Source organism: Erwinia sp. AK-PDG3-5 (assembly GCF_056821705.1).
Map to the genome: position 1 here is coordinate 3,384,831 of NZ_CM165967.1, position 456,955 is coordinate 3,841,785.

The following is a 456,955-nucleotide window of genomic DNA, read 5'->3' on the forward strand; positions in this document are numbered from 1 at the left end:
ATAAAGGCATTGCCAATATTGCGGCTTCGTTTGCGGGCGTTGAGTGCTGCATTGACGCAGATAAACAGCACCATCAATACCGTCAGCCAGCTATTGTTGAGGTCGAAAATATATTTGAGAACGTATCCGACAATAATCAGCTGAACGATCGCGCGGGCGATACTCCAGACGATGTCTTTCTCCAGCCCGAGCTTCTCTTTCTTACTGACCAATAGCGCGATGAGCACCAGAATCAAGGCCAGGCCGAGGGACTCATTGGTAATATTATGCTGATTCATCCGTGCCCTTCCTGACCGGTGGCTGGAGCGTCACCACGCTCTGCGCCTGATTGATCTCCGTGGTGTCATGGCTAATCCAAATTACCGCCACGCCCTTTTCTTTCACCAGCCCGGCAATAAGCTGATTTATCGTTTGCTTGTTTTCTTCATCCAGCGCGCTGGTAATTTCATCCAGCAGCAGCACATCCGGCAGGAATTGCAGATTGCGCAGCAACGCAACCCGCTGCTTTTCGCCGCCGGAGAGCTGTTCGGTTTTTTTAGTCAGCATCTCAACCGGCAGATTGACCTTTTTCAGCCAGCCTTTTAGCTGTTCGCTATCGACCTTTTTCTGGCGGATTTGCCACGGCAGTGCCAGATTGTCATACACCGTTTCGCCGAACAGCGTGGGCGTCTGAAAACAATAGGAGACCTGCTGACGATAGCTTTCAGGCTTAAGCTCATTAATGCTGCGGCCCTTAAACTGAATATCACCCGTTGCAGGTTCCAGCAATGACGCAATGATTTTTAACAGCGTGCTTTTGCCGCTCCCGGAAGGACCGGTCAGCAACACAAATTCACCTTGATTCAGCTGTAGCGAGACGGGGGCCAACAACGTGGTGCCATCCTGCACATAGCTAACTTCCTGCACGTCCAGCAGGAGAGACGTTCGCGACATAATGAGTCAACCTGATATGAATATTAATCCCGGGATCATAACGCGATAAGGCGACAATTTGTCGCCTTTTTATCATTAAAAAAGTAACCGTTACGCTATTTCTGCTGAGGCGAATAACTCAGGGTCACGGCCTCGTCAGGTAGCCTGGTGAACGTCTTAATAATCTGGTGGAAGTCAGCGGTGGGATCCATCTGGCTGAACTGAGCCGGGTAAAGATCCTTCGCCAGAATTTCCATGCCGATAATATTATAAGGGTGGTTGTAGAAGTGATGATAAACACCGTAAACCTTGCCCTCTTTCACCGGCGTAATCTGTTGCAAACCGGTGCGGCTGGTGAGTTTATTAAAGGTCGCCGTAATATCCGTGCGCGGGATATTGTAGCCAAATGGCAGCACGTTTTTATTGGGACGTTTTGAACCAGACATAATATAAACATCTGGCTTCATGGCGATGATTTTCTCCAGCGCCACAAACCCGGAGGCACCTGGCAACAGGCTTGAACCGATATTGGTTCCGCCCACGGCTTCAACTAACCCACCCCAACCGTTATGCCCATGCGTGAAACAGCAATTGTCGCTATTGCCGGCGATAGGCTCGATAAAGACCGTGGGTTTCTGCTTCACCTGAGCAATTTTCTGCTGCATCGCATCCCAGTGCTGATGGTAAAAATCGGTGTACTCTTTCGCTCTGGCTTCCTGATTCAGCACGGTGCCTAACAGCGTAATGCTGTTAGCGGTATTCTGTGCAGGGTGCAGTTCATAATCGACAAACACCACTGGAATATTCAGCTTTGCCAGCGTAGCCAGCACGCCGGTCTGTTTCAAGGCGGGTTTGGCGCGCAGCTGAGCGATCATCAGATCAGGCTTTTCAGCAATCACACTTTCCAGGTTCACCTGTCCTTGATCGTTGAAGCCCATATCAATGATCTTTGTCGCTTCCGGCCAGGTTTTCTTCAACAGTTCCCAGGTCTGGGTATCCTGTTTTTTCGGCAAATTATTCCACGCCACTACCCGGTGAAACGGATCTTCGCGGTCAAGCAACGCCAGTGAGAGAATGTCGCGTCCATCCTGTAGGATCACATGCTGAGGTTCTTTCTTCAGGGTGATTTTCTGGTTATCCATATCGGTAATCTGCACTGGATAAGTGGTCGCTGCACAGCTGGCAGCTGCCAGCAGACCGGAAAATAAAAGCCACGAACGAGTCTTCACGTAACGTCTCCATGAGAATAGAAATAAGAGCGATAATCATTTGAAAATATACCGACATCCCAATCTTAATTCATTCTTTTTTTAATCTGAATGTCCTCATGGTGGTTTAACGGGATATTCCAGCGGAATAAAAACACTAAGTCTTAATATAACCTTAACGAGGTGAATAAATGGGTTTATTAAATTTCCTTTGTTTATTTCAGGTATACAAAATCACCTTGACGTTTAAACCGGTCGGCGAACGCTCTGCCGGGCCCAACAGAATTTCCCCCTGCATTCTGTCCAGCAGCGTGCGGACAATCGATAATCCCAATCCTGAACCGGTTTCCTCACTGCCCTCTATTCGGTAAAAAGCATCAAATACCCGCTGGCGTTTTTCGGCAGCAATGCCTGGGCCGCTGTCTTCAATCTCAATCACCACGCGCCCCTGACTGGCAAGAATTTGCAGATCGATGCGGCCATATTCCGGCGTATACCGGATGGCGTTATCGACCAGATTTTTAACCACCGCAAACAGCTCCAGCGGCTGGCAGGCGACGGTGACATCACTGTCTTCTAACATGCCGAGATCGAGCTGCTTTTTCTCCGCCAGCGGCAGCAGATCGGCAATCACCTGGCGCACGACCTGGCTGACCATCGTGGGCTGTTTATCCTGCGCGGGATCGGCAGATCGTAACTGTGCTCTGGCCAGCGATAGCAGCTGCTCCAGCAGATTCTTGGTGCGCTGCATTCCTTCCTGCATCCTGCTAACCCGCTTACGGCTATCCTCGGGCAGCTCGGCTGTGGACAGACTTTCAGCCTGCAGACTCAGCGCGGTCAGCGGCGAGCGCAGTTCATGGGCCGCATCGGCAACAAAGCGGCGTTGCGCCTCAACCGACAGGGAGACGCGTTCAAGCAGACGATTGATCGCATGGATAAACGGCACAATTTCACGGGGTTGGTCTTCGGTTTCCAGCGGGGTGGTGTCCTGCTCGCTGCGGTTATGCACCGCGATCGACAGCTGACGGATCGGCCTGAAGATTTTCTTCACCAGGTCCGCCACCATAAACAGCAGCACCGGGATCAGGATAAAGAAAGGAAGCAATGTGCGCAGTGCACCGGCCATTGCCACTTCATCCTGCACCGACACGCGCTGCGCCACGCCCACTTTGGTGTTGGCGTCCAGCTGGCGGATCAGCACCCGATACGCATGGCCATTGGTATGCAGCGTATGAAACCCTTCCGCCAGCTGCCAGGGAAGCGTGAACCCTTGCAGTGGCCCTTGTGTCGGACGGGCCGGATGAAACATAAAGTGCACGATAATGCGCGACTCGCGCTCATCATGCAGCGGCGGGCTGATCAGGTTGCTGTTTCTTACCGCCACCACGCCATTTTTTGCCAGTTCAGCAATCTGGCTTAACGATGAGTCCTGCAGTTCGTGGGCTTCGTCGAGCGCCGAGAAAAAGGCAATGCCACCGGTGAGTATCGCCACCAGCATAATCGCCGTACAGAGCCCAAAGGAAAGGCGGACCTGCACCGACTCCTTCAGGCGTTTCTTGATACCATCCATCCCACGCCCCGGACATTCTTGATCACGTTAGTACCGAATTTCTTACGCAACGCATGAATAAAAAATTCGACGGCGTTGCTCTCAATCTCTTCGCCCCAGCCATAGATCTTCTCCTCCAGTTCGCTGCGCGACAGCAACGTCCCCGGCCGGATCAACAGCGCCTGCAGCAAAGCAAACTCACGGTTAGAGAGCCGGTGAACCTCGCCCTTTTCCACGTCAAAAGCCTCGTGACTGGCGGGATCAAGGCTGATGATTCCATTGCTAAGTACCGGGCCCGAGTTGCCCCCTTTACGGCGCATCACCGCGCGAATTCTGGCCAACAACTCTTTCATTTCGAACGGTTTGACCACGTAGTCATCCGCGCCCGAGTCCAGCCCGCGCAGCCGGTCTTCCAGCGCATCGCGGGCGGTCATAATCAGCAGCGGTACCTCATTGCCTTTACTCCGCAAGGTACTCAACACGCTGAGACCATCTTTGCCTGGCAGGCCCAGATCCAGCAGCACCAGGTCATAGCTTTGGATCCCCAGCGTGGCGATAGCCTCGGTTCCGCTGCGTACCCAATCCACCGCGTAGCTGGCTTCTTTCAGCGCATCAAAAACCGCTTCACCAATCATGGCATCATCTTCTACAAGCAATACTCGCATGCTGTGTTCCTAATCAGAGTGTGGGTCCGCTGAACGTTCAACCAGCGTCAGATAGCCGACCAGCGCGGCAATTGCCACCAGAAACAGCGTATTGATTTCCATAATCCCGATGCCAAATCCGCCATTTGTGGTGGGCTGTGCTAACAGATCGCCAAACGACGCCCCTAAAGGCCGGGTCAGGATATAAGCGATCCAGAAACAAAGTACGGCATTGGCACCGATGAAAGCCCAGGCCAGCGTCACCAGAATAATTCCGCCACCAAAGACGGCCGCTGACAGCAGATAGCCAAGGTTCATGCCTTCAGAGAGCCAGTCACCTGCCGCCGTGCCCAAGGCAAAGGTAAACAGGATCGCGGCCCAGTAAAACGCCTCACGTCCGGGGGTGTTAATAGCGTGAATCGACAACGTCCCCTCGCTTCGGTGCCAGAGCATAAAGGTCAGGATCAGCGCACCGCTGAACATGATGGTCGAGAGCAGCAGAGGAATGCCTAAGGAATCAGTTAAATTGTCGGTTATCAGGGTGCCAAAAATACTCACCATCACTACCGTCATCCAATACAGCGCGGGAATATATCGGCGGCTGCGCATCTGGCAAAATAGCAGGAGGGCAAACAGACCTCCGGCAACCAGCGAGGTCATGCTGAGGCCGAAACCGAGGTTAACATTCAGGTAGTCCGCTGCCGTTTCACCGACGGTGGTTGACATCATTTTAATCAACCAAAAAAACAGCGTGACCTGAGGCACTTTATTCAAGGCGGAACGGGTTTCGGCTAACATGGACTCTCTCCTCTGACAGGTTGAAGTGATAAGTGTGTCAGGAGAGACTTAGCATCCCATTAAATCGTCACGCTGCTTTACTATCTGGCCAGCATATCAACAGTAACCCGCTAAAAATCAGCGCCACCCCTGCCAGTTTTCCCCACTGAAAGACTTCGTTAAAGGCAGGCAAGATCAGGGCTGTCGCCCACACCAGCACATAACTCAGGCTGAGCAGCGGGTAAGCTTTACTCAGGGCGATGCGCCGCAGTGCCAGCAGCCAGCACAGCATTGAGCAGGCATAGGCCGCCAGCCCGGCGAACAATGCGGAAGCGGCTAATGGCCAGTTCAGCAACGCGTTAAAGAATGCCGATGGCTCACCCACGGATGGCAGTGACATCATCGACCAGCGCATTAACAGCTGTGCCCCGCTGACCAGCAGGACGCTGCACAATGCCCATAAAATGCCCATCAGGTATAGGCTCCCATCACCGCCACGCCACCGACAATCAGCGCGATGCCCAGCCAGTGGCGGAAAGGAACGGGTTCCTTCCACAACCAGCGGGCAGCCAGCACCACAAAGATAAAGTTCAGGCTAAGCATCGGATATGCCACCCCGACCGGCTCGGTTTGCAGCACCACCAGCCAAACCAACATCGCCAGGCCAAGCAGTAACACGCTTAATCCCAGCCAGATCAGCAGGTGGCTTTTCCCCTTCTGCAAACCATGATGCGCAGCCTGTTTCTGGCACAGCTGCCCGCTGCAACTCAGCAGGCTGGCCAGCAGGATCAGCAGCACACTCATGGTGTCTGATTGTAACGGAACAGGGCTAACCGGCCCTGTCGGTAGCTGAAATCGGCTGTGGGCAGCTCTTTGTCCGGATCCTGGTTACGGGACAGCGACAGCACCAGCGTCACATCTCCCTTGCGGCGATGCGCTGCCAGCCAGGCGGCGAAATCAGGGCCACTGACAAACTTATCGCGCGCATCCGGGTAACTCAGACCGTACTGCACTTCACCTTGCTGATCGTAGAGAATGATATCGCTACGTTGCATCTCCCACGCCAGCCCCGAGGCGATGCCAGGGTTATTCGCCAGCAAATAACGGCTGCCGGCAATGTCGCTTTTAATCGCCCGGATAAATTGCTGAGGCTGCTTAGCATCCATCACGCTTGACGGGATCACCTGCCCCACCACTAACGCCAACACCAGCGGGCAAAGCGCGGAAAAACACCAACGTGCCTGCGGCGCTTTCAGCGTTATCCATCCGCACAACGCCCAGAACGCAAAAGCCGCAGCGGCCAGCAGTACTTTGATCGCTTCGTGATGACCGTACACCGGATGTTTCGCCAGCCCCCACGGCGCCAGAAAACCGAGCACGGCGACAGTCAGCACCACACCAAATACCAGGTTTATCCAGCCATTGATTTTTAATGCTTTGCCTTCGCCGGACATCATCATCACTGCCTGACGCGCCATCAGGATCGCCAGCGGCGCAAAGCACGGCAGGATATAGGTTGGCAGCTTGCCTTTGGCGATGCTGAAGAACAGCAGCGGCATCACCACCCAGCTCAGCAAATACAGACTGCCGTTGCTACTCTGCCGATCCTGCCAGCCTGAACGTAATGCCGACGGCAACAGCGCCAGCCACGGGACGCAGCCAATGACCAGTACCGGCAGGTAATACCAGAACGGCGCTTTATGCTGCGCGTTGGCTTCGGCAAAGCGCTGGATATGTTCCACCCAGAAGAAATAGTGCCAGAAATCCGGCTCGCTTTTGGCAATGGCAATTGCCCAGGGGGCACTGATCACCGCCGCACCGACGATGGCCAGCGGACCAAAGCACAGCAACGCTTTAAAGCGACGCTGATGAATCGCCCAAGGCAGGATGGCAATCACCGGCACCGCCAGCGCCAGAAAGCCCTTGGTCATAAAACCCATACCGCAGGCAAAGCCGAGCAGCAGCCAGCTGAGCAATTTTTTTCCGGTGGTGGTTGCTTCCGTTGCCAGCCAGTAACAGCACATGGCGGCGACCAGCCACAGGGTGATCATCGGATCCAGCACCGCATAACTGCCGATGCCGTACACCAGTAAACAGGTCAGGAAAATGACCCCGGACATCAATGCCGTGGCGCGATCGCGCCACAGGCGGAACGCCAGCCAGGTGACCATCAATGCGGTCAGGGTAATGGAGAAAACGGAACCAAAACGCACGGCAAAATTGTTATGACCAAAAATCAGCTGACTGAGATTATTGATCCAGTATCCGGCAATCGGCTTTTCGAAATAGCGCAGATCAAAGAAGTGCGGCACCACCCAGTTACCGTTAACCAGCATTTCACGGCTGATCTCGGCATAACGGGTTTCATCAGGCTGCCATAACGCACGAAATTCCAATGGGATCAGGTAATACACGGCAAATAACGCCAGAAGGAGAAGGCCCTTTCTCGTCGTAGTCATAAAAAATCACTCGGTTAATTGCTGGCATCCCAGCCATCCTTCACGACCGGGGAGGCTACCCCGAACAATTTTTCCTGCCGGCAGGCTGTTAAGATCTTCCGGTAAAAGCTCACTCAGCGGGCAAAACTGAATACCCTCCTGTTCAGCCAGCGTCAGCAGCTCGCTGAACATCGTACTCATCACGATCCCCTCCACTTCCGCATGGATGGTATAGACGGGCGTGCCCTGATCCTGTTTTATCCGGTCGATAATAAACGCATTGAAGTCGTCTTTGCTCACCGTGGAGCCGACCACCTCATCCCAGGTGGGCAGGGTGACAGGGATCTGCACCGTTCCGGTACTGCCATCACTTAACAGCGGACGAAACGGGGTCGTTCCGCGACAGTCGCTGTTGTAGTGAAAATGGAACGGCTCTTTGGCATTCACCACCCGCTGGTCAGCACGCCAGCCGGCGACCGCTGAACAGGTCACCGGTTGTTCGGCGATCGCTGCAAGCGCATCCTTTCCCAGACGGATTTGCTGCGTGAGCTGTTCCGGGGACCAGACGCCAGCCCAGGTTTGCCAGGCAAAATGATCCCAGGCATGCAGCCCAACCTCATGATGATCGCTGGCGGCACTGATCATCTCCGCCAACCCGCGCCCAATCTGACGCCCCGGCCAGGCCGTTCCCGCCAGCAGAATATCCCAGCCATACAGCGAGGCGGCGTTTGATCTCAGCATCTTCCACAAAAATTTTGGTTTAAGCAGGCGCCACAGGTGGCGCCCCATATTGTCGGGTCCAACGCTGAAGAAAAAAGTGGCCTGAGTGCGATGCAAACTGAGGATTTCCAGCAGCTTTGGCACGCCATCTCGCGTGCCCCGCCAGGTATCGACATCTATACGAAGGCCGACTTTCCTCATTTTTTCTCTTCCGGCACGTCCAGTTCTACCGTTCTCAGGAAGAAGTCCAGCGTGGCATCAATGGTTTTATCCATGGTCACTTCCGGCGTCCAGCCCAGCAGGCGACGGGCGTTACGGATTGCCGGCTTGCGGTGCTCAACGTCCTGATAGCCTTTGCCGTAGTAGCTGCTGCTTTCCACATCGCGGAAACCGGCAAACGGCGGGAACTGATTACGCAGCGGATGGCGTTCGAAGCTGGCCAGCAGCTGTTCCGCCAGCTCTTTAATGCTCGCTTCGTTATCCGGGTTACCAATGTTGATGATCTGTCCGTCGCAGTTATTGTCTTTGTTTTCAATAATGCGAAACAGCGCCTCAACGCCATCGCTAATATCGGTAAAGCAGCGCTTCTGCTTACCCCCATCCATCAGTTTGATCGGCGATCCTTCCACCAGATTGAGGATCAGCTGGGTGATCGCCCGTGAGCTGCCAATGCGCGCGGCATTCAGGTTATCAAGGCGTGGGCCCATCCAGTTAAACGGACGGAACAGGGTGAAGCGCAGCCCTTCTTTATCGCCATAGGCCCACAACACGCGATCCAGCAGCTGCTTGGAAACCGAATAGATCCAACGCTGTTTGTTGATCGGCCCGACCACCAGATTCGAGGTGTCTTCATCGAAGTTCGGGTCATCACACATACCGTACACTTCAGAGGTCGACGGAAAGATAATGCGTTTTTTGTACTTAACGCAGTCGCGGATGATCTTCAGGTTCTCTTCAAAATCGAGTTCAAAGACCCGTAGCGGATTACGCGTGTATTCAATCGGGGTGGCGATGGCCACCAGCGGCAGGATCACGTCACATTTTTTGATGTGGTATTCAATCCACTCCGAATGGATGCTGATATCCCCTTCGACGAACTGGAAGCGCGGATGGCCGATAAAGCGGCTGATGGCATCGGCGCCAATATCCAGACCGAAAATATCGAAGTTATCGTCCTGCAACAGGCGCTCGGTCAGGTGGTTACCAATAAAGCCGTTAACGCCCAGGATTAGCACGCGCGTGCGGCGTTTCACCGCCGAGACCGGCTTATTAGTCAACAGCGCCTGATTTACCAGCCCCAGCGTTTGAGCCAGCTGCGAGCCCTGCATGTAAACGCCGTTTTCGCTCTGTCCGGTCATCACTTCCAGCGCACCCTGACCACAGGCCACCACCAGCGGATTCACTGACAGCACGGTTCCGGCTTTGGCGGCAGGCAGATCGTGACGCACTTTGCCTTTCCAGATTATGAATTTGGCTGCGCCAACGTAGCCAAACGCACCCGGCCACGGATCGGTCACTGCACGCACCAGGTTGTTAACCACTTCCGCCGGTTGAGACCAGTCGATACGGCCATCTTCCGGCGTGCGACGTCCCACCACGGTGGCCTGCGCATTGTCCTGCGCACGCTCGCTAATCTGACCGTTTTTCAACGCTGGCAGGCAGTCCGCCAGCAGATGTTCAGCGGCAGCATTCAGCTTACGGTGCAGGGTCAGCGCATTATCGTCGGCAGAAATGCTGACTTTTTCCTGAGCAATAATGGCGCCGGCATCCGCGCGGGCGACCATCCTGTGCAGCGTCACGCCGGTTTCCGTTTCACCGTTGACCAGCGCCCAGTTCAGCGGTGCGCGGCCACGGTATTTTGGCAGCAACGAACCGTGCAGGTTAAACGCGCCTCTGGCCGCGATGCTTAACAATTGATCGCTCAACAGGTTGCGGTAGTAAAATGAGAAAATGACTTCCGGCGCCATGGTTTTAATGCGGTCAACCCACAGCGGATGGTTGACATCCTCGGGCGCATACACCGGGATCCCCTGCTCTGCGGCGGTACGGGCAACGGAGCTAAAAAAGTGGTTTTCGTTAGATGAATCGGCGTGGGTAAAAATCGCTTCAATTTCATAACCGGCATTCACCAGCGCATTGATCCCAATGCAACCCATATCGTGATAGGCAAAAACAACAGCTTTCATTATTGGTCTTCCTCAGAGCGGACAGGCGCGGAGGAGTTAACTACGCGCTGGATAAAATAGCGTGGGCGGGCACGGACATCGTTGTAGATACGTCCGATGTATTCCCCTAACAGCCCCATACCGACAAACTGCGCACCGATAAAAATAAACAGCACGGCAAACAGCATAAACACCCCGTCTCCGGACCACTCCGGACCAAAGAAGAGACGTAAAACAATCAGTAACAGTGACAAGGCAAAGCCGGCCAGCGCGATCAGGCTACCAAACACGCTGAGCATCCGCAGCGGCGTGGTGGTCAGGCAGGTGACGAGGTCATACATCAGATTGATCAGCTTCATCAGGCTGTATTTGGAATCACCGAATTCACGCTCGGCGTGCAACACCGGGATTTCAATGGCCCGACGGGCAAAGGTGTTTGCCAGGATCGGAATGAAGGTACTGCGCTCATGGCAGTTCAGCATCGCGTCAATGATGTGACGGCGGTAGGCCCGCAGCATGCAGCCATAATCGCCCATCGCCTTCCCGGTGGTGCGTTGAATAAGGTTATTAATCAGCCGGGACGCACGTTTACGGAACCAGCTGTCCTGGCGATTTTGCCGCACGGTGCCGACCACGTCATACCCTTCTTCCGCTTTCGCCACCAGACGCGGGATCTCCTCCGGTGGGTTCTGCAGATCGGCGTCCAGGGTGATAATCAGATCGCCGCTGACGTGGTTGAAACCGGCCATGATCGCCGAATGCTGGCCGTAATTCCGGTTAAGCAGCACCGCGACAATATGGCTGCCCGGTTCTTCCGCCGCAGCGGTCAGCATTTCCGGGGAACTGTCGCTACTGCCATCGTCCACCAGCAGGATTTCCCAATCCATCGACAGCTGAGAGCAGGCCTCAGAGGTACGACGGATCAGCTCCGGCAGACTGTCCTGCTCGTTATAAACAGGGATCACAATGGAGACTTTGTTGATGGGTTGTTCAGCGGTCATGGTGTTTCTCAGCAATCTCATGCAGCGCGGCAATAACCCGGCTGACATCGTCATCGGTCATCGTTGGGAACAGCGGAATAGAACAGATGCGATCGGCGTTCCATTCTGTATCGGGCAGAGACAATTCAGGGAAACGTTCCCGGTAATATTTCTGCGTATGCGCCGCGCGGAAATGTAGGCCGGTGCCAATCTGGCGATCCTTCAGTTCCTGCATCAGCTGGTCGCGGCTCAGGCCACAACGGGCAGGATCGACACGCAGAATAAACAGATGCCAGGCGTGCTGATGCCCATAGTCAGGTTGTGCCAGCGGCAGGAAAGGCGTGTCGGCCAGCTCGTTCAGATAACGTTCTGCGATTTCCTGACGGCGGGCATTCAGTTTCGGCAGTTTGGCCAGCTGCACCAGCGCGATGGCGGCGTTGATATCGGCGAGATTGTATTTGTAACCCGGCGCGATAACTTCCGCCTGCGGCGCGCGGCCATGGGTCTGGCGGTCAAAGGCATCCACGCCAAGACCGTGGAATTTCAGGCTGCGAATACGGTTGGCCAGCGCTTCGTTGTCGGTGACCACCAGGCCACCTTCGGCGCAGGTCATATTTTTAATGGCGTGGAAGGAGAAAATCGCCGTGCCGCTATCTCCAACATGCCGTCCTTTGTAAAAGGTGCCTGCCGCGTGAGCCGCGTCATCAATCACCGGGATGCCGTAGCGTTTGCCCAGCGCATGGATGGCATCGATATCTGCTGGCGCACCGGCATAATGAACCGGCACGATGGCTTTGGTACGGGGAGTAATCGCCGCTTCGATCAGCTCAGGAGTAATCATCAGGGTGTCGCGATCGATATCAATCATCACCGGCTCAGCGCCGAGCAGCGCAATCATATTCAGCGTGGACACCCAGGTCAGGGACGGGGTGATCACTTCATCGCCACTGCCAATGCCCAGCGCCATCAGGGTGACGTGCATCCCGGCAGTTGCCGAGCTGACGGCTATCGCGTGTTGATTGCCGGTCAGTTGGCAAAATGCCTGTTCCAGCTGCTGATTCTTAGGTCCAGTCGTAATCCAGCCAGAGTTCATGACTTCGCCAACCGCGGCCAGTTCGGCCTCGCCCATCGCCGGGCGAGAAAAAGGGAGAAATTCAGACATTATTAAACTTCCTTTAACAATAACCCTAAAATACTTTAGCAGAACGTGCGCCAACTGCACACAAACCAAACGCTAATGCCTTGAAATTTAATCGTCGTTTAATCAGGCCACGCCTGTCTGTCTGCGGATAGCATTGGCAAGCCCGTTGTTATCAAACGCTCAGCAACAGTGGAAAATGACTGTATCAGAGTCAGAATGTCCATTAATCAACATTTGCTGAACGATATAGGAGATTCCTTAGCTAAAAATTAAGATTGTTCGAGGCGTGAGAATTTAGGCAGGAAATCAGTTGCGGGGTTTAGGTTGGGTTTACTTTCGCGAGGCAATTGCGGGCAGCGGGGGAAATTCAGGCAGTGGAAAAAAGTGAAAACTTAAGGTTGCCTTCATCTTTATGCCATTTTTATTGCCAAAAAAAGACGCCTGCATTGCGCAGACGTCTTGATTATTGGCCTTCCCTGATGGACGGGGAAGATTGGGCGACCCGGGGTTCGCCCTTATCAAGGATTATTTGGCATCATCCGGCAGCGCATAAGCAACGATATAGTCGCCCAGCTTGGTACCGAAGGATCCATGACCACCCGCGGCGATCAGCACGTACTGCTTGCCGTTCACTTCGTAGGTCATAGGAGTTGCCTGGCCGCCCGCTGGCAGACGCGCTTCCCACAGGGATTTACCGTTAGTCACGTTGAACGCACGCAGATAGTTATCTGCCGTTGCGCCAATAAACATCACGTTACCCGCTGTAGAGATTGGTGCGCCCAGCATTGGCATACCCATTTTGAATGGCAGTGGAATTGGTGAGCTGTCACGAACGGTACCGATGCGTTTTTTCCACACGATATCGTTAGTTTTCAGGTCAACCGCAGACACATAGCCCCAGGCCGGTTGCTTACAAGGGAAGCCCAGTGGTGACAGGAACGGGTTCAGGGTCACGCCGTATGGCACGCCATACTGTGGCTGAACGCCGGTTTCTGTACCGCTGCCGCCTTTGTCGTTGGCATCTGGCCACAGTGGGTTGTTTGGACCACGTGGGATCAGACGGGAAACAAACGGCAGCGCCATTGGGTTGGTCACGGCGATCTGGCGATCGGTATCAACAGAGATACCGCCCCATTCGAACATGCCCAGGTTACCCGGGAATACCAGCGTGCCCTGCTCTGAAGGTGGTGTGAACGGGCCTTCATAACGCAGGCTGTGGAACATCACGCGGCAGATCAGCTGATCGTAAATCGTTGCGCCCCACATGTCCGCACCGGTCAGGTTTTTCTTCGGACGGTAGGTCAGCTCAGAATACGGCTGGGTGGGTGACAGACGGTCACCTTTCGCCGGGCCTTGTGGCACTGGCGTTTCTGGTGCAGGAACCACTTCTTTACCGGTACGACGGTCCAGCACAAAGATGTTACCGGTTTTCGCCGGAACATAAATCACAGGGACTTTGTTGCCGTTTTTGTCGTTGATATCCGCCAGCGTTGGCTGAGCCGGTACGTCCATATCCCACAGATCGTGGTGCACGGTCTGGTAGAACCACGCCAGCTTACCGGTGGTCGCGTTCAGCGCCAGCAGGCCAGAAGCGTAACGCTCCATTTCCGGGGTACGGTTGCCGCCCCAGATATCCGGTGTCGCCACGCCGATTGGCAGGTAAACCAGATCCAGCCTGGCATCATATGACGCCGGCGCCCATGAGTTAGGTGAGTTAGCCACATAGTGCTGATCTTCACCCGGCAGGACATTCGGGTCTTTAGCCCCGGTATCGAAGGCCCACAGCAGCTTACCGCTGTTGACATCGAAACCACGGATCACGCCAGACGGCTCTTTGGTTGAGTAGTTATCGGTTACGGCACCGGCCACCACAATCACCTTATCGGTGATGATTGGCGGAGAGGTTGGCTCGTAAGCACCGGCACGGGCGTTAGGCATGTTCTGCTGAAGGTTCAGCTTGCCGTTTTCGCCGAATTCCGGGCACAGCGCGCCGGTTTCCGCGTCCAGCGCGTACAGGTGACCATCGTTTACTGGCAGGATGATGCGACGTGCACACATGGCAGGCTTGGTGCCTGCTGGCAGCGTAGCCACATCCGGCGTCTGGTAGTAAGACACACCGCGACAGGTCACGTGCTGGAAGGAGGGATCGGTTTTCAGCTGTGGATCAAATTTCCACTTCTCTTTACCGGTCGCTGCGTCCAGTGCGAACAGGATCTGGTGCGGCGTACACAGGTACAGGGAATCACCAATTTTGATCGGCGTGACTTCATCCGTCAGCTCGCCCGGATCGGTTGGGCGCTTCATGTCACCGGTACGGAAGGTCCATGCTTCCTTCAGCTGGCCAACGTTCTTGTCGTTGATCTGCGTCAGCGGCGAGTAACGCGTACCGCCCTGCGTACGGCCATAAGCCGGCCAGTCACCGGCAGCGATGCCGTCGCCAGACTTCTCAATGTTCGCCGCTTGCTCCGGGCTCAGGGAACCGTTGATTTCCTGCGGATCGTTGAACACCGAGTAAGCCAGCGCAATCACCGTCACCACCAGTACCAGGCTCAGTGCGCCACGGGCAAATTTGCCCTGGCTCAGACCACGGTAAACAAACGGCAGCACCAGCCACAGGCCGAGGAAGAAGGTGACGTCCAGACGTGGCGTCAGTGCCCAGAAATCGGACCCCACTTCCCACAACGACCAAATCAGCGTTGCGAGCAGGAATACCGCGTACAGCAACAGCGCTGATGAGCGGCGACGGAACAGCAACCAGGCAACAACCAGTTCAATCACACCAGCGATGATGTAATAGAACGAGCCGCCGAGCTTGGCCAGCCAGATACCGCCAACCAGCAGGTATAACCCGCTGAGGACGGCAAACACAGCCGTAAGGATCACGAGGATTCGTGATAACGGTGCTTTACTTTGCATAGTATGGACCTTACCAAAATTTAACGTCTTCGATTTAGATCGTATGCTAAATCGCAAAAAACACCCGGTTTAACCATCTTATCCATCCGGTGTTTTGTACCCGCCGTCTTGCGTTAGCAACACGGCAGGATGTGCTGGATTCTGTATTACAGGAACGAATAGGAGAGCGACGCGCCCACACCGTAATTTCGTCCCGGCGCCGGCTCGTAGTAACGGCCGTTGCCTTCATTGACGATAACCGAGCCAACATAGGCTTTATCGAACAGGTTATCGACGCGGCTGAACAGGTCGAGGGACCACTTATCCCAGCCAAATTTGTAACCGGTGCTCAGGCCAACCACGGTGTAAGACGGCGCTTTAGCGTCGTTTTCATCGTCTGCCTGGATGCTGCCCATATAGCGCACGTCAGCGCCAGCGTGCCAACCCTGTTCCGGTGCCCAGGCCAGAGAAGCGTAGGCCATATTTTTCGCCACGCCCGGCAGACGGTTGCCGGATGGCGTACAGCTGCCGCTGTCATCACAGGTCGAATTGCGGTAGGTGGCATCGAGATACGTCCACGCCATTTTCATCTGCCAGTTCTCAGTAAACTGCTGGTCGAAGGACATCTCAACGCCCTGACGACGGGTTTTACCGGCGTTCTTATACACTGAACGTCCGTTGCTGCTGTCTGCCACCACCAGTTCGTTATCGGTGTTGGTCTGGAAGATGGCGGCAGTCAACAGGCCATAGCCGATGCGGGTTTTGCTGCCCAGCTCCACGGTATCGCTGGTTGACGGCTTGAGGCCGAGGTTCAGACCGGTCTGGCTGCCATCCACCGAGCGGTAAGAAAGCTCATTGATGGTTGGCGTTTCAAAGCCCCGTCCGGCGGAAAGATAAACATTCCAGGCATCGGTCACCGCGTAATTCAGCGATCCCATCGGCAGGAGTTTGTGGTAGCGCTTGCTGCCACTGTCATCGCCGTTGCCGGTGGTGACGTAATAATCGGTCGAGTCGAAGCTGACGGTGCTGTAGCGCATCCCCGCATCCAGCGTCCATTTCGGGGTCAAATCCCAGCTGGTTTGCAGGTAGGGATCGAGATTCCACATCACGTTCTTCTCGTTCCGGCGCAGATCGCCCTTCTCACCGAATTCCGGAACGCCATTCACCAGATTGTAGTTCTGGAAGCCCTGACGACGTTCGGTCATGGTTTCATAATCCAGTCCGCCGATGAGGCTGAACGGCACCGAACCCAGCTGATCCTGATGTTTCCAGCGGGTATCAACACCGGAATATTTACGTTCCAGCACAATCACACCGCCAGGATAGCCCGCTTTTTGCTGAGGGGCATAAGGGATCGACTGATACTGCGTGGTATGCCGCTCGCCATGCCAGGTTGTCAGCGTCAGCTGGTCGTTGTCGCTCATTTCGCGCTGGTAACGCAGGCCCAGCTGGGTCTGATCCAGACTTTTACGGGTATTGTAGGTATCACCGCGCGGAGACTGACGGGGGTTGTCTTTCCATTCCGCGCGCGTCAAGCCCCCGGGATCGTTGGCATCAACCGAGACGCTGTTCAACATCAACGTTAAGGTGCTGACATCATCAATGCGCACGCCGAGCCTGCCATTGCCGAGATTCTTTTGCGTGCCGCTGTGGTCGCGATAGCCGTTGGTGGTGAAGCGGGAGCCGGAAAGGGTGTAATTCACATCGCCTGCATGGCTGCCGTCACCGGTCGAGCCGCTGGCCTTGACGCTGTTGCGCCAGCTGCCGTAGCTGCCGAAGTAAGTGCCTGCTGTCAGTGTAGTTGGCTGGCTGCCGGTCTGCGTATCGATATTGACCACGCCGCCGGAGGCATTGCCATACAGGGCCGAATAGGGGCCGCGCAGCACCTCGACCTTATCAATCGAGTTGATATCAATATTGGAGGTTTGCCCCTGCCCGTCGGGCATGGTGGCTGGAATGCCGTCGACATAGACGCGCACACCACGAACGCCATACATTGAGCGGCTACCAAAGCCACGGACGGACAGCTGAAGATCCTGTGCATAGTTCTGTCGATTCTGGATCTGCAAGCCGGGCACGCTGCCCAGGCTTTCAGAGAGATTGACCTGCGCCGTGCTGTTGCGTAAATCATCGCCGCTGACCACGCTGACTGCGGCGGGGGTGTCCAGCTCGGACAAACCACTGCGCTGCTTAATGACCATCAGCGAACCTTCGGAGGTGCTCTGCGCAACCGTTGATTCGGCATAAGTCAGCGCTGGCTGAAGTAAAAACAGCGGCGTTAAGAGAAAAGCAGACGTTTTGTTATTCACAGGATCGGTTCGATATTTTTTAAAGTTAGCCGTCAAAGTCTTATCGTCAGACTGGGCGCGAAAAGCCGGACTTTTCGTAGGCACCACTGAGCGACGAGACGCGCGCATCATGCTGCAAAAGTATACAAGACGTTTTGAAACTTGCCCGTCAAAGTCCCCTACGGAATGAGGGTGATAGCGCAATCAGTCGAGTAAAACGGCTGTTCAGATGCGGAAAACAGGGGGAAAGTGTCAAAATCGGGCTGAATTGTAGCACTCAATAATTGCTTTGCGAACTGTTGTTACGCATTTAGCTGAATTGATTCAGTTGAACCCCACAAATTGATAATAGGTGGGTGAGTTTGCGTTAAATCAGCGCTTTAACCCCTGTTCTTTACCGGGTTTCAGACCAGGCGATATTTAACAAACTCCCCGCTATACTCAGAGGAACACCCGAAAAAAAGGACGCATTATGCGCTGGCAGGAGTCAAAAAGACCGTTGTGCGCGGGTCTCAACCCGGCAATTCTCGTTGTGCCGCTGATTGCCACCCTGGCGCTGTTAACCGGATGTTCATCCGGCGAAAAAGGCATGGTCTGCGAAGGCTTGGCGCAAACGCTGGATGGTCGCGTGCTGGGTAATGTGCAGGGTGAAATTATCGATCGCTTTACCTCTTTCAGCGTCACAGTGCCGGACCTCACGTTGAACAGCGGCCCATTGCATTCCGCCGATCGCCAGAAATACGTGCCTGCGGCCGTCACGCCCGAAGGCTGGCTGGCGATGCGGCTGTCCGATACGCGCTTTATGGTGGTCAATGCGCCGCAAGATAAAGTGCTGACCTTTAACTGCCCTTCCCGCTCAATCTGATCTTTATCCCATCCCGCGAGCTTGCTAGTTTGTAGGCTCTGATTCTGACCTTACTGGAAACCTCAATGACCACCAGCCAGATGATTGCCAACCGCCACACCTATTTTGGCCGTGGAAGCCTGAGCGAGCTGCTGCCGCTGCTGCAAAACGATCCGCAACCCACCCTACTGTTCTGTGGCCGTTCATTTCTGCAGAGCGCCGCGTGGGATGCGCTGAAAGCCGAGCTGGAACCCCTGCTGCTGGGCCATGAGATTGTCAGCCATGAGGCCTCTCCCGATGAGATTGATGGCTGGGTAAGTCGCTGGCGCGGCAAGGTGCAACGCGTGGTGGCCATTGGCGGCGGCAGCGTGCTGGATGCCGCGAAAGCCTTTGCGGCGCTGAGCCAGCATCCGCTGAACACCCTGCGCTATCTTGAAAAAGTCGGTGATACGCCGATCACCGGGGCAACCTTGCCGCTGATCGCCATTCCTACCACCGCCGGTACCGGCAGCGAAGTCACCCAAAATGCGGTAGTGACCGATAAAGCCGATATCAAGGTGAAAGCCTCGCTGCGTCACGCCAACTTTGTGCCTGAAATTGCGATCCTCGATCCCGATTTGCTGCGCGGCGCGCCAGAACATGTGCTGGCCTGCTGCGCGATAGACGCCTTCACCCATCTGTTCGAAGCTTACCTTTCCAGCAAAGGCAATCTGTTCAGCCGTCAGACCGCGCTGAGCGGCATGCGCGCCTTTATCAGCGCCTGGCCACATCTGAACCGCAAAGATCAACAGGGCGATCTGGCGCGTGAGCAGATGATGCTGGCCTCCTGGCAGGGCGGCTTAAGCCTGAGCATGGCCGGGCTGGGGGTGATCCACGGCATCGCCGGGGAATTAGGGGCAATAAAGGATTATCATCACGGGGAAGTGTGCGGACGCTTACTGCTGCCTTTCCTGACGCTGCTCAACGACAGCGAAAATGAACAGCAACAGGAGCTGATGGCGGATCTGGCGGCCACGCTGTTCCCTGGCTTTACCCTGCCGCCGGCCAGAATGCTGGTTCACTGGCTGAAAGATAATGCCATCACGCCTTTCTGGCACGATGCCCAGCCGCTGACGGCGGAAGAAGTCAGTTGGATCCTGGCGCGTTCCAACAGCAAGAATTCAATCGTGAGTTACAGCGAAGAACAGCAACGCTTTATGCTGGAGCAGGCGTACTCCGTCGCCTGATCGCCCACGGCAGGCGGGCCTTCCCTGGCCTGCCGTTAAGCGCTCATACCATTCAGTTTTTCCAGCGCCTCCACCGGTAAGTGCAGATCCTTCGCCGCCATATTTTCCTGTAAATGCGCCACCGACGAGGTGCCGGGGATCAGCAAGATATTCGGCGAACGCTGCAACAGCCACGCCAGCGCCACCTGCATCGGTGTAGCGTTGAGGCTTTTCGCCACCTCGGTCAGCCCGGCAGACTGCAACGGGCTGAAGCCACCCAGCGGGAAGAACGGCACATACGCCACGCCCTGCGCGGCCAGGCTATCGACCAGCTGGTCGTCCTGACGGTTAGCCAGGTTATACAGATTTTGTACGCAGACGATGTCGGTCATCTCCTGCGCATCGGCAACCTGTTTCGCCGTGACGTTACTGAGGCCAATATGGCGTATCAGTCCCTGCTCTTTCAACCGAATCAGCGCCTGTAACGGCGCGTCCAGCGAGCCTTCCTGCGGCTGATGGACATTGAACATGCTGCGCAGATTCACCACATCCAGTACATCAACGCCCAGATTTTTCAGGTTGTCGTCGACCGCGCGCGCCAGCTCATCGTCACTGAAAGCGGGCAGCCAGCCGCCCTTCTCATCCCGAAAGCAACCGACTTTGGTGACAATGCACAGGCTTTCAGACCAGGGATGCAGCGCTTCTTTAATTAACTGATTGGTGATATGCGGGCCGTAAAAATCCGAGGTATCAATCATATTGACGCCGGCGTCGACCGTCGCACGCAGCACGTTGATGGCGGCCTGCCGATCGGCCGGTGGGCCAAAGACGCCCGGACCGGCTAACTGCATAGCGCCGTAGCCCATACGGTTAATCTGACGACCCGCGAGGGGAAAGGTAAGCGAAAGATCGGACATAACAAACCTCCAGAGTTGATGACATGATGATTGTAGCCCTGCCGCGTCTGTGCAACTATCCAGCAGAATCACGACAGACTGTACGATAAGGCGGACAATGAAACTCGATATCTCTCTGCTTCATGCGGTGGTGGCGGTAGCCAAAGCCGGCGGTTTTCGCGAAGCGGCACGCGTCACCGGCAGCAATCCTTCACGGCTCAGCGATGCAGTCAGACGGGCGGAACAGCAGCTGGGTATCCGGCTGTTTCACCGTACTACCCGCTCGGTTTCCCTGACTGAGGCCGGTAGAGCGCTGATGGCGCGGCTGATGCCTGCCATGAATGAGATGGAATCGGCGCTGGATGACATCAACCGTTATCGCGATACGCCTTCAGGCACCCTGCGTTTGAACGTACCCATTAGCGCTTCGCGGCTGATCCTGCCGACGATAGTTCCTGCGTTTCTGGCGCGCTACCCGGACATCCAGCTGGAGATAGTCGCCGAAAGCAACGTGCAGGATGTGTTCCGCGAGGGCTGTGATGCCGGCATACGCTACGACGAAAAGCTGGAGCAGGATGTGATTGCCGTTCCGATTGGCCCGCGAAAGCAACGTTTTGCGCTGGCCGCCTCAGCGGATTACCTCAATCAGGCCGGACGGCCAACTCATCCGCACCATCTGATGCAACACCGCTGCCTGCGCGGCCGCTTCGCCAGTGGCGTGGTCCCGGAGTGGGAGTTTGAGCGTGAGGGAGAAAACCTGCGGGTTCAGCCGCCCGCCGCGCTGTTGGTCAGCATTGGCGCCGGTGTCGACCTGGCGGTGGATACCGCCATCGCCGGCGGCGGGATCGTTTACCTGTTCGAGGCGTGGCTTGCGCCTTATTTTGCCCGCGGCGAACTCGAGCCAATTTTGCAGCCGTGGTGGCTGACCTTCCCCGGCCCGTGGCTCTATTATCCCGACCGCCGTCTGATCCCGGCACCGCTGCGGGCATTTATTGATTTTGTTGGGGAATGTGACTGAGAGCCGGTTTTGCAGTTTCGCTTGTCTACACTTATCTCTTTTGCGACCCAAAAGGAGATCGACATGAAGATTGAATTAACCGGCAAAACGGCGATTGTCACCGGCTCAACCAAGGGTATTGGTAAAGGGATTGCGGAAGGTCTGGCGGCCGCGGGCGCAACGGTGATTGTCACCGGCCGCAGTGAAGATCAGGTGGCCTCTCTGGTGAAAAAACTCGGCAACAATGCGCGCGGTCATGTGGTGGATTTGGGGACGGAAGAGGGCTGTCAGGCGTTGATCAACGCCGAGCCCACCTGCGACGTGCTGGTCAACAACGTCGGGATTTTCCCGCAGGGGGATTTCTTTGAAACCACCGACGATACCTGGCAAAAGATCTGGGACGTCAACGTGATGTCCGCCGTGCGTCTGAGCCGCGCCTATATGCCGGCGATGAAGCAAGCCGGCTGGGGACGCGTGGTGTTCCTCTCTTCTGAATCCGCGGTGAATATCCCACCCGATATGATCCATTATGGCGTCAGTAAAACCGCCCTGCTGGCACTCTCACGCGGGTTGGCCAAAGCGGTTGCCGGAACCGGCGTCACGGTAAACGCCGTACTGCCCGGTCCGACACTGTCCGATGGCTTTAAAGAGATGTTTAAGAAAGAGCTGGATCAGGGTGCCGATCTGGAAGAATTGGGGGCGAAATTTGTTAAGGCCAATCGCCCAAGCTCGGTTATCCAGCGTGCCGCCAGCGTTGAAGAGGTCAGCAATATGGTGGTGTATGTCTGTTCACCGCTCTCCTCCGCGACGTCCGGTGCCGCCTTGCGTGTCGACGGCGGCGTGGTCGAAACGCCGTTCTGATCGACAATGCGCCACTGCGGTGGCGCGTGTTCAGCTTATTTACTGGCACTATTCATCCGCTTTCAGCGCCCGATTTCGCCCCTTCTGCCCTTCCTCCGTTAGCGTTGCGCTCAGTAAGTGTAAATTTATCGTTAAGATCATCATTCTTAAGACTATTCAGGTTGTTCTTCCCTTCCCTGCCCCCCAAATTGTCTGCATCAACACGACTTTTGCTCCATACCCACAGGGAAAAAAAGATGAAAAAATCAGGAATTATTGCCCTTTCTGCGCTGCTGTTTGCTTCAACCAGCCTGAGCGCATTTGCCGAAGGCCCACAGCAGGGTCATGACGATCAGCATCAGCAGCAGCCAGTGAAACGTCCACCGCAGGGGGGCAATCAGCATGGCAACCAGCCGCAGGGCAATCAGCACGGTGCACAGCCACAGCACGCGTCTGAACACCGCGAACCGCAGCACAAACAGTCGCACCATAATGACTTCCATCAGGGCCGTCCACTGCCGCAGAAATACCGTGGTGAAGGTTATCAGGTTAACGACTGGCATCAGCGTGGACTGAAGGCACCACCGGCCGGGCACCGCTGGCAGAACGTTGATGGCAACTATGTATTGATCGCCATTAGCACCGGGGTGATTGCCTCAATCATTGCCCATCAGTAAGCGCTATATTCCGCACTAAGCGGGCAATAAAAAGCCCCACCAGTATCGCTCTGGTGGGGCTTTTTTATGGCGTTGATACTGCCTGAGCAAATCAGGCGGCGTCAGACCGTGCTATCAGAACGAGCTCCAGTTATCGGTAGCCAGTTCAGGCTTAATCAGTTTTCCCGCTCTGGCCGGTGATTTCACCACCGCTGGCTGATGAACGACGGCGACTGCGCTGTTGGCCTGCACCTTAAACGCCCCCACCAGATTGCTCAGGGTCAGTGCCTGTTCCTGCAACGACTGGGAAGCCGCTGACGCTTCTTCCACCAGCGCGGCGTTCTGCTGCGTCACCGAGTCCATCTGCCCTACGGCCAGATGCACCTGCTCGATGCCCTGACTCTGCTCAGAAGTGGCGGCCGCCATTTCACCGACGATATCCGCCACCTGACGAATCGAACCCTGCACTTTCGCCATATTATCGCCGACGTTTGCCACCTGTACTGCGCCGCTTTCCACCAGCTGTGCCGAGGTAACAATCAAATCTTTGATCTCTTTTGCTGCCACCGACGAGCGCTGTGCCAGGTTACGCACTTCGCTGGCGACCACGGCAAACCCACGGCCCTGCTCACCTGCACGTGCCGCTTCTACCGCGGCGTTTAACGCCAGGATATTGGTCTGGAAGGCAATGCCTTCGATCAGCCCGGTAATGTCGGAGATTTTGCTGGAGCTGGCCTTGATGTTGTCCATGGTTTTCACCATTGAGGACACCGCATTGCCGCTTTGCTCGGCCATTTCGTTGGCGTTGCTGGCTAACAGGCTGGCCTGTTTAGCGTTTTCGGCGTTCTGCTTCACCGTGTCGTTCAGGGTACTCATGCTGGCAGAGGTCTGCTCCAGTGAGGCAGCCTGTTCTTCCGTACGGGCAGAAAGGTCTTCGTTGCCGGCGGCAATCTGCGTTGAAGCCGAGCTGACGGACTGCGCCGAGGCGGTGACAGCGGTCATGGCCGTGGCTACGCGTGCCATCAGGGCGTTAAACGCAAAGGCGGTTTTGCCAATCTCGTCATGACGACTGTCGTCCGCCAGACGGGTCAGATCCAGCGATTCGCTGGTCTCAACCATCACCTGCTGAATACTGTTCAGGCTGCGACGCACGCCGAAGATGGTTTTGCAGGCCAGCGCGCCCATCAGCAGGATCACTACCGCAGAGAAGCTCAGTAATCCCCAGAACACGCGGCTGTAGATCGCGCTGTTTTCTTTGCGTAGCCCTTCGCCGATTTGAATGTTCAGGTCGATCTGCGATTTCAGATCGCCGGTCAGTTTACGTACTGCGGCACCGATGCCAGCTTCGCCCTGCATCATCGGTAAGGTAACCCCATCGTTATGCGCCAGTGAGGCGGCAATAAAGGCAGGTAACACCCCCTGAATAGCGGCGATATCTGCCAGCGCGCCTTCGGTCATGGCTTTATCTTCCGCGTTGGAGATATCGTTCGCCATATAGTAGTCGGTCTGCGTTTTTAGCTGGTCAATCTGTTCGTTAATCTTTTTCTCAAATTCATTCTGCTTGCTGTTGTTCGCTTCACTCTGATGCTCGTAAAGCGCCAGATTCAGCTTGCTGGCGCTGCTGATAGCCTTATCCAAATCTTTGATGCTGGGAATGGAGTTTATCTGAACGTATTCAAATCTGTTCTGGAACCCGGTGATGGCATACAGAGAGAACCCGGCCAGCAGGCACAGGGCCACGGCGAGCAGGGAAAAAATAAAGAACAGTCTTTTTGTAATAGTCATGCTGAAACCTCAACGTGATTTCACTGGTGCCGTGTAAATAGCTGACAGACATCGCCCTTACCCTCTCAGGTGAAGCAGTAGTCGGATCTAAGCTGGAATTAAGGTCAGAGAACGGCCTTACAGGGGTTATCGGTAGTTGAGTGGCGAAACTTTACCCTGAGGGAAGGATATAAAACGCGGGGTTGTAGCAGGCAGAAAAGTAAGGGGAAAAGCAGAACGGCTGGCACAGTGGCCAGCCGTCAGAAGGACTAGTGGAAGGCGTTATTTAACAGGATCGAGGTAATGACCCCGGTTGCCGCAGCAATCAACACATAGTTGCCGTCAATGTAAGCCCAATTTTCACCACGCGGTGGTTCACGCAGGCCACGTTCGTGCCAGTCATTTACGCGGTAATCATCGTAGCGATAGTGCGGTGGCAACCGGTCGCCACGGCGGAAGTCGTGTCCCTGCCACGCAAAGCGGTCGCGAGACTCGTAATGATGATCCGGGCCGCGATTGTCGTGACCGCGATCGTGATTATCATGACCGCGATCGTCATGTCCGCGATCCGGACCACGACCTGGGCCGCCACCGTGGCCATCAGGGCCGCCGTGTCCATCAAGGCCGCCCTGCTGGTGCCATTGCTGTCCCGGAGGGCCATCAGCCTGAGAAACAGTGGAGAACAGGGTGCTTGCCGTAAAGACGGTCATCAACAGTGCCAGAGTCGTTTTTTTCATTTTTGTATCCTCGATTTTCACCCGGCTTTCGTGCCGCCGTTGAGTCGTACTATCGGCTAAGCGATGCCGGTTGAATATCTCCAAATGTCTTAAAACCCATGGACTTACCGTACTTTACCCCTCCTTATCACTTTCTTAACACTATGAACGAATTAAGGACCTTCCAGACGCGAATGATTTGTGTTAATAGGGCCAGGCGGCATAAAAAAAGAGAGGCCGGAGCCTCTCTCTTAACGTCGAACCCGAAAATCCCTTACTTCTTCAGCGATTCTCTGACTTTCGCTACCTGGTCAGCGGTAACCGCCGACGCTGTGTTGCTCCAGCCCTGGCGGATAAAGGTCGCTAACTGCGCCACTTCATCATCGCTAAGACGGTTAGCAAAACCTGGCATCACCAGCGTGGACGGGGCTTTTGCCGTTGAAGGCTGCTGTGCACCGGCCAGAATGGTATGAATTAACCCACCCGGATCGCCGGCATTAACGATGGTTGCCTGATCCAGCTGCGGGAACACACCCGGTGCGCCTTTGCCGGTGACAAAGTGACAGGCGCCACAGTTGTCCAGATACAGTCGCTCTCCCGCTGACAGGTTTTTCGCTGCCGTCAGTTTCGCTTCCGTTGGGCTGATAGCGGATCCCTGCGCGGCAGGTGCCGCCGGGTTGCCGCCAATAAACTTCAGGTAAGCGGCAATCGCTTTCAGGTCGGCATCGCTCATATACGAGGTGCTGTGCTCAACCACCGAGGTCATCTCGCCGCCTACCGCCGCCTTGTCGTTACGGCCGGTTGCCAGATAGTCGACGGTTTCCTGTTCTGTCCAGTGTGGCAGACCACGCAGGGAAGGCACTTCCCATCCGTTGAGGTTGCCTCCGGCGAGGAACTGGTCGTCACCGCTATCCAGCGCTTTCTCGTTCATCCCCAGACCGCGCGGCGTATGGCAGCTGCCACAGTGACCGAGGCTTTCCACCAGATAGGCACCGCGATTCACTTCCGCCGTGGCCCCACCGATAGGCTGGAATGGCTTGTCGGACACAAACGCCCAGTTCCAGAAGCGCATTCCCCAGCGCTGGCTGAACGGGAAGCTCAGATCCGTTTCCGGTGGCACCTCAGCACTTGGCTTCACGCCCTGCATAAAGTAGGTATAAAGCGCGTGCATATCCTGGTCGTTAATTTTGGCATAGTCCGGGTAAGGCATTGCCGGATACAGGCGCTTGCCGTCTGGCAGCACTCCCTTGCGCACCGCATCAGAGAACTGCTGCTCGGAGTAGTTGCCAATCCCGTGATCTTTATCCGGTGTGATATTGGTCGAATAAATCGTCCCGAGGTTCGACTCAATCGCCAGGCCGCCGGAAAACGCCGGTTTCCCTGGAATGGAGTGACAGGCACTGCAATCGCCCAGACGGGAGATGTATTCCCCCTGTTTTACCAGCGCCGCATCGTCTGCCTGCGCCAACTGACAAAATCCTGCGCCCAGCAGCAGCGTGTTGGCCAGAACCAAACTTTTTAATGTCATCTTCATATCGCTTACGCCTGTACCAGTGGGCCGGGATTTTTCAGATAGTGATCCTTGATCGCCTGAGCCGCCATCAGCGTGATTGCGCCAATGGTATCGGTCGGGTTCGCCTGGAAGTTCTGCGGGAACGCATTACCGCCTGGCACAAAGACGTTATGAACATCCCAGCTCTGCAGGTATTTATTCAGCGCAGAGGTCTTCGGATTATCGCCCATCACCGCGCCGCCGACGTTGTGGGTCGAGACGTATTTGGTCAGGTCAAAGTGCGCATCCATCGGCAGGAAGCTTTCGCTGTAGCTGTCCGGGTTAAGCTCTTTGGTGATATTGCCGACGATCTGCTTCAGGTGCTGCTGCAGCTTAAGCTCGTTGAGTTTCCAGTCGAAGGTCATACGCAGCAGCGGATAGCCGTACTCGTCTTTGTAGTTCGGATCCAGATCGAGATAGATATCGCGGTAGGACTGGCAGGTGGTGGTGATGCTGATCTTCATCGAATGGCCGTACCACTCTTCCATCCCCTCTTTCCAGCCGGTTCCCCATGCCGGAGTGCCTTTCGGCAAGGCGGTGCTGATTGGCGTACCGGTCGCCTGCGAGCTGTGAATTTTCGCGCCGCCGATAAAGCCCAGCGAAGGACCGTCGAAGTTGCCCGGCGACAGATCGTTAAACATCTGGCCGGTTGCGCCTGCGGTAGCGAACGGGTTGAAGTTTTTGTCTTTGAAGAACAGCGTCGAGCCGCCGTTGCTCAGGAAGGCATAGTTACGACCGATCACCCCTTCTTCGGTGATGGGGTTGTAAGGCTGGCCAATGCCGGACAGCAGCATCAGGCGCACGTTGCAGAACTGGAAGCTGCTCAGCACCACGATTTTCGCTGGCTGGAAGCATTCGTTACCCTGTGCATCGATGTAGATCACGCCCTTGGCGGTTTTCTTATCATCATGCAGCACCACTTTCATCACGTTGGCATGCACTTCGTAGGAGAAGTTATCCATACGCTTTAACGCATCCATCACCGCGGTCTGTGGCGAGGCTTTGGAGTAGTTGAGGCACGGATATTTACTGCAGTAACCGCAGTAGTTGCACGGCGCGATCTGGTTGCCGTACGGGTTGGTCCAGGCACGGGAAACGCAAGCAGAGGGGTTCGGGAACGGGTGATACCCCATTTTTTTGGTCACTTCCGCAAACATGCTGCTGTTCAGCGTGTCTTCCAGTGCGGGCAGTGGATACGGCTCTGAACGTGGCCCTTCGAACGGATCGCCGCCTTCCATAATCTGGCCGCGCAGGTTACCGGTTTTACCGGACTGGCCGCAGATATGTTCAAACTTGGTGTAATACGGCTCAATTTCATCCCAGGTGAACGGGAAGTCCATGATGCGCATATCTTCCTGCAGAATGCCGGGCTTGTAGGCCTCGTCTGCATAGGTTTTCAGCTTGAGATCGGTTGGCGTGGGACGGATCAATACCGCCGTCCAGTGCAGGCCCGATCCGCCGACGCCGGTACCGGGTGCGAACGCGCCCCATTTACGGGTGGGCAGCGCGGTTTCGCTCATGTTGTAGCGCACGGTCACCGCGGCTTCCGCCGGCGTGGCCATCACTTTATTACGCACCGCGTAAGCGTACTCATCCGCCGGTTTTGGGTATTTGAACTCTTCGTAGCCGCGATCGCCACCACGTTCCAGCGCACGGACTTTCAGCCCGGCCATCGCCAGCTCAATGCTCATCAGTGAGCCAGCCCAACCCAGGCCGACGACTACGACATCGACTTCTTCTTTATTTACAGTTGCCATCTTAAATCCTGTCACTCATCAGAAAACGGAGTCAGCGCAATTCGCGCAATCAGCGTTATTAGCGCACTCAGGCCTGCATGCCTAACAGGCTGACCGGGCCCAGCGGGTACGGCACGTTGTGCTGCTTCACCCATTCGGTAAAGCTGGCGCGCGCGCCAGGGAAGCCAATGGCAATCCACGCCTTCATCCCCTTGTTTCCGCCATAGATAGGATCGGCCAGGTAACCGTGCTTGGTATCGGCCAGCAGTTCGCTAAAGAACTGCGATCCTTTCAGTGCCTCTTCGCCCAGATCGGCGAAGCTGATGGTGTTCTTCTGAACCTGGGTCAGCACGGCGTCTTTGTCCGCATCAGACAGTTCATGGAAGGATTTTTGATGGGTAGTCTGGCACCAGCCCTCGATCAGCTTGATACCGGTTTTGTAGATCTGCTGAGGACGGAACGGGATTTGATACCCCATCGTGGCAGGCGCGTGGGTGTTGAACGGCCCCTGCATATAGATTTCAGATCCCATATCGCCGTGCATTTGTTGATCGATAAAGATCGGCACGTTGGTTTCCAATGCGCCTGGTGCTTTGCCTTTGCCGCCAGCCGGGATCAGGCGGTCGCAGGCAGCCATGATGAATTGCCATTCATCGGCGCTAAAAAAGATCGGTTTATAATCGACCAGCTCGGGTGCGGCCATTTCCGCAGCCTGGGCCGCAGTAATACCTTTCAGGACCATATCGCCTAGCGGTAATGCCAACAGCGATCCTATTAAAAACTTACGACGGGTAGTTTCTTTTTGAAGGAGCATAACATCACGACTCTCACATGCTAATAAAATGTAATTTGAGTTAATAAGTATGGTTATCGACAGTGCTGAACGTAATGTTATGGATAGGAGGGTTACAAAATGTAAAATTTGAATTCAGTTTATTTATAGTTAAATGTTTATCACGTTGTTAAATTTAAGCATAAAAATGATAAAGGGCTGTTATGGTTAAAAAAACCGCATAACCCCTGTTTTTATGCTGATTAGGGCCAGTTATCCCTTGTGATTGTCCGGGAATAATTCAAAAGCGTGACTATACCCCCATTAAATAAATGGAAAAAATTCGTCTGACGCCTTTTTTATTATTTAACCTGAGGGGATCATGAAATTAACAAATATAAAACAACTTAGCGCTGAATTCCCGCTTATTCAGACATTCAGCGGCAACGGGAATAAGCGGAAATCAGTGACGATCGAGGCGCGAATGCAGGGAATAGACATTATTGTGCGGCTCGTCAGGCGAATCATCGTCTGACGGCGCAAAGCGGGCGTTATAGCGTTGACGAAATGCCAGCATTTCCTGCGCGTCGGGTTCCAGCTCGCGCAGGAATGACATCGCCAGCCTGACGTGTTCATTGCTGAGTTCGGTCGGAAGATAGGCTTTACGCAGCACGCCGCGCCAGAACATCAGGCTTTCGTCGGACTCGTCGACGATAAACACCTGGTAGATCAGCAGCACGCCAGCCCCGTTGGCGATATGGGCTTCATTATCCCGCGCCAGATACTGCACAAACTCTTCGCCCGCCACGCGTCCCATCGTATTAATCAATGACTCCACGTACACCGGCTCCAGATTCAACCGCTTAGTCAGCGCTTTGCTGGCCCGCCGGGTCTGGGAATTCAGCACACGAAAACCAATTATAAAGACCACAACCAGGGTCACGAGCATCAGCCAAATCATTAACTATCCTGTTCCAGTCACGGGCCGCTCAAGGACGGCGATTCTGCGGGGCGTCAGAGTAACAGCAGCCTGTCAGCCTTTGCAACAAAGAGAAAAGGCTGCCCGAAGGCAGCCTCTGAATTAACGCTTCTTCATGCAGCACAGTGGACATAAGCGGCTGCTACCATAACGTTTGTTTGCTGTAAGTAATGCATCTGCTGAGGTATAAAACGTGCCCAAAAACTCTCTTTGTCGTTTCAGAATGCTTAGCTTCAGGCAGCCTGAGCGGTGGACAACTTTGAGAGCATCCTGGCGCGCTTTCTGCTCCAGATAATAGTAATCGCCCATTGTTATCTCTTTGTCATAAATTACCCGACAAACAGACAGTACACCCGGTCGACTGTTAAAAATGTCTTTATATTCGCCTTTCCGGCAAATTCAGAAAGCTCCCCAGGACAAGCCTCAGGCTAGCCCCGCAGCGTGGACGGCGTGCAGCCATACACGCTTTTAAAGCGGTTGCTGAAATGGCTGGAGGAGTTAAAACCGCAGGCCAGCGCGATCTCCGTCAGCGGAAGCGTACTTCCACGCACCAGCTGTTCCGCTTTTGCCATCCGCCGCTGCATCACGTACTGATGCGGTGCCAGCTGGGTGGACTGCTTAAACATCCGCGCGAAATGAAACTCGCTGAGCCCTGCCTGCAACGCCAGTTCGGCCAGCGTCAGGGCGCTGGCAAGATGCTCTTCGATAAACGCCATAATGTTACGTAACACCGCCGGGGCCAGCCCCCCCCTTACCGCGGGCAGCTTCCACAGCACCTCGCTGTAATGCTGCAACAGATGGGTCATCAACAGGGTTGAGGCGCTGCTGAGCATCAGATGGTTGGCATTCTGCTGCCAGTCGCTGCTCAGTAAAAAATGGCGATACAGTTGGGTAATGCGCACATCCTCACTGAACACCTTTTCATCCAGCGAAATGCTTGCCGGGCTTTTATCCCAGATTTGCTCGGCCAGATGGCGCAGATGACGATCGGTGCAGTAAAGATGCACGAAGCAAAATTCGGAACGGATATCCCAGACCGATTCGCTGTTTTCGGGCATCAGGCAAAAACGGTCCGGACCGCCGCCGTTTTGCCAGCCGGCACGGGTTTTATGCCAGGTGTTCACCCCACCTTCAACGTACAGGCTCAGCGTGTGGTGATCGCTACGCTGCCTGACGCAGTCAAAGTCATTACGCCACGCCGCCAGTTGAATACCCGAGCCAAGCTGCACGCTGCCCTGGAGGCGCGCGCGATGCTGACGCAGATTTTCAAAAGCCTGATAGGGCTGGGGCATAACGATACCTTAAGGTGGAAGCAAAGCCGTATTTTAAGGAGCTGCCGGACCAGATTCCAGCGCTTATCCCCTGAAGCCGAAAATAACCGCAAGAATATGCAAGTCTGCGCAGGCAGCTGAAAGCGACAGGGCCAGGTACCTGACACACTGGCGGCAATTTAAGGCGGTTTTTGAGGTGTCACGATGAACGGAATTTTATACGCATTGGTGGTGGTGATTTGGGGGACGACATGGATTGCTATTGTGATGCAGCAAGGCGTGGTGTCGGTGACCGTCTCCATTTTCTGGCGCTTTCTGGTGGCGGCGCTGGCGATGGTCATCGTGCTGGGCCTGGCGGGTCGGCTGCGCAAAATCAGCCTGAAGGATCACCTTTACTGCCTGTTACAGGGCTGCTGCGTGTTCGGCTTCAACTTTGTCTGTTTCTACCATGCGGCGTCGTATATCAGCAGCGGTCTGGAGTCAGTCATTTTCTCGATGGCGGTATTGTATAACGCGGTAAACAGCATGCTGTTCTTCCGCCAGCGCCCGCATCCCAATCTGTTACCGGCCGCCGCGCTGGGCATTATCGGGATTATCGCCCTGTTCTGGCACGATCTTATGGCCACCCAGATGGCGCCTTCGTTGCTGATTGGCATTGGCCTGAGCGCGCTGGGGACCTTCGGCTTCTCGCTGGGGAATATGATCAGCACCCGCCACCAGCGTCGTGGGCTGGAAATCCTCTCTACCAACACCTATGCGATGTTTTATGGTGCGTTGGTGATGGCCGCCATCAGCCTGTTTAACAGCGATCGTTTTATGCCTGACCTGTCGCTGCGCTATCTCGGATCGTTGCTGTATCTGGCGATATTTGGTTCGGTGATCGCCTTCGGCGCTTACTTCACGCTGGTGGGCCGAATTGGTGCCAGTCAGGCCGCCTACAGCACCCTGCTGTTCCCACTGGTGGCGCTGACGCTGTCGACGCTGTACGAAGGCTACGTCTGGCATACGAACGCGGTGATTGGCCTGGTGCTGATCCTGCTGGGGAATCTGGTGATGTTTGCTAAACCCGGTTTCTTCCGCTTTGGCCGCACTACGCCGCTGCCGAAGTCTTCCTGAGAGAAAAAGCTCAAGGTGCCTCCTGAGCACCGGACGTGAAATGCTAGACTGTAAGGCATTCGCTGTCGCGATGCGTCGCGACAGTCTGCCCATAACGCCAGAGGAGGCACCATGAGCAAGCCACTGCAGATAGACTTCGTTTCCGATATTTCCTGTCCCTGGTGCATTATCGGCCTTCAGGGGCTGGAGCAAGCGCTGGCTGAACTTGGCCCCGACGTTCAGGCCAACATCACCTTCCAACCCTTCGAGTTAAACCCGTCAATGGCGGCTGAAGGTCAGGATCTGGTTGAGCATATCGCCGAGAAATACGGTTCGTCGCCGGAAGAGTCTGCTGAGAATCGTCAGCGCATCCGCGAACGTGCTGAGGCGGTGGGCTTTGAGATGAATAACGCCGGGCCGGGACTGCGCATCTATAACACCTTCGATGCGCACCGCTTGCTGCACTGGGCGGAAGGTTTTGGCCTGCAGCAGCAACTGAAGCACGCGCTGTTTACCGCTTACTTTACCGATGGCGAAAACCCGTCGAGTCACGTGGTGCTGGTTAACGTCGCCGAAGACGTTGGGCTGGATCCGGTTGAAGCGGCCGAGGTGCTGGCGACCAACCGCTATGCTGACGAGGTTCGCGCGCTGGAACGTGAATGGGTAGATGCCGGTATCCAGTCCGTGCCGTCCATCGTGTTCGATCGCCAGTATCTGCTATCGGGTGGACAGCCGCCGGAAGCCTTTAAATCGGCCATTGAGAACATTTTGCAACAGCGGGAAACAGCGGCAAGCTAAGGACAGAGCATGACCTTTTTTATCTTTCTTTTTGCCTGCTGTGCAGCAGGCAGTACCGGGATGCTGTTTAAACCTGGCGAATGGTACAAGTCGTTAAAAAAACCGGGCTTCACCCCGCCAAACTGGGCGTTTCCGGTAGCCTGGTCGATTATTTATCTGCTGCTCGCCTGGGCAGGCTACCGTCTGACCATGCTGCCAGGCAGCGAGACGCTGCTGGCATTGTGGGCGGCACAGATTGCGCTGAACACGCTGTGGACGCCGGTGTTCTTCGGCTCGCACCGTATTCTTGCCGGGATGATTATCCTGACCCTGCTGTGGCTGGTGGTTGCGGCGATGGTGGTGATGGCCCTGCAGCTGGAAGCGCTGACGGGCCTGATCCTGTTGCCTTACCTGGCGTGGCTGTCGATCGCCGCCGCCCTCAACTTCTCAATCCTGTGCAATAACCGCAGATAATGCGCGATGGCTCCTCGCGTTAGCGGGGAGCTTCTTCCAGCACCTTGTGGATCACCGCGGACAGCTGGTTGATCTCAAACTTCGCCACATAGCCATTCGCACCGACCTTACGCACATGATCTTCGTTTGCGCTGCCGGACAGCGACGAGTGGATCACCACCGGGATATCCCGCAGATTAATGTCGGTTTTGATATTGCGCGTCAGGGTAAAGCCATCCATTTCCGGCATTTCCAGATCGGTCAGTACCATCGAGATCTTATCGCGGATCGGGATCCCTTCTTCTTTCGCCTGCTGCTGGATACTTCTGATGCGGTTCCATGCTTCCAGACCGGTATTGTGCATCTCTGCCGGAATGCCCATCGCCTTCAGGCCCTGCTCCAGCATCTGACGGGCAACCTTCGAATCTTCTGCCACGATCGCCACCGAACCTGGACGGATATCAAACTCTTTCAGCTTGATGTCGCCTTCCTTCACTTCACGCACCGACGGGATCACGTCGTGCAGGATCTGCTCGACATCCAGCACTAACGCCATGGTGGTGTTGTTGTCTTTGTCGGTATTCAAACAGGCGATGCTGGTGATATTACGGCTGCTGACGCCGGCTTCTGCAGCGTGGACCTGGCTCCAGTCCAGACGCACGATATCCTCAACCGATTCAACGGCAAAGGCCTGGGTGCTGCGGGCATACTCCGTCACCAGGATCAGGTTAAGGCCGGTGGTTGGCGTGCAGCCGACGACCGCCGGCAGGTCGATCACCGGGATAAACTGCCCGCGAATGTTGGCCATCCCCAGCAGCGGTGACTTCATGCCTGCCGCTTTGGTGATGGTGGTCATCGGGACGATTTCACGCAGCTTAAAGACGTTGATGCCGAACAGTTCAGACTTTTCTTCGCTGAGATCCGAGCCTAAACGAAACACCAGCAGTTCAAATTTATTGGATAAGGCGAGGTTGGCGCGCTCATCGATCTCTTTCTGAAAGTTATCCATTTTAATCCTCTAGTTTTCGTCGCTGCTCTCAACGAGGCGCATACGGGAAGTGTTACCCCTGCACGCCGTTGCGCGCTGAAATCACTCTGAGAGGGTTATCGGCAGAAGAAGAAAAAAATACAGGGGACTTCTGTCCCCTGTTGCTGATTTTATTCGCAGGCTGACTATTGTTTCGCCGCCGCAACCAGCGAATCGCGGGTGATCTCAGCGATGGAACTGGCGCCGGTCAGGGTCATCGCCACGCGCATTTCTTTCTCAAACAGGTTGAGCAGATGGGTCACGCCCGCCTCGCCGTCGGTGGCCAGCGCATAGAGGAACGCGCGGCCAATCAATGCGGTATCCGCGCCCAGCGCCAGCATGCGCAGCACATCCAGCCCACTGCGCACGCCGCCATCGGCCAGAATGGTCAGATCGCCTTTGACCGCATCGGCAATCGCCGGTAACGCCCGCGCCGATGAGAGCACGCCATCCAGCTGGCGACCGCCGTGATTGGAAACGACAATGCCGTCGGCGCCAAAACGTACCGCATCGCGCGCATCGTCAGGATCCAGAATGCCTTTGATGATCATCTGCCCCTTCCAGAAGTCACGGATCCACTCCAGATCGCACCACGAGATCGACGGATCGAAGTTATTCGCCAGCCAGCCGATGTAATCCTGCAGATTGGTCGGCTCGCCGCGATAGGCCGAGATATTGCCCAAATCGTGCGGGCGTCCGTGCAGCCCGACATCCCAGGCCCACTGCGGATGGGTCACCGATTGCAGATAGCGGCGCATCGCGGCATTGGGACCGCTCATCCCGGAGTGCGCATCACGGTAACGCGCGCCCGGCACCGGCATATCCACGGTAAACACCAGCGTGCTACAACCCGCGGCCTGAGCGCGCTCAAGCGCATTGCGCATAAATCCCCGGTCGCGCAGCACGTACAGCTGGAACCACATCGGCCTGTTCATCACCGGGGCGACTTCTTCAATCGGACACACCGAGACCGTCGACAGGGTAAACGGGATGCCCTTTTTATCCGCCGCGCGCGCGGCCTGCACTTCCCCGCGTCGGGCGTACATGCCACACAGCCCGACGGGCGCTAACGCCACCGGCATCGACAGGGTCTCGTTAAACAGTTTTGTTTCCAGATTCAGCGAGGACATGTTGCGCAGAATGCGCTGACGCAGCGCGATATCGGCCAGGTCTTCACAGTTACGTTGCAGCGTGTGTTCGTCATAGGCCCCGCCATCCGCATAGTGAAACAGAAACGGCGGGATCCTGGCCTTTGCTGCGGCGCGGTAGTCTTTCGAAGAGGAGATAATCACAGGTGTGCCTCACTTAAGCTGCGGTTTAATGTCGGGAATACGCAGGCTGCGGGCGTGTCGCGCCGCCTGCTCGGTCAGGCCATGCAGAGTCTGGGCAACAAACTCCAGATGGTGAAGGGTGGCGTCGCGGGCAGCATCCGCCTTTCCGGCGACAATTGCCCGGTAGATGGCCTGATGCTGGGCGGAAAGCTGGTCGAGAATAGCAGGCTGGGTAAACATCTTCTGGCGGCTTTGCATCACCGAGGATTGCAGCAGATCGAACAGGCCGCGCATCGCCTGCAGCAGCACCAGGTTGTGCGAGGCTTCGGCAATCGCCAGGTGAAAACGCACGTCAGCGTGTGCGGCAAGATCGGGATCGTCACGATCGGAGATGGTTTGCATCGCCTCGAAGCAGGTTTTCAGCCGCGCTTTATCCTCTTCGGTGGCGCGGCTGGCGGCGTGCCAGGCGGTGCTGGCTTCAATCGCCATTCGCGCTTCCAGCACGTCATAGCGATAACCCGGATCCTCGGCCAGCAGCGAGCTGAGCGGCATCACCAGACGCTCTTCACTCCAGTCCACCGTCTCGGGTTGCAGGAAGGTGCCGCCGCCGCGACGGCTGAATAAGACGCCCTGGCTGGTGAGGGTTTGTATTGCTTCCCGCAGTGAGGATCGCGAGACGCCAAACTGCTGCGCCAGCTGACGTTCGGCAGGCAGACGTGCGCCCGGTTGAAGGTGATTCAGGTGGATAAAGTCCCGCAGACGATCCACCAGCAGTTCGTTGCTCATCGCTGATTGGTCCTACCAAAGAAGGCGTTTGACCGGGCAATTGTTCCTCTTTCGCTAACCTGAATGCAACGATTGTGTAACCTGATGAGTTCAGTGCCTAAGCGGGATCACAGAACAGATGAATTGGTAGGACCAAAAAATGAAAAACGCCGGGGGATTTCTCCGTCCGGCGTCATTGCGGTGTAGCTGGAGTGCTTATTTCAGATCGGCAACCATGCACACGGCACGGGCGGCTTCAGCGCCCTTCTTGATAAAGTGCTCACTGTAAAAACCGGTGAACTCTTCAGCGGGCTGGAAGTTATGCGGCGTCAGGGAGACGGAGAACACCGGCACGTCGGTGGCCAGCTGCACATCCATCAGGCCAGTCACTACCGCCTGAGCAACAAAGTCATGGCGGTAAATGCCGCCATCAACCACCAGCGCGGCGCAGACAATCGCATCAACGTCACCCCGTTTTGCCAGGCGCTGTGCCAGCAACGGCATCTCAAAGGCACCGGGCACGTCCAGCACGGTAATCTGGCAGTCAACATCACGCGCGGCCATCTCTTTCTTGAACCCAACCAGCGTCTGGTTAACGATGTCGGCGTGCCAGTTGGCTTTAATAAATGCAACCTTCAGCGGGGAAACCATACATTACTCCTGTCAAATGGGCGACGATGACCACCCTAAAGTCAGACAGTTTAAGCCTCACCGCGGCAATGGGAAAGCCTGATTCGAAAACATTTCAAAAATGTTATATGCAAGTGACGGAAAAATAGCACTAAGCCGACCCGTTGAGGCGGCTGCGGCAATAAAAAACCCAGCGCGGTGGCTGGGTTTTTCTGGCTTCAACGCGAGGTTACTGCGCGGCGGGCTTACAGTCCGAATAGACGTAGCTTTCGCTTTTATTGCGCAGCACATAGCTGTCTTTCAACTTAACGAAGGTGACATCTTTCACCCTGGCAGCCAGCGCCGTTTCACCGTCATCGGTCTTCAGCGGCTGCAGCTCCGGGCTGGTGATGCGCTTCTGTCCATCGGTGGAGAAGGTGAAGCTGGTGCCTTCATCAGTCACCGCAGAATTTTTGCTGACCACCGAGACTTTAGGCTGCTGTCCCGGCGACTCTACGCTGTGCGTCAGGCTGCAGGTTAACGATTCGGCAGCGGAAGCCGACAGTGAAACTGCCGACAGGGCGATAATCAAAAGTGCATTTCTTGTGCGCATAGGCCTCCCTTATATGTCTCGCCATAGAGTAGCAGAGGTCAGCCCCGGTTTGGCGCTGGATAATTCCGAGAGCTATGCGCCCGGCATCCACGCGCCGCTGGCGATAAACCAGATCAGCAGAGTGACACCTGCGATACCCACCGCAGCCGGGAATAAATAACCAATTTTCATGATTTCCTCATTCATCATTAACGCCCGCGACGGGCAGCAGAAACACGCGCGGCGATGATAGCACAGGCTCCGGGCACCGCTGGTGCAAACTTCGCCGCCTTCCCTTCGCCAGATGCCAGAAACGAAAAAGCCCCCAACGCGGACGTTGGGGGCTTCAGGACAATCAGGCTTACAGCGCCATGTCGTGCTGGCCAGTGACCACAGATTTATGGTCGGCGGGTTTGGTTACCGCATCTTTATCAACGTTATTCATGTTGATCACCGGCGGCGTGGTCAGCTGCAGTGCCGCAGCCGTGTCATTCCACACTTTCTGCGTCAGTGCCACGTTGCCATTCAGCTCCTGCCCGTAGCTCGGCACGATGGTGCGGATTTTGCTCTGCCATTCTGGCGAGTTGAACTGCTCAGGGAACAGCTTTTTCATCACGTTGATCGAGATCGGTGCAGCGGTCGATGCGCCTGGTGAAGCACCCAACAGCGCAGCCAGCGTTTTCTGCTGGTCGGTGACAATTTCGGTGCCCAGCTTCAGTACGCCGCCCTTGTCCGCATCTTTCTTGATGATCTGTACGCGCTGACCGGCCTGGATCAGTTTCCAGTCTTCTTTACGGGCGGAAGGATAGTACTCTTTCAGCGCCGCAAAACGATCGTCATCGCTCAGCATCACCTGACCAATCAGGTATTTCACCAAATCGAAGTTATCCAGACCGACGTCGGTCATTGGAATCACGTTTTTGGTGGTGGTGGTGCTCAGCAGATCGAGGAATGACCCCTGCTTCAGGAACTTGGTGGAGAAGGTGGCGAACGGTCCAAACAGCACCACACGCTTACCGTCAAGGAAACGCGCATCCAGGTGCGGAACGGACATTGGCGGCGCGCCAACGGACGCCTGACCGTAGACCTTCTCACCGTGCAGACGGGTGATGTCCGGGTTTTCAGTCACCAGGAATGACCCGCCCACCGGGAAGCCAGCATAGTTGTCTGCTTCCGGGATACCGGTTTTCTGCAGCAGCTTCAGCGCGCCGCCACCGGCCCCGATAAAGACGTATTTCGCGTCAACGGCGTGGGTGTTACCGGTTTTCACATCGGTCACGGTCACGTGCCAGGAGTTATCGGCATTGCGTTTGAAGTCAGTCGCTTCGGTCGAGGTTTCCAGCTTAAAGTTGTCGTTCTTCTTCAGGCTGCCGACCAGCTGACGGGTAATTTCACCGTAGTTGACGTCGGTGCCGACTGGCGTCCAGGTCGCGGCCACTTTCTGCTGGGGATCGCGGCCTTCGATGATCAGCGGCGCCCACTTCTTAATCTGATTCTGATCGGTAGAGAACTGCATTCCCTGGAACAGCGTGGTTTCCTGCAGCGCCTTGTAGCGTTTGGTCAGGAAGTCGACATTTTTGTCGCCCCAGACAAAGCTCATATGCGGCGTGGAGTTGATAAAGGAGTGCGGATTGTTCAGCACGCCGCGCTGCACCTGAGTGGTCCAGAACTGGCGGGAGATCATAAAGGCTTCGTTGATTTCCAGCGCTTTGCTGTAATCAATGGAGCCGTCCGGGCGCTCTGGCGTGTAGTTCAGCTCCATGTTGGCGGAGTGACCGGTACCGGCGTTGTTCCAGCCGTTAGAGGACTCGAGCGCTACACCATCCAGTTTTTCAACCATCAGCTGCTTCCAGTCAGGCTGGAGGTCGTGCAGCAGGGTGCCTAACGAAGCACTCATAATGCCGCCGCCAATCAGCAGGACATCGGTCTTTTCCGTTTCTTCAGCATGAACGCTGGAGCAGACAAGCAGGGCCAGAAGCGAGACAGCAGGAATAACTTTTTTTGTTTGCGACATATGAGTAACTTAGTTCAACAATTATTAAAAAATTAGGGGAATATTTTAATAATTTTGTTAACAAATCACAGATACTTTTAACTACAAATAAGCTTTCTTTACTTACTTTAATTAAAACTCGTTCAATATCAGGACATTGAACTTATTACGTAAGTTTACACGATTAATTTGTGTTAACGCAGTAATTAGCCTTAATTCGCCAGAGTGAATTATTCAACGATCGCCTTCTCATTATCCGTGAATAGCGTAGGGTTTTAGCCAGATTTGTGGCATTTATCGTCTATTCTTAATACTTCTGGAAAAGAAGGAGTTAAGCATGTCTGATAAAACGCATGAGCATGAAAAAAAGCCAAAAGACAACGAGAAAGGCCAGCATCCTGCCAAAGATAATCCCAATGAACATGGCGAGATCCCACGAACCCGTGATGACAGTGAAGATCACAAGAAAGATCCCTACCAGGATCGGTAAATAACGGCATTAATGGCAATAAATTTGTCTCGTCTGTGACAGAGTTGGCAATTAACGTCACAGACGGGGTGAACAGAGAGAGGCTGGTTATAATTACAGGACTTCTGCAAACACATTGGTGACTTATGCTCTGGCTGGAACAAGGCTTGTATTTAAAGGTGAAGGAAATGGAAAACGGTCCTCGCCCTCTTCCCCTGCAAAGTGGATTCAACAGCGAAACGGCTTACCGGGCGTTGGGCTGCTACAATCCGTCCGAAACCTCTGACGCGTATTACATTCTCTCGAATGACCGCGATGAAATCTGGTTTATCTGTAACCGCCATTTACGCACGGTGTGTCTGTCCGGCGAGTCGGTTGAATTCAGGCGGCCGCTGGTGTCTGAACAGCAACTGCTGGGGAAAATGACCGACGCCAATATCAGGATCCAGCTTAGCTAATCCCGATACGGCGTTTTTTTTAACGGCACTGCCCGGTCACGCTGTCGATGCCGTTCGGGCACACATCTGAGGAAGGAATCAGCGAAGCCATCCCTGCACCACACCCGGACAGCACCAGGCAGGCTAATATCACGATCACTGTCTTCATAAACTCCCCTCCAGGCAACATGCCTGCACCTAAGATAACCCCAGATTCAGCATATCCCTATGCTCTGCGTGAGCTGGATGGTTTCAAAGTTTGTGCAACGCTGTTTTCTGGCGAAAAATCCGGCTCCTTTTGGACGAGTTGGGTCCAAAAGGAGCAAGACGGGTCAGTTTAGTGTCAGCGAGGTATCCGGGCCTTTTGCCAGCGTCTCGCCTTCCTTCACGGTGAGAGTGATGTTCTTCCCTTCCCCGCTGACATACCTTGCCTGCACGCCATACTGCGCATCAATGCGGATGTTATTCAGCGTGACGTCTTCAACAGGTGATTCCGGCAGGCCACTGAAAATCATCGCATAGCTGGCTTTCGTCGCCATCAGATCGGAAATATGTATCCCTTTCATTTTTGGTGTGGAGGCGGTGATCGCGGCCGTTTCAATCGGCTGAGTCAGCGTGTGGCCCTGTGCGCCTGCCTGGCCGCTGTAGCTGTTGGTCACCAGCACCGGCGTCACCACATTGGTCATGGTGAGATGACTGGCGATCAGCGGACCGATATTCTCGCCCCGATCTCTGGCTGATTTAATGCGCACGCCATTTTCGGTATTCAGGAAGGTGACGTGATTAATCGTTACCTTGCCGATGCCGTTGGCGGTTTCACTGCCGACAGAAATACCGTGGCCATCACGCATCACCGAATCCTCGATAGTAATGTCCTTCGAGGCGGCAGCCGTGCCGTTAACCAGCCCGGACTTGATGGCGATATTGTCGTCACCGGTATGAATATCCATATTTGACACGGTGATATTGCGGGAGGACACGATGTCCATCCCGTCGGTATTTGGCGAGCTGACGGGATTGGTAATCCTGACGTTATGCACATTAATATCGGCGCTGTTGCGGATAACAATGTTCCACATCGGCGAGTTGGTCAGGTGCAGTTGCTCGATTTTACTGTGGCTGACGTTGTTGAATTCGATAAACCACGGTCGCGGTACGCCGTTGGCTAACGGGATGCCAGGGAAGCGATCGGTAAAGGCTTCAGGATTGCCCCCTCTCACCTCTGCGCGAATTTTCAACGCCTGCGGCCACCAGCTTTTTTCACCGTCGCCATCCAGCGTGCCGCCGCCGGTAATCGCCACGTTATTGACGTTGCTGGCATAAATAAAGGCTTCATTCACTTTGGCAGGATGACCAATAAAGGCGTTAACAAATTTTCCTTCCTGATTGCTGGTTTGCAGCGTGGCGCCTTGATCGATCTGAAGCGTGATGTTGCTCTGCAATTGCAGCGGGCCGCTTAACCACCGTCCTGGCGACAGCTGAACCGTCCCCCCACCGCGCTGACTGCACTGGTCAATCGCCTGTTGAATGGCAGTGGTATTGAGCTTTTTTCCATCCGCCTTGCCGCCAAAGTCTTCGGGCGTACAGTGTTCCGCATAGGTCACCGTCGTCACCCAGTTCGCATCACGTCCGGCCGGTGCTTCACCGACGCGCTTAAGCGCCCCGCTTTGCGGATCGATGGCATAACTGCCGGTAACCGTACTCTTCTCCCCGCTGGCAATCAGCCAGCGACCGTCGGAGGTAATCGCCATACCACGCGGCTGTTTTTCAACCTGCCAGCTATCAATCAGCGTTAGCGTGCCGTCGGCCTTATTCACCCGATAACCGCTGATCGTGCTGCTGGTCCGCTCGCTGACATACAGAAAACGGCCATCCGGCGTCAGGCGGATATCGGCGGCCCAGATGCGCGGCGTGGGGTCGCTGTAGTTAGCCGGGCGCTCTTTGCCATGTTCCAGATGGTATTTTTCTGCCACCGCATTCGGCGTCTCCGCCACTTTTACCAGCTCGCCACTGGCTTCACGGCGGAACTGGGTGATAATGCCGCCCATCTCGCCGATGTTGTAGAGGTAGCGATTATCCGGCGACAGCACCGAATGGCGCGGGCCATTTTCAGCGGCCGTTTTAACATAGCCGTTGCCGAGGGCCGTCAGCTCGCCGCTGGCGCTTAACGTCAGCTGCAGCACCCTATCGGTGCCGAGATTGCCAACGTAGGCATTTTCCCCACGGGCATCGACAATCACCGAGTGGGCAGCGTGCCCGGTCTTAAAGCTGCCGACCGGTGGCGCAATCACCTTGCCATCACTGGCGAGCCGGTAGACGTGCACCACGTCGCCATCATAGGACGCGCCCAGCAGAAAACGCCCCTGCGGGTCGGTGCTGATATAGGGATAGCTGGCGGCGGCGCTAACGGGACTGGACTGGCTGAGATCGCCGGTTTTGCTGTCGATATGCCAGCTTTCCAGCTGCAGCGGTTTACTGCGGATGGCCGCATAGAGATGGCTATGATCGGCACTCAGCGCCATCGGCATCACTTTGCCGGCGGTTTTGGTACGTCCCAGCAGGTTAAGCGCACCGGTTTGCTCATTCAGCGCGTAGCGCGCGATGGTGCCATCCTCGGCTTCTGAAACGTAGACAAAAGTGTGCGCCATCACTGGCGCGCTGGCGGCGATCGACGCAAACAGCGCCGCCGCACGGTATATTTTCTGCATGCTTGTTCCTTAGCGTACCAGTGACGGTCGTTTGGCGTCATAGCGCCAGTTGTCGATCAAAAACTGCATTCCCAACGCATCGTTGCGATTCTTGTCCGGCAGCGCGTTATACAGCGCATGCGCCTGCTCAACGCGTTCCATATCTAACTCGACGCCCAGACCGGGGCCCGACGGTAATTCCAGGTAGCCATCGCGGATCTGCGGCGGTTGATGCGTCAGCTGCTGGCCATCCTGCCAAATCCAGTGGGTATCAAAGGCGGTCTGACGATCGCCCGGCGCCGCTGCGCCGAGGTGTGCCACCATCGCCAGCGAGATATCAAAGTGATTATTGGAGTGGCAGCCGGTGGTCAGTCCCCATTCGTTGCACAGCTGCGCCACCACGTTAGCATTGCGCATCGTCCAGAAGTGCGGGTCGGCCAGCGGAATGTCGATGGCATTCAGCTGCAGTGCATGATGCAGCTGTCGCCAGTCGTTGGCGATCATATTGGTGGCCACCGGCACGCCGGTGGCGCGACGGAATTCGGCCAGCGTTTCCCGACCGGAATAGCCCTGCTCCGCGCCGCACGGATCTTCCAGATAGGGCACCTTACCGGCCAGCTGTTTCCCAAAGCGAATCGCTTCCTCCAGCGACCAGCTGGCGTTGGGATCGACGGTCACCCGCGCCTCGGGGAAACGCGTCAGCAGTGCTTCAACCGTTTCGACTTCCACTTCGCCCGCCTGCACCCCGCCTTTCAGCTTGAAGTCGCGAAAGCCGTACTGCTCAACCGCCGCTTCGGCCAGCCGCACCACGGCGTCGCTGTCCATCGCCGCTTCATGCCGCAGGCGGAACCAGCCATCCTGCTCATTATCGCCCGAGCGATAGTGCATATTGGTCAGCCTGCGGTCGGCGATATAGAACAGATAGCCCAGCACCGGAATACGATCGCGCTGTTTGCCGCTGGCCAGCAAATCCGCCACCGGCAGGTTAAACAGCTTGCCTTGCAGATCCAGCAACGCCGCTTCGATAGCGGCGGCGGCGTTATAAAACTTCTCCGGATTCATCTGCGGAATATGAATGTCGTTGGTATGCGAGGTTTGCTGCTGACGCGCGTCGCTGCTGAACATCTGGCTGAGCGTCGCGTTCAGCCGCAGCAGCGAACTGCCCTCAATCAGCGGGCGAAACTGCGCCAGCAACTGCAGGGTTGAGGCATGACAGGGCGTTTCGCCAACGCCGGTATGCCCGGCTGAATCGGTGAGGATCACGATAATGCGGGTAAAAACGCAGTTATGGGCACCGCCAATATTCAGCAACATGCTGTCGTAGCCGGCAACCGGCACGATGCGCATCGATTTAATGACTGGACTGTCTGACATGGTTTGTCTCCGTATGACCGAATGCCGGGGGAACAGGTTTGCGACGCAGCAGCAGCCACAGGCCGGTCACGACGGAGACGCTGGTCAGCGCGTAGAGCCCGCCGGTGGTGCTGCCGGTATGCATTTCGAGGTAGCCGAACACCGTTGGCGCAAAGAATCCGCCAAGGTTGCCAATGGAGTTGATCAGCGCAATGCCGGGGGCAGCTATCGATGACGGCAATTCACTTTGCGGCATCGGCCAGAAGAAGGCGGCGCTGACCTTGGAGCCAATACAGGCAACAATCATCGCGACAAAACCAAACCAGGGCGAGCCCAGCGTGGCCATAAAGGTGCCGCAGGCGGCGATCAGCATGGCGATGCCGAGCCCTTTATCGAGCATATGGCGATAGCGGTCGGTGGTTTTGCCCAGCAGAAACAGCGCCACAATGGCGAACAGCCACGGAACGGCGGTCAGCAGCCCGGTTTCAAAACTGTTGAATCCCTGAATACGTTGAATAATTTGCGGTAGCCAGAACACCAGCGTGTAGCCGGTCATGGTCATAGTGAAGAAAATCAGGCAGTACGTTAACAGGCTGCGGTCGGTAATTAATCCCCAGCGGCCCTGGGTTACCGCATGCTCTTCACGAGCGGCATCTTCGACTGCCAGTTGCTGCGCCAGCGCCTGTTTCTCCGCGCTGCTCAGCCATTTCGCCCCTTCTGGTTTCGACACCAGCACCATGGCCGCCAGCAAACCGATAACGATCGACGCGCCGCCTTCCAGAAACATCACCCATTTCCAGCCTGCGATGCCGCCAAAATCGTGCATCATCAGGATGGCACCGGTCAGCGGGCCGGAGAACAGAAAGGCGCTGGCGGTCGCGCTAAGCACCATCGCCGTCGCGCGTCCTCGCCAGGCATTCGGCACCCATTGACGAAAATAGAACAGCACGCCCGGGAAGAAGCCCGCCTCGGCGACGCCGAGCAGGAAGCGCAGCAGATAGAAATGCAGCGGCGTGCTGACGAAGCCGGTCAGCACCACCACCAGCCCCCAGGTGATCATGATGCGCGTGAGCCATACCCGTGCGCCGACTTTTTTCAGCATCATATTGCTTGGCACTTCAAACAGCGCATAGCCGATAAAGAACAGCCCGGCCCCCAGGCCAAACGCGGCGGCGCTGATGCCGGCATCGGTTTGCAGTTCAGCCTTAACAAAACCAATGTTGGCGCGGTCAATCTGGTTAACGATAAGCATCACGGCCAGCATCGGGATGATGCGGCGGAAGAACTTGCCGATAGCGGACGCAATATGCGCGTCGTGATCGGCTGATAATTCAGCGTGTTGTTGGGTCATGCGTCACCTGTAGGGTTAAGAGCACCGCTATAGGTATACCCAGCAGAGTTGACCCGCGCCTATGTGACAATGCCCGATAACAGTTAGGCAAATGCCCTGCACTTGTTAAAAATCATGCTGTTATGTTAATTATTGTCGGAGACTTTCGTCCCGGTTTGTGCGCTGGCTCACTGGGGGGGAATAACGGTAACGTCCAGGCTTAAACTGCAAAACGGCGAGGATTCGTCGGCAATTGCACAGTATAAAAAGGGGGCTAGCCCCCTCAAAGATTAAGCTGTAGTGCGATCATTCCATGCATCAGAATATTTAATATTACCGTCAATTATATGCCAGGTAATTTTCTCATATTGAATACTGACGCTTTCAACATGATTAATTTTATCATTTCCGGATAATTTAGTGTTTGGAACGCTACAATTAACACCAGTGATTTTCACATTCTCCATGAACACCTTGTAATAGCAAACCTCTTGACCAGCATCATTGATATGATAAAAACGAATTTCGCAGCTTTTTAATGTCTGACCAGTAGCTGCAGCTTTATACAAGTAGGGTGTCGAGCTATCCACTTCTTTTTCAATCATCATGGACGAATGCTGACGGGTTCCAGTGATTTTGCCGTTGGCGCTATCTACTGGGAGATTTATGCCGTGACTTAAACCAATGATTTATATACTCCACCCCCGCTTTTTGACGTCTACAGATCCTTTAATGTCAGCTCCACCATCGTCTTTAAGCCACATGTATGGAGGGATTGGCATAATTTCATTTCCTTATGATTTTGATTAAATTGATGGAAAATATAAATATGAACACTGAAATCACTAGCACTGATAAAAAATCAATATAAAAGAATGCGTCATAGATTGAGTCAGCATTAACATCACCATCAACGAGTTTAGCAATCTCCATCGCAATACTATAATCGATATAAGATTCAGGGCTGGCGATGGATTTCGCAACCATTAACATTATTACAATAAAGTAAATAAAAAAAGCAATTTTACGGGCAAGTGTTCGAGCCATTGGCTACAACCTCAACCCAACCTCTAGCCATTAGCGATCGCATACACGGCACCTGTATCAGACTTGTATTCATTAAAGCGTTACGGATGATTCCATAATCAGAATTATGGGCAATAGTAATGCAACCTTCAGATATTGTTCCTGGATGAAGTCGGAACAAACCCCGATAAACGTTATTTATCCACGTGCCATCATCTTTCGACCAATCATCTTTATAAAGAGCAAACCACTCATCTCGTCTGAAAGCTGCGCCATGCCTGACTTTGTTCCACTCATCCTGAACATTGGCCTTGATACCAGAAAAGAAACCACCTGCACCTCTATCTACGATCCAGTACTTGCCTGATGGAAGCGGCCCATCGCCTTCAATTCCCGCACATGCCCCATGATTCCGATAAGCCCCCTTCCCCGAATGAGCCCTAAATACACCTACTCCATACAGGTTGAAAGGGGCGTAATCTGCGCCATTCAATAGCATCTTGCCGTTTAAAGCCATAGCATCAATTTCCTTTTAGATGACGTGTCATTAAACTTTATAAAATCATTTATTAACAACAACTTAAAACTGCTGCATGAAAATTATAAGCCAAAAATTTGCGTTAAGGAAGCGCGTGTTTTTTTGATAGGTAATGGCACTTCCCTTGCCGGGAATGAAAAAGAAAGGCACCCTACAGCTACCAGCCCTTCATCATCAAGCTTCCAGCTTTTTGCCCAATCAGTCGATGACTGGCAAAAAACGCGCTTAAACCAAACTCGGAAAGGCCTTACAACATCTTCAGTAATGGTTAACTCCTGGCCCTTAATCTTAGGGGGTAATGACGGGACCTACTGTCACGGAGTCCTCACCATGTTTACACTTGCTGTGCTCGACAGTGAAGCCTTTTGCTGCAAAGGTATCGCTGATTATTTTGAGGCCAGGGATATCCGCACCTTCTGCTGCCGGGACATGACTGAGCTTGAGTTCACCCTCGATATTCACTCAGTTCAGGTGGCGATCGCCGAACTGGCCACCAGCAGAGTTCAGCCAGCTGGAAATAATGGGCCGCGGAAACACCAACAAACTGATAGCGCCGATTGTTTCGCGCAGCAATAAAACCATCAGCAGCCATAAACAAAACATCATGAAGAAGCTCGGCTGCCGCAACGTAGTTGAACTGCACAGCAAATTATTCAAACTTGTTATGTTGCAGAGAATAAAATAGGCACTGTCGGATGTGCGCGTGGCGTTGGGAAGGGATAAGAGCCATTACGAAGGCATATCCCCCGGTTAAGGGGTGATATGAATAATGTTTCGTGTGGTGATCATCGCTGAATCGAACGGGCCGGTATGTCGAACAATTTTGACCATGACGCTGGCGCCCAGCCAAAGCTGATAGAGGCTTTCTGCCACGGTGCGAGGCGGCTCGTCAATGGCAAGCGATCCCTCGGCGACGCCCGTTTCTAGCGCTTCCGAGAGGCGTGAAATGATGCCAGACGTGCCCGCATCAAGCGCTTTGCGCATGCTGTCCGACAGGTCGGCAACTTCAGCACCCAGCTTCACCGCCAGGCATTTACCCTGACAATCCGAAAATGACTGCGACGCCTGCCACTGCTGGAAGTAATTCATCAGTCGCTGCGCCATCGTCAGACCCGGCTGGCCCAGCGTTCTGTCGATATCCGCCAGATAGTCATCAAAATAGTGGCTCAACATATCCACGCCAAACGCTTCCTTTGAACCAAAGTAATGGTAGAAAGAGCCTTTTGGCACACCGGCATCTTTAAGTATTTCATTCAATCCAACGGCAGAGAATCCTTTACCGGCCATAATGCGCTGGCCGGTGGCAAGGATGTGATCGCGGATTTCATTGTTATGGAGTGAAGTTGTCGTATTCATCGGCATAATTTATCAGGGGCTAGACCAGTCGTCTATAGACAGGTTAGCGCGGTGGCAGCCTCGCAGGCTTACTCGTTGTTTACTGAGATAAACTCTCCGCCGCTTTTTCAATCACTGCCGCAATTTTTTCCGGCTGTGAGGCATAAATGGCGTGATTGCCCTTCAATTCGGTCACGGTGCTGTGAGCACGTTTCGCCATGAAACGCTCTAATTCGGGATTAATCGCCCTGTCCTGGGTGGCAACAACCGCCCAGCTTGGCTTGGTTTTCCAGGCAGGAGCGCCGGCGGCGGCAGTAAATGCGGCGACGGCAGGCATCACCTGGGAACGCGCCAACCGATCCGTCTCTTTAACGGGTAAATCTGCCGCAAAGTCAGCGTGGAAGTTTTTCGGTTTGATATAGAGGAAGTGATCCGCGGTTTCGGTAATTGACTGCGCGGCTGCCGGCATTTGTTTTGCCAGACTCAGCAAAGAGTCGCCTTGTTCAGGCTGAAACGCAGCGATATAGACCAGACCCGCGACAGAAGCCTCATTTCCCGCATCACTGATGATCATCCCGCCGTAGCTATGGCCCACCAGCAACGATTTTCCCTGTTGTAGTGCCAAAACGCGCCGGGTGGCCGCGGCATCATCCGCCAGTGAGGTTTGCGGCTCCTGAACTATCGACACCTTATAGCCCGCTTTGTCCAGAATGCGCGCCACCGGGTTCCAGCCCGATCCATCAACAAAAGCCCCGTGAACCAAAACAATGTTTTTTACCGGCTCAGCCACAGACGACTGCGCATAGACAGACAAAGCCAGACTTAATGCCAGCGTGGTCAAAGATTTTTTAAACATGATGATTTTCCTGCAATGGTGACGTTGAGCCTAACGCCCTGAAAAGCGTCTGATAGCCCGATAAGTTGATGGACAGTGCTGGATAATCCTTTGCCGGAGGGGCGCTTAACCTGCGCCCCTCCGGCATGATTACCCTTTATGCACCCAATTGCTTAATCAGCTGGGCCGCGGTGGCTGCTGAAGATCCCGGGTTTTGCCCGGTGATCAGCAGGCCATCGCTCACCACGTAGGAACCCCAGTCTTCTCCTTTGGAATAGATCCCGCCTTTGGCGATCAGCTCGTCTTCTACCAGGAAAGGCACAATCTGAGTCAGCCCAACCCCTTCTTCTTCGCTGTTGGTAAATCCGGTGACCTTGCGGCCCTCAACCAGGGGGTTTCCCGCTGGCGTTTTGACGTGACGCAGCACGCCCGGTGCATGACATACCAGCGCAACGTGCTTGTTCGCCGCGAGGAATGATTCGATCAGGCTGATGGAGTGTTTATCTTCAGCCAGGTCCCACAGCGGACCGTGTCCACCCGGATAGAAAACGGCGTCGTAATCTGCGGATGACACGCTGTCGAGACGGACCGTTGCAGCCAGTTGGGCCACAGCCGCCGCGTCAGCTTCAAAGCGGTGGGTCTGCTCAGTCTGGAAATTCGGTTCATTACTTTTCGGGTCTAACGGTGGGTTGCCGCCTTTTGGTGAAGCCAGCGTGACTTCGGCGCCGGCATCCTTAAACGCATAGTAAGGCGCGGCCAGCTCTTCCAGCCAGAAGCCGGTTTTACGTCCGGTATCACCCAGTTTGTCGTGTGAGGTTAAGACCATAAGAATTTTCATAACTACTCTCCAGCATGTGAGGTTAACAATTTTGAATTAGACCAGTCGTCTTGCGACAGGGTAAACGTTCGACCGATGTCCGGTGCGATGCAGGTAAGCTAACAACAATTAGACCAGTCGTCTATAGCTTTTTTCAAAAATGTTTCCTGGCGGTTTGCCCCTGTCACTCTGCCAGGGGCATACAGGCTTACAGGTCGTAAAGTAAACGTAATGGGTTTCAGGATGATCCTTGTTGCAGCAATAACCCCCGGGACAAACCGCTGCCTGAATAATTGTAGAGCCGCTTTCTGGCGCAGAAATTTCCAGCGCTAAAATTAGATTCCAATTGGGGGAGATGATGAATATCTCTTCCTGGCTGGAATTCTCAGACCAGCGCTTAAATAGTTTAACAACCTTCGTTTAATAACCCACATCCAATACAGATATATATTAGCAAAAGATGATGCATGTTAATTTCCTTAACATTAACCACCCATTATGGAATCCATAAAAACCTTATAAATCATAAACAAAAGCAAAGTCATGCATTTCTTTGCTACATGTCCATAACAGCCTCGCACTGAACAAGCCTACACAATTCAACAATTATTGGCATAATATTGGTAATTACTCTCTGATAAAAAGTCAGTTTGACGCAAGCTCAGTCAATCCCCGGCGTGTGAACAATGAAAATATTAACAACGCGATTCTGAAACGTTTTTCCCAGCAAATTTCTTATGGAAGAGATGCGAATATGAATAATAAATATGAAGTGAACAGGCTCGCGACAGCATTACTGCTAGCCAGTGGACTGAGTGCGATCAATGGATCCGGCCACGCGGCAGTTGTCGGCAGCCAGACAGGCAGTTCGATCAGTTTGTCAGACGGCACGACGCTCATCGCGGACCAGCTATCCGGCGGCGGGCTTTACGGCATCATTATTCCTAACGCCACAACGGGCACTGTTGACCTCGGCAGTGGCAGCACGGTGAGCGTCACAGATGCCAACAGCCTTGCTCAGGGTATCATTATAAAAGGCGCCAATAGCCGTCTGACTGCGGACCAACTGACGGTGAATGTTTCGGGAAAAACCGCAACCGGGATTGAGCTCACCGGTTCGCACTCCGGCGCGGATTTAGGGTCGGGCACCTCGGTCAGCACCGTAGGGACCGGTGACGGGTTCGCGGATGGCATAACGGTAAGTAATGCCTCTTCTTTGATAGCCGACCAGTTACAAATCTCCACACAGGGAAACAGCGGCGTTGCACTGCACGTGTCCGGCTATGGCAGCCAGGCCGATCTCGGCGACAGTAGCGTTATTCAGACCCATGGCACCACCAGCCATGGCATTCGGGTTGATGCTCTCTCCGGTCTGGCCAGTGACGGGCTTTCCAGCCTGACCGCTAATCACCTGACCATTCACACGCTGGGAAAAAGCTCGCAGGGAATCAATATTCAGGAAAACAGTGCGGTCGATCTGGGCAGCCATTCAACCATCATCACCGCCGGGGACACCTCTGCCGGCATCTGGAGTTTGGGCAATTTAACCGCCGATCATTTAACGATCGGCACCTCCGGCACTACCTCTGCTGGCTTGACCGTCCGGGATAACGGAGAGGCCACGATCGGCGCAGGCAGCGTGATTTCCACAGCAAAGAGCGGCGGTATTGTGGCGATGGGCGACAGCGCAACGGTAAATTTCACCGGCAGTGCTGAAGAGCGTAACAGGGTTCAGTCATCAGGCAGCTTCGCTGTTTCGGCACAGTCCGTAGGGTCGACGGTCAATATCCAGAACACGGATATTGCGTTGAATACCACGGGGAGTCTGGGGTTGGGACTGTGGGCCACTCGCGGCACCATCAACGGCAATGGGCTGACAATTATCGCCGGGGCAGAGAATACCATTGGGATTTATGCGATGGCTGAAGGGGTGGTTAACCTTCAGGATGCGCTGACCATTGATATGGGCTCGCCGGAGGGAATTGCCATAGCGACCCAATACAATGATGGCTATGCGGCCAGCGTCATTAGTGCCGAGGGTCAAATGGATATTACCGGCAGCATTCAATCCCTCGGCGGATTAATCGATCTCAACTTTACCCCCGGCTCGCGGTGGTCCGGCAGTGCGGTCAGTGACAAGGTCAATGGCGGTCACCTCAACGTTAATTTAACCGACAGCGAATGGCGTGTCGCGAGCAGTTCCACAGTCGACGATCTGCAATTAAGCAACTCGCTGGTCGATCTGACCGCCGCTACAGATACCAACGCTTATTCCACGCTGACGGTTGCCAACCTGAGCGGCAGCGGTAACTTTGCCCTGCGGACGGACCTGGTCGGCGAGGGTGAAGGGCTGAATAACGGTGGCGATAAGATCGTGGTCACCGACAGCAGCGCGGGCGTTTATGGCTTAACCATTCAAAACAGCGGCAGTGCCGTCACCACCGGCAATGAAGTGCTGACCGTGGTTGAGACGCCAGACGGGATTGCCACCTTCACAGGCAATTCAGATGTTGAGCTGGGCGGCTATGTCTATACGGTGAATCAGCAGGGCACGAACTGGGTTCTTTCTTCGGCAAAAACCGACGACAGCAACGCGGACGTGACACCCCTGCCAACTGACCCGTCCACTGACACGTCGACTGACCCGGCAACCGCCAGTGATGCTGAGGGTGAACCGGCGTCATCTGCCGATACTGCGATGCCTGAAACGTCCACTGACTCCAACCGTACACCGGTGATCAGCAGTGCTGCCAATGCCGGGGCGCAGTTCCTTAATGCGGGCTATCTGATGAGTTATGCCGAGATGCAGACTTTGATGCAGCGCATGGGGGATGTGCGTCAGGGTAAAACGGATGGCAATGTCTGGTTGCGTGGCGTCGACGGGCGTTTTAGCGGCTTTGCTAATGGCAGGCTCAGTGATTTCAGTTTGAATTACAGCGGCTATCAGTTTGGCGTTGATAAACGGGTATCAGAGCAGTTGCCGCTCTATATTGGCCTGTTTATGGGGATGACCGAAGGTTCTCCTCACTATACCGGGGGCAGTGGCACCACTAAATCTGAGCATTTTGGCCTTTACGGAACCTGGCAAAATGATGAAGGGTACTATCTTGATGGAGTAATGAAGCTCAATCGAATGCGTAACCAGTTCTCGGTCAGGGATACGCAGAATAACGCCGTCTCGGCTTACGGTGTCTCTTCCGGCATGAGCGTGTCACTGGAAGCAGGCAAGAAAATATCCCTTTCTGAAAACGGTGCGGGTTTTTATCTTGAACCCCAGCTGCAAATGACCGCAGGGCATCAGGACGGCAGTTCAGTGCGAGCCTCTAACGGACTGAAGATTGACCTGTCTAATTATAAAACCCTTCAGGGTCGCGCTACCCTGCTCGTCGGTTATGAAATCAATCAACGTGATTACAAACTGAATACCTATATCAAGTCAGGGGTGACGCGAGAGTTCCTTGGGAACGCGGCCTATGCCCTGAACGGCTCCAAAGAGACACTCTCTTTTAAAGGAAACGGCTGGAATAATGGTGTCGGTGTGAGCGCGCAAGTAAGTAACCACACTCTCTTCCTCGAAGCCGATCGTCTTGACGGTCAACGTTTCAACCAGCGTCAGTTCAATGCCGGTTATCGTTTCAGTTTCTGATAAAAATGCAAAAAATAAAGCCAGCTGATTTGCTGGCTTTTTTTATGGCTGGTCGAAAATTATGTGAATATTACTTCTCGCGAAAGGCTTCCTGAACGCGTAACAAAGGACGCAGAAGATACTGCAACAGGCTTTTTTCACCCGTGCGGATATCAACCGTTGCCGTCATGCCAGGGATGACCCGCAGTTCCTGACTGCCACTCTTGGTGAGCGTGTTGCTTTCAGTCAGTACCATGACACGATAATAGGTATCGTCTGCACCCGGACTCCTTGCCGTTTTGCTCTCTTCATCTTTAATGGCGCCCGGACTGATGCTCTGTACGTGCCCTTCAAGCCCGCCATAGATGGAGTAATCATAAGCAGAAATTTTCACCACCGCGACCTGGCCAGGCGCCAGGAATGCCACGTCCGAAGGCTTGATCCGCGTTTCGACCAGCAGCTGGTCGTCCAGCGGCGTCACTTCCATGATCGATGAGCCTGGCTGGATAACGCCGCCGAGGGTATTGATATTGATGCGATTGACGATCCCACGCACCGGTGAACGCACTTCAGTTCGTTCCAGCGTATCCTGTCGCCCCGTCGCGGTCTCTTGTAGACTGGTCATTTCGACTTCGACTTTCGACAGTTCATCATTGGCTTCGTTATGATAGCGGTTTTGCCGCTCGGTAATCTGCAATTCGGCATCGTTAGCCTGGCGCTCCAACTTCAGCACTTCCGTTTTTGACAGCAGTGACTGGGCAGACAGCTCGCGGGCCATCACCAGTTCTTTTTGCAGTAGCGCTTTAGATCTGACATAGCCCGCGATTGACGCGTCGAGTGCACGTTTACGCAGCTTCCAGGCATCCGTTTCCCGTGCCACTAACTCAGGCTGTTTCATCACCTTAGGGGGAAAAATCAATTCTTTGCCTGTTGCCTCCGCTTCCAGGCGTGCTGCCTGAGCCTTCAGGGCCAACAAACGGTTAGCGCTTTCGCGGAAGGAGGCTTCGGCTCTGGTAGGATCGATTTTGGCTAACGTCTGCCCTTTCTCAACCGTATCCCCTTCATGTACCATCAGTTCCTGCAAAATACCGCCCTCAAGGCTTTGCAGCACCTGTTCATGAGAACTTGGCACGATTTTGGCGGATCCCGTGGTCACTTCTTCAATATTGAAGTTTGCCGCCCACAGCACCGCCAGAACCATAAATGCTACGCCGCCCCAGGCAATATACAGCCACCCTTCCCAACGATCCTTGCGAGCGGCCAATACCATGTCACTGGCCGTGCGATCCGTCAGGCGCGGGTCCTGCGGTTTTTTGTTGTTCGTCATATCACTCATACCACTACCTCGTCAGAATGATGCGCATTATCTGTACTTATCTCGACTCCTGAAGGTTTAGCGACTGAACGCAGCACCGAAGCCGCCGGGACTTTTCCGCTGTTTAACAGGCTGATAATGTCGTCCCGGGGTCCATCAGCAACCTTAATGCCGTCATCCATCACAATCACCCGGTCAACGTATTTCAGAACCGCTGGACGGTGGGTAACGATAATGACGGTGCGTCCTTCCATCGCCGGGATCAGCGCTTGCAGGATCATCCGCTCGGAACCCATATCCATCCCCGACGTTGGCTCATCCAGTAACAGCACGTCCGGGTTCGAGATAATGGCGCGCGCTAACGCAATTGCCTGTTTTTGGCCACCGGAAAAGTTCTCACCACGTTCACTGACCGGCATGCCAAACCCCATCGGGTGTGCGGCAACAATATCGCTGACGCCGGTCATCTTTACAGCCGCCAGCAGCTGTTCATCACTGGCATAGGGGGCCCCCATCACCAGGTTGTCGCGTAGCGTGCCGTACATAAAGCGCGGTTCCTGGTTGACCAGGGCAATGCGTGTACGCAGCTCAACCGGCTCAATCTGACGGATATCCACCCCGGCAACGGTGATGGTGCCGGTGCTGAGCGGATAGAGCCCGACCAGTAAACGAAGAAATGACGACTTCCCGCTGCCCATTTTCCCGAGGATCGCCACGCGTTCTCCCTGGCGGAAATGGACATCAAGCTTTTCGACAACGGCAGGAAGATCCTCTTTATAGTGGAAGGACACGCCCTTACAGTCGATTTCTGTCTGGCTGCCCTGCGGCAGTTGTACATACACTTTCTCTTTCTCACGCTCGGTCGGCGCCTGCATGACCTTATTCAGGATCGCCAGAGAGGTTTTCGCCTGCTGGATGCGCAGGCCGAGCGCCGCGAGTGTGGCAATCGGCATAATTGCGCGGCCCATCAGGGTCATGGTGGCGATAATGCCGCCCATGGAAATATCGCCATCACCGACCAGATACGCGCCCCAAACCAGTAAAATGACGGTCCCGAACTGCTGGGTGGTCTGGATGATGCTCGAGCCCATGGTGGCCAGAAAGCGTGACTTCATATTCACTGAAGAGAGTTTGACGCTGGCCACGTCATGTTTCGATGCCACCAGATTTTCTGCACGTAATACTTTGATTGTTTCGAGATTATCGAGCGACTCAATCACCAAACCGTAACGGTTGCTGCCCACCTTCATCGACTCTTGGGCATGGCGTTTTAAGGGGATCTGCATCAGCAATACCATCGCCACAATGATCACCAGAATCAGGATCACACACCAGACAAGCGGCCCGGCCACCAGATGGATAACCAGCAGGAATAACAGAACGAAAGGCAGGTCGGCCACGGTAGTCAGTGCCGCTGAGGTGGTCAGTTCCCGAACGCTATCAAAACTTTGCATCACGTTGCCGAAGGCACCGCTTGATTGCGTCCGGTTCGACATTTTGCCATTGAGGACGTGGCGGAACAGTTGCGCCCCGAGCACCAGATCTATTTTTTTACCGGCCCGGTCGGTGATCCACGCACGGCCCAGCCTCGCAGCCAGTTCAAACAGTAATGCCAGCGAGACACCGATCGCCATGGTCCAGAGCGTGATGTAGGTTTGGTTAGGCAATACGCGGTTATAGACGGTCATCGTGAAAATCGACATGGCCAGCACCAGCAGATTGATCACCACTGACAGGGCCGCGGCTTCATAGATATAGCGCTTAAAGCCCCAAAGCGTATGCCAGAACCAGTGTCCTTCACCGACGCTGACAATGTCATCCGCACGATGGTCGAGATAGGATTTCGGACGAAGCAGCAGTAATTCACCGCCGTAATGTTGCGCCAGCCGCGAGAAATCAACGTCAACGGGCTGGGAGCCTAATGAGGGGTCGATAATGGCGCAGCTTTTTTCGCTGAATTTCGTCAGCACGCAATACCCCGTATCAAGGCGCATCACCGCGGGCAGAACAAAGTTTTTTACGTCGGCCAGATCAATTTCCTGCCAGGCCGCGCTGATGCCGCGGTTCTGTAACGCATTGAGCACCCACTGATTTTGCTCTGCAGGCTGGTCAAATGATGAGAACGTCGGCATTTCAGCACGTAAGTTGTTTAGGGTCAGTCGCACGTCAAACAGGCGTAACGCACTTTGCAAAGCCAGCAACAGCGATTCCTGAGCATTGGCGGCTCCGGCATTCTGCATGCTGTCAGCATGTATTTTGGAGCCAGCTGGCTCGGTGTTTATATCAGTCACGATGTTGTCCTCTGGACAAAGAAATGATGGGGACATGGCGACAAACGGGTTGTTTTAACGGCATGCGCACCCTTCATTTGTTGATAGTTTCTTCAGTGCACTGGCTGAATAGGGTTAGCGGGTAGAGAGTTGACCTTCTGCGCCAGTTGACTGGTTTTGCCCAGAGCGGCGACGATTTGCCATTGCGTTGCCAGGTACTGCATCTCCTGTTCCTGATAGCTGGCCAGGCTGGAGTAATAATCCGTGGCGAAGGAAATCAGATCGGTTAACGGGCGCTGCCCGGCAAAAAACTGCACTTCGCCCGCTTTCCAGGTTTTCAGCGCTGTTCCGGATTGCCGCTGCAGGGCGTTTATTTGTCGCTCACGCAAAGGTAATGAGACCCACAGCTGGTCCAGCTGCTGTTTCAGGCTACGGAATGTGGCATCCTGATCCGCCTCCGCCGCAACCAGACGTTGTGTTTCTGCACTGGCATTGGCGCGACCGGCGCCACCGTCCCATAAATTGATATCGCTACTCACCTGCAACGTGACTGCTTTGAACGGCTCCATCTCGCCGTTGCGTTTTGGACTATCCAGACTGAGCTGTGCGCTCCACTTAGGACGATTCCACTTTGAGGCCAGTTCAACAGCGGCTTTTGCCTCTTCTTTCCGTTGTCGTGAAACCATCCAGCTGGGATTCTCTTTCAGTACCTGCTGCGCCTGTTCCAGAGAGGCAGGTAACAGATTGGCCTTTTTCAGGTCAGGAAGATCGCGGGTGAGGATAACGTCACTATTGAGCAAAGAGCTAAGCTGTTGCTGTGCCTGGATGTAGGTGGTGAAGTTCATTTCCCGACTTGCGATAACCGCATTCAGTCGGGTTTCTACCTGATTGATCTCAGAGCCGCGACCACTGTCGACTCTGGCAATGGCCTGGACGCGATTTAACAGATCCTGCAGTGCCGCGATCTCTTTATCGAGCACCGCGACCACTTTGGCATTGGTTGCCGCAGAGGTGTACAGCGACAGAACCTGTTGATTAAGGTTTTCACGCGTCACGTTCACCTGCGCCTGCTGTAAAGCATAAGCGGCCTCTTTTCCAGCAACGCTGGCAACGGTGCGGCCGTGATCGTAAAGTAATTTACTGATAGAGATATGTGGCGACAGCGGGTTATTTTCATAACCTGGCTGACCAGAATATCCTACGCTACTGACGCCGGTGCTGACCTGAAATCCATCGGCCGCTTTAGCCTGATCGATATCATAATAAGCACCTGCGGTGTTCGATATGCCGGACCGGACAGAGGGATGTTCAGCCGTCATACGTAATAATTCGATAAAGTCAGTGGCACGGGCAGTTAATAAAGGGTTAATGAATAACGCCATCATTATTAAAGCACGCACCGGTAATTTAGATCTTAGTGCTAAGAAAATTGCGTTCATAGTTAACTCAACTGTAATTAGTGAGTGAGATTGGCTATTTACCCTGCCACCAGACAAATTCCTTGATGACCTATCTTGTAACTTCAGGGTATCACCCACAACATTAACTCCAAAAAAAAGCCATATATAGGTTTTTAATCCTTAACAATTATGTTTATTTACTTTTTTATTCTGCATGAGCGCTAAACCACCAACGGTGGAAAGTTGGTGAACGTGTTGAATGCAGATAAAACAGCAGTAGAGAACGAATGGCGGTAGCTTTCGCTACCGCCATTAATATTAGATAACGTTCAAGCCATGCTGAATTAACAGCGTAACAGCATCATTATCATTATTGGTATAAACATCATAGTTTACCCCATTTTCAGTTTGCGACGTTGTGGTTGTCCACTCTGACTTATTAATATTAACAGTGTCACTCGCAGCATTAGCATTCGAATCAGCAACATCGCCGGTAATACGTAATGTATTCGCCTCATCACCATTTTCTTTAGTGATTTCGAGCACATCACTGGCACTAATAAACACTGTCTGCGCCGTATTATTACCCATATGGATAGTTTCAATTCCACTAATTTTGTTTGAGACACTGCCAAGTTCTAAGTCGTTATTAGAATCCCAAACCAGGGTATCATTTCCTTCACCACCCTTAATGCTGGTGAAGTCGGTACTGTTGATGACGATCGTGTCATCACCCTCTTTGGCGTCGACGGAGTTTGCGCCTCGTGCATCCAGCATATCGCTGCCCGCAGTGCCGTTGAGATCGTACTGCGCAGGCTGATAGTCAATATGCGTTGCGCCAGTTTCAACCGTCAGTCCCAGGGTCTCATTCAGGTCGACTAAGCGTCCTTTGATAGCCGAGCCATCACCGTCACCCACGCCCTGATCGGTCCAGGTCACATACAGCTGGCCACCTTCGAGGAAGGTCGCATCAATCTCGACCTGCTCGCCGTAGGTCAGCTGGTGGATCTGCATCTGCTGCCCCACCTTGTTACCCGCCGCATCAAAGTACTGCGCATAAATACCGCTGGTACCCGCCCCCGGTAGGGTGTCGGTGGCTGACTGGAACACCGCCACGAAGCTGCCGTCTGCCTGACTCACCACGCGTGCCAGATGCTGGTCGCCGGCCGTCGCGGTGTTGATGATGAACTCATCGCTCACCGGCGTACCGTCCGCCGCAAAAATGCGGCCCCAGACGCTCAGGCCATTCTGATCCGGCCCGGTGTTGTCTTTGGAATCCCAGGTCACCACGTAGTTACCGTTGTCCAGCGCGCTCACCGCCGGTGAGGCCTGATCGCTGGTCAGGGTCTGGTTCACCACGAAGCTGTTCAACACCTCATGGCTCGACGCATCGTAAATGCTCACGCCCGCGTCATACGCCGTGCCCTTCACCGTGTAGGCGATGACCACCTGGCCATTCTCCAGCACCGCAATGGATGGCAGCGGTTGCCAGTCGGCACCGACGCCCAGCACCCCGTTCACGCTCAGGCTGGTGGTGATCAGCATGGTTTCGTCGGTGACCGGAACACCGCTGGCATCGTACTGTCGGCCGTAGATCACCCAGTTATTACCGACGTTCGCCTGCCACACCACCAGATAACCGCCATCGTTCAGCGCAGCGATCGCCGGCTCCGTTTGTTTGGTGGCCGTGGTGCCGGTGTTGACGCTGTACTCCGCGCCGGCCGCCGCCACGCCGTTGACGTTGCCTTCGCTGTCATAGCTGTAGCTGAAGCCCTGGCCCTTGATGGTGGCGCCCGAGCCGGTGCTCCAGACCACCTGGAAGCTGCCGTCATTCAGCACCGTGACCTGCGGCGTCAGCTGATCGCCCGCCGTGGTGGTGTTCACGGTAAATTCCGCGCCCACCGGCTGGCCCTTCGCATCCAGCAGCTGCCCTTTGATGCCGGTGCCGGAACCGTCGCCGTTTGCCGACTGCCACACCACGATGGCGCCGCCGTCCGGCAGGCTGGCCACTGACGACACCGTCTGGTTGCCGGCCGTGGTGGTATTGATGGTGTACTCGGAGTAGAACGCCGCACCGGCGTCAATCACGATCCCTTCAATCCCGGTACCCGACCCGTCGACGTTGTCCGACTGCCAGGTGACGTAGACGCTGCCGTCTTCGGTCAGTACCGCATCGAAGATGTGGGTGGCATCCACCGAATCCCCGCCGGTGCCCTGGTTGCCGCTGGTGGTGGTGTTCACCAGGAATTCACGGCCGACCCGGTTATCGTTGGCATCGAAGCGCTGCGCGTAGATGGCCGAGCCGTCGCCGTCGCCGCCCTCCGAGCCCCAGATAAGCAGGTAGCCACCGTCCTCAAGCGCCACGCCAACCGGCTTGTACTGCTTGCCGGTGGTGTAGGTATTGACGATAAAGTCGCCGCTGCCGACCAGCGTCAGCGCGCCGGTTTCCGCATCAACCCGGTAGTGCACCGCGCGGATGTCAGAGCCATTGGCTTCGCTGTCGCCGGAGTCCCAGTACACCACTATGCTGCCGTCACTCAGGGTGATAACGTCCGGATAGTTCTGCGCCCCGTCGGTGGTGGTGTTGATCTGCACGCTGCTGCCGAGCGGCGTACCGTCAGCGGCAAAAATCTGCCCGACGATGCCGGTACCGCTGGTATCGCCCGGGCCGCTGCCCGCGTTCCACACCGTGATGTACATGCCGCTGTGCGCCGCGTCGGTGAAGGCCGCCATTTCCGGACCGCCGGAGGCACCCATGCTGCTGCCGGTGGCTACGACAACCTCTCCTGCTGTGGACTCGTTGTTAGCGTCATAGGTGCGCTGGACGATACTGGTGCCCTGGCTTTCCCAGGTAATGATGTAGCCGCCGTCGGCGGTCGCCATCGCACTCGGACGGTTTTGATCGCCGCTGTAGGTGGTGTTCACCTGGAACTCGTCGGTGGATGCCTGGCCATCGGAGCCGTAGCGGCGCGCCATCACGCCATCGCCGTTGTTGTCCAGCCCGTTTTTATTAGACTCGTAAACAATCAGGAAGCCGCCGTCGGTCAGCGCAATAACCTGCGCGCTGTCCTGGTTGTTGGCGGTACGCTGGTTGACCTGCTGCTCGGTACCGATTTTATGCACGCCGTCAGCTTCGAAAAGCTGCATGTAAACTTCGGTTCCGGAGGTGCCTGCGCCCTGCCACACCACCACGATACGGCCATCGGCCAGACGGGTGGTGGTCGGGTTGAGCTGGTCACCCGTCACCGTGGTGTTCACCTGCGCACTTTCGTTAAGCAGATCGTAAGCACTTAACGCAGCGCCGGAAATCAGGACAGGTTGACTTTCATTCCCCGCAGCATCCGTCGCCGTAATGGTGCCATTTTCCCCGACGCCCAGTGGGTTAGGTTCGATCTTCCAGCGCCCATCAGCATCAGCGACGGCTGAATAGATAACGCCGTCGGCATCCGTCACAGTGACGGTCGCACCCGCTTCAGTCTGACCACCCAACATCTCTTTGGTGTTGGTTGATATCCCCACATTTGGCGGCAACACATCCGTATCGTTAGAGACAGGGGTGGTCGCAGGCTGATAATCAATGCTGGTCGGATCGTCATTATTCGGGGTTAACTGCTCAAGCCCCAACGTTTCTACCAGGTCAACTACGCGTCCTTTGATAGCCGAGCCATCACCGTCACCCACGCCCTGATCGGTCCAGGTCACATACAGCTGGCCACCTTCGAGGAAGGTCGCATCAATCTCGACCTGCTCGCCGTAGGTCAGCTGGTGGATCTGCATCTGCTGCCCCACCTTGTTACCCGCCGCATCAAAGTACTGCGCATAAATACCGCTGGTACCCGTCCCCGGCAGGGTGTCGGTGGCAGAGAGGAATACCGCCACGAAGCTGCCATCAGGACGACTCACCACGCGTGCCAGATGCTGGTCGCCGGCCGTCGCGGTGTTGATGATGAACTCATCGCTCACCGGCGTACCGTCCGCCGCAAAAATGCGGCCCCAGACGCTCAGGCCATTCTGATCCGGCCCGGTGTTGTCTTTGGAATCCCAGGTCACCACGTAGTTACCGTTGTCCAGCGCGCTCACCGCCGGTGAGGCCTGATCGCTGGTCAGGGTCTGGTTCACCACGAAGCTGTTCAACAACTCATGGCTCGACGGATCGTAAATGCTCACGCCCGCGTCATACGCCGTGCCCTTCACCGTGTAGGCGATGACCACCTGGCCATTCTCCAGTACCGCAATGGATGGCAGCGGTTGCCAGTCGGCACCGACGCCCAGCACCCCGTTCACGCTCAGGCTGGTGGTGATCAGCACGGTTTCGTCGGTGACCGGAACACCGCTGGCATCGTACTGTCGGCCGTAGATCACCCAGTTATTACCGACGTTCGCCTGCCACACCACCAGATAACCGCCATCGTTCAGCGCAGTAATCGCCGGCTCCGTTTGTTTGGTGGCCGTGGTGCCGGTGTTGACGCTGTACTCCGCGCCGTCCGCCGCCACGCCGTTGACGTTGCCTTCGCTGTCATAGCTGTAGCTGAAGCCCTGGCCCTTGATGGTGGCGCCCGAGCCGGTGCTCCAGACCACCTGGAAGCTGCCGTCATTCAGCACCGTGACCTGCGGCGTCAGCTGATCGCCCGCCGTGGTGGTGTTCACGGTAAATTCCGCGCCCACCGGCTGGCCCTTCGCATCCAGCAGCTGCCCTTTGATGCCGGTGCCGGAACCGTCGCCGTTTGCCGACTGCCACACCACGATGGCGCCGCCGTCCGGCAGGCTGGCCACTGACGACACCGTCTGGTTGCCGGCCGTGGTGGTATTGATGGTGTACTCGGAGTAGAACGCCGCACCGGCGTCAATCACGATCCCTTCAATCCCGGTACCCGACCCGTCGACGTTGTCCGACTGCCAGGTGACGTAGACGCTGCCGTCTTCGGTCAGTACCGCATCGAAGATGTGGGTGGCATCCACCGAATCCCCGCCGGTGCCCTGGTTGCCGCTGGTGGTGGTGTTCACCAGGAATTCACGGCCGACCCGGTTATCGTTGGCATCGAAGCGCTGCGCGTAGATGGCCGAGCCGTCGCCGTCGCCGCCCTCCGAGCCCCAGATAAGCAGGTAGCCGCCGTCCTCAAGCGCCACGCCAACCGGCTTGTACTGCTTGCCGGTGGTGTAGGTATTGACGATAAAGTCGCCGCTGCCGACCAGCGTCAGCGCGCCGGTTTCCGCATCAACCCGGTAGTGCACCGCGCGGATGTCAGAGCCGTTGGCTTCGCTGTCGCCGGAGTCCCAGTACACCACTATGCTGCCGTCACTCAGGGTGATAACGTCCGGATAGTTCTGCGCCCCGTCGGTGGTGGTGTTGATCTGCACGCTGCTGCCGAGCGGCGTACCGTCAGCGGCAAAAATCTGCCCGACGATGCCGGTACCGCTGGTATCGCCCGGGCCGCTGCCCGCGTTCCACACCGTGATGTACATGCCGCTGTGCGCCGCGTCGGTGAAGGCCGCCATTTCCGGACCGCCGGAGGCACCCATGCTGCTGCCGGTGGCTACGACAACCTCTCCTGCTGTGGACTCGTTGTTAGCGTCATAGGTGCGCTGGACGATACTGGTGCCCTGGCTTTCCCAGGTAATGATGTAGCCGCCGTCGGCGGTCGCCATCGCACTCGGACGGTTTTGATCGCCGCTGTAGGTGGTGTTCACCTGGAACTCGTCGGTGGATGCCTGGCCATCGGAGCCGTAGCGGCGCGCCATCACGCCATCGCCGTTGTTGTCCAGCCCGTTTTTATTAGACTCGTAAACAATCAGGAAGCCGCCGTCGGTCAGCGCAATAACCTGCGCGCTGTCCTGGTTGTTGGCGGTACGCTGGTTGACCTGCTGCTCGGTACCGATTTTATGCACGCCATCGGCCTCGAAAAGCTGCATATAAACTTCGGTTCCGGAGGTGCCGGCGCCCTGCCACACCACCACGATACGGCCATCGGCCAGACGGGTGGTGCTCGGGTTGAGCTGATCGCCCGTCACCGTGGTGTTCACCTGCGCACTTTCGTTAAGCAGATCGTAACTGGCCAGCGCCGATCCCTGGAATGCAACCGGTGTTCCCTGATTACCTGCAGGATCAATGGTGTAGATCTCGCCTGACTCACCGGCAGCAACCGGGTTAGGGGCGATAATCCAGTTACCCTGCTGATCGGCCACCGTGCGATATTCAGTGCCATTCTTATCGACGACGACAACCACTACACCAGGTTCAGTCACACCGCTTAGCGACTCTTCAGAGTTACCTGAAATGCCAACATTCGCGGCCGTAATGTCCAGAATGAAATTCCAACTCTGGCTGAGTTCACTGACGTTACCCACCACATCGGTGGCTGTTGCGGTGATGCTGTGCGTGCCTTCCAGCAGATTGGTGGTCGGTGTATAGCTCCAGTTACCCTGTGCATCTGCGGTTAGGGTTGCCAGCAGAATGCCGTTGTCATAGAGCGTCACTAACGATCCCGCTTCCGCCGTACCGCTGAAGGTTGGCGCCGGATCGTCCGTTACGTTGCCCGCGACAGGCGAGGTGAACTGGTTGGTTCCCACATCATCTTCAAGCGACTGGATAATCACCGGCTCAGGTGGCGTGGTGTCGATCGTCAGGCTGAAGGTCGCTTCACTGCTGTTACCCGCCGCATTGGTCACGTGCGCCGTAAAGCTGTGCACGCCATCGGAGAGTTCCGGCAAGGCAAAGACCCAGGTTCCGTTACTGTCCGCAATACTCTCACCCAGAATTTCACCCGCTGAGTTGAGAATAGTCACGACTGCGCCCGGCAGTGCCGTACCCTGCAGTTCAGGCGTGTTGTCATCGGTCAGACCGTTGTTCAGAACGGCACCCACAATGCTGCCTGCGTCATCGTTCGCCTGGTCGATAGTCAGTTCTACGCTGCTGCTGTCCAGCGTGAAGCTGACGGTATCACCGCGCGTTTCGTTGCCTGCAGAATCGGTAACTTTGATCTGATAGTGATGTTCACCATCCGCCAGCGCACCCAACGGCAACGTCCAGTTACCCGCTTCGTCCGCTACGACAGTCGCGACCGGTGTCACGCTGTCATCGAGATAAACCGCAACCGTCGCGCCGGCTTCAGCCGTGCCGTTCAGCACCGGTGAACGGTCATCGGTGACACCGCCATCGAGGATTTCACCCTGCACGTCGCCCTGAGCATCCATCAGCGCAGAGGTGGCCGCGTCAGGTGCCAGGGTGTCCAGCACCACGGAGAAGCTCCCCGTTTCTGCTGAAGAGACGCCCGCTGCGTTCACCGCTGTGGCCGTCAGGTTATAACTGCCATCCGCGCCCAGTTCTGTTGAGGTGATGCTCCAGCGACCTTCATCATCTGCCACGCCTTCGCCTGCTTTCACCTTATTGCCGGCCGCGTCGGTCGCCCAGATAATCACCGTCAGACCCGCGCCAGCGGTGCCGTTCACCGTCAGCGTACTGTCGTTGGTCGCTTGTCCTTTCTGCAGGAAGCCGGTATCCGCATCTTCGCCCTGAGTGTAATCGTCAACCACGTTCTCTATAGCTGGCTGCGCCGGTGCGCTGGTCAGAATGTTGAAGTCCCACGCCTCGTCTGCCGTGCCACTCACCTGCGGGCCTACGTTACCTGCCGCGTCAACGGCGGCTAAGGTCAGGGCATGCGCGCCACTGGCCAGCGCGCTGTCCGCGGTCCAGCTCCAGTTACCGTCGGCATCCACAGGCACGTTACCGATTAGCACGCCATTGTCATAGACATTGACGCTGACAACACCCGCCGCGATACCTTCCGCACTTAAGGTTCCGCTGTAGGTTGGCCGCGCATCATCCGTGGTCGACCCATCGGTAATGATCCCCTGTACCGGACCGACATCATCCGTCAAGGTAATGCTTGCGTCGCTGAATGCATCAGCGCCAGGCGCTACCGTGTCCACGGTAAAGCCCCAGCCGCCGTCTCCGGTGCCGCTGGTCTGCGGGCCTTCATTGCCTGCCGCATCCACGGCCGAGACGGTCAGATCGTGTTCGCCATCCGCCAGATCCTGTTCAGGCGTCCAGCTCCACCTGCCGTTTTCGTCCACCGTTGCGGTGCCGGCCAGCTCGCCGTTGTCGTAAATGTTGACGTGATCGATGTCCGCCGTCGCCTCACCGGCGAAGGTCGGACGCGCGTCGTCGGTGACATCGCCTGCGTTGATCGGGCCGGTGGTCTCGCCGACGTCGTCGGTCAGGGTGATGCTGTCGGCCACCACGCCGGAGGTGATATTGTCCGGTGCGGTGCTGTCGCCCGGACCGTCGATAACGATACTGTTGCTGTTACCCGCCTCATCGGTCACCACAACTTCCACATCCACATCGCCCGGACTGAGCGGGTTCGTGTCGAAGCTCCAGCGTCCGTCTTCGTCCGCCACCGCGCTGCTTTCGCTGCCGCTGGTCGGATCGATGACCACGATGGTCGCGCCCGGCTCGGCGGTACCGCTGAGTTCTTCCTCGGTGTTGACGGTGATTTCAGGTGCCGGAGTGCTGGTGTCGACGGTAAAGCTCCAGCCGCCTTCAGCCTGCGGGCCTTCATTGCCTGCCGCATCGACGGCCGACACGGTCAGATCGTGCTCGCTGCCGTCCGCCAGATCTTCCTCAGGCGTCCAGCTCCACCTGCCGTTTTCATCCACCGTTGCGGTGCCGGCCAGCTCGCCGTTGTCGTAAATGTTGACGTGATCGATGTCCGCCGTCGCCTCACCGGCGAAGGTCGGACGCGCGTCGTCGGTGACATCGCCTGCGTTGATCGGGCCGGTGGTCTCGCCGACGTCGTCGGTCAGGGTGATGCTGTCGGCCACCACGCCGGAGGTGATATTGTCCGGTGCGGTGCTGTCGCCCGGACCGTCGATAACGATACTGTTGCTGTTACCCGCCTCATCGGTCACCACAACTTCCACATCCACATCGCCCGGACTGAGCGGGTTCGTGTCGAAGCTCCAGCGTCCGTCTTCGTCCGCCACCGCGCTGCTTTCGCTGCCGCTGGTCGGATCGACGATCACAATGGTCGCGCCCGGCTCGGCGGTACCACTGAGTTCTTCCTCGGTGTTAACGGTGATTTCAGGTGCCGGAGTGCTGGTGTCGACGGTAAAGCTCCAGCCGCCGTCCGCCTGCGGGCCTTCATTGCCTGCCGCATCGACGGCCGACACGGTCAGATCGTGCTCGCTGCCGTCCGCCAGATCTTCCTCAGGCGTCCAGCTCCACCTGCCGTTTTCATCCACCGTTGCGGTGCCGGCCAGCTCGCCGTTGTCGTAAATGTTGACGTGATCGATATCAGCCGTCGCCTCACCGGAGAAGGTCGGACGCGCGTCGTCGGTGACATCGCCTGCGTTGATCGGGCCGGTGGTCTCGCCGACGTCGTCGGTCAGGGTGATGCTGTCGGCCACCACGCCGGAGGTGATATTGTCCGGTGCGGTGCTGTCGCCCGGACCGTCGATAACGATACTGTTGCTGTTACCCGCCTCATCGGTCACCACAACTTCCACATCCACATCGCCCGGACTGAGCGGGTTCGTGTCGAAGCTCCAGCGTCCGTCTTCGTCCGCCACCGCGCTGCTTTCGCTGCCGCTGGTCGGATCGATGACCACGATGGTCGCGCCCGGCTCGGCGGTACCGCTGAGTTCTTCCTCGGTGTTGACGGTGATTTCAGGTGCCGGAGTGCTGGTGTCGACGGTAAAGCTCCAGCCGCCGTCCGCCTGCGGGCCTTCATTGCCTGCCGCATCGACGGCCGACACGGTCAGATCGTGCTCGCTGCCGTCCGCCAGATCTTCCTCAGGCGTCCAGCTCCACCTGCCGTTTTCATCCACCGTTGCGGTGCCGGCCAGCTCGCCGTTGTCGTAAATGTTGACGTGATCGATGTCCGCCGTCGCCTCACCGGAGAAGGTCGGACGCGCGTCGTCGGTGACATCGCCTGCGTTGATCGGGCCGGTGGTCTCGCCGACGTCGTCGGTCAGGGTGATGCTGTCGGCCACCACGCCGGAGGTGATATTGTCCGGTGCGGTGCTGTCGCCCGGACCGTCGATAACGATGCTGTTGCTGTTACCCGCCTCATCGGTCACCACAACTTCCACATCCGCGTCGCCCGGGTTGAGCGGGTTCGGCTGGATGCTCCAGTGGCCGTCTTCGTCCGCCACCGCGCTGCTTTCGCTGCCGCTGGTCGGATCGATGACCACAATGGTCGCGCCCGGCTCGGCGTTACCGGCCAGCTCTTCTTCGGTGTTAACGGTGATTTCCGGAGCCGGGGTGCTGGTGTCGACGGTAAAGCTCCAGCCGCCCTCTTCGTTACCGCTGGTCTGCGGGCCTTCATTGCCTGCCGCATCGACGGCCGACACGGTCAGATCGTGCTCGCTGCCGTCCGCCAGATCCTGTTCAGGCGTCCAGCTCCACCTGCCGTTTTCGTCCACCTTTGCGGTGCCGGCCAGCTCGCCGTTGTCATAGATGTTGACGTGATCGATATCAGCCGTCGCCTCACCGGAGAAGGTCGGACGCGCGTCGTCGGTGACATCGCCTGCGTTGATCGGGCCGGTGGTCTCGCCGACGTCGTCGGTCAGGGTGATGCTGTCGGCCACCACGCCGGAGGTGATATTGTCCGGTGCGGTGCTGTCGCCCGGACCGTCGATAACGATGCTGTTGCTGTTACCCGCCTCATCGGTCACCACAACTTCCACATCCACATCGCCCGGGTTGAGCGGGTTCGGCTGGATGCTCCAGTGGCCGTCTTCGTCCGCCACCGCGCTGCTTTCGCTGCCGCTGGTCGGATCGATGACCACAATGGTCGCGCCCGGCTCGGCGTTACCGGCCAGCTCTTCTTCGGTGTTAACGGTGATTTCCGGAGCCGGGGTGCTGGTGTCGACGGTAAAGCTCCAGCCGCCCTCTTCGTTACCGCTGGTCTGCGGGCCTTCATTGCCTGCCGCATCGACGGCCGACACGGTCAGATCGTGCTCGCTGCCGTCCGCCAGATCCTGTTCAGGCGTCCAGCTCCACCTGCCGTTTTCGTCCACCTTTGCGGTGCCGGCCAGCTCGCCGTTGTCATAGATGTTGACGTGATCGATATCAGCCGTCGCCTCACCGGAGAAGGTCGGACGCGCGTCGTCGGTGACATCGCCTGCGTTGATCGGGCCGGTGGTCTCGCCGACGTCGTCGGTCAGGGTTATGCTGTCGGCCACCACGCCGGAGGTGATATTGTCCGGTGCGGTCGTGTCCTGACGGGAGGCATCAGTAGGCAATGAGGTATTACCTGAGGGATCGACAACAACAATGTTTACGTCGCTGTCACCTTCATTGACTGGATTTGGCTGGGTACTCCATTCGCCGTTTTCATCAACTTCAACGGTGACTGTTTCGCCCGTTTCGCCGTTTGTAATGATGACCGTTGCACCCGCTTCTGCATTACCTGCCATCTGTTGGTGATCATTAACGTTAATAACAGCAGACTCAGGGCACACGCTGTCAGAGTACTCTTCGACCAGACTTGCGCTGTTACCCTCGCCATCAGTAACCGTAACCGTCACTGTGCCGTTCGGCTGCGAAGTGGGTGCTTCAACTGACCAGTTACCATCACTGTCTGTTTGTGCGATGATTTGCGTGCCATCGGGTAACAGGATAACAACCTGCGAATCAGCAGCGTTTGAAGACCCCGAAAATTCCGGACGACCATTCTGGTCGGCATCGGTAATTGGGTTGAGAGTCAGCGTAACTGTTTTATTTTCAGAAGAGTCACTCCCACCACCTCCGCCGCCACCGGATGCAGCGGCGGCAATACCGCCTGCTGCCGCTGCACCGCCCAGCAACAAGAATGGCAGCCAGCCAAAGCTACTCTCATCAGCCACTAAAGGATCGGCGCTCGCATAGCCCTCTCCACCGAGGACCAGCTCACCACTTTTCCCCTCAGTCAGAGCTGGTGGATATTCAGCGACGTCGCCTGACGTTGGCACGTATTCATAATATTGGCCGTTTTCACCCAGACCGACCAAATGGACATCATCATTGTCATAGTAGTCTTCAAGAATAACGTCCGGATGTTCAAGGTCACCCTGCCCAATAACCAGCAGTAGATTTTTACCTACTCGCTTAGTCATCACCATTTGCGGTGCATGCCCCGTTGAACTATCAATCAGTTCAATATTTAATGCACCATGATGAGGAATCTGGACCGTCGTGGCACGATCGGCGTTCGTGTCGACAGTGAATGAAGAAACTGTGCCCTTTTCACTACGCAAATTTATTTTTAACATAATGACCTCTTATTAAACAAAGATTAAAAAAATTAAATAATTAATTATTTGAAGCCGTATGGACATTTTTCCTCACACCATAAACCTCAACATCAATGGTTCTTCCGGATTCAAGGCAATCTTTGTATCCGCGACCATTCCCAAATGATGATGAGCAATTTTTAACATCCTTCCCTTGAGCGCTATATTGCGGAGACAGTAAGGGAGAATTGATTAGCCAGGTTGTGACACTGTTCGCTCTCATTTGAGAAAGAGGATGGGTCATGGCTGTTTGCGCATTAACGTCACTGGAATTTTTCACAACAACTTTGTCCAGCGTTTTGAACTCGCTCTGGACAGTTTTCTCTAAAGAAGACAGCGCAATTACGCCAGCATGACTTAACGTCGTTGAATTTTTGTTATGCGTGAAAACATCTGTCGCTTTAATGGAATAGATAACTGCGGGGCAGCTATGCTCGTTCACAACCCGGGACAGGGTCCGTTCCTGTAGATTTAAGCTCGCCAGTGCTGCTTCGGCTTCATTTTTCGGAACCAGGCGGACAGTTATTTTCCCCAGTTCATTTAAAGAAACCTGATAATAGTAGTGCTCAGTGGGTTTCAACGTTGGCGAAACCAGATCTACTTTTTTAGCATTGGCAAAACGGTGCCGCTCAAGATGGCTAATGGAAAAAGAAAGCACTTTTTCACCAGGGCAAAGCATCAGCTCTACGGCGCGATTGTGGGCAAGAAAGCTGGTATGGTACTGTTTATTAACAAATACATTAACCACACCCTTCGAAGCCTGTGCGGCGTCATCGTCCATGCGATAGATGATAACGTGTGCTCGCGTCTCTACAGCCTGCCAGTGCCCTTGATCTTCAGATACGTGCTGAGGTTGAAAAGGCATTGCGAAAGCAAACTGAGAGAAAATACAACTTAATACCGTTAGAGAGATACTAAACGAAACGCCAGTAAAAAATTTGAACGGAAGAACAAAGCGTTTTGACTTCCTGTAATATTCATTATCCATAATGACCTCTTCATTTTTCATATAAATTCTAAGACAAGGAGTGACGTACCTGACAAAGCAGGCCAATAACATGGTAAAGAAATGTCATAAATTTCATCATCCTTACTCTAATTCCTGCTAAACCATTCCTTTTCAATAAAACTAGTGATCATTTAATGCCCCCCTTGAGAGTTCAAATAGAGAAACATGGTTGAGAAAGGAAAATAAATGAAAATCACCTTTCAGGTCAAACATTCTCATAATGTTGTATTTATGTGAATAAACCGTTTTTACCGATATGCCCAGATACTTAGCAGTTTGATAAACGGAATCTCCCCTTTTCAGGTGATGCAAAACACGCATCTGTATTAATGAAATCTTTGGTAATTTGCAGCTGGTACAGTCACTGGGTTGATAATGATGGTCATTTAATTTATTTGTTAACCACCATGCTTTGGCAATTTTATATTTAACGCTTCTTACGGATTCCGTTCGCGATATCAATGTCAAGGCCCGATAACAAACAGGCAACTTTTCATAGGGAATAGTACCGGTGTCTTCAGTAAATAAAATTAGCACGCTGCCTTTTTTTCTATGACGATAGGCAGGATGGCACATATAAAGTCGCCTATGAGCAGTATTAATTATAATAAAATCAGCTTGCGATAAGGTTTCGCAATTTATTTTATCAAGAAACAACACATTTTCTTTATAAAACAAAGCTTCTTCAATGATTGCTGACATGCCATTTTTAAAATAAAAATTGATATCAGAACAAATGACTTTAATATCCATTTAGCAATCCATTCCCTTCCTGAAAACAAATCGACATCCGTTAGTTAGGTGAACTTTCCATTGATCAACTCCAGTTCCCCTTTATCTTTCAGATCTTTTAAAACCCGACTGATGGAACTCTTTGAAAGATGGGAACTGTGCTCAATCAAATAGAGAACAGAAAAACGCCTCTTCAGATGCGATGGCAGCTTGTTCCAGCGCTCAATCAGAGAAGTCACTTCATCGTATGAATTGCCTTTTGATAGCTGAATGTAATCCATCAAATCAGAATATTGACACGATAAAATTGACATTGCGTCATCGAATAAACCTTTCTCAAAAATTAGTTGCCAAAATTCATCGTACTCCATGTAACTGATTTTTCCATAATCGATTCGTTCCAGATAAACAGGAGATTCATCATATGGCGGGGTAACACCCACGATTGACGGGGAAGATAATATATTCAATACCTTATTTTTTTCTTTTAATTTCAGTAAGAAATCCCCATCCAGGATGAACATAACCCGGCGAACATTATCTTTGGTCAGATGATATCGACGCTTACCTCGTGAAATCTCATCAGGATTTGCGTTATGCGTATATCCTGCCAGTGCGTCGATGATTCGATCATAATTTACGGTCACTCTGTGCATATCTATCAACTCAATTTAAATGACTGACAAGGCGAGATTTAATAGTCCTTGTAAGTATCAAATTTAACTAAAAAACAGTCTGACGCGTTCTTAAAGCTGCCCAGTGAAGATAAAAAAACCATCTAAAACTTCCATAAAATTCATGGCCCGAAAAATCCCTATCGGAGACTGCTATCTTAAAACCGCTGGAATAAAATTCAATCCCACAAACTGGACCAAAATCAGCAATAAATAACACTTAAACATTATAAAGCAGCATATCGCACCACCTTTTAGATAAAAGTAAACATAAACACCCGAAAAAAAAGACTTAGTGATTACTTAATAACTTTTTTCTGAAAAATTGTTTTTTCCGTTACCATATGAGCCACGTATGTTATGCACACCCCACTTTGAAGGAAACAAAAACAACAAACTCTTAAATTATCGTTCAAGGAAATAAAGAGGATAATCATTCTGGAAGCTATGTTAAAACACATTTCGTGTGATAGCGTCCAGGCTTTATTCTCTACCCTCCCAGTTAACCACATCATGCTCAAAACAGACATTTAAACAACAAAGCGATAAATGTTTAGATTTTTATTCTGCTAGTTTATATTTTTACAGTTTTATATTTTAATTAAGATGCTGAACTATCGATTCAGTGGAGCTGATGTGTATCGGGGAGGATTAAAGACGGAATCAGGAAGTTTATAGATAGCTTTCACTGTAAGTTTGCTGTTAACAGAAACTGTTAACTGGCGTTAAAAAAAAATCGCCTGCCGAAAAAAATCCCGCCAATAAACACAATTCATTGATATATATAAACTTTTATCATTTAAACCATGAGTTTAGTGACTGATTTCATTAGCACGACTTACTCTATAAACATGTAAATAATGTCAAATAACATCTAAAAACTAATAAATTATGGATGGATTACTATTTAACTTAAATCGTTTTGACAATTAAATAGGATCACTCGCTTCAGGTAGCGATGTTCGTAGATGGTTATAAACCAAATGGATATAAAAATTAATTCAGGAGATATTGAATGAGAGAGTTAACAGCATTCGAAACGGAAGCCGTTTCTGGAGCAGGCTTCTTTGGTACCGTAGGCGCTATTACGCTTGGAGGAGTAGCAGGTACTACTGCTTTCGGTTTGAAATGGGCAATGAGCGGCGGAAGTACTGGCGGTATTGTCGGCGCGGGTATTGTCTCCGCAGGAGTAGGCTTAATTGTAGGCGCAGTAGTAGGCCTGGTAGCTGGCGCGCTCTATGGTGGAATTAACGGCTGGGATACCACTTCAGCCTGGTTCAATGAAATCGTAGAAAACACTTTTGATCCAAATGCAGCAATCATTTCAGCATAAGGAAGTACGAGTGCGCGAATTACGTAGTCAAGAAATTAGTGAAGTGAGTGGCGGTTCGTTAACATCATTCATTTTAGGATATTTTAAAAAGTTAGGCGCTTCATCTGAAGAAAAAACGGAATGGGTTCGACCTGATTCAATTCCTGAAGCCACGCCAGTCAATGGCAGTGCTTTCGGGATGGGCATCGTCGGCATCGCTGCAACCGTCATTTTTGGTCTGCTGATCCTCTAATTACTCAGGGAGACTGAGTCTCCCTGGTAATGTTGAAACAAACGATTTGTTTCATCTAACAAAAAGTACCTCAATTTTTATTTATACAAAGGAAAGTATATGAAAAAGATCACCACAATAACTCTGGGTTTACTACTGGCTGCTGTTCAGGTTAATGCTGCAGAAGCGTCTGATGGCACCATCAACTTCACCGGTAATATCAACAGCCAGACATGTACTGTTAGCGTTAATGGCGGAAACAGCTCTGCAACAGTACCATTGCCTACCATCGCGGCAAGCCTGCTGCAGAATGCTGGCGAAACTGCCGGTGCTACCCGTTTTACTGTTGACCTGAGTGAATGTTCAACGAAAACTGGCGACGTTTATGCCTTTTTTGAGCAGGGCAGCAACGTTAATGCCAACGGGCGTCTGACCAATACCGGCACCGCGACTAACGTTGATCTGGAACTGTTGGACAATGCAGGTAACTCGTTGAACGCAGGTAGCAGCGATCAAACAACGTCCCCGGTCACTGCAACTCTGACCGACGGCGCGGCAAGTCTGACTTACGCGGCTCGCTACTATGCGACTGCAGCCTCGACTGCGGGTACCGTGGCCTCTTCAGTGACTTATTCAATCATTTATCTTTAAGTGATGAGGGTGGGAGCATGACTCCCGCCTTTTTTCCCTCCTTAGTTAACTCAAGTAATATCATGATAAAAAAAACCCTCAGCTTTATAACAATATTGCTTCTGGCATGTGCATATTCCGTTTCAGCCAATGTCACGATTATTGGCACACGCGTTATTTATCCGGCCACCGAAAAGGAAGTTACCGTACGATTAGATAATCGTGGTAACCAACCCGCTCTGGTGCAGGCCTGGATTGATGATGGCAAAATGGATCAAGCCGTAGATAAGATCAACGTTCCATTTGTGATACTCCCTCCCGTTTTCCGCATGGAAGCAAACAAAGGGCAAACACTGCGTATCATTTCAACCGAGAATAAACTCCCCACCGATAGAGAATCTGTTTTCTGGCTGAATGTATTAGATATTCCACCAAAGGATAAAAGTCTTGCCAATAAAAACCAGCTACAAATGGCTATCCGTAGCCGGATTAAACTTTTTTATCGGCCAAGTGGGCTTAATGCAGAAGAGGCGAACAAATCTGCCAGTAAGTTAATCTGGCGTAAAGACGTTAAGAATAATCAACTTACGGCCATTAACAATTCTTCATACCACATCAATGTCGCTCAAATTAACGCAGAGACGACTGATGGTCGGAAAGTCGTCAGCGAAAATGGTGGCATGATTCCTCCACGTGGGACGAAAGATTTCACACTCAGCGCCCGGAATGTTGACAAATTAAAAACCAATTTTCACTACCTGTATTTAGATGATTTTGGCGCAGCGCGTGATGTTGAGAGCCATCTCAGTCAGTAACAGGATAAGTTATATCAAAGGAGATAAATATGGCAGGGAAAGTCTATATAAATAAGTCAGTTGGACGAGATGTTCTACACTCTTTATTGGCGGTTTTTCTTACAACTTCAGCCGCCCCTACTTTCGCAGATACCAGCTATGATTTTGATGAATCCTTTGTGAAAAACCTTTCAGGGGTAAAGGTTGATGTTACCCGATACTCCCAAGGGAACCCAATCGATCCAGGCATTTATACGCTTGATGTTTTTCTAAACGGCCGCCAGGTAAGCCGCGAAAATGTACGCGTGATACAGGATGGGAATAGCAGTAAGGTTTGCCTAACCTATGATTTAATAAAAAGCCTTGCTATTAAAGACAGCATTTTTAGTGCGCAACAAATCACTAACTTACGCTCAGAAAAACAGTGTACCGCGCTCGAAGAAGTGATTGAAGATAGTCATGCTGCAATAAATAGCGCCGATATGCAGATAGATATTTCGATTCCGCAAATTTATTTACTGAGAACAGCGCGTGGCTATGTAGCGCCCGAGTTCTGGGATCAAGGTGAGACAGCCCTTTCACTAAATTACAATACTAACTTTTACCGTTCTGTTAACAGCGGTAGAGAATATGAGTCATTTTATGGCCGTGCATTGGCCGGATTTAACTTGGGTGGCTGGATGTTCCGTCACGATGGCGCACTGAGCTGGCGTCGTCAGCAAGATAGCGAATATCATCATTATGATAATATTAATACCTATGTGCAGCGTGATATTCCGCAGCTAAGATCGCGTTTACTGTTGGGTGAAGGTAATACCAGCGGTGAGATTTTTGATACCCTTTCTTTCCGGGGGGCACAAATTTCGACTGTTGATCAGATGTTGCCAGACTCCCAACGTGGATATGCCCCTGAAATTCGCGGCGTAGCGCGCACAAACGCCCAGGTCTCCGTGACGCAAAACGGTAGTAAAATCTATGAAACCACCGTGTCTCCGGGTGCATTTAATATTACAGACTTATATCCCACCGGATATGGCGGCGATCTGGATGTCACCATCAAAGAAGCAGACGGAAGCGAATCACATTTCTCCGTGCCTTACGCGGCTATGGCGCGCCTGAAACGTCCCGGAATGACGTATTACACCCTAACCGGTGGCCAATCACGCCACGCGAATATGGTGTACACGCCCTCAATATATCAGGGCACCCTTCAGCACGGATTTACCAATAGCCTGACAGGCTATGGTGGTCTTCTTGGCTCGGATAATTACACCTCCTTATTACTGGGTGGGGCATTTGGATTGCCTTTTGGCGCCATTTCTTTGGATATTACCGGGGCGCAGACTGAATATGCTGATAGCAAAAAACAGGGTGTCAGTTACCGGGCAACCTATAGCAAGAAAGTCTCTTCAACCAGTACCAATTTTTCACTGGCTGCGTATCGCTTCTCATCTTCTGGCTATTACAGTTTTAATGATGCCTTACAGGTTAACAACTATTATAAGAAAAACGGTAGTGGGACCACTAAAACATCTCTTTCCAGGGCAAAACAGCGTTTTTCGATGACCGCAAGCCAAAAATTAGGAGATTCATTTGGGAATGTATATCTTACTGGTTTTGTTCAAAACTACTGGAATTCACCGGGTACCAACACCCAATTTCAGCTAGGTTATAATAATACCCTGGGTCGCGTGGCCTATACATTTTCTGCTAACCGATTATTATATTCAACAGGCGGCCACGATACTCAATTATCTTTGGACTTCTCTGTTCCTTTAGGCAGCGACAGTAAGCATTACCTTACCGGTAGTGCATCACACTCAAAGGACGGTGTAACGGCGCAAACTGCAGTAAACGGCGTGGCTGGCGATTACGATCAATATAATTATAACGTCAGCGCAGCGCGAGACGTCGATAACAGTAAGTCGGGTTCTGTCAGTGGGCAATATCGTTCCCCGTATAGCACGCTTACGGCTTCGTATACTAAGGGAAGTAACTATTATTCTGCGTCGGGTGGTGCCAGTGGAACAATCGTCGCTTTACCAGACAGCCTGACCTTTAGCGCTTACCAGGCAACAACATACGCTGTTATTACGGCCCCGGATGCACGTGGCGCACATGTCATTGGTTATCCGAACATTGTTTTAGATGGCAACGGTCGCGCAATTGTGCCGAATCTTATGCCCTATCGCATCAATGAATTGGCAATTGACCCGAAAGGCATTCCACTAGATGTAGAACTGGAAGCCACTCAGCAACGCGTCATCCCAATTGAAGGCGCTGTTGTAAGGGTCGATTACAAAACAAATAAAGGCCAGCCACTTTTAATTCGTGCTAATCAGTTGGACGGCAACCCGCTTCCATTTGGCGCTGCAGTGAATGATGAGAATGGAAACCTCGTGACGACGGTTTCCCAGGGCGGGCAAATCTATGCCAGACTGAATAAAGACATCAGTCAACTGCATATTTCATGGGGTAAAACACCCTCAGACAAATGTTTGGTTAACCTTGAATCAGACAAGATTCGCATTAGCGATAATAAAACGCTGGCCAGAATAGAAACTACCTGTAGCGATGATAAATCCCGTGATCTTCGCTATGTGTCAAATGATGCCAGCAATAACAAATTCAAGGGTTAATAAGGTGAACTTTATGCCATATTTTAAATTTTTTAGAAAAATGAATAATGCATTTACCACCATCATATTAGCATTTGTCGTTAGCATGCTGTCAGCCAACGTTCAGGCTGATGATAACGTCACGTTAGTGTGTAAAAAAATCAATACTGACGAAGCTGTCGATTTCAGCTCTCTTGCATTGACAGTTTCATCCGCTGTGCCGGTGGGTACGGTGGTGTACAGCGGCAGTTTCACCGTTAACTTTAAGTGCGCACTCGACAACCCACTGCAGGCAAAGGACCATTTGATCGGTGAAGTGTATTTCAAGCGTAAAGCCATTGCAGAGGGCACGCTGGGCTACGGTCTGACGATTTATACTGGGTATGGTGGCGATATGTCAGGCGAGGCAGCATCTATTGCCACGGGAAATAATATCTCTGAGTATGCTATTACCAGTGGAGGGACCGTGGGGAACTATACAGATGTGACTCTGACAGTACCGTTTGAAATCGTCAGAACCTCAATGTCCACGGCCAGCTCAACATCGCTAAGAAATACCGTAAATGTCTTTGATGTCGGCTCTTATGTAACCGGTACCGACCTGATGTTTCTTTTCACTAATATTAAATCGGGTATCACCGTTAAGGACGAAACCTGTTCCGTGGCCGGTAATATCAATAAATCAGTCCCGCTTGGCAGTTATTCCGTCAGTAAAAGCAGTGGATTGGGTTCGGGTATTGGGCAGACCAGCAACATGATCCCATTTGATATTCAACTTAACTGTGAATCACTCTTGTCGGGTTCATTTGACGTCATGATGCAATTTGATGGCGATGCGGAAAGTGGTCTGTCAGATATCGGCGTGATGACACTGAACTCCTCGTCGACTGCAAGCGGCGTAGGTGTACAGATTTTGAATGAGAACCAACAACCGGTTGCGCTTGCAACCCCCTTTAACGTGGCATCATACCCTCTTTCGGCCGCACTCATTACGGTGCCGTTGTATGCCCGTTATTATCAGACTAAAGATACCGTGGGTTCCGGAAGCGCTAATGCGGTGGCAACCTATACCATAAGTTATCAATAAGACTCGGTAAGGCTCTCCGGAGCCTTGCTTTAACCTGGATATAGCTGAAAAGGATTCATCAGAAAATATGCCACATAAAAGACATAAATTCCGTATAGGTATATCTGATGAAAGTCCATTCATTGTGTATTCCATCCAGAGCATACTTGCGGCTGAACTTATACGACCAATAATTTCCCCCTATCCTGTTGATGGTGAGGAATTGCTGATAAAACTCATCGAAAATCCACCCGATTTTCTGATCACCGACCTTAATATCACCCCTGGAAATTTACACCTAAACGGCATAAGGAAAATTGAGGAGATAAGAAAACAGTTACCTGAGATAAACATTATCATTTTCACCGATCAGACTAACCAGGCTGTTTTGAACAAAGTGATTCGAATTCCTGTTAATGGAATCGTCAGTAAACGTGATAAACGCCATCAGCTAGTCGAAGCTTTTCGTTGGATCTCTAATGCAAATAAAGGCATTTTTTATTCAGAACAGATGAGAAACCTGTCATCCGAGCGGCCTTCTTCTGATAGGAAAGAAATTTTAACGCCATCGGAAATGGAGATAATCAGACTTTTTTCTTTGGGCTATAGCTTAATGAACATTGCAAAGTTTCGTAAGCGGAGTGTCAGCACTGTCGCCACACAAAAATATAACGCAATGCGTAAGCTTCACCTGAATTCCAATACGGATTTAATCAAGTACGTTTTGACTCAGGAACTCACTTAATCCTGATATCATTTATTGCATGAAATAGCGAAAAAAATTATGAAACACCATCAAATCACCGGGTTTTTAATTGCATTTACCGGCATCTCATTCGGTGCACATGCAACTAACTTACAACAGGCTGCGCAGGCAGCATTGACCTATGATTCGGCGTTGCAAGCAAGCCAAAAGACCAGTGATGCCGATAAACAGAAATATTGGCAAGGTATGGCGGGAATGTTGCCCACACTGTCGCTGGAAGGAAGTTGGGACCGCCAGGAACAACCTGATAAAAAATATCAAAGCGGCGTGACCAGCCATAACTATGATGTGCGCGTCCGGCAACCGCTGTTTGATATGAGCAAATATGCCGGCTGGCGTAAAGGCGTGGCGATAGCTAATACTGCTGAAGCACAGGCGCGCCTGGCTGAGGAAAAGCTGCTGGGTTCAATTGCGAATGCCTATTTCACGGTACTTTACCAACAGGAAGTATTGCAGGCGGCTCAGGCAGCCACCCACACTTTCAAGCAGCAAATGGAAAAGCTCCAGGCCGGTTTACGCAACGATCAAAACACGCGTACCGAGGTTGATGAGGCAAATGCTAATTATGCCATCGCAAAGGCCAAAGAGATTGAAGCCAGCAACCAGTTACTCATGGCGGGTGAAGCCGTACGCCGCTTGTCCGGGGTTAACCCTGATACGCTGGAAGCGGTCAACTTTCAGTGCCTTAAGTCGACGCCCTACACTTCATTATCTGATGCGATAAGCGCCAGCCAACTACGCAATACAGATGTCAAAATTGCGCAATTCCAGCATGACCAATCTGACGCTGATGTACTGGCTGCGGATGGTGCACATATGCCGGTGGTGTCGATGTATGCCAGCTATGGCAAAAACTGGAGCAGGAACGATAACGGAGACAACATCCTGTATGACGCCATTTTCGGCACTAACTCCAAGAGTAACAACCTGCAATACGGCGTGAACGTCTCTGTTCCGCTTTTTGCCGGAGGCAGCCAGCTATCACAGTCGTTCGAGGCATCCTACCGGCGTGAAGCGGCCAGGTTTACCACTCTGGAAGCGCAGCGCAAAGCCGTACAGGATACCCGTTCCGCCTGGCTCAGTCTCAGTAACGGCAAGGCTTTGATCGACGCCCAGAAGAACGCGGTCACCTCCGCCAGTAAGAAGGTTGTCTCCGTTCAATATGGACGTGAAATGGGATTCCGCACGGTCAGTGATGAACTGGACGCTCAGCAAAAATATTACAACGTACTTAAAGATCAAGCTGAGGCACGGTTGAATTACTTAAATGCCCTGCTCAATCTTGCACAAAGTACCGGCTCATTATCACTCGACATGCTGAATTTTTTTCAGTGCCGATAAATCAACTCATTACAGTGAACAGTTAAATGGAACAGTCACTTTTTCGCCAGGAAGCGCTTGATGCAGCAAACCGCGGTAATCTTGGAACCGTCGCGCTTTATTGCCCACCCTATCGCTGGTTGGTTATTTCCATCGTCGTCGCTATCACGATAGTAACGCTCGTTTTCTTTATTTTTGGTAGCTATACCAAATATGAATCCTCTACGGGGGAATTAATCCCTAAAAATGGCATGTTGGTTGTACCGCCGCCGGTAAGCGCGACGGTGGTCGATATTCCGGTCAAAGAAGGCCAGCATGTTGAGAAAGGCGACGTTGTGATGGTGTTGTCATCTGAAGTGTCAACACAGCTGGGTCAGACCCGACAAATGATTGCTGAAAACCTGGCTGCCCAGCGTGAAAGGTTGCAGCAGGATTTGAAGACGCTCAGCAAACTGCATGTCGTTGAGATGCAGGGCGTAAGTGAGACTATCACCAGCCTCAAACTCCAGCAGGAACAGTTAAAAATTCAGCTGGCACAGCGCAAAAAGCAAGTGAGTTTGGCACGCTTACAGCTGGATAAAATCAAGGCGATGCATAAAGAGGGTTACGCATCCCGCCGACAAGTTGAAGAGCAGGAGTCAAACCTGCTCGACAGCCAGGCACGGCAACAGGAATATCAGCGGCAGATTTTAGATATCGCGCAAAAGATCCTTCAGGCTCAGCAACAACGCGATGAGAAGCCGCTTGACGACAACAAGAAGCGTAACGATATCGAACGACAATTAGCGGATAACCGGCAGTCGCTGGTGGAAAATGAAGCGCGCCGGTCATTCGAATTACGCGCGCCGAAAAGTGGCTATATTGGCATGATCATGATTAAAAATGGCCAAATGCTCAATGCTGGCCAGTCCGCGATCTCGATATTGCCCAGTGACAGTGAATTGGTGGCCCGCATGATGGTGAATACCCAATCGATTGGCTTTATCCAGGCCGGGCAGCGTGTTGTCCTGCGTTACAAAGCCTTTCCCTATCAGAAATTTGGTCAGCAATACGGCAAAGTGATTGAGGTCTCACGTACAGCGCTTTCCCCGCAGGAAGTCGCCACGTTGACCGGAAAGAATAACGTTGAGGAACAACAGTACCGTGTACTGGTGGCATTAGATAAACAAACTATCAAAGCCTATATGCAAAACGAGTCACTTAAACCAGGAATGGCGCTGGATGCCGATTTCATCGTCGATAAGCGTCGTCTTTATGAGTGGGTACTTGAGCCGATATTCGCGCTGGGTCACAAAATTTCGCTCTGATTAGAAGGTCTGTTCTGTGCAGTTATTAGAGAAACTCAATTTTAAATGGTTTAACCGTTTGCCGTTGATTCGTCAATCGCAAGCGGCCGAATGCGGACTGGCCTGTTTAGGGATGATTGCTAACTATCATGGGCATGAGATCGATATGATCTCCCTGCGCCGGCAGTTTTCAACCTCACTTAAAGGGGCGACACTTTCCGACGTCATTGGTATTGCTCAGCAGCTAAATATGAGCTCGCGCGCGTTACGCGTTGATCTTGAAGAGCTGTCAAAACTTCGCACTCCCTGTATTTTACATTGGGAACTGAATCATTTCGTCGTGCTTAAGAAAGTACACGGTAATAAGATTACGCTCCACGATCCCGCGCGCGGAATTCGTGAGGTCACATTTAAGGAAGCATCCGATACATTTACCGGCGTCGCACTGGAACTGGTTCCCTCTTCCACGTTTGAAGTAAAGGAAGAAAAAGCGCGGATTTCGATGAGAAAACTGGTGGGCAGCGTAACAGGGGTAAAATCCGCGTTCGTCCAGGTGCTGATATTGTCCATTGCGTTGGAACTGTTCGGGGTTTTAACCCCATTCTTTATGCAATGGGTCATGGATATGGTGCTGGTTTCTGCCGATTATTCATTGTTAACGCTACTCGGCGTCGGTTTTATGATGATTGCTCTATTCCAGACTGTCATCTCGGCCTTACGTTCATGGGTGATGAGTTGGTTCTCCAGCCAATTAAGTGTGCAGTGGACCATTAATGTCTGCCACCACATGCTAAAGCTGCCTCTTGACTGGTTTGAATCGCGTCACGTTGGCGATATTCTTTCGCGTTACGGCTCATTAAATACCATACAAAGTACGCTGACCACGCGATTTATCAGCACGGTGCTTGATGGCGTAATGTCCATTGTTACCGTGGTAATGCTGTTTATTTATAACGATAAGCTGGCCTGGCTGGTTATTGGCCTGTTTAGCCTCTATGCGCTGCTGCGCTTTATGGCTTACGATCCGGTTCGCCGCGCCAATGAAGAGCAGATTATCAGTTCGGCACGCACGCAATCCTCGCTACTGGAGACACTGCGCGGTATTCAGGCCGTCAAAACGAATAATAAGCAGGTACCCCGACTGTCCGCCTATATGAATTTGATGGTCGACAGCACCAATAAAGGCATTGTTATTCAGAAACTTAATATTCTGTTTGGCTCTGCCCAGGGCTTACTGACGTCAGTAGGACGTGTGGCGCTGGTATGGTTAGCCGCGCTACAGGTGCTCGACGGTAATTTCTCCGCAGGGATGCTGACGGCATTCATCAGTTTTTCCGACCAGTTTATGAGTCGTGGTGCAGGTTTAATCAATGCAATCATTGACTTCCGTATGCTGCGTATGCATGGAGAAAGGCTTGCAGACATCGTCTTGTCTGAAACAGAAGCGAGTTCTGAAGCCAGCCCGAGCCTGGTTCATCGCCCCGATGAGGAACAGGCTGCACAAGATATCGTACTAACAGACATTAAATTCCGCTACGGTACGACTGAGGCCTGGGTTATAGACAATGCCAGCTTCACCATCCGGGCGGGAGAGAGTATCGCGATTGTCGGTCCATCGGGTCAGGGAAAAACTACCTTAGCGAAAGTCATTCTGGGTTTATTACATCCCGAGAGCGGCAGTATTACCGTTGGGGGTATGGATATTACTCAAACCGGACTCTCTCATCACCGCGAACGTATTGGCTGCGTGATGCAGGATGATATCCTTTTTTCAGGTTCTATTAGCGAAAATATCAGCTTCTTCGATAACGAACCCGACCACGCAAAAATTACTCGCGTCGCCCGGCTGGCACAAATTCATGGCGACATCATGAAAATGCCGATGAACTATCACAGTCTGGTTGGCGATATGGGTTCATTTCTTTCTGGGGGGCAGTTACAACGTATCTTACTTGCCCGGGCACTTTATCGGGACCCACAAATTCTGGTATTGGATGAAGCCACCAGCCACCTGGATATTACCAACGAAGCGAAGATCAACAATTCGATCAAAAGCATGAATATTACCCGCATTATCATTGCTCACCGCCCAGAGACTATTCGTAGTGCGGACAAAATCGTTATGATGCATAACGGTAAACTTAGTGAAGTCACGGCAGAACAATTATTCTCTCGTGCAGATAACAGTCAGGAAATGGAGAACATACATGAATAACACACTTTGTCGCTTCAGTGAAGGAACTGTAGAATTACCTTCTGGCTATAGAGAGAGAACGTTGAATTCGCTTAACGATACGAAATCCATTCGGCCAACGATTACTATCTCACGTGACAGCCTTGGCATTCATAACAGCATTGAGGACTATATTGACAGCCAGTTCACTATATTAAAAGCATCAATGAAAGACTGGATCCAGGATCCTTACAAAATAGTCAAACTCGGCGATAACACCACCTCTGGTGTTTTGATTAATTACAGCTTTCTGGCTCCAACCGGTACGCGCTCTTACCAGCAGCAAGCTATTTTCACTCTGAACATGGAAGACCTGCTCATTTTTTCAATGTCTAAAGCTTCCGTTCTCACACCTGAAGATAATCAATGTTTTATTGAAACACTGAAAAGCTTCAAAACGCATGCCTAAAACCGTGTTGAGTTAATACCCCCCTCTGGATCTATTTCATGCTGTAATATTGGTTGTACTCTTTGCCGCTAACGCCATAGCGGCTTTTTTTTCAGAAAAAATCAATAACGCTGGCAGGTAAATAAATAGGAGAGCGGCGCACCAATAAGATAGGAATTATCATCAACTTTGTCGACACTCAGTTGAAGATAAGACTGATCAAGCGTGAGTTCCGCTAATAGCATATTGAAAAGTGTATCAGGGGTCGTGTCAGTGGATGACTTTATCGTTTTGCTGATGCTGTAACGGTAAGTATCGTTATCAATTTTACTCCCACTGGAGAGGATAATTCTTCTGTCGAGTATCGTCGTATTGTCTCCTGATATCGCCTGCCCATTAAGCAGCAGATATCCTGCTTTCTCATCTTGAAAACGCAGATCCTGGGTGACTGCAAATTCAAAAATCTTCCCCTCGTTGCGACTCAAATCGTAACGGGAAAATGTCGCGCAGCGAAACGGATAGGTATCATTTTTTTTAGAGATGTAATCCACACCGATTATCAGCATCAGTGTTAATGCAATCAGCATCATCGCCGAGATTAAATAAACTTTCCTTTTCAATTCATTCTCCAGTCGAGGTAATAAAAATTATTGCATGAAATAACATGACCTGTACTGTTTACTTCACAAGATGAAAGGATGGTACGGCCATAATTGTGCGTGGTGAATGAAGTGTTATTGTCAAAGTAAAAACGATGACTGGCATCACAGGTCTGATTATTTTCTTTTATTACTTCCTGGATTTGCGTATTTAATGACTGACGCTGGAGTACATCCAGTCCATGTAATAAAACCGCCTCACACCCCCCCTCCAGCTTTATTGTGGTCGTGGATAACCTCTGCTCAGCTGGGCGTATCATCCAGTAATAGCCGCTGGTTCCGACCGCAAGCAGCATTGCCAATACAGAAAGAGTCAATAAACTACGGGTCAACCATGGCGTTACAGATGACAGTTTTTCCTGTTCTGAAGGCAGCACCGAAGCAACTTCAGCTAACACGGTTTGGTGTTGATCGTTTGCCTCCGTCACTTCAGAAGGCGCTTCGTTGAGGATGATTGGTGGCGGAGACTGCCGCTCGATTTTGATGTCGCTATTCAGGCGGATCCCCGTTTTGGGGATGGTGATGATCAGATTATCACATCCAAATCCAGCCAATACGCGCCTTAGAATACTCAGATATTGATTAAGATTGGCGTTTGATCCACGCAAGCCATACTTATCCCATATCTCAGTCAGCAACGTATCTCTTGTCAGGATCTCCCCTTCGGAACGCAATAAACGCTCAAGCAAACGTCCTGCAGAGATGCTAAGACTTACGGATTCTTCAGTGGGTATATGGCCCAGGGTGCAATCATCAGGATTGTAAGTAATATTGCCATCAATTATATAAATCATCAAAAACCACTGAATTATCATCACGTCCTGACATTATAGGTTAAGTTAAATCAAGAAGCACTGATCGCGCCAGATACTGTTTTAGCCCCCCATATGTAACAATACTTGTCTATTTTAAGAAAAATACTCTCATCAATACAATGAGTTAGTCAGCACCACCTGCCCCAACAAGGTTACACTTTCTGGCTCACTCAGATATTTAAATTTTTGCATAGCGCCACGATATTCATCAGTCATTATTTTAATAACCATATGAGCTTTAATGATAGGGTTTTTAACATGTGTGATTATCTGATAAATAGTTTTTCCGCGTCATAAGAGACCACATTGCCGCCGCTGTCCGCATTCTTTAATTTCAGAAAGCCACAACGGGAGGTCATTAAGCCAGTAAATACGTCGGACTTAAGTCGGATGATAACGTGAAGGTGGCTGCCCGGTCACGCGGCGGAACATCGTCGCGAAGGATGAACCCGTGTCATACCCCAATAACAACGCCACTTCTTTCACCGATTTTCCTTCTATCAATAAAGCCAACGCCCTGACCACGCAGGCACGCTGACGCCAAGCCGAAAATGAGATCCCGAGCTGCTGCAGAAAATGGCGGCGAAAGGTGCTGGCGCTCATATAGAGCGCGCTGGCCCAGCGTTCAGCGGGATCGTGGATGGCTGGCGCCAGCAAAAAAGCCTGGCAAAGCGCCAACAGTGCTGGCTGCTGCGGCAGGGGAATATCGAAATCACGTACCGGCATTGCCGCCAGCTCCAGCAACATCAAATTAATCAGCGCCCTGTCTCGTTCGCTGTCATATAGCGCGGGCAAATCTACTGCGTCCAGCAATAACTGCCGCAGCAGTGGCGATACGCCGATCACTTCGCAGCGGCTGTTTTTATTTAACGCGGACGCGCAGGCAGGTTCGATATAGATACTGCGCGTGCTGACGCCGACAAACTTAACCCCATGCAGGGTTTCAGGCGGGATCCACACCGCATGCTGCGGCGGCACCACCCATTCCCCGTCATGCGTTGATACGTGCATCAAACCGGTCGCGCCATACAGCAGCTGCGCCCGGCGATGCTTATGGTACGGCAGGACAAATCCCTGCACATAGTCATTGCCGAGCGACACCACGTCACGATCCAGATGATCGTAATCGTCAATTTTTCCGTTGCGCACATCTGCCCCCTTCTGACCGATTGGCAAGGGTAATCGAGCGCTGCGCAAATGGGAAGTGAGTCGCCAGCACGCTAAGCTGCTGCCTCATTTTCTTATCAGGACATCCCCTTGAACGATATTGTGATTATCGCCCTGGCCGGTTTTACCACCGGCATTACTACCGTGCTGTTTGGCTTTGGCGGCGGCTTTGTGGTGGTACCGTTTGTTTACCAGTTATTGCTGCGGCAGCCTGATGTTGCAGGCAATGCGTTGCATATCGCCGTGGCCACCTCGACGGCGGTGATGATTTTTAACGCAGGCTGGGTCAGCTATCGCAACTGGCGCGCGGGTCTGCTTGCTGTGCAAAACCTGTTTCCGCTGGTAGGGTTTATCGCCATTGGGGCGGTAGCCGGTTCATGGCTGGCAGGAACGATCGGCGAGGCGCTGATTCGTGCGCTGTTTATTGCCTATATGGTGGTGGCGATTGCTGATTGCCTGCTGCGCAAAGGATTCATCAGCGGTAGCGCCCCCCGACGTTTAGCGCCTGCAACCGTGACGGGCGGCGGTGTGCTGATTGGGATGATTGCCGCATTACTGGGCCTGGGCGGCAGCGTGATGACGGTGCCGTTGTTGCGCCGTCACGGCCACACCATGCGCGATTGCATCAGTGCCGCTAACCCGCTTTCACTGCCGGTGGCTCTGTGCGGTGCAACGACCTACGCGATAAGCGGCTGGCATCACATACCGGCAAGCGGATATCTTGGCTATATCAGCCTGAAGATTTTAGCTGTGCTGGTTTTGACCGGCTGGGCGGGTATTGTGTTTAGCCGCCGCACAATCCCCGCCGTACCGGATATCTGGCATGCGCGTGTTTATGTGCTGCTACTGTGCGTCGTCCTGCTGGCGATGCTGATCTAAAGTACGCCTGATTCAACATTCAGATCATCGTCAGCAAACTTAAAACAGAAGGGCATTACTGATGAATGTCACCATCGAGGATATTACCCCGGACTACAGCGGTTTCCTGGCGTTGAAAGCGGAAAGTATCGCCGCTGGATTTAACATGCTGCGCAGGCTGGAAGATAACTGGCTTAACGGGCAAAACCGCTTCGATAAACCCGGTGAAAAACTATCAGGCTTTTATGCAGACGGATTACTGGTTGGCGTATGTGGATTAAACCAGGCATGTGTTTAACCATGCCTGCTTTTGCTAAAAGTGCCGTTCAACGATTCAATCAGGCCAAGGGGATATCTTCAATTCGGGTATAAATTGCCAGCCCATGTTTCCTTGCAATTTCGATATCCATATCGGCGCCTTTTGAAGCGCCTGCAATACGGTACAGGGCATCACACCTGGTGATAAGCCGGTGCGCGACCGGATAGATCATCGCCTCACCTATTTCATCGTCGATAGATTTTGAACCTGCGGCTTTCGCCAACGGTAACGCCAGCCATTCGCCGATGACCGGAATGTGTCCTCGCTGATAAACCTCCAGCGCGGCCTCTTCCAGACGTGCAAGATTAGCGTCAATCAGCGCTTGTTTTCCTTCGGTTCCGCTACGGTAGGGACCCGCGATAATAATCAGCTGCTTATTCATCGGAACCTCGTAAAAAGACTTTTAACGCTACGTGATATAGCAACATGATGGTTTTACCATCAACGATAAGGCCATTTTCGACTGCGGCAAGCGCGTTTTTCAGCGGCATTTCCAGCACTTCAATGTCTTCCCCTTCAGCCTCTATTCCACCGCCCGCGCTGGTCTTGTCGCCTGCGTCGTATTCAGCAATGTAGAAGTAGAGTTTTTCGGTAACCGAACCCGGACTCATATAGGCCTCGAACACCTTCTGCACCGTAGAAATTTTAAAGCCGGTTTCTTCTTCGGCTTCCGCTTTTATGCGTCTTTCAGGGTCCATGTTATCCAGCAGACCGGCCGCTGCTTCAATCAGATAACCCTCGTGACCATTCATAAACACTGGAAAACGAAACTGACGAGTCAGGATGACCGTTTTCCGCTCACGGTTATAGAGCAGTATGGTGGCGCCATTGCCCCGATCGTAGACCTCACGCGTTTGTTGCTGCCAGTCACCACTTCGCCGTTGAATATCAAAGGTGTATTTCTTTAAAGAATACCAATCATCGGAAAGAATTTTTTCGTCGACGATCCGTACTTCTGCACGTTTTGGTTGCATACTCACTCCTCCATACGTAGGATTATCATCATAAGCAGCACTTTCGTGCAAATTCAAGAATTATCGTGCAAACCAGGAATAATGACATGCTCACCAGCCAACGAAAACAACGCATCCTTGAACAGCTTCTGAAGGAAGGACAGGTGCTCTCGAAGGATCTGAGTGTCCGCTTTGATGTCTCAGAAGACACCGTTCGTCGTGATTTACGCGAGCTTGCCGCGGAAGGCCGTTTGCAGCGTGTGCACGGAGGTGCGCTGCCTTCCTCTTCAGCCACCGCCACGTTTTCCGAGCGTAAGTCATTAAAAACAGAGGCCAAAAGGAAGGTTGCGCAAAAAGGGGCAGAACTGATTTCTTCAGGTCAGGTGGTGATTATTGATGGCGGCACTACCACCTCAGAACTGATTGCCTGTCTCCCTGATGACCTGCGCATCACCGTGGTCACGCACAGTCCCAGTATTGCCCTGGGACTCATTGAGCACCCTTCAATTGAGGTGATTTTGATTGGCGGACGGCTGTTCAAACACTCAGTTGTGACCGTTGGTGCGGCAACGATTGAAGGCATTAGTCAGATTCAGGCCGATATTTTCTTTATGGGTGTCACCGGCATCCATACCGAGGCGGGATTAACCACCGGTGATTACGAAGAAGCGTGCATCAAACGTGCATTTTCCGGCAGAGCGGCAGAAACGGTCGTGCTGGTCTCTCCTGAAAAGATCAACGCCGCGTCACCCTTTGTGATTGGTGACCTCGGGTTGATCGACACGATCGTAGTTGATAGCGCAGCCGATAAGAATTGGGTTCGCAGCATTGAAGAAAAAGGCGTCACGGTGATGAAAGCGTAATTTCAACGACTCGGCAGGCTGGTCCGGCAATGAACGGCCCGGATTAGTTTTAGCGCAGAAAAATTCGCGCTAACTAACGCCATCACTCCCCACCAGCCTGGTTGTATGGCGATCGTCATTGCTCTTCAGACAGCATCCGCCCCTGACTGAAACTCCACTCCTCGGCGCTGTTAAACTGAATCATTACCATCACATCATCCGGCTGAATATTCAGGTCACCCTGCAGTCTGTCGCACAATACGCGGCTCAGGTTTTGCTTTTGTGCAAATGAACGCGGCCTGCCAGCAAGGATATGGAACTGAATAAAATTATCGCTACGTCCGCCACTTTTATAATGGCGGTCAAACACGCGGAGTCTGGCAGGCAATTCTTCGAAAACCTGAAAGCGATCGCTCGGCGGCACGGCAAACTCCTGCTCAAGACTCTGTTGCAGGATGTCGGAGATCTGCATTATCTGCGCGTGGCTGTATCCCTGGCGCAATATGATTCGCGTAAAAGGCATCCCTGTTACTCCTCTTCCAGACAGGTCAGGGCAGAAACGGCGGCTGGCCAGCCAGCGTAAAACGCCAGGTGCGTGAAGGCTTCGACGATCTGTTCGCGCGTCAGGCCATTTTGTTGCGCGAAGTCGATATGCCAGGGTAACTGTTGCACGCGGCCCAGCGCGGTCAGCGCACCCAGTGTAAGCAGGCTGCGTTCGCGCGGCGTAAGCGCTTCACGTTTCCAGATATCATTGAAAAGGATCTCCTGACTCAGTTCGGCCAGCTTCGGTGCCAGCTTTGCCAGGGTTTCCCGATTGAGGGATTTCGCCATCATCTTTCTCCTTATTGACAGTGAAGCGAGTCTGACGAAATACTTTCATCCTGAAAATCAAATTAAACGCGATCATGAGTCCCGTTTATCAGGATGATTATGGAAAAGTTAAGTCTGACCCTGGATCTCGATGCCTTGCGCAGTTTTGTGGCCGGCATTGAGTGCGGCAATTTTGCGCTGGCGGCCACCCGGCTTTGTCGTTCCACCTCCGCGGTAAGCGCGCAGCTTAAGAAACTGGAACATCAATGCGGTGCCGGGCTGGTGGTTAAGAACGGACGCCATCTGATGTTGACCCCTAACGGAGAGATCTTAATGGGTTATGCCCGTCGTCTGCTGGCGCTGAATGATGAGGCGCAGCGTGCAGTGAAAGGCGAGCTGTTACAGGGGGAAATCCGCATTGGGTTGCAGGAAGACTTTGGCGAGTCGCTGATGCCCGGCATCCTCGGCGAGTTTACACGCCACCATCCGGGAATGCGGATTATTGCCCGCGTTGACCGCAACCAGGCGCTGCTTAATGCGCTTGATGACAACGCTTTGGATATGGCGCTGTTATGGCAGCCGGAGAACGCACAGCGTGAGGGCAAACTGATTAGCCACTTCCCGCTTGAGTGGATACAGCATGCAGAATTTGACGTCAGCACGCTGTTGGAGCAAGGCGAACCCTTGCCGCTGGTGATGTTTGATAGCCCGTGCCTGATGCGCTCACCTGCCCTCGCCTGTCTGGACCGGGCTGGCATTCCCTGGTGGGTGGTATTTGTCAGCCACAGCCTGAGCGGTATCTGGGCGGCGGTTCAGGCAGGACTGGGGATTACCGTCCGAACGCGCGTGGGGATGCCGGGTAATCTGCGGGTGACGGGAAGCATTTTGCCTTCGCCGGGGAACCTGGGGATTACGCTACAACTGGGAAGACGGAATGAAGCGAATGCTGATGCACGGACGGTGCTGGGGCACCTGATGGAGCAGGCTCTGCTCAGCGTGAAGTCGTGATTACTTTCATCCCTGACCTTCATCACGGCGGATTGTTTGCCATAATTCCATGCGGCTCAGACTTACAGACCGCCATGCCCGAGCTAAACTCGCTTGGTATCAGCCCGATGATGGATTAACGAAACAAGGAATCCGGCACGATGACGGTAAAAACAATTCTGCTTACAGGTGCCAGCGGCCGCATTGGGCGCACCTGGTTTAATAAGATGCGCGAGACTTATGAATTTATCCTGACTGATTTGAACCTCCCGGACTATGAGATCGAATCGCCTCACCGGTTTATCGCCGCAGACCTGTCGAAACCAGGAGCGGCCGCAAAACTGCTGTCTGCAGCGCCACCTGACGCGATCGTGCACCTTGCAGGGATCCCAGACGCCGATGCGGAATTCGAACAGCTCTTGCCGGCCAACATCCTCTCCATCACCTGGCTGCTGGAAGCGGCTGCAGCCACCACATGTCGTCGCTTTGTGTTTGCCAGCAGTGCCCAGACCATTGAAGGATATCCGGTTGACGTGCAAATCTCTCCGGGTATGGCCGTCGCACCAGCCAATCTGTATGGCGTCACCAAATGCTACGGCGAGGCGCTCTGTTCTTTTTATGCCACTCAACATGGGCTGTCATCTGTCGCACTCAGGATCGGCGCCTTTGAAACCCGACATGCGGATGCGCTGAATAATGCCCGCGATTACAGCGCCTGGCTCAGCCCGGAAGATGCCGTGAAGCTCATCACCTGCGCGATAGAAGCCAGAGATATAACCTTCTTTATCGGCTACGGCATTTCAGATAACCGCTTTAAGCGATTCGATTTGTCAGAGACCCGCAAGGTGCTGGGTTACCAGCCGGTCGATGATGCCTTCCGTGAGTTTTATCCCGGTCCGGAGCTTTTCCGCTAACCGGATCACGCCCGTGACCTGAAGAAGGTTTCATTAAAGGTTGTGGGCTGAATGGCCGATATACGCAGTCATAACCTTCTTTACCTGAACGCGTCATAGATAATTCCCGCTCAATTCTGCAGGCAAAATGGCATCGTAGAAAACGCTGTCAGACAGGCTAGAGCGTCAGCAATCACTGGATCCAACCATCATGAACACTGTGATCAAACCTACCCTCTCCGCCGTTTGGTCCATGGACGCCCAAGGCTTATGCATCGCCAGTCAGGAAACCCCCGCAGGCCTGATGCCTGCGCTGAAAGGCGTCACGCTCTGTGCCTGGCTAAGGCTGGCACAGGCGGATGATGATGCGAAGATCGCGCTGCAACTGGCTGCGGCATTGGAATGTGTGACGCCTTTTAGTCTCGAAGTGCCTATCCAATGCCTGGACGGAACGACGCGGCGGGTGATTGTCTCCGGCCTGCCGGATCGCCAACCCGGTGTGCCTCGCCTGCGTTACAGCGGCTTTATTCTTGATATCACCGCACAGCGTAAAGCGCTGGAAGACGCGCTGCGCACCGCAGCGGAATATCGTCTGCTGATTGAAAACAGTACGGATTTGATCGCCCACTGCGACGCCGACGGCAGGTACGTTTCGATTTCGCCCTCTTACAGCAAAATGATCGGCTGGTCAGCCGATGAGATGACCGGCCAGCGGGTGGTGGATTTCCTGCATCCCGACGACCGCGCATCTGCCACGGAGGTGCTGGAACACCTCTTCAACGGCGGCGAATTGCCGGACGTGGTTGAGGTGCGCAAGCTACACCGCGACGGCCATTACATGACGCTGGGCACCAAGGCCTGTAGCGTCAGCGATCCTTCCTCAGGCAAGAACATCGGCGCCGTGCTGATTTCGCGCGACATTACGCGTGATAAGGAAAGGATGCGGAAACTCGAAAAGCTGGCGACTCACGATACGTTGACCGGATTGCCCAATCGGGCCTGGATCAACGAACAGGTTAGCTGCATGCTCTCGCAGGGCGAAGATCGGGCCTGGACAACGGTGCTGTTTATCGATTTGAATGGGTTCAAGGCGGTCAATGACTCAATGGGGCACGCGACGGGAGATGTCCTGCTGCAGCGGGTCAGCGAACGGCTACAACACTGTATGCGACCGGGCGACTCGGTGGCACGCATGGGGGGAGACGAATTTGTGGTGGCCGCCAAGTGCAGCAATCGCGAGGTGGCGTCGACCATTGCCCAACGCCTGATCGACAGTTTGATAGAGCCTTTTTCTATTAATGGCATCAAGGTACAGGTCGGGGCGGCAATAGGCATCAGCCTCGCACAGTTTGGCACCGCATCGGCCAGGGTGTTATTTGATAATGCCGATAAAGCCATGTACCAGGCGAAAGCCCGGGGTGACGGGTCATATCAGTTTTTCGAGCCCGCAACGTCAGCCCCATAAAAAGCCGCCTTCGTGGCGGCTACGATGGCGAAGAACTGCTGGACGCAATGCTGGCAGATCCCGTTCTGATCGATCGCCCGGTGGTCTTGACGCCGCTCAGCACCAAACTCTGTCGTCCATCAGAAGATGGTTCTGGACATTTTGCCAAACCCGCAGCAGGATGCATTTAACTAAGAGGACGGTGAAGTGGTCATTGATCGGCACGGTAATGGTGTCATCCACCGTTCATGACCATCTGAAAGGAAACGCAACATGGTGAGATCTGAAAGTGCGCTGTTAGTGATTGATATGCAGCATGGCCTTTTTTATGGACAACCCGCCCCACAGGCAGCGGGATCCGTTTTGGCTAATATTTGCCAGCTCATTGAAAAAGCGAAACAGGCTGGCGCACCGGTCTTTTATGCCCGTCATATTGGACCGGATAATTCGCCTTTTTGTGAACAGGGCCCGTTAACCCAATTGATCCCTGAGTTGGAAGTGGATGCGGATAAAGATGTGATCTTCACAAAACGTTTTCCCAGCTGTTTCAGGGACACTGAACTGCAGCAACAGCTCAAACAGAAAGGGATCAAGCGGTTAATTATTGCCGGAATGAAAACGGAATTTTGCGTCGACACCACCTGTCGCGCGGCAGCTGAACAGGGGTTTGCCGCGGTGCTGATCTCAGATGCGCACACCACGGTGGACAATGGTTACTTATCTCCGCAGCAGATTATCGACCATCACAATAAAACGCTGTCGGGTCCGTTTGTTACCCTTGCCACCACCACTGACGTGCAATTTTCCGCTGACAAATAATCGCATATTGATGACAGCTCTGGCTTGCTGCCCCGCCGCCGCAACCTGCGGCCCATAAAAAGCCGCCTTCGTGAACTGGACCCCGTTTAATAGTGAGATCCACGTCAGGAAGGCGGCAGATTTAACTGAAACAGCAACGATCAGTGCGGGCGTCGGTCGGGTTTGTTAACACTCTGCTGGACATACAAGGTGCCATCGCTGTGCAAGGTGCCGATACGGCCCGCCTCCAACAGCATTGCTTCTAACACCTCTTCCAGTGCATCTGTACCATGACGCGTCCGCAACAGAACAATTTGCTGACATATGGTTTCTTTACACGTGCCTCCGCGCAAGGCGGATGTGAGCATCAGTGAGGCCCACCTTTTGACTTCCGGGTCTGTGAGCATAAGACCTCCTTCACCCATTATTCGGTAGCTAAAGTATAGCTCAGCTGGGCCTTAAGGATGGACGACGAACAGGGATTTACAGTGCGGACAAAGGAGCGTTTGTTCACGGTTCACTTTGGCGAATGACTGTTGTGATGATTTACCGCAAACCGGGCATTTTGTTTGAGAGGTTCCTTTGGTCATTCTGCCCATAAGCTGATTTAAGAAGGACATTATCGTCGACCTTTTTGGTGAATGGGCCTAATCATACCACTGCTGATTATTTTTTATTCTGTTCGTTCTCGCATTCTGCATGAAAGCCAAAACGAGAAAAGGCCGCCGAATGGCGACCTCTTTAAATACTGCTCCCCATCCGGCGCTTATCTCCGGCACTCGCATTGGCTTAGCTCTTGAAGGGGGCGAGAGAGATTATCCCGCAATCCTTAAGATGATTCTTAGCACTTCTTGCTATAGTTATTATTAGCCTGCTTACTAATTAATTATTGCCCTGCCCGGCCTAAAGCTGACTAAACTTTGATCAAGGCTGTCTATCTGATGAGATCACTGTATGGTAGTCACCTCATCGCCCTATTCATGAACATGCTGGGTACTCCTACTATCCGGCAAGTGAGAAGAAGCCCACCTTCGAGTGGGCTTTTTTTCGTCCTGATAACGGGTAGAACGGCGCAGATAATCACCCCCGCTCGGGGCAATTATCGCCTTAGTGGTGCAGCATTTCGTCAACCACCTGCTCGTCCGTCATCTGGAACGGATAGTAGGTCGGCCAGCTGTCCATTTCGGCCAACAGCGCCTGTTGGGAGGTATTGCCAGTGAAGATATGGAAGTGGGACGACTTACGCGGACCGATAATATGGTCGCTGAACTGCACGAATTTCGGGGCTTTGCTGCTGGCATCAGAGCAGGTGAACAGATAGCGGACGCCCTTCTTACCAGAGACATAGTTCAGGATTTTGTAGCCCGCATAGTCATACTTACAGCTACTGACCTGCTCGCCCACGTGGAACTCCATGGTGCCATTCTCGATGCCGATGCTCTCAATGTTGGTGGCATAGCCTTTGCGGTAATAGGTTTTAATATCCTCGAAGGTTTTACTCTTATCCTTTTCCGCTTTTTTCCTGAATACCGGATCCAGTTCGCCTTTCAATAGCAGCGGATAAACGGATTGCCAGACGCCATCCCAATCTTCCAGCTTGCGGTCCTTGACGTTTTTGTCGTCAAACACCCCGTCAGCCGCCTTCTGCTCGACCTCCGATAACGGCGCACCGTGCGAATGATGACCATGCGACAGCGCCTGTCCGCTGACCAGAAGAGTACTCAGAGCTAACGCAAATTTTCCAAAGTGACCAGCCAAAATTGAATCCTCGAAAAGTAACAGAGGAATAAATGTTATGATATAACATATCAAAACTCAACAAGATGTGTTGAAAACGCCTCTGGCGGTGTGAAGCGGGGTTAATACAGCTGAATTCAGGACGAAAAAAAACCGCGCTGATGGCGTGGCCCCCGAAATCGGGTATGGCGCACGCCATTCTGGCGGTTTGTCAGAGAATTCAGATGTCTTCTCGTGGATCTACAGGCTCATCATCATCTTCAACGGGATTTTCTACATCGTCCGTGCCTAATGGTAATCCGGCTTCATCTTCATCTTCCTCCTCAGGGAACTCTGCATCATCTGGGAGTGGTTCAAGGTCATCGGGACGTTCAGACATATTCACCTCCGTTACCCCATATGGGTGTGTTAACTATAGGAGGTGCTTTTACGCAATAGGTGCCTGACATCACACATCAGGACAAAAGAAAAAATAAGCTGCAGGCCGGTGACGTTGGCCCATCACGGCCCCGTTTGAAGCGGCGTCAGGTGACCCTACTTCGGCTGGGGCAAGATCCCCAGTGAATCACCGCCCGCTGCGGCCAGCGCCTCCTGATCGAGTTCGGCATCAGCCTGTTCGATAAGACGCGTCACTTCCAGCAGGTTACGGAATTCGTTCAGCAAAATATCCGCATCGGATCTCAGCACATCATCTTGCGAATCAAGTACCGAATTGATGGCTTTGTTCACGCTCTCGACCATTCGGGTCATGCCGCCGTTTTTACCCACCGTCAGCGTCAATGCCCCGATCAGTAAGGACTGCGCTTCCACCTGTGCGGTTAACTGCTTGGATTCCGCATCCATTTTTGAAATTTTAGCGAGCATACTAAAGATGACGTTTTTCATTGAAGGTCCCCCCCTGGAAACGAAGGATATCTTACCGCTGTAGAAACTTTACTCAAGATGGGGGAGAAGATTTAATACCGCGAATAAAGCAAACAGCGGGTGAGCGCCCGCTTCAATCGATAACAGGTGCGGTATTGTGAGTCGGTTAGCGACGCAACAGCGCATGGCGGAATGACAAAATATGCACTTCGGCGGCCTCGGCGGCGGCCTGCCCGTCCCGTGCGGCCAGCGCGCTGATAATCGCCCGATGTTCCTCAATCACTTCCTGCATATGCCCCTCTTTCGACAGCGAGCTGGCCCAGAAGCGCTGCGATTGCCCATGCAGCACGCTAAGAATATCCATCAACATCTTATTGCCGGAAATTCTGGCCAACAGCTGGTGAAACTGGTTATCCAGCAGCATCATCTCGTCTCGATCGCGGCGTTCGCTGGCCGCTTCAATCTGCTGATTGATGGCGTCGAGTTCCGACAGCTCCTGAGCAGAAATACGCGAACTGGCCAGCCGCATACACAGCATTTCATTGGCCAGTCGGACGTCAATCAACTCTAACGCGTCATCCACCGACAGCGGTGACACCATCACCCCTTTGCGCGGAATGATCTGTAGCAATCCTTCGTTGGCTAAACGGTGGATGGCCTGATTCACCGGCGTCCTGCCCATCTCCAGGTCGCTCATCACCTGCGCGGTATTCAGATATTCCCCTGGCTTGTAGCTCAGGGTGACCAATGCCTGCCTGAATCGGCTATACGCCTGCTCGTTTAACGATAGTCCTGACTGTTCGCTCACCGGTCGTTCCTCCGTTTCTGTGACATCAGTCTTGATATCCAGCGCGTGCTGAGAAGATTTTTAGACATTCTACACAAAACATGGCACGGAAATCGCTTATTTGATAAATGAAGTTATAGTGAAATTTCACTGTGTTTTCTTTCAGATCAGACAAAGAGGCTTTTCCCGATGCAACTGACCTTCACACTTGAACCCTCTCAAGATATTGATAGTAATACAAAAATAGCCAATGAAAGCCTGAGCGTCGACATCAACATGTTGGTGATTGCCGGATGGGCAGGACGCGATCCTGACGCCATCTCGCACCATATTAGTGAACTTGAAGCGCTTGGCGTGCCCCGTCCGAGTGCAGTTCCCCTCTTCTATCGTGTTGCCGCTAACCAGCTGACGCAAAGTCATTCGGTCGAAGTGATTGGCACCGCCAGCTCTGGCGAAGCGGAAGTGTTTATCTTCTCCCATCAGGGCGAAGTCTTTGTCTCGCTGGCCTCCGATCACACCGATCGTGAACTGGAATCGCACAGCGTCGCGCTCTCCAAACAACTGTGCGTGAAGCCTGTCGCCACGCAGGCCTGGAGAATGATGGAGGTTGCCGGGCACTGGGACCAGCTGATACTGCGCGCATGGATAAAAGAAGACGGCGAATTTCGTCTGTATCAGGAAGGCACGCTCGCCAGCCTGCGCAAACCTGATGACCTGCTAAGCCGCTATCTGCCAGATGGTGAGGTGCCGGCAGAAGGATTGGGCATGACCTGCGGCACCGTCGCGGCAATAGGTGGCATTCGTCCTGCAACAGAGTTCCGTATGGAGCTGGTTGATGAGCAGTTGGGCCGCCGCATTTGCCACGACTATCACAGCCTTGAATTACCGGTTATCGCCTGAGCCTGAACCCGATCTTCACCCTTTGAAACTGGGAGTATCGCCATGAATTCTTACCCCTCTTCAAGCCTGCAACAGGCCATCGAACAACTGGAGCTTGGTACGGTGACCCCCGTCCAGCTGACCGAACAGGCACTGGCGGCGATAACTGCTCGCGAAGGTGAAGGTTCGCGGGCCTTTACCCAGGTGTATGCGCAGTGGGCACGCGAGCAGGCTGAAGCCTCGGCTCAGCGCCGGGCGGCCGGCAACGCGCTTTCGCCGCTGGATGGCGTGCCGGTGTCGATCAAAGACCTGTTTGACCTGCAGGGTGAAGCCACCACCGGCGGCTCCACCGTGCTGGCCGATGCGCCCGTCGCCGAATCCCATGCGGCGATTGTCGACAAGCTTTTGCAAGCCGGGGCGGTGATCGTCGGTAAAACCAATATGACCGAATTTGCCTATTCCGGCCTGGGAATTAATCCGCATTACGGTACGCCGGCAAATCCCTGGGATCGCGCTGCACGCCGTATTCCCGGCGGATCGTCCTCCGGTGCCGCCGTATCGGTCAGCGATGGCATGGCTTTCGGCGCTATCGGCAGCGATACCGGCGGATCGGTGCGTATCCCGGCGGCGTTCTGCGGTCTGACCGGGTACAAACCCACCGCCCGCCGAATTTCACTGGCCGGCGTGTTGCCGCTTTCGGCGTCACTCGACTCTGTCGGCCCCCTGACTCACGACGTCTTAAGCTGCGTCGCACTCGATGCGGTGATAGCCGACCGGCCGTTATCGCTGACGGTAAAAAACCTTGCCGACGCCCATTTTGCAGTGCCCCAGACGGGGGTGCTGGAGGGTCTGGATACCCAGGTTGCCGCCGCGTTTGAGCGGGCCTTGCTGGCGCTGAAACAGGCCGGAGCCAGGGTTTCTGCCATTCCGCTGACGGAAATCGCCGAGCTTTCCGCCATTAATGCCTGCGGGGGATTTACCGCGCTGGAGTCCTGGGAATGGCACCAGCCGCTGATTTCGCAACGTGCTGAAGGTTATGACCCGCGCGTGGTATCGCGCATTCGTCGCGGTGAAGCCCTGGGTGAAGCCGATCGCCAGCGCCTGGTGGAACAACGCGCCGACTGGCAAGCGCGCGTCAGCCACATCGTTCAGCAGTATGACGCGCTGTTAATGCCCACCGTGCCGTTTATTGCCCCGCGTATTGCCGATCTGGAAGCCGATGAGGAGGCCTATTTCCGCGTCAACGGCGCCGCACTGCGCAATCCTTCGGTGATCAACTTCCTTGACGGCTGCGCCGTCTCTTTGCCTTGTTCGGTAAAGGGTCAGGCGCCGGTCGGCTTAATGGTCGCGGCGTTACCCCTGCAGGACGAGGCGCTGATGAGCTGGGCGCTGGCGATCGAGACCGTGCTTAAAGCACTGCAATAACAGACAGATAACCGCAAACACCTCTTCTCACCATGACACTGAAAACGGCAGGACTAATGATGACTTCTCCAAAAAATCAGGGCATGCTTTTTGTCTGCACCGACGTCGCCGCACAGGATGAAGCGGATTTTAACCACTGGTACGATCGCGAACACGTTGAAGAACGCGTAAGAATTGAAGGTTTTCTCTCTGGTACGCGCTATCAGTCGCTGCAAGGCGGACGCAAATATCTTGGCCTGTATAAAACCGACTCGCTGGAAAGCTTCACTTCCCCCGCCTATCACGCGGCCTTCACGCAACAAACGGCCTGGTCGCAGGCCTGTCTGCAAAAAATGCAGTCGCCGATGCGCCGGGTTTGCACCATCAGCGCCCAGGTTGGCCTGGGTTCTGGCAGCCATCTCGCCATTTTAACGCTGGCCGCGGGCACGGCGGAAAGCCAGATTGCCCAACTGGGTGAAACGCTGTTTGCGCAGCCCGGCTTTATTCACTCCAGCCTGTTAACGCCGGACGCGATGCTCAGCACGCCGCTGCCGAAAGAGTCAACAGACAACCGACAGCTTCTGCCGATGATGCTGATTGAATCCAGCAGCGCTGAAGCCGCGCAAAGGCTGGCGTCCCAGGCCTGTGATGTGCTGGCACTTCGCCATAATGCGGTGATGCACTACGCTCTCGGCTGGCAGTTGACCGCGCAGGAGGTGCAATCATGAGTGTTTCATCTACAGATACCCTGCGACCAAAAACCGCCAGCGGTGAACAGGCAACGCCAAAAACCGGTCGTCTGGCGGCGGCCAGTTCAATCGGCACCGCGCTGGAGTGGTATGACTTTACCGTCTACAACATCATGGCCGCGCTGATTTTCAACCACGTCTTTTTCCCGTCGTTTGACCCGCTGGTGGGCACCATTTTGGCCTTCTCAACCTATGCGGTCGGCTACGTCTCGCGCCCGGTCGGCGGCATGATCTTCGGTCATTTGGGCGATGTGCTGGGGCGTAAGTTCGTGCTGGTGACCACGCTGGTGATCATGGGCGTCACCACCGCGCTGATGGGCCTGCTGCCGGGCTACGCCAGTTGGGGGATCTGGAGTCCGCTGCTGCTGGTCAGCCTGCGCTTTATTCAGGGCATCGCGCTGGGCGGAGAATGGGCGGGTGCGGTGTTGCTGTCGATGGAGCATGGCAAACCGGAACAGCGTGGCCGCAACGCGTCATTCGCTCAGGTCGGGCCGTCCTGCGGCACGCTGATTGGCACCGGACTGATTACGCTGGTGACGGTGTTTCTGTCGCCAGAAGACTTCCAGCAATGGGGCTGGCGTATTCCGTTCGTACTCAGCCTGCTGCTGGTGATTTTTGGCTTATGGCTGCGCCGTGGCGTTGGTGAAACGCCCGCTTTTCTGGCGTTAGAAAAAGCGAAAAATACCACCCACACGCCGGTGAAAGAGGTGTTCACCCACCATCTGCGTCCGCTGCTGGTGGCGGGCGGTGCCCGCATTGGTTCCGATGTGCTTTACGCCCTGGTCGTGGTCTTTACGCTGACCTATGTAACGACCGTGCTGCACCTGCCGCGTCCGGTGGCGCTAATGGCGACCATGCTTGGCGCGCTGGGCAACGCCATCACCGTGCCGATGTTTGGCGCGCTGTCCGATCGTTGGGGACGCCGCCCGGTGTACATCATGGGCGCGGTGCTGGCGATCGTCTGGTCCTTCGTGTTCTTTATGCTGCTCGACAGCGCCCATCCGGTGCTGATCTGCCTGGCGGTTATCGGTGGCCTGCAGGTTCACGCCATCATGTATGGCCCGCAGGCGGCGTTTGTTACCGAGCAATTCCCGACCCGCGTGCGCTACGCCGGCTCTTCGTTAGCCTATACGCTGTCGGGAATTGTTGGCGGCGGCTTTGCGCCGCTGATCATTACCACGTTGTTTACCGAGTTCAGCACCACGTTAGCCGTATCTTGCTATGTTTCGGTGGCGCTACTCGTCACCTTACTGGCGGTGTTGGCGGCGAAAGAAACCGCCAGGAAACCGCTGTAACCCCAGGCTTTTCCCCTCATGAAACAAAACCTGCGCCAGCCCTGAACCGGCGCAGGTTCCCCTTCGCCTGTTTTATTTCAAAAAAAATGCGATTTATTTTTCCCTGCGCGAAACTTTCCGCAGCGTAACAGCGAACTGTTTATCAACGCACTTCCTGTAACCCTGTTGGAGCCCGACATGAACCGTACAAAAAAACTTCTCTGTTCCGTTACCGCCGCTGCTGTTATGAGCCTCGCGATGCCTGCCATCAACGCATACGCCGCACTGCCGGTCGGCGCGCAGGCCCCGGACTTTAAACTTCAGGGCGCACTGGCGGGCAAGCCGCTGACCTTCTCGCTGCAGCAGGCGCTGGCAAAAGGCCCGGTGGTGCTTTACTTCTTCCCGGTGGCCTTCAGCAAAGGCTGTACCATTGAAGCCCATGACTTTGCCGAAGCGACCGATGGCTTTAAAAAGCTGGGTGCCAGCGTGGTTGGCGTGACCGCCGGCAATACCGAGCAGATTGGCGAGTTCTCTAAACTGGAATGCCGCGATAAATTCACCGTAGCTGCCGATCCTGGCGCGAAAGTGGCCAGCGAATACCAGACCACCATGCAGATCAAAGGCAAAACCGTCTCTGACCGTACCTCATATGTCATCGCGCCAGACGGCAAGATCCTGCTGAGCTTCACCGACCGCAACCCGGATACTCATATTGAGAAAGCCATGGACGCGGTGAAACAATACTCTGCTTCGCATTCCTGATCCTGAGTTTGCCGGTCACCCTTTAGCCTGCTGAGGCCCGTTATGTTAACTGCTATTTTGTCCGCCTTTTTAGGCGGCATTATCCTCAACTTTATGCCGTGCGTGTTTCCGGTGATCTCCCTGAAGGCGCTGGGTTTACTGCGTCATCAGGGGAGCTCGTCGGCGGCACGCGCCGAGGGACTGGCCTTCCTGGCGGGCGTGGTCGTCACCATGATGGCGCTGGCGGGCATCCTGCTGGCGGCGCGGGCCACCGGTGATGCGGTGGGCTGGGGTTTTCAACTCCAGTCGCCGCTGGTTATTGCCATCCTGGCGCTGATTATTTTGGGAGCGGCGCTGAATCTTCTTGGCGTCTTTGAAGTCGGGCTTTCGTTGCAGCGCGCGGGCGAAATCGAAGTCGGTCGCAGTGCGTTAGTGCGTTCGGCGCTGACCGGTGCGCTGTCGATCGTGGTCGCCACGCCCTGCTCCGCGCCGTTTATGGCCAGTGCGATTGGCTATGCGCTGGTTCAGCCGCCGGCCGTCTCGCTGGCGATATTTTTCTCGCTGGCGTTGGGATTCGCCGCCCCCTTTACGTTGGTGTCGCTGTTCCCGCCGCTGGCAAAACGCCTGCCTCGCCCTGGCGCGTGGATGGATGTGCTTAAACACGGCCTCGCCTTCCCGATGTTTGGTGCTTACGCCTGGCTGGTGTGGGTGCTGGCGCAACAGGCCGGTACCGGCGCACTGGCGACGATCCTCGCCAGCTCGGTGCTGCTCGGTTTTGCCGGCTGGCTTTACGGCATCGCGCAAAAACGACGTTTTCGTGAAAAATCGCACAAGCTGCTGTATGCCGTTACCGCCGCATTGCTGGTGGCAGTGATTGCGCCGGTGACCGGCATTATCCAGCCTGGCGCCCCGCTGCCTGACGGACAAACCGCCGAAGCCGTTACCCAGGTGAAATGGTCGCCACAAACCGTTGCCGAGACGCGCGGGCACGGTAAAGCGATCATGGTGGACTTCACCGCCTCCTGGTGTATTACTTGTCAGGTAAACCAGCGCACCACGCTCTCCACCACGGCGGTGAAAGAGGCGCTGCTGCGCACCGGCACGGTATATATGGTTGCCGACTCGACGAAATTTAACCCCGACATTGATGATGCGATGAACGAATTCGGCCAGGGCGGTCTGCCCCTGTACGTGGTTTATCCGGCAGATGGCAGTGCACCGAAGGTGTTACCGCAGGTATTGACCCCGTCGATCGTGGTGAATGCCCTTAACCAGGCGAGCGGCAAAAAAGCGTGATCAAAGCAGGACGTGACATAAAGGCGGTGGATGGCTAAATCCGGGACGCAACGTGATGAATGGCCAGATTTGATGGCGCAAGCTCAGGCTGGAAAACAGCAGGCCTACACTCGCCTGCTGACCGAGCTGGTGCCGGTGATCCGCACCCTGGTGCATAAGCACGTTGACGATGCGGTACTGGTTGAAGACGTGATTCAGGATGTTCTGCTGGCCATTCACCGCGTCCGCCATACCTACGATCCCGCCTGCCCCTTTTTGCCGTGGCTGATGGCCATTACCCAGGCGCGATCGGTGGATGCGCTTCGCCGACGCGGCCGCCAGCGTCACTGGGAAGTGGAGGAGGAAGACGACACCGCCACCTATTCGTCGACCTCTTTTGTCGAGCCTGAGCGACCGGAAGCCCGGGAAGAGCTGAGCCTGTATCTTAATCAACTCTCATCCCGACAGCGGCAAATCGTTGAGCATGTACATCTGCGGGAGATGACCCTGGCGGAAGCCGCCACGCAGAATAATTTGACGGTTCCGGCCGTAAAGTCACTTTTGCATCGCGCGTTGACTAATCTTCGCCGTTTTGGAGCAAAGCATGACCGATCATAATGCCTTAATTGAAAAACTCAGCCGAAGCGCGGCGCCGGTCAAAAGGATGCCACCCACCGGCTGGCGTGTGGTCGCCGCGATAGTGATGGCCCTGCCCTGCGGCGCGGCAGCCAGTTTGCTGGTGCACCGCAGCCTGACCGACTGGTCTCAGCCTGGGATGGGATGGGCGATTTTTCAGCTGGTGCTGGCATTTATCGCCGGAACCCTGGCGATCCGTAATGCCTTTCTGACCAGCATTGCCGGTCGCCGTCCTTTAAGCTGGCAGTGGTTTGTGCCTCTGGCGGTATTCTGGCTCGGCAGCATCCTGTTCAATATGCGCAGCGTTTCCCCGATTCATGGTCAGGGTGAAGGTACCAATTGCTACCTGTTTATGCTGGTGGTCAGCGTGCCGATGGCGGCGATTATGATTGGCTATCTGCGCCAGACGCGGGCGATTTATCCAGTAAAAAGTCTGGCTGCGGCCGGCGCCGGTACGGCGTGCATGGCTCTGGTGATGCTAACGCTTTGCCACCCGATCCATCTGGTTATGCCAGATTTAATCCTGCATTTATTGGCTGTCGCCACCATTGTGCTGACAACAATTGTTGCGGGTCGCCAGCTGGTTAAACTGTAAGGAAAAGCGTGGACAACAACACCTCGCAATAGTTCATTACATTCTTTTGCATTGCCAATCAAAATGATTATACTTCTCATTCGCTTTTTTGGTGCGTTCAGGAATTTTCTTGCTCTGCATTTCGCGAAGTAAAAATAATAAAATCATTTTGAGGGTAAATAATGTTCTTTGCTCCTTGCTCTTCCCAGGGAAATCGCGCCAGCGGATCCAGATTCACCCCCGTTTCTACGCCGTCATTGTCACTGCTTGCCGTTCTTATTGCCTCTGCGTTGCCGGTTTCTGCCGCAGAAACGGCGCAGAAAGAACAAAACCTGGTGGTCAATGCCACCACGGACGACAGCGCTGCCACCGCTGATACGGATTACAACGTTCCCGTCACCCGCGCGGCCACGAAAATGGCCCTGACAGCGCGTGATACCCCGCAGTCGATCAGCGTGATCAGCAAACAGCGCATGGAAGATCAGAAGCTGGAAACCCTGAACGACGTGCTGAAAAACACCACCGGCATCTCTGAATTTAACTCCGGCGCGAACCGCAGCAACTTCTATTCGCGCGGATTTATGATCGACAACTATCAGGTTGATGGCGTTCCGGTGCTGGTCGATCCGCGTTGGAACATTGGAGATACCCTCTCTGATACCGCGATTTACGATCGGGTTGAAGTGGTTCGCGGCGCAACCGGTCTGATGACCGGTGCCGGCAGCCCGGCGGCCTCGGTCAACATGGTGCACAAGCATGCGGACAGCAAAGAATTTGTCGGCAACGTCTCGGCCAGCTACGGCAGCTGGGACAATCAACGCTATGTCGCCGATTTATCTGCGCCGCTGACCGAGTCGGGTAACGTGCGTGGCCGCATTGTGGCTGGCTACCAGGACGGTGACAGCTGGCTGGATCGCTATCACAGCCAGAAGAAATTCCTCTACGGCATAGTGGATGCGGATCTGACCGACTCCACCACCCTTTCCGTCGGTTATGACTACCAGGAAAACCACATCGCGGGCAATACCTGGGGCGGCTTGCCTACCTTCTATCTGGATGGTAGCAGAACCCATTACGACCGCAGTACCAATACGGCACCAGACTGGGCGTATAACGACAGTGACTCGAAAAAGGTCTTCGCCAGCCTGAAGCAGAGCTTCAATAACGGTTGGGAATTTAACCTGAGTGGCAGCCACACCGAAGCGACGATGGACAGTAAGGCGCTGTATATCGACGGTTACTTTGATAAAAGTACCGGTATCGGCGTCGGACCTTATGCGGGTTACGACCTGTTAGGCGGCACCGGGTATAACAGCGCCAAACGTAAACAAAATGCGCTTGATGCGTATGTCAGCGGGCCTTACGAGCTGTTGGGGCGTCAACATGAATTGATGGCTGGTGTGAGTTATATCCGCCAGAACGATCGGTATTTCAGCGCCTTCACCAACCTGACGTCAGCCGATGTTGGCGACTTCAATAACTGGGGCAATTATCCTGAACCCGACTGGGACGATCAGGCGCTGTCGGAAGACAACACTATTCATCAGAAGTCAGCCTATATGGCGACACGCATTTCGCTGGCGGATCCGCTGCATCTGATCCTCGGCGCGCGCTACACCAAATACTCTGCAGACACGCTGACGGAGAATACCGAGAAGAACAACATCACGCCGTATGCGGGCCTGGTGTATGACATCAACGATACTTATTCTGCTTACGCCAGCTATACCTCGATCTTCAAACCGCAGACCTACCGTAATGCCAGTGGCGCTTACCTTGCACCCGTCACCGGAAAAAGCTACGAGACCGGGATTAAAGGCGACTGGATGAACAGCCGGGTGACCGCATCGCTGGCGGTATTCCGCATCGAGCAGGATCACCTTGGCGCAACGGATTACGCGCTGATCCCGGGCACCAGCGATTACGCGTATTACGAGCAGGATGGCACGGTCAGTAAAGGCGTTGAGTTCGAAATCAACGGTGCGGTGACCGACAATCTGCAGATGACCTTTGGTGCCACCCGTTATGTGGCGAAAGACGGGGACGATCAGGCACTGAATCCGACCCAGCCGCGCACCTCGCTGAAACTGTTCACCAGCTACCGGCTGCCGATGCTGCAGGATCTGACGGTGGGTGGCGGCATCAACTGGCAGACTCACACCTGGGATCATGTTGACGGTCCAGACGGTGCCAGCACGATATATGCTGAGCAAGGCAGCTATGCGCTGGTGGATTTGTTCAGCCGCTATCGCGTGACGAAGCAACTGTCGGTGCAGGCGAACCTGAACAACCTGTTCGATAAGAGCTACAACATCGACGTCGGCAGAAACACCGTTTACGGCGAACCACGTAACGTCTCGGTTACCGCCAACTACAGCTTCTAATCTGCCGTTCAGCCTGCCTCCGCAACGGGGCAGGCTCTCCCCTTTTATGTCCAGCGCGGTATACTGATGCGGAATTTACACCGCATTGCAGGGATCCAAGCCATGACGTACGACATCTTAATTTTGACCGGTACCGGGGGTAACTTAGTCAGCTTCCAGCAATATGAGGGCGGCCCAACCTTCCCGGCAACCCTGACCTTCGACGATGAACCTTATGACTTAACGTTGTTCAGCCTGGGGGAAAAGCGCTACCTGATTGCGCATAACCAGCCGATTGAGCATGACGTTGCCGAAGAGGTGATTGGTCAGTTCTCACCAAGACCGGTTTAACATCGGTACCCGCACCAACAAGCCATCCATCGGGTGGTTTTTTTTTGCCTGAATTTCAGCATAACGCTGCATAAGCTGGCAGGAAAACACCTACTTTTATAATGGAATTTTTCTTCCAAAAAAGCCATAAAATGAACATAAAATGCTTAAGGAATATACTAACCTGGCTTTTCTCAGTTAACCATTTCTGCAAAAAATGGGCAGGCAAAATCAGGGTAATTAAAAAGAAAGATAAAAATCATGAAGTTGTGTGCTGGAATTGAATCACCTAAATCGAACAAAAAAACCAAAAAACGCCAATAACGAAATCAATCAATCGCAGTGTGAGCTAAGTAGAATTTTTATTTCAAACATAATGCTATCTTCTTTGACGATATCGCTCGGTGAGTCCCTCACCGCTGGATAGCCAGAAACGGGTTCCCGGTCAGCCAATGGCACCCTATGTTGTCAGCCTGCGATAACAGAGGAAAAGAGGTCATTTGGTTTTAACCGTGCTGGCTCTAACGGATAATCAAATAGAAAGGGTAAAAAATGTCTTTGGCGATGCACCTTAATCAACATCAGAGAAAACGATTACATCAGATTGCACTGGTTGCCACGTTTGGCGGTTTGCTTTTTGGTTATGACACCGGCGTCATTAACGGCGCGTTCTCTTCACTGAAAGAGAATATGGCCCTGACGCCGACCACCGAAGGCCTGGTAATGAGCGTGCTGCTGATCGGTGCCGCCATCGGTAGCGTCTGTGGGGGAAAGCTCGCTGACTTCTTTGGACGTAGAAAATATTTACTCTGGCTCTCTTTTATCTTCTTTATCGGGGCAATCTGCTCCGCAATGGCTCCCAATGTCACCACACTGTTATTGGCCAGATTCATCCTCGGCTATGCCGTAGGAGGCGCCTCGGTCACGGCACCCACCTTTATCTCCGAAGTTGCACCGACGGAAATGCGCGGCAAGCTGACCGGTCTGAACGAGGTGGCGATCGTGATTGGACAGCTGGCCGCCTTCGCCATTAATGCGGCAATTGGCTTTATGTGGGGACACCTGCCTGAAGTCTGGCGCTATATGTTAATGGTGCAGGCGATACCGTCGGTATTACTGCTGGTGGGGATGTGGCGTTCACCGGAAAGCCCGCGTTGGCTGATCAGTAAAGGACGTCGCGAAGAAGCGCTGGTGATCCTCAAGCAGATCCGCCCTGAAGCGCGTGCGGTTAAGGAGTACGAAGACATCATCACGCTGATGGAGATTGAAAAGGAAAAAAAGCTGCATACCCGTGGTGCCATGGAGATTATCTTTAAGACGCCCTGGATACTGAAATTACTGTTGGTCGGCATTGCCTGGGCCGCGATTCAGCAAACCACCGGCGTAAACGTTATCATGTATTACGGCACCGAAATCCTTAAAACGGCCGGCTTCTCGGAACGGACATCGTTGATCTGTAACGTGCTGAACGGGGTATTCTCTGTCGGCGGTATGCTGTTTGGCGTGCTGTATCTGGTGGATCGCTTCAAACGTAAAACGCTGATTATTTCTGGTTTTGCCCTGATGGCAACGCTGCACCTGCTTATCGCGGCGGCAGACTATTATCTTACCGGCGATATGAAGGCCACCACCATCTGGCTGCTGGGGGCACTGTTTGTTGGCGTGATGCAGGGGACGATGGGCTTCCTGACCTGGGTAGTGCTGGCGGAACTCTTCCCGCTGAAAATCCGCGGCCTGTCGATGGGCATCTCGGTATTCTTTATGTGGGTGATGAATGCCATCGTCAGTTACCTGTTCCCAGTGCTGGAGGCTAAACTTGGCCTTGGGCCGGTGTTCCTGATTTTTGCCGCCATCAACTATCTGGCCATCGCCTTTGTGATCATTGCGTTGCCAGAAACATCCAATAAATCGTTGGAACAACTTGAAGAAGAGCTGTCTGCGGGTAATTAAACCCTTCACGCTTTGGAAAATGAAAGGAGACGGGCAATGATTGATACGATTACCGTAGAGAATCTTCATCTGGGATGTCAGGCAAAAAATAAAGCCGATGTTTTAGCGATGGTGGGGAAAGAGTTTAAGGCCAAGGGCTATGTCAGCCAGGACTGTATCGCTTTCCTCAATGAAAGAGAGCATCAGGTCTCGACCTTCCTTGGCAATGGGATCACCCTGCCCCATTTACCGAAATCGCAAACGGGTATCATCCTGAAAACCGGCGTGGAGATCTTTCAGTTCCCCGACGGCGTGATTTGGGACAGAAGCAACGTGATGTTTATCGCCATTGGGGTGATTGCTAAAGAGAAAGAGCACATAGATGTGCTGAAAGACGTCGCGTCGATTTTTAGTGATGAGATCATTTCTAATGCGCTGTCGCTGATTTCCAGCAAAACGGATTTCCTGCGCATTTTAAATCGGAAATAAGGCAAAGCCCCACGGTGACAGGCCGTGGGGCACTGGTCGCGTTCATTCATTGGCGATTGTTTAACGGATTTGAAAAGCTTCGACTCAATTTCTAGCCTTTCCCCCCTTATTGGCATGAGATATGTCACTCCCTCCCAAAAAAATAATCTACTCATAAATTACTCATACATTCCTCATCTGACTGGGTTCATTTATGAGAAAAACATGATGCGTTTTATGACCTAACCATCTGGGAGTTTATGTCATAATGTCAATGTTTTACGCCAGATTGGAAGACGTGAACTTCTATGATAGTGTGATTCACAACCTTAAATTAAAATAAAAAGCTTGATAATAACAATGAAGATAAAAAAGTATCACCTTGAGGGCAAGGTGGCCTATGACCCGGTCACCCACTCACTAGGTCTGATTGACGATACAGACAATCTGGTGACTCTGGCTATCCCGGCCAGTTTGTGTCTGTTGGCGTTGTTGCAACATAAGGGAGATGTTGTCTCACATAATGAGCTGCTCGCATTTGCCTGGGAATCCAGGGGAATGATGGTGTCGCCCAATACCTTGTATCAGAATATGTCTATTTTGCGAAAGGCACTTGCCTCATCAGGTGTTTCGGATGAGATAATTAAAACCATACCGAAGCGCGGCTTCCTTATCCCTGCGAGTTTTCCAGTTGAATGTGTTTATGAGGAATCGACAGCAGAGCCAGAACCTGCCATTTTCATCGATGAAACCGTTCCTGATGTCGCTACCTCGTCTTCTCTTTCAGAGCCTTCTTCTGTTTCAGAGCCTTCTTCTGTTTCAGCGATGGGTGGTGTGAACCGGCGCCCACTTTTCCGCAAAGTATTATTTGTCGCAGCCTGTTGCGCGGTTTTTGGTGTGACCTGGCTGATATCAAACTCACTGGGAGAAGACACTATCCCGGATTATATCGCGCCAGAATTTGTCAAAATAGATAACGTTCAGGACTGTCAGGTTTTCAGGAATTACTCCCTGAGAGGTAACGGCTTTTTTGACCGTTTTATCGCTGAGAAAGCAGTCACCTGCGGAAAAGAGAAATGGTGGTATCTGACCAATTACCCACCGTCTCTTGAAGTATCCTTATTCCGCTGTTCAAAACCGATAAATGCATTGACCAACGACAAAACGTCACTCTGTGTGTCCGATTTTTATAGTGAGAGCGGCCAATAAGAATGAAAAAAATAAAATTACACCATGTTGTTATGTTAGCCGTTCTGCTGATCTGTGCCGCTCTTGGATACTTTCTTAGTAAAAAAACACTTTACCGGGAAGATACTTTTTTCTGCACATCAAATTTTTCCATCCACGACGGTAATGAAGTTTTAAGTTTATCAATTAATTATAATCTCAATCATGGCGATGGTTTTACCTCGATGAACGGAACGTTCTTCCGCGATGGTTTGAAGCAATCTGACATCAGTCTTGAAAAAGAGTTTCTTTACACCCAAAAAGATGGCGAATTCGCTTTCACGCAAAAACCAAACGGCGTGCTGGAACTCAATGGCAGCGATCCCGCCGTGCTTAAAAAGTACCTGCCGGATTTTTACCTCAGCAACACCGCCGGACCACATCATGTGAGAATAAAAAAAATCCGCCCGGGCGTATGGATTTTCGCGACCACGCCAACGCCTTACCTGGTCTGTAGCGAATATTAGATGAAGATGACACCCTGCTCTGCTAATGGTCAGAAGTTGGTTGAAGATGGGTTTAATAAAGCTTTTTCATGTTTGCTAAAATTAGCGGTCGCTTAAATTTAATATTCATTAAGGAATTATCATGAAACTCCTACTCATTTTATCCACGGCTATGGCATTAACCGCCTGTCATACATCCACGGTGAAGAGCAATGTCCCCCTCAATATGGCAAACCCCGCATCCGTTTATTGTCACCAAAAAGGTGGGGAACTGAGCATCATTGATGCTGATTCTGGAAAAACAGGATACTGTACGTTGCCAGGCGGTGAACATATCGAAGAGTGGGCTTTATATAAACGAGATCATGCACAGAAGTGAAGGTGATTTACGTGTAATCCCTTGCGGGATCCGCCCAGGGTTTCCGGGCGGGATTTTCCTGATACCCCGGGATCCGCCATCATGCAGATGTTAAATCAATGCGTGACAGATTTTGAGAATATATTCACGACCAATACGCCAGCAATGATCAATGCCAGACCAAAGAGTGCTGCATTATCCAGTTTCTGCCCATGAAGCAGATAGCTGACAATTGAGATCAACACAATGCCGACCCCGGACCAGATAGCATAAGCGATCCCCGTAGGTAACACTTTGAGGGTAAGTGATAAGCAAAAGAAAGCAACCGCATATCCAATAACGGTGATGATCACCGGCCACAAGCGGGTAAAACCGTCTGAACTTTTTAAACTACTTGTCGCAATCACCTCAGCGACAATCGCTAAGCCCAGGAAAAAATACGTTTTTAACATACATCCCTCTTGCTGTGAAAACTGAAATTATGTGCGGACTATGACTCATTTTCAGTTGAATAATCAACCTTTTATTTAACGCTATGTTTTTGGCCTGATTTGGAATTCAAGTTTATTTCTAATACGTTTCGGTTAGAAAATGTATTCGCACTGCTTCACGTTCTATTGACATTAATCATGATAATCCCCCCCTCAGTAATGCATCATTCAGTTTACACCTCATCACTCTGCCTTATACTTATTCACATTCTGGAATAAATATGAAAAAGATACTTATCGCTTCACTTTTAATCTGTTCTCTTTCTGCTCTGGCTGAAACAACACCACACTGGAGTTATGAAGGGAAAGCTGGCCCAGCAGAATGGGGGGCGCTTAGCGATACATTCAGCACCTGTAAGACGGGTAAATTCCAGTCTCCTGTCGACATCAGCGGGGTGCTTGACGCAGACATACCGCCTTTAAATCTGGTGGTGCATAATGCCGCTGAGAGCGTAGTGAATAATGGCCATACTATTCAGGTAACCGTCAATGATGGCGACGATTTCCAACTGGATAATGAAACTTTCACGTTACGCCAATATCACTTCCACACGCCAAGTGAAAATGTGATTAATGGCAAACACTATCCGCTTGAGGTGCACTTTGTTCACACCAGTGATACAGGTGAGATTGCCGTGGTAGCCGTCATGTTTGACGTCGGCAATGAAAATGCTGCGCTCAACCCTATTCTCAACAATATGCCCGCAGAGAAAAACGAGGCGGTGCCGGTATCCGCATCTTTTGATCTCACTCCGCTGTTCCCAACAGACCGACATTATTACCGCTTTAGTGGCTCGCTGACCACCCCACCCTGCACTGAAGGATTGCGCTGGATAGTCATGAAAAATAGCGTGCAATTATCGGCCGATCAGTTGGCTAAATTTCAACGTGCACTGGGGCAACACAATAACCGTCCTGTCCAGCCATTGAACGGGCGGATGATCGTTGAATAAATTGCTGTTGCAGAACCGGAGTGAACATTTAAGAAGTGCTATTAACTGAATTAAAGTGAAGGAAGGTTGTAGAGAGATAAGCAGAAGAGAGAATGGTACGCCCTACAGGATTCGAACCTGTGACCTACGGCTTAGAAGGCCGGTGCTCTATCCAACTGAGCTAAGGGCGCATTGTGAACTGCGTCGAATTATACGGTGCGCACCTGCTGAGTCAACGATTTATCGGGCTGAAGTGCTCTGTTGCTGCACTATTGAACAGTCTGCCTTGAAACTGTGCCTGACAGCAGCGCCCGCTTCTGACAAAATAGGCGCCAATCCCCGTATTAACTCAACACAGATGGATCCCCTCTCTGATGGTAGCAAAGATTATTGACGGTAAAACGATTGCGCAGCAGGTGCGACAAGAGGTTGCGGTAAAAGTACAGCAGCGTCTGGCCGCTGGAAAACGCGTCCCGGGCCTGGCTGTCGTTCTGGTCGGTGAGAACCCGGCCTCGCAGATTTATGTCGGCAGCAAACGCCGTGCCTGTGAAGAAGTGGGTTTCCTCTCCCGCTCTTACGATCTGCCCGCCTCCACCAGCGAAGCCGAGCTGCTTGAGCTGATCGACACCCTGAATCACGATGGCGAAATCGACGGGATCCTGGTTCAGCTGCCTTTACCGGCCGGCATCGATAACGTGAAGGTGCTGGAAAGCATTTCTCCGTCGAAAGACGTGGATGGTTTCCATCCGTATAACGTGGGTCGCCTGTGCCAGCGTGCGCCTAAGCTGCGCCCCTGTACGCCTCGCGGCATCGTTACCCTGCTCGAACGCTACAACATCGATACCTTCGGCATGAATGCCGTGGTGGTGGGCGCGTCCAATATCGTCGGACGTCCGATGAGCATGGAGCTGCTGCTGGCCGGTTGCACCACCACCGTCACTCACCGCTTCACCAAAGATCTGCGCCACCATGTGGAACATGCCGATCTGCTGGTGGTTGCGGTGGGCAAACCGGGCTTTATTCCGGGCGACTGGATCAAACCGGGCGCGGTAGTCATTGATGTGGGGATTAACCGCCTCGAGAGCGGCAAAGTGGTGGGAGATGTCGACTTCGACGCCGCCTCAGAGCGCGCTTCTTATATTACCCCAGTACCAGGCGGCGTAGGCCCAATGACCGTGGCAACACTGATTCAGAATACGCTGTACGCCTGCGAAACTTTTGATGATGGAGCAGTAGAATAATGGCCACTTTCTCTTTAGGTAAACACCCGCACGTCGACCTGTGCGATCTGCTGAAGCTGGAAGGTTTAGTAGAAAGCGGCGCACGCGCCAAAGCGCTGATCGCCGAAGGCCATGTCACCGTTGATGGCGTGGTGGAAACCCGTAAACGCTGCAAGATTGTCAGCGGTCAGACCGTGGTGTTTGAAGGTAACAGCATCTCAGTCGTCGAATAACGCCTGCTGCCCCGCCGCGCTGGTGGGGCTCTTAATCCTACAGCACCACCGTTTCCCCTTCCTTTTGCGCCAGCTGATAATGGCGAACATCACAATGCCTGCCAATCTGCTCAGCCAGTCGCGGCGAGTGGCTGGTGACCCAAATCTGGCTGTAACGGCTGGCCTCCGCAATTAATAACGCCAGCGCGGGCAGTAAATCCGGGTGCAGACTGTTCTCCGGTTCATTAATCGCCATAAAGGTTGGCGGCCTGGGGCTGAGCAACGCCACCACCAAACACAAAAAACGTAGCGTACCATCGGACAGCTCTGCCGCATCAAGTGGACGCAGAATGCCTTCACGTCGCATCAGCATCTGAAAACGGCCCCCCTGCTCTTCCACAAAAAATTCACTGCCCGGAAAGGCTTCCGCCAGCACCGAATACAGCAACTCGGTATGCCCACGCTCGCGCAAGGTTTCAAACGCTGCGGCCAGATTATGGCCGTCATGCGCCAGTACCGGTGCGCGGATGCCGACTTGTGGCGCGCGGATCGGCGATCCGGGCCAGACGGCAAATTCATGATAGAAGCGCCATTTGCGCATATTTTCGCGCACCTGCGAGACTTCCGGATAAAGATGAGGATCGGACAGTTGCGAAAAAACCGACTCCTCTTCATGTAAGGAGGCTGGGTAGGCTATCCGCTCGCCCTGAATATTATTCAGGAAGGCCGCCTGATTTTTGCGTTCCAACAACAGCGAGGACGGGCGACGACGCTGGCCGGATAACCAGATGTGTTCGGCTTTGACCAACGGATCGAGATTAAACAGGCTGATTAACGGCTCGGGAAAACCAATTTCCAGCTGATAGGCGTAATCCTCCATTTCCACGCCCAGCACCATACGTTTGCCGTTGCGCTTGTTTTCACCCCGTTTCGGCGCCCCTGCCCACATCGTTTTCTGGATACCTCCCTCTTCCGCCAGCGCGGCCGATAATCGCCCGCTCGCCGCTTCATGCAGCAGCCGCACGGCTTTATACAGGTTCGATTTGCCACAGCCGTTCGGTCCGCTGATCACATTCAGCTGCGAGAGCGGCAGTTCGACATCGCGAATGGAGCGGAATCCCGCCAGAGAGAGTTGCTTAATGGTCATAAACGCCTCCTGCAGATAGCAAAAAGGGGCTTTCGCCCCTTACGGTGTTGACTGCCGCATCATCCGATTACTTGCGACGCCAGCTGGTACCCTGCGGGCCGTCTTCCAGCACGATGCCCATCGCCACCAGCTTGTCGCGCGCCATATCCGCCTGCGCCCAGTTCTTCTCACGACGCGCATCCAGACGCTGTCTGATCAACGCTTCGATTTCAGCCACTTTATCGTCGTTGCTCTGCGCACCGTTTTGCAGGAACAGTTCCGGGTCCTGCTCCAGCAGGCCCAGAACGCCAGCCAGCTCGCGAAGTTTAGCTGCCAGGCCGTTAGCCGCCGACATATCTTCCGCTTTCAGGCGGTTCACTTCACGCGCCATATCAAACAGCGCGGAATAGGCTTCCGGGGTGTTGAAATCGTCGTCCATCGCTTCGCGGAAGCGCGTTTCAAACACCTCGCCGCCGGCAGGCTCAGCGCTGCTGTCGGTATTGCGGATGGCGGTATAAAGACGCTCCAGCGCCGAACGTGCCTGCTTCAGGTTATCTTCGCCGTAGTTCAGCTGGCTGCGATAGTGGCCTGACATCAGGAAGCAACGCACCGTTTCTGCATCGAAGTGCTGCAACACATCGCGCACGGTAAAGAAGTTATTCAATGATTTGGACATCTTCTCACGGTCGATCATCACCATGCCGGAGTGCATCCAGTAGTTCACATAGGGACCTTCGTGTGCACAGGTCGATTGCGCTATCTCGTTCTCATGGTGCGGGAACATCAGATCCGATCCGCCACCGTGGATATCAAAATGCTCGCCCAGCTGTTTGCAGTTCATCGCGGAACACTCGATGTGCCAGCCAGGACGGCCTTCGCCCCACGGAGAAGACCAGCTTGGCTCGTTGGCTTTCGACATTTTCCATAGCACGAAGTCCATCGGATTGCGCTTCACGTCCTGCTCAACTTCCACGCGTGCGCCCGCCTGTAGCTGCTCAAGATCTTGACGGGACAGTAAACCGTATTGCGGATCGCTCGGCACCGAGAACATCACATCGCCGTTGCTGGCAACGTACGCGTGCTCGCGATCGATCAATTTGCTGACGATCTCAATGATCTCGCTGATATGGCGAGTGGCGCGCGGTTCCTGATCCGGTGGCAGGATATTCAGCGCGGCAAAATCCTTATGCATCTCGCCGATCATCCGGTTGGTCAGCACCTCAACGGTTTCGCCATTTTCATTGGCGCGCTTGATAATCTTGTCGTCAATATCGGTGATATTGCGGACATAATTGAGCGAATAGCCGAGATAACGCAGATAACGAGCTACCACGTCAAACGCCACAAAGGTTCTGCCGTGGCCAATATGACACAGGTCGTAAACGGTAATGCCGCACACGTACATGCCGATCTTACCTGCATGAATAGGTTTGAATTCCTCTTTTTGACGACTCAGGGTATTAAAAATCTTTAGCATTGAGACATTCCGTTTTGACGTGTGCGGGTTAAAACCAGTAAAAGGCTTATTCTGACGTATTGTTAACGGAAGCGCCACGCAAAGCAAGGTTATGCCCCGTGCCGTTTATGCACTGATGCTGACTCGTCATCACATTTTGTGATATAAAAGCCGTCTATTAATTGCGTACTGGCGCCCTCGTGCTGCCGGTGCTGCTCTACCATTCACACTTCCAACCTTTACAGGATGAGAACATGGTCACTTTCCAGACAAATCATGGCGATATCGTTATCAAAACCTTTGATGACAAAGCGCCAGCTACCGTAGCTAACTTCCTGGATTATTGCCGTGAAGGTTTCTACGACAACACGATTTTCCACCGTGTCATCAATGGCTTTATGGTTCAGGGCGGCGGCTTCGAGCCGGGCATGAAGCAGAAAGACACCAAAGAAGAAATCCAGAACGAAGCCAGCAACGGCCTGAAAAACACCAAGGGTACGCTGGCAATGGCCCGTACTCAGGCGCCTCACTCAGCAACCGCTCAGTTCTTCATTAACGTGGCAGACAACGACTTCCTGAACTTCCGTGACGAAAGCCTGCAGGGCTGGGGTTACTGTGTGTTTGCTGAAGTGGTTGAAGGCATGGACGTGGTTGAGAAAATCAAAGCGGTCGCCACTGGCCGTAGCGGTATGCACCAGGACGTTCCTAAAGAAGACGTTGTGATCCAGAAAGTCACCGTCAGCGAATAATGCCTCACACGCTTTTTATCGCAGATTTACATCTGTGCGCAGAAGAACCGGCAATTACTGCCGGTTTTCTTGCTTTTTTACGCCGTGATGCGTTCCATGCCGATGCACTGTATATTCTCGGTGACCTGTTTGAAGCCTGGATTGGCGATGACGATCCTGACCCGCTTCATGCTGAGATCGCGGCCGCACTGCTGACCCTGAAGCAACAAGGGATCCCCTGCTACTTTATTCACGGCAACCGCGACTTCCTGGTTGGCAAACGCTTTGCCCGCGCCAGCGGCATGACGTTACTGCCGGAAGAACAGGTGCCGGAACTTTACGGTAAACGCATACTGATCATGCACGGCGACACGCTCTGTACCGACGATCAAGGCTATCAACGCTTCCGCAAAAAAGTGCATCAACCCTGGCTGCAATGGCTGTTCCTTGCCCTTCCTTTATTTGTCCGCCAGCGGATTGCGTTGAAGATGCGCGCAGGCAGTAAACAGGCGAACAGCAGCAAAGACGTTACCATCATGGATGTGAATGATGAGGCCGTAAAAGCCGCGATGACCCTTCACCAGGTGCAGTATCTGATCCACGGCCATACGCATCGCCCGGCGATTCATCAGCTTGAGGTCAATGGCCAGCCTGCCGAGAGACTGGTGCTGGGTGCCTGGCATCACGAAGGTTCAATGATCCGCGTTAGCGAAGACGAAACCACCCTGATTTCCTTCCCGTTCTGAGCCCTAAAAAAATCCCGCAAATGCCCGTTTCATGCCTGGGCAAACGTTTTCCTTGATGCCGAGTCATGCTATCCTCTTTGCCCTTCCCATCTGACCGCCCAAACGGCTTTCAGGTGACGTATGTACAATCACAGGAGTCAGACCCGCATGTCATCCAACGCCGCGCAGGCCCGCATCGCTATTGTCATGGGTTCCAAAAGTGACTGGGCAACCATGCAATTTGCCGCCGAAATCCTCACGACTCTGGCAGTGCCCTTCCAGTGCGAAGTCGTTTCGGCGCACCGCACCCCGGACAAGCTGTTCAGCTTCGCTGAGCAGGCTGCGGATAATGGCATTCAGGTGATCATTGCTGGCGCTGGCGGCGCGGCGCATCTTCCGGGCATGATTGCGGCGAAAACGCTGGTGCCGGTGCTGGGCGTGCCGGTACAGAGTGCAGCGCTGAGCGGCGTGGACAGCCTTTACTCAATCGTGCAGATGCCACGCGGTATTCCGGTTGGCACGCTGGCGATTGGTAAAGCCGGTGCGGCCAATGCGGCGCTGCTGGCGGCGCAGATTCTGGCCACCCACGATGCAGAACTGCGTTCACGGCTGGCAGCGTGGCGTCAGGCACAGACCGATGAAGTGCTGAATAACCCAGATCCGCGGGAGGAAGCATGAAGCCGGTCTGCGTATTAGGAAATGGTCAGCTGGGCCGCATGTTACGTCAGGCTGGCGAGCCGCTGGGCATCGCCGTCTATCCGGTAGGATTAGATGCCGAGCCGGAAGCGCTGCCGATCCAACAAAGCGTGATCACTGCGGAAATCGAACGCTGGCCGGAAACCGCCCTGACGCGCGAACTGGCGAACCACAACGCTTTCGTCAACCGCGATATTTTCCCGCGTCTGGCCGATCGCCTGACGCAGAAGCAGTTACTGGACCAGCTGGGTCTGGCCACCGCGCCCTGGCAGCTGCTGGCGGATGCCGCAGAGTGGCCGCAGGTGTTCAACACCCTCGGTGAACTGGCCATCGTTAAGCGCCGCACCGGCGGTTATGACGGCCGTGGTCAGTGGCGTCTGCGCGCGACGGAAACGGATTCGTTGCCAGCCGATTGCTACGGTGAATGTATCGTTGAGCAGGGCATCAACTTCTCTGGCGAAGTGTCGCTGGTGGGCGCGCGCGGCCATGATGGCAGCACCGTTTTCTATCCGTTGACCCATAACCTGCATGAGGACGGCATTCTGCGCACCAGCGTTGCCTTCCCGGATCCTGACGCAGCCTTGCAGAAGCAGGCCGAAACCATGCTGTCAGCCATTATGCATGAGCTGAAGTACGTCGGCGTGATGGCGATGGAGTGCTTTGTGGTGCCGGAAGGCCTGCTGATTAACGAACTGGCGCCACGCGTTCACAACAGCGGGCACTGGACGCAGAACGGCGCGTCCATCAGCCAGTTTGAACTGCATCTGCGGGCGATCCTCGATCTGCCTTTGCCGACGCCGGTGGTCAGCACGCCGTCGGTGATGGTTAACCTGATTGGCACCGCCGTGAATCTGGACTGGCTGAATCAGCCGCTGGTGCACCTGCACTGGTACGAAAAAGAGGTTCGTCCCGGCCGTAAAGTCGGTCACCTGAACCTGTCGGATGTGAGCAAACCGGCGTTGCAGGCCGCTATTGCGGCGCTGGTGCCGCAGTTACCTACCGAATATGCCAGCGGCATCGCCTGGGCGGTTAAGAAATTGCAGGGCTGATAGGAAAAATCTGGCAGGAACGTCGGACAAACGGACGATTTTCCTGCCCGAGCTGCAAAAGGACAGTCCTTAACTGTACTTAAGTATGGCTATCAATTACCTGGCAAAAAACGTATTGTATTGGCGAACAAAAATATAAATATTCTTTATTATTAGTACATTAGATTTAATTTGCCAACACCAAGGGAACCAGTACCAAACTTGTTATGTATAAAAAGGTAAATAATATTCACCTTTACGATACCACTGATGCGATCTGGTTCACCCTTACCGCCCCGCCCTTCTCTGCCAGTCTGACTTCAAAACGCCTGATTTTTCCGCCGACTTCCCCGACTTTATCTAGCAGTGCTTTTCCCCCGATCCGTTGCGCGCCGGGGTTAGGCGAATGTTTGGAGTTATGATAAAATTCTGTATTAACTATGGAAGAAATATTTTCCCAGGGAGATAATGACATGGCTAAATTATTTTTTGATAATCAGGCTATTAATACGTCAATCAAAGAATATCTGGAAAGGAAGCTGGTTCAGTTCAATAACATTAAATACGCCTATGCCATTATGAGTAAAAGGAATCCTGCGGATTTCTCCATTATCTCTAACCGGCAGGAGTGGTTTAAAGTTTATATCGAGAACAACTTCCAGTTTATCGATCCGGTGTTGATTACCGCTCTTTACCGTATGACGCCTTTCTCCTGGGATGAAAACCTGATGCTGAATAAAGGCGTCAAGGTACCCAAGCTGTTTGATATGGCAAGAAACCACGACATTATTAACGGTTATACCTTTGTGCTGCATGACCATAATAATAATCTGGTGGTGCTGTCGATTATGCTGGATAAACACTGCGACGATAATATTGAAGAGCTGATTCAGCTTAACAAAGATAAATTGCAGATGTTATTGATCACCACGCATGAAAAGCTGACGCAGCTTTATCAGGAGCAGTCCAGAAAAGCCGATTTCGAAGAGATGAACACCCGCGAACTGTTCACCAGCCGCGAAAACGAGATCATTTACTGGGCCAGCGTCGGCAAATCCTATCAGGAAATCGCCCTGATCCTTGGGATCAAACTCACCACGGTGAAATACCATATCGGCAATGCGGTGAAGAAGCTGGGCGTAACCAATGCCAAACACGCCATCCGTCTGGGGATAGAGCTGAACCTAATCCGTCCGGTGCTTCCTGACGGGGAATGACAGCGGCCAGCTATCCAGTTCGCAGCGTAATGCGGGAACCTTCGCTTTCACCAGCGCCATCAGCGTTGACTGGTTCGCCGCATCAACCGGCATAAAAATCAGATAGATATTCTCCTGCTTTTCTGACATTGCCTGTTCCACCACCGACACCTTCCAGCCCGACTTTTTAAATATCAGGTACATCGGATGGCTGACAATGGCGTAAATCCCTTCGTAACCATAATGCCGGGCATAATTGATCATCGAGAGAAAAAGTAACGCGCTGACGGGCTGCTGCTTAAGCTCTTTCGCCTGAACCTGATCCTTATCGATAAATAAACGGCTGGCTTCGACATAATTACCTTGCGGTAGATCAATATTTTTAAACCAGGATTTAAAGGTGCCGGTGATCATATTCGGGTATTTAATTTCAATAAAGCGCAGACTGCAAATACAGGACTCTTTATAAATGCCGAAAATATAGGTGGTTCGCGGATTATCGTATTGATCCGACTCCATATTATTTTCAGTATTGACCATCCAGTTAAGACGATCCTTGAACACTTTTTTACGGAGAGAAAACAGCTCCTGAGATTTTAATTCAGACAGGAAATTATATTTCACATCAAGCAGGTGCAGCATACTTACTCCATCCTTAGCTAAATTTTGCGCTAATAATACCTGCAATATTAACCTGTCACAAAGCACTATCCGAGGAGGATGTGAGTCGCAAGGCGAAAAACGATGAGGATGGCGGGGGAAGAAATGAAGCAGGCCGGAGCGTTCCGGCCTGTTTTTTTTAGTCTGCGTTATAGCTTCTGAACAGCGCCTTGCCTTTCAGCAACCGCACGCCAAGCCAGCCACCGCACACCGACAGCAGCACCGCACCGGTCAGCGGCAGTGCAACCCACAGCATAAAGTCAGGCTCCCACGGGAAGTCGAAGACTTTACGCTGCAGTCCCCACAAGGCGGCCTCGGCGCCAATGGCGGCAGCCAGACCGGAAACGGCACCTAACAGGGCAAACTCGCTCCACAGCGTCCCGCGCAGCAGTTTTTTGCTGGCACCCAACGTGCGATAGACCACCAGCTCCTGCCTGCGCTGACGCATGCCGACCTGAACCTGCGCCAGCAGCAGCAATACGCCGCAGGCGGTCACCAGGATCACCATGATTTCCAGCGCCTGGCTGACCTGAGCCAGCACCTGACTGATCTGGCGCAGGATGCTGCCGATATCCAGCAGGCTCAGGGTAGGAAATTCCCGGTTGAGCTGAGCCAGCAAGGCATTATTGCCTTCCAGACGGAAGCTGGTCAGCCAGGTTTGCGGCTGATCGTCCAGTGCACCAGGCGGGAAGATAAAGAAGAAGTTCGGCTTCAGGCTCTCCCAGTCGACCTTGCGCAGGCTGGTGATTTTGGCCGAGAACTCCTGCGTATCGCCGGTAAAAGTTAGCGTATCCCCCAGCTTCACGCCCAACCGTCCGGCCAGTGCCTCTTCCATCGACACCTCGCCTTTTTTCGGCGGCCAGCTTCCTGCCGTCAGCGGATTATGATCCGGCAGCTGTTCCTGCCAGGTCAGATTCAGCTCGCGGTTTAAGGCGTTATCCAGCGCCGGATCGGCGGGCTTCTGGTTGATGCCAGTCAGCCGTACGCGGGCAACTGGATAGAAGGTTTGCGGCTCAACGTGATTCTTCTCAAGGAAGGTTTTCACCTGAGGCACCTGATCCCGGGTGAGATTAAGCAGGAAATAGTTTGGGCTGCCCGGAGGAAGCTGTTGCTGCCAACGGTCCAGCAAATCCCCGCGCATCACCAGCAGCAGAGCCAGCAGCATAAAGGACAGCGAGAAAGCCGCCAGCTGGCTCAGCGTGGTCCAGGGCTGACGTAACAGTCGGTTGATCGCCAGCCTGAATGCCAGATTACGCACGCTAAGACGGCGGAGCAGCATTAATCCGCCCCAGCCAATCGCCCCCAGCAGTGCAGACAACAGGATGATGCCGCCGACCAGCGCCCACAGTAATTTGCTTCCGCCCACCAACAACGCCAGCAGCGCAATCACCACCAACGCCATGGCTGGCAAATAGAACTTCAGCGGCCAGACATCGGCCACGACATCACGTCGCAGTACCCGCAACGGCTGAGTCGCCAGCAGCAGGCGATAAGGACGAAGGCCCACCAGCAGCGAGATGATAAACAGCGAACCGATGGCCCACAGCCACGGCCAGGCGCTGGCGGCGGGCAGTTCACCCGGCAGCACCGGCTTCAACATCCGCAGCAGCAGCACTTCAAAGCCCATGCCGATCGCCCCGCCGCATACCGCTGCCAGCAGCAGTACGGCCAGCCATTGCCCGACAATCAGCTTCCTTAACGCGGCCCGATTGGCACCGAGGGTTTTCAGCACCGCGACCAGATCGTAACGACTCTTGCAGTAATGGCTCATGGCCACGGCCACGGCGGCAATCGCCAGCATCAGCGTCAGCAATGCCGACAGCAGCAGGAACTGCTGGGCACGCATCATCGACTTGCCCAGCGCATCTTCCGAATTTTCCACGCTGATCCAGCGCTGATCGGGTTTGATCTGCGCGGTGATATAGCGATCGTACCGGCTGAGCTGCTCAGGGTTGCCTGCAAACTTATAACGCCAGGTGACGCGGCTCCCCGGCTGGATCGCCCCGGTTTTGCCGACGTCGGCCAGATTCATCAGCAGCCGTGGCGCCGTCTGGAACGGGTTAAAACCCGCATCCGGCTCCTGAACCACCTCACCCGCCACCCGTAACGTGGTATCGCCGACGTCCAGATTTGCGCCAGATTTCAGGTTGAGCAACGCCAGCAGACGCGGCGCGGCAAGCACGGTGCCGGCCGCAGGCTTCAGCCCCGCAGGTTCCGTTGCCAGCGTGCCAAACATCGGATAGAGATCGTCGACCGCTTTAACCGACGCCAGCTGCGGCGTGTCGGCGGCAAAGGTCATGGTCATGAACGTCAGCTGGCGTCCGACCTGTAACCCCTCTTTTTTCGCTTCAGCCAGCCAGGCCTGCGGCACTTCCCGCGCGCTTTGCAGCGTCCGGTCGCCGGCCATAAAATCGCGGCTTTGCTGGGTCAGGCCTTTTTCCATGCGATCGCTGAGTGACCCCAGCGCCAGCACGCAGGCCACCGCCAGCGTCAGGGCCAGCCAGACAATCAGCAGCGAGGGCGATTTCCATTCACGCCAGAACCACCGCCAGATCATGCTTCCTCCCACAGCTTACCGTCGCGCACGCGTAAGCGCCGGTCGCAGCGGGCGGCGAGCTGTTCATCGTGGGTGACCAGAATCAGCGTGGTGGCAAGGTCGCGGTTAAGTGAAAACAGCAGGTCGGCAATGCGATCGCCGGTTTTACGATCCAGGTTGCCGGTGGGCTCATCGGCAAATAGCAGCGCCGGTTTGCCGTTAAAGGCGCGGGCCAGCGCCACGCGTTGCTGCTCGCCACCGGACAGCTGCGAGGGCAGATGTGTCAGGCGCTCTGCCAGCCCAAGCTGAGCCAGTAATGCCTGCGCCTGTTCGCGACTTTGACGATCGCTCTCGCCGCGCAGCAACGCCGGTAGCTGCACGTTTTCTAACGCGTTTAGCGTCGGAACCAACATGAACGACTGGAAAACAAAGCCGACGCTTTTGGCCCGCAGTTCAGCGCGTTGCTCCTCATCCATTTCGTGCAGCGGCGAGCCCAGCAGAAAGACTTCACCTTCAGACCCGTCATCCAGCCCGGCCAGAATGCCCAGCAGAGTCGACTTACCGGAACCCGACTCGCCAATCAACGCGATGGTCTCAGCCGGTTTGACAACCAGCTCAACTCCGGTAAGGATGGAAAGCTGATGCTCACCCTGACCGACGGACTTACTAAGACGATGAACTTCAAGAATGTTTTCCGCTGGCATTACGCTTTCCTGTTATTATTGGCCCTGATGTCGCTGCGCGCGACGGCGGCAGATACGCTGTTAGTGCTGGGCGATAGTTTAAGCGCCGGTTACCGGATGTCCGCCACCACGGCATGGCCCGCGTTACTCAATGATAAATGGCAGAAATCGCCCACTATCATTAACGGTAGCATAAGCGGCGACACCGCCACGCAGGGGCTTGCCCGCCTGCCCTCGCTGCTAAAGCAGCATCAACCGCGTTGGGTGCTGATTGAACTGGGAGGAAACGACGGTTTACGGGGCTTCCCACCGCAAAGCATTGAGCAGGACTTGAGTAAAATTATTGCTCAGGTAAAAGCGGCAAACGCACAGCCGTTGCTGATGCAAATCCGTCTGCCGGCCAATTATGGCCGCCGCTATACCGCATCGTTCAGTGACATTTACCCGAAGCTGGCAAAAGAAAATGCCATCCCGCTGGTGCCTTTCTTTATGGAACAGGTGTACCTGAAACCAGAATGGATGCAGCAAGATGGGATCCACCCCAATCCCGATGCCCAGCCGTTTATTGCCGGGCTGATGGCCAAAGAACTGGCTCCACTAGTTAAGCATGAGTAACGGGGTTTGCAGACGGCTCACAGGTAAAGTTATGCAAAAAATCATAGTAATAACCGGCTGTTCCAGCGGGATTGGTCTGGTCGCCGCCAACGATTTACTGCGTCGTGGCTATCACATTTATGCGGCCTGTCGTAAGCCGGCAGACGTGGCGCGGATGAATGAACTGGGCTTTACCGGCATTCAGCTCGATTTGAACGATAGCGAGAGCGTTGAGCGCGCCGCCGCAGAAATCCTCACCCTCAGTGAAGGGCGCGTGTTCGGCCTGTTTAATAACGGCGGCTACGGCGTGTATGGCCCGCTGGAATCCATTTCGCGCCAGCAGATGGAGCAGCAGTTCGCCACCAATCTGTTTGGCACCCACCAGCTGACCACCCTACTTTTGCCGGCATTGCGCGCCAGTGGCCAGGCCCGGATTGTGAATACCAGTTCAGTATTAGGGCTAATTTCCACACCCGGTCGCGGCACCTATGCCGCCAGTAAATATGCGCTGGAAGCCTGGTCCGATGCGCTGCGGATGGAGCTGCACGACAGCGGCATTCGCGTCAGTCTGATTGAACCGGGTCCGATTAAGACCCGCTTTACCGATAACGTCAGCCAGGGGCAGTCAGATAAACCGGTGAAGAACCCCGGAATTGCGGCCCGTTTCACGCTGCCACCCGAAGCAATTTTGCCGAAGTTGCGCCATGCTTTAGAGAGTAAGCATCCGCGCCTGCGCTACCCGGTGACCGTTGTCGCCCATGGTATGAGCCTGTTGCGACGTTTACTGCCCGGCTGGATGCTGGATCGCATTTTGCGTGGTAAATAGCCGGATCGTGACGATAAGCCTTGAAGCACCGCGCTGCGCCCCAATAAAGTAAGAAACCCGGACAAAGAGACAAATTCATGTCACCACAAGCTGCAATTGTTACGATTAACGAAACCAACCTGCAACAGACGCTAGAACAGTCGATGCAGGTGCCGGTACTGTTTTACTTCTGGTCTGCCCGCAGCCAGCATTGCCAGGAACTGTCACCGGTGCTGGAGCGCCTTGCGCAGGAGTATGCCGGTCAGTTCATCCTCGCCGAGCTGGATTGTGACGCCGAACCGGCTGTCGCTCAGCAGTTTGGTCTGCGCTCTATTCCGACCGTTTATCTGTTCCAGAATGGCCAGCCGGTTGATGGCTTCCAGGGACCGCAGCCGGAAGAAGCGATCCGCGCGCTGTTGGAAAAAGTGCTGCCAAAGCCGGAAGAACTGAAGGCGCAGGAAGGCATGCAGTTAATGGATGAAGGCAAAGTGCTGGATGCCCTGCCGCTATTGAAAGACGCCTGGCAGCTGAGTAATCAGAACAGTGAAATGGGCTTCCTGCTGGCAGAAGCGCTGATTGCCTTAAACCGCAGCGAAGAAGCTGAGCAGGTGCTGAGCGTCGTGCCGTTGCAGGACAAAGATACCCGTTATCAGGGTTTGATGGCGCAGATCGACCTGCTGAAGCAGGCGGCAGATACGCCGGAGATCCAACAGCTGCAACAACAGCTGGAAGCGGAACCTGAAAATGCTGAGCTGGCGACCAAACTGGCGCTGCAACTGCATCAGGTGGGGCGAAATGAAGAGGCGCTTGAGCTGCTGTTTAGCCATCTGAAGACAGATTTGGGCGCGGCCAATGGTCAGGCGCGCAAAATGCTGCAAGAGATCCTGGCCGCGCTGGGAACGGGCGATGCCCTGGCGGCGAAATACCGCAGGCAGCTCTACTCTTTGCTGTACTGATCCGCCCGGAACCGTTCAGCCTGCTGCACAGGCAGGCTGAATGATGATGGGGTTGGGCCGAATGAGTCGACCCAGGTAACAACAATCCGGAGGTTATATGCTTACAGTCATTCCTGTCATTATTGTTCTGGCCCTCATTATTGTCTGGTCAGGCATTAAAATCGTTCCACAGGGTTACCAGTGGACGGTGGAGCGCTTCGGCCGCTATACCAAAACCCTGCAACCTGGCCTGAATCTTCTGGTGCCGTTTATGGATCGTGTCGGTCGTAAGATCAGCATGATGGAACAGGTGCTGGATATCCCCTCGCAGGAAATCATCTCTAAAGATAACGCCAGCGTCACCATTGATGCGGTCTGTTTTACTCAGGTGGTGGATGCGCCGCGTGCTGCCTATGAAGTGCGTAATCTTGAGCTGGCGATCGTCAATCTGACCATGACCAATATGCGTACGGTACTGGGTTCGATGGATCTGGATGAGATGTTGTCACAGCGCGATAACATCAATACCCGCTTGCTGCGGATTGTCGATGAAGCGACCAATCCGTGGGGCGTGAAAATCACCCGTATTGAAATCCGTGACGTGCGGCCGCCGGTTGAACTAATCGCCTCGATGAATGCCCAGATGAAGGCCGAACGTACCAAGCGTGCCGGTATTCTTGAAGCCGAAGGGGTGCGTCAGGCCGCGATCCTGCGGGCTGAAGGCGAGAAGCAATCACAAATTCTGAAAGCCGAAGGTGAACGGCAGTCGGCCTTCCTGCAGGCTGAAGCCCGCGAACGTAGCGCGGAAGCGGAAGCGATTGCCACCAAAATGGTTTCTGAAGCGATTGCCGCCGGCGACATTCAGGCCATCAACTACTTCGTGGCGCAGAAGTACACCGATGCGCTGCAAAAAATTGGTTCTTCCAACAGCAGCAAAATCGTGATGATGCCGCTGGAAGCCAGCAGCCTGATGGGTTCCATTGCGGGGATTGCCGAGTTGATGGGCGAGAGCAAAAAGGAACGAGGTGTGAAATGATCACCGAGCTGTTAGCGACCCCCTGGTGGCTGTGGCTGTCGGTCGGTGGCGTGCTGCTGGCGGCGGAAATGCTGGGTGCCAGCGGCTACCTGCTGTGGAGCGGTGTCGCAGCCCTGCTGGTCAGCCTGCTGGTGTGGCTGGTGCCGCTGCCATGGGAATGGCAGGGCGTCAGCTTTGCGCTGTTAACGGTGCTTTCGGCGCTGTGGTGGTATCGCTGGCTGAAAGGCAAAGATCGCCAGCAGCCGCCCTCTTCGCTTAATCAGCGCGGCATTCAGCTGATTGGCCGCGAACTGACGCTGGACGAAACGCTGGTCGATGGTTTTGGCCATGTGCGCATTGGCGACAGCGGCTGGCGTGTGCAGGCGGCTGAGAACTTCCCGGCGGGCACCCCGGTCACGGTGGTTGCCGTGGAAGGGGTTACGCTGAAAATCATCAGGCGCGCAGGAAGTCCTGCCAGCGTCTGACCAGATAGTTATGTTCATCCATCACGGAGTTCCAGACGCCAATATGGCTCATCCGCTGTTCGTAGCTGCCGCCATCGCGGATTTCGCCTTTGGCGATCAGCGGTTGGCCTGAAGCGTCAGGCAACACGTCACTGGCCGGTTTTCCGCCATACCAGAAATCCCATTCCGCTGCCGACAAATGCTCACGCGTGCGTTGCGGATTGGAAATGTAATAGCCCTGACGGGCCATAATGGCGCCAGGCCAGCCCGACTGCCACCAGTTGAGGTAGGCGTAGGCCGCATCCTTAATTTTCCCCGTCGCGCAGCGCGACAGCGACATGCCGCCGTACCAGGCGCGGTAACCTTCTTTTGGCGTCGCCAGCTTGTAGCCGCTCTGACGGAAATGGTGGCGAAAATAGGTGGGTGCCCACAGGCTTTGCACGCCGACCTGCTGATTCTCAATCAGCGCACAGGCCTCATCCTGAGTCGACCAGAAGGCGGCGAAATGTCCCTGACGCTGTAATCCTGCCAGCACGCCGGTCAGGCTATCAATCTCCTCCAGCGTCAGATTGCCGACGTTGTTGAACTCGCCCAGTCCGGCGCCCTGTACTGCCAGCACCGCATCCAGCGCGCCCATGGCCGCATCATCCTGTAACACCGCCTGGCCCGAAAAAGCCGGATGTAATAACCAGCCCCAGCTCTCCTCTTCGCGGCTTAACGCGGCGGGAAGCCGGTCGGCATGGTAGGCAAAACTGTCGGCATTATGCGTCAACGGCAGCATGCTGATCAGGTCAGTCGGCTGGCCGCCAAGGCTGCCGTCGTGCTGCACGTACAGACGGTTGACCGGTACGCTGCCGTCGCCCAACCTGCCACCGGGGATCAGGGTACCCTGCTTCGGCAGCGCGTTGATCTCATTCCAGTATGTCAGTCGGCTGATTTCCAGCGGCTGAATGGCGCGGGCTGGCCAGACAAAATCGATATTGTGGAACCACTGATCGTAAAGATCGTAGCTTTCGGGTTCCATCACCGCGATGCGCTGAGCATCTTCCACGCTGCGTAGCAGGTAGACAATTTTGATGCCTAAATCCTGTTCGGCGCGCAGGCGAAGGCGCTCAAGCAGGGTGACCGACGTACCCAGTACGCGCAGAGTGATTTGATTGGTCGCCACGGCCGCGGAGTTCATTACTTATCACCGATTAAAAAGGGCTGCTGAAAACGCAGAAAGGCGCTCTGCAACCGCGAGGCGCTAAGGCCCCGGAGAATAAATACCAGCTGGGAGCTTTCCAGCTCGCCCGGCCAGTCTGTCAGATGAACCGGTGGATGCAGGCTGTGCTGAACGCCGTGGATCACCACCGGCGTGCTGCTCTCCTGGACCTGTAAGATGCCTTTCATCCGCAGTATCGCACTGCCATGACAGTGTAATAGCATCGACAACCAGACCGCAAAGGCCGCCCAGTTAAACTTCTCGGTCAGGGTGATAACGCAGGTTTCCGTTTGCGGATGATGGATGCCGAGGCGGGCGACCGCGGTAGCGTCGGCCTTGAGGGCTGCCGTTGCCGGGGCCGGTTCGCTGCTGATGACACCGATCTTTTCAGCCGCCAGATTGCCCAGCCAGCGAAAACGCTGCTGAGCACTGCCCTCGCTGATAGCGGCTTCGAACAGCGTATCAGCCTGATGCAGAAAGGTGGTGGTTTCAGCAATTTCGGCCAGCGGGTTGAGCTGCTGAAGATACGCTTCCAGCTGATGCCGTTGCGCCGTGCTCACCCGATCGCCTTTACTCACCGCCAGCTTATCTGCCGCCGTAACCTGCGCCAGCCATTCCGGCTGGTTTTGTGCCTGCTGCCAGCCGTGCTCAGCATCGACCAGCGTCACCAGCACGCCCTGCGCAAAGTGATACTGCAGCTGACGATCGTGCAGCAAGGTAGAGAGGATTGGCGAGGGATCGGCCAGCCCGGTGGTTTCAAGGATCACCTTTTTGAACGGCGGCAGCTGTCCGCGCTCACGCCGTTCGCTCAGATCCAGCAGCGCCTGCTTAAGTTCTCCCCGCACCTGGCAGCAGACGCATCCGCTGGGCAGTAACACCGTATCCGGCGCAACTTCGCCCAACAGCAGATGATCGATGCCCACCTCACCAAACTCGTTAACCAGCAGCGCAACGTCTGCCAGCGCCTGTTCGCCCAGCCAGCTTTTGAGCAGGGTGGTTTTACCGCTGCCCAGGAAGCCACTCAGCACGTGAACCGGGATCTTCTGCCCATCCTGCATTTGCTACCTCGTCTGTTCCAGTGCATCCAGCCAGTCATCATCCAGCGGATCCAGCGGACGCCTTAACAGCGCTTCCGCTTCCTGCCAGATTTGCTCCAGGCTGTTAACGATCACCTGCTGCCCGGTCGGGCTGGCCAGCACCCAACTGGTGTGAAAATCCGTCAGCTTAAGGCGGAAAGGGGCCAGCGCATGGTTTAACATCGCCATTTGCTGCAGCCGCAGCTGTCGGCGCGGCAAGGTATTTTGCAGCGGATCGCTCCACTGCGGGCCGCTATCCAATAAACCACATACGCCGCACATGTTGCGCTCCTTGTTTCAGGGCATGACGTCGCCGGCGTTCGGCCCAAGGGTCTGCCCGACAAACAGGTTGCCGCCGGGTTCACTTGCCAGCAGCAGCGCCACCGGCGCAATCTCCTCTGCCCGGCCAAAACGGCCTAAAGGCAGTTCGGCGGCTTTGGCTTTCTTCCACTCACTGTTCAGGCCATCAATCAGCGGCGTTTCGATCGGGCCTGGCGCGATGGCATTCACCAGCACGTTCTGCGCGGAAACTTCCAGCGCCAGCGATTTGGTAAAGCCAATCACACCCGCTTTGGCGGTGGCATAGTGGCAAAGCTCAGCCCCGCCCTTGATGCCCAGCTGTGACGCCACGTTGATAATGCGCCCCCATTTCTGCGCAAGCATCCATGGCAGCGCGCGTTGTGAAGCGAGAAATACGCTGCGAAGATCGACCGCCATCATCTCGTCCCACATCTCGAGGCTGATATCCGTGCAGCGCGCCTGGCTAAGCATCCCGGCGTTGTTGACCAAAATATCGATGCCACCGAACTGTTCGACACAGGCATCAACCCCCAACTGCGCACCCGCCACCTGGCCGACGTCCGCCACCACGCCGAAGCATTCAGCCCCCCGTTCACGGCAGGCCGCAACCGCGTTTTGCAGGTTATCTGCATGACGATCGGTGAGCACCAGCCGCGCACCTTCGCGGGCAAACAGGCTGGCGATGGCCAGGCCAATCCCGCTGGCAGCACCGGTGATCACCGCTCTTTTCTGTTCCAGTTGCATCATTGTCTCCTTCAGTCGGGCCAGCGCACGGTCAGGCCACCATCGATAATCAGACTCTGTCCGGTGAGATAGCTACTGGCATCGCTGGTCAGAAAACTGATCAGGTTAGCCACTTCATCAGCGCGGCCGGGACGCCCTAACGGGATCACCCGTGAGGCTTTCGCCAGCCCCTCTGGTCCCAGCGAGTTCTCTTTATCCAATGACTGCGGGGTTTCAATCAGTCCTGGGATCACCGCGTTACAGCGCACGCCTTTAGGCGCAAGTTCCACTGCCATTGAGCGACAAATGCCGGGAATGCCAGCTTTGGCCGCCGCGTAATGGGCATGATCCTGCCAGCCATAAACGCCGCCGGCGATGGATGACACCGCTACCAGGCTGGCGCCCTCACCAAGGTATGGCGCCGTCGCGCGGAAGCAACGCATCACGCCGGTCAGATCGACATTCAGCATCTCATTCCAGCGATGGTCGCTCATCTCTTCAATCGGCGCGCGGCGCAGCACGCCCGCATTGGCAACGACATAATCAATGCGGCCAAAATGGGCGATTGCTGCGGCGACAAACGCATTAACCGATTCCGTTTCCGCCACATCCAGCGGCAGCCAAAGTGCGTCGCCTCCCAGCGCCTCCACGTCTGCGGCGGCGCGTTTCGGGTCATGTGGATCGGCGGGATAAAACCCGCCAACCACCTTCACGCCACGCTGGGCATAGGCTTTTGCCAGTGCCAGCCCGATGCCACTCGCTGCGCCGCTGATCAGCGCAACCCGAGTTGTTTGCGTCGTAGTCACAGTTCACTCCTGAATCTGAATAGTGCCGTTATGCGCTGCGTTCTGCGCTGCAGCCGCTTTTTCCGGCACATGGCGTGCCAGCAGAATGATCATTCCTGAGATAAAGCACGGCAGCGCGCCAAACCATAAGGCCGCCTCCTGCCAGTGACCGCCGTTGCTGAGGATTGAGGTGGTGCCGACGCCAGCGATAATGGCGCCAACCGGACCCATCGCACCAATCAGCGCACCCGCGGTGGCGCGTATAGCGGTGGGGAAGCTTTCGCTGATAAAGAACAGCGCGGCAGCGTAAGGGCCAATCAGGAAGAACAGGCCAACGCTGTACAGCGCCACGATGATGGCAAAGTTATCCGGGCAGAACAGCATGCCGGCGAAGGCCACGCCGCCCAGCATCCAGCCTACGGCGATGGTGTTGCGACGACCAAAACGATCGCCTAACCAGCCGTGCGCCAGATAGCCGCAGTAACCCACCAGATTGGACATAATCAGGATCAGCAGCGAGTTATCGAAGGACACGGCATGCGTTTTGGTGATCACCGTGGTGCCCAGCACGCTGAAGATCTGAATCGCAAACCAGTTCAGCAACACCGCGCCGCCTAACACCAGCGTTGCCCGCAAGGAAGTGCCGCGAAACGCCGCCGCGAGGCCGGACTTCTGCTGCTCTTCGTACGGCATGTCATAGTCCTGCGCCACCTGACGCGCATCGGTTTCATTGCCGGCGGCCCGCAGCTGTTTGATATGCTGATGAACCTGAAACTGCGGCGTCTCTTTCAGTTTTAACGCCATCACCGCAATCACCAGAGACGGGACGGCGGCAAAGATAAAGCTGCCCTGCCAGCCGATAATCGGCATCAAAATCGCGGTGAGCGCCGACGCCACCAGCGCGCCGACTGGCCAGCCGCCCTGCACCAGGCTGTAGATAAAGCCTTTACGCTTGTTCAATTTTGGATCGTCAATCGCCGCATACAGCTCGGACAGATAGGTGGCGTTAACCGTCTGCTCGGCATAACCGAGGCCAGCCACTGAACGAATGGCGGTGAGCGCACCTTTCCCCCACGCCCCGCCGATGGCGGTCAGCAGCGAACAGAGCGCGGCCCCACCGACGGTAATCACGATGCCCATTCGACGTCCCAGTCGATCCACCAGCGGACCAATCGCCAGCGCAATCACTGCGCCGCCAACCGCCACCCAGGTGGCAATTTCAGCCTGCTCCACTTCACTCCAGCCGAAGTGGCCGCCAATCGCCGGCAGCAAAGTGCCGAATAAAATGAAGTCATAGACCGCGAACACCCAGGCAAAAAAGGCAATCCAGGTAGCAAACTTCACATCTTTGATGCTCAACTGCTGTGGAAGCCAGCCATTTACAGAGGGACGTTTAAACAGGCTCATAGTGCGCTCACTCATCAAAAGGTAATGGGCTTAACCCTTGCGCGGATTGCGCTTCAGGTGATCATCAGCGATTTCGTCGAAGGTGACAAAACGCACGCCTTCATGGCTTTGAATGTATTTGATCAGGCGCTCGAGCATCAGCAGCACCTGTGGGCGACCTGACACGTCCGGGTGAATGGTCATGGTGAACACCGCGAAGTCGTTTTCGCGATAGACCCAGTCAAACTGGTCACGCCACATCTCTTCCAGATGGCGCGGGTTAACGAAGCCATGGCTGTTAGGGGATTTTTTGATAAACATCATCGGCGGCAGATCGTCGAGGTACCAGTTGGCCGGGATCTCCACCAAATCGGTTTCCACGCCGCGCTCCAGCGGTTTCATCCAGCTGTCAGGGTGTTTGCTGTAATCAATCTTGGTCCAGCTGTCGCCGACGCGAACGTAATAGGGATGGAAGTCGTTATGCATCAGGCTGTGGTCATACTTGATGCCTTTTTTCAGCAACAGTTCGTTGGTGACGTTGCTGAATTCCCACCATGGCGCGACATAGCCGGTCGGGCGCTTGCCGGCCAGTTTACTGACCAGCTCGATACTGCGATCGAGAATGGCTTCTTCCTGCGCCGGGGTCATGGCGATCGGGTTTTCATGGCTGTAGCCGTGAATACCAATTTCATGGCCCGCGTCAGCCACGGCCTGCATCTGCTCCGGGAAGGTTTCGATTGAGTGGCCGGGAATAAACCACGTGGTTTTTAACTGATGTTCGGCAAACATCTTCAGCAGACGCGGCGCGCCCACTTCACCGGCGAACATGCCGCGTGAGATATCGTCGGGAGAATCTTCACCGCCGTACGATCCCAACCAGCCGGCAACGGCATCCACATCGACACCAAACGCGCACAGGATTTCTTTGGCCATCTTTTACTTTCCTCATCAGGGCGGCATTGGAGCCAGTCCAACACCCGCTCACTTTGTCGCCTATAAAATGGATATTAAAAATAAATGTACATTTTTAAGTTAGCAAAGAGGATGCCAGGTTTTGGTGATGTGCTTCGCAAATCGCGGAAAGGTAAAATTAAGCGGTTGATTAGTAATATAAAATAGTTGGATTTATTGCGTATCAGGCGCACGGTGAGCCGGTGAGGCGCATCGGTAAGACTGTCGGTGAATAATGACTGGTATGCTAAACGATCCATTATTGTGCAGCCTGCACCATGGCAATGCGCACGGCTTCGCTCCCCTGAAACTGAGGGGATATGGCATAATGATTATCTGTTCAGCGGGAGAGTGGGATTAAGGATGGTTAACGACAGTGACAGTTTGAAGGTGGAGGCCAGAGCGCCCGCGCGCTATGAAACCATCCGCCAGGTACTTGAAGATGCCATCGCTTCCCGCAAGGTTCCCCATGGCCTGGTACTGGTTGAAGGCCCGCTGGCCCAGCTGTTTGGCACCAGCCGCGTGCCCGTCCGGCAGGCGTTGAGTTTGCTGCACGATCAGGGCTTGATCACCCGCTTTGAGGGCCGTGGCTTTATCGTTGCCCGGCAGAATGAAGAGGTTGAACCCCTGCGTATCGCCCTGACGCGCAGCGTGCTGGGACTGGATCAGCAGCGGGAACTGGTTGATACCCGCAGCACCGGCGAAAAACTGCTGCAAAGTTTGCAGGAAGCGCTCTCCACCTGCATGGTTTTCGGCCACTACCAGCTGAATGAAGCCCAGGCCGCCGAGTTCTATAACGTCAGCCGCAACAGCATCCGCGAAAGCCTGATGCGCCTGCGCGACAAAGGGCTGGTGGAAAAAGAGCCCTATTCCCAGTGGCTGGCAGGCCCGTTAACCGCCAGAGAGATCACCGATCATTATGAGATCCGCGCCAGCCTGGAATCCGCCGCGCTGCGTAAAGCCGCACCGCATCTGCCGCCGCAACAGATCCTCGACAATCTGCGACGGCTGGATCAGGTTGAAGGCAAACGGGTCAGTTCCGCCGAGCTGGAACAGGTCGAGGACGATCTGCATCTGTTTTGCCTGGAGCCTGCCGGTAACCGCACGATGATGGAGATCCTGCGGCAGAGCCAGTCGCCGTTAATCGTTACGCGGATTTTTTATGAGATGCTGGCGATCCCGATCGATGATGCGATCGTGAAAGAACACCGTCTGGTGTATGAGATGCTGTTAAAGGGAAGCTGGGATTTGGCGGCGATGGGGCTGCGGGAGCATCTGGAGCGCTCGCAGATCCGCACATTACAGAAGCTCAAGGTGCTGTCTGTGTTACCTGTGCCTGAACTGCCGCCCTACCTGCTGCGGGTAAGCTGAGACTCTGGCCGGGACTTAGCCGGCCTTTTTGCTGTGGCAGCAGCCAGCAAGATCGTTAATGATCGGGCAATCGGCACTGTCGTCGCCAGGGCAGCTTGCCGCCAGCGCCAGCAATCGCTCACGCATCCGGGTCAGTTCCTCAATATGCGACTCAATTTCCGCCACTTTAATCAGCGTTCTGGCCTTCACATCCGCGCTATGCCGCTGCGGATTATTGAACAGCGTCACCATCTCGCCGCACTCTTCCAGATTGAAACCCACCTGCCGGGCCTGGCGCAACAGGGTCAGTTCTTCCAGGTGCTTCGCCGTGTAGCTGCGGTAGCCGTTTTCGCTGCGCAAGGGCGCGGTCACCAGGCCTTTCTCTTCGTAAAAGCGAATCGCCTTGCTGGTCAGCCCGGTTTTTTTCGCCACATCGCTGATATTCATCTTCTCTCCTTGACCTTCCCCTTGATGGAAGGTTTAACCTTCATTACTACTGTAAAACCCCATTGGGGTCAAACCGGATAACCAGGAGCTTACACCATGTCACAGACCACGTTATTGGCGCTGGATGGCTTAACCTGCGGCCACTGCGTAAAACGAGTCAAAGAGGCGCTGGAGCAACGTGCCGACGTTGAACAGGCCGACGTGTCGATCGCTGAAGCGCGGATCAACGGCAGCGCTGATGCCAGCCAACTGATCGCCACCGTTGAACAGGCCGGGTATCACGCCAGCCTGGCGCAGGACGACAGCTTCCCAAAGGCTGAACCGCTGACAGCATCAGACACCCAGCCGGAAGCGCTGACAGCGGACACCCACCAGCTTCCGGCGCCACAGGCCGCTTCAGCTGAAGCGGCCCCGCTCGCCCACGCTGCGCCACTGACGGCATCAACTGCACCTGCAGAGAGTTTTCACCTGCTGATTGATGGTATGAGCTGTGCCAGCTGCGTCAGTCGGGTGCAGAACGCGCTGCAACAGGTGAGCGGCGTCAGCCAGGCGCGGGTCAACCTTGCCGAGCGCAGTGCGCTGGTGATGGGCGATGCCGCCGCTGAGTCGCTGATTGATGCGGTGAAAAATGCCGGTTATACGGCAGAAATTATTGAAGATGACGTCGAACGGCGGGAAAAACAGCAGCAGACTGCCCGCCAGGCCGTTCGCCGTTTCCGCTGGCAGGCCGCGCTTGCCCTGACGCTGGGCATTCCGCTGATGCTGTGGGGAATGGTCGGCGACAATATGATGCTGACCGACAGCAACCGCAGTGGCTGGCTGGCCGTTGGCCTCGCCACCTTGCTGGTGATGGTGCTGGCCGGCGGCCATTTCTATCGCAGCGCCTGGCGCAGCCTGCTAAAAGGCACCGCGACCATGGACACGCTGGTCGCGCTGGGAACCACAGCCGCCTGGCTTTACTCCATTTCCGTGAACCTGTGGCCGGACTTTTTCCCGCCTCAGGCGCGCCATCTCTATTACGAAGCCAGCGCGATGATTATTGGCCTGATCAACCTCGGCCATATGCTGGAGCAACGTGCCCGGCAACGCTCCTCAAAAGCGCTGGAAAAATTACTCGATCTGACGCCGCCTACCGCGCGCGTGGTGACGGCAGACGGTGAACGCATGCTGCCACTCAGTGACGTTCAGCCGGGCATGACGCTGCGTCTGACCACCGGCGATCGCGTCCCGGTTGATGGCACGCTCACTGAGGGTGAAGGCTGGCTGGACGAAGCGATGCTGACCGGCGAAGCGATGCCGCAGCAGAAGGTGGCAGGCGACGAGATCCACGCGGGCACGCTGATGCAGGATGGCAGCGTGCTGTTCACCGCCCGCGCCGTCGGCAAAAACACCACCCTCGCCAGAATTATTCACAGCGTGCGTCAGGCACAAAGCAGCAAGCCGGAGATCGGTAAACTGGCTGACCGCATTTCGGCGGTCTTTGTCCCGGCGGTGGTGGCTATCGCCCTGATCGCCGCCGCCATCTGGTACGTTGTTGGCCCGGCACCGCAGGTAGTGTACACGCTGGTGATTGCCACCACCGTGCTGATTATCGCCTGCCCTTGTGCGCTGGGTCTGGCCACGCCGATGTCGATCATTGCTGGCGTCGGGCGTGCCGCCGAATTTGGCGTGCTGGTGCGCGATGCCGATGCACTGCAACGCGCCAGCACCCTATCCACTCTGGTGTTTGATAAAACCGGTACGCTGACCGAAGGCGCGCCGCGCGTGGTCGACATCATGCTGTTTAACGGTGCCGAAGAACAACAGGCGATCGGCTGGGCCGCCGCGCTGGAACAGGGTTCTTCCCATCCGCTGGCCCGCGCGTTGCAGGAATTAGCCGACGGGCAAACGCTGCCGGCCGTTGAGCAATTCCGCACCCTTGCCGGTAAAGGCGTCAGCGGCAAGGTCAGCGGCGTTGAACTGTGGCTGGGCAACCGCGCGTTAATGGATCAGCAGCAGATCGATACAGCAAGCCTGAACGATCAAATCGATCGGCAGGCTGCCAAAGGCATTACGCCCGTGCTGCTGGCCGCCAATGGCAAGGTGGTCGCGTTGTTCTCACTGCGCGATCCGCTGCGCAAAGAGAGCGTGTCGGCGCTGAAACGCCTGCGTGAACGTGGCTATCAGCTGGTGATGCTGACCGGCGACAACGAGACGACTGCCCAGGCCATCGCCAAAGAAGCCGGTATGGACCGGGTGATCGCCGGGGTGTTACCGGAAGGCAAAGCTGAGGCGATTCGCACGTTGCAACAGCAGGGGCAGATTGTGGCGATGATTGGTGATGGCATCAACGATGCGCCCGCCTTAGCCCAGGCCGATGTCGGCATTGCGATGGGCAGCGGCAGCGATGTGGCGATTGAAACGGCCGGCATCACCCTGATGCGCCACGATCTGAATGCGGTCGTTGATGCGCTGGCCATCGCCAAAGCCACCTTGCGCAATATGAAGCAGAATTTACTGGGCGCGTTTGTCTATAACGCCCTCGGCATCCCGATTGCCGCCGGCGTGCTTTATCCGTTGACCGGCACCCTGCTCAGCCCGGTGGTCGCGGGTGCCGCGATGGCGCTGTCTTCCATTACCGTGGTCAGCAACGCCAACCGACTGATCCGCTACCAGCCACCGGCGGAATAACGGATTTATCGCACGCCGGATCCGCCGTTTTTACCTGTTACTCAGCCAGTTAAAGCGTTAGCATGGCTGGCTAACTGACAAGGCGGAAAGTATGGGAAAACTATTGCGTAAGGCGGCATCTCTCTGGCGATTACTGTCGCCAGTGCGCTACGCCTACCCGGCACAGGATGTCACCACAGATCACAGTCAGCTGCATCTGGTCGGCAGTATTCATATGGGCACCCAGAATATGATGCCGCTGCCAGCGGCCCTGCAGGCACAGCTGGAGCGGGCGGATGCGCTGATCGTAGAGGCGGATATCACCGGCAGCGCGTCCCCCTTTAGTGAGAGCGAAACCTGCCCACCGCTGGCGGAGCGCCTGACATCAGAGGAACTGACCCGGCTGCATCGCCTGTGTGACGAAGTGGCGATCAGTCCCGAAGCGATCGACACGCTGCCCGCCTGGCAGGTGGCGCTGATGCTTCAGGCGCAGCAGGCTCAGCGTCTGGGACTGCGCGCGGATTACGGTATCGACTTCCAGCTGCTGAAAGCGGCCCGCGCCTTACAAAAGCCGGTGATTGAACTGGAAGGCCCGGAAACGCAGCTGGCGCTGCTCAGAGCCTTGCCGGATAACGGCCTGACGCTGCTGCAGGACACCCTGATCCACTGGCATACTAACGCACGCCTGCTGCAAACCATGATTAGCTGGTGGCTGGAAAGCCCGCCGGGCCAGAAACAGACCGCACTGCCGAGTACCTTTAACAGCGCGCTGAACGATGTGCTGATGCTGCAAAGGAATCAGCGCTGGGTACAAACGTTACGGGATTTGCCGCAAGGCAGGTACGTGGTGGCGGTGGGCGCACTGCACCTTTATGGCGAGGGCAATCTGCCCGATCTGCTGAAAAACAGATAAAAAAAAGGCCAATATTGCTATTGGCCCGTCAAAGAGGAATTTTTTTATGATTTTAGTTATCCGGTAGCAATCAGGTTGCCAGCGGGGGGCAGATTGTCGCTCAAAGCCTGGAATTTCGCCACTATTATTGTAGATATTGGGTCCAGTCAGACGCTTACAGAAGGACGTGAAGTATGACACCGGCAGTAAAACTTCTCGAAAAACAAAAGGTCAGCTTTCAGCTACATGCCTACGAACATGACAGCAACGATACCCATTTTGGTGATGAGGCCGTACGTAAACTCAATCAAAATGCCGAACAGGTGTATAAAACCCTGCTGGTGTCGCTGAATGGCGATGGCAAAACGCTGGCGGTAGCCGTTACGCCAGTTGCCAGCCAGCTGGATTTGAAAAACGTGGCGAAAGCGCTGGGTGCGAAAAAGGTCGAGATGGCCGATCCCCAGATTGCGCAGCGCACCACCGGTTATCTGCTGGGCGGGATCAGCCCGCTGGGGCAAAAGAAGCGGCTGCCAACGGTGATCGACAGCCTGGCGCAGCAGTTCCCGACGATTTTTGTTTCCGGCGGCAAGCGCGGGCTGGAAATTGAGCTCTCACCGCAGGATTTAGCCCAGCTGCTGAGCGCCACCTTCGCCGATATCGCCCGGCGCGACTGATCGCCGGTCAGTCCGCCGTCTGGGCCAGCAGCTGGTCAATCATCCATTGGCCTGCCGGTCCGGGCGGCGAACGCCGCGACCAGGCCACATCCACCGAAATTTTTTGCGGCCAGCCGGTGACCGGCAACTCGCTTAACAGCTGATGACCAAACTGCTCCACCAGCCAGCGCGGCAAAATACTCCAGCCAAATCCCTGTTCAGCCATCTCCAGCAGCAACAGATATGACGGTGCCGACCAAATCCCCTTCCCGCCCTGATAGCGTTCATTCTCCACCCAGGTATTCAGACAGAGTTGCCGCAGGGTTTTCAGCTCGGCTTCGGTGACCTTCACTTTGCTGGCCAACGGATGATCCTGATGCAGATAGATCGCCATCTGCGCTTCAACCTGCAGCCGTGAGGTGGCGATCTCTTCCGGGTAATCGGGTTGAACGCGGATCACGCCAATATGCGCCCGACCAGCCTGCAGCAAATCGATCACGTCGGCATCTTCGGCAATCATGCACTCAAACTCGATGTCGGGATAACGGGCATCCAGCCGTTTCAACAGCGACTCGTGATAATCCGCCTGCCAGAAGTCCGAGATCGCCAGACTGAGGCACGGTTCCACCTCGCCTGCCAGCCTGACCGCCAGCTCATCCAGCTGCGCGCTGGCGTTAAGGATCTCCCTGACCTGTGCCAGCGCCCGTCGACCGTTTTCAGTCAGCACCGGCGAACGGGCATCACGGCTGAACAGGGAAAATCCCAGATCGGTTTCCAGATTAGCCACGGCGGTACTGATGGTGGACTGGCTTTTGCGCAGCGCCCTCGCGGCGGCAGAAAACGAACCGCTTTCGACGGTCTGCACAAAAGCTTGCAACGATTCCGGTGAATAACGCATTGAAGTATCGATTTTCTAGATAGGTAGTCATTTTATCTTAGCAAAGAAAACGCGGAAAATAGCGTCCGGTAACAACTAAGGAGCATTTATGCGTACCAGAACACTGAAAGAACGTTTTTATCATGCCGCAGGCTTCGAGGTGCTGGCGATCCTGCTGGTATCCCCTCTTGCCGCCTGGATCATGGAGAAGCCGCTGTTTCAGATGGGTGCGTTAGCCATCATGCTGTCCACCGTGGCGATGGGCTGGAACATCATTTATAACGCCGGTTTTGACCGACTGGTGCCGCCAACGGTGAAACGCGGGCTGCTGCTGCGCGTCCTTCATGCGTTAGGCTTTGAGGGGGGCTTTATCGGTATTGGTTTGCCGATTGCGGCCTGGATGTTAGGGATTGGTCTCTGGCAGGCGTTTCTGCTGGAAGTCTCATTCTTCCTGTTCTTCCTGCCGTACACCGTGGCCTATAACTGGGTTTACGACACCCTGCGCGCCAGGTTGATCCAGCGCAGACAGTGCCAGGCTTAACCGGCATCGCGAAAAAACGGCACCGCCAGTTGGGGTGCCGTTTTTTTTGTTAGCGCTGGGCGGTCTGGATTTTAAATAATTTCCACACCTTCGGCAGCAGCGGCTCGTCCTGCTCCGCGGGGGCTTTTTTCTCTACCGGCGCCTCTTTCTGGTAGACGATTTCGCCTTTTGGCGCGAACGCCTCCGCATTCAGCGGCGAGTGATTCTGGATGAACTGCTTCAGCACTTCGGCATCGACAAATCCGGTATTCACATAGCCAGGCAGCTGATTGACCGGCGGATAACCATCGCCTCCGGTGGCGTTGAAGCTCAGCGTGGCCATGCGGTACATTTTATCCGCCTGCAGCGGCTCACCGTTGATTTTAATCTCACTGACGCCGGTGCCATAAGCCACCAGGCTGACGTTGGCGAACTGCGCGTAGGCCCCGGAATCCACCTGCTTATTGGCCACCACCGCCAGATACTTCTCGACGTCGCTGCCTTTCATCTCCACATAGGTCAACGTATTGCCAAATGGCTGCACCTTCAGCACGTCTTTATAGGTAATGGTGCCGGACTCGATTGAATCACGCACGCCACCGCCGCTCATCACCGCAAAGTCGGCTTTGGTACGTTCCATCTGAGACGCCAGGATCAGGCGGGAAAGGTTGGTCTGCACAAATCGTACCTTGCTGCGGTCACCTTCAAGATGGCCGTTAACGCTGCCGATTTTTACCCCCAGCTGCGCTTCGCCTTTTTTCTGGAACGGCGTCAGTAACTTCATCATCGCCGGGTTTTTCGCGATTTCCTGGGTGTAGTTAATCCAGCTGACGCTGCCGTCGGCGTTGGTGACCTTATGGCGCAGGTTGATCGGCACCAGTTCATAGTGTTCTAACGTCAGTTTGCCATTGAGGAAAGTGAAGTCGGCACGGCCAATGTATTTGCCCCACTCATGCGCCTGCACAATCCAGGTGCCGTTTTGCTGGTCCGGCGTACACGGCGTTCCCGGCACGTAATCTTTCTGGCTGACGTTCTCTTTCGCCATACAGACCGGATCCTGCGAGTGGCCGCCAACAATCATATTCAGATAGCCTGCCGGCAATTCACGCGCCATTTCCACATCGCCCGGCGCATTGGAGCCATGGTTACCGTTATCGTAATGGCCCATATGCGTGGCGGCGATAATCACATCCGGCTTCTCTTTCTTCCTCAGCGCTTCCACCACTTCTTTTGCTTCGGTGGCAGGCTTGCGGAACTCCATGTCGGTGAAGTATTCCGGGTTGCCAATTTTTGCGGTGTCGTCGGTTGTCAGACCAATCACCGCTATTTTCAGGCCCATCCGGTTAAATAACGCGTAGGGCTGGAACAGGCGTTTGCCGGTGCTTTTCTGATAGATATTGGCCGAGAGCAGCGGGAATTTGGCCCATTTCTGCTGCTGACGCAGCACGGACATCGGATTATCGAATTCATGATTGCCAATCGCCATCGCGTCATAGCCCACCAGATTCATGCCGCGGAAATCCGGCTCCGCATCCTGCAGGTCGGATTCCGGCACGCCGGTATTGATATCGCCACCGGAGAGGATCAGCACCTGGCCGCCGTGGGCCTGAACGTCATAACGGATTTCATCCATCATGGTTTTCTGCGCGGCAAGGCCATATTCATCGTGCTCGTTCTGCCAGAAGTGTCCATGGTGGTCGTTGGTGTGCAGCACGGTGAATTTATACACCCGATCCTTCACATAGGCCTGGGCCACCAGCGGCAGGCTTAGCATCAGTAACGTCAGGGCTGGCACCAGCCTTTTATTCAATGAAAGCACAACGAATCTCCTTGTTATCAATGGGTCGCGCGGTATCGCGTAAACTGAATGTCAAAAATTAACGGCGGTTTTGTCATTTATTTGTGACTATTTATCGATTATGCCGCAGGATAACTGAGCGGGATAATAATTAGCCTTCTTACTGCTCCTCCAACCCTTCGAACGAACAGGTTTTCTCATGGCCAGCGAACAAATACTGTCTTCTGCTTCTTCTGCCCCAGCCAGGACGTCGTTTGGCATTCTTGGCGCCATCAGCGTGGCCCATCTGCTGAACGATATGATCCAGTCACTGATTCTGGCGATCTATCCGCTATTGCAAACGGCGTTTACCCTCAGCTTTGTGCAGGTCGGCCTGATCACCCTGACCTTTCAGGTCACCGCCTCGCTGCTGCAGCCGGTGATCGGTTACTACACCGATAAACATCCGCAGCCATGGTCGCTGCCGATCGGCATGGGATTCACGCTGGGCGGCCTGATCCTGCTGGCGCTGGCGACTAACTTCCCCACCATTCTTCTGGCGGCGGCGCTGGTCGGTACCGGCTCTTCGGTGTTTCATCCCGAATCGTCCCGCGTGGCGCGTATGGCATCAGGCGGCCGGCATGGCCTGGCGCAGTCCCTGTTCCAGGTGGGCGGAAACTTCGGCAGTTCCCTCGGCCCGCTGCTGGCTGCGCTAATCATCGCACCCTATGGCCGCGGTAACGTCGCCTGGTTTACCCTCGCCGCGCTGCTGGCGATAGTGGTGCTGCTGCAAATCAGCCGCTGGTATCAGGCTCAGCATCGGGTGGCAAAAAGCAAGGCGATGCCGACAGAGGTGACAACCTTACCACGCAAAAAAGTGGCCTTCGCTATCTCAATACTGCTGGTGCTGATCTTCTCAAAATACTTCTATCTGACCAGCCTGAGCAGCTATTACACCTTCTACCTGATAGAGAAGTTTGGCCTGACGGTTCAGAATGCCCAGTTCCACCTGTTTGCCTTTTTATTCGCGGTCGCCGCCGGGACGGTGATCGGCGGGCCCATCGGTGACAAGGTGGGCCGTAAGCGGGTGATCTGGGTATCGATTCTCGGCGTGGCCCCGTTTACCCTGCTGCTGCCGCATGCGTCGTTGTGGTGGACCGGCGTGCTGTCAGCCATTATTGGCTTTGTGCTCGCCTCCGCCTTCTCGGCCATTCTGGTCTACGCCCAGGAACTGATGCCGGGCCGGATTGGCATGGTTTCCGGCCTGTTCTTCGGCTTCGCTTTCGGCATGGGCGGCCTGGGTGCTGCGGTGTTGGGCGTGGTTGCCGATCGCAGCAGCATTTACACTGTCTATCAAATCTGTGCTTACTTGCCACTTCTCGGTATTCTGACCATATTCCTGCCTGATAACCGGGCTAAATAACCCTTCATGGCGCAGATAATTGCGATCTGCGCCGCTTAATTTCTGCCACAAATCAAGCTTCCCCCCCGATAACTCACGGAAATCACACTTCTGTGCGATTCCTGCTAAGGAATTGCAGTTTTTTGCCGTTATAACCCTTTATATCAAGCAGCACGATCAATTATGTTATACGCTTAATATTACAACCGGACACATTTTCACACAGGAGAGAGGCATGCACCACACCACACCGCTTATCACCACCATTGTGGGAGGTCTCGTTCTCGCCTTCCTCTTTGGTATGCTGGCAAATCGCCTGCGAATTTCTCCTCTGGTTGGCTATCTGTTAGCCGGCGTACTGGCCGGTCCTTTCACCCCTGGCTTTGTTGCCGATACCAACCTGGCACCGGAACTGGCGGAACTGGGTGTGATCCTGCTGATGTTCGGTGTCGGCCTGCATTTCTCGATGAAGGATTTAATGGCGGTAAAGGCCATCGCCATTCCCGGCGCAATCGCGCAGATTGCCGTGGCGACACTGCTGGGAATGGGGCTTTCATGGGCGATGGGCTGGCCGTGGTTAACTGGCCTGGTGTTCGGTCTGTGTCTTTCAACGGCCAGTACCGTGGTATTGCTGCGTGCGTTGGAAGAGCGTCAGTTAATTGACAGCCAGCGTGGGCAAATCGCCATCGGCTGGTTGATTGTGGAGGATTTAGTGATGGTACTGGCGCTGGTGCTGCTGCCCGCCATTGCCGGCATGTTCGAAGAAGGTAACGCCAGCATCAGCATGGTGTTGTATGACCTGCTGATCACCATCGGCAAAGTCGTGGCCTTTATGGTGTTGATGATGGTGGTGGGTCGCCGCGTGGTGCCGTGGATCCTCGCCCGCAGCGCGGCAACCGGTTCCCGCGAACTGTTCACCCTGGCCGTGCTCGCCCTGGCGCTGGGGATTGCCCTCGGTGCGGTAGAATTTTTCGACGTCTCATTCGCCCTTGGCGCCTTCTTCGCAGGCATGGTGCTGAACGAGTCGGAACTCAGCCACCGTGCGGCCCATGACACCCTGCCGTTACGCGATGCCTTTGCGGTGCTGTTCTTTGTCTCCGTCGGCATGCTGTTCGACCCGATGATCCTGCTGAAAGAGCCGCTGGCGGTGATTGGCGTGTTGGCGATTATCGTGCTGGGTAAATCGCTGGCGGCGTTGGTGCTGGTCAGGATGTTTGGCCACTCACGCCGCACGGCCTTAACCATTTCCGTCAGCCTTGCCCAGATTGGTGAGTTCGCCTTTATCCTTGCCGGACTCGGCATCTCGCTTAACCTGTTAACCGGCGAAGGACGTAATCTGGTCCTGGCAGGGGCGATCCTGTCGATTATGCTCAACCCGATCCTGTTTACCCTGTTGCAGAGTTACCTGAATAAAAGCGAGACGCTGGACGATCAGGTGATCGAAGAAGCCATTGAGGAAGAGAAGCAGATCCCGGTCGATCTCTGTAATCACGCCATTGTGGTGGGTTTTGGACGCGTCGGCAGTCTGTTGGGGAAAAAGCTGATCGAGGAAGGCGTGCCGATCGTGGTGGTTGAGAACAGCCGTCCGCGCGTTGAGGCTTTAAGAGAACAAGGGATCAGCGCGGTATTGGGCAATGCGGCCCGCACCGACACTATGGAATTAGCGCGGCTGGACTGCGCACGCTGGCTGCTACTGACCATTCCCAATGGCTATGAAGCGGGCGAGATTGTCACCGCCGCACGCGAGAAAAGGCCTAATATCGAGATCATTGCCCGCGCCCATCATGATGATGAAGTGAGCTATATCATTGAGCGTGGTGCCGATCAGGTGGTGATGGGAGAGCGCGAGATTGCCAGCAGTATGCATACGCTGATGCACACCAGTTTGAGTGAACTGCCACGAGAGTGTCCGATCTGACTGGCCTTCCCCGCCGGCCGGATAGCCGGCGGGGAATACCGTTACCGTTCCCAGTAGGACTCTTCCAGGCTGTCCTCACGCTCCGGCAAGCCACGTGAAAGCCGGGGAGAATGCTGATTAAGCACCTGATAGCTGACGCGGTTGGCGTATTTACACACCTGCGCCAGTGACGAATAGGTCAGATAGTTGCGGCCATGCTTGCTGGAGTTGGGCACATTCAGACGGTGATAATTATTGGCGGTGATATCGTGCAGCATCGCCGCCAGCGCACCGTCTCCCGCGCCGTTGGTGTTCATGATTTTCTCCGGGCCGCCCATATAAGGCGCAATGTGCGAGAAAATCTTTAACGGCTGCTCACAGTCCTGATGGCGCATCGCGCGGCTGAATTCGTACTGGTTGAATTCGGGGATCGCACCAGGCAGCAAAGGATGCTGGGTGACGCGTTTGCCCTCTTCTTCGGTATATCCCGCCATAAACAGGCCGTTCGGTCCGGCGGTACAGAGCACTAAGTCCACCCAGTCCAGCGCCATATTCGACGCCATCAACGGATCGCTCAGCCCGGTCAGCGCTTCCGCTTCTTCTTCATTCATCGCCAGAATCGAAACGTGTTCACGCAGGAACGCCTGCCAGAACTCAGGCTTATCGCCAATGACATATTTGGTGCCCAGCGTTAAGACCACCGGCACGTTATGCTTTTTAGCGAAGCCGATCGCTTCCATCGTTGCTTCCGGCATCGGCTCGCCCGGCGCGCAGCGCACCAGATACGAGGTTAAAACCAGCGCGGAGGCACCGGCAATCACCTCTTCCGGGATGTTCTCTTTCTTCAACTGATTCATCAGGCCGGGACTGATGGCAAAGGTACGTTCGCCGTTTTCCCCAATCAGGGTAAAGCAGCGACCGATGGCGCCATCAACGCCCTGCAGGTAGTTAAGGTCTGTGCGGCTGGAGGTGTTGCACAGATAGCGATAGGCATAGCTACCAATCTGCACGTTGCGGCACATCACGCCCAGCAGCACCGAACGGTCGTCAGCCAGCACCGAATAGTTGTGCAGCGTATTGCCGATGGTGCCACCCGCAAACTGATGAGTGATCAGGTTTTCCCGGGTTAACTCTGCATAGAGCGCTTCCGCCACGTCATCGGCGATCACCAGCGAGTGACCGCTGCTCAGGCCATAACGCGCCACAAAGTCATCATCAACGTTGGCTTCAATGTCCACCAGCGTCTGATCGATGCCAACGATCCAGCTGCCGGAGACCTCCTGTTCAGGCTGCGCGATTTGCAGCAGAGGATCGCGCGCGCTGACCGGGAAATAGTGTTTAGATTTACGCTTGCCGGGAAATTTCATTCGGCTATCTCCGCCCGTTGACCAACTCAACCATCATATCGATATGCAATTCATCATCGTTCAGGGCTGGAATGTATTCAAATTTAGTGCCGCCCGCGTGCATAAAGAACTCCTTGTTCTCCTCGCTGATCTCTTCCAGCGTCTCAAGGCAGTCTGAAGAGAAGCCCGGGCTCATGATCTGTACATGCTTAATGCCTTTTGCCGGCAGCGACTTCATCGTCTCATCAGTGTAAGGCATCAGCCAGGGTTCACGGCCAAAGCGGGACTGGAAGGTGAGCATCGCATTCTGATCGGTCAGGCCCAGCGAGGCGGTCAGCGCATCATAGGTGTCATGGCAGCGTTGAGGGTAGTCATCGCCTTCATCGGCAAAGCGCTGCGGAATACCATGGAAAGACATCACCAGCAGATCGGGTTTGCCGTGGGTGGCAAAAGAGCGCTCAACGGAGGCTTTCAGCGCCGCAATGTAGGCCGGATGTTCGGCATAATCGCGAATAAAGTCGACGGATGGCAAGCTGCGATAACCAGCAAACACGCTGGTAATGCCATCCCAAACCGCGGCAACGGTTGAACAGGAGAACTGTGGATAGAGCGGCAGGACGATCAGGCGGTTAATGCCCTGCGCCATCAGACTGTCCAGCGCGCTTTTCAGGCTGGGGTTGCCGTAACTCATGCCAAGTTCGACCGGCATATCCAGTCGGGCTGCCAACGCAGCACGCTGACGCTTGCTGTAAACCATCAGCGGGGAACCTTCGTCCATCCATACCGAGGCATACAGTTTGGAGACGCGCGGAGAGCGGATCGGCAGGATCGCACCGTTAAGGATCGGCCACCACAGCCAACGCGGGGTATCGACCACGCGCGGATCGCTGAGGAATTGTTTCAGGTAGCGTTTTACAGCAGGCGTGGTGGGTGCATCAGGTGTGCCTAAGTTTACCAACAACACGCCGGGTTTATCTTGCCGCATTATTATTCCTTATCTGGGCATCTTGGGTGATGAAAACGAGACTTATTCTAGCGGAAAATGGCGGGGGGAAAACCAATTGCTGTAGTAGGAGCCAGACAAGGCCTGGCCCCTGATAAATTAACCGAGGATTTTAGCCAGCTCTGCGCTGACTTCAGACACTTTACGGGTGCCGTCGATTTTGTGATACGCGGTGTGGCCTTCTGCGGCTTCTTTGCTGTAGTAAGCAATCAGCGGCGCGGTCATCTGATGGTATTCGACCAGACGCTTACGCACGGTCTCTTCCTGATCGTCTTTACGCGTGGTCAGCTCTTCGCCGGTCACGTCATCTTTGCCTTCCACTTTTGGTGGATTGAAGTTGACGTGATAGACGCGGCCAGAAGGCGCATGAACGCGACGACCCACAATACGTTCAACAATCAGTTCGTCTGGTACAGCAAATTCCAGCACGTTGTCGACTTTGATACCCGCGTCCTTCATGGCATCAGCCTGAGGAATGGTGCGAGGGAAGCCGTCTAGCAGGAAACCGTTGCGGCAGTCTTCCTGAGCGATACGCTCTTTGACCAGCGCAATAACCAGTTCGTCGGTGACCAGTTTACCGGCGTCCATGATCTCTTTGGCTTGTTTACCCAGTTCGCTGCCTGCTTTAACTGCTGCACGCAACATGTCACCCGTGGAGATTTGCGGAATACCGTATTTCTCCATAATGAACTGAGCCTGAGTCCCCTTACCTGCACCCGGTGCACCGAGCAGAATAATACGCATTGCGTAAATCCCCTTGCGAATCGCTTAAATGATCTATTTATCCAAGCCTGGAACCATACCATTATGGCCCTTTATCCACAAGGAACGCAGCGTCTAACCTGCGTCCGCGTAACGGGCATCCGCAACATGACGACGCGCCCAGATAGTTTGCGAAATCACCGCCGTCACGATCACGGCGCCACCAACAACTGCCTGAATTGTCGGCATTTCCCCGAGGAATAGCGCCATCCATAACGGGGCAAGCGCCGTTTCCAGCAGCAGAAACAGTCCGGCATTTGCCGGGGTAACGTAACGGGTCGATAAGGTGATCAAACCCATAGCCAACGGCATGATCAGCGCGCCTTCCGCCAGTGACCAGCCATATTGCGCAAAAGTCAGCGTTTTCAGACTAGCACTCAGTTCCGGGCCCATCCAAAGTGCAATCAGCAATGACGCCAGTAATCCTCCGAGAGACGGCAGTCCCAGCGTGCCGCCTTTCACCCGCGACGTGAAGATAAAGGCCAGCGCCATCGACACCGCCGTAGCCAGTGCGTAGACGTTGGCGATTGCGTGATCGCCTGCCGCACGGCCAGACATCACGATGATCACCCCGACAATGCCCGCCAGTGCGGCGATCATTACGCTGCGATCGCTTTTGATCTTAAAGAACAGCCGACAGATCAATGCGGAAATAAACGGCGTCGAGGAGATAATCACCAGCACCGTCGCCACATTTCCCCGGTTCAGCGCATTAACGAAGCAGGCTGACGAGATACAGAAAAACAGCGTTGATAAGACGTTATCTTTGGTTAACCAGGGCTGGCCGAGCGTGCTGCGACTTTTACCCCACAGCGCCCACACCAGCAGACAGATCCCCCACATAAAAACGCCACGCAGCGCGACAATCGTCCATGAGTCTTCGATATTCATCATGCGGATAAATACCGAGTCGGTGCTGAGGATAATTCCGCCCAGGATGCCGATCATATTGCCGTTCAGCGGCAGAGTCTGTTTCATATTATGGCTGCTCCCAAAGCTGAGTCAGATCCCGTTCAACCTGGCGACTCATATCGACGGCCTTTTTGCCATCGCCCCGTTCCCAGCACGAAAGCCGCAGGGTTTTCGAATGGGCAAAGTAACTCGCACCGGCGGCTTTCACCTGCTGTTGCAGCGCGTCGCTTAACGGCGGCACGTTAAAGCAGGCAAACGGCAAAGCCGGATGGCTAATCGAGGTGAAATCCATCCCGCCGATGTCTTTCAGCGCTATCTTCATCACTTTCGCCACGTTATAGGGCTGCCAGCTGGCGCTGCGAATATTGCCAATCGCTTCTTCCAGCGGTTTTGCTGAAGCGGTAGATTCTTCAAACAGACGCAGTTCGCTGCGCATCAGCGTACTGAAATGCTCCGGGCGCAGGGCGATGATCGCCAGACCGACGGTCAGCGAAGCATGTTTGTGCATCGGCGCGACAAAAATCGAACTCTTTTCAATCAGCTCGCTGTGCAGGTTAGTGGCGAAACTGTGGGAGGCATCCACCACGCCTTTGCCTTTACTGTCGTCGAGGCTGTTCACCACGCCGGTATAAGGATTGACGTGCGTGATGATCGGCACGTTGCCCGGCCCGGTAAATTGGGACGCCGGATGATGGAACAGTTCGCTGACCGGCTGGTAATGCGCATGCTTTGCCAGGCACAGCGTGGTCTCCTGCTTATGGAACAGGTGCGACAGGATCACCAGACCCACACGCACGGACTGGACGAAGAAAATATCGTACTCCTGCAGCTTATACAGGCGGGAAAGCTCTTCCCTTAATTCATCTCGTTGCATACGCGCTCGCTTAAAAAATTGCTCGCCGTGAACCGTCTGTAAATGGGGTGATAAGGAGGATGCGTCCATTAGTTAATCAACTCTTGCTGATAAAGCAGTGGCATAACGTTATCGCGGAAGATCGAACCCACCGCAATTTCACAAGGTGGCCTGCGGTAGTTAACCCAGGCAATTTCTTCAATTTCCGATCCGGCGCGCGGCTGGCCGGCGATCTCCACGTGATAAACGTGGTTCTCAATGGCGGTGGCCTCAAACTCCGCCAGGCCGTGAAACAGGCCAAAAGGCCGGAACGCTTTCACCTGCACACCCAGCTCTTCCTGCAGTTCGCGCTTCAGGCAGGCCAGATGATCTTCCCCGGCCAGCGGTTTGCCGCCAGGCGAGATAAAGATGCTGGTCCCCCGTTTACGGGTCAGCAGCAGTGAACGCTGCCAGATGATAATGGCCGCACATTTCACGATAATTTTCATATCAGGCTCCGAAAAAGGACGTAACCCGAAGGTTACGTCGCGGAAAGAGACCGTATCAGGCGGCGGCACTGGTCGTTTTACCCACCAACGGGGTAGCCAGGGTTTCGCCTGACAGGAAACGCACAATGTTGAGGGCCAGCGGGGTTTTGTCTTTCAGATAAGCGAGGATCACTTCATCGCTGGGGGTGGAGAAGCTGTCAGCAAAGATGCTGATGCCTTCCAGCGATTTGGTGGAAATCCCGAGCTGCAGCAGACGATATTTCACGTCATCCGCAGACTGAGCGAATTCATAGATCGGCGACTGATAGTTGATATCAAACTGCGCCATCATCTCCATCAGGAACGATTTCGCCACCTGCCGCTGCTCCGGGAACTCCATCTGATAATGGGTGATGCCATCATTAATGGTGTTGATGTCGTTACGTCGACAGAAATCCACCAGATGGGCATGGATTGCCAGTTTCTCGCCCAATAACACCAGGTTTTTCCGGTATTTGAGGATATCGTCTTCCAGGTGTTCAATGGCGATGGAGCGGAATGCCCCGCTGATATCCGCCACCGTATGGTCAACCACCAAATCGCCAAAGCGGTTTTTCAGCTCATCAACCCGGTGCGATAAAATGCCACGATGCAGTGAACATCCACTGTTTCCTGACCAAAGATGCACAGGGATACCCTGTAACATCAGATAACACGCTGCCAGTGTGCTATCACGTCCACCGGTAAACATTACAAGCTGTGTTTTTACGGAATGCTGTGTTGTCATTTTCCTTTCCTTCACGTCGCTGTTGTATGTAATCGTGGGCTAATCCGGGCAGAGATGGCCGTCTCATGAGCGACTGCTTACACAGTGCCGCTCTGCTTTCGGGGGAGACGTCCTTGTCTGCGAAATCAGATTATGTAAAACCGACTGGACTTTAAAATGATATAAACAGACACTTGCTGTTAGTTTTTCTCACAGAGCACTCTCATGTCAGGACTCCCCTCACTGCGCGCCTTGCGCTATTTTCATCAGGCCGCGCTGCATCAGAATTTCAGTCTGGCGGCGCAGTCGCTGAGCGTGACCCACAGTGCGGTCAGCCATCAGATAAAACTGCTGGAAGAGTGGTTAGGGAAGCCGTTGTTTTTGCGGGCGAATGGTCGGGTGCAGTTGACCTCAGATGGCGAGCGTCTGAAAGTCTGCTGTATGCACACCTTCCGTGAGATCGAAACCACCTGTGAGAAGATCCGTGCCAGAAACCTGAACAGCCTGACCGTCTCCTGCGCACCCAGCTTCCTCGCGCAGTGGCTGATCCCGAGGATCAGCCACTTTACCGAGCGCCATAAAGATATTGCGCTGACGTTCCAGACCCATGTGGATATTGAGCGGGTGCGCAATGAACAGTCCGACCTGCTGATCCTCAGCCATGAACAGCTGGTGCAGGACGATATTGCCGCCACGCTGATCACCGTCGATTATATCGGCCCGGTCTGCGCGCCCTCGTTCAGCAACCGCTTTACCTATGAAACGGACTTCTCCACCCTGCCGCTGTTGCATGCCGATACCAAACTGCACGCCTGGGCTGAATGGGCGAAGAAAACCGGGGCGCGGGGCGATTTCTGGGCAGGAAAACACTTTGATAATCTGACGCTGGCGATCCAGGCCGCCCGAAACGGGTTGGGCATTATTATGACGCCGCAGATCCTGGTGAAAAAAGAGATCCGTGAGGGATCGCTGATCGCACCGCTGGGCTTTGCCGAGGTCGACAGGGCAACCTGGATGATGGTTAAGGCGTCACGCAAGGAAGAGCGGGAGATCGAACTGTTTCGCCGCTGGCTGTTAGAAGAAGCGGCCATGGTGGGGTAGGACGGCAGAAAAGAAAAAGGGGCGAATCGCTTCGCCCCTTGGTGATGACAGTGCCAGTAGGATGCCTTACGCCAGCAGCAGCTGGTTCATGCGGCGGATAAACTGGTTCGGATCTTCCAGCGTGCCGCGTTCAGCCAGCATCGCCTGATCGAGCAGCAGCTCAACCCACTCCGCAAAGTGCGTATCGTCCTGCGTCTCCGCCGTGCGTTTCACCAGCGCATGGTCCGGGTTCAGCTCAAACAGATACTTCACTTCCGGCACGGCCTGGCCCGCAGCGGCAAACAGCTTCGCCATCTGGGTGCTCATGTCGTTGGCTTCAGTGGTGACGATAGCCGGCGTGTCGGTCAGACGGTGCGTCAGACGCACTTCCTTCACGCGATCGCCCAGCAGCGTTTTCACGCGCTCAACAAACGGCTCAAGCGCCTTTTCGGCTTCTTTCTGCTCTTCACTCTCTTCGTCAGCCAGCTTGCTCAGATCCTGATCGTCTTTGCTGACGGACTGGAACTGTTTGCCATCGAACTCAGTGAGGTAGCTCATCATCCACTCATCGATACGATCGGAGAGCAGCAGCACTTCGATGCCTTTTTTACGGAACAGCTCCAGGTGCGGGCTGCTCTTCGCGGCGGCATAGCTGTCGGCCGTGATGTAGTAAATCTTGTCCTGACCTTCGACCATGCGGCTGACGTAATCTTCCAGCGACACCTTCTGCGCAGAACCTTCGCTGCTGGTGCTGGCGAAACGCAGCAGTTTAGCGATGGTTTCGCCATTGGCGCTGTCTTCAGCCGGGCCTTCTTTCAACACCAGACCGAATTGCTGCCAGAACTGCTGATATTTCTCTTCGTCGTCCTTCGCCACTTTCTCCAGCATCTGCAGCGCACGCTTGCTCAGCGCGTTGCGCAGGTTTTGGGTAATGCGGCTGTCCTGCAGGATCTCACGGGAGACGTTCAGCGGCAGATCGCTGGAATCTATCAGGCCGCGCACAAAGCGCAGGTAGTTCGGCATAAACTGCTCGGCGTCATCCATGATGAACACGCGCTGCACGTACAGTTTCAGGCCGTGCTTGTGGTCGCGATTCCACATATCAAACGGCGCCTGGGTTGGGATATACAGCAGGCTGGTATATTCCTGCTTCCCTTCCACGCGGTTGTGGCTCCAGGTCAGGGGATCGGCGTAGTCATGCGAAACGTGCTTGTAGAACTCTTTGTATTCGTCTTCGCTGACTTCCGACTTGTTACGCGTCCACAGCGCCTGGGCTTTGTTGATCTTTTCCCAGCTGGTGGTGTCGTCTTCTTCGATGTGGCTTTCGATTTCTACCGGCAACGCGATGTGGTCAGAATATTTACTGATGATGCTGCGCACACGCCAGGCATCAAGGAACTCGTCTTCACCTTCACGCAGATGCAGGGTGATTTCCGTACCACGGTCTTCTTTAGTGATGTCGGCCAGGGTGTATTCGCCCTCACCGGCAGACTCCCAGAACACGCCCTCGTCAGCGGTTGCACCAGCCGCACGCGTGCGCACGGTGACCTTGTCCGCCACGATAAACGCCGAGTAGAAACCGACACCGAACTGACCGATCAGCTGGCTGTCTTTCGCCTGGTCGGAACCCATCGATTCAAGGAAAGATTTGGTGCCTGATTTGGCAATGGTGCCCAGGTTTTCAATGACTTCGTCACGCGTCATACCGATGCCGTTATCGCTCAGCGTCAGCGTGCGGTTGTCCTTATCAACGGAAACCCGTACGCGCAAGTCGCCATCGCCCTGATAGAGATCCGGCGTGGAAAGCGCGCGGAAACGCAGCTTGTCAGCGGCATCAGATGCGTTGGAGATCAGCTCGCGCAGGAAGATTTCTTTGTTTGAATAGAGGGAATGGATCATCAGGTGCAGAAGCTGTTTTACCTCTGACTGGAAGCCACGCGTCTCTTGTCCTTTCATGGTCATTGCTACCTCAATTAATACGGATGGATATACGTTGAGAAGTAGAGTGGGGGCAAACGGCAGGATTTCAAGCAGGCACGACGGATCGTGCCGTTGAATGGTTAGAATCTAATCTTATGGCGTCCGGCCAGAGAGTGCGACAGCGTGGTGCCATCGACCATTTCCAGCTCACCACCGACCGGCACGCCGTGGGCGATGCGGCTGGCGTCAACGCCATACTGCCCGCACATTTCAGCGATATAGTTGGCGGTTGCCTCCCCTTCCACCGTGGGGTTGGTGGCGAGAATAACTTCCTGAATAGACTCTTTTTCCAGCCGTTGCTCCAGCCGATCCAGACCAATGTCATTGGGACCAATGCCATCGAGCGGTGAAAGGTGGCCCATCAGCACAAAGTAGCGGCCGGCAAATTGCCCGGTCTGCTCAATGGCATGAATATCGGCCGGGCTTTCCACGATGCAAATCAGACCATTTTGCTGACGACGTGGATTAGCGCAGATGGTGCAGATTTCCTGCTCGGTAAAGGTCCGGCAGTCGGAACAATGACCAATTTCAGACATCGCACGCGTCAACGCCTGAGCCAGACGCATACCGCCACTGCGATCGCGCTGCAAAAGCTGAAAAGCCATACGCTGGGCCGATTTCGGCCCAACGCCTGGCAGGCAGCGCAGCGACTCCATCAAACTTTCAAGGAGCGGGCTGGTCTGCATCAGAACGGCATCTTGAAGCCAGGTGGCAACTGCATACCGTTAGACACACCGGCCATTTTCTCTTTCTGCACTTCAGCAATGCGACGTGCCGCATCGTTGAAGGCTGCAGCAACCAGATCTTCCAGCATGTCTTTGTCATCGTCGAACAGGCTTGGATCGACTTCAACGCGACGGCAGTTGTGCGCACCGTTGATGGTGACTTTCACCAGGCCTGCGCCTGATTCACCGGTGACTTCCATTGCCGCGATCTCTTCCTGAACCTGGCCCATCTTGTCTTGCATTTGCTGGGCCTGTTTCATCAGGTTACCCAGTCCGCCTTTTCCAAACATAGTTTTTCTCTCTCAGATCGGGCCGCACACCGCCAAAGCGATAATGCAGCGTTTCAAAGGGGGCGAATGCTCTCTTCATCCACGTCTGCATCGAAGAACCGACGCAGCGTCTGAATATGATTATCCGCAATAATCGACTGACGCGCCTGCGCCAGTTTCTCTTCGTAAATCGCCTGACGCCATTCCAGCGGCGTTAACACCGCGGGATTATCATCTTCTACCAGTGTCAGTTCAACCGGCTGACCGGAGACGGCACTTAATGCTTCCGTCAGCACCTTCTGCGCCGAGGGGGAATTGAGGTGGCGCTGGCTGGAACGGAGGTGCAGGCAAATGCCGCTCTCCGTCTGCTCTTTCCAGGCATTCAGCGCCATTTGCTGCACCAGCTTCGGTAACGTCAACTGCGCAATCTCTGACGCCCAGGCGTCCCGCAACAGCGATTCTGCGGCCAGTTTGGCCATCAGCTCCGGGGTTTTCTCATGCTCCAGTGCGGTGCGCAACGCTTTTGGCGTGGCAACTGGCTCGGGGATCGCGTCTTCCTGCGTCTGCGCCTTCCAGCGATACGCCTCTTCTTTTACCGGCGCGGCGGGTTCAGCGGCAAGCTGCCGCTTCTGGCCGCGCTCGGTAACTGAAGCCAACCGCTCCAGTGCCGAACTTGCCGGCCGCGCACGCTGCGCTGCCGGCTCATCCTTTTTTGGTTTGGTCGCTCCCTGTTGGCGCATCAACTGTGTTCGCGCCAGCAGCAGCTGGTTAGTCGTGTCCGGCATGTTCCCCGGCGCTTCCGCGTCCTGCACGGTATGGGCAGGCGTGGTGGCCGCCGGTGGCGTTGGCGTTGCCGCCTGTGGTGCCACAGGTTGGGCCTGCGGCATCATTGACGGACGCGCGACCGGCTCCGCAATCACCTGTTTAGGATGAAAAGCCAGCGCACGCAGCAGCGTCATTTCCACGCCCATACGGCGATCCGGTGCCAGCGGCAGCTCTTTGCGGCCCACCAGCAGCGTCTGATAATAGAGCTGCACATCGGGCGGCGGCAGCACGCGGGCCAGCTCACGCAGGCGTTGTTCAACGGCGGCATAATCATCACCCAGCGCCGATGGCAGCAGCTGGATCATCGCCACGCGGTGCAGCAAGGTGAGCATTTCAACCAGCAGCGCTTCCCACTCCACGCCACGGGAAGCCGCCTGATTCAGCAGCGACATCACCTGCTCGCCTTCCGCATTGACCAGCGCTTCGATCAGCGCCAGCGGCTGTTCGTCGTCCAGCGTGCCGAGCATGGCGTTGACCGTCACGGTGGTGACCTGTCCCTGCCCCATGGCAATCGCCTGATCGGCCAGGCTCAGTGCATCACGCATGCTGCCATCAGCCGCACGGGCCAATAGCTGGAGCGAACGCGGCTCAGCCTCAATTTTTTCTTCCTGCAGCACATGCTGAAGCTGACCGCGGATCTGTTCGACATCCAGCGCTTTCAGATGGAACTGCAGGCAGCGCGACAGAATCGTTACCGGCAGCTTTTGCGGATCGGTGGTCGCCAGCAGGAATTTGACGTGCTCAGGCGGCTCTTCCAGCGTCTTTAACAGCGCATTGAAGCTGTGACGGGAAAGCATATGCACTTCATCAATCAGATAAACTTTGAAGCGGCCACGCGCCGGGGCGTACTGGACGTTATCCAGCAGGTCCCGGGTGTCTTCAACTTTGGTACGTGAGGCGGCATCGATCTCAATCAGATCAACGAAACGCCCCTGTTCGATTTCACGACAGTTATCACACTGACCACACGGGGTCGCCGTAATGCCGGTTTCGCAATTCAGTCCTTTCGCCAACAGGCGGGCAATAGTGGTCTTTCCCACACCTCGGGTGCCGGAAAACAGATAAGCGTGATGGATGCGGCCGAGCGACAGGCCATTAGCCAGCGCTGTCAGGACATGCTCCTGACCGACGACATCAGTAAACGCTTGTGGACGCCACTTGCGGGCCAGTACCTGATAGCTCATTAATTCGCAGGATGTGTTGAGTGAACCGGAGGGTAATGCTAACACAGCCCCACCTTTACGGCGAGGCTGAAGGTTGCGGGATCAGTGCCCGGGGAAGTTAACGAGGCTGAAGGAGTTGATCCCCATCGCCTTCAGGCGGGCTTCACCGCTCAGGTCGAACAGATTGATAATGAAAGCGGCATCTTTCACTTCGCCACCGGCACGGCGGATCAGTTTCACCGTTGCTTCGATGGTGCCACCGGTCGCCAGCAAATCGTCAACCATCAGCACGGTATCGCCAGGGCCGATGGCATCGCAATGCAGTTCCAGCTGGTCGGTGCCGTATTCCAGTTCATAGCTTTCGGCGAAGGTTTTACGGGGCAGTTTTCCCGGCTTACGCACGGGAACAAAGCCGACACCCAGACCCAACGCCACCGGCGCGCCGAACAGGAAGCCACGGGCTTCAGTGCCGACCACTTTGGTGATCCCCTTGTCACGATAGCGTTCAACCAACAGCTCAATACTGAGTGCAAACGCGGTGGGATCTTCCAGCAGGCTGGTCACGTCACGAAACAGAATGCCCGGCTTAGGGTAATCCGGGATGCTTTTGATACTGTTTTTAAGGAATTCAAGCTGCTGAGCAGTTGCGGTCATAGTGTTATGCCTGGTAAATACAAATCTGACTCGCGCAGCTTCATCTGCACTGACACTCTGTCACAGGGCAAAAAGAGAACGTCAGGGGGAAGCTACGCACGAAAACGACCAAATCTATGCAAACCGTCGGGCAATTGCAACCATACACCGCAAAATCACGGCTTTTCTTGCGGATCCTCAACAACCGGGAGCCTGAGCATAAAGAGGATCAGGATGCAGAGCAGACAGACTAACAATAGCCGCACCCAGAGAATGTTGACCAGCCACAAAGAAACCGCAAAGGTGATGACGGTAAACACCACCATGCGCCCTTTCGCTTTGGGCGGAAGCGCCCGGTGCTTTTGCCAGTGGCGTAAATAAGGGCCAAACGGCGAACGGTGCAGCAACCAGTGGTGGAAGCGTGGAGAGGATCGGGCAAAGCACCAGGCCGCCAATAACAGAAAGGGCGTAGTCGGCAATAACGGTAAAATTACGCCAAGTGTCGCCAGCGCCATCGCTAACCAGCCAATAATCAGTAGAATGATCCGCTTCATTGCTCTACATCCCTCCCTCACACGAGGTGAGACTAGCATAATCAGGGCAATGCCTGGAGATCGAAGATGAAAAGTGCCCTTATGCTGGAGCAGTTAGCCACCCGGCTGGAGCAGCTGGCTGAAGCCGTCGAGCCTCACCGCAATAAACGGACGCCCAAGGCGCGTTTTGATGCTCAGTTATTTCATTCTCACAGCACCCGGCTGGGAGATTATTTGCTGGAGATCAGGGAGAGCCTGAAAATGCTCAACCAGAGCGTTGCCGACCAGCGCACCGAGCGTGTGGCCTGGCTGGCCGAGCGCGTGGTGCTGCAAATGAGCGCCCTGCAAAGGGAGCTGGCCACGCAGACCTTGCGCAAAGGCGAAGCCGTTGCTGAACCGGTCAGTGAGAATCTCTACGAAAAGTTAGCGAAACATCAGGATTACGAGCGGCGGCTGCGGGATATGATTACCGATCGCGAAAGTCAGCTGGCGAAATGCGAAACGCTGGTGCAACAGCAAAACCTGCAGCGGGAAATTGCGGCGCAGGAAGGACGTCTCCAACGTTGCCTGCAAGCCACTAAGCGTATCGAGCGGGCCATTGAAAAGCGTGAACACTAGCTATACTTGGATAAAATTTCATTCTGGGTATAAAAAGATGGGACTTCTCTCGTGGATTATCATCGGCTTGCTGGTCGGTTTTTTAACCCGGCGCTTTTTCCCCGGCCGGCCAGGCGGGCTGATCCCAACGCTGGTGCTGGCGGTCGTTGGTGCGCTGATCGGCGGTTACGTCGGGGTGTTCTTTAACTACGGCACGCTGTCAGAAATCGAGCCCCGCGCGCTGCTGATTGCCATCGCTGGCGCACTGTTGATGGTTCTGTTGGTAAAAAAACTGCGTATTTAATGCCTTATTCGGCTATCAGAGGAAATTGCTATGTCACTGGAAAATGCGCCTGCAGAAGTTAAGCTGGCGGTGGATCTGATCATGCTGCTGGAAGAGAACGCTATCGCACCGCAAACGGTATTGGCCGCGCTGGCGATTGTGCAGAAAGATTTTGAAGCCAAATTAGCGACTGAACAGCCGGCTGAAAAAGGTTAATGCGTACGGGTCCGCAGCGCTGGACTGTGCAGAAGCATGTCGATCAATACTTCAACCAGCTGTGGCGCATCGGCGGCTAAATCAAAGCTTTCCGGCATAAATAGCCAGTTTTCCATAATCCCGGTGATGTAAGCTCGCATCACGACCGCGGTGCGTCGGGTGTCGAGTTCAACAGGAAGTTGGCCAGCTTCAATGCACTGACGGAGGACCTCTTCAATCTTCTCGTAACACTCAAGATATAGAGTTTGTTGCATCATCTGTAAAGTGGTCATTTCACCCACAAACTCACATTTATGAAAAATAATTTCCAGAAGTGAGCGTCTGCGCTGGTCCCTTGCCGTGGCTTCAAGGACATAGGTAATCATTGCACGCATAACGGAGAGTGGATCGGAAGGGTATTTTAATTGATACTCAAGCTCTAAGTCTTCCAGTCCTGATTCGGACTGTGCCCAGATTTCATTTAGCAAGTCAGCTTTGTTTTTGAAATGCCAGTAAATTGCACCACGCGTCACGCCAGCCGCAGTCGCGATATCGGCCAGTGATGTTTTGGATACGCCATGCTCGGAAAATCTGCCAATTGCCGCATCAATGATGTGATTTCGCGTTTCTAACGCCTGTTGTTTGGTTTTTCGTGCCATAGGGTGACTTTTACAAAAGGGTGCACTTACATACATTTGCGAATGTATGTAACATACCACGACCATAATTTAAACGCAGCAATGGGTTTATGGGTTTGTGATCCATTGAACAATCGAAATCGGATACTCGAGGTTTATTTATGAACAAAAACAGAGGGTTAACGCCTCTGGCGGCCGTTCTGATGCTTTCAGGCAGCATTATGCTGACAGGATGTGATAACAAAGAAGCGCAGCAGGCCGGACAGCAAAAACCACCCGAAGTGGGTGTTGTAACGCTTAAAAACGCGCCATTGCAGATCACCACCGACCTTCCAGGTCGCACCTCATCGTTCCGTATTGCAGAAGTTCGCCCACAGGTTTCGGGCATTATTTTGAAACGTAATTTCGTGGAAGGGAGCGACATTAAGGCAGGACAATCTCTTTACCAGATCGATCCCGCAACCTATCAGGCTGCGTATGACAGTGCTAAAGGCGATTTAGCGCAGGCTGTGGCCAACGCGCAAATTGCTGCGGTGACCGTCAAACGTTATCAGCCGCTGCTGGGTACCAAGTACATCAGTCAGCAGGATTACGACACGGCGAAAGCCACCGAAAGTCAGACGGCAGCTGCCGTTCAGGCTGCGAAAGCCAACGTTGAAACCGCGCGTATTAATTTGGCCTACACCAAAGTAACCTCCCCTATCAGTGGTCGCATTGGTAAATCTTCCGTCACGGAAGGTGCACTGGTTCAGAGCGCGCAAACCACCGCACTGGCTACCGTGCAACAGCTTGATCCTATCTATGTGGACGTCACACAGTCGAGTGAAGACTTTATGCGCCTGCGTGATGAACTGAACTCCGGCAAGCTGCAGCAGGCTAACGGCAAAGCTCAGGTCAAACTTCTTCTGCAAAATGGTAGCGAATACGCTCAGGGTGGAACATTAGAATTCTCTGATGTCACCGTTGATGAGACGACGGGCTCCATCACGCTGCGTGCCGTGTTCCCTAACCCGGACCACTCACTGCTGCCAGGAATGTTTGTCCGTGCCCGTCTGGAAGAGGGAACCAACCCAAGCGCGCTGTTAGTGCCTCAGCAGGCGGTCACCCGCACGCCAACGGGCCAGGCATCGGCGATGGTGATTGGTGCAGATAATAAAGTAGAAGTCCGCACTCTGACGGCTGAGCAGGCTATCGGCGATAAATGGCTGGTGACCAGTGGTCTGAAAGAAGGCGATAAGGTGATTACCGTTGGATTGCAGAGAGCCAAACCTGGCGCTCAGGTTACTCCACAGGAAGTCACTGCAGATGAAGCCAAACAGGCTGGATCTGAACAACCTAAGTCTTAAACAGGAGCCGCTGATACATGGCTAAGTTCTTTATCGATCGCCCCATTTTTGCGTGGGTAATCGCCATCATCATCATGCTGATGGGCGTGCTGTCGATTCTAAAACTGCCGATTGAGCAATATCCTAATGTTGCTCCGCCGGCCGTTCAGATTCGCGCTGTTTACCCTGGTGCCGATGCGAAAACACTGCAGGACTCCGTCACGCAGGTTATTGAACAAAACATGAATGGTATCGATGGCCTGATGTACATGTCATCGAACAGTGATTCTTCCGGTACGTTGCAGTTGACTCTGACCTTCCAGTCAGGGACCGACCCGGATATCGCGCAGGTTCAGGTGCAGAACAAACTGCAGCTGGCGACACCATTACTGCCACAAGAAGTGCAGCAGCAGGGGATCCAGGTTCAAAAATCCTCCAGCAGCTTCCTGATGGTGGCCGGTTTTGTGAGTAAAGATGGCAGCATGAATCAGAATGATATTTCTGACTATGTGGCCTCTAACATTAAGGATCCAATCAGTCGTACGCTGGGTGTTGGCGATACGCAGATCTTCGGTGCGCAGTATGCGATGCGTATCTGGATGGATCCGCACAAGCTGAATAACTATCAGCTGACCCCGGTAGATGTGATTAGCGCCATTGACTCACAGAACTCCCAGGTCGCTGCAGGTCAGCTCGGCGGCTCTCCGCCGGTGCCTGGCCAGCAGCTGAACGCCTCGATCATTGCTCAGACCCGTCTGACCTCGACCGATGAGTTCGGCAAGATCCTGCTGAAAGTGAATGCGGATGGTTCGCGTGTTCTGCTGAAAGATGTGGCACGCATTGAGCTCGGCGGAGAAAACTACGAGATCATTGCGCGTTACAACGGCAAGCCTGCGTCCGGTATCGGTATCAAACTGGCGACCGGCGCTAACGCCCTGGATACCGCGGCAGCCGTTAAGGATGAGCTGAAAAAGCTGGAACCGTTCTTCCCATCAGGGATGGAAACCGTCTATCCGTACGACACCACGCCGTTTGTTAAAATCTCCATCATTGAAGTGGTGAAAACCCTGATTGAGGCGATTGTGCTGGTGTTTATCGTGATGTATCTGTTCCTGCAGAACTTCCGTGCCACGCTGATCCCGACTATCGCCGTTCCGGTGGTCCTGTTGGGAACCTTCGCCATTATTAGTGCTTTCGGTTATTCGATAAACACCCTAACGATGTTCGGGATGGTGTTGGCGATAGGCCTGTTGGTAGATGATGCCATCGTCGTGGTCGAGAACGTCGAACGCGTGATGGTTGAAGAGGGCCTACCGCCGAAAGAAGCGACCAAGAAGTCAATGGAGCAGATCCAGGGTGCCCTGGTGGGTATCGCGCTGGTGCTGTCTGCGGTATTTATCCCGATGGCCTTCTTTGGCGGCTCGACCGGGGTTATCTACCGTCAGTTCTCGATCACTATCGTCTCGGCAATGGTGCTGTCGGTAATTGTTGCCCTGGTGCTGACGCCAGCACTGTGTGCAACGATGCTGAAGCCGGTTAAGAAAGGCGACCACGGTAAAACCACCGGATTCTTCGGCTGGTTCAACCGTATGTTCGATAAGAGCACCAACCACTATACCAACAGCGTGGGTCATATCATCCGTAGCACAGGTCGCTATCTGGTGATTTACCTGCTGATCGTGGTGGGCATGGCGTACCTGTTCATTCAGCTTCCTACCTCCTTCCTGCCGGAAGAAGACCAGGGCCTGCTGTTGGCACAGGCACAGTTACCTGCGGGCGCGACTCAGGAACGTACTGAGAAAGTTCTCGACCAGGTGACTGACTACTTCCTGACCAAGGAAAAAGACAACGTTAAATCCGTCTTTACCGTTAACGGCTTTGGTTTTGCGGGACGTGGTCAGAACACCGGTATCGCCTTCGTCAGCCTTAAACCGTGGGACGAGCGTTCAGGTGCAGCGAACAAAGTTGACGGGATTGCCGGACGTGCCATGAAGGCGTTTAGCGAAATCAAAGATGCTATGGTTATTCCGTTTAACCTGCCGGCGATTATCGAATTGGGTAACGCCACCGGCTTCGACTTTGAACTGATTGACCAGGGTAACCTGGGTCACGATGCGCTGACTCAGGCGCGTAATCAGCTGTTGGGCATGGTTGCCAAGCATCCTGATGTGTTGGTTGGCGTGCGCCCGAACGGACTGGAAGATACACCACAGTACAAGCTGATGATTGATCAGGAGAAAGCAGAAGCCCTTGGCGTCTCAATCTCTGACATCAACACTACGTTGGGTGCATCGTGGGGCGGATCTTACGTCAACGACTTCATCGACCGCGGTCGTGTGAAGAAAGTGTACGTAATGGGTGAAGCGGATTCCCGTATGTTACCGGACGATATCAACAAATGGTTCGTCCGTAACTCCAGTGGAACCATGGTGCCGTTCTCCGCCTTTGCATCTGCCAAATGGCAGTATGGTTCGCCACGACTGGAACGCTACAACGGTCTGCCTTCAATGGAGATCCTGGGGCAACCGGCACCGGGCAAGAGCTCGGGTGAAGCGATGGGCCTGATGGAACAAATCGCTTCTCAGCTCCCTTCAGGGATTGGCTATGACTGGACGGGAATGTCGTATCAGGAACGTTTGTCTGGTAACCAGGCACCGGCTCTGTACGCCATCTCGTTGATTGTGGTCTTCCTCTGTCTGGCTGCCTTGTACGAGAGCTGGTCGATTCCATTCTCGGTGATGCTGGTGGTCCCGCTTGGGGTTATTGGGGCACTGATCTTTACCACCGTTCGCGGACTCAGCAATGACGTCTACTTCGTGGTAGGCCTGCTGACAACCATTGGGCTGTCGGCGAAGAATGCGATATTAATCGTAGAATTCGCCAAGGATCTGATGGAGAAGGAAGGCAAAGGTCTGGTCGAATCGACGCTTGAAGCAGTTCGTATGCGTCTGCGTCCAATCCTGATGACCTCGCTGGCCTTTATCCTCGGCGTATTGCCACTGACTATCAGTACCGGTGCAGGTTCCGGTGCGCAGAATGCGGTGGGTACCGGGGTAATGGGCGGCATGGTGACCGCAACGCTGTTTGCTATCTTCTTCGTGCCGGTATTCTTTGTGGTGGTTCGCCGCCGCTTCGGCAAGAACAAAGAAGAGCTGGAACAGAGTCATCCTGTAGAGCACAACCCGCACTAATCAGCATCTGATTGCTGTACTGAGAGGCCGCTAATGCGGCCTCTTTTTTTTGCCCTTCTCCACTGCCTCTCTTTTCCAGTTGCAATCCGCTCAGCGCACGCGCATAATTATTGTTATGTTATAACATTACTTATTGAGTGAGGATTTATGAAACAGGGTATTCATCCGGCTTACCGCACCGTAGCGTTCCACGATACCAGCGCAGACACCTACTTCGTGGTCGGTTCAACCATCAAAACCGATCGCACTATCGAGCTGGAGGGCAAAGTGCTGCCTTACGTCCCGCTGGACGTCTCTTCAGCGTCTCATGCTTATTACACCGGTAAGCAAAAAGACTTTGCTAAAGAAGGCAGCGCGCATCGCTTTAATCAGCGCTTTGGTCGCTTCTTTACGTCATCTTCAGATAAATAAGGCGTCATCATGCAGGTATTAAGCTCGCTGGCGTCGGCCAAGAAACGCCACAAGGACTGCAAAGTTGTCCGCCGTCATGGCCGTGTCTACGTTATCTGTAAAAGTAACCCACGCTTTAAAGCGGTACAGGGTGGTAAGAAAAAGCGCTGATCTGTTCAGCACTGAAAAAGCGGGCCGCAATCATTGTGGCCCGCTTTTTTTATCGCTGAAAAGGACGGCCAGCATGCTGACCGTCTGCATCACTATTTCATACTGGCAACCATCGCGTTGACGTTATGCTTAAAGGCAGCGACGTAGGTATCTGCCGCGCCACCTTTCTTAGTCAGCGCTTCCGGGTAAAGTTCACCACCCGACTGCGCGCCGGAGGCAGAAGCAATCTGCTTCACCAGACGGGGATCGGTCTGGTTCTCGATAAAGTAGCTGTGAATATGCTCGGTTTTAAGCTGGGTGATCAGTTTTGCCACGTCAGATGCGCTGGCTTCAGACTCGGTAGAGAAGCCCACCGGTGACAGGAAACTGACGCCATAACGCTGACCAAAATAGCCAAATGCATCATGGCTGGTTAGCACTCTGCGTTTAGCCTGCGGGATTGCCGCAAAGCTTTTCGCCGCCCAGCTGTCCAGTTTGGTTAGCTGAGCAATATAGGCCGATCCCTGCTGACGGAAATAGGCCGCATCCTCTGGATCGGCAGCTATCAACGCGTTCATCACATTGTTGGCGTACACCACGCCATTCTTCATGCTGTTCCAGGCATGCGGATCGGTAATGGTTTTACCGTCTTCTTCCATTGAGCGGGTTTCAATCCCCTCAGAGGAGACGATCACCTTACCTTTATATTCCGACGCGCTAATCAGGCGATCCATCCACCCTTCCAGCCCGAGGCCGCTGACGAAAACCACATCCGCTTTTGCCAGTGCCTGGCTGTCCTGAGGCGTTGGTTCAAAACTGTGCGGGTCGCCATCCGGCCCGACCAGACTTTTCACCTTAACGTGTTCGCCGCCCACTTCTTTCACGATGTCTGCCAGAACCGAGAAACTGGCAACGGTGTTGACCGTTTTAGCCATCACCATTGGGGTGAGTAAAATCCCCGCCACTGCCAGCGCTACAGGTAACTTCTTCATACTTTCTCCTTACCAATTGAAAACGGGCGCTGACGGAAAATGCCGCCGCACGGCCCCACTAAAATCGAGATAAAAAACAGGATCGCGGCACTTAACACCACCGCCGGACCGGCAGGCAGTGACAGGTAGAAGGAGGCAATGAGCCCGCTGAAGCTGGCTATCAGCGCGAGGATCATCGCTGACACCATCATGCCCGGCAGTCCTTTGCCCCAGAAACGGGCCGCGGCTGCCGGGAGCATCATCAGACCGACGCACATCAGGGTGCCCAACACCTGGAAACCCGCCACCAGATTGGTGACCACCAGCATCAGAAACAGACTGTGGACCAGCGGCGCCGTCCAGCGGTTCTGCGCGCGCAGAAAACCAGGGTCAAAAGCATCGATTACCAGCGGGCGGTAAATCAGCGCCAGCACTAATAAAGAAACAGCCGAGATGACGCAGACCAACAGGATTGAGGGGTTATCTACCGCTAACAGCGATCCGAACAGCACATGCAACAGATCCACGCTGGAGCCGCGTAAGGAGACCAACGTCACCCCCAGCGCCAGCGAGCCAAGGTAAAAGCCGGCAAAGCTGGCATCTTCTTTTAGCGGTGTATAGCGGCTGACCGCGCCAGACAACAACGCAACAGAAAGCCCGGCAATCACGCCTCCGGTTCCCATCGCCACCAGGGACAAGCCCGATATCAGATAGCCAATCGCCGCGCCCGGTAAGACGGCGTGTGACAGTGCGTCTCCCACCAGGCTCATTCTGCGGAGCAATAAAAAAACGCCTAAGGGCGTGGCGCTGAGGGAAAGTGCAATGCAGGCCACCAGGGCACGGCGCATAAAGCCGAATTCAATAAAAGGATGGAACATCGCCAGCATCATGATGCTCCCAGGCTGCGGTTAAAATTCAGCTGGGTAACGGCTGAGCCGGAACCGGACCATTCCGCGTGGCTGCTTTTAAGCCGCAGCGTTTGCGGGAAGTATTTTTCGACGGTGGCCATATCGTGCAACACGACAATCAGCGTACAGCCAGCCTGATGCCGTTCCTGAAGCAGCTGCAATAGCAGCGCGGTAGTCTGGCTGTCGACGCCGGCAAAAGGCTCATCCAGCATCAGCAGGTCCGCATCCTGCACCAGCAGACGGGCAAACAACACGCGCTGCAACTGCCCACCCGATAATGTGCCGGGTTGGGCGGTAGCAAACTGCAGCATTCCTACCCGGTCCAGCGCGGTCATCACCTGATTGCGCATCGTGCGGTTAATCGCGCCGAACCAGCCACACTTTTGCCAGCAGCCCATCGCCACCAAATCAAATACGTGGATTGGAAAGGTCTTCTCGATTTCTGATTGCTGTGGCATCCAGGCAAGACTTGTCCGCGGCGCTGACAAGCTCAACGATCCGCTTACCGGACGCAGCAGACCGGCCAGGGTTTTCAGCAGCGTGGACTTCCCAGAGCCATTGGCCCCCACCAGCGCGGTCATCGATCCGCGGGCAAACTCCCCTTGCAGAGCCGGCGTCACTGCGCGCCTCTGATAACCTACCGTCATTTGATTAAGGGTAATCATCCGGCAACAGCCCAATAAGTTAACGCGGCCAGTAACACGACCACCGCAGCAGACAACAGCAAGCGCACCAGCGCTGAGTGGGTAAGTAAGGTGCCGTAGCGAAGAAAGACAGGAAGAGCAGGCATCGATTGCGACCATTATTATGTTATAACATAACAATATCATACAATCTCTGGTTCGGAGTGGATCAGACAAAGTGTATCTAATTATTACCTGAATAATGCCTTCCATTGCCCAGGGTTATATAAAATTTTTTCAACTTCTTTAGTTTTAGTGTCGCAGGGCAAGGCATTATCTACTAAGATAATTAAGAGCCAAATCATTAAGATAGTTTAGAAGACACTAAAGGCACTTGCTTATTTTCACGGCCCGACCAATTATCTCTATAAGCGCTAATTAACACTGTGGGGGAAAAATGCGCAAAACTATTCCCTTTTCTTACTCAGGCAATGAAGACGATCTGTTAACGTTATCAGATAACCTACAACGGATTATTCCCAAAATAGAAGTCGAGTTAACGGGTTCGCTGTTATGGTATTCACAGAATGCGCAATATGTTCCCGAAAGTATGAAAATTATTTCTATAGAATATTCAGGTGAATCGCGTTATAAGATGACTTACAGCTTCCGCTGGAACGTATTCAACGCCTGTCTCGATATAGATGCAGACCAGACCACAACTGAAACAGTCAATTTTGAATGGCAATCAGGCCTGCTGACCTTTGATTTCATCGATAATCAACAGACCAGTACCGCTGACGAATTGTAATATTGCGTAATAGCATTACAAATACAGCTTTATTACGTTATATTTATTAATAGATTTCGGTTAACGTTAATTATCGCTCCTGGCATACTAATCGCTGAAAGCCCGCGCTGACGGCATCTTTCACTCGCTATGGAGGGGAAAAAGATGGACGAATACTCACCAAAAAGGCATGATATCGCCCAGCTGAAATTTGTGTGTGAAAATTTGTACGATGAAAGCCTGGCGACGTTAGGCGACAGTCATCACGGCTGGGTTAACGATCCTACTGCTGCAGTCAATTTACAGCTCAATGATCTGATTGAGCATATTGCTGCCTTCACCATGAATTACAAAATTAAACATCTCGAAGATAGTGAGCTGATTAGTCAGATTGATGAATATCTCGATGATACGTTTATGCTCTTTAGTAATTACGGCATTAATGTTCAGGATTTGCAGCGCTGGCAAAAATCAGCAAAACGCTTGTTTAACATTTTCGCCGAGGAATGCGCTTTCGTGCCCGTACAGACGAGCCATTCATTTTAGCAACCCATTATTTTTTCTACGGTTTAACAATGACAGATAAACTTCTTACTAAAACTGATTATCTGATGCGTTTAAGACGGTGTCGGTCCATCGACACCCTCGAGCGCGTAATCGAAAAAAACAAATACGAATTATCCGATAATGAACTGGCTGTGTTTTATTCTGCGGCAGATCATCGTCTGGCCGAACTGACGATGAATAAACTCTACGATAAAATCCCGGTAGCAGTTTGGAAGTTCGTTCGATAAGTTTGAGTTTGATTGCAGGATGGACTGGCTGGCATACGAGGGCAGAATTGGGTGGGGGCCCTGCCAGCTACATCCCGGCACACGCGTCATCTGCTACGGCTGCTTCCTTCCGGATCTGACCGAGTTCACAAATTAGCATTGCGGGAGAACCAACCGGGCCCCCATTGAGTGCTCCATCAGATGGAGCGAGGGCATTATCAATGAAGCCCCAGGCAATTGCAAGCCTGCTCCTGATGACCGTTGCTTTCTTGTTCAACTCCGTTAAAAAATTCCTATCTGATTGTTTTCAAAGCCGATACGGGTTAAGCCGTAGGCTCTCTTATAACATCATGAAATCGCTTCAGATGTTCCGCACTTTCGATTACTGTTGACGGCGACAGAGGGAGAACAGATGGAACACTTTGACAGCTTTCAACAACGCATTTACCAAATCCTTGCCGCTATTCCCTATGGCAAAGTCACCACCTACGGTGATATTGCACGGCTGGCAGGTTCACCGCGTGCCGCGCGTCAGGTGGGCGGCGTATTAAAGCGCCTTCCTGAGGGCAGCAAACTTCCCTGGCATCGGGTGATTAATCGGTTGGGTGAAATCTCGCTGACTGGGGATGACCTGGATCGACAGCGTTATGCATTACTGGAAGAAGGGATAGAGGTCAGTGCGGAAGGAAAAATCGCGTTGAAGCAGTACCGTTGGGAAGGATAACCGCCCCAGAAGGGGCGGCTGTAACTACATTGAACTTGGGGCTGGAACGGACGACGAAGGATTAACCTGCGTCGGCGACGTTGATGGCACGGTAGTGGCCGCTCCCGGTAGCGTTGGCATCGCCATTGATGGCACCGGCACTAATAACAACTCCTGCTTATTGCCACCATTGTTGATCACCGGTTTGACACTGTCGGTGATGAACATCATTTTGCCGTCAACCGTTATGGCCGCACTCAACAGAATGCGCGCATTAGGCTGAATCTCTGAAGGGTTGTACGGCAGAATAAAGTTGAACGGCGCCTGCTTGCCATCGGTTCTCACCACCCGCTGTGAGATGACCTTAGAAGGTGCATCTGCCATGGAGGCATCCGATAACGTCACGGTCAGCACGGCGTCAGGCGGCAGCGCCACTTTCTGACGAATGTAGATAGAACCACTGACATTAGGCTGACGCAGCGTCGCCTGCTCGCCGGCGACCTGGGAAGCCAGCGTTGCCGTCGGCACATCTTTTCCTTTATCGGCACATCCTGAGAGTGCCACCGCCAGTGCGGCGCCAGTTAACATTGGCCAGACTTTCATTGATATAATCTCCTTAAGATCAATGGTGAAATTGAGGTCTCAGTTAGCCTGTAAACAGTGAATCACTGTTCCGTTAGCTTTAATTCTGGCACAACTTACTGATTTCTGCCTGGAAGCGCGCCCTTCTCTCTTCTTCTTAAAAGATAATTGCCCTGCCCCGTTGACGGTAACTGGTCGGATCTCGCAAACTATCCTTCAGTCGTTTACTGAGGATCCACGCTATGAGCCAGGCCCTGCAAAATCTGTTAAACCTGTTGGATTTGGAAAAGCTTGAAGAGGGCCTTTTTCGTGGTCAGAGTGAGGATCTGGGATTACGCCAGGTCTTTGGTGGCCAGGTTGTCGGCCAGGCGCTGTATGCCGCCAAACAGACCGTTCCGGCAGACCGCATCATTCACTCTTTCCACAGCTATTTTTTACGCCCGGGCGATAGCCAGAAGGCGATTATTTATGATGTGGAAACGCTGCGTGACGGGCAGAGTTTCAGTGCCAGAAGGGTGAAAGCCGTTCAGAACGGGCAGCCCATTTTCTATATGACCGCCTCATTCCAGGGGCCAGAAAGCGGCTTTGAGCATCAAAAATCGATGCCACAGGTGCCGGGTCCTGATAACTTGCCCAGCGAAGCCGACTATGCAAAGCAGCTTGTCAGCTATATCCCCGAGAAAGCGCGCGACAAGTTTCTCTCCGAGAAGCCTTTTGAAATCCGGCCGGTTAAGTTTCATAACCCGCTTAAAGGCCACGTGGATGAACCTACCCGCCACGTCTGGCTGCGGGCAAACGGCGTGATGCCAGAAGACCGGCGCATCCATCAGTATCTGTTGGGGTATGCTTCCGACTTCAACTTCCTCCCGGTAGCACTGCAACCGCATGGCAAAGGATTCCTCGAACCGGGTATGCAGGTCGCTACCATCGATCACTCAATGTGGTTCCACCGTCCGTTCGATCTCAATCAATGGCTGCTGTACAGCGTGGAGAGCACCTCTGCGTCGAGTGCGCGTGGTTTTGTTCGTGGTGAGTTTTACACTCAGGACGGTACGCTGGTTGCGTCTACGGTGCAGGAAGGCGTGATGCGGGTGCGCGAAGTGAAATAACGCCACCTGAAGAGCGGAAAAACGAACGGCTCCCGAAGGAGCCGTTTTTTATTCTAATTTTAGCGCACTGCTTTTCTTGATACGGGCTTACTGGTTGTAAGCATTCTCGCCATGGCTGTTGACGTCCAGACCTTCGCGTTCCTGATCTTCCGGAACACGCAGACCGACAATCATGTCAGCAATTTTGAAGGCCACGAAGGCGACCACACCGGTCCAGACGATGGTCACACCGACGCTGAAGATCTGGATCCAGACCTGATGGCCCATGGTCACGCCAGGTGCATAGCCTACGCCACCCAGTGAAGAAGAGGCGAAGACGCCGGTCAGGATACAGCCTACGATGCCGCAGACGCCGTGAACGCCGAACACATCACATGGGTCATCCACACGCAGCCATTTCTTCAGGATGGTAACACCCCACAGACCCGCCAGACCGCCGACGATGCCGATAATCAGCGCACCACCCACACCAACATAACCACACGCAGGCGTAATCGCGACCAGACCGGCAATCACGCCAGAGCAGACGCCCAGCAGTGAAGGTTTGCCACGCAGAGCCCACTCACCGAAGGTCCAGCTCAGCATCGCGCCAGCTGTTGCCATGACGGTGTTCAGGAACGCCAGACCGGCAATCTCGTTGGCTGCACTGGCTGAGCCAGCGTTGAAGCCAAACCAGCCCACATACAGAATCGCCGTCCCCATAAAGACCATTGGCAGATTGTGAGGCTTAAAGGCTTCTTTGCCGAAACCAGCACGTTTACCCACCAGGTAAGCACCCACCAGGCCAGCAACCGCGGCGTTGATGTGCACAACGGTACCGCCTGCGAAGTCCAGCGCGCCGTCCTGGGCCAGCAAACCGCCTGACCAGACCATGTGTGCAATAGGCAGATACGAGAAGGTCAGCCAGATAGCAACGAAAATCAGTACCGCTGAGAAGCGAACGCGCTCAGCAATCGATCCAACAATCAGGCCCACGGTGATACAGGCGAACGAAGCCTGGAAGGAGACGTGGATATATTGGTAGAAGGTGCCTACCAGTGAGGTCAGCTGAATGTTTTTCAACATCGCCATGCTGAAGCCACCGAAGAAGGCGTTACCTTCACTGAAGGCCAGTGAATAACCGTAAAGCATCCACAATACGCACACCATCGCGAAGGTCACAGAGACCTGAGTCATCATGGAAAGCACGTTTTTAGCGCGGAGCAGACCGCCGTAAAACAGGGCAATACCCGGCAACGTCATGAACAGCACCAGCGCGGTGCAGATCATCATAAAGGCGTTGTCAGCTTTATCAGCCACTGCCGGTGCTGCAGCCATCGCAAGCGACGGTAACAGAGCCAGACTGGCGAGGCCGAACAGAGCAATTTTTTTATTCATTTTATCCCATCCCATCAACATTCTTAGCCCCGAGATTACAGTGCTGCTTCGTCAGTTTCGCCAGTGCGAATACGGATAACTCGCTGCAGTTCCGCAACAAAAATTTTGCCGTCACCGATTTTGCCGGTGTAGGCAGCCTTGCTGATCACATCAACCACTTCATCCAGCTGGTCGTCTGCAATCGCAATGTCTATTTTTACTTTCGGCAGGAAGTTCACGCTGTATTCTGCACCGCGATAAAGTTCTGCATGCCCTTTCTGGCGACCAAAGCCTTTCACTTCGGTCACGGTCAGCCCTTGAATACCGATAGAGGAAAGTGCTTCACGCACGTCTTCCAACTTAAACGGTTTAATTACCACGGTAACCAGCTTCATATGATCCCCCTCCAGGTATTGAATACGGTTGTTTCGCCCAACACGGATTGATTAAAGCAAAGGCTGTGCCATAAATTAAAAATTGGCATTTTTCAGACGATTAGTCAGTCTGGCCCAGTGTTGCTGAGCTAGGGAGAGGAAAACAGAAGGAGGTGGAGCAGAATGCAGCCAACAAAAAACGCACCATTACGGTGCGTCGCGCGTTAATTATGTGCAAAAGCGGGAATTCTGCCGTTTATCCGCCTGTTCCTGGTGCAGCGAAGCGGCTGTTTTTACACCGCCTCGCCCGCTTCCAGTTCATCCCCGACCTGCTGCAATTGGTACATTTGCCAGTAACGGCCCTGTTTTTCCAGCAGCGCCTGATGATTCCCCTGTTCGACAGCACGACCACGGTGCAGAACCAGGATGGTATCAGCGTCGATAATCGTTGAAAGCCGGTGTGCAATGACCACCAATGTGGTTTTTTCCCGTACGGCTTTCAGTGCCTTCTGGATGGCTTGTTCAGTGCCAGAATCGATATTGGCCGTTGCTTCATCGAGGATCAAAATCTGCGGCGAAGCCACCAGCACCCGAGCCATCGCCAGCAACTGCTTTTGCCCGACAGAAAGATTATTTCCCTGCTCGCCAAGACGAGTATGGATCCCCTCAGACAGGCCGCGCGCCAGTTCAGCCAGCTGCACCGTCTCCAGCGCTTGCCACACCGCCTCTTCAGAGATATCGCGCCCCAGGGTCACGTTGGCAAAGAAGGTATCCGCCAGGACCACCGGATCCTGTTGAACCATCGCCACCGCCTGACGTAAAACGCTGTGGCTGAGCGTACTTAACGGTCGACCATCCAGACAAATTTCACCGTGCTGAATCGGATAATAGCCCATCATCAGATTGGCCAGCGTGCTTTTACCGCTGCCGGTATGTCCGACCAGCGCCACGAAGTTACGCGACGGGACGTCAAGGCAGATATCGCTCAGCACATTGCGATCGTCGCGGTAAGCGAAAGTCAGATCCTTAACCGAGATGGCCCCCGAGGTCAGTGGCCGGGTATCCGTGCCGTACTGCTGGCGCGGGGCATCGATCAGTTCAAAGATGCGCTCACCCGCAACCACCGCCTGCTGCAGCATAGACTGCTGCGTAGTGAGTTCGATCAGCGGTTCATTGAGTCTGCCGAGGTAGTTGATAAAGGCATACAGGACGCCGACCTCGATGCTGCCGGCAGACGAGAAGCCAAACAGCAGCATCAGTCCGCAAAGGATCAGGGCAGAGAACAGACTGAGCAGCGGACGCAGCAGGAAGCCATCAAGCTTCAGCGTTTCCATACGCGCCAGATAATGCGAGCGGCTGGCTTCGCCCATACGCTCACCAAAGCGCGCCTGCTGGCGGAACTGCTGGATCACGCTCATGCCGTTAATCACTTCATTGAAGCCATTATTAATATCAGCCAGATAGCTGCGCATCCGACGGACAATCGGCGTGCTGTAACGCTGATAAATCAGCATCACCGTCAGCACGGCCGGGAAGATGGTGATCGCCACCAGCGCCATGCGCCAGTCAAGACTGAACATCGCCACCAGCATCGCCCCAATCAATGCGGCGCTGCGTAAGACGGTGGCAACCACCGTGACGTACAGATCGCGCACCACTTCCGTGTCATTCGTAACGCGAGAGATGATTTGCCCAACCGGTTGGGTATCAAACGCACTCAGCGGTTGCCGTAAGGCCGCATCCATCACGTCCATCCGCAGTTGCTGAACCACGCCCACTGCGGCCTGGTTAAACAGCAGCGCCTGCCAGTAATGCAGCGAGGCCGCGAGAATTTGCAGCAGGATAAAACTGGTCGCCAGCCCGGAGACTAACGCTAACGGCATATTGTGTTTGGCGACCATATTATCAATAAAGTAGCTGATAAGGATGGGCCCCATCACCTCGGCAGCGGCGGCAATCCACAGCAGCAATACCGCCAGGCCGAGCGATTTACGCCACGGCGATCCGTATTTCAGTAACCGCTTAAGGGTCGGCCAGAGGTGGGCAAGATTAGCCATGTGGCACTCCCTTTTCGATCTCTTCTTCGTCCAGTGCCGCTTCCAGCTGCTGATAACGGTACATATCCTGATACCAGCCGGGTTCAGCGGCGAGTTGCTCGTGCTCTCCCCGCTGGGTCACCGCGCCTTTCTGCATCACCAGAATTTCGCTGGCTTCGGTCAGGGCAGATAAGCGGTGCGCGCTGATAATCACCGTTCTTCCCTGCCCCCAGCGCCGGAGGTTATGCAGGATCTGATGTTCAGTACGACCATCTACCGCCGAGAGTGCATCATCGAGGATCAAGATCTCAGCATCCAGCAACAGCGCCCGCGCAATTGAAATACGCTGTTTCTGTCCGCCGGAAAGCATCACGCCACGCTCGCCCACTTCAGTGTCATAGCCTTTCGGTAGACGCAAAATGTCGTCGTGAACGTTCGCCAGCCTGGCCGCCTGCTCAATATCCGCCGGCTTGGCGGTTGGCCGTCCCAGCGCGATATTGTTGGCGATGGTATCGGAAAACAGGAAAGGAGTCTGACTGACCACGGCCAGACGGCCCCGCCAGCTATCAAGCCGCAGCTGCGGTAAGGGAATGCCGTGGAAACGAATGTCGCCCTGGGAAATATCAAAATGGCGCTGGATAAGGCTGAGCAAGGTGCTTTTTCCGGACCCCGTTGGCCCACACAGCCCGAGCATTTGCCCCGGTTTCAGGTGGACATTGACGTGCCGGAGCGAGGGATTTTGCGCGCCAGGGTAGCAGAATTCGCGGATGGCGATCTGTAACGATCCGCGCTCTTCTGGCAGGTTTTTGCTGCCGTCTTCCACCGCAGGCGCTTCAGACAGCAACGAGCGGATGCGGCTCCAGGCAGCGCTGCCGCGCTCAACAATGTTAAACATCCAGGCCAGCGCCAGCATCGGCCAGATCATTAAGCCCAGGTACATGACAAAACTGGTCAGCTGCCCCAAGGTCATCTGATCGTGCCAGACCAGCCAGCTGCCACCGCCAATGGCCAGCAGGTTAGACATGCCAATCGCGATATAAATGGTCGGATCAAAGCGGGCATCGACGCGCGCTACCCGCATATTCTTGCGGCCGGTGTCTTTTGCAATATCCGCAAACTGACCGGACTGATGATCTTCCAGACCAAATGCCTTGATCATGCGGATGCTGGTTAAGCTTTCCTGCGTCTGGTCATTCAGCGAAGAGAACGCGGCCTGAGCCAGCTTAAAGCGGTTGTGCAACTGGTCGCCGTAGCGCTTGATCACTATCGCCATGATCGGCATCGGCAACAGCGCCAGCAGGGTCAACTGCCAGCTGATTTGGGTACTCATCACAAACAGTACCACCAGCCCCATCACCAGCGAGTCCACCAGCGTCAGCACCCCTTCGCCAGCGGCAAACACCACGCGATCGACATCATTAGTGGCCCGCGCGATCAGGTCGCCCGTGCGATGGCGCAGATAAAATTCGGGATGCTGGCGGCTCAGCTGGCGGTAAAAGTCCTGACGCAGTTCGACCGCCAGTTGGTAAGAGGCCCCGAACAGCAATACGCGCCAGACATAGCGCAGCAGGTACACCACCACGGCGGTGATCAGCATCACGCCGATCCACATCATCAGCTGAGAGGTGCTCATCTGCTGATGAGAAACGCCGTCGACAACCATGCCGACCACTTTTGGCGGCAACAATTGCAGAATGGCAATCACAATCAGTAACGCAACGGCCCCAAGGTAGCGGCGCCACTCACGAATAAAATACCAGCTTAATTGGCTAAACAGTCGCACAGAAAACGTCCTGGTTAAGATTGAGCAGGGTTAATGCCGGCGCCTGCTCATTTCAATGGCAGCGCGGTAGTGTATTTTATCTCTTCCATCGCAAAGCTCGAAGTCACATCCAGCAATCCTGGAACCCCGTTCACTAAACGTTTATAGAAGGCATCATAGGTTTTCATATCAGCCACCTGAATGCGCAGCAGATAATCGTATTCTCCGGCCATACGATAACAGCCCATCACCTCGGGCATCGCCTGCACCACCTCAACAAATTGCTGATACCAGATGCTGCTGTGCTGCTGGGTTTTGATCAGCATAAAGGCGGTCAATGACAGATCGAGTTTATCGGCATCAAGCAACGCGACCCGGCCGCGAATATAGCCTTCATCTTCCAGCCTTTTCAACCGTTTCCAGCAGGGCGTGGTGGTCAGATGCACCGCATCGGCCAGCGCCTGCAGCGATAACGTGCAGTCCTGCTGCAGCAGCGCTAACAGCTTGAGGTCAGTTTTATCTGTCATTGCCGATTTCCGGAGAATAATTTTCTCTTAAGGGGGCATTTTACAGGAAAGAGAGTAAACCTTTTTTCCGATTAATGCCGTACTCTTTAACAAATTTTGCCGGGGAAAGAACATGTCAGATTTATGGGTATCGCACGCTATTAAAGAGATCAATGCCGACATTCAACGTTCAGCCGATACGCATTTGATCCGCCTGCCGCTGGCAGCCTATCCCGGCATCTGGCTGTATCTGAAAGACGAGAGCACGCATCCCAGCGGCAGCCTTAAGCACCGCCTGGCGCGTTCGCTGTTTTTGTATGGCTTATGCAACGGCTGGATAAAAGAAGGTACGCCAATTATCGAGGCTTCTTCGGGAAGCACTGCGGTTTCTGAAGCCTACTTCGCGCGGTTGTTGGGGCTGCCTTTTATTGCCGTTATGCCCGCCACCACGGCAAAACGTAAGGTAGAGCAGATCACTTTCTACGGCGGCCGTTGCCATTTCGTCAGCGATCCCTGTCAGATGTATGCTGAATCCGAGCGGCTGGCCCGTGAGCTGAACGGCCACTTTATGGACCAGTTTACCTATGCCGAACGGGCCACTGACTGGCGCGGTAATAACAATATCGCCGACAGCATTTTCCAGCAGATGCAGAACGAACCCTTCCCGGTGCCCGAAAGCATCGTGATGAGCGCAGGCACCGGCGGCACCTCGGCAACCATTGGACGCTATTTGCGCTATCAGGGACATGCTACCCAACTGACGGTGGTCGATCCTGAAAATTCAGTGTTTTACGATTACTGGCATCAGCGGGATAAAACCCTGCGCAATACCACCGGCGGAAAAATTGAAGGAATTGGCCGTCCGCGCGTCGAACATTCTTTTATTGCAGATGTGGTGGATGAAATGATCCGCGTGCCGGATGCCGCCAGCATTGCCACCATGCTCTGGCTGGAAAAACAGCTCGGCCGTAAGCCTGGCGCGTCAACCGGCTCCAACGTGTGGGGCGCGTTGCAGATAGCCAGCAGAATGGCAGAAGAGCAGCGTACAGGCGCCATCGTCACGCTGTTGTGTGACAGCGGTGAACGCTATCTGGACAGCTATTACAATTCGGAGTGGGTCGCGAAAAACATCGGCGATATTACGCCATGGCAGAACATGCTTAACTAAAACGCCGGGCTTTCCCGCCCGGCAAACATCAGCGTTAAACGCCGGACCTCCCTGTCCGGCATAATGACCTCAATATTCGGGGGAATAAGCGAGGTTTGGGGTGGAAAGCCAGTGATTGAGGTAATGCGACACGCCCTGCGTTTCACAATGTCCGATAACCGGTAAATGCGGCAGTAAGGCTTTCAACTGACTCATCGCATTACCCATAATGAATCCGCGCCCGACCGTTTCCAGCATCTCACGATCGTTCATGGCATCGCCAAACGCCATGCACTCTGCCAGCGTAAAACCCAGCGAAGACGAAAGAGAAGCCAACGCAGTGCCTTTGTTGCAGCCTGGCGGCAGGACTTCAAGACAATCACGCGCAGAGAAACAGATGTGAGCACGGTCGCCCAGCGCATCTTTTAACTGCCCCTGAAGCTGGCAAAGCTCGTCGTGCTCGGCGATAAAACAGATTTTCGTGATCATATGTGACGGCAGGCGTTTCAGATCGGCAAGCTGATAGCGGAAACCGCTCATCTGATGCGCGTGAAGAATGTGCGGCACGTCGAACTCGGTTAACCAGCCATCATCATTAAAAACATGCAGGCTGGCGGTGGTGTCCCAGTGCGTATGAATGACCTCTTCCGCCACATCAGGCGACAGATCGCAGGCGGAAAGTAAGTTGCCCTGCTGATCGTGCACTCGCGTGCCATTGCCAGTGATCAGGTAGGCCTTCAATTTGAAATCCGCGATCAGCGGCTGCATTTCCAGCCAGTGGCGACCGGTCGCAAAGGTTAGTAGTACGCCCTTTTCATCCAGCGCACGCAGCGCCGTCAGAGTTCGTTCTCCCAGCTGATGGTCAGGCATCAGCAAGGTACCATCCATATCAAACGCCGCCAGACGAGCCATTATTTCTCCAGTGCCTGTTTTTTCATCGAGTGCTGAGTATCACCTGGTATTTACGGAACTAATAGTGAATACTTCTGAAAAAGTGTTCCGGGTTTAAGTCGATGCGCCAGTTAAACCGCCTCAATCAATATCAACGCCTGTGGCAGGCCAGCCTGGGCGAAACTCAGTTAACCAGCGTGGCGGAAATCGCCGGGCGCTGTATTTGCAGCGAGCGTCATGTACGCACGCTACTGGGCCAGTGGCAGTCGGCCGGCTGGTTGCGCTGGCAGGCCCAGTCCGGGCGAGGTAAACGCGGCGAGCTTGAATTCTTACAGTCTCCCGCTCAGCTCAGAGCCCTCCTTTTTCAGCAGCAGTTAGATCAGGGCTTGTCACATCAGGCGCTGGAACTGGTGCAGATCGCACCGGAACAGCTTAATCAGTTGCTCAAACCCTTTATGGGTGGTCAGTGGCTGGACGATCGTCCGACACTGCGTATTCCTTATTACCGTCCGTTGGAGCCGCTTAATCCCCTTGATATGCCAGGACGCGCGGAACAACACCTTGCCGGGCAGATTTTTTCCGGCCTGACGCGTTTTCAGGACGATCGCGTTGTCGCCGATCTGGCTCACCACTGGCAATGCAGTGAGAATGGCTTAAGCTGGTTCTTCTTTTTGCGTCCACAGCTTTACTGGCACAGCGGCGAGCGGGTGACATCGCTGCAGATCATGCAGCATCTGCAACGGATCATCGACAGCCCGGCCGGGGCAAAACAGTTATCCAGCGTAAAAGCCCTCTCTCTTCCTCAATCGATGTGCCTGCAAATCGATCTGCATCGCCCCGATTACTGGCTCACCTGGCGCCTGGCCACCGTGCTCTGCCTCCTGACGCATCCGGACGATCCTGCCATCGGATCAGGGCCGTGGAAATTGAGCCACTGGTCACCGGAGCTGGTCAGAATCGAAAATCACGAGCGCTATTATGGCAATCAGCCCTTAATGCAAATGGTGGAGTACTGGATCACGCCCCAGCTTTTCGACAAAAGCCTCGGCACCAGCTGCCGCCATCCGGTGCAGATAGCAATTGGTGAGCAACATGAGCTGTCGCTTTTACGCCCGGTCAGCCGTCGGATCAGCCTGGGATTTTGTTACCTGGCGTTGAAGCAGAACGGCGACCTTTCCCCCGTTCAGGCACAAAAAATACTGGCGCTGATCCGCAGTAAGAAGCTGATTGAAGAACTGCCTCTGGAGGAAGGTCTGATTACCCCGAGTCTGGAGATGCTGCCCGGCTGGCCAGTGCCAGACCTCAGCGCCCAGGAAGAAACGGACTTGCCCGCCACGCTGAACCTGCACTATCACCTGCCGGTGGAACTGCATGCGATGGCCGAAAAGCTGCAACAGGTGCTGGCGGAGGAAGGTTGCCAGCTAAGACTGCACTTTCATCCAGCGAAAAACTGGCAGGGGTATAGCGGTCTGGAAACGGCTGACATCATTATGGGCGATCGCCTGATTGGTGAAGCGCCGGCATTCACCCTGGAGAGTTGGCTAAAGCTGGATCCTCTCTGGCCGACGCTGCTGGGTGAGGTGACTCATCAGCAACTGCTGAACACGCTTGAAAAGATCCAGTGCAATAACATCGAAGCCGAGCGGCTGACCGGACTGCGACACGCTTTTCATCAGCTGATGGCAAAGTCGGTGATTACGCCACTGTTCAACTATCGTTATCAGGTGAGTGCCCCGCCGGACGTGGAAGATATCGCGTTAAATGCCTGGGGATGGTTTGATTTTTCCCGCGCGTGGATCCCGCCGCCGGTCGCCATTCCCTGAGCATAACTACCCTTCTGCCGCCACAGGCAGTACCATACGGCCTAACAGATGACTAAGGTGATAAAAAAATGAAACGTGCAGTAGTGGTTTTCAGCGGTGGACAGGATTCAACAACCTGTCTGATTCAGGCTCTGCAACAGTATGATGAGGTGCATTGCATCACCTTTGATTACGGCCAGCGCCATCGTGCGGAAATCGATATTGCCCGCGAGCTTTCACTTTCTTTGGGCGCACGCGCGCACAAAGTCCTCGATGTAACGATGTTAAATGAGCTGGCAGTCAGCAGCCTGACGCGTGAGAGCATCCCGGTGCCGGCGTACGATCCCGATGCCAGCGGCTTGCCGAGCACCTTCGTGCCGGGCCGTAATATCCTGTTCCTGACCCTCGCCTCCATTTATGCTTATCAGGTTGAGGCGGTAGCGGTGATCACGGGCGTCTGTGAGACCGATTTCTCCGGCTACCCAGACTGCCGCGATGAGTTTGTTAAGGCGCTGAACCATGCGATTGAACTCGGCATGGCAAGGTCTGTGCGCTTTGAAACGCCGCTGATGTGGCTGAACAAAGCTGAAACCTGGGCGCTGGCCGACTACTGGCAGCAACTGCCGCTGGTACGCAATGAAACGCTGACCTGCTACAACGGCGTAAAAGGCGACGGCTGTGGCGAATGCGCTGCCTGCCATCTTCGCGCGAAGGGCTTGAACGAGTATCAGGCCAACGGACAGGCGGTGATGGCCGAAATGAAACGCAAAACCGGCCTACGCTGACAGCATCTCTTCCATTCTTCTTTTCAGTTCTCCTTCCATCGGCTGCGCCTTTTGTGTGCGCAGATCGATGCAGACAAACGTCAGCGCGGCGTCGGCCACCACTTCACCCGCTGGGGCCAGCGTCACGGTCTGACCAATCACGCCACTTTTCCCGCCCAGCTGGAGCAACTTACTGTGGATGTCTAACACATCGCCCATCACCGCAGGCCGGCGATAATTAATGTTGATGTTGACCACCACAAACGCCAGTTGGTTCTCCTGCAGCCAGTTGAACGACTCCAGGCGTTCCAGCCACTCCCAACGGGCTTCCTCAAGGAACTCCAGATAGCGGGCATTATTGACGTGCTGGTAAACATCCAGATGATAGCCACGGACTTTTATGGTGGTGTGCATAGTTACGCTGCCCTTATAAAAAAGTAGAAGTCACCCAACTGGTATGACCTCTACAGGGTAGCAGCCGTTTCCGGGCTTCAGCAGATAATGCGTTAAAGTCGCGAGTTAAGTCACAATTTCAGCCGTGACACATTTCTCTCCACCAGCGCATTGCCCATGCCGGGCACTTCTTTCAGTTGTTCAATATCGGTAAACGCGCCGTACTGCTCGCGGTAATTGATAATGGCTTCGGCTTTTTTGAGCCCGACGCCATTCAATGCCGCGGCCAGTTGCTGGGCGGTAGCCTGATTCAGGCTTACCTTGTCGCTTGCAGTGGCCGTACTTTCCGTAGCGACCTGAGCAGACGCCGCCGATGTCGTTTCTGCCGCTTTTACCGGTATTGCAGTCAGGATGCCTGCGCTCATTGCGGTAAAAAAACATAACGCGATAAGTGGGTGTTTCATGCTGTATTCCTCCATGTGTGTGACAGCAACGTCACGTTACAGCGGAAGAATTCGGTAAACAAATGGCGGATTAGAGAAATGGAAAAGGCCGCGAAAGCGGCCTTTGGTATTGCATGTCGTTGCAGGAAATTTGCGAGGCTTATTGGGCCTGCGCGGCTGCACCGTATTTGATTTTGGCTTCTTTACGCAGGTTGCTCAGCATGGCTTCGAAGGTGATCTGCGCGTTGTTCTGCGTGATCCCCTGAACCATTGCCTTCTTCTGCGCGTCCGGCATTGAACCGCTACGCACCTGATCCAGCGCCACCAACAGCACGTTGCCTTCACCATCTTCACTGGTCGCGTAAGAAGGTTTGTCCTTCGCTGGCAGACTCATGGTGAATGCGGCCTGGGTTACGGCATCCTGACCGTTGCGGGTCAGCGTTTTCTGGCTGCCGAAGCTCAGGTTAGCGGCTTTCATCGCCTCATCACCCTTGCCTGCTTTCAGATCGGCCAACAGTTTATCCGCCTGCGCTTTCGCCTGAGCCTGCGCCTTCTGCGTTTTCAGCGTATCGGTGATCTGTGCCGTGACCTGATCCAGTGGTTTCACTGCTTCAGGCTTGTGCTCGCTAACACGCAGCACGAACGCACGATCGCCATCGACCGTGATGATGTCCGAGTTACTGCCTGGTGCGCCGTTCTCGCCGACTAAGCCGCCATTGAAGATAGCCTGCTCAACCTGCTTGAAGTTCAGCTCAGCAGGCGGATTATCATGGCTAAACCAGCCCGTTTCCACCGCCTTCACGCCAGCAGCCTGCTCTGCACCCGCCAGTGACTCATTGTCATTGGTGGCCGCATCGCTCACTTTCTGCTGCAGTTTGTAGTAAGCATCAATCGCTTTTTCCTGCTTCACTTTTGCAGCGATGTCGTCATGGACGGTAGCCAACGGCTTGATCTGCTGTGGCTGAACATCCGTCAGACGGGCAACGATGAAGCCGACAGACGACTTGATTACCCCTGACAGCTGACCTTTCTCTTTCAGGCCGGCATTTTTCAGTTCATCCGGCGTGGTGTCTGGCTCAAGCCAGCCCATGTCGCCACCGTTACGGGCAGAAATTGGGTCAGCAGATTTTTCTTTAGCCAGCGCGGCAAAGTCACCGCCTTTTTTCAGTGCATCCAGAGCCGACTGCGCTTCCGCTTCGGTTTTGGTCTGGATAATGCTGTATCGGCTACGCTGCGGCTGAGTGTAATCTGCCTGATGCTGATCGTACCAACTCTGGATATCAGCCTCGCTGGCGGTTTCCTGCATCGAAGCCGCATCTAACTTGATGTAGCTGACGCGGAACTGCTCAGGAGACATGAAGTTATTTTTGTTCTGCTCGTAGTAGTTTTTGATCTCTTCCGCGCTGACGGTCTGTTTAGCGGCCAGTGCCGCCACATTGATCGTCGCCTCGCGAACCAGACGCTCCTGAGAAACCAGCGCAGCCAGTGCGTCAGTTTCACCGGTCAGCATGAAATCGGTGTTGGTCACCGCAGCAATCAGCTGTTGGGTAGTCAACTGCTTACGCAGCGCTTCAGCGTACTGATCGGCGGTGAAGCCCATCTGATTGATCAGACCCAGGTATTTTGTATTATCAAACTTGCCGTTGGTCTGGAAAGCCGACTGGTTGAAAATCGCCTGTTTGATTTGATCATCGCTAATGGCCAGGCCGAGATCGTTGGCATAGCCGGTCAGAAGCGATTCATCGACCAGCTGAGACAGCGCCTGCTGGCGGATCTGCTGAATGTAGGCAGGGTTTCCGGCGAGCTGGGAGAACTGTTCGCCCAATTGCTGCTGCTGACGTGAACGTTCATTTGAGAAGGCGTTCTCAAGCTGTGCACGGCTGATTTCCTGTCCGTTAACCTTGGCGGCGTAATCTCCGTTACCACCGATCAGGTAGTTGCCCACCCCGGTCAAAACGAAAGACAGAATGATCAATGCCAATATAATTTTGAGCACGACATGGTTCGACGCCGCGCGTAAATTGTCCATCATGGTGTGACAACACTCCGCTGTAGTGTGAATGTAAACCCTTGCGCTTTCGTCCCGTCTTCCCGGGGACGCTCCACGCCGCTGCGTAGCAAACCGCACGCCACTATGACAACCGCAATTCGCAAATGTCATTGAAACATAAAAAAAGGCACATCAGTTTTTTTGATGTGCCCCGTATGGTACATGAGAACGCGAACACAATCCTCACTCTCCACCGAAGAAATTGCCTCAGTGGAAACATACCGCCATTAGTTAACGGCGTCTTTCAGCGCTTTACCGGCACGGAAGCCTGGTACTTTACCCGCTGGGATGGTGATTTCTTTACCGGTCTGTGGGTTACGGCCGGTACGCTCTGAGCGCTCACGCACGGAGAACGTGCCGAAGCCTACCAGCGCAACTTCATCGCCTTCTTTCAGTGAATCTGACACTGAGCCCATGAAAGCATCTAAAACACGTCCCGCTGCCGCTTTAGAAATGTCGGCGCTTGCAGCAATTTTGTCGATCAACTGTGACTTATTCACTCAATAATCCCCTCTTTTATTATTCACTTCGCAGTCGGGCTTCCCACCCGCGACGAACGCGCATCAATTATTTGGATTCAGTATTCCTGTCATGCCGGAAACGGCAACAGCCGTCATTGGCCCAACAGCACTCTAAATTAGCGGCACAAAAAAAAGCTGGCAAGTCCCAATTTGCTTGCCAGCCCGGCTTTTGGCCTGTTTTTGCCTTAAATCACTATTTTGCGGTCGCAACCTGCATGCCATAAGGGGCATTGACCAGCGCAAGTGTCAGGACTTCTTCGATGCGCTTCACCGGATGGATGTCCAGATCGGCGATAACGTTGTCCGGGATCTCTTCCAGATCGCGTTTGTTTTCGTCCGGGATCAACACCGTTTTGATACCACCACGGTGTGCTGCCAGCAGTTTCTCTTTCAGCCCACCAATTGGCAGAACCTGACCACGCAGAGTGATCTCACCGGTCATCGCCACATTGGCACGCACCGGGTTACCGGTCAGACAGGACACCAGCGCGGTACACATTGCTATACCCGCACTTGGACCATCTTTCGGCGTCGCGCCTTCCGGGACGTGAACGTGAATATCACGCTTCTCGTAGAAGTCACCGTTGATACCCAGTTTCTCAGCGCGGGCACGCACCACGGTCAACGCCGCCTGGATGGATTCCTGCATCACTTCGCCCAGTGAACCGGTATAGGTCAGTTTACCTTTACCCGGTACGCAAGCCGTTTCGATGGTCAGCAGATCGCCACCCACTTCCGTCCACGCCAGACCGGTTACCTGACCGACGCGGTTTTCGTTGTCCGCACGACCGTAGTCATAACGTTGAACGCCGAGGTAGTCTTTCAGGTTGTCAGCATTGATCAGAATATGCTTGATGGTTTTGTCCATCAGCAAGGTCTTCACCGCTTTACGGCACAGTTTGGACAGCTCGCGCTCAAGGCTACGCACACCCGCTTCACGCGTGTAGTAACGAATGATGCTGACGATGGCGCTGTCATCGACGGTGATTTCACTGTCTTTCAGGGCGTTACGCTCGATCTGCTTGGACAGCAAATGCTGCTTAGCAATGTTGAGCTTCTCGTCTTCGGTGTAACCCGACAGACGAATGACTTCCATACGGTCCAGCAGCGGCGCAGGAATGTTCATCGAGTTGGACGTTGCCACGAACATCACGTCGGAGAGATCGTAATCCACTTCCAGGTAATGATCGTTAAAGGCAATGTTCTGTTCCGGATCCAGCACTTCAAGCAGCGCTGAAGCAGGGTCGCCGCGCATGTCCGACGACATTTTGTCGATTTCATCCAGCAGGAACAGCGGGTTTTTAACGCCCACTTTGGCCATTTTCTGGATCAATTTGCCCGGCATAGAACCAATATAGGTACGGCGGTGACCGCGAATTTCCGCTTCATCACGCACGCCGCCCAGCGCCATACGGACATACTTACGGCCCGTCGCCTTGGCGATAGACTGGCCCAGTGAGGTTTTACCCACACCCGGAGGCCCAACCAGACAGAGGATTGGCCCTTTAATTTTGCTGACGCGGCTCTGTACTGCCAAATATTCCAGGATGCGGTCTTTCACGCGTTCCAGACCGAAGTGGTCGGTATCCAGCGTTTCCTGCGCCTTCACCAGGTCTTTTTTGACCTTGCTACGGGCATTCCACGGCACCTGAACCATCCAGTCGATATAACCGCGCACCACGGTCGCTTCCGCTGACATCGGAGACATCATTTTCAGCTTCTGCAGCTCGGCTTCGGTTTTATCACGCGCTTCTTTCGGCATTTTTGCCGCATCGATTTTGCGTTTCAGCGCTTCATTTTCGTCAGGCGCATCGTCCATTTCGCCCAGTTCTTTCTGAATAGCCTTCATCTGCTCGTTCAGATAGTACTCGCGCTGGCTTTTTTCCATCTGCTTTTTGACGCGATTGCGGATACGTTTTTCCACCTGGAGCAGATCGATCTCTGACTCCATCATCGCCATCAGATACTCCAGACGCTCATTGACGTCTGACATCTCAAGCACGGACTGTTTGTCGGCCAGTTTCAACGGCATATGTGCCGCAACGGTATCAGCCAGACGTGCAGCATCTTCAATGCTGTTCAACGAGGTCAGCACTTCAGGAGGGATTTTTTTATTCAGTTTGATATAGCCTTCAAACTGATTAATTGCGGTGCGCACCAGCACTTCCTGCTCGCGCTCATCGATTTCAGGGGACGCCAGGTATTCAGCCTGCGCGGTGAAATGGTCACCATTGTCCGCAAGCGTTGTGATATGCGCACGCTGCAGGCCTTCTACCAGCACTTTAACCGTACCGTCTGGCAGCTTGAGCATTTGCAGAATAGAGGCGACGGTCCCTACAGAAAAGAGATCGTTAATGCCAGGTTCATCCGTTGAAGCTTCTTTCTGGGCGACCAGCATGATTTTTTTATCATGATCCATGGCGGCTTCAAGGCAGCGAATCGATTTCTCACGACCGACAAACAACGGAATTACCATGTGCGGATAAACCACTACGTCACGCAACGGCAACACAGGGATTTCAATGCGTTCAGAACGCTCAGGATTCATAGAGCTCTCTCTTAGTTTAATTTCCGCCAGGGTGATGGGAACCGCAACAGACCACTAAAGTGCAGTTTTACCCACAGGTAGTTGAGTATATGGGGATGAATGTAAGACATTCAATGTTATCCGCGAGAGAAAAGCAAAAGGGGGAATAAATTCCCCCTTTTTATGATAACTGACTGGAAAGATGTGGTTATTTATTCACCAGAAGCTTGTTGAGCTTCCTGTTTTCCGTAGATCAGCATTGGCTCAGACTGGCCATCGATCACTGAATCGTCAATCACCACTTTTTCAACATCGTCCATTGAAGGGAGGTCATACATGGTATTCAGCAGCGCGCCCTCCACAATGGAACGCAGGCCACGGGCACCGGTTTTACGTGACATGGCTTTCTTGGCAATCGCCGTCAGCGCTTCTTCACGGAATTCCAGGTCCACACCTTCAAGATTGAACAACGCCTGATACTGCTTGGTCAGGGCGTTTTTCGGCTCACGCAGGATCTGAATCAGCGCTTCTTCACTCAGCTCGCTCAGGGTTGCCACAACTGGCAGACGACCGATGAATTCTGGGATCAGACCGAATTTGATCAAATCTTCTGGCTCAACCTGCTCCAGCAGCTGACCTTCAGTGGCTTTCTCTGCCGTGCCCTTCACGGTGGCACCAAAGCCAATCCCCGTACCGGTGTCTACGCGCTGAGAAATTACCTTGTCCAGCCCGGCGAAAGCACCGCCACAGATAAACAGGATCTTGGAGGTATCAACCTGCAGGAACTCTTGCTGTGGATGCTTACGTCCGCCCTGAGGTGGCACCGCCGCCACAGTGCCTTCAATCAGCTTCAACAGCGCCTGCTGTACACCTTCGCCCGAAACATCACGGGTAATGGAAGGGTTGTCAGATTTACGGGAAATCTTGTCGATTTCATCGATATAAACAATGCCGCGCTGTGCTTTCTGCACGTCATAGTCACATTTCTGCAGCAGTTTCTGAATGATGTTTTCGACGTCTTCACCAACATAACCGGCTTCGGTCAGCGTGGTGGCATCCGCCATGGTGAACGGCACATCCAGCAGGCGAGCCAGGGTTTCCGCCAGCAGCGTTTTACCGCTACCGGTAGGCCCGATCAGCAAAATGTTACTTTTGCCAAGCTCAATGCCATTACTGGTGTCACCGTTGCGCAGGCGTTTATAGTGGTTATAGACCGCTACGGCCAGCACTTTTTTCGCCCGTTCCTGGCCGATAACGTAATCGTCGAGGTGATGGCGGATTTCATGCGGCGTCGGCAGTGCGCTACGTTCACGATGCGGCGCAACTTCTTTAATCTCTTCGCGAATGATGTCATTGCATAGATCGACACACTCATCGCAGACATACACTGACGGGCCGGCAATCAGCTTGCGCACTTCATGCTGGCTTTTGCCGCAGAAAGAGCAGTACAGCAGCTTTCCTGAACCGTCTTTGCGCTTCTCAGTCATCAGTTAACCTCTTCTGTTATCTTCGTCCGCACTGTGTTGCGGCGATGATGCCGCCTTGCGGCACCCTCATTCGTTGCTCTAGCCCATCCATAACTATAGACGACAGATGGGCATCAGGCTTACGTGCGATGCGTCAGAACGGAATCTACCAACCCATACTCTACAGCTTCGCTCGCTGACAGGAAACGGTCACGTTCCGTGTCTCTCTCGATTTCTTCAAGAGTTTTGCCCGTATGTTCTGCCATCAGCTCGTTCATACGCGCTTTCACTTTCAGAATTTCGCGCGCGTGGATTTCAATGTCAGTTGCCTGACCCTGATATCCGCCCAGCGGCTGGTGGATCATCACGCGAGAATTCGGCAGCGCATAACGCTTGCCTTTGGTCCCTGCGGTCAGCAGGAATGCACCCATTGAACAGGCCTGGCCCATACAAATGGTGCTGACGTCTGGCTTGATGAACTTCATGGTGTCATAGATCGACATCCCTGCAGTGATCACACCGCCAGGAGAGTTGATATAAAGGTGGATGTCTTTTTCCGGGTTCTCAGCTTCCAGAAACAGCATCTGAGCGACGATCAGGTTCGCCATATGATCTTCAACCTGTCCGGTCAGGAAAATAATACGTTCCTTGAGCAGGCGGGAAAAGATGTCGTAAGAACGCTCTCCGCGAGAGGTTTGTTCGACCACCATCGGCACTAAAGCCATATGAGGTGCAGTTTGTTCACGTTCGCCACTGTATGACATTACCGTCTCCTGGATAAATTTCATTTGGCAACACTCCGTACCGATTCTACTTGAGAGCGATCCGGAACACTATGTTTCCATTACATTCCCCACACTGACCGGGGACAATCAAGACAGGACTCAGTACGCCATAATAGTCTATTTGGGGATGTTGCCCCGCTGATTCAAGCATAACAACGTTTTTATCAACTGCTAACCAGGAAAAACAGCTTAGTTGATATTTTGCCGGTTTAATGAGCGAATAAGCGTACTAAGGCACGTCCGGGCAACGGATAAAAGCAAAAAGCCCGCAGTCATCATAACTGCGGGCTTTTATTTAGCTTACAGAATCAATGGATCAGGCAGGTTGCGCCTGGTTCATCAGTTCCTGGAAGTTAGTGGCCTTCTCGGTCACTTTGGCTTTCTCCAGCACAGCTTCCACTGCCTGTTCTTCCAACGCAACGTTACGCATGTTGTTCATCAGCTCGTTATTCTTGCTGTAGAACTCAACCACTTCTGATGGATCTTCGTAAGCAGAAGCCATCTCTTCGATCAGCTCTTTCACACGGTCTTCATCAGCTTTCAGCTCGTGGGTACGAATCACTTCGCCCAGCAGCAAGCCAACAACAACGCGGCGTTTAGCCTGCTCTTCAAACAGTTCACGAGGCAGCTCGAAAGCTTGCTTCTCGTTACCGCCAAAGCGCTGTGCAGCCTGGCGACGCAGCACGTCGATTTCACCATCGATCAGTGCAACTGGCACATCGATGTCGTTCGCGCTGACCAGACCGTCGATAGCCTGAGTTTTCACACGGTTACGCACGGCGCCTTTCAGCTCGCGCTCCATGTTTTTACGCACTTCAGCACGCAGACCGTCTACTGAACCATCTTCAACGCCGAAACGTTTGATGAACTCAGCAGTGAATTCTGGCAGCTCACGCTCTTCAACTTTCTTCAGGACGATTTCAAACTTCGCTGCTTTCCCTTTCAGGTTTTCAGCGTGGTAATCTTCCGGGAAGTTTACGTCGATAGTGAAGGTTTCGCCCGCTTTGTGGCCAACAACGCCTTCTTCGAAGCCTGGGATCATGCGACCCTGGCCCATTGCCAGTACGAAGTCAGACGCTTTGCCGCCTTCGAACTCTTCGCCGTCTACAGAACCGCTGAAGTCTACAGTGGCACGGTCTTCAGCTTCTGCTGCGCGGTCAGTTTCTTTCCAGGTGGCCTGCTGCTTGCGCAGGGTGTCCAGCATGGTGTCAACGTCAGCGTCAGTCACTTCAACAACCGGTTTTTCAACTTCGATTGCGTCCAGACCTTTCAGCTCAACTTCCGGGTACACTTCAAACTCAACAGCGAAGGTGAAGTCTTCACCTTCTTTGTATTCGCCTGGCACGTATTTCGGTGCGCCAGCCGGATTGATCTTCTCTTTGATGATGGCGTCAACGAAGTTGCGCTGCATCAGTTCGCCCAGAACGTCCTGGCGAACAGAGGCACCGTAGCGCTGTGCTACGACAGTCATCGGCACTTTCCCTTTGCGGAAACCGTCGATACGTACCTTTTTAGATACGCTGACCAGCTCACTTTTCACCGCGTTTTCGATCACATCTTTAGCAACGGTAATCGTAACGCGACGGCCCAGGCCCTGAGTTGTTTCTACTGAAGCTTGCATCTTATTACCTCAAAAAATCACGTGCTCGGTCAACTTCAGACCCTCTCTGCTCCGCAAGAAACAGAGTGAGACTAAGAACCGGGATGGCCTCTGGTGTCAGAATCGTAGTCGCTGTACCAAAAGGGTCCCGAAGATATTCCGGAAAAAAATAGACGCAGCATTATAGCGACAACGTTTAAGCGAGTCGAGGCTGCTCAACCCTGACATTTCGCTAACTTCGTAGCTTTTCTCTCATAAATGGCAGAAAACGGGGGGGCGCTGGGGATTTAACGTCAGAAATGACAAAGCGGCCCGTAAGCCGCCCTGGTTGAAAAGTGCACTATCAGGCAAGCGTTCCCGCTCCGCGACAGTTGGGTGAGGATGGAACGGTGTCCTGTAACCCCTCCCACTCCTTAACGGTATAGGTATGTAGAGCCAGCGCGTGAACGCTTCCAGCCAGTTCTGCTGCCAGCGCACTATAAATAGTCCGGTGACGCATCAAGAAGCGCTGGTTGATAAAATGGTCGCTCACAATAACCACTTTAAAATGACTCTCTGCACCCGCTGGGACGTTATGACGATAGCTTTCGTCATGAACTTCCAGATGAACAGGCGCTAACGCCGTTCTTAACTTTTCTTCTATTACTTCGCGGATCATACCTGGACTCCTCTAAGACGGTGGCCCCATCTCTTTAAATATTAGCTGGTTTTTTACCAAACCCTGCTGGGTTCGCGAAAAATATCCGCCGTTTAATGCCCGCTACTGTGCATTTTCATCTTTGCTGCTGCAACCACTCCGTCATTATAAGGTCGAAGTTCCCGTGCCTGGCGTCAGCCTTAAAAGTGCAAGGCGATGAATTTACGCGCTATCGGGGCTTCCCCTTGTTACAGGCAATGCTATGATGACCGCAGTTTTGTCAGCACTACAACCTTCGTCATTGAGAAAATAAGCATGTTAAAAAAATTATTATTCCCTCTGCTGGCCGTGTTTATTCTGGCTGGCTGTGCAAGCAACAGCAACACACTCACCGTTTCTCCAAAAATTCAGCTGCCTCAGCAGGATCCAAGCCTGACCGGCATCACTGTTAGCATCAACGGCGCCGATCAGCGTAGCGATCAGGCACTGGCGAAAGTTAACCGCGACGGACAGCTGGTTACCCTGACCCCTTCACGCGATCTGCGCTTCCTGCTGCAGGAAACGCTGGAGAAGCAGATGGGTGCTCGTGGTTACATGATCGGTCCTAATGGCGCCGTTGACCTGCAGATCATTGTGAATAACCTGTATGCCGACGTTACCGAAGGTAATGTCCGCTACAGCATCACCACGAAAGCCGATATCTCGATTGTTGCCACCGCGAAAAACGGCAACAAGCAAGTGAAGAACTACCGCCAGACATACAGTGTTGAAGGCGCCTTCTCAGCCACCAACGCTAAAATCACTAACGCGGTTAACTCCACGTTGAGCGACGTGATTTCTGATATGGCTCAGGACACCAGCATCCACGAGTTTATCAAGCAAAACGCCCGTTAATTGGCCAGTGCCCGTCGGGACCCCGGCGGGCTTTGTTTTAAGGTTCGTATGCCCAGCCATTACCTCCAGATTTTTACCCAACGAAATGCCGCCCTTCTTCTGCTCCTTGGCTTTGCCTCCGGTCTGCCGCTTGCGCTGACATCGGGAACGCTGCAAGCCTGGATGGCCGTCGAAAACGTCGATATCAAAACGATAGGCTTCTTCTCTCTGGTCGGGCAGGCCTACGTCTTCAAATTCCTCTGGTCTCCATTAATGGACCGTTACACGCCGCCGTTTTTAGGCCGTCGTCGTGGCTGGTTACTGGTGACGCAGATCCTGTTAATTGTCGGGATTGCCCTGATGGGATTTATGGATCCCTCACGCAATCTGACCCTGCTGGCAGCTCTCGCGGTGTTGGTTGCCTTCTGTTCCGCCTCGCAGGATATTGTCTTTGATGCCTGGAAAACCGATGTGCTGCCCGCCGAAGAACGCGGGAGCGGTGCGGCGATCAGCGTCCTTGGTTATCGTCTGGCGATGCTGGTGTCAGGCGGACTGGCGCTATGGCTTGCAGACCGATATCTCGGATGGCAGGCGATCTGGTGGCTGATGGCGGCGATGATGGTGCCTGGGGTAATCGCCACGCTGTTAGCGAAAGAGCCCAGCGATCCGGTTGCCCGCCCTCACAGCCTTGAAGAAGCGGTCATTGCCCCGCTGCGCGACTTCTTTAACCGCAACAATGCCTGGCTAATCCTCTCTCTGATTGTCCTGTATAAGCTGGGTGATGCGTTTGCTGCCAGCCTGACCACCATTTTTCTGATCCGTGGCGTTGGCTTTGATGCCGGCGACGTTGGGCTGGTGAATAAAACCCTCGGGTTGATTGCCACGATAATTGGCGCGCTCTACGGCGGCGTACTGATGCAGCGCCTGAGCCTGTTCCGGGCGCTGATGCTGTTTGGCATCCTGCAGGCGGTATCAAACCTTGCGTACTGGATTCTGGCCGTCACCGACAAACATCTTTACAGCATGGCAGCGGCCGTGTTTGTTGAGAATCTGTGTGGCGGTATGGGCACCGCCGCCTTTGTGGCGCTGCTGATGACGCTGTGTAATAAGTCATTCTCCGCCACGCAGTTTGCCCTGCTCTCCGCGTTGTCCGCGGTTGGCCGGGTGTATGTTGGCCCGGTGGCAGGATGGTTTGTTGAGAGCTGGGGCTGGCCGACGTTTTATGCCTTCTCAGTGGTGGCGGCCCTGCCCGGTTTGCTACTGCTGGCGGGATGCCGAACCACGCTGGAACATGCGCAAACCCATCAGTCGTTTTTACCGCGTACCCGCTTTGCTTCCGGATATAAATGGGCATTACGCGCCTTAAAATTGGGTTCGGCGTTGGTAGTTACAGGGCTGATTTTGCTGGCATTACGCGCAACAAATCTGCTGGATGTGGGCTCAATCATTAGCGTTCTGTTTGAATCAGGGGCCATTCTGGCGCTGTTGGGCATCGTCATCGGCAGTTTGTTAGACTTCGTCGCTCAGCGCCCGGCAATACAGCAAAGGTAAAGTTATGTTGGCTCTGGCAAAAAATAACGCTTCGGGCCGGCACAAACATTTAACAATACCGCTCTTTTTAGCGGGCGAAAAAACGGCGGCACCGTTCGAAAAGCCGCCTTTTTTTAACAATTAGTGCATTGTCACATTTTCCCGCCTTCCGTTATTTCCTAAAAGGTTTTCACCTTTACATTTCTCTGCCACAGACTATTAAAACCCGGTGCGTTATTATTATTGTATAAATTAATTCACACAAATGATGCGGGTATGTTAAATAATTGAGTGCCAATTTCGCTGTTTATAGCAGAGACCTGTTAAAAAACGCGGTTATCATTGGTTTTTGTTATATTAGAGGCAAACCCTTGCTGGCATTCATAATTTGTCACCTTCGGCAACATCTGTGACTGTGTTTGCAAAAGGTGTCAACACGGCGCTGACACAAGATGTTGCTGGTTTACAGTACTGAAACGTTCCCGTAAAATGCCGCCACACTTAAACGACAATAGAGCCCTTGTCATTGAGGTCGTTAAATGAGACTCAGGAAATACAATAAAAGTTTGGGGATTTTGTCATTAATTGCAGGCACTTTATTGTTAAGTGGCTGTGATAGTGCATTGTTGAATCCCAAAGGACAGGTTGCACTGGAGCAACGTTCGCTGATACTGACAGCCTTCGGCTTGATGATGATCGTCGTTATTCCCGCAGTCTTGATGGCAGTGGTGTTCGCCTGGAAATATCGGGCATCCAATACCAATGCAAAATACAGCCCTAACTGGTCACACTCTAATAAAGTGGAAGCCGTGGTGTGGACTGTTCCCATTTTGATCATTATCTTCCTTGCGATCCTGACGTGGAAATCTACCCACGCGCTTGATCCAAGCAAGCCTTTGGTTTCCGATGTGAAGCCGATTGAGATTGATGTGGTTGCATTGGACTGGAAATGGCTGTTCATTTACCCGGAACAGGGTATTGCAACAGTTAACCAAATCGCATTCCCTGCGAATACGCCGGTCAGCTTCAAGATCACCTCTAACTCCGTTATGAACTCCTTCTTTATTCCTACCCTCGGTAGCCAGATTTACGCTATGGCGGGCATGCAGACTAAACTGCATCTGATTGCGAATGAACCAGGCACGTTTGACGGTATCTCCTCCAACTTCAGTGGTCGCGGCTTCTCTGGTATGAAGTTCAAAGCGATTGCCACTCCTGATAATGCATCATTCGATCAGTGGGTAGCAAAAGTGAAAGACTCATCCAATACGCTGACAACCATGGATGACTTCGAGAAACTGGCAGCGCCAAGCGAAAACCATCCGGTTGAGTTCTTCTCTACCGCAAATCCTGAATTGTTCAAGCAAGTGATTGGAAAATTCAAGATGAGCCACGGGAAAATGGACATGTCAGGACACGAAGGCATGGACATGAACGAAGCCCCTAAAGCGGGAGCCGAGGAATAATACGATGTTGGGAAAATTAACCCTTGATGCAGTACCGTATCACGAACCGATTATCGTGATTACGGTCGCCGCCATCATTCTTGGTGGTCTGGCAGTCGCTGGAGCAATCACTTATTTCGGTAAGTGGCAATACCTGTGGTCCGAGTGGCTGACGTCTGTCGACCATAAAAAACTCGGTATCATGTATATCATTGTGGCCTTCGTCATGCTGCTGCGCGGTTTTGCCGATGCGGTGATGATGCGTAGCCAGCAGGTACTGGCTTCGGCCGGCGAGGCAGGGTTCTTACCGCCTCATCACTACGACCAGATCTTCACCGCTCACGGCGTGATCATGATCTTCTTCGTAGCGATGCCATTTGTTATCGGTCTGATGAACATTGCTGTTCCTCTGCAGATCGGTGCGCGCGATGTGGCCTTCCCGTTCCTGAACAACCTGAGCTTCTGGTTCACGGCTGTCGGTGTGGTGCTGGTTAACCTGTCACTGGGTGTGGGCGAGTTTGCTCAGACCGGTTGGCTGGCTTATCCTCCGCTTTCCGGCGCTGAGTACAGTCCGGGGGTCGGTGTTGACTACTGGATATGGAGTCTTCAGCTGTCGGGGATCGGTACGACATTAACAGGTATTAACTTCTTCGTTACTATCCTGAAAATGCGTGCACCTGGCATGACCATGTTCAAGATGCCTGTCTTCACCTGGGCGTCGCTGTGTACTAACGTTCTGATTATCGCTTCCTTCCCGGTTCTGACCGTGACGCTGGCGTTGCTGACCCTGGATCGTTATCTGGGCTTCCATTTCTTCACCAATGAAATGGGCGGCAACATGATGATGTACGTAAACCTGATTTGGGTTTGGGGACATCCGGAAGTGTATATCCTGGTTCTGCCGGTCTTCGGTGTGTTCTCCGAAGTGGTAGCAACCTTCTCTAAAAAGCGCCTGTTTGGTTACACCTCACTGGTTTGGGCAACGATTGTAATTACTATCCTGTCCTTCATCGTGTGGCTGCACCACTTCTTCACCATGGGCGCGGGCGCGAACGTTAACGCCTTCTTCGGTATTATGACGATGATTATCGCCATTCCTACCGGCGTTAAAATCTTCAACTGGCTGTTCACCATGTACCAGGGCCGCATTCAGATGCACTCTGCGATGTTGTGGACCGTTGGCTTCCTGGTCACCTTCTCTGTCGGTGGTATGACCGGTGTTCTGCTGGCGTTGCCGGGTGCTGACTTCGTGCTGCACAACAGTCTCTTCCTGATTGCTCACTTCCATAACGTGATTATCGGTGGTGTGGTATTCGGTTGCTTCGCAGGTGTGACTTACTGGTTCCCTAAAGCGTTCGGCTTCTGCCTGAACGAAAAATGGGGCATCCGCGCCTTCTGGTTCTGGATTATTGGTTTCTTCGTTGCCTTTATGCCGCTGTACGCATTGGGCTTCATGGGGATGACCCGTCGTCTGAGCCAGGATATCGATCCACAGTTCCACCCACTGCTGGTTGTAGCAGCGTTTGGTGCTGCGCTGATCGCGTGTGGTGTGCTGTGCCAAATCACTCAGTTCTGGGTCTCGGTACGTGACCGTGAGCAGCTGCGTGATGTGACCGGCGATCCATGGGGCGGCCGTACGCTGGAGTGGGCAACCTCTTCACCACCACCGTTCTACAACTTTGCTGAAGTGCCTGTTATCCACGAGCGCGATGCGTTCTGGGAAATGAAGGAAAAAGGCGAAGCGTACAAACAGCCTGCGCACTACGAAGAGATCCACATGCCGAAGAACAGCGGCGCTGGTGTGGTGATCGGTGCATTCAGCCTGGTGTTTGGTTTCGCAGCTATCTGGCACATCTGGTGGCTGGTAGGTCTGTCGTTCCTCGGTATGATCTTAACCTGGATCATCAAGAGCTTTGACGAAGACGTTGATTATTACGTTCCCGTTGCCGAGATCGAAAAAATCGAGAATCAGCACTTTGACGAAATTAGCAAAGCAGGTCTGAAAAATGTCGACTGAAACTCTGACTAAGCACCACGACGCCCATGCGGAGCATGGGCATCACGATGCAGGAGCCAATAAAGTCTTTGGCTTCTGGATCTACCTGATGAGCGACTGCATCATCTTTGCCACCCTGTTTGCAACCTTCGGTGTGATGGTTAACAGCACCGCGGGTGGCCCGGCTGGTAAAGATATTTTCGAACTGCCGTTCGTTCTTGGTGAAACCGCCCTGCTTCTGTTGAGCTCCATTACCTATGGTTTTGCAGTTATCAGCATGAACAAAGGCAGCAAAGGCTCAGTGATTAGCTGGCTGATGCTGACTTTCCTGTTCGGTGCCGGTTTCATCGCGATGGAAATCTATGAATTCCATCACCTGATTATGGAAGGGTTTGGTCCGCAGCGCAGTGGCTTCCTGTCAGCGTTCTTCACGCTGGTTGGGACACACGGTCTGCACGTAACCTCTGGCCTGATCTGGATGGCGGTACTGATGTACCAAGTCTCCAAACGTGGTCTGACGCCAACTAACCGTACCCGTATCCTGTGTCTGAGCCTGTTCTGGCACTTCCTGGATGTGGTATGGATTTGTGTATTCACCATTGTCTACCTGATGGGAGCCATGTAATGAGTCATTCTACGAACGAACATGGTGCCTCACACGGTAGCGTGAAGTCTTATATGATCGGCTTTATTCTGTCGATCATTCTGACGGCAATCCCTTTCTGGATGGTGATGGACGGCGGCGCTTCAAAAGCGACCATCTTGGGTGTGGTGATTGTGTGTGCGATTGTCCAGGTGCTGGTGCATCTGGTCTACTTCCTGCACTTAAACACTTCCTCTGAAGAAAGATGGAACCTGGTGGCAATTGTGTTCTCTGCAATTATCATCTTGATAGTAGTTGTTGGCTCGCTGTGGATCATGTGGAACCTCAACTACAACATGATGGCCAACTAACCGAGTTACCCGTGATGATTAAGCAATACCTGCAAGTAACGAAACCAGGAATTATTTTCGGAAATTTAATTTCTGTGATTGGGGGGTTTCTGCTGGCCTCGAAAGGCAGCATCGACTATCCCCTGTTTCTCTCCACCTTAGTCGGCGTTTCGCTGGTGGTCGCGTCAGGTTGTGTTTATAACAACTTTATCGACCGTGACATCGACGTAAAAATGGAGAGGACCAGAAATCGAGTGCTGGTTAAAGGCCTCATTTCTCCGACAGTCTCTCTGGTTTATGCAACCGTTCTGGGTATTGCTGGATTCGCGTTGTTGTATTTCGGAGCAAATCCGCTGGCCATGTGGCTGGCGGTGATGGGCTTTGTGGTTTATGTCGGCGTTTACAGCCTGTACATGAAACGCAATTCTGTGTACGGCACGTTGATTGGTAGTCTTTCTGGCGCTGCGCCGCCGGTAATTGGCTACTGTGCCGTCACCAGCCATTTCGATGCGGGTGCCTTGATCCTGCTGGCTATCTTTAGCCTGTGGCAGATGCCGCATTCATATGCGATTGCGATCTTCCGCTTTAAAGATTACCAGGCAGCGAATATCCCGGTTCTGCCGGTGGTAAAAGGCATCTCCGTGGCAAAAAACCATATTACGATGTACATCATCGCCTTTATGGTTGCCACACTGATGCTGACGCTGGGCGGTTATGCCGGCTACAAGTATCTGGTGGTTGCTGCGGCAGTCAGCGTGTGGTGGTTGGGGATGGCGCTTTCAGGCTACAAAACGCAGAACGATCGCGTTTGGGCCCGTAAGCTGTTTGTCTTCTCTATCGTCGCCATTACCGCACTGAGCGTTATGATGTCGGTCGATTTCATGGCTCCGGCCTCGAAAGACCTGCTGACGATGGTCAGGTAACACAGACCTCATCATAAAGGGCGCGATTATCGCGCCCTTTCTTTTTGTTACCACTTCGCGACAAGTATTATTTTACCCACCCTCCCCCGCCGCCTAAAATACGTCGACCAGATAAACTGAGGTAGTAATGAACGATAATAAAATGACTCCAGTCGAGTTGCGTGCGACATGGGGTTTGGGGACGGTATTTTCCCTGCGTATGTTGGGAATGTTTATGGTATTGCCCGTCCTGACCACTTACGGCATGGCATTGCAGGGAGCAAGTGAAGCACTGATTGGACTTGCCATTGGCATCTACGGTTTAGCGCAAGCCGTTTTCCAAATCCCCTTCGGATTATTGTCGGACCGTATTGGCCGCAAACCGTTAATCGTCGGTGGACTCCTGATTTTCGTTCTCGGCAGCATCATTGCCGCGAGCACCACGTCCATCTGGGGAGTGATCCTGGGCCGTGCATTGCAGGGTTCCGGCGCGATTGCCGCCGCGGTGATGGCGTTGCTTTCCGATTTAACCCGTGAACAGAACCGCACCAAAGCGATGGCCTTTATTGGTATCAGCTTCGGCGTGACCTTTGCCATTGCGATGGTGCTGGGACCGATCATTACCCATGCTCTTGGCCTGCATGCGCTGTTCTGGATGATTGCCTGTCTGGCAACCTTAGGCATTGTGATCACCCTGTGGGTGGTGCCGTCGACGCCGAACCATATTCTGAACCGCGAATCGGGCATGGTGAAAGGCACCTTCAAAGCCGTGCTGACCAATCCGCGCCTGGTGAAGCTGAACTTTGGCATCCTGTGCCTGCATATTTTGCTGATGTCGAGCTTCGTCGCCCTGCCGGGTGAGTTTGAGCGCGCAGGTTTCCCTGCTGAGCAGCACTGGAAAGTCTATCTGGTCACCATGCTGGTCGCTTTCTGCGGCGTGATCCCGTTTATCATTTACGCGGAAGTGAAGCGTCGCATGAAGCGGGTATTTGTCAGCTGTGTTGCCCTGATGCTGATTGCAGAGATTGTGCTGTGGGGTGCGGGAAGTAATTTCTGGACGCTGGTAGTCGGTGTGCAGCTGTTCTTTATTGGCTTTAACCTGATGGAAGCCATTTTACCGTCGCTGATCAGTAAAGAGTCACCTCCGGGTTATAAAGGCACCGCAATGGGCCTGTATTCCACCAGCCAGTTTTTAGGCGTGGCAATTGGCGGCAGCATGGGCGGTTGGGTATTCGGTCATTTTGATGCGCAATCGGTGTTCGTGGTCGGCAGCCTGGTGGCGGCGATCTGGCTGCTGGTGAGCTGTACGATGAAAGAACCGCCGTATGTCAGCAGCTTACGCATCATGTTAGATGACAGTACCTTAGACAAGAGCGTGCTGGAGCAGCGTCTTAAAGCGCAACCGGGCGTAGCCGCGGTGTTTATTGTGCCGGAAGAGAAAAGTGCTTACGTGAAGATCGACAGCAAGGTGACCAACCGCGCAGAGATCGAAAAGCTGATCGCCGAAGCGGCCTGATCGAAGCAAATAACCAGCCAGCGCGGCCCTGAAAAGCCCCGCTGTCTGGGATTGATTAGTCGCGGAAGTTCTTAAACTGGAAAGGCTGTCCCAAATCACCACCACGCACCAGCGCCATTGCGCCCTGCAGGTCATCACGAGATTTCCCCGTCACGCGTAATTCTTCACCCTGAATCTGCGTCTGCACTTTGATTTTGCTGTCTTTGATCAGCTTAACCAGCTTTTTTGCCACATCCGCAGGAATGCCTTTTTTCATTTTGGCTTCCACGCTCCAGGTTTTACCGCTGTGCTCAATCTCTTCCGGGATTTCCAGCGCCGCGCCTTCAATGCCACGCTTCAGCAGCCTCTCGCGCAGAATATCAATCAGCTGTTTAACCTGAAAGTCAGACTCGCTTAACACCTTGATAGACTCGTTTTTCTCAATCAGCTCATAGCTGGCGGTCACGTTACGAAAATCGAAACGGCTTGAGATTTCGCGGTTGGCATTTTCCACCGCATTTCGGACTTCCTGCATGTCAATTTCTGAAACGATATCGAAAGATGGCATGATGTATTCTCCTGATCCTAAAGTGACATGCATAATACCGACTTAGCGCCGTTAAAAAAACCATCGGCGTTGAAAGCTATAATAAGGATAACAAACCTGCGCGGCGCCGTGATGGGCTGACAGCAAGGTGGTACTAACGCAACCCGCACGCGGGGAGGACGTATGAAGATTACCGTACTGGGATGCGGTGCATTAGGGCAAATCTGGTTAGCTGCCCTCGACGCTCAGGGACATGATGTACAGGGCTGGCTGCGGGTGCCGCAGCCCTACTGCTCAGTCAACGTCATCGATCTGAATGGCACAACAATCAATAAGACCTGTATAGCCAACGATCCAAAGTTCCTCGCGGAAAGCGACCTGCTGCTCGTCACCCTGAAGGCCTGGCAGGTTTCCGAGGCGGTGAAGAATTTGCAGTTTATCCTGCGCGATGACTGCCCGATCCTGTTGCTGCATAACGGCATGGGGACGCTGGATGAACTGAAAGCCCTGCATCAGCCGCTATTGCGAGGTATCACCACGCATGCGGCGAAACGCGACGGTACGGTGATCGTCCACGTTGCGGCCGGTATCACCCACATCGGCCCAACCTCTGCCGATGCGGCGGCACTCAGCGAACTGGCAGAGGTGTTGCAGCAGGCGCTGCCGGATGTGGCCTGGCACAATAATGTGGCCTCCGCCGCGTGGCAGAAACTCGCCGTTAACTGCGTGATTAACCCGCTGACCGTGCAGTACGACTGCACCAATGGTGAACTGCTTAATCATCTGGATGAAGTCTCGGCGCTGTGCAATGAAGTGGCGATGGTGATGGAGCGCGAAGGCCAGCATACCTCGCGTGAAGGGCTGCTCGACTATGTGCTGGACGTGATCAACTCCACCGCCGCCAATACCTCTTCCATGCTGCAGGACATCCGCGCCGAACGTCGCACAGAAATAGATTACATTACCGGCTATGTCATCCGACGAGCGCGGGCACAAGGCCTGGCAACGCCTGAAAATAACCGACTTTATGAATTGATTAAGCGAAAGGAACAAGATTATGAGCGCGAACGCATCGGTACTGGTTTGCCTGGCACCTGGCAGTGAAGAAACGGAAGCGGTCACCACTATCGACCTGCTGGTGCGCGCCGGGCTGAACGTGACCACTGCCAGCGTGACGGATGACGGCAGCAGAGAAATCCGCTGCTCGCGCGGCGTCAGGCTGATTGCAGATGCGCCGCTGGTGGAGGTGGCAGATAATGATTTTGCCGCCATCGTGCTGCCCGGCGGCCTGAAAGGCGCTGAAGCCTTCCGCGACAGCCCGCTGCTGGTTGAAACGGTGCGCCAGTTCCATCTCTCAGGACGTATTGTTGCCGCGATTTGTGCCGCCGCCGGCACGGTGCTGATCCCCCATAACCTGTTCCCGGTCGGCAATATGACCGGTTTTCCGGGTCTGAAAGAGACCATTCCTGATGAGAAGTGGATGGATAAACGGGTGGTGTGGGATCCGCGCGTCAATCTCCTGACCAGCCAGGCACCGGGCACCTCTATCGACTTCGCGCTGAAGTTAATCGACCTGATTTTGGGCCGGGATAAAGCCCATGAAGTGGCGAAACAGCTGGTGGTCGCTGCCGGAATTTATGATTACCGCGAGTGGATTGAATAGGATCGACGCAAAGCAATAGCGTGAGGTGCCAGCAGGCGGGGAAAGTGCCTGCTGGCAAGGGTGGCGGCGCTGACGGGATAAGTCAGCACCACTGCCCATTACGGACGATAGACCTTCACATTTTTGAAGCCCTGCTCGTGCAGGTAAAGGGCCTGCAGACGGCTCATTACGCCGCGATCGCAGTAAAGCAGCCAGGTTTTGCTCTGGTCCAGATTGCCGAACTGGGTGCTGAGCTTATAAAACGGCAGGCCTTTCACTTCCACCCCTTCCAGCTCCAGCGGACGATCGTCCTGCTCATCGGCAGAACGGATATCCAGCACCATATCTTCCGGGCCGAATGACACCACCGTTTCGACTTCAACCACTTCCTGCTCGGTATCTTCCGCAATACGACGGATATCGACGTTGGTGGCTTCTGCGACCATCCGATCGAGGATGGCAAAATCGAAGTTCTGCTCTTCCGCTTCGATCTTCGCCTTGACCGCTTTGACGGTTGGGCTTTTCGAAATCACACCGCAGTATTCCGGCATGGTACGGGCAAAATCTTCCGTACCGATATGACGCGCCAGATTAATAATGTGCTCTTTATCATGGGATATCAGCGGGCGCAGGATCAGCGTGTCGCTGGCGTTATCAATTAAGCGCAGGTTGGTCAGCGTCTGGCTGGAGACCTGACCGAGCGCTTCACCGGTGACCAGCGCCTGCACGTCATAACGCTCGGCGATTTGAGATGCGGCACGCACCATCATGCGCTTCAGCACCACGCCCATCTGACCGTCTTCCACTTTCTCGAGGATCTCGCCGACCACCGGCTCAAAGTTGATCGCCACAAAACGCACCTTGTGCGAGCGACCAAAACGGTTCCACAGATAATGCGCCACCTGGCGAACGCCGATTTCGTGCGCTGCGCCGCCAAGGTTGAAGAAGCAGTAATGCACGCGGCAACCGCGACGCATCAGCATATAGCTGGATACGCCGGAGTCGAAGCCGCCGGAAATCAGCGACAGCACATCTTCCTGAGTGCCGATCGGGAAGCCACCGATGCCCTCATGACGGCCGGTCACTAACAGCATACGATCGTCTTCAATTTCCAGATTCACCGTCACCTGCGGGTGATTCAGCTTCACCTGAGCGCTGGCCACGTGCTGATTCAGCCCGCCGCCAACGTAACGCTCCACATCCTGCGAGCTGAAATCATGCTTGCCCCGGCGCTTAACGCGGACAGCAAAGGTTTTCCCTTCAATACGATCGCGGTTCAGTTCCAGCGTTTGCTCAAAGATATCGTGCATATCGGTATAAGCACGATCTTCCACGTCGAGGATATGGTGAATGCCGGGAATGCGCTGAAGCCCTTCAACCAGCACGGAACGCTTGGTATCGTCCTTTGAACGCACTTCGATATGGTCCCAGTGACGTACCACGGCCAACGTTTCATCGCTGTCCTTCAGCACATTACGGATATTCGTCGTCAGGATTTTAATAAAACGCAGGCGAACGGTCTGGCTTTTGATGGTGATTTCGGGGAATAACTTAATGATAAACTTCATGGCGGCATGGGTTCGTTAAGCAATTAAGTGCTGAAATGGGACGCACTTAGCTGGTAAAATGAGGGTATTGCAAAGCAGCTTGTAGCCCTTTACATTCAATACTCGAGTGTATCACACCTGTCCGCTCACTGCTTCTTCATCCGTTAGCAGCATCATTATTTTGCTAATCATTTCGAGTCGGCTACCATGGGCGGCTTCACGCTAAAAAAAACGACTGAGCAGAACGCCATTATGCCTAAAAAAGCCGAACAGCCAGCCAGCTTCGAAACCTCTCTGCAGCAGCTGGAGCAGATTGTATCCCGTCTTGAAAGCGGTGACCTGCCGCTGGAAGAAGCGCTGAATGAATTTGAACGCGGCGTGCAGCTCGCACGTGCGGGCCAGCAAAAACTGCAGGCCGCTGAACAGCGCGTGCAGATCCTGTTGAGCGACGATAAAGACGCTGACCTGCAGCCCTTCACGCCGGAAAATGAGTAATGGATTTTAGCGATTTACTGACCGCGCACCACACGCGTGTGAATCAGGCTTTACAGCGTTTTATCGCGCCACTGCCGTTTCAGAATTCCCCGCTGGTTAATGCCATGGAATATGGGGCATTATTGGGGGGTAAACGCTTACGTCCTTTTCTGGTGTACGCCACCGGAGAAATGCTCGGCGCGGACGATGCCGCGCTGGATGCACCCGCGGCCGCCGTTGAATGCATTCATGCCTATTCATTGATCCACGACGATCTGCCGGCGATGGATGATGACAGCTTGCGCCGTGGCCAACCGACCTGCCACATTAAGTTTGGCGAGGATACGGCGATCCTGGCCGGCGATGCTCTGCAAACGCTGGCCTTTTCAATTCTGGCCGATACACCGATGCCAGGCGTGAGCGTAGAATACCGCGTGGCGATGCTTTCAGAACTGGCTCAGGCCAGTGGCGTGGCAGGGATGTGCGGCGGACAGGCGCTGGATCTGGCTGCCGAAGGCCAGCAGGTTAATCTGGCCGCACTGGAGCAAATTCACCGCCATAAAACCGGGGCGTTAATTCGCTCCGCCGTTCGTCTGGGCGCTTTAGCCGCCGGAGAACGTGGGCGCGCTGCCCTGCCCGCACTCGATCGTTATGCCAATGCGATTGGTCTGGCGTTCCAGGTGCAGGACGACATTTTAGATGTGGTGGGTGATACCGCCATTATCGGCAAACGGCAGGGAGCCGATCAGCATTTAGGCAAAAGTACCTACCCGGCCCTGATGGGACTCGACGGCGCACGGGCCAAAGCGTGGGACCTCTATCAGGAGTCACTCAGCGCATTAGAAACACTTGCCGCGCACTCTTTTACTACAACGTCATTACAAGCGCTGGCAAGTTACATAATTGAACGCAATAAATAACTTCCACAATGAGTCTCTGATGAGTTTTGATACTGCAAAATATCCGACGCTGGCGTTGGCCAGCACGGTACAAGAATTACGATCGCTCCCCAAAGAGAGCCTGCCAAGACTTTGTGATGAGCTACGTCAGTATTTACTCGACAGCGTAAGCCGCTCCAGCGGCCACTTTGCCTCTGGTCTTGGCGTGGTGGAGCTGACCGTCGCGCTGCATTACGTTTACAACACGCCTTTTGATCATCTGGTGTGGGATGTCGGCCATCAGGCCTACCCGCATAAAATCCTTACCGGACGACGCGATCGTATTGGCACCATTCGCCAAAAAAATGGCCTGCACCCGTTCCCTTGGCGTGATGAAAGCGAGTTTGATGTGCTGAACGTTGGGCACTCCTCGACGTCGATCAGCGCCGGTTTGGGTATGGCTGTTGCGGCAGAGAAAGAAGGCAAAAATCGGCGCACGGCATGCGTGATTGGCGATGGTGCGCTGACGGCCGGGATGGCGTTTGAAGCCATGAACCATGCGGGCGACATCAAAACCGATATGCTGGTGGTGCTGAATGACAACGAAATGTCGATTTCAGAGAACGTCGGCGCGCTGAACAATCGTCTGGCGCAAATTCTGTCCGGCAAAACCTATTCACGCCTGCGTGAAGGGGGCAAAAAAGTGCTGGGCAGCCTGCCGCCAATCAAGGAGCTGGTGAAGCGTACGGAAGAGCACCTGAAAGGGATGGTCGTGCCGGGCACCCTGTTTGAAGAGCTGGGCTTTAACTACATCGGCCCGGTTGACGGTCACGATGTCCTGGCACTGGTGCAAACGCTGAAGAATATGCGCGAGCTGAAAGGCCCGCAGTTCCTGCACATCATGACCAAAAAGGGCAAAGGCTACGCCCCGGCAGAAAAGGATCCGATCTCCTGGCATGCGGTGCCTAAGTTCGATCCTGCCAGCGGCCTGCTGCCAAAAGCGGCTGAAGGGCTGCCAAGCTACTCGAAAGTCTTCGGGCAGTGGCTGAGCGAAACCGCCGCCGATGACAGCAAGCTGATGGCGGTCACGCCAGCCATGCGTGAAGGGTCTGGCATGGTCAGCTTCTCACGCGATTATCCTGGCCAGTATTTCGATGTGGCCATCGCTGAGCAGCACGCGGTGACCTTTGCTGCCGGTCTGGCGATCGGAGGTTATAAGCCGGTGGTGGCGATTTACTCCACCTTCCTGCAACGCGCCTACGATCAGCTGATCCATGACGTGGCGATCCAGAAGCTGCCAGTGCTGTTCGCTATCGACCGTGGCGGTATTGTCGGTGCTGACGGACAGACCCATCAGGGCGCGTTTGATATCTCGTTCCTGCGCTGTATCCCGAATATGGTGATCATGACGCCAAGCGATGAAAACGAGTGCCGTCAGATGCTGTACACCGGCTACCACTATTCGCAGGGGCCAAGCGCGGTACGCTATCCACGCGGCACCGGAACCGGCGCAGAATTGAAGCCGCTTGCCTCGCTGCAACTGGGTAAAGGCCTGGTCAAACGCGAAGGCGAGAAGCTGGCGATCCTCAACTTCGGCACCCTGTTGCCAGAAGCGGCAGCGGTTGCTGAAAAGCTGAATGCCACGCTGGTCGATATGCGTTTTGTGAAACCGCTGGATGACACGCTGATTATTGAGCTGGCTGCCAGCCATGAAGCGCTGATTACACTAGAGGAAGGCGCGATCAAAGGTGGCGCAGGCAGTGGTGTGATTGAACTGCTGATGGCCAGGCGCCTGCTGGTCCCGGTTCTGACCGTCGGGCTGCCTGATGAGTTTATCCCTCAGGGCACCCAGGATGAGATCCGCCATGACTATCTGCTTGATGCAGAAGGCATTGAGCAGCAAATCACTGACTGGCTCGCGCAGTAATTCCGCACAATGCTCCCCGTCCGGGGAGCTTTTCTCCTGCTATGCTTAATCAGTTCTATACCGGCTTAACGCCGCCAACCGACTGGCAGGAGCTCGCATGAAAACCACCACTTTGGGCACAACCGATCTGACGGTTTCCCGCCTTTGCCTGGGCTGTATGACTTTTGGTCAACCCGATCGAGGCCGCCATGCCTGGACACTTCCTGAAGAGAGCAGCCGCCCGCTGATCAAGCAAGCGCTGGAATCAGGCATCAACTTCTTCGATACCGCTAATAGCTATTCAGATGGCAGTAGTGAAGAGATTGTTGGCCGCGCGTTGAAAGACTTTGCCCGCCGCGACGAGGTCGTGGTCGCCACCAAAGTCTATTTCCCAATGAGTAACCTTTCGGGCGGCCTTTCCCGCGCCAATATCATGCAATCCATTGACGACAGCCTTGGCCGGCTGGGGATGGATCACGTCGACCTGTTGCAAATCCACCGCTGGGATTACAACACTCCGCTGGAGGAGACGCTGGAAGCGCTTCACGACGTGGTGAAATCGGGCAAGGCTCGCTACATCGGCGCATCCTCGATGTTCGCATGGCAGTTCGCTAAAGCGCTGTACACCGCAGATTTACATGGCTGGACACGCTTTGTCAGCATGCAGGACCAGTACAACCTGATCCAGCGTGAGGAAGAGCGGGAAATGCATCCGTTGTGTCACGCCGAGAATATTGCCGTGCTGCCGTGGAGTCCGCTGGCGCGAGGCCGCCTGACGCGTCCATGGGGCGAAACCACCGCGCGTTCCGTCTCTGATGAGTTCGGCAGCACGCTGTATGACAAAACCGAAGAGAACGACGGCGCGATTGCCGCCCGGGTGGCCGCGATTGCGGAAGATAAGGGCATCAGCCGCGCGCAGGTTGCGCTGGCGTGGATGCTGGCTAAGCCGGCGGTCACTGCCCCGATCATCGGCGCATCAAGAACCGAACAGCTCGCCGATCTGGTACAGGCGGTCAACGTTGAGTTGACGCTGGAAGAGATTATCCAGCTTGAAAGTGCCTACCAGCCGCATAACGTGGTCGGCTTCGAGTAAAGAAAAAGGGCGACGGTTACCGTCGCCCTTTCTTATCCTGCCGCCTCCTAACACGCGGTTCAGAACGTAAAATGCAGCCCGGCATAATAGAGAATGCCCGCGGAGAGAATGCCGGCGATGATATCGTCGACCATAATCCCCATGCCACCGTGCACGTTGCGATCGAACCAACGGATCGGCCACGGCTTCCACATATCCAGAATACGGAAGATCACAAACCCCGCCAGCACCCACTGCCAGCTGTTGACCGGGATCGCCATCAGCGTGATCCACATGCCGATAAACTCATCCCAGACAATGCTGCCGTGATCGTGAACGCCCATATCTTTCGCCGTACGGTGGCAAAGATAGACCCCGATACAGATACCGAACATCACCACCAGCGAGTAAATATCCTGCGGCAAAAAGGTCATCAGATACCAGAACGGGATCGAAGCCAGCGAGCCCATGGTGCCCGGAACATAGGGGCTAAGTCCGCTGCCAAAACCGGTGGCCAGCAGATGCCAGGGGTTGCTCATTTTCAGGCGGCTTTTCGCCACATCCTTATTCGCGGCCAAAATGGTCAAATCCTTTCAGGTCTTTTTCGACGGGCTTGCCGTCCTGTAACAGCACCATGCCTTCGGATTGGGGGGCGATTTGACCCACACAGGTAAACGGCACGCCATAATGCCCCAGCGCCACGTCTAACGCGCCACGGTTAATCTCAGGCACGGTGAAGCACAGTTCGTAATCTTCGCCACCGCTTAACGCCCAGCGGATCGCCTGCTCTGGCTCGAAGTGCAGTTTCATCACTTCAGAAAGCGGCAAGGCTTCCAGATTCAGTCTGGCGCCGCAGTCGCTGGCTTTCAGGATATGTCCCAGATCGGAAATCAGCCCATCGGACAGATCGATTGCCGAACTGGCCAGGTCGCGCAGCGCCTGTCCTTGCAAAATACGCGGCATCGGACGCAGATGGCGTTTGATCAGCATTTCATGGGCCACCGGATCGTTAATCTTCACCAGGTGTTGCAGCAGCGCTAAGCCTGCGGCGCTGTCGCCCAGCGTGCCGGTGACGTAGATCCAGTCGCCGGGACGGGCACCTGAACGTTTCAGCGCCCTGCCCTGCGGCACCAGGCCATGAATGCCCAGCGTCAGGCTCAGCGGCCCACGCGTGGTGTCACCGCCAATCAGCTGCATATCGTAGTAGTCGAGCAGCTCAAACAGGCTGTCGCTGAAGTCCTTCAGCCAGGCTTCGTTGACGGATGGCAAGGTTAAGGCCAGCGTCAGCCAGGCCGGATCGGCACCCATTGCAGCCAGATCGCTGAGGTTAACCGCCAGCGCTTTGTAGCCCAGATCGGCAGGATGGATATCACGCAGGAAGTGAACGCCTTCTACCAGCGTATCGGTGCTGATAGCGAGGGTCTGTTTTTCAGACAGCGTCAGTAATGCGCAGTCGTCGCCGATGCCCTTTTCCACATCGCGACGTGAGCTTGTCACACGATCGAAATAACGCGCGATAAGTTCGAATTCGCCACATGCCATACTATGCGTTCCGAGTTTGAAAAATGAAGAAGGCCGGTCAGACCGGCCTTGGAGGATTACTTCTTGTTGGGGCGGATGTAGGGAGCGGCTTTATCCAGCACGCCATTGACAAACTTATGGCTGTCTTCGGCGCCGAACACTTTCGCCAGCTCAATGCCCTCATTGATGGCCACCTTGTAGGGAACATCGGCACGCTTGCTCAGCTCAAACAGCGAAATACGCAGGATGGCTTTTTCTACCTGGCCCAGCTCTTCGAGCTGACGCGACAGGTACGGCTTCATCAGGCCATCCAGGTATGCGCTGTTGGTTGCAACGCCTACCAGCAACTCGCGGAAGTAGCTGATATCAACGTCTTTGACGTCTTGCTCTGCCAGAAACTGATATTCGACATCAGAGATGTCGTTTTTAGACAACTGCCAGGAGTAAAGCGCCTGGACAGCACATTCACGGGCGCGGCGACGAGCAGCAGGTTTCACGAAATTCCCCTTAAAATCAGGCTTTGATGGCTTTCAATACGTTAATCATTTCTAGTGCGGTCAGGGCAGCTTCTGCGCCTTTATTACCCGCTTTGGTTCCGGCACGTTCAATGGCCTGTTCGATGTTTTCAGTCGTCAGGACACCAAATGCGACCGGAATATCGCTGTTCATCGCGACGCTGGCCAGGCCAGAACTGGCTTCACCAGCGACATATTCGAAGTGGGCAGTCCCGCCACGAATAACGGTTCCGAGGGCGACAACAGCGTCGTACTTACCGGCTTTAGCCAGCGCACGTGCGGTCATTGGCATTTCATAGGCGCCTGGCACCCACACCACGGTGATGTTTTCATCTTTCACCTGGCCGATGCGCTTTAACGCATCAAGGGCACCGCTCAGCAGGCTGTCGTTGATAAAGTTGTTGAAACGCGCAATGACGATGGCAACGCGCGCGTCAGGAGTAGCAACAGCAGCTTCAATAACGTTCATAATCTTCCTTTCAGGGTTCAGTTATGGCCCCGCAGGGGGGCGGATTCTATCATACTCTTCACCGCTCTGCTCCGCTTTTAAAAGCTAAGAGTCAGGCGTCAGCGTCAGGCGAATATCGGGCCCAACCTGGCGACTATCGCTGAAGGTGAAGGCGGGAGCGTCAGCAAGATGTGCTATGCCCGGTAAATGGCACAGACCGCGTGCATTATCTCCCAGTAATTTCGGTGCCATATAGACAATCAACTCGTCCACGACGCCCGCGGTAAGCAGTGCGCCGGCCAGTTTTGCGCCGGCTTCCACCCAGACCGTATTGATCTGTCGGCGACCCAGCAGCATCATCAGCGACACTAAATCGGTATGGTCATTATGGCGCGGAACGAGGAACTGCTCCACGTTCTCCGGCCAGTTCAGGTTATCTGCCTGCTGGCGTGCCAGCCAGGTCTCACCGGGCTGGGAAATCAAACGGTGCTCAGGCGTCACCTGATTTTGACTGTCAATCACCACCCGTACCGGCTGGCGCAGATCCGCTTCGGCATACGCGGCCTGGGTATCCGCGGCAAAATCCTGCCAGCGCACGGTTAACGACGGATTATCGGCCAATACCGTGGCGCTGGTGCTGAGGATAGCGGAACTCTGGGCGCGCAGGCGCTGAACGTCGCGGCGGGCTTCTGCTGAGGTGATCCACTGGCTTTCGCCATTGGCCAGCGCCGTACGACCATCGAGAGAGGCGCCGAGCTTCAACTGCACCCATGGGAAACCGGTTCGCATCCGCTTCAGGAACCCGCGATTAAGCGCTTCCGCTTCCTGCATCATCAGCCCATGGCTGACCTCAATGCCCGCCTGCTGCAGGCGATATAGCCCGCGACCGGCCACTTCCGGATTGGGATCCTGCATCGCTGCAATAACCCGGCTGACGCCCGCGGCAATCAGCGCATCACAGCAAGGTGGCGTACGGCCGTGGTGGCTACAGGGTTCAAGGGTGACATACGCCGTTGCCCCTTTCGCCTTATCGCCCGCCATACGCAGCGCGTGGACTTCAGCATGCGGTTCACCGGCGCGAAAATGGTAGCCTTCGCCGACCATCACGCCATCGCGGACAATCACGCAGCCGACATTCGGATTGGGCGTGGTGGTAAACCGGCCACGGCGGGCGAGCTCAAGGGCACGCGCCATCCAGATTTCATCGCTCATGGTTTAATCCTGTAAACGGGCAATCTCTTCGCCAAACTCGCGAATATCTTCGAAGCTGCGATAGACGGACGCAAAGCGGATATAGGCGACCTTATCCAGTTTTTTCAGTTCATCCATCACCAGATTGCCGATCATTTTGCTCGGTACTTCACGCTCGCCGGTGGAGCGCAGCTGGCTTTTGATATGACTGATGGCATTTTCCACGTCGTCAGAGCTGACCGGACGCTTCTCCAGCGCCTTCATCAGGCCGCTGGCCAGCTTGTCTTCATTGAAGGGTTCGCGGACATCATTGCTTTTGACGACCCGAGGCATCACCAGTTCGGCCACCTCAAAGGTGGTGAAACGTTCATGGCACACCAGACACTGGCGACGACGGCGCACCGAAGTGCCTTCCCCAACCAAACGGGAGTCGATCACTTTGGTATCCACAGCAGAACAGAACGGGCAATGCATGATAATTCCTGATAATCCTGGAAATTGGCCCACAGTGTAGCGCGAAGTAGCTACTAACAAAATAACGGCATCACCCTTTCCGTGCCTTTGGCGGCTGTTGCGTCCACAGGATGATCCCAAGCCGATCCTGACATGACTTGACACTTTTGCAGCTATAATAAGTCGGTTGTATAGCGTTATTTCTTCTCTAATCAAGGATAAACCGGAGGATATATGGGATTGTTTAACTTCGTAAAAGAAGCAGGTGAGAAATTGTGGGACTCCGTCACCGGAGGCGATGACCAGAACAAAAAGCTGCAGGAGCACATCACCAAGCTCAACCTGCCCGGCAGCGACAAGATTGACGTAAAGGTTGCCGACGGCAAAGCCAGCATCAGTGGCGATGCCATTTCACAGGAGTTGAAAGAGAAAGTGCTGATTGCTGTCGGTAATGTCGCCGGCATCACCGCCGTGGAAGACAACGTGAACGTGGAGCAACCCGCCACGGAAGCCCGTTTCTACACGGTGAAAAAAGGCGATACGCTGAGCGCCATTTCGAAAGAAGTCTATGGCGATGCTAATAAATACAATAAGATATTTGAAGCTAACAAGCCGATGCTGTCTGATGTGAATAAAATTTATCCCGGGCAGACGTTGCGCATTCCAGAATAAATTGACGGCAAGGAGCTCTGAGCGGGTATGGCGAAAGACTTAAAGAAAAAACCTCTGCTGCTGGTTGCAGCATTGATGCTGGCGGGTTGTTCTGCACCCAAGCAGCAGCCAGAGCTGAATAAACTGCATAATCAGGTCGGTAAGCTCAGTACTGAAATGCAGCAGCTCACTCAACAGGCTGCCAGCCTTGAACAGCAAAACATGCTGAACAGTACCTTAAACCAGGGTGCCTGGTTGCTGCCCGCCACCAAAACGGCAGTGGCATTGAAGAGCCAGGCTGGCGAAGTCCGCCTTTCCCTCAGCCAGATTGAAGGCGATGCGAACGGCACCCGTGCCATTCTGCACATCCGCTCGGCAGCGGATAACGCCATACCGGCCTTTACCGCGCAGGTTGAATGGGGCGAAATGGACCCCACCACCGGTAAACCGCTGCAGGTCGACAGCCAAAGTCAGTCACTGACGGTGAAAGACTCGCTGCTGGCGCGCAGTGAAATTACCGTGCCATTACGCCTGAGCAATATCACCCCTGAGCAGTTGGGCTATATCAGGGTTCACGATATCGTGTTGCAAGACCCGCCAAAACCGGCCACCGCGCCATAAAAAAAGGGCCGCTTTCGCGGCCCTTTCTCATCGTAACTTTACAGCTTACGGCATAATCGAAGGTTGATCGGCACCCTCTTTTTCTACTTTGGTCTGCAGCATGTGCTCACGCTTCATGCCGAGTTTCAGCGCCAGCGCTGAAGCCACGTAGATAGAGGAAACGGTCCCGATAGAAACCCCGATCAGCATCGTCAACGAGAAGCCTTCCAGTAGCGCGCCGCCGAAGATAAACAGCATCAGCACCACCATCAGCGTGGTCGCCGAGGTCATGATGGTACGGCTTAACGTCTGCGTCAGCGAGACGTTAACGATATCGTAAGGCGTGCCGCGACGGATCTTGCGGAAGTTCTCACGAATACGGTCCGATACCACGATACTGTCGTTCAGCGAGTAGCCGATAACCGACATCAGTGACGCCACGATGGTTAAATCAATCTCAATATGGAACAGAGAGAGGATACCCATGGTGATGATCACGTCATGTGCCAGTGCCAGCACCGCACCTAACGCCAGTCGCCACTCAAAGCGGAAACCGACGTAGATCAGGATGGCAATCAGCGCCACCAGCAGCGCCATGCCGCCAGCCTGCGCCAAATCGCTACCCACGCTTGGCCCAACAAATTCGATACGCTTAACCGTGGCATTCTGCTCGCTGGCCTGGTTGATGATGCTCACCACCTTGTTACCCAGCTCCTGGCCCGCATTGCCCTCGTTAGGGGACATACGCACCAGCACGTCACGGCTGCTGCCGAAGTTCTGTACCTGAGGATCGACGAATCCTGACTTCTCCAGCGCACCGCGCAGGCTGTCAATATCCGCTGGTTTCTCCAGGGTGATTTCAATAACGGTTCCGCCGGTAAAATCCAGGCCCCAGTTAAACCCTTTCAGTCCCATGATCGCGAAGGACGCGATCAGCAGCAGAGCTGAAATGGTAAAGGCCACTTTATCCCAGCGCATAAAGTCATGAACTTTACGCCCGTAGTTCAGTTGTTCAACGGTATAGTCCTGTGCCACAACGCACTCCTCAGATTGACAGCTTGGTGATGCGTTTGCCGCCGTACAACAGGTTGACGAGGGCACGGGTACCGACAATGGCGGTAAACATTGAGGTCACGACGCCAATCGCGGTAGTAATTGCAAAGCCTTTGATTGACCCGGTGCCCACCGCATACAGAATAATTGCAGTGATCAGCGTGGTGACGTTGGCATCGACAATACTGGAGAACGCGCCTTTATAGCCTTCATGGATAGCTTGCTGAATGGAACGTCCATTCTTGATCTCTTCCTTGATACGCTCGTTAATCAGTACGTTCGCATCCACCGCAACCGCCAGCGTCAAAACGATACCGGCAATTCCCGGCATGGTCAGCGTTGCACCCGGCAGCAGCGACATGATGCCGACAATCAGCACCAGGTTAGCCACCAGCGCCGAGGTGGCGATCACACCGAACTTACGGTAGTAAACCACCATAAACACGATAGAGGCGATCAGGCCCCACAGACAGGCTTCCAGACCCTGAGTGATGTTCTGCGCACCCATGGTTGGACCAATGGTACGTTCTTCAACAATCTGGATTGGTGCAATCAACGCACCGGCACGCAGCAGCAGTGACAGCTGGCGAGCTTCGTTCGGGTTGCTGATGCCGGTAATACGGAAGCTGTTACCCAGTCGGGACTGGATGTTCGCAACGTTAATCACCTCTTCCTGCTTCGCCAGGATCGCACGGCCGTTGGCATCTTTCTTACCGCTGTCTTTGTATTCCACAAACAGCGTTGCCATCGGCTTACCGATATTATCCTTGGTGAAGTTGGACATGATGTTACCGCCCGCGCTGTCCAGCGAGATGTTCACCTGTGCCTGGTTGTACTCATCCTGGCTCGACGTGGAGTCAGTAATGTGGTCACCGGTCAGGATCACGCGCTTGTACAGGGTCACTGGCTGACCGTCACGGGTGTTTTTCACTTCTGAATCACCCGGAACACGGCCGTTAGCCGCAGCGGTTGGATCAACAGTGGTGTTCACCAAACGGAATTCCAGCGTGGCGGTCGCGCCCAGAATTTCTTTCGCACGGGCCGTGTCCTGGATACCAGGCAGCTCAACCACAATACGATCAGAACCCTGACGCTGAACCAGCGGTTCGGCTACGCCAAGCTGGTTAACACGGTTACGCAGGATATTGATGTTCTGCTGAACCGCATATTCACGGGCTTCACGCAGACGATCGTCAGTCATCACCGCTCGCAGCGTATTACCGCTGGTTCCGCTGATCACCAGGTCACGATGGCGGTCCGACAGATAGCTGACGGCAGCATCACGCGACGCGGCATCACGGAAACGAATTTCCAGACCGTAATTGTCGGTTTTGCGAACGTTGGTGTAAGGAATGTTTTTGTCACGCAGATCGCTTCTGAGGTTATCGATGTTCTGCTCCTGGAGTTTACCCAGAGCGGTATCCATATCGACTTCCATCAGGAAGTGTACGCCGCCGCGCAGATCGAGACCGAGTTTCATCGGCTCTGCGGCCAGCAAGGTCAGCCAGGTTGGCGTTGCGGGAGCAAGGTTAAGCGCGACAACGAAGTCATCACCCAACACTTTGGTAATGGCATCACGGGCACGCAGCTGCACGTCACCGTTTGCGAAACGCGCCAGAATTGCGCCATTTTCCAGCGCAATGGATTTGCTCTGGATATTATCTTGCTTCAAGGCATCTTGGATCTGAACCAGCGTCTGCTCACTGGCGGCGCTTCCGCGCGCACCAGTGATCTGAACGGCCGGATCCTCACCATACAGGTTGGGAAGTGCGTACAGCAGGCCGCCGATTAACACGACGATCAGCATGATGTACTTCCACAAAGGATAACGGTTTAACACGGCAGTTCCCTTAGGGAAAACAAAAAATTAAAGCGCCTTCATCGTACCTTTCGGCAGAACGGCAGCCACGAAGTCACGTTTAACTACCACTTCAGTAGTTTCGTTCAGCGCGATAGCAACATAACCGGTGTCAGCCACTTTGGTGACGCGGCCAACCAGGCCACCGGTGGTCAGCACTTCATCACCTTTGGAGATGGAGTCCATCAGCTTCTTGTGCTCTTTACCGCGTTTTTGCTGCGGGCGCAGGATCATGAAGTAGAAAATCAGACCAAAAACCACCAGCATAATAACCAGTGAATAAGGACTTCCCTGAGACGGCGCGCCAGCTGCTGCCACTGCGTCAGAAATGAACAAGCTCATTAAATTTCCCTCATTGTTTAATTATCAAACGGATAGTGGCGGAGCCGTGTTACCCGTCCGGTCGTAGAATTCAGTCACAAAGTGCTCTAACTTACCGTCTTCAATCGCCTGACGTAAACCAGCCATTAAACGCTGGTAATAGCGCAGGTTGTGAATGGTGTTCAGACGCGCACCCAGTATTTCGTTACAACGATCAAGATGATGCAAGTAGGCACGGCTGTAATTGCGACAGGTGTAGCAATCACACTCCGCATCCAGCGTTGCGGTGTCATCTTTATACTTCGCATTACGGATTTTTACGATGCCGTCGGTCACAAAAAGGTGGCCGTTGCGCGCGTTGCGGGTAGGCATCACGCAGTCGAACATATCGATTCCGCGACGTACGCCTTCCACCAAATCCTGAGGTTTACCGACGCCCATCAGGTAACGGGGTTTGTCTTCCGGGATCTGCGGGCAAACATGCTCCAGAATACGGTGCATATCTTCTTTTGGCTCACCGACCGCCAGGCCGCCCACAGCGTAACCATCAAAGCCAATCTCTACCAGCCCTTTTACCGAGACATCTCGTAAATCTTCGTAAACTCCACCCTGGATTATGCCGAAAAGCGCATTTTTATTCTCAAGAGAATCAAAGCGATCGCGACTACGCTGCGCCCAGCGCAGTGACATCTCCATCGAGCGCTTGGCGTAATCCCAGTCAGCAGGATAGGGCGTACATTCATCGAAGATCATCACGATGTCAGAACCCAGATCGTACTGGATCTCCATCGACTTTTCCGGGTCGAGGAATATCGCATCGCCGTTGATCGGGTTGCGGAAATGCACGCCGGCTTCGGTGATTTTACGGATGTCGCCGAGGCTGAACACCTGGAAGCCGCCGGAATCGGTAAGGATCGGGCCTTTCCAGTTCATAAAGTCATGCAGATCGCCGTGCAGTTTCATCACTTCCTGGCCAGGACGCAGCCACAGGTGGAAGGTGTTGCCGAGGATGATCTGTGCACCGGTATCAATCACTTCTTCCGGCGTCATGCCTTTTACCGTGCCGTAGGTGCCCACGGGCATAAATGCCGGGGTTTCCACCACGCCGCGATCGAAGATCAGACGGCCACGGCGCGCGCGCCCGTCAGTTTTATCTAATTCGAACTTCACGTTGCCTCCACCAGAGATACAGTCTGATGTTAAGTGTTAACAGCCGCACAGGGTGCACGGCTGAGGATACTGCCGGTTGGATGTTATTCGCCAACCTGCTCGGTAACAGCCTCGGGATTGCGGGTAATAAACATCGCATCGCCGTAGCTGAAGAATCGGTACTGCTCTGCCACGGCCTGCTGGTAGGCGTGCATCGTATTGCGGTAACCCGCAAACGCCGAGACCAGCATAATCAGTGTGGACTCCGGCAGGTGGAAATTGGTCACCAGCGCATCAATCACCTGATACTGGTAGCCGGGGAAAATAAAGATTTTGGTATCGTCGAAGAACGGCGCGATCAGCGCATCCTGAGCCGCCTGCGCGGCGCTTTCCAGCGAACGCACGGAGGTGGTGCCAACAGCCACCACGCGGTTACCACGGGCTTTACAGGCCAGCACCGCATCCACCACATCCTGCGGCACTTCGGCATATTCCGCGTGCATAATGTGGTCTTCAATGCTGTCTACCCGCACGGGCTGGAAGGTCCCTGCCCCAACGTGAAGGGTGACAAAGGCCGTTTCGATGCCCTTTTCACGCAGCGCGTCGAGCATGGGCTGATCGAAATGCAGGCCGGCCGTTGGCGCAGCGACAGCGCCCGGGCGCTGGCTGTAGACGGTCTGATACAGCTCACGGTCAGCATCTTCATCAGGACGGTCGATATAAGGCGGCAGCGGCATATGACCCACCGCATTGAGGATATCCAGCACCGCGCGCTCATCGTCAAACTGCAGTTCAAACAGCGCATCGTGGCGGGCAACCATCGTCGCTTTGACGCTTTCATCATCGCCGAGCAGTAACTCTGCACCCGGCTTAGGCGCTTTCGACGCCCGCACATGGGCCAGTACGCGATGATCATCAAGCATGCGCTCGATCAGCACTTCAATTTTACCGCCGCTGACTTTGCGGCCAAACACGCGCGCAGGAATAACGCGGGTGTTGTTGAACACCAGCAGGTCGCCAGGGGTGAGCTTATCCAGCAAATCCGTAAAGATGCCATGAGACAACTCACCGTCCGGTCCATTAAGGGAAAGAAGACGGCATCCGCTGCGCTGGGCCTGCGGATAATGGGCAATCAAAGATTCGGGCAACTCAAACGAAAAATCGGCAACGCGCATGGTCATTCACTGTTGGGAAATCAGGGCGCACATTCTAGCTGAAATCCCGCCATTTCTAAACAATCTAATGCCGCACGCGCCCGGAACACTTCCAGAGCTGCCTGATACAGGCCTCTTTGCACCAGCCAACGCCCTTGCCGTTGTACCAAGGCAGCAAGAGAACCAATCCTGATGAGCTTACTTAAGTAAGTGATTCAGGTGAGAGAACGCAGTGAACACGGGTACAACGTGAAGGGATAAGGCGATATACTCACGCCATGAACTTTCTTGCGCATCTCCACCTGGCCTCGCTGGCCGAAAGCTCCCTGTTAGGCAATCTGATGGCCGATTTTGTGCGGGGCAATCCGCATAACGACTGGCCGACGCCGGTTGCCGAGGGCATTTTGCATCATCGTCGCATTGACGTGATGACCGACGCGCTGCCGGAAGTTCGTGCTGCACGTGACTTTTTCCGTGCCGAAACCCGCCGCGTCTCCCCCATCACTCTCGACGTGATCTGGGATCATTTTCTGTCACGAAACTGGGATAAAATCGTTCCGGAAATTTCCTTGCCAGTTTTTTTGGCTCAGGCAAAATCTGTGATCGCCCCCGAATTAGCCTCGACACCCGAGCGATTCCAGAATCTTAACCGTTATTTATGGTCCGATCGCTGGATGGAGAAGTATGCCGACGCCAATTATCTGCAGCCGGTGCTACGGGGCATGGCCAGCCGTCGCCCGCGCCTGGCCGCGCTGGAAGATTCGTTCGACGACTTTATTGATAATTATCAAGTCCTTGATGGATTTTTTTGGCAGTTTTATCCGCGTATGATGGATAAAGCCGTGCATAAAGCGTTGTAAAAGCCGGATGGGACGTTTGTCGCTTGCCCTTTTGGCGAAAACGGTTATTGTATGAGGCTGCTTTAAGCATTTTAATTTTTTGATAGGTTTTACCTATCTGAACAATCAGCGTTTTACGCTGGCACCTGTCCCGATATCGCTCTTATACTGCAAGCGATTCGTCTCATTAACCCCCTTCTCTCTACAGGAGTGAACATGGTCCTGGTAACTCGTCAAGCCCCAGATTTTACTGCCGCAGCTGTGCTGGGCAGCGGTGAAATCGTTGAGAACTTCAACTTTAAAAAACACACCGCTGGTAAAGCCACCGTTGTGTTCTTTTGGCCAATGGACTTCACCTTCGTTTGTCCTTCTGAACTGATTGCTTTCGACAAGCGTTATGAAGAATTCCAGAAGCGCGGCGTTGAAGTTGTCGGCGTTTCTTTCGATTCTGAGTTTGTGCACAACGCATGGCGCAAAACCCCAATCGAAAAAGGCGGCATCGGCGAAGTGAAATACGCCATGGTTGCTGACATCAAACGTGAAGTGCAGAAAGCATACGGTATCGAACATCCGGACGCTGGCGTTGCACTGCGCGGTTCATTCCTGATCGACAAAGCCGGTGTGGTTCGCCACCAGGTTGTTAACGATCTGCCACTGGGCCGTAACGTTGACGAAATGCTGCGCATGGTTGACGCGCTGCAGTTCCACGAAGAGCACGGCGAAGTGTGCCCGGCTCAGTGGGAAAAAGGAAAAGAAGGTATGGGCGCGTCGCCAGACGGCGTGGCCAAATACCTGTCTGCGAACGCGGCTAAGCTGTAATAGCGTCCGCTGTCGAAAAGGCTCGCTTCGGCGGGCCTTTTTCTTTTCTGCGCTCCATCATTTTTTCTCACTTAATTGTTAGTTCCCCTCTGCTTAGCCGAAATTAACGCCGGTCTTTTTGAGATAATTCCGTCAGGAATATCTATATTTGTTTCTCCATATTGGAAATCCCTGCCTATTGCCATAGCCTGATATGAAAATTAGTCCAATTATTCATAGCGGCTTACTCCTCAGGTGGCCTGACAGACGTCAGTACCGCGTGTGGGGTAATCAGTTGTTATTTTCGGTTTTTCATTAACGGCAATACTTCGTATTTTTGGGATCAGTGACCATGAAGAGTGTGCATCTTTTTTCCTATCGCAAAGACATCGACGGGCTGCGGGCCCTCGCAATCCTGCTGGTGGTCTTATTCCACTCTGGCGTCGGCGCGTTATCAGGCGGATTTATTGGCGTTGACGTATTTTTTGTTATTTCTGGATTTTTAATTGGCAGCATTATCTCCAGAGAAATAAGCAATAACACCTTCACCTTTTATCAATTTTACGTTCGACGCATCCGCCGTATTGCCCCCGCCCTGTTCTTTATGTTGTTTTGCATCACCGCATTAAGCTACAGCATTTTGTCACCGCTGGAATTCCGCGATCTGGCAAAGTATGTCACCGCCGTATTGCTGTTTATTCCCAACGTCATGCTGTTGAAAGGCATTGATTACTTCAATCCTAACGCCGACCTCAATCCGATGCTGATGACCTGGTCGCTGGGCATTGAAGAGCAATTTTATTTTGTGCTGCCGGCATTGATGATTATTGCCCACCGGTTACGATTTTCACTGAAAGCGGTCATTGTTACTCTCAGTCTGGCCTCGCTGGTCGCGGGTATTATCATCACCCCGATCAACGGCAACAGCGCGTTTTACCTGTTGCACACCCGGGCGTGGGAGCTTGGTGCAGGGGTGCTGTTGGCTTTGTGGCGCAACCAGCCGGTGACCGGCAGCAAAGGCGTGCCGTTGACGCTGGTGGGCCTGCTGTTAATCCTGCTGCCGGTGTTTTTCCTCGATAAAGAGAGTGCTTTTCCCGGCTTCCTCGCGCTGATGCCGGTGGTCGGCGCGGTGCTGATTATTCTTACCCATAACCGCCTGCACCAGACTCTGCTGGAAAACCCGCTGATGGTATTTATCGGCAAGGTTTCCTACTCATGGTATTTGTGGCACTGGCCGTTACTGAGCCTGGCCCGTATTAGCGCGAACGAACCTTTAAGCGTGGTGCAGGGATTATCCATCAGCGCTGGTGCACTGCTGATTGCCACCTTTTCCTGGTACTTTGTCGAGAAGCCGTTCCGGCGTCCGGCCCAGCCGCAACAGCGTATTATAACGTCCTACGCGATTTTATGCGTGGTCGGTATTCTGTCATTCGTTTCTATCTATATGACCGGCGGACTGAAATATCGCGTCAACGACTTGGTGAACAACGGTGAGCTTTTTAAGGTCGAGGCGGAAACCAATCCCTGCCTGTTAACCTATGGTGCCAACCTGCCGTCAACCAATAGTCTGTGTATGCCGGCGATAGCAGTGCCGGCTGTGGCGCTGGTGGGCGACAGCCATGCTGCGGCGCTGCGCTCGGCGGTAGCGCAATATGCCTTAAAAAATAAAAAGCCCTTATTCCAGATGACCAAATCCTCCTGTCCATTTTTGATTGGCAGCAGCCGCTATATGCTGGATCATCCTGAACAGGGCGACCAATGTACCGCCTTTAATAAAGAAGTGATGAAAACGTTACTCAGTGACAAGGTCGACGAAGTGGTGATTACCGCATTCTGGTCATCCGGTTTTTCATTAATTCCCGGCTATGGCTATCGCTCAATCGATGGGAAACAAAAGGATAATTATCTGGCGCTCGATCAGGGGCTGGGTAATGCGGTCAAACTATTACGCGCGGCGAATAAGAAAGTGACGATAGTGGAAGATGTGCCGAGTCTGGATATCGATCCCCTGCGTTACAGCATTACCCAGAATATCCCGCTGCGGGCGAAAATTAACGCGTGGCTGAGTAACGACTCTGGCGGAAATACGGCTGCTGACCGCACGCTGCGTTTTCATCTGACGGAAGATAAAATCAATAAAATCCTCGTCGCCTATGCGCAGCCGGGCGTAAAAGTGCTCAATTTGAAAGAGAATTTATGCACGCAACAAGGCTGTCTGATTGCCAGTAAAGGCTTGCCGCTTTACTACGACACCCATCACCTGACCGATCTGGGCAGCAGCATTGCGCTGGGCAACAATTTGTAGCCTTGCCTAAAGCGTCACGGTTTCAATGGCCTGACGATTGCGTTACTGTCAGGGGCCTGGCACGCCCCTGACTCAATGCTAAGCAAAGGAAAACATGGACGCTAAACTCTCCCTTGTGATCACCCTGATGGTTTCTCTTCTGTGCGGGGTCTTCAGCCCGTGCGTCGCGGCGAAAGCGGAAGATTACACGCTGGAAAAAGTGGTCGAAGTCAGCCGCCATGGCGTGCGGCCGCCAACGTCAGGCGATCGTCAGTCGATTGAAGCGGGCACGCAGCGCAGTTGGCCGCGCTGGTTAACGGCCGACGGCAACCTGACCGGCCACGGTTACACCGCCGTCTGGTTAAAGGCCCGCTATGAAGCCGGGCGCTATCGCCAGCTGGGCGTGCTAAAAGCCGGCTGCCCATTCCCTGGCGACGTCTATATCCGTTCCAGTCCGTTGCAGCGTACTCAGGCCAGCGCAGAAGCCTGGTCTGCGGCCGCGTTCCCTGGCTGCGGCGTTCCGGTGCATGCGCTGGACAAAGACGATGCGCTGTTTGCCTTCCCCTTGGATAAAGTCAGTGAGTCGCAAAAGGCGCGCTATAAGCAGGAAGCGCTGGACGCACTGGGCGGCACGCCCGAACAGGCGCAGCAGCGTCTGCAACCACAAATTGACGCCCTCAAACATGCCGTTTGCCAGCATCACCAGCCCTGCCCGGCATTCGATCGGCCCTGGACACTGAACGTCTGGTCGAATGGCGGCATCGCTATCCAGGGGCTGGATACCCTGGCGGCAATGGCAGAAAGCATCCGCTTAGCCTGGAGTGAGGATCAGCCGTTGAGCAAGGTGGCGTTTGGCCAGGCGGATAGCGCGGCCCGGGTCAGCGCATTACTGCCTTTGCTGACGGCGAAATATGATTTCACCAACGATTTGCCTTCCGCCGCACGCCGGGGCGGATCGGTGTTGCTGGATCAGATTGCCAAAGCGTTGCAAACCTCTCCGTCGCAGGATGCGCCACCCGACGTGCGCTGGTTGTTGTTCGTCGCCAGCGATATCAACCTTTCCTACCTGCGCACGCTGCTGCACTTCAGCTGGCAACAGGGCGATTATCCGCGAGGCAATCTGCCGCCCGGCGGCAGCCTGGTGTTTGAACGCTGGCGCGATAATCTCGGTACGCGTTTTCTCCGGGTCTACTTCCAGTCGCAAAGTCTGGATCAACTGCGCCAGCTGACGCCCATCAGCGCCAGGGATCCGTTGCTGACCACGGAATGGCACCCCGACGGCTGCAAACGCACCGAGGTGGGCACGCTGTGCCCTTATGACGCGACCTTACAGCGTATCGAGCAGGCGACAGATCGCTCAAGTCGGGTGCCGGTCAACTACCCTCAATCCGCATCGCAGCCATAAAAAAACCGCCCACGTTGGGGCGGTTGTTAAACGCTTAGCGCGGTTAAGCGTTGGCGTTCTTGTTCAGCGTTTTCTTCACAAACTGCCAGCTCACCAGCAGCACCACCAGCCAGGCTACACCGACATACAGCGAAATCCGCGTATCCGGGAAGTAACCAATCAGGCCGATGATAAAGATGAGGAACAGGATGCCCACGATGGCGGTAAAAATGCCGCCTGGCACGGCAAACTTCAGCGCTTTCGCCTGCTCTTTGGTCAGCGAGCGGCGGAAACCAATCTGGGCGAAGAGGATCATAATCCACACCCAAACGGTGGCAAAGGTCGCCAGTGAGGCGATCACCAGGAACACTTTTTCCGGCATCAGGTAGTTCAGGTAGACCGCCACCAGCATCGCCGCCATCATCACCAGCACCGTCACCCACGGAATGCCACGACGGGAAACCGTAGCGAACATTTTCGGCGCGTGGCCCTGCTCTGCCATACCGTGCAGCATACGTCCGACGCCAAACACATCGCTGTTAATCGCCGACAGTGAGGCGGTGATCACCACAAAGTTCAGGATCGCCGCCGCTGCCGCAATGCCCATATGCTGGAAGGTCAGCACGAACGGGCTGCCGTTGGTGCCGACCTGGTTCCACGGGAAAATCGACATAATCACGAACAGCGTGCCGACATAGAACACCAGAATACGCAGCGGAACGGTATTGATCGCTTTCGGAATGGAGGTTTCAGGATCTTTCGCTTCACCTGCGGTAATGCCGATGATCTCAATGCCGCCATAGGCAAACATCACAATCTGCAGTGACAGCACCATGCCGATCACCCCATGGGCAAAGAAGCCGCCGTTGGTCCACAGATTATGGATGCCGGTCGGCTGACCGCCGTTGCCGATACCCCAGAAGATGATGCCGATACCGGCGACAATCATAATAATAATGGTCGCGACCTTGAACAGCGACAGCCAGAACTCCACTTCCCCGAACACTTTCACCGTGGCCATGTTAATGGCACCGATAATCAGCACCACGCTCAGCACCCAGATCCAGTGCGGAACGTCCGGGAACCAGACGCCCATATAGATACCAAAGGCGGTAACATCGGCGATGGCGACAATCAGGATTTCGAAACAGTAGGTCCAGCCGGTGATATACCCCGCCAGCGGGCCAAGGTAGTCCTGCGCATAGCGCGAAAAGGAGCTGGCCTGAGGATTGTTGACGGACATTTCGCCGAGCGCGCGCATGATGATATAGGCAATCGCGCCGCCGATAATATACGCGAGAATAACGCTCGGACCGGCCATTTTCATCGCGTCTGCCGAGCCATAGAACAGCCCGGTGCCGATTGCCGATCCCAATGCCATAAAACGAATGTGGCGGGTACTCAGTCCCTTTTTGAGCGTATTTTTTGTCATGTTTCGGGTTCTGCTTTCACTCTGACTGCGTCTTCTGCCGCACGGGCAACAGAAGACGCGGGGTTAAGACTATTTCTGCTGCGCGCTGACCTGCTCACGACCGCCGGAGACGCGGTCATACACGGCCACCAGTACCAGCATGGCCAGCGATGGCGGCAACCAGGCCAGACCTTGTTCTGCCAGCGGCAGATGCTGGGCAAATGCCGGCAGCGAATCTTTCCAGCCGGTAGTTTTGATCGCATCAACAATGCCGAACAGCAGGCTTACCAGCATGGTTGGCGCAATAATGCGGGTGTTTTTGTTCCACCAGCTAAGGGTAAAGCTCAGCAGCACCAGCACGATGCACGGCGGATAAATCGCAGTCAGCACCGGAATGGAGATGGCAATCAGATGGCTCAGGCCGAGGTTAGACACCACCATTGAGAACAGACCCAGCACAAACACCAGCTGGCGATAGCTCAGCGGCAGGTACTGCTCAAAGAACTCGGCACAGGCACAGGTCAGGCCAACCGCCGTCACCATGCAGGCAACAAAGATCAGTGCGGCAAGGAACACGCTGCCCATGCCGCCGAAGGTCTGCTGAACATAGGCGTGCAGGATAGCGGCGCCGTTGGCGCCCTGATCAACGATAGCTGAACTGTTGGAACCCAGCTTGAACAGCGCCAGATACACCAGCGTCAGGCCAACACCGGCAATCAAACCGGCCAGCACGGTATAACGCGTCAGCAATTTCGCGTCACTGACGCCACGCGAACGCGCTGCGTTGACAATCACGATGCCGAACACCATCGCCCCCAGCGTATCCATGGTCAGGTAACCATTAACGAAGCCGCTGGAGAACGCCGCATGTTGATACGCCTCGGTCGCCGGGGCCAGGCCGCCAGCAGGCCAGATCAGCGCTGCGATGCCCAATATCGCCAGCGCCACAATTTTCAGCGGCGCCAGGAAGTGGCCAACGGTATCCAGCAGTTTGCCCGGATACAGGGAAATGCCGATCACCAGCGAGAAGTAAATCAGGCTGTAGATAAACAGCGGCAGCCAGCCGTCACCGGTCAGTGGCGCGATGCCGACTTCAAACGAGACGGTTGCGGTACGCGGCGTGGCGAACAGCGGGCCAACGGCAAGGTAGCAAACGGTCGCCAGCACCAGACCGGCTGCTTTACCGATTGGCGTACTCAGCGCATCCACGCCGCCGCCGACACGGGCCAACGCAATAACGGTGATCACCGGCAGACCTACGGCAGTGAGCAGGAAGCCGAGAGCCGCAATCCAGACATGTTCACCAGACTGGATGCCGACCATTGGCGGGAAAATGATGTTACCTGCACCCACAAACAGCGCAAAGGTCATAAACCCCAGTGCCAGGATGTCTTTGGAAGTTAAACGATTCGTCATAAGCAGAAAATTAGCCCGTACTGGTGTTAAGTGAAGTCGCGATGTCAGCTTCATCACCCTGCCTGCACTAAAAACGCCAGAATTTCAGACCGATACAGGGCAATTGTCTGTCCTGAGGTCGCTCTGGTAGCGGATTTGCGCTGATTTTAATCTGTTTACAGGGGGATAACGTAAAAACGGCGCTAAGTAAACCGTTTATAGGGCAGAAAGGCAAGGCGGGATCGGAAAAGCAGAGCGATATGTTGCAAAAAAAGAACCAGCCAGTGGTTCGCTTCAGGTTATCGGCTGGATGCCTTACATGATTTGTATTTTATTTGTGCAACGTGGGGTTAATTTCTGCATGGAATGGGCTGATGATGCACAAAAGGCGCGGAATTCCGCGCCTTTTACACACGTTGATGCAGGGTTACCAGACGTCTTTGGCGATATCGACCACCAGACGCAGCTTCGCCCACTGCTGCTCTTCAGTCAGGCTGTTGCCCTCTTCGGTGGAGGCAAAGCCACACTGCGGGCTCAGGCAGATTTGATCGAGGCTGACAAACTGCGCCGCTTCGGCAATCCGCGCTTTCACCGTTTGCGGATTTTCCAGCTCACCGTCTTTAGTGGTGATCAGGCCCAACACCACCTGCTGCTGGCCGGGTTTGATAAAGCGCAGAGGCTCGAAGCCGCCGGAACGCTCGTTATCATACTCCAGGAAGAAGGCATCAATATTCACGGTGCCGAACAGAGTTTCTGCCACCGGCTCATAGCCGCCTTCGGAGATCCAGGTGGAACGGAAGTTGCCGCGACAGACATGCAGACCAATGGTCAGATCGTCCGGCTTGCCTTCGATCGCTTTATTCAGCACCTGTGCATAGATGCGCGCCAGCTGTTCTGGATCGTCGCCGCGCTCGCGGATCTGGCTTTTCTGATCTTCGGAACAGAGGTAAGCCCAGACGGTGTCGTCGAGCTGTAAGTAACGGCAGCCGGCCGCATAAAATGCGCTAATCGCGTCACGGTACACGGTGGCCAGATCGTCGAAGTAGTCGTTAAGATCCGGGTAAACGTTGGCGTCGATCGCCTTACGTCCACCGCGGAAGTGCATCACGCTTGGGCTCGGAATGGTCATTTTCGCCACCGCATCGCCGCTGATGCTTTTCAGGTAGCGGAAGTCTTCCAGCATAGGGTGGTTGCCGAAGGCGATCTTGTCGGTGACACGGATACCGTGCGCTTTAGTCTGCACGCCGTTGAACTGGATGCCCTGCTCAGACTCATAGCGCTCTACGCCTTCCAGGCCATCGAAGAAGTCAAAGTGCCACCACGCGCGGCGGAATTCGCCGTCGGTGACCACTTTCAGTCCACAGGCGCGCTGATGAGTGACCACATCGCGAATGGCTTCATCTTCAATACGACGCAGGGCAACGGCATCAATCTCACCCTTCTGGAACTGCTCGCGCGCCTGTTTGATGGCGGCGGGACGAAGGAAGCTGCCTACCACTTCGGCACGATACTGAGCTGAATCTCTTTGCATGTTGTGTCACTCCTGACCTGCGCACACGCGCATAATTTACCGTTGAAATTATCACGAATCGTTATTCTTAGACTTCTGGATGTCTACATGTCCAGACGTAAGAGTGTCACGAGAGTAAAGCAGGCGCAAACGAGGAAAATTCATCAGACATGAAAAAAATTCATCTTGGCCGGTATTAACGGTCTTCAATCAGCGCACGCGCCTGCCTGACCTGCTCTGGCGATAGCGGCAGATATCCCGCTTGGGTGACCAGCGCCTGGCCGTCAGCGGATAACACGTGATGAAGAAACGCGGCGGTAAGCGGTTCCAGCGGCTTGCCGGGCGGTTTATTGACGTACAGGTACAGCTTGCGGGCGTAAGGATAACGCCCGCTGCGAATATTGGCCGCATCCGGTGCCACCCAGTCCCGGCCATCGCGGGACACCGGTAATGTCTTCACGCCGCTAAGATGAATGCCCATGCTGGCATAGCCAATGGCATTCAGCGTGCCCGCCACGGCCTGCACCACCGCCGCAGAGCCGGGATATTCCCCGACATCGTTGCGGAAATCGCCATTACATAACGCCTGCTGCTTGAAAAAGCCCCAGGTGCCGGAAGCGGAATTGCGGCCAAAGCGCTGCAAAGGACGGGATACCCAGCCCGGTTGAGTTAACTGCACATCGCCCCAGCGATGCACCGCGGAGAGCGCGCCACAGCGGCGGGTAACGGAAAAAATCGCATCAAGCTGCTGCGTATTCAGTCCCTTGATCGGGTTGTCCTGATTGACCACCACCACCAGCGCATCCATCGCCACCGGCACGGCCAGCGGTGGATAGCCATAGCGGTCCTCGAACAGCTGGCGCTCAACCGCCTGCATCGGGCGACTCATTGCGCCAATCTGCGCCGCGCCGGCCGCCAGCGAGGTGGGTGCGGTAGAGGAACCGGCGGCCTGCACCTGCACATTCACGCCCGGAAACTGCCGGTTGAAGCTCTCGCCCCACAGCGTCATTAAGCTGCCGAGAGTATCCGAGCCAACGCTGGTCAGGTTACCGGCCAGCATCCCCTCTTGTGCCTGGGTGGTCAGGCTGAAACAGGCCAGCAGCATCAGAAACAGCTTTTTCATCACAGGGTTCCGCTACGATCATCGAACCGCATTCTGTGCCAACTCGCTGCTGACAATCAACCTTGGTGGTAAGGAGAAGCTGAAACAGGTCTCTTTGCCGGGCTGGCTGGTAATATCCAGCCGGGTGTTGTGGTGGCTGAGCGCATGCTTGACGATCGCCAGGCCAAGTCCGCTGCCGCCGGTTTGCCGCGAGCGGGCCTTATCGACGCGGTAAAAGCGCTCGGTCAGTCGGGGAATATGCTCCTGCGCAATGCCCGGACCGTTATCCTTCACCTTGAATTGCGCGCCCTGTGGGGTTCTCAGCCAGCTGATATCAATGCGCGTGCCGGCCGGGGTGTGGTTAATCGAGTTGTACACCAGGTTTGAGATGGCGCTGCGCAGCTGTTCATCATTGCCATACACCCGCAAATCCGCGTCCATATTGAAGTGAATCTCGTGCCGGCCCTGGCTCAGGGTTTCCGCTTCACGCTGCAGCAGACGCAGCATCATCGGCACGTCGACCTTTTCCTGCAGATCCAGCGCCGGTGCGGCTTCAATGCGCGACAGGGTCAGCAACTGTTTCACCAGTCCGTCCATGCGGCGGGTCTGCTCCTGCATGGTGTGCAGGGCCTTGTCACGCAGCGGGCCTTCCATCACCGAATCGTTCATCATCTCCAGATAGCCCTGCAGCACCGTTAACGGCGTACGTAGCTCATGGCTGACGTTAGCAAAGAAGTTGCGGCGGGCACCCTCAAGCTGATGCATCTGCGTCACATCGCGGGCCACCAGCAGCCATTGCCCTTCCGAGTAAGGCATTACGCGGAATTCCAGCTGACGATTGCTGTTCAGCACCAGCGTTAACGGTCGGGTAAAATCGCGCTGCCGCACATAGCGCGTAAACTCGGGATAGCGCAGCAGGTTAAGGATGTTCTGACCATTGTCTTCCGGCCAGCGCAGTCCCAGCATCTGTTGCGCCAGGCCGTTACACCAGAAAATGGTGCCCTCTTCGGTGGTCAATACCACCGCATCAGGTAAGGATTCGGCGCCACTGCGAAAGCGTTTGATAAGATGGCCCAGCTCACGCCGACGCCGACGATTTCTCGCCTGCATCTGGTAAAGGCCATAAAAGAGAGGTTCCCAGCTGCCACGCCCCGCCGGTGGCGTCATGCTGCGGTCAATCCACAGCCAGTGGGATAAACGAAGTAAATTAGCGAAATGCCAGCCCAAAACGGCTAACACCGATACCAGTAGCAGCCAGGGCAGGTAGCCCACCAGCAGCCCCAAAATCAGGGCCGGAAGGCAGGCGAGCACCACTTCCAGCAACAATCTCTTCCAGGAGAGGCGTTCCAACACGGTGAAGACTCCAGTGCGAACGATCAGTAACGTGCAGAGAAACGGTAACCTGTTCCGCGAACCGTCTGCACCATGCGATCGTGCCCGGTCAGTTCCAGCGCTTTACGCAAGCGGCGAATATGAACGTCAACGGTACGATCTTCGACGTACACGTTAGTGCCCCAGACGTGATTAAGCAACTGCTCACGGCTGTAAACCCGCTCAGGATGGGTCATAAAGAAATGCAGCAGCTTGTATTCCGTCGGCCCCATTTCCAGCGGCTGGGTGTCTGACATCACGCGATGTGACGAAGGATCCAGGCTCAGTCCCTGCATCTCAATCACTTCTTCCACCGCCATTGGCGAGATCCTGCGCATCACCGCTTTAATCCGCGCCACCAACTCTTTCGGCGAAAACGGCTTGGTAATATAGTCGTCAGCCCCGACTTCCAGACCGCGAACGCGATCTTCTTCTTCACCGCGCGCCGTCAGCATCATCACCGGAATGTCGCGGGTCATCGCTTCACGCTTCAAATGCTTGATAAACTGAATGCCTGATCCACCAGGCAGCATCCAGTCCAACAGGATCAAATCAGGCCAGGGTTCGATAAGCAAATTAACCGCACTGTCATAATCTTCCGCTTCTATCGGTTGATAGTCATTTTGCTCCAGCACGAAACACAACATCTCACGGATTGGGGCTTCATCTTCGACTACCAGAATACGCTTAGCCATTATTGCTCCTGCTACTGTGACGGAATGTCACTGGATTTGCGGCGTCATTATGCGTCAGTTTTATGACAGTTTTATGAAAAAAGCACGGCCCGGACCGCCGTTTTATAACACTTTTGTGAAGGTTCCAGTCATTCAGACTGGGGTTTTACGCGTTGCTGTTTATAATCGTCGACTCTGCCTTGCGCCTCAAAGGGAACTCATGCGAATAATCCACACGTCAGACTGGCATCTGGGCCAATTTTTTTACACCAAAAGCCGCGCCCCGGAACATCAGGCTTTTACAGACTGGCTGCTGGCTCAGGCGGTGGAACATCAGGTGGATGCCATTATCATCGCGGGGGATATCTTCGACACCGGTTCACCGCCCAGCTATGCGCGTGAGCTGTATAACCGTTTCGTGGTCAACCTCCAGAAAACCGGCTGTCAGCTGGTGGTGCTGGGTGGCAATCATGATTCCGTCGCCACGCTGAACGAATCGCGTGAGCTGCTGGCCTGCCTCAATACCCGGGTGATCGCCGCGGCCAGTGATGATATCGCCCAGCAGGTGGTGATCCTGAATAAGCGCAACGGCGAACCTGGCGCGGTCCTGTGCGCCATCCCCTTCCTTCGCCCGCGTGATATTACCGTCAGCCAGGCCGGTCAGTCTGGCCATGAGAAGCAGCAGACTCTGCTGGACGCCATCACCCAGCATTACGATCGCTGCTGGCAGGCGGCGCAGGCCGAGCGGCAAAGGCTGGATTTACCGTTGCCGATTATTGCTACCGGCCATCTGACCACCGTCGGCGTGACCAAAAGTGATGCGGTACGCGATATCTATATCGGCACGCTGGATGCTTTTCCGGCCCAGGCATTTCCCCCGGCGGATTACATCGCGCTCGGTCATATCCACCGCGCGCAGCGCATCGCCAACACGGAGCATATTCGCTACAGCGGCTCCCCTATTCCGCTCAGTTTTGACGAGTTGGGCAAAGACAAAAGCGTGTTTCTGGTCGACTTTGCCGACGGCAAGCTGAGCCAGGTTGAAACGCTCTCCGTCCCGCTGTTTCAGCCGATGCAGATGATCAAAGGCTCACTGGAAGAGATTGAGCAGCAGCTGGCCGCGATTGCGCCGCGTGAAGATGGCAAGCCGGTGTGGCTGGATATCGAGATTTCCACCCAGGCGTGGCTGAACGATCTTCAGCGGCGTATTCAGGAACTGACGCAGGCGTTGCCGGTTGAGGTGGTGCTGTTGCGCCGCAGCCGCGAGCAGCGGGAACAGGTTATCGACCGGCAAAACAACGAAACCCTCAGCGAACTCAGCGCGCAGGAGGTGTTTAGCCGCCGTCTGGCGCTGGAAGAAAATGAACAGCCTGAACGGCTGGCGCGGGCGACGGAGCTGTTCACCCTGACGCTGGCAGAAATTGATGATGAGGTGCAACCGTGAAAATCCTGACGCTACGGTTCAAAAACCTCAACTCGCTGAAAGGCGAATGGAAGATTGATTTTACCGCCGAGCCCTTTGCCAGCAACGGTTTGTTTGCCATCACCGGCCCGACCGGCGCGGGAAAAACCACCCTGCTGGATGCCATCTGCCTGGCGCTGTACCACGAAACGTCGCGGCTGGGGAAACTCTCGCAGACGCAGAACGATTTGATGACCCGCGACACCTCAGAATGTCTGGCCGAGGTTGAATTTGAAGTGAAAGGCGTGGCCTGGCGGGCATTCTGGAGCCAGAACCGCGCACGCGGCGCGGTGGATGGGAATTTGCAGGCCCCGCGCGTCGAGCTGGCCCGCTGTGATGACAACAAAATCGTCGCCGATAAGGTGAAAGACAAGCTGGATATGCTGACGGCGCTGACCGGGCTGGATTTCGAGCGCTTCACCAAATCGATGATGCTGTCGCAAGGGCAGTTTGCCGCCTTTCTGAATGCCGATGCCAACAGCCGGGCGGAGCTGCTGGAAGAGCTGACCGGCACCGAAATCTACGGTCGCCTGTCCGCCAACGTCTTTGAACGGCATAAAAACGCCAAAGTGGCGCTGGATACGCTGCGCGCGCAGGCCAGCGGCATGGCGCTGCTCGACGAAGAGCAACTGCAGCTGCTAACAACCCAGTTAGAGCAGCTGGTGAAGGATGAGCAGGCGCTCACTTCGCAACATCAGCAGCACAGCCTTTTATGGCAATGGCAGCAGCAATATCACGCGGCCTTGCAGGCGCTAAAAGCGGCCGAAGACGATCATCAGCAGGCCGAAAGCGCCTGGCAACAGGACAGCAGCGAACTGGCCCGTCTGGTTCAGGCCGAACCGGCAGAAAAACTGCGCCCGCTCTGGCAACAACGCGAACAGTATCAGCAGGATGCACATCAGCTCAGCGTCCAGCTGCTTAGCCTGTCCCAGCAAAAAGATCTGGCTCAGCAGCAGCTGATCGGCTTAACCCGGCAGCTGAAAGCGGCCGATGAGGCACGCCAACAGCATGAAGCGCATCGCCAGCAGCAGGAAACGGTGATTACCGACAGAGTGCTGCCGCTGGATAACCGCATCGCCACGCTGAACCAGCAAAACCAGCTGCTCGAAAAAGAGGTCAGTGAGTACCAACAATCTCTTAATCGTCGGCAGGACGCCCTGCAACAGAACCAGAAATCCCAGGCTGAGAAGCAGCTTCTGCAGCAGCAAACCCGCCAGTGGCAGCAGGCGCATCCACACTTTTCCGGCTGGGGTGCCTCCCTTCCCCTGTGGCGCGTGCGCTTTGAGCAGCAGCATCAGAGCGAACTGGCGCTGACTGCACTACAGGCACGTAGTGCGCAACAGGCCGCTCAGGTGGTTCAGCAGGAACAGCATTACACCGCACTCGATCGGCAGATACAGCCTCAGCAACAGCAGCTGGAACAGGCTAAAACCCGCTGTGATGAAGCTGAAAAATTGCATCACCAGCGTCAGCTGCAGCATCCGGAAGATCGGCTGCAGGCCTCGCTGGCCCAGCTCAGCCAGCAACGTCCACTCCGACAAACCCTGGCGCTCCTCATCCCGCAGTGGCAGCAGTTGCAAACCCGCATGCAGCGACAGCAAACCAGCCAGTCAGAAGGTCAAAAACAGCTGAAGCTGACCGAACAGCAACTCGAGGTGCTGCGCGCGAACTGGAAAGAGAAGCATCAGCACTGGCAGGATCTGGAGAAGCGCTGCGAGCTTGAGAGGCGCATTGCCGGGCTGGAGCAGCAGCGGGCCTTACTGGAAGCCGGTCAGCCTTGTCCGCTGTGTGGCTCGTGCGAGCATCCTGCGATTGCCGACTATCAGGCCCTTGAGCCGTCAGAAAATCAGCAGCGGCTGGTCAAACTGAAAGCCGAGGTCGATAGCCTGAAAGATCAGGGCACGGCGACGCGTGAACAGTTGAAAAACCTGCAGCAGCAGGCGGAGAAAGAGCAGCAGTTGCGGGAAGAGAACGAGCATGAAGCCGCACAGTTACAAAGCCAGTGGCAGACCGCAGTCAATGGCCTGGCGTTAACCCTGACGCTGGCAGACCGGGAAGAAACGCAGCAATGGCTGGCCGATCAGGACCAGTCAGAAGCTGAGGGTCAGGCTAACTTACTCAGCCTGCAGAAAAGCGCGCGTGAACTGCAACAGCAGAAGGATGCGCTGAACCAGCAGCAGAATGAGCTGGCAGCTTTGCAGCAGCAGCAACAGCTGGCAGGTCAGCAACTGCTTACTACCCGACAGGCACTGAGCGAGCTGGAGCAGCAGCATAAACAGCAGCAGGCCGCCGTGCAGCAGCAGCGCGACGACCTGCAGGCCTCGCTGGCCAAATCTGCGCTGACGCCACCCGAGCCGGGCAGCCATGAAAGCTGGCTGGCCAGCAGACAAGATGAGTGGCAGCAGTGGCTGAAAGCGGAGCAGGCGCTAACTGACCTGTTGCCACAGCTGACGACCCTTGCCACTCAGCAGCAGGCATTGAGCGATGAGATCGGCCGCGAAAAATCGCGCCTTGCGGAAATGGCACTGCGCCTTAACGCCGAAGCTGAATCGCTGAGCGAATTGAGAGCCCAACGCCTCAAGCTGTTTGGCGAGCAGGCGACTTCAGCGGTGCAACAGCAGCTGCGTCTGGATTCTCAGCGCCATGCGGAAAGCAGCCAGGCCTGCCTGCAACAGTGGCAGACTCAGCAGAACCAGTTAAATACACTGACCGGACAGCATAACTCACTATCTGAGCAGTCGGTTGCGCTGGCACGACGGCTTGAAGATGCTCAGCAATCACTGAATACCGCGCTGGCCGACAGTCATTTCAGTGATGAAGCGGCCTTCACTGCGGCATTGCTGGATGAAGAGCAGACCTTGAAACTGCGTGCGTTGCAAAAGCAGCACGACCAGCGTCGCCAGCAAACCAGCGTATTGCTGCAACAGGCGCAAAAAAACCGGGATCGTCATCTTGAGCAGAAACCCGCCGAACTCACGGAGCAAACTGAGGCGTTAAGTGAAGCGGTCGGCCGGCTGGCTAATCAGCTGAAAGAGAATAATCGTCAGCAAGGGGAAACCCGACAGCAGTTAACCAGCGATGCCGCACGTCGCCAGCAGCAGCAATCGTTACTGGAACAAATCAGGCAGAACGAACAGGAAGTGGAAGACTGGGGCTATCTCAACCAGCTGATCGGTTCCCGCGAAGGGGATAAATTCCGTAAGTTCGCCCAGGGACTGACCCTTGACCACCTGGTGTGGCTGGCGAACAACCAGCTGAACCGGCTGCACGGACGCTATCTTTTGCAGCGTAAATCAAAAGAGGCGCTGGAGTTGCAGGTGGTGGATACCTGGCAGGCAGATTCGCTGCGCGATACCCGCACCCTGTCCGGTGGCGAAAGTTTCCTCGTCAGCCTTGCGCTGGCATTGGCGCTGTCGGACCTGGTCAGCCATAAAACCCGCATTGAATCGCTGTTCCTCGACGAAGGCTTTGGCACGCTGGATGCGGAAACGCTGGACAGTGCGCTGGACGCGCTGGATGCCCTGAATGCCAGTGGCAAAACGATTGGCGTGATCAGCCACGTGGAAGCGATGAAAGAGCGCATCCCGGTGCAGATCAAGGTCAGAAAAGTCAACGGATTGGGTTACAGCAAGCTGGAAACGCCTTCGGCGTAAAGCGGGCGCCTGGAGGGCGCCCGTTCATGACTTACAGGGTCGGCGATTTCGCGCGCGGCCCTTTTAAAATGCCGCCATTGTCATTAGCGCTGAGCAAACGGGCACTGGTGACAGAGGCCACGGTATGCGCCTCATCGCTGACGTTGTTGACGATCTGCTTCACCGCCGCCGCAACCAGCATCCCCACCAGTCCCTGGTTATTGTTGTTTTCGTTGTTCGCCGCGGTGGCCAACCCACTCCAGATCTGCGTGCCGGTGCGCAAATCCACCAGTTTTGCAGTGGCCGTCACCTGGGTCACGCTGTCTACCACAATGTACCTGGTGCCGTACGAGGTGATATCGATGTAAAGCGCCGCATCCGCATTGAAGATACTGCGCAACTTAGCCGCGCTGACGCCACGAATGTCGTTGGCATTGGTCAGGCCGTTCTGATTAAAGGTCTCTTCCACCACGGCGACCGGGAAGACGTAGTAGCCCGATTCCGCCAGCGGCTGCGTTACCAGCGAGGCAAAACTGTGGGCGGCATTGATATCCGTGGTGCGATTTTCCGCAGGCAGCACCAGAATCGAGGCCGGCTTGCTGGCACGGAACGCAGTGTAATCATAAGGCGTTTTTTTGGCGCAGCCGGTCAGGGCCAGCACCGCCAGGACGGCGGAAATAACTAAGATTTTCTTCATTAATTTGCTCCCTGCTTATTACGCATCAGAAAGTCCATATAGTGAGCGGATTCTGGAAACGCGGTTTTCTCGGCGTTAAATTGCTCAAATGCCAGATCCGGATGACCGGTATCGACATACAACAATCCCAATTGCGCGCGCAGGCCTGGCGCTACCGGTTTATTTTTGGCATGGGCTTGCTGAATAACTGCATTAAGCGTCTCAATTTCTTTTTCAGGTGCCGCAGTTTTTTGGTAATAACTATAAAGCGAGGGCTGATAGTCACCCCAATAATAGATATTGCTACTTTTTTCGGCGCAGGCCGTCAATAACAGCGCGGTTGTCGCGATGAGCAGTGTCTTATTAATACGCATTGTTTTCCCTTCCCTGAGTTATTTAGCTACGCGCCATGCGCCGGACTCCAGTCCGCTGACCAGATGATTTACCGCTTCACGCATCGCCAGATCGATCACCTTGCCATTCAACGTCGAGTCATAGCTGGCGGTGCCGCCAAAGCCAATTACTTCACGATTTGAAAGCTGATATTCGCCCGCGCCCTGCACGGAATAAACCACTTCAGAGGTGGCAACATCGACGATGTTCAGGTTCACTTTCGCATAAGCAACCTGCGTTTTCCCCCGACCCAGAATGCCCCACAGCTGTTGATCGCCAACTTCCTTGCGCCCAAACTCGGTGATATCGCCGGTCACCACATAGTCCGCACCCTTGATGGTCTGCGCGCTGCGCTTGTAGCCCGCTTCAGCCTTCAGCTCATCCAGGTTGGCGCGATCCAGCACGTTAAAGCGGCCGGTTTGCTGCAGGTGGGTGATCAAAATCGTTTTAGACTGATTACCCAGACGATCGACGCCATCTGAGAAGATGCCGTTCATATACGCGGAGCGGTTATCGAACTTACCGACCGCGATGGGGCTTTTAGCGCCCTGCCAGGCCGGTTGCGTGGCAGCTGTCACCTGAGGCGCTTCAATGGCACGCGAGGATTCGGTGGCGCAACCGCTGAGCATGGCGCTACTTAATAAGGTCAATGCGAGGACGTTAATATAAGGTTTCATTTCTGTTCCATGAATTAAGGTGAAAACCCGTCTGACGGCTTCATTTACGGCAAACCTGTTGCTCTACTTACCGAAGCACTTAATAAAAACACGCATAACTTACGCTGGAAGAGGAGAATTGAAAAATAATTTATTTCCGTTAGTAAGTAAATTCCCTGCCAGTTTGTTTTAATCTGAGAGAATATTTCCGCTGAAGTAGAGATTTATCTGTAAAGAGTCTGACGGCGAAAAAAGAGTCAGCCAGCAAGTAGCTAACAGGATAAACTATCGGCTGGACGTCAGGATTCTTTAGAAATAGTGATGAATAAATGAAAATGAATCGGCACAAAATGGCATGGGTGTTGGCGGCAACGGTGATGACGACGCTGCTGGCCGGCTGCCAGTCAGCTAAAAATACTCAGCAAAATGCCCCGGCGACGGCGCAGGAAATGCAGGCGTTTGCTGACCAGCAGTGCAGAGCCGCCACCGCAGAAATGTCTCAGGAAGACTGCCGTTACTACGCGAAAATGCAGTACGGTATTCAGCGCAATTTTTATGACCACGCGCGTTATGTCGGACGCGAATGCGTGCTGACCATCAGCTGGAAACAGAATGGGCGGTATAGCGTGTTGAGTACGTCGGGCGATGAGCAACTGTGTAAGAAAGCCTGGGGCGTGGTCAGCAGCGCGGAAAATCTGCCCGCGCCACCGAAAAAATTCCCCAGCGAAATTATTCTCGACTTCAAGCCGGCCGGTTAACCGGCCAACTCGTGCTGCCGCCACTGACGTGGGCTGATGCCAAACCAGCGGCGGAAGGCGCGGGAAAAGGCGCTGACTTCGGAATAGCCCAACAGCAGCGCCATTTCTGAAATTGGTAGCTGGCGCTGTTGCAGGTAGTGCTTGGCCATTTCGCAACGCACCTTGTCCACCAGCGCGGTGAAGCTCAGGTTTTCATCGCGTAGCCGCCGTTGCAGCGACCAGCTCGACAGCCCCATTTTTTCAGCCACTTCCTCCAGCACCGGCTCACCTTTCAGCAATACCAGATGCACCTGCGCACGGGCCTGATCGACAATATTTTGTTGGGGCGTGGCGCTGTTCAGGCGGCGGATCGCATCCTGCATCACCATTAACAGCATCGGATCGCTGTCCGGCATCGATCGTGCCAGATCGCGTTTCGGGATCAGTAATGAGTTGAAGGGTTGATCAAAATAGACCGGCGCATCGAACACTTTGCAGTGCTCATGCCATTGTGAAGGCCGTGGATGCTCGAAATGGACCTCTCTGGGTGCCCAGTTTTTACCCGCCACGTGGCGAATAAGATTCATAAACATCCCCAGCGTCAGTTCCGCATCCTGACGGCGACAGAGGATCGCGCCGTGGCGTACCTGGTAATCCAGCCGCCAGCAATCCCCTTTATCGACCAGCCGGGTGAGCGTGTCGTGCTGATGATACGGAAAGGCATTCACCACGTTCTGCAACGCCTGTTCCAGCGTCGCCGAACACAGTCCGACGTAACCAATCAGACCTAATGACTGCGGTTTAAACTGCTTGCCGTAGTGCAAACCGAAGTTATCAAAACCTGAATAACGCGCCGCTTCTTCCATCACGCGACAGTAGTTGATCAGCCCAAGGCTTAAGGTCGGGCTGGAAAGCAGTTCGGGATCGATGCCGCTGACGCCAAAAATGCGGTCGACATCGCCGCCCTTCTCACTGATAAAACTGCTCAGGCCGCTGGCTGCCGCCGCCAGAACCCCACGATTACTGACGGCGCTGGCATTCAGCGCCGTTGCCATGTCAGGCTGTCTGATAAGACCGGTTTCCATCATCGTCGCCTCGGCGTAGAAAATATGCTGCTAATGCAGCAATATTCATACCAACCTCGGCGGTGACGTTTAAAAACAAGATGTTATGACAGGACAATCACGGGCAGATGCGGTACCCGCAGCATGCCTGCCCGTTCCGGGTGCAACTCAGGCGCCAACCGGAAGCTCGCGGGTCTCCAGGTAGCGGCGGCACAGGCGCACAGAATGATCCGCCCACTGTGGGCCAAGACTGTGCGCCATCTCGGTTTCGGCATGGGATCCGGCCCACGCCATCAGCTGGATGCGGCGCTGGATCAGCAGGGTTGGCAGCATCGCCATCTCTTCATCACTGATATGGGCAATCTGCTCGTAACCTTTGATCCAGTGCTCCACCCACTCCGCTGCACGAGGATGGTGCTCGACAAAACTGATCGCTGCCGCAAGATCGTGCAGATACCAGCCCATGCCGCAGTCGTCGAAGTCGATTACCCGCGTCTCACCTTTGTGCAGCAGCAGGTTGGTCAGCCGCAGATCCGCATGGATCAAGCCGTAGCGCGAGGCGTCTTTGCCGAAGATCGTCAGTTCGCTCCCGACGCGGGCAATCGCTTCTTCCACCACCGGACGATCCTGCAGACGCAGATTCGGTACATCGCGCCAGTCGCCCCAGTGACTCTGCGGGCTGACCATCGTCTGGTGATCCCAGATGATGCGCTGGAATCCCGCCGGCTTCTGCCAGCTTTTGCTGTGCTGATGCAGGCGGGCGGTGATATGGCCTAACTGCTGGAAGGCACGCGGATCGACCTCGGTGGTTGGCATCTCGCCTTCAATCCAGTCAAACAGCACCACATGGCGCTCGCTACCGTCTTCCAGTTGCAGCGTCTGCACGGTCTGACCCTCTTTATCCGGCACCGCCTGCGGCACCACGATGCCGGTTTCCCGCAGCGCATCGAGCCAGTGCAGTTCACTTTCGATATCCGCACGCTGATGATAATTGCCGCGATGCAGGCGCAGCGCGTAGCGCTTGCCACCGGCTTGCAGTAAAAACGTGGCGTTCTCTGAGCGGCAAAGCAGGCTCAGCGTTCCCTGCAAGGCTGCGGGATAACGGGTGAGCGTGCGCTCAGCAAGGTTCAGCAGCGCGGCTGTATCCAGGTTGTCATATTGCGTGGCAGTCATAGTCTGGCTCCGTGATGGTTGGCTGTCGGTTACCCGCCGTGTGATACCAGCATGGCGTCACCTGCCTCTGACCCGCTTGACCGCAGATGACCCTCTTTTGACTTTAGCGTGCATCTGGCGCTTTTTTTGCTTCTGAGTTGACAGCAGAGCACAAAATTCCTTACGCCAGCGTCAAGTATTCCGGCGGGCCGCGGCTGCATTATCGACTGACAATAAAACTCATCACGGGGAATGCGTTATGACAGGCAAACTGAAGCCCACTCTGGGCACAATACATCTGTGGGGCATTGCGGTAGGTCTGGTGATTTCCGGCGAATATTTTGGCTGGAGTTACGGCTGGGGTGTGGCGGGAACCTTAGGATTCCTGGTCACCACCGCGCTGATCGCCCTTATGTATACCTGTTTTATTTTTAGCTTTACCGAACTGACCACGGCGATCCCGCATGCCGGTGGCCCTTTTGCTTACAGTCGTCGCGCCTTTGGCGAAACCGGTGGCCTGATTGCCGGTATGGCAACCCTGATTGAGTTCGTCTTTGCCCCGCCGGCCATTGCGATGGCTATCGGCGCCTATCTCAACGTGCAGTTCCCCGATCTGAATCCGAAATATGCCGCGGTGGGCGCCTATATCATCTTTATGACGCTGAATATCCTTGGCGTTAAGCTAGCGGCGATGTTTGAGCTGGTGGTGACGGTGTTAGCAGTGCTTGAGCTGTTGGTGTTTATGGGCGTAGTCGCGCCGGGCTTCAGCGTGGCAAACTTCGCCGCCAATGGCTGGTCGGGTGGCGAGCACTTCGGACTGCCTGCGCTTTCCGGGATTTTTGCCGCTATTCCGTTCGCTATCTGGTTCTTCCTCGCCATTGAAGGGGCCGCGATGGCCGCTGAAGAAGCGAAGGATCCGAAACGCACCATTCCGAAGGCCTATATCAGCGGTATTCTGACGCTGGTGATCCTGGCCATTGGCGTGATGCTGCTGGCCGGCGGCGCGGGTGACTGGCGTAAGCTGTCGGACATCAACGATCCATTGCCACAGGCGATGAAAATGGTGGTGGGCGAAAACTCCGGCTGGATGCATATGCTGGTGTGGATTGGGTTGTTTGGCCTGGTGGCGAGCTTCCACGGCATTATTCTGGGCTATTCCCGCCAGTTCTTCGCCCTGTCCCGCGCTGGCTATCTGCCTGCCGGACTGGCTAAGCTGTCCCGCTTCCAGACGCCACACCGCGCGATCATTGCCGGTGGCTTGATTGGCATTGCCGCGATCTTCAGCGACAGCTGGATTAACCTGCAGGGCATGACGCTGACCGCCGCGATGATCACCATGGCGGTGTTCGGTGCCATCGTGATGTATATCATGAGCATGCTGAGCCTGTTCCGTCTGCGCCGCACTGCGCCAGAGCTGGAGCGCAGTTTCCGTGCGCCGGGCTACCCAATCGTTCCGGGCATTGCGCTGGTACTGGCCGTGGTCTGTCTGATTGCCATGCTGTGGTTTAATGCGCTGATTGGGGCCCTGTTCGTGGCCTTTATGGTGGCAGGCTATATCTACTTCCTGATGACCAAAAACCAGCGTGCCAACGCACCGCGCGATGCGATGCTGGCAGGCGAGTAAGCAAGAAACAGGGCCGACCCCCGGCCCTGTTTTTTTACTGCGGCCAGAGCCAGGCGGCGCCACGTACGCCACTTGAATCGCCGTGAACCGCTTTACGCAGCGGGGTTTCACACTCACCGCCAAACACCCACTTCTTCATCAACTGCGGCACGGTCTGATACAGACGGTCGTTATTGCTCATGCCGCCGCCCATCACAATCATTTCCGGATCGAAAATATTGATGATGTGCGCCAGCGATTTTGCCAGCCGCAGCTCATAACGGCTCATCGCCAGCTCCGCAACCGGATCCTGCTGCTCCAGCAGCGTGATAATCTCCGCGCCTTTCAGCTCCACGCCGCTCAGGCGGTGATAATCCGTGGCGAAGCCGGTGCCGGAGATAAAGGTCTCAATGCAGCCCTGTTTACCGCAGTAGCACGGCACTTCTTCGCGGTAACGCAGCTCATCTTCATCCATCCACGGCAGCGGATTATGCCCCCACTCGCCCGCATTACCGTTGCCGCCAATGTGCGCCTGACCGTTCAGCGCCACACCCGCACCACAGCCGGTGCCGATAATCACCGCAAACACCGTCTGCTTCCCTGCCGCCGCGCCATCCACCGCTTCGGAGACGGCCAGGCAGTTAGCGTCATTGGCGATACGTACCTCGCGGTTAAGCATTTTTTGCAGGTCTTTATCCAGCGGCTGGCCATTGAGCCAGGTCGAGTTGGCGTTCTTCACCAGCCGCGTGTAAGGAGACAGCGTCCCCGGAATGCCGATGCCGACCGTGCCCTGCTCACCGGTCTTCTCTTCGGCCAGCCTGACGAGGCCGACAATGGCGTCCAGCGTCTGCTGATAATCATCACGCGGCGTGGGCACGCGGTGACGGAACAGCGTCTCACCGGATTCAGCAAGTGCTATCACCTCAACTTTCGTTCCACCTAAATCTATTCCGATACGCACTTGTTATTCCTCATTATTTGACGGTCATGGTCTTACCTTAGAAGGCCGGAGGCGGAAAGGCAATGAAACCCCGCCGCCGATTCGCTATCATGCGCGCTGACTTTGAATTAGCGCGCCTGATGCGCGCCCGAGAGGGAAAGCATAATGCTGTGGTTTAAGAATTTAATGGTATATCGTCTGAATCGCGAGATCCCACTGGCGGTTGACGAGATGGAAAAACAGCTTGAGGCATTCTCTTTCGCTCCCTGTGGCAGCCAGGATATGGCAAAAACCGGTTGGGTTTCGCCAATGGGTCCGCGCCATGATGCATTTACCCACGTCAATAATGGCCAGATCCTGATTTGCGCGCGCAAGGAAGAGAAAATCCTGCCTTCCACGGTGATCAAACAGGCGCTGGAAGCCAAAATCGGCAAGCTTGAAGCCGAACAGCAGCGCAAACTGAAAAAGACCGAAAAAGATTCGCTGAAGGATGAAGTGCTGCACAGCCTGCTGCCACGCGCCTTTAGCCGTTTCAGCCAGACCTTCCTGTGGATTGATACCGTTAACAACCTGATCATGGTTGACTGTGCCAGTGCCAAAAAAGCCGAAGATACGCTGGCGCTGCTGCGCAAGAGCCTTGGTTCGCTGCCGGTGGTGCCGCTGACGCTGGAAAGCCCGATTGAGCTGACCATGACCGAATGGGTGCGTTCAGGTGAAACGCCGGCCGGTTTCGCACTGATGGACGAAGCCGAGCTGAAAGCCTTGCTGGAAGACGGCGGTGTGATCCGCTGTAAGAAGCAGGATCTTGTGTGCGATGAGATTGCTAACCATATAGAAGCCGGCAAACTGGTGACCAAACTGGCACTGGACTGGCAGGAGCGCGTGCAGCTGATCCTCTCCGATGATGGCTCGCTGAAGCGTCTGAAGTTTTCAGACACCCTGCGTGAACAGAATGATGATATCGATCGGGATGATGTTCAGGCGCGATTTGATGCCGACTTTATTCTGATGACCAGCGAGCTGGCGGCGTTGGTGAGCAATACGATTGAAGCTTTGGGTGGCGAAGCGAAACGTTAAGCGGATGTATTAAAGAAGCTCAGCGCGAGACGGCTGAGCTTCTTTTGGCGCCGGACGGCGTCGGCCCTTCAGGTTTAATCTTTCAGATAGCGGCACAGATAGGAAGAAGGCTCTGCCACCTGCAGATGAAACTCGCTGTGACCGGGGACGTTAAACACCTGGCCTGGCTCAAAGTGCTTCCACTCGGCTTCACCTGGTAACAACACCTTCAACGATCCGCTGACTACCGTCATCTCTTCCGCCTGGCCGGTGCCAAACGTATATTCGCCTTCCGCCATCACGCCCACACTGGCGCGCCCGGTACTGGCACTGTCGAAACCAATTGATTTCACTTTTCCGTCGAAGTACTCACTGACGTTGAGCATATAAACATCCTTAAAATCAGAGAAAAAGATAACAGTGTAAAAGTGCCGAGAAGTTCTCGTTTACACAAGCAGTTCTGCTGCCAGTTTGGCTATTAACACATTGGACAACAATACCGGAATGCCTAACAGTTTCTGCAGGAAATCCCGGTGCCGCTGGTGGTAGCCCAGACAGTCCAGCACCACCACATCCGCGCCCTGCTCCTGTAAGTGCAGCGCAGCGTCAATCAGATCATCATCGCTGGTTTCCCACGGGCTGGCTACTGCAAAGTGGGGCTTCTGTCCCAGACTTTGCCATTTGTACGCCTGCTCCGCGATATACTCTTCCCGCGCCACCACAATACCAACCTGATGCCCACCGGTGATCGCGTCCACCAGCGGCGGCAGGATACGGTAAGGTTCAAGCAGAATGGCGCTGTCAGTAAACAGGTTTTTGTACTGCCCGCTACACAGCATCAGGATAGTCTCAAAGCCCTGCTGTTCAAGTTCGAGGATCTTGTTTTGCAGCGCCGCTTCCACTTTCGCGGCCGAAAGCACCACGTGAGTGCCGTCTTCCAGGCGGGTCATCACCACCTTTTCATTGCCTGCCGTGGCGTATTTTTGCTGTATTTCGTCATGGGTCAGATCGTCAAGCAATCCAACGTGGGCGATTTGTTCTTCAGGGAGATTTTCCAGTAGCAGAGGATGGAGATCGCTACGGGCAGCCTGGCCTAGTGTAAGTGTTGCAAGTGAGTGTTTCATCGTTTTACTTTCCGCAAAGTTCGCCCTGTCAGCGAACGTAACCGCCAGATCCTCAGTGGTGTCAGCACCGGGAACCACAGATACAGAAAGCATAGCAGCTGCCTCTGAAACAGCGTGAGGGTCAACAGGCGTTGCGGTGTTTTTCAGAAAATCTTTCAAGAGTCAGTCCAGCTCGGGCTAAGGGATGATCGGTTTTTATTTTATGTAAATCAGAGTGCCGCAGAAAAATACGGGGAGGGTCTGGCGGGGTCAAGTCATAATCTCGCGGAGAGATCGCTGGCATCCTTGCCGGCCGCCATCACTCTTTGTCTTTATCTTCGTAACGGATTTTAGCGTCCTGCGCCTCTTGCTCAGTTTCATGCTCACTGATCAGCGTGTCAGGCTTAGGATGATCGGCGCGCAGTTCATACCAGGTGACGGTTTTCTCGGTGGTGCCTTTTTTAACCGGGACAATTTTTGCTTCACGTGGATACGGGGGTTTACCAGCCATATAATTTCCCTCTTGTCAGAATAAAAGCCTCTGTCGGCAATAAAGGCCCGACAATTGCGTGCGTATCTGACTAAGTATAGACAAAGACTGGTATTTTTCCGCAGTATTTAGCTGGCGCGGGCCAGAGAGAGCATCGTAATGATGTCCTCAACCACTTTGTCCGGGCACTGCATGGCATTAATCACGTAATGCGCGGTCTGCTGATACAGCGCATCACGGGCAGCCAGCACTTCCACCATTTCATCGGCTATCGGGCGGCCGGTTAGCGTCGGACGCTGATCCTGCTCCGGGTACGCTTCCAGCCGCGCGGCCAGCACACTGGCGTCCGCTTTCAGGTAGATAACCCGACCCTGTTCACGCATAAATTTGCCGTTCTCAGCCGCCAGAACCATGCCGCCGCCCGTGGCAATGACCGTGGCCGGCGCCGTCACCGCTTTTAATGACAGCGTTTCACGCTGACGAAACCCTTCCCACCCTTCTGCGGACACAATATCAGCAACGGTACGCTGCGTGGTTTGCTGGAGGTAGCGATCGGTATCACTGAAGGCATAGCCTAAAGCGTTCGCCAGCGCCTGACCTACGGTAGTTTTTCCGCAGCCGCGCGCGCCGATCAGATAAAGGGGTAACGACATAACTGGCACTTCCTCAGCCTGCTCGTCAGGGTCAACGCCCACGCCGGAAGGCAGATAATGATGAACTTTGCGTCGCATCATACCGATAATTTCCCTGTGCGACCAGCAGTCACTTTTTCTTTACACCTGCCCTGTGACTCAGGTCGATTAACAGACTGAATTATAACAATTAACAGGGCGTAATTTTAACTTTACACTCACAAAATAATCGCGCGATAACAGCAACATTTCCTTACCCGATGCACGTTTACTTTCCCGCGCGTAGCCCCAATATAGTCAGCATCACCCGTTACGGAGTTAGACTTATGCAGAGCGAAGAACAACAGTTAATAGAGAGCCTGTTTAGCCGTTTAAAACAGGCTGAAACTCAGTCCGGCCAGCGTGACGCCGAAGCGGAAAAATTAATCCAGCAGCAGGTTCAGCAACAGCCAGGCGCACCTTACTATATGGCGCAGTCGATCCTGATTCAGGAAGCGGCACTGAAACAGCTAAATAACCGTGTCAGTGAGCTGGAGGCCAAACTGGCTCAGGCCCAGCAGCAACAGCCCCAGCAGAGCAGCGGCGGTTTCCTGGCCGGTCTGTTTGGCGGCGGCAGTCAGCGCCAGCAGCAGCCGGCACAGCCACAGGCCCAGCAGCAGAACCCGTGGAACAGCTCTCCGCAACAGCAGCAGCAGCCTGCATATGCGCCTGCGCCCGCACAGGCAGCGGCCCCTTCCGCGACGCGCGGCTTTTTAGGTGGCGCATTGCAGACGGCGGTCGGTGTTGCCGGTGGCGTGGTGATGGCAGATATGCTGACCAGCATGTTCCATCATTCGCAGCCAGAGGAAATTGTGAACATTATCAACGAGCCGGCGATGCCGCAGGAAAACTTTGATAATAACCTCGATACCTTTAACGGCACCGGCAACGACAACTCGTTCGCCAGCCAGGATTCGGGTTATCAGCAGGATAGCAGCAATGATTTTGCTGATCTCGGAGGTGATGACTTCAGCGGCGATGATTTTGGCGACGACGACAGCTTTGTCTGATTAACGCAGCGGGTGGAATTCTCCGCCCGCTTCTTGATTATTTCTTTTTCTGGCTGAGCAGCCACTTATCCAGTTCATTGGCAAACTGCTGGCGATCGCGCTGGTTCAGCGTCGCCGGTCCGCCGGTCTGCACGCCGCTGGCCCGCATCGTATCCATAAAATCACGCATGGTCAGCCGTTCGCGAATAGTGGCTTCGCTGTAGCGTTCACCCCGTGGATTCAGCGCAATCGCGCCCTTCTCCATCACTTCTGCTGCCAGCGGAATATCCGCAGTGATCACCAGATCGCCCGCTTCAGCCCGGCGCACAATTTCGTTATCGGCCACATCAAAACCCGCCGGCACGCGCAGCGTGGTTATAAAGCGCGATGGCGGCACGCTAAGCGGCTGATTCGCCACCAACGTGACCTTCATCTGCTCGCGTTCGGCAGCCCGGTAAAGCACCTCTTTGATCACTTTCGGGCACGCATCGGCATCCACCCAGATTGGCATATGACCCCTTTCCTTTTTGTTATTACGGTAAACAGGGAGATCATGCCGTGCTTTTCAGGAATGGCAAATCTAATCTGCCGGTAACGGCTAAACGAAGCGGAAACTGGATAAAGGCCGGGAATGACGTAAGCTAGAGCCGTATCAAATACTGACTGAAACAGGGAGCACAACGGTGGATAAGAAAATTGGTTTTATTGGCTGCGGCAATATGTCGAAAGCCATTATCGGTGGTCTGGTTTCGTCGGGTCAGATCGCACCTGAGAACATCTGGGTATTTGACCGTAAACCGGCCACCAATGAAGCGATGCAGCAGCAATACGGCATTACGCCGGCTTCCAGTGCGGAAGAAGTGGCCAAACAGGCCGATATCCTGTTTGGTGCGGTGAAACCCAATGTCATTTTGAACGTGATGAAAGAGATCGCCGGCAGCCTGAATAAAGATACCGTGGTGGTGTCAATTGCGGCGGGCATCACGCTGGATTCACTGGCGAACGTACTGGGCCACGACCGTAAGCTGGTCCGCGTCATGCCGAACACGCCGGCACTGGTGAATGAAGGGATGACCTCGGTGACGCCAAACGTGCTGGTCACCAAAGAAGAAGCCGATGAGATTGTTGATATCTTTAATGGTTTCGGAAAAGCCGCGCTGGTGCCGGAATACATGATCCATGCGGTAGTTGGCGTGAGCGGTTCTTCCCCGGCGTATGTGTTTATGTTTATCGAAGCGATGGCGGATGCAGCGGTGCTGGGCGGAATGCCACGCGCGCAGGCGTATCAGTTTGCCGCGCAGGCGGTTAAAGGCGCAGCGCAGATGGTGCTGGAAACCGGCAAACATCCTGCTGAACTGAAAGATATGGTGTGCTCGCCTGGCGGCACCACCATTGAAGCGGTGAAAGTATTGGAAGAGAAAGGCTTCCGTGCGGCGGTGATGGAAGCAATGCAGCAGTGCATGACCAAATCCGAACGGATGAGCAAGGCCTGACGGTATTAAGGGGCGAACGGCGTTCGCCCCTGTCGATCACTTCAGCGCCTCTTTGACCAGCGCAGCGGTTTCCGCCATCGTCATCGGCTCCTGCATCCGCAAGACTAGTTCAGCAGTGAAGGTATACAGCCCGCAAGAAGCCACCGCCGCCAGCTGGCCTTTCTGCCCATACAGCGCGACAAATTTCTTATCTGCCAGCGACCCAAACAGCTGATAGTCATCCCACTCTTCCGCATGCCCCAGATACTCGTAGCGCGTGCCAAACTGTGCGGTCCAGAAGAACGGCACGCGATCGAACGCTTCGTTTTGCCCCAACATGTTCTTAGCGGCAACCCGCCCCTGCTGTTGCGCTACCCGATAGTGCTCAATTCGCAGCGGGCCTGATGCCGCGGGGAAGGTGGCGATATCGCCTGCGCTCCACACCTGACTGGCCACTTCTAACGTCTCACTGGTGGTCAGGCTGGCATCGTCATTGAGCGGGATGTCGTGAATAAACGAGGTGCCCGGCGCGACGCCTGTGGCCAACAGAACAATATCAGCCGGCACGACTTTGCCGCTTTTTAACGCAACCGCACTGACATGACCGTTATCTTCCTTCAGCTCAGCCACCTCGCCGTCGATAAACTCCACGCCGTTATCTTCATGCAGCTTGCAGAAATAACCGGCGATCTCCTCACCGAAGGTGTTTTTAAACGGCAACGGTTGCGGTGCAATCACCTGTACCTTCACATCCTGCGCACGTAGCGCAGACGCCAGCTCCATGCCGATAAAACTGTTACCGATAATCACCAGCTGTTTGGTGGTATCGACCGCCTGCAGCAGCTTGTCAGCCTGCTCAAGGCTGCGCAGCACATGCACGCCCTGCAGCGCCTTGCCTTCCAGATCTGGTCGCTGCGGAATGCCGCCGCTGGCAATCAGCAGCTTGTCATACTCCAACGTTGTGCCATCGGCGAAATGCAGGGTCTGATTACGGGTTTCAAGCCGTTCGACGTCCGCCAGCTTATGTTCGGCATAGGCGGAGAAATCCTCTTTTAACAGCGGAGGAACCTCATCAATCTTCATGTTGCCGGAAGGGACAAATTTGGTCAGCACGGTACGATCGTAGGGCGCCTCACTTTCACGATCGACGAGGATCAGCTTGCCGGTAAAGCCTTCCCTGCGCAGCGTCCATGCCGCAGCCGCTCCTGCCGCGCCGGTGCCCAGGATCACAAAGACCGGATCCTGACAATCGGCCTGAAAAGTGGCCAGCGGCGGCAGCGGTTCGGGATCCACCTGCACCATGCCATTTTCTACTCTGACCGGATAGCGCTTAAGATCGCTCAGCGCTAACGGCTCGCACAGACTGCCGTCATTCAAGCTGAAGTTGGCTTTGTGCCACGGGCAAACCAGCCTGTCGCCATAGATCGCGCCCTGCTCTAACGGCGCGCCAGAGTGGGGGCATTTGCTTTGGAAGGCTTTCACTTCCTGCTGCTCGCGGATCAGAATAATACCGGTTTCACCTACCGGCACTCTGACGGGTTTTCGCTCAGGGAGATCCTGTAAAACGATGGCATTTTGATAGCTCACGACAAGGCTCCTTTTTATTATCTGTTTTCACATCAACAGTAATAAGCCTGGCATTTACAGGGGAAAGCATCGGAAAGGGGCAGGCGAAGCGAGGAAAATTAAATTTAACTAATTGTTTATTATGGATTATTAATATTTAAGGAAATATGAATGAACGGTGGGACGGATGGGAGCGCTAAAAGAGGGGCCTGGGCAGGCCCACCTCAGGTTAACTTTTTTTCAGGCAGCTGCTCATATAGGTTTTACGTTCATCCCCTTTCAGCATTTTTTCACCGGCCTGAGTATTACAGGTTTTCATTTTCATTTGCTGTGGCGTCATCGATCCCATTTTGCTGTCTTTCTTCAGGCAATTGCTCATAAAGGTTTTTCGTTCATCGCCTTTTAAGGTCTTTTCACCGGCCTGCTGATTACACATGGTCATTTTTTGTTGTTGGGCGGTCTTTTCTGCCGCGCTGGCATAACCTCCGGCCATTAACGAAAGCATTGCCGCAACCATCAGATATTTCAGCTTCATATTTTCCATCCCTATTTGATTAACGAACACTCAAAGTTTGGCAGAAATTTTGACGGGAGTGAGAAAGAAAAGCAGAAATAAACATAAGGGAATAATGAAAGGGTTCAACTCGTCACCGCATACATGCGAGCGAGGGTTTGATAAAGCAGATTACTGGCGGGGATGAAGCAAAAGGCGCTGAATGTAACCTTCCAGTAATGACGAGTCTTCGGGATTGATGGTCTCCGAACGTGTCGCCGTGTCCATCGCGGTAGTGATGCTGTCTGAGATCTGCTGGAATTGATGACTGTCCAGCTTACGCAGTAATGCGGTCACCACGATTTCTAACGCCTCAACCTGAGCCACTAATTCCTTGGACTCTTCTTCTTTCTCCGCCAGCCTGACCAACAGTTCTGCAATGAGGTTTTTCATGCGGACGTCTCAGCGAGTTAAAGCAAGACGTTAACACCAGCTAAAAAAAAAGAAAACAGATAATCGCTATATTTTTTCGATACTTAAACACGGTATTGATTTCATTATTCACTTTTGCGAAGCGCAGCAAATTGTTATTGCGAGCGAAACGTTTTGCTGCCTGTTAATGTCACAAAATAATCGTCAGCACTAAAAATCAGAGGCAATATGCCTCTGATTTAAGGTTTTATCAGCCTGGGCCCTGAGAGAAGCCACCGCGTGGGCCACCGCCGCCCCAACCGCCACCGTGACCGCCACCACCACCTGGAGGTGGGAACAGGCAACCACTTAAGGCTGTTACCAGCGCAATAACACTGACTACTTTAATTAATCGGCTCATTATAAAACTCTCCACGGAACAGTGGCGCTGATAGTAAGCGTCCCATCCAGAGCCATCAATGCAGAATACTCCGGTTCAGGGCCATTTTTACCGCCAGTCACCACGCTTAACACTTTCCTGTCAGAACCCCGTAACAATGCTGGGTTAACCCGGTTAATTGCGGATTATCCGCAGACTGTTTTACCTGCGATCGTGCTCGCAGGATCGCAGGGATCTGCTTTACAACGACGCCAAACCAGCGCAATGTGAGCGCATAACATTTATGAGGTATTGTTGATGAAATCCGCTCCTTCTCTCTCTTTGCAACAGCAACTGATCCGCCGTGATTGGGAAAATCCGGCCGTAACGCAATTGAATCGCCTGCCTGCGCATCCGCCTTTCTTCAGCTGGCGTTCCGTTGCTGCGGCCAGAGAAGACAGAACGAGCGAGCGTCGCCAGTCACTGAATGGCGTCTGGAACTTCAGTTACTTCAGCCAGCCAGAACAGGTTCCGGACAGTTGGTTAGCGCAGGATCTGCCGGAGGCGGATCCACAGCCGGTGCCGTCAAACTGGCAGCTGGCCGGTTATGACGCCCCTATCTATACCAACGTTCAGTACCCTATTCCGGTCACGCCACCATTTGTGCCGAAGGAAAATCCGACCGGCTGTTATTCACTCATCTTCAGCTGCGATCCGGACTGGCTGACGTCCGGGCAGACCCGGATCCAGTTCGACGGCGTGAACTCGGCCTTTTACTTATGGTGCAACGGCCAGTTTATTGGCTATTCCCAGGACAGCCGCCTGCCAGCAGAATTCGATCTCTCCCCGGTGCTGACCCACGGCGAGAACCGGTTGGCGGTACTGGTACTGCGCTGGAGTGACGGTAGCTATCTGGAAGACCAGGACATGTGGCGCATGAGCGGCATCTTCCGCGATGTCAGCCTGCTGCATAAACCCGCCGTGCAGCTGAGCGATATCCAGATTGAAACGCATCTCAGCCCTGAACTTCACTCCGCCCAGCTGAAAATTCTGGCAGTCTGCTCACTGGAGCAGGCCGGGCAGTATCAGGTTGAGGTTCAGCTGTGGCGGCATAACGAGCTGGTTGGCAGCGTTCACCAACCGTTTGGCAGCGCGATGGTTGATGAGCGAGGCCGCTACAGCGATCGCACCACGCTGACGCTGCGCGTGGAAAATCCAGCGTTATGGAGTGCCGAAACGCCACATCTTTATCGGGCGACCGTGGCGCTGCGCGATCTGCAGGGAAACCTGCTGGAAGTGGAAGCTTATGATGTCGGTTTCCGCAAAATCGAAATCCATCAGGGCTTGCTGAAGCTGAATGGCAAACCGCTGCTGATTCGCGGCACCAATCGCCATGAACATCATCCCGAGCATGGCCAGGTGATGGATGAAGCGACGATGATCCGCGACATCACGCTGATGAAGCAGCATAACTTCAATGCCGTGCGCTGCTCGCATTATCCCAACCATCCGCTGTGGTACCGCCTGTGCGACCGCTTCGGACTGTATGTGGTGGACGAAGCCAATATCGAAACGCACGGTATGCAGCCGATGAACCGTCTGTCGGACGATCCGGTGTGGTTCAATGCCTTTAGCGAACGCGTGACCCGAATGGTGCAGCGCGATCGCAATCACCCCTGCATTATCATCTGGTCGCTGGGCAACGAATCGGGGCATGGCAGCACGCATGATGCGCTCTGGCGTTGGATCAAAAGTAACGATCCGACGCGGCCGGTGCAGTATGAAGGCGGCGGTGCCGATACCGCCGCCACCGATATCATCTGCCCGATGTATGCCCGGGTCGATCAGGATCAACCGTTCGACGCGGTGCCGAAATGGTCACTGAAGAAGTGGATCGGTCTGCCGGAAGAAACCCGCCCGCTGATCCTCTGTGAATATGCGCATGCAATGGGCAACAGCTTTGGCGGGTTTGCCAAATACTGGCAGGCCTTCAGAGCGTTTCCACGGTTGCAGGGCGGCTTTGTCTGGGACTGGGTCGATCAAAGCCTGACCCGTTACGATGCGCAGGGCAATGCCTGGCAGGCTTACGGTGGCGACTTCGGTGACACGCCCAACGATCGTCAGTTCTGCATGAACGGCCTGGTTTTTGCCGACCGTACGCCGCATCCTTCCCTGTTTGAAGCGCAGCGTGCGCAGCAATTCTTCCAGTTTTCGCTGCTCAGTATCCGGCCGTTGATCCTGCGCATTGAGAGCGAATATCTTTTCCGCCACAGCGACAATGAAATCCTGCGCTGGCGCATCGAGCATAACGGCGTGGAGATAGCGGCAGGTGAACAACCGCTGTCCATCGCTGCGGAAGGTCGGGTAGATATCGAACTGCCACCGTTTGCCGATCTTGATGATCAGCTGTGGCTGAACGTTGAGGTTATCCAGCCAGAGGCGACAGCGTGGTCGCCGGAAAATCATCGCGTGGCCTGGGATCAATGGCAACTGCCTTCTCGCCTGCCGATGCCTTCACCGCTTAAATCGCCGTTCATCCCCGAAATGGTGGAGACCGAACAACTGATCGAAATCCGCCAGCAGAACCAGCGCTGGCAGTTCTCAAAGCACAGTGGCGAACTGGTGCAGTGGCTGATTGATGGGCAGCCTCAGCTACTGACGCCATTACGCGATAACTTCACCCGCGCGCCGCTGGATAATGATATCGGCATCAGCGAAGTGACTAAAGTCGATCCGAATGCCTGGGTTGAGCGCTGGCAGCGCGCCGGTTTCAATCATCTGGAAAGCGAGCTGACAGATTTCCAGGCCGATGCACTTAACCGCAGCGTGCAGCTGATCACCACCCATGCCTGGTTGCATCAGGGCGAACGGCTGTTTATCAGCCGTAAAAGCTACCTTGTTGATAGCGCGGGAGAATTACATATTCAGGTTGAGGTAGATGTGGCTGCCGGCTTACCGGCACCGGCCCGCATCGGTCTCAGCTGCCAGTTAAGTCAGCCGGCAGAAAACGTCAGCTGGCTGGGCCTGGGACCGCACGAAAACTACCCGGATCGCCTGCTGTCCGCGCAGTTCTCACGCTGGACGCAGCCACTGGACGCGCTCACTACGCCGTATGTGTTCCCCAGCGAAAACGGTCTGCGCTGCGGCACAAAATCGTTAAGCGTGGGCAGGATGAAGGTTGACGGGGAGTTTCATTTCTCGGTCAGTCGCTACAGCCAGCAACAGCTTCGCGACGTGACCCACCGTCATCTGCTACAGGAAGAGGAAGGCTGCTGGCTGGTGCTGGATGGTTATCATATGGGCGTCGGCGGCGACGACTCGTGGAGCCCCAGCGTCAGCCCTGAATTTCTGCTGTCAGCCTCACGCTATCGTTATGCGCTGACGCTGAAAGCAGAGTAAATGCGTGTTCAGGCCTGACGGCAGCAGCGTCAGGCCTGAGCCGCAGTCACCACTTTGCGGTTACGCCAGGTGACGATCAGCTGAACCGTATTGGCCAGCACCACCACCGCCGTAGCCGCAAATACCCAGCGGAATCCGCCAATGGCCGACACCCCGGAACCAATCAGCGGCCCGACGACGTTGCCGAGGTACATAAATGACTGGTTGTAGCCAAAAATGCGTCCGGTAACCCGATCGCTGGAATAGCGCAGCAGCATGGTTTGTACCGCCGGCATCATCGCCCCTTCCGCAAACCCGAGCAGGAAACGCAGAGCACCCAGCTGGAAGGCACTTCCCGCCCACGACATGGTCACAAACAGCACGAAGGTCAGGATCAGGGCGGAAAACAGGATGCGCTGAGCGCCAATCCGGTCGCCAAGCTTGCCCAACGTCGGCGCCGAAAACAGCGCAGACACACCCGGAATGGCCGCTACCACGCCGCTGATAAAGGCAATATTCTGTACGTTCGGCTCAAGTTCCCGCACAAACAGCGTCAGAATTGGGCTGATCGAGCCATTGCACAGCTGGATAGTCAGGGTGGTCAGAAACAGGCTGATAATCAGGCCGGGATTGCCAAGTGAACGGAAGACCATGGTGCCGGAGAGCTTGTCCTCTTTTTTCACCCTCGGCTGGCCGCCCTCTTTGATCAGGAACAGCGTGATCAGAAAACTGGTCAGCAGTAATCCCGAGGTAATCAGGAACACCGCACGCAGCCCAACCCAGTCCGCCAGGAAACCGCCCATCATCGGCCCCATGATCACGCCGCAAATTTGGGCGGTGGTCACCATACTCATCGCCCAGCCGCTGCGCTCACGCGGAACCTGGGTTGCCACCAGCGCCATGGCGTTGGGAATATAGCCGGACGTCAGTCCCATCAACGCACGCAGCAAAAACAGCTGCCAGACATCGGTCACAAATGCCTGCAGGAAAATCACGATGCCCATGCCCAGAGAAGCACGAAGCAGCATCAGCTTGCGGCCTTTACGATCGGCAAGGCTGCCCCACATCGGCGAGACGATGGCCGAGACCATAAAGGTTACGCTAAAGATGAGTCCGGACCAGAGGGTCAGCGAGCTGGGATCGGTAACGCCCAGTTGCTCAACGTAGAGCGGCAAAAAAGGGATGATTTGGCTGATCGCGAGGCCGGTAAAGAGGCAGCCGAACCAGACTGAGATGAGGTTAACCTTCCAGGATTCCATCTTGCTGTGCTGAGGGCCTTATAGCAGAAGAGCGAGTTGGCAGTGTAACAAGGACATTTTAGCAATGAGTGGCAAATAACGGGATGGGGTTAACTTTGAAGTTTTACCCTGTTGGCATCGCGTCTCCAGCCGCAAAATGGCGCTGGCGCTGGCATTTCATGCCGAATGTGCAGTATTTCTGACTGGTGAAAACGTGGCGGGAGAGTGCAGCATGCCGTGGCCAGGATTTAAAAGCCCCATACGCAAAAAACCCGCCGTTAAGCGGGTTTTCGTATTCTCGCGAGCTCTACACGGAGTAAACTCCGGTTCGCCTGCGAAAAGTTCTCTAATTACAGAGCAGTTACGTTAGCAGCTGCTGGGCCTTTCTGGCCGTTTTCGATAGAGAACTCAACTTTCTGACCTTCTTCCAGCGTCTTGAAGCCGCCGTTCTGGATTGCAGAGAAGTGTACGAATACGTCTTTGCTGCCGTCGGTTGGGGAGATGAAGCCGAAACCTTTCTCAGCGTTGAACCATTTTACTAAACCAGTCATTTTGTTAGACATTTGTCTTTCCTTCAATAAGTATTAAGCCGCAAAGGGCACGGGTTTTTCAACAGGGTGGACTTATGAGGCACTTAAGAAGGAAGTCAGGAAGAGATATCAGAGATAACCTTTAACTGAAAACTGCTTTAATAAATTTGCTCGCATACGTTGTCTGTTTCAAAACCGACGATGCATTTACTCACAACGCAGGGTGCAGTTCAATACCTGATGATTAAAAAAAACCGAAAGCAATATTAAGTCACTGTAAAATAACTAAAAATAGTTTACTCTTTTTCGTTAAGCGGCGAAATCATCCACTTTACCTTCTCATTTACCGTGGCAAACCCCAGTCAAAACCGGCCTGTGGGTCCGCTCTCCTCCGCGCCAGGGTAAAAAGCATAATGAAAAAATATTTCTGATTGTTACTGGCTTTCCTGCGGCTGCCATCTAGAGTAATTAAAATCTCCGCCTGACTATTCGCAGGCTCAGTATCGATTGACCGTCCTGGTGAATCGACGCGTATTTAAAAATGATAATCCTGATCTCATCGGTTCGCCGCTGGGCGATCGGTGGTGCCTTTCTGGAGGTTAATCATGAGACATTCAACGCCTGGCGCTGGCCGCGCAATAACGGAATATTTTAACAGTCCGGCTTTTCATGCGCCGAAAGAGAGTGAACTGCTGGCGGCAATCCTGACCGAACTGATGCGCCGGGGACGGCCTACCCACAGCAAAGTGATTATCGCCACGGTGATTGCCAAGCTGGAAGGGGAAGTCGATGAGGCGCTGCTGCAAGGGTATCGCAATTTATTGACGCAGCTGTTGGAAGAGAAAGAAGAGTAATTTCCGGTCTGCCCTCCTGCTTTATGAAAGGTGCCCACCTCCGTGTCGCTGCCTTCTTTTGGCCTGCCTCATACAAAAAAAATCCCGCACGAGGCGGGAATAAGACGAGCATTGCATGTTTCGCAGTGACCAGGGGATCACCTTTGTTAGTCCGATACCCTACAGCGCCCAGGTTGCAATTCTGTGACATGCTGAACTTCCTTTTCCTGATATTACGTATGTTTACACGCGACAAGATTGCTAACCCTGACCACCCCGTTATTATTGGCGCACTCTTTTTAAAGGATTCGGCATGAACGCTCAGCGACGACGCGCAACGGGATTATTAACTCTGGCCTGTCTGGTTATCCTGCTGTTTATGCCAATGCTGATGCGCCTGCCTGTCCGCTACCTGCGTCCGCCGCTGGTCCCGCCTGAACGAAGGCTCCATCTCTGCCACTGCGTCTTCCGTGAATAAGTCACCGCCCTTTCGTATTGGTGTCTTTTACTTATTTACGGAGAAAAAATGCAATATCTTTTCAGGACCTTACTGGTTGTCCTGCTGAGCCTGTGGCTGCCTGCGTTGCAGGCAGCAGACAGCGGCTGGCTGACCACTCCTCAGAACGATCACGCCCAGATTCGCGTTCGAGCCGATAATGCCGGCGGTGGATCCACCCGCGTGCTGCTGGATATCAAACTGCAGGACGGCTGGAAGACCTACTGGCGATCGCCTGGCGAAGGCGGAATTGCGCCCGAAATCCGCTGGGAGGGTTCGCCACCTGAAGCCAGATGGTTCTGGCCGGTGCCACAACGCTTTGACGTCGCGGGTCTGACTACCCAGGGTTATCACCACCAGGTCGCGCTGCCCATTACGATGGCGGGCAAGGTGCGCGATCGCCTTAGCGGTACGCTGACGCTTTCAACCTGTAGCAACGTCTGTATTCTGACCGATTATCCGTTCAGTCTGGCTATGCAGCGCCCCTCAGACAAACGCTTTGCGCATGATTTTGCCGAGGCGATGGGGCAGGTTCCGGTGGCCAACGCGCTGACCGATACGCTGCAGGCGGGCTATCAGTCCGGCAAACTGCAGATCACCGCGACGCGTGCCGGCGGCTGGCGCCAGCCGGAACTGTTTATTGACGATCGCAGTGACGCCAGCTTCGGCAAACCGGCGCTGACTATCAGGGGTGACACCCTGCAGGCGGTGGTGCCCGTCAGCGATCAATGGGGCGAAGGCGCGCCGGATTTGCAGGGCGAAATGGTCTCTCTGGTGCTTGCCGACGGCGGGCTGGCCCAGCAGAGCGCGTTAAAAATGGGCCCGCCCATGGCGTCAATCGGCGGCGGCATTGCGTTGTGGCAAGTGGTGTTAATGGCGCTGGCGGGCGGCCTTATCCTCAATCTGATGCCCTGCGTGCTGCCGGTGCTGGCATGAAGTTAGGCGCCATCCTGCAAGTAGAATAGCGCAATAAACGCGCGGTGAGGCTGCAATTTATCGCCTCCAGCGCCGGCATTATCGCGTCCAGCGCCGGCATTATCGCGTCCAGCGCCGGCATTATCGCGTCCTTTATGGCGCTGGCACTGCTGATGACCGTGCTTCGTCTGAGCAACCACGCGTCTGGCCACGCACAACGGCGACGGCATGGCCGGGCATTTCTGGCAGGGCGCCTTTGCCACCTTGCTGGCAACCCCTGAGCGAGCAAGCCATTACGGATGCCCTCGCCACTGACAAACGGGTGTTCATCGATGTCACGGCCGACTGGTGCATTACACGTGCTGATGCGGCCAGACGTCCAGCAGGCCTTACAGTCCGAGGATATGGTGGCACTGCGCGGCGACTGGAGCCGTCCCTCTGCGGCCATCAACACATTCCTTAATCGTCGTGGCAGCGTGGCTGTCCCGTTCAATCAGGTTTATGGTCCAGGCAATCCACAGGGAACCGTGCTGTCACCGCTGCTTGATCGTCAACAATTATCAACCGCGTTATCTGACGCAAAAGGAAAGGCGAAATGAAAAAGTTACTGATAACTCTGCTGCTGGCAAGTTCACCGGTACTGGCTTCCCCACCGTTCACCCCAGAGCAGCAAGTGCGAATCCGGGATGTGAACCCTCATCGGATTGATGACCAGATGGTTTCCGGCGCGCTCCCTTACCCGCAGTGGCAAGCGCAGCTTGAGCGGGTGAAATAATGGCGAAGGGGCGACGTATACTTCGCGATCTGCTGCTGCTGGTGATGATGATGGTAGTGCTGTTTACGGTGATTGATTTCTTCCGTGCCCCGCAGGCGCCAACAGATTTTGCGGACATTGCGCTGCACACCATTGATGGTCGGGCCGTGACGTTGGCCGATCTCAGCATGAAAAAACCGCTGTTGGTTTATTTCTGGGCCAGCTGGTGTGGCATCTGCCGCTACACCACGCCAGACGTGGTGAAACTCAGCGACAACGGCAACAACGTGCTGACCGTGGCCATTCGTTCAGGTGCCGATGGTCGCGTGGTGCGTTATTTGAATGGCAAACATCTGACGCTGCCGGTGGTCAACGATCCGCAAGGAACGATGGCAGCTAACTGGGATGTCAGCGTGACGCCAACGCTGCTGATCGTCTCGAAAGGTCAGGTGGTGCAAAGTACCACCGGCTGGACCAGCTACTGGGGAATGAAGTTGCGCCTCTGGTGGGCGCAAAAAATGCATTAACACTGAACGGGCCGATTAATCGGCCCTTTTTTTAGCCGCAATAGACCCGACTGATGTTGCTTTTGGCATCGCCCATAAAGTTCAGACGATTGAGGTTGAAGTCCATTGTCACCGCAGAATTATACGGAATAGCGCGAACAGGATGTTCGAAACGCAATCCATCTATGGCTGACAAGGGTTTGCCCACGTACTGCTGATAGTCAGAGGCACCACAACGATCCATTTCCGGATCGACCGCAGAGGAACTGTTCCCATTCTTCGTCGCCGTCTGGCAACCGGATAACGCAAGCAGCGCTGCGATAGCGGCAATTTTTCCATAAAACTTCATAACTTCTCTCCTGTGCTTTTATCTTCGGCAATCAACAGGAAGCCTACCAGACCCGGCGCCGTGATGATAATCGCTTTTCGTCACGCTGTTTGTTTCTGTGATCCGGGATAACGCGGCACAAAATGCCTCAGCCAGATGCCGTAGCCAGCGTTATAATTTAAGAATTATCTGAGAGAGGAGCTTCTTATGGAACTGGTTGTGTTTGTGCTGTTCCCCGTCATCATGACGTTTGTTGCGGTTCGTGTCCGCTAACGTAAAAAGCCCGCTTAAGCGGGTTTTTTTGTGTCGGCGATCGTCACGCTACCGGTGAAACCGCCGTGTCCAGCAGCAGGCGGAACCGGTCCAGCGGCATCGGCCTGCCGAGGTAATAACCCTGGCCTTCCTGACAGGCAATCGTCTGCAACTCCTGCAGCTGCTCGCGGGTTTCAATCCCTTCTGCCGTCACCGTCAGGGCAAATGCCCTGCCGAGGCCAATAATGCCTGCGACGATCGACAGCGCCTGCGGCGAGTTCGGGAAGTCATTCATATAGGAACGGTCCATCTTCATGCCATCGAATGGGAAAGTTTTCAAATACCCCAGCGAGGCATAGCCTGCGCCGAAGTCATCCACCGTCAACCGTACGCCGAGTTTTTTCAGCGCCTGCATCACTTCCAGCGCGCTTTGGGGATTCTCCAGCGTGATATTTTCGGTAATCTCCAACTCGAGGCGATCCGGCGGCAGCCCGCTGCTGTGCAGGGCATTCGCCACGCGCTTCGCCAGATGGCCGCTGCGGAACTCAACCGGAGAAATATTCACCGAGACGTACATTGGCGACGGCCAGCTCATTGCATCGGTGCAGGCGCGGTGCAACACCCAGGTACTGATATCGATGATTAAACCGGTTTCTTCTGCCAGCGGAATAAAGCTGTCCGGCATGATCATCCCGGTGGCCGGATGCTGCCAGCGGATCAGCGCTTCCGCCCCCTCCAGCCGCTCTTTTTTCAGGTCATAGCGTGGCTGATAGTACAGCCGTAGTTCATCGCCGCCGATGGCTTTACGCAGGTTGCGCTCCATCTCACGGCGTTTGACCAGCAGTTCGGCCATTTCGGGCGTGTACCAGGTCCAGCGATTGCGCCCTTCCTGCTTCGATTTATACAGGGCAATATCTGCCAGCCGCAGCAGTTCTTCGGCCTGCATCGCATCGCGCGGTGCCAGCGCAATCCCCAGGCTTGCCCCGAGGAAAACTTCATGCTGGCCGAGCATAAACGGACGACGGAGTTCCTCGATCAGCGTCTTACAGCAGGCGGCAATTTCCGCTTCATCGGCCAGATTAGAGACGATCAGCACAAATTCATCGCCGCCCTGCCGTGATACAAGATCGCCCGCCTTCAACACGCTGCGCAGTCGGTGAGATACCTGATTCAGCACACAATCCCCGGCCGCATGTCCCCAGGTATCATTGATCGGTTTGAAATTATCCAGATCCAGGCTAATCAGCACCAGCGGTCGCTCCAGCGTCGGTTGCGCCTGCAGGCGACCGAGCAGAAACTCGCTCATATAGATGCGATTTGGCAGGCCGGTCAGCGCATCGTGCTGAGATAAATAGTGGATCCGTGCCTGGGCCTCCACGTCCTGGGTGATATCCGACACCGTGCCGCGATAACCGGCAATCTGTCCATTGACCGTCACCGGATTGGCGATCAGGCTACAGATGCGCTTCGCGCCCAACGCCGTCACCGAGTAGCAGCGCAACGCATGGCGCAGACCGTCGGCACGCTGCTGGATGATCCAGTCAGAGACCAGATGCTCGTCGTGTTGCAATACGTCATCCAGCGAACGTCCCAGCATCTTCGCCACATCGTAGTGGGTAACGGCGGCAAAGCGTTTGGAGAGGTAGGTCAGCACGCCCTGGGCATTGGTTTCCCAAATCCAGTCCGAGGCGGTTTCTGCCACGTCGCGAAAACGGGATTCACTGTCCGCCAGTTCGCGCTGGCTGTGCATCAGCTGGGTAAAGCGATCGTCGGACAGCGCGGCGTTATGCATGGCGTGATTGATCACTCTGCGGGCCACCAGCGCCAGGATCAGCGCGGTAATCAGCAGCATCGGCAACACGATAAACAGCAGCGTGCCGCCAGGCGCTAACGAATCCCAGCGGATCACAATCGGCGGTTCGTCAGCAACATCTTCATTGATCAGCGGCGGGACAAAGCTGTCGTGGGCGCTGTCAGGGACCCGGGCGTTGATGACGCCAATACTGTCGCCAAACGCTTTCAGTTTTTCCGGGGTGAAGCGATTCACAAACACCATCACCGATGGCGGGCCGGGCATCGTTTTCAGGCCAGGGACTTTGCCGGTGGTGATCGGCGCAGCGGCGACAATCGCCGGTGTGGGGCCAATCATCGCATTGATGGTCAGCGCATTCTCCCCGACAGCGAGCGCGCGGGCGCTTTTGATCAGCGGCGCCGCATGAATACCCAGCCAGCTTTCCAGTTTCAGGTCTGACAGCTTGCCGTTAATCACCGAATAACTTGTCCGCCCGCTGCCGTCCACCACAAAGACCCCTTCGTAATGATATTCGGTAAAAAGTCCCGGACCAAAGTTCTGCTGATCGTACGCCCAGACCGGATCCACGGTCAGATGCAGATGGTTCCAGGCTTCGCCCCAGAAGGCATAGTCACGGATATCGGTCAGAATGTTCAGGCGGTTTTCTTTCCAGGCGTTGTGCAGCAAGAACGTCTCTTGCTTTACCGCGTCGGCATTCTGTCGCCAGGCAATGCCAACCACCAACAGCATCGCCAGCAGCATCACGATACTGAGCAACAGGGACAGCGACATCAGTAACCGCCGGGTGAAAAACGTCGTTTTATGACCCTCGGCGGTAAAATGTAGATTCAGGGTCGGTGGAAATTTCATGTAATCGGACCTTTTCAAGCAGGCTGACTGACTTCGCCTGATATTTATTGCCTGCATGGCGTGTTGGAAATCGCTGGTCCTCTCGTCCTCAAGACGCGATCGTTAATGCTCTATCGGCCTGGCGGGCAAACTGTTTAGCGGGTTTTTCCAGAAATGCGGGCGCCTCGACAGCCCCCAAACCGCTTGCTACCATCCTTTCACCCCGGACCGAGAGACCTTGCAATGAACAATCATGCCGACAGAGTGACCTGTACGCTGCTGTGCATGGGGATGTGCCTGGTCTGGTATTCAATCACCGTGATGATCAGCGCACTGCCGGCCTATCCGGCGTTAAGGGAAACGGGCCTGTTGATGCCGGTGCTCTGTGCACTGGAGTTTTCCGCGCTGGTGCCGCTTTATCGCTGGTATGCCAGGCACTACAGCAATATCCCGTTCGGTAAAATCACCGTCCGCCAGGGGCTGATATTCAGCGGACTGCTGCTGTGCCTGATCCTGTCTCAGTCGTTATATCTGCAGCAGGAGAGCTGGACCGGCGGGCAGTTTGGCGAAGGGAAAAGTAAAATCCTGCTGTTCTCGCTGGCGGTGGTGCTGCTGGCACCGGTGTTTGAAGAGATCCTGTTTCGGGGATTTGTGCTGCAAGGTTTGCTGCTGTGGGCTCCCCGGCAACGGCTGGCGTGCGCCCTGCTGACCTCGATCGGTTTTGCCGCCATGCACACGCAGTACACCCATCCGCAAACGATGATTGCGTTGATCGCCCTCTCGCTGCTGCTTTGCTATGCGCGGTTAATCTCGGGGGGGTTAAAACTGCCGATTTTTCTGCATATGCTCAACAACCTGATTGGCGTGTCGCCGTGGCTGTGGCTGGCTCTGGCGGGATAACCTGCTGACAGTTTATAACCAATTCCCGCGCGTTATAACAATTTCATCTATCGATAGCCGATAATCTACTATTTGTCTTACCGGCGGGTACCTTACACTCGCCAGCAACTCACAGGTAAGGAAACGTCATGAAATCGTTTTACCCGTCAATTATTGCCCTTGCACTGACCGCCTCATGGGCTGCTCACGCTGCAACCCCGCCAGATACGCTGGTGATTGCTCAGTCCATTGATGATGCCAGCAGCTTCGATCCGGCCGAAGGATTTGAGCTGACGTCGGTCCAGGCGTTTACTAACCTGTATCAGCGCCTGGTGCAATCCGACCCGCAGAATCCGACCGATCTGAAACCGACGCTGGCCACCTCCTGGCAGCCGGGCAGCGATAACCGCAGCCTGACGTTTGCCCTGCGTGATGGCGCGAAATTTGCCTCCGGCAATCCGCTGCGTCCGGAAGATGTGATCTTCTCGCTGGGTCGCGTGGTGAAGCTGAACCTCGATCCCTCTTTCATCCTGACTCAACTGGGCTGGACCAAAGACAATGTCGATGCGCAGCTGAAGAAGGTCGACGCAACGCATGTGCAGATTAGCTGGACCGCCGACGTCAGCCCGACTTACGTGCTGAGCCTGCTGGCCGCCCCGGTTTCATCCATCGTTGATGAAAAAACCGCGATGGCCAATGCCAAAAACAACGATTTCGGCAACAAGTGGCTGGCGGTGCATTCTGCCGGCAGCGGCCCGTTCCAGATCCGTAAATACATCCCGCATGAAGTGGTGCTGCTGTCAGCCAACCCAACCTCACCGGGTGGCGCGCCGAAGCTGAAAAACGTGCTGATCAAAAACGTCCCGGAGCCGGCAACCCGCCGCCTGCTGCTTGAGCAGGGCGATGTGGATATTGCCCGTAACCTGGGCGCCGATCAGATGGCCGGGCTGAAGGGCAAACCGGGCGTGAAGCCAATGGCGATCCCGATGGCGTCGCTGTACTACATGCAGTTCAACATTGATGCCAATCCGGCGTTGAAAAACCCGGCACTGTGGGAAGCCTCGCGCTACCTGTTTGACTACAAAGGCATTGCCGACGATCTGCTGAAAGGCCAGTTCCAGGTGCATCAGTCCTTCCTGCCGGAAGGCTTCCTCGGCGCGCTGAACGACAATCCTTTCAGCTACGATCCGGAAAAGGCGAAAGCCATCCTGAAGAAAGCCGGTCTGAACAACGTCAGCTTTAAGCTGAGCGTCAGCAACCAGCCGCCGTATCTGGACATTGCCCAGGCATTGCAGGCCAGCTTTGCCAAAGGGGGGATTAAGGTGGAGCTGATCCCTGGCCTGAGCAGCGAGATCGCCACCTCGGTTAAAGCCCACAAATATGAAGCCACCCTGAACGCCTGGGGCGCGGATTACTTTGACCCGAACACCAACGCCGCCGCCTTCGCCTATAACCCGGAGGATGGCAGCAAAACGCTGGCCTGGCGTTCAAACTGGCATATCCCGGAGCTTAACAAGCAGACGCTGGCCGCCACCGCGGAAAGCGATAAGGCTAAGCGCGTCGAGCTGTACCAGAATATGCAGCGCGAAATCCAGAAGAACTCCCCGTACGTGGTGGGTCTGCAGGCGCGTAACCTGATCGCCCTGCGTGATAATCTTAAAGGCTACGTCCAGGGCATTAACCCGGATATGGTTTACTACAGCCAGGTCACCAAGTAATGACGGTCACTGTTGCACAAGCCGGGTCTTCCCGGCTTTTCTGGTTAAAGAGCGGACGCCTGCTGACCGGGTTGGCCTCACTGCTGGTGACGCTGCTCGGTCTGCTGGCCTTCACCTTTATGCTTTCTCATCTGTCGCCGGTTGATCCGGCGTTGCAGATCGCCGGCGATCACGCCAGTGAATCGACCTACGCCCAGGTTCGTCACGATTTAGGGCTGGATAAGCCGCTGCCGGTGCAGTTCTGGCACTATCTGACGCACCTCGCCCGTGGCGATTTGGGCATTTCCAGCCTGACCAATCAGGCCGTTTCCAGCGATCTCTTGCGCACCTTCCCGGCCACCATTGAACTCGCCACCTGCGCGATGATTTTTGGCGCGTTCTTCGGCATAGTGCTGGCGCTGCTGGCCGCGTGGAAGCCCGGTAGCCTGCTGGATAACCTTGCGCGGATGATTTCCCTGCTTGGTTACTCGGTGCCGGTATTCTGGCTGGGCCTGCTGGGTCTGCTGCTGTTTTATGCGGTGCTGCACTGGTCGGCCGGTCCCGGACGACTGGATGATATCTGGATTTATACGCTGGAGCCGAAAACCGGGCTGGTGCTGGTTGACAGCTGGCTTTCCGGCGATCCCGAGATGTTCCGCAATGCTGTCGCGCATTTATGGTTACCGGTGGTGGTACTGGGCCTGCTGGCGATGGCCGGTATTACCCGCTTGCTGCGCGCGGCGCTGCTGGAAGAGAGCAGCAAAGAATACGTCACGCTGGCGCGGGCCAAAGGGGCCAGCCGTGGGCGGATTTTACTGCTGCACGTATTCCCTAACGTTCGTGGCACGCTGATTACCGTGCTGGCCCTCTCCTACGCCACGCTGCTGGAGGGATCGGTTCTGACCGAAACGGTGTTTGCCTGGCCCGGCGTGGGACGCTATATGACCACCGCGCTGTTCGCCTCCGATACCCCGGCGATTCTGGGCTCGACGCTGCTGATTGGCAGCTGCTTTATCATCCTCAATGCGCTGGCAGATGCGTTAACCTGGCTAACCGACCCGAGAACCCGATGACGCAAAATCTTACCGACCTCGACAACGTGGCACCGTCGCGCCGTCGCCGTCCCCGCCTGACGTCGCTGGTGATTGGCGGCACGCTGGTGGCGATCCTGCTGCTGGCGGCGCTGTTTGCGCCGTTACTGGCGCCGTTCGACCCGAATGCGCAGGAGATGTCCGCGCGCCTGCTGCCGCCTTCCTCCCTGCACTGGCTGGGAACCGATGGCTTTGGCCGCGACCTGCTTTCACGGGTGATTTATGGCTCGCGCCCGACCCTGCTGCTGGTATCGCTGATCCTGGTACTGACCATTCCGGTGGGCATGCTGATCGGCATCTGTGCCGGCTACCTCGGTGGCTGGACGGAGCGCGTGCTGATGCGCATCACCGATATTTTCCTGTCCCTGCCGAATCTGGTGATCGCGCTGGCGCTGGTCGCCATGCTCGGCCCTGGCCTGATGAACGGTGCGCTGGCGCTGGCGCTGACCAGCTGGCCGCCGTTCGCCCGGCAGGCGCGTGCTGAAACGCTGGCGCTGCGTCGCAGTGATTATCTGGCGGCGGCGCGGATGCAGGGCATCAACGGCTTACGCCTGATGTTCGGTCATATTCTGCCGCTGTGTATGCCGAGTGCCGTGGTGCGTGCCGCGCTGAGCCTTGGCGGCATCATTCTGTCTGCGGCCGGACTCGGCTTCCTCGGCATGGGCGTTCAGCCGCCGACCGCGGAATGGGGATCGATGGTGGCCGAAGGCAGTAAAGTGATATTCGATCAGTGGTGGGTAGCCGCCGCACCAGGCGGGGCGATTTTGTTTGCCAGCCTGGCGTTTAACCTGACGGGCGATGGCCTGCGTGACCGACTGGATACCCGAAATGGCAATTGAAACCTCTGACCTGATCGTCGCGGATAAGCTGAAAATCGCCAGTCCGGACGGCACGCCGCTGGTGAAAGAAATCAGCTTCACGCTGGGTCGCGAACGTCTGGCGCTGGTGGGTGAATCCGGCTCCGGTAAGTCCCTGACCGCCCGCAGCCTGATGGGCCTGCTGGCACCGGGTTTGCAGCTGCAGGCGAAGACGCTGCAGGTGGCCGGGGAAAACGCCCTGACGCTGAGCGAGCGCCGCTGGAGCCAGCTGCGCGGCAGCAAGCTGGCGATGGTAATGCAGGATCCGAAATATGCCTTAAACCCGATGCGCACCATCGGCTGGCAGGTGGCGGAGCCGCTGAAGCTGCACAGTAAGCTGGGCCGGGTGGAAATCAACGAGAAAGTCTGTGAGATGCTGGATGCGGTCGGCTTGCCCGATCCTAAGCAGTTGATGCAGCGCTATCCGCATCAGCTTTCCGGCGGGATGGGCCAGCGTGTGATGCTGGCGATGGCGCTGATTGCCGATCCCCACTGCCTGATTGCTGATGAGCCAACGTCCGCACTGGATCACGCGATGCGCGATCAGGTGCTGGCATTAATCCGCCGTCTGGTGGAAGAACGTAACATGGGCCTGCTGCTGATCAGCCATGATTTACAGCAGGTTTCCGAGCATTGCGATCGGGTGATGGTGATGTATCAGGGAAACATACTCGATACGCTGCCCGCCGCTGAACTGCCCAATGCCACCCATCCTTATACCCGCACGCTGTGGTCCTGTCGCCCGAGTAAAGCCACTCAGGGCCAGGCACTGCCGGTACTGGATCGTGCTGCGCTGGAGGCCTGGCGTGAACATGATTGAACTGAAAAAATTAAGCGTTTCCCATCGACAAGGTTATGAGCAGCGAACCGTGGTGCACGATGTCAGCCTGGAGGTGAAGGCCGGTGAATGCTTCGGACTGGTTGGCCCGTCCGGCTGCGGTAAGTCGTCGCTGCTGTGGGTGCTGGCGGGACTGAATCCCAACTGGCAGGGCGAGATGTCGCTGGCACAACATCAGGTGAAGCCTGGTAAATCCTTTACCGGCCAGCTGCGTCAGGATGTGCAGATGGTGTTCCAGGATCCTTACGCCTCGCTGCATCCGCGTCATCGTCTGCGCCGCACGCTGGCGGAGCCGTTGAAGTTGCTTAGGAAGAGTGACATCAACGATCGCATCGATCGCGGCTTCCGCCACGTGGGGTTAGATCCGGCGATGGCCGATCGCTATCCGCACCAGCTTTCAGGCGGACAGCGCCAGCGCATAGCGATCGTGCGCGCCCTGCTGCTGGAGCCGAAAATCCTGTTGCTCGATGAGCCGACCTCGGCGCTGGATATGTCGGTGCAGGCTGAAATCCTCAACCTGCTTAACAGCCTGAAGCGTCAGGATAATCTGACCATGGTGCTGGTCAGTCACGATCCGGACGTGATCGATCATATGTGCGATCGCGCGGTGCATATGGAACGGGGCTATATCGTCAGCTGAACCTCAGGGCCGGCCTGCAGGTCGGCCCCAATCTGCCTTTCCGGCTATGCTGTTAATCAGATTACGCTTGCCGGAATTGGCATTTCTCCCCCCTGCACTTTCCCTCTATAGTCCTGAAATCACTCATTTTACAGGACCTGTTGATGCGTAAATTGTTGCCCGTAGCCCTTGCCTGCGCGTTAAGCCTGACGGCCGCTGCCCATGCTGCCACCCCAGCCGATACGCTGATTGTCGCCATCCCGCTGGACGGTATCATCAGCTTTGATCCGGCCGAAAGCTTCGAAACCGTCAGTACCAGCAGCCTGCTAAACGTCTATCAAAAGCTGGTTGATTCGGACCGTACCGATCCGCGCAAGCTGGTGCCGCAGCTGGCATCCAGCTGGCAGCCGGGAAGTAGCGAACACAGCCTGCTGTTTACGCTGAAGTCGGGGGCGAAGTTTGCCAGCGGCAATCCGCTGACGGTGGACGATGTGATCTACTCGCTGACGCGCGGCGTGAAGCTCAACAAAACGCCGGCATTTATCCTCAATGAATTTGGCTGGTCGGCCGACAATATTGACGCGCAGTTCACCCGCCACGGCAATAACCAGCTGGAGATCCGCTGGACTTCGGCCATTGGTCGGGATTTGGCCCTGCGACTGTTGAGCGCGCCGGTAGCCTCCATCGTCGACAGCAAACTGGCGGAGCAGCACGCGGTCAATCATGACTTCGGCAACGGCTGGCTGAAAACCCATTCGGCAGGCAGCGCGGCTTACGCCATCAAAACCTACGTGCCGCAGCAGGCGCTGGTGCTTGAGCAAAACCCCAATGCCCAACCTCAGCCAAAACTGAAGCGGGTGATCCTGAAAGGGGTCTCCGATCCCGGTTCACGCCGTCTGCTGCTGGAGCAAGGTGATGCCGACGTCGCTTACGAGCTGGGCGCCGATCAGTTTGATGCGCTGAAGAAAGTCTCTTCGGTGCGGGTTGCCAGCTTCCCTTCCAGCCTGATTTATTACCTCGGCTTTAACACTCAGGATAAAGCGCAGCCGGCGTTAGGCAATCCGGCACTGTGGCAGGCCGCCCGCTGGCTGGTGGACTACCAGAGCATTTCGCATGAGCTGCTAAAAGATCAGTATCAGGTGCATCAGGCCTTTTTACCGCAGGGATTTGACGGCGCGCTGGAGAACCAGCCGTTTAAGTACGATCTGGCCAAGGCGAAGGAGATGTTAAGCAAAGGCGGCATCAAGCCGGGCACGCAATTCTCGCTGACCATCGTTAATCAACCGCCGTATACCGATGTGGCGCAGGCCTTACAGGCCAGCTTTGCCAAGGCCGATATTCAGATCGCCATCAAGCCGGTTGCCGAGGCGGAGCTGTGGGCCAAGATGCGCAGCAGAAACTTCCAGTCGATCTTTATTTACTGGGGTGCTGATTACGTCGATCCCAACACCAATGCCAGCACCTTTGCCTATAACGTGCCAAACGGGCCGAAAACCCTGGCGTGGCGCGTCGGTTGGTCGATTCCAAAACTGAGTGCCGAGACGAAGGCCGCCGCGGCAGAGAGCGACGTGAAGACGCGCAACGCGCTGTATCAGCAGTTGCAAACCGAGGTTCAGCAAAATTCGCCTTACGTGGTGACGTTACAGGGACAAAAACTGGTGGGATTACGCAGTAATATTACCGGAGCCAATCAGGGCATTGGTAACAGCATGCTGTATTACGATCAGGTCAGCAAATAGGGTTAACGGGCGGCCTCAGGCCGCCTTTTTGCTATCAGGAGATAGCCGAGTCCGTGGAGTGCTTCTGCTTATCCGCTTCAAAGTGATCTTTAAACTGCTCGTAGATAGAGATCATATTGGCGGCATCGCCCTGCATTGGGCTCAGTTTACCGGCACGCACCAGTTCAATAACCAGTTGTAACGCGGCCTGCTTTGGGCTGCTGGCAGGATGGGAGATTTCAGTAGTCATCTTGGCTTCCATGAAAAAGGACGAAAGAGTAATTTTAACAACTTTCCCGCGCCGTGGTGAATTTTTTCCCAAGCCGCCCGCCCGCCACCGAACCGCCCTTTTACCGCCTAAGCCAAATTATCTTGCACGATGAAAACTTGATGAAATAAATGGTCCTGAATTGGATCGCGTCATGATGTCAGGAAAAAATAAACCGCTTTTCACTCAATTATCTCCAGACGGCCCGCTTAACCGTTGCCAGATCACAGCCGTGGAATAAAGACCAGGTAAAATAAGAAAACTCTGCTGGCTTACCCCCAGGCTTCGTCCGATATTGCATGCCGACGCTTGCAGTCGGCCAGGCACTGATGCGAGGGTCATATTTTCTGACACCCTTTGCGGAGGGATTGCCAGAGCGGAACCCTTCTTTTCACTTTTTCTGGCTGTCTGATATGAATGGAATAATGAAAGTCATCTCACTGGTGGTGACGCTGGGCGTTAGCACCTTATGGTCCTGTTTTGTGCCCGCTGAGCAAATGGTCCTGACGCTGTCCCAGGAACAGGATGGCGGTGACGCTGGCCGGGCCTGCATGTACATCCATCAGGGGAAAGCAGAATACCGCGTTGTTCAGCCTCAGCAGGCCTGTCCCGCCACGCTGACGGTAGACGCAACGCACCATTCGAGCTGAAAGCGCCCGGCGTTTTTCTTAGCAGAAGCTACATCGGCAACAGCGAAATATGATACCTTTAGCCAGGTGGCGACAGTCTGTTCCTTTCCGGCAGAGTGTGCTTTATGACAAGGAACCTGGCATTGAAAACGATTAATATAAAGCTGCTCACACTTGTGGCAACGTTTTTAGTTATTTTGTTGCATACGGCTGCTATCCCTTTTAGCTATTTCCATCTGGCCTGGTCGGTCTCGGTAATGTACGAAGCGCTTGGGCGCATCGCATTTCCGCTGTTCCTGCTGGTCGCCGGTTATGTTTCCCTCAATAAAAATGAATCGCTACTGAGTACGCTGAAAACCCGCGTGCTGGATTTAGTGATCCCACTGATTGCCTGGTCGGTGATTTATATTGTCTACGGGCAACAGGTGAAAATGAACCACTCGTCGGTCAGCGTGCTTGAGCTGCTGAGTACCCCGGCGTGGCCGCATATGTGGTTTATCTACACCATGATCCTGCTGTATCTGGTGACGCCGCTGCTAAATACCTTTATCACCTATGGCAGCCAGCAGCGGGTTAACTACACGCTGACCATCTGGTTTGTGCTGGCCTCGGTGTATATGTTATTTGATAACGTGAAGGCCAATTTACTGGAAAACCGTCCACTGCCGGATCCGAGTAATATCGATATGGTGGTGTATTTGTCCGGGTTTTATATTCTCGGTGGGGTGGTTCGCCGCTTTAAAATAAATCCGAAGGTGATCATTGCGGGTGTTATTTTTATTCTGTCCGTGGTGTTAACGGCGGTCATGACTTACTCCCTGTCGATCAGTACCTTTAAGCCTAACCAAATCTTCCTGTTTTACGCCGCGCCAACCATGGTTGTGGTGTCCCTGTCGTTCTTCTTTATGCTGCTGAATGCCCCGCTACGCTTCGGCAAATCGGCTATCGGGGTGATTCGCGCCCTGTCCAATCTCAGTCTCGGCATCTTCTTTGTGCATGCAATGGTGCTGGAAGTGCTGCTGAACCTGCTGCAGCTCAATTTCGAAGGCTACTATTCGATTCTGACCATTCCGCTGGTGGCGATCGCCTGCTTTGCCCTCTCTGCGCTGATTGTCTGGCTGATCAGACTGATCCCCTTCGTGCGCCGCATTACCTGAGCGCAATAAAAACGGCCACTCTGTGAGGAGCGGCCGTCTTTCCGACAGTGTGCCGGTATGCCACGAAGATCAGAAGGCTGCAGCAGCAAACCTGTGTGGCTGGTTAATTGCCTTCCGGGCAATCCAGTACAGTAAAATGCGTTCTTCATCGCCATCCTGATCTGCCATCGCCAACAGCTTGAGCGCCAGCGTAGCCTTATTGACAGGTTGCCCGGTGATACTCAGGTCAACCACTGCTTTGCCAATGATAGTGCAGACTTCTTCATCACTTGAGGTGGGCAGGTCACTTTCAATACTCATTCTCTCCTCCTGTTGTGGGTAAAGGTTAAGCCTGGCAGACCATACGGAGATTGCCATCTCTAAGTCACATTCCCTTCATCAGGGTGTGCTAACTCCCGCATTCTCCTGCGGTAAATTATCCAGCGAATGGCAGCGATACACCCATGCTGGCGGCAGATTGCACAGCACGCGGCTGCGGTTCCAGGCAAAGTATTCGGACAGCAGCGGCTCAGAGAGCGAGGTGTACTGGAACTGGACGAAGACCCCCTGCGGGCTCAGCAGTGACGCGGCACGCTCCAGAATGCCGTGGCGGACCTCTTTCGGCAGCGACAGCAACGGCAAGCCTGAGAAGATCGCGTCGTATTCACCGCTCAGGGTTTCAGCGGATGCGCCGGTGACCCGCAGGCGTGGGTCGTCAATGGTGGCCAGCTTGGGATGGAAGCGGCTGTTGGTCTCGAAGGCCAGCAGCTCGGCATCGGGCCGCATACGCGTCAGCAGATGGCGGGTGACCACGCCGTCACCGGCCCCCAGTTCAGCAATACGCTGACACTGGTTCCAGTCGACGGCATCAGACATGGTTTTGCACAGAGACAAAGAGGAAGGAGCGATAGTGCCTGTTTTCCGTGGATCGGAGATGAATTCCTGTAAATACCCGGTTTTATCTTTGATATAGGAAAACGCAGATAACAACATAGTTGAGCCTCTGGCAAAAATGATTACGCCCAGTAAGCCACAAGACACTTAACAATTTCTTAAAACCTTTCAGCCCTGGGTTAAAACCAGGATTAATCGCATAAATGCCGCCGTTTTTCGGGGTAATCATTTATATTTCGCAACAGATATCAATATAGCCTCACACTCAATTCGCTCCCGAGAAATTTGCTTTAGGGAGAAAAAGCAAAAAAAAGGCGCCGGTATTTATTCTTAAAACGCAGGGTAAAGTAAAGCGCAGATTGGCTCATATTTATGGCCAGTACGAGCACTCTGTCCTATGAGATAAATTCCCGGCCGTTTTAAGGATAATCTGGCTTTAATTATCCCGACCTCACTCCCGACAGTCCTTCCGCCAGTCAAGCAACCCTAATCAGTTATTTTTACTGTGGGAAACACTGGCGCTAAACCGGTAACACCTTAATCAGAATAACAATAATTCCCTCCCGGGCGGCCACTATTCAACCCTGAACTTTAAAATTATGCTCTCAAGCGTTGTCTGGTTACCCCTTCCTGAGGAACGATAAAAATGAAAAAAATAACCACGCTTGCTCTGATTTTGACGCTGGCTACCAGCGCCAGCGTCTATGCCGCACCGACCACCGGCGCTGCAGCAGGAAGTGAAGCCACTGCGATGTCAGACGGCAACTCAAATGCTGTGGGTGTCGGTGCTGTCGCTGCGCTGTTAGGTGTTGCCCTGGCCACTATGGGCGGTGGCGGTGGCGGTAGCGATGGCTCCACCACCGGCACCACCACGACCACAACTGGCACCATGGCGCATTAATTCGCGTTATCAGCACTGACTGGCAGGATGCGTAATGCGGATTGCAGAGGCCTTTCCTCACGGGAAGGCCTTTTTCATTGGCTAGTCCAGCTGTAAATCCCGCAGCACCATCTCCACTTTTTTATAATCCTCAGGCCGCAGCGGCAGTAATGGACGTGGCAATACCGGCTGACAAATCCCCAGAATTTCCGCCGCGCTGACCATCACGCGCAGGCTGCTGAGGGTCTTGAATAAGGTCCACATTGGCTGAAGTTCAGCGTTGAGCTGGGCCAGCTGTTGGCCATCCTTGCGTAATGCGGCCTCCGTCAGCGCCATCGCCTGTTTTGGCAGCAATCCGCCCAACACGCTGAACCAGACGTCGCCACCGGCGTACAGGGCTTCTGGCGCATGCCAGTCGACGCTAAAGCCAAGGGCAAAATCGTCCGCGAAGCGTCCGCGCAGATCGGCCACCAGATCTTTATCGGTTTTATCGGATGACGGCTGCTTCAGCGCTTTCACCGTGGGCAGCGTGCCAAGACGAGCCAGCAGGCTCGGCGTAAAGGTGAAGTGCGTAGTGCCGGGATTGTTATAGATGCAGATTGGCAGCGAGGTGCTCTGCGCCACCGCCGCGTAATGCTGGAACACTTCCTCTTCCGTCAGCGGCGTATAGGACACCGGCGCCAGCAGGATCCCATTTGCGCCCGCCGCCTGCGCATCCTCAGCCAGCTGGATTGCGTCATCAGTGCGCAGCGCACCGGCGCTGACGATAATCGGGATCTCGCCTTGCAGGCAGTCTACGGCCGCTTCAATCGCACGGCGCTTCTCTTCCCGCCGCAGAAACGCATACAGCCCGGTGCTACCGAGCAGGCCGACGGAATTGACCTTCGCCTGCTTCAGTCGCAGTAGAACCTTTTCCAGTGCAACAACATCAACCACACCCTGTTCACTGGCGGGTGTGATGGGGAAAGCGGAAAGACCGGTGAATTGCATCAGAACATCTCCCTGAAAGGATTACGCATGGTTGCCCTTTTTTATATCACCTCAGCACACAGGGCGATACCACAGCCGTCTCGCTGCTGGACTATACTGAATATTGGGTCTGATTCATCAAAGGGGTGAGCTATGTTAATTGGCTTCGTTTTACTGGTCAGCGCCTGTGGCCATGATGCCTGTGATGCATTGCCGGTTTCTGAGCACATTTTCCCCACCCAGGTCGCCTGTGAACAGATGGCCGGCCGTATTCACCAGCGTCGGCCGGATGCGGTGTTGCTGTGCGGTGAGGTCCACCGCAATGAAGGAACGACAATTACCCGCGTTAACGGAGAAAAATGACCGTCGGCTTCGGCGGTCAAGCAGTCAGTCAGAGTGCCATCAGAAGGCCAGCCTGCGGGGGAAATGCCAGGCTGACAGTTTCAGGAAGGGAGTGAATTAGCGGCCCAAATTGGCGTCAAAGGTGTTCCAGCAGTCCGTCAGATCGATAACCGTTCGCGACTTACGCGCCTCATCAATTTTTATCGCCGTCAGTCCCGCCTCCAGTGCATCAATCACCGACACCTTCAGCAGCGAACCGGTTTTAATGTGCTTCACAATCTCCGCAGCCATCAACGCATCCGCGCCGTAATGGCCATCGTAAGCATTGCCTTCATACTCTGTTGCAACGGTTTTCTCGCCGGTGCGCGCGTCATGGACGCGGAAGTAGTTGCGTACAAAGTCACCTTCGGCCATGCCATCGGTGCCCATCACGCAGAAACGGCGGAACTCATCCGGCACGTTGAGGTTGGCGTGAAATGCCAAGGTGGCACCGCCAGCGTACTCCACAATCGCCGTCTGATAATCAACAATATCCGCATCGCTTTCGAACACCGCTTCGGTGCTCGACCAGCCGCTGGGCTTGATATGATACAGCTCGGAATCGGCGGTAATCGCGCCCTGCGGTGCATGTTGCGGGGTGAAGGATTTGCGGCCACCGAAGCTGGCAACCCGCACCGGTCGTTCTCCCATTAATCCCTGATAGAGATCGATATCGTGGCAGCATTTTTCCAGAATGTAGGGACCGGCATAGCGCTCGTAGCGACGCCAGTCGCGCATAAAGAACGCTCCGTGATAGGGCTTGATGTGCTCGGTGGCTTCGATAGAGGTAATTTCACCCAGCCGGTTTTCCGCCTTGGCCTGTAACAGATCGTGGTAAAGCGGCGAGTAGCGCAGCACCAGCCCCACCAGAATATTCTCCTGACCATACTGGCTAATCAGTTTTGCCAGCGCCATGGTCTGCGCTTCGTTGATCACCACCGGTTTTTCCGTGAACACCCGCTTGCCGGCCTTCAGTCCGGCTTCAATATGCTCAAGGTGCAGATAGTTAGGTGAGCCGACCATCAGCAGATCAAACCCGCCAGCTGCCAGCATGTCGTCCAGCGTGGCAAACGCTTTTCCGGCAGGAATACCAAACTTCTCAAGGTTAGGTATGCCTGCGGGTGCCGGATCGACATACCCGACAATACTGAAATCCGGATCGGCTTTGTTGAACTCATTCACTACATTGGAAAGCCGAAAGCCCAGTCCGATGATCGCTACTTTCATATTGCCCTCTGCCCATCTTTGGTCACGGAAAAAGAAAAGCGTCCCTGATACGGTGTGGTCGGCATCCGGGATCGCGCAATTGTTGGACACCAACTTAGTACGACAGAAAAACTAATGTCAACAATGAAAGCTCAAACAAAAAACACATTTATAATTAAACAGTTGATTTAAATCATTATAATATTAACAAACCTATCCATATTTATTTGTTATTGCGATTTAAGTTTTTTTATTTTATCGTTTCGAGCAAAATAGCCAGTAGTTTTTCGCCACAATGTGGGTCAACGCCGGTCACGGGAGGATCATGCAATCAGAATTTTTGATCGGAGTAGATGGCGGCGGCACGCATTGCCGGACCAGACTCACGACGCCTGACGGCAGGATCCTCGCGGAGTGCACCGGCGGATCGGCCAACGTCTATTCTGATTTCACCGGCGCGCTGGACCGCGTCAACACGCTGATTGAACAGACCTTTATCGCCGCTGACCTGCCTTTATCGGCACGTAAAAATACCCACGCCGTCTGGGGACTGGCAGGGGCGAATGTGCCGTCGGTTGACCAGCGTCTGCAGCAACATCCGTCTTCTTTTGCCCGACTCTCGTTATTCTCTGACGTCGATATCGCCTGCGCGGGCGCCCATCAAGGGCAACCGGGCGCGGTGCTGATTGCCGGTACCGGCAGCCAGGGCGCGGCCTGGGACGGCACGCGTTTTCACCGGGTCGGCGGCTGGGGATTTGCGCTTGCCGATCACGGCTCTGGCGCCCTGCTGGGTCAGCGCGCGCTGCGAAAAGCCCTACAGGCCCACGACGGCATTATTGCCGTCACTCCGCTGACTGACGCCGTGATGCGCCATTTTTCGCACTCACCGGATGCGCTGCTCAGCTGGACCCGCCACGCCACGCCCGGCGACTGGGGACATTTCTCGCCCTGGGTGTTTGACGCCGCTCAGCAGGGTGATGAACTTGCCGCTGAGCTGATCGCCGAAAGCGCCGCAGAAGTGACGGTGATGCTGGATGCGCTGGCGCAAGCCAGCCACGGCCCGCTGGCGCTGATGGGCGGAATGGCCGCCCCGCTTCTCCCCTGGCTGGCTGAAGCCACGCGCAATAAGATTGTGCCTGCACAGGAAGATGCGCTGTCAGGTGCTTTGCGTCTGGCCAGCCTCTGTTGAGCCGGTCGACCGCTGACAGCCAGCCACTTACTTTTTGAGACCCGCACCTTTTATGATCGCACCGAACGTTACCTCCCGCATTTTGCGGCTGATTGTTGAGAACTCCCCGATCAGCCAGTCCGATCTGAAAGTCCGCAGCGGGCTGAGCATGTCGACCGTGTCCCAGGCGGCAAACCGCCTGCTGAGCCGGGGGATCATCATTGAAAAAGGGCTGCGTCGCGTCTCGATGGGCAGACCTAAAACCCTGCTTGGCCTGAATCCGGATTACGCCACGGTGGTCGGTATCCAGCTTAATGCTGAACGTAACCTGATTGTGCTGACCGATCTGACCGGCAACCTGATTGGCGAGCAGCAGATGCCCTCAGGCGAGCTGACGCCCAAGCAGCTCAGTGATGCGCTGGCAAAGTTTCTGAAAACCGTTGAGGACAAGCGCGTGGCGGCGATTGGTCTGGCGCTGGCGGGGCTGGTCGATCCGGTCAGCGGCCACTGCATCCGTTCGACGGTGCTGGACTGGACCCACGTGGCGATTGCCTCATTGCTGGAAGAGCGCTTTGCCATTCCGGTGTATATCGAGAACGATGCCAATGCGCTGGCCCTCGCCACGCTGGTCTTCGGTCAGCTTGGCGCAGCGCAGACGGCGATTATCGCCACCTACGGTAAAGGGATTGGTGCCGGGATTATTCTGGATCGGGCGCTGTATCGCGGCCGTACCGGCACCGCAGGCGAGATTGGCAATGCGCTGCTGAACGATGGCTCAAAGTGCACGCTGGAAGAGATCGCCTCGTCCAAGGCCATTCTGAAGACCCTGCAGCAGGCCGGTGAAGCGGTGCCGGCCAATCTGCTGGCGCTGGATAAACACCCGTCGCCGCTGGCGCTGCAAACGCTGGCGACAGCCGGTCAGCATCTGGGTTTGTCGCTGGCTAATCTTGCCGTGGCCTACGATCCCGATGTCATCTACCTGGCGATGGAGCCACAAATGGCTTCGCGCATTTTACTCGATCAGATCAGCCAGAGTTTTCAGGAGTATCGCCTGAAGCTGACACCGCAGCTGACGCCGCTGCAGTTCCTGACCGAATCGAGCCGCATGTGGGCTTTAGGCGCAGCAGGATTTACCGTGAACCGGCTGATTGACGTGCTGTCGGCGCAGGCAGACGAAGAAGGGTAACGGGTTTACAGGCAGGTTCTGGCGGCGGGCTTAACCGACGCCAGGCTGAAATCTAGCGAATGCGCATGCCCTGCTCGTCGAACAGCAAACAGTGCTGCGGGTTAAGCGCCAGCTGCACCTCTTCTCCCAACTCAACCTCCTCCATTTTCCGCGCTTCAATCACCAGCAAACTCTCACGGCCAATATCCAGATAGAGATAGTTGGTGTGGCCAAGCCGCTCGGCAAATGACAGCGTGCCGGGGAATGACCACTCACGGTTATCCTGTTCGGCGCTGACGAAATGCTCAGGCCGGATGCCCAGCGTCACCTTCTGCCCTTCCTCGAGCGCCGCGTGCACCGGCAACGCAATCGACGTCAGCTTCAGCTCCGGCACCGCCAGCCGCACCTTACCCGCTTCGACAGACAGCACGCGGGCGCTGACGAAGTTCATCTTCGGTGAGCCAATAAACCCGGCGACAAACAGGTTGTCCGGGTCGTGATAGAGATCCAGCGGCGCGCCAACCTGCTCAATTTTCCCCTGCCGCAGCACCACGATGCGATCCGCCAGCGTCATCGCCTCCAGCTGATCATGGGTGACATAAATCATGGTGTTACCCAGCGATTCATGCAGTTTGGCAATCTCGATACGCATCTGTAAGCGCAGCTCGGCATCAAGGTTGGAGAGCGGCTCATCAAACAGGAAAATTCGTGGCTGACGGATGATCGCCCGGCCAATCGCCACACGCTGGCGCTGGCCGCCTGAGAGCGCGCGCGGATGGCGATCCAGCAGTTCGGTCAGGTGCAGTTTCTCGGCGGTGATGGCAATCTGTTCGGCAATTTCCGCCTTCGGCCGCTTGGCGACTTCCAGCGGATAGGCCAGATTGCCTTTGACCGTCATATTGGGGTAGAGCGCGTAAGACTGGAAGACCATCGCAATGCCGCGTTCGGTAGCGGACTGGTGGGTCATATCCTGATCGTCGATAAACAGTTCGCCGCTGCTGATCTCTTCCAGTCCGGCGATCATCCGCAGCAGCGTGGACTTGCCGCAGCCGGATGGGCCCACGAACACGATAAATTCCCCGTTATCGATTTTCAAATCGATGCCGTGGATCACATTGACGTGCTCGTAAGACTTTTTGACGTTTTTTAAGTGCAGAGTAGCCATAGCGCCCTCAGTTCAGATCCTGGCCCATATAAATGGCATTGCTGCGGAAGAGCGGCTGAAAACCGAGTTGCTGATAGAAACAGGCAACCGCTTCATTTTGCAGGCTAATACCGAGATAAACGCCGCTGACACCTGCGGCTTTTAATGCGGCAAGTTCATGTTCAATCAACCGTTTCCCCCAGCCGCCGCGCTGGCCTTCTGGCAAGATATTGATATGCAGATGCGCGGGATAGCGGCTGGTCAGCGCCTCAGAGGCGGTTTCAGGCTGGCGAACCGCATCGAGGATTTTACTGTCCAGCGCTTTAACCGGCTGACGGTCGGCAAAGCGTTCCACCTGCAGTGGCCACCACGCTTTCAGCAACTGCTGCTCAAACGCCACGGTGTCGGGCGTTGCCACCACATAGCCGATCACCTTGCCGGCTTTCTCCAGAACAAAGGCGAAATCAGGGGCAAACAGCGCATAGGGCACGGCAAAGCGGGTGCCCGGATAGTGAGGATCGGCATACAGATCGCTGGCATCTTTGCCTGCATCCGCGGTTTTCAGGCAGATCTCATAAAGGGCGTCGGTATCATCGGCGGTTGCCGGGCGGATCTTTCCTTCAAGCAAAGTCATCGTCCACGCTCATACAGTCGGAGAAGAAGAGATCACCAACTTAAATAAAGCCGACTTTGTTTTCAAGAAAAAATAATACCCCTATGCCGCACCTGAGCCGCTGAGATTATGCAGTCGATCACAGTCTTGAACTTTAGTCTGGCGTAAGAACCCCCGCAGACGGCAATCTGACGGCAAAATCGCGCCATAATGCCGGCGCATTGCCGTTCCTTGATAATATGGCCCCTGACGACATACTATTTTCATATGACCATTCAGTGGATTAGCCCACCCGAACGGCCGCCAGACAGAACACCTGGCAGCCCCAGGCAACCCGGCGTTTAAGCATGAAAAGCGCGGTTCTGCAGTTTTTCACCCTGAAAAATGAAAAATTATCAGTTTTTCTGCTCTGCATCACCTTTCAGCAATGCGGCGGTGGGGATGTTTGACTTTATTTAATCATTAAAGTAAGTATGAACTAAGGCTACGTGATCATCTATAAACGCCCTCATGCAACCAGCGGGAAAGTCGGTTGCCATCATGAAAGGATGCTCTCTTGATGTTGGAGAAACAGATCCATGTTCACTGCTTCCAGGGTTACCCGTTCTTCCCGCACTGTCCCTGCCCGCCCGGCGCTGTCGTTGCTGGCGGCTGGCTTGCTTACCGCACTGTTCCAGCTGCCCGCGCAGGCGGACACCAAGCTGTCCGAGTGGGATATCTATAACTATCCGTCCCAGACCTCGGCCATCGATGAAGCGATTAAAGAGTTTACCGCGCAGAATCCGGGCGTCAGCATTGACCGTTCCGTTCACTCCTTTGACGATACCCGCATCCCGCTGAAACTGTCGCTGAACTCCGGAGACGGCCCGCAGGTTGCCCAGGTGAATCAGGGCGGCGGTGATATGGGTGCGCTGGTGAAAGAGAAGCTGCTGATCCCGCTGGACGGCTACGCCAAACAGTATGGCTGGACCACGCGCTTCCCGGACTCGATGCTGAAGCGCAACCGCTGGTCTGACAGCCAGCAGTTCGGTAGCGGAAGTCTGTATGGCGTTGCCAGCCTCGGTGAAATGGTCGGCCTGTATTACAACAAGCAGCTGCTGGATAAGGCCGGGATTGCCGTGCCGAAAACCATGGCTGAGTTAGAAGCCGCGATGGCGAAGCTGAAAGAACAGGGTACGGCGCCACTGATGTTAGGCATCCTCGACGGCTCTGCCGGTCAGCAGATGCTGACCACGCTGTGGCAGGATCAGATCAGCAGCAGCGATCGCAAAGCGATGGATGACCTGATTTACGACGTCGGTGGCACCTTTAAAGATGCGAAACTGCAGAAAGCTGCCGCACTGATGCAGGAGTGGAATAAGAAAGGCTACTTCTTCCCGGGCTTCCAGGGCATTGGTAAAGACGATGCGGCCACGCTGTTCCAGAGTGGGCAGGCCGCATTCTTTGTCAGCGGCACCTGGTATATGGGGCAGTTCAAAGATAATAAAGATATTCACTTCGCTGCCTTCCCGCAGTTTGACGGCGTCAGCAAACCGCTGATGGTCGGCGGCACCGACTTGCCTTTCTCTATCACCCTGACGGCGAAAACCAAAGAACAGCAGGATGCGGCCGCCAAATACATCGATTACATCGTCTCCGACAAGATGGCTGAGAAATGGCTGAAGGCAGGCTTCCTGCCCGCCAGCGCCAACAAGGATGCCAAACTTCCGGCGGACAACCCGTTGCTGGCCGATGTGTATAACGTCTGGACCACGGTTAACGGCCACGATGGCCTTGGCCACTACGTGGACTGGGCAACACCGACCATGGGCAATGCGCTGAACGAGAATGTGCAGCTGCTGCTGGCCGATAAACTTACGCCACAACAGATGACCGACAAACTGGATACCAATTACCAGCAGTACCTCTCCAGCCTGAAAAAGTAATCCCTCTGCCCGGCGCTGAGACAGGCCGGGCCGTTATTCAGTTTGACGCGCGAGAACACCGTTATGCTTAATAAGTCACGACTGCAAAATGCGCTGTATATTTTGCCCTCAATGCTTATCTATTCGCTATTTTTGCTGTTCCCTTTGCTGGTCTCGGTCGGCGTCAGCTTTACCTCGTGGGACGGGGCAACCCGGCCGATTTTTATCGGGCTGAATAACTTTATCCAGATGTTTAGCGATCCGGTGTTCTGGGTGGCGATCAAAAATAACGCCGTACTGATGCTGTTCTACACGCTGTTCCCGCTCTGTATTGGCCTGGTGTTGTGCAGCTTCCTCAACGATACCCGCAATAACAAAGAGCGCAGCCTGCTGCGGATTCTGTTCTTCCTGCCTTACATCATGCCGATGGCGGTGCTCGGCGTGGTCTGGCGCTGGTTATATAACCCGGCCTTTGGGCCGATCGATCACTTTTTCCGCGCGATTGGATTGCCGCAGCTGGCGCTGTCCTGGCTGGGGGATTTTGACTGGGCGTTACCGGCAGTCGGCTTTGTCGCCACCTGGTACTTCTTCGGCTTCTGTCTGGTGCTGTTTATGTCCGGCCTGCAACGTATGGACCCGTCATTGCTGGAAGCCGCCGATCTGGATGGCTCGTCGCGCCGGCAGAAGTTTATGCGCATTACCTTGCCTGGCCTGCGGCCTGAAATTCGCGTCGCGCTGCTGCTGACGGTGATCTCCAGCCTGAAAGCCTTCGACCTGGTGTACGTGATGACCCATGGCGGACCAGGCACCTCCACGCTGGTGACCAACCTGTATATGTATCAACAGGGCTTTGATTTACGCCACTACGGTTACGCTTCGGCGGTGGCCATCGTCGGGATGATCATTGTGTTTGCAATCAACAGTATTATTCATTTTGCCATCCGGGAGCGTCACTGATGCGCGCTACGCCTGTTGTTTCACGTGCGGTTATCTGGCTGATCGCCATTGTCACCATTCTGCCTTTTCTGATGGCGTTGATGACCTCGTTTAAAACGCAAAGCGAGCTGTTTGCCGGGGTGTTTGCCCTGCCCTCGCACTTCAGCTTTGCCAACTACGTTTCCGCCTGGCGGGAAGGCCATTTCAGCACCTATTTCCTCAACTCGGTGCTGGTGGTGTTTCCGGTGGTGATTATCAGTATCCTGGTCGGCATTCTGTCCGGGTTTGGATTCGCCTTCCTGCGTATTCCGGGTAAAACGGTGTTTGCCGCGCTGATGGCGTTAGGCATGGTGCTGCCCAGCGAAGCCTTTATTATCCCGCTGTATCACGAATTGCACTGGATGGGACTGACCAATACCTATCTGGCGCTGATCCTGCCGCAGGTGGCGCTGTCGCTGCCGTTTACCACGCTGATGATTGCCACCGCTTTCCAGCAGGTGCCCAAAGAGCTGGTGGAAGCCGCGGTAATGGATGGCTCGAAACGCACGCGCATATTGTGGGGGATCCTGGTGCCGGCGATCGTGCCGACGCTGACCACCCTGGCGCTGCTGCTGTTTATCTGGACGTGGAATGAATTCCTGATCCCGCTGATTCTGGTCAACAAGGATGAACTGAGGACGCTGCCGATAGGCATGATGTTTTTCCAGAACAAAAACACCATCAACATTCCGGTGCTGATGGCTGGCGCGATGATCGTGATTTTACCGCTGGTGGCGGTATTCCTGGTGTTCCAGCGTAAGTTTATCAGCGGCGTGACGGAAGGGGCGGTGAAGTAATCGTCGCGCTTATGCGGCCTGGGGGAATGCATCGGTGCATTGTCCCAGGCACATGCGCTTAGCTTTGCTCTTCGGTATCGGATTTCTCGTCAACGTAGCGGGTAACGGCCAGCAGGCGGTTAACGTGGGTCAACAGCAAATCAACATCCGACTGCATAAAACCCTGACCTGAACTTGAGGCGGTGACAATCGCATTCTGGATGTTTTCAGAAATGTTATTGGCCCCTTCTTTACCTGCAGTGAGCAACAGAGCAGCAATCAGCAGAGATTGGGCTTCGACTTGCGCGGTCAGTTCCTTCGCGTCTACATCGATTTTTGCAATCTTCATTAAGATATCAATAACTAACTGTTTCATGGCTTGCTCCTGAAATAATATGCCCCCGAAATTACCATCCCTTTTGGTCACGAGTAAACAGGATTTCGCTGACTCTTATTCAGAACTGTTGGGATATTTCTGGCGGCATCACCCGTTGTATCAAACGCTTGCCGCGCTGCTTCCCCTCTTCTGAACGCGTAATTTTCCTAAAATCTCTTCATGCGGTGGCGAACATGCCGATTTCGACTAGATTTAAGCTTCCAACCGGCTATCCCGCCGGGTTTGGCACACTTCCTCTACTAATTACACGAATAACCCTGTTATTCCGCCCCCTGTCCAGGGCGTTTTTTGATTACACACACAGAGAAAAAACGGAGAGGTTAATCCGTCATGGATAAAAATCATTTTTATGAGCGACTGACGCGCTGGCAGCATCTGCGCTTTAATGACGTCACCCTGCGTGAACGTCCCGACACACAAGCCTGGAATAAAAAGTACGAGATTTATATTCAGGACAAGAGCAAAACATCCGCGCAGCTTTACATCCGCACCACCCAGCCGGGTGAGGATATTGCGCAGGTATTGGGCGAATACCTGAAGTGGTTGCAGGAGTACAACGGCAGCGACATCGCCGTCGCGGCTCCACAGGAAACGCCGGTTGTTGCGCGTGGCATCACCAAAGAAAGCTGTCGGCCACTGACCGGCAACCACCAGCCCAGGCTGCATACCACTACCCCCGCTTCAAGGCTGACACGCAGCCTTTCCTAGCAGGCATCAGGCTGCCGGCCTCATTCCGGTAGCCTGTCTGTCACTTCCCGCCCCGCCTGATTACCTCGCAAAAAATTAAAAATCGTCATTTCGCTGGCAAATTCGCATATCTGTCTTAGATTTAAGGGTCGTGTGATCTGCATCACACTACTAAAAACAGAATAATAACGTTTTTCCAGGGAGTGACTTGTGACTGACTCATCAAACAGTGGGACGACGGCGGCAAAAGCACCGCAGCCGACCGAACCGCTGGTAAAAGTAATTGCGTTTATTGCCACGCTGGGCGGCCTGCTTTTTGGCTACGATACCGGCGTGATTGCCGGTGCTTTGCTGTTTATGAAGCACGACCTGCATCTGACCTCACTGACCACCGGGATGGTCACCAGCTTCCTGATCCTCGGATCGGCAATTGGGGCGATCTGTGCCGGCCGCGTGGCCGATCGGTTTGGCCGCAAAAAGGTCATTCTGGTGATGGCGCTGATCTTTATGTGCGGCTCGCTGGGCTGTGCGCTGGCACCGAACGTGGTGCTGATGATCCTGTTCCGCTTTATCCTCGGCCTGGCCGTCGGTGGCGCTGCGGCCATCGTGCCAATCTATATTGCGGAAATTGTCCCGGCTAACCGCCGCTGGCAGTTTGTCACCCTGCAGGAACTGATGATTGTGTCCGGTCAGCTGATTGCCTACACCAGCAACGCGGCAATCAATGAAGTTTGGGGCGGCGAGACCACCTGGCGCTGGATGCTCGGCGTGGCCTGTGTACCGGCGGTGATCCTGTGGGTCGGCATGCTGTTCCTGCCGGACACGCCGCGTTGGTACGCGATGCATGGCCGCTACCGCGAAGCGCGTGACGTGCTGGAGCGCACCCGCCATTCCGGCAGGGTCGAAAAAGAGATGAGCGAAATCCGCAAGTCGATGGATTCGAAAAGCCAGAAAAATGCCCGCCGTCAGAAAACCATCTCGGTATGGATGAAGCGGCTGGTGGCGCTGGGGATCGGTATTGCGATGCTGCAACAGCTGTCCGGCGTCAACACCATCATGTTCTATGCGCCGACGATGCTGCAGGCGACCGGCCTCGGTACCAATGCCTCGCTGCTGGCAACTATCGCCAACGGCGTGATTTCGGTGATCATGACCTTTGTCGGCATCATGTTGCTGAGCCGCTTTGGCCGTCGTCCGCTGCTGCTGGTGGGCCAGATCGGCTGCACCTGCTCGCTGCTGGCTATCGGACTGGTGACCTGGCTGATGCCGGAAGCGGTGCACGGGCAGCCTGACGTGCTGCGCAGTTATCTGGTGCTGGGCGGCATGCTGATTTTCCTCAGCTTCCAGCAGGGGGCGCTCTCTCCGGTGACCTGGCTGCTGCTGTCGGAAATTTTCCCGATGCGCATCCGTGGTATGGCCAACGGCATCTCGGTATTTGCCATGCAGATGACCAACTTCTCCATCGCCTTTATGTTCCCAATCCTGCTGGAAGCCTTCGGTCTGACCACCTGCTTCTTTGCCTTTGCGGTGATTGGCGTCGCGGGCGGGATTTTCGCGCTGATTTTTGCGCCGGAAACCCAGGGAAAAACGCTGGAACAGATTGAAGTCCACTTCAAAAAACACCTGCAGGACGATCCGGCGCCGCAAACCGGTAGCTGATATTGCGTGCCAGGGACGGCACTTCAGGTCTGATTGTTGCATTTCATACTAATCTTATGGAGAGGCGTCGGTTTGCCGACCAGGCTTAGTGCTTACTCTTAAGAAAGGATCGTCATGTTCAGGTTTTTATGTTCCCTGTTTTCCAGCCCCGAATTGCTGCTGCAAGTCATGAGCCAGCAAGATATTGAAGAATCCATTGAAGAAGGTGAGCGCATTCTGATTGATGAGGATGGAAGCGCAACCGTGAATATCTTCAGCCCGGATGTGCGTGAAGATTTTGCCCGGCACGTCAACGCGCTGAAGAGGGCTTAACATGGGAACGGCAATATTTATGGTGCTGATGGTGTGCGGCTATTGGTACACCAGTCGCGACCTCTCTACCCGGTTTAAGGTAAAACGCTCTTTCGGCTGGGATGTTTACTTCCTTGTGGCTCTTTACGGCTGTATTTTCGTGCTGCAAGGGGTAATCGCTACCGGGATCATCTGGCTGATCCTGCTGATTGTCTCCGCCGGGCTGAACGCGTTACCGCAGCTGAATGAAGGATTGCACCATCACTGGCAGGTCGAGTTTATGACCTGGAGCTTCCTGGGTATTCAGGCCCCGGTGGTGATCATGCTGGCCTTTGCCGTGACGTTCTGTATGTATCGTTCAAGCTGGTCTGGCAGTGCCAAACTGAACAGCTCGGGCCGTAAAAAACTTTATAAGAAACTGTCGCGTTCAAATGGTGTTGAAGGGCTGATGTTCCAGTGCATGGAAGAAGGTGAGCTGGCCTGGGTAACGCTGAAATCCCGCCGCATCTATATCGGCATGATCCACACCGCCACCTATGACAATGCCACCACCGCCAATATCGTGCTGATCCCGATGCTCAGCGGCTATCGCGATGGCAAAACCCTCAGCCTGTGCATCGAGCACAACTACAGCAAGTGGTATGACGAGCATGGGATCACGCTGGATTCAGAACCTAAATCCGCGATGGCGTTCCGTAAAGTGATCATGCTTGATCAGATTGAAAGCCTGTCGCTGTTTGATGCCGCCAGCGCCAGCGCGTTGGCAATGAAAAGCGACGATGAACCGGCCTGAGGTTCGCGGGCAGCCGCAGCGCGTTGCCGCCCGGTCTGTGATTTGCGGGTCAGAACAGCAGAGAAATCAGCCAGAAGCCGGCAAAGGTCATCAGCAATGAGCCGATGACATGGGTGAAAACCGAAATCATCGCCCACAGATAATTGCCGGACTGCATCAATCCGACGATCTCCATCGAAAAGGTGGAGAACGTGGTTAACCCCCCGCAAAACCCGGTAATAATCAGCAATTTCCACGCCGGATCGAGTTCAGGATTACGCAAGAAGTACGCCATTGCCCCGCCAATGATAAAACCGCCCACCAGATTGACCGTCAGCGTCCCCGGCGGAAGGGATGGAAAAATCGCGTTCAGACGCACCGACAGCAACCATCGCAGAATACTGCCTGCGGAACCGCCCACTGCAATCGCCACTAACGTCTTAAGCATAACTCTCTCATTGTTGACCCAACACCCGAAACGTTAGCCTACTGAGCAGGCTCATTTTTTGCAACCCGCAAAGGTCTGCGGCTTCAGTGATGATCTGCAGGCAAGGGGCTGCTAAGCTGAGGTGTTTCGTTAACGTGATTGTTAGTCCAGAGAGCCCCAACACCGATGCGCCTGACCCCTGTTTTAAAACATGACATGCTGCTTGGCCTGTGCTGTTTGCCCGCCATTATGGTGATTTTCCTCGTTGGCTTCCTGTTTCAGCAGGTGCCTGCGGCCAGCATCATGGCCAGCGGCGCGCTGACCCTGGCCTTCGGTGCCAATAAAACCTGGGAAGGATCGTCGTTTTCACTGTTGCTGACCACCAGCCTTGGCCTGGCCTTCTCTTCCTGGCTCGGCTGTCTGACCGGCAACGTGATGCCGCTGTATATCGCCGTGGCGATGCTGTATGCCGGTGTCTATGTCGCGATGGCGAATATCGACAGCAGCGCCTGGTGGATGCTGTTGCAGTGGTCGATTGCCTATCTTGTCTCCGGCTATTATGCCGGCAATATGGCATACGCCGCCGAGCGCGCGGCGTTAACCGGCGCGGGCGGCCTGTTGCAAATAGCCTTTCTGTATCTGGTGTTCCGGCGCTTTCCCTTCCATTTACAGGACATCAGCCCGCGCTCCTGGCTGATGTTCTTCCGCGTCACGCTGAGTAAATACAAACACAAAATTCATCTGCAATGGTCGGTGTTTTATGCGCTGCTCACCATGTGTCTGGCGCTGAGTACGGTGGAAATTTTCCAGATGAAGAACGGTTACTGGGCGGGCATGACGCTGCTGTTCTGCCTGCGGAATAATTACAGGGATACCTTTTCCCGCGTTCAGGCCAGGGTGCTGGGCACGCTGATGGCCAGCATTCTGGCCGCAACCCTGGTGAGCTACTGGCACAGCCCGTTGTTCCTGGTGTGCAGCTTTATCCTCTGCGGCTATATCGCCTTCACCTTCTCCTATTCACTGATTTCAAAGTCCTATTTTGTCTTTACCTTCTTTGTGACGCTGATGGTGATCTTTATGATTTCCAGCCTGGGGGTAACGCAGACCGATGCGGTTGCCACTCACCGGCTGGAAGCCACCGCCATGGGCGGCGCATTTGCGCTATTCGCCATCCTGATGACACGCCTGTTTACCCGCAGGCAGATCGTCAGAAAATCGTCAAAGCCGTAAGCGCTAACGGGAAAGCGGATCCCAACGGTCACAAAACGCGTTGATGTCGGTCGCTTTAAAATCGGCCAGATGCGCCATGATCTCGCTCATCGGCCAGTCCCACCAGGCAATCCGCGCCAGCCGTTCCGCCACCTCGGGCGAAAAGCGCGCTTTGATCACTCTGGCCGGCACGCCGCCGACAATGGTGTAGGGCGCGACATCTTTGGTCACCACCGCACCCGCGGCAAGCACCGCGCCATCCCCCACCGTCACACCGGGCAATACCGTCACCGCATGACCGATCCACACATCGTGGCCAATCACCACCTTGTCCGCCCGCCGGGCGGCGAAAAACTCGCGATCGCGCTCGGCGGTGGCGCTGTAATATTCCGCGCAGTAGGTAAAGCGATGCTGTGAGGGCCGATCGATTGGATGGTTGGGTGCCCCCAGCCGGACGTTAGAGGCGATGGCGGTGAATTTGCCGATCTCACTGTCAGCCACCGTGCAATACGGGCCCAGATAGCTGTAATCGCCGAGGCTGGCATACTCCAGGTGGCTATGGGCGAGGATTTCACAGCTGCGCCCAATCTCCACCTCACGCAGCGTGACGCTCTCATCGATAAAGGTGTCGGCTAACTTAGGCTGATGCAATTCAATGACGGTCATAAAGCCTCATCTGGTCGGATATCTGGATGAGTGCAGCGCGCAAAATAAGCGGAGCTGCCCTGCACCGGGTTAACTTCAGCAGAGGCTACTCTGGCACAGCCAGATGACAGATTCGTGGAGCGGAGATGACAGATAGCCCTAAGTTAACATTTTGCTGAAAATTCATTTTTCAGCGGCGGATCCTGCGTGATAACGTCTTGCAATCAATCCCTTACTTCCGAACGATTATGCACAGCAGCCAACGACTGACGCTTCGCCCGGTCACCTCCGCAGATGCCCAGGCCTTATTTGCTATCTATGGCGATCCGGCGACCAACCTGTTCAATCCCGCCGGCCCGTTTTCCAGCCAACAGGTTGCCGATGAGGTGTTGGATAAGTGGCTTGCACACTGGCAGCAATTTGGCTTTGGCTATTGGGCGCTGACGCTGACAGGCAGTGACGAGGTGATTGGCTTTGGCGGCCTGACGGTGCGCCAGGTGAATCAGCAGGATTTCATTAATCTGGGGTATCGCTTTAGTACGCTGGCGTGGGGAAAAGGGCTGGCCACGGAGTTTGCCCGGTGGGCTGTTGATTTTGGCTTTCGGCAGCTCGGCATGACCGAGATTTCCGCCACCGTCAGGGAAAATCACCTGGCATCGCAAAAGGTGCTGATCAAAGCCGGGATGCGCTGCACCGGGATGATCCTCGACGTGGAGGGCTTTCAGCCCAGCTTATTTTTTACGGTTCGTCAGGATGCTGGGTAGCCTCTGGCTCCTCCGGCACATCGTCCGGGAGGAGCGACTGCAGAAAGGATTTTTGCTTGCGGGTTAACGCCCAGCCGGCTAACGGCCCCTCTTCTTCAACTTCCCGGTTGTCATCGTCCTTCCCTGCAGTCATGCCGGCATTCCCCACAGCAGGAGGAGTGCCCAGAAGGCAATACACCCGATGATAATCACCAACCAAACCTTTCCTCTGGTCGACATTAGGATCCCTTATACGTGGCAATCAGTTTTAGACTGGTGGCCAGTATAAACAATCAGCAGAGGTGATCAACTTTCGGATTATCCTTAACGAATTAATCACATTTTTAAACCTTATCTGATTTCGCTTTCACTGATTTCTAACTCACTCTCCTCTTCGCCATTTTCTTCGACATCGGTTTCTTCGGTGTCAAACATCGCGGTCTGGATGTCTTCTTCGGCGATTGTCGGGTTAAGTGCCGCCGCCAGCGGTGAGCTGGTCAGGCTGGCAGGCAATACCACGTGCGGGATCGGCGCGTCGGTAATAATTTGACGCTGTCTGCTGGCCAGCCAGCTGATCACCGCAATCACACAGCCACAAAGGCAGAAGAAGACGTAAAGCATATTGCACCCTAGCGGCTGCATAATCGCGCCGGTGACCAACGGCCCGATACAGGCACCGACGCCGTAGGCCATCAGCAGACAGGCGGTCAGCGAGACCCGGCGTTCAGGTGCGACGATATCGTTGGCCATCGCCACAATCAGCGGATAGAGCGAGAACTGCATCATGCTGGTGATAAACGCCACCACCACGATGGCGAAAAAACTGAAGTGGAAAGGCATGGTCAACGGTAGCGCAGCGAGGATATAGAACAGTGCGGTAAACAGCAGCAGGCGGCTGCGGTCGATGCGGTCAGACAGCCAGCTTAGCGGGAACTGAGAAACCAGCCCGGCAAAAATGGTGATGGCCATAAACAGGCCGGTTTGTTGGGTACTGAAGCCCAGCTGGCTAGTGTACACCGGGGCCATCGCGTAGAACGCACCGATCGCCATGCCGGTCGCCAGCGTCACCAGCAGAATGCGGGGAATGGCGCGGAAAAAGTAGCCCAGTTCCATCGGCGCAGGCGTCATTGGGTGCGGATTGGTGCGGGTGGTCAGGGCCATCGGCACCAGGCAGAGCGCAAAGCACAACGCGACAATCAGCAGGCTTGAAGGCCCGGAGCCAATCTGCGTCATCAGGATGATCTGCCCGGCGGAGAGGCCAAGGTAGGTGGCGACCATATAGAAGCCAAAAATCAGCCCGCGCTGCCCGGTTTCTGCCCCATCATTCAGCCAGCTCTCCAGCACCATGTACTGGCACATCATGCACAGACCGATCACCAGCCGCAGGAAGATCCACATCGGCAGATAATCTGTCAGCCCGTGCCCCAGCACCGAGGCGGTAATGATCCCCGCGCAGGAAACGTAGGCCCGGATATGGCCGACGCGGGCAATCAGGTTGTGGCCGACTTTGCCACCCAGCACCAGACCAAAGTAGTTAGCGGCGGTGATGGCACCGATCATGCTGCCGCTAACCGCTTCATGGGCCAGTCGCAGCGAGACATAGGTGGTTAACAGGCCGGAGCCCAACAGCATCAGTAACGTGGTGGTGTAAAGCGGTAAAAAAGTGCCGAGGACTTTTTTCATGACGGCTCCCTGTCGTAATCGTTCCGGGAAAAACCCAACCTGAGCCGTCAACAGTAGTCGCTATTCCGCCCGACAGGCAAGTTAGCTAGCGATCTTGCGGAGGATTCCCATCGCCAGAAGGGAAATACAGTGAAAAACGGCTGTGTCCGGACTGACTCTGCACCGCGTAACGTCCCTGATGCAGTTGCATAATGCCGCGCACAATTGACAGCCCCAGGCCGCTGCCGGTCGACGAGTCATGACGTGACGTGTCAGCACGATAAAAACGATCGAACAGCCGCGCCTGTTGTGCCGCTGAAATGGTTGTGCCCTGGTTTGCGACCGCAATCGTCACGCCGCCCGGCTCGTTCTGCTGGGTAATGGCGATGGTACTGCCGACATCGGCATAGCGGATGGCATTCGCCACCAGATTCGCCACCGCGCGGCGCAGTAACTCGGCATCCGCGTAAACCGTCCCCTGTTGCGGAAACACCAGCTGGATTTCACGCTCTTCCGCCGGGCCTTCAAAATAGTCGACCAGCGGTTGCAACACCTCAGATAACGGCTGCTCAACACGGTTGATCGCCTGGCTGGCATCCTCTGCCCGTGCCAGAAACAGCATGTTGTCGATCATTCTTGCCAGTCGCTGCAGTTCCTCAAAGTTTGATCCCATCACCCCAAGGTAGTAGTCATTGCTGCGTTTCTGCGTCAGCGCGACTTCCGTCTGGCCGAGCAGATTGGCGATTGGGGTGCGCAGATCGTGCGCCATATCGGCCGACACCTGGCTCAGTTGCTGAAAGCTGGTTTCCAGCCGATCCAGCATCTGGTTGAATGCCGCCACCAGCGATAGCAGTTCGTGTGGCACGTTGGTCAGGGTGATGCGCCGCGACAGATGGCGAACGTCGACAGCGGCGGTCTCCTGCGCCAGCCGGTGCAAGGGCCGCAGGCTGCGGCGCGTCAGGAACCAGACCATCAGCGCCGCAATCAGCGTCGCCAGCACAATCAGCACGCCAATTTGCTGGCGATAGTCGCTGAGCGTGGCGGTGCGTTCGGTCATCAGCCTGCCGGTAATAATTTCCAGCTGGCCGGGGCCGTCACGGGTTTGCGCCAGCGCCGCCGCCGAGATAAACGGCGTGCCGTCATGGGTTAGCTGGTGATGCACGCTTGCCAGGCGAAGCGTCTGGCCCAGCGCGACCGGCGTCAGATCCGGGATCGCCGCATGGCCAGGGTTGACTTCGATTAACGGCGGCTGACCGGGAAAACGCAGCACCAGCAGCGACTCGGTATTGCCCAGCATATTGGCAAACAGTTTTGGCTTGTCGCGGATCAGCTGCAGCGCGTCTTCGTTAAGTAGCAGCGTGCGGATCTGCTCCATGCGCGACAGCAAGGCGCCATCATCACGCACGCTGATTTGCCGGGCCAGCGAGTGATACAGCGCCATACCGACGAGGATCATCACCAGTAGCACCATGCCTGAAATCAGCAGCGACAGGCGCGTGGTCAGCGAGAGCAGTTTCATCAGGATCCATCACCTTCACAGCGATAACCGACGCCGTGCACGGTGTGGATCAGCGGCGTGGCAAAGGGCTCGTCCACCTTCTGCCGCAGCCGGCGAACGGCCACGTCGACCACGTTGGTATCACTGTCGAAATTCATATCCCACACCCGCGAGGCAATCAGCGTGCGGCTCATCACCTGGCCGGGATTCAGCATAAACAGCTGCAGCAGATTGAACTCTTTGTTGGTCAGGTCGATGCGCAACCCGGCCCGTTCGACGCGGCGTTTCGCCCTGTCCAGCTGCAAATCACCAACCTGCAGCAGCTCATCACGCTTGACGTTCGCGCCGCGCCGCAGTGCCGTGCGGATCCGCGCCAGCAGCTCGGCAAACGAGAAAGGCTTGACCAGATAGTCGTCGGCACCCAGTTCCAGCCCTTTGATCCGGTCTTCGACGGTGCTTTTCGCGGTAAGGAAAATAACCGGGATATTCTGCGCATCCAGCGTTTTCATCACTTCCCAGCCATCCAGCTCCGGCATCATCACGTCCAGCAGGATCAGGTCGTAATGGTATTCCTGCGCCATAAACAGCCCTTCGCGACCGTTTACCGCCACATCAACCACATAGCCAGATTCGGTGAGGCCGCTGCGCATGTATTCCCGGGCTTTGGGCTCATCATCAATCACCAGAATTTTCATCGTCTTCTCCAGAATAGCGGGCGCAGCGGACAGGATTACTTAAGCGCGTGTTGTGCAGCCTGCTCGATCAGTGCGGCAACCTCTTTCGGGTGCGACTCGTACACCGAATGGCTGGCCCCGGCCACTTCCACCGTGGTGCTGTGGGCGCGTTTGGCGTACATGCGTTCTAAATCAGGATTAATGATTTTGTCGGCTTTTGCCACCATGTACCAACTTGGTTTGGTTTTCCATGCCGGATCGGCAATATTTGCGGTAAACACCGAGGCTGAGGTCGGCATTTGCGCCTGGGCTTCAAAATCCGCCTGCTTCGCTGAAAGGTCGGCGGCAAAGTCACTGTGGAAGTTTTGCGGCGCAATCATCAGGAAGCCGTCCGGCGTTTTCATAAACGGATGGGCGGCATTGGGGAATTTCTTGCCGTTAATGGCTTCGGTTTCGCCGTTATCCAGCGCATGGGCAGCGATATAGACCAGACCCGCCACATGCGGATCATTGCCTGCCTCAGTAATGATCGCGCCGCCATAGCTGTGCCCCACCAGGATTGCCGGACCCGTTTGCTGTTCGAGAATGCGTTTAGTGGCGGCCACGTCTTCCGGGAAGGAAGTCAGCGGCTCCTGCACCAGCGTCACCTTGTAGCCATCGTGCTTAAGGATGTCGTACACCGGACGCCAGCCCGAGCCGCCAACAAATGCGCCGTGGACCAGCACGATATTGTGAACCGGTTGCGCCATCGCCGCGCTGCTTGCGCCTGCCAGCAGAAAAGCGCCGGTGATCGCCGCCAATTTCAGTTTTTTTTTCAGTGATGCGTTCATGTTGCGTTCCTCAGGAGAATGTTGGGTTTACGCTGAGGAGTTTACGGCCCGGCAACTGACGACGGCATGAGCGAGTTATGACAAAAGAATGACATTAAAAAAGCCGTTACCTCAAATCAGGTAACGGCTTTCTGTTATGAAAGTCGCTTACAGCCCGTAAGCCGTTAAATCCGGCCCGGCAGGAACAATGCCATTGGGGTTTAATGCCTTAATCGAGTAATAGCCCTGTTTAATATGATCGATATTCACCGTTTCCCGCACGCCGGGAATATCCAGCATTCGTTTGGTGTAAGCATCCAATGCGGCATATTCATTGAGCTTGCGCTGATTGCATTTGAACAGGCCATGATAGGCCGCGTCAAAACGGATCAGCGTAACAAACAGGCGGATATCCGCTTCGGTAAGCCTGTCGCCGGTCAAAAATGCCCGGCCATCGCTCAACCGCTGTTCCAGCTTCTCCAGCATGGCGAAGACGTCATCGCTGGCTTCCTGATAACTGATCTGCGTGGTGGCAAAACCGGCGCGATATACGCCGTTATTCAAGCGTGGATAGATTTCCGCGTTTAATGCCTCAATCTCACTCTGCCAGTCCGCGGGATAGAGGTCGAAACTGTGACTTGCCAGCTCGCCAAAGCCGCTGTTAAACATGCGCACAATATCGGCTGACTCGTTATTGACGATAGTGCGGGTTTTCCTATCCCACAGCACCGGCACCGTTGCCCGACCGGTAAAAGTGGCATCGGCCTGGGTGTAAAGCTGATGCACCCACTCGGCCTGATTCAGTTCATCCTTATTTGCGCCAGGATAGTCACCAAAGTGCCAGCCTTCATCCAGCAACCACGGTTCGACCACCGACAGGCTGACCACCTTCTCCAGCCCTTTCAGCTTACGGGCGATCAAGGTGCGGGATGCCCACGGACAAATCAGCGCCACATACAGGTGATAGCGATCTACTTCGGCTTTGAAGCCCGCTTCACCGGTCGGTCCGGCGGAACCGTCTGGGGTGACCCAGTGGCGAAAGCTTGAGGTCTGACGGACGAAACCGCCCTTCTCATCGGTGGCCTGCACCGGGTGCCATTCGGCCGTCCATTTTCCATTAACCAGCATAGTTCCTCCCTTATCCTTTCAGCGGGGTTGGCTTCAGGGCATAGGGTGCGCTACGGGTATCAGTCATGGTGGTGTCCTCTCAGTCGTTGATGAGAGGACTCTATCTTATTTCCGGAATGATGATTATCCAGCGGTTCTGAGGATGTTTTATTCCATTATGGAAACAATCACCAGCCCTGTTCCCAGACGGGCTCGCCGGCAAAGGCTTGGACCAGATAATCGATAAAGGTGCGGGATTTATGGGCCAGGTATTTGGCCGGTGGATAGAGGGCAAACAGGCCGAGCGGCACAATCTCGCTGGCGGCGAGCACCGGCACTACCTCTTTATTCTTCAGGGCTTCACCGGCGACAAAAGAAGGCAAGCGGGCGATGCCCAATCCGGCAATGGCGGCTTTTAAGCACACCTCGGCATTGGAGAACTTCAGGCGTCCGTTAACCGGCTGCCCCTGCAGCGCCAGCTTCTCGTCCTGAAACGGCCAGCGCCAGGGATCGCGGAAGTTGGTATCAATAATGCAGTCATGGCTTGCCAGCGCTTCCCAGTGCTCGGGCGTGCCACGCTCCGCCAGATAGCCCGGCGAGGCAACGGTGATAATGCGGATATCGCACAGCTTTCGCGCCATCAGGCTGCTGTCCGCCAGCTTGCCGATGCGCAACGCCAGATCGAAGCCTTCATCCACCACGTTCACCGCCCGGTCGGCAAAGCTGACGTCCAGTTCGATACCAGGATAGCGCCGCGCGAAGTCGATCAGATGTGGGGTGAGCTGGGTGGTGCCGAAGGTCACGGGCGCAGAGATACGCACTTTTCCGGCCGGGGCAGCCGATGAGTTGCGCACCGAGTCATTCAGCGCATCGTAATCCGCCAGCAGCACCCGGATTTTTTCATAATAGGCGCGGCCCACGTCGGTGGCGGCCAGCGCCCGGGTGCTGCGGCGAAACAGCTGCACACCGAGATGGTGCTCAAGGCGGGAAATGAGTTTAGACGCCTGGCCGTGGCTGGTGCCCAGACGTTGAGCAGCGGCGGTAAAGCTGCCGGTTTCCATTACCGCGGTAAACATCCGGTCGCAATCCAGTCTTTCCATCTCTCGTCTCCTGACGCCAGAATCAGCCCCTAAAATAGCGGCTCCGCTGAATATTCCCAACATTTACCTGCGCATCAATGCACAGCAAGGCGGCAGGGGTTGAATTCCCTCTTTTTGCTAGCAAAAGTAATCCCGAATTTGGCCTAAAGTTTATGCCGTTATTACCGATGTATTGAGTACTTAACCTAAACACCTGCCAACATCATGACCTACTTTAAACCTGTCGAACTTATTTTATTATCCGTAACAATAGCTTACTGCTTTACCATGTCGTCATGGTTCTGGTAGCCACGGATCAGGGTACGCCGAAGTAACGCAGCAGCGAGGTAACCACGGCCGCCGCCAAAATCACGCCGATTAACGGCACTTTTCGCCAGGCGAGGATCATCGCCACCGCCACGCCCGCCACGCGCGCAGTTCCGGCAAAATGCAGCCCTTCATAAAACGTATTCCCTAACGCCACGGCCAGCAACAGCGTGGTGGCGGCATCGGACAGTAATGCCCGCGTGCGCTCGGACAGCGCCATACGGTTGCCCAGCTTCACCCCGGCAAAACGCATCAGGTAAGTGCCGACAGACAGCAAGGCGATCCCGGCAATAATTAATTCATTCGACGGCATTATTTTTTCCTCGTCAGTAAGCCCAGCATCGAGATCAGCACCGGCATCCCCACGGCGACAAACGGCGTCACCGCCAATGACAGCAGCGCCCCGGACGACGCCCTGATCAGCGTGGTTTTCGATTTCAGTGACGGGATCACCAGCGCCAGCAGGATCGCCGGGAAGACCGCATCCAGGCCGATCGCATTGATATCCGGCAGCAGTTTACCCACCACGCTTCCGGCCATCGCGCCAACCGGCCAGACGATCGCCACGCCCAGCCCACAGAGCCAGTACGCGTCTTTACGCTGTTTCGCGGTGGATTGCGACAGACCAAACACCACGCTTTCGTCATTCATAATGTGGCATCCCAGCAATCCCTTAAGATGGGTGCCGGCCAGATCCCGCACCGCGATGCCGAAGGGAAAGTGTCGGGCGTTAACCAGTAATCCCGCCACCGCCGCCGCCAGCGGATTGCCGCCGCTGGCGATGATGGCAACAAACATAAATTCCGATGCCCCCGCCAGCACAAACAGGGTGGAGAACAGCGGTACCCATAACGGGAAGCCATAGGCCGTGGCCAGCGAACCGTAGGAAGCGCCCACTACGCCGACGGCGAGGCACACCAGATAAATGGCTTTTTTGGTCTGCGAGTTCAGGCTGGAAAATGCGTGCATAAGCATAAAGTTTTACCATATCGAACGAAATCGCCATTATAATGAACGCAACATACAGCGAGATCAAGCGAACGATTCGTTCGATTAAATGAACAAAGAGGACCACCATGACCCAGCCGATCAGCGTTATTGCCGCAAGCCTGGTACGGGAACGCACGCGTGCAGGTTTATCGCTGGCCGAGGTCGCCCGTCGGGCGGGGATCGCCAAATCCACGTTATCGCAACTGGAATCCGCTAACGGCAACCCGAGCATTGAAACGCTGTGGGCCTTGTGCGGCGCGTTGAACATCCCGTTCGCCAAATTACTTGAGCCGGTCAGCGCCAGCACTCAGGTGATTCGCCGGGGTGAAGGCAGCAAGGTGGTGGCTGAAAAGGCCGATTATCAGGCGATTTTGCTGGCAACCTGCCCGCCTGGCGCCCGCCGGGATATCTACCTGCTGATGGCGCAACCGGGATCGGAGCGTCAGTCTCACCCCCATCCGTCGGGATCGGTCGAGCACATTATTGTCACCCAGGGCCGCGCGCTGTTGGGGCTGAAGGCAGCGCCAGAAGAGTTAGGCGTCGGGGATTACATCTGTTACCCCGGCGATCAGGAACATATTTTTGTCGCGCTGGAACCCGATACGCTGGCGATCCTGGTGGCTGAACAAAGTTAACCCCCCTTCCAGTAACTGCCCTGCTCACCCGCAGGGCAGCGCGCAGGCTTCTTATTACCCACACAACCCGGCGAAAGCGCAAAGCGGTCCGGCGAGTTTTGTGATCCAGATCGGACTGCGCTGACGGCAGCAGATTTCTTTATGTTGACGACAGTCAGCTACCGCTTCGGCTGATTATTCTCCGCTAAGTTAGCAGCACACTTACAGAGATTGCATTGAGGCTGAAATGGATAAGATCTGGTTTGGTACGGCGTATTACCGCGAATATATGCCAGAGGAGCGGCTGGAAAAAGATATCGCCATGATGAAAGCCGCCGGTATCAACTATGTCCGCATTGCCGAAAGTACCTGGAGCACCTTTGAACCGCAGGAAGGGGAATTTGATTTCACTTCGGTGATCACCGTGCTTGACCAGATGCAGGCCAACGATATTAGCGTGATTATCGGTACGCCGACCTACGCTATTCCTGCCTGGCTGGCAAAGAAATATCCTGAGGTGATGGCCGTGACGCCGCAGGGGCTGAATAAATATGGTCCCCGGCAGAAGATGGATATTACCAGTCCAGTCTATCGCTATTATTCCGAGCGGATTATCCGCAAGCTGTTAACGGCCACCGCGTCCCATCCCGCCGTGATTGGTTTCCAGGTCGACAACGAAACCAAATATTATGAAACCAGCGGCCCGGCCGTGCAGATCGCCTTTGTTAAATATCTGCGGAAAAAATTCAACGACGATCTGCAGGCGTTAAATCAGGCATTTGGTCTGGATTACTGGAGTAATCGCGTGGATGCCTGGGAAGATTTCCCGTCGGTTCAGGGCACCATTAATGCCAGCCTCGGCGCTGAGTTTCAGGCCTTTCAACGCCAGCTGGTGATCGATTTTCTGCGCTGGCAGGTTGATCTGGTCGGCGAATATAAATCGGCCGATCAATTCGTCACTCATAACTTCGATTTTGACTGGCGAAACTGGTCGTTCGGTTTGCGAAGCGAGGTCGATCACTTCGCTGCATCTGAGGTCGTCGATATCACCGGCGTGGACGTTTATCATCCCAGCCAGTCGCGGCTGACCGGCGCCGAAATCGCTTTCACCGGGGATATTGCCCGCACTACCAAGGATAAAAATTACTTTGTGCTGGAAACCCAGGCTCAGGCCTTTAAGGACTGGACGCCTTACCCTGGCCAGCTGCGTCTTCAGGCGTTTAGCCATATCGCCAACGGTGCCAGCCTGGTGGGCTACTGGCACTGGCATTCAATTCATAATTCGTGGGAAACCTACTGGAAAGGCCTGCTCAGCCACGATCTGCTGCCTAACCCGGTCTATAACGAGGCCTGCGTCATTGGCAAAACGCTACAGCGCTTAACGCCCGAACTGAGTGGCTTAAGCAAAAGTAATCGCGTGGCGATGCTGGTCAGTAACCGTGGACTGACCGCCATTGACTGGCATCCGTGGCGCGGACATCAGTTCGGCGGCGATAAAAACCACCAGTATAACGATCTCTTCCGCAGTTGGTACGATGCCCTGTACCGCCAAAATATCGAGATGGATATTCTTGATGCCGACAATCCGCGTATCGACCGCTATGACGTGCTGATTGTCCCCTTGCTGTACGCAGCATCCGATGCGCTGTTGCAGCGACTCAATGCCTTCGTCGGGCAAGGCGGCCATATCATTTACTCCTTTAAATCCGGCTTTGCCAATCAGGATCTAAAGGTGCGCACGGCTATCCAGCCGGGCATTATCAGCGAGGCCTGCGGCGTGACCTATCAGCTGTTCGTTGAGCCTGATGAGGTGCAGCTGTCCACTGAGACCTTTGCGCTGACGGAGGAAACGGGCCAGGTGACTGACTGGATGGAGCTGCTGGAACCGGTATCGTCACAGACCGAAATTTTGGCCCGCTATCAGCATCCGCAGTGGGGAAAATATGCCGCCATCACCCGCAATCAGTTTGGCAAAGGGACGGCGACTTATATTGGCTGCAACCTGTCATCCGCCGGAATGGAGCAGGTTTTCTCAACCCTGTTCAGCACGCCGGCGTTGTGTTCATTAAGGTCGGAAGTGAGTTTCCCGCTGATAATCCGACGGGCGCAAAGTAAAACGCAAAAGGACCTGTGCTTTATCTTTAATTACTCTCAGACGCCGCAGCAGCTGCGAAACCCGTTGGGGCAAGCCACTTCGCTGATCGATAACCGGCAGGTTGAACCGGGCGAAACGCTGGAAATAGCCGGTTGGGATTTTGTCATTTTATCTGGCGGAGAAGCGGTATGAAGAGTGATGGCGTGGCAACCCAGCCGATTGGGCTGAAAGAGCGTCTTTCTTTTGGCCTTGGCGATTACGGCACTAACCTCACCTACACCACGATGGTGACCTTTCTCGCCTATTACTATACCGACGTGGTGGGCGTGTCAGCATTACTGGTGGGCTCGTTAATGTTCCTTGCCAGGGTGCTTGATGGCCTGCTGTGCATCTGGGTGGGTGTGCGTATCGATATGACGCAAACCCGGCTGGGAAAAGCCCGGCCGTGGGTTCTCTGGACCGCCATCCCGTTCGGGCTTTCCACCTTTCTGCTGGCCTGCGTGCCGGACAGCAGCTATGCGGTTAAAGTCACCTGGGTGTGCGTAACCTATTTGCTGGCTAACATTCTGTTTACCGCCAATAACATCGCTTATGGCTCGTTGCTGGCGTTGATTACCCGCGATACCGTAGAGCGCGGCGTGTTAAGCGTCTTCCGCAAAGGCCTGTCGACCTGCGGATCGCTGACGGTCGGCGTCATTACGTTGCCGTTGGTGGCGTGGTTCGGGAACAGCAGCGGTGCGTGGATGACCATCTTCGCCATTTATGGTTTTTTCACCGCGCTGTTTCTTACCATCACCGCACTGGGCACCCGTGAACGTATTAAGCCGGTACGGCAAGATAACCGCGAAAACATTGAGCTTAAGAAAGTGCTGCCGGCAATACGGGCGAATAAATACTGGCTGATGATCTTTATGTATTTAATGATCACCTTTACCAGCCTGACCGCGCTCAGCACCGTCAGTGTTTATTACACCAAATACATTCTGAAAGACCTGTCGATGATGTCGTGGGTCAGCGTGGCGCAATATTTACCGGGATTACTGACGCTGACGGTTATTCCCTTTTTAATTAAACGACTGGGCAAACGTAAGCTGGCGCTGAGCGGATTACTGGTCTGCTGTATTGGCTATCTTCTGCCGCTGTTCGATCGTCAGGATGCCTTCTTTGTGATTGCGGCGACGGTGGTCAGAAGCATTGGCTTCTGCGGCATTGGTGCCACCATGTTCGCCTTCCTTGCCGACACCATCGATTACGGCGAATGGGTCTCCGGCTTACGTATTGAAGGGATTTTATTCAGTGCGGGCACGCTGGGACAAACGGTTGGCATGGGGTTGGGAACGGCAAGCGTCGGATGGTTGTTAAGCCTGGCCGGATTCACCAGCGGAGGCGGCATGCAACCCGCCAGCGCCATTCAGATGATCCAGTTCCTGTTTATATTCTTCCCGGTGATCCTCGCGGTGGCCAATATCGTCCTGCTCTATTTCTACAAGCTGGATGCTATTTATCCTCAGGTTGCCGCTGACCTGGCAGAAGGAAAGTTTGCACAGCCGGTTGAAGCAGAGCTGCCCGTAACCCCACTGCAAAATTAGGCTGCGTTGAGCGCAGGTACTCCGAAATTTGAGAAGTTGTGAGCCGCATCGCTGCAGGGTTAATTCCCCAGGCTATGCTGCTCAACTCTTTATTCTGTCGGCAGGAAGCGCAGCCATGGCGCATAGTGAAGATACCGGGATGCTGAATTTTTCACCTCTCTACAGGCGATTTACCTTCACCGCATGGATGGTGGCAGGATTCACCCCAATATCCCGCGGAAGTAAGCTCGACTTTTATATTAACCGGGCTGCCGGCATGAAGGGCCACGTGTTAAATATCACCCTGAAAGGTGAAGGGAAAATTCATACGTCCCAGGGCAGCTTTGTCTGCCAGCCGGGCGAAGTGCTGCATTTCCCGGCTGGCGTACCGCATCATTATGGCCGCAGCGAACATAGCGAATGCTGGGACCATTTGTGGATCTATTTTATTCCGCGAACCTACTGGATTGACTGGCTGCAGTGGGACAATGTTCGCGATGGCATCGGCCGCCTGACCTTTACCGCCGCAGAAGACGCCAGTCAGATGCAGGCGCGATTTATGGAAGTGATCCAGCTGAGCGTCAGTCAGGAACCGTTATCCGAAGCGCTGGCAATGAATGCCGTTGAACGGGTGATTCTGGAGTGCTTCCGCGCGCAGCCCAATTTGCACCGCCACAAATGCGATCCCCGCATTGAAGCACTTTGCCAGTATCTGAACGAACATATGGCTGAAGAAACCACCATCGAACAGCTGTCCCGCCGTGCCTGCCTTTCCCCGTCACGCCTTGCCCACTTATTTAAAGAAGAGACCGGCCAAACGGTCTTTGCCTGGCGTGAGAAACAGCGTATTGCCCGCGCCTGCCTGTTGCTAAGCAAAACCAGTTTTGCTATTACCCATATCGCGTTAACGGTCGGCTACACCGATCCGCTTTATTTCTCCCGCCTGTTTCGAAATCATATGGGAATCAGCCCACGGGAATTTCGCAAGAAATAAGGTCTTTGCCGGGAAACTGCCGAACATGACTTGCGACTGCGCGGCCTGTCACGCTGGCCGAAAACGGCGGGAAAGGATCATCAGCAACACAATTCCGCCGCTCATCAACATCCATGCCGTATTCAGTGACGCCGTGCTGTCCAGCACCATGCCAGCGATCAGCGGCATGGTTGCGGCGATGATATAGCCTCCGCCCTGAACAAAAGAGAGGAGTTTACCTGCTTCTTCCGGCGTTTTGGCGTGGTCAAAGGTCACGATCAGCGAGAGAGGAAACAGTGCGCCAATTCCCAACCCCAGCAGCAAGGTCGACAGGATCGCGGTCTTTCCTCCGAAGAACACCAGACAGAGCAGCCCGGCCAAAATCATCAGCAACACCAGCAGTAAAGGCGCGCGTCTGTCGGTGAAACGGTGGATCACCGCCGAAACGATAAAGCCGGAAACCACTTCGGTTAAGGTCAGCGCGGCGAGCAGAAAGCCGCTGTTACGTGCGCTCCAGCCTTGCTCAATATAAAACGGCGGCAGCCAGACCAGTACCAGCGTGTAAGCGCCGGTCCCGATGCCAAAAAAAGCCAGCAGCAGCCAGGCGCGCGAGGCCGAATACGTTGACTGAACCGGTTGAGTCGCCGCCTGCGGCTGATTTTTTTCGGCGGCGAACCAGATGATAAGGGCCAGCGCTGCCGGCAACGCCGCCAGGCCGAGGGCATAATTCAGCCCCAACGAAACCGAGAGCGGTTCTGCTGTTGCCGCCGCCAACGCTGCGCCGCCCATAATCCCGGTTGAAAACAGCGCCATCAGCGTACCGGTATGCCGGGCGCTGCGCCGCTTGATCAGGGCAGGCATCGCCGCCTGCACCAGGCCAATGCCCATTCCGCCCGCCAGCGCAGTTGCCATTAACCCCCCGCCGGACGTATAAAACCCTCTGAACACGCAGGCAAATGTAATAATCCCTAAGCCGGCTGCGATGCCCCGCGCGTAACCGACTCGGCGCAACACCTTACCGCTGGCCAGCGCGATGATGCCCATCATCAGCACCGGCAGGGTCGTTAACAGGCTGATAGTGGTGCCCGTCAACTGCTCCTGCCGTTGTAACAATGGCAAAAGCGGCCCGACAGCGGCCATCATTGGCCGCAGATTAAGGCCGACCAACAGCACAAGCAGGGCAAACAGCGTAATGGCAGAGAATGCAGATTTCATAACCGACTCCTTCGGATAAGGCGTTGCTCAGCAGAGATGTGCTGGCAGTGTGAATTGATTTATCTTAACGTTAAGATAAATTTTGCCTTGCCGATAGTTGGTGAGCACTAATGAACATGTTAACCACAAAGAATTAAGGGAAATGATGCCAGATCATGTTGATTTCGTTATCGCTCAATGGGCTGACGCCATGCCGGATTTGGATGCGTCGTCGATGGCGGTGTTCGGCAGAATGTTAAGGATTATGAAGCAGCTGGGCAAAGCCCGGGCCAGCGCACTGGCGCCGTTTGGCTTTCGTGAAGGTGAGTTTGATGTGCTGGCCACGCTGCGCCGTGCCGGAGAACCCTTCCGCCTGACGCCCACCCAGCTTTTCACTTCGCTGCTGGTGACGTCCGGGGCGATGACCAACCGGTTAAGCCGGCTGGAAGCCAGTGGGCTGATTGCGCGGATCCCGGACCCGGCCGACAAGCGCAGCATGATGGTGGGCTTAACGCCAAAGGGATTAACGCTGATTGAGCAGGCGCTGGTGGTACATACGCAAACCCAGGATCGGATGCTGAAAGGGCTCAGTCAGCCGCAGCAGATCGCCTTACAGGATCTGCTGCGCCAGATGCTGGCGGAAGAAGAGAGTGAGTCGAGGATTTAACGGGGCGTCGATCGGAGGGATCGATCGGCCGCGACGCTATTTTCGGCCATCCATCACCATGCGCAGGGCCAGTCCGGTCAGCACCATGCCCATCAGCCAGCGCTGGATTTTTTGCCAGGTTGGGCGCTGAGCAAGGAAGTTAGCGATAGTGCCTGCGGCGAAAATAATCAGGCCATTGACCAGCATACTGGTGACGATCTGCGTGATGCCTAAGATCAGAGACTGGGCCAGTACGTGCCCCTGTTCAGGCCGGATAAACTGCGGCAGCAGAGTCAGATAAATCACCGCAGTTTTCGGGTTAAGCAGGTTGGTCAGCAGCCCCATGGTGAACAGTTTACGCGAGCTGTCGGGCGGCAAATCGCGAACCTGAAACGGCGATTTTCCGCCGAACACCGCCTGCCATGCCATATACAGCAGATACGCTGCCCCGGCGATGCGCAGCGCATCGTAGGCCAGCGGCACGGCCATAATCAGCGCGGTAATCCCCAGCGCGGCACAGACCATATAAAACATGAAACCCAGCGCCACGCCGGTCAGCGAAATATATCCCGCTTTTCGTCCCTGACAGAGCGAGCGGGAAATCAGGTAAATCATATTTGGACCGGGCGTCAGCACCAGGCCAAGGGCGATGGCCGCGAAAGGGAGAATTTGCGAAAGGGTAACCATGCAGAATGTCCTTACGATGTTGAGCAGCAATAAGCGACAACTTCTCCCAGGATACGACCAGAGCCACATCCCTGTGGCTCTGCTTGCCCGATAAAATCAGGCATAAACGCCCGGCGTTCGCTTACGCACGAACCGTATCGTTGCCGAAGGCCACCCACTTATAGGTGGTCAGCGCTTCAAGGCCCATCGGGCCACGGGCATGCAGCTTCTGCGTGCTGACCGCCACTTCAGCGCCCAGACCAAACTGGCCGCCATCGGTGAAGCGCGTGCTGGCATTGACGTACACCGCCGAGGAGTCGACTTCATTCACAAAGCGATCGGCATTGTGAATGCTGCGGGTCAGGATCGCGTCGGAATGCTGAGTGCCATATTCCCGGATATGGGCGATGGCCTGGTCAAGATCGTCCACCAGCTTAACGTTCAGATCCAACGCTAACCACTCGTCACGGTACTGCGCTTCGGTGACCGCACTGACTTCAGCCGGGCCTTGTTGCAGCAGCGGCAGCGAACGCGGATCGGCATGCAGCGTGATGCCCTCTTCCGCCATGCTGCGGCTCAGTTCAGGCAGGAAGCTGTCGGCGATCGCCGCATGCACCAGCAGCGTTTCTACCGAGTTACAGGCGCTTGGACGCTGTTTCTTGGCGTTGATAATCACCTTTATGGCCGCTTCCAGCTCGCTCTGCTGGTCGACAAAGATATGGCAAACGCCAATGCCGCCGGTGATCACCGGAATGGTCGACTGTTCGCGGCACAGCTTGTGCAGGCCGGCGCCACCGCGGGGGATCAGCATGTCGACATAGCGATCCAGTTTCAGCAGCTGATTGACCAGCTCACGATCCGGGCTTTCAATCGCCTGCACCGCACCCGCGGGCAGGCCGTGTTCTTTTAACGCGCCCTGGATAACCCGCACGGTTGCGCCGTTGGTGCGGTAGGTTTCCTTGCCGCCGCGCAGGATCACCGCGTTGCCGGTTTTCAGGCACAGGCTGGCGACGTCAACCGTCACGTTGGGGCGGGCTTCATAAATCACCCCCACCACGCCAAGCGGCACGCGACGGCGTTCAATGCGCAGACCGTTGTCCAGCACGCCACCGTCGATCACCACGCCCACCGGATCCGTCAGACGGCAGACCTGGCGCACATCATCGGCAATGCCTTTCAGCCTGGCCGGATTGAGCATCAGGCGATCCATCAGTGCGGCACTCATGCCGTTCTGCCGCGCATCGGCCAGATCCAACTCGTTAGCCGCGAGGATCTCCGCGCTTTGCGCTTCAAGACGATCGGCAATGGTCATCAAGACCTGATTTTTCTGCACGGTGGACAGCACCGACAGCTGGTAAGACGCGGCTTTCGCGGCTTTGCCCATTTCTTCAAGCATTTGCTGCTCCTTAACTAACGATCATATCGTCACGGTGAACGGCAACCGGACCATATTCATAACCGAGAATGTCGCTGATCTGCTGGGAATGGTGCCCGGCAATCATCCGCATTGCATCGCTGTTGTAGCGGCAGACGCCGTGCGCCACATCGCGCCCTTGCAGGCTGCGAATGCGGATCACTTCGCCACGCGAGAAGTTGCCGCTGACCTCACGGATGCCTTTCGGCAACAACGAGCTGCCGCGTTCCAGAATGGCGGAAAGCGCACCGTCATCAACGGTAATTTCACCGGCTGGCGGCGCACCGAAGATCCAGCGTTTACGGTTTTCCAGCGGAGTTTCCAGCGCATGGAAACGCGTGCCGACCGGCTTGCTGTCGATCACGTCACTAATCACGCCGGCGCGATTACCGGCCGCAATAATGGTGTCGATGCCCGCGCGACAGGCCACGTCGGCCGCCTGCAGCTTGGTCGCCATGCCGCCGGTGCCCAGCCCGGACACGCTGTCACCGGCTAATGCCCGCAGCGCATCGTCGATCAGATGCACATCGCCGATCAGTTCAGCTTCGGGATTATTGCGCGGATCGGCGGTGAACAAACCTGGCTGATCGGTCAGCAGCAGCAGCTTATCTGCGCCAGCCAGGATCGCCGCCAGCGCCGACAGATTGTCGTTGTCGCCGACTTTGATTTCAGCGGTGGCGACCGCGTCGTTTTCATTAATTACCGGCACGATATGGTTATCCAGCAACGCGCGCAGGGTGTCACGGGCGTTAAGGAAACGTTCACGATCTTCCAGATCCGCGCGGGTTAATAACATCTGGCCGATATGGATACCGTAAATCGAGAACAGCTGCTCCCACAGTTGAATCAACCGGCTCTGCCCCACCGCAGCGAGCAGCTGCTTTGAGGCGATGGTCGGCGGCAGTTCCGGGTATCCAAGGTGCTCACGTCCAGCCGCCATCGCGCCCGAGGTGACAATCACAATCCGATGGCCTGCCGCATGTTGTTGCGCGCACTGGCGCACCAACTCGACGATATGTGCCCGGTTCAGCCGACGCGATCCGCCGGTTAATACGCTGGTCCCCAGTTTCACCACCAGGGTCTGGCTGCTGCTCATTATTTCCTGCCGTTACGTAAAAAAAAGCGTGAACTGACTTTTTAACAGGTGTGGTGCTGGAAGCCAACAGGCGGCGGGAGAAAAGCCGGAATTTAGCGAGACAATCAGCTAGTTCAAAAGTTCGCAAATAACAAGAAATGAGTCGAACTGTAATAAAACTTTAATCTCCTCAAGGTAAAACGTTCCTGCCTTCAGAGAAGTCTTAAGGCCACTTGAAAACTTACTCATTCGGGATTGATAGCAAAATGAAGAAAAGCGCACTGGCAATCTTAACCGCCGCACTGGCTCTGTCCACCGCTGCACAAGCCGCAGAAGTTTATAATAAAGACGGCAACAAGCTGGATCTGTACGGTAAAATCAAAGGCCTGCACTATTTCAGCGACAACGACGGCAGCAACGGTGATAAGTCCTACATGCGTATGGGCTTCAAAGGTCAGACCCAAATCAACGATCTGATGAGCGGTTACGGCCAGTGGGAATATCAGTTCAACACCAATAACTCTGAAGGCAGCGATGCCAACGCCGGTAACAAAACCCGTCTGGGCTTTGCCGGTCTGAAATTCGGCGACTACGGCTCAATCGATTATGGCCGTAACTACGGCGTGCTGTATGACGTGGAAGCGTGGACGGATATGTTCCCGGAATTCGGCGGTGACGGTACGGCGCGTAGTGATAACTACATGACCCAGCGTACCACTGGCGTGGCGACCTACCGTAACTCTAACTTCTTCGGCCTGGTTGATGGCCTGAAGTTTGCCTTGCAGTATCAGGGCAAAAACGATTCGGGTTCATCTAACTCGCGTACTGACGTCAGCAAGCAGAATGGCGACGGCTACGGTGTGTCTGCTGCCTATGCGCTGGGCGATAGCGGCGTGAGCCTGAGCGGTGCTTACACCTCTTCAGACCGCACCAACGCACAGCAAGCGCGTGTCTGGGGCCAGGGCGACAAAGCCGATTCCTGGGGTACCGGTCTGAAATATGATGCGAACAGCATTTACCTGGCCGCCATCTATACCGAAACCCGCAACATGACGCCAATCAGCGGCACCGCAGTGATTAACGGTGCGACCACCACGGTTGCCGGTGCAGCAAACAAAGCTCAGAACATTGAATTGGTCGCACAGTACCAGTTCGATAACGGTCTGCGCCCATCACTGGGTTACGTGCAGACTAAAGGCAAAGACATTGAAGGACTGGGTGATGTTGACCTGGTTAAATACATCGACGTTGGTGCGACTTACTACTTCAACAAGAACATGAACACCTACGTTGACTACAAAATCAACCAGCTGGACGACGACAACAAGCTGGGTCTGAACAACGACGACGTCGTTGCGGTTGGCCTGACTTACCAGTTCTAATCCCTTTCAGTACCCGTAACACGCCACTGCTACGGTTGTTCCACCCTCGTTATGTGTCTAAAACAAAGGCTGGCAATTGCCAGCCTTTTTTAATGCTTTTTTTATGACTTCAGCAGACGTCAGGCGGTCAGTTTGACCGGCGCATCAGCGAAGTCTGCAGCCGGTTTCAGCCCCAGCTCCATCTCTTCCAGCAGCGCTTTCAGCCGCACGTGGAAATTGCGTAAGGTCTCTTCAAGCCGTTCGTTATTCTCTTTCCCTTTCACGGTCGACGGCTTCCAGTTGCCTTCTTTATCGAACAGACCGAAGTGGTACTCGTAGGTGAAGTGGTCACTTTGCGCTTCCAGTTCCATCCACCAGCCCCAAAACTCACGCAGCTCAGGTGAGGGTTTCACATTGACGCAAACAGCCAGGCAGTCAAAGAAAAAACGGTCGTCTTCACATTTCGCTTCGCGAATATAAGGCCCCAGCGATCCAAAGCGCTTCATTAAGCGGCTTTTGGGATGCCCACTCGGTAACGTCATCAGTAAACCTCCATCGTTGAGCCTGTTAATTAATCCTCTCGGCGCTTAAACCCGGCAACACCGCAGTTTAAGGCTTAAAGGTTATAGCAAAGGATTGAATTATAGCAACTCATCGCGTCAGCCGTTTCGCTAACCAGTCGACAATATCACGTAATGCTTTATCAAAATTGAGCATTGCAGGCGAGAGCGGGATCGGCATCAACTTCCCGTCAGCGGAGGAGCTAACGATAAGCTTCGATTCCTCTTCCGGGCTGAACGGATCGTTTGGCCAGTAGCCGGAAAGCATCGGCGTTGGACAACGACGTCCCAGCAATCCCTGCATCTTCAGCGAATAGCGATTAAGCTCGATGCGCAGCGCAGAGTCTGACGCGGTGGCCATCCCCAACCGGCTGGCCAGCACATCCATATACATCTCCGGAACACTGTCCTGCATTGCTTTGTCACACAGCAGGCTATGCACCACCGGGCCAAGGCAGGCCACGGCCCGCAGGCGCGGCGCTTCCAGATAGGCCAGCCTGACGGCAACGTTCGCCCCAAAGCGGTAACCAAACGCGCCGACGCGCTGGTGATCGATCCAGGGAATGTTATCCAACTGACGCAGAACATGTTGATGCAGGAAGCTGGCATCCTGCGTCAGCTTCCATTTAGCCGAGAAGCCCACCGACGGCATATCAATAGTCAGCATGGCAATGCCGCGCGGGGCCAGGTAGTCGTGGAACAAGCGATAATGGTCGGTTTGCAGCGAGTCCAGGCTGCCACACAGCAGCACGGTAGGATAAGGTGCGCTGACGTCTGGCGGCATATGCAGAAAGCCAAATATCGGACTGCCGCCGGGAATGGCAAATTCCAGCTCCTTCAGTTCACCGGACAGGCGCGGCGTGGCTTCTTCATATGCCCGGTTCGCCAGGACCTGTGCCTGTTCGGCCAGTTCATCCCCTTTCAGATGAGGATACCCAGCAATGCCATACAGGTTGGCGGCATGCAGCCAGCATTGGCCGGCCTCCGCATCGGTTTCAGCCTCACCGGCCTTCTTCTGCCACAGCGCGGCCTGTTTCGACCACTCATAAATCCAGTTACCACCGCGATAACCGACCACGGTATCCAGCAGCTGGTCATCGGTATGTTCAACGCGGCTGACGGCAATGCGTGCCAGCACCTCGCTGATTTCCTGTGGGGAGATGCCGCGCCACGTCCACAGCAGGCGGTTAATCATTCGATACCAGCCGGCATTACTATCCCCTTCCAATGCTGAGTGGATGGGCAGCGGTTTATGGTGATGGAGACGGCGAACTAACGATGACGTTTCAGGATGCTTGAAGCGAGGTTTGAACAGCTCTTCGCTCAGATTTTTAGGTGACATGACGTAACGATCCTCCAGCACGGGGCATGGGATGAGTCTATCCCAGCCTCAGCCCTGACGCTCGTAAAAACGACAACGCCCGGCATAACCGGGCGTTGCTTTGACATGCGTCAATCAGCCTTTAACAATTGGCGGCAGATAGACCACGCCCATGTCCCACGGCTGCTCAATCCAGGTATTCTGCGGGATATCGACCACATAGTCGTCCACCAGCGGACGACCGGCTGGCTTGGCGAAGATGGTGACGAAGTGCGCTTTTGGATACATATCACGGATGGCCTGAGCGGTGCCGCCAGTATCGACCAGATCGTCAATGACGATAAAGCCTTCACCATCGCCTTCTGCGCGCTTCAGCACGGTCATTTCGCGCTGGTTGTCGTGATCGTAGCTGGAGATGCATACGGTATCAACGTAGCGGATGCACAGCTCACGAGCCAGCAAAGAGGCGGGAACCAGACCACCGCGGCTGACCGCGATAATGCCTTTCCACTGTTCAACAGGAAGCAGGCGCTGGGCCAGTTTACGGGCATGAATTTGCAGCATGTCCCAGGTGACGACGTATTTTTCACTCATAAAGGAGTCCCGACCAATGGTGTTGGCTTAAAAATGTACAATGGGAGAGGTTGCGCGGAATTATAGTGATCTGAGCCGCTAAAAACCAGCGCCGTGACCCTTTTTTCCTTCCGCGAAGTAAGCGCGGCTGCGGAAACGATGATATTCTTTGCCCATCGCGTCAGAGCATCTGACGGGAGTCATCCACTCGCTAAACATCCTCGCCATCCGCAGCCCAGCTGCCCGATGGTGATGACACAGGAGATTTGTCGTGTCTGAATTATCTCAACTTTCCCCCCAGCCGTTGTGGGATATTTTTGCCAAAATCTGCTCGATTCCGCACCCGTCTTACCACGAAGAAGCACTGGCAGAACACATTCTGTCGTGGGCGAAAGAGCAAGGTTTAACGACCGACCGCGATGCAGTGGGTAACATTCTGATCCGCAAGCCTGCCACTGCCGGTCTGGAAAATCTGAAGCCGGTTGCCCTGCAGGCGCACCTCGATATGGTGCCGCAGAAAAATAACGACACCGTGCATGACTTCACGAAAGATCCGATTCAGCCATGGATTGATGGTGAATGGGTGAAAGCGCGCGGCACCACGCTGGGCGCCGATAATGGCATTGGCATGGCGTCCGCGCTGGCGGTGCTGGCTGACCCGAACGTTGAGCACGGTCCGCTGGAAGTGCTGCTGACCATGACCGAAGAGACCGGCATGGTCGGCGCCTTTGGTCTTCAGCCGAACTGGCTACAGGCCGATATCCTGATCAACACCGACTCCGAAGAAGAAGGTGAGATCTATATGGGTTGCGCCGGTGGCATCGATTTCACCTCGACGCTGGCCATCAGCCGTGAAGCCGTTCCGGCTGGCTACGAGCCGCTGAAGCTGACCCTGAAGGGCCTGAAAGGCGGCCACTCTGGCTGTGATATTCACGTCGGTCTGGGTAACGCCAACAAGCTGCTGTCGCGCTTCCTGTTCGCACACGCTAAGGCGTTGGATCTGCGTCTGGTGGACTTCACCGGCGGCACGCTGCGCAACGCCATTCCGCGTGAAGCGGTGGCCACGCTGGCCGTGCCGGCAGGCAAAGTCGACGCGCTGAAAAGCCTGGCGCTGAGCTATCTGGAAACGCTGCAGAATGAATTGAGCCTGAAAGAGAAGAACATCAACATCGTGGTTGAGAACGTGGCGGCTGGCGGCCAGGCGCTGACGGCGGCAAGCCGCGATACCTTTATTGCCCTGATGAACAGCACGCCAAACGGCGTGATCCGTAATTCAGACGTGATGAAGGGCGTGGTCGAAACCTCGCTGAACCTCGGCGTAGTGTCGCTGAAAGACGATGAAGCGAAGATCAACTGCCTGATCCGTTCGCTGATCGACAGCGGTAAAGACTACGTGGTGGAAATGCTGACCGCGTTGGGCGAGCTGGCAGGCGCGAAAACCGTGGCCAAAGGCAACTACCCAGGCTGGCAGCCGGATGCGTCCTCGCCGGTGATGGCGCTGGTCGGTGAGACCTATAAAAAGCTGTTTGGTAAAACGCCCAACATCCAGGTGATCCACGCGGGTCTGGAATGTGGTCTGTTTAAGAAGCCGTATCCGGACATGGATATGGTGTCTATCGGACCGACCATTACCGGCCCACACTCACCGGATGAGCAGGTGCATATCGAAAGCGTTGGCCTGTACTGGAAACTGCTCACCGCACTGCTGAAGGCGATCCCGGCCAAGTCTTAAGCCGGCTGACGGGCGGAAGCCATTCCGCCCGTTTTCTTTCATCCCCCGGCAACCTCTGTCGATCAACACTCCGCCATCTTACAGCCCCAGCAATAACTGCCTTTCCAGCTGTGGATTCAGCAGCGTAACGTGCAATCCCACCAGCCTGACGCCTCTTCCGCCGCGTCGCTCTTCCCAGGTTTTGCGCGCCACCGCGATCAAATCCGCCTTATTCAGCATCGGCCAGATGTGCTCCTGAGTGGTTTGCTGGAAATCGGAGAACTTCAGCTTCACGCCCTGGCGAGCAATCTGCCGGTCGGGTTTGATTTTGATTAGCCGACGCTCCAGCTCGTCATACAGGAAATCGATGATCTCCAGGCAAGCTTCCCAGCTGTGAATATCTTCCGACAGCGTGCGTTCCACGCCGAGTGATTTGCGTAAGCGCTCGGTCACCACTTCCCGCTCGTCGATGCCGTTGCTGCGTTCCCAAATCACCCGGCCAAACTTGCCGAAGCGTTTTAACAGCGCCGAGAGATCGGTGCTCTGCACGTCGGCGCAGGTTTGCAGCCCCATTTCTTCCAGCTTTTTGGCGGTGACTTTCCCGACGCCGGGAATTTTCGCCAGCGGCAGCGTCAGCAGAAACTGCGGTAGCGAGTCGGGCGTAATCACATATTGCCCGTCAGGCTTGTTTAAATCGGAGGCGATTTTGGCGGCGAACTTGATCGGCGCAATGCCGGCGGAAGCGGTGAGATTGAGTTCGCGGGCGATGGTCTGGCGGATGTCGCGCGCCATCAGCGTGGCAGAGCCGTGACAGTGCGGGCTGTCGGTGACGTCGAGATAGGCTTCATCCAGCGAAAGCGGTTCAATCAGCGAGGTGTAGCGCGAGAAGATTTCACGAATATGCTGGCTGGCTTCTTTATAGGCTTCGAAGCGGCCAGGGATCACTTTCAGATGCGGGCAGAGCTTCAGCGCCATGGCGGTGGACATGGCGCTGTGCACGCCAAACTTCCGCGCCGGGTAGTTGGCGGTGCTGATAACCCCGCGCTTCAGATGGCTGCCGCCAATAGCGATCGGGATATCACGCAGGCTGGGATCGTCGCGCATTTCTACCGCCGCGAAAAAGCAGTCCATATCAACGTGAATGATCTTACGCATATCCCCCCCAGACGCACTGGATAAGTATACAGTTAATCAGCCGGGTTTCAATATGCCGTTCGCCCGGTAAAGCGCAGCGGCATAGGCTTCCGGCAATTTTTTCTTTCTGAATTTGTTCACTGGCGACTTGATAAAAAAATAGACAATGCTAATGTGACGCAGCGATAGCGGATTTCTCCGATATTGCAAGTGACACTGCCTTCGGGCATAGCATCCAACCCTCTTTTTCAAGGGAACCAGAATGGGCAAAATCGCACTGCTGTTTGCGATGATTTTTCTGCCAGCCGTCGTCTTCGCCAGCGTACCCACTTCCCCGGTACTTCCGCTCGCGCCGGTAAGCAAAGAGTTAAAGAAACAATTACTCGGCACCCCCGTGTATATCCAGATTTTCAAAGAAGAACGTACGCTTGAACTGTATGGCAAAATCGGTAACGACTACCGCTTGCTGGACAGCTACCGCATCTGTAACTTTTCGGGCGGTTTAGGCCCAAAACGTCGTCAGGGCGATTTTAAAAGTCCGGAAGGATTTTACAGCGTGGGACTTTCCCAGCTGAAGCCTGACAGCCGGTTCTACCGCGCCATTAACGTCGGTTTCCCCAACGAATACGATCGCCAGCAGGGTTATGAAGGGAAATACCTGATGATCCACGGCAGCTGCGTGTCGATTGGCTGCTATGCGATGACCGATGCCAACATTGCCGATATCTATCAGTTTGTTGATGCGGCGCTGCGTAACGGCCAGCCGCGAGTGGAAGTGAGCATTTACCCGTTCCGCATGACCGACAGCAATTTGCAGCGTCATCGCAATTCGGTGTATTACAGCTTCTGGAAACAGCTGCAGCCGGGCTATGCCCAATTTGTGCAAAACCGCCTGCCGCCGTCAGTGAGTGTTAATGAAGGCCACTACGTGCTGAACCAGCCAGGTTCCCTGATCAGCGCGCCCGGATCAGCGCTCGCGCTCACCGAGGCAAAATAACGCCCAGTCTCCTGGTTCAATTTTGTTCCAGGTTTCGTTCCCCGTCAGGGGCTGAGTGGCGATCACCGTGACCACGTCGTTCGGCGTGGTCTGCTTTTGAAAATCAATCTCGACATCCTGATCCAGCAACGTAGCTTTGCCAAACGGTGCCCGTCGGGTGATCCAGAAAAGATTGGTCGAACAGAACGCCATTAAATACCGCCCGTCCGACAGCAGCATATTAAACACGCCCTTCTCACGCAGCTCCGCCGCCAGTTCAGCAATATATCGGAATACCGCAGGCCAGTTCCCCGGCGTACGCGGATAACGGGTGGTCAGCTTATGCAGCAGCCAGCAAAATGCCTGCTCGCTGTCCGTTTCACCGATCGGCCTGAACGGCCCGGTATCCATCCCTTTATAGCCTTTCAACTGCCCGTTGTGCGCGTAGGTCCAGTTGCGGCCCCACAGTTCACGGGTGAACGGATGGGTATTCTCCAGCGACACTTCGCCCCGGTTGGCCTGGCGGATATGCGCCACCACCGAACGGGACTTGATCGGGTATTCCTGCACCAGTCGCGCGATAGGCGAATTAAAGCTGGGCTCGGGATCTTTAAAGGTGCGGCAGCCTTTTCCCTCGTAAAAGGTAATGCCCCAGCCATCTTTGTGCGGACCCGTTCCCCCGCCGCGCTGCACCAGCCCGGTAAAGCTAAAACAGATATCCGTCGGAACATTCGCGCTCATCCCGAGCAATTCGCACATAGAAAATCCTCACGTAGCGGCCAGCCGCAGCTGGCCAGAAAAACTACTCGGCCATCTCTTTTTCAATCAGCAGGATCAGGATGTGGATCACTTTGATGTGGATCTCCTGAATGCGGTCGGCGTAACCAAAGTGCGGTACACGGATTTCCACATCGGCCATGCCGTCCATCTTGCCACCATCTTTGCCCGTCAGGGTGATCACCTTCATGCCCTGAGCGCGAGCGGCTTCAACCGCTTTGATCACGTTAGCTGAGTTGCCGGAGGTGGAGATACCGAACAGCACATCGCCGGCTTTACCGACCGCTTCAAGGTAACGCGAGAAGACGAAATCATAGCCAAAATCGTTGCTGACGCAGGACAGGTGGCTGACATCAGAGATAGCAATGGCTGGGTAGCCTGGACGGTTCTCACGGTAGCGCCCGGTCAGCTCTTCAGCGAAGTGCATGGCGTCACAATGGGAGCCGCCGTTGCCGCAGGAAAGCACTTTGCCACCGGCTTTGAAGGCGTCTGCCAGCAGCACCGCAGCGCGCTGGATAGCGTGAATATTGGCATCGTCACTGAGGAATTTATTGAGCGTTTCCGCTGCTTCGTTGAGCTCGGCGCGAATGATGTCCTGATACATAGGGAAAGTCCTTTAGAGGTGAGGTCGCCATCAGTTTACCAAGTTGGGAGAGGGGCGAAAAGCGCCCTGCACCTCAAGCTGAGGCTTTGACTTTTGGTGCGGCCGGTTTGTGAGCCAGGTTGTAATTATTATGTAAACAGATTGCTAACGCGCAGCTTCTCCATTAAACCTGTATTCAACAGGTCAGACCTCTTACAACTTACGGAGCGTTAGTTATGATGGTTCTCAGTATCGTGGCCACGATCGTCTTGATCGGCGCACTCTTTTATCACCGCGTAAACCTGCTGCTGAGCAGTGCGATCATGCTCGCCTGGACAGCTGCGTGGTCATTCGCGCATCTCTGGACGCCGTGGCTGCTGATCCCGCTGGCGATTATTCTGCTTCCTTTCAACCTTTTGCCACTGCGTCGGGCGATGTTCTCTAAATCCATGCTGCGCACCTTCCAGAAGGTGATGCCACCGATGTCCCGCACCGAGAAAGAAGCGATCGAGGCCGGCACCACCTGGTGGGAAGGCGACCTTTTCCGCGGGACGCCGGACTGGCAGAAGCTGCACAACTACCCGCAGCCACGGCTGAGCGAAGAGGAACAGGCGTTCCTTGAAGGCCCGGTTGAGGAAGCCTGCCGGATGGCCAATGATTTCCAGATCACCCACGAAATGGCCGATCTGCCGCCGGAGCTGTGGGCCTATCTGAAAGAGCACCGCTTCTTTGCGATGATCATTAAGAAAGAGTACGGCGGGCTGGCCTTCTCGGCTTACGCTCAGGCGCGGGTGCTGCAGAAACTGGCTGGCGTCTCAGGGATCCTGGCGATCACCGTGGGCGTGCCGAACTCACTCGGCCCTGGCGAACTGTTGCAGCATTACGGCACCGATGAGCAAAAAGATCATTATCTGCCGCGCCTGGCGCGCGGTGACGAAATTCCGTGCTTTGCCCTGACCAGTCCGGAAGCGGGTTCGGATGCCGGTGCTATTCCGGATACGGGCGTGGTGTGCATGGGCAACTGGCAGGGTCAGCAAGTGCTGGGCATGCGCCTGACCTGGAATAAACGCTATATCACCCTCGCCCCGGTCGCTACCGTGCTGGGTCTGGCCTTTAAGCTGTCGGATCCTGAGCATCTGCTGGGTCAGACCGAAGAGCTGGGCATCACCTGCGCGCTGATCCCGACCGATACCGCCGGCGTGGAAATCGGTACACGCCACTTCCCGCTTAACGTGCCGTTCCAGAACGGACCGACGCGCGGAAACGATATCTTTGTGCCAATTGATTACATCATTGGCGGGCCGAAAATGGCCGGTCAGGGCTGGCGGATGCTGGTGGAATGTCTGTCGGTGGGACGCGGCATCACCCTGCCATCAAACTCCACCGGCAGCCTGAAAAGTATTGCGCTGGCGATTGGTGCTTATGCGCATATCCGTCGTCAGTTCCGCCTGCCGATTGGCAAGATGGAAGGGATTGAAGAGCCATTGGCGCGCATCGCCGGGAATGCTTATGTGATGGATGCCGCGGCCACGCTGATCACCTCCGGCATTATGCTGGGTGAAAAACCGGCGGTGCTGTCTGCCATCGTCAAATATCACTGTACCCACCGTGGGCAGCGCGCCATTGTCGATGCGATGGATATCGCCGGCGGGAAAGGCATTATGTTAGGTAAAAGCAACTTCCTGGCGCGGGCTTATCAGGGCGCGCCGATTGCCATTACCGTCGAAGGGGCCAACATCCTTACCCGCAGCATGATCATCTTTGGTCAGGGCGCGATCCGTTGCCATCCTTATGTGCTGGAAGAGATGGCCGCCGCACAGAGCAACGACGTGGTGAAGTTTGATAAAGCCCTGTTCAGCCATGTTGGTCACGTGGGCAGCAACCAGATGCGCAGCCTGTGGCTGGGTCTGACCGGCGGACGCACCAGCGCCTCGCCAACCCGCGATGCCACGCGCCGTTACTATCAGCATCTGAATCGCCTGAGCGCCAATATGGCCCTGCTGTCGGACATTTCGATGTCGGTGCTGGGCGGTAGCCTGAAGCGTCGGGAGCGCATTTCGGCCCGTCTGGGCGATGTGCTAAGCCAGCTGTACCTGGCCTCGGCGGCGTTGAAGCGTTATGAAGATGAAGGCCGTAACGAAGCCGATCTGCCGCTGGTGCATTGGGGGGTTCAGGATGCGTTGAATCAGGCGGAAATCGCCATTGACGATCTGCTGCGTAACTTCCCTAACCGTCTGGTGGCGGGTGTGTTACGCCTGACCGTGTTCCCGCTGGGCCGTCATTGCCGTGCACCTTCAGATCGTCTGGATCATCAGCTGGCGCGTATTCTGCAAATTCCATCGGCCACCCGCACCCGTCTGGGCCGTGGCATGTACCTGAAGCCGACCGAGCATAACCCTGCCGGTCAGCTTGAAGAGGCGCTGGCCGATGTGATGGCCGCCGAAACCATCCACGATCGCCTGTGTAAACAGCAGAAGAAACACCTGCCGTTTACCCGTCTGGATGAGCTGGCTAAGCAAGGCTTGCAGGAGAAATGGCTGAGCGAGGAGGAAGCGAGCGTGCTGATCCGTGCGGAAGCCAGCCGTCTGCGTTCCATCAACGTTGATGAGTTTGAACCTGAAGCGTTGGCGACCCAGCCGGTAAAAAAGGCGCTGCCGGTGGTGCAGGCTGAGCCACAGCAACCGCGCAAAACCGAAGCGGCCTGATCGCTAACGTAATGAAAAAGGCCGGAAACTTTCCGGCCTTTTTTGAGCCTTTCACCCTGTGGGCATCATGCCGACAGGGATAATCCGCTGGCTCAGCCGTTCTGACGCACGCGGGCAATCAGCGCATCGCTGTCGGCGATACGATCGGCCGCCAGGATCAAGGTCCGGCCCAGCGTGATGCACTGGCGGACGCACTCAACGCGCATGGTGTCGTCTTTAATGGTTTTAATGTCGGCGATCTGCGAAATGCCCACGGTGCGGCGGATCATTTCCACGCCACAGAAGCCCAGCGTATCCCGCCAGATTTTCTGCAAAAACGCCGCCGCATAGCCCGGATAGGCCAGCGCGCGATCGGTGGTTTTCTCCGCCGCCAGCGCGAGAAATCCTTCGGCAAAACTTTTCCACGCGGCACTGACGTCACGCAGGCGCTTTTCGCGCACGTCTGCCGCTTCACGCGGAGCCAGCAGGCCCGGCAAGGCGCAGTAGTTCAACAACAGGTTGCCGAGCGCGCTGCCGACATCAAAGCCAATCGGACCGTAATAACCAAACTCGGCATCAATGACTTTCAGGCTGCCTTCGGCGACAAAAATCGACCCGCTGTGCACATCGCCATGCAGCAAGGCTTCAGCGTTCGACAGGAAGCAATGCTTCAGTGCCGCCACTTTCAGACGCAGCTCATCGTCGGTCCGCAAGGAGGCGACCAACGGCTCAAGCGCCGGGGCATAGGCGTTACGCTCGTGAATTTCGTAAGGCTCATCGAAGAACAGGTCTTCGGTCATCTGGCACAGTTCAGGGTTAGTGAAGCGGATGACATCGGCTTTTTTCTGATGAGGATGCTGATGGAAATCAGAGGTATGGAACAGGGTCTGCGCCAGATATTCCCCGAGCTGCGAGGCGGCCTGAGGATAGTCCACGCCTTTAACCTGCTCACCGCGCCAGATGGCATGGCTGGAGAGATCTTCCATCACCATCACCGCCAGCACAGGATCGTAATGCAGGATTTTTACCGTATGCGCCGGGCAGAATGTGCCGTGCACCTTCAGCACTTCGGCTTCAATACGCGCACGGTCTAAGGTCAGCGGCCAGGACTCGCCGACGCAACGCACATACGGCAACGCCTGCTTGACGATTACCCGGCTGACGCCTTCGCTGTCGAAGATTTTAAAGACGAGGTTCAGGTTACCATCACCGATTTCCTGTGACTCCACCAGACTCTCTGGATTTTCAACGCCGCCGAACTGGCGGGCATAGTCCACGGCATCCGCTGCAGTGAAGGTACGGTATTGCGACATTAACTCATCCTCATCAAAACGTTCCAGTCTGCCCATCGCTTATCGTGCGAGCCTTTTTCGCGCAAATTTGTTGCGCAAGCCGTTCAGACGTCTATACATCCGTTCCGCATGTTGGCACAATATGCCCTGATTACGCAACCAGGATTTAACCTTCATGCAGACACTGAGCACAACCAGCTTACAAGTTCGTGATAACCAGCTTTGGATCCTCGATCAGCAGGCGCTACCGCAGAAAAAAATCTGGTGCCCAACGCCAGACGTCGCTGAACTGGTTGGTCATATTAAAGCCTTGAGAGTGCGCGGTGCGCCGCTGATTGGCCTCTCCGCCAGCCTGCTGCTGGCCCTGTTAGCTGAAAATGGGCTGAGCAAAACCGAACTGGCCGAGGCGCTGGAGGTGTTGCGCGCGTCACGGCCAACCGCCGTCAACCTGATGAACAATCTGGACCGCATGAAGCAGGCGTTAGCGCAGGAGAATTTTGTGACCGCGCTGACCTTTGAAGCCCTGCGCCTGGTGGAAGAAGACAAAGCCTTGTGTGACAACATTGCCACCGCTGGCGCGAAGTTGATTACGCCGGGCAGCCGCCTGCTAACCCATTGTAATACCGGTGGTCTGGCAACCGCAGGCGTGGGCACCGCGCTGGGGGTGATTTCGCGCGGCTGGCAGGAAGGCAACGTAGCGAACGTCTGGGTCGATGAAACCCGTCCGTTGTTGCAGGGCGGACGCCTAACCGCTTGGGAGCTGGGTGAGCTGGGCGTGCCGTACCGCCTGATTTGCGACAGCATGGCGGCCAGCCTGATGGCGCAGAAACAGGTTGATGCGATTTGGGTGGGTGCAGATCGCATTGCCGCCAATGGCGATGTGGCGAATAAAATCGGCACCTACAGCCTGGCGGTGCTGGCGAACTATCACGGCATCCCGTTCTACGTTGCCGCGCCACATACCACGCTTGATCCCGCCTGCCCGGATGGCAACGCAATTCCTATCGAGCAGCGCGCAGCCAGCGAAGTGACCGGCGTAGCGGGCAGTTTTGGTGACGTGCAGTGGGCACCGGAAGATGCGCAGGTTTACAACCCGGCATTCGATGTGACGCCTGCTTCGCTTATCAGCGGTTGGGTGCTGGATACGGGAGTGGTCACGCCCGCACAGGTTGAGGCCGGGATTTTCCAGCCTTCCCGCCCGACCGCATAACATTCCCCCTTTGCCATACGCTGCTGCTGGCAAAGGGGATTTCCGTGCGTTGCGATTAGCTAAACACCCCCACCACCACGGCCGCCAGCAGGCAGTAACCACCAAACAGGTGCCATCTGCCGTGTTCAAGCCAGCGTGAAAGCCAGCGCAGCGCCAGCAAACCGGACAGGAAGCTGAACACCATCCCCACCAGCGACGGCACCAGGATCCCGCTCATCGCCCCATGACCACCGGCAGCAGCGGCCTGGCCACCGTGCTGATAGACTCTGACCACTTCCTTAATAATCACCGGCGGCGTTAACGCCACGGCCAGCGCAAAGCTGAACTCTTCCGCCCGTTTGCGGGACACGCCAGACGCCATCCCGGCAGAAATCGTTGCACCTGAACGCGAAAAACCGCGAAACGGCAGGCAGAGTCCCTGAACGATGCCGACGATCATCGCGCTCTTTGGGCTTAGCTCGCCGTCTTTATTCTCTTTCTGTCTGGCTGAATAGAGGATCAACAGCCCCGCCGCCGCCAGTCCTCCCGCTATCAGTTTGGTATTACTGAACAGCTGTTCGATTTCAAAGTCCGGCGCGTTGTTGGCATACAGCGCGGTAATCACTTTTAATAACACCAGCCCGACAATGCCGGTACACAGGCTGGCTAAAAATATCAGCAGCATATTCTTTTTAAATGCCCGAACTGAGCTGAAATAGGTTTCTACCCAACTCTTCCAGAAATACACAATCACCGCAAACATGGTTCCGGCGTGAAGCATCACCAGTAGCAACGTCATATCCGGGGCGGAAGGATCCAGCCCCAATAACTTCTCGGTCATGATCACGTGAGCCGAGCTGGAGACCGGCAGCAGTTCTGCCAGCCCCTGCACGACGGCCAGCAGCAGTACATGGAATAAGCTCAAGACATTCTCCCTCTGTGAAATAAAGATGACGTTTTTATGGCAGGCAAATGCCCACAAAAAATACACAACGGCCCTTAAATTATCACAGCGGTTTATTTCTGCTCCTGAGCTAAATCTTATTCACCCGGCACGTTTAACTCCCGGCTAGGTTGGCGGCCTGAATTAAGAAACGACCTGGGCGAAAGCCGCTTTCGCCCATATTCTTAGCAAGCGGTTAAGGCAGACGCGGATAGGCATCCGCGATGGTGTCGCCGGTGAAATTGGCGATCCACCCTTCCTGATTATCAAAGATGCGGATCGCGGTGAAATGTGGTGCTGATCCCATATCAAACCAGTGCGGCGTCCCGGCAGGGACAGAAATCAGATCGTTCTTCTCGCAAAGGATCTGATAAATGTGCCCATCCAGATGCAGGCAGAACAAGCCCGCGCCTTCCACAAAGAAACGCACTTCATCTTCGCCATGCGTATGCTCAGAGAGGAACTTTCCGCGCAGAACCTCTTTCTGTGGGTTGTCGGCACGCATGCTGATCACGTCCCAGCTCTGATACCCTTTTTCAGCCACCAGCTTGTCGATAGCGTGCTGATACGCGTTAATCACCGTTTCCGCTGACGGGTTTTCGCCCAGATCGCGGTCGGCTTCCCAGCGCTCGAAACGCACGTCTTTGGCATTCAGTCTCTGGCGGATCTCTTCAGCGTCTGTGCTGTGCCACACGGGGGTGGTCGCTTCGCTGTCAGTAAAAATAGTCAGTGCACTCATGAGGAAAACAGCTCCAGGTTGATCTGATCAAAACGGTTTACCTGACGATGGCGGCTTTCGGCATCCGCTTCGCCGCGTAGTAACTGCACGGTGTTCCAGCCCGCGTCCTGTGCGGCATCCAACTCCTGGTGTATATCAGATAAGAACAGCAACTCGTGGGCTGGCAGGTCGATTTCTGCCGCAATATTGCGGTAGGACTGCACCTCACGTTTGGCGCCGACATGGGTATCAAAATAGCCGCTGAACAGGCTAGTGATATCACCCTCATCGCTGTAGCCAAATAATAATTTCTGCGCAGCGACCGAGCCTGAGGAATAAATATAAAGATCAACGCCTTGCTGCTTCCATTTTTCCAGAGCTGGCAATACGTCCGGGTACAGGTGGCCAGTGAAGCTGCCGCTGACGTAGCCATCGTGCCAGACCATGCCCTGGAGGGCTTTCAACGCCGTTGATTTGCGGTCTTCATCCATAAAACCAAACAGCGCAGCGATCAGTTCATCGACCGTTGCCTGTGGCTGCGCCAATTCGGCACGCAGATCGGTTAAGGCTTGCGCCACGTCTTCACGGTGCTGAAAAGCGGTGACAAATGCCGACAGATTCTCGCGGGCATAGGGGAACAAGACGTTGTGAACAAAGCGAATATCGCTGGTCGTTCCTTCAATATCGGTGATAATCGCGCGGATCATTTGGCCTCCAGCACACGACGTTGTAATTCACACTGGAACAGGAATTCCAGACCTTCAAGATGACGACGCGCTTCATTGACATCCTTTCCCCAGCAGGTCAGCCCGTGGCCACGCAGTAAAAAGCCGTAACGCAGCGGGGTGTGTTCGGCAAACTGCGCAATCCGCACCGCCAGCGCATCAATATCCTGATCGTTATCGAACAGCGCAATCGGCACGGCATCAAGGTGCGAGGTCTGCCCGACGAGGGTTTTCTGCATTTCATAGCCCTGCAACACTAATGCGGCGCCCTTCTCAACCCGGGAAAGTACGGTGGCGTTGACGGTATGGGTATGCAGCACGGCACCAGCCTCAGGAAACAGGCGATAGAGTAAGGTATGAAGCCCGGTTTCCGCCGACGGTTTGCGCCCTGATGGCACCCGATTGCTGGCGATATCCACCTGGATAAAGTCATCACGCGTCAGCGCGCCTTTATCTTTGCCCGATTCACTCAGCAGGCAGTATTCACTGTCCTGACGCACCGACATATTGCCGCCGGTTGCCGGTGCCCACCCTTTTGCACCGATCCAGTGACAGGCCGCCACCAACTGATCCAACTGCGGGGTTATGCTCATACCTTTCCTTATTGAACCGGTTATTTTCCGGCCTTTTAGTGGCATTTAGACGTCTAAGCGTCTCGATTGCCAAATAGTAGCATCGACGCTATAGTGGCAGCAACACAGGGTTAACACATCATAAAAACCGTTATTCAAGGGTTAACATTCATGAGCCAGACACCATGCGTTCCCGAGAGCAAACTGCCTGCTCTGGGTACCACCATCTTCACGCAAATGAGCGCCCTGGCGCAGCAGCATAACGCCATCAATCTTTCGCAGGGTTTCCCAGATTTCGACGGTCCGGACTATCTGAAAGCCCGCCTGGCGCATCATGTCAGCCAGGGTGCGAATCAGTATGCGCCGATGACCGGTGTCCAGCCGCTGCGTGATGCTATCGCGGCCAAAACCGCCGAGCTGTATGGCTACCAACCTGACAGCAACAGCGAAGTGACGGTGACCTCTGGCGCAACCGAAGCGCTGTATGCGGCGATCACCGCGCTGGTGCGTCCGGGTGACGAAGTGATCTGTTTTGACCCAAGCTATGACAGCTATGCCCCGGCGGTGACGCTGGCCGGTGGCGTGATGAAGCGCATTGCTTTGCAGCCGCCAGCATTTCGGGTCGACTGGCAGGCATTTTCTGCCCTGCTGTCGCCGCGCACCCGACTGGTGATCCTGAATACGCCGCACAACCCTTCCGCCACCGTCTGGCAGAAAAGCGATTTTGAGTCGCTGTGGCAGGCGGTAAAAGCGCAGGAAATCTATGTGCTGAGTGACGAAGTGTATGAGCACATCTGCTTCGATCCGCAAGGTCATGCCAGCGTGCTGGCGCATGCCGAGCTGCGCGAGCGGGCGATTGCCGTGTCGTCTTTCGGTAAGACCTTCCATATGACCGGCTGGAAAGTGGGTTACTGCGTGGCCCCGGCGGCGCTGACGGCGGAAGTGCGTAAGGTGCATCAGTACCTGACGTTCTCGGTAAACACCCCTGCGCAGCTGGCGTTAGCCGATATGCTGACGGCAGAGCCTGAGCACTACCGCGAGCTGCCGGATTTCTATCGTGCCCGCCGCGATGTTTTCGTGCAGGCGCTGGCTAAAAGCCGCCTGGAAGTGCTGCCGTGTGAAGGCACCTATTTCCTGCTGGCCGATTACAGTGCGGTCTCGGACCTCAACGACGTCGAATTCTGTCAGTGGCTGACGAAGGAAGTGGGCGTCGCCGCCATTCCGCTGTCGGTGTTCTGTGCGGATGCCTTCCCCCATAAACTGATCCGCCTGTGCTTCGCCAAACAGGAAGCCACGCTGATTGCTGCTGCGGAGCGCCTGTGTCAACTTTAAACCTGACGGTATTACAGCAACCGCTGGTGTGGATGGATGGCGAAGCGAACCTCGCCTTCTTCGACACCCTGTTAGCGGATTTGCATGGCAAGGATCTGATTATCCTGCCAGAGATGTTCACCACCGGCTTTGCGATGGAAGCGGCCAAAAGCTCGCTGCCGCAGGCGCGGGTGATCGAATGGCTGCAGGAAAAAGCAAAAGCGACTAAAGCGATGGTCGGCGGCAGCGCGGCGATTCAGACCGAAAAAGGTGCCGTGAATCGCTTCCTGCTGGTTGAACCGGAAGGCAAGGTCCATCAGTACGATAAACGCCACCTGTTCCGCATGGCAGATGAACATCATCACTATCTGGCTGGCGATCGCCGTGAAATCATCGAATGGCGCGGCTGGCGTATTCTGCCGCAGATATGCTACGACCTGCGCTTCCCGGTGTTTTCCCGCAACAGCAATGATTATGACCTGGCACTGTACGTCGCCAACTGGCCTGCTCCCCGTGCCGCGCACTGGCAGGCATTGCTGCTGGCGCGCGCAATTGAAAATCAGGCGTATATCGCCGGATGCAATCGCGTCGGCACCGATGGCAATAACCATCAGTACAGCGGTGACAGCCGGATCATCAGCCCGCAGGGTGAAATCCTGTCGGCGGGTGAAGCCCATCAGCCTGCCATTCTTCATGCCGAGCTGTCGCTGGAGAACCTGCGCGAATACCGCGAGAAGTTCCCCGCCTGGCGCGATGCCGACGCCTTTAGCCTGTAGCTAACCGCGGGAAAGGCGTGCTGACTCAGCTCCCGCGGTAAGTGGACCACGACCAGGGTGAAATCAGGAATGGCAGATGGTAATGCCCACCCTGTTCGGGCAATACGAAGTCGATTTGCGCGCTGGCATACAGCGTTTCGCGCCCGCTGGCGGCAAAGTAGCTGGCGAGGTCGGCCACCAGCCGATACTGTCCCGCCCCCACGCCTTCCGGGGTTAAGTCCTTGATACGGCCATCAGCATCGGTATGGCCTTTGCTGACCGGCTGCCAGCCGTTGCTGCCGTGCTGCTCCAGTGAAATCGACACGCCGGTGGCCGGTTTGCCCACTGCGGTGTCCAGCACGTGCGTGGTAATGGTGTTCATATAAAAGTCTCCTTCAAACGCAGCAGCGTAATTTCTCGCAGTTGCTGCAGGGCTTCCTGCTGCTCCTGCTGCGGATCGTTCGCCAGCCGCCGTACCAGCTCTGAAAGCATCTCTTCACCGCTGCGGCCTTTCGCGCGGATCAAAAATACCCGGCCAAAGTGTTCTTCGTAGGCGGCATTACCCGCCTGAAGGGCCTGTTTAAGTGCCACATCGTCTGCGTTAACGCTGGACTGCTCGCCGCGGGAAAGCGTGGCTTCTTTACCTGTTCCCTGCGCTTTTTCACCAATGCGCGGATGGGCAGACAACGCCTGGTTGAGCGCCTGCGCGTCCCACTCTCCGGCCAGTGCATTCGCCGTGGTCAACAGTGATTCCAGTGACGCAAAGGGGCGTGCGGCCACCAGCGCCTCAGACCAGGCGGCAATCGCCACGCAGTGCGCAATCTGCTGCTTCGCGTCCAAAGCGGCGGCCTGATTAAACTGTTCAAGGCTCATTTCACGCCTCCCGACGCCACGTCAAACACCACCCGGGTATACGCCTGAATCGCCTGCGCGACATCCTTTTCCATCACCGCCTCGGCGGGATGATGACTAATACCGCGATCGTTACGCACGAACAGCATACCCACCGGCCAGCGTTCGGCAATGGCGATGGCGTCATGCCCTGCGCCGCTCGGTAATGAAACACTGCGGCCCTGTACGCCGGAAACGGCACGGCTTAACGCCGCCTGCAGGCCGTCATCACAGCGCGTCGCCGGGATGTGATAATACTCTTCGGCGCGGAAGGCAAGTCCACGGCGCAGCGCAATGGCTTCGGCCTGAGTCAGCAGATCGGACAGCAGTTCCGCCAGCGGCAGATCGTCCGGCCCACGCACATCCAGCGTCAGCGCGACGTCACCGGGGATGACGTTTACCGCGCCAGGGGAACACTGAAGCGTGCCCACCGTCGCCACCAGCTGAGGACTGTGTTTCGGCGTGGTCTGCTCAATAAAGACCATCCATTCGGCAGCGGCCGCCAGCGCATCTTTGCGGTGCGACATCGGCACCGTGCCGGCATGACCGGCTTCACCGACAAACTGGCAGTTCAGACGGCGGGCACCATTGATCGCCGTCACCACGCCCAGCGCCAGATCTTCCTGCTCCAGGCAAGGTCCCTGCTCAATATGCAGCTCCAGATAGGCCACAATCTCGCTGACATCGCGGGCGGCCTGCTGGATTTTTTCGCCGTCCAGCCCAATATCGGCCATCGCCTGGGCGACGGTAATGCTGTTGCCATCCGGATGGGTGACCCAGCTTTCCGGCCAGGTGCCGGTAATGCCCCGGCTGCCGAGCAGGGTGATACCAAAACGGGTGCCTTCTTCATCGCCAAAGCCAACGATTTCAATCGCCAGCGGCAGACGTTGCTGCTGTTGATGCAGCGCCTGCACGGTTTCGATGGCGGTCAGGACGCCCAACATGCCGTCATAGCGGCCGGCATTGCGTACGGTATCGAGGTGCGATCCCAGCAGCAGCGCCTGTGCGCCGGTTTCCAGCCCTTCGTAGCGTCCGCAGATATTGCCGACGCTATCCTGCCAGACGCGCATCCCGGCTTCGCGCATCCACTCGCCCACCAGCGCATTGGCCTGCATATGCTCAGGTGACAGGTAAACGCGTGTCAGCATGCCGGGCGTTTCGCTGATCTCCGCCAGCCGATCGCAACGTGCCATCACCCGGGCGGCCGCCTGCGCCGCGCTGGCGGCATTCATCAGGCCGTCGCTCATCAGTTGCTCCCACGGGCGTAATGATCCCAGGCGGACTGCATCGCCGCGCCCTGCGGGGTTTTGTAGCCCAGATGGGTCAGCACCGATTCCAGCGCGCTGAGGGTTTGCATCACGCAGTCTTTACGCGCGTTGTAGCCCATGGTGCCAATGCGCCAGACCTTGCCGTGCAGCGGACCAAACGAGGTGCCGATTTCAATGCCGAAATCTTCCAGCATCAGCTTGCGCGCCTGGTCGCCGTTGATACCTTCCGGGATCACCACGCCGAGCACGTTGTTCATTTTGTGTTTCAGGTTGCCGAAGGTGGCGAGGCCCATCCCCTGAATGCCTTTCAGCATCGCATCACCATGCAGTTTGTGACGGGCGATGCCGTTATCGAGGCCTTCCTGCAGGATCAGACGCGCGCACTCACGCGCGCCGAACAGCGCGCTGGTGGCTTCGGTGTGGTGGTTTAACCGCTCCGGTCCCCAGTAATCCATGATCATTCCGAGATCGAAATAGTTTGAGTAGATCATCTCGTCATCGCCGTCCTGATGGGCCGCGGTGCGAATGCCTTCCTCGACGCATTTGCGCTTGCGGATCGCCGCTTCCATTTCCGGGCTTAAGGTCACTGGCGAGGTGCCCGAAGGGCCGCCAAGACATTTCTGCATGCCCGCAGAGACCGCATCCAGTCCCCAGGCATCGGTTTCCAGCGCGTTACCGGCAAACGACGCCGTGGCATCGGTGTAGAACAGCACGCCGTATTTTTTACAGATCGCACCCAGCTCTTCCAGCGGTTGCAGCATGGTGGTCGAGGTATCGCCCTGCACGGTCAGCAGCAGGCGCGGTTTCACTTTTTTGATCGCATCTTCGATCTGATCCGGCGTGAAGACTTCACCCCATGGCACTTCAATGGTGTGCACTTCTGCCCGGCAGCGACGGGCTATCTCACACAGCAGATGGCCAAAGCGGCCAAACACTGGCACCAGCACCTTATCGCCAGGGCGGATCGCCGACAGCAGGATCGCTTCGATCCCGGCGCGTGAGGTGCCGTCGATCAGCAGGGTCCACTTGTTTTCGGTGCGAAACACGCCGCGATAGAGTTCCATCACTTCATTCATGTAATGGGTCATCGCCGGATCGTACTGTCCCAGCAGCTGGCTGGACATCGCGCGCAGCACGCGCGGATCGGCATTGATCGGTCCCGGCCCCATCAACAGGCGTTGTGGCGGGTTAATCTGTGGGTATTTGGTGATATCCATCTGCTCTTTCCTTTTTGGTCTGAACCGGCGCGATTAACTTAAGCCACGCACCGAGGAGATAAACTGTTTAAGTTCCTGCGTCTGCGGATTGGCGAACAGGCTTTTGCTGTCGCCCTGCTCCCAGACGCGGCCCTGATGCATAAACACCACGCGGTCGCCCACTTCACGGGCAAAGTTCATTTCGTGGGTCACCAGGATTAAGGTCATGCCTTCTTTGGCTAACTGCTCCAGCACCTTCAGCACTTCGCCCACCAGCTCCGGATCCAGCGCCGAGGTAATTTCATCGCACAGCAGCACTTTCGGCGTCATGGCCAGCGCTCGGGCAATCGCCACGCGCTGCTGCTGTCCGCCGGACAGGTTGGCCGGGAAGTAATCCATACGGTCGCCCAGGCCGACTTTTTCCAGCATCTGGGCGGCCAGCGCGCGGCATTCCGCTTCGCTCTTTTTTAATACACGGCGCGGGGCCAGCATCACGTTTTCCAGCGCGGTCATATGCGGAAACAGGTTGAAGTTCTGGAACACCATGCCGATTGAACTGCTGATTTCACGCGCCTGCGAATCGCGGTTGGTGATGGTCATGCCGCCCAGCTTAATGCTGCCTTCCTGATAGCCTTCCAGTCCGTTCATACAGCGCAGCAAGGTACTTTTGCCCGAGCCGCTGCGGCCGATAATGGAGATCACTTGCCCCATATCGATATCGAGATCCACGCCTTTCAGCACGTGGTTCTCGCCATAATATTTCTGCACCTGATTAATGGTGATGAGCGGCATTGAATTTCTTCTCCAGGTACTGGCTGTAACGGGACAGCGGATAACACATCAGGAAGTAGCCCAGCGCTACCAGCCCGAAAACTTTGAACGGTTGATAGGTCACGTTATTCAGGATGGTGCCGGCTTTGGTCAACTCGATAAAACCGATAATCGACGCCAGCGCGGTGCCTTTAATCACCTGAACGGCAAAGCCGACGGTGGGCGCAATGCCAATCCGCAACGCCTGCGGTAACACCACGCGAAATAAGGTCTGACCGAAGTTGAGGCCCAGACAGCGTGAGGCTTCCCATTGCCCTTTTGGCAGCGCCAGAATACTGCCGTGCCAGATATCCACCAGAAACGCGCTGGTGTAAAAGGTTAACGCCAGCGAGGCCGCCGTCCACGGGGACACATCAATGCCAAATAACGCCACGCCAAAGAACGCCAGGAATAGCTGCATCAGCAGCGGCGTGCCCTGAAACAGTTCGGTGTAGCCGCGGATCAGCCGGTTCGGCCAGCGGCGGCGGGTTAACCGCACCATCACCAGCGGCAGCGCGACCACCGTGCCGCCAAAGAACGCGGTCAGCGACAGTAAAATTGTCCAGCGGGCAGCCAGCAGCAAATTGCGCAGGATGTCCCAATCGGTAAAGGTATTCATCCCTGGGCGCTCCCTAACCATTTACGGCCTGCGGCCAGCAGCAGCTGACGCATCACAATCGACAACGCCAGATAGATCAGCGTGGTCACCAGATAAACTTCAAAACTTAAAAACGTGCGCGACTGGATCAGGTTGGCGGCAAAGGTCAGCTCTTCATAAGAGACCTGCGACACCACCGACGAGCCAAGCATCACGATAATGCACTGGCTGACCAGCGCCGGGTAAATGCGCTTCAGCGATGGCGGCAGCACCACCCGCATAAAGGTTTGCAGTCGGGTTAAGCCCAACACGCGTCCGGCTTCCCACTGCCCTTTCGGCGTTACCTGGATGCCGGCGCGGATAATCTCGGTGCTGTATGCGCCGAGGTTAATCAGCATCGCCAGCAGCGCCGCCTCGCCAGCGGTCAGCTTCAGCCCCAGGTTTGGCAGGCCAAAGACGATAAAGAACAGCTGAACCACAAACGGCGTGTTGCGGATCAGCTCGACATAGCCGCCCCACAGGCGACTCACCAGCGAGGGCTTGCCGCTACGCAGCGCGGCGCCGAGGATCCCCAGTGAGACGCCACCCACGGTCGCCAGTACGGTCAGCTGGATGGTGACCCACAAGCCGGAAAGCAGTTCCGGCCAGTAGGGCCAAAGAGCGGGAAAGTTCAGTTGCCCAATCATTGCCTGCCCTTACGCGCCCAGATCTGCAGGCAGTGGCGCTTTCAACCACTCTTCAGACAGACCGTTCAGCGTTTTGTCTTTGATCGCCTGCTCAATCAGCGCGTCCACCTTGGTTTTCAGTGCCGGCTCATCTTTGCGCATGCCGATAAAGCACGGTGAATCCTTCAGCATAAATTTCGCCACCGGCGCTTTGTCGGCATTCTGGCGGGCAATCGCTGCCACCACCAGGTTACCGGTCGCCACGTACTGCACCTGACCAGACAGGTAGGCAGACAGCGTGGTGTTGTTATCTTCATAACGCTTCAGCTGCGTGTCTTTCGGTGCCACGTCGGTCAGCACCATGTCTTCCACCGCACCACGCGTCACGCCAATGGTTTTGCCGCTCAACGCCGCAGCATCTTTGAGCTGCGCGTCTTTCGGTCCAAACACCCCAAGGAAGAACGGTGCATAGGCCCGGCTGAAGGCGATAACTTTTTCGCGCTCCGGGTTTTTACCCATGCTGGAGATCACCAGATCCACTTTGTCGGTCTGCAGATAAGGCACGCGGTTGGCACTGGTCACCGGCACCAGCTGCAACTTAAGTTTCATCTGCTTCGCCAGGTATTTCGCCATATCAATATCGTAGCCCTGCGGCTGCAAATCGGTACCCACTGAGCCAAACGGCGGGAAGTCCTGAGGAACGGCCACCCGCAGAACGCCACGTTTTTCAATGTCCTGCAGCTGATCGGCCATTGCCTGCGTCACCTGCGTCAACATCAGTGCCGCGCCAACCATTGCCAGTAATGCTTTCTTCATTAGGTGTTCCCCGAGTAATAAAACATGAAACGAAAGATTCTTGAAGAATTTATTTGCAACTAATGTGCCAGCGAGAATAAAAGGCGGAGAATTTTTTGCGGCGGCAAGCCGCGTGCGGGATGGCGGGGTGGATAAGGCGATAAAAACCGCGCTGAAACCGGAAGTTAAGGTTTTAGTAGCAGTAATTCGCCTGGCAATCGTTTGCTATTGCGCCAGAAGCCCGCGTCAATCGGGCGGGAATGATGAAAGGGTATAGCGATGGTCCAGCGCCCTATAAACAGGCAAAGCACCAAAATGGTGCCCCATTAGCGCTGTTCCAGTTCGTCCAGATGGCTGTAAAGGTCGGCGATTTGATGAATGCGCTGGCGTCCTTCGGTTAAAAGTTCATGCAGCACGGCATTGGCCAGCAGGTTGATTAAGCTGTTGGCTGAGGCGTAACTGTCAAAGGCGGAAACGCTGTCCAGCGGGGCACAAAGCTGCCAGCGTGCCAGTGCAATAATGGCCTGCGCCTGCGGTTCACAGATCACCAGCGTGGGGATGCCATCATGCTGCAGCTGTTGCAGTAACGGCTTGATAATGCGAGGGCGACGACGGAAGGCCAGCACCACCACCATATCCTCCTGCGTCACTTCCACCAGCTCTTCAGACAGCGTCTGGCCGGGCTGCGGCAGCACCTGAATGCCGCCCCGCGCCTGCAATAACTGCTGGCGGAAGTGCAGCGCCACCGGATAGGCGTTGCGCAGCCCGACCACAAATACGCGCTTACTGTTGGCCAGATGCTGAACCACTTCACCAAACTGAGCGCTATCCACCTCGTTAACCCACTGGGTGAGATTGGCCATTTCCTGCTTGTAGTGGCGGGCCAGCAGCGTGTTGCCCTGCACGGCGTCACGGTTGTCGGTTAACGGCATTCCGCTTTGGCGCAGCGTGCGCAGTTCATCGCGCATATCCTTATATTTTTCATAGCCTAAGCGCTTGAAAAGGCGACTCACCGTCGCCTTGGATACGCCGCTCAGGCGGGCCAGCTCGGCGCTGTTGTAGCTGATCAAATCATCAAAGTGATCGAAAACAAAATCCCCTACCCGTTGCTCCTGCGGCGAGAGCTGCGGATAGTGACTTCTGAGACGCTCATCGAGCTGCTTCATGGTATTGACCTTGTAACTTTTGTTTCAGAGAACCTAACATATACAAATAACGTGCCCATCCGGGGAAGTCATTCTGCCGTCAGACGAGAAATTTGTCTCTCTCTTCCGCGCCGGCCGGCAGTTTTCCACGCTTAAGCGCCCTGATTCTGAAAAACTGGAACATCTCTTGCTTCATTGTTCCCCTGTAACCCTAAAAAAAGAGACTGGAATGATTCAGAGTAATATCGCCCCGCTGGGCATGGCCGTGGCGCCGCACCATCTGGCAAGTGAAAGCGCGCTGGCCGTCTTACGCGAAGGCGGCAATGCCATTGAAGCGATGGTGGCCGCCGCCGCGACAATTGCCGTGGTCTACCCGCACATGAATGGATTGGGCGGAGACGGCTTCTGGGTGATCGTGCCGCCAAAGGGTGACCCGATTGCCATCGACGCCAGCGGCGCTGCCGGTTCGCTCGCCGATCGCGCCTTCTATGAGGGCCTCGCGTCGATTCCGCATCGTGGCCCTAAAGCGGCGCTGACCGTGGCCGGCACCGTCAGCGGTTGGGCTGAAGCGTTAACGATTTCAGCCGAGTTTGGCGGCACGCCCACCCCGGTTGCCCGGTTACTGGCCGATGCCATCCGTTATGCTGCCGATGGCATTCCCGTCACTCAATCACAGTCTGCCGCCACCGAAAGCAAATACCATGAGCTGGCGAAGCAGCCTGGCTTCGCTCACACCTACCTGCCTGATGGCGAAGTGCCGAAAGCGGGCAGCCGCTTCACTCAGCCGGAGCTGGCGAATACCCTCAGCCTGCTGACGGAAGACGGGCTGGAGAGTTTTTATCGCGGTCCGCTGGCCAATAAGCTGGCCAGCGAGATGTCACGCCTGGGGATGCCGGTCACGCTGGAAGACCTGAATAATCACCGCGCTAAGCGCCGGGTGCCGCTGCGCATTCAGCATCAGTATGGCGAAGTCTACAATATGACGCCGCCAACCCAGGGGCTGGTGTCTCTGGCGATCCTTGGCATTACCGACCGCTTGAATATGGCGGAAGCCGATGAAGCCCAGACCGTGCACCGCATTGTCGAAGCGACCAAACTCGCCTTCAGCCTGCGCGATCGCTACATCACCGACCCGCTGCATATGCGCGAAGAGATGCAGGCGCTGCTGGATTCCGACGTGCTGGCCACCCTGGCGAACCAGGTCGATGAGCAGAAAGCTGCGCCCTGGGGAACGGGCAAAGGTCCGGGCGACACCGTGTGGATGGGCGTAATGGACAGCAGCGGCATGGCCGTGTCATTTATACAGAGCATTTATCACGAGTTTGGCAGCGGCGTGGTGCTGCCCGACACCGGCATTACCTGGCAGAACCGCGGCGCGGCATTCAGCCTTGATCCTGACCATCTGTTAACGCTGGTGCCCGGCAAACAGCCGTTCCATACGCTGAATCCTGCCGCCGCGCGCCTGAATGATGGCCGCACCATGGTGTATGGGTCGATGGGCGGAGATGGACAGCCGCAAACGCAGGCCGCCATTTTCACCCGTCACGTGGTTCAGGGTATGCCGCTTCAGCAGTGCATCAGTGCACCGCGCTGGCTGCTCGGCCGCACCTGGGGCCAGGCCTCCGATTCACTGAAGCTGGAAAGCCGTTTTTCCGAACAGACCTTTGCACAACTTCGCGCATTGGGTCACGACGTTGAAGCCCTGCCCGACTACAGCGAGGCCGTTGGTCACGCCGGCGCCATCGTCCGGCATACCAACGGCATGCTGGAAGGGGCATGTGACCCAAGAAGCAACGGCAGCGCTGCCGGTTTTTAACAGGAGAGGATCATGAAACAAACTTCGCCCGACTGGGCAGCCTACGTGGCACAAATGGAACAGGTTCTGGGCGTGCCGCTGGACGAGCAGCGACGTGACGAACTGTTAGTGCAGTTTACCCGCATCGCCGGAATGGCCGCCCCGTTGATGGCGTTCCCGCTGGATGACCGTCTGGAAGTGGCAGGAGTGTATAAAGCATGAATCCGGCCTCATTATCCATTAATGACATTCAGGGCGCGCTGGCGAAAGGCGAGCTCAGCGCCCGTGAAATCGCGCAGCAGACGCTGAGTCATATTGAAGCGGCCAACCCGGCGATCAATGCCTGGACGGAAGTGACGCAGGATCGCATGCTGAACGAAGCCGATCGACTCGATCGTCTGCGTAAGGAAGGCCGTGCGCTCCCGCCGCTGGCCGCGGTGCCGTATGCGGTGAAAAATCTGTTTGATGTTGCCGGGCACGCCACCCTCGCCGGTGCCAGCCTGTTCAGCGATCGTCAGCCGGCAAAGCAGGATGGCTTTGCGGTGAATAAACTGAGCGAATCGGGCGCCCTGCTCTCCGGCATGCTGAATATGGATGCCTATGCCTACGGCTTTACCACCGAGAACACCCATTATGGCGCGACCAAAAATCCCCGCGATATGAAGCGGATTGCCGGTGGATCGTCAGGCGGCTCCGCTGCCGCCGTGGCGGCGGGACTGGTTAACTTCTCGCTGGGAACCGACACCAACGGTTCGATCCGCGTACCGGCTTCGCTGTGTGGCATTTTCGGTCTGAAACCGACCTTTGGCCGCCTGTCCCGCAGCGGCAGCCATCCGTTTGTTGCCAGCCTGGATCATATCGGTCCGTTTACCCGCTCGGTGGAGGATCTGGCGGTGGTTTACGACGTCCTGCAGGGACGCGATGCGCAGGACAGCTTCCAGGCGGAGAAAGCCATTCATCCCGCCCATCGCCTGCTTGAGCACGGCCTTGAAGGCCTGCGCTGCGGCGTGCTGGGCGGCTATTTCCAGACCTGGTGCAGTGAAGACGCCCGCGCAGCGGTTGCAGTTGCCGCGAAAGCGTTGAACGCGCAGGATGAAGTGCTCTTCCCGGAGGCGGAGCTGGCGCGCACTGCCGCGTTTATCATTACCGCCTCTGAGGGCGGCAACCACTATCTCCCGGCGCTGCGTACCCAGCCTGAACGCTTTGAACCGCTGTCGCGTGAGCGTTTACTGGCCGGTGCGATGATCCCGTCGGCCTGGTACGTGCAGGCGCAGCGGTTCCGTCATCACTTTAAGCAGCAGATCCTGCCGCTGTTTGAGCAGTTCGACGTGCTGCTCGCGCCCGCGACGCCGAGTACCGCAACGCTTATCGGCCAGGAAACCATGCACATCAACGGCACCGATCTGCCGATCCGCGCCAGCATGGGTATGCTGACGCAGCCGATTTCCTTCCTCGGCTTGCCGGTCACCACCGTGCCGCTGCAAACGCCGGGCGGTTTACCGATCGGCCTGCAGCTGATTGCGGCCCCGTTCAAAGAAGAGGCCTGTCTGCGTGCGGCATGGGCACTGGAAAAAATGGGCATTGCGCAAGCAGCCCCCGTCAACGTGAGCGCAAACTAATGAAGAGTGAATATATCGATCGCCCGGCGATTCTGGCTGAAGTCACTACCGCATTTTACCGCTATGAAGAAGCCCTGATCAGCAATGATACGGTGGTGCTGGATGAATTGTTCTGGCATGACGATCGTACCGTGCGTTTAGGGGCCGGGGAGAATCTGTATGGCATTGAGGAGATCAGAGAATTTCGCGCTTCACGGCCGTCAGCAGGCTTGAACCGGGAGCTGCGCAATACGGTTATCACCACCTTTGGCGAAGATTATGCGGTGTGTAGCACCGAATTCACCCGCGAAGGAACGGATAAAATTGGCCGCCAGCAACAGACGTGGGTCAAGCTGCCGTGTGGCTGGCGCATTGTGGCGGCGCAGGTCAGTTTGATGGTGTAAAACCGCTCACGGCGACAGTGCGTCACTCAGACGCTGATTATCCAGGCCGGGGTGAACTGATTCACGCCGGCCTGGATGCCGCCTCCCCGTAGCCCACTCTCTCGGGCCACGGTTTTATTGCAAACTCACTCCGCCGGCGCAGGATGAGTCTTAACCCAATGCTCAGCGATTTGCTGACGCGTACAGATCCACACGTTTTCATGCTGCTGAATGTGATCCAGGAAGCGCAACAAGGCTTTGAAACGCCCCGGACGCCCCAACAGGCGGCAGTGCATACCAATCGACAGCATCTTCGGCGCGGTTTCGCCCTCGTCATACAACACATCAAAGCTGTCTTTCAGATAGGTGTAAAACTGCTCTGCGGTGTTAAAGCCTTGCGGTGTGGCAAAGCGCATATCATTGGTTTCAAGGGTATACGGGATGATCAGATGCGGCTTCACCGTGCCATCCTGACAGGTGACCTGCGTCCAGAACGGCAGGTCGTCGCCATAATAATCGCTGTCGTAGGTAAAACCGCCCTGCTCAACCACCAGCCGGCGGGTGTTCGGACTGTCGCGTCCGGTGTACCAGCCCGTCGGCGCCTTGCCAAACAGATCTTTTAAGGTATCCACCGCCTGCTGCATATGCTGACGTTCCGCTTTCGGATCCATCGACTGATAGTGGATCCAGCGCCAGCCGTGGCTGACCACGTCGTAATCGGCAGCCTTAATGGCCTCAACAATCTCGGGATGACGCGCCAGCGCCATCGCCACGCCGAACACCGTTAGCGGCAACCCACGTTTCTGAAACTCATTATGGATGCGCCAGAAACCCGCACGCGAACCGTATTCATACAGCGAGTCCATCGACATATGACGCTCAGGATAGCTTGCCGCGCCGATAATATCGGACAGGAACTGTTCGGACCCCGCATCGCCATGCAGCACGTTGTTCTCGGCACCCTCTTCATAGTTCAGCACAAACTGCACGGCGATCCGCGCGTTGCCCGGCCAGGCCGCATGGGGAGGATTGCCCGCGTAGCCACGAAGATCGCGCGGGTAATTTTTATTAAAGCTGTACTCTTTTTTCTCTACGGCATCATTCATGGTCAAAGTCCTTGAGTCGGGACGACTTAATCCAGTTTAAGAGAGGCAAACTGACCCGACAGCGTTTTTCTTGCAGGATAGTCCAGGTCACCGTGTTTACTGGTCGATAACCCCAGCGCCACCAGCGACTCCACCATTTTTACTGCGGCTCCCACGCCATCAATGACCGGGATACCCATTTCCAGCGTTAATTCACGCGCCAGCGTGGCCATGCCACCACAACCGAGCACAATGGCGCCGCTACCGTCTCGCTTTTTCGCTTGTATACAGCCTTCGCGCACTTTCTCCTGTGCCAGACCGGTGCCATCTTCCAGTGCCAGCACCGGTAAATCGATGGCGTGCAACGCGGCGCAATGCTGTTCAAAGCCATACTGCTGGAGCAAATGCCGCGCAATGATTAAGGTGCGTGGCAAGGTGGTCACAATCGAGAAGCGGGTCGCGACCATCGTCGCCATATGCATCGCCGCTTCGGCAATGCCAATCACCGGGCCCTGAGCCAGTTCACGGGCTGCCAATAGCCCCGGATCGCCAAAGCAGGCAATCACATGCCCACTGACGCCCAGCTCTCGCCCTGCCTTAACCTGTTCCAGTACGCCGATGGCGGCGATAGCCTCATCAAAATGCCCTTCGATAGACGGCACGCCCTGCGACGGGCACACCGCGAGGATCTCGGTTCCCGGCGCAGCCACGGCGCGTGCAGCGGCGCCGATTGTCGCGGTCATCGCCTGGCTGGTGTTCGGGTTAATCACCTGAACGATCTGCTTCGCGCTCATGCTTTCGCTCCAAAGCCTGCAAATAAGCGGCCAAAATCAGGCAGCTGCTCGCCGCTGCGTTCAAAATGCAGACTGTCCACGATATGCCCGAAATGTTGCTGCATTGCGTCAGTCAGCGGTTGCAGCGCTTTTTGTCGCAACAGGTCAATCAGCCGATCGTGATCGTCACAGCGGCAGCCTTGCTGCCACGGCGCGCCATACGCCGCAATCACCAGAGAAGAACGCTGCGTTAATCGCGTCACCATTTCGGTCAGCACCTGATTACCCGAAATGGCCTGCAGCTGAATATGAAAAGCCGCGGACAGGCGGATGGCGGCCGGGCCATCGTGCGCCTCGTGCGCCTGCTGTTCCTGGCGATTGAGTTTCTCCAGCGCCACCAGGTGCGTGGACTGGCAGCGTTCGAGGATCGCCGGCAGATTGGCGCATTCAAGTAAGGCACGGGTGCGAAAAATATCCTGAGCCTCTTCTACCGAGGGTGTCGCCACCTGTGCACCACGTTTGGGCGTCAGGACGATCATTTGCACCGCGGCGAGGCGCTGAAGCACTTTGCGGATCCCGGTGCGGCTGATGCCAAACACCTCCGCCAACGCTTCTTCCGGCAACTTACTGCCCGGTGGCAACTGGTGCTCCACAATGGCCGACATCAACGCCTGATAGATAGGCTCGTCCTTGTCGTTCAGGTCAGAGGCCGTTTTCAGGCCGGTTTCACTCTTCATTACCTACTCCGGTAAACATCCGTTCCGTAAAGAATCGTACACATGAATCTCAAGTTTTGTATACAAAAAAACGATTCTGGCCTGATTCCTGCAATGTCTCCCTAAACCCGATTTGCGTTTAGTGACCTACACAGGAGCAGGTTTCATGCCAAATAGTCAGAATGTCAGCCAGGCGTCGGCGGTTGAAGCCCACGCAAACTACAGCCCACGGCTGTGTAATGAAGACCTGGCGCCGACTCGCGACCAGAACTGGAGCTGGTACAACATCTTTTCTTTCTGGATGTCGGATGTACACAGTATGGGTGGCTATGTGGTCGCCGCGAGCTTCTTTACCCTCGGGCTGGCAAGCTGGCAGGTGCTGCTTTGCCTGTTAGTTGGCATCTGCATTGTGCAGATCTGTGCCAACCTCGTCGCCAAACCGAGCCAGATGGCCGGCGTGCCCTATGCGGTAATTTGTCGTCAGGCCTTTGGCGTATTTGGTGCCAATATCCCGGCAGTGATCCGCGGACTGATTGCGTTTGCCTGGTACGGCATTCAGACCTATCTCGCCGCCAATGCGCTGATGCTGGTGTCGCTGAAGTTCTGGCCGTCGCTGGCGGCCATGACCCACGCGTCCTGGCTGGGTCTGTCTCAGCTTGGCTGGATTTGCTTCGGCATTATGTGGCTGGCGCAGGCAATGGTGTTCTGGCACGGCATGAGCGCCATCAAGCGCTTTATCGATATCGCCGGTCCGGCGGTGTATGTGGTGATGGTGGCGCTGGCCGGTTGGATTGTGTACAAGACGGGCTTTGACGGTATTTCGCTGACGCTGGCCAGCAAGCAGCTCACCGGCGGCCAGCAGGTCTGGGAAATGATTACCGCGACCGCGCTGGTGGTCTCCTACTTCTCTGGCCCACTGCTGAACTTCGGTGACTTCTCGCGCTACGGTAAAAGCATGAATGAAATCCGTCGCGGCAACCGCTGGGGCTTACCGTTCAACTTCCTGCTGTTTTCCGTGGTGACGGTGGTGATTGTTTCCGGTACTCAGTCGCTGTTCGGCCATATGATCACCGATCCGATTGAAACGGTGAGCCGCGTCGGCAACGATCTGGCGGTCGCCATTGGTCTGCTGACGATGATCACCGCCACGATCGGCATCAATATCGTCGCGAACTTTGTTTCCCCGGCGTTCGACTTCTCCAACTGTTCGCCGCAGAAAATCAGCTTCCGCACCGGCGGCATGATCGCGGCGGTCGGTTCCGTGCTGTTAACGCCGTGGAACCTGTTCCAGTCCCCTGAGCTGATCCACTACACGCTGGACGTATTGGGTGCCTTTATTGGGCCGCTGTTCGGTATCCTGCTGTGCGACTTCTATCTGATTAAACGCAGCCAGATTTCAGTGAAAGATCTGTTTGATGATACGCCTCAGGGCCAGTACTGGTATCGCGGTGGATTCAACCCGAAAGCCATCGTCGCCCTCGTCCCGTCGGTGTTGATTGGGCTGGTGATCAGCTTTATTCCTTCGCTGCATGAGGTGGCAAACTTTAGCTGGTTTATCGGCGTGGCGTTGGCTGGTGGGTTCTATCGCTGGATTGCGCGTGAGGATCGCGTGGTCAGCAGCCAGGGCTATGGTCGTAAGGTGGCGGTAGAGAAGCGTTAATAAAGGAGGGGACGGCGTTTTACCGTCTCCAGAAACGACAAAAGCCTGATTCATTGCTGAATCAGGCTTTCTGAATACTTGGCGGAACGGACGGGGCTCGAACCCGCGACCCCCTGCGTGACAGGCAGGTATTCTAACCAACTGAACTACCGCTCCACCGATGTTCCCCGTCGGGAACGGGGCGAATATTACGGCCAGCCCTTCCCCCCGTCAACGCTTTTTATAGGGGTTTTCTACCGACTGCCTGTTTTTTCGCCTTTTCGCTGATTTAATGCGTAATTTTCAGCACTTATGCGCGCCAGAGGCAGCTTCCGCCCTTCTTCATCACCAGATCCAGCCGCTCTTCGTGGGCCATGTTTTCCGCCTCGCTTGCCGATAACACCACCAGCCCCGAGGCCGGACGCGTAATGCGATGAATAGTGTCGCCGTTGCTTTGCTGCTGCTGATCGCCTTCCATCGAGAACTTCAGCAGCGTCTGGCCTCCGGTCATCGCCAGGAACACTTCCGCCAGAATTTCGGAGTCCAGCAGTGCGCCGTGCAGGGTTCGCTTGGTGTTGTCTATCTCGTAGCGGGAACAAAGCGCATCAAGGCTGTTACGCTTGCCGGGAAACATTTTGCGCGCCATCGCCAGGCTGTCGGTAATGCGGCAGAAGGTTTCGGTCTTCGGAATGTTGCGCCCAAGCTTGGCAAACTCGTAGTCCATAAAGCCGATATCAAACGACGCGTTATGGATCACCAGCTCGGCGCCATCGATGTATTCAAGGAATCCGTCGGCGATGTCGGCAAAGGTGGGTTTGTCGGCGAGAAATTCATCGGCAATACCGTGAACGCCAAAAGCTTCCGGATCCACCAGCCGATCGGGCTTCAGATAAACATGGTAGTTATTGCCGGTCAGACGGCGGTTTATGACCTCAACGGCACCGATTTCAATGATGCGATGCCCTTCATAGTGCACCCCAATCATGTTCATACCGGTGGTTTCAGTATCGAGTACGATCTGACGCGTTGTATTTACTGTGCTCATAGGACCCGTTTATGTCAGACTTGGCGTTTTTCAGCAGGGAGTCTACCAGAGATGACTAAGCAGGTAGAAATTTTCACCGACGGTTCTTGCCTTGGCAACCCCGGACCGGGCGGTTATGGCGCTATTTTACGCTATGGTAAGCACGAAAAAACCTTCAGTGAAGGCTATTTTTTAACCACCAATAATCGCATGGAGTTGATGGCTGCTATCGTCGCGCTGGAAGCCTTAACGCAGAAGTGTGAAGTGGTGCTCAGCACCGACAGCCAGTATGTTCGCCAGGGCATCACCAGTTGGATCCACAACTGGAAAAAACGCGGCTGGAAAACCACCGATAAAAAACCGGTCAAGAATGTCGATCTGTGGAAGCGGCTGGACAGCGCCCTGAGCCACCATGAAATCAAATGGGAATGGGTTAAAGGTCATGCGGGACACGTTGAGAACGAACAGTGTGACGAGTTAGCCCGCGCGGCCGCAGGCAACCCAACCCAGCAAGATGTGGGCTATACGTCAGAATCCTGATGCCCCTGCCGCGAGCGAAACTGGCTGGTTGCGCCGACCGCCGAGCTGATCCTTCTTTTCGCCGCGGCCCGTTTGGCCGGATTCATGATCAGTGGGAAGGTGCGCTTACGCGCGACAATGATGCTCAGGCAACCCAGCGCCGGAAAATGCGTGCTGATCACCTTGCCGCCCTGCCGGTTCCACGGCACCACCTGGAACCGCGTTCGCTGAACCACTTCGTAATTCAACAGGCTCAGCCAGTCCATTAACCTCATCTGCGTAAACATCCGACTGTTCCACGGCACGCGTTTGTGGATACCCGGGATCAGTTTGCCGATCCCCAGCACGCTAAACGGATTAAAGCCGCTGATAATGATCCAGCCATCGTCGATCAGGACCCGATCCACTTCTCGCAGAATGCGGTGCGGATCGCTGCTCCAGGCCAGACAATGTGCCAGCAGGCAGGCATCAACGGATTTCGATTCAAACGGCAGGCTCATCGGATCCGCCTTGACCTGCAGCCGGTCGCCGCTTAATCCCACGTTAACCTGATGAGAGATGGCGCAGCTTTCGGTGTCGATTTCGGCGCTAAGGTGGCCCACCTTTAACAGATGAAAACCGTAGAGTTTGGCGAGGCAAGGCTGGAGATGCTTGTTGAGGGCATCACGATAAAACTCTCCCCATGGGATCTCTGCCCACGAGTCTGGCACCTGACGAATTTGGCGTGTTTTAGCGGGCTTCATGCTTTACCATTCTCTTTCCATTTCAGCCAATAAAAGAGGCGATGATGAATCTTACCAGCATTCCGGCACTTCAGGACAACTACATCTGGACATTAAATAATGAACAGGGCCAGTGCCTGATCGTTGACCCAGGCGAAGCGGCTCCGGTGCTCTCCGTTCTGGCAAAAAACCAGTGGCAGCCCGTCGCGATCTTGCTTACTCATCATCATCACGATCATGTTGGCGGCGTGAAAGAATTGCTGGAGAAATATCCGGGAATGACGGTCTATGGACCGAATGAAACCGCCGAAAAAGGGGCGACATCGATCGTCAGTGAAGGGGATAGCATTACCGTGCTGGATACCGAATTCAGCGTGATCTATACGCCCGGTCACACTTTAGGACACATCTCATATTTCAGCCACCCTTACCTTTTCTGCGGCGATACAATGTTCTCTGGTGGTTGCGGTCGATTATTCGAAGGCACGCCGGAACAAATGTTTGAATCATTTCAGAAGCTTAACCAGCTACCCGCCGATACACTGATATGTTGCGCGCATGAGTATACTTTATCGAATTTAACCTTTTCGCATGCCATTTTACCGCAGGATGCGAAGATAGAGAGCTATTACCGTGAAATTAAGGAGTTACGCGCGAAAAACGGTGTTTCCGTGCCGACAAAGCTGGAATTAGAGCGACAAATTAACGTTTTTTTAAGAACGCAAGAACCTGATTTACAAAGACTTATAGGGTATGAAACATCTCCACAACATGAGTGGCAAGTATTTGCAACTCTACGCGAGAAGAAAGACCGTTTTTGATTTTCGGGTTGTGTTGCTATGGGCGAGCAAGTATAGTTGCTCGTCTTTTAAGCGAAGAATGACACACACATGAAGGCTAAAGCGATATTACTCGCCTCGGTCTTGCTGGTGGGTTGCCAGGCGTCAAAGCATGACACCAACATCCCGGAACAGCATGCACAGAGTTTGTCTTCGGCAGGTCAGAATGAAGCAGAGCAGGACACAGATCGGTTGTTATCCCCGCGTTGGCAGGATGATGGAACCCGCATTACGCAGGATAAAGATTTGTGGAATCTCATCAGTACCGAGCTGAAGATGAAGGTTCCGGATAATGCCCGGATACGCGAACAAAAACAGAAATACTTAAGCAACAAGAGCTATCTCCACGATGTAACATTACGGGCAGAGCCGTATATGTACTGGATTGTCGAGCAGATTAAAGAACGTAAAATGCCGATGGAACTGGTACTACTACCCATAGTGGAGAGCGCTTTTGACCCCCATGCGACCTCAGCCGCCAATGCCGCAGGCATCTGGCAGATTGTACCGCAGACGGGGCGAAACTACGGTCTGAAGCAGAGCCAGTGGTATGACGGACGCCGCGATGTCGTGGCTTCCACCAAGGTTGCGCTGGACATGATGGAACGTCTGAACAAGATGTTTGACGGTGACTGGTTACTGACCATCGCCGCCTATAACAGCGGTGAAGGACGCGTCATGAAAGCGGTAAAAGCCAACAAAGCCCGAGGGAAACCGACGGACTTCTGGCATTTATCTCTGCCACGCGAAACCACGGTTTACGTGCCAAAAATGTTGGCTTTGGGCGATATCCTGAAGAACAACAAGCGTTACGGTTTACGTCTGCCGGCGCCTAACGAAACACGTGCTTTGGCACGTGTTGATGTCGGCCAACAGATTGAACTGACGCAGGCGGCAGAAATGTCGGGCATGTCACTGAGCAAGCTGAAGAGTTTTAACGCGGGCTACAAACGCGGCACTACGGCACCGAAAGGTGGACCTCAGTACATCATGGTACCGAAGTCGAACGTAGCGCAGCTGCGTAACTCGCTGGCAACAGGCGATATTGCTGCCGTTCAGCCAACAGCGTTGGCGAATAACACGACAGCCGGTTCTTACAAGGTGCGCAACGGCGATACCCTGTCAGGAATTGCCAAACGTCTGAACGTCTCGGTGAAAGACCTGCAGCGCGCAAACAACCTGCGTGGCGCAAGTATCAAACCAGGACAGACCCTGAGCACGGGCGGTAGCGGCAACGCCACCAAACTGGCCGATAATGGCAACAGCATCACCTATAAAGTGCGTAAAGGTGATTCTCTGGCCAGCATTGCTAAAGGGCACGGTGTTGAGATTAAGGATGTGATGCGCTGGAACACCAGTGGCTCACAAAATATCCAGCCAGGCGACAAGCTGACGCTGTTTGTAAGCAACACCAGTACGCCAGACAGTTAAGACTAAGACCGATAAAAAGCCAATCTGCGGATTGGCTTTTTTTATGCCCTGAATTCCCCCTTCCTCCCCTTCGCTCCACGTTGTGATCGCCTCGCGGCTTCACGCATCCTTACTGGTACAACTGTGATCAAGATCCAGTAACCATCAATCAACACTTGTATGGTAGTAATATCAGTGTCTATGTTATCAACTTGTTTATTTTTTGATCTCTGGTTTTGGCAAACATAACAAGAAACAGTTTAAAACAGGGCGCGGACCGTTTAATCACGGCCGCAGACAACGATGACATTGAAAGGCACCAGATATGACACTTCCTTCTTCAGAACTGGCTGAACATCAAACGACTCAGGATAGCGCTGCCGCTGAAGCACAGGCCCCCCGGCGTGGGCTTTTACGCTTCCTGCCGAGAGCCCACCCGCTTTCCTGGTGGATGCTGGTGATCACTACGCTGGCAATCCTGATGAATTCCATCGACAGGATTATTCTGCCGACCCTGCTGCCAGCGATCATGAAATCCTTCAACCTGACCGAAGTGCAGGCTGGCTGGTTAAACTCATTAAGTTTTGTCGGCACCTTAACTGGCGCCGTAGTCTTCGGGCTGTTCTCGGATTGGGTCGGCACCGGTCACAAGCGCTGTTACAGCTGGTGCGTCGCAGTGTTAGTGGAGATTGTCTCGGGTGTCGCCACGGCGTTCTGCAAGTCTCTCGGGGCGTTTCAGGCGCTGAGAGTGGCGATGGGGATGGGCACCGGTGGCTCAGAACCGATTAACGTCGCGCTGCTGGGCGAATGGTGGCAGAAAGAGAACCGTGGATTTGCTATCGGCGTGCACCATACCGGTTTTCCGCTGGGACAGTTTATCGGTCCAATCCTGATCGCTGCCATTCTGGCTTTTGCTACCTGGCGCGAAGCCTTTCTGTTTATCCCGCTGATTGGTCTGGTGATCCTGATTGCCCAGCTGATTATCGGCACCCGCAAAAATCATCAAAAAGTGAATGACTGGATTGTTGAAAACAAACTGACGCCGCCGGTCACCGAATCGCTGCAAAAAACGGTGGAGAACGCCTCTCTCTGGTCCAACGCGGTCTCCTGCCTGAAAAACCGCAACTGCCAGCTGGCGATCCTGCTGATTTTTGGCTTTACCTGGGCCGAGATGGGCATTGCTAACTTCCTGACGTTGCAACTGACCCGCGAAGTGGGCCTGGACCTTTCCACCGCAGCGATCATTTCGGGTGCCTCTGGCTTAACCGGATGGATTGGCCAGATCCTGTGGGGCAGCTTCTCAGACGTTAAAGGACGCAAACGCTCGCTGACCTTTATCATTGCTGGCTGGATCCTGGCGGCGGCCCTGTGCATGTTTATCCACTCTGCCGCGCTGGGTTGGGCGATCCTGATTTTCTGGGGGCTGTTCCGCAACTCTCCCTACCCAGTTGCCTATGCATTGCTGATAGATTCCTCGCCACGAGCCGCCGCATCCAGCATGGGGCTGATGATTGGCCTGGCCGTTGGCATTGCCGGCATTCTGGTTGCGCCCGTTAGCGGCTGGATCATTCACAGTTATGGCTTCACCGTTCACTATCTGGTGATTGTCGGCGTGCTGCTGCTGTCCTGCGCCCCACTGTGGTTTATCAAAGAAACCGTCAACCTGAATAAGGCCTGATATGACTCACGATCTGCTTAGCTTATTGCGTCAACACCGCCTCATCGAGCTGAACCATCAGTATGAGGAATTTATGCCCGTCTGGCCGACCCACGGCAAATTCTTCTGCAGCCGCGCGGAGGATTACTCTGCCGGAGACGGCAACTACAACTGCCAGCTAAGCCTGGGAGATCACTGCGGTACGCACGTTGATGCGCCGGTGCATTTTATTGAGGGTGGCAAGACGATTGAACAGGTGGACGTGCAGCAACTGACGGGACGCGGGCGCTGCCTGGATATGTCCCATCTGGCGGAAAACGCCGATATCACCCGCGAGATGATCGCCGCATGGGAGGCAGAGCATGGCGAGATTCTGGCTCAGGATATTGTGATTTTTCGCACCGGCTATGATGAGAAATGGCGTTGCCGTCCCCATCAGGCGGCATTTTTACAGAACTGGCCGGGGCTGTCTGCAGAAGGTGCACAGTATTTGATTGATAAAGGCGTGACGGTGTTCGGGACGGATGCGATGTCGCTCGATCGCTACAGTAATGAAGCGCATCCCGCGCACCTTGCCGTGTTGGGTGCCGATTGCCTGATTATTGAGAATCTGGCCAATCTGCGAAGCCTGCCGACAGCCTTTACCTTTATGGCGTTGCCGCTACGAATTAAGGGCGCTTCCGCCTCGCCGATTCGGGCCGTGGCACTGGTTGAGTAACAGCCCCTTGCGGGGCCGTTTTGATTCAGGGCTTAAACGCCTCGATAAAGATCACGTCAGTACTGAAGCTGCCATCCGGCTGTTGACCATAGTAGCGCTGCACTTCTTCAGAAGCAGACTGCTGATAAGCCCGGATGGCATCTGCCATCACCTTCGGCGTGCGCATGCGTTCAATCCAGCTGCTGAACTCCAAATCCAGGCGGTCATGACTGACGGCCGTGATTGCCAGCCCGGCTTCCGTGAACATCGTCAGCCATTCACCAGGATTGTAATCGCGGACATGGGAAGTATCGCGCAACGCCTCAACGGTCTGTAACCAGATATCCAGCACGGCATTGCCCGGCGCGTTCACATCCATAAAGATCACTTTACCGCCTGGCTTCAGGATGCGCTTCACTTCGCGCAGTGCCCGTCCGACATCATGCCAGTGGTGGGCTGAATAACGGCTGATGACGATATCAAAGGATTCGTCGGCAAATGGCAGGTATTCCGCATAGCCCTGCACCGTCGACAGATGCTCATAGCCACGCTCTTTTGCCGCTTCAGCCACCACAGCCAGCATTTTCGCCGAGAGATCGTATGCCACCACGCGCTTAACATGCTGAGCCGCAACATAGCTGGCATGCCCACCACCACACCCTAAATCGAGTAAATGCGCATCCTTTTCCGCAAACAGACGTTCACCCAGACGCACTAAGTCGCGGCCGCTGGCGTGCACGGCACTGCTCAGATAGGCGCTTGCCTGGTCGCCAAACTGTTTGTCGACGTTATCATGATGATGTGTAGCCATATCTCTGTGTTCCTTACTGATTTTTTGGAGTTATGGGCAGAACGTGAGATCGACCTGCCCGTGACGGCAGGCCGAACATTCCCTAGAGAAGCGCAGGCTTGCCGGGATTGAATTCAACGAGTAGGGGATTGTGATCGGAGGCGCGTGTGACCAGCACGGAGGCTTCAGCCACGCCCAGACCGCGGTAAAACACGAAATCTAACGGACGACCAAAGGCTTTGCGCCGGTGATCGTCGGTAAAACTCACTTCTTCCAGCCCCATATCGCGGGCGAAGGTATATAACGCATTGATGCGCTGACGGCTCCAGGCGTTAAAGTCACCGGCCATAATCACCGGGCCGCGATGATGAATTATCTGCTCGCCAATCGGCCCCAGCTGTTTGCTGTAAACATCAATCCCCAGACTGAAGTTAACGGCATGGATGTTCACTACCATCAGCATCTGATCGTCAGGCAAGGCATAGGCCGTCACCAGAGCAGATTTAGACAGCCTTAATAAAGGCTCGCGTTCACGTAACGGGCAGCAATAGACGGGATGGGCGGACGCCAGCGTCATCACCCCAGACGGATGCTGAGGCAGAGCAAAGGCCGGAACCTGATCGGCGGCCAGATAGTTGGAGGTGGCGAAGCGCACCAGCTCCGGCGTGGTTTGCGCTTCCTGTAACAGCACCAGATGCGCATCCTTACCAAAATTCTGCAGGACGGAGAGCCAGTCAGCCCGCTGCTGTTTGAAGATGTTCCACACCAGCACCCGCAGCGTGGACTCAGTCGTCAGCGGCGTTCCCGGCGGCAAGGCTTTGCCAACGTGCAGCATGGCACCGGGCGGAAAAATACGTTCCGCTGGCTGTCCCGCTACATATCTCATGGCATACGTCTTTCTTCGCACTCTACCGCCTGGCCTTAGTTACTGCTGAATGAATCATTGTGTCATTCAGTTATAGGGGCTTTGGTAGTGAGTTTCAATCGGATCAGACTAATAACTGCTGTTAGTCGGTAAACAAATGATAACAAGGGCCGAGCGTTATCAGGCTTGCTTGCGGTAACGGTTTCCATAGCGCTCGGGATCGGCGCATGATTAAATAACAAATTAATTCAAAGTCTCAGCAGAATTTTGCTCAAGGAGCAATAATGAAGGCCAATTCAGAAGAACTGGCAATTTTTGTCGCCGTGGTCGAGAGCGGCAGTTTTAGCCGGGCAGCAGAGCAGCTGGACATGGCTAACTCTGCCGTGAGTCGGGCGGTCAAAAAGCTGGAAACCAAGCTGGGTGTGGAGTTACTGACCCGAACCACAAGACAGGTCAATCTCACTCAGGAAGGCGACGTCTATTTTCGCCGGGTCCAGTTGGTGCTTCAGGGGATGGCTGCGGCTGAAAACGAGCTGATGGAAAGCCGGCAGATACCGCAAGGATTGCTGCGGATCGATGCGGCCACGCCGGTCGTGCTACATCTGCTGATGCCGATGATCAAGCCTTACCGGGAGCGCTATCCGGAAGTCACGCTTTCGCTGGTGTCTTCTGAGACCTTTATTAATTTGATTGAGCGGAAGGTGGATATCGCCATCCGGGCAGGCAACCTGACTGACTCAAGTCTTCGGGCTCGTCCGCTATTTACCAGCTACCGTAAAATTGTTGCCAGTCCTGACTACCTGCAGCAGCACGGTATCCCGCACTCTTGTCAGGATCTCGCCGGGCATGTCTGCATGGGATTTGTCGAACCTCTGAGTCTGAACCGCTGGCCGATAGCCAAAGCCGACGGGCAACTTTACGACATCACGGCGGATCCCACCTCTAATAGCGGAGAAACCATCAAGCAGCTCTGCTTAAGCGGTAACGGCATTGCCTGCCTGTCAGACTATATGATTGACCGTGAGATCAGAGAGGGAACCCTGGTGGAATTACTGGCTGATAAGATCCTGCCCATCGAAATGCCGTTTAACGCGGTGTACTACAGCGATCGTGCGGTGAGTACACGCATCCGTTCGTTTATCGATTTTCTCGATGAGTGGGTAAAAGCAGCGCTTCCAGGAACACGGGAAGCGCCGTAAAGGCAGAGTGAAGATTTAATCCCAGTCTGGTGCCAGACCTTCAGGACTGACCAGACGTTCAGCGCGATCCAGCTTGGCGATCTTCGCCCGATCCTCAGCATCCAGCTTCAGATCCCTTGCTGCCATATTGCTTTGCAAATTCGCACGCTGCGTGGAGGAAGGGATTACCGCATACCCTTCCTGCATAGCCCATGCCAGCACTACTTGAGCGGCTGTCGCCTGATGCTTAGCGGCAATCTCAATAATCACCGGTTCCTGCAAGGCTTTACCATACGCCAGCGTCATATAGGAGGTGATAGGGATCCCCTTCTCACGGGCAAAATCCACCACCTTGCGGTTCTGCAGGAATGGATGGAGTTCGATTTGGTTGGTAGCAATCTGCTCAACCCCGACTGCATCAATCGCCTGCTGCATCAGCCCTGTGGTGAAATTGGAGATACCAATCTGGCGAGTCAGGCCGGCTTCTTTCGCCGCAACCAGCGCCTTCATGGTTTCCGCGACCGTTACCGCGGCACCTGGCGATGGCCAGTGAATCAAGGTCAGATCGACGTAATCAGTGCGTAACTTGCATAGGCTCTCTTTCAGGCTGGGGATCAAGGCGTCGGCACTGAGGTTTTCTACCCATATTTTGGTGGTGATAAACAGCTGGTCGCGCGCCACACCGCTTTCCGCGATCGCCTGCCCTACTGCAGCTTCATTGCCATAAATCTGGGCGGTATCTATGACGCGATAGCCGAGATCCAGCGCGTTTTTCACTGAAGCTATTACCACGTCATCTTGCAGGCGAAAGGTGCCCAAACCGAATGCTGGAAGTGTCATAAATCCTCTTTTTGCTACTGTTATTGGTTAAGTTGCGGGAGTATGACAGAGGAATTATTGACGAAAAAGCCGCTAACAATCACAACACTTTTGCTTTCTGAGCAATAATATCCAAATGACGGGCACAAAAAAGCCCTGAGTCTTATGACTCAGGGCTTCATGTTTAAGTGGCGGAACGGACGGGGCTCGAACCCGCGACCCCCTGCGTGACAGGCAGGTATTCTAACCAACTGAACTACCGCTCCACCGATTCTGTACTGAATTCAGAATGTTGCTTCTGATATCAGGTGTTTCACCCTTTCCGTGTCACTGGAAAGGTCATGACCATAAATGGTCTGAATTGATGCCTGGCAGTTCCCTACTCTCGCATGGGGAGACCCCACACTACCATCGGCGCTACGGCGTTTCACTTCTGAGTTCGGCATGGGGTCAGGTGGGACCACCGCGCTAAAGCCGCCAGGCAAATCTGTTACCGAGTTATCGGTTAATTACTGGTGCTGATACCCAGAGTCGAACTGGGGACCTCACCCTTACCAAGGGTGCGCTCTACCAACTGAGCCATATCAGCACGCTTATTTCTTGCAACAAGCGGGTAACTCACGCTTATTGGTCTAAATTGATGCCTGGCAGTTCCCTACTCTCGCATGGGGAGACCCCACACTACCATCGGCGCTACGGCGTTTCACTTCTGAGTTCGGCATGGGGTCAGGTGGGACCACCGCGCTAAAGCCGCCAGGCAAATTCTGTGCTCTGTCCTGTGTATTTCGCTCCGTGGCCGCGTTGGCCGCGCTTGTAAACTCAGTCACATACCTCAGTATGCTCCTTCCTTCACGGCGCTTGCCGCCTTGCCACAAAGCAAAATCCCACGGACCGGGGTCCGCAGAACAGATAATTCTTTATCCGGTTCAAGCTGAAAATATCTGTTTGTGTCTCTCAGACACACACCAGAACGCTTCTGGTGTTGTAAGGTTAAGCCTCACGGGTCATTAGTACCGGTTAGCTCAACGCATCGCTGCGCTTACACACCCGGCCTATCAACGTCGTAGTCTTCAACGTCCCTTCAGGGGCCTTAAAGGCCCAGGGAAGATTCATCTCGAGGCAAGTTTCGCGCTTAGATGCTTTCAGCGCTTATCTTTTCCGCACTTAGCTACCGGGCAATGCCATTGGCATGACAACCCGAACACCAGTGGTGCGTTCACTCCGGTCCTCTCGTACTAGGAGCAACCCCTCTCAATCTTCCAGCGCCCACGGCAGATAGGGACCGAACTGTCTCACGACGTTCTAAACCCAGCTCGCGTACCACTTTAAACGGCGAACAGCCGTACCCTTGGGACCTACTTCAGCCCCAGGATGTGATGAGCCGACATCGAGGTGCCAAACACCGCCGTCGATATGAACTCTTGGGCGGTATCAGCCTGTTATCCCCGGAGTACCTTTTATCCGTTGAGCGATGGCCCTTCCATTCAGAACCACCGGATCACTATGACCTGCTTTCGCACCTGCTCGAGCCGTCACTCTCGCAGTCAAGCTAGCTTATGCCATTGCACTAACCTCACGATGTCCGACCGTGATTAGCTAACCTTCGTGCTCCTCCGTTACTCTTTAGGAGGAGACCGCCCCAGTCAAACTACCCACCAGACACTGTCCCCACGCCGGATTACGGCGCCAGGTTAGAACATCAAACGTTAAAGGGTGGTATTTCAAGGTTGGCTCCACGCAGACTGGCGTCCACGCTTCAAAGCCTCCCACCTATCCTACACATCAAGGTTCAATATTCAGTGTCAAGCTATAGTAAAGGTTCACGGGGTCTTTCCGTCTTGCCGCGGGTACACTGCATCTTCACAGCGAGTTCAATTTCACTGAGTCTCGGGTGGAGACAGCCTGGCCATCATTACGCCATTCGTGCAGGTCGGAACTTACCCGACAAGGAATTTCGCTACCTTAGGACCGTTATAGTTACGGCCGCCGTTTACCGGGGCTTCGATCAAGAGCTTCTCCTTGCGGATAACCCCATCAATTAACCTTCCGGCACCGGGCAGGCGTCACACCGTATACGTCCACTTTCGTGTTTGCACAGTGCTGTGTTTTTAATAAACAGTTGCAGCCAGCTGGTATCTTCGACTGGCTTCAGCTCCGGGAGCAAGTCCCTTCACCTACGCGCCAGCGTGCCTTCTCCCGAAGTTACGGCACCATTTTGCCTAGTTCCTTCACCCGAGTTCTCTCAAGCGCCTTGGTATTCTCTACCTGACCACCTGTGTCGGTTTGGGGTACGATTCCGTGTTACCTGATGCTTAGAGGCTTTTCCTGGAAGCAGGGCATTTGTTACTTCAGCACCGTAGTGCCTCGTCATCACACCTCAGCGTTAAAAAGAGTCCGGATTTACCTAAACTCTCCGCCTACATGCTTAAACCGGGACAACCGTCGCCCGGCTAACATAGCCTTCTCCGTCCCCCCTTCGCAGTAACACCGAGTACAGGAATATTAACCTGTTTCCCATCGACTACGCCTTTCGGCCTCGCCTTAGGGGTCGACTCACCCTGCCCCGATTAACGTTGGACAGGAACCCTTGGTCTTCCGGCGAGCGGGCTTTTCACCCGCTTTATCGTTACTTATGTCAGCATTCGCACTTCTGATACCTCCAGCAGACCTCACAGTCCACCTTCGACGGCTTACAGAACGCTCCCCTACCCAACAACGCCTAAGCGTCGCTGCCGCAGCTTCGGTGCATGGTTTAGCCCCGTTACATCTTCCGCGCAGGCCGACTCGACCAGTGAGCTATTACGCTTTCTTTAAATGATGGCTGCTTCTAAGCCAACATCCTGGCTGTCTGTGCCTTCCCACATCGTTTCCCACTTAACCATGACTTTGGGACCTTAGCTGGCGGTCTGGGTTGTTTCCCTCTTCACGACGGACGTTAGCACCCGCCGTGTGTCTCCCGTGATAACATTCTTCGGTATTCGCAGTTTGCATCGGGTTGGTAAGCCGGGATGGCCCCCTAGCCGAAACAGTGCTCTACCCCCGAAGATGAGTTCACGAGGCGCTACCTAAATAGCTTTCGGGGAGAACCAGCTATCTCCCGGTTTGATTGGCCTTTCACCCCCAGCCACAAGTCATCCGCTAATTTTTCAACATTAGTCGGTTCGGTCCTCCAGTTAGTGTTACCCAACCTTCAACCTGCCCATGGCTAGATCACCGGGTTTCGGGTCTATACCCTGCAACTTAACGCCCAGTTAAGACTCGGTTTCCCTTCGGCTCCCCTATACGGTTAACCTTGCTACAGAATATAAGTCGCTGACCCATTATACAAAAGGTACGCAGTCACACCACGAAGGTGCTCCCACTGCTTGTACGTACACGGTTTCAGGTTCTGTTTCACTCCCCTCGCCGGGGTTCTTTTCGCCTTTCCCTCACGGTACTGGTTCACTATCGGTCAGTCAGGAGTATTTAGCCTTGGAGGATGGTCCCCCCATATTCAGACAGGATGTCACGTGTCCCGCCCTACTCATCGAACTCACAGCAAGTGCATTTTTGTGTACGGGAGTATCACCCTGTACCCTGCGACTTTCCAGACGCTTCCACTAATGCACAAGCTGATTCAGGTTCTGGGCTGTTCCCCGTTCGCTCGCCGCTACTGGGGGAATCTCGGTTGATTTCTTTTCCTCTGGGTACTTAGATGTTTCAGTTCCCCAGGTTCGCCTTGCAACACTATGTATTCATGTTGCAATGATGCACCAAGGTGCACCGGGTTTCCCCATTCGGGTATCGTCGGTTATTGCGGTTCATATCACCTTACCGACGCTTATCGCAGATTAGCACGCCCTTCATCGCCTCTGACTGCCTAGGCATCCACCGTGTACGCTTAGTCACTTAACCTCACAACCCACAAGCGTCCCGAAAGACACGTGCTGTTGTAAGCATTTGAGAGACTCGAACATATCGTTGATTTCATTCTTATTACGGAGAATGAAAACGACATGTCGTTTCAATTTTCAGCTTGTTCCGGATTGTTAAAGAGCATAATACTTCGCAGCACACCGTTGCCGGTACGCTCTGAAGTATTGTCAGAAAACTGCATGGTGGAGCTAAGCGGGATCGAACCGCTGACCTCCTGCGTGCAAGGCAGGCGCTCTCCCAGCTGAGCTATAGCCCCATACAGTTACTGCAGAGACCATCTACTACCACTTACGTTCTTTTCTTTCGAAGAGGACGTTGAGGACACTACTCTTTGGGAGAAATGTAATTTTTACTCAGGCAAGGCATGCGGAAGGGAAGTTTACTTAAGGTAAACGACCGCGCGCATAACGCAGCATGAGTGAAAATTTGGTAGGCCTGAGTGGACTTGAACCACCGACCTCACCCTTATCAGGGGTGCGCTCTAACCACCTGAGCTACAAGCCTGTAGAGGTTTTTTCTGCTCGTTACTTTTCTATCAGACAATCTGTTGTGGACACTACGCGGGAAAGTATCTTCAGGTAAGGAGGTGATCCAACCGCAGGTTCCCCTACGGTTACCTTGTTACGACTTCACCCCAGTCATGAATCACAAAGTGGTAAGCGCCCTCCCGAAGGTTAAGCTACCTACTTCTTTTGCAACCCACTCCCATGGTGTGACGGGCGGTGTGTACAAGGCCCGGGAACGTATTCACCGTAGCATTCTGATCTACGATTACTAGCGATTCCGACTTCACGGAGTCGAGTTGCAGACTCCGATCCGGACTACGACGCACTTTGTGAGGTCCGCTTGCTCTCGCGAGTTCGCTTCTCTTTGTATGCGCCATTGTAGCACGTGTGTAGCCCTGGCCGTAAGGGCCATGATGACTTGACGTCATCCCCACCTTCCTCCGGTTTGTCACCGGCAGTCTCCTTTGAGTTCCCGACATTACTCGCTGGCAACAAAGGATAAGGGTTGCGCTCGTTGCGGGACTTAACCCAACATTTCACAACACGAGCTGACGACAGCCATGCAGCACCTGTCTCACGGTTCCCGAAGGCACTAAGGCATCTCTGCCGAATTCCGTGGATGTCAAGGCCAGGTAAGGTTCTTCGCGTTGCATCGAATTAAACCACATGCTCCACCGCTTGTGCGGGCCCCCGTCAATTCATTTGAGTTTTAACCTTGCGGCCGTACTCCCCAGGCGGTCGACTTAACGCGTTAGCTCCGGAAGCCACGCCTCAAGGGCACAACCTCCAAGTCGACATCGTTTACGGCGTGGACTACCAGGGTATCTAATCCTGTTTGCTCCCCACGCTTTCGCACCTGAGCGTCAGTCTTTGTCCAGGGGGCCGCCTTCGCCACCGGTATTCCTCCAGATCTCTACGCATTTCACCGCTACACCTGGAATTCTACCCCCCTCTACAAGACTCTAGCCTGCCAGTTTCAAATGCAGTTCCCAGGTTAAGCCCGGGGATTTCACATCTGACTTGACAGACCGCCTGCGTGCGCTTTACGCCCAGTAATTCCGATTAACGCTTGCACCCTCCGTATTACCGCGGCTGCTGGCACGGAGTTAGCCGGTGCTTCTTCTGCGGGTAACGTCAATCGACAGGGTTATTAACCCTGTCGCCTTCCTCCCCGCTGAAAGTACTTTACAACCCGAAGGCCTTCTTCATACACGCGGCATGGCTGCATCAGGCTTGCGCCCATTGTGCAATATTCCCCACTGCTGCCTCCCGTAGGAGTCTGGACCGTGTCTCAGTTCCAGTGTGGCTGGTCATCCTCTCAGACCAGCTAGGGATCGTCGCCTAGGTGAGCCATTACCCCACCTACTAGCTAATCCCATCTGGGCACATCCGATGGTGTGAGGCCCGAAGGTCCCCCACTTTGGTCCGAAGACGTTATGCGGTATTAGCTACCGTTTCCAGTAGTTATCCCCCTCCATCAGGCAGTTTCCCAGACATTACTCACCCGTCCGCCACTCGTCACCCGAGAGCAAGCTCTCTGTGCTACCGTTCGACTTGCATGTGTTAGGCCTGCCGCCAGCGTTCAATCTGAGCCATGATCAAACTCTTCAATTAAAAGTTCGATTTGCTGAAACAAGTTCAGCGATGCTCAAGTGTAAAACGTCATAATGAATTTCATTATGTGTTCACTCTTAAGGCTTGATATTTTTTGCGCCTTGCGACGCTGATATCAATCCTGCGAGTGCCCACACAGATTGTCTGATAAATTGTTAAAGAGCATTGCGGTAAGGGCCTTGGCGCCTTACTGCGAGGTGGCGTATATTACGCTTTCCTCTTTCAGAGTCAACCCCTTAAATCAGGATTTTTCTCTTCATCTTTCAGCACACTGAGCGTTTGCTCGTTGCCGTTCGATGGAGGCGCATTATAGGGATACGCCGCGGGAAGGCAAGCGTAAATCTGAACTTTTTTACCGTTCGATGAAACTTCACTCAGAACGCTGCTTTTTAGCCCTGTTTGATGCGTGCAGGTAGGTCTGCAAGGCTATTAATCACCCAGTCAGCTGCTTTTTCACCCTCTTCGGTAATCGGCTTGCCGCTACGAACTAATACCTTTATTCCTACACCGGCGGCTTTACCTGCCAGCATGTCATCAATTTTGTCGCCAACCATATAAGAAGCGGCCATATCGATATTCAGTTCTTTCTGCGCAGATAACAGCATGCCGGGTTCTGGCTTACGGCAATCACACTGCTGGCGATACTCTTCTATTACACCTTCCGGATGATGCGGGCAGAAATAGATGCCATCCAGGTCAACGTCACGATCGGCGAGCGACCAGTCCATCCATTCAGTGAGCTGCATAAAGGTGTCTTCGGAAAAGATGCCGCGTGCAATACCGGACTGGTTCGTCACCATTACCAGTGCGTAACCCATCTTCTTCAGTTCCTGCATCGCCTCAATGGCACCATCTATAAACTGAAAGTTGTCGATCTCATGGACGTAGCCATGATCCTCATTCATCGTGCCATCACGATCGAGAAATATGGCGGGGACTTTGTCTGTCACGTAGAAACTCCTGCTACTAAAGTTGCCGTAGAGTATCGCATGATTGCGCTAACGGTGAGAATGGCAGATTGAATGACTTTGATTGATTTAGACGTCTGGATGCCTTAACATCCAATCGCATTTCGCCCAAGGGAGATGCACTCAATACACGCCACGGATAACTGCACTACGATAATAAAATGATAAAACTTAACTCAATCACCAAGGTGTTCCAGCAGGGCACACGCAACATTACAGCGCTGTCTGATGTCAGCCTGCACGTGCCGGCCGGACAAATTTATGGCGTTATTGGCGCATCGGGCGCAGGGAAAAGTACCCTGATCCGCTGCGTGAATCTGCTTGAACGCCCAACGTCCGGCACTGTGCTGGTCGACGGTCAGGACCTTACCGGCCTTTCTGAAACTCAGCTGACCCAGGCCCGTCGGCAGATTGGCATGATCTTCCAGCACTTCAACCTGATGAACTCCCGCACCGTTGCAGGGAACGTTGCCCTGCCGCTGGAGTTAGGCAAGCTTTCCCGCAGCGAAATCAACGCCCGCGTAAAAGAGCTGCTGGAGTTGGTTGGGCTGGCGGACAAACACGATTCCTGGCCGGCTAACCTGTCTGGCGGTCAGAAACAGCGCGTGGCGATTGCCCGTGCGCTGGCCACCAATCCGAAGGTTCTGCTGTGTGATGAAGCCACCAGCGCACTGGACCCGGCAACCACGCGTTCAATCCTCGAATTGCTGAAGGACATTAACCGCCGTCTGGGGATCACCATTTTGCTGATCACCCATGAGATGGATGTCGTGAAGCGCATCTGCGATCAGGTTGCGGTGATCAGTAACGGTGAACTGATTGAGCAGGACACGGTAAGTGAAGTGTTCTCTCATCCGAAGACGCCGCTGGCCCAGCAATTTATCCAGTCGACGCTGCATCTGGATATCCCGGAAGACTACAGCGCCCGTCTGTCCGCAGACAACAACCCGGAAAGCGTGCCTTTATTACGCCTGGAATTCACCGGTCAGTCTGTCGATGCGCCACTGTTGTCCGAGTCGGCCCGCCGCTTCAACGTGAATAACAATATTATCAGTGCCCAGATGGATTACGCCGGTGGTGTGAAGTTTGGCATCATGCTGACCGAAATGCATGGCACCGAAGCCGATACTCAGGCGGCTATTACGTTCCTGAAAGAGCATCATGTAAAGGTAGAGGTATTAGGTTATGTCTGAAGCGATGATTATGCTTCTTTGCCGGGGCGTCTGGGAGACGCTGGTCATGACGTTTGTCTCTGGCTTCTTCGGTTTTGTTATTGGCCTGCCGCTTGGCGTTCTTTTATATGTCACTCGCCCAGGTCAGATTATTGAAAGCCGTTCACTGTATCGCTCACTGTCAGCGCTGGTGAATATCTTCCGTGCGATACCCTTCATTATTCTGTTGGTGTGGATGATCCCGTTCACCCGCATGATTGTCGGCACCTCTATTGGCCTGCAGGCGGCGATTGTGCCACTGACGATTGGCGCGGCACCCTTTATTGCCCGTATGGTTGAGAACACGCTGCTGGAACTGCCTGCCGGCTTGATCGAGGCTTCCCGCGCGATGGGCGCCACGCCGTTCCAGATCGTGAAGAAAGTTCTGCTACCTGAAGCACTGCCCGGCTTAATTAATGCCGCTACCATTACGCTGATTACTTTGGTTGGCTATTCCGCAATGGGCGGTGCCGTTGGCGCCGGCGGTCTGGGCCAGATTGGTATTCAGTACGGTTATATCGGCTATAACGCTACGGTGATGAACACGGTATTAGTGTTGTTAGTTGTTCTTGTGTATTTGATTCAGTTCTGTGGCGACCGCATTGCACGTGTAGTCACCCATAAATAACCAACTGTTCTTAGATTAAGGAAGGGATATGTCTTTTAACTTTAAAACATTTGCCGCTGTGGGCGCGCTGATTGGTACATTGGCGCTGGTTGGTTGCGATCAGAAAGCGAAAGATCCAAACCATATTAAGGTCGGCGTGATTGTTGGCGCAGAACAGCAGGTTGCTGAAGTGGCCAAGCAGGTCGCGAAAGATAAATATGGCCTGGACGTTGAGCTGGTGACCTTTAACGATTACGTGCTGCCGAACGAAGCGCTGAGCAAAGGCGATATTGATGTTAACGCCTTCCAGCACAAACCTTACCTGGATCAGCAGATCAAAGATCGCGGTTACAAGCTGACGCCGGTTGGCAATACCTTCGTTTACCCAATCGCGGGCTACTCCAAGAAGATCAAATCTCTGGATGAGCTGCAGAACGGTGCGCAGGTTGCTATCCCTAACGATCCAACCAACCTGGGCCGTTCACTGCTGCTGCTGCAGAAAGTGGGTCTGATCAAACTGAAAGAAGGTACCGGCTTGCTGCCAACCTCTCTGGATGTGGTTGAGAATCCTAAGAACATCAAACTGGTTGAACTGGAAGCTCCACAGCTGCCACGTTCACTGGACGATCAGCAGATTGCGCTGGCGGTGATTAACACCACTTACGCCAGCCAGATCAACCTGACCCCGGAAAAAGACGGCATCTTCGTAGAAGATAAAGACTCTCCTTACGTGAACATGATTGTGGCGCGTGAAGATAATAAAGACGCAGAAAACGTGAAGAAATTCGTTCAGGCTTACCAGTCTGACGAAGTGAGCGCTGCGGCTAACAAGATTTTCAACGGTGGTGCAGTTAAAGGCTGGTAAGCCGGGCGGTGGCGGAGATCGCCGCCGATCCAGCGTGACTCAGTACAAAGCGGGCTTTTGCCCGCTTTTTGCCTTTTTAAGCGCTTGTTATTTCCCTGAAGGCTTGTTTCAATAACGCCACTTTTACCGAACCTGAGGATAATCCCATGCGTGTTTTACCGCTCTGTTTGTTAGCCCTTTCGCTGACAGGGTGTTCGTTGATGCATAAACCTTATAAGCCCGTCGAACCCTTTAAGCAGACTACGCAGACTCAGCCTGAACGCAGCAAACCGCAAACGCGGCCCGCTCCGGTAAAACTCTATACCAATGCCAGCGACCTGGTGAGTAAACCATTCCGCGATCTTGGTGAAGTGTATGGCGATGATTGTCAGGCAACGATGCAAAGCTCGCCACCGAACCTCAACACCGCGCGCAAAAGGATGCAGATCCGTGCTTCTGCAATGAAAGCCAATGCGGTGCTGGTCCATCAGTGTGAAATCGTCAGCAATGCACCAGGCTGCTACCGCCAGGCCGTTTGCCAAGGTTCAGCGCTGAAAGTCTCGAATCAATGAGTGCATTTTCCTTCCAGCAAATCGCAACGGTTCATTCCCCCTGGAAGGAGAAGTTTGCCGTTCCCCGCCAGCCCGGCCTGATTGAGGATGGCGGCGGAGAACTTCATCTGCACGCGCCTTATAATCAGCCCGAAGCCGTGCGCGGCCTGGAAGCCTTCAGCCATCTGTGGCTGCTGTTTGTCTTTCATCAGACGATGGAAGGCGGCTGGCGACCGACGGTTCGCCCTCCCCGGCTTGGCGGGAATGCGCGTATGGGTGTCTTTGCGACCCGTTCCACCTTCCGGCCCAATCCCATCGGCATGTCGCTGGTTGAGTTAAAAGGCATTCGTACCGATAAAGGCCAGGTGATTCTCGAACTGGGCAGTCTGGATCTGGTTGATGGTACGCCCGTCGTCGATATCAAACCCTACCTGCCTTTTGCCGAGTCGATTCCTGATGCCCAGGCCGGATTTGCGCAAATGGCCCCTGAAGCCGCCATGTCAGTGACCTTTTCGCCGCTGGCGCAGCAACAGCTTACTTTGCACCGCGCGCAGTATCCTCATCTGGAACGCTTTATTCAGCAGGTTCTGGCACAGGATCCGCGTCCGGCTTACCGTAAAGGCGAAGAGCCCGAACGTGAATACGCGGCCTGGCTGCTGGATTTCAACGTTCGCTGGTGCGTAAACGCAGCGGGAACCGTGGTGATTGCGCTCGATCTTCGTTAATTTATTCCCCTGCATCTTTTGAGTCTTCGGCCACGCTGGTACACTAGCCGCCAGAATTTTTTTGGCTCTGCTTACTTCGAATAGCTTTCCGCTTAATGGAATCGTAACTCATGCGTACTACTCAATACCTGCTCTCCACCCTGAAGGAGACGCCAGCCGACGCCGAAGTGATCAGCCACCAGCTGATGCTGCGTGCCGGGATGATCCGCAAACTGGCCTCAGGTTTATACACCTGGCTGCCAACCGGTCTGCGCGTACTGAAAAAAGTTGAAAACATCGTGCGTGAAGAGATGAACAACGCCGGTGCGATTGAGATCTCCATGCCGGTCGTTCAGCCCGCTGATTTATGGCAGGAGAGTGGACGCTGGGAGCAATATGGTCCTGAGCTGCTGCGCTTTGTCGATCGTGGCGATCGTCCGTTCGTTCTCGGTCCAACGCATGAAGAAGTGGTCACCGATCTGATCCGTAACGAGCTGAGCTCTTACAAGCAGCTGCCGCTGAACGTGTTCCAGATCCAGACCAAATTCCGTGACGAAGTTCGCCCACGTTTTGGCGTGATGCGCTCCCGTGAGTTCATCATGAAAGATGCTTACTCTTTCCACGCGTCACAGGAATCGTTGCAGGCCACCTACGATGATATGTACCGCGCCTACAGCCAGAGCTTCAAGCGTATGGGTCTGGACTTCCGTGCCGTACAGGCGGACACCGGTTCTATCGGCGGCAGCGCTTCGCATGAATTCCAGGTTCTGGCGCAGAGCGGTGAAGACGATGTGATCTTCTCGACCGAATCTGACTATGCGGCCAACATTGAGTTTGCCGAAGCCGTGGCGCCAGCGGGCGGCCGTGCTGATGCTAAACAGGCGATGCAAGAAATCGATACGCCAAACGCGAAAACCATCGCCGAGCTGGTTGAGCAGTTCAACCTGCCGGTCGAGAAAACCGTGAAAACGCTGATGGTGAAAGCGACCAAAGAGAGTGGCCATACGCTGGTTGCTCTGCTGGTTCGTGGCGACCACGCGCTGAATGAGATCAAAGCCGAGAAGCTGGATATCATTGACGCGCCGCTGACTTTCGCCACCGAAGAAGAGATTCGTGCGCTGGTTGGTGCCGGTCCGGGTTCACTGGGTCCTGTTGGTCTGAATATGCCAATCATCATTGACCGCACGGTCGCGGTGATGAGTGACTTCTCTGCCGGTGCCAACGTTGATGGTAAGCACTTTACCGGCATTAACTGGCAGCGCGATCTGCCACTGCCACGTGTGGAAGACATCCGCAACGTGGTGGAAGGCGATGCCAGCCCGGACGGGAAAGGTACGCTGCAGATCAAACGCGGCATTGAAGTGGGCCATATCTTCCAGCTGGGAACCAAGTACTCCGAAGCGATGAAGGCATCCGTGCAGGGTGAAGACGGACGCAATCAGATCCTGACCATGGGCTGCTACGGCATTGGTATTACCCGTATTGTGGCGGCGTCCATTGAGCAGAACCACGATGAACGCGGCATTATCTGGCCTGCAGCGCTGGCACCTTTCCAGGTCGCCATCCTGCCGATGAACATGCACAAATCCTTCCGGGTGAAAGAGCTGGCAGAAGAGCTGTATGCTCAGTTACGCGCGAAAGGCATTGACGTGATTCTGGACGATCGTAAAGAGCGCCCTGGCGTGATGTTTGCGGATATGGAGCTGATTGGTGTGCCACATACGATCGTGATTGGCGACCGTAACCTCGACAGCGAAGAAGTTGAGTACAAATCCCGCCGTGAAGGCGAGAAGCGGATGATCAAAACCGGCGAAATCCTTGATTTCCTGGTCAGCGAGATCAACGGCTAGTAAGACCGCGGGCCTGATAATCCCTTATCCGGCCCGCAATGCGCTTCCCCCCAGTTCCTGCCACATCGTTGCCTTCTGCAACGCGCGTTCAAAACCAGGCTTACTCTGCTCCACGCATTTTTCCACGCAGCGATTTGGTGGTTGCCTTACGCGACTTGCCTTCCAGCCGGCGTTTCTTCGATGCCAGCGTAGGCCGCGTCGCTCGCCGGGTCTTTTCGACCACCGTCAGCTCCTGAATCAAATTCTCCAGTCGCTTCAGCGCCGCTTCGCGGTTCATTTCCTGGCTGCGGTATTCCTGCGCCTTGATGATCACTACGCCTTCCGGGGTAATCAGGTGGTGGCTGACCGCCATGAGTCGCTCTTTATAAAACTCAGGCAGGCTTGAGGCACGGATATCAAAACGCAGATGGATCGCCGTCGAACTTTTATTGACGTTTTGTCCGCCGTTTCCCTGAGCCCTGATCGCCGTTAGTTCCAGCTCACTGTCAGGGATGGTGACGTTGCGTGACAGAATAATCATGCGCGTTTGCCGTTAACCAACCAGTCAGTGAAGCGCAGCTCCAGGTGGTTTTGGTCGTCAGAAAGCCAGATCGTGCCGTCCTGAATCGTTGCCTGCAGCGTCATCGAGCGTGATGCCAGTTTGATCAACGCACTCAGCTGCTCATCGTCGATAAAACGAATGGTCAGATTATCCTGCTGTGCCAGTTTGCTCTGGTTTTGTTGCCACCAGATCTGTGCAGCACGTCCGTTATAGGTATACAACACCACGCTGGCAGAGCGATTACAGGCTCTTTTCACCCTTCTCTCTTCAGGCAGGCCCAAATCAACCCACAGCTCAATGCCGTTGTGGTCGTTCATCAGCCAGATTTCTGGCTCATCTTCCGCGCTCAGGCCGCGGGTAAAGACCAGACGTTCGTGCGCGTTCACCAGCCAGGCAAGCAGTCGCAGCATCAAACGCTCTTCGGTTTCCGAAGGATGACGAGCCAGCGTGAGGTTGCTGTCGATAAAAACATTTCTGTCCATATCCGCAACGTTGACCGTTGCTTTATAAATGGTCGCTTTAAGTGCCATGGGGTTCCTTATCGTTATTGGCTGCTATTGTAACCCGTTGACACAGCAAATCACTCGCCGGTGGGCTGATTTCACGCAAAAGCCTGTGTTATAGTCGTGAAATAGCCAGAGAAAACTCTGAGTGAGGTGCAAATGCAAAAGTATTGTGAATTAGTTCGCCGCAAGTATGCCCAGATAGGCAGCGGCGATCTGGGATACGTGCCAGACGCATTAGGTTGCGTACTGAAAGCACTTGACGAGGTAGCGGCAAATACTGAGCTACACTCTTCCATCAGGGAACAGGCAGCTTTTGCTGCTGCAAACTTATTGGTGAGCGATTATGTTGACGAATGAAGCCTACAAACCGATAAACTGCGACGATTACGACAACCTTGAACTCGCCTGCCAGAACAGCTGGACGCTGGCGCTGGAAATGAAAGATGGTGAAAAGCTGAAGGCTAAAGCCACAGATATGGTGTCACGAAAGAATGTGGAATATCTGGCTATCGATCTTTCTGGTGAAGTCCGCGAGCTGAGACTGGATCACATTTCCAGCTTCAGTCATCCCGATCTGGGCACCGTCGTGGTCAGCGAATCTGATTAAACCGCCGGGCGGGATTGCTCCCGCCCATGTTCCTCAGTATCACGCCTGTTTTATCCAGCTCACCTGCCAGTAACCGTCCTCATCAGGCTTACCTTCCCGCGTGACAAACACCCCAACCGCTGCAATCAGCGTTTCGCCATAAAACAGCAGTGGCGTGCGATCGCGTTGCCAGGGGGGAATGCCCTTTTCCTGCCAGATTTTTTTCAGCGCGCGGCTGCCGGCCCGATCGGTGAGATGGAATTTCCCCTGCGCCTGAAAACGTACGCTGACGATCTCCTCCGGCCAAGGTGGCCGAATCTTTATGCCGGCATCATCGCGCAGCAGGTGTCCCAGCCCGTCCGGCAAGCGGAGGGATCCCTCGCCCGAAGGCCAGCGGAGGATCAAATCAGTAACCGGCTCGGTCAGCGCCAGCCAGTAAAGCCGATCGCGATATCGCCTGACGTCAAACCGACCCAGCCGCAAACGCGGTTCGGCATCTTCACGGCTACACGCCACTTCCTGCCACAGCCGCTGCAACGACGCCTTCGACGGCATTAGTCCGCCCTGTAAGGCAATCCAGCGACGCAGCAGCGCCGCCCGCCTGACCTCGCTCATGGCCAGCAACGGTGCCCATGCCAGACCACCCGCCGCATCCACCAGCGTGCCCAATGATTCTGCCAGCAGTTCATCCAGCAGTTGCTCCTGCTCACCACAAAGCGTCGCGCTGCGGGCAACTGACTGAGCAAAATGGGGCCAGCGGGACGTCAGCTCGGGGATCACCTTCTGTCGCAGAAAGTTACGGTCAAAACGGGTGTCCTGATTGCTGTCATCCTCAATCCAGCTTAACGCATGCTCCACTGCCCAGGCTTCGAGCTGCCCCCGGGTTTGTAAGAGCAGAGGACGAAGCAGGGTGTGCAGGCCCAACACCGACTGAACCGGCATTCCCGCCAGCCCGGCGGGTCCGCTGCCGCGCTTTAACGCTAACAGGAAGGTTTCGCACTGATCGTCCAGATGTTGGGCGGTGAGCAGGCATTCGGCAGGTCGAAGATGGTCAGCAAACGCCTGATAGCGCGCATCACGCGCAGCGGCTTCCACCCCTTTTTCACGGCTATCCAGCGTGACGTACACCACCACCAGCTCAACCTGCCACAGCTGGCACTGCTGCTGACAATGCTCCACCCAGCCATCGGCCAGCGGATTCAAGCCATGATGAATATGGATAGCCCGCAGGTTGAGTTCGCCCCGCTGCGCACGCAGAGTAACCAGCTGATGCAGCAGAACCGTTGAATCCAGCCCACCGCTGAAGCCCACCAGCAGATGCTGATGTCCGGCGAGGTGCTGAGCAAGTGCGTGCAGTGCCATGAGCATTCCGTTACGGGAAGTGGTAACCCGGCCAGAGCTGGCCGGGTATGAATAGCGCTATGTTACGCCTGATACAGCTCCAGCGGCAAACCATCCGGATCGTTGAAGAAGGTAAAGCGCTTATCGGTGATCGGATCGATACGGATGTCTTCGCAAACCACGCCCTTTGATTCCAGATGGGCTTTGGCGGCATCGATATCGTCAACGCTGAAGGCCAGATGGCGCAGGCCACAGGATTCAGGCTGGGTGGGACGCGAAGGCGGGAAAGGGAAAGAGAACAGTTCAATGGTGTACTGACCGTTGAGCGCCAGATCCCCTTTCCAGGAGTCGCGTGCTTCGCGGTACACTTCGCCGATTAAGGTAAACCCCAGAATGTCGCAGTAAAAGTCCTTACTGACCTGATAGCGGCTGGCGATAATGGCGATATGGTGCACCTGCTTAATACCTAACATACTAACTCCTTGATAATGGCTTCACTCCCTTACTGTACGCAGGCCTTCAAAGGCCGACAATGGCACTAATCTGGAATTAATCGACCGGGTTTTTTAATACCCGCACCAGATACTGCCCTTCTTCCGTCAGCTTCGCGCCGTGAATGTCCGTTTCGAATCCCGGGTAATGTTTGCCAATAGTGCAGAGCATCAGCAGGAAGTCGAGCACCGCGCGGCTTTGCTCGGTGATCATTTCACCCGGCATCACCACGGGAACGCCCGGCGGATAAGGCAGGATCATATTGGCCGAGACGCGTCCCACCAGCTGCGAAATATCGACCGTCTCAACATTGCCCTTCACCTGCTGCTGGAACATCTGATGCGGCGTCATTTTCATTTCTGGCAAGGTGGCGAAGGCTTGCAGCATCAACCGTGGCAGATCGTGTTCGCGGATCAGCCGGTGGATCCCCTGCGCCAGATCCTGAATGCGCATATTGCGGTAGAAATCAGGATCCTCTGCGTAGAGATCCGGCAGCATGTTTTTGACCCGCAGATTCAGATCGTATGCGCGCTTAAACTCGGTCAGGCCACGCAGTACGCTCATCGCTTTAGTTTTGTCGATGCCAATGCTGAACAGGAACAGCAGATTATAGGGCCCGGTTTTTTCGACCACTACGCCGCGCTCATCGAGGAATTTAGCCACCAGCGCCGCCGGGATCCCTTCCTCCGCCATCACGCCCATCTCGCTCATCCCCGGCGTCAGGATGGTGACTTTGATCGGATCGAGGTACATATGATCCGCATCCGCCTCGCTGAAGCCGTGCCAGTCCTCTTCGCCTGGCTGGATTGGCCAGCATTCTGGCTCATCAACGCCTTCCGGCTGCCAGATATCGAAGAACCAGCCTTCTGACTCTTCGCGCAGTCGCTGGACCTCCCGGCGGAAGTGCAGCGCACGCTCAACCGAACGGTTAATCAGCCGTTTACCCGGATTGCCACGCAGCATTGCCGCCGCCGTCTCGATCGACGCGACGATCGAATAGTTCGGCGAGGTGGTGGTGTGCATCATATAGGCTTCATTAAAGGTTTCTTCGTCGTAATCGCCTTTAATGTGGATCAGTGAAGCCTGAGAGAACGCCGCCAGCAGCTTATGCGTCGATTGTGTCTCGTAGATCACTTTCCCCGGCGTACGATCGCCGCTCATCCCGCTCAGCCCTTGATAGATCGGATGAAAATTGGTGTAAGGCACCCAGGCAGAATCAAAGTGGATCGACGGCACATCCAGCGTCTCTTTGATGTACTGGGTGTTATATAGCAGCCCGTCATAGGTTGAGTTGGTGATCACCGCATGCACCGGCCAGATGGCGCGTTCGGTCTGCGCCACTTTCAGGGCAATACTCTCTTTGGTGAATTCGCGTTTGGGAATACCGCCCAGAATACCGAGCGCATTTCGGGTTGGCTTCAGCCAGATGGGAATGATATCGCTCATCATCAACAGGTGCGTCAGCGATTTGTGGCAGTTACGGTCGATTAATACCGTGCTCCCTGCGGCGGCAGCATACATGCCGACGATCTTATTTGAGGTCGAGGTGCCATTGGTCACCATGTAGCTCTGTTCAGCACCAAAGGTGCGGGCGACATACTCTTCCGCTTCCAGATGCGGACCGGTGTGGTCCAGCAGCGACCCCAGCTCAGTCACCGAAATGGAGATATCGGCCTTCAGCGTGTTGGCACCAAAGAAATCATAGAACAGCGTACCAACCGGACTCTTCTGGAAGGCGGTGCCGGCCATATGTCCGGGCGTGCAGAAGGTGTATTTGCCCTCTTTCACATAGTTGAACAGCGCCTTGGTCAGCGGTGGCGTAATCGTATCGATGTATTCATTGGTGTACTGGCGGATACGCTGGGCAATCTCTTCAGAAACACCGAGGCCGTATTCAAAGAACCACATCGCCATGCGCATCTCGTTGATGCTGACGTCCATGCTGGAGTGGGTGTTGATAAAGGCGTAAAGCGGAAGGTATTCGTTCAGCAGCTGGATTTCGCTGCACAGATCCTGGCTGTATTCATCCCAGTCAAAGATGACGCCGCAGATCCGGGGATTGTGTTCAATCAGCTTGAGCAGGTCGTTCGCATCTTTCGGGTAGATAGTCTGGAATCCCTGGGCGTTGAGCGCCCCGTCCAGCTCACGGATGGGTTCATCTTTATAGAATGCGTTATGCGGTCCCATGATCGCGATGATATTCAATGCGTACCTCCTGGTATTGTGCAGCAGGGGTAAGCATAGCGAAGATGGCGGGCAGAAGGGAAAAAATTGGGGAATGAACCACCCACAACATGACGTTGTGAGTGGATCATGAACTGTCAGGCGTAGCCGTAGTTCATCAAACGCTGGTAACGACGGTCCAGCAGTTCTTCAGTACTCAGCACGTCCAGTTCGGCCAGGTCGGCCAGCAGCTGGGCTTTCAGTGTGGCACCAATCACCAGCGGCTCGCGATGCGCTCCGCCTAATGGCTCTGGGATCACCGTGTCGATCAGCTTCAGTTCTTTCAGACGCGGAGCAATAATGCCCATCGCTTCTGCGGCCAGCGGCGCTTTATCAGCGCTTTTCCACAGAATTGAGGCACAGCCTTCCGGTGAAATCACCGAATAGGTGCTGTACTGCAGCATGTTTACTTTGTCGCCAACGCCGATAGCCAGCGCGCCACCGGAACCACCCTCACCGATAACGGTACAGATGACCGGCACTTTCAGACCTGACATCTCACGCAGGTTGCGTGCGATGGCTTCGGACTGACCGCGCTCTTCTGCGCCAACACCTGGATATGCACCCGGGGTGTCGATAAAGGTGATGATCGGCATTTTGAAGCGCTCGGCCATCTCCATCAGACGCAGTGCTTTACGGTAGCCTTCTGGAGCAGGCATACCGAAATTACGACGGATTTTCTCTTTGGTTTCGCGGCCTTTCTGATGACCAATGATCATCACCGGGCGACCATCCAGACGAGCGATACCGCCAACAATGGCTTTATCATCCGCGTAGGCGCGATCGCCTGCCAGCTCGTCAAAGTCAGTAAACACGTTGCGGACATAGTCCAGCGTGTAAGGACGCAAAGGGTGACGCGCTAATTTCGCGATCTGCCATGCGCCCAAATCGGAGAAGATCTTACGGGTCAGCTCGACGCTTTTCTCACGCAGACGCTGAACTTCTTCATCCAGATTAATATCCAGTTTTTCATCCTGACGGCCAACCGATTTGAGCGAATCAATCTTCGCTTCAAGTTCTGCGATTGGCTGTTCGAAATCCAGGTAATTAAGACTCATAATATTCCTGTTTTAGTCAAACTCCAGTTCCACCTGCTCCGACCCTATCAGCGACCGCAGTTCGTTGAGTAAACGATCGCTGGGCGACACACGCCAGGCTGCGCCAAAGCGCAACTTCGCCCGTGCATCCTCTCTCTGATAGTAGAGATGTACCGGAATGGTCCCCGAACGATGGGGTTCCAGGGATTGACGGAGACGGTTCAAAAGCTGGTCATCAATTTGCCTGTCCGTCAGCGAGATAGCAAGCCCACGAGCATATTTTTCACGGGCTTCATCAATGTCCATCACATCGCGGGCGGTCATTTTAAGCCCGCCGCTGAAGTCATCGAAGCTGACCTGTCCGCTGACGATCAGGATACGGTCTTTTTCCAACAAATGCTGGAACTTCTCTAACGCATCTGTGAATAACATCACTTCCAGACGACCAGAACGGTCGTCCAGCGTGCAGATGCCAATCCGGTTACCGCGTTTTGTTACCATTACGCGGGCCGCCACCACCAGACCAACTGCCATGGTCATTTTGCCACGATCGGTCGGGTGCATGTCTTTCAGGCGCATTCCCCCCACGTAGCGCTCGATCTCTTTCAGATACTGATTGATCGGGTGGCCGGTGAGGTAAAGCCCCAGGGTTTCTCTTTCGCCATCCAGCTGGACCTGTTCAGGCCAGCGCTTGATGTCTGCATAGGATTTTTCGATGTGTGCCGGCTCTTCCGCCAGCACGCCGAACATATCGGCCTGGCCGATCGCTTCCGCTTTCGCATGCTGATCGGCGGCTTTCAACGCTTCTGGCAGCGCGCTCATCAGGGCGGCACGGTGCGGCCCCAAACGGTCAAACGCGCCGGACATCACCAGCTTTTCCAGCACGCGGCGGTTAAGCTTTTTGGTGTCGGTACGGGCGCACAGGTCGAACAGCTCGCGGAAGTAGCCGCCTTCATTACGCGCTTCGATGATCGCTTCAATCGGGCCTTCGCCCACGCCTTTAATGGCACCGATGCCGTAAACAATTTCGCCGTCATCGTTGACGTGGAACTGATACTGTCCGGAGTTGATATCCGGAGGTAACACCTTCAGCCCCATGCGCCAGCATTCATCGACCAGACCGACCACCTTCTCGGTGTTGTCCATATCGGCGGTCATTACCGCGGCCATAAATTCGGCCGGGTAGTGCGCTTTCAGCCACAGCGTCTGATAAGAGACCAGCGCATAGGCTGCGGAGTGGGATTTGTTAAAACCGTAACCGGCAAATTTCTCTACCAGGTCGAAGATTTTAACCGCCAGCTCACCTTCAATACCCCGCGACTTGGCGCCATCTTCAAAGCCACCGCGCTGTTTGGCCATCTCGACCGGGTTCTTTTTACCCATCGCACGACGCAACATGTCCGCACCGCCCAGGCTGTAACCAGCCAGAACCTGGGCAATCTGCATGACCTGTTCCTGATACAGAATGATGCCATAGGTTGGCTCCAGTACCGGCTTCAGGGATTCATGCTGCCACTGGATATCCGGGTAGGAGATCGCTTCACGGCCGTGCTTACGGTCGATAAAGTTATCTACCATGCCTGACTGCAGCGGACCCGGACGGAACAGCGCCACCAGGGCGATCATATCTTCAAAGCTGTCGGGCTTCAGACGTTTGATCAGATCTTTCATGCCGCGTGATTCAAGCTGGAAGACCGCGGTGGTCTCAGATCGCTGCAGCATATCAAAGCTTTTTTTATCGTCCAGCGGGATCGCGGCGATATCGATTGGCGCCTCGCCCTGCTTCTTGCGCCGGGCGTTGATCATCGCCAGTGCCCAGTCGATGATGGTCAATGTGCGCAGACCGAGGAAGTCGAACTTCACCAGCCCGGCATATTCCACATCGTTCTTATCAAACTGGGTTACCGGGAAGTTGCCGTTTTCATCGCAATACAGCGGCGCAAAATCGGTGATTTGCGTCGGTGCTATCACCACACCACCGGCGTGCTTACCGGCGTTACGCGTGACGCCTTCCAGCTTGCGCGCCATATCGATCAGCGCTTTAACTTCTTCGTCGGCTTCATAGATTTCTGGCAGCTGCGGCTCGGCCGCAAAGGCTTTTTCCAGCGTCATGCCGGGCTCTGGCGGGATCAGCTTGGAAATACGATCGACGAAGCCATACGGATGACCCAGCACGCGCCCAACGTCACGCACCACGGCTTTTGCCGCCATGGTACCGAAGGTGATGATCTGAGATACCGCTTTACGGCCATACATCTCGGCCACGTGCTCAATCACCAGATCGCGCTTTTCCATGCAGAAGTCGACGTCGAAGTCGGGCATCGATACACGTTCCGGGTTCAGGAAACGTTCGAACAGCAGGTCAAACTCAAGCGGATCGAGGTCGGTAATTTTCAGCGCATAGGCCACCAGCGATCCGGCACCGGAACCACGACCTGGCCCTACCGGCACGTCGTTATCCTTCGACCACTGGATAAACTCCATCACGATCAGGAAGTAGCCCGGGAAGCCCATCTGGTTGATCACGTTCAGCTCGATTTCGAGGCGATCGTCATATTCAGGCCGTTTTTCTGCCCGCACTGCCGCATCCGGGAACAGGAATTCCAGACGCTCTTCCAGCCCTTCCCGCGATTTCATCACCAGGAAGTCTTCGGTGGTCATTTCGCCCGTCGGGAACTGCGGCAGGAAGTACTCACCCAGGCGGATGGTGACGTTACAACGCTTAGCAATTTCTACGCTGTTAGCCAGCGCTTCGGGGATGTCCGAGAACAGCTCGCACATCTCCTCTTCGGTTCGCAGATATTGCTGAGGGCTGTAGTTTTTCGGTCTTTTGGGATCGTCGAGGGTGAAACCATCGTGGATCGCCACGCGGATTTCATGGGCATCAAAATCGCCAGCTTCCAGGAAGCACACTTCGTTGGTAGCAACCACGGGAATGCTGTTGGCAATGGCCAGCTCGACGGCAGCATGAACCCAGGTCTCTTCATCCTGGCGTCCGGTGCGGATCAGCTCAAGATAGTAGCGCTCAGGGAAGTATTGCTGATAGAACGCCAGGCACTCGGCAACCTGGGCATGGTTACCGCGCAGCAGCATCTGGCCAACGTCGCCACGACGCCCGCCGGAAAGTAGGATCAACCCTTCGCCCAGCTCGATCAGCCAGTCACGATCGATGATCGGACCGGCGGCACCATAACCACGCTGGTAAGCTTTTGAGATCAACAGGGTGAGGTTCTGATAACCGGTGTTGTTCGCCGCGAGGATCGTCAGCTGGCCCAGATCGTCGCCCATCGCGTCACTGCTAACCTTAAAGTCCGCACCGATGATCGGCTTAACGCCCTGACCGTGGGCACCGCCGTAGAATTTCACCAGGCCGCACAGGTTAAGGTAGTCAGTGATCCCAATGGCCGGCATGCCCAGAGAGGCAGCTTTTTTCACCAACGGGCCCGTCTTGGCTAATCCATCAACCATGGAGTAGTCACTGTGAACGCGTAAATGAATAAAACGAGGTTCGGCCATCTTGGATCCCACTTAAGGCTGAGGGGTGAAAATTACAGGGTCTGTCCGGCTGAAGCCGCAACGTCGGCATCCAGTATCGCATTACGCACCGGTGCAAAACTGCGACGGTGATGCGGTGTTACGCCATGCTGCGCCAGTTTTTCCATATGCAGTGCGGTCGGGTAGCCTTTATGCTGAGCAAAACCGTACTGTGGGAACAGCACATCCAGCTCGCTCATTTCCCGGTCACGCGTCACCTTGGCAATAATAGACGCCGCGCTGATTTCACGCACCAGGCTGTCGCCCTTGACCACCGCCAGAGAAGGCATCGCCAGCGCCGGGCAACGGTTTCCATCAATCAATACAAAGTCTGGACTGATATGCAGTCCGGCAACAGCACGCTGCATCGCCAGCATGGTGGCATGCAGGATATTCAGCCGATCGATCTCTTCCGGCTCAGCCCGACCTACGCTCCAGCTTAACGCCTTCTCGACTATCTCATCGTACAACGCCAGGCGGCGTTTTTCAGACAGCTTTTTGGAATCGGCCAGACCCACTATCGGACGGGCTGGATCGAGAATAACCGCCGCGGTCACCACAGCGCCGACTAACGGGCCACGCCCTACTTCGTCCACGCCGGCAATGCAGGTCGCGTCAGGATAGATAAAGTCGCTCATGGACAGAGTTCCAGTACGGCAGCCGCGGCCTGCTCATCGGCATTCCAGCGGATTTGATGATGAAGTTCGGTAAAGGTTGCCAGCAACTGGTCGCGGGTGTCGCCTTCTGCCAGTAAAGGTTCCAGCGCGGCAGCCAGCAGATCGGGCTGACACTCTTCCTGCAGCAGCTCTTTCACCAGTTCACGGCCCGCCAGCAGGTTAGGTAACGACACGTAGTCCGTTTTCACCAGTCGCTTGGCCAGCCAGAAGGTGAAGGGCTTCATGCGGTAACCGACCACCATCGGGCATTTAGCCAGCATACACTCCAGTGCAGCGGTACCGGACGCCAGCAATGCCGCATCGCTGGCAACCATTGCCTGACGCCCTTTGCCATCCAGCAGATGCATTTTCAGGTCTGGCGCCACTTCGGCTTTAATTCGTTCGAACTGTTCACGGCGGCGCGGGTTAACCAGCGGCACCACGATTTCCAGCTCTGGCCATTTCTGGCGCAATAATACCGCCGTTCTCAGGAAGTCAGCGCTGAGCATCTCAACTTCCGCATTGCGGCTGCCCGGCAGCAAGGCCAGGCACGGCGTTCCCTCAGCAATCCCCAGCTCCAGACGCGCAGCGCGTTTATCTGGCTGGATCGGCATCGCATCAGCCATGGTATGGCCGATAAAACGACAGGGAACGTTAAAACGATCGTAGAACGCTTTTTCAAACGGCAAAAAGGCCAACACCAGATCGGTAGAGCGGCCAATTTTGAACACGCGTTTCTGGCGCCAGGCCCAGACAGACGGGCTGACGTAATGAATGGTACGAATACCGTTCTGCTTAAGATGCCCTTCAAGGGTAATGTTGAAGTCAGGCGCATCGATACCGACGAAGACATCGGGCTGCAAAGCAGTGAAGCGTTTGGTCAGATCGCGACGGATTTTCAGCAGGCGAGGCAGACGTTCAAGCACCTCAACAATCCCCATCACCGCCAGCTCTTCCATCTCGTACCAGGCTTCACAACCCTCAGCCTGCATCAGCGGTCCGGCAACGCCGACAAAGCGGGTTTCCGGGTGCTTTTCTTTGAGTGCACGGATAAGACCGGCACCAAGAATATCGCCGGAGGTTTCTCCGGCGACAAGGGCAATCGTTAAAGGATGCTTTGGCATGAGTTAACGAATCAAACCCCGCGTAGAGCGAGCGAAGAAATCGTAGAACGGCTGCACTTCTGGATGCTTGCTGGCAATCTCTGCGATTTCTGGCTTCGCTTCTTCCAGCGTTTTGTTGCTGCGGTAAAGGATCTTGTACGCATTTCGGATCGCGTGTAAGGCCTCTTTACTGAAGCCACGACGCTGTAGCCCTACCAGATTGATACCAAACGGTGTGGCATGGTTACCCTGGGCAATGACGAATGGCGGCACATCCTGGGCTACGCCAGAACAACCGCCAACCATCACGTGCGCACCGATAATGCAGAACTGATGAATCGCTGTCATCCCACCAATAATGGCAAAGTCATCCACAACCACATGGCCGCCCAGCGTTGCGTTGTTGGCGAGGATACAGCGATCGCCAATAATGCAGTCATGAGCAATATGTGCGTTAACCATCAACAGGTTATCGCTGCCCACTTTGGTCAGGCCGTCAGCCTGAGAAGTGCCACGGTGAATAGTGACGCTCTCACGGATGCTGTTACGGTCGCCCACTTCCACTCGGGTTGGCTCGCCAGCGTACTTCAGATCCTGGTTAGCTTCACCAATGGTGGCGAACTGATAAATGGTATTGTCTTTGCCAATACGGGTGTGACCATTGACCACCACATGAGATTTCAGGACAGTGCCTTCACCAATCTCAACATTCGCCCCAATAAAACAGAATGGGCCGATATGGACGCGAGCGCCAATGACGGCGCCCTCTTCAATGACGGAACTTGGATGGATTACAGCAGTTTCATCAATCACGAATTATCCCTCACGGCTGCGGGCACACATCATCGTTGCTTCACAGACAATTTTACCGTCTACGGTTGCCACGCCTTTAAAGCGTGTCAGACCACGGCGGGTTTTCTCGAAGGTGACTTCCATGATCATCTGATCGCCAGGCACGACAGGGCGCTTGAAGCGCGCGTCATCAATCCCTGCGAAGTAGTACAGCTCGCCAGGTTCCAGTTTGCCTACGCTTTTAAACGCCAGAATACCGGTTGCCTGAGCCATAGCTTCTAAAATCAGCACGCCTGGGAAAATCGGCTTACCAGGGAAATGGCCCTGGAAAAACGGTTCGTTGACCGAGACATTCTTCACTGCGCGCAGGAACTTGTGCTCTTCAAACTCAAGGACGCGGTCTACCAATAAAAACGGGTAGCGGTGAGGCAGCAGTTCAATAATCTCTTCAATCTTCAGAGTATGAGTTTCAGTAGTCAAAATACTCTTCCTGTCCTAAAAAATTCTGATGGCATCAATAACACGGCCTGCAAAGATCATCCGCAGGCCGCAAATCAGGTTCTGTGCGCCGGGCTTCCTTGCTTAGCATTCTAATTCTACCCTGTGGGGTAATGTCAGCTGGTCAAGGTGCTGGGAAGGCGTTTAGTCTTTGTCGACTTTACGCTCGATGGCTTTTAAGCGTTTGCTTATTTCATCGATATTCATCACCAGCGCTGCCGTTTTGCGCCAGGTTTTGTTGGGTTGCAGTGGAATCCCGGAGGAGTATACCCCAGGTTCGGTAATTGGTCGCATGACCATTCCCATTCCGGTGACCGTAACTTTGTCACAAATTTCCATGTGACCATTAATTACGCTTGCACCACCAATCATGCAATAGCGGCCGATTTTCAGGCTGCCTGCCATGATGACGCCACCCGCAACCGCGGTATTGTCGCCAATCACAACGTTATGTGCAATCTGGCACTGGTTATCAATGATAACACCATTCCCGATCTGAGTGTTATCCAACGCGCCGCGATCGATGGTGGTACAGGCACCAATCTCAACACGATCGCCGATGATCACCGTTCCGAGTTGCGGGATTTTCACCCAATTGCCACGATCGTTAGCGTAACCAAAACCATCCGCACCGATGACGGTGCCAGACTGAATCAGGCAACGCTCGCCGATCTGAATTTCATGATAAATAGAGACGTTGGCCCACAAACGGGTTCCGGCGCCAATGCGGGTATTTTTCCCGACGAAACAACCGGCACCAATCACCACGTTATCGCCCAGCTCAACGCCAGATTCGATAACGGCATTTGCGCCAATAGAGACATGTTGACCCAGCTTAGCGCTGGCATCGATCACCGCGCTCGGCGCGATGTCTTTGGCAGGCTGCGGCGTGCTGTCCAGTATCTGAGCCATGCGGGCATAAGTCAGATAAGGATCTTTCACCACCAGAGCGGCGCCTTGAACGCAGTCCAGATCCGCTTCCGTCAGCACCACGGCGGAGGCCTTACAGGTGACGAGCTGCTCGCGGTAACGGCTGTTAGAGAGAAAAGTGATTTGACCGGATTGGGCGGATTGCATAGAAGCAATGCCGGAGATGACGAGTTCGCCATCTCCGTGCAAATCTGCATCCAACTGCTGGGCTAAATCAGCCAGTCGAATTGAAGACATCGATTATTTAACCTGTTTCAGAACATCAGCAGTGATGTCTTTAGATTTAGCTGCATACGCAACAGCGTTCGCATCAACAACGACGTCGTAACCTTCATCATCAGCAACTTTCTGCACAGCATCCTGAATACGGCTCAGGATTTTGTTACGTTCTTCTGCCTGGCGACGACGGTTATCCTGCTCGAAAGCCTGAGCTTTAGTAGAGAAGGCTTCACGCTGAGCCATAACGTCTTTTTCCATACGGCTGCGATCGCTAGCCTTCATGGTAGAGCCGTCACGCTGCAACTTCTGCATTTTAGTCTGCAGATCGCGTTCCATACCCTGCAGCTCAGTTGCACGGCCTTTGAACTCGTTTTCAAGCTGTTTCGCAACTGTCGCACGCGCCGGTAACTGTTGGAAAATGCTGGAAACGTTCACCACTGCAATTTTATCTGCAGCCTGGGCACCAGCGGAAACCGCCAGAGCGATAGAGAGGCCTGCGGCACACAACAACTTTTTCACTATAAACTCCTTACCATCAACGTTTGTGTCTTCGACACATGTGTTGCGCGTTAAGGCAACCACGCAGGTTGCCATTAAACGTCGCGATACTCACTTACACGCTTCCGTGCGAAACCGCCGTTACCAGGTTTTACCGATGTTAAACTGGAACTGCTCGGCCTTATCTCCATCATACTTTTTGAACGGCTGGGCGTAAGAGAACACCAGTGGACCCAGTGGAGACATCCACTGCAGTGCCAGACCCGCCGACATACGGATGTTGCCCGGATCGCTGTAATCAGGAATACCCGCGGCACGTGTTTCGGCCGTGTTTTCCCAATTGGTATCCCACACTGTACCGGCATCGACAAACAGCGATGTACGGACAGAGTTGGCATACTTCTCGCTCAGGAACGGTGTTGGGGTGATCAACTCCGCGCTGGCCGTAGCCAATGCGTTACCACCAACCGCATCGCTGGAATCACACAGCGTGCCCGTAGAGCAGGTATCCGAACCATTATTGTAGTAGGCCGCTTTAGGACCGATGGTGTTAGAACGGAAACCACGCACGGTGCTGGAACCACCGGCATAGAAGTTCTCGTAGAACGGCAGTTCTTTGCCGCTCAGACCATCGCCATAACCGACTTTACCGCGACCCAACAGAACCCAGGTACGATCCTGATTCAGCGGAACATACTGCTGAGTATCCAGCGTCGCTTTGTAGAAGGCGTTATCCGATCCCGGTATCGTCACTTTACCATTCAGGTTGGTACGGTTACCGGACGTTGGGAAGAACCCACGGTCCAGGTTGTTGTATGTCCAACCATAGTTGAAGGTGAAGTCATCTGCTGCATAATCTGCATCTTCCGACAGGCTAGGATCCTGACCGACCGAACGCAGATAACGGAACATTGATACCTGTGGCTGCATGTTGGACAGGTCGTTGTGCACGTAACCCAGACCGACACGCAAGGTGTTATTTTCGTTAACCGGGAAGCCCAGCGTACCGTCTAAACCATAGCTCTTATTGGTATAGTCAGACAGGTCAGCATCATCCGCTTTAAAGTCGTTATAGAACACACGACCACCCAGGCTGACACCATCGACCGTGAAGTACGGGTCGGTCAGTGAGAATTCAGCATAGGTCTGATAATCGTTTTTGGTGCCGCTAATACCGACGGTATTACCCGTACCTAACCAGTTTTCCTGCGTCACGCCAACCTGGAAGCTGACGCCACTCTCGGTGCCGTAACCAACGCCGAAGTTGAAGGTACCGGTGTTACGTTCTTTTACCTTGTACACCACGTCAACCTGGTCTGGTGAGCCTGGCACGCGCTGCGTGTCGGTATCAACCGTCTCAAAGTAACCGGTACGGTTCAGACGCTCTTTCCCCTGCTCAACCAGGTCGCTGCCCAGCCATGCACCTTCCATCTGGCGCATTTCGCGACGCAGAACGGAATCTTTGGAGGTGTCGTTACCTTCAAAGCGCACTTTACGCACGGAGTAACGGTTGCCCGCATCGACGTTGACGTGCAGCTTCACGGTTTTATCAGCATCATTAATTTCTGGCTGCGTCGATACGCGTGGATACGCGTAACCATAACGGCCCAGCATCTTCTTGATGTCATCTTCCATTTTGGTCACTTTGGCGCCGTTATACAGCTCGCCTGGCTTGACCTTCGACAGCTGCTCAACTTCAGCTGAATGGCCAGCCATGCTGCCGTTAACCACAACGCCAGAAAGCTTGTACTGATCGCCTTCGGTGATGTTGATGGTGATGTAGATGCCTTTTTTGTCCGGCGTCAGGCTGACCTGAGTCGAATCAATGTTGAAACGAGCATAACCACGATCGAGGTAGAAGCTGCGCAGGGTTTCAAGGTCACCCGCCAGTTTCTGCTTCTGGTATTTGCGATCGCCAACGACGTTCCACCATGGCACTTCATCACGCAGTGAGAAGCGGGAGATCAGTTCATCAGACGAGAAGGCTTTGTTGCCGACCACGTTGATTTGCTGGATCTTGGCAGAAACACCTTCGGTAAAGACCAGTTTCAGATCGACACGGTTACGCGGCAGCGGTGTGACCACAGCTTTTACGCTGGCGCTGTACTTACCGACGCTGTAGTAGAAGTCTTCAAGCCCTTTCTCAATGGATGAGATGGTGGTGCGGTCAAGGGCTTCACCCACGCGCACGCCAGAGGCTTCAAGGTTCTGCTTCAGCATGTCATCTTTCACCGCTTTGTTACCGGAGAAGGTGATGCTGGCAATCGTTGGGCGTTCTTTCACCTGGACGATCAGCGTAGTGCCGTCGCGCAGGACCTGTACGTCTTCGAAGTTCCCGGTCGCGAAGAGAGCACGGATAGTATTACTGATATCATCATCGGAGACGGTGTCTCCCACGCGGACAGGCATACTCAGCAATGCCGCGCCGACGGCGACTCGCTGCAGGCCTTCGAAATGAATATCCTTCACTACGAAGCCGTCTGCCGCGTATACGGTAGCGCTGCTAAACAGCAGCGACGCTATGAGCAACTTTTTCATCGCCATCGTTGTTATGCATTCTTCCTAACTGGTTCTCACGGGTAGTTTACCTGTTGGCAGACTAAAGACGCGAGAAATCATTGAATAGTGCAAGCCCCATTAACAGCACCAGCAAAATAGAGCCAATGCGATAACTGAAGTCCTGAACTCGCTCAGACACCGGCCCACCTTTGATCTTTTCGATCGCCAGGAACAGCAAATGTCCACCATCTAATACCGGCAACGGGAACAGATTGATAATCCCGAGGTTCACGCTGATCAAAGCCAGGAACATCAGGTAGTAGATCAAACCATATTCCGCCGACATCCCAGCACCCTGGGCGATTGAAATCGGCCCGCTGAGATTGTTCAACTTCACTTCGCCGACAATCAGTTTGCCCAGCATATTGACCGTCAGTTTCATCAGCTGCCAGGTTTTGGCGCTAGCCTCACCGATCGCTGCAAACGGACCATACTGGCGTACCGTTTTAAATTCATCCGGCAGAGGAACAATGCGTGGGATCACCCCGGCAAACCCTTCTGCTTTACTGCCTGGCTTCACGTCTGGCGTCAGTGTCACTGTGACTGGACTGCCCTGTCGCTCAATGTCTACCGCCAACGCTTTACCCGGATTATCGCGAACCAGAGTGACAAAACGCTGCCACTGGTCCACCGGCTGACCATCGACTTTAACGATCCTGTCGCCCGCTTGCAAACCCGCCTTACTTGCCGCCGAGTTCGCCTGGACTTCTGCCAGCACCGTTTCGATCTGAGGTCCACGCGGCTTAATGCCGAGTGAAACAACAGGATCCTGCTTATCCGGTTCGAACTGCCAGTTGCGCAGATCGAGCCGCTTGTCACTAACCTGAGAAGAGCCAAACGGTGCCACGCTCAACGTGGTTTGCTGGTCGCCAATTTTCGACACCAGCGCCATACGCACAGCATCCCAGTCAGGCGTTTCGATACCGTCAACGGCTTTAAGTTCCATCCCAGGCGTAATTTGAGCCTCAGCTGCCTGCGAACCGCTCACTATTTCGCCAACAACCGGGCGAACACCTGGCACACCGATGATAAACACCAGCCAATAAGCGAAAATGGCAAAGATGAAATTGGCGATGGGACCGGCACTAATAATCGCCGCGCGTTGCAGCACGGTTTTGTTATTAAACGCCTGGTTACGCAGCTCAGGCGGCACGCTTTCAATACGCTCATCGAGCATCTTGACGTAACCACCCAAGGGGATCAGAGCAATGACGTATTCCGTTCCCTGTTTATCGGTCCGGCGCCACAGCGCTTTACCGAAACCAACAGAGAAGCGTTCAACCTTGACACCACAACGACGGGCCACCCAGAAGTGGCCAAACTCGTGCACGGTGATCAGTACGCCAAGGGCAACGATAAATGCCCCAAGGCTCCAGAGAATGCTTAGCATAGGGTCCCTTATAGCGTCCCGAAAACCAGCAACAACAGACAGGCGAACACAGGAACGGCTGCAGTCAGGCTGTCGATACGGTCAAGGATGCCCCCATGTCCGGGGATCAAATTACCACTGTCTTTAATGCCGGCTTCGCGTTTGAACATGCTCTCGGTTAAATCCCCTAACACCGAGGCCAGTGCGGCGACCAGTGAACAAACCAACAGGGTAACAGGCGAGATAGTCAGCGGCGCCCAGAGGCCAAATAGCCAGGCAATCAGTGCAGACGTCAGCAGGCCACCAAAGAACCCTTCCCAGGTTTTCCCCGGTGAGACTTTAGGTGACAGCTTGTGTTTACCAAACAGGCGGCCAAACATGTAGGCACCGGAATCAGCGCCCCATACCAGCAGCATCACGTACAGCAGCCACCAGGCACCGGCAAAATGATCGGTATCGTAGTGATACTGGCGTAACGTCAGCATCCCCCAGAAGAACGGCACAATGGTCAGGACACCGAACAGCAGGCGAAGCGCTTTAGACGAGCGCCAAAACGAGGCCGAGCCGGGATAAGAGAGCACCAGCAGCAAGGCTACGATCCACCAACAAAGGGCGGCCCATAGCGAACCGGCAACCTGTGGCAGGTGTACCGAGTGCTGATAAGCAGGAAGAGTGAACATCATAAAGGCGAGCAGCAGTCCACACAGGACTGCCAGCCAGATGCGTTGCGAGCGGGTCGCGAAGCCCGCAAACTGTCCCCATTCCCAGGCGGCAAGCATGCATACCACCAGGGTCACAATGGCAAATCCAGGAGGCGGAAGCAGGAACAGCGCTGCAATCACAATCGGGATAAGTATAAACGCGGTAATCAGGCGAGACTTCAGCAAAGATTACCCCCAGTGCGCTTAGGCGCCGCCGGGTGCTGCACCGCCGAAGCGACGCTCTCGTTGTGCAAACGCATTCAGTGCACCTTCAAAGACTTGTTCATCAAAATCAGGCCAGAGAACATCGGTAAAGAAGAACTCTGCATAGGCAACCTGCCACAGCAAGAAGTTACTGATTCGATGCTCTCCCCCTGTCCTTATTACCAGATCCACGGGAGCCAGTTCATTGAGGCAGAGATACTGACCAAGGGTTTCTTCCTCGATCTGATCAGGACGGATAAGACCTTCCTGAACCTGCTCTGCTATTTTTCTGACGCCATGGATGATATCCCAACGTCCGCCATAATTCGCGGCAATGTTGAGGGTTAGTCCATTATTTTGTTGAGTAAGTTCCTCAGCGCGACGAATACGCTCCTGCAGACGGTCACTGAATCGGCCGATGTCGCCAATAATCCGCAGACGAACATTGTGCTTGTGCAGACTTTTCACTTCGCTGTCGAGTGCCCAGACGAACAGCTCCATCAACGCCATCACTTCCTGCGGAGGACGGTTCCAGTTTTCGCTGCTGAATGCATAAAGCGTCAGCGCAGTGAGATTGTTGCTGACAGCAAAGCTCACCGCACGACGAACAGACTTCACTCCGGCTTTGTGGCCAGAGATACGCAATTTTCCACGGGTTTTGGCCCAGCGGCCATTGCCATCCATGATGATGGCTACGTGACGGGGATTCTCCCCTTCTTGCAAGTCATCGGTTTTTAGTTGATTTTCGGACGACATAACGCGTAATTATTTCCTTTAATCAGAAATACAACGGCTTCTGAAATATCTTACCCGCTCGACGTAAGAAAACCGTGCTAAACACGGTTTGTATCCCCGCTACATCGCAACGAATAACTGAATTAGCGGCCGAAGACTATACCATCTCCGCCCTCGCCTCACAAATAGCGGCGCGCTAATTGGCTGAATTATCGGGCTTCAGAGAAGCGCGACAGCTGGGCCTGAGCAACCGCTCGTGCCTGTCTGTCAATCTCCAGCACCGCTTCAACGCTGTCCGGTTCCGCACAGGAAAGCGCCTCCAGCACGGCCAAATTGACCGCAGCAATATCGGTAAAGCGAATTTGCGAATCCAGAAACGCGGCAACCGCAATTTCATTGGCCGCATTCAGCGTGGTGGTCGCCGCTTGTCCGGCAGAACAGGCGTCAATAGCCAGCTTCAGGCAGGGATAGCGAGCATAATCCGGCTCGGCGAAAGTCATCGCCCCCATGCGGGTGAAATCCAGTGGCTTCGCCCCGGACGGCACACGCTGTGGCCAGGCCATCACATGCGCAATCGGTGTGCGCATGTCGGGTGATCCCAGCTGAGCCAGTACGCTGCCATCACGGTAACGCACCATCGAGTGGATCACCGACTGCGGATGCAGGATGACTTCCATCTGGGCATCGGTCGCATTAAATAGCCAGCGGGCTTCGATATATTCCAAACCTTTGTTCATCATGGTGGCGGAATCAACGGAGATCTTGCGCCCCATTGACCAGTTCGGATGCGCGCAGGCCTGATCGGGAGTCATACTCTTGAGCAGGTCCAACGGCGTGTCACGAAAAGGGCCACCCGACCCCGTGAGGATAATGCTATCAATGCCATTATCTTCCAGAGAAGCGTATCCTAACTGTTGCTGGAGGGAAGCAGGCAAACTCTGAAAAATGGCGTTGTGCTCGCTGTCGACGGGTAACAGCTGTGCTTTTGAGGCACTGACCGCCTCCAGAAAAAGCTGGCCGCAGGTGACGAGCGACTCTTTATTCGCCAGAAGAACCTGTTTTCCGGCACGAATTGCGGCTAACGTAGGCAATAATCCTGCCGCACCAACAATTGCCGCCATAACCTGATCGACATCATCCAGCGCAGCAAGATCGCAGGCAGCCTGTTCGCCACTGAACACCTCGGTCGCCACATTCAAACTTTTCAGACGAAGTCGCAGGGCCGCTGCCGAGTGTTCATCGGACATTGAGGCATAGGCCGGACGGAAGGCCAGACACTGTTCAGCCATCAGCTCAACATTGTGGCCTGCGACCAGTGCCTTAACGACAAACAGCTGTGGATTAGCCTGGACGACGGCCAGCGTGCTGGTGCCAATAGAGCCCGTTGAACCGAGGATGGTCAATTGCTTCATGAGGTTGCTCTGTGTCAACTCCGCCGCCAGGGAAAGCCTTTCCCTGCACGCCAGATAAGAGAATAAATGCAAAACGCCGCAAGACTGACCACTCCAAAGAACGGCAATCTGTACGGCGTTTCATCGGAACCATGACAGACTTAGAAGTCCATCAGCTCCGCTTCTTTTTCTGCCAGCGCAGTATCAATTTTCTTGATAAAGACGTCGGTCATTTTCTGAATGTCATCCTGTGAACGATGTTCATCATCTTCACTGATTTCTTTGTCTTTCAGCAGCGCTTTCACTTTATCGTTCGCATCACGGCGAACGTTACGCACGGACACACGGCCCTGCTCTGCTTCACCACGAACGACTTTGATCAGGTCTTTACGACGCTCTTCAGTCAGGGCTGGCAGAGGAACACGGATATCGCTGCCCGCTGAACTTGGGTTAAGACCCAGGTCAGAAGTCATGATTGCCTTTTCTACAGCAGCACTGATAGAACGGTCAAACACGTTGATTTTCAGTGTGCGTGAATCTTCCACGGTCACGCTGGCCAGCTGGCGCAGAGGCGTTGAAGAACCGTAATAGTCGACCATAATGCCGTCAAGAATGCTTGGCGAGGCGCGGCCAGTACGGATTTTGCTGATGTGGTTTTTGAATGCTTCGACGCATTTTTCCATGCGCGTTTCAGCATCTTTTCTGATTTCGTTAATCACGTTGGAACCCTTGGATTCTGGTTACCAGGCAGGCTCTGAACACAAAGCCCGTTTCAAAATAATCTATGACGATCCTGAGTGTAGCGTGCAACACGCCACAAAGGCAGAATATACCTTATTTTACGCAGCGACTGATATTATTGCGTAATCAGGGTGCCTTCTTTTTCGCCCATCACCACGCGGCGCAGCGCGCCAGGTTTGTTCATGTTGAACACACGGATCGGCAGTTTGTGGTCACGGGCCAGCGTAAAGGCCGCAAGATCCATGACTTTCAGTTCTTTATCGAGCACGTCGGTGTAGCTGATCTGGTCGTACAGGGTCGCATCTGGATTCTTCACCGGATCGGCCGAGTAAACGCCATCCACTTTGGTGGCTTTCAGCACCACGTCAGCTTCAATTTCGATACCACGCAGGCAGGCTGCGGAGTCGGTGGTGAAGAACGGGTTACCGGTACCGGCCGAGAAGATCACCACGCGGTTGTTACGCAGCAGGCTAATGGCTTCTGCCCAGCTGTAATTATCGCACACGCCATTCAATGGGATTGCGGACATCAGGCGGGCATTCACATAGGCACGATGCAGAGCATCACGCATTGCCAGACCATTCATCACGGTCGCCAGCATGCCCATATGGTCGCCCACTACGCGGTTCATTCCAGCCTGCGCAAGACCCGCGCCACGGAACAGATTACCACCACCGATAACCACACCTACCTGAATGCCCAGTTCTACCAGTTCTTTCACTTCCTGAGCCATACGGTCCAGCACGCTGGCATCGATGCCGAAGCCTTCGGCACCTTGCAGCGCTTCGCCACTCAGTTTAAGCAGAATACGTTGATATACAGGTTTTGCATTGGTCGCCATGGTGTATTTTCCCGAATGGTTTAATCGATGTGAGGAGTAAAATCTGGACTATCATCCTCTTAGCATCGGAGAAATGCTATTGGGATGAGACTGAAAATGGGTGGAACGAAAGACAGATAAAAAAGAACCGCCGATTGGCGGTTCTTATCGTTCATTAAGACTGCTTGGACATCGCCGCAACTTCTGCTGCGAAATCTGTTTCAGCTTTCTCAATGCCTTCGCCCACTTCAAAGCGGATGAAGTTAACAACGTCTGCATTTTTCTCTTTCAGCAACTGGCCCACAGTTTTAGATGGGTCAATAACGAAAGGCTGGCCAGTCAGAGAAACTTCGCCGGTGAATTTCTTCATGCGGCCTTCAACCATTTTCTCTGCGATTTCTTTCGGCTTGCCAGACTGCATGGCGATGTCCAGCTGAACCTGGAACTCTTTCTCAACCACTTCAGCAGACACATCTTCAGGCTTAACGAATTCTGGCTTGCTGGCAGCAACGTGCATTGCCAACTGCTTAACCAGCTCTTCGTCAGCGCCGGTAGCGGCGATCAGAACACCGATGCGAGCACCGTGCAGGTAGCTACCCAGCACATCGCCTTCCAGGATGGAAACGCGACGGATGTTGATGTTTTCACCGATTTTAGCAACCAGTGCAACGCGCTCTTCTTCGAACTGGGCTTTCAGCACTTCAACGTCAGTGATTTTGCCCGCAGCAGCAGCGTCCAGCACTTTGTCAGCAAAGGCCTGGAAACCACCGTCTTTAGCGACGAAGTCAGTCTGGCAGTTTACTTCCAGAATCACGCCGAAGTTGCCTTCGATTTTGGTTTTGATCACGCCATCAGCAGCAACGTTGCCTGCTTTCTTAGCAGCTTTGATCGCGCCAGATTTACGCATGTTCTCGATCGCCAGCTCGATGTCGCCGTCAGCTTCAGTCAACGCTTTTTTGCAATCCATCATGCCAGCAGCAGTACGCTCGCGCAGTTCTTTTACCAGAGCAGCGGTAATAGCAGCCATTCTATAATCCTCGGTTAGCTTGCATCGGTCAGCGAGAGCCTGAGAGGTTCGCCACTGATGCCTGGTCTCGGGAGAAACATTCTGCCCCGCCGTAATCACAACCGGCAAAGCGAATTCGAATAAAATAAAGGGGCCAATGCAGGCCCCTTACAGATTAACATCTGACGTCTAAGGGCTCTCGGGAGAGCGATCCTTATTACTCAGCTTCGGCGAATTTTTCTTCAGCCTGCTGAGCCAGGTCCTGAGAGCGACCTTCACGTACAGTAGTCGCTACTGCAGTCAGGTACAGGCTCACAGCACGGATTGCATCGTCATTACCAGGAATGATGAAGTCAACGCCGTCTGGATCAGAGTTGGTATCAACGATAGCAAAGACTGGGATACCCAGGTTGTTTGCTTCTTTGATAGCGATGTGTTCGTGGTCAGCGTCAACAACGAACAGTGCGTCAGGCAGGCCGCCCATGTCTTTGATACCGCCCAGGCTATTTTCCAGCTTGGCCAGTTCGCGAGTACGCATCAGCGCTTCTTTCTTGGTCAGTTTATCGAAGGTACCGTCCTGAGACTGGATTTCCAGGTCTTTCAGACGTTTGATGGACTGACGAACGGTTTTCCAGTTAGTCAGCATGCCACCCAACCAGCGATGGTTTACGAAGAACTGATCGCAGCTCAACGCAGACTCTTTTACTGATTCGCTTGCAGCGCGCTTAGTACCAACGATCAGGATCTTACCTTTACGGGAAGCGATCTTGTTCAGTTCAGCCAGAGCTTCGTTGAACATTGGTACAGTTTTCTCAAGGTTGATGATGTGAACCTTGTTACGAGCACCGAAGATGAATGGCTTCATTTTCGGGTTCCAGTAACGGGTCTGGTGACCGAAGTGTACACCGGCCTTGAGCATGTCGCGCATGGAAACAGTTGCCATGATTACCTCTATAGAATGATTTGGGGTTAAGCCTCCATGTATCCCATACAACCGACCCGGCAGACTGCTTACGCAGGCGTTCAGGCACCCCGGAGTATGTGTCGATACATGTGTGTTATTTACACATAATGAGAGTTATGCGTTTCCCTGTAGAACTTCCCTACAGAGAATCGTCGGCGCGCTTTATACCACAAAGCGCCCTGTGAAGCCAAGTTTTGTTAGCAACAGCCCACCCTGACACAAACTGCAATTGGCAGAGCAAGGGTGGGCTGCTACCATTGCTGCACTTCCTTTATTATTGTCGAAAATAGCGACAACTGCGGACAAAATTGATGGCAATTACAATTAAAACCCCTGAAGAAATCGAAAAAATGCGCGTGGCGGGCCGTCTGGCTGCTGAAGTGCTGGAAATGATTGAAGAACACGTGAAGCCGGGCATCAGCACCGGTGAACTGGATCGCATTTGTAACGATTACATCGTCAATACGCAGAAAGCGGTCTCAGCCAGCCTGGGCTATCACGGCTTCCCAAAATCTGTCTGTATCTCGATTAATGAAGTGGTTTGCCACGGCATCCCAAGCGACGAGCGTATTTTGAAAGATGGCGATATCGTCAATATCGACGTCACGGTGATCAAAGATGAGTATCACGGCGATACCTCAAAGATGTTTATCGCCGGCAAGCCAACCATCCAGGGTGAGCGCCTGTGCCGCATCACTCAGGAGAGCCTGTATCTGGCGCTGCGGATGGTAAAACCGGGCATTCGCCTGCGGACCATTGGCCGTGAAATCCAGAAGTTTGTTGAAGCTCAGGACTTCTCCGTGGTGCGCGAATATTGCGGTCACGGCATCGGCAAAGGCTTCCATGAAGAGCCACAGGTGCTGCATTACGATGCCGATGACGGCGGCGTGGTGCTTCAGGCCGGTATGGCATTCACCATTGAACCGATGGTAAATGCCGGTGATTACCGCATTCGCAGCATGAAAGATGGCTGGACGGTAAAAACCAAAGATCGCAGCCTGTCGGCCCAGTATGAGCACACCATTGTGGTGACGGAAAACGGCTGTGAAATTATGACACTGCGCAAAGATGACACCATTCCCGCCATCCTGACGCACGACGAGTAACCGCTCGTTAAATAAAAAAACCGGCTGAGGCCGGTTTTTTTTGATCTCAGGCTGGTGCTGGCGCTATTGTCAGTGTTGATTTTTCCTATTCTGACTCGCAGAGCATTTAGCAGGAGCACTGGCGTGACCAAAACCCTCAAGGATTACAAGAAGTCTGGCTCCCCTGCCCACTGGGCGGATGCGGAGTTGACCCGCGAATCCCTCAAACAACACCTTGAGCAATTTCATCAGCTGCTGGCCGTCGAGTTTGATGCTGGCGCAGAAGTGGAAGCGCTGATTGATGCACGCACACTGTTTATTGACCGCCTGCTTCGACGCCTGTGGCGCTTTTATGGCTTCCCGGAAAAGGACGGCATCGCGTTAGTGGCGGTCGGTGGCTATGGTCGTGGTGAACTGCACCCGCTTTCCGATATCGATGTGTTGATCCTCAGCCGCCTGCCGCTCTCCGAACAGGATGCACAACGCACCAGCGAATTACTGACGCTGATGTGGGATTTGAAGCTGGAAGTCGGCCACAGCGTGCGCACGCTGGAAGAGTGTCTGCTGGAAGGTCTGTCCGATCTGACGGTGGCCACCAACCTGATTGAGTCCCGCATGTTGACCGGCGACGTGGCGCTGTTCCTCGAGCTGCAAAAGAACGTCTTCAGCGATGGCTTCTGGCCGTCTGACCGCTTCTTTGCCGCCAAAATTGAGGAGCAACAGGAGCGCCACCTGCGCTATCACGGCACCAGCTATAACCTTGAACCCGACATCAAAAGCAGCCCCGGTGGCCTGCGCGACATTCATACCCTGCTGTGGGTGGCCCGCCGCCATTTCGGCGCCACCTCGCTGGATGAGATGGTCGGTTTTGGCTTCCTGACCGACGTGGAGCGCAATGAGCTTAACGAGTGCCAGACGTTCCTGTGGCGTATCCGTTTTGCCCTGCATCTGACGCTGCCGCGCTACGACAACCGCCTGCTGTTCGATCGTCAACTGACCGTGGCCCAACGCCTGAACTATCAGGGCGAGGTGAATGAGCCGGTCGAACGGATGATGAAAGATTTTTACCGCGTCACCCGCCGCATCAGCGAGCTCAACCATATGCTGCTGCAGCTGTTTGATGAGGCGATTCTGGCGTTGGGCACCGATGAAAAACCCCGCGCTATTGACCATGAGTTCCAGGTCCGCGGATCGCTGATCGATCTGATTGATGAAACGCTGTTCGCCCGCGAGCCGGAAGCGATCATGCGGATGTTCTACGTCATGGTGCGTACGCAAAGTATCACCGGCATCTATTCAACGACGCTGCGTCAGCTCAGGCATGCGCGTCGCCATCTCAAGGAGCCGCTGTGTCACATTCCGGACGCGCGTCAGCTGTTCCTCGCGATCCTGCGTCATCCGGGAGCCGTCAGCCGGGCGCTGGTGCCGATGCATCGCCACAGCGTGCTGTGGGCGTATATGCCGCAGTGGGCCAACATTGTCGGACAGATGCAGTTCGATCTGTTCCATGCCTATACCGTTGATGAACACACCATTCGCGTGCTGCAAAAGCTGGAAAGTTTCGCCAGTGAAACCACGCGTCCTCGTCATCCGCTGTGTGTTGAGATTTGGCCGCGCCTGCCACAGGTTGAACTGCTGCTGATGGCCGCGCTGTTCCACGATATTGCGAAAGGACGTGGCGGCGATCACTCCATTCTCGGGGCGCAGGATGCGCTGGAGTTTGCCGAACTCCACGGGCTTAATTCCCGTGAAACCCAGCTGGTCGCCTGGCTGGTTCGCCATCATCTGCTGATGTCCGTCACCGCCCAGCGTCGGGATATTCAGGATCCGACCGAGATACAGCAATTTGCCGAAGTGATGCAGAATGAGAATCGCCTGCGCTACCTGGCTTGCCTGACCGTTGCCGATATTTGCGCCACTAACGAAAACCTGTGGAACAGCTGGAAGCAGAGCCTGCTGCGCGAACTGTTTTTCGCCACCGAGAAACAGCTGCGTCGGGGTATGGAGAACAGCCCTGACCTGCGTGAACGGGTACGCCATCACCGTTTGCAGGCGCTGGCGCTGTTGCGGATGGACAATATCGATGAGCAGGCGTTAAACCATATCTGGGGACGCTGCCGTGCCGACTATTTCCTGCGTCACACGCCAAACCAACTGGCGTGGCACGCGCGCCATCTGATGAATCACGATCTGACCAAACCGATGGTGCTGGTCAGCCCGCAGGCAACCCGAGGCGGCACGGAGATCTTTATCTGGAGTCCGGATCGCCCATACCTGTTTGCCACGGTAGCCGGAGAACTGGATCGACGGAACCTCAGCGTGCATGACGCGCAGATCTTCACCAGCCGTGATGGCATGGCGATGGACACCTTTATCGTGCTGGAGCCGGATGGCAGTCCGCTGGCCGCCGATCGCCATGAAATGATCCGCCAGGCGCTGGAGCAATCCATCAGTCAGACCAGCTGGCAGTCACCGCGTCCGCGCCGCCAGTCATCCCGGCTCAAGCATTTCAGTGTCGAGACCGAAGCCAAATTTTTACCGACCCATACCGATCGCCGAACCTATATGGAACTGATCGCGCTGGATCAACCTGGACTGCTTGCCAGAGTGGGTGAAGTGTTCGCCGATCTCGGGGTTTCGCTGCACGGCGCACGCATCAGCACCATTGGCGAACGCGTCGAGGATTTGTTTATTCTGGCCAACAGTGAACGTCGTGCCCTCAGTCCGGAATTGCGTGAAGTGTTGCAACAACGGTTGACAGAGGCCCTTAATCCAAACGATAAAGTGTGACCCAGCTTTAATTTTTAACACGCCTTGTGGGGCAGAGTGAGCGGGTTCGGCCAGCCGAAATCCGCGAAACCTTCCCGCACCTGGAACACGATTTGACACAGGAAATCTGAATTAATGCAACAATTACAGAATGTTATTGAGAACGCTTTCGAGCGTCGCGCTGAGATCACCCCCGCTAACGCCGACACCGTCACCCGCGAAGCGGTCAGCCAGGTTATCGCCCTGCTGGACAGCGGTGCCTTGCGTGTCGCAGAAAAGATCGACGGTCAGTGGGTGACGCATCAGTGGCTGAAGAAAGCCGTGCTGCTCTCGTTCCGCATCAATGACAATCAGGTGATTGACGGTGCAGAAAGCCGTTTCTACGACAAAGTTCCGATGAAGTTTGCTGACTACGATGAAGCGCGCTTCAAGAAAGAAGGTTTCCGCGTTGTGCCGCCCGCCGCCGTGCGTCAGGGTGCCTATATCGCCCGTAACACCGTGCTGATGCCGTCTTACGTCAATATCGGTGCCTATGTTGATGAAGGCTCAATGGTGGATACCTGGGCGACCGTGGGTTCTTGTGCGCAGATTGGTAAAAACGTTCACCTGTCTGGCGGCGTGGGCATCGGTGGCGTACTTGAGCCACTGCAGGCTAACCCAACCATCATCGAAGATAACTGCTTTATCGGCGCACGCTCAGAAGTGGTTGAAGGCGTGATCGTTGAAGAAGGCGCGGTGATCTCCATGGGCGTGTACCTCGGCCAGAGCACCAAAATCTACGATCGCGAAACCGGCGAAGTGACCTATGGCCGCGTGCCAGCGGGTTCTGTTGTCGTTTCAGGTAACCTGCCTTCGAAAGACGGCAGCTACAGCCTGTACTGTGCGGTTATCGTGAAGAAAGTGGACGCGAAAACCCGCGCGAAAGTCGGCATCAACGAGCTGCTGCGCACCATCGACTAACGTCATCCGGGCCACGTTCTGTGGCCCGTAATCTTTTCTTTACACTTCCTTCGGCAACTACCTCTTTCGCGCATCGAAATAACTGATGCTATTGCGCAACAACTGAGCGATAATCCGCGCCGTTAAGCGCACAGACGCTCCCCCATCGCCTCCAGATTTCACAGTTTTCACCTTGAGTACGGGATGAGCGAGCTCAGCAAAGACATCGCGACCAGGCACTGCCACCGCAGCGTACATGCAGTACGCAAGCACAGGCATGCAGGGTTAACGCAGGATTTGTAACGCGCAGCCGAATCGACAATCTCCCGCAAAGGAACACGACATTATGTATGACAATCTGAAAGGTCTGGGCATCTCTTCTCCTGACGACATCGACCGTTACAGCCTGCGTCAGGAAGCCAGCAACGACATCCTTAAAATCTATTTCCGTAAGGATAAAGGCGAGTTCTTTGCCAAAAGCGTGAAGTTTAAATATCCACGTCAGCGCAAAACCGTGGTGGCCGATAACGCCAGCCAGGGTTACAAAGAAATTCAGGAAATCAGCCCGAACCTGCGTTATGTGATTGATGAGCTGGACCAGATTTGCCAGCGCGACCAGGTTGAAGTGGATCTGAAACGTAAAATTCTGGAAGACCTGCGCCATCTGGAGCACGTGGTTTCCAACAAAATCAGCGAGATCGAATCCGATCTGGAAAAGCTGACCCGCAGCGGCCGTTAATTCCCGGCATACTGCAACAGAAAGGCGGAGATCTCTCCGCCTTTTTTTATGCCTGAACTACCCCCTTCAGCAGTATCCCTACGCGTCACGTCGCTACATCTTCCGCTTAAGCCTTCCCTGCCCTACCCTCACTCAAGGCTGTTCATCAAGCTGCAGTGCAACATACAACAGCAACCGGTCGTCAAAATTACTCAGGTTAAGCCCGGTCAGCTCAGAGATGCGGTTCAGACGGTATTCCAGCGTATTACGGTGGATATACAACGCTTTAGCGGTCGCCGACGGCTGGACGTTATTGCTGAACCAGGAAATCAGCGTTCTTCGCAGCAATCCGTTGTTGTCCATCGACTTGAGTTTCGCCAGCGGCAAAGAAAGTTCATTGGCCTGCCAGCCGCCACGCAGGCTGTCGAGCAGTACCGGTAACACCAGGTCCTGATAGAAATAGCTGCGTTGCTCCGGCATCCGCTGCTTGCCCACCACCATGGTGGTATGCGCGGTACGGTACGAACGGGCGATGCTGCCTGGCCCGGTGAAGAAATTCCCCAGGGCGATACGCATCCGCAGATGGCCACTTTCGGTCATGCGCGACTGTAGCAGCTCCACCCGCTTGCGGTGATCGTCGGCGTCATAGCGGCCATGGGCGTTAAACGCCGGTTTGAGCACCACCATTTCGGTCAGGGAAACAATGGCGATCAGATTGTCCCTTTCTGGCGTGGTTAGCAGCGTTTGCAGCTGCTGCAGCTCCGACATTGCGCTGTCTACGCCCAACTGGCCGCTGTCCACTTCAACGACCGCCACAACCCGGGGTTGGTTGAGGTCGATGCGAAGACGCTGCGCCCACTCCACCAGCGCGGGCGACAGTGTGTCGCTGCGGATCAGGTTCAGCACCAGCTCCTCACGCAGACGGCTGTCCTGCGCCAGCATATGCAGCAGACGGGCCTGTTCCAGCATCATTTCCGCGGTCATGCACACCAGCTCGCCATAATGCCTTAAGGTTTCTGGCGCGCCGGTGAGACCGATGACGCCCACAATATCGCCGTCGATGCGCATCGGCAGATTGATGCCGGGCCGAACGCCGTGCAGATGTTTCGCCACGCCTTCATCAATATCCACCACACGCGCCTGCGATAACGCCAGCAGCGCGCCTTCGTGCATTTCACCAATACGTTCGCGGTCACCGCTGCCGATGATCCGGCCACGCGCATCCATCACGTTGACATTGCTGTCAATAATTTGCATGGTGCGGGCGACAATGTCCTGTGCCAGGCGGGCATCGAGATGATAGGTAGCCATTCACTGCTCCTGAAAAGCGTCATTCAGTCAGCATACCTGTGCAATACCGACGGTACATTGTGCATCTGCACTAAGCGGCGTTTGGTCTGTGAAAATTGCGGGGAGCATCACAAAGAGAAGGAGTTAACGCGGGCATAAAGCGGTGCCGGCGATGGTCGCCGGCACCTGATGGTTTACTGCATCAGCAGGTAGATTGTACTGTCACCACGCTGAATATTCAGCGCCAGTACTGAAGGCTTGGTATCGAGGATCTTGCGCAGTTCGCCAAGATTCGCAATCGCCTGTTGGTTAACGCCGAGGATCACATCGTCCTTCTTCAGACCAATGCGTGCAGCGGCAGAGCCGGCCTTCACGTTATCGACCTTAACGCCTTTGGTGCCCTTCTCGTCAAAGTTGCTCAGATCGGCGCCTTCAATGCCGGTGTAGATCGTTGCCGATTCCACTTTGGTCTGAGTACTTTGCTGAAGCTCAACGTTCACCGTCACCGGCTTACCGTCACGGATCAAGCCCAGCGACATTTTGGTGCCCACCGGCAGCGATCCAATCTGCGCACGCAGTGCGGAGAAGCTGGAGATCTGCTTACCGTTGATCGACGTCACCACGTCACCCGCCTTAACGCCCGCTTTAGAAGCGGAAGAGTTCGGCAGAACCTGGCTGACAAACGCCCCACGCTGGGCATCGACATTCATCGCCTTCGCCAGCTCGGAGTTCAGCTCGGTACCCATGATGCCCAGCTCGCCGCGTTTCACCTGGCCATATTCAACCATCTGCGCGGTCAGGTTTTTCACCATGGTGCTTGGGATAGCGAAGCCAATACCGATGTTGCCACCATCCGGTGCAAGGATCGCGGTGTTGATACCGATCAGTTCACCGTTAAGGTTCACCAGCGCACCACCGGAGTTACCCCGGTTGATTGCGGCATCGGTCTGAATAAAGTTTTCGTAGTTTTCGACGTTCAGGCCGCTGCGTCCTAATGCAGAAACGATCCCGGAGGTGACCGTTTCACCCAGACCATACGGGTTACCGATCGCCACGGTGTAGTCGCCCACACGCAGATCGTCAGAATCAGCAATCTTAATGGCCGTCAGGTTCTTGGCATCTTTTAGCTGGATTAACGCAATATCTGAACTTGGATCTTTGCCGATGACTTTTGCATCATATTTGCGACCGTCGCTCAGCTGAACCTGGATTTTGGTAGCATTGTTGACCACATGGTTATTGGTCACGACGTAACCTTTCGCGGCATCAATCACCACACCCGAGCCCAGCGCACGGAACTTCTCCTGCTGGGTTCCGGCTCCGCCCTGATCCTGACCCGGATCTTGTCCCTGGCCCTGCGCACCGCCGCCCTGACACATCGGAGAGCTCTGGAATGGCGAGCCGTCCTGACAGAATGGCGAGTTATCACCGAAGAACTGCTGGAACTGTTGTGGCATACGCGGCGTTTTCACCGTGGTACTGCCTTCAACATTGATGCTCACCACGGAGGGCATCACTTTTTCGAGCATCGGAGCCAGGCTTGGCAGCTGCTGGCTGGAAGAAGAAGCGGTTTCGGCTGCGGAAGCAACCAGCGGGGTCATCGCCATTCCCAGGCTCAGAGCCAACGCGCTTGCTAAAAGTGTTTTTTTCATGCGTCTGTTTCTCTAGTGTCCAATTATGCAACCATTGCTGTGGTCGTGATGATGAGATTCACGTTTTAACGCTAAGTTCATGAAAAAGTTTCAGCCAAAGGTAAATATTTATTCTCTGGCTTTACAATTCAACCGGGCTTAAACGTTATTCCACCGCCATCAGGCGGCGATACTCATCCCATGCATATAAATCCGTCATTCCACTGACGTAATCCTGCAGCATTCTCGCCCGGTAATAATATTCCCAGATAGCGATATCGCCCGCGCGATTATCCAGACGACCCACGGCCTCACTATATGCCAGACGAAAGCGCGTCGACAATTTATGGAAAAGGCGCGTCTCAATCGGATAGCCTTTTAAGTAATCTTTTTCGATCAGTTCGGAAAATTCGTCCTGGCTCAGCATCAGTAAAGGGTGATAGATATCCAACAGCCCTTTGATCACCCGATAACCTTGCAGCTCGAGCTGTTCAACGTCTGGATGGTTAAACACATGACGAAAGGCAACTTTTTTGAAAATTTCCAGTAACTGACTCTGGGCATTACCATCTTCCAGCAGTGCGCCATTGAATTTCCCGTCAAAGACGTCCGGCAAATTATCAATAAAGCGGCTGGCCGCATGTGGCACCAGGCGGGAAACCGTATTAACCCGCAAATACATAAAGAACTGATCTTCACTGCTGCGGCTGGTTTGGGAACTTCTGGATTTATCCAGCGCGTTGGTTACCACTAAATTGAATAAATCATTCGGCTTGTGGCTCGGCCATAATGCATATAAGTGCTCGTAAAGTTGCTCAACGCTGAAAATATTTTTTTCAACCGCATCTTCAAGATCGGCCACGCAATAAGAGATATCGTCCGCGGCTTCCATGATATAGGTCAATGGAAAGCGACAGTGCGGTTGAAGATCCAGTTCTTTGCGTAATCTGGCGACGTATTCTGCTTCCGCCAGATAATATCCCGGTTTTTTCATCAGATAATCGTGGCCTGGCGGAATTTTTCCTCTGTGCCACGCCGGACGGGTATATTTCAAAATACAGCCAACCTGTGCCCAGGTCAGGTTCATTCTTAACAGCGAATGCACCATGCGGATCGCCTGCGCATTTCCCTCAAACTGGGATAAATCTTGACGAATCTTTGCACGAAGATCGTTAAAGCCATCGGTTTGATAGCGCAAAACTTCCGGCTCACAGCGGTCTGCGCGATCGTCTGGCGGCAGAAACTCATTATCCATCCGCTGACGGAACCAGTCATTAATTGCCGATTCACCAAAATGGCCGAAAGGCGGATTGCCGATATCGTGCATCAGGCAGGCCATTTCAACGATGCTTTCAAACGGGCCGGTTAGCTGATCCAGACCGTAATTTTCCAGCTGCCCTGACTCTTTCAGACGGGTCAGGATCTCTTTGGCGATATAGCGTCCAACCTGTTGCACTTCAAGGGAGTGAGTCAACCTTGAGCGAACGGCGGCATTACGTTCAAGTGGGAAAACCTGGGTCTTCTGCTGCAGGCGGCGGATAGCCGCCGAATTGATAATGCGCCCGCGGTCGCTCTCAAAAATACGCAGAATTTCATGCTCGTCTTTCATTCCCTGCATCGGGCGATAACGGCGCTGATAATTGATCTTTTTTCTGAAGTCGATTTCGGTCATGCCTGCTTCCCGTTGTCCGGCACCAGATTCAAGCCTGGTACGCGTGATGCCTTTCATCCTGCCATGATAGACTATGCGCCGAAACCACAGATTAATTCCACAACATTAGCGAGTATCCCTATGAAAGCAGGCATTATTGGTGCAATGGAGCAGGAAGTCACTCTGCTGCGCGACAAGATTGAAAACCGTCAAACGCTGACGCTGGCAGGCTGCGAAATTTATACCGGCACGCTCAATGGCATTGAGGTTGCGCTGCTGAAGTCGGGCATCGGTAAAGTCTCTGCCGCGCTCGGCACGACCTTGCTGCTGCAACTCTGCAAACCCGATTTTATTATCAACACCGGCTCTGCGGGTGGGCTGGCGCCTTCACTGAAAGTGGGCGACATCGTGGTGTCGGATGAAGTGCGTTATCACGATGCGGATGTGACTGCCTTTGGCTATGCGCCAGGTCAGATGGCGGGTTGCCCGGCGGCCTTCACTGCAGATACAAAACTGATTGAAGCGGCTGAAGCCTGCATTAAACAGCTCGGCCTGCACGCGGTTCGTGGTCTGGTGGTCAGTGGTGATGCGTTTATTAATGGTGCTGAACCGCTGGCGCGCATTCGCACCACCTTCCCAGACGCTATCGGTGTCGAAATGGAAGCCACGGCGATTGCCCATGTCTGCCATCAGTTCGACGTGCCGTTTGTGGTGGTTCGTGCCATTTCCGACGTGGCCGATCAAGAATCGCACCTGAGCTTTGATGAGTTCCTGGTGGTCGCGGCGAAACAATCCTCTCTGATGGTAGAAACCCTGCTGACCAATTTGTCACGTGGCTAAACGTTTCTTCGCCTGTCTGCTGCTGCTGGCCTTTTTTGCCACAGCAGCGGCATCGCCCCGAGTGGTCACCCTGGCCCCCAACCTGACAGAACTGGCGTTCGCTGCCGGGATTACCCCGGTTGGCGTCAGCGCCTGGTCCGATTATCCGCCTGCCGCGACGCACATTGAGCAAGTGGCAAACTGGCAGGGCATTAATACCGAACGCATTCTGGCCCTCAAGCCTGATGTGGTGCTGGCCTGGCGCAGCGGCAACCCCAGCCGTCAGGTGGATCAACTCAGCGCCTTTGGCGTCAAAGTGGTGTGGATTGATGCTACCCGCGTTTCTGAAGTGATAGCCAACCTGCGGCAGCTTAAGAACTGGAGCCCCGATCCGGCTAAGGCCAATGCGGCAGCGGATAGCCTGCTTCAGCAGCAGCAAACCCTGAGCCGCCGCTATGCCGGCCTGCCAAAGAAGAAGGTGTTTTTACAGTTTGGTCAGCATCCTCTGTTCACCGCCTCGGGCAAAACGGTACAGAATGAGATTTTGCAGATCTGTGGTGGGGAGAATATCTTTGCTGACAGTCGGGTCGCCTGGCCGCAGGTGAGCCGCGAGCAGGTGTTGATGCGTAAACCCGACGTCATTGTGACGGGAGGAGTGGCAACGCCCGCAGAAGTCGAAAACTTCTGGCGTCCGCAATTAACGGTACCGGTGATTATTGTTAATGATGACTGGTTCAGCCGCCCCGGACCCCGTATTATGTTGGCAGCTCAACAATTGTGCAGCCAACTGCATCCCGGGCAAAAACCCTGAAACCTTAAAAACCGCATCAAAGCCGGTTAAAGTTTCAACAGAATTTGTCGTTAATCAAATAACGAGGCGGCGAAATATTTTATTCTCGCTGCCCAATTTTTAGGCTAAAGCCCTGATTTTTCTACACCAGGAAAGAAAATACAATGAAAGCCGTTTATCTGGCCCTTGGCCTTATGATGGCTGGTCATGCCTGTGCTGCGTCCATAACGGGCAGCATTGGGGTCAAACTGACCATTTACTCGCAATGTCACATTGACGGGCAAAGCACGACACCAGCAAACTCACCCTCAGTAAACTGCGGCCAGCAGCTATCGGCCCAGCCAAAAGTGACTGAAACGGTACTCTCTGCAAAGAGTCGGGACCGGGAAGCGTCGAAGCTGATTACGGTAGAATGGTAGGAACCCCGGCTTAAGCCGCCGGGGCAACATCATCAGATGCTGAACGAAGAACCACAGCCGCAGGTGGTTTTCGCGTTCGGGTTGGTCACAATAAACCGGGAGCCTTCAAGGCCTTCGGTGTAATCGACTGCGCCGCCAACCAGATACTGCAGACTCATCGGGTCTACTACCAGCGACACGCCCGCTTTCTCAATGGTCATATCGCCATCGTTGATCTTATCATCGAAGGTAAAGCCGTACTGGAAACCGCTGCAGCCACCACCGGTGATATACACACGCAGTTTCAGATCCGGGTTCTCTTCGTCTGAAATCAGATTTTTGACTTTACTGGCCGCTGCTTCAGTAAACTGCAGGGGCAGAGCTATATCGTCACTCATTTAATACTCCAGTATGCATTCAGGCGGTTGCCTGCCAGGTCATAAATCGACCATCTTTCGCATCATTATCTTATACACAAGTATAGCAATCAAGTATCCGCCGTTTTCACTGCCGCCTGCGTGGCACTCTGTGCTGCCACTTTGTCATCATCTTTCTGCTGCTGTTTTGCCAGTGTCCGCGCCAGAAGTGAGGAATAGAGCGGTTTACCGCCAAGAAACTGTGCCAGTAAGGTTGCCCCTAAACAGGTAATAATCATCGGCAGAATAAGCTGATAATTGTCGGTCATTTCCAAAACCAGCACGATCCCGGTCAACGGCGCCCTCACCGAAGCGGCGAAAAGCGCCCCCATTCCGGCAATGGCAAACGTACCGGCCTGCAGATGATAGGCTGGAAACAGAGAGGCGCTGGCCATGCCATACGCCGTGCCGAGCAGCGTGCCCAGCGCCAGCATCGGGGCAAAAATGCCGCCCGGCGCACCGGAGCCGAAACAAAGCAGCGTGGTCACTACGCGGGTGATAAAGATAAACAGCAGCATGCCGACGGTATAATTTCCGGCTGCGGCAATCGGGATCAGGTTAAAGCCCCCGCCCGCCGCTTCTGGCTCAATCACGCCCAACACGCCACAGATACCGCCCAGCACGCCGCCGATAATCAGGACTTTGGGCATGTTGCCGCCATGCAGGCGCTGGAACATATCCTGGGTGCGGAAAATCAGCGTGTTGAACAGCACGCCCACCACACCGAACAGCATTCCCAGCAGCAGATAGAGCCAGAGCGTATTCACCGGCGCATTTGCCAGTTTGCCGACTTCAATGACCGCGCCTTCCCCGTTGAAGATGCGGAAGACAATGCTCGACATGATGACGCCAATAAAAACGGCCTTGATCGAGATAACGCTGTAGCGAAACTGCAGCCGCATCTCTTCGATAATAAACAGGATGCCTGCCAGTGGCGCGTTGAACGCGGCGGACAGTCCGGCAGCCGCGCCCGTGGCGAGTAACGAGTGGCGGGCTTCGGTGCTTTTCATGCGGAAAATATCCAGCACCATGCGGCCGATATTCCCTCCCAGCTGAACGGTCGGCCCTTCCCGCCCCAACACCATGCCCGCACCCAGCGCCCCCATGCCGCCGACAAACTTCACCGGGATCACGCGCCACCAGCGAACCGGCCGCAGCTCTTCCAGCGCGCCTTCAATTTCCGGGATGCCAGAACCCGACGCTTCCGGCGCAAAGCGCCTGACCAGGTAGTAACCCACCATCGCCAGCAGCGCAGAAAGAATGAACGCTAACGGGAACACCAGCACCCAGTGCTTCTCCACCGTGGCCAGCATCGACAGGCGTTGGCTGACGACCGCGTTGACGGCCTTTTCGAACGCCACCCCGACCAGGCCCGCCAGGGTGCCAACAATACCCGCCACAATCAACACCGCAGCGGGTGTCTTATCCTTACGCAGCAGCAGGCGTAAAAAGTCACCCCGCCGCGCCGGTACGGTGTTCAACTGCTCAGTAGATGACGTCGTTTCGTTCATATCCTGTTCATTGTTTAGTAAAGGCAAGCCAATATCTTACTCCGCTGCGTGGCGATGTCCCGGGGAAAATTCCTCTCTAATCGTGTCAAAAGCGTGACTTGCCTTTTATCCTCCCCCCATGTTCCCTTAGAATGGTCGGGTTTTTCTTAATGCATCCTCAGGAGCGGAACCATGAGTAAGTCTGAAAATCTGTATGCTCAGGCGCAGCAACTAATTCCCGGTGGCGTGAATTCCCCGGTGCGCGCGTTTAGCGGCGTTGGCGGCGTACCGCTCTTTATTGAACGCGCTGACGGCGCTTACTTATATGACGCCGATGGCAAAGAGTACGTCGATTACGTCGGCTCCTGGGGCCCGATGGTGCTGGGTCATAACCATCCTGCCATCCGTGATGCGGTGATTGAAGCGGCCCAACGCGGCCTGAGCTTCGGTGCGCCGACCGAGATGGAAGTGAAGATGGCGAAGCTGGTCACCGACCTGGTGCCAACCATGGACATGGTGCGTATGGTGAACTCAGGGACCGAAGCGACCATGAGCGCGATCCGTCTGGCGCGTGGCTTCACTCACCGTGACAAGATCATCAAGTTTGAGGGCTGCTATCACGGCCATGCTGACTGCCTGCTGGTAAAAGCCGGTTCAGGTGCGTTAACTCTGGGCCAGCCGAACTCTCCGGGCGTGCCTGCGGATTTCGCCAGGCATACGCTGACCTGTACCTACAACGATCTGGATTCGGTACGCGCGGCCTTTGAGCAATACCCGCACGAAATCGCCTGTATCATCGTTGAGCCGGTTGCCGGCAACATGAACTGCATTCCACCGCACGCTGACTTCCTGCCAGGCCTGCGTGCGCTGTGCGACGAATTTGGTGCGCTGTTTATCATTGATGAAGTGATGACCGGCTTCCGTGTGGCGCTGGCTGGCGCTCAGGCGCATTACGGCGTGAAGCCCGATCTGACCTGCCTCGGAAAAATTATCGGTGGCGGCATGCCGGTGGGCGCCTTTGGTGGGCGCCGTGACGTGATGGAAGCGCTGGCGCCGACCGGCCCGGTGTATCAGGCGGGAACGCTGTCCGGCAACCCGATTGCCATGGCGGCGGGTTTTGCCTGCCTGAGCGAAATTGCCAAGCCAGGCAGCCACGACAAGCTGACCGCGCTGACCACGCAACTGGCGAAAGGCCTGCTGGCGGCAGCGAAAGAGACCGGGATCCCGCTGGTGATGAACCACGTTGGCGGCATGTTCGGTCTGTTCTTCACGTCGGCGAAAGAAGTGACCAGCTACCAGGACGTGACACAGTGTGACGTCGAGCGCTTCAAGAAGTTCTTCCATCTGATGCTGGAAGAAGGCGTGTATCTGGCACCGTCGGCTTTCGAAGCGGGCTTTATGTCTCTGGCGCACAGCCAGCAGGATATCGAGCGCACAGTAGATGCGGCACGCCGGTGCTTCGCTAAACTGGCCTGATCGCCATCGCGCTGACCAACGTGCTTCCGCCCAACGGATAGCACGTTGCCGATAAAAAAACGCCAGACGATTGCTCGTCTGGCGTTTTTTTTAGCGGCGGGTTTTCGCCCTCACACCTTACGCAACAGATAAACAAAGTAAGGTGCGCCGATAAACGTAGCCAGCAGCCCTGCCGGGATCTGGTTCGGGAAGGCCACAATCCGGCCACTCCAGTCCGCTATTGCCATCAATCCCCCGCCCATCAGCGCGGCCATGACCACCTGCGGCACCGCGCGGCGGAAGCCCAGCATTCTGACAATATGCGGCGCCATCAAACCGATAAAGCTCAGCGGACCAATGGTCAGCGTCGCTGCCGCGGTTAATCCGGCCGCCAGCAGCAGCAGAGCAAAGCGCGAGGGTTTCAGCGCCACACCCAGCGCACGGGCGGTCTCTCCGCCCAGTGGCAGCAGCGTCAGCCAGCGGCGGCAGAGTGGCACCAGGGCCAACAGCACCACGGTGATTATCACCGTGCGCCACGCCTGCGCCGCATCAACGCTGTAGGTCGACCCGGAGATCCAGGTCATCAGGTTCGCCATGCGCGGATCGCCACTGGCCAGCAGCATCAGCAGCAGCGTGGCAAAAGCGGTACTCAGCGCCATCCCCGCCAGCAGCATCCGCTCGGGCGAGAATCCACCGCGTCCGCCAACCACCGTAATGATCAGCAGCGTCACCGCCGCACCCAGGCTTCCCGCCGGCAGAAGCCAGCCGAAAGCATCACCAGGCACCAGGAACAGCATCACTACCACGCCAAAAGCCGCGCCGGAACTGATCCCCAGAACTTCCGGGCTGGCCATTGGGTTGCCGGTCAGACGCTGGACAATGCATCCCGCCACGCCCAGCATCATACCTGTGGCGATGGCGGCGACCAGACGTGGCATTCTCCACGGCAACAGCTGTTGCCAGAGATCGCCGGAAACCCAGCTCCAGCCCTGAGCATCGCGACCAAAGCTTAACGCCACGATCGACAGAACCAGCAGCACGCCGCCGCCGATGGCCGCCCACAGCCAGACATTATTGCGCTCGGCCGGAACGCGGTCGCCATAACTTGTCGATGGCGGTGTCCCCGCCGTCTTCAAACGAGGCAGTAACCACAGCAACAGCGGCGCGCCAATCAGCGCAGTTGCGGTGCCGGTAGAGACTTCCTGCCAGTTATCGGTCAGCCAGATCACGATCTGATCGGCCAGCCACAGCAGCAACATGCCAATCAGCGGTGCCAGTAACAGCCGACTCAACAGGCGCCGGGCACCTAGCATTTTTGCCAACAGGGGCGCGAAAAGGCCAATAAAGCCGATAATCCCTGCGGCGTTAACCAGTTGCGCGCTCAGCACAATCGCCAGTGCCAGCACGCCAAGCCGGGCAGTCGATAAGGCCAATCCCAGATTTTTGGCGACGCCGTCATCCAGTCCCATCAGCGCCATTGGGCGCAGCAGCAGCAGCGAAAGCACAAAGCCCACCAGCAGCTTCGGCCAGATAAAGCTGACGCTGTGCCAGTCCATCTGATTCAGCGTGCCGGTACTCCACAGAAACATGCTTTGTAGCCGTTCGTGATTGAACAGCCCGAGGATCTGATTCACCGCACCGCAATAGAGCGACATCACCAGCCCGGCAAGGATCAGCGTCACCGGCGAGAGGCGTTTACCCCAGGCGATACCAAACACGATCAGTCCGACGGCAATCGCGCCGACCATCGCGGCGATCTGCTGGGTAAACAGGCCACCGGGCAGGCTCCAGAGGGTAACTACCGTCAGGCCGAGCTGTGCGCCGGTCGCCACGCCAAGCGTGGTGGGTTCGGCCAGTGGGTTGCGCAGCACCTGCTGGAACAGCAAACCGACCAGCCCCAACCCTGCGCCAACCAGCAGCGACAGCGTCAGCCGTGGCAGCAGGCTGAAGTGAAACACCATCTGATCCACGCGATCGGGATCCGCTGAATAGAACGCCTCGCGCCATTGCGTGACGGGTAAATGCTGGTTCAGGTTGTAAAAGGTCAGTCCGGCAGTCACCAGCAACAGGGCGGTCAGCAGCAGGAAGGGGAAACGCAGTGTGGTTTTCATGCGGCCACCAGTGCACTGCTCAACAGCCGGCTAAAGCGCATCGCAGACAGCGTGCCGCCGTAGAACCACACCTGAGGAACGCGGTGGAAACGATTTTTGCGCACGAAAGGCATCGACTGCCACAGCGGCGTCGACGTCACCTGCGCCATCATCAGATCCTCGCCATGATCGAAGCAGACCACGTCCACATCCTCAGCAATCGACGCCAGACGTTCAATACCAATCACCGCACTACCCCAGAAGTTAGTTTCGCCTTGCCAGGCATTTTCCAGCCCCAGATCGCCCATGACCTGCAGGAACAAACTGCCTTTGCCAAACACTAACGTGTGGCGGGGATCCAGTACCGACATCAACAGCACCGGGCGTTTTGGCCGATGGGACAGCTGATTTCTCATCTTCGCGGTAAAGTCGTCATATTCCGCGAGGTGCTGCTGTGCCACAGGCACCCGATCTAACCGCCCGGCGAGCTGCATCAGCGACTCACGGGCGACGGTCAACGGCTTGCCGCGATCGTCACTGAAGGCAAACCCCATGCTTGGGGCAATTTTGTTGAGGGTGTCGACAGAAGGACCATAGCCAGAGGAGTAAAGCAGCAGCGAGGGTTTCATCTGGATCATCAGCTCGATATTCGGTTCGGTTCGCAGCCCGACATCGACAGTGGAGGCAGGCAGCACAGGTTCACCCACCCAAAGACCGTAGTTGTAGAGTTCAGCAGCGCCCATCGGCGGCACGCCGAGGGCCATTAGTAGCTCGGTCGGTCGCCACTCCAGCGAAATAATCCGCTGAGTATCGACGGTTGTCGCGGCCTGAGTTCGCCAGGCGGGCAACAACGGGGAAAGTGCCATCGCCATCAGCAGGCGTCGGCGAATTAAGTCCGGCATGGAAACCCTTAGTAAACGAAGCTCACCGGCGCACCGCCGTTAGGGTGAGGCAGGATCCCCATCGGGATACCATAAATTTTGTTCAGCACATCGGCCTGCATAATCTCAATGGCATCGCCCTGGGCGATCACCCGACCACTGTGTAACGCCACCAGATGGTCGCAGTAACGAGCGGCAACATTGATATCGTGCAGGACGGCAATCACCGTCAGTCCGCGCTCACGGCTCAGACGTTGGATCAGCGCCAGCACCTCAATCTGATGGGCGATATCCAGGGCAGACGTCGGCTCATCCAGCAACAGACAGCGGCTGTTTTGTGCCACCAGCATCGCTATCCAGGCACGTTGACGCTCCCCGCCGGAGAGGCTGTCTACCAGCCGTTGAGCAAAAGGCTTAAGTCCAACCAGCGTAATTGCTTCCTCGACCCGCTCACGATCTTCTGCGCCATACCGGCCCAGCGCGCCGTGCCAGGGATAACGCCCCATCGACACCAGCTCGCGCACCGTCATTCCTTCAGCAGGCGGCAGCTGCTGCGGCAAATAGGCCACCTCACGGGCGAACGCCTTACTTTGCCAGTCTGAAATCGTTTTACCGTTCAGCAGGACCTGGCCCTCCGTCGCCGGATGGTGTCTGCCAAGCAGCTTTAACAGCGTCGATTTCCCGGAGCCATTGTGACCAATCAGGCCACAGACTTTCCCGGCAGGAAAGGTCAGTGACAGCGGCTGCAACAGCGTTCTGCCCGGAACGGTAAACGAGGCATGATCTAGCGAGAAGATTGTTTCTGTAGCGTGCGGATGAGACATAGCGGTCTTCTGATTGGAGGGCGCGGCGAACCGCGCCCGATTTAAAGATTAGAAACGGAAGGTTGCTGTTCCGACAACCTGGCGTTCTGCGCCCCAATAGCAGGCATAGTCGCGATAACAGCTGGCAACGTAATCACGGTCAAACAGGTTATTCACGTTAACCGCCAGGGAAGAGCCCGGGAGGCCAAAGCGGCCGAGATCGTATTTCACCAGTGCATCAACCGTGGTGTAGCTGGCGACGTTAAAGTTCTGATTCGCCTTGTCACCACTGCTGTACAACCCTTTGCTTTCACCAACATAACGCACACCAGCGCCGACGGTCAGGCCCGCGAGCGAGGTTTCATTGAAGGTATAATCGGTCCACAGAGACGCCATGTTCTTAGGCACCTGGACCGGGGTTTTACCCTGCAGCAGCGTGTCGTGCGTATATTCCGCATCGGTGTAGGTGTAAGCAGCGGTCACGTTAACATTGGCGTTAACTGCGGCTTTCGCTTCCAGCTCAACACCACGAGAACGGATTTCGCCGCCCTGATTACTGAACAAAATGTTGCCAGGATCGGCCGTCAGGTTCTTGGTTTTCGTCAATTGATAAACCGCCCCGGTGATCACGATTGGGCGATCTTTCGGAACATACTTCACGCCGGCTTCATACTGTTTAGCCCGTGAAGGGTCAAACGGCTGGCCGCTGGCCGTGGTGCCAGTGGTCGGGATAAAGGATTCGCTGTAACTGAAATACGGCGCCACACCGTTATCGAACACATAGTTGAGGCCACCACGCCAGGTAAAGGCCTGATCGTGGCCTTTAATTTCTGTATTGCCGTTACGGTTAAGTGCTGAATTCATGGCGTAATCGTAGCGGCCGCCCAGCGTCATTACCCAATGATCCCATTCCATCTGATCCTGAGCATACAGGCCGGTTTGCTCCTGCTTGTTCAGATAGTGGTAAGGGAAATTCAGGGTGTAAGCATCATTACCGTATTGCGGGTTCAGGGCGCTCAGCGGCGAAGCAGAACCAAAGTTGCCGTCAATGTCGTTACGGGTTCGCTGATAATCCACGCCCAGTAGCAGGGTGTGATCCACATCGCCCGTGCCAAATTTGGCCTGAACCTGATTATCCACGGCAAACTGATTTAAGGTCTCTTCAGAAAGCGCCACACCACGGGTAATGTTGTTGTTAACCGAATCAAACCCGTTGCCATAGATGCTGCGATAGTCGGTACGCAGATCGGAATAACGCAGGTTCTGACGCACCGTCCAGGTATCGTTAAAGCTGTGTGAGAAGTTATAGCCAATCATTTTGGTGTTACGGGAGATCTTGTTGCTGGCCTCGCCTTCATCAAAATCAGTTGGCAACTTCTGCGAGCGGCCGTTGGCGTCGGTGATCGGCACCACGGTTCCCTCACGCGGTAACCAACCGTAGTAGCCGGTTTGCGGCTCGTTCTGGAAATAGGTTAACAGGGTGAAGTTGGTGTTGGCATCCGGCTGCCAGCTAAAGGAAGGCGCGATTGTATAGCGTTTTTCCTTTTGCATATCCTGCTGCGCATCCTGGCTCCAGGCCTGGCCGGTCAGACGATATGAGTAAACTCCGGCGTCATCAATGGCGCCACCGAAGTCAAACCCGGTAGAGAACAGGTTATCGGTGCCCATCTTGAACTGGACTTCGCGCAAGGTTTCCGTGGTTGGCCGTTTACTGACAAGGACAACGACGCCGCCTGGGTTACTTTTGCCATACAGCACGGATGCCGGGCCGCGCAGCAATTCAGCGCGCTCCAGGAAGTAAGGATCGATGGCAAACTCAGAGTAGTTGTCACCCTGGAGCTTCAACCCGTCGAGATACTGGTTGGTATTGGTTTCGCTGAAGCCACGGATCGACAGCGCATCAATCACATTAGAGCTGCCGCGGTTACCGGTCAGTACGCCAGGTGTGTAGTTGAATGCCCCTTTGACGGTACTCACGCCGTGCAAGGCCATCTCTTCGCTGGTCACGACTGAGACAGACTGAGGATTCTTTTCGATCGGCGTATCGGTTTTGGTGCCGGTGGCACTGTGCTTAGCCGCGATGGTTGGGGCGGGTCCCCAGGCACTTTCTTGCGGTACGGTGCTGTTCGCATCGGCGCTGACCGTCAAGGTTTGTTCATTGGCAGCATAAGCAGAAGAGGAAATCGTCATTGCAACAAGGAGAGCCAGACGACGTTTCGAGGTATTCACTGGCAAAGATAAACGATCAAAAGACAAAGTAGCCATTTAACATTTCTCTGAATGAGATTGATTGAATGTAAACGTAAACGAGAATTATTATTATAACGATTGGATAATATGCGAACTGGCGGCGTTTCTGCAAGTAGAAATGCCCGGTTGGCAGGCCGTTTGGCTGAGGAATAACCGCATGTTAAGTGTGGGAAATGGCGCACTGAATACGATGTTGCGTCTAACCGGCAAATTAGTATCTTTTACCTGTGATCATTCAGGCCCAGCGCAATCTGACAGGCATAAAAAAAGCCGGCTCATGATGAGCCGGCTTCTTCGGGTCAGAAGGATTACTTGCCGAACATATCCTTAATCCAACCCGCCACACCGTTACTGTCTTTCTGCTCGCTCTGCTGCTGTTGCTGCAACTGTTGTTGCTGCTGAACCTGCTGCTGCTGATGCTGACAAAGTGCATTAGCATCGGTGGTCCAGACTGGCAGCGTTCGCCAGGTGCTGCTGCCCGTGCCGCAGACAAAATTACCGGCTGAATCCACCGTCATCGGCGCAATATCTTCCGGCGGCGTTGGCGTCAGCGGCATCGGTGCCTGGTTATCCAGATAGCGGCGATAAATCTGCATGGCACCGCTGGCGCCATAGAGCTTGGTCGGCTGGTTGTTATCACGCCCAACCCAGGTCACCGTCACCTCTTTGCCATCGACACCGGTAAACCAGCTGTCGACCAGATTGTTGGTGGTCCCGGTTTTCCCGGCCAGATGCGCTTTGGGATAACGGGCACCCAACGCACGTGCCGTACCATGGTCAGCAACCTGCTGCATGGCATACAGCGTCAGGTAAGCGGCCTGAGCCGGCACCGCACGTTCAGCCTGCGGGAAGCTCTGATACAGCACGGTACCGTCTTCAGCGATCACCGAACGCAGCGCGGACAGCGAAGCGCGGTTACCGCCGCTGGCGATGGTCTGGAAGGCCTGCGCGACTTCAATTGGCGTCAGGTTCAACGCACCCAGCAGCATTGAAGGCACCGGCTGCAGCTGATCTTTGCTCACGCCCAGTTTGGTCCAGGTATCAATCACCTGCGGCAGCCCAAGCGTCATCCCCAGGTTGACCGTCGGAACGTTCATCGAGTTGGTTAATGCATCCACCAGCATCACCTGACCACTAAAGCGATGGTCATCGTTCTCCGGTTTCCACACCTGGCCATTAGGCTGTTTCAGCGCAATCGGGTTATCGGCAATCCAGGTATTCAGGCGGTACTTATCTGGCTGGCTTAACGCCGTCAGATAGGTGGCCGGTTTTGCCAGAGAGCCGATAGAACGACGCGCCTGCAGCGCTCGGTTATAACCGGCAAACTGAGGATCGGCACCGCCAACCATCGCACGTACTTCACCACTGAAGCGGTCAACCACCACCATCGCGGTTTCCAGATCTTTCAGTCCACGCTGTTTACGCAGCGCCGGAATGCCCTCTTCCACCGATTTTTCGGCCGCATCCTGTGAGACCGGATCCAGCGTGGTGAAAATTTTCACCCCGGAGAGATCTTTCACTTTATCGCCCAGCTTAGCCTGCAGCTCGTTACGCACCATCTGCATAAAGGCTGGCTGAGGGGTGATCACGCCGCCTTTAGGCTGCACGCCTAACGGACGGGCGCTGAGCATGTCATACAGCTCCTGGTCGATCACTTTCTGCTGCTGCAACAGACGCAGCACCAGGTTGCGGCGCTCGAGGGCCAGTTTCGGGTTACGCCACGGGTTATACAGTGACGCGCCTTTTACCATGCCAACCAGCAATGCCTGCTGATCGAGGCTCAGCTCATCCACCGGACGGCCGAAGTAGTAAAGGCTGGCCAGCGGGAAGCCACGGATCTGATCGTTGCCGGCCTGGCCGAGGTACACCTCATTCAGATAGAGTTCAAGAATGCGGTCTTTGCTGTAGCGCGCATCCATGATCAGCGCCATATAGGCTTCGTTAGCTTTACGCCACAGCGAACGCTCGTTGGTCAGGAACAGGTTTTTCACCAGCTGCTGCGTCAAGGTACTGCCACCCTGCACGGCTTTACCGGCAGTGATGTTGGCAAGGAACGCACGGCCGATCGAGTACAGGCTGATACCGTCATGCTGATAGAAATGACGGTCTTCTGTTGCCACCAGGGTGTCGACCAACAAGTCCGGGAAGCCGGCACGCGGCACGAACAGACGCTGCTCGCCGTTTGGCGATTGCAGCATGGTGATCAGACGCGGATCGAGACGGAAGAAACCGAAGTCACGGCCGCTGTCGAGGTTCTTGATCTCGCTTAAGGTGTCGCCGCTAAAGCTTAACTGCGCGCGGATCTGCCCTTCTTTGCTGTCCGGGAAGTCAAACGGACGGCGGATCATCTCAATGCTGTTGGCCTGCACGGTAAACTCGCCAGGACGCGTCATCTTCGTCACTTCACGATACTGTGTGCCTTCCAGCAGGGCGACCATCTCTTTCTTGCTGTAGGACATGCCCGGCTCAAGGTTGACCATACGGCCATACACGGTGGCCGGCAGCTGCCAGACTTTGCCATCAATACGACTGCGAATTTGTGAATCGAGGTAAACCCCGTACACGGCCATCACCACGATAAAGACCAGCAGTAACTTAATCAATAAGCTCAGCCAGCCTCTTTTCTTACCGGGTGGACGCCCTTTTCCTTTACGTGGCACCGGTTCTACCTCCTCGTTGTTATGGTCATCATCCTGAAAATCATCATAATCATCGTGCTCATCATCCCTGCGGCGACCTTTGCCCGCCACCTTGCGCGGGGGTTTGGGCTGTTTTCCCTTGCGCCCAATCGGTTCGCGATCGTCAGACATTCGTTTTTCTTCTCCGGGAACTGCCGTCGGCAAAGCCGACTACTGTGTTCTTACTCAATAAGCTTCGGAACTGGAACCTTCCGAAATGCGTACTCCAGCCGCTTCCTTCAGGAAGGTGCCGAGAATTTTTTGGTGCGCCGCGTCGGCAGCGCGGTTGCCGGGTTATCGGGCCAGGCATGTTTTGGATAGCGTCCTTTCATCTCTTTTTGTACCTCGCGGTACGCACCCTGCCAGAACCCGGCCAGATCGCGGGTAATTTGCAGCGGGCGCTGAGCCGGTGAAAGCAGCTCAAGCACCAGAGGAACTCGCCCACCCGCGACCGCAGGATTTAGCGCTTCGCCAAACATTTCCTGCAGGCGAACGGCCAGCGCCGGGGGCTTCTCTTCATCATATCGGATCGGAAGCCGGCTTCCGGTCGGCACAGTGTAATGAGTTGGCAGGACAGTATCCAGTTGCTGACGCTGTGACCATGTGAGCAATTGTAATAAAGCCCCGACAATATCCAGCTGCTTCAAGCCCCGGCCATCACGCACGCCACTCATTGCCGGCAATAACCAGTGCTCCAGCGACACCAGCAGGTCGGCCTCTGTGGCCGCCGGCCAGGCTTCTTCCGGTAACCACTGGCGGGCGCAAACCAGCCGAATACGCAGTTGTTCTGCCTGCGGGGTCCAGTTCAGCACCGATAACCCTTTGCTGCGGATCCAACGCATCATCGCCAGATGCAGTTCGGCCTCGTCGGGTTTAGTCAGCGGTTGCGAGCTAATGACCATCTCGCCGATCTGCTGCCGTTGCCAGGCCCGCAGCGTCCCGCGATCTTCATCCCATTCCACTTCCGTGCGGCTATCCAGCAACTGTGGGCATTCGCGGGTCAGGCTGTCAATGTCGAACGGCATGGCCTGAAGCATTCTCGCGTCAGGTTGTGAGCTGCCTTGTAAAAGTGCCGGTGCAATCAGCCATTCGTACCGGGTCAGCGCCGCATCATTATCCAGCATGGCGCCCATCCCGTTCGCCAGCTGATAGCGCCCTTGTGAACCGCGCCGACGGGCAATGCGGTCGGGAAACGCACCGGCAAGCAGTGGCACGATAAGGTCGCTGTCCGCCGTGCCGCCGGTCACTTTCAACCGCCGCTGCAACTCGGTGGCGCGCTTCAGCCAGTTGGGCTGTCGGCGCTGAAAACTGTCGCGAAGGTCGGCGCTTCCCCGTGCAGGCTCTTCCAGAATAGCCACCAGCAGGGCCGCGGTGGCGGCTCGGTCCGCATCGCGACCGGCATCCACTAACAGCGCAGAATTACGGGGATCGCTGCCCAGATTGGCCATGCTTCTGCCTTTCGCGGTCAGCATACCCGTTTTATCCGTCGCACCTAACTGCTGTAATAATTTTCGGGCCTGAATCAGATTATTCTCTGGCGGGGTATCCAGCCACTGCAACTGGCTGACGTCATGGCAGCCCCACTGCAGCAGGTCCAGCCACAGCGAGGCCAGATCGCTGTGCAGGATTTCCGCTTCGGCATGCGTCGCCGCCCGCTCGGCCTGCTCTTTGGCCGTCAGATGCAGGCAAATTCCGGGCTCCAGTCGTCCGGCGCGTCCGGCACGCTGGGTCATCGACGCCTGGCTGACGCGTTGCGTCTGCAAACGCGTTAATCCGCTGCGAGGATCAAACTGGCCGGTGCGTTCTAACGCACTGTCTACCACCAGGCGGATGCCTTCAATGGTCAGGCTGGTCTCGGCGATATTGGTGGCCAGCACCACTTTGCGCCGCCCTGCTGGCGCAGGCAGGATGGCTTTTCGCTGCTCGCTCAGCGGCAACGCGCCATATAAGGGACAGAGATCGACATCGTTGCCGATCAGTGAGGCAAGCTGGGTCTGGATACGCTGGATCTCGCCGACGCCAGGCAGGAAAAGTAACAGCGATCCGGACTCTTCCCGCAGCAGCTGGCTGACCTGCTTTGCCACCGCCTCATCAAACCGCAGGTGGGTGGCCAGCGAGGTATAGCGCCGGTCGACGGGAAAGGAGCGCCCTTCAGAGGCGATCATCGGCGCGTCAGGCAGCAACTGCTGCAGCCGCTGATTATCCAGCGTGGCGGACATCAGCAGGATTTTGAGGTCTTCACGCAGGCCTTGCTGCACGTCCAGCAGCAGCGCCAGCGCAAGATCTGCCTGCAGACTGCGCTCATGGAATTCATCGAGGATCACCAGCGAGACGCCGTCCAGCATCGGGTCCTGCTGCAACATGCGCGTGAGGATCCCTTCAGTCACCACTTCTATCCGCGTATTGGGGCCGACACGGCTTTCAGAACGCATGCGGTAGCCGACGGTGTCGCCGGGCTGCTGCCCGAGCAATTCGGCCAGTCGCTGTGCAACATTCCGCGCCGCCAGCCGGCGCGGTTCCAGCAGCAAAATACGTCCGCTGAAATCCGCCTGCTGGAGGATTTGCAGCGGCAGCCAGGTGGATTTGCCTGCGCCGGTAGGTGCCGCCAGCAGCACTTGCGAAGAGGTCCGCAGCGCCGAAAGCAGTTCGGGTAATACGGCACTCACCGGTAATGAACTCACGTTTTTGCTCCAGAACGTCATGGTCATAAATAGCCGGGCATTGTAGCATCCCTGTTTCTGGAAAACCGGAGCGCCCCATGAGTGAGCAAAAAAGGCTGTTTTTCGGCATCGCATTGCCGAATGAAATCAGTCAGAGCGTCATTCAGTGGCGGGCTGACACCTTCCCCGCCGAGGCCGGTCGTCCGGTCGCCGCGGCGAATTTACATCTGACGTTAGCGTTCCTTGGTGAAATCAGTGATGAGAAGGCTGGGGCGCTGAAGCAACTGGCTGGCCGCATCCAACAGCGTCCGTTTACGCTGACGCTGGATGATGCCGGGCACTGGCCGCGCTCCGGCGTAGTCTGGCTGGGACCTAAACAGTCCCCGCGTGGATTGCTGCAGCTGGCGGAACTGTTGCGATCGCAGGCAGCCCGAAGTGGCTGTTATCAAAGCCCGATGCCCTTTCATCCGCATGTCACATTACTGCGCAACGCTACGCAGCCCGTCTCGTTGCCGCCACGCAATTTTAGCTGGCCGTTTCGCGTCGAGCGCTTTGCGCTGTTTCAGTCCGTATACGCACGTGGCCGAACCCGCTATCAGCAGCTCGCAGAATGGGCATTAACACAGGAAGTGCAATGAAATTTAGCCCTGCGCTACAGTCGGCAACGCTGATAAAGCGTTACAAACGTTTTCTGGCCGATGTTGTCACACCCGGCGGCGAAACGCTGACAATACACTGTGCCAACACCGGCGCCATGACCGGTTGCGCCACACCTGGCGATACCGTGTGGTACTCCACGTCCGACAGTTTGACGCGGAAATACCCGCACAGCTGGGAACTGACCGAGACACAGCAGGGCGACTGGATATGTGTGAACACGCTGAGAGCCAACAGCTTAGTAAAAGAAGCGTTCGCGCTCGGCGCGATTCCAGAATTTTCCAGTTACACCGACATCGGTGCTGAGGTGAAATACGGCGCAGAAAAGAGCCGCATCGACTTTCTGTTACAGGCGGAGGATCGGGTAAACTGCTATATTGAAGTCAAATCCGTGACGCTACTCCAGCAAGGTAAAGGGTATTTTCCGGATGCGGTTACCGAACGCGGCCAAAAGCACCTTCGCGAACTGGCGAAGATTTCTGAAAATGGTCAGCGTGCGGTTCTGTTTTTTGCCGTTCTGCACTCGGGGATTGAGGACGTTTCTCCGGCGCGTCATATTGATGTGCGCTACGCAGAACTACTGGCACAGGCTCAGCAGAGCGGGGTTGAAGTGCTTTGTTATAAAGCGCAGTTATCACCCGATGGCATGTCATTGAAAAAGCCATTGGCTGTGGAGTTGTAAAGTAAGGCGCAATTTGCTGTTATAGGAAAGCTCTTAGCTGGCGCCCAAATACGCTTTTCCTCACAGGCTTGTCAAGGCATGTTGAGGAATAATTGCCAACCTTGATCGCTTCTGCTATTTATAGCGACCTGTTTTTATCCCCATTGGGGATCGATAGTGCGTGTTATCCAGGAGAAACAACATGCAAGAAGGGCAAACCCGTAAAACCTCGTCCCTGAGTATTCTCGCCATCGCTGGGGTGGAGCCATACCAAGAGAAGCCGGGCGAAGAGTACATGAACAAAGCCCAGCTGGTGCATTTCAAGAAGATCCTTGAAGCCTGGCGCAACCAGCTCCGGGATGAAGTTGATCGCACGGTAACTCATATGCAAGATGAAGCCGCCAACTTCCCCGATCCGGTTGACCGCGCTGCACAGGAAGAGGAATTTAGCCTTGAACTGCGTAACCGTGACCGTGAGCGCAAGCTGATCAAGAAGATTGAGAAGACGTTGAAGAAAGTCGAAGACGACGATTTTGGCTACTGCGATTCTTGTGGCGTTGAAATCGGTATCCGTCGCCTTGAAGCACGTCCTACTGCCGATCTTTGCATCGACTGTAAAACGCTGGCGGAAATCCGCGAAAAACAAATGGCCGGTTAATGGCTAATGGATTGTGCAGTGAGGCTGGTACGTTACCCGCTTCACTGCCTGTCTCTACTACCATGCTCACTTCCTGCATCGGGCGTTTTGCCCCCTCTCCCTCTGGTGAATTGCATTTTGGCTCCCTGATTGCTGCGGTTGGCAGCTACCTGCAGGCCCGCGCTCAGCATGGCCAGTGGCGGGTGCGCATTGAAGATATCGATCCGCCCCGTGAAGTCCCCGGCGCGGCAAAAAGGATCCTGCAACAGCTGGAACAGCACGGTCTTGAGTGGGATGGCGACGTGCTCTGGCAGTCAGCGCGTCATCAGGCCTACCGCGACGCGCTGGCCTGGCTGCAAGAACATCAGCGCAGTTACTACTGCACCTGTACGCGAAGCCGCATTCAACAACTTGGCGGCCTGTACGATCGGCACTGCCGCGATTTGCATCTGGGTGCGGTAAACGCCGCGATCCGTTTGCGAGTAGACCATCCTGTTAGTCAGTTTCAGGACGCGCTGCGCGGTGAAATAGTGGCGAATGCCGGCATGGCAGGCGAGGATTTTATTATTCATCGCCGTGACGGCCTGTTTGCTTATAACCTGGCGGTGGTGGTCGACGATCATTTTCAGGGCATTACCCATGTGGTCCGCGGAGCCGATTTGATTGACCCGACGGTCAGACAGATTGCCCTGTATCAGCAGTTTGGCTGGCAGGTGCCTGACTATTTGCACCTGCCGCTGGCCATCGGTGCGGATGGCAATAAGTTGTCGAAACAGAATTACGCCACCCCGCTGCCCACGGGCGATGCGCGCCCGGCGGTCGTGCAGGCATTACGTTTTCTGGGTCAGCCGGTCAGTGAAGGCTGGCAGGATTTGCCGCTGTCAGCGACGTTGCAGCAGGCAATTGTTCACTGGAATGTGGCTAAGATCCCCTCAGAAAACGCTATATATAATCGTGCGCAGACCTGACAAAAACCCGGTTACTATCGGGAAGATGTCCGGGATGTCAGATCAGCATTCTCAAATGCGCTTCTCTGAGCTATGATTAGCCGCTGTTTTTTATCGCCCAGCTTTTAATGTCACTATCGAGGTGTCCCATTTTTACCCGAGTTGCTAATTTTTGCCGAAAAGTTTTGAGTCGCGAAGACGAAGCGCCCGCTGCTGAGGTTGGTGTCGTGCATCAGATGACCGTGATCCCTCGCGATCGTCATACTATCTCGCGCAAAGACATCAGTGAAAATGCCCTCAAGGTATTGTATCGCCTGAATAAAGCAGGATACGAAGCCTATCTGGTCGGTGGCGGCGTCCGCGACTTATTACTGGGTAAAAAACCGAAAGATTTCGATGTCACTACCAACGCCACGCCGGATCAGATGCGTAAACTGTTCCGCAACTGCCGTCTGGTTGGCCGTCGTTTCCGCCTTGCCCACGTGATGTTTGGCCCGGAAATTATCGAAGTGGCGACCTTCCGTGGTCATCACGAAGCCGAGCAGGTCGCTGAAGATCGCAACACCTCTCAGCGCGGCCAGAACGGCATGCTGCTGCGCGACAACATTTTCGGCACCATTGAAGATGATGCGCAGCGCCGTGACTTAACCATCAACAGCCTTTATTACAGCGTCTCCGACTTCTCAGTCCGTGACTATGTTGGTGGCCTGAACGACCTGCAGCAGGGCATTGTCCGCCTGATTGGCGACCCTGAAACCCGCTACCGTGAAGATCCGGTGCGGATGCTGCGCGTGGTGCGTTTCGCCGCCAAGCTGGATATGTCGGTTGCCGCTGAAACCGCCGAGCCGATCCCCCGTCTGGCGACGCTACTGCACGACATTCCGCCTGCACGTTTGTTTGAAGAAACCCTGAAGCTGCTGCAGGCTGGCTACGGCTACAGCACCTATCTGCAACTGCGTGAATACCAGCTGTTCCAGCCACTGTTCCCGACCATTACCCGTTACTTTACGGAAAAGGGCGACAGCAATATGGAGCGGATGATTGTGCAGGTGCTGAAAAACACCGATCACCGTATTCACAATCAGATGCGCGTTAACCCGGCATTCCTGTTCTCCGCCATGTTCTGGTATCCGCAATTAGAAGCGGCCCAGAAGATTGCTCAGGAAAGTGGCCTGGCGTACTACGATGCCTTTGCGCTGGCGATGAATGACGTGCTGGATGAAGCCTGCCGTTCGCTGGCAATTCCAAAACGCATCACCACGCTGGTTCGTGATATCTGGCAGCTGCAGCTGCGTCTGTCCCGTCGTCACGGCAAACGCGCCTGGAAGCTGATGGAGCATCCGAAGTTCCGGGCCGCCTATGATCTGCTGGCGCTGCGTGCTGAAGTGGAAAACAATCAGGAACTGCTGAAGCTGACCGCCTGGTGGAATGATTTCCAGGTGTCCGCGCCGCCGCAGCAGAAAACCATGCTGAATACCCTGGGTGACGATCCGGTGCCTCGTCGCCGCACCCGTCGTCCACGCAAGCGCGTGCCTGGCCCGCGTCGTGACGGTAACAACAGCAACGCATGATGCGCGTCTACTTAGCGCTGGGCAGTAATCTTGCCGATCCAATGCATCAGGTGCAGGCTGCACTTGATGCATTGGCTGCTATCCCCCACACCACGCTGGTTGCCACCTCCGCTTTCTACCGCACGCCACCTTACGGTCCACCCGATCAGCCTGACTACCTTAATGCCGCCGTTCTGCTTAATACGTCACTGTCGCCGGAAGCCTTACTCGATCACACCCAGCGTATTGAGCTGGAACAGGGACGCGTGCGCAAAGATGAACGCTGGGGACCCCGCACGCTGGACCTGGACATCATGCTGTTTGGTGACCTGACGCTGAATACCCCCCGTCTGACCGTGCCGCATTACGATATTGCCAATCGCGCATTTATGCTGGTTCCCCTGCTTGAGATCGCCCCCAACCTGACCTTCCCGGATGGCACCGCCGCCGAACGCATGCTGGCTAAACTGGATACGAGCGCCATTCAGCGCTGGTAGTGCAAACCCCCTTCCCTTCCATTAAGATACGCCCACCAGAACTCGCTTACAGAGGTTGCGATGAAACCGACCACGGTCTCTACCCTTCGCCAGTGGAAAAAGAGCGGACGCAAGTTTGCCTCCATTACCGCCTATGATTTCAGCTTTGCCCGACTGTTCGCCGATGAAGGCTTGCAGGTCATGTTGGTGGGCGATTCGCTGGGCATGGTGGTTCAGGGACATGATTCAACGCTGCCGGTGACCCTTGCCGACATCGTTTACCACACTCAGGCCGTGCGCCGCGGTGCCCCTGCGGCGCTACTGCTGTCAGACCTGCCGTTTATGACCTATGCCACGCCTGAGCAAACCTTTGACAGCGCGGCGCAGCTGATGCGCGCCGGGGCCAATATGGTCAAGCTGGAAGGCGGAAAATGGCTGGCAGAGACGGTCAGGCAGTTAACCGAACGTGCCGTACCGGTTTGCGGACATCTCGGCCTTACGCCACAGTCAGTGAATATCTTTGGTGGCTATAAGATTCAGGGACGCGAAAGCGAGGCGGCCGATGCCCTGCTGGCCGATGCGCTGGCGCTGGAAGCGGCCGGTGCGCAGCTGCTGGTGCTGGAATGTGTGCCGGTGGTGCTGGCGCAGCGTATCACCAATGCGCTGAGCATCCCGGTGATTGGTATTGGAGCGGGCAACGTCACCGATGGTCAGATTCTGGTGATGCATGATGCCTTTGGCATTACTGGCGGCCACATTCCGAAGTTTGCTAAAAACTTCCTTGCGGAAACCGGCGATATCCGCGCCGCCATCAGGCAGTATGTTGTGGACGTCGAAACGGGGACTTACCCTGCCGAAGAACACAGTTTTCACTAACACAGGAGACAATCTGTGCTGATTATTGAAACCTTGCCGATGCTGCGCCGTGAAATCCGGCGCTGGCGGCAGGACGGTAAGCGCATCGCGCTGGTGCCGACCATGGGCAACCTGCATGACGGTCATATGACGCTGGTCGATGAAGCGCGCGAGCAGGCAGACATTGTGGTTGTCTCGATCTTTGTTAACCCGATGCAGTTTGAACGTCCGGACGATTTGGCCCGCTATCCGCGCACCTTGCAGGAAGATTGCGAGAAGCTAAACCGCCGCAAAGTCGATTTGGTCTTCTCCCCGGCACCGGGCGAAGTCTATCCAAAGGGATTGAGCGCTCAAACCTTTGTCGATGTGCCAGGCCTCTCCACGCTGCTGGAAGGCGCCAGCCGTCCCGGCCATTTCCGTGGCGTGTCGACCATTGTCAGTAAGCTTTTCAACCTGGTGCAGCCGGATATGGCGCTGTTCGGCGAGAAGGATTACCAGCAGCTGGCGTTAATCCGCAAGATGGTGGCGGATATGGGCTACGACATCGATATCATCGGTGTGCCGACGGTCAGAGCCAAAGATGGTCTGGCGCTCAGTTCGCGTAACGGCTATCTGACCGCGGATGAGCGTAAAATCGCCCCGGTGGTCAGCAAAGTGATGAACAGCATGGCCGAGCGGCTGTCCAACGGTGAGCGGCATATCGAAGAGATCATTGCCGCCGCGGAAGAGGCGCTGGCCGAAAAAGGCTTACGGGCTGATGGACTGGCGATTTGCGATGCCGATACGCTGCTGCCGCTGAATGTCGACAGCCAGCGCGCGGTGATCCTGATGGCCGCCTGGTTAGGTAAAGCGCGTCTGATTGACAATCAACAGGTCGATCTGACGCAGTAACAGTCACTGGCGCTCAGGGGTTCCTGGCGTTCGTTTTTGTGATTTCCGAGAAAGGTAACAAGGTTATGAACCGTACTATGCTGCAGGGCAAGCTTCACCGGGTGACCGTCACTCAGGCGGATCTGAATTATGAAGGCTCCTGTGCCATCGATCAGGATTTCCTCGACGCTTCCGGCATTCTGCAATACGAAGCGATCGACATTTACAACGTGACTAACGGCCAGCGTTTCTCGACCTATGCCATTGCGGCTGAGCGCGGCTCAAAGATTATCTCTGTTAACGGTGCCGCAGCGCGTTGTGCCTGCGAAGGGGATATTTTGATTATCTGCTCTTATGTGGATATGCCGGATGCAGAGGCACGCGAATGGCAGCCGAAAGTGGCCTATTTTGAAGGCGCAAACGTCATGAAGCGTCTGGCGAAAGCGGTTCCGGTTCAGGTCGCCTGATCCCCTACCCCGTCCGAACGTGCAAAGGGCCGACCGCTGTCGGCCCTTTTTTATTGCCGGTAACCTGAATGGCTTCGGCTTAATGCACCAGCGTGGCGGTGACCTTGGGCTTTTTCTTCAGGGTGAACAAGAAGTTCAGCATCCCGTGCTTGCGTATCCAGCAGATAGCCAGCGGCAGCAGCAGTGCGGAGAGGAAAGCCGCGATAAATTTCAGATCGCTGATCAGGATATTGCTGCTGTTGATTTTCACCGCTTTGGCAAACACCTGCACGGCGAGATAGTGCGACAGATAAAAGACAATCGAATTAACGCCAACAAAATGCACCAGCTTCACGTTGGTGTGCAACGCCAGGAAGATGAAGATCGGGATCGAGCACAGGGCCAGTGGCGCCAGCAGCTGCCAGGAAATGCCTTCCTCTATCAACAGATTCATCGAAGAGAGCGCGATAAAACATAACAGTGAAGGTAATAAAATGGATTTTTTGCTGATGACGGCGGGAATATCGACCTGCTTCCGTACCAGCATATCCCCGAGGAAAAAGAACGGGAACAGGTAAAACATTCGGTTAACGTGGCTATTATCAAAGCCAGCAAATACGCTGTCTGCGGGAATTTCTGGCATAATATAACTAATAAACAGCGACAGCGGAATGACAATATAAAATGGAACGCGACGTACCAGCGGAATAATCATGAAGAAAATGAATAACGAATGCAAAAACCAGGTAATATCGCCGCCACCAGTCAAATGCGAAAGCAGGATATTCATGGGCGACTGCGGTTTATTGGAGACCGAGTTGAACAGAAGCTTCAGCCCGCCATAAATCGCCACCCAGACGATAAACGGGTAAAGAATGCTTTTGACCTTATTTTTCGCAAAGCTATCAAAGCCTTTCTTCAATCCACTGTCCACAAACAGCCCTGAAACAAAAAACATCAGGCCCAGTCTGACCGGCTCCAGCAGATGGTTAACGGTGTTCGTTACCATGGTAAGGTGCCCGGCATCACCATTTACGGCGATAGTGCTATGTAGAAAAATAACGGCAAGCACACTCATACCACGCAGGTTATCAACCCATGTAAGTCTGTTCATATTTATCCCGTGCCAATGATTTTTATTGTATAAGCAATAAAAAGGCCTGCCCTGTGGCGGATATTATTATGGCCATTAGGGGTATCAGACGCTGAAAGAGAATCGCTAGTATACATAAACTGACATTTGAGAAAACAGCCTGAAACAGATCTAAGGGAAAAATGAGAATTTGCTTAAACCTGCTTTACAAGAATAATAAAGCTATTGCAGTGAATTATTGCTGGCGTCGACCTGAAATCATTAGAATAATAAACATTAATGTCTCTTCAGCATAACAAAAGTAAACATTGGACTTAACCCAGATGGCATATATGCCTGAAGCAGATGAAAATAACCGCAGCGAATGTCAGCAGTGAACAGAGGGGGATGCGCTAAGACAATGAGTCGTCAGGGGGGAAGGGAAAACAGGATCTCTCCCCTGCGGGAAGAGATCCTGAAAAACATCAGGTGCGCAGGCCTCTGCCACGTTGGATCAGTACCCAAACCAGCAAATAGAACACCGCAATAAAGGCAAGCAACACCGCTAAAGTGAACACCACCGGCACGTCAGAAATGCCCAGGAAACCAAAACGGAAGCCGCTGATCATGTAAACAATCGGGTTCAATTTAGAAATCATCTGCCAAATCGGTGGTAGTAAAGTTAGCGAATAAAACACGCCGCCCAGGTAGGTTAGCGGGGTCAGTACGAAGGTAGGGATCAGGCTGATATCGTCAAACGTCCGGGCAAACACCGCATTCAGCAGGCCCGCCAGCGAGAACAGGATCGCGGTCAGCAGCAGCGTCACCGCCACCATCAGCCACGAGTGAACCTGGAACGGCACGAAGAACAGCGAAATCGCCGTGACCAGCACGCCCACGCAGATACCGCGTGCAACGCCGCCGCCAACATAGCCGGCGATGATGACGTGAGTCGGCACCGGTGCCACCAGCAGCTCTTCAATATTGCGCTGGAATTTGGCACTAAAGAACGACGACGCCACGTTGGCATAGGCGTTGGTGATCACCGCCATCATGATCAGGCCCGGCACAATAAACTGCATGTAGCTAAAGCCGTGCATCTCACCGATACGGGATCCGATCAGGTTTCCGAAGATGATGAAATACAGGGTCATGGTGATCACTGGCGGCACCAGCGTCTGGATCCAGATACGGGCAAAACGATTAACTTCTTTGCCCCAGATGCTCTTCAGAGCGACCCAATAAAGATGTGTCATGATTTCTCTCCTTTGCGACCGTTGACCAGGTCGACAAACAGCTCCTCAAGACGGTTAGCCTTGTTGCGCATACTTAATACCTGCACGCCCTGATGGCTGAGCTGGCTGAACACGCTGTTCAAGCCCTGCTCGCGCAGCACTTCCACTTCCAGCGTCGAGGTGTCCGTCAGGCGATACTGGAAACCTTCCAGTTGTGGCAAGGGACTTTTCGCCGCCAAATCGAGGATGAAGGTTTCGGATTTCAGCTTCGACAACAGCCCTTTCATCGAGGTATTTTCCACCAGCTCACCGCGCTGAATGATGCCGATATTGCGGCACAGCATTTCTGCTTCTTCCAGATAGTGGGTGGTGAGAATGATGGTGGTGCCTTTGGCATTCAAATCCTGCAGGAAGGTCCACATCGAACGACGCAGCTCAATGTCGACGCCGGCGGTGGGTTCATCAAGGATCAGCAATTTTGGCTCGTGCATCAGGGCTCGGGCAATCATCAGACGACGCTTCATGCCGCCGGAGAGCATGCGCGCACGCTCGTTGCGCTTCTCCCACAGATCGAGCTGCTTCAGGTATTTTTCAGCACGCTTCAGCGCTTCCGGCTTTTCCACGCCGTACAGACCAGCCTGGCTGACCACGATTTGCATCACGGTCTCAAACTGGTTGAAGTTGAACTCCTGTGGCACCAGGCCCAGCTGGCGTTTGGCATTGACCACATCCTGCTGCAGGTCATAACCAAAGACGCGCACCTTACCGGCCGTTTTGTTAACCAGCGAGCTGATAATGCCAATCGTGGTGGACTTGCCGGCTCCGTTCGGACCCAGCAGCGCATAGAAGTCACCGGCTTCTACATTGAGATCAATTCCCTTGAGGGCCTGAACGCCGCCTGCATAGGTTTTGGTCAGTTTTTCAAGTTCCAGTGCATAAGTCATAGGTAAAAGAGTGCCCTGTTTTGTGTGGTTTTCTTGTTTGCCATTTTAAATCACGCCGCGTTGGCCTATATTATTGCAACGCATTTCGAGTATTGGTCGACACTAACATGAAAGATATTGATACCCTTATCAGCAACAATCGCGAGTGGTCCAAGCTGCTCAAAGAGGAAGACCCAGGCTTCTTCGAGCGTCTCTCACTGGCGCAGAAGCCGCGTTTTCTGTGGATTGGCTGCTCTGACAGCCGCGTTCCCGCCGAGCGCCTGACCGGCCTGGAGCCGGGCGAACTGTTTGTTCACCGCAACGTGGCCAACCTGGTCATTCACACGGACCTGAATTGTCTGTCCGTGGTGCAGTACGCCGTTGAAGTGTTAGAAGTGGAACACATCATCATCTGCGGTCACTATGGCTGCGGCGGTGTCCAGGCAGCGGTTGAGAATCCAGAACTGGGTCTGATCAACAACTGGCTGCTGCATATCCGTGATTTGTGGTACAAGCATAGCGCGATACTGGGTGAACTGCCGCCGGAAAAACGCTTTGACAAACTGTGTGAAATCAACGTGATTGAGCAGGTGTATAACCTGGGTCATTCCACCGTGATGCAGTCTGCGTGGAAACGCGGTCAGAATGTGACTATCCACGGTTGGGTTTACGGTATTCAGGACGGCTATCTGCGCGATCTGGAAGTGGCTGCCACAAACCGTGAAATCCTCGAGCAACGTTACCGCCATGGTATCGCCAACTTGCTGAACGACGTGCAAAGCCCGGATTAACGGGTTCGCATCTTATATCAGGCCGGAAAAACCGGCCTTAGTCGTTTGTGCTGTAACCCTGCCTGCGTAATTACTCTTCCAGCATCACCACTTTGCCGACGTACGGCAGATGGCGATAACGCTGGGCATAATCAATGCCGTATCCCACCACGAACTCGTCAGGAATGGTGAAGCCGACGTATTCAACCGGCACCTCCACTTCACGGCGATCGGGCTTATCCAGCAGCGTACAAATAGCCAGAGATTTTGGCTGACGCAGGCTGAGGATCTCACGCACTTTGCTCAGCGTATTGCCGGAATCGATGATGTCTTCAACGATCAGCACGTCCTTGCCACGAATATCTTCATCCAGATCTTTCAGGATGCGCACATCGCGGGTGCTGGACATGCCGCTGCCGTAGCTGGATGCCGTCATAAAATCGACTTCATGGGACACCTCAATTTTACGGCACAGATCGGCCATAAACATAAAGGAGCCGCGCAACAGGCCCACCAGCACCATGTCGCTGCCACTGTCTTTATACTGCTCGGTAATCTGCTGGCCGAGCTCGGCAATGCGTTTCGCGATCTCGTCTTCGGGGATCATCACTTCTACGGTATGTTTCATAACTTTTGTCGTTCTTGATGGCTTAAGGGAAGCAGCGAAGTCTATCACAGATCCGCCGCCGTTTTCCCGTTGTTGCGCAAACCGCGCAACGGAATTCGAAGCAGACGTATAGACTTCTATCTGTCGGGAAAACCATATTTAATCATGCAAAAGGTTTTAACCATAGAACGATAATTCATTTATCAGCGCGATTGGGCCCATGATAACGTATGCTCACTTTAACCCCCTCAGCATGCCTCAGCGGCAGGAGTTTGCATGGCCTCTCCCCATTCTAAGAAGACCCATATTGGCAGTCGTGAGCTTCAGCCCGAAACCCAAATGCTTAATTATGGCTACGATCCGGCGCTGTCTGAAGGCGCGGTCAAACCTCCGGTGTTTCTTACCTCAACCTTCGTCTTTAATACCGCAGAAGAAGGCCGGGATTTCTTTGATTACGTCTCGGGACGCAAAGAGCCACCGGCCGGCGGCGCCAATGGACTGGTCTATTCACGTTTTAATCACCCTAACAGTGAGATTGTTGAAGATCGGTTGGCAATTTATGAACGCACCGAGAGCGCCGCACTCTTTTCCTCCGGCATGTCCGCTATCTCCACCACGCTGTTGGCATTGGTCGAACCTGGCGATGCGATCCTCCATTCTCAGCCGCTGTATGGCGGCACCGAGACGCTGTTAAGCAAGACCTTCAGCAAGCTGAACGTGGCGGCGGTAGGGTTTTCTGATGGGTTAGATGAGGCGATCGTGCAGGCCGCCGCTGAAGAAGCGATGAAGCTGGGCCGCGTGTCGGTGATCCTGATTGAATCACCGGCCAACCCGACCAACAGTCTGGTGGATATCGCACTGATTAAACGGGTGGCCGACGCCATTGAACAGCAGCAGCAGCATCGCCCAATCATTGCCTGCGATAACACCCTGCTCGGCCCGGTTTTCCAACGCCCTGTCGAGCACGGCGCGGATCTGTCGCTCTATTCGCTGACCAAGTATGTTGGCGGCCATTCAGATTTAATTGCCGGTGCGGTGATGGGCAGCAAAGCGCTGGTCAGGCAGATTAAAGCACTACGCAGCGCGATTGGCACCCAGCTTGATCCGCATTCCAGCTGGATGATTGGCCGTTCGCTGGAAACGCTGGCGTTAAGAATGGAGCGGGCCAATGACAATGCCGTCGCCGTTGCGGGCTTCCTGCGCGGGCACGAGAAAATCGCCAAGCTGCATTCATTGTCGTTCCTTGAGCCGGATTCACCGGCGGGCAAGACGTTCAGTAAGCAATGCAGCGGCGCAGGCTCGACCTTCTCCTTCGATGTGGTTGGTGGCCAACCCGCCGCGTTTAAGCTGCTGAACACCCTGCAGCTGTTTAAACTGGCGGTCAGCCTGGGCGGTACAGAATCACTGGCCAGCCATCCGGCCAGCACCACCCACTCCGGCGTCCCTGCTGATGTCCGGGCAAGAATTGGCATCAGCGAGGCAACCGTGCGGGTCTCTATCGGCATCGAAAACAAAGATGACCTGATTGAGGATCTCAAGATCGCGCTGTCAGCCCTTTAACCGGCGGCCTTGCTGCGCAATTTTTTGGCGGTGAATTGAAACGTCGAGACGGTCAGCCAATACGCTGCCTGGATCAGACGTTTCTTCATCAGCAGCTTTTTCGCGTAGTGATAGGATTCAAAAGCTTTTTTCGGCAACTCCAGCGGGACGTCTTTCCACGGTGAGCGGTTATACATATCGATGTATTTTTTGTTATAACCTGACTCATCGATGGAAACGCTCCAGGGTTTAGTCTGCCCGGCGTAATGAATAAACACCGGCGCTTTATTGGTACTTTTATTTTTAGGAATAAAGTTAAATTCTGGCTCTATAAAATACACTTCATTATCCAGGATGATATTCAGGCAATCCTGATCCGGGAAAGTGTATTTTTTATCTTTGATTTTAACGAAGAATTCCGCCGTCACATCATGATCAACCCAGGCCTGAGTGTTGATTAACATCACGCCAGAATTAAAGTATTTTTTCTCTTTGCTTAACCCCAGATAGGTCAGATAGTCGCTGTTCATTCCCTTATCCTGCACGGCAGCGATGGTGTAGTCCGCCATATCGATGGCTAATAGCGGAGAAATATTGCCATCACAAACGATATCGCAGTCGAGGTACAGCAGTTGGCTCACCTGCTCATGCAGGATATTGGAGGCCACAATGCGGTAGTAGATTGATCTGGGGTAAAAATCATACACCTGCAGTCCATCGAATACCGCATTGTTCAGCAGATACACCACCACGCTGACATTGGGATAACGGGTAAAGAACGACGCCGGGAAAAGGCCGTTATACTCATCGGTAAACAGGTGGAAGGTAATATTCAGTGTCGGATTTTTATCAATGATTGAAAAAATACAGACGCCACAATACGTCAGATAGCGTTTATCCGTGGTAAACAGGATATGAATATCGGCATCAAGATTGCCATCTGCGGTGTAAGTTACTTTTTCTTTCACCAGCTCATGCGCATTCATCAGAGTGTCAGCTTTGTGTAAGGGGAAGTTATTTCAACTTATTGCCGCAATGAATATCAGTCAAGAAAGCATTCTCGTTCCAACACCGCTACGGGCAGGCATATTTGCACTGAATAACATAAAGACCAGCCAATAACAGAGTTCAGCCGAGCTGGGATTTTAATTTCAGAAAACAGCTAAGGTAGGAAAAAACAGATCTTACAGCAGGTTAAAATAAGAACTAATACCATGTAATATTCAGGTCGACTCGGTTAAATCTCATTGAAAAAATGCTGGCCTTATTTCCCAATCGCAAATAACTTAAGCCAAATTCAGATTATTCACAGAAGATGTGCGGGCAAGTCGGGCAGGAAATTCACCCGTGGAAGGCGTCAATGTTCCACGGGTGAGGGATTTTACGGACGTTACTCGCTCACCGTAAAGCCGAGCATCATGCCGGTATCTTCATGTTCCAGCAGATGACAGTGCGCCATATAGGCCTGATCCTTCGCCGCCAGGTTGTCAAAACGCACCAGCACTTCGCTGCGCCAGCCCTCAACCCTGACAATATCCTTCCAGCCGCTGCGATGCGCTGCCGGAGGTTTGCCATTTTCTGACAGGATACGGAATTGGGTGCCATGAATATGGAACGGGTGCAGCATCTCGTCGCCTTCACCCGAAATCGTCCACTTCTCGACAACACCACGCTTCACGTCAAAGGACGGCGTGTTCATATCAAAGGCTTTGCCATTGATCCGGTTGCCGCTATGGAAATCCCGGGCCGTCTTATCATCGCCGTGATCCATACCGGCCATCGCGCCATCATCCATGTCCGCCATCTTGCTGTGATCCGTGCCGGCCACAGGCTCCTGTTCCATCCCGGCCATTTTGCTGTGATCCCTCTCAGCCATCCCGCCCGCATCATCCATATCATTATCGTGCGCATCGCCGCTCATGCCGGCCATGGCCGCATGTCCGTATTTCTCCATCAGGGCGAGCATGCCACGGCGATCGAGTTCCGGATCCATGGTCAGTTTTAGCTGGCGCTCAGCCATCCCGTCGGTAGACGGTAAAGCAGGCATCTCGACCAGGGTGTCCGGCAGCGTGCCGCTGGCCATAATTTGCAGCGGTACGATGTGCAATATCGGCAACGGCTGGTTAAACGGTGCCAGCGACATGCCCATCTGCCGCACGGGAAGCGTTTGCAGATCGAATTCTTTGCCATCGCGGGTATCGACCATGATTTCAAAGCGTTCACCCGGCATCATCGGCAGCTCTGTCAGCTCAACCGGCTCGGCCAGCAATCCGCCATCGCTGGCGATAACGTACAACGAACGACGATCGCAGGCGGTCAGGTTCAGCGTGCGCGCATTACAGCCGTTCAGCACGCGCAAACGTAACCAGCCGCGCGGCACGGCGTGCTGAGGATAAATGGCGCCATTGGTTAGCATGGTATCGCCAAACCAGCCCACCGCCGCGCTCATGATACCCAGCTGATAATCGATTTTACTGCCGTCGCTGCTTAATCGTTTGTCTTGCAGGATCAGCGGAATATCATCCACGCCCCAGATTTTTGGCAGCAGCAGCTTCTCGCCGGCGATGTCTTTCACAATCACCAACCCAGCCAGCCCCTGAGCGACCTGATAACCGGTTCTGCCATGCAGATGGGGATGGAACCAGCAGGTGGCAGAGCGCTGGTCAGGCGTGAAGCTGACGGTACGGGTCTGTCCCGGTGCGATCTGCGCCTGCGGGCCGCCATCCACGGAACCGGGGATGTCCAGACCGTGCCAGTGAACGGTGGTCGCTTCCGGCAACTGGTTACGCACATTGATGGTCACCGGCTTATCGCGTTCCAGCTGGATCGCCGGACCGAGCAGATCGCCGTTATAACCCCAGGTTGGCACGGTTTTACCCTGCCAGACCTTAGAACCGGTCTTCGCCGTAATATTCATCACGCCGCGCGGATCGGGCGTTAACAGCACCGGGATCGGCAATTCAGGACGGCGTTCAGCCGCCATGGCGCTGCGGCTCCATAATGGCAAGGCACTGGCCGCGCCCATTGCCGCGGTTAGCTTAATAAAATCACGACGTTGCATTGATTCAGTTCGCCCTGGCAGAAAATTCTTATTGGGAAGCATAAACCCTTCCCTACCGGGAAGGTCAAGCTTTGCCACCCCTGGGCCAGTAAAATAGCCGGATCCGGAGTTTTCTGCCGCAAAATTGTCTGAAGCCTGCGAATAACTGTGCTAACGTCAGACTATTGCAATCGGTTGAGATCAATTATGAAGAAAAGCATCAAGGCTCTGTTGTTACTGAGTCTCTTTGGCTTCTCGTCGACCAGTTTCGCGCTGAGCGAATCTGAAGCGGAAGATTTAGCCGATTTAACGGCTGTGTTTGTCTATTTGAAAAATGACTGCGGATATCAGGATCTGCCGGACGGGCAAATTCGCCGGGCGCTGGTGTTCTTTGCCCAGCAGAACCGCTGGGATTTGGCCAATTACAGCAGCTTTAATATGAAAGCGCTGGGCGAAGACAGTTATCGTGATTTGAGCGGTATCGCCGTTCCGAACGATATGAAGTGCAAATCCCTGGCACGTGACTCCCTGAGCCTGCTCGCGTACGTGAAATAATCCCCTCCCTTTTTCCCATTATTGCTGATAATTTGACCGTGCAACCACGGTCAGAGTTAGCTATTATGTCGCGCCCATTTTTCGTGGCTGTTATGAGGAGAATCCCAGCATGGCCGAAAAAGAAATGTGGTATGAAACGCTTCATACCGGGTTTGGACAGTACTTTTCTGTCGATAAGATCCTGTACCGTGAACAGACCGGTCATCAGGATTTAGTCATCTTTGAGAATGCCGCGTTAGGTCGCGTTATGGCGCTGGACGGTGTGGTACAAACGACCGAGCGCGATGAGTTCATTTATCACGAGATGATGACCCACGTTCCCCTCCTCGCGCACGGCGCAGCAAAACGCGTATTGATTATTGGCGGTGGCGATGGCGCCATGCTGCGTGAAGTCAGCCGTCATAAAAATATCGAACAGATCACCATGGTTGAGATCGACGCGGGCGTGGTGACCTTTTGCCAGCAGTATCTGCCAAATCACAGCGCCGGTGCGTACGACGATCCGCGTTTTACTCTGGTGATTGACGATGGCGTGAACTTTGTCGCTCAGTGCAGTGAAAAGTTTGATGTGATCATTTCTGACTGCACCGATCCGATCGGTCCGGGAGAAAGCCTGTTCACCTCGGAATTTTACGCCGGTTGCCAGCGTTGCCTTAATGAAAATGGCATCTTCGTGGCGCAGAATGGCGTTTGCTTCCTGCAGCAGGAGGAGGCGATTAACAGCCACCGCAAACTGAGCCACTACTTTGGCGACGTCAGCTTCTATCAGGCGGCGATCCCAACCTATTACGGTGGCATTATGACGTTCGCCTGGGCCAGCAACAATCCCGCGCTGCGCCAGCTTGACAGCGCCACGCTTCAGGCCCGTTTTAGCGCGGCAAACCTGACCTGTCGCTACTATAATCCGGCGATCCACACGGGCAGCTTTGCCCTGCCACAATATTTGTTGAATGCGCTGGCCGACCAGCCGGGCGTTTAAGGGGGTGAACAAAATTGCAAAAGCTTAAACTACATGGCTTCAACAACCTGACGAAAAGCCTGAGTTTTTGTATCTACGATATCTGTTACGCCAACACAGATGCAGAGCGTGACGGATACATTGCGTACATTGATGAGCAATACAACGCCAACCGCCTGACGGAGATCCTTAGCGAGACCTGTTCGATTATTGGCGCGAACGTGCTGAATATCGCGCGCCAGGACTACGAGCCTCAAGGGGCCAGCGTGACCATTTTGGTCAGCGAAGAGCCGATCGACCCGAAAGATATCGATACCTCGGAACATCCGGGCCCGTTACCTAACTCGGTGGTGGCGCATCTGGATAAGAGCCATATCTGCGTGCACACTTACCCGGAGAGCCACCCGGAAGGCGGACTCTGCACCTTCCGCGCGGATATTGAAGTCTCCACCTGTGGGGTGATTTCGCCGCTGAAGGCGTTGAACTACTTAATTCACCAGCTGGAATCCGACATTGTCACCATCGACTACCGCGTGCGCGGCTTTACCCGCGATGTGAATGGCCTGAAGCACTACATCGATCACCAGATCAATTCGATTCAGAACTTTATGTCTGAAGATATGAAATCGATGTACGACATGCTGGATGTGAACGTTTATCAGGAGAACATCTTCCATACCAAGATGCTGCTGAAAGAGTTTGATTTGAAACACTATCTGTTTAACACCCGACCGGAAGACCTCAGCCCGCAAGAGCACAAGCGTATTACCGATCTGCTGTGGAAAGAGATGCGTGAAATTTACTACGGGCGCAATATTCCGGCCGTGGGATCAAAATCGCTGTAAGGTTTATGGCGTTAAGAAGCGGGTGGCCTCAGGGCCGCCCGTTTATTTTGGCGTCCGGTTTACCGGCCCTGCAAAAAAGCCCGGTAAGCAGCGATCACCGCGAGGAAATCCTCCACGCCGCAGAAGCACAGGCTCTCTTCGTCGTAGTAGTTCATGCCCTCCTCCATCTCGTCGCCTTCAACGCTCAGCAGGTTGGCGCGGACAATCACCTCTTCCTCATCCAGCCACAGCGTGTATTCGTGGCCAATACGCTGCCATTGGCGCTCGCTGCCTTTTACGCTCTCAACCGCGGCTTCCACTTCATCCAGCAACGTCAGGTTGCCTTCCACTTCTTCATTGAACCAATGTCCAACGGCTTCATGTCCCATCGACATGCGCACTTTCACCCCGCCGGTGAGGTCACGCAAAAATTCGTATTCCATACTGCTGTCCTCTGACTGCCTGCTTTGCACTGATAACGTGCATTTTCCGCGCATTGTGCGCTTTTAATGGGGGATAGCCCGCATTATCGCAGTCTGCCAGACGAAAAACAGCCATTTCAGGTCGGGTCGAAGCAATAAAAAAAGGGAGGCCATCAGGCCTCCCTTTCTCGTCCAGCACCGACGTTATACGGCGGTCTGGAAGATCACACCGTCAGCTTTGTCCGTGTACTGGGACAGCTTGTCGAAGTTCAGATAACGGTAGGTGTCTACCGCGGTCTTATCGACCTGCAACATAAACTGCTGGTATTCGTCTGGGGTAGGCAGTTTGCCTAACAGCGACGCGACCGCAGCCAGCTCGGCTGATGCCAGGTAGACGTTAGCACCGGTTCCCAGACGGTTCGGGAAGTTACGGGTTGAGGTGGAAACCACCGTCGCGCCATCTGCCACACGCGCCTGGTTACCCATGCACAGTGAACAGCCCGGGATCTCGATACGCGCACCGCTCTTACCGAAGACGCTGTAATAGCCCTCTTCCGTCAGCTGCGCGGCGTCCATCTTGGTTGGCGGTGCCACCCACAGACGCGTCGGCAGCTGGCCTTTGTGGCTATCCAGCAGCTTACCGGCCGCACGGAAGTGGCCGATGTTGGTCATGCAAGAGCCGATAAACACTTCATCGATTTTCTCGCCCTGAACATCAGACAGCAGACGGGCATCGTCCGGATCGTTTGGCGCACACAGGATCGGCTCCTTGATCTCCGCCAGATCGATTTCGATCACTGCCGCGTACTCTGCATCCGCGTCGGCTTCCAGCAGATTCGGTTCAGACAGCCACTTCTCCATGCCCTGAATACGACGCTCAAGGGTACGACGATCGCCGTAACCTTCTGAGATCATCCACTTCAGCAGCACGATGTTGGAGTTCAGGTACTCGATAATCGGTGCCTGGCCCAGCTTGATGGTACAACCGGCAGCAGAACGCTCGGCCGACGCATCAGAAAGCTCAAACGCCTGCTCAACTTTCAGCTCTGGCAGACCTTCGATTTCCAGGATGCGACCTGAGAAGATGTTTTTCTTCCCTTTCTTCTCAACGGTCAGCAGGCCCTGCTTGATGGCGTACAGTGGGATGGCGTGAACCAGGTCGCGCAGGGTGATGCCTGGCTCCATTTTCCCTTTGAAACGCACCAGTACCGACTCAGGCATATCCAGCGGCATCACGCCGGTCGCCGCAGCAAACGCCACCAGACCTGAACCTGCCGGGAAGGAGATTCCGATTGGGAAACGCGTATGCGAGTCACCGCCGGTACCCACGGTATCCGGCAGCAGCATACGGTTCAGCCAGCTGTGGATAATACCGTCACCCGGACGCAGTGAGACGCCACCACGGTTCATGATGAAGTCTGGCAGCGTGTGGTGAGTAGAGACGTCAACCGGCTTAGGATAGGCTGCGGTGTGGCAGAAGGACTGCATCACCAGATCCGCAGAGAAGCCCAGACAGGCCAGGTCTTTCAGTTCATCACGGGTCATTGGACCGGTGGTGTCCTGAGAACCGACAGAGGTCATTTTTGGTTCGCAGTAGGCGCCAGGACGCACGCCGTCGGTGCCACAGGCACGGCCAACCATTTTCTGCGCCAGTGAGTAACCTCGGGTGCTGACCGCCACGTCTTTCGCCAGGCGGAACACGTCGCTGTGCGGCAGGCCCAGAGATTCTCGGGCTTTGGTGGTCAGGCCACGGCCGATGATCAGCGGAATACGGCCACCGGCGCGAACTTCGTCCAGCAGCACTTCGGTTTTCAGTGAGAAGGTCGCCAGCACTTCGCCGGTTTCGTGGTTCTTCACTTCGCCTTTGTACGGGTAGATGTCAATCACATCGCCCATATTCAGGTTCGCCACATCCACTTCGATTGGCAGTGCGCCCGCATCTTCCATAGTGTTGAAGAAGATCGGGGCAATGTTGCTGCCCAGTACCACGCCGCCGCCTTTCTTGTTCGGCACGAACGGCAGGTCATCACCCATAAACCACAGCACCGAGTTGGTGGCGGATTTACGCGACGAACCGGTGCCGACAACGTCACCCACGTAGGCAAGAGGGAAACCTTTCGCCTGCAGCGCTTCAATCTGCTTGATGGGGCCAACATTGCCTGCGTCGTCTGGCTCAATGCCTTCACGGGCATTTTTCAGCATCGCCAACGCGTGCAGTGGGATATCAGGACGGGACCAGGCATCCGGGGCCGGAGACAGGTCATCGGTGTTGGTTTCGCCGGTGACTTTGAAGACGGTAACGGTAAGTTTTTCTGCCAGCTCGGGACGTGACAGATACCACTCAGCATCAGCCCAGGACTTCAGGATCTTCTGCGCGTGTGGGTTACCCGCTTTGGCTTTCTCTTCCACATCGTAGAAGCTGTCAAACATCAGCAAAGTATGGGAAAGGGCTTTCGCCGCGATCGGGGCAAGCTTCTCATTGTCGAGCGCATCGATCAGCGGATGAATGTTGTAGCCGCCCTGCATGGTGCCCAGCAGTTCTACAGCTTTTTCAGGGGTAACCAGAGGAGAGGTCGCTTCGCCTGCGGCGACAGCAGCCAGGAAGCCAGCTTTCACGTAAGCCGCTTCGTCCACGCCTGGTGGAACTCGATTGATTAACAGATCAGACAGGAATTCTTCTTCGCCCGCAGACGGGTTTTTCAGCAGTTCAACCAGCGCGGCCATTTGGGAAGCATCAATTGGTTTTGGAACGATCCCTTCGGCAGCACGCTCGGCAACGTGCTTACGGTATTCTTCTAGCACGACGTTCTCCTCGCTCACATTGTTATGGCATACCGGGCGGTTTACCGCGAAGTGAGGTGCGTATTCTGTAGGGTGAAGCGCCCGGTTACGCGAGGGGCAGCATAGCAGGATTTCGTTAGCATGTTAATCTGTTTACAAAAAAGCAACATTAATTCGCCGCGAAGCACGATTCCATGGGCGTAACGCGCCTTACCATAACCAGAAGTTTTCATCGGGCAAAAAAAACGGCCCCCTGTTGGGAGCCGTTTCTCAAACCGCGTAGCGACTTACTTCTTCTTCGCTTTCGGGTTTGGCAGGTCAGTGATGCTACCTTCGAACATTTCGGCAGCCAGACCCACGGATTCATGCAGCGTTGGGTGAGCATGGATGGTCAGCGCGATATCTTCCGCATCACAACCCATCTCGATAGCCAGACCGATTTCACCCAGCAGCTCGCCGCCGTTGGTGCCGACAATCGCACCACCGATCACGCGGTGAGTTTCTTTGTCGAAGATCAGTTTGGTCATACCGTCTGCACAATCTGAAGCGATGGCACGACCGGAGGCCGCCCAAGGGAAGGTGGCCGTTTCGTAACTGATGCCCTTCTCTTTCGCTTCTTTCTCGGTCAGACCGACCCAGGCAACTTCTGGCTCAGTGTAAGCAATCGATGGGATCACTTTCGGGTCGAAGTAATGTTTCTTACCGGAGATCACTTCGGCTGCCACGTGGCCTTCATGCACGCCTTTGTGCGCCAGCATCGGCTGACCGACGATGTCGCCGATAGCATAGATGTGCGGCACGTTGGTACGCATCTGCTTGTCGACGCGGATAAAGCCACGGTCGTCCACTTCCACGCCTGCCTGACCGGCATCCAGACCTTTACCATTAGGTACACGGCCAATCGCCACCAGAACCGCGTCGTAACGCTGTGGTTCGGCCGGCGCTTTTTTGCCTTCCATGGTGACGTAGATACCGTCGTCTTTCGCTTCAACCGCAGTCACTTTGGTTTCCAGCATCAGATTGAACTGCTTGCTGATACGCTTGGTGAAGACTTTCACCACGTCTTTGTCAGCCGCAGGGATAACCTGGTCAAACATCTCAACCACGTCAATCTGTGAACCCAGCGCGTGATAGACGGTCGCCATTTCCAGACCGATGATACCGCCACCCATAACCAGCAGGCGCTCAGGCACTTCTTTCAGTTCCAGGGCGTCGGTGGAGTCCCAGACACGAGGATCTTCATGCGGGATGAATGGCAGCTGAATCGGACGGGAGCCCGCAGCAATGATGGCGTTGTCGAAGTTGATGGTGGTGGCACCATTCTCGCCTTCAACCACCAGCGTGTTAGCGCCGGTGAATTTACCCAGACCGGTGACCACTTTCACTTTGCGGCCTTTCGCCATCCCTGCCAGACCACCGGTCAGCTGGTTGATGACTTTTTCTTTCCAGGTACGAATTTTGGTGATGTCGGTTTGTGGCTTACCAAACACGATACCATGCTCTTCCAGGGCTTTAGCTTCTTCAATCACTTTCGCGACGTGCAGCAGCGCTTTGGAAGGGATACAACCCACGTTCAGACAAACCCCACCCAGGGTGCTGAAACGCTCAACGATGACGGTCTCCAGACCTAAATCGGCTGCGCGGAAGGCTGCAGAGTAGCCCGCAGGACCTGCCCCAAGTACCACGACCTGAGTTTTAATTTCTGTACTCATCATGACCTCTTAGTTAACCGCTGGGATATTCATTCATCCACCGGTACGTTTACACCGCAAGAGTTTACAGAATTGTTAACAGACTGCAAACCGCTTGATACGAAACGTTTTCAACTACCTTGTCGACTTAGCACATCGAAAGTCGGCTATGAGAAGGCCGGCAAAAGCCGGCCTTGTAACGGTTTACATCACCAGACGGCGGATATCCGCCATGACTGTTGCGATGTAAGCCGCGAAGCGTGCACCGGCTGCGCCATCGATCACACGGTGATCGAAGGAGAGCGACAGTGGCAGCATCAGGCGAGGAACGAATTCTTTACCGTTCCAGACCGGCTCCATCGACGATTTAGACACGCCGAGGATCGCCACTTCCGGCGCATTGACGATAGGGGTGAACGAAGTGCCACCGATGCCGCCAAGGCTGGAGATGGTGAAGCAGCCGCCCTGCATATCGCCGGCCGTCAGCTTACCGTCACGCGCTTTCTTCGAAATCACCGACAGCTCGTTAGACAGCTCAACAATGCCTTTCTTGTTGACGTCTTTGAACACCGGAACCACCAGACCGTTTGGCGTATCAACCGCCACACCGATATTGATGTATTTCTTCAGCGTCAGCTTCTGTCCATCTTCAGACAGCGAGCTGTTGAAACGTGGGAACTCTTCCAGCGCTTTGGCAACCGCCTTCATGATGAACACCAGTGGGGTGATCTTCAGATCCAATTTCTTCTTCGCGGCTTCGTCATTCTGCTGCTTACGGAAGTTTTCCACTTCGGTAATGTCGGCCTTGTCGTGCTGGGTAACGTGAGGGATCACGATCCAGTTACGGCTCAGGTTAGCACCCGAGATTTTCTGGATGCGGCCCAGCTCGACTTCTTCAATCTCACCGAACTTGCTGAAGTCCACTTTCGGCCATGGCAACATGCCCGGCATACCGCCACCGGCCGCTGCTGCGGGTGCAGACTCGGCACGTTTCACCGCATCTTTGACGTAAGACTGCACGTCTTCTTTCAGAATGCGGCCTTTACGGCCAGTGCCTTTCACTTTCGACAGATTGACGCCGAACTCACGGGCCAGACGACGGATAACCGGCGTGGCGTGGACGTAAGCATCGTTCTCAGCGAACTCACCTTTGGATTCCGCTTTCGCCGGTGCCGGAGCCGCTTTCGCCTCCTGCTGAGCCGGTGCAGCCTGCTGTGGTGCCGCTGCCGGAGCAGCCGCCGCTGGCGCAGCGCCTTCCACTTCGAAGACCATGATCATCGAACCGGTTTTCACTTTATCGCCGGTGCTGATTTTGATCTCTTTCACGGTGCCCGCGAACGGTGCCGGGACTTCCATCGAGGCTTTGTCGCCTTCAACGGTGATCAGCGACTGCTCGGCAGCCACTTTATCGCCCACTTTGACCATGATTTCGGTGACTTCGACTTCGTCATCACCGATATCCGGCACGGCAACTTCTTTCGCGCCGCCGGCTGCTGCGGGTGCCGCTGCCGCGTCTTCTTTCACTTCTGGCTTGGCTTCAGCCGGAGCCGAACCTGAACCGGCAGTTTCGAAGACCATGATCAGCGAGCCGGTGCTGATTTTGTCGCCGGTGCTGATTTTGATCTCTTTCACCACACCCGCGAACGGAGCAGGCACTTCCATTGAGGCTTTGTCGCCTTCAACGGTAATCAGCGACTGCTCGGCTTCCACCGTGTCACCGACTTTGACCATGATTTCGGTCACTTCAACTTCGTCAGAACCGATATCCGGCACGGCAACGTCTTTGCTTTCTGCCTGAGCAGGCGCAGCGGCGGCCGCCGGTTTCGCGTCTTCTTTTTTCTCTTCGGCTTTGGCCGGTGCCGCAGCACCTTCCGCGTCTTCGAAGATCATGATCAGCTTGCCGGTTTCAATTTTGTCACCGGTCGCGACTTTGATCTCTTTTACGACGCCCGCCTGTGGGGAAGGGACTTCCATAGAGGCTTTATCGCCTTCTACGGTGATCAGCGACTGCTCAACTTCAACCTTGTCGCCCACCTTGACCATGATCTCGGTGACTTCCACTTCGTCTGCACCGATATCCGGTACGGTAATTTCGATAGCCATTAATCTTTCCCTCTTATGCCAGACGCGGGTTGACTTTATCGGCATCGATATTGAATTTGATGATCGCTTCCGCCACCACTTTCTTCTCGATTTCGCCGCGTTTAGCCAGTTCACCCAGAGCCGCAACCACTACGTAAGACGCATCCACTTCAAAGTGGTGACGCAGGTTTTCACGGCTGTCAGAACGACCGAAACCGTCGGTGCCCAGTACGCGGTAATCGCTGGCTGGCATGAAGGTACGGATCTGCTCGGCGAACAGTTTCATATAGTCGGTTGAGGCCACGGCCGGTGCATCGTGCATGATCTGCGCAACGTATGGCACGCGTGGTTCTTCTGTCGGGTGCAGCATGTTCCAGCGCTCGCAGTCCTGACCGTCGCGGGCCAGTTCGGTGAACGAGGTGACGCTGTAAACGTCAGAGCCAACGCCGTAGTCTTTCGCCAGGATCTGCGCAGCTTCACGCACGTGACGCAGGATAGAGCCTGAACCCAGCAGCTGTACCTTCCCTTTGTTGCCTTCTACCGTTTCCAGCTTGTAGATACCCTTACGGATACCCTCTTCCGCACCCTGCGGCATCGCAGGCATGTGGTAGTTTTCGTTCA

The 456,955-nt window shown here is 54.8% G+C and carries 429 protein-coding genes, 6 tRNA genes, 4 rRNA genes, 1 other RNA gene, 4 pseudogenes and 1 other annotated feature (2 of these 445 only partly in view); of the genes and pseudogenes, 190 read left to right on the forward strand and 254 right to left on the reverse strand.

Annotation, left to right across the window (positions count from 1 at the left end):
* From fetB to pqqU, 15 genes are all read right to left on the reverse strand, one after another.
* On the reverse strand, nt 1–278 hold the 5' end (the start) of the coding sequence (gene fetB / locus AC1UKS_RS15720; protein WP_482434404.1) for an iron efflux ABC transporter permease subunit FetB. 481 nt of this gene lie to the left of the window's left edge; 278 of the gene's 759 nt are visible here — the first part of the coding sequence; the start codon lies at nt 276–278; the stop codon falls past the left edge of the window.
* Complete coding sequence (fetA, locus tag AC1UKS_RS15725; RefSeq protein WP_482434406.1) at nt 265–933, reverse strand: iron efflux ABC transporter ATP-binding subunit FetA; 669 nt, start codon at nt 931–933, stop codon at nt 265–267. Before fetA ends, fetB begins: the two co-directional genes overlap by 14 nt.
* A gap of 95 nt (nt 934–1,028) precedes the next feature.
* Complete coding sequence (locus AC1UKS_RS15730) at nt 1,029–2,141, reverse strand: ABC transporter substrate-binding protein (protein WP_482434408.1); 1,113 nt, start codon at nt 2,139–2,141, stop codon at nt 1,029–1,031.
* A 199-nt stretch (nt 2,142–2,340) separates the two neighbouring features.
* Entirely contained in the window at nt 2,341–3,690 is a 1,350-nt protein-coding gene (locus AC1UKS_RS15735; protein ID WP_482434410.1) for an ATP-binding protein, read from the reverse strand.
* The gene (locus tag AC1UKS_RS15740; RefSeq protein ID WP_482434412.1) at nt 3,666–4,334 is read right to left on the reverse strand and encodes a response regulator; all 669 of its coding nucleotides are present in this window, start codon (nt 4,332–4,334) and stop codon (nt 3,666–3,668) included. The genes AC1UKS_RS15735 and AC1UKS_RS15740 overlap by 25 nt, the downstream gene beginning before the upstream one ends.
* 9 nt (nt 4,335–4,343) lie before the next feature.
* On the reverse strand, nt 4,344–5,111 hold the full coding sequence (locus AC1UKS_RS15745) for a COG4705 family protein (protein WP_265911694.1): 768 nt from the start codon (nt 5,109–5,111) through the stop codon (nt 4,344–4,346).
* A 67-nt stretch (nt 5,112–5,178) separates the two neighbouring features.
* Nucleotides 5,179–5,562, reverse strand: a complete 384-nt coding sequence (arnF, locus tag AC1UKS_RS15750; protein ID WP_482434414.1) for a 4-amino-4-deoxy-L-arabinose-phosphoundecaprenol flippase subunit ArnF — start codon at nt 5,560–5,562, stop codon at nt 5,179–5,181.
* Complete coding sequence (arnE, locus tag AC1UKS_RS15755; protein ID WP_482434416.1) at nt 5,562–5,894, reverse strand: 4-amino-4-deoxy-L-arabinose-phosphoundecaprenol flippase subunit ArnE; 333 nt, start codon at nt 5,892–5,894, stop codon at nt 5,562–5,564. Before arnE ends, arnF begins: the two co-directional genes overlap by 1 nt.
* Nucleotides 5,891–7,549, reverse strand: a complete 1,659-nt coding sequence (arnT, locus tag AC1UKS_RS15760; RefSeq protein WP_482434417.1) for a lipid IV(A) 4-amino-4-deoxy-L-arabinosyltransferase — start codon at nt 7,547–7,549, stop codon at nt 5,891–5,893. The genes arnE and arnT overlap by 4 nt, the downstream gene beginning before the upstream one ends.
* Nucleotides 7,550–7,555: 6 nt before the next feature.
* Complete coding sequence (gene arnD, locus AC1UKS_RS15765) at nt 7,556–8,449, reverse strand: 4-deoxy-4-formamido-L-arabinose-phosphoundecaprenol deformylase (protein WP_482434419.1); 894 nt, start codon at nt 8,447–8,449, stop codon at nt 7,556–7,558.
* Entirely contained in the window at nt 8,446–10,434 is a 1,989-nt protein-coding gene (gene arnA / locus AC1UKS_RS15770) for a bifunctional UDP-4-amino-4-deoxy-L-arabinose formyltransferase/UDP-glucuronic acid oxidase ArnA (protein WP_482434421.1), read from the reverse strand. The genes arnD and arnA overlap by 4 nt, the downstream gene beginning before the upstream one ends.
* Nucleotides 10,434–11,414 (reverse strand): undecaprenyl-phosphate 4-deoxy-4-formamido-L-arabinose transferase, encoded by a 981-nt coding sequence (arnC, locus tag AC1UKS_RS15775; protein ID WP_482434422.1) that lies wholly within the window; start codon nt 11,412–11,414, stop codon nt 10,434–10,436. Before arnC ends, arnA begins: the two co-directional genes overlap by 1 nt.
* The gene (arnB, locus tag AC1UKS_RS15780) at nt 11,404–12,555 is read right to left on the reverse strand and encodes a UDP-4-amino-4-deoxy-L-arabinose aminotransferase (protein WP_482434424.1); all 1,152 of its coding nucleotides are present in this window, start codon (nt 12,553–12,555) and stop codon (nt 11,404–11,406) included. Before arnB ends, arnC begins: the two co-directional genes overlap by 11 nt.
* Before the next feature lie 504 nt (nt 12,556–13,059).
* Complete coding sequence (locus AC1UKS_RS15785) at nt 13,060–15,450, reverse strand: glucose/quinate/shikimate family membrane-bound PQQ-dependent dehydrogenase (RefSeq protein WP_482434426.1); 2,391 nt, start codon at nt 15,448–15,450, stop codon at nt 13,060–13,062.
* A 146-nt stretch (nt 15,451–15,596) separates the two neighbouring features.
* On the reverse strand, nt 15,597–17,738 hold the full coding sequence (gene pqqU / locus AC1UKS_RS15790) for a TonB-dependent receptor PqqU (RefSeq protein WP_482434428.1): 2,142 nt from the start codon (nt 17,736–17,738) through the stop codon (nt 15,597–15,599).
* 451 nt (nt 17,739–18,189) lie between these two features.
* On the opposite strand from pqqU, the gene AC1UKS_RS15795 reads away from it, so the two are divergent.
* A complete protein-coding gene (locus AC1UKS_RS15795; RefSeq protein ID WP_482434430.1) occupies nt 18,190–18,582 on the forward strand; it encodes a hypothetical protein in 393 nt (130 codons plus the stop codon).
* Between the two features lie 65 nt (nt 18,583–18,647).
* Nucleotides 18,648–19,787, forward strand: coding sequence for an iron-containing alcohol dehydrogenase (locus AC1UKS_RS15800; protein ID WP_482434431.1), 1,140 nt, complete (start codon nt 18,648–18,650; stop codon nt 19,785–19,787).
* Nucleotides 19,788–19,822: 35 nt separating this feature from the next.
* On the opposite strand, the gene AC1UKS_RS15805 is transcribed toward AC1UKS_RS15800, so the two are convergent.
* Nucleotides 19,823–20,683 carry an aldo/keto reductase family oxidoreductase gene (locus tag AC1UKS_RS15805; protein WP_482434432.1) on the reverse strand — a complete coding sequence of 287 codons (861 nt, stop codon included), beginning with the start codon at nt 20,681–20,683 and terminating at the stop codon, nt 19,823–19,825.
* A gap of 97 nt (nt 20,684–20,780) precedes the next feature.
* Here AC1UKS_RS15805 and AC1UKS_RS15810 point away from each other — a divergent pair, with 97 nt between their 5' ends.
* The 3 genes from AC1UKS_RS15810 (at nt 20,781) to AC1UKS_RS15820 (ending at nt 23,176) form a co-directional block, all read left to right on the forward strand.
* Nucleotides 20,781–21,680 (forward strand): LysR substrate-binding domain-containing protein, encoded by a 900-nt coding sequence (locus AC1UKS_RS15810; RefSeq protein ID WP_482434434.1) that lies wholly within the window; start codon nt 20,781–20,783, stop codon nt 21,678–21,680.
* A gap of 63 nt (nt 21,681–21,743) precedes the next feature.
* Entirely contained in the window at nt 21,744–22,520 is a 777-nt protein-coding gene (locus tag AC1UKS_RS15815) for an SDR family NAD(P)-dependent oxidoreductase (RefSeq protein ID WP_482434436.1), read from the forward strand.
* Between the two features lie 236 nt (nt 22,521–22,756).
* Complete coding sequence (locus AC1UKS_RS15820) at nt 22,757–23,176, forward strand: RcnB family protein (RefSeq protein ID WP_482434437.1); 420 nt, start codon at nt 22,757–22,759, stop codon at nt 23,174–23,176.
* A gap of 114 nt (nt 23,177–23,290) precedes the next feature.
* Here the strand turns inward: AC1UKS_RS15820 and AC1UKS_RS15825 are convergent, their stop codons facing one another.
* The 8 genes from AC1UKS_RS15825 to AC1UKS_RS15860 all read right to left on the reverse strand — a co-directional run bounded on the left by AC1UKS_RS15825 (nt 23,291) and on the right by AC1UKS_RS15860 (nt 31,966).
* The gene (locus AC1UKS_RS15825; protein ID WP_482434439.1) at nt 23,291–24,940 is read right to left on the reverse strand and encodes a methyl-accepting chemotaxis protein; all 1,650 of its coding nucleotides are present in this window, start codon (nt 24,938–24,940) and stop codon (nt 23,291–23,293) included.
* 248 nt (nt 24,941–25,188) lie between these two features.
* On the reverse strand, nt 25,189–25,656 hold the full coding sequence (locus tag AC1UKS_RS15830; protein WP_482434440.1) for an RcnB family protein: 468 nt from the start codon (nt 25,654–25,656) through the stop codon (nt 25,189–25,191).
* Nucleotides 25,657–25,909: 253 nt separating this feature from the next.
* Nucleotides 25,910–27,163 carry a c-type cytochrome gene (locus tag AC1UKS_RS15835; protein ID WP_482437012.1) on the reverse strand — a complete coding sequence of 418 codons (1,254 nt, stop codon included), beginning with the start codon at nt 27,161–27,163 and terminating at the stop codon, nt 25,910–25,912.
* A gap of 11 nt (nt 27,164–27,174) precedes the next feature.
* Nucleotides 27,175–28,944 carry a GMC family oxidoreductase gene (locus tag AC1UKS_RS15840; protein ID WP_265911676.1) on the reverse strand — a complete coding sequence of 590 codons (1,770 nt, stop codon included), beginning with the start codon at nt 28,942–28,944 and terminating at the stop codon, nt 27,175–27,177.
* 67 nt (nt 28,945–29,011) lie between these two features.
* On the reverse strand, nt 29,012–29,737 hold the full coding sequence (locus AC1UKS_RS15845) for a gluconate 2-dehydrogenase subunit 3 family protein (RefSeq protein ID WP_013201225.1): 726 nt from the start codon (nt 29,735–29,737) through the stop codon (nt 29,012–29,014).
* A 421-nt stretch (nt 29,738–30,158) separates the two neighbouring features.
* Nucleotides 30,159–30,656 (reverse strand): DUF1198 family protein, encoded by a 498-nt coding sequence (locus tag AC1UKS_RS15850; RefSeq protein ID WP_482434442.1) that lies wholly within the window; start codon nt 30,654–30,656, stop codon nt 30,159–30,161.
* A 120-nt stretch (nt 30,657–30,776) separates the two neighbouring features.
* Nucleotides 30,777–30,983, reverse strand: a complete 207-nt coding sequence (locus tag AC1UKS_RS15855) for a hypothetical protein (RefSeq protein ID WP_071822104.1) — start codon at nt 30,981–30,983, stop codon at nt 30,777–30,779.
* Between the two features lie 119 nt (nt 30,984–31,102).
* Complete coding sequence (locus tag AC1UKS_RS15860) at nt 31,103–31,966, reverse strand: helix-turn-helix domain-containing protein (RefSeq protein ID WP_482434444.1); 864 nt, start codon at nt 31,964–31,966, stop codon at nt 31,103–31,105.
* Nucleotides 31,967–32,149: 183 nt separating this feature from the next.
* Between AC1UKS_RS15860 and AC1UKS_RS15865 the strand changes: the two genes are divergently transcribed.
* The 3 genes from AC1UKS_RS15865 (at nt 32,150) to tspO (ending at nt 34,291) form a co-directional block, all read left to right on the forward strand.
* Entirely contained in the window at nt 32,150–33,061 is a 912-nt protein-coding gene (locus AC1UKS_RS15865; RefSeq protein ID WP_482434445.1) for a DMT family transporter, read from the forward strand.
* A 111-nt stretch (nt 33,062–33,172) separates the two neighbouring features.
* Nucleotides 33,173–33,838, forward strand: coding sequence for a DsbA family oxidoreductase (locus tag AC1UKS_RS15870; protein ID WP_053146215.1), 666 nt, complete (start codon nt 33,173–33,175; stop codon nt 33,836–33,838).
* A 9-nt stretch (nt 33,839–33,847) separates the two neighbouring features.
* Nucleotides 33,848–34,291: a tryptophan-rich sensory protein TspO gene (tspO, locus tag AC1UKS_RS15875; protein WP_013201220.1), complete on the forward strand. Its 444-nt coding sequence runs from the start codon at nt 33,848–33,850 to the stop codon at nt 34,289–34,291.
* A gap of 19 nt (nt 34,292–34,310) precedes the next feature.
* Here the strand turns inward: tspO and AC1UKS_RS15880 are convergent, their stop codons facing one another.
* From AC1UKS_RS15880 to mqo, 7 genes are all read right to left on the reverse strand, one after another.
* A complete protein-coding gene (locus AC1UKS_RS15880; RefSeq protein ID WP_265911671.1) occupies nt 34,311–35,279 on the reverse strand; it encodes a chemotaxis protein in 969 nt (322 codons plus the stop codon).
* 164 nt (nt 35,280–35,443) lie between these two features.
* On the reverse strand, nt 35,444–36,589 hold the full coding sequence (lldD, locus tag AC1UKS_RS15885) for an FMN-dependent L-lactate dehydrogenase LldD (protein WP_482434447.1): 1,146 nt from the start codon (nt 36,587–36,589) through the stop codon (nt 35,444–35,446).
* Between the two features lie 9 nt (nt 36,590–36,598).
* The gene (gene lldR, locus AC1UKS_RS15890; protein WP_482434449.1) at nt 36,599–37,354 is read right to left on the reverse strand and encodes a transcriptional regulator LldR; all 756 of its coding nucleotides are present in this window, start codon (nt 37,352–37,354) and stop codon (nt 36,599–36,601) included.
* 195 nt (nt 37,355–37,549) lie between these two features.
* Nucleotides 37,550–37,984, reverse strand: a complete 435-nt coding sequence (locus AC1UKS_RS15895; protein ID WP_053146238.1) for a 6,7-dimethyl-8-ribityllumazine synthase — start codon at nt 37,982–37,984, stop codon at nt 37,550–37,552.
* A 208-nt stretch (nt 37,985–38,192) separates the two neighbouring features.
* Nucleotides 38,193–38,555, reverse strand: a complete 363-nt coding sequence (locus AC1UKS_RS15900) for a hypothetical protein (RefSeq protein ID WP_482434451.1) — start codon at nt 38,553–38,555, stop codon at nt 38,193–38,195.
* 72 nt (nt 38,556–38,627) lie between these two features.
* Nucleotides 38,628–38,726 (reverse strand): YoaK family small membrane protein, encoded by a 99-nt coding sequence (locus AC1UKS_RS15905; protein WP_141653825.1) that lies wholly within the window; start codon nt 38,724–38,726, stop codon nt 38,628–38,630.
* Between the two features lie 169 nt (nt 38,727–38,895).
* Nucleotides 38,896–40,548 (reverse strand): malate dehydrogenase (quinone), encoded by a 1,653-nt coding sequence (mqo, locus tag AC1UKS_RS15910; protein WP_013201214.1) that lies wholly within the window; start codon nt 40,546–40,548, stop codon nt 38,896–38,898.
* Between the two features lie 316 nt (nt 40,549–40,864).
* On the opposite strand from mqo, the gene AC1UKS_RS15915 reads away from it, so the two are divergent.
* A complete protein-coding gene (locus tag AC1UKS_RS15915) occupies nt 40,865–41,017 on the forward strand; it encodes a hypothetical protein (RefSeq protein ID WP_167738400.1) in 153 nt (50 codons plus the stop codon).
* Nucleotides 41,018–41,142: 125 nt separating this feature from the next.
* A complete protein-coding gene (locus AC1UKS_RS15920) occupies nt 41,143–41,454 on the forward strand; it encodes a hypothetical protein (protein WP_265911667.1) in 312 nt (103 codons plus the stop codon).
* Nucleotides 41,455–41,473: 19 nt separating this feature from the next.
* Here AC1UKS_RS15920 and AC1UKS_RS15925 read toward each other — a convergent pair whose 3' ends face one another.
* From AC1UKS_RS15925 to AC1UKS_RS15955, 7 genes and pseudogenes are all read right to left on the reverse strand, one after another.
* Complete coding sequence (locus tag AC1UKS_RS15925; protein WP_256372207.1) at nt 41,474–41,602, reverse strand: hypothetical protein; 129 nt, start codon at nt 41,600–41,602, stop codon at nt 41,474–41,476.
* A 163-nt stretch (nt 41,603–41,765) separates the two neighbouring features.
* The gene (locus AC1UKS_RS15930; RefSeq protein ID WP_482434453.1) at nt 41,766–44,141 is read right to left on the reverse strand and encodes a beta-propeller fold lactonase family protein; all 2,376 of its coding nucleotides are present in this window, start codon (nt 44,139–44,141) and stop codon (nt 41,766–41,768) included.
* Between the two features lie 9 nt (nt 44,142–44,150).
* The gene (locus tag AC1UKS_RS15935; RefSeq protein ID WP_482434454.1) at nt 44,151–45,494 is read right to left on the reverse strand and encodes an enolase C-terminal domain-like protein; all 1,344 of its coding nucleotides are present in this window, start codon (nt 45,492–45,494) and stop codon (nt 44,151–44,153) included.
* Nucleotides 45,472–46,824 carry an MFS transporter gene (locus AC1UKS_RS15940; RefSeq protein WP_482434456.1) on the reverse strand — a complete coding sequence of 451 codons (1,353 nt, stop codon included), beginning with the start codon at nt 46,822–46,824 and terminating at the stop codon, nt 45,472–45,474. The genes AC1UKS_RS15935 and AC1UKS_RS15940 overlap by 23 nt, the downstream gene beginning before the upstream one ends.
* Before the next feature lie 269 nt (nt 46,825–47,093).
* Nucleotides 47,094–47,585 (reverse strand): annotated as a pseudogene (locus AC1UKS_RS15945) (Hcp family type VI secretion system effector).
* A gap of 4 nt (nt 47,586–47,589) precedes the next feature.
* Nucleotides 47,590–47,850, reverse strand: a complete 261-nt coding sequence (locus AC1UKS_RS15950; protein ID WP_482434457.1) for a hypothetical protein — start codon at nt 47,848–47,850, stop codon at nt 47,590–47,592.
* Complete coding sequence (locus tag AC1UKS_RS15955) at nt 47,828–48,346, reverse strand: DUF2778 domain-containing protein (RefSeq protein WP_482434459.1); 519 nt, start codon at nt 48,344–48,346, stop codon at nt 47,828–47,830. Before AC1UKS_RS15955 ends, AC1UKS_RS15950 begins: the two co-directional genes overlap by 23 nt.
* Nucleotides 48,347–48,370: 24 nt before the next feature.
* Between AC1UKS_RS15955 and AC1UKS_RS15960 the strand changes: the two genes are divergently transcribed.
* Nucleotides 48,371–48,943 (forward strand): hypothetical protein, encoded by a 573-nt coding sequence (locus AC1UKS_RS15960; protein ID WP_482437078.1) that lies wholly within the window; start codon nt 48,371–48,373, stop codon nt 48,941–48,943.
* Nucleotides 48,888–49,052, forward strand: coding sequence for a LuxR C-terminal-related transcriptional regulator (locus AC1UKS_RS15965; RefSeq protein ID WP_482434461.1), 165 nt, complete (start codon nt 48,888–48,890; stop codon nt 49,050–49,052). The genes AC1UKS_RS15960 and AC1UKS_RS15965 overlap by 56 nt, the downstream gene beginning before the upstream one ends.
* A gap of 65 nt (nt 49,053–49,117) precedes the next feature.
* On the opposite strand, the gene AC1UKS_RS15970 is transcribed toward AC1UKS_RS15965, so the two are convergent.
* The 3 genes from AC1UKS_RS15970 to AC1UKS_RS15980 all read right to left on the reverse strand — a co-directional run bounded on the left by AC1UKS_RS15970 (nt 49,118) and on the right by AC1UKS_RS15980 (nt 51,375).
* Nucleotides 49,118–49,723, reverse strand: a complete 606-nt coding sequence (locus AC1UKS_RS15970) for a TetR/AcrR family transcriptional regulator (protein ID WP_265911657.1) — start codon at nt 49,721–49,723, stop codon at nt 49,118–49,120.
* A gap of 79 nt (nt 49,724–49,802) precedes the next feature.
* The gene (locus AC1UKS_RS15975; protein ID WP_482434463.1) at nt 49,803–50,558 is read right to left on the reverse strand and encodes an alpha/beta fold hydrolase; all 756 of its coding nucleotides are present in this window, start codon (nt 50,556–50,558) and stop codon (nt 49,803–49,805) included.
* A gap of 136 nt (nt 50,559–50,694) precedes the next feature.
* A complete protein-coding gene (locus tag AC1UKS_RS15980) occupies nt 50,695–51,375 on the reverse strand; it encodes a type 1 glutamine amidotransferase domain-containing protein (RefSeq protein WP_482434465.1) in 681 nt (226 codons plus the stop codon).
* A gap of 733 nt (nt 51,376–52,108) precedes the next feature.
* On the opposite strand from AC1UKS_RS15980, the gene AC1UKS_RS15985 reads away from it, so the two are divergent.
* Nucleotides 52,109–55,000 (forward strand): autotransporter outer membrane beta-barrel domain-containing protein, encoded by a 2,892-nt coding sequence (locus AC1UKS_RS15985; protein WP_482434466.1) that lies wholly within the window; start codon nt 52,109–52,111, stop codon nt 54,998–55,000.
* A 70-nt stretch (nt 55,001–55,070) separates the two neighbouring features.
* Here AC1UKS_RS15985 and AC1UKS_RS15990 read toward each other — a convergent pair whose 3' ends face one another.
* From AC1UKS_RS15990 to AC1UKS_RS16020, 7 genes are all read right to left on the reverse strand, one after another.
* Nucleotides 55,071–56,315, reverse strand: coding sequence for an HlyD family type I secretion periplasmic adaptor subunit (locus tag AC1UKS_RS15990; RefSeq protein WP_482434467.1), 1,245 nt, complete (start codon nt 56,313–56,315; stop codon nt 55,071–55,073).
* Entirely contained in the window at nt 56,312–58,585 is a 2,274-nt protein-coding gene (locus tag AC1UKS_RS15995) for a type I secretion system permease/ATPase (RefSeq protein WP_482434468.1), read from the reverse strand. Before AC1UKS_RS15995 ends, AC1UKS_RS15990 begins: the two co-directional genes overlap by 4 nt.
* Before the next feature lie 92 nt (nt 58,586–58,677).
* Nucleotides 58,678–59,949: a TolC family protein gene (locus AC1UKS_RS16000; RefSeq protein WP_482434470.1), complete on the reverse strand. Its 1,272-nt coding sequence runs from the start codon at nt 59,947–59,949 to the stop codon at nt 58,678–58,680.
* A 333-nt stretch (nt 59,950–60,282) separates the two neighbouring features.
* Complete coding sequence (locus AC1UKS_RS16005; protein ID WP_482434471.1) at nt 60,283–72,060, reverse strand: Ig-like domain-containing protein; 11,778 nt, start codon at nt 72,058–72,060, stop codon at nt 60,283–60,285.
* 196 nt (nt 72,061–72,256) lie between these two features.
* Nucleotides 72,257–73,246 (reverse strand): hypothetical protein, encoded by a 990-nt coding sequence (locus AC1UKS_RS16010; RefSeq protein ID WP_482434472.1) that lies wholly within the window; start codon nt 73,244–73,246, stop codon nt 72,257–72,259.
* Between the two features lie 120 nt (nt 73,247–73,366).
* A complete protein-coding gene (locus tag AC1UKS_RS16015) occupies nt 73,367–73,999 on the reverse strand; it encodes a helix-turn-helix transcriptional regulator (RefSeq protein ID WP_482434473.1) in 633 nt (210 codons plus the stop codon).
* Nucleotides 74,000–74,043: 44 nt separating this feature from the next.
* Entirely contained in the window at nt 74,044–74,634 is a 591-nt protein-coding gene (locus tag AC1UKS_RS16020) for a helix-turn-helix domain-containing protein (RefSeq protein WP_482434475.1), read from the reverse strand.
* 1,033 nt (nt 74,635–75,667) lie between these two features.
* On the opposite strand from AC1UKS_RS16020, the gene AC1UKS_RS16025 reads away from it, so the two are divergent.
* From AC1UKS_RS16025 to AC1UKS_RS16075, 11 genes are all read left to right on the forward strand, one after another.
* The gene (locus AC1UKS_RS16025) at nt 75,668–75,985 is read left to right on the forward strand and encodes a hypothetical protein (RefSeq protein WP_482434477.1); all 318 of its coding nucleotides are present in this window, start codon (nt 75,668–75,670) and stop codon (nt 75,983–75,985) included.
* A 10-nt stretch (nt 75,986–75,995) separates the two neighbouring features.
* Nucleotides 75,996–76,217, forward strand: a complete 222-nt coding sequence (locus AC1UKS_RS16030; protein ID WP_482434479.1) for a hypothetical protein — start codon at nt 75,996–75,998, stop codon at nt 76,215–76,217.
* 99 nt (nt 76,218–76,316) lie between these two features.
* Complete coding sequence (locus AC1UKS_RS16035) at nt 76,317–76,847, forward strand: fimbrial protein (RefSeq protein ID WP_482434481.1); 531 nt, start codon at nt 76,317–76,319, stop codon at nt 76,845–76,847.
* A gap of 17 nt (nt 76,848–76,864) precedes the next feature.
* Complete coding sequence (locus tag AC1UKS_RS16040) at nt 76,865–77,641, forward strand: fimbrial biogenesis chaperone (RefSeq protein WP_482434483.1); 777 nt, start codon at nt 76,865–76,867, stop codon at nt 77,639–77,641.
* Between the two features lie 29 nt (nt 77,642–77,670).
* Nucleotides 77,671–80,259, forward strand: a complete 2,589-nt coding sequence (locus AC1UKS_RS16045) for a fimbria/pilus outer membrane usher protein (RefSeq protein ID WP_482434485.1) — start codon at nt 77,671–77,673, stop codon at nt 80,257–80,259.
* Between the two features lie 13 nt (nt 80,260–80,272).
* Nucleotides 80,273–81,325, forward strand: coding sequence for a fimbrial protein (locus AC1UKS_RS16050; protein WP_482434487.1), 1,053 nt, complete (start codon nt 80,273–80,275; stop codon nt 81,323–81,325).
* Nucleotides 81,326–81,392: 67 nt separating this feature from the next.
* On the forward strand, nt 81,393–82,049 hold the full coding sequence (locus AC1UKS_RS16055; RefSeq protein ID WP_482434488.1) for a response regulator: 657 nt from the start codon (nt 81,393–81,395) through the stop codon (nt 82,047–82,049).
* 39 nt (nt 82,050–82,088) lie between these two features.
* Complete coding sequence (locus AC1UKS_RS16060) at nt 82,089–83,411, forward strand: TolC family outer membrane protein (RefSeq protein WP_482434490.1); 1,323 nt, start codon at nt 82,089–82,091, stop codon at nt 83,409–83,411.
* A 26-nt stretch (nt 83,412–83,437) separates the two neighbouring features.
* A complete protein-coding gene (locus AC1UKS_RS16065; RefSeq protein WP_482434492.1) occupies nt 83,438–84,697 on the forward strand; it encodes an HlyD family secretion protein in 1,260 nt (419 codons plus the stop codon).
* Nucleotides 84,698–84,713: 16 nt separating this feature from the next.
* On the forward strand, nt 84,714–86,891 hold the full coding sequence (locus AC1UKS_RS16070; RefSeq protein ID WP_482434494.1) for a peptidase domain-containing ABC transporter: 2,178 nt from the start codon (nt 84,714–84,716) through the stop codon (nt 86,889–86,891).
* Nucleotides 86,884–87,318 carry a DcrB-related protein gene (locus tag AC1UKS_RS16075; protein WP_482434495.1) on the forward strand — a complete coding sequence of 145 codons (435 nt, stop codon included), beginning with the start codon at nt 86,884–86,886 and terminating at the stop codon, nt 87,316–87,318. The genes AC1UKS_RS16070 and AC1UKS_RS16075 overlap by 8 nt, the downstream gene beginning before the upstream one ends.
* Nucleotides 87,319–87,419: 101 nt before the next feature.
* Here AC1UKS_RS16075 and AC1UKS_RS16080 read toward each other — a convergent pair whose 3' ends face one another.
* From AC1UKS_RS16080 to AC1UKS_RS16090, 3 genes are all read right to left on the reverse strand, one after another.
* Nucleotides 87,420–87,917 carry a FidL-like protein gene (locus AC1UKS_RS16080; RefSeq protein ID WP_482434497.1) on the reverse strand — a complete coding sequence of 166 codons (498 nt, stop codon included), beginning with the start codon at nt 87,915–87,917 and terminating at the stop codon, nt 87,420–87,422.
* Entirely contained in the window at nt 87,914–88,750 is an 837-nt protein-coding gene (locus tag AC1UKS_RS16085; protein WP_482437013.1) for a winged helix-turn-helix domain-containing protein, read from the reverse strand. The genes AC1UKS_RS16080 and AC1UKS_RS16085 overlap by 4 nt, the downstream gene beginning before the upstream one ends.
* A gap of 402 nt (nt 88,751–89,152) precedes the next feature.
* Nucleotides 89,153–89,920, reverse strand: coding sequence for an AraC family transcriptional regulator (locus AC1UKS_RS16090; RefSeq protein WP_482434498.1), 768 nt, complete (start codon nt 89,918–89,920; stop codon nt 89,153–89,155).
* A 108-nt stretch (nt 89,921–90,028) separates the two neighbouring features.
* Here AC1UKS_RS16090 and AC1UKS_RS16095 point away from each other — a divergent pair, with 108 nt between their 5' ends.
* Together AC1UKS_RS16095 and AC1UKS_RS16100 are read left to right on the forward strand one after the other, a co-directional pair.
* Nucleotides 90,029–90,817 (forward strand): sulfite exporter TauE/SafE family protein, encoded by a 789-nt coding sequence (locus AC1UKS_RS16095; protein ID WP_482434500.1) that lies wholly within the window; start codon nt 90,029–90,031, stop codon nt 90,815–90,817.
* Between the two features lie 61 nt (nt 90,818–90,878).
* Nucleotides 90,879–91,082 (forward strand): annotated as a pseudogene (locus AC1UKS_RS16100) (GNAT family N-acetyltransferase); the annotation flags it as partial.
* Nucleotides 91,083–91,134: 52 nt separating this feature from the next.
* On the opposite strand, the gene AC1UKS_RS16105 reads toward AC1UKS_RS16100, so the two are convergent.
* The gene (locus AC1UKS_RS16105) at nt 91,135–91,497 is read right to left on the reverse strand and encodes an NUDIX hydrolase (protein WP_482434502.1); all 363 of its coding nucleotides are present in this window, start codon (nt 91,495–91,497) and stop codon (nt 91,135–91,137) included.
* Nucleotides 91,490–92,089: a GDP-mannose pyrophosphatase gene (locus tag AC1UKS_RS16110; protein WP_482434504.1), complete on the reverse strand. Its 600-nt coding sequence runs from the start codon at nt 92,087–92,089 to the stop codon at nt 91,490–91,492. Before AC1UKS_RS16110 ends, AC1UKS_RS16105 begins: the two co-directional genes overlap by 8 nt.
* An 86-nt stretch (nt 92,090–92,175) precedes the next feature.
* Here AC1UKS_RS16110 and AC1UKS_RS16115 point away from each other — a divergent pair, with 86 nt between their 5' ends.
* Entirely contained in the window at nt 92,176–92,931 is a 756-nt protein-coding gene (locus AC1UKS_RS16115; RefSeq protein WP_482434506.1) for a DeoR/GlpR family DNA-binding transcription regulator, read from the forward strand.
* A 115-nt stretch (nt 92,932–93,046) separates the two neighbouring features.
* Here AC1UKS_RS16115 and AC1UKS_RS16120 read toward each other — a convergent pair whose 3' ends face one another.
* Together AC1UKS_RS16120 and AC1UKS_RS16125 are read right to left on the reverse strand one after the other, a co-directional pair.
* Nucleotides 93,047–93,433, reverse strand: a complete 387-nt coding sequence (locus AC1UKS_RS16120; protein WP_482434508.1) for a tautomerase family protein — start codon at nt 93,431–93,433, stop codon at nt 93,047–93,049.
* Between the two features lie 5 nt (nt 93,434–93,438).
* On the reverse strand, nt 93,439–93,741 hold the full coding sequence (locus AC1UKS_RS16125; RefSeq protein WP_041691938.1) for a carboxymuconolactone decarboxylase family protein: 303 nt from the start codon (nt 93,739–93,741) through the stop codon (nt 93,439–93,441).
* An 87-nt stretch (nt 93,742–93,828) separates the two neighbouring features.
* On the opposite strand from AC1UKS_RS16125, the gene AC1UKS_RS16130 reads away from it, so the two are divergent.
* The 5 genes and pseudogenes from AC1UKS_RS16130 to AC1UKS_RS16150 all read left to right on the forward strand — a co-directional run bounded on the left by AC1UKS_RS16130 (nt 93,829) and on the right by AC1UKS_RS16150 (nt 97,863).
* A complete protein-coding gene (locus tag AC1UKS_RS16130; RefSeq protein WP_482437015.1) occupies nt 93,829–94,728 on the forward strand; it encodes a LysR substrate-binding domain-containing protein in 900 nt (299 codons plus the stop codon).
* A gap of 140 nt (nt 94,729–94,868) precedes the next feature.
* The gene (locus AC1UKS_RS16135; RefSeq protein WP_482434510.1) at nt 94,869–95,621 is read left to right on the forward strand and encodes an NAD-dependent epimerase/dehydratase family protein; all 753 of its coding nucleotides are present in this window, start codon (nt 94,869–94,871) and stop codon (nt 95,619–95,621) included.
* A gap of 190 nt (nt 95,622–95,811) precedes the next feature.
* Nucleotides 95,812–97,065 carry a diguanylate cyclase domain-containing protein gene (locus AC1UKS_RS16140; RefSeq protein WP_482434512.1) on the forward strand — a complete coding sequence of 418 codons (1,254 nt, stop codon included), beginning with the start codon at nt 95,812–95,814 and terminating at the stop codon, nt 97,063–97,065.
* A 20-nt stretch (nt 97,066–97,085) separates the two neighbouring features.
* Nucleotides 97,086–97,239, forward strand: a pseudogene (locus tag AC1UKS_RS16145) (ArsC/Spx/MgsR family protein); the annotation flags it as partial.
* A gap of 78 nt (nt 97,240–97,317) precedes the next feature.
* Nucleotides 97,318–97,863 carry a cysteine hydrolase family protein gene (locus AC1UKS_RS16150; protein ID WP_482434514.1) on the forward strand — a complete coding sequence of 182 codons (546 nt, stop codon included), beginning with the start codon at nt 97,318–97,320 and terminating at the stop codon, nt 97,861–97,863.
* Nucleotides 97,864–98,300: 437 nt separating this feature from the next.
* Here the strand turns inward: AC1UKS_RS16150 and AC1UKS_RS16155 are convergent, their stop codons facing one another.
* The 5 genes from AC1UKS_RS16155 to AC1UKS_RS16175 all read right to left on the reverse strand — a co-directional run bounded on the left by AC1UKS_RS16155 (nt 98,301) and on the right by AC1UKS_RS16175 (nt 101,287).
* Nucleotides 98,301–98,462, reverse strand: a complete 162-nt coding sequence (locus AC1UKS_RS16155) for a YnfU family zinc-binding protein (protein WP_225309779.1) — start codon at nt 98,460–98,462, stop codon at nt 98,301–98,303.
* A 487-nt stretch (nt 98,463–98,949) separates the two neighbouring features.
* Nucleotides 98,950–99,600 carry a metal-binding protein ZinT gene (gene zinT, locus AC1UKS_RS16160; RefSeq protein ID WP_482434516.1) on the reverse strand — a complete coding sequence of 217 codons (651 nt, stop codon included), beginning with the start codon at nt 99,598–99,600 and terminating at the stop codon, nt 98,950–98,952.
* Between the two features lie 199 nt (nt 99,601–99,799).
* A complete protein-coding gene (locus tag AC1UKS_RS16165; RefSeq protein WP_167738374.1) occupies nt 99,800–99,958 on the reverse strand; it encodes a hypothetical protein in 159 nt (52 codons plus the stop codon).
* Nucleotides 99,959–100,113: 155 nt separating this feature from the next.
* Nucleotides 100,114–100,464: an anti-adapter protein IraP gene (gene iraP / locus AC1UKS_RS16170; RefSeq protein WP_265909981.1), complete on the reverse strand. Its 351-nt coding sequence runs from the start codon at nt 100,462–100,464 to the stop codon at nt 100,114–100,116.
* A gap of 145 nt (nt 100,465–100,609) precedes the next feature.
* A complete protein-coding gene (locus tag AC1UKS_RS16175; protein WP_482437016.1) occupies nt 100,610–101,287 on the reverse strand; it encodes a GntR family transcriptional regulator in 678 nt (225 codons plus the stop codon).
* Nucleotides 101,288–101,419: 132 nt separating this feature from the next.
* Here AC1UKS_RS16175 and AC1UKS_RS16180 point away from each other — a divergent pair, with 132 nt between their 5' ends.
* The 15 genes from AC1UKS_RS16180 to AC1UKS_RS16250 all read left to right on the forward strand — a co-directional run bounded on the left by AC1UKS_RS16180 (nt 101,420) and on the right by AC1UKS_RS16250 (nt 115,904).
* A complete protein-coding gene (locus AC1UKS_RS16180) occupies nt 101,420–102,130 on the forward strand; it encodes a DUF2848 domain-containing protein (protein ID WP_482434517.1) in 711 nt (236 codons plus the stop codon).
* Between the two features lie 42 nt (nt 102,131–102,172).
* Complete coding sequence (locus AC1UKS_RS16185; RefSeq protein WP_482434519.1) at nt 102,173–103,534, forward strand: amidase; 1,362 nt, start codon at nt 102,173–102,175, stop codon at nt 103,532–103,534.
* A gap of 59 nt (nt 103,535–103,593) precedes the next feature.
* Complete coding sequence (locus AC1UKS_RS16190; protein ID WP_482434521.1) at nt 103,594–104,241, forward strand: hypothetical protein; 648 nt, start codon at nt 103,594–103,596, stop codon at nt 104,239–104,241.
* Entirely contained in the window at nt 104,238–105,557 is a 1,320-nt protein-coding gene (locus AC1UKS_RS16195) for an MFS transporter (RefSeq protein ID WP_482434522.1), read from the forward strand. Before AC1UKS_RS16190 ends, AC1UKS_RS16195 begins: the two co-directional genes overlap by 4 nt.
* A gap of 177 nt (nt 105,558–105,734) precedes the next feature.
* A complete protein-coding gene (locus AC1UKS_RS16200) occupies nt 105,735–106,298 on the forward strand; it encodes a peroxiredoxin (RefSeq protein WP_482434523.1) in 564 nt (187 codons plus the stop codon).
* A 42-nt stretch (nt 106,299–106,340) separates the two neighbouring features.
* On the forward strand, nt 106,341–107,573 hold the full coding sequence (locus AC1UKS_RS16205; protein ID WP_482434525.1) for a protein-disulfide reductase DsbD family protein: 1,233 nt from the start codon (nt 106,341–106,343) through the stop codon (nt 107,571–107,573).
* Between the two features lie 30 nt (nt 107,574–107,603).
* Entirely contained in the window at nt 107,604–108,170 is a 567-nt protein-coding gene (locus tag AC1UKS_RS16210) for a sigma-70 family RNA polymerase sigma factor (protein WP_482434527.1), read from the forward strand.
* Nucleotides 108,157–108,783, forward strand: a complete 627-nt coding sequence (locus tag AC1UKS_RS16215; RefSeq protein WP_482434529.1) for a DUF1109 domain-containing protein — start codon at nt 108,157–108,159, stop codon at nt 108,781–108,783. Before AC1UKS_RS16210 ends, AC1UKS_RS16215 begins: the two co-directional genes overlap by 14 nt.
* 161 nt (nt 108,784–108,944) lie before the next feature.
* Nucleotides 108,945–111,146, forward strand: a complete 2,202-nt coding sequence (gene fhuE, locus AC1UKS_RS16220; protein ID WP_482434530.1) for a ferric-rhodotorulic acid/ferric-coprogen receptor FhuE — start codon at nt 108,945–108,947, stop codon at nt 111,144–111,146.
* A gap of 102 nt (nt 111,147–111,248) precedes the next feature.
* Nucleotides 111,249–111,476, forward strand: a complete 228-nt coding sequence (locus AC1UKS_RS16225; RefSeq protein ID WP_482434532.1) for a hypothetical protein — start codon at nt 111,249–111,251, stop codon at nt 111,474–111,476.
* 531 nt (nt 111,477–112,007) lie between these two features.
* Nucleotides 112,008–113,405, forward strand: coding sequence for a sugar porter family MFS transporter (locus AC1UKS_RS16230; RefSeq protein ID WP_482434533.1), 1,398 nt, complete (start codon nt 112,008–112,010; stop codon nt 113,403–113,405).
* 36 nt (nt 113,406–113,441) lie between these two features.
* Nucleotides 113,442–113,873, forward strand: a complete 432-nt coding sequence (locus AC1UKS_RS16235; RefSeq protein WP_482434535.1) for a PTS mannitol transporter subunit IIA — start codon at nt 113,442–113,444, stop codon at nt 113,871–113,873.
* Nucleotides 113,874–114,212: 339 nt separating this feature from the next.
* Nucleotides 114,213–115,061, forward strand: a complete 849-nt coding sequence (locus tag AC1UKS_RS16240; RefSeq protein WP_482434536.1) for a winged helix-turn-helix domain-containing protein — start codon at nt 114,213–114,215, stop codon at nt 115,059–115,061.
* Between the two features lie 2 nt (nt 115,062–115,063).
* Nucleotides 115,064–115,546: a hypothetical protein gene (locus AC1UKS_RS16245; protein WP_482434538.1), complete on the forward strand. Its 483-nt coding sequence runs from the start codon at nt 115,064–115,066 to the stop codon at nt 115,544–115,546.
* Between the two features lie 121 nt (nt 115,547–115,667).
* Complete coding sequence (locus tag AC1UKS_RS16250) at nt 115,668–115,904, forward strand: putative hemolysin (RefSeq protein WP_482434539.1); 237 nt, start codon at nt 115,668–115,670, stop codon at nt 115,902–115,904.
* 95 nt (nt 115,905–115,999) lie between these two features.
* On the opposite strand, the gene AC1UKS_RS16255 is transcribed toward AC1UKS_RS16250, so the two are convergent.
* Nucleotides 116,000–116,335, reverse strand: a complete 336-nt coding sequence (locus AC1UKS_RS16255; protein WP_482434541.1) for an SMR family transporter — start codon at nt 116,333–116,335, stop codon at nt 116,000–116,002.
* Between the two features lie 260 nt (nt 116,336–116,595).
* Here AC1UKS_RS16255 and AC1UKS_RS16260 point away from each other — a divergent pair, with 260 nt between their 5' ends.
* The gene (locus AC1UKS_RS16260; protein ID WP_482434543.1) at nt 116,596–117,327 is read left to right on the forward strand and encodes a carbonic anhydrase; all 732 of its coding nucleotides are present in this window, start codon (nt 116,596–116,598) and stop codon (nt 117,325–117,327) included.
* Nucleotides 117,328–117,420: 93 nt separating this feature from the next.
* Here the strand turns inward: AC1UKS_RS16260 and AC1UKS_RS16265 are convergent.
* Nucleotides 117,421–117,497, reverse strand: a tRNA-Arg gene (locus AC1UKS_RS16265).
* Nucleotides 117,498–117,680: 183 nt separating this feature from the next.
* On the opposite strand from AC1UKS_RS16265, the gene folD reads away from it, so the two are divergent.
* Both folD and ybcJ read left to right on the forward strand, forming a co-directional pair.
* The gene (folD, locus tag AC1UKS_RS16270) at nt 117,681–118,547 is read left to right on the forward strand and encodes a bifunctional methylenetetrahydrofolate dehydrogenase/methenyltetrahydrofolate cyclohydrolase FolD (RefSeq protein WP_013201156.1); all 867 of its coding nucleotides are present in this window, start codon (nt 117,681–117,683) and stop codon (nt 118,545–118,547) included.
* Nucleotides 118,547–118,759, forward strand: a complete 213-nt coding sequence (ybcJ, locus tag AC1UKS_RS16275) for a ribosome-associated protein YbcJ (protein ID WP_482434544.1) — start codon at nt 118,547–118,549, stop codon at nt 118,757–118,759. Before folD ends, ybcJ begins: the two co-directional genes overlap by 1 nt.
* 37 nt (nt 118,760–118,796) lie before the next feature.
* Here ybcJ and AC1UKS_RS16280 read toward each other — a convergent pair whose 3' ends face one another.
* Entirely contained in the window at nt 118,797–119,885 is a 1,089-nt protein-coding gene (locus AC1UKS_RS16280) for an AAA family ATPase (protein ID WP_482434546.1), read from the reverse strand.
* Between the two features lie 67 nt (nt 119,886–119,952).
* Nucleotides 119,953–121,341, reverse strand: coding sequence for a cysteine--tRNA ligase (gene cysS, locus AC1UKS_RS16285; RefSeq protein WP_482434548.1), 1,389 nt, complete (start codon nt 121,339–121,341; stop codon nt 119,953–119,955).
* A 233-nt stretch (nt 121,342–121,574) separates the two neighbouring features.
* On the opposite strand from cysS, the gene ppiB reads away from it, so the two are divergent.
* The 5 genes from ppiB (at nt 121,575) to AC1UKS_RS16310 (ending at nt 125,714) form a co-directional block, all read left to right on the forward strand.
* Complete coding sequence (gene ppiB / locus AC1UKS_RS16290; RefSeq protein WP_013201152.1) at nt 121,575–122,069, forward strand: peptidylprolyl isomerase B; 495 nt, start codon at nt 121,575–121,577, stop codon at nt 122,067–122,069.
* Entirely contained in the window at nt 122,069–122,794 is a 726-nt protein-coding gene (gene lpxH / locus AC1UKS_RS16295; RefSeq protein ID WP_482434550.1) for a UDP-2,3-diacylglucosamine diphosphatase, read from the forward strand. The genes ppiB and lpxH overlap by 1 nt, the downstream gene beginning before the upstream one ends.
* A 147-nt stretch (nt 122,795–122,941) precedes the next feature.
* On the forward strand, nt 122,942–123,451 hold the full coding sequence (gene purE / locus AC1UKS_RS16300; protein WP_053141923.1) for a 5-(carboxyamino)imidazole ribonucleotide mutase: 510 nt from the start codon (nt 122,942–122,944) through the stop codon (nt 123,449–123,451).
* Nucleotides 123,448–124,518 carry a 5-(carboxyamino)imidazole ribonucleotide synthase gene (gene purK, locus AC1UKS_RS16305; protein ID WP_482434552.1) on the forward strand — a complete coding sequence of 357 codons (1,071 nt, stop codon included), beginning with the start codon at nt 123,448–123,450 and terminating at the stop codon, nt 124,516–124,518. Before purE ends, purK begins: the two co-directional genes overlap by 4 nt.
* A gap of 452 nt (nt 124,519–124,970) precedes the next feature.
* Nucleotides 124,971–125,714 carry a helix-turn-helix transcriptional regulator gene (locus AC1UKS_RS16310; RefSeq protein WP_482434554.1) on the forward strand — a complete coding sequence of 248 codons (744 nt, stop codon included), beginning with the start codon at nt 124,971–124,973 and terminating at the stop codon, nt 125,712–125,714.
* Here AC1UKS_RS16310 and AC1UKS_RS16315 read toward each other — a convergent pair.
* From AC1UKS_RS16315 to ybbA, 3 genes are all read right to left on the reverse strand, one after another.
* Complete coding sequence (locus AC1UKS_RS16315; RefSeq protein ID WP_053141919.1) at nt 125,682–126,335, reverse strand: acyl-homoserine-lactone synthase; 654 nt, start codon at nt 126,333–126,335, stop codon at nt 125,682–125,684. The genes AC1UKS_RS16310 and AC1UKS_RS16315 overlap by 33 nt on opposite strands.
* 157 nt (nt 126,336–126,492) lie before the next feature.
* Nucleotides 126,493–128,910 carry a putative ABC transporter permease subunit YbbP gene (gene ybbP / locus AC1UKS_RS16320; protein WP_482434556.1) on the reverse strand — a complete coding sequence of 806 codons (2,418 nt, stop codon included), beginning with the start codon at nt 128,908–128,910 and terminating at the stop codon, nt 126,493–126,495.
* Complete coding sequence (ybbA, locus tag AC1UKS_RS16325) at nt 128,907–129,593, reverse strand: putative ABC transporter ATP-binding protein YbbA (protein ID WP_265909943.1); 687 nt, start codon at nt 129,591–129,593, stop codon at nt 128,907–128,909. The genes ybbP and ybbA overlap by 4 nt, the downstream gene beginning before the upstream one ends.
* Between ybbA and tesA the strand changes: the two genes are divergently transcribed.
* The 5 genes from tesA to AC1UKS_RS16350 all read left to right on the forward strand — a co-directional run bounded on the left by tesA (nt 129,564) and on the right by AC1UKS_RS16350 (nt 133,406).
* Nucleotides 129,564–130,187: a multifunctional acyl-CoA thioesterase I/protease I/lysophospholipase L1 gene (tesA, locus tag AC1UKS_RS16330; RefSeq protein WP_482434558.1), complete on the forward strand. Its 624-nt coding sequence runs from the start codon at nt 129,564–129,566 to the stop codon at nt 130,185–130,187. The two genes, ybbA and tesA, sit on opposite strands and share 30 nt — an antisense overlap.
* 31 nt (nt 130,188–130,218) lie before the next feature.
* Entirely contained in the window at nt 130,219–130,992 is a 774-nt protein-coding gene (locus tag AC1UKS_RS16335) for an SDR family oxidoreductase (protein ID WP_482434560.1), read from the forward strand.
* A 77-nt stretch (nt 130,993–131,069) separates the two neighbouring features.
* Nucleotides 131,070–131,927 carry a co-chaperone YbbN gene (locus tag AC1UKS_RS16340; RefSeq protein WP_455863969.1) on the forward strand — a complete coding sequence of 286 codons (858 nt, stop codon included), beginning with the start codon at nt 131,070–131,072 and terminating at the stop codon, nt 131,925–131,927.
* 97 nt (nt 131,928–132,024) lie between these two features.
* Entirely contained in the window at nt 132,025–132,942 is a 918-nt protein-coding gene (locus tag AC1UKS_RS16345; RefSeq protein ID WP_013201102.1) for an SPFH domain-containing protein, read from the forward strand.
* Nucleotides 132,939–133,406 (forward strand): NfeD family protein, encoded by a 468-nt coding sequence (locus AC1UKS_RS16350; protein ID WP_053141911.1) that lies wholly within the window; start codon nt 132,939–132,941, stop codon nt 133,404–133,406. Before AC1UKS_RS16345 ends, AC1UKS_RS16350 begins: the two co-directional genes overlap by 4 nt.
* Here the strand turns inward: AC1UKS_RS16350 and AC1UKS_RS16355 are convergent.
* The 7 genes from AC1UKS_RS16355 to AC1UKS_RS16385 are packed head-to-tail and all read right to left on the reverse strand — an operon-like array spanning nt 133,375 to nt 139,792.
* The gene (locus AC1UKS_RS16355) at nt 133,375–134,568 is read right to left on the reverse strand and encodes an ABC transporter substrate-binding protein (protein ID WP_482434562.1); all 1,194 of its coding nucleotides are present in this window, start codon (nt 134,566–134,568) and stop codon (nt 133,375–133,377) included. The two genes, AC1UKS_RS16350 and AC1UKS_RS16355, sit on opposite strands and share 32 nt — an antisense overlap.
* Nucleotides 134,568–135,647, reverse strand: coding sequence for a CobW family GTP-binding protein (locus tag AC1UKS_RS16360; RefSeq protein WP_482434564.1), 1,080 nt, complete (start codon nt 135,645–135,647; stop codon nt 134,568–134,570). Before AC1UKS_RS16360 ends, AC1UKS_RS16355 begins: the two co-directional genes overlap by 1 nt.
* 3 nt (nt 135,648–135,650) lie before the next feature.
* Nucleotides 135,651–135,947: a hypothetical protein gene (locus tag AC1UKS_RS16365; protein ID WP_265909937.1), complete on the reverse strand. Its 297-nt coding sequence runs from the start codon at nt 135,945–135,947 to the stop codon at nt 135,651–135,653.
* A 15-nt stretch (nt 135,948–135,962) separates the two neighbouring features.
* Nucleotides 135,963–136,709, reverse strand: coding sequence for an SDR family NAD(P)-dependent oxidoreductase (locus AC1UKS_RS16370; protein WP_482437017.1), 747 nt, complete (start codon nt 136,707–136,709; stop codon nt 135,963–135,965).
* Nucleotides 136,710–136,720: 11 nt separating this feature from the next.
* Entirely contained in the window at nt 136,721–137,494 is a 774-nt protein-coding gene (locus AC1UKS_RS16375; protein WP_482434566.1) for an SDR family NAD(P)-dependent oxidoreductase, read from the reverse strand.
* 3 nt (nt 137,495–137,497) lie between these two features.
* The gene (locus AC1UKS_RS16380) at nt 137,498–138,880 is read right to left on the reverse strand and encodes an MFS transporter (protein ID WP_482434568.1); all 1,383 of its coding nucleotides are present in this window, start codon (nt 138,878–138,880) and stop codon (nt 137,498–137,500) included.
* A gap of 30 nt (nt 138,881–138,910) precedes the next feature.
* Entirely contained in the window at nt 138,911–139,792 is an 882-nt protein-coding gene (locus AC1UKS_RS16385) for a polysaccharide deacetylase family protein (RefSeq protein ID WP_013201094.1), read from the reverse strand.
* A 381-nt stretch (nt 139,793–140,173) separates the two neighbouring features.
* On the opposite strand from AC1UKS_RS16385, the gene AC1UKS_RS16390 reads away from it, so the two are divergent.
* Complete coding sequence (locus AC1UKS_RS16390; protein WP_265909933.1) at nt 140,174–141,181, forward strand: GntR family transcriptional regulator; 1,008 nt, start codon at nt 140,174–140,176, stop codon at nt 141,179–141,181.
* 15 nt (nt 141,182–141,196) lie between these two features.
* On the opposite strand, the gene cueR is transcribed toward AC1UKS_RS16390, so the two are convergent.
* On the reverse strand, nt 141,197–141,607 hold the full coding sequence (gene cueR, locus AC1UKS_RS16395) for a Cu(I)-responsive transcriptional regulator (protein ID WP_482434569.1): 411 nt from the start codon (nt 141,605–141,607) through the stop codon (nt 141,197–141,199).
* 96 nt (nt 141,608–141,703) lie between these two features.
* Here cueR and copA point away from each other — a divergent pair, with 96 nt between their 5' ends.
* From copA to ybaK, 3 genes are all read left to right on the forward strand, one after another.
* Nucleotides 141,704–144,277: a copper-exporting P-type ATPase CopA gene (gene copA, locus AC1UKS_RS16400; RefSeq protein WP_482434571.1), complete on the forward strand. Its 2,574-nt coding sequence runs from the start codon at nt 141,704–141,706 to the stop codon at nt 144,275–144,277.
* Between the two features lie 91 nt (nt 144,278–144,368).
* Nucleotides 144,369–145,169: a TraB/GumN family protein gene (locus AC1UKS_RS16405; protein ID WP_482434573.1), complete on the forward strand. Its 801-nt coding sequence runs from the start codon at nt 144,369–144,371 to the stop codon at nt 145,167–145,169.
* 173 nt (nt 145,170–145,342) lie between these two features.
* Nucleotides 145,343–145,822, forward strand: coding sequence for a Cys-tRNA(Pro)/Cys-tRNA(Cys) deacylase YbaK (gene ybaK, locus AC1UKS_RS16410; RefSeq protein ID WP_013201089.1), 480 nt, complete (start codon nt 145,343–145,345; stop codon nt 145,820–145,822).
* 7 nt (nt 145,823–145,829) lie between these two features.
* Here ybaK and AC1UKS_RS16415 read toward each other — a convergent pair whose 3' ends face one another.
* Nucleotides 145,830–146,699 carry a LysR family transcriptional regulator gene (locus AC1UKS_RS16415; protein ID WP_482434574.1) on the reverse strand — a complete coding sequence of 290 codons (870 nt, stop codon included), beginning with the start codon at nt 146,697–146,699 and terminating at the stop codon, nt 145,830–145,832.
* 88 nt (nt 146,700–146,787) lie between these two features.
* Between AC1UKS_RS16415 and AC1UKS_RS16420 the strand changes: the two genes are divergently transcribed.
* A complete protein-coding gene (locus AC1UKS_RS16420) occupies nt 146,788–147,219 on the forward strand; it encodes a multidrug/biocide efflux PACE transporter (protein ID WP_265909928.1) in 432 nt (143 codons plus the stop codon).
* A 49-nt stretch (nt 147,220–147,268) separates the two neighbouring features.
* Here AC1UKS_RS16420 and ushA read toward each other — a convergent pair whose 3' ends face one another.
* Nucleotides 147,269–148,972: a bifunctional UDP-sugar hydrolase/5'-nucleotidase UshA gene (ushA, locus tag AC1UKS_RS16425; protein WP_482437018.1), complete on the reverse strand. Its 1,704-nt coding sequence runs from the start codon at nt 148,970–148,972 to the stop codon at nt 147,269–147,271.
* 223 nt (nt 148,973–149,195) lie between these two features.
* Here ushA and AC1UKS_RS16430 point away from each other — a divergent pair, with 223 nt between their 5' ends.
* Both AC1UKS_RS16430 and ybaL read left to right on the forward strand, forming a co-directional pair.
* On the forward strand, nt 149,196–150,398 hold the full coding sequence (locus tag AC1UKS_RS16430; RefSeq protein WP_482434575.1) for an MFS transporter: 1,203 nt from the start codon (nt 149,196–149,198) through the stop codon (nt 150,396–150,398).
* A 214-nt stretch (nt 150,399–150,612) separates the two neighbouring features.
* A complete protein-coding gene (gene ybaL / locus AC1UKS_RS16435) occupies nt 150,613–152,295 on the forward strand; it encodes a YbaL family putative K(+) efflux transporter (protein WP_482434576.1) in 1,683 nt (560 codons plus the stop codon).
* A gap of 41 nt (nt 152,296–152,336) precedes the next feature.
* On the opposite strand, the gene AC1UKS_RS16440 is transcribed toward ybaL, so the two are convergent.
* From AC1UKS_RS16440 to AC1UKS_RS16470, 7 genes are all read right to left on the reverse strand, one after another.
* Nucleotides 152,337–153,641: an inosine/guanosine kinase gene (locus AC1UKS_RS16440; RefSeq protein WP_482434577.1), complete on the reverse strand. Its 1,305-nt coding sequence runs from the start codon at nt 153,639–153,641 to the stop codon at nt 152,337–152,339.
* A 4-nt stretch (nt 153,642–153,645) separates the two neighbouring features.
* Entirely contained in the window at nt 153,646–154,605 is a 960-nt protein-coding gene (gene hemH, locus AC1UKS_RS16445) for a ferrochelatase (RefSeq protein ID WP_265909925.1), read from the reverse strand.
* 117 nt (nt 154,606–154,722) lie between these two features.
* Entirely contained in the window at nt 154,723–155,367 is a 645-nt protein-coding gene (adk, locus tag AC1UKS_RS16450) for an adenylate kinase (RefSeq protein WP_013201081.1), read from the reverse strand.
* Between the two features lie 93 nt (nt 155,368–155,460).
* Nucleotides 155,461–156,363, reverse strand: a complete 903-nt coding sequence (locus AC1UKS_RS16455) for a DMT family transporter (RefSeq protein ID WP_482434578.1) — start codon at nt 156,361–156,363, stop codon at nt 155,461–155,463.
* Between the two features lies 1 nt (nt 156,364).
* A complete protein-coding gene (locus AC1UKS_RS16460; RefSeq protein ID WP_265909923.1) occupies nt 156,365–157,240 on the reverse strand; it encodes a DUF6024 family protein in 876 nt (291 codons plus the stop codon).
* Complete coding sequence (locus AC1UKS_RS16465; protein ID WP_482434579.1) at nt 157,240–157,638, reverse strand: NUDIX hydrolase; 399 nt, start codon at nt 157,636–157,638, stop codon at nt 157,240–157,242. The genes AC1UKS_RS16460 and AC1UKS_RS16465 overlap by 1 nt, the downstream gene beginning before the upstream one ends.
* Nucleotides 157,639–157,693: 55 nt before the next feature.
* Nucleotides 157,694–158,404 (reverse strand): hypothetical protein, encoded by a 711-nt coding sequence (locus AC1UKS_RS16470; RefSeq protein WP_265909922.1) that lies wholly within the window; start codon nt 158,402–158,404, stop codon nt 157,694–157,696.
* 204 nt (nt 158,405–158,608) lie between these two features.
* Here AC1UKS_RS16470 and AC1UKS_RS16475 point away from each other — a divergent pair, with 204 nt between their 5' ends.
* Entirely contained in the window at nt 158,609–159,484 is an 876-nt protein-coding gene (locus AC1UKS_RS16475) for a LysR substrate-binding domain-containing protein (protein ID WP_482434580.1), read from the forward strand.
* A 66-nt stretch (nt 159,485–159,550) separates the two neighbouring features.
* Here the strand turns inward: AC1UKS_RS16475 and htpG are convergent, their stop codons facing one another.
* From htpG to AC1UKS_RS16505, 6 genes are all read right to left on the reverse strand, one after another.
* Nucleotides 159,551–161,425, reverse strand: a complete 1,875-nt coding sequence (htpG, locus tag AC1UKS_RS16480) for a molecular chaperone HtpG (protein WP_482434581.1) — start codon at nt 161,423–161,425, stop codon at nt 159,551–159,553.
* A 98-nt stretch (nt 161,426–161,523) separates the two neighbouring features.
* On the reverse strand, nt 161,524–162,129 hold the full coding sequence (gene recR, locus AC1UKS_RS16485) for a recombination mediator RecR (RefSeq protein ID WP_013201074.1): 606 nt from the start codon (nt 162,127–162,129) through the stop codon (nt 161,524–161,526).
* On the reverse strand, nt 162,129–162,458 hold the full coding sequence (locus tag AC1UKS_RS16490; RefSeq protein WP_013201073.1) for a YbaB/EbfC family nucleoid-associated protein: 330 nt from the start codon (nt 162,456–162,458) through the stop codon (nt 162,129–162,131). The genes recR and AC1UKS_RS16490 overlap by 1 nt, the downstream gene beginning before the upstream one ends.
* Before the next feature lie 53 nt (nt 162,459–162,511).
* Entirely contained in the window at nt 162,512–164,446 is a 1,935-nt protein-coding gene (gene dnaX / locus AC1UKS_RS16495; protein WP_482437019.1) for a DNA polymerase III subunit gamma/tau, read from the reverse strand.
* Nucleotides 163,109–163,170: a sequence feature (DnaX frameshifting element), on the reverse strand. Its footprint overlaps the gene before it by 62 nt.
* An 81-nt stretch (nt 164,447–164,527) precedes the next feature.
* Complete coding sequence (gene apt, locus AC1UKS_RS16500) at nt 164,528–165,079, reverse strand: adenine phosphoribosyltransferase (RefSeq protein ID WP_482434582.1); 552 nt, start codon at nt 165,077–165,079, stop codon at nt 164,528–164,530.
* Nucleotides 165,080–165,234: 155 nt separating this feature from the next.
* Complete coding sequence (locus tag AC1UKS_RS16505) at nt 165,235–165,612, reverse strand: DUF454 family protein (RefSeq protein ID WP_482434583.1); 378 nt, start codon at nt 165,610–165,612, stop codon at nt 165,235–165,237.
* A 66-nt stretch (nt 165,613–165,678) separates the two neighbouring features.
* Here AC1UKS_RS16505 and priC point away from each other — a divergent pair, with 66 nt between their 5' ends.
* The 3 genes from priC to rsmS are packed head-to-tail and all read left to right on the forward strand — an operon-like array spanning nt 165,679 to nt 166,687.
* A complete protein-coding gene (gene priC, locus AC1UKS_RS16510; RefSeq protein WP_265909919.1) occupies nt 165,679–166,209 on the forward strand; it encodes a primosomal replication protein in 531 nt (176 codons plus the stop codon).
* 37 nt (nt 166,210–166,246) lie between these two features.
* Nucleotides 166,247–166,492 (forward strand): GlsB/YeaQ/YmgE family stress response membrane protein, encoded by a 246-nt coding sequence (locus tag AC1UKS_RS16515; RefSeq protein ID WP_053141873.1) that lies wholly within the window; start codon nt 166,247–166,249, stop codon nt 166,490–166,492.
* 30 nt (nt 166,493–166,522) lie between these two features.
* On the forward strand, nt 166,523–166,687 hold the full coding sequence (gene rsmS, locus AC1UKS_RS16520) for a pleiotropic regulatory protein RsmS (RefSeq protein WP_265909918.1): 165 nt from the start codon (nt 166,523–166,525) through the stop codon (nt 166,685–166,687).
* On the opposite strand, the gene acrR is transcribed toward rsmS, so the two are convergent.
* Complete coding sequence (gene acrR / locus AC1UKS_RS16525; RefSeq protein ID WP_482434584.1) at nt 166,684–167,325, reverse strand: multidrug efflux transporter transcriptional repressor AcrR; 642 nt, start codon at nt 167,323–167,325, stop codon at nt 166,684–166,686. The genes rsmS and acrR overlap by 4 nt on opposite strands.
* A gap of 140 nt (nt 167,326–167,465) precedes the next feature.
* Here acrR and AC1UKS_RS16530 point away from each other — a divergent pair, with 140 nt between their 5' ends.
* The 4 genes from AC1UKS_RS16530 to ykgO all read left to right on the forward strand — a co-directional run bounded on the left by AC1UKS_RS16530 (nt 167,466) and on the right by ykgO (nt 172,381).
* Nucleotides 167,466–168,650 (forward strand): efflux RND transporter periplasmic adaptor subunit, encoded by a 1,185-nt coding sequence (locus tag AC1UKS_RS16530; RefSeq protein ID WP_013201065.1) that lies wholly within the window; start codon nt 167,466–167,468, stop codon nt 168,648–168,650.
* A gap of 17 nt (nt 168,651–168,667) precedes the next feature.
* Nucleotides 168,668–171,820 carry an efflux RND transporter permease subunit gene (locus AC1UKS_RS16535; protein ID WP_265909915.1) on the forward strand — a complete coding sequence of 1,051 codons (3,153 nt, stop codon included), beginning with the start codon at nt 168,668–168,670 and terminating at the stop codon, nt 171,818–171,820.
* Nucleotides 171,821–171,967: 147 nt separating this feature from the next.
* Entirely contained in the window at nt 171,968–172,231 is a 264-nt protein-coding gene (locus AC1UKS_RS16540; protein WP_053141865.1) for a type B 50S ribosomal protein L31, read from the forward strand.
* 9 nt (nt 172,232–172,240) lie between these two features.
* Nucleotides 172,241–172,381 carry a type B 50S ribosomal protein L36 gene (gene ykgO / locus AC1UKS_RS16545; RefSeq protein WP_013201062.1) on the forward strand — a complete coding sequence of 47 codons (141 nt, stop codon included), beginning with the start codon at nt 172,241–172,243 and terminating at the stop codon, nt 172,379–172,381.
* 92 nt (nt 172,382–172,473) lie between these two features.
* Here the strand turns inward: ykgO and AC1UKS_RS16550 are convergent, their stop codons facing one another.
* Genes AC1UKS_RS16550 through AC1UKS_RS16560 form a run of 3 tightly spaced genes read right to left on the reverse strand, consistent with a single transcriptional unit; the run spans nt 172,474 to nt 174,904 of the window.
* Entirely contained in the window at nt 172,474–173,352 is an 879-nt protein-coding gene (locus tag AC1UKS_RS16550) for a metal ABC transporter substrate-binding protein (protein WP_482434585.1), read from the reverse strand.
* A complete protein-coding gene (locus tag AC1UKS_RS16555) occupies nt 173,349–174,218 on the reverse strand; it encodes a metal ABC transporter permease (RefSeq protein ID WP_482437021.1) in 870 nt (289 codons plus the stop codon). The genes AC1UKS_RS16550 and AC1UKS_RS16555 overlap by 4 nt, the downstream gene beginning before the upstream one ends.
* Nucleotides 174,218–174,904: a metal ABC transporter ATP-binding protein gene (locus AC1UKS_RS16560; RefSeq protein WP_482434586.1), complete on the reverse strand. Its 687-nt coding sequence runs from the start codon at nt 174,902–174,904 to the stop codon at nt 174,218–174,220. The genes AC1UKS_RS16555 and AC1UKS_RS16560 overlap by 1 nt, the downstream gene beginning before the upstream one ends.
* Nucleotides 174,905–175,319: 415 nt before the next feature.
* On the opposite strand from AC1UKS_RS16560, the gene AC1UKS_RS16565 reads away from it, so the two are divergent.
* The 3 genes from AC1UKS_RS16565 (at nt 175,320) to AC1UKS_RS16575 (ending at nt 176,446) form a co-directional block, all read left to right on the forward strand.
* Complete coding sequence (locus AC1UKS_RS16565; protein ID WP_013201059.1) at nt 175,320–175,673, forward strand: hypothetical protein; 354 nt, start codon at nt 175,320–175,322, stop codon at nt 175,671–175,673.
* 144 nt (nt 175,674–175,817) lie between these two features.
* On the forward strand, nt 175,818–176,198 hold the full coding sequence (tomB, locus tag AC1UKS_RS16570) for an Hha toxicity modulator TomB (protein WP_482434587.1): 381 nt from the start codon (nt 175,818–175,820) through the stop codon (nt 176,196–176,198).
* Between the two features lie 29 nt (nt 176,199–176,227).
* Nucleotides 176,228–176,446: an HHA domain-containing protein gene (locus tag AC1UKS_RS16575; RefSeq protein WP_013201057.1), complete on the forward strand. Its 219-nt coding sequence runs from the start codon at nt 176,228–176,230 to the stop codon at nt 176,444–176,446.
* Between the two features lie 58 nt (nt 176,447–176,504).
* Here the strand turns inward: AC1UKS_RS16575 and ffs are convergent.
* Nucleotides 176,505–176,601, reverse strand: an RNA gene (gene ffs / locus AC1UKS_RS16580) — signal recognition particle sRNA small type.
* Between the two features lie 236 nt (nt 176,602–176,837).
* On the opposite strand from ffs, the gene AC1UKS_RS16585 reads away from it, so the two are divergent.
* Nucleotides 176,838–177,149: an MGMT family protein gene (locus tag AC1UKS_RS16585; RefSeq protein ID WP_013201056.1), complete on the forward strand. Its 312-nt coding sequence runs from the start codon at nt 176,838–176,840 to the stop codon at nt 177,147–177,149.
* Between the two features lie 24 nt (nt 177,150–177,173).
* Here AC1UKS_RS16585 and AC1UKS_RS16590 read toward each other — a convergent pair whose 3' ends face one another.
* Entirely contained in the window at nt 177,174–177,731 is a 558-nt protein-coding gene (locus AC1UKS_RS16590) for a YbaY family lipoprotein (RefSeq protein WP_134823600.1), read from the reverse strand.
* A 221-nt stretch (nt 177,732–177,952) separates the two neighbouring features.
* Between AC1UKS_RS16590 and tesB the strand changes: the two genes are divergently transcribed.
* A complete protein-coding gene (gene tesB, locus AC1UKS_RS16595; RefSeq protein ID WP_482434588.1) occupies nt 177,953–178,819 on the forward strand; it encodes an acyl-CoA thioesterase II in 867 nt (288 codons plus the stop codon).
* Between the two features lie 87 nt (nt 178,820–178,906).
* Here tesB and amtB read toward each other — a convergent pair whose 3' ends face one another.
* The 5 genes from amtB to AC1UKS_RS16620 all read right to left on the reverse strand — a co-directional run bounded on the left by amtB (nt 178,907) and on the right by AC1UKS_RS16620 (nt 184,874).
* Nucleotides 178,907–180,211 carry an ammonium transporter AmtB gene (gene amtB / locus AC1UKS_RS16600; RefSeq protein WP_013201053.1) on the reverse strand — a complete coding sequence of 435 codons (1,305 nt, stop codon included), beginning with the start codon at nt 180,209–180,211 and terminating at the stop codon, nt 178,907–178,909.
* A gap of 20 nt (nt 180,212–180,231) precedes the next feature.
* A complete protein-coding gene (glnK, locus tag AC1UKS_RS16605; protein ID WP_007886947.1) occupies nt 180,232–180,570 on the reverse strand; it encodes a P-II family nitrogen regulator in 339 nt (112 codons plus the stop codon).
* A 272-nt stretch (nt 180,571–180,842) separates the two neighbouring features.
* Nucleotides 180,843–182,606, reverse strand: coding sequence for a SmdB family multidrug efflux ABC transporter permease/ATP-binding protein (locus tag AC1UKS_RS16610; RefSeq protein ID WP_482434589.1), 1,764 nt, complete (start codon nt 182,604–182,606; stop codon nt 180,843–180,845).
* Nucleotides 182,599–184,368 carry a SmdA family multidrug ABC transporter permease/ATP-binding protein gene (locus AC1UKS_RS16615; protein ID WP_482434590.1) on the reverse strand — a complete coding sequence of 590 codons (1,770 nt, stop codon included), beginning with the start codon at nt 184,366–184,368 and terminating at the stop codon, nt 182,599–182,601. The genes AC1UKS_RS16610 and AC1UKS_RS16615 overlap by 8 nt, the downstream gene beginning before the upstream one ends.
* A 47-nt stretch (nt 184,369–184,415) precedes the next feature.
* A complete protein-coding gene (locus AC1UKS_RS16620) occupies nt 184,416–184,874 on the reverse strand; it encodes an Lrp/AsnC family transcriptional regulator (protein ID WP_265909910.1) in 459 nt (152 codons plus the stop codon).
* A gap of 112 nt (nt 184,875–184,986) precedes the next feature.
* On the opposite strand from AC1UKS_RS16620, the gene AC1UKS_RS16625 reads away from it, so the two are divergent.
* Nucleotides 184,987–186,021: a PLP-dependent cysteine synthase family protein gene (locus tag AC1UKS_RS16625; protein WP_482434591.1), complete on the forward strand. Its 1,035-nt coding sequence runs from the start codon at nt 184,987–184,989 to the stop codon at nt 186,019–186,021.
* 69 nt (nt 186,022–186,090) lie between these two features.
* Here AC1UKS_RS16625 and cof read toward each other — a convergent pair whose 3' ends face one another.
* Nucleotides 186,091–186,912: an HMP-PP phosphatase gene (cof, locus tag AC1UKS_RS16630; RefSeq protein ID WP_482434592.1), complete on the reverse strand. Its 822-nt coding sequence runs from the start codon at nt 186,910–186,912 to the stop codon at nt 186,091–186,093.
* 101 nt (nt 186,913–187,013) lie between these two features.
* Between cof and AC1UKS_RS16635 the strand changes: the two genes are divergently transcribed.
* Nucleotides 187,014–188,714, forward strand: coding sequence for an SgrR family transcriptional regulator (locus AC1UKS_RS16635; RefSeq protein WP_482434593.1), 1,701 nt, complete (start codon nt 187,014–187,016; stop codon nt 188,712–188,714).
* A gap of 68 nt (nt 188,715–188,782) precedes the next feature.
* Nucleotides 188,783–189,478, forward strand: coding sequence for a 7-cyano-7-deazaguanine synthase QueC (gene queC, locus AC1UKS_RS16640; RefSeq protein WP_482434594.1), 696 nt, complete (start codon nt 188,783–188,785; stop codon nt 189,476–189,478).
* Here queC and AC1UKS_RS16645 read toward each other — a convergent pair.
* The 9 genes from AC1UKS_RS16645 to bolA form a co-directional block, all read right to left on the reverse strand.
* Entirely contained in the window at nt 189,470–189,871 is a 402-nt protein-coding gene (locus tag AC1UKS_RS16645; protein WP_013201045.1) for an acyl-CoA thioesterase, read from the reverse strand. The genes queC and AC1UKS_RS16645 overlap by 9 nt on opposite strands.
* A gap of 110 nt (nt 189,872–189,981) precedes the next feature.
* Nucleotides 189,982–190,314, reverse strand: coding sequence for a helix-hairpin-helix domain-containing protein (locus AC1UKS_RS16650; protein WP_482434595.1), 333 nt, complete (start codon nt 190,312–190,314; stop codon nt 189,982–189,984).
* A gap of 139 nt (nt 190,315–190,453) precedes the next feature.
* Nucleotides 190,454–192,325 carry a peptidylprolyl isomerase gene (gene ppiD / locus AC1UKS_RS16655; RefSeq protein ID WP_482434596.1) on the reverse strand — a complete coding sequence of 624 codons (1,872 nt, stop codon included), beginning with the start codon at nt 192,323–192,325 and terminating at the stop codon, nt 190,454–190,456.
* Nucleotides 192,326–192,570: 245 nt separating this feature from the next.
* Nucleotides 192,571–192,843, reverse strand: a complete 273-nt coding sequence (gene hupB / locus AC1UKS_RS16660; protein ID WP_013201042.1) for a nucleoid-associated protein HU-beta — start codon at nt 192,841–192,843, stop codon at nt 192,571–192,573.
* 214 nt (nt 192,844–193,057) lie between these two features.
* Nucleotides 193,058–195,412, reverse strand: a complete 2,355-nt coding sequence (lon, locus tag AC1UKS_RS16665; protein ID WP_013201041.1) for an endopeptidase La — start codon at nt 195,410–195,412, stop codon at nt 193,058–193,060.
* A gap of 191 nt (nt 195,413–195,603) precedes the next feature.
* The gene (gene clpX, locus AC1UKS_RS16670; protein ID WP_013201040.1) at nt 195,604–196,878 is read right to left on the reverse strand and encodes an ATP-dependent protease ATP-binding subunit ClpX; all 1,275 of its coding nucleotides are present in this window, start codon (nt 196,876–196,878) and stop codon (nt 195,604–195,606) included.
* 119 nt (nt 196,879–196,997) lie between these two features.
* Nucleotides 196,998–197,621, reverse strand: a complete 624-nt coding sequence (gene clpP, locus AC1UKS_RS16675; RefSeq protein ID WP_041691925.1) for an ATP-dependent Clp endopeptidase proteolytic subunit ClpP — start codon at nt 197,619–197,621, stop codon at nt 196,998–197,000.
* Between the two features lie 337 nt (nt 197,622–197,958).
* Nucleotides 197,959–199,263 carry a trigger factor gene (gene tig, locus AC1UKS_RS16680; RefSeq protein WP_013201038.1) on the reverse strand — a complete coding sequence of 435 codons (1,305 nt, stop codon included), beginning with the start codon at nt 199,261–199,263 and terminating at the stop codon, nt 197,959–197,961.
* Nucleotides 199,264–199,585: 322 nt separating this feature from the next.
* A complete protein-coding gene (gene bolA, locus AC1UKS_RS16685) occupies nt 199,586–199,900 on the reverse strand; it encodes a transcriptional regulator BolA (protein WP_482434597.1) in 315 nt (104 codons plus the stop codon).
* A 294-nt stretch (nt 199,901–200,194) separates the two neighbouring features.
* Between bolA and AC1UKS_RS16690 the strand changes: the two genes are divergently transcribed.
* The 8 genes from AC1UKS_RS16690 to AC1UKS_RS16725 all read left to right on the forward strand — a co-directional run bounded on the left by AC1UKS_RS16690 (nt 200,195) and on the right by AC1UKS_RS16725 (nt 209,074).
* Nucleotides 200,195–200,773, forward strand: a complete 579-nt coding sequence (locus AC1UKS_RS16690; protein ID WP_105759623.1) for a lipoprotein — start codon at nt 200,195–200,197, stop codon at nt 200,771–200,773.
* 48 nt (nt 200,774–200,821) lie between these two features.
* Nucleotides 200,822–202,303, forward strand: a complete 1,482-nt coding sequence (ampG, locus tag AC1UKS_RS16695) for a muropeptide MFS transporter AmpG (protein WP_482434598.1) — start codon at nt 200,822–200,824, stop codon at nt 202,301–202,303.
* A gap of 518 nt (nt 202,304–202,821) precedes the next feature.
* Entirely contained in the window at nt 202,822–203,748 is a 927-nt protein-coding gene (gene cyoA / locus AC1UKS_RS16700; RefSeq protein WP_013201034.1) for a cytochrome o ubiquinol oxidase subunit II, read from the forward strand.
* Nucleotides 203,749–203,752: 4 nt separating this feature from the next.
* Complete coding sequence (cyoB, locus tag AC1UKS_RS16705; RefSeq protein WP_053141830.1) at nt 203,753–205,744, forward strand: cytochrome o ubiquinol oxidase subunit I; 1,992 nt, start codon at nt 203,753–203,755, stop codon at nt 205,742–205,744.
* The gene (locus AC1UKS_RS16710; protein WP_013201032.1) at nt 205,734–206,348 is read left to right on the forward strand and encodes a cytochrome o ubiquinol oxidase subunit III; all 615 of its coding nucleotides are present in this window, start codon (nt 205,734–205,736) and stop codon (nt 206,346–206,348) included. The genes cyoB and AC1UKS_RS16710 overlap by 11 nt, the downstream gene beginning before the upstream one ends.
* Nucleotides 206,348–206,677 (forward strand): cytochrome o ubiquinol oxidase subunit IV, encoded by a 330-nt coding sequence (locus AC1UKS_RS16715; RefSeq protein ID WP_013201031.1) that lies wholly within the window; start codon nt 206,348–206,350, stop codon nt 206,675–206,677. The genes AC1UKS_RS16710 and AC1UKS_RS16715 overlap by 1 nt, the downstream gene beginning before the upstream one ends.
* A 14-nt stretch (nt 206,678–206,691) precedes the next feature.
* The gene (gene cyoE, locus AC1UKS_RS16720) at nt 206,692–207,579 is read left to right on the forward strand and encodes a heme o synthase (protein WP_013201030.1); all 888 of its coding nucleotides are present in this window, start codon (nt 206,692–206,694) and stop codon (nt 207,577–207,579) included.
* A 127-nt stretch (nt 207,580–207,706) separates the two neighbouring features.
* On the forward strand, nt 207,707–209,074 hold the full coding sequence (locus AC1UKS_RS16725) for an MFS transporter (protein WP_482434599.1): 1,368 nt from the start codon (nt 207,707–207,709) through the stop codon (nt 209,072–209,074).
* Nucleotides 209,075–209,129: 55 nt separating this feature from the next.
* On the opposite strand, the gene AC1UKS_RS16730 is transcribed toward AC1UKS_RS16725, so the two are convergent.
* Nucleotides 209,130–209,621 (reverse strand): YajQ family cyclic di-GMP-binding protein, encoded by a 492-nt coding sequence (locus AC1UKS_RS16730; protein WP_013201028.1) that lies wholly within the window; start codon nt 209,619–209,621, stop codon nt 209,130–209,132.
* Between the two features lie 162 nt (nt 209,622–209,783).
* Between AC1UKS_RS16730 and panE the strand changes: the two genes are divergently transcribed.
* Together panE and yajL are read left to right on the forward strand one after the other, a co-directional pair.
* Nucleotides 209,784–210,704, forward strand: a complete 921-nt coding sequence (gene panE / locus AC1UKS_RS16735; protein ID WP_265909902.1) for a 2-dehydropantoate 2-reductase — start codon at nt 209,784–209,786, stop codon at nt 210,702–210,704.
* A complete protein-coding gene (gene yajL / locus AC1UKS_RS16740; RefSeq protein ID WP_482434600.1) occupies nt 210,658–211,263 on the forward strand; it encodes a protein deglycase YajL in 606 nt (201 codons plus the stop codon). The genes panE and yajL overlap by 47 nt, the downstream gene beginning before the upstream one ends.
* 98 nt (nt 211,264–211,361) lie before the next feature.
* Here the strand turns inward: yajL and thiI are convergent, their stop codons facing one another.
* The gene (gene thiI / locus AC1UKS_RS16745; protein WP_265909901.1) at nt 211,362–212,810 is read right to left on the reverse strand and encodes a tRNA uracil 4-sulfurtransferase ThiI; all 1,449 of its coding nucleotides are present in this window, start codon (nt 212,808–212,810) and stop codon (nt 211,362–211,364) included.
* A gap of 231 nt (nt 212,811–213,041) precedes the next feature.
* On the opposite strand from thiI, the gene xseB reads away from it, so the two are divergent.
* The 4 genes from xseB to AC1UKS_RS16765 all read left to right on the forward strand — a co-directional run bounded on the left by xseB (nt 213,042) and on the right by AC1UKS_RS16765 (nt 217,140).
* The gene (gene xseB / locus AC1UKS_RS16750; protein ID WP_013201024.1) at nt 213,042–213,284 is read left to right on the forward strand and encodes an exodeoxyribonuclease VII small subunit; all 243 of its coding nucleotides are present in this window, start codon (nt 213,042–213,044) and stop codon (nt 213,282–213,284) included.
* Entirely contained in the window at nt 213,284–214,183 is a 900-nt protein-coding gene (gene ispA, locus AC1UKS_RS16755) for a (2E,6E)-farnesyl diphosphate synthase (RefSeq protein WP_482434601.1), read from the forward strand. Before xseB ends, ispA begins: the two co-directional genes overlap by 1 nt.
* A gap of 19 nt (nt 214,184–214,202) precedes the next feature.
* Nucleotides 214,203–216,068: a 1-deoxy-D-xylulose-5-phosphate synthase gene (gene dxs, locus AC1UKS_RS16760; RefSeq protein WP_482434602.1), complete on the forward strand. Its 1,866-nt coding sequence runs from the start codon at nt 214,203–214,205 to the stop codon at nt 216,066–216,068.
* Between the two features lie 97 nt (nt 216,069–216,165).
* On the forward strand, nt 216,166–217,140 hold the full coding sequence (locus AC1UKS_RS16765) for an aldo/keto reductase (RefSeq protein WP_482434603.1): 975 nt from the start codon (nt 216,166–216,168) through the stop codon (nt 217,138–217,140).
* A 59-nt stretch (nt 217,141–217,199) separates the two neighbouring features.
* Here the strand turns inward: AC1UKS_RS16765 and pgpA are convergent, their stop codons facing one another.
* The 6 genes from pgpA to nrdR form a co-directional block, all read right to left on the reverse strand.
* The gene (gene pgpA / locus AC1UKS_RS16770) at nt 217,200–217,706 is read right to left on the reverse strand and encodes a phosphatidylglycerophosphatase A (protein WP_041691923.1); all 507 of its coding nucleotides are present in this window, start codon (nt 217,704–217,706) and stop codon (nt 217,200–217,202) included.
* Nucleotides 217,684–218,661, reverse strand: coding sequence for a thiamine-phosphate kinase (thiL, locus tag AC1UKS_RS16775; protein WP_151038112.1), 978 nt, complete (start codon nt 218,659–218,661; stop codon nt 217,684–217,686). Before thiL ends, pgpA begins: the two co-directional genes overlap by 23 nt.
* 56 nt (nt 218,662–218,717) lie before the next feature.
* Nucleotides 218,718–219,137 carry a transcription antitermination factor NusB gene (nusB, locus tag AC1UKS_RS16780; RefSeq protein WP_013201019.1) on the reverse strand — a complete coding sequence of 140 codons (420 nt, stop codon included), beginning with the start codon at nt 219,135–219,137 and terminating at the stop codon, nt 218,718–218,720.
* 16 nt (nt 219,138–219,153) lie between these two features.
* Nucleotides 219,154–219,624 carry a 6,7-dimethyl-8-ribityllumazine synthase gene (gene ribH / locus AC1UKS_RS16785; RefSeq protein WP_013201018.1) on the reverse strand — a complete coding sequence of 157 codons (471 nt, stop codon included), beginning with the start codon at nt 219,622–219,624 and terminating at the stop codon, nt 219,154–219,156.
* Nucleotides 219,625–219,708: 84 nt separating this feature from the next.
* Nucleotides 219,709–220,815 (reverse strand): bifunctional diaminohydroxyphosphoribosylaminopyrimidine deaminase/5-amino-6-(5-phosphoribosylamino)uracil reductase RibD, encoded by a 1,107-nt coding sequence (gene ribD, locus AC1UKS_RS16790; RefSeq protein ID WP_265909897.1) that lies wholly within the window; start codon nt 220,813–220,815, stop codon nt 219,709–219,711.
* A 3-nt stretch (nt 220,816–220,818) separates the two neighbouring features.
* Complete coding sequence (gene nrdR / locus AC1UKS_RS16795; protein ID WP_013201016.1) at nt 220,819–221,268, reverse strand: transcriptional regulator NrdR; 450 nt, start codon at nt 221,266–221,268, stop codon at nt 220,819–220,821.
* Between the two features lie 213 nt (nt 221,269–221,481).
* Between nrdR and lysM the strand changes: the two genes are divergently transcribed.
* The gene (gene lysM, locus AC1UKS_RS16800; protein ID WP_013201015.1) at nt 221,482–221,919 is read left to right on the forward strand and encodes a peptidoglycan-binding protein LysM; all 438 of its coding nucleotides are present in this window, start codon (nt 221,482–221,484) and stop codon (nt 221,917–221,919) included.
* A gap of 27 nt (nt 221,920–221,946) precedes the next feature.
* Nucleotides 221,947–222,519 carry a SadB/YajI family lipoprotein gene (locus AC1UKS_RS16805; RefSeq protein WP_482434604.1) on the forward strand — a complete coding sequence of 191 codons (573 nt, stop codon included), beginning with the start codon at nt 221,947–221,949 and terminating at the stop codon, nt 222,517–222,519.
* A gap of 45 nt (nt 222,520–222,564) precedes the next feature.
* On the opposite strand, the gene secF is transcribed toward AC1UKS_RS16805, so the two are convergent.
* From secF to queA, 5 genes are all read right to left on the reverse strand, one after another.
* On the reverse strand, nt 222,565–223,533 hold the full coding sequence (gene secF / locus AC1UKS_RS16810) for a protein translocase subunit SecF (RefSeq protein ID WP_013201013.1): 969 nt from the start codon (nt 223,531–223,533) through the stop codon (nt 222,565–222,567).
* A 10-nt stretch (nt 223,534–223,543) separates the two neighbouring features.
* Nucleotides 223,544–225,391, reverse strand: a complete 1,848-nt coding sequence (gene secD, locus AC1UKS_RS16815) for a protein translocase subunit SecD (protein WP_482434605.1) — start codon at nt 225,389–225,391, stop codon at nt 223,544–223,546.
* A gap of 27 nt (nt 225,392–225,418) precedes the next feature.
* On the reverse strand, nt 225,419–225,751 hold the full coding sequence (gene yajC, locus AC1UKS_RS16820; protein ID WP_013201011.1) for a preprotein translocase subunit YajC: 333 nt from the start codon (nt 225,749–225,751) through the stop codon (nt 225,419–225,421).
* Between the two features lie 24 nt (nt 225,752–225,775).
* Nucleotides 225,776–226,900, reverse strand: coding sequence for a tRNA guanosine(34) transglycosylase Tgt (tgt, locus tag AC1UKS_RS16825; protein ID WP_013201010.1), 1,125 nt, complete (start codon nt 226,898–226,900; stop codon nt 225,776–225,778).
* 83 nt (nt 226,901–226,983) lie between these two features.
* Entirely contained in the window at nt 226,984–228,054 is a 1,071-nt protein-coding gene (gene queA, locus AC1UKS_RS16830; protein ID WP_482434606.1) for a tRNA preQ1(34) S-adenosylmethionine ribosyltransferase-isomerase QueA, read from the reverse strand.
* Nucleotides 228,055–228,311: 257 nt separating this feature from the next.
* Here queA and AC1UKS_RS16835 point away from each other — a divergent pair, with 257 nt between their 5' ends.
* The 4 genes from AC1UKS_RS16835 (at nt 228,312) to AC1UKS_RS16850 (ending at nt 233,359) form a co-directional block, all read left to right on the forward strand.
* Entirely contained in the window at nt 228,312–228,893 is a 582-nt protein-coding gene (locus tag AC1UKS_RS16835; RefSeq protein WP_482434607.1) for an ACP phosphodiesterase, read from the forward strand.
* 195 nt (nt 228,894–229,088) lie between these two features.
* Nucleotides 229,089–229,691: a peroxiredoxin C gene (locus tag AC1UKS_RS16840; protein WP_482434608.1), complete on the forward strand. Its 603-nt coding sequence runs from the start codon at nt 229,089–229,091 to the stop codon at nt 229,689–229,691.
* A gap of 331 nt (nt 229,692–230,022) precedes the next feature.
* Nucleotides 230,023–231,975: an acyltransferase family protein gene (locus AC1UKS_RS16845; RefSeq protein WP_482434609.1), complete on the forward strand. Its 1,953-nt coding sequence runs from the start codon at nt 230,023–230,025 to the stop codon at nt 231,973–231,975.
* Nucleotides 231,976–232,069: 94 nt separating this feature from the next.
* A complete protein-coding gene (locus tag AC1UKS_RS16850; RefSeq protein WP_482434610.1) occupies nt 232,070–233,359 on the forward strand; it encodes a histidine-type phosphatase in 1,290 nt (429 codons plus the stop codon).
* A gap of 43 nt (nt 233,360–233,402) precedes the next feature.
* Here the strand turns inward: AC1UKS_RS16850 and proY are convergent, their stop codons facing one another.
* The 6 genes from proY to phoB form a co-directional block, all read right to left on the reverse strand.
* Nucleotides 233,403–234,770: a proline-specific permease ProY gene (gene proY, locus AC1UKS_RS16855; protein ID WP_265909890.1), complete on the reverse strand. Its 1,368-nt coding sequence runs from the start codon at nt 234,768–234,770 to the stop codon at nt 233,403–233,405.
* A 69-nt stretch (nt 234,771–234,839) separates the two neighbouring features.
* Nucleotides 234,840–236,165 carry a branched-chain amino acid transport system II carrier protein gene (brnQ, locus tag AC1UKS_RS16860; protein ID WP_482434611.1) on the reverse strand — a complete coding sequence of 442 codons (1,326 nt, stop codon included), beginning with the start codon at nt 236,163–236,165 and terminating at the stop codon, nt 234,840–234,842.
* 406 nt (nt 236,166–236,571) lie between these two features.
* Nucleotides 236,572–237,675 carry a cobalamin-independent methionine synthase II family protein gene (locus AC1UKS_RS16865; protein ID WP_482434612.1) on the reverse strand — a complete coding sequence of 368 codons (1,104 nt, stop codon included), beginning with the start codon at nt 237,673–237,675 and terminating at the stop codon, nt 236,572–236,574.
* Between the two features lie 175 nt (nt 237,676–237,850).
* On the reverse strand, nt 237,851–238,777 hold the full coding sequence (locus AC1UKS_RS16870; protein ID WP_265909887.1) for a PstS family phosphate ABC transporter substrate-binding protein: 927 nt from the start codon (nt 238,775–238,777) through the stop codon (nt 237,851–237,853).
* 18 nt (nt 238,778–238,795) lie between these two features.
* Nucleotides 238,796–240,109, reverse strand: a complete 1,314-nt coding sequence (phoR, locus tag AC1UKS_RS16875) for a phosphate regulon sensor histidine kinase PhoR (protein WP_482434613.1) — start codon at nt 240,107–240,109, stop codon at nt 238,796–238,798.
* 23 nt (nt 240,110–240,132) lie between these two features.
* Complete coding sequence (phoB, locus tag AC1UKS_RS16880; protein WP_013200999.1) at nt 240,133–240,822, reverse strand: phosphate response regulator transcription factor PhoB; 690 nt, start codon at nt 240,820–240,822, stop codon at nt 240,133–240,135.
* Between the two features lie 199 nt (nt 240,823–241,021).
* Here phoB and sbcD point away from each other — a divergent pair, with 199 nt between their 5' ends.
* Together sbcD and AC1UKS_RS16890 are read left to right on the forward strand one after the other, a co-directional pair.
* Nucleotides 241,022–242,245 carry an exonuclease subunit SbcD gene (sbcD, locus tag AC1UKS_RS16885; protein WP_482434614.1) on the forward strand — a complete coding sequence of 408 codons (1,224 nt, stop codon included), beginning with the start codon at nt 241,022–241,024 and terminating at the stop codon, nt 242,243–242,245.
* Nucleotides 242,242–245,916, forward strand: a complete 3,675-nt coding sequence (locus AC1UKS_RS16890; protein ID WP_482434615.1) for an SbcC/MukB-like Walker B domain-containing protein — start codon at nt 242,242–242,244, stop codon at nt 245,914–245,916. Before sbcD ends, AC1UKS_RS16890 begins: the two co-directional genes overlap by 4 nt.
* Before the next feature lie 31 nt (nt 245,917–245,947).
* Here AC1UKS_RS16890 and AC1UKS_RS16895 read toward each other — a convergent pair whose 3' ends face one another.
* From AC1UKS_RS16895 to AC1UKS_RS16905, 3 genes are read right to left on the reverse strand one after another with little or no spacing between them, the layout of a single operon-like run.
* Nucleotides 245,948–246,592, reverse strand: coding sequence for a DUF799 domain-containing protein (locus AC1UKS_RS16895; protein WP_482434616.1), 645 nt, complete (start codon nt 246,590–246,592; stop codon nt 245,948–245,950).
* Nucleotides 246,592–246,945 carry a DUF4810 domain-containing protein gene (locus AC1UKS_RS16900; protein WP_265909882.1) on the reverse strand — a complete coding sequence of 118 codons (354 nt, stop codon included), beginning with the start codon at nt 246,943–246,945 and terminating at the stop codon, nt 246,592–246,594. Before AC1UKS_RS16900 ends, AC1UKS_RS16895 begins: the two co-directional genes overlap by 1 nt.
* An 18-nt stretch (nt 246,946–246,963) precedes the next feature.
* Nucleotides 246,964–247,641 carry a CsgG/HfaB family protein gene (locus tag AC1UKS_RS16905; protein ID WP_265909881.1) on the reverse strand — a complete coding sequence of 226 codons (678 nt, stop codon included), beginning with the start codon at nt 247,639–247,641 and terminating at the stop codon, nt 246,964–246,966.
* A gap of 308 nt (nt 247,642–247,949) precedes the next feature.
* Here AC1UKS_RS16905 and AC1UKS_RS16910 point away from each other — a divergent pair, with 308 nt between their 5' ends.
* Nucleotides 247,950–248,378, forward strand: a complete 429-nt coding sequence (locus tag AC1UKS_RS16910) for a cell envelope integrity TolA C-terminal domain-containing protein (RefSeq protein WP_482434617.1) — start codon at nt 247,950–247,952, stop codon at nt 248,376–248,378.
* On the opposite strand, the gene qhpR is transcribed toward AC1UKS_RS16910, so the two are convergent.
* Nucleotides 248,375–249,442 carry an AraC-like transcriptional regulator QhpR gene (gene qhpR / locus AC1UKS_RS16915; protein WP_404828681.1) on the reverse strand — a complete coding sequence of 356 codons (1,068 nt, stop codon included), beginning with the start codon at nt 249,440–249,442 and terminating at the stop codon, nt 248,375–248,377. The genes AC1UKS_RS16910 and qhpR overlap by 4 nt on opposite strands.
* Nucleotides 249,443–249,589: 147 nt before the next feature.
* A complete protein-coding gene (locus tag AC1UKS_RS16920) occupies nt 249,590–250,594 on the reverse strand; it encodes a phosphotransferase enzyme family protein (RefSeq protein ID WP_265909879.1) in 1,005 nt (334 codons plus the stop codon).
* Between the two features lie 238 nt (nt 250,595–250,832).
* Between AC1UKS_RS16920 and eat the strand changes: the two genes are divergently transcribed.
* Nucleotides 250,833–252,197: an ethanolamine permease gene (gene eat, locus AC1UKS_RS16925; RefSeq protein ID WP_105759642.1), complete on the forward strand. Its 1,365-nt coding sequence runs from the start codon at nt 250,833–250,835 to the stop codon at nt 252,195–252,197.
* A 34-nt stretch (nt 252,198–252,231) separates the two neighbouring features.
* Here the strand turns inward: eat and mak are convergent, their stop codons facing one another.
* Nucleotides 252,232–253,137: a fructokinase gene (gene mak / locus AC1UKS_RS16930; RefSeq protein WP_482434618.1), complete on the reverse strand. Its 906-nt coding sequence runs from the start codon at nt 253,135–253,137 to the stop codon at nt 252,232–252,234.
* Nucleotides 253,138–253,281: 144 nt separating this feature from the next.
* On the opposite strand from mak, the gene rdgC reads away from it, so the two are divergent.
* On the forward strand, nt 253,282–254,193 hold the full coding sequence (gene rdgC, locus AC1UKS_RS16935) for a recombination-associated protein RdgC (RefSeq protein ID WP_265909878.1): 912 nt from the start codon (nt 253,282–253,284) through the stop codon (nt 254,191–254,193).
* Between the two features lie 74 nt (nt 254,194–254,267).
* On the opposite strand, the gene ppnP is transcribed toward rdgC, so the two are convergent.
* The 4 genes from ppnP to aroL all read right to left on the reverse strand — a co-directional run bounded on the left by ppnP (nt 254,268) and on the right by aroL (nt 256,418).
* On the reverse strand, nt 254,268–254,558 hold the full coding sequence (gene ppnP, locus AC1UKS_RS16940) for a pyrimidine/purine nucleoside phosphorylase (RefSeq protein WP_013200988.1): 291 nt from the start codon (nt 254,556–254,558) through the stop codon (nt 254,268–254,270).
* A 60-nt stretch (nt 254,559–254,618) separates the two neighbouring features.
* On the reverse strand, nt 254,619–255,296 hold the full coding sequence (locus AC1UKS_RS16945; protein WP_053142003.1) for an AroM family protein: 678 nt from the start codon (nt 255,294–255,296) through the stop codon (nt 254,619–254,621).
* A gap of 298 nt (nt 255,297–255,594) precedes the next feature.
* Nucleotides 255,595–255,786, reverse strand: coding sequence for a YaiA family protein (locus tag AC1UKS_RS16950; protein WP_013200986.1), 192 nt, complete (start codon nt 255,784–255,786; stop codon nt 255,595–255,597).
* Nucleotides 255,787–255,893: 107 nt separating this feature from the next.
* Nucleotides 255,894–256,418, reverse strand: coding sequence for a shikimate kinase AroL (aroL, locus tag AC1UKS_RS16955; RefSeq protein ID WP_265910012.1), 525 nt, complete (start codon nt 256,416–256,418; stop codon nt 255,894–255,896).
* Between the two features lie 305 nt (nt 256,419–256,723).
* On the opposite strand from aroL, the gene AC1UKS_RS16960 reads away from it, so the two are divergent.
* On the forward strand, nt 256,724–257,446 hold the full coding sequence (locus tag AC1UKS_RS16960) for a DUF2076 domain-containing protein (protein WP_482434619.1): 723 nt from the start codon (nt 256,724–256,726) through the stop codon (nt 257,444–257,446).
* Between the two features lie 37 nt (nt 257,447–257,483).
* Here AC1UKS_RS16960 and AC1UKS_RS16965 read toward each other — a convergent pair whose 3' ends face one another.
* Nucleotides 257,484–257,936, reverse strand: a complete 453-nt coding sequence (locus AC1UKS_RS16965; RefSeq protein ID WP_053141783.1) for a YaiI/YqxD family protein — start codon at nt 257,934–257,936, stop codon at nt 257,484–257,486.
* A 208-nt stretch (nt 257,937–258,144) separates the two neighbouring features.
* On the opposite strand from AC1UKS_RS16965, the gene proC reads away from it, so the two are divergent.
* Nucleotides 258,145–258,918, forward strand: coding sequence for a pyrroline-5-carboxylate reductase (proC, locus tag AC1UKS_RS16970; protein ID WP_482437022.1), 774 nt, complete (start codon nt 258,145–258,147; stop codon nt 258,916–258,918).
* 36 nt (nt 258,919–258,954) lie between these two features.
* Here proC and AC1UKS_RS16975 read toward each other — a convergent pair whose 3' ends face one another.
* The 4 genes from AC1UKS_RS16975 to AC1UKS_RS16990 form a co-directional block, all read right to left on the reverse strand.
* A complete protein-coding gene (locus AC1UKS_RS16975; protein ID WP_482434620.1) occupies nt 258,955–260,484 on the reverse strand; it encodes an FAD-dependent oxidoreductase in 1,530 nt (509 codons plus the stop codon).
* Between the two features lie 208 nt (nt 260,485–260,692).
* Complete coding sequence (locus AC1UKS_RS16980) at nt 260,693–260,998, reverse strand: PsiF family protein (RefSeq protein WP_482434621.1); 306 nt, start codon at nt 260,996–260,998, stop codon at nt 260,693–260,695.
* A 150-nt stretch (nt 260,999–261,148) separates the two neighbouring features.
* Nucleotides 261,149–261,409 (reverse strand): anti-adapter protein IraP, encoded by a 261-nt coding sequence (gene iraP, locus AC1UKS_RS16985; RefSeq protein ID WP_013200979.1) that lies wholly within the window; start codon nt 261,407–261,409, stop codon nt 261,149–261,151.
* Between the two features lie 229 nt (nt 261,410–261,638).
* On the reverse strand, nt 261,639–261,788 hold the full coding sequence (locus AC1UKS_RS16990) for a hypothetical protein (RefSeq protein WP_482434622.1): 150 nt from the start codon (nt 261,786–261,788) through the stop codon (nt 261,639–261,641).
* Nucleotides 261,789–262,064: 276 nt separating this feature from the next.
* On the opposite strand from AC1UKS_RS16990, the gene AC1UKS_RS16995 reads away from it, so the two are divergent.
* Nucleotides 262,065–265,145: a beta-galactosidase gene (locus AC1UKS_RS16995; protein ID WP_482434623.1), complete on the forward strand. Its 3,081-nt coding sequence runs from the start codon at nt 262,065–262,067 to the stop codon at nt 265,143–265,145.
* 29 nt (nt 265,146–265,174) lie between these two features.
* Here AC1UKS_RS16995 and AC1UKS_RS17000 read toward each other — a convergent pair whose 3' ends face one another.
* On the reverse strand, nt 265,175–266,383 hold the full coding sequence (locus tag AC1UKS_RS17000; protein ID WP_013200977.1) for a multidrug efflux MFS transporter: 1,209 nt from the start codon (nt 266,381–266,383) through the stop codon (nt 265,175–265,177).
* A 329-nt stretch (nt 266,384–266,712) separates the two neighbouring features.
* Nucleotides 266,713–266,925: a transcription antiterminator/RNA stability regulator CspE gene (gene cspE / locus AC1UKS_RS17005; RefSeq protein ID WP_013200976.1), complete on the reverse strand. Its 213-nt coding sequence runs from the start codon at nt 266,923–266,925 to the stop codon at nt 266,713–266,715.
* Between the two features lie 572 nt (nt 266,926–267,497).
* On the opposite strand from cspE, the gene AC1UKS_RS17010 reads away from it, so the two are divergent.
* From AC1UKS_RS17010 to AC1UKS_RS17030, 5 genes and pseudogenes are all read left to right on the forward strand, one after another.
* Nucleotides 267,498–267,746: a biofilm development regulator YmgB/AriR family protein gene (locus AC1UKS_RS17010; protein WP_013200975.1), complete on the forward strand. Its 249-nt coding sequence runs from the start codon at nt 267,498–267,500 to the stop codon at nt 267,744–267,746.
* Nucleotides 267,747–268,038: 292 nt separating this feature from the next.
* Nucleotides 268,039–268,203 carry a hypothetical protein gene (locus AC1UKS_RS17015; RefSeq protein WP_482434624.1) on the forward strand — a complete coding sequence of 55 codons (165 nt, stop codon included), beginning with the start codon at nt 268,039–268,041 and terminating at the stop codon, nt 268,201–268,203.
* Nucleotides 268,204–268,251: 48 nt separating this feature from the next.
* A pseudogene (locus AC1UKS_RS17020) lies at nt 268,252–269,735 on the forward strand (protein-disulfide reductase DsbD domain-containing protein).
* Entirely contained in the window at nt 269,732–269,911 is a 180-nt protein-coding gene (locus AC1UKS_RS17025; protein ID WP_482434625.1) for a hypothetical protein, read from the forward strand. The pseudogene AC1UKS_RS17020 and the gene AC1UKS_RS17025 overlap by 4 nt, the downstream one beginning before the upstream one ends.
* Nucleotides 269,911–270,417, forward strand: a complete 507-nt coding sequence (locus AC1UKS_RS17030; protein ID WP_482434626.1) for a protein disulfide oxidoreductase — start codon at nt 269,911–269,913, stop codon at nt 270,415–270,417. The genes AC1UKS_RS17025 and AC1UKS_RS17030 overlap by 1 nt, the downstream gene beginning before the upstream one ends.
* A 31-nt stretch (nt 270,418–270,448) precedes the next feature.
* Here AC1UKS_RS17030 and AC1UKS_RS17035 read toward each other — a convergent pair whose 3' ends face one another.
* Nucleotides 270,449–270,745: an I78 family peptidase inhibitor gene (locus AC1UKS_RS17035; protein WP_265909865.1), complete on the reverse strand. Its 297-nt coding sequence runs from the start codon at nt 270,743–270,745 to the stop codon at nt 270,449–270,451.
* A 295-nt stretch (nt 270,746–271,040) separates the two neighbouring features.
* Nucleotides 271,041–273,560, reverse strand: a complete 2,520-nt coding sequence (locus tag AC1UKS_RS17040; protein WP_482434627.1) for a bifunctional diguanylate cyclase/phosphodiesterase — start codon at nt 273,558–273,560, stop codon at nt 271,041–271,043.
* Nucleotides 273,561–273,860: 300 nt separating this feature from the next.
* Here AC1UKS_RS17040 and AC1UKS_RS17045 point away from each other — a divergent pair, with 300 nt between their 5' ends.
* The 7 genes from AC1UKS_RS17045 (at nt 273,861) to AC1UKS_RS17075 (ending at nt 281,337) form a co-directional block, all read left to right on the forward strand.
* On the forward strand, nt 273,861–274,517 hold the full coding sequence (locus tag AC1UKS_RS17045) for a CPBP family intramembrane glutamic endopeptidase (protein WP_265909864.1): 657 nt from the start codon (nt 273,861–273,863) through the stop codon (nt 274,515–274,517).
* A gap of 128 nt (nt 274,518–274,645) precedes the next feature.
* Nucleotides 274,646–276,214: an ABC transporter substrate-binding protein gene (locus tag AC1UKS_RS17050; protein WP_265909863.1), complete on the forward strand. Its 1,569-nt coding sequence runs from the start codon at nt 274,646–274,648 to the stop codon at nt 276,212–276,214.
* Nucleotides 276,214–277,266, forward strand: a complete 1,053-nt coding sequence (locus AC1UKS_RS17055) for an ABC transporter permease (RefSeq protein WP_053141762.1) — start codon at nt 276,214–276,216, stop codon at nt 277,264–277,266. The genes AC1UKS_RS17050 and AC1UKS_RS17055 overlap by 1 nt, the downstream gene beginning before the upstream one ends.
* On the forward strand, nt 277,263–278,123 hold the full coding sequence (locus AC1UKS_RS17060; RefSeq protein ID WP_053141760.1) for an ABC transporter permease: 861 nt from the start codon (nt 277,263–277,265) through the stop codon (nt 278,121–278,123). Before AC1UKS_RS17055 ends, AC1UKS_RS17060 begins: the two co-directional genes overlap by 4 nt.
* The gene (locus tag AC1UKS_RS17065; RefSeq protein ID WP_482434628.1) at nt 278,083–278,961 is read left to right on the forward strand and encodes an ABC transporter ATP-binding protein; all 879 of its coding nucleotides are present in this window, start codon (nt 278,083–278,085) and stop codon (nt 278,959–278,961) included. Before AC1UKS_RS17060 ends, AC1UKS_RS17065 begins: the two co-directional genes overlap by 41 nt.
* Complete coding sequence (locus AC1UKS_RS17070) at nt 278,954–279,619, forward strand: ABC transporter ATP-binding protein (RefSeq protein WP_482434629.1); 666 nt, start codon at nt 278,954–278,956, stop codon at nt 279,617–279,619. Before AC1UKS_RS17065 ends, AC1UKS_RS17070 begins: the two co-directional genes overlap by 8 nt.
* A gap of 143 nt (nt 279,620–279,762) precedes the next feature.
* Complete coding sequence (locus AC1UKS_RS17075; protein ID WP_482434630.1) at nt 279,763–281,337, forward strand: ABC transporter substrate-binding protein; 1,575 nt, start codon at nt 279,763–279,765, stop codon at nt 281,335–281,337.
* A 34-nt stretch (nt 281,338–281,371) separates the two neighbouring features.
* Here AC1UKS_RS17075 and AC1UKS_RS17080 read toward each other — a convergent pair whose 3' ends face one another.
* The gene (locus AC1UKS_RS17080; protein WP_265909859.1) at nt 281,372–281,566 is read right to left on the reverse strand and encodes a hypothetical protein; all 195 of its coding nucleotides are present in this window, start codon (nt 281,564–281,566) and stop codon (nt 281,372–281,374) included.
* Between the two features lie 443 nt (nt 281,567–282,009).
* Between AC1UKS_RS17080 and AC1UKS_RS17085 the strand changes: the two genes are divergently transcribed.
* A complete protein-coding gene (locus AC1UKS_RS17085; protein WP_482434631.1) occupies nt 282,010–282,234 on the forward strand; it encodes a hypothetical protein in 225 nt (74 codons plus the stop codon).
* A gap of 104 nt (nt 282,235–282,338) precedes the next feature.
* Entirely contained in the window at nt 282,339–283,370 is a 1,032-nt protein-coding gene (locus AC1UKS_RS17090; protein WP_410172970.1) for an acyltransferase, read from the forward strand.
* 69 nt (nt 283,371–283,439) lie between these two features.
* Here the strand turns inward: AC1UKS_RS17090 and AC1UKS_RS17095 are convergent, their stop codons facing one another.
* Both AC1UKS_RS17095 and AC1UKS_RS17100 read right to left on the reverse strand, forming a co-directional pair.
* Nucleotides 283,440–283,670 carry a hypothetical protein gene (locus AC1UKS_RS17095; protein WP_053141751.1) on the reverse strand — a complete coding sequence of 77 codons (231 nt, stop codon included), beginning with the start codon at nt 283,668–283,670 and terminating at the stop codon, nt 283,440–283,442.
* Between the two features lie 78 nt (nt 283,671–283,748).
* Nucleotides 283,749–284,342, reverse strand: coding sequence for a class I SAM-dependent methyltransferase (locus tag AC1UKS_RS17100; protein WP_013200957.1), 594 nt, complete (start codon nt 284,340–284,342; stop codon nt 283,749–283,751).
* 547 nt (nt 284,343–284,889) lie between these two features.
* Between AC1UKS_RS17100 and yjbE the strand changes: the two genes are divergently transcribed.
* Entirely contained in the window at nt 284,890–285,144 is a 255-nt protein-coding gene (yjbE, locus tag AC1UKS_RS17105) for an exopolysaccharide production protein YjbE (RefSeq protein WP_265909855.1), read from the forward strand.
* Nucleotides 285,145–285,225: 81 nt separating this feature from the next.
* On the opposite strand, the gene AC1UKS_RS17110 is transcribed toward yjbE, so the two are convergent.
* Entirely contained in the window at nt 285,226–286,113 is an 888-nt protein-coding gene (locus AC1UKS_RS17110) for a dihydrodipicolinate synthase family protein (RefSeq protein ID WP_482434632.1), read from the reverse strand.
* Nucleotides 286,114–286,245: 132 nt separating this feature from the next.
* Between AC1UKS_RS17110 and AC1UKS_RS17115 the strand changes: the two genes are divergently transcribed.
* A complete protein-coding gene (locus tag AC1UKS_RS17115) occupies nt 286,246–286,455 on the forward strand; it encodes a hypothetical protein (RefSeq protein ID WP_013200954.1) in 210 nt (69 codons plus the stop codon).
* 96 nt (nt 286,456–286,551) lie between these two features.
* Here AC1UKS_RS17115 and AC1UKS_RS17120 read toward each other — a convergent pair whose 3' ends face one another.
* Complete coding sequence (locus AC1UKS_RS17120) at nt 286,552–287,700, reverse strand: Gfo/Idh/MocA family protein (protein ID WP_482434633.1); 1,149 nt, start codon at nt 287,698–287,700, stop codon at nt 286,552–286,554.
* A gap of 304 nt (nt 287,701–288,004) precedes the next feature.
* Between AC1UKS_RS17120 and AC1UKS_RS17125 the strand changes: the two genes are divergently transcribed.
* Both AC1UKS_RS17125 and AC1UKS_RS17130 read left to right on the forward strand, forming a co-directional pair.
* A complete protein-coding gene (locus tag AC1UKS_RS17125; RefSeq protein WP_482434634.1) occupies nt 288,005–288,868 on the forward strand; it encodes a glucosamine kinase nucleotide-binding domain-containing protein in 864 nt (287 codons plus the stop codon).
* A 52-nt stretch (nt 288,869–288,920) separates the two neighbouring features.
* A complete protein-coding gene (locus tag AC1UKS_RS17130) occupies nt 288,921–290,033 on the forward strand; it encodes an ROK family transcriptional regulator (RefSeq protein WP_013200951.1) in 1,113 nt (370 codons plus the stop codon).
* Between the two features lie 52 nt (nt 290,034–290,085).
* On the opposite strand, the gene AC1UKS_RS17135 is transcribed toward AC1UKS_RS17130, so the two are convergent.
* Complete coding sequence (locus AC1UKS_RS17135) at nt 290,086–291,177, reverse strand: ABC transporter ATP-binding protein (RefSeq protein ID WP_482434635.1); 1,092 nt, start codon at nt 291,175–291,177, stop codon at nt 290,086–290,088.
* A 7-nt stretch (nt 291,178–291,184) separates the two neighbouring features.
* Nucleotides 291,185–291,790 (reverse strand): GNAT family N-acetyltransferase, encoded by a 606-nt coding sequence (locus AC1UKS_RS17140; RefSeq protein ID WP_482434636.1) that lies wholly within the window; start codon nt 291,788–291,790, stop codon nt 291,185–291,187.
* 557 nt (nt 291,791–292,347) lie between these two features.
* Here AC1UKS_RS17140 and AC1UKS_RS17145 point away from each other — a divergent pair.
* From AC1UKS_RS17145 to AC1UKS_RS17155, 3 genes are all read left to right on the forward strand, one after another.
* Nucleotides 292,348–293,694, forward strand: a complete 1,347-nt coding sequence (locus tag AC1UKS_RS17145) for an extracellular solute-binding protein (protein ID WP_482434637.1) — start codon at nt 292,348–292,350, stop codon at nt 293,692–293,694.
* 63 nt (nt 293,695–293,757) lie between these two features.
* A complete protein-coding gene (locus AC1UKS_RS17150) occupies nt 293,758–294,630 on the forward strand; it encodes a carbohydrate ABC transporter permease (RefSeq protein WP_013200947.1) in 873 nt (290 codons plus the stop codon).
* Nucleotides 294,630–295,445: a carbohydrate ABC transporter permease gene (locus AC1UKS_RS17155; protein ID WP_013200946.1), complete on the forward strand. Its 816-nt coding sequence runs from the start codon at nt 294,630–294,632 to the stop codon at nt 295,443–295,445. Before AC1UKS_RS17150 ends, AC1UKS_RS17155 begins: the two co-directional genes overlap by 1 nt.
* 58 nt (nt 295,446–295,503) lie before the next feature.
* Here AC1UKS_RS17155 and iraP (AC1UKS_RS17160) read toward each other — a convergent pair whose 3' ends face one another.
* Nucleotides 295,504–295,800, reverse strand: coding sequence for an anti-adapter protein IraP (gene iraP, locus AC1UKS_RS17160; RefSeq protein WP_013200945.1), 297 nt, complete (start codon nt 295,798–295,800; stop codon nt 295,504–295,506).
* A 351-nt stretch (nt 295,801–296,151) separates the two neighbouring features.
* Between iraP (AC1UKS_RS17160) and AC1UKS_RS17165 the strand changes: the two genes are divergently transcribed.
* The 4 genes from AC1UKS_RS17165 to AC1UKS_RS17180 all read left to right on the forward strand — a co-directional run bounded on the left by AC1UKS_RS17165 (nt 296,152) and on the right by AC1UKS_RS17180 (nt 299,251).
* The gene (locus AC1UKS_RS17165) at nt 296,152–296,529 is read left to right on the forward strand and encodes a hypothetical protein (protein WP_105759661.1); all 378 of its coding nucleotides are present in this window, start codon (nt 296,152–296,154) and stop codon (nt 296,527–296,529) included.
* A gap of 189 nt (nt 296,530–296,718) precedes the next feature.
* Nucleotides 296,719–298,167: a sugar porter family MFS transporter gene (locus AC1UKS_RS17170; protein ID WP_482434638.1), complete on the forward strand. Its 1,449-nt coding sequence runs from the start codon at nt 296,719–296,721 to the stop codon at nt 298,165–298,167.
* A 114-nt stretch (nt 298,168–298,281) separates the two neighbouring features.
* Nucleotides 298,282–298,479 carry a hypothetical protein gene (locus tag AC1UKS_RS17175; RefSeq protein WP_013200942.1) on the forward strand — a complete coding sequence of 66 codons (198 nt, stop codon included), beginning with the start codon at nt 298,282–298,284 and terminating at the stop codon, nt 298,477–298,479.
* A 1-nt stretch (nt 298,480) separates the two neighbouring features.
* Nucleotides 298,481–299,251, forward strand: coding sequence for a hypothetical protein (locus tag AC1UKS_RS17180; RefSeq protein ID WP_482434639.1), 771 nt, complete (start codon nt 298,481–298,483; stop codon nt 299,249–299,251).
* A 49-nt stretch (nt 299,252–299,300) separates the two neighbouring features.
* Here the strand turns inward: AC1UKS_RS17180 and crcB are convergent, their stop codons facing one another.
* The gene (gene crcB / locus AC1UKS_RS17185) at nt 299,301–299,678 is read right to left on the reverse strand and encodes a fluoride efflux transporter CrcB (RefSeq protein WP_053141732.1); all 378 of its coding nucleotides are present in this window, start codon (nt 299,676–299,678) and stop codon (nt 299,301–299,303) included.
* A 165-nt stretch (nt 299,679–299,843) separates the two neighbouring features.
* Between crcB and AC1UKS_RS17190 the strand changes: the two genes are divergently transcribed.
* Nucleotides 299,844–300,887: an FUSC family protein gene (locus AC1UKS_RS17190; protein WP_482434640.1), complete on the forward strand. Its 1,044-nt coding sequence runs from the start codon at nt 299,844–299,846 to the stop codon at nt 300,885–300,887.
* Between the two features lie 3 nt (nt 300,888–300,890).
* Here the strand turns inward: AC1UKS_RS17190 and AC1UKS_RS17195 are convergent, their stop codons facing one another.
* Nucleotides 300,891–301,532 carry a DapH/DapD/GlmU-related protein gene (locus AC1UKS_RS17195; protein ID WP_482434641.1) on the reverse strand — a complete coding sequence of 214 codons (642 nt, stop codon included), beginning with the start codon at nt 301,530–301,532 and terminating at the stop codon, nt 300,891–300,893.
* A gap of 227 nt (nt 301,533–301,759) precedes the next feature.
* On the opposite strand from AC1UKS_RS17195, the gene AC1UKS_RS17200 reads away from it, so the two are divergent.
* Nucleotides 301,760–302,275, forward strand: a complete 516-nt coding sequence (locus tag AC1UKS_RS17200) for a GNAT family N-acetyltransferase (protein ID WP_482434642.1) — start codon at nt 301,760–301,762, stop codon at nt 302,273–302,275.
* Here AC1UKS_RS17200 and AC1UKS_RS17205 read toward each other — a convergent pair.
* The 9 genes from AC1UKS_RS17205 to AC1UKS_RS17245 all read right to left on the reverse strand — a co-directional run bounded on the left by AC1UKS_RS17205 (nt 302,250) and on the right by AC1UKS_RS17245 (nt 310,385).
* A complete protein-coding gene (locus AC1UKS_RS17205; RefSeq protein ID WP_482434643.1) occupies nt 302,250–302,408 on the reverse strand; it encodes a hypothetical protein in 159 nt (52 codons plus the stop codon). The two genes, AC1UKS_RS17200 and AC1UKS_RS17205, sit on opposite strands and share 26 nt — an antisense overlap.
* Before the next feature lie 197 nt (nt 302,409–302,605).
* Nucleotides 302,606–303,937 (reverse strand): MFS transporter, encoded by a 1,332-nt coding sequence (locus tag AC1UKS_RS17210; RefSeq protein WP_482434644.1) that lies wholly within the window; start codon nt 303,935–303,937, stop codon nt 302,606–302,608.
* A gap of 85 nt (nt 303,938–304,022) precedes the next feature.
* Entirely contained in the window at nt 304,023–305,435 is a 1,413-nt protein-coding gene (locus tag AC1UKS_RS17215; RefSeq protein ID WP_482434645.1) for a heavy metal sensor histidine kinase, read from the reverse strand.
* Nucleotides 305,435–306,109: a heavy metal response regulator transcription factor gene (locus AC1UKS_RS17220; RefSeq protein WP_265909841.1), complete on the reverse strand. Its 675-nt coding sequence runs from the start codon at nt 306,107–306,109 to the stop codon at nt 305,435–305,437. Before AC1UKS_RS17220 ends, AC1UKS_RS17215 begins: the two co-directional genes overlap by 1 nt.
* 35 nt (nt 306,110–306,144) lie before the next feature.
* Nucleotides 306,145–306,918 carry an alpha/beta hydrolase gene (locus tag AC1UKS_RS17225; protein ID WP_482434646.1) on the reverse strand — a complete coding sequence of 258 codons (774 nt, stop codon included), beginning with the start codon at nt 306,916–306,918 and terminating at the stop codon, nt 306,145–306,147.
* 147 nt (nt 306,919–307,065) lie between these two features.
* Nucleotides 307,066–308,025: a glutathione S-transferase family protein gene (locus AC1UKS_RS17230; RefSeq protein WP_482434647.1), complete on the reverse strand. Its 960-nt coding sequence runs from the start codon at nt 308,023–308,025 to the stop codon at nt 307,066–307,068.
* Nucleotides 308,026–308,192: 167 nt separating this feature from the next.
* The gene (locus tag AC1UKS_RS17235; RefSeq protein ID WP_482434648.1) at nt 308,193–309,104 is read right to left on the reverse strand and encodes a LysR family transcriptional regulator; all 912 of its coding nucleotides are present in this window, start codon (nt 309,102–309,104) and stop codon (nt 308,193–308,195) included.
* A 295-nt stretch (nt 309,105–309,399) separates the two neighbouring features.
* Entirely contained in the window at nt 309,400–309,723 is a 324-nt protein-coding gene (locus AC1UKS_RS17240) for an AzlD domain-containing protein (RefSeq protein ID WP_482434649.1), read from the reverse strand.
* A complete protein-coding gene (locus AC1UKS_RS17245) occupies nt 309,723–310,385 on the reverse strand; it encodes an AzlC family ABC transporter permease (RefSeq protein ID WP_482434650.1) in 663 nt (220 codons plus the stop codon). The genes AC1UKS_RS17240 and AC1UKS_RS17245 overlap by 1 nt, the downstream gene beginning before the upstream one ends.
* A 101-nt stretch (nt 310,386–310,486) precedes the next feature.
* On the opposite strand from AC1UKS_RS17245, the gene AC1UKS_RS17250 reads away from it, so the two are divergent.
* From AC1UKS_RS17250 to araC, 4 genes are all read left to right on the forward strand, one after another.
* Entirely contained in the window at nt 310,487–311,035 is a 549-nt protein-coding gene (locus tag AC1UKS_RS17250) for a helix-turn-helix domain-containing protein (protein WP_265909435.1), read from the forward strand.
* 226 nt (nt 311,036–311,261) lie between these two features.
* A complete protein-coding gene (locus AC1UKS_RS17255; protein ID WP_482434651.1) occupies nt 311,262–313,301 on the forward strand; it encodes a beta-galactosidase in 2,040 nt (679 codons plus the stop codon).
* A complete protein-coding gene (locus AC1UKS_RS17260) occupies nt 313,298–314,698 on the forward strand; it encodes an MFS transporter (RefSeq protein WP_482434652.1) in 1,401 nt (466 codons plus the stop codon). The genes AC1UKS_RS17255 and AC1UKS_RS17260 overlap by 4 nt, the downstream gene beginning before the upstream one ends.
* Before the next feature lie 115 nt (nt 314,699–314,813).
* Nucleotides 314,814–315,671, forward strand: coding sequence for an arabinose operon transcriptional regulator AraC (gene araC / locus AC1UKS_RS17265; RefSeq protein WP_482434653.1), 858 nt, complete (start codon nt 314,814–314,816; stop codon nt 315,669–315,671).
* Between the two features lie 48 nt (nt 315,672–315,719).
* Here the strand turns inward: araC and AC1UKS_RS17270 are convergent, their stop codons facing one another.
* Entirely contained in the window at nt 315,720–316,865 is a 1,146-nt protein-coding gene (locus AC1UKS_RS17270; protein WP_482434654.1) for an MFS transporter, read from the reverse strand.
* A gap of 145 nt (nt 316,866–317,010) precedes the next feature.
* Between AC1UKS_RS17270 and AC1UKS_RS17275 the strand changes: the two genes are divergently transcribed.
* On the forward strand, nt 317,011–317,511 hold the full coding sequence (locus AC1UKS_RS17275) for a MarR family winged helix-turn-helix transcriptional regulator (RefSeq protein WP_265909472.1): 501 nt from the start codon (nt 317,011–317,013) through the stop codon (nt 317,509–317,511).
* A 36-nt stretch (nt 317,512–317,547) separates the two neighbouring features.
* Here the strand turns inward: AC1UKS_RS17275 and AC1UKS_RS17280 are convergent, their stop codons facing one another.
* The 3 genes from AC1UKS_RS17280 to proB form a co-directional block, all read right to left on the reverse strand.
* Nucleotides 317,548–318,177: a LysE family translocator gene (locus tag AC1UKS_RS17280; RefSeq protein ID WP_482434655.1), complete on the reverse strand. Its 630-nt coding sequence runs from the start codon at nt 318,175–318,177 to the stop codon at nt 317,548–317,550.
* Between the two features lie 121 nt (nt 318,178–318,298).
* Entirely contained in the window at nt 318,299–319,552 is a 1,254-nt protein-coding gene (proA, locus tag AC1UKS_RS17285; RefSeq protein ID WP_482434656.1) for a glutamate-5-semialdehyde dehydrogenase, read from the reverse strand.
* 10 nt (nt 319,553–319,562) lie between these two features.
* On the reverse strand, nt 319,563–320,666 hold the full coding sequence (gene proB, locus AC1UKS_RS17290; RefSeq protein ID WP_265909441.1) for a glutamate 5-kinase: 1,104 nt from the start codon (nt 320,664–320,666) through the stop codon (nt 319,563–319,565).
* A 245-nt stretch (nt 320,667–320,911) separates the two neighbouring features.
* Between proB and ompC the strand changes: the two genes are divergently transcribed.
* Nucleotides 320,912–322,027, forward strand: a complete 1,116-nt coding sequence (gene ompC, locus AC1UKS_RS17295; RefSeq protein ID WP_482434657.1) for a porin OmpC — start codon at nt 320,912–320,914, stop codon at nt 322,025–322,027.
* A 119-nt stretch (nt 322,028–322,146) separates the two neighbouring features.
* Here the strand turns inward: ompC and crl are convergent, their stop codons facing one another.
* From crl to gpt, 3 genes are all read right to left on the reverse strand, one after another.
* Nucleotides 322,147–322,548, reverse strand: coding sequence for a sigma factor-binding protein Crl (gene crl, locus AC1UKS_RS17300; protein WP_013200918.1), 402 nt, complete (start codon nt 322,546–322,548; stop codon nt 322,147–322,149).
* Nucleotides 322,549–322,657: 109 nt separating this feature from the next.
* The gene (gene frsA, locus AC1UKS_RS17305; RefSeq protein WP_482434658.1) at nt 322,658–323,908 is read right to left on the reverse strand and encodes an esterase FrsA; all 1,251 of its coding nucleotides are present in this window, start codon (nt 323,906–323,908) and stop codon (nt 322,658–322,660) included.
* 114 nt (nt 323,909–324,022) lie between these two features.
* Nucleotides 324,023–324,481, reverse strand: a complete 459-nt coding sequence (gene gpt / locus AC1UKS_RS17310; protein ID WP_013200916.1) for a xanthine phosphoribosyltransferase — start codon at nt 324,479–324,481, stop codon at nt 324,023–324,025.
* 250 nt (nt 324,482–324,731) lie between these two features.
* On the opposite strand from gpt, the gene pepD reads away from it, so the two are divergent.
* Entirely contained in the window at nt 324,732–326,192 is a 1,461-nt protein-coding gene (gene pepD / locus AC1UKS_RS17315; protein ID WP_482434659.1) for a beta-Ala-His dipeptidase, read from the forward strand.
* Between the two features lie 78 nt (nt 326,193–326,270).
* Here the strand turns inward: pepD and dinB are convergent, their stop codons facing one another.
* Entirely contained in the window at nt 326,271–327,326 is a 1,056-nt protein-coding gene (gene dinB, locus AC1UKS_RS17320) for a DNA polymerase IV (RefSeq protein WP_346596417.1), read from the reverse strand.
* Nucleotides 327,327–327,567: 241 nt separating this feature from the next.
* Here dinB and dpaA point away from each other — a divergent pair, with 241 nt between their 5' ends.
* Nucleotides 327,568–328,302: a peptidoglycan meso-diaminopimelic acid protein amidase gene (gene dpaA, locus AC1UKS_RS17325; RefSeq protein ID WP_151038174.1), complete on the forward strand. Its 735-nt coding sequence runs from the start codon at nt 327,568–327,570 to the stop codon at nt 328,300–328,302.
* Here the strand turns inward: dpaA and AC1UKS_RS17330 are convergent.
* Both AC1UKS_RS17330 and lpcA read right to left on the reverse strand, forming a co-directional pair.
* Complete coding sequence (locus AC1UKS_RS17330; RefSeq protein WP_013200912.1) at nt 328,273–329,040, reverse strand: class II glutamine amidotransferase; 768 nt, start codon at nt 329,038–329,040, stop codon at nt 328,273–328,275. The two genes, dpaA and AC1UKS_RS17330, sit on opposite strands and share 30 nt — an antisense overlap.
* Before the next feature lie 43 nt (nt 329,041–329,083).
* Nucleotides 329,084–329,662: a D-sedoheptulose 7-phosphate isomerase gene (gene lpcA / locus AC1UKS_RS17335; protein ID WP_206401863.1), complete on the reverse strand. Its 579-nt coding sequence runs from the start codon at nt 329,660–329,662 to the stop codon at nt 329,084–329,086.
* 215 nt (nt 329,663–329,877) lie between these two features.
* On the opposite strand from lpcA, the gene fadE reads away from it, so the two are divergent.
* Complete coding sequence (gene fadE, locus AC1UKS_RS17340) at nt 329,878–332,346, forward strand: acyl-CoA dehydrogenase FadE (protein WP_053141683.1); 2,469 nt, start codon at nt 329,878–329,880, stop codon at nt 332,344–332,346.
* 92 nt (nt 332,347–332,438) lie between these two features.
* On the opposite strand, the gene mtnK is transcribed toward fadE, so the two are convergent.
* Complete coding sequence (gene mtnK, locus AC1UKS_RS17345) at nt 332,439–333,638, reverse strand: S-methyl-5-thioribose kinase (RefSeq protein ID WP_482437023.1); 1,200 nt, start codon at nt 333,636–333,638, stop codon at nt 332,439–332,441.
* A 154-nt stretch (nt 333,639–333,792) separates the two neighbouring features.
* On the opposite strand from mtnK, the gene mtnA reads away from it, so the two are divergent.
* The gene (mtnA, locus tag AC1UKS_RS17350) at nt 333,793–334,827 is read left to right on the forward strand and encodes an S-methyl-5-thioribose-1-phosphate isomerase (protein ID WP_265909447.1); all 1,035 of its coding nucleotides are present in this window, start codon (nt 333,793–333,795) and stop codon (nt 334,825–334,827) included.
* A 55-nt stretch (nt 334,828–334,882) separates the two neighbouring features.
* Here the strand turns inward: mtnA and AC1UKS_RS17355 are convergent, their stop codons facing one another.
* The 4 genes from AC1UKS_RS17355 to AC1UKS_RS17370 form a co-directional block, all read right to left on the reverse strand.
* The gene (locus tag AC1UKS_RS17355; RefSeq protein WP_482434660.1) at nt 334,883–335,731 is read right to left on the reverse strand and encodes an undecaprenyl-diphosphate phosphatase; all 849 of its coding nucleotides are present in this window, start codon (nt 335,729–335,731) and stop codon (nt 334,883–334,885) included.
* Nucleotides 335,732–335,945: 214 nt separating this feature from the next.
* Nucleotides 335,946–336,488 carry a 1,2-dihydroxy-3-keto-5-methylthiopentene dioxygenase gene (locus AC1UKS_RS17360; protein ID WP_482434661.1) on the reverse strand — a complete coding sequence of 181 codons (543 nt, stop codon included), beginning with the start codon at nt 336,486–336,488 and terminating at the stop codon, nt 335,946–335,948.
* Nucleotides 336,485–337,174 (reverse strand): acireductone synthase, encoded by a 690-nt coding sequence (gene mtnC, locus AC1UKS_RS17365; protein ID WP_482434662.1) that lies wholly within the window; start codon nt 337,172–337,174, stop codon nt 336,485–336,487. Before mtnC ends, AC1UKS_RS17360 begins: the two co-directional genes overlap by 4 nt.
* Nucleotides 337,171–337,785: a methylthioribulose 1-phosphate dehydratase gene (locus AC1UKS_RS17370; RefSeq protein ID WP_482434663.1), complete on the reverse strand. Its 615-nt coding sequence runs from the start codon at nt 337,783–337,785 to the stop codon at nt 337,171–337,173. The genes mtnC and AC1UKS_RS17370 overlap by 4 nt, the downstream gene beginning before the upstream one ends.
* A gap of 150 nt (nt 337,786–337,935) precedes the next feature.
* Between AC1UKS_RS17370 and AC1UKS_RS17375 the strand changes: the two genes are divergently transcribed.
* On the forward strand, nt 337,936–339,096 hold the full coding sequence (locus AC1UKS_RS17375) for a pyridoxal phosphate-dependent aminotransferase (RefSeq protein WP_482434664.1): 1,161 nt from the start codon (nt 337,936–337,938) through the stop codon (nt 339,094–339,096).
* A complete protein-coding gene (locus AC1UKS_RS17380; protein WP_482434665.1) occupies nt 339,084–339,851 on the forward strand; it encodes an amidohydrolase in 768 nt (255 codons plus the stop codon). The genes AC1UKS_RS17375 and AC1UKS_RS17380 overlap by 13 nt, the downstream gene beginning before the upstream one ends.
* 25 nt (nt 339,852–339,876) lie before the next feature.
* On the opposite strand, the gene uraH is transcribed toward AC1UKS_RS17380, so the two are convergent.
* The 9 genes from uraH to hpxU form a co-directional block, all read right to left on the reverse strand.
* Nucleotides 339,877–340,212, reverse strand: a complete 336-nt coding sequence (uraH, locus tag AC1UKS_RS17385; protein ID WP_482434666.1) for a hydroxyisourate hydrolase — start codon at nt 340,210–340,212, stop codon at nt 339,877–339,879.
* Entirely contained in the window at nt 340,209–340,703 is a 495-nt protein-coding gene (uraD, locus tag AC1UKS_RS17390) for a 2-oxo-4-hydroxy-4-carboxy-5-ureidoimidazoline decarboxylase (protein ID WP_482434667.1), read from the reverse strand. The genes uraH and uraD overlap by 4 nt, the downstream gene beginning before the upstream one ends.
* Complete coding sequence (gene hpxK, locus AC1UKS_RS17395; RefSeq protein WP_482434668.1) at nt 340,700–341,968, reverse strand: allantoate amidohydrolase; 1,269 nt, start codon at nt 341,966–341,968, stop codon at nt 340,700–340,702. The genes uraD and hpxK overlap by 4 nt, the downstream gene beginning before the upstream one ends.
* Nucleotides 341,968–343,206 (reverse strand): pyridoxal-phosphate-dependent aminotransferase family protein, encoded by a 1,239-nt coding sequence (locus AC1UKS_RS17400; RefSeq protein ID WP_482434669.1) that lies wholly within the window; start codon nt 343,204–343,206, stop codon nt 341,968–341,970. The genes hpxK and AC1UKS_RS17400 overlap by 1 nt, the downstream gene beginning before the upstream one ends.
* A 33-nt stretch (nt 343,207–343,239) precedes the next feature.
* Complete coding sequence (locus AC1UKS_RS17405) at nt 343,240–343,977, reverse strand: amino acid ABC transporter ATP-binding protein (RefSeq protein ID WP_041691915.1); 738 nt, start codon at nt 343,975–343,977, stop codon at nt 343,240–343,242.
* Nucleotides 343,958–344,614, reverse strand: a complete 657-nt coding sequence (locus tag AC1UKS_RS17410; RefSeq protein ID WP_482434670.1) for an amino acid ABC transporter permease — start codon at nt 344,612–344,614, stop codon at nt 343,958–343,960. Before AC1UKS_RS17410 ends, AC1UKS_RS17405 begins: the two co-directional genes overlap by 20 nt.
* A complete protein-coding gene (locus tag AC1UKS_RS17415; RefSeq protein WP_013200894.1) occupies nt 344,611–345,279 on the reverse strand; it encodes an amino acid ABC transporter permease in 669 nt (222 codons plus the stop codon). Before AC1UKS_RS17415 ends, AC1UKS_RS17410 begins: the two co-directional genes overlap by 4 nt.
* A gap of 9 nt (nt 345,280–345,288) precedes the next feature.
* Nucleotides 345,289–346,074: a transporter substrate-binding domain-containing protein gene (locus AC1UKS_RS17420; protein WP_013200893.1), complete on the reverse strand. Its 786-nt coding sequence runs from the start codon at nt 346,072–346,074 to the stop codon at nt 345,289–345,291.
* 305 nt (nt 346,075–346,379) lie between these two features.
* Nucleotides 346,380–347,219 carry a MurR/RpiR family transcriptional regulator HpxU gene (gene hpxU, locus AC1UKS_RS17425; RefSeq protein ID WP_265909458.1) on the reverse strand — a complete coding sequence of 280 codons (840 nt, stop codon included), beginning with the start codon at nt 347,217–347,219 and terminating at the stop codon, nt 346,380–346,382.
* Nucleotides 347,220–347,427: 208 nt separating this feature from the next.
* On the opposite strand from hpxU, the gene AC1UKS_RS17430 reads away from it, so the two are divergent.
* The 4 genes from AC1UKS_RS17430 to hpxZ are packed head-to-tail and all read left to right on the forward strand — an operon-like array spanning nt 347,428 to nt 350,995.
* Nucleotides 347,428–349,014, forward strand: coding sequence for a gamma-glutamyltransferase family protein (locus AC1UKS_RS17430; protein ID WP_482434671.1), 1,587 nt, complete (start codon nt 347,428–347,430; stop codon nt 349,012–349,014).
* A gap of 12 nt (nt 349,015–349,026) precedes the next feature.
* On the forward strand, nt 349,027–349,215 hold the full coding sequence (hpxX, locus tag AC1UKS_RS17435; RefSeq protein ID WP_482434672.1) for an oxalurate catabolism protein HpxX: 189 nt from the start codon (nt 349,027–349,029) through the stop codon (nt 349,213–349,215).
* Complete coding sequence (locus AC1UKS_RS17440) at nt 349,212–350,612, forward strand: AtzE family amidohydrolase (RefSeq protein ID WP_482434673.1); 1,401 nt, start codon at nt 349,212–349,214, stop codon at nt 350,610–350,612. Before hpxX ends, AC1UKS_RS17440 begins: the two co-directional genes overlap by 4 nt.
* Complete coding sequence (gene hpxZ, locus AC1UKS_RS17445) at nt 350,612–350,995, forward strand: oxalurate catabolism protein HpxZ (protein ID WP_482434674.1); 384 nt, start codon at nt 350,612–350,614, stop codon at nt 350,993–350,995. Before AC1UKS_RS17440 ends, hpxZ begins: the two co-directional genes overlap by 1 nt.
* A gap of 125 nt (nt 350,996–351,120) precedes the next feature.
* On the opposite strand, the gene puuE is transcribed toward hpxZ, so the two are convergent.
* From puuE to AC1UKS_RS17460, 3 genes are read right to left on the reverse strand one after another with little or no spacing between them, the layout of a single operon-like run.
* Nucleotides 351,121–352,080 (reverse strand): allantoinase PuuE, encoded by a 960-nt coding sequence (puuE, locus tag AC1UKS_RS17450; protein ID WP_265909460.1) that lies wholly within the window; start codon nt 352,078–352,080, stop codon nt 351,121–351,123.
* A 26-nt stretch (nt 352,081–352,106) separates the two neighbouring features.
* Nucleotides 352,107–352,853 (reverse strand): allantoin racemase, encoded by a 747-nt coding sequence (gene hpxA / locus AC1UKS_RS17455; protein ID WP_482434675.1) that lies wholly within the window; start codon nt 352,851–352,853, stop codon nt 352,107–352,109.
* The gene (locus AC1UKS_RS17460) at nt 352,850–353,569 is read right to left on the reverse strand and encodes a GntR family transcriptional regulator (RefSeq protein ID WP_265909462.1); all 720 of its coding nucleotides are present in this window, start codon (nt 353,567–353,569) and stop codon (nt 352,850–352,852) included. Before AC1UKS_RS17460 ends, hpxA begins: the two co-directional genes overlap by 4 nt.
* Nucleotides 353,570–353,714: 145 nt before the next feature.
* Here AC1UKS_RS17460 and AC1UKS_RS17465 point away from each other — a divergent pair, with 145 nt between their 5' ends.
* Nucleotides 353,715–355,208 (forward strand): NCS1 family nucleobase:cation symporter-1, encoded by a 1,494-nt coding sequence (locus AC1UKS_RS17465; RefSeq protein WP_482434676.1) that lies wholly within the window; start codon nt 353,715–353,717, stop codon nt 355,206–355,208.
* Between the two features lie 79 nt (nt 355,209–355,287).
* Here AC1UKS_RS17465 and AC1UKS_RS17470 read toward each other — a convergent pair.
* A tRNA-Asp gene (locus AC1UKS_RS17470) sits at nt 355,288–355,364 on the reverse strand.
* Between the two features lie 133 nt (nt 355,365–355,497).
* A complete protein-coding gene (gene dnaQ / locus AC1UKS_RS17475; RefSeq protein ID WP_013200883.1) occupies nt 355,498–356,232 on the reverse strand; it encodes a DNA polymerase III subunit epsilon in 735 nt (244 codons plus the stop codon).
* A 51-nt stretch (nt 356,233–356,283) separates the two neighbouring features.
* Between dnaQ and rnhA the strand changes: the two genes are divergently transcribed.
* Nucleotides 356,284–356,751 carry a ribonuclease HI gene (gene rnhA / locus AC1UKS_RS17480; protein WP_041691914.1) on the forward strand — a complete coding sequence of 156 codons (468 nt, stop codon included), beginning with the start codon at nt 356,284–356,286 and terminating at the stop codon, nt 356,749–356,751.
* Here rnhA and AC1UKS_RS17485 read toward each other — a convergent pair.
* A complete protein-coding gene (locus tag AC1UKS_RS17485) occupies nt 356,733–357,473 on the reverse strand; it encodes a class I SAM-dependent methyltransferase (RefSeq protein ID WP_482434677.1) in 741 nt (246 codons plus the stop codon). The two genes, rnhA and AC1UKS_RS17485, sit on opposite strands and share 19 nt — an antisense overlap.
* A 44-nt stretch (nt 357,474–357,517) precedes the next feature.
* On the opposite strand from AC1UKS_RS17485, the gene gloB reads away from it, so the two are divergent.
* The 4 genes from gloB (at nt 357,518) to AC1UKS_RS17505 (ending at nt 362,076) form a co-directional block, all read left to right on the forward strand.
* On the forward strand, nt 357,518–358,273 hold the full coding sequence (gene gloB, locus AC1UKS_RS17490) for a hydroxyacylglutathione hydrolase (RefSeq protein WP_482437024.1): 756 nt from the start codon (nt 357,518–357,520) through the stop codon (nt 358,271–358,273).
* Between the two features lie 69 nt (nt 358,274–358,342).
* Nucleotides 358,343–359,722: a murein transglycosylase D gene (gene mltD, locus AC1UKS_RS17495; protein ID WP_482434678.1), complete on the forward strand. Its 1,380-nt coding sequence runs from the start codon at nt 358,343–358,345 to the stop codon at nt 359,720–359,722.
* Nucleotides 359,723–360,026: 304 nt separating this feature from the next.
* Nucleotides 360,027–361,379, forward strand: a complete 1,353-nt coding sequence (locus AC1UKS_RS17500; protein WP_265909466.1) for an MFS transporter — start codon at nt 360,027–360,029, stop codon at nt 361,377–361,379.
* A gap of 1 nt (nt 361,380) precedes the next feature.
* Nucleotides 361,381–362,076: a cyclase family protein gene (locus AC1UKS_RS17505; protein ID WP_482434679.1), complete on the forward strand. Its 696-nt coding sequence runs from the start codon at nt 361,381–361,383 to the stop codon at nt 362,074–362,076.
* Between the two features lie 25 nt (nt 362,077–362,101).
* Here AC1UKS_RS17505 and AC1UKS_RS17510 read toward each other — a convergent pair whose 3' ends face one another.
* Together AC1UKS_RS17510 and AC1UKS_RS17515 are read right to left on the reverse strand one after the other, a co-directional pair.
* A complete protein-coding gene (locus AC1UKS_RS17510) occupies nt 362,102–362,866 on the reverse strand; it encodes a class I SAM-dependent methyltransferase (protein WP_265909468.1) in 765 nt (254 codons plus the stop codon).
* Nucleotides 362,867–362,948: 82 nt separating this feature from the next.
* Nucleotides 362,949–363,752, reverse strand: a complete 804-nt coding sequence (locus tag AC1UKS_RS17515; RefSeq protein ID WP_265909469.1) for an endonuclease/exonuclease/phosphatase family protein — start codon at nt 363,750–363,752, stop codon at nt 362,949–362,951.
* A 242-nt stretch (nt 363,753–363,994) separates the two neighbouring features.
* Here AC1UKS_RS17515 and yafC point away from each other — a divergent pair, with 242 nt between their 5' ends.
* Nucleotides 363,995–364,909 (forward strand): DNA-binding transcriptional regulator YafC, encoded by a 915-nt coding sequence (gene yafC, locus AC1UKS_RS17520; RefSeq protein WP_482434680.1) that lies wholly within the window; start codon nt 363,995–363,997, stop codon nt 364,907–364,909.
* 15 nt (nt 364,910–364,924) lie between these two features.
* Here the strand turns inward: yafC and dkgB are convergent, their stop codons facing one another.
* The 10 genes from dkgB to gmhB all read right to left on the reverse strand — a co-directional run bounded on the left by dkgB (nt 364,925) and on the right by gmhB (nt 372,692).
* Nucleotides 364,925–365,728 (reverse strand): 2,5-didehydrogluconate reductase DkgB, encoded by an 804-nt coding sequence (dkgB, locus tag AC1UKS_RS17525; RefSeq protein WP_482434681.1) that lies wholly within the window; start codon nt 365,726–365,728, stop codon nt 364,925–364,927.
* A 168-nt stretch (nt 365,729–365,896) separates the two neighbouring features.
* Nucleotides 365,897–365,973, reverse strand: a tRNA-Asp gene (locus AC1UKS_RS17530).
* A 100-nt stretch (nt 365,974–366,073) separates the two neighbouring features.
* A 5S ribosomal RNA gene (gene rrf, locus AC1UKS_RS17535) occupies nt 366,074–366,189 on the reverse strand.
* Between the two features lie 31 nt (nt 366,190–366,220).
* Nucleotides 366,221–366,296: transfer RNA gene (locus AC1UKS_RS17540), tRNA-Thr, on the reverse strand.
* A gap of 53 nt (nt 366,297–366,349) precedes the next feature.
* Nucleotides 366,350–366,465 (reverse strand): 5S ribosomal RNA (gene rrf / locus AC1UKS_RS17545).
* 228 nt (nt 366,466–366,693) lie between these two features.
* Nucleotides 366,694–369,601 (reverse strand): 23S ribosomal RNA (locus AC1UKS_RS17550).
* A 201-nt stretch (nt 369,602–369,802) separates the two neighbouring features.
* Nucleotides 369,803–369,878: transfer RNA gene (locus AC1UKS_RS17555), tRNA-Ala, on the reverse strand.
* Between the two features lie 171 nt (nt 369,879–370,049).
* Nucleotides 370,050–370,126: transfer RNA gene (locus tag AC1UKS_RS17560), tRNA-Ile, on the reverse strand.
* Between the two features lie 75 nt (nt 370,127–370,201).
* Nucleotides 370,202–371,742, reverse strand: a 16S ribosomal RNA gene (locus AC1UKS_RS17565).
* Together the 16S, 23S and 5S rRNA genes with 4 tRNA genes alongside form the textbook arrangement of a ribosomal RNA operon.
* Before the next feature lie 389 nt (nt 371,743–372,131).
* Nucleotides 372,132–372,692, reverse strand: a complete 561-nt coding sequence (gmhB, locus tag AC1UKS_RS17570; RefSeq protein ID WP_013200873.1) for a D-glycero-beta-D-manno-heptose 1,7-bisphosphate 7-phosphatase — start codon at nt 372,690–372,692, stop codon at nt 372,132–372,134.
* A 179-nt stretch (nt 372,693–372,871) separates the two neighbouring features.
* On the opposite strand from gmhB, the gene metN reads away from it, so the two are divergent.
* The 6 genes from metN (at nt 372,872) to proS (ending at nt 378,477) form a co-directional block, all read left to right on the forward strand.
* Nucleotides 372,872–373,903 (forward strand): methionine ABC transporter ATP-binding protein MetN, encoded by a 1,032-nt coding sequence (metN, locus tag AC1UKS_RS17575; RefSeq protein WP_482434682.1) that lies wholly within the window; start codon nt 372,872–372,874, stop codon nt 373,901–373,903.
* Nucleotides 373,896–374,549 (forward strand): methionine ABC transporter permease MetI, encoded by a 654-nt coding sequence (locus AC1UKS_RS17580; protein ID WP_482434683.1) that lies wholly within the window; start codon nt 373,896–373,898, stop codon nt 374,547–374,549. Before metN ends, AC1UKS_RS17580 begins: the two co-directional genes overlap by 8 nt.
* A gap of 28 nt (nt 374,550–374,577) precedes the next feature.
* Nucleotides 374,578–375,393, forward strand: a complete 816-nt coding sequence (locus AC1UKS_RS17585; protein ID WP_013200870.1) for a MetQ/NlpA family lipoprotein — start codon at nt 374,578–374,580, stop codon at nt 375,391–375,393.
* 146 nt (nt 375,394–375,539) lie between these two features.
* A complete protein-coding gene (gene rcsF / locus AC1UKS_RS17590; RefSeq protein WP_013200869.1) occupies nt 375,540–375,944 on the forward strand; it encodes an Rcs stress response system protein RcsF in 405 nt (134 codons plus the stop codon).
* On the forward strand, nt 375,941–376,648 hold the full coding sequence (gene tsaA / locus AC1UKS_RS17595; RefSeq protein WP_482434684.1) for a tRNA (N6-threonylcarbamoyladenosine(37)-N6)-methyltransferase TrmO: 708 nt from the start codon (nt 375,941–375,943) through the stop codon (nt 376,646–376,648). The genes rcsF and tsaA overlap by 4 nt, the downstream gene beginning before the upstream one ends.
* Nucleotides 376,649–376,758: 110 nt before the next feature.
* The gene (proS, locus tag AC1UKS_RS17600) at nt 376,759–378,477 is read left to right on the forward strand and encodes a proline--tRNA ligase (protein ID WP_013200867.1); all 1,719 of its coding nucleotides are present in this window, start codon (nt 376,759–376,761) and stop codon (nt 378,475–378,477) included.
* A gap of 100 nt (nt 378,478–378,577) precedes the next feature.
* Here the strand turns inward: proS and arfB are convergent, their stop codons facing one another.
* Both arfB and AC1UKS_RS17610 read right to left on the reverse strand, forming a co-directional pair.
* Nucleotides 378,578–378,997: an alternative ribosome rescue aminoacyl-tRNA hydrolase ArfB gene (gene arfB / locus AC1UKS_RS17605; RefSeq protein WP_105760833.1), complete on the reverse strand. Its 420-nt coding sequence runs from the start codon at nt 378,995–378,997 to the stop codon at nt 378,578–378,580.
* On the reverse strand, nt 378,994–379,548 hold the full coding sequence (locus AC1UKS_RS17610; protein ID WP_013200865.1) for a YaeQ family protein: 555 nt from the start codon (nt 379,546–379,548) through the stop codon (nt 378,994–378,996). Before AC1UKS_RS17610 ends, arfB begins: the two co-directional genes overlap by 4 nt.
* A gap of 132 nt (nt 379,549–379,680) precedes the next feature.
* Here AC1UKS_RS17610 and AC1UKS_RS17615 point away from each other — a divergent pair, with 132 nt between their 5' ends.
* Both AC1UKS_RS17615 and rof read left to right on the forward strand, forming a co-directional pair.
* Nucleotides 379,681–379,881 carry a YaeP family protein gene (locus tag AC1UKS_RS17615; protein ID WP_071822098.1) on the forward strand — a complete coding sequence of 67 codons (201 nt, stop codon included), beginning with the start codon at nt 379,681–379,683 and terminating at the stop codon, nt 379,879–379,881.
* A complete protein-coding gene (gene rof / locus AC1UKS_RS17620; RefSeq protein WP_013200864.1) occupies nt 379,868–380,131 on the forward strand; it encodes a Rho-binding antiterminator in 264 nt (87 codons plus the stop codon). The genes AC1UKS_RS17615 and rof overlap by 14 nt, the downstream gene beginning before the upstream one ends.
* Nucleotides 380,132–380,170: 39 nt before the next feature.
* On the opposite strand, the gene tilS is transcribed toward rof, so the two are convergent.
* From tilS to rpsB, 20 genes are all read right to left on the reverse strand, one after another.
* On the reverse strand, nt 380,171–381,472 hold the full coding sequence (gene tilS / locus AC1UKS_RS17625; RefSeq protein ID WP_482434685.1) for a tRNA lysidine(34) synthetase TilS: 1,302 nt from the start codon (nt 381,470–381,472) through the stop codon (nt 380,171–380,173).
* 62 nt (nt 381,473–381,534) lie between these two features.
* Entirely contained in the window at nt 381,535–381,924 is a 390-nt protein-coding gene (locus tag AC1UKS_RS17630; protein WP_482434686.1) for a VOC family protein, read from the reverse strand.
* A gap of 76 nt (nt 381,925–382,000) precedes the next feature.
* Nucleotides 382,001–384,148: a lysine decarboxylase LdcC gene (locus AC1UKS_RS17635; RefSeq protein WP_482434687.1), complete on the reverse strand. Its 2,148-nt coding sequence runs from the start codon at nt 384,146–384,148 to the stop codon at nt 382,001–382,003.
* A gap of 116 nt (nt 384,149–384,264) precedes the next feature.
* Complete coding sequence (gene accA, locus AC1UKS_RS17640) at nt 384,265–385,224, reverse strand: acetyl-CoA carboxylase carboxyl transferase subunit alpha (protein WP_482434688.1); 960 nt, start codon at nt 385,222–385,224, stop codon at nt 384,265–384,267.
* 12 nt (nt 385,225–385,236) lie between these two features.
* Nucleotides 385,237–388,719, reverse strand: coding sequence for a DNA polymerase III subunit alpha (gene dnaE / locus AC1UKS_RS17645; RefSeq protein ID WP_053145531.1), 3,483 nt, complete (start codon nt 388,717–388,719; stop codon nt 385,237–385,239).
* 32 nt (nt 388,720–388,751) lie between these two features.
* On the reverse strand, nt 388,752–389,375 hold the full coding sequence (rnhB, locus tag AC1UKS_RS17650) for a ribonuclease HII (RefSeq protein WP_482434689.1): 624 nt from the start codon (nt 389,373–389,375) through the stop codon (nt 388,752–388,754).
* Nucleotides 389,372–390,517 carry a lipid-A-disaccharide synthase gene (lpxB, locus tag AC1UKS_RS17655; RefSeq protein ID WP_482434690.1) on the reverse strand — a complete coding sequence of 382 codons (1,146 nt, stop codon included), beginning with the start codon at nt 390,515–390,517 and terminating at the stop codon, nt 389,372–389,374. The genes rnhB and lpxB overlap by 4 nt, the downstream gene beginning before the upstream one ends.
* A gap of 3 nt (nt 390,518–390,520) precedes the next feature.
* On the reverse strand, nt 390,521–391,309 hold the full coding sequence (gene lpxA, locus AC1UKS_RS17660; RefSeq protein WP_265908782.1) for an acyl-ACP--UDP-N-acetylglucosamine O-acyltransferase: 789 nt from the start codon (nt 391,307–391,309) through the stop codon (nt 390,521–390,523).
* Between the two features lie 3 nt (nt 391,310–391,312).
* Entirely contained in the window at nt 391,313–391,768 is a 456-nt protein-coding gene (fabZ, locus tag AC1UKS_RS17665) for a 3-hydroxyacyl-ACP dehydratase FabZ (protein WP_013200855.1), read from the reverse strand.
* A 162-nt stretch (nt 391,769–391,930) separates the two neighbouring features.
* On the reverse strand, nt 391,931–392,953 hold the full coding sequence (lpxD, locus tag AC1UKS_RS17670) for a UDP-3-O-(3-hydroxymyristoyl)glucosamine N-acyltransferase (protein ID WP_206404396.1): 1,023 nt from the start codon (nt 392,951–392,953) through the stop codon (nt 391,931–391,933).
* Nucleotides 392,954–392,956: 3 nt separating this feature from the next.
* Nucleotides 392,957–393,454: a molecular chaperone Skp gene (gene skp / locus AC1UKS_RS17675; RefSeq protein ID WP_013200853.1), complete on the reverse strand. Its 498-nt coding sequence runs from the start codon at nt 393,452–393,454 to the stop codon at nt 392,957–392,959.
* A gap of 120 nt (nt 393,455–393,574) precedes the next feature.
* Nucleotides 393,575–395,977, reverse strand: coding sequence for an outer membrane protein assembly factor BamA (gene bamA, locus AC1UKS_RS17680; RefSeq protein WP_013200852.1), 2,403 nt, complete (start codon nt 395,975–395,977; stop codon nt 393,575–393,577).
* Between the two features lie 55 nt (nt 395,978–396,032).
* On the reverse strand, nt 396,033–397,382 hold the full coding sequence (gene rseP / locus AC1UKS_RS17685; protein ID WP_482434691.1) for a sigma E protease regulator RseP: 1,350 nt from the start codon (nt 397,380–397,382) through the stop codon (nt 396,033–396,035).
* Nucleotides 397,383–397,390: 8 nt separating this feature from the next.
* Nucleotides 397,391–398,248 (reverse strand): phosphatidate cytidylyltransferase, encoded by an 858-nt coding sequence (gene cdsA, locus AC1UKS_RS17690; protein ID WP_013200850.1) that lies wholly within the window; start codon nt 398,246–398,248, stop codon nt 397,391–397,393.
* A gap of 18 nt (nt 398,249–398,266) precedes the next feature.
* Nucleotides 398,267–399,022 carry a (2E,6E)-farnesyl-diphosphate-specific ditrans,polycis-undecaprenyl-diphosphate synthase gene (gene ispU, locus AC1UKS_RS17695; RefSeq protein WP_013200849.1) on the reverse strand — a complete coding sequence of 252 codons (756 nt, stop codon included), beginning with the start codon at nt 399,020–399,022 and terminating at the stop codon, nt 398,267–398,269.
* Nucleotides 399,023–399,210: 188 nt separating this feature from the next.
* Nucleotides 399,211–400,413, reverse strand: coding sequence for a 1-deoxy-D-xylulose-5-phosphate reductoisomerase (gene ispC, locus AC1UKS_RS17700; RefSeq protein WP_482434692.1), 1,203 nt, complete (start codon nt 400,411–400,413; stop codon nt 399,211–399,213).
* 140 nt (nt 400,414–400,553) lie between these two features.
* On the reverse strand, nt 400,554–401,111 hold the full coding sequence (gene frr, locus AC1UKS_RS17705) for a ribosome recycling factor (RefSeq protein WP_013200847.1): 558 nt from the start codon (nt 401,109–401,111) through the stop codon (nt 400,554–400,556).
* Between the two features lie 137 nt (nt 401,112–401,248).
* Nucleotides 401,249–401,974, reverse strand: coding sequence for a UMP kinase (gene pyrH, locus AC1UKS_RS17710; RefSeq protein ID WP_013200846.1), 726 nt, complete (start codon nt 401,972–401,974; stop codon nt 401,249–401,251).
* A gap of 154 nt (nt 401,975–402,128) precedes the next feature.
* On the reverse strand, nt 402,129–402,980 hold the full coding sequence (gene tsf, locus AC1UKS_RS17715; RefSeq protein WP_013200845.1) for a translation elongation factor Ts: 852 nt from the start codon (nt 402,978–402,980) through the stop codon (nt 402,129–402,131).
* Nucleotides 402,981–403,176: 196 nt separating this feature from the next.
* Nucleotides 403,177–403,902: a 30S ribosomal protein S2 gene (rpsB, locus tag AC1UKS_RS17720; RefSeq protein WP_013200844.1), complete on the reverse strand. Its 726-nt coding sequence runs from the start codon at nt 403,900–403,902 to the stop codon at nt 403,177–403,179.
* A 332-nt stretch (nt 403,903–404,234) separates the two neighbouring features.
* On the opposite strand from rpsB, the gene map reads away from it, so the two are divergent.
* From map to AC1UKS_RS17740, 4 genes are all read left to right on the forward strand, one after another.
* Entirely contained in the window at nt 404,235–405,029 is a 795-nt protein-coding gene (map, locus tag AC1UKS_RS17725; protein ID WP_013200843.1) for a type I methionyl aminopeptidase, read from the forward strand.
* 123 nt (nt 405,030–405,152) lie between these two features.
* Nucleotides 405,153–407,798, forward strand: a complete 2,646-nt coding sequence (gene glnD / locus AC1UKS_RS17730; RefSeq protein ID WP_482434693.1) for a bifunctional uridylyltransferase/uridylyl-removing protein GlnD — start codon at nt 405,153–405,155, stop codon at nt 407,796–407,798.
* A gap of 114 nt (nt 407,799–407,912) precedes the next feature.
* Nucleotides 407,913–408,737 carry a 2,3,4,5-tetrahydropyridine-2,6-dicarboxylate N-succinyltransferase gene (gene dapD, locus AC1UKS_RS17735; RefSeq protein ID WP_482434694.1) on the forward strand — a complete coding sequence of 275 codons (825 nt, stop codon included), beginning with the start codon at nt 407,913–407,915 and terminating at the stop codon, nt 408,735–408,737.
* A 325-nt stretch (nt 408,738–409,062) separates the two neighbouring features.
* Entirely contained in the window at nt 409,063–409,455 is a 393-nt protein-coding gene (locus tag AC1UKS_RS17740) for a DUF3461 family protein (protein ID WP_013200840.1), read from the forward strand.
* Between the two features lie 132 nt (nt 409,456–409,587).
* Here AC1UKS_RS17740 and AC1UKS_RS17745 read toward each other — a convergent pair whose 3' ends face one another.
* The 3 genes from AC1UKS_RS17745 to dgt all read right to left on the reverse strand — a co-directional run bounded on the left by AC1UKS_RS17745 (nt 409,588) and on the right by dgt (nt 414,027).
* On the reverse strand, nt 409,588–410,745 hold the full coding sequence (locus AC1UKS_RS17745; protein WP_013200839.1) for a CdaR family transcriptional regulator: 1,158 nt from the start codon (nt 410,743–410,745) through the stop codon (nt 409,588–409,590).
* A gap of 173 nt (nt 410,746–410,918) precedes the next feature.
* Entirely contained in the window at nt 410,919–412,376 is a 1,458-nt protein-coding gene (gene degP, locus AC1UKS_RS17750) for a serine endoprotease DegP (protein WP_265908795.1), read from the reverse strand.
* A 145-nt stretch (nt 412,377–412,521) separates the two neighbouring features.
* The gene (dgt, locus tag AC1UKS_RS17755; protein ID WP_482434695.1) at nt 412,522–414,027 is read right to left on the reverse strand and encodes a dGTPase; all 1,506 of its coding nucleotides are present in this window, start codon (nt 414,025–414,027) and stop codon (nt 412,522–412,524) included.
* A gap of 120 nt (nt 414,028–414,147) precedes the next feature.
* Between dgt and mtnN the strand changes: the two genes are divergently transcribed.
* On the forward strand, nt 414,148–414,846 hold the full coding sequence (gene mtnN, locus AC1UKS_RS17760; protein ID WP_482434696.1) for a 5'-methylthioadenosine/S-adenosylhomocysteine nucleosidase: 699 nt from the start codon (nt 414,148–414,150) through the stop codon (nt 414,844–414,846).
* Nucleotides 414,839–415,636 (forward strand): vitamin B12 ABC transporter substrate-binding protein BtuF, encoded by a 798-nt coding sequence (gene btuF, locus AC1UKS_RS17765; RefSeq protein WP_482434697.1) that lies wholly within the window; start codon nt 414,839–414,841, stop codon nt 415,634–415,636. The genes mtnN and btuF overlap by 8 nt, the downstream gene beginning before the upstream one ends.
* A gap of 430 nt (nt 415,637–416,066) precedes the next feature.
* Here the strand turns inward: btuF and erpA are convergent, their stop codons facing one another.
* Nucleotides 416,067–416,411 carry an iron-sulfur cluster insertion protein ErpA gene (gene erpA, locus AC1UKS_RS17770; protein ID WP_041691911.1) on the reverse strand — a complete coding sequence of 115 codons (345 nt, stop codon included), beginning with the start codon at nt 416,409–416,411 and terminating at the stop codon, nt 416,067–416,069.
* A gap of 89 nt (nt 416,412–416,500) precedes the next feature.
* Nucleotides 416,501–417,940: a H(+)/Cl(-) exchange transporter ClcA gene (clcA, locus tag AC1UKS_RS17775; protein ID WP_482434698.1), complete on the reverse strand. Its 1,440-nt coding sequence runs from the start codon at nt 417,938–417,940 to the stop codon at nt 416,501–416,503.
* 171 nt (nt 417,941–418,111) lie between these two features.
* Between clcA and hemL the strand changes: the two genes are divergently transcribed.
* Entirely contained in the window at nt 418,112–419,395 is a 1,284-nt protein-coding gene (hemL, locus tag AC1UKS_RS17780; protein WP_265908802.1) for a glutamate-1-semialdehyde 2,1-aminomutase, read from the forward strand.
* Nucleotides 419,396–419,505: 110 nt separating this feature from the next.
* On the opposite strand, the gene fhuB is transcribed toward hemL, so the two are convergent.
* The 6 genes from fhuB to hrpB form a co-directional block, all read right to left on the reverse strand.
* Complete coding sequence (gene fhuB, locus AC1UKS_RS17785) at nt 419,506–421,485, reverse strand: Fe(3+)-hydroxamate ABC transporter permease FhuB (protein ID WP_482434699.1); 1,980 nt, start codon at nt 421,483–421,485, stop codon at nt 419,506–419,508.
* Nucleotides 421,482–422,366 (reverse strand): Fe(3+)-hydroxamate ABC transporter substrate-binding protein FhuD, encoded by an 885-nt coding sequence (fhuD, locus tag AC1UKS_RS17790; protein ID WP_482434700.1) that lies wholly within the window; start codon nt 422,364–422,366, stop codon nt 421,482–421,484. Before fhuD ends, fhuB begins: the two co-directional genes overlap by 4 nt.
* Before the next feature lie 8 nt (nt 422,367–422,374).
* The gene (fhuC, locus tag AC1UKS_RS17795) at nt 422,375–423,169 is read right to left on the reverse strand and encodes a Fe3+-hydroxamate ABC transporter ATP-binding protein FhuC (protein WP_265908804.1); all 795 of its coding nucleotides are present in this window, start codon (nt 423,167–423,169) and stop codon (nt 422,375–422,377) included.
* Nucleotides 423,170–423,217: 48 nt separating this feature from the next.
* On the reverse strand, nt 423,218–425,413 hold the full coding sequence (fhuA, locus tag AC1UKS_RS17800) for a ferrichrome porin FhuA (protein ID WP_482434701.1): 2,196 nt from the start codon (nt 425,411–425,413) through the stop codon (nt 423,218–423,220).
* A gap of 293 nt (nt 425,414–425,706) precedes the next feature.
* Complete coding sequence (gene mrcB, locus AC1UKS_RS17805) at nt 425,707–428,208, reverse strand: bifunctional glycosyl transferase/transpeptidase (RefSeq protein ID WP_482434702.1); 2,502 nt, start codon at nt 428,206–428,208, stop codon at nt 425,707–425,709.
* A 107-nt stretch (nt 428,209–428,315) separates the two neighbouring features.
* Entirely contained in the window at nt 428,316–430,778 is a 2,463-nt protein-coding gene (gene hrpB / locus AC1UKS_RS17810; protein ID WP_482437025.1) for an ATP-dependent helicase HrpB, read from the reverse strand.
* Between the two features lie 56 nt (nt 430,779–430,834).
* On the opposite strand from hrpB, the gene thpR reads away from it, so the two are divergent.
* The 9 genes from thpR to panD all read left to right on the forward strand — a co-directional run bounded on the left by thpR (nt 430,835) and on the right by panD (nt 437,856).
* Nucleotides 430,835–431,374: an RNA 2',3'-cyclic phosphodiesterase gene (gene thpR, locus AC1UKS_RS17815; RefSeq protein ID WP_265908807.1), complete on the forward strand. Its 540-nt coding sequence runs from the start codon at nt 430,835–430,837 to the stop codon at nt 431,372–431,374.
* On the forward strand, nt 431,371–432,075 hold the full coding sequence (gene sfsA / locus AC1UKS_RS17820; protein ID WP_482437029.1) for a DNA/RNA nuclease SfsA: 705 nt from the start codon (nt 431,371–431,373) through the stop codon (nt 432,073–432,075). The genes thpR and sfsA overlap by 4 nt, the downstream gene beginning before the upstream one ends.
* 181 nt (nt 432,076–432,256) lie before the next feature.
* A complete protein-coding gene (gene dksA, locus AC1UKS_RS17825) occupies nt 432,257–432,712 on the forward strand; it encodes an RNA polymerase-binding protein DksA (protein ID WP_013200823.1) in 456 nt (151 codons plus the stop codon).
* Between the two features lie 62 nt (nt 432,713–432,774).
* Nucleotides 432,775–433,659, forward strand: a complete 885-nt coding sequence (gluQRS, locus tag AC1UKS_RS17830; protein ID WP_482437030.1) for a tRNA glutamyl-Q(34) synthetase GluQRS — start codon at nt 432,775–432,777, stop codon at nt 433,657–433,659.
* Between the two features lie 128 nt (nt 433,660–433,787).
* Nucleotides 433,788–435,209 (forward strand): polynucleotide adenylyltransferase PcnB, encoded by a 1,422-nt coding sequence (gene pcnB / locus AC1UKS_RS17835; RefSeq protein ID WP_206404491.1) that lies wholly within the window; start codon nt 433,788–433,790, stop codon nt 435,207–435,209.
* Nucleotides 435,206–435,685 carry a 2-amino-4-hydroxy-6-hydroxymethyldihydropteridine diphosphokinase gene (gene folK / locus AC1UKS_RS17840; protein WP_482434703.1) on the forward strand — a complete coding sequence of 160 codons (480 nt, stop codon included), beginning with the start codon at nt 435,206–435,208 and terminating at the stop codon, nt 435,683–435,685. The genes pcnB and folK overlap by 4 nt, the downstream gene beginning before the upstream one ends.
* Nucleotides 435,686–435,745: 60 nt before the next feature.
* The gene (panB, locus tag AC1UKS_RS17845; protein ID WP_482434704.1) at nt 435,746–436,540 is read left to right on the forward strand and encodes a 3-methyl-2-oxobutanoate hydroxymethyltransferase; all 795 of its coding nucleotides are present in this window, start codon (nt 435,746–435,748) and stop codon (nt 436,538–436,540) included.
* Nucleotides 436,541–436,555: 15 nt separating this feature from the next.
* Nucleotides 436,556–437,410 (forward strand): pantoate--beta-alanine ligase, encoded by an 855-nt coding sequence (gene panC / locus AC1UKS_RS17850; protein WP_482434705.1) that lies wholly within the window; start codon nt 436,556–436,558, stop codon nt 437,408–437,410.
* A 65-nt stretch (nt 437,411–437,475) separates the two neighbouring features.
* On the forward strand, nt 437,476–437,856 hold the full coding sequence (gene panD / locus AC1UKS_RS17855; protein WP_013200817.1) for an aspartate 1-decarboxylase: 381 nt from the start codon (nt 437,476–437,478) through the stop codon (nt 437,854–437,856).
* A gap of 79 nt (nt 437,857–437,935) precedes the next feature.
* On the opposite strand, the gene AC1UKS_RS17860 is transcribed toward panD, so the two are convergent.
* The 3 genes from AC1UKS_RS17860 to AC1UKS_RS17870 form a co-directional block, all read right to left on the reverse strand.
* On the reverse strand, nt 437,936–438,949 hold the full coding sequence (locus tag AC1UKS_RS17860) for an acyltransferase family protein (RefSeq protein ID WP_482434706.1): 1,014 nt from the start codon (nt 438,947–438,949) through the stop codon (nt 437,936–437,938).
* A 443-nt stretch (nt 438,950–439,392) separates the two neighbouring features.
* Nucleotides 439,393–440,163 carry an ABC transporter permease gene (locus AC1UKS_RS17865; RefSeq protein ID WP_013200815.1) on the reverse strand — a complete coding sequence of 257 codons (771 nt, stop codon included), beginning with the start codon at nt 440,161–440,163 and terminating at the stop codon, nt 439,393–439,395.
* Nucleotides 440,160–441,086 carry an ABC transporter ATP-binding protein gene (locus tag AC1UKS_RS17870; protein WP_013200814.1) on the reverse strand — a complete coding sequence of 309 codons (927 nt, stop codon included), beginning with the start codon at nt 441,084–441,086 and terminating at the stop codon, nt 440,160–440,162. The genes AC1UKS_RS17865 and AC1UKS_RS17870 overlap by 4 nt, the downstream gene beginning before the upstream one ends.
* A gap of 107 nt (nt 441,087–441,193) precedes the next feature.
* Here AC1UKS_RS17870 and can point away from each other — a divergent pair, with 107 nt between their 5' ends.
* Nucleotides 441,194–441,856 (forward strand): carbonate dehydratase, encoded by a 663-nt coding sequence (gene can / locus AC1UKS_RS17875; protein ID WP_013200813.1) that lies wholly within the window; start codon nt 441,194–441,196, stop codon nt 441,854–441,856.
* Nucleotides 441,857–441,926: 70 nt separating this feature from the next.
* On the opposite strand, the gene hpt is transcribed toward can, so the two are convergent.
* The gene (gene hpt / locus AC1UKS_RS17880; RefSeq protein WP_013200812.1) at nt 441,927–442,463 is read right to left on the reverse strand and encodes a hypoxanthine phosphoribosyltransferase; all 537 of its coding nucleotides are present in this window, start codon (nt 442,461–442,463) and stop codon (nt 441,927–441,929) included.
* 255 nt (nt 442,464–442,718) lie between these two features.
* Between hpt and AC1UKS_RS17885 the strand changes: the two genes are divergently transcribed.
* On the forward strand, nt 442,719–444,002 hold the full coding sequence (locus AC1UKS_RS17885) for a cystathionine gamma-synthase family protein (protein WP_482434707.1): 1,284 nt from the start codon (nt 442,719–442,721) through the stop codon (nt 444,000–444,002).
* On the opposite strand, the gene AC1UKS_RS17890 is transcribed toward AC1UKS_RS17885, so the two are convergent.
* Nucleotides 443,999–444,949 (reverse strand): glycosyltransferase family 8 protein, encoded by a 951-nt coding sequence (locus AC1UKS_RS17890; protein WP_482434708.1) that lies wholly within the window; start codon nt 444,947–444,949, stop codon nt 443,999–444,001. The genes AC1UKS_RS17885 and AC1UKS_RS17890 overlap by 4 nt on opposite strands.
* A 422-nt stretch (nt 444,950–445,371) precedes the next feature.
* Nucleotides 445,372–447,042: a multicopper oxidase CueO gene (gene cueO / locus AC1UKS_RS17895; RefSeq protein WP_482434709.1), complete on the reverse strand. Its 1,671-nt coding sequence runs from the start codon at nt 447,040–447,042 to the stop codon at nt 445,372–445,374.
* Nucleotides 447,043–447,228: 186 nt separating this feature from the next.
* Here cueO and AC1UKS_RS17900 point away from each other — a divergent pair, with 186 nt between their 5' ends.
* From AC1UKS_RS17900 to speD, 3 genes are all read left to right on the forward strand, one after another.
* A complete protein-coding gene (locus tag AC1UKS_RS17900) occupies nt 447,229–447,576 on the forward strand; it encodes a YacC family pilotin-like protein (protein ID WP_013200808.1) in 348 nt (115 codons plus the stop codon).
* A gap of 109 nt (nt 447,577–447,685) precedes the next feature.
* Nucleotides 447,686–448,555 (forward strand): polyamine aminopropyltransferase, encoded by an 870-nt coding sequence (gene speE, locus AC1UKS_RS17905; RefSeq protein WP_482434710.1) that lies wholly within the window; start codon nt 447,686–447,688, stop codon nt 448,553–448,555.
* Nucleotides 448,556–448,569: 14 nt separating this feature from the next.
* Nucleotides 448,570–449,379 carry an adenosylmethionine decarboxylase gene (gene speD / locus AC1UKS_RS17910; RefSeq protein ID WP_013200806.1) on the forward strand — a complete coding sequence of 270 codons (810 nt, stop codon included), beginning with the start codon at nt 448,570–448,572 and terminating at the stop codon, nt 449,377–449,379.
* Between the two features lie 59 nt (nt 449,380–449,438).
* Here the strand turns inward: speD and yacL are convergent, their stop codons facing one another.
* The 5 genes from yacL to aceE all read right to left on the reverse strand — a co-directional run.
* Complete coding sequence (yacL, locus tag AC1UKS_RS17915; RefSeq protein ID WP_482434711.1) at nt 449,439–449,801, reverse strand: protein YacL; 363 nt, start codon at nt 449,799–449,801, stop codon at nt 449,439–449,441.
* 183 nt (nt 449,802–449,984) lie between these two features.
* Nucleotides 449,985–452,582 carry a bifunctional aconitate hydratase 2/2-methylisocitrate dehydratase gene (gene acnB / locus AC1UKS_RS17920; RefSeq protein WP_482434712.1) on the reverse strand — a complete coding sequence of 866 codons (2,598 nt, stop codon included), beginning with the start codon at nt 452,580–452,582 and terminating at the stop codon, nt 449,985–449,987.
* A 266-nt stretch (nt 452,583–452,848) separates the two neighbouring features.
* Entirely contained in the window at nt 452,849–454,273 is a 1,425-nt protein-coding gene (gene lpdA / locus AC1UKS_RS17925; protein WP_013200785.1) for a dihydrolipoyl dehydrogenase, read from the reverse strand.
* 183 nt (nt 454,274–454,456) lie between these two features.
* The gene (aceF, locus tag AC1UKS_RS17930; protein ID WP_482434713.1) at nt 454,457–456,355 is read right to left on the reverse strand and encodes a pyruvate dehydrogenase complex dihydrolipoyllysine-residue acetyltransferase; all 1,899 of its coding nucleotides are present in this window, start codon (nt 456,353–456,355) and stop codon (nt 454,457–454,459) included.
* A gap of 13 nt (nt 456,356–456,368) precedes the next feature.
* Nucleotides 456,369–456,955: the 3' end of a pyruvate dehydrogenase (acetyl-transferring), homodimeric type gene (gene aceE, locus AC1UKS_RS17935; RefSeq protein WP_013200783.1), read on the reverse strand. Its footprint extends 2,077 nt past the window's final position; the window shows 587 of its 2,664 coding nt (coding positions 2,078–2,664); the start codon falls outside the window, past its right edge; its stop codon occupies nt 456,369–456,371.

What these genes read in the sequence shown, in the direction of transcription:
- AC1UKS_RS17250 (WP_265909435.1), top strand. Translation starts at nt 310,487, where the DNA reads ATGACCCAGCCGATCAGCGTTATTGCCGCAAGCCTGGTACGGGAACGC.
- AC1UKS_RS16105 (WP_482434502.1), bottom strand. Translation starts at nt 91,497, where the DNA reads ATGAATAAGCAGCTGATTATTATCGCGGGTCCCTACCGTAGCGGAACC.
- hemL (WP_265908802.1), top strand. Translation starts at nt 418,112, where the DNA reads ATGAGTAAGTCTGAAAATCTGTATGCTCAGGCGCAGCAACTAATTCCC.
- iraP (WP_265909981.1), bottom strand. Translation starts at nt 100,464, where the DNA reads ATGAAAAACGTCATCTTTAGTATGCTCGCTAAAATTTCAAAAATGGAT.
- AC1UKS_RS15840 (WP_265911676.1), bottom strand. Translation starts at nt 28,944, where the DNA reads ATGGCAACTGTAAATAAAGAAGAAGTCGATGTCGTAGTCGTCGGCCTG.
- AC1UKS_RS16190 (WP_482434521.1), top strand. Translation starts at nt 103,594, where the DNA reads ATGACTTCTCCAAAAAATCAGGGCATGCTTTTTGTCTGCACCGACGTC.
- AC1UKS_RS15820 (WP_482434437.1), top strand. Translation starts at nt 22,757, where the DNA reads ATGAAAAAATCAGGAATTATTGCCCTTTCTGCGCTGCTGTTTGCTTCA.
- AC1UKS_RS17245 (WP_482434650.1), bottom strand. Translation starts at nt 310,385, where the DNA reads ATGCTTATGCACGCATTTTCCAGCCTGAACTCGCAGACCAAAAAAGCC.
- AC1UKS_RS16910 (WP_482434617.1), top strand. Translation starts at nt 247,950, where the DNA reads ATGAAAATGAATCGGCACAAAATGGCATGGGTGTTGGCGGCAACGGTG.
- AC1UKS_RS16060 (WP_482434490.1), top strand. Translation starts at nt 82,089, where the DNA reads ATGAAACACCATCAAATCACCGGGTTTTTAATTGCATTTACCGGCATC.
- AC1UKS_RS15810 (WP_482434434.1), top strand. Translation starts at nt 20,781, where the DNA reads ATGAAACTCGATATCTCTCTGCTTCATGCGGTGGTGGCGGTAGCCAAA.
- AC1UKS_RS16215 (WP_482434529.1), top strand. Translation starts at nt 108,157, where the DNA reads ATGACCGATCATAATGCCTTAATTGAAAAACTCAGCCGAAGCGCGGCG.
- dxs (WP_482434602.1), top strand. Translation starts at nt 214,203, where the DNA reads ATGAGTTTTGATACTGCAAAATATCCGACGCTGGCGTTGGCCAGCACG.
- nrdR (WP_013201016.1), bottom strand. Translation starts at nt 221,268, where the DNA reads ATGCATTGCCCGTTCTGTTCTGCTGTGGATACCAAAGTGATCGACTCC.
- AC1UKS_RS17205 (WP_482434643.1), bottom strand. Translation starts at nt 302,408, where the DNA reads ATGACTGCAGGGAAGGACGATGACAACCGGGAAGTTGAAGAAGAGGGG.
- AC1UKS_RS17045 (WP_265909864.1), top strand. Translation starts at nt 273,861, where the DNA reads ATGAACAATCATGCCGACAGAGTGACCTGTACGCTGCTGTGCATGGGG.
- AC1UKS_RS17430 (WP_482434671.1), top strand. Translation starts at nt 347,428, where the DNA reads ATGATTCAGAGTAATATCGCCCCGCTGGGCATGGCCGTGGCGCCGCAC.
- AC1UKS_RS16835 (WP_482434607.1), top strand. Translation starts at nt 228,312, where the DNA reads ATGAACTTTCTTGCGCATCTCCACCTGGCCTCGCTGGCCGAAAGCTCC.
- AC1UKS_RS16000 (WP_482434470.1), bottom strand. Translation starts at nt 59,949, where the DNA reads ATGATGGCGTTATTCATTAACCCTTTATTAACTGCCCGTGCCACTGAC.
- cspE (WP_013200976.1), bottom strand. Translation starts at nt 266,925, where the DNA reads ATGTCTAACAAAATGACTGGTTTAGTAAAATGGTTCAACGCTGAGAAA.
- copA (WP_482434571.1), top strand. Translation starts at nt 141,704, where the DNA reads ATGTCACAGACCACGTTATTGGCGCTGGATGGCTTAACCTGCGGCCAC.
- AC1UKS_RS16140 (WP_482434512.1), top strand. Translation starts at nt 95,812, where the DNA reads ATGAACACTGTGATCAAACCTACCCTCTCCGCCGTTTGGTCCATGGAC.
- AC1UKS_RS17280 (WP_482434655.1), bottom strand. Translation starts at nt 318,177, where the DNA reads ATGGTTACCCTTTCGCAAATTCTCCCTTTCGCGGCCATCGCCCTTGGC.
- AC1UKS_RS16590 (WP_134823600.1), bottom strand. Translation starts at nt 177,731, where the DNA reads ATGAAAGTCTGGCCAATGTTAACTGGCGCCGCACTGGCGGTGGCACTC.
- puuE (WP_265909460.1), bottom strand. Translation starts at nt 352,080, where the DNA reads ATGAATGATGCCGTAGAGAAAAAAGAGTACAGCTTTAATAAAAATTAC.
- AC1UKS_RS15745 (WP_265911694.1), bottom strand. Translation starts at nt 5,111, where the DNA reads ATGTTAGCCGAAACCCGTTCCGCCTTGAATAAAGTGCCTCAGGTCACG.
- AC1UKS_RS15905 (WP_141653825.1), bottom strand. Translation starts at nt 38,726, where the DNA reads ATGAAAATTGGTTATTTATTCCCGGCTGCGGTGGGTATCGCAGGTGTC.
- gpt (WP_013200916.1), bottom strand. Translation starts at nt 324,481, where the DNA reads ATGAGTGAAAAATACGTCGTCACCTGGGACATGCTGCAAATTCATGCC.
- lpxD (WP_206404396.1), bottom strand. Translation starts at nt 392,953, where the DNA reads ATGTCTTCAATTCGACTGGCTGATTTAGCCCAGCAGTTGGATGCAGAT.
- AC1UKS_RS16230 (WP_482434533.1), top strand. Translation starts at nt 112,008, where the DNA reads ATGTCTTTGGCGATGCACCTTAATCAACATCAGAGAAAACGATTACAT.
- AC1UKS_RS16340 (WP_455863969.1), top strand. Translation starts at nt 131,070, where the DNA reads ATGTCACCACAAGCTGCAATTGTTACGATTAACGAAACCAACCTGCAA.
- AC1UKS_RS16465 (WP_482434579.1), bottom strand. Translation starts at nt 157,638, where the DNA reads ATGAAAATTATCGTGAAATGTGCGGCCATTATCATCTGGCAGCGTTCA.
- AC1UKS_RS17900 (WP_013200808.1), top strand. Translation starts at nt 447,229, where the DNA reads ATGAAGAAAAGCATCAAGGCTCTGTTGTTACTGAGTCTCTTTGGCTTC.
- rsmS (WP_265909918.1), top strand. Translation starts at nt 166,523, where the DNA reads ATGTCACTGGAAAATGCGCCTGCAGAAGTTAAGCTGGCGGTGGATCTG.
- dgt (WP_482434695.1), bottom strand. Translation starts at nt 414,027, where the DNA reads ATGACCGAAATCGACTTCAGAAAAAAGATCAATTATCAGCGCCGTTAT.
- AC1UKS_RS17505 (WP_482434679.1), top strand. Translation starts at nt 361,381, where the DNA reads ATGACTCACGATCTGCTTAGCTTATTGCGTCAACACCGCCTCATCGAG.
- AC1UKS_RS17190 (WP_482434640.1), top strand. Translation starts at nt 299,844, where the DNA reads ATGCGCCTGACCCCTGTTTTAAAACATGACATGCTGCTTGGCCTGTGC.
- ybaL (WP_482434576.1), top strand. Translation starts at nt 150,613, where the DNA reads ATGCACCACACCACACCGCTTATCACCACCATTGTGGGAGGTCTCGTT.
- sfsA (WP_482437029.1), top strand. Translation starts at nt 431,371, where the DNA reads ATGAAATTTAGCCCTGCGCTACAGTCGGCAACGCTGATAAAGCGTTAC.
- queA (WP_482434606.1), bottom strand. Translation starts at nt 228,054, where the DNA reads ATGCGCGTTGCCGATTTTTCGTTTGAGTTGCCCGAATCTTTGATTGCC.
- lpdA (WP_013200785.1), bottom strand. Translation starts at nt 454,273, where the DNA reads ATGAGTACAGAAATTAAAACTCAGGTCGTGGTACTTGGGGCAGGTCCT.
- AC1UKS_RS17580 (WP_482434683.1), top strand. Translation starts at nt 373,896, where the DNA reads ATGTCTGAAGCGATGATTATGCTTCTTTGCCGGGGCGTCTGGGAGACG.
- AC1UKS_RS16415 (WP_482434574.1), bottom strand. Translation starts at nt 146,699, where the DNA reads ATGCGTTATTCACCGGAATCGTTGCAAGCTTTTGTGCAGACCGTCGAA.
- AC1UKS_RS16710 (WP_013201032.1), top strand. Translation starts at nt 205,734, where the DNA reads ATGTCGACTGAAACTCTGACTAAGCACCACGACGCCCATGCGGAGCAT.
- AC1UKS_RS17885 (WP_482434707.1), top strand. Translation starts at nt 442,719, where the DNA reads ATGGCCTCTCCCCATTCTAAGAAGACCCATATTGGCAGTCGTGAGCTT.
- yjbE (WP_265909855.1), top strand. Translation starts at nt 284,890, where the DNA reads ATGAAAAAAATAACCACGCTTGCTCTGATTTTGACGCTGGCTACCAGC.
- cyoB (WP_053141830.1), top strand. Translation starts at nt 203,753, where the DNA reads ATGTTGGGAAAATTAACCCTTGATGCAGTACCGTATCACGAACCGATT.
- AC1UKS_RS16990 (WP_482434622.1), bottom strand. Translation starts at nt 261,788, where the DNA reads ATGAGCCGATTAATTAAAGTAGTCAGTGTTATTGCGCTGGTAACAGCC.
- iraP (WP_013200979.1), bottom strand. Translation starts at nt 261,409, where the DNA reads ATGAAAAACCTCATTGCAGAACTGTTGGTCAGGCTGGCGGAGAAAGAA.
- AC1UKS_RS16945 (WP_053142003.1), bottom strand. Translation starts at nt 255,296, where the DNA reads ATGAAACACTCACTTGCAACACTTACACTAGGCCAGGCTGCCCGTAGC.
- AC1UKS_RS16180 (WP_482434517.1), top strand. Translation starts at nt 101,420, where the DNA reads ATGCAACTGACCTTCACACTTGAACCCTCTCAAGATATTGATAGTAAT.
- panE (WP_265909902.1), top strand. Translation starts at nt 209,784, where the DNA reads ATGAAGATTACCGTACTGGGATGCGGTGCATTAGGGCAAATCTGGTTA.
- AC1UKS_RS16560 (WP_482434586.1), bottom strand. Translation starts at nt 174,904, where the DNA reads ATGATTACCCTTAATCAAATGACGGTAGGTTATCAGAGGCGCGCAGTG.
- AC1UKS_RS15980 (WP_482434465.1), bottom strand. Translation starts at nt 51,375, where the DNA reads ATGAAAATTCTTATGGTCTTAACCTCACACGACAAACTGGGTGATACC.
- dinB (WP_346596417.1), bottom strand. Translation starts at nt 327,326, where the DNA reads ATGCGTAAGATCATTCACGTTGATATGGACTGCTTTTTCGCGGCGGTA.
- rpsB (WP_013200844.1), bottom strand. Translation starts at nt 403,902, where the DNA reads ATGGCAACTGTTTCCATGCGCGACATGCTCAAGGCCGGTGTACACTTC.
- AC1UKS_RS15990 (WP_482434467.1), bottom strand. Translation starts at nt 56,315, where the DNA reads ATGAGTGATATGACGAACAACAAAAAACCGCAGGACCCGCGCCTGACG.
- proS (WP_013200867.1), top strand. Translation starts at nt 376,759, where the DNA reads ATGCGTACTACTCAATACCTGCTCTCCACCCTGAAGGAGACGCCAGCC.
- AC1UKS_RS16980 (WP_482434621.1), bottom strand. Translation starts at nt 260,998, where the DNA reads ATGAAGCTGAAATATCTGATGGTTGCGGCAATGCTTTCGTTAATGGCC.
- AC1UKS_RS17215 (WP_482434645.1), bottom strand. Translation starts at nt 305,435, where the DNA reads ATGAAACTGCTCTCGCTGACCACGCGCCTGTCGCTGCTGATTTCAGGC.
- fhuE (WP_482434530.1), top strand. Translation starts at nt 108,945, where the DNA reads ATGTTCTTTGCTCCTTGCTCTTCCCAGGGAAATCGCGCCAGCGGATCC.
- AC1UKS_RS16610 (WP_482434589.1), bottom strand. Translation starts at nt 182,606, where the DNA reads ATGGCTAATCTTGCCCACCTCTGGCCGACCCTTAAGCGGTTACTGAAA.
- AC1UKS_RS17410 (WP_482434670.1), bottom strand. Translation starts at nt 344,614, where the DNA reads ATGAATACCTTTACCGATTGGGACATCCTGCGCAATTTGCTGCTGGCT.
- AC1UKS_RS17485 (WP_482434677.1), bottom strand. Translation starts at nt 357,473, where the DNA reads ATGAAGCCCGCTAAAACACGCCAAATTCGTCAGGTGCCAGACTCGTGG.
- ispA (WP_482434601.1), top strand. Translation starts at nt 213,284, where the DNA reads ATGGATTTTAGCGATTTACTGACCGCGCACCACACGCGTGTGAATCAG.
- hpxK (WP_482434668.1), bottom strand. Translation starts at nt 341,968, where the DNA reads ATGAGCGACGGCCTGATGAATGCCGCCAGCGCGGCGCAGGCGGCCGCC.
- folK (WP_482434703.1), top strand. Translation starts at nt 435,206, where the DNA reads ATGATGCGCGTCTACTTAGCGCTGGGCAGTAATCTTGCCGATCCAATG.
- lysM (WP_013201015.1), top strand. Translation starts at nt 221,482, where the DNA reads ATGGGATTGTTTAACTTCGTAAAAGAAGCAGGTGAGAAATTGTGGGAC.
- fadE (WP_053141683.1), top strand. Translation starts at nt 329,878, where the DNA reads ATGATGGTTCTCAGTATCGTGGCCACGATCGTCTTGATCGGCGCACTC.
- tilS (WP_482434685.1), bottom strand. Translation starts at nt 381,472, where the DNA reads ATGGCACTGCACGCACTTGCTCAGCACCTCGCCGGACATCAGCATCTG.
- AC1UKS_RS16965 (WP_053141783.1), bottom strand. Translation starts at nt 257,936, where the DNA reads ATGCCAATCTGGGTGGATGCCGATGCGTGCCCGAAAGTGATCAAAGAG.
- AC1UKS_RS17130 (WP_013200951.1), top strand. Translation starts at nt 288,921, where the DNA reads ATGATCGCACCGAACGTTACCTCCCGCATTTTGCGGCTGATTGTTGAG.
- qhpR (WP_404828681.1), bottom strand. Translation starts at nt 249,442, where the DNA reads ATGGAAACCGGTCTTATCAGACAGCCTGACATGGCAACGGCGCTGAAT.
- mtnA (WP_265909447.1), top strand. Translation starts at nt 333,793, where the DNA reads ATGCAGACACTGAGCACAACCAGCTTACAAGTTCGTGATAACCAGCTT.
- AC1UKS_RS16585 (WP_013201056.1), top strand. Translation starts at nt 176,838, where the DNA reads ATGGAACACTTTGACAGCTTTCAACAACGCATTTACCAAATCCTTGCC.
- mrcB (WP_482434702.1), bottom strand. Translation starts at nt 428,208, where the DNA reads ATGTCTGACGATCGCGAACCGATTGGGCGCAAGGGAAAACAGCCCAAA.
- AC1UKS_RS17230 (WP_482434647.1), bottom strand. Translation starts at nt 308,025, where the DNA reads ATGCTGGTTAATGGAAAATGGACGGCCGAATGGCACCCGGTGCAGGCC.
- AC1UKS_RS16950 (WP_013200986.1), bottom strand. Translation starts at nt 255,786, where the DNA reads ATGGCTGGTAAACCCCCGTATCCACGTGAAGCAAAAATTGTCCCGGTT.
- crl (WP_013200918.1), bottom strand. Translation starts at nt 322,548, where the DNA reads ATGACGTTACCGAGTGGGCATCCCAAAAGCCGCTTAATGAAGCGCTTT.
- AC1UKS_RS16440 (WP_482434577.1), bottom strand. Translation starts at nt 153,641, where the DNA reads ATGAAATTTCCCGGCAAGCGTAAATCTAAACACTATTTCCCGGTCAGC.
- cysS (WP_482434548.1), bottom strand. Translation starts at nt 121,341, where the DNA reads ATGCTAAAGATTTTTAATACCCTGAGTCGTCAAAAAGAGGAATTCAAA.
- AC1UKS_RS16555 (WP_482437021.1), bottom strand. Translation starts at nt 174,218, where the DNA reads ATGCTGGCGATGTTCCATCCTTTTATTGAATTCGGCTTTATGCGCCGT.
- AC1UKS_RS17025 (WP_482434625.1), top strand. Translation starts at nt 269,732, where the DNA reads ATGAAAAAGTTACTGATAACTCTGCTGCTGGCAAGTTCACCGGTACTG.
- AC1UKS_RS16210 (WP_482434527.1), top strand. Translation starts at nt 107,604, where the DNA reads ATGGCTAAATCCGGGACGCAACGTGATGAATGGCCAGATTTGATGGCG.
- AC1UKS_RS15835 (WP_482437012.1), bottom strand. Translation starts at nt 27,163, where the DNA reads ATGACATTAAAAAGTTTGGTTCTGGCCAACACGCTGCTGCTGGGCGCA.
- ykgO (WP_013201062.1), top strand. Translation starts at nt 172,241, where the DNA reads ATGCAGGTATTAAGCTCGCTGGCGTCGGCCAAGAAACGCCACAAGGAC.
- AC1UKS_RS15985 (WP_482434466.1), top strand. Translation starts at nt 52,109, where the DNA reads ATGAATAATAAATATGAAGTGAACAGGCTCGCGACAGCATTACTGCTA.
- AC1UKS_RS17360 (WP_482434661.1), bottom strand. Translation starts at nt 336,488, where the DNA reads ATGAGTGCACTGACTATTTTTACTGACAGCGAAGCGACCACCCCCGTG.
- tsf (WP_013200845.1), bottom strand. Translation starts at nt 402,980, where the DNA reads ATGGCTGCTATTACCGCTGCTCTGGTAAAAGAACTGCGCGAGCGTACT.
- AC1UKS_RS17510 (WP_265909468.1), bottom strand. Translation starts at nt 362,866, where the DNA reads ATGGCTACACATCATCATGATAACGTCGACAAACAGTTTGGCGACCAG.
- AC1UKS_RS17460 (WP_265909462.1), bottom strand. Translation starts at nt 353,569, where the DNA reads ATGAAGAGTGAAACCGGCCTGAAAACGGCCTCTGACCTGAACGACAAG.
- AC1UKS_RS16470 (WP_265909922.1), bottom strand. Translation starts at nt 158,404, where the DNA reads ATGACAACACAGCATTCCGTAAAAACACAGCTTGTAATGTTTACCGGT.
- AC1UKS_RS15800 (WP_482434431.1), top strand. Translation starts at nt 18,648, where the DNA reads ATGACCACCAGCCAGATGATTGCCAACCGCCACACCTATTTTGGCCGT.
- ppiB (WP_013201152.1), top strand. Translation starts at nt 121,575, where the DNA reads ATGGTCACTTTCCAGACAAATCATGGCGATATCGTTATCAAAACCTTT.
- AC1UKS_RS17745 (WP_013200839.1), bottom strand. Translation starts at nt 410,745, where the DNA reads ATGGCTACCTATCATCTCGATGCCCGCCTGGCACAGGACATTGTCGCC.
- AC1UKS_RS17870 (WP_013200814.1), bottom strand. Translation starts at nt 441,086, where the DNA reads ATGACTTATGCACTGGAACTTGAAAAACTGACCAAAACCTATGCAGGC.
- erpA (WP_041691911.1), bottom strand. Translation starts at nt 416,411, where the DNA reads ATGAGTGACGATATAGCTCTGCCCCTGCAGTTTACTGAAGCAGCGGCC.
- clpP (WP_041691925.1), bottom strand. Translation starts at nt 197,621, where the DNA reads ATGTCATACAGTGGCGAACGTGAACAAACTGCACCTCATATGGCTTTA.
- AC1UKS_RS17610 (WP_013200865.1), bottom strand. Translation starts at nt 379,548, where the DNA reads ATGGCACTTAAAGCGACCATTTATAAAGCAACGGTCAACGTTGCGGAT.
- AC1UKS_RS17260 (WP_482434652.1), top strand. Translation starts at nt 313,298, where the DNA reads ATGAAGAGTGATGGCGTGGCAACCCAGCCGATTGGGCTGAAAGAGCGT.
- AC1UKS_RS16645 (WP_013201045.1), bottom strand. Translation starts at nt 189,871, where the DNA reads ATGCACACCACCATAAAAGTCCGTGGCTATCATCTGGATGTTTACCAG.
- AC1UKS_RS17175 (WP_013200942.1), top strand. Translation starts at nt 298,282, where the DNA reads ATGTTCAGGTTTTTATGTTCCCTGTTTTCCAGCCCCGAATTGCTGCTG.
- AC1UKS_RS17740 (WP_013200840.1), top strand. Translation starts at nt 409,063, where the DNA reads ATGTATGACAATCTGAAAGGTCTGGGCATCTCTTCTCCTGACGACATC.
- AC1UKS_RS17060 (WP_053141760.1), top strand. Translation starts at nt 277,263, where the DNA reads ATGACGCAAAATCTTACCGACCTCGACAACGTGGCACCGTCGCGCCGT.
- AC1UKS_RS17415 (WP_013200894.1), bottom strand. Translation starts at nt 345,279, where the DNA reads ATGATTGGGCAACTGAACTTTCCCGCTCTTTGGCCCTACTGGCCGGAA.
- recR (WP_013201074.1), bottom strand. Translation starts at nt 162,129, where the DNA reads ATGCAGACCAGCCCGCTCCTTGAAAGTTTGATGGAGTCGCTGCGCTGC.
- mtnN (WP_482434696.1), top strand. Translation starts at nt 414,148, where the DNA reads ATGAAAGCAGGCATTATTGGTGCAATGGAGCAGGAAGTCACTCTGCTG.
- AC1UKS_RS17065 (WP_482434628.1), top strand. Translation starts at nt 278,083, where the DNA reads ATGGCCTGCGTGACCGACTGGATACCCGAAATGGCAATTGAAACCTCT.
- AC1UKS_RS16765 (WP_482434603.1), top strand. Translation starts at nt 216,166, where the DNA reads ATGAAAACCACCACTTTGGGCACAACCGATCTGACGGTTTCCCGCCTT.
- dnaX (WP_482437019.1), bottom strand. Translation starts at nt 164,446, where the DNA reads ATGAGCTATCAGGTACTGGCCCGCAAGTGGCGTCCACAAGCGTTTACT.
- lon (WP_013201041.1), bottom strand. Translation starts at nt 195,412, where the DNA reads ATGAATCCTGAGCGTTCTGAACGCATTGAAATCCCTGTGTTGCCGTTG.
- mqo (WP_013201214.1), bottom strand. Translation starts at nt 40,548, where the DNA reads ATGTCGCAAACAAAAAAAGTTATTCCTGCTGTCTCGCTTCTGGCCCTG.
- AC1UKS_RS17120 (WP_482434633.1), bottom strand. Translation starts at nt 287,700, where the DNA reads ATGAAAGTAGCGATCATCGGACTGGGCTTTCGGCTTTCCAATGTAGTG.
- AC1UKS_RS16995 (WP_482434623.1), top strand. Translation starts at nt 262,065, where the DNA reads ATGAAATCCGCTCCTTCTCTCTCTTTGCAACAGCAACTGATCCGCCGT.
- AC1UKS_RS16575 (WP_013201057.1), top strand. Translation starts at nt 176,228, where the DNA reads ATGACAGATAAACTTCTTACTAAAACTGATTATCTGATGCGTTTAAGA.
- rseP (WP_482434691.1), bottom strand. Translation starts at nt 397,382, where the DNA reads ATGCTAAGCATTCTCTGGAGCCTTGGGGCATTTATCGTTGCCCTTGGC.
- AC1UKS_RS16345 (WP_013201102.1), top strand. Translation starts at nt 132,025, where the DNA reads ATGCTTACAGTCATTCCTGTCATTATTGTTCTGGCCCTCATTATTGTC.
- AC1UKS_RS17865 (WP_013200815.1), bottom strand. Translation starts at nt 440,163, where the DNA reads ATGACACATCTTTATTGGGTCGCTCTGAAGAGCATCTGGGGCAAAGAA.
- AC1UKS_RS16225 (WP_482434532.1), top strand. Translation starts at nt 111,249, where the DNA reads ATGACGTACGACATCTTAATTTTGACCGGTACCGGGGGTAACTTAGTC.
- uraH (WP_482434666.1), bottom strand. Translation starts at nt 340,212, where the DNA reads ATGAACACCATTACCACGCACGTGCTGGACACCGCAGTGGGCAAACCG.
- AC1UKS_RS17135 (WP_482434635.1), bottom strand. Translation starts at nt 291,177, where the DNA reads ATGGCTACTCTGCACTTAAAAAACGTCAAAAAGTCTTACGAGCACGTC.
- AC1UKS_RS16960 (WP_482434619.1), top strand. Translation starts at nt 256,724, where the DNA reads ATGCAGAGCGAAGAACAACAGTTAATAGAGAGCCTGTTTAGCCGTTTA.
- AC1UKS_RS16805 (WP_482434604.1), top strand. Translation starts at nt 221,947, where the DNA reads ATGGCGAAAGACTTAAAGAAAAAACCTCTGCTGCTGGTTGCAGCATTG.
- AC1UKS_RS16040 (WP_482434483.1), top strand. Translation starts at nt 76,865, where the DNA reads ATGACTCCCGCCTTTTTTCCCTCCTTAGTTAACTCAAGTAATATCATG.
- AC1UKS_RS15815 (WP_482434436.1), top strand. Translation starts at nt 21,744, where the DNA reads ATGAAGATTGAATTAACCGGCAAAACGGCGATTGTCACCGGCTCAACC.
- AC1UKS_RS15785 (WP_482434426.1), bottom strand. Translation starts at nt 15,450, where the DNA reads ATGCAAAGTAAAGCACCGTTATCACGAATCCTCGTGATCCTTACGGCT.
- AC1UKS_RS16335 (WP_482434560.1), top strand. Translation starts at nt 130,219, where the DNA reads ATGCAAAAAATCATAGTAATAACCGGCTGTTCCAGCGGGATTGGTCTG.
- AC1UKS_RS16195 (WP_482434522.1), top strand. Translation starts at nt 104,238, where the DNA reads ATGAGTGTTTCATCTACAGATACCCTGCGACCAAAAACCGCCAGCGGT.
- AC1UKS_RS16475 (WP_482434580.1), top strand. Translation starts at nt 158,609, where the DNA reads ATGTCAGGACTCCCCTCACTGCGCGCCTTGCGCTATTTTCATCAGGCC.
- AC1UKS_RS17145 (WP_482434637.1), top strand. Translation starts at nt 292,348, where the DNA reads ATGTTCACTGCTTCCAGGGTTACCCGTTCTTCCCGCACTGTCCCTGCC.
- AC1UKS_RS16900 (WP_265909882.1), bottom strand. Translation starts at nt 246,945, where the DNA reads ATGCGTATTAATAAGACACTGCTCATCGCGACAACCGCGCTGTTATTG.
- ybaK (WP_013201089.1), top strand. Translation starts at nt 145,343, where the DNA reads ATGACACCGGCAGTAAAACTTCTCGAAAAACAAAAGGTCAGCTTTCAG.
- AC1UKS_RS15965 (WP_482434461.1), top strand. Translation starts at nt 48,888, where the DNA reads ATGGGCCGCGGAAACACCAACAAACTGATAGCGCCGATTGTTTCGCGC.
- AC1UKS_RS16115 (WP_482434506.1), top strand. Translation starts at nt 92,176, where the DNA reads ATGCTCACCAGCCAACGAAAACAACGCATCCTTGAACAGCTTCTGAAG.
- AC1UKS_RS17220 (WP_265909841.1), bottom strand. Translation starts at nt 306,109, where the DNA reads ATGAAAATTCTGGTGATTGATGATGAGCCCAAAGCCCGGGAATACATG.
- AC1UKS_RS16050 (WP_482434487.1), top strand. Translation starts at nt 80,273, where the DNA reads ATGCCATATTTTAAATTTTTTAGAAAAATGAATAATGCATTTACCACC.
- bamA (WP_013200852.1), bottom strand. Translation starts at nt 395,977, where the DNA reads ATGGCGATGAAAAAGTTGCTCATAGCGTCGCTGCTGTTTAGCAGCGCT.
- AC1UKS_RS15735 (WP_482434410.1), bottom strand. Translation starts at nt 3,690, where the DNA reads ATGGATGGTATCAAGAAACGCCTGAAGGAGTCGGTGCAGGTCCGCCTT.
- AC1UKS_RS15940 (WP_482434456.1), bottom strand. Translation starts at nt 46,824, where the DNA reads ATGACCCAACAACACGCTGAATTATCAGCCGATCACGACGCGCATATT.
- AC1UKS_RS16155 (WP_225309779.1), bottom strand. Translation starts at nt 98,462, where the DNA reads ATGTCCTTCTTAAATCAGCTTATGGGCAGAATGACCAAAGGAACCTCT.
- AC1UKS_RS16065 (WP_482434492.1), top strand. Translation starts at nt 83,438, where the DNA reads ATGGAACAGTCACTTTTTCGCCAGGAAGCGCTTGATGCAGCAAACCGC.
- AC1UKS_RS17180 (WP_482434639.1), top strand. Translation starts at nt 298,481, where the DNA reads ATGGGAACGGCAATATTTATGGTGCTGATGGTGTGCGGCTATTGGTAC.
- proY (WP_265909890.1), bottom strand. Translation starts at nt 234,770, where the DNA reads ATGACAAAAAATACGCTCAAAAAGGGACTGAGTACCCGCCACATTCGT.
- AC1UKS_RS17000 (WP_013200977.1), bottom strand. Translation starts at nt 266,383, where the DNA reads ATGGAATCCTGGAAGGTTAACCTCATCTCAGTCTGGTTCGGCTGCCTC.
- cyoE (WP_013201030.1), top strand. Translation starts at nt 206,692, where the DNA reads ATGATTAAGCAATACCTGCAAGTAACGAAACCAGGAATTATTTTCGGA.
- ybbA (WP_265909943.1), bottom strand. Translation starts at nt 129,593, where the DNA reads ATGCCAGCGGAAAACATTCTTGAAGTTCATCGTCTTAGTAAGTCCGTC.
- AC1UKS_RS17070 (WP_482434629.1), top strand. Translation starts at nt 278,954, where the DNA reads ATGATTGAACTGAAAAAATTAAGCGTTTCCCATCGACAAGGTTATGAG.
- AC1UKS_RS16540 (WP_053141865.1), top strand. Translation starts at nt 171,968, where the DNA reads ATGAAACAGGGTATTCATCCGGCTTACCGCACCGTAGCGTTCCACGAT.
- priC (WP_265909919.1), top strand. Translation starts at nt 165,679, where the DNA reads ATGAAAAGTGCCCTTATGCTGGAGCAGTTAGCCACCCGGCTGGAGCAG.
- AC1UKS_RS16150 (WP_482434514.1), top strand. Translation starts at nt 97,318, where the DNA reads ATGGTGAGATCTGAAAGTGCGCTGTTAGTGATTGATATGCAGCATGGC.
- AC1UKS_RS17615 (WP_071822098.1), top strand. Translation starts at nt 379,681, where the DNA reads ATGCAAAAGTATTGTGAATTAGTTCGCCGCAAGTATGCCCAGATAGGC.
- AC1UKS_RS15895 (WP_053146238.1), bottom strand. Translation starts at nt 37,984, where the DNA reads ATGGTTTCCCCGCTGAAGGTTGCATTTATTAAAGCCAACTGGCACGCC.
- AC1UKS_RS15830 (WP_482434440.1), bottom strand. Translation starts at nt 25,656, where the DNA reads ATGAAAAAAACGACTCTGGCACTGTTGATGACCGTCTTTACGGCAAGC.
- degP (WP_265908795.1), bottom strand. Translation starts at nt 412,376, where the DNA reads ATGAAAAAAACACTTTTAGCAAGCGCGTTGGCTCTGAGCCTGGGAATG.
- AC1UKS_RS16250 (WP_482434539.1), top strand. Translation starts at nt 115,668, where the DNA reads ATGAAACTCCTACTCATTTTATCCACGGCTATGGCATTAACCGCCTGT.
- AC1UKS_RS16360 (WP_482434564.1), bottom strand. Translation starts at nt 135,647, where the DNA reads ATGCAGGATGGGCAGAAGATCCCGGTTCACGTGCTGAGTGGCTTCCTG.
- AC1UKS_RS16390 (WP_265909933.1), top strand. Translation starts at nt 140,174, where the DNA reads ATGGTTAACGACAGTGACAGTTTGAAGGTGGAGGCCAGAGCGCCCGCG.
- tspO (WP_013201220.1), top strand. Translation starts at nt 33,848, where the DNA reads ATGACCTTTTTTATCTTTCTTTTTGCCTGCTGTGCAGCAGGCAGTACC.
- AC1UKS_RS15950 (WP_482434457.1), bottom strand. Translation starts at nt 47,850, where the DNA reads ATGGCTCGAACACTTGCCCGTAAAATTGCTTTTTTTATTTACTTTATT.
- arfB (WP_105760833.1), bottom strand. Translation starts at nt 378,997, where the DNA reads ATGATTATTCTGTCACGCAACGTCACCATCCCTGACAGTGAGCTGGAA.
- AC1UKS_RS17370 (WP_482434663.1), bottom strand. Translation starts at nt 337,785, where the DNA reads ATGAGCATAACCCCGCAGTTGGATCAGTTGGTGGCGGCCTGTCACTGG.
- rcsF (WP_013200869.1), top strand. Translation starts at nt 375,540, where the DNA reads ATGCGTGTTTTACCGCTCTGTTTGTTAGCCCTTTCGCTGACAGGGTGT.
- AC1UKS_RS16635 (WP_482434593.1), top strand. Translation starts at nt 187,014, where the DNA reads ATGCGCCAGTTAAACCGCCTCAATCAATATCAACGCCTGTGGCAGGCC.
- AC1UKS_RS17235 (WP_482434648.1), bottom strand. Translation starts at nt 309,104, where the DNA reads ATGGAAAGACTGGATTGCGACCGGATGTTTACCGCGGTAATGGAAACC.
- AC1UKS_RS16620 (WP_265909910.1), bottom strand. Translation starts at nt 184,874, where the DNA reads ATGACAGATAAAACTGACCTCAAGCTGTTAGCGCTGCTGCAGCAGGAC.
- AC1UKS_RS17240 (WP_482434649.1), bottom strand. Translation starts at nt 309,723, where the DNA reads ATGCCGTCGAATGAATTAATTATTGCCGGGATCGCCTTGCTGTCTGTC.
- AC1UKS_RS17010 (WP_013200975.1), top strand. Translation starts at nt 267,498, where the DNA reads ATGAGACATTCAACGCCTGGCGCTGGCCGCGCAATAACGGAATATTTT.
- dnaQ (WP_013200883.1), bottom strand. Translation starts at nt 356,232, where the DNA reads ATGAGCACAGTAAATACAACGCGTCAGATCGTACTCGATACTGAAACC.
- hemH (WP_265909925.1), bottom strand. Translation starts at nt 154,605, where the DNA reads ATGCGGCAAGATAAACCCGGCGTGTTGTTGGTAAACTTAGGCACACCT.
- AC1UKS_RS16310 (WP_482434554.1), top strand. Translation starts at nt 124,971, where the DNA reads ATGGCTAAATTATTTTTTGATAATCAGGCTATTAATACGTCAATCAAA.
- panD (WP_013200817.1), top strand. Translation starts at nt 437,476, where the DNA reads ATGAACCGTACTATGCTGCAGGGCAAGCTTCACCGGGTGACCGTCACT.
- ispU (WP_013200849.1), bottom strand. Translation starts at nt 399,022, where the DNA reads ATGTCGTCCGAAAATCAACTAAAAACCGATGACTTGCAAGAAGGGGAG.
- AC1UKS_RS16015 (WP_482434473.1), bottom strand. Translation starts at nt 73,999, where the DNA reads ATGGATATTAAAGTCATTTGTTCTGATATCAATTTTTATTTTAAAAAT.
- AC1UKS_RS17210 (WP_482434644.1), bottom strand. Translation starts at nt 303,937, where the DNA reads ATGAAAAAAGTCCTCGGCACTTTTTTACCGCTTTACACCACCACGTTA.
- tomB (WP_482434587.1), top strand. Translation starts at nt 175,818, where the DNA reads ATGGACGAATACTCACCAAAAAGGCATGATATCGCCCAGCTGAAATTT.
- arnA (WP_482434421.1), bottom strand. Translation starts at nt 10,434, where the DNA reads ATGAAAGCTGTTGTTTTTGCCTATCACGATATGGGTTGCATTGGGATC.
- araC (WP_482434653.1), top strand. Translation starts at nt 314,814, where the DNA reads ATGGCGCATAGTGAAGATACCGGGATGCTGAATTTTTCACCTCTCTAC.
- AC1UKS_RS16315 (WP_053141919.1), bottom strand. Translation starts at nt 126,335, where the DNA reads ATGCTGCACCTGCTTGATGTGAAATATAATTTCCTGTCTGAATTAAAA.
- gloB (WP_482437024.1), top strand. Translation starts at nt 357,518, where the DNA reads ATGAATCTTACCAGCATTCCGGCACTTCAGGACAACTACATCTGGACA.
- hpxU (WP_265909458.1), bottom strand. Translation starts at nt 347,219, where the DNA reads ATGAAGCAGCTCGATGAGCGTCTCAGAAGTCACTATCCGCAGCTCTCG.
- iraP (WP_013200945.1), bottom strand. Translation starts at nt 295,800, where the DNA reads ATGAAACAGTTAGTTATTGATATCTTAATGAAGATTGCAAAAATCGAT.
- AC1UKS_RS16460 (WP_265909923.1), bottom strand. Translation starts at nt 157,240, where the DNA reads ATGGACGCATCCTCCTTATCACCCCATTTACAGACGGTTCACGGCGAG.
- AC1UKS_RS16850 (WP_482434610.1), top strand. Translation starts at nt 232,070, where the DNA reads ATGGACGCTAAACTCTCCCTTGTGATCACCCTGATGGTTTCTCTTCTG.
- AC1UKS_RS16010 (WP_482434472.1), bottom strand. Translation starts at nt 73,246, where the DNA reads ATGAAAAATGAAGAGGTCATTATGGATAATGAATATTACAGGAAGTCA.
- clpX (WP_013201040.1), bottom strand. Translation starts at nt 196,878, where the DNA reads ATGACTGAGAAGCGCAAAGACGGTTCAGGAAAGCTGCTGTACTGCTCT.
- ribD (WP_265909897.1), bottom strand. Translation starts at nt 220,815, where the DNA reads ATGAGCGATGAAATCTGGATGGCGCGTGCCCTTGAGCTCGCCCGCCGT.
- AC1UKS_RS17115 (WP_013200954.1), top strand. Translation starts at nt 286,246, where the DNA reads ATGTTAATTGGCTTCGTTTTACTGGTCAGCGCCTGTGGCCATGATGCC.
- AC1UKS_RS17585 (WP_013200870.1), top strand. Translation starts at nt 374,578, where the DNA reads ATGTCTTTTAACTTTAAAACATTTGCCGCTGTGGGCGCGCTGATTGGT.
- rnhA (WP_041691914.1), top strand. Translation starts at nt 356,284, where the DNA reads ATGACTAAGCAGGTAGAAATTTTCACCGACGGTTCTTGCCTTGGCAAC.
- AC1UKS_RS17150 (WP_013200947.1), top strand. Translation starts at nt 293,758, where the DNA reads ATGCTTAATAAGTCACGACTGCAAAATGCGCTGTATATTTTGCCCTCA.
- cueR (WP_482434569.1), bottom strand. Translation starts at nt 141,607, where the DNA reads ATGAATATCAGCGATGTGGCGAAAAAAACCGGGCTGACCAGCAAGGCG.
- uraD (WP_482434667.1), bottom strand. Translation starts at nt 340,703, where the DNA reads ATGAGCCTTGAACAGTTTAATCAGGCCGCCGCTTTGGACGCGAAGCAG.
- phoB (WP_013200999.1), bottom strand. Translation starts at nt 240,822, where the DNA reads ATGGCTAAGCGTATTCTGGTAGTCGAAGATGAAGCCCCAATCCGTGAG.
- AC1UKS_RS16045 (WP_482434485.1), top strand. Translation starts at nt 77,671, where the DNA reads ATGGCAGGGAAAGTCTATATAAATAAGTCAGTTGGACGAGATGTTCTA.
- AC1UKS_RS15975 (WP_482434463.1), bottom strand. Translation starts at nt 50,558, where the DNA reads ATGTTTAAAAAATCTTTGACCACGCTGGCATTAAGTCTGGCTTTGTCT.
- AC1UKS_RS17140 (WP_482434636.1), bottom strand. Translation starts at nt 291,790, where the DNA reads ATGACTTTGCTTGAAGGAAAGATCCGCCCGGCAACCGCCGATGATACC.
- AC1UKS_RS15900 (WP_482434451.1), bottom strand. Translation starts at nt 38,555, where the DNA reads ATGCGCACAAGAAATGCACTTTTGATTATCGCCCTGTCGGCAGTTTCA.
- cueO (WP_482434709.1), bottom strand. Translation starts at nt 447,042, where the DNA reads ATGCAACGTCGTGATTTTATTAAGCTAACCGCGGCAATGGGCGCGGCC.
- AC1UKS_RS17125 (WP_482434634.1), top strand. Translation starts at nt 288,005, where the DNA reads ATGCAATCAGAATTTTTGATCGGAGTAGATGGCGGCGGCACGCATTGC.
- AC1UKS_RS16005 (WP_482434471.1), bottom strand. Translation starts at nt 72,060, where the DNA reads ATGACTAAGCGAGTAGGTAAAAATCTACTGCTGGTTATTGGGCAGGGT.
- AC1UKS_RS15865 (WP_482434445.1), top strand. Translation starts at nt 32,150, where the DNA reads ATGAACGGAATTTTATACGCATTGGTGGTGGTGATTTGGGGGACGACA.
- tesA (WP_482434558.1), top strand. Translation starts at nt 129,564, where the DNA reads ATGAACTTCAAGAATGTTTTCCGCTGGCATTACGCTTTCCTGTTATTA.
- fhuB (WP_482434699.1), bottom strand. Translation starts at nt 421,485, where the DNA reads ATGAAAACCACACTGCGTTTCCCCTTCCTGCTGCTGACCGCCCTGTTG.
- AC1UKS_RS15855 (WP_071822104.1), bottom strand. Translation starts at nt 30,983, where the DNA reads ATGGGCGATTACTATTATCTGGAGCAGAAAGCGCGCCAGGATGCTCTC.
- AC1UKS_RS16280 (WP_482434546.1), bottom strand. Translation starts at nt 119,885, where the DNA reads ATGACCATTAAGCAACTCTCTCTGGCGGGATTCCGCTCCATTCGCGAT.
- AC1UKS_RS16650 (WP_482434595.1), bottom strand. Translation starts at nt 190,314, where the DNA reads ATGAAACACCCACTTATCGCGTTATGTTTTTTTACCGCAATGAGCGCA.
- AC1UKS_RS16200 (WP_482434523.1), top strand. Translation starts at nt 105,735, where the DNA reads ATGAACCGTACAAAAAAACTTCTCTGTTCCGTTACCGCCGCTGCTGTT.
- can (WP_013200813.1), top strand. Translation starts at nt 441,194, where the DNA reads ATGAAAGATATTGATACCCTTATCAGCAACAATCGCGAGTGGTCCAAG.
- aceF (WP_482434713.1), bottom strand. Translation starts at nt 456,355, where the DNA reads ATGGCTATCGAAATTACCGTACCGGATATCGGTGCAGACGAAGTGGAA.
- AC1UKS_RS15870 (WP_053146215.1), top strand. Translation starts at nt 33,173, where the DNA reads ATGAGCAAGCCACTGCAGATAGACTTCGTTTCCGATATTTCCTGTCCC.
- AC1UKS_RS17110 (WP_482434632.1), bottom strand. Translation starts at nt 286,113, where the DNA reads ATGCAATTCACCGGTCTTTCCGCTTTCCCCATCACACCCGCCAGTGAA.
- thpR (WP_265908807.1), top strand. Translation starts at nt 430,835, where the DNA reads ATGAGTGAGCAAAAAAGGCTGTTTTTCGGCATCGCATTGCCGAATGAA.
- AC1UKS_RS17500 (WP_265909466.1), top strand. Translation starts at nt 360,027, where the DNA reads ATGACACTTCCTTCTTCAGAACTGGCTGAACATCAAACGACTCAGGAT.
- AC1UKS_RS16385 (WP_013201094.1), bottom strand. Translation starts at nt 139,792, where the DNA reads ATGGCCAAAGAAATCCTGTGCGCGTTTGGTGTCGATGTGGATGCCGTT.
- AC1UKS_RS17035 (WP_265909865.1), bottom strand. Translation starts at nt 270,745, where the DNA reads ATGAAGTTTTATGGAAAAATTGCCGCTATCGCAGCGCTGCTTGCGTTA.
- accA (WP_482434688.1), bottom strand. Translation starts at nt 385,224, where the DNA reads ATGAGTCTTAATTACCTGGATTTCGAACAGCCAATCGCAGAACTTGAA.
- tsaA (WP_482434684.1), top strand. Translation starts at nt 375,941, where the DNA reads ATGAGTGCATTTTCCTTCCAGCAAATCGCAACGGTTCATTCCCCCTGG.
- apt (WP_482434582.1), bottom strand. Translation starts at nt 165,079, where the DNA reads ATGACCGCAACTGCTCAGCAGCTTGAATTCCTTAAAAACAGTATCAAA.
- metN (WP_482434682.1), top strand. Translation starts at nt 372,872, where the DNA reads ATGATAAAACTTAACTCAATCACCAAGGTGTTCCAGCAGGGCACACGC.
- AC1UKS_RS15850 (WP_482434442.1), bottom strand. Translation starts at nt 30,656, where the DNA reads ATGATTTGGCTGATGCTCGTGACCCTGGTTGTGGTCTTTATAATTGGT.
- AC1UKS_RS17055 (WP_053141762.1), top strand. Translation starts at nt 276,214, where the DNA reads ATGACGGTCACTGTTGCACAAGCCGGGTCTTCCCGGCTTTTCTGGTTA.
- AC1UKS_RS16725 (WP_482434599.1), top strand. Translation starts at nt 207,707, where the DNA reads ATGAACGATAATAAAATGACTCCAGTCGAGTTGCGTGCGACATGGGGT.
- AC1UKS_RS16865 (WP_482434612.1), bottom strand. Translation starts at nt 237,675, where the DNA reads ATGCAAAGAGATTCAGCTCAGTATCGTGCCGAAGTGGTAGGCAGCTTC.
- AC1UKS_RS16055 (WP_482434488.1), top strand. Translation starts at nt 81,393, where the DNA reads ATGCCACATAAAAGACATAAATTCCGTATAGGTATATCTGATGAAAGT.
- AC1UKS_RS16255 (WP_482434541.1), bottom strand. Translation starts at nt 116,335, where the DNA reads ATGTTAAAAACGTATTTTTTCCTGGGCTTAGCGATTGTCGCTGAGGTG.
- AC1UKS_RS16690 (WP_105759623.1), top strand. Translation starts at nt 200,195, where the DNA reads ATGTTAAAAAAATTATTATTCCCTCTGCTGGCCGTGTTTATTCTGGCT.
- AC1UKS_RS16895 (WP_482434616.1), bottom strand. Translation starts at nt 246,592, where the DNA reads ATGAAGAAAATCTTAGTTATTTCCGCCGTCCTGGCGGTGCTGGCCCTG.
- lpxB (WP_482434690.1), bottom strand. Translation starts at nt 390,517, where the DNA reads ATGCCAAAGCATCCTTTAACGATTGCCCTTGTCGCCGGAGAAACCTCC.
- AC1UKS_RS16075 (WP_482434495.1), top strand. Translation starts at nt 86,884, where the DNA reads ATGAATAACACACTTTGTCGCTTCAGTGAAGGAACTGTAGAATTACCT.
- fhuC (WP_265908804.1), bottom strand. Translation starts at nt 423,169, where the DNA reads ATGTCTCATCCGCACGCTACAGAAACAATCTTCTCGCTAGATCATGCC.
- ushA (WP_482437018.1), bottom strand. Translation starts at nt 148,972, where the DNA reads ATGCTAAGCCTGCCGCTGGTGGCCCAGGCCTATGTGAAGGATCGGGTG.
- pyrH (WP_013200846.1), bottom strand. Translation starts at nt 401,974, where the DNA reads ATGGCGACCAATGCAAAACCTGTATATCAACGTATTCTGCTTAAACTG.
- AC1UKS_RS17095 (WP_053141751.1), bottom strand. Translation starts at nt 283,670, where the DNA reads ATGAGTATTGAAAGTGACCTGCCCACCTCAAGTGATGAAGAAGTCTGC.
- AC1UKS_RS15845 (WP_013201225.1), bottom strand. Translation starts at nt 29,737, where the DNA reads ATGCTCCTTCAAAAAGAAACTACCCGTCGTAAGTTTTTAATAGGATCG.
- AC1UKS_RS15970 (WP_265911657.1), bottom strand. Translation starts at nt 49,723, where the DNA reads ATGAATACGACAACTTCACTCCATAACAATGAAATCCGCGATCACATC.
- speE (WP_482434710.1), top strand. Translation starts at nt 447,686, where the DNA reads ATGGCCGAAAAAGAAATGTGGTATGAAACGCTTCATACCGGGTTTGGA.
- AC1UKS_RS16515 (WP_053141873.1), top strand. Translation starts at nt 166,247, where the DNA reads ATGGGACTTCTCTCGTGGATTATCATCGGCTTGCTGGTCGGTTTTTTA.
- AC1UKS_RS16840 (WP_482434608.1), top strand. Translation starts at nt 229,089, where the DNA reads ATGGTCCTGGTAACTCGTCAAGCCCCAGATTTTACTGCCGCAGCTGTG.
- AC1UKS_RS16845 (WP_482434609.1), top strand. Translation starts at nt 230,023, where the DNA reads ATGAAGAGTGTGCATCTTTTTTCCTATCGCAAAGACATCGACGGGCTG.
- AC1UKS_RS17255 (WP_482434651.1), top strand. Translation starts at nt 311,262, where the DNA reads ATGGATAAGATCTGGTTTGGTACGGCGTATTACCGCGAATATATGCCA.
- AC1UKS_RS16430 (WP_482434575.1), top strand. Translation starts at nt 149,196, where the DNA reads ATGGCCAGCGAACAAATACTGTCTTCTGCTTCTTCTGCCCCAGCCAGG.
- lpcA (WP_206401863.1), bottom strand. Translation starts at nt 329,662, where the DNA reads ATGTATCAGGACATCATTCGCGCCGAGCTCAACGAAGCAGCGGAAACG.
- AC1UKS_RS16125 (WP_041691938.1), bottom strand. Translation starts at nt 93,741, where the DNA reads ATGGCGAAATCCCTCAATCGGGAAACCCTGGCAAAGCTGGCACCGAAG.
- sbcD (WP_482434614.1), top strand. Translation starts at nt 241,022, where the DNA reads ATGCGAATAATCCACACGTCAGACTGGCATCTGGGCCAATTTTTTTAC.
- AC1UKS_RS15795 (WP_482434430.1), top strand. Translation starts at nt 18,190, where the DNA reads ATGCGCTGGCAGGAGTCAAAAAGACCGTTGTGCGCGGGTCTCAACCCG.
- rdgC (WP_265909878.1), top strand. Translation starts at nt 253,282, where the DNA reads ATGCTGTGGTTTAAGAATTTAATGGTATATCGTCTGAATCGCGAGATC.
- AC1UKS_RS16715 (WP_013201031.1), top strand. Translation starts at nt 206,348, where the DNA reads ATGAGTCATTCTACGAACGAACATGGTGCCTCACACGGTAGCGTGAAG.
- AC1UKS_RS16905 (WP_265909881.1), bottom strand. Translation starts at nt 247,641, where the DNA reads ATGAAACCTTATATTAACGTCCTCGCATTGACCTTATTAAGTAGCGCC.
- AC1UKS_RS17090 (WP_410172970.1), top strand. Translation starts at nt 282,339, where the DNA reads ATGACAAGGAACCTGGCATTGAAAACGATTAATATAAAGCTGCTCACA.
- AC1UKS_RS17030 (WP_482434626.1), top strand. Translation starts at nt 269,911, where the DNA reads ATGGCGAAGGGGCGACGTATACTTCGCGATCTGCTGCTGCTGGTGATG.
- AC1UKS_RS17225 (WP_482434646.1), bottom strand. Translation starts at nt 306,918, where the DNA reads ATGAACGCATCACTGAAAAAAAAACTGAAATTGGCGGCGATCACCGGC.
- eat (WP_105759642.1), top strand. Translation starts at nt 250,833, where the DNA reads ATGACAGGCAAACTGAAGCCCACTCTGGGCACAATACATCTGTGGGGC.
- rof (WP_013200864.1), top strand. Translation starts at nt 379,868, where the DNA reads ATGTTGACGAATGAAGCCTACAAACCGATAAACTGCGACGATTACGAC.
- AC1UKS_RS15915 (WP_167738400.1), top strand. Translation starts at nt 40,865, where the DNA reads ATGTCTGATAAAACGCATGAGCATGAAAAAAAGCCAAAAGACAACGAG.
- ampG (WP_482434598.1), top strand. Translation starts at nt 200,822, where the DNA reads ATGCCCAGCCATTACCTCCAGATTTTTACCCAACGAAATGCCGCCCTT.
- AC1UKS_RS17165 (WP_105759661.1), top strand. Translation starts at nt 296,152, where the DNA reads ATGGATAAAAATCATTTTTATGAGCGACTGACGCGCTGGCAGCATCTG.
- dpaA (WP_151038174.1), top strand. Translation starts at nt 327,568, where the DNA reads ATGGGCAAAATCGCACTGCTGTTTGCGATGATTTTTCTGCCAGCCGTC.
- AC1UKS_RS16245 (WP_482434538.1), top strand. Translation starts at nt 115,064, where the DNA reads ATGAAAAAAATAAAATTACACCATGTTGTTATGTTAGCCGTTCTGCTG.
- AC1UKS_RS17465 (WP_482434676.1), top strand. Translation starts at nt 353,715, where the DNA reads ATGCCAAATAGTCAGAATGTCAGCCAGGCGTCGGCGGTTGAAGCCCAC.
- AC1UKS_RS16870 (WP_265909887.1), bottom strand. Translation starts at nt 238,777, where the DNA reads ATGAAAAAGCTGTTTCTGATGCTGCTGGCCTGTTTCAGCCTGACCACC.
- clcA (WP_482434698.1), bottom strand. Translation starts at nt 417,940, where the DNA reads ATGAACGAAACGACGTCATCTACTGAGCAGTTGAACACCGTACCGGCG.
- AC1UKS_RS16405 (WP_482434573.1), top strand. Translation starts at nt 144,369, where the DNA reads ATGGGAAAACTATTGCGTAAGGCGGCATCTCTCTGGCGATTACTGTCG.
- crcB (WP_053141732.1), bottom strand. Translation starts at nt 299,678, where the DNA reads ATGCTTAAGACGTTAGTGGCGATTGCAGTGGGCGGTTCCGCAGGCAGT.
- AC1UKS_RS17405 (WP_041691915.1), bottom strand. Translation starts at nt 343,977, where the DNA reads ATGCCGCTCATCACCATTAATCAGGTGCAGAAATATTATGGCGAGAAC.
- xseB (WP_013201024.1), top strand. Translation starts at nt 213,042, where the DNA reads ATGCCTAAAAAAGCCGAACAGCCAGCCAGCTTCGAAACCTCTCTGCAG.
- dkgB (WP_482434681.1), bottom strand. Translation starts at nt 365,728, where the DNA reads ATGACACTTCCAGCATTCGGTTTGGGCACCTTTCGCCTGCAAGATGAC.
- ybcJ (WP_482434544.1), top strand. Translation starts at nt 118,547, where the DNA reads ATGGCCACTTTCTCTTTAGGTAAACACCCGCACGTCGACCTGTGCGAT.
- acrR (WP_482434584.1), bottom strand. Translation starts at nt 167,325, where the DNA reads ATGGCACGAAAAACCAAACAACAGGCGTTAGAAACGCGAAATCACATC.
- cyoA (WP_013201034.1), top strand. Translation starts at nt 202,822, where the DNA reads ATGAGACTCAGGAAATACAATAAAAGTTTGGGGATTTTGTCATTAATT.
- map (WP_013200843.1), top strand. Translation starts at nt 404,235, where the DNA reads ATGGCAATTACAATTAAAACCCCTGAAGAAATCGAAAAAATGCGCGTG.
- AC1UKS_RS17155 (WP_013200946.1), top strand. Translation starts at nt 294,630, where the DNA reads ATGCGCGCTACGCCTGTTGTTTCACGTGCGGTTATCTGGCTGATCGCC.
- cof (WP_482434592.1), bottom strand. Translation starts at nt 186,912, where the DNA reads ATGGCTCGTCTGGCGGCGTTTGATATGGATGGTACCTTGCTGATGCCT.
- arnD (WP_482434419.1), bottom strand. Translation starts at nt 8,449, where the DNA reads ATGAGGAAAGTCGGCCTTCGTATAGATGTCGATACCTGGCGGGGCACG.
- AC1UKS_RS15880 (WP_265911671.1), bottom strand. Translation starts at nt 35,279, where the DNA reads ATGGATAACTTTCAGAAAGAGATCGATGAGCGCGCCAACCTCGCCTTA.
- queC (WP_482434594.1), top strand. Translation starts at nt 188,783, where the DNA reads ATGAAACGTGCAGTAGTGGTTTTCAGCGGTGGACAGGATTCAACAACC.
- tesB (WP_482434588.1), top strand. Translation starts at nt 177,953, where the DNA reads ATGAGCCAGGCCCTGCAAAATCTGTTAAACCTGTTGGATTTGGAAAAG.
- yajC (WP_013201011.1), bottom strand. Translation starts at nt 225,751, where the DNA reads ATGAGCTTGTTCATTTCTGACGCAGTGGCAGCAGCTGGCGCGCCGTCT.
- AC1UKS_RS16380 (WP_482434568.1), bottom strand. Translation starts at nt 138,880, where the DNA reads ATGAGCCTGTTTAAACGTCCCTCTGTAAATGGCTGGCTTCCACAGCAG.
- AC1UKS_RS17200 (WP_482434642.1), top strand. Translation starts at nt 301,760, where the DNA reads ATGCACAGCAGCCAACGACTGACGCTTCGCCCGGTCACCTCCGCAGAT.
- AC1UKS_RS17375 (WP_482434664.1), top strand. Translation starts at nt 337,936, where the DNA reads ATGAGCCAGACACCATGCGTTCCCGAGAGCAAACTGCCTGCTCTGGGT.
- bolA (WP_482434597.1), bottom strand. Translation starts at nt 199,900, where the DNA reads ATGATCCGCGAAGTAATAGAAGAAAAGTTAAGAACGGCGTTAGCGCCT.
- purE (WP_053141923.1), top strand. Translation starts at nt 122,942, where the DNA reads ATGTCATCCAACGCCGCGCAGGCCCGCATCGCTATTGTCATGGGTTCC.
- AC1UKS_RS16355 (WP_482434562.1), bottom strand. Translation starts at nt 134,568, where the DNA reads ATGAACTCCGCGGCCGTGGCGACCAATCAAATCACTCTGCGCGTACTG.
- AC1UKS_RS15925 (WP_256372207.1), bottom strand. Translation starts at nt 41,602, where the DNA reads ATGAAGACAGTGATCGTGATATTAGCCTGCCTGGTGCTGTCCGGGTGT.
- frsA (WP_482434658.1), bottom strand. Translation starts at nt 323,908, where the DNA reads ATGTCACCTAAAAATCTGAGCGAAGAGCTGTTCAAACCTCGCTTCAAG.
- AC1UKS_RS16260 (WP_482434543.1), top strand. Translation starts at nt 116,596, where the DNA reads ATGAAAAAGATACTTATCGCTTCACTTTTAATCTGTTCTCTTTCTGCT.
- arnB (WP_482434424.1), bottom strand. Translation starts at nt 12,555, where the DNA reads ATGTCTGAATTTCTCCCTTTTTCTCGCCCGGCGATGGGCGAGGCCGAA.
- ppiD (WP_482434596.1), bottom strand. Translation starts at nt 192,325, where the DNA reads ATGATGGACAATTTACGCGCGGCGTCGAACCATGTCGTGCTCAAAATT.
- AC1UKS_RS16550 (WP_482434585.1), bottom strand. Translation starts at nt 173,352, where the DNA reads ATGAAGAAGTTACCTGTAGCGCTGGCAGTGGCGGGGATTTTACTCACC.
- proA (WP_482434656.1), bottom strand. Translation starts at nt 319,552, where the DNA reads ATGCTTGAAGAAATGGGCAAAGCCGCGAAAGCCGCGTCTTACCAGCTG.
- AC1UKS_RS16185 (WP_482434519.1), top strand. Translation starts at nt 102,173, where the DNA reads ATGAATTCTTACCCCTCTTCAAGCCTGCAACAGGCCATCGAACAACTG.
- ribH (WP_013201018.1), bottom strand. Translation starts at nt 219,624, where the DNA reads ATGAACGTTATTGAAGCTGCTGTTGCTACTCCTGACGCGCGCGTTGCC.
- arnC (WP_482434422.1), bottom strand. Translation starts at nt 11,414, where the DNA reads ATGACCGCTGAACAACCCATCAACAAAGTCTCCATTGTGATCCCTGTT.
- purK (WP_482434552.1), top strand. Translation starts at nt 123,448, where the DNA reads ATGAAGCCGGTCTGCGTATTAGGAAATGGTCAGCTGGGCCGCATGTTA.
- AC1UKS_RS16085 (WP_482437013.1), bottom strand. Translation starts at nt 88,750, where the DNA reads ATGATTTATATAATTGATGGCAATATTACTTACAATCCTGATGATTGC.
- tig (WP_013201038.1), bottom strand. Translation starts at nt 199,263, where the DNA reads ATGCAAGCTTCAGTAGAAACAACTCAGGGCCTGGGCCGTCGCGTTACG.
- hpxX (WP_482434672.1), top strand. Translation starts at nt 349,027, where the DNA reads ATGAAACAAACTTCGCCCGACTGGGCAGCCTACGTGGCACAAATGGAA.
- brnQ (WP_482434611.1), bottom strand. Translation starts at nt 236,165, where the DNA reads ATGACGAATCGTTTAACTTCCAAAGACATCCTGGCACTGGGGTTTATG.
- AC1UKS_RS16240 (WP_482434536.1), top strand. Translation starts at nt 114,213, where the DNA reads ATGAAGATAAAAAAGTATCACCTTGAGGGCAAGGTGGCCTATGACCCG.
- AC1UKS_RS17100 (WP_013200957.1), bottom strand. Translation starts at nt 284,342, where the DNA reads ATGTTGTTATCTGCGTTTTCCTATATCAAAGATAAAACCGGGTATTTA.
- AC1UKS_RS16205 (WP_482434525.1), top strand. Translation starts at nt 106,341, where the DNA reads ATGTTAACTGCTATTTTGTCCGCCTTTTTAGGCGGCATTATCCTCAAC.
- AC1UKS_RS16165 (WP_167738374.1), bottom strand. Translation starts at nt 99,958, where the DNA reads ATGTCTGAACGTCCCGATGACCTTGAACCACTCCCAGATGATGCAGAG.
- AC1UKS_RS16565 (WP_013201059.1), top strand. Translation starts at nt 175,320, where the DNA reads ATGCGCAAAACTATTCCCTTTTCTTACTCAGGCAATGAAGACGATCTG.
- AC1UKS_RS16920 (WP_265909879.1), bottom strand. Translation starts at nt 250,594, where the DNA reads ATGACTGCCACGCAATATGACAACCTGGATACAGCCGCGCTGCTGAAC.
- ybbP (WP_482434556.1), bottom strand. Translation starts at nt 128,910, where the DNA reads ATGATCTGGCGGTGGTTCTGGCGTGAATGGAAATCGCCCTCGCTGCTG.
- AC1UKS_RS15935 (WP_482434454.1), bottom strand. Translation starts at nt 45,494, where the DNA reads ATGTCAGACAGTCCAGTCATTAAATCGATGCGCATCGTGCCGGTTGCC.
- yacL (WP_482434711.1), bottom strand. Translation starts at nt 449,801, where the DNA reads ATGGAATACGAATTTTTGCGTGACCTCACCGGCGGGGTGAAAGTGCGC.
- AC1UKS_RS16455 (WP_482434578.1), bottom strand. Translation starts at nt 156,363, where the DNA reads ATGAAACAGACTCTGCCGCTGAACGGCAATATGATCGGCATCCTGGGC.
- dksA (WP_013200823.1), top strand. Translation starts at nt 432,257, where the DNA reads ATGCAAGAAGGGCAAACCCGTAAAACCTCGTCCCTGAGTATTCTCGCC.
- ispC (WP_482434692.1), bottom strand. Translation starts at nt 400,413, where the DNA reads ATGAAGCAATTGACCATCCTCGGTTCAACGGGCTCTATTGGCACCAGC.
- lldR (WP_482434449.1), bottom strand. Translation starts at nt 37,354, where the DNA reads ATGAGCAACGAACTGCTGGTGGATCGTCTGCGGGACTTTATCCACCTG.
- AC1UKS_RS15805 (WP_482434432.1), bottom strand. Translation starts at nt 20,683, where the DNA reads ATGTCCGATCTTTCGCTTACCTTTCCCCTCGCGGGTCGTCAGATTAAC.
- AC1UKS_RS16025 (WP_482434477.1), top strand. Translation starts at nt 75,668, where the DNA reads ATGAGAGAGTTAACAGCATTCGAAACGGAAGCCGTTTCTGGAGCAGGC.
- AC1UKS_RS15740 (WP_482434412.1), bottom strand. Translation starts at nt 4,334, where the DNA reads ATGCGAGTATTGCTTGTAGAAGATGATGCCATGATTGGTGAAGCGGTT.
- AC1UKS_RS17075 (WP_482434630.1), top strand. Translation starts at nt 279,763, where the DNA reads ATGCGTAAATTGTTGCCCGTAGCCCTTGCCTGCGCGTTAAGCCTGACG.
- lpxH (WP_482434550.1), top strand. Translation starts at nt 122,069, where the DNA reads ATGCCTCACACGCTTTTTATCGCAGATTTACATCTGTGCGCAGAAGAA.
- AC1UKS_RS15860 (WP_482434444.1), bottom strand. Translation starts at nt 31,966, where the DNA reads ATGCCCCAGCCCTATCAGGCTTTTGAAAATCTGCGTCAGCATCGCGCG.
- yafC (WP_482434680.1), top strand. Translation starts at nt 363,995, where the DNA reads ATGAAGGCCAATTCAGAAGAACTGGCAATTTTTGTCGCCGTGGTCGAG.
- AC1UKS_RS17040 (WP_482434627.1), bottom strand. Translation starts at nt 273,560, where the DNA reads ATGTCGCTGTCCCTGTTGCTCAGTATCGTGATGCTGCTGGCGATGCTG.
- rnhB (WP_482434689.1), bottom strand. Translation starts at nt 389,375, where the DNA reads ATGAGCGACTTTATCTATCCTGACGCGACCTGCATTGCCGGCGTGGAC.
- AC1UKS_RS16035 (WP_482434481.1), top strand. Translation starts at nt 76,317, where the DNA reads ATGAAAAAGATCACCACAATAACTCTGGGTTTACTACTGGCTGCTGTT.
- AC1UKS_RS16110 (WP_482434504.1), bottom strand. Translation starts at nt 92,089, where the DNA reads ATGCAACCAAAACGTGCAGAAGTACGGATCGTCGACGAAAAAATTCTT.
- aroL (WP_265910012.1), bottom strand. Translation starts at nt 256,418, where the DNA reads ATGTCGTTACCCCTTTATCTGATCGGCGCGCGCGGCTGCGGAAAAACT.
- fhuD (WP_482434700.1), bottom strand. Translation starts at nt 422,366, where the DNA reads ATGCCGGACTTAATTCGCCGACGCCTGCTGATGGCGATGGCACTTTCC.
- AC1UKS_RS16535 (WP_265909915.1), top strand. Translation starts at nt 168,668, where the DNA reads ATGGCTAAGTTCTTTATCGATCGCCCCATTTTTGCGTGGGTAATCGCC.
- folD (WP_013201156.1), top strand. Translation starts at nt 117,681, where the DNA reads ATGGTAGCAAAGATTATTGACGGTAAAACGATTGCGCAGCAGGTGCGA.
- AC1UKS_RS16530 (WP_013201065.1), top strand. Translation starts at nt 167,466, where the DNA reads ATGAACAAAAACAGAGGGTTAACGCCTCTGGCGGCCGTTCTGATGCTT.
- glnK (WP_007886947.1), bottom strand. Translation starts at nt 180,570, where the DNA reads ATGAAGCTGGTTACCGTGGTAATTAAACCGTTTAAGTTGGAAGACGTG.
- AC1UKS_RS16135 (WP_482434510.1), top strand. Translation starts at nt 94,869, where the DNA reads ATGACGGTAAAAACAATTCTGCTTACAGGTGCCAGCGGCCGCATTGGG.
- AC1UKS_RS16020 (WP_482434475.1), bottom strand. Translation starts at nt 74,634, where the DNA reads ATGCACAGAGTGACCGTAAATTATGATCGAATCATCGACGCACTGGCA.
- mtnK (WP_482437023.1), bottom strand. Translation starts at nt 333,638, where the DNA reads ATGTCGCAATACCGTACCTTCACTGCAGCGGATGCCGTGGACTATGCC.
- hpxZ (WP_482434674.1), top strand. Translation starts at nt 350,612, where the DNA reads ATGAAGAGTGAATATATCGATCGCCCGGCGATTCTGGCTGAAGTCACT.
- AC1UKS_RS15920 (WP_265911667.1), top strand. Translation starts at nt 41,143, where the DNA reads ATGCTCTGGCTGGAACAAGGCTTGTATTTAAAGGTGAAGGAAATGGAA.
- dapD (WP_482434694.1), top strand. Translation starts at nt 407,913, where the DNA reads ATGCAACAATTACAGAATGTTATTGAGAACGCTTTCGAGCGTCGCGCT.
- mltD (WP_482434678.1), top strand. Translation starts at nt 358,343, where the DNA reads ATGAAGGCTAAAGCGATATTACTCGCCTCGGTCTTGCTGGTGGGTTGC.
- AC1UKS_RS17440 (WP_482434673.1), top strand. Translation starts at nt 349,212, where the DNA reads ATGAATCCGGCCTCATTATCCATTAATGACATTCAGGGCGCGCTGGCG.
- AC1UKS_RS17860 (WP_482434706.1), bottom strand. Translation starts at nt 438,949, where the DNA reads ATGAACAGACTTACATGGGTTGATAACCTGCGTGGTATGAGTGTGCTT.
- htpG (WP_482434581.1), bottom strand. Translation starts at nt 161,425, where the DNA reads ATGACCATGAAAGGACAAGAGACGCGTGGCTTCCAGTCAGAGGTAAAA.
- AC1UKS_RS17420 (WP_013200893.1), bottom strand. Translation starts at nt 346,074, where the DNA reads ATGAAGAAAGCATTACTGGCAATGGTTGGCGCGGCACTGATGTTGACG.
- AC1UKS_RS17400 (WP_482434669.1), bottom strand. Translation starts at nt 343,206, where the DNA reads ATGGATATCACCAAATACCCACAGATTAACCCGCCACAACGCCTGTTG.
- adk (WP_013201081.1), bottom strand. Translation starts at nt 155,367, where the DNA reads ATGCGTATTATTCTGCTCGGTGCACCGGGTGCAGGTAAGGGGACTCAG.
- gluQRS (WP_482437030.1), top strand. Translation starts at nt 432,775, where the DNA reads ATGCTCACTTCCTGCATCGGGCGTTTTGCCCCCTCTCCCTCTGGTGAA.
- AC1UKS_RS17015 (WP_482434624.1), top strand. Translation starts at nt 268,039, where the DNA reads ATGAACGCTCAGCGACGACGCGCAACGGGATTATTAACTCTGGCCTGT.
- mtnC (WP_482434662.1), bottom strand. Translation starts at nt 337,174, where the DNA reads ATGATCCGCGCGATTATCACCGATATTGAAGGAACGACCAGCGATATT.
- ppnP (WP_013200988.1), bottom strand. Translation starts at nt 254,558, where the DNA reads ATGCTCAACGTCAGTGAGTACTTCGACGGAAAAGTGAAATCAATTGGT.
- AC1UKS_RS15930 (WP_482434453.1), bottom strand. Translation starts at nt 44,141, where the DNA reads ATGCAGAAAATATACCGTGCGGCGGCGCTGTTTGCGTCGATCGCCGCC.
- hpt (WP_013200812.1), bottom strand. Translation starts at nt 442,463, where the DNA reads ATGAAACATACCGTAGAAGTGATGATCCCCGAAGACGAGATCGCGAAA.
- AC1UKS_RS16235 (WP_482434535.1), top strand. Translation starts at nt 113,442, where the DNA reads ATGATTGATACGATTACCGTAGAGAATCTTCATCTGGGATGTCAGGCA.
- AC1UKS_RS16120 (WP_482434508.1), bottom strand. Translation starts at nt 93,433, where the DNA reads ATGCCTTTTACGCGAATCATATTGCGCCAGGGATACAGCCACGCGCAG.
- fetA (WP_482434406.1), bottom strand. Translation starts at nt 933, where the DNA reads ATGTCGCGAACGTCTCTCCTGCTGGACGTGCAGGAAGTTAGCTATGTG.
- AC1UKS_RS16490 (WP_013201073.1), bottom strand. Translation starts at nt 162,458, where the DNA reads ATGTTTGGAAAAGGCGGACTGGGTAACCTGATGAAACAGGCCCAGCAA.
- AC1UKS_RS16625 (WP_482434591.1), top strand. Translation starts at nt 184,987, where the DNA reads ATGTCAGATTTATGGGTATCGCACGCTATTAAAGAGATCAATGCCGAC.
- thiI (WP_265909901.1), bottom strand. Translation starts at nt 212,810, where the DNA reads ATGAAGTTTATCATTAAGTTATTCCCCGAAATCACCATCAAAAGCCAG.
- arnT (WP_482434417.1), bottom strand. Translation starts at nt 7,549, where the DNA reads ATGACTACGACGAGAAAGGGCCTTCTCCTTCTGGCGTTATTTGCCGTG.
- proB (WP_265909441.1), bottom strand. Translation starts at nt 320,666, where the DNA reads ATGAGCAGCAGCCAGACCCTGGTGGTGAAACTGGGGACCAGCGTATTA.
- thiL (WP_151038112.1), bottom strand. Translation starts at nt 218,661, where the DNA reads ATGGCATGTGGCGAATTCGAACTTATCGCGCGTTATTTCGATCGTGTG.
- dnaE (WP_053145531.1), bottom strand. Translation starts at nt 388,719, where the DNA reads ATGGCCGAACCTCGTTTTATTCATTTACGCGTTCACAGTGACTACTCC.
- proC (WP_482437022.1), top strand. Translation starts at nt 258,145, where the DNA reads ATGTCGAAAGCCATTATCGGTGGTCTGGTTTCGTCGGGTCAGATCGCA.
- AC1UKS_RS16365 (WP_265909937.1), bottom strand. Translation starts at nt 135,947, where the DNA reads ATGTGCGGCGTATGTGGTTTATTGGATAGCGGCCCGCAGTGGAGCGAT.
- AC1UKS_RS17630 (WP_482434686.1), bottom strand. Translation starts at nt 381,924, where the DNA reads ATGTTAGGTATTAAGCAGGTGCACCATATCGCCATTATCGCCAGCCGC.
- AC1UKS_RS17050 (WP_265909863.1), top strand. Translation starts at nt 274,646, where the DNA reads ATGAAATCGTTTTACCCGTCAATTATTGCCCTTGCACTGACCGCCTCA.
- AC1UKS_RS16505 (WP_482434583.1), bottom strand. Translation starts at nt 165,612, where the DNA reads ATGAAGCGGATCATTCTACTGATTATTGGCTGGTTAGCGATGGCGCTG.
- arnF (WP_482434414.1), bottom strand. Translation starts at nt 5,562, where the DNA reads ATGGGCATTTTATGGGCATTGTGCAGCGTCCTGCTGGTCAGCGGGGCA.
- AC1UKS_RS17195 (WP_482434641.1), bottom strand. Translation starts at nt 301,532, where the DNA reads ATGACCGTCATTGAATTGCATCAGCCTAAGTTAGCCGACACCTTTATC.
- ompC (WP_482434657.1), top strand. Translation starts at nt 320,912, where the DNA reads ATGAAGAAAAGCGCACTGGCAATCTTAACCGCCGCACTGGCTCTGTCC.
- AC1UKS_RS17270 (WP_482434654.1), bottom strand. Translation starts at nt 316,865, where the DNA reads ATGAAATCTGCATTCTCTGCCATTACGCTGTTTGCCCTGCTTGTGCTG.
- AC1UKS_RS16420 (WP_265909928.1), top strand. Translation starts at nt 146,788, where the DNA reads ATGCGTACCAGAACACTGAAAGAACGTTTTTATCATGCCGCAGGCTTC.
- panB (WP_482434704.1), top strand. Translation starts at nt 435,746, where the DNA reads ATGAAACCGACCACGGTCTCTACCCTTCGCCAGTGGAAAAAGAGCGGA.
- AC1UKS_RS16730 (WP_013201028.1), bottom strand. Translation starts at nt 209,621, where the DNA reads ATGCCATCTTTCGATATCGTTTCAGAAATTGACATGCAGGAAGTCCGA.
- AC1UKS_RS17085 (WP_482434631.1), top strand. Translation starts at nt 282,010, where the DNA reads ATGAAAGTCATCTCACTGGTGGTGACGCTGGGCGTTAGCACCTTATGG.
- AC1UKS_RS16370 (WP_482437017.1), bottom strand. Translation starts at nt 136,709, where the DNA reads ATGCAACTGGAACAGAAAAGAGCGGTGATCACCGGTGCTGCCAGCGGG.
- AC1UKS_RS15955 (WP_482434459.1), bottom strand. Translation starts at nt 48,346, where the DNA reads ATGGCTTTAAACGGCAAGATGCTATTGAATGGCGCAGATTACGCCCCT.
- AC1UKS_RS17275 (WP_265909472.1), top strand. Translation starts at nt 317,011, where the DNA reads ATGCCAGATCATGTTGATTTCGTTATCGCTCAATGGGCTGACGCCATG.
- arnE (WP_482434416.1), bottom strand. Translation starts at nt 5,894, where the DNA reads ATGAGTGTGCTGCTGATCCTGCTGGCCAGCCTGCTGAGTTGCAGCGGG.
- hpxA (WP_482434675.1), bottom strand. Translation starts at nt 352,853, where the DNA reads ATGAGCGCGAAGCAGATCGTTCAGGTGATTAACCCGAACACCAGCCAG.
- hrpB (WP_482437025.1), bottom strand. Translation starts at nt 430,778, where the DNA reads ATGACGTTCTGGAGCAAAAACGTGAGTTCATTACCGGTGAGTGCCGTA.
- AC1UKS_RS17080 (WP_265909859.1), bottom strand. Translation starts at nt 281,566, where the DNA reads ATGACTACTGAAATCTCCCATCCTGCCAGCAGCCCAAAGCAGGCCGCG.
- AC1UKS_RS15825 (WP_482434439.1), bottom strand. Translation starts at nt 24,940, where the DNA reads ATGACTATTACAAAAAGACTGTTCTTTATTTTTTCCCTGCTCGCCGTG.
- AC1UKS_RS16350 (WP_053141911.1), top strand. Translation starts at nt 132,939, where the DNA reads ATGATCACCGAGCTGTTAGCGACCCCCTGGTGGCTGTGGCTGTCGGTC.
- amtB (WP_013201053.1), bottom strand. Translation starts at nt 180,211, where the DNA reads ATGGGATGGGATAAAATGAATAAAAAAATTGCTCTGTTCGGCCTCGCC.
- yajL (WP_482434600.1), top strand. Translation starts at nt 210,658, where the DNA reads ATGAGCGCGAACGCATCGGTACTGGTTTGCCTGGCACCTGGCAGTGAA.
- fhuA (WP_482434701.1), bottom strand. Translation starts at nt 425,413, where the DNA reads ATGGCTACTTTGTCTTTTGATCGTTTATCTTTGCCAGTGAATACCTCG.
- AC1UKS_RS17330 (WP_013200912.1), bottom strand. Translation starts at nt 329,040, where the DNA reads ATGTGCGAATTGCTCGGGATGAGCGCGAATGTTCCGACGGATATCTGT.